This is a genomic window from Streptomyces griseochromogenes (assembly GCF_001542625.1).
GTDB lineage: Bacteria > Actinomycetota > Actinomycetes > Streptomycetales > Streptomycetaceae > Streptomyces > Streptomyces griseochromogenes.
On the sequence record NZ_CP016279.1, the window covers coordinates 10,436,477 to 10,764,674 of the forward strand.

General features: G+C 70.3%; 297 protein-coding genes, 17 tRNA genes, 3 rRNA genes, 1 other RNA gene and 1 riboswitch. Of the genes, 144 read left to right on the forward strand and 174 right to left on the reverse strand.

Annotation, left to right across the window (positions count from 1 at the left end; translation table 11 throughout):
* Positions 1–101 precede the first annotated feature (101 nt).
* On the reverse strand, positions 102–869 hold the full coding sequence (locus AVL59_RS45680) for an SDR family oxidoreductase (protein ID WP_067316226.1): 768 nt from the start codon (positions 867–869) through the stop codon (positions 102–104).
* Positions 870–1,139: 270 nt separating this feature from the next.
* Positions 1,140–2,066, reverse strand: a complete 927-nt coding sequence (locus AVL59_RS45685) for an oxidoreductase (protein ID WP_067316227.1) — start codon at positions 2,064–2,066, stop codon at positions 1,140–1,142.
* 89 nt (positions 2,067–2,155) lie between these two features.
* Here AVL59_RS45685 and AVL59_RS45690 point away from each other — a divergent pair, with 89 nt between their 5' ends.
* The 8 genes from AVL59_RS45690 (at position 2,156) to AVL59_RS45725 (ending at position 12,099) form a co-directional block, all read left to right on the forward strand.
* A complete protein-coding gene (locus AVL59_RS45690; protein ID WP_067316229.1) occupies positions 2,156–2,761 on the forward strand; it encodes a TetR/AcrR family transcriptional regulator in 606 nt (201 codons plus the stop codon).
* Between the two features lie 252 nt (positions 2,762–3,013).
* Positions 3,014–4,375, forward strand: a complete 1,362-nt coding sequence (locus AVL59_RS45695) for a S53 family peptidase (RefSeq protein ID WP_067316231.1) — start codon at positions 3,014–3,016, stop codon at positions 4,373–4,375.
* A gap of 523 nt (positions 4,376–4,898) precedes the next feature.
* Positions 4,899–5,207 carry a hypothetical protein gene (locus AVL59_RS45700; protein WP_014673544.1) on the forward strand — a complete coding sequence of 103 codons (309 nt, stop codon included), beginning with the start codon at positions 4,899–4,901 and terminating at the stop codon, positions 5,205–5,207.
* Between the two features lie 178 nt (positions 5,208–5,385).
* Positions 5,386–6,204: a DUF8175 domain-containg protein gene (locus AVL59_RS45705; RefSeq protein ID WP_067316233.1), complete on the forward strand. Its 819-nt coding sequence runs from the start codon at positions 5,386–5,388 to the stop codon at positions 6,202–6,204.
* Positions 6,194–7,534: a hypothetical protein gene (locus AVL59_RS45710; protein ID WP_067316235.1), complete on the forward strand. Its 1,341-nt coding sequence runs from the start codon at positions 6,194–6,196 to the stop codon at positions 7,532–7,534. Before AVL59_RS45705 ends, AVL59_RS45710 begins: the two co-directional genes overlap by 11 nt.
* A 14-nt stretch (positions 7,535–7,548) precedes the next feature.
* Positions 7,549–9,090: an SCO6880 family protein gene (locus AVL59_RS45715; RefSeq protein ID WP_099053239.1), complete on the forward strand. Its 1,542-nt coding sequence runs from the start codon at positions 7,549–7,551 to the stop codon at positions 9,088–9,090.
* A gap of 9 nt (positions 9,091–9,099) precedes the next feature.
* Positions 9,100–10,512, forward strand: coding sequence for an ATP-binding protein (locus tag AVL59_RS45720; RefSeq protein WP_067316239.1), 1,413 nt, complete (start codon positions 9,100–9,102; stop codon positions 10,510–10,512).
* A 12-nt stretch (positions 10,513–10,524) separates the two neighbouring features.
* Positions 10,525–12,099 (forward strand): type IV secretory system conjugative DNA transfer family protein, encoded by a 1,575-nt coding sequence (locus AVL59_RS45725; RefSeq protein ID WP_067316241.1) that lies wholly within the window; start codon positions 10,525–10,527, stop codon positions 12,097–12,099.
* A 6-nt stretch (positions 12,100–12,105) separates the two neighbouring features.
* On the opposite strand, the gene AVL59_RS45730 is transcribed toward AVL59_RS45725, so the two are convergent.
* Positions 12,106–12,669: a GNAT family N-acetyltransferase gene (locus tag AVL59_RS45730; RefSeq protein ID WP_079147307.1), complete on the reverse strand. Its 564-nt coding sequence runs from the start codon at positions 12,667–12,669 to the stop codon at positions 12,106–12,108.
* Between the two features lie 77 nt (positions 12,670–12,746).
* On the opposite strand from AVL59_RS45730, the gene AVL59_RS45735 reads away from it, so the two are divergent.
* Positions 12,747–13,295: a cysteine hydrolase family protein gene (locus AVL59_RS45735; RefSeq protein ID WP_067316242.1), complete on the forward strand. Its 549-nt coding sequence runs from the start codon at positions 12,747–12,749 to the stop codon at positions 13,293–13,295.
* A 56-nt stretch (positions 13,296–13,351) separates the two neighbouring features.
* On the opposite strand, the gene rrf is transcribed toward AVL59_RS45735, so the two are convergent.
* From rrf to AVL59_RS45755, 4 genes are all read right to left on the reverse strand, one after another.
* Positions 13,352–13,468 (reverse strand): 5S ribosomal RNA (gene rrf, locus AVL59_RS45740).
* A gap of 86 nt (positions 13,469–13,554) precedes the next feature.
* Positions 13,555–16,674: ribosomal RNA gene (locus AVL59_RS45745) — 23S ribosomal RNA — on the reverse strand.
* 300 nt (positions 16,675–16,974) lie between these two features.
* Positions 16,975–18,500: ribosomal RNA gene (locus AVL59_RS45750) — 16S ribosomal RNA — on the reverse strand.
* Together the 16S, 23S and 5S rRNA genes form the textbook arrangement of a ribosomal RNA operon.
* A 634-nt stretch (positions 18,501–19,134) precedes the next feature.
* Complete coding sequence (locus AVL59_RS45755; RefSeq protein WP_067316244.1) at positions 19,135–19,683, reverse strand: MarR family winged helix-turn-helix transcriptional regulator; 549 nt, start codon at positions 19,681–19,683, stop codon at positions 19,135–19,137.
* A gap of 110 nt (positions 19,684–19,793) precedes the next feature.
* Here AVL59_RS45755 and AVL59_RS45760 point away from each other — a divergent pair, with 110 nt between their 5' ends.
* Positions 19,794–21,080: an MFS transporter gene (locus AVL59_RS45760; RefSeq protein ID WP_237281826.1), complete on the forward strand. Its 1,287-nt coding sequence runs from the start codon at positions 19,794–19,796 to the stop codon at positions 21,078–21,080.
* Between the two features lie 115 nt (positions 21,081–21,195).
* On the opposite strand, the gene AVL59_RS45765 is transcribed toward AVL59_RS45760, so the two are convergent.
* Together AVL59_RS45765 and AVL59_RS45770 are read right to left on the reverse strand one after the other, a co-directional pair.
* Complete coding sequence (locus AVL59_RS45765; RefSeq protein WP_067316247.1) at positions 21,196–22,854, reverse strand: ATP-binding SpoIIE family protein phosphatase; 1,659 nt, start codon at positions 22,852–22,854, stop codon at positions 21,196–21,198.
* Positions 22,855–22,984: 130 nt separating this feature from the next.
* Positions 22,985–24,364, reverse strand: a complete 1,380-nt coding sequence (locus AVL59_RS45770) for an NAD(P)/FAD-dependent oxidoreductase (RefSeq protein WP_067316249.1) — start codon at positions 24,362–24,364, stop codon at positions 22,985–22,987.
* A 375-nt stretch (positions 24,365–24,739) separates the two neighbouring features.
* Between AVL59_RS45770 and AVL59_RS45775 the strand changes: the two genes are divergently transcribed.
* Positions 24,740–25,579 carry a TetR/AcrR family transcriptional regulator gene (locus tag AVL59_RS45775; RefSeq protein ID WP_067316251.1) on the forward strand — a complete coding sequence of 280 codons (840 nt, stop codon included), beginning with the start codon at positions 24,740–24,742 and terminating at the stop codon, positions 25,577–25,579.
* Positions 25,580–25,979: 400 nt separating this feature from the next.
* The gene (locus AVL59_RS45780) at positions 25,980–27,905 is read left to right on the forward strand and encodes a sigma-70 family RNA polymerase sigma factor (RefSeq protein WP_079147308.1); all 1,926 of its coding nucleotides are present in this window, start codon (positions 25,980–25,982) and stop codon (positions 27,903–27,905) included.
* Positions 27,906–27,945: 40 nt separating this feature from the next.
* Here the strand turns inward: AVL59_RS45780 and AVL59_RS45785 are convergent, their stop codons facing one another.
* Positions 27,946–30,021: an asparagine synthase-related protein gene (locus AVL59_RS45785; protein ID WP_067316254.1), complete on the reverse strand. Its 2,076-nt coding sequence runs from the start codon at positions 30,019–30,021 to the stop codon at positions 27,946–27,948.
* Between the two features lie 747 nt (positions 30,022–30,768).
* Here AVL59_RS45785 and AVL59_RS45790 point away from each other — a divergent pair.
* The 4 genes from AVL59_RS45790 (at position 30,769) to AVL59_RS45805 (ending at position 35,902) form a co-directional block, all read left to right on the forward strand.
* The gene (locus tag AVL59_RS45790) at positions 30,769–32,196 is read left to right on the forward strand and encodes an MFS transporter (protein ID WP_067316256.1); all 1,428 of its coding nucleotides are present in this window, start codon (positions 30,769–30,771) and stop codon (positions 32,194–32,196) included.
* 195 nt (positions 32,197–32,391) lie between these two features.
* Positions 32,392–33,609, forward strand: coding sequence for an L-2-hydroxyglutarate oxidase (lhgO, locus tag AVL59_RS45795; protein WP_067316257.1), 1,218 nt, complete (start codon positions 32,392–32,394; stop codon positions 33,607–33,609).
* 145 nt (positions 33,610–33,754) lie between these two features.
* Complete coding sequence (gene trmB / locus AVL59_RS45800) at positions 33,755–34,597, forward strand: tRNA (guanosine(46)-N7)-methyltransferase TrmB (protein WP_208870560.1); 843 nt, start codon at positions 33,755–33,757, stop codon at positions 34,595–34,597.
* 18 nt (positions 34,598–34,615) lie between these two features.
* The gene (locus tag AVL59_RS45805; protein ID WP_067316260.1) at positions 34,616–35,902 is read left to right on the forward strand and encodes a PrsW family intramembrane metalloprotease; all 1,287 of its coding nucleotides are present in this window, start codon (positions 34,616–34,618) and stop codon (positions 35,900–35,902) included.
* Positions 35,903–36,025: 123 nt separating this feature from the next.
* Here AVL59_RS45805 and AVL59_RS45810 read toward each other — a convergent pair whose 3' ends face one another.
* The 4 genes from AVL59_RS45810 to AVL59_RS45825 form a co-directional block, all read right to left on the reverse strand.
* Positions 36,026–36,970 (reverse strand): aldo/keto reductase, encoded by a 945-nt coding sequence (locus AVL59_RS45810; RefSeq protein WP_067316262.1) that lies wholly within the window; start codon positions 36,968–36,970, stop codon positions 36,026–36,028.
* Between the two features lie 72 nt (positions 36,971–37,042).
* On the reverse strand, positions 37,043–38,071 hold the full coding sequence (locus AVL59_RS45815; protein ID WP_067316264.1) for a M23 family metallopeptidase: 1,029 nt from the start codon (positions 38,069–38,071) through the stop codon (positions 37,043–37,045).
* Between the two features lie 9 nt (positions 38,072–38,080).
* Positions 38,081–38,247: riboswitch (cyclic di-AMP (ydaO/yuaA leader) on the reverse strand.
* Between the two features lie 290 nt (positions 38,248–38,537).
* A tRNA-Met gene (locus tag AVL59_RS45820) sits at positions 38,538–38,611 on the reverse strand.
* 65 nt (positions 38,612–38,676) lie between these two features.
* Positions 38,677–39,807 (reverse strand): dihydrofolate reductase family protein, encoded by a 1,131-nt coding sequence (locus tag AVL59_RS45825; protein WP_067316266.1) that lies wholly within the window; start codon positions 39,805–39,807, stop codon positions 38,677–38,679.
* 67 nt (positions 39,808–39,874) lie between these two features.
* Here AVL59_RS45825 and AVL59_RS45830 point away from each other — a divergent pair, with 67 nt between their 5' ends.
* From AVL59_RS45830 to AVL59_RS45840, 3 genes are all read left to right on the forward strand, one after another.
* On the forward strand, positions 39,875–40,405 hold the full coding sequence (locus tag AVL59_RS45830; protein ID WP_067316268.1) for a MarR family winged helix-turn-helix transcriptional regulator: 531 nt from the start codon (positions 39,875–39,877) through the stop codon (positions 40,403–40,405).
* Between the two features lie 131 nt (positions 40,406–40,536).
* Positions 40,537–41,172 (forward strand): GTP cyclohydrolase II, encoded by a 636-nt coding sequence (locus AVL59_RS45835; RefSeq protein ID WP_067316270.1) that lies wholly within the window; start codon positions 40,537–40,539, stop codon positions 41,170–41,172.
* A 213-nt stretch (positions 41,173–41,385) separates the two neighbouring features.
* Positions 41,386–42,429 (forward strand): GAF domain-containing protein, encoded by a 1,044-nt coding sequence (locus AVL59_RS45840; RefSeq protein ID WP_067316272.1) that lies wholly within the window; start codon positions 41,386–41,388, stop codon positions 42,427–42,429.
* Between the two features lie 249 nt (positions 42,430–42,678).
* On the opposite strand, the gene AVL59_RS45845 is transcribed toward AVL59_RS45840, so the two are convergent.
* From AVL59_RS45845 to AVL59_RS45870, 6 genes are all read right to left on the reverse strand, one after another.
* On the reverse strand, positions 42,679–43,881 hold the full coding sequence (locus tag AVL59_RS45845) for an alpha/beta hydrolase family protein (RefSeq protein ID WP_067316273.1): 1,203 nt from the start codon (positions 43,879–43,881) through the stop codon (positions 42,679–42,681).
* A gap of 69 nt (positions 43,882–43,950) precedes the next feature.
* Positions 43,951–44,634: a LuxR C-terminal-related transcriptional regulator gene (locus AVL59_RS45850; protein ID WP_067316275.1), complete on the reverse strand. Its 684-nt coding sequence runs from the start codon at positions 44,632–44,634 to the stop codon at positions 43,951–43,953.
* Positions 44,625–46,124 carry a sensor histidine kinase gene (locus tag AVL59_RS50185; protein ID WP_237281827.1) on the reverse strand — a complete coding sequence of 500 codons (1,500 nt, stop codon included), beginning with the start codon at positions 46,122–46,124 and terminating at the stop codon, positions 44,625–44,627. The genes AVL59_RS45850 and AVL59_RS50185 overlap by 10 nt, the downstream gene beginning before the upstream one ends.
* 359 nt (positions 46,125–46,483) lie before the next feature.
* Positions 46,484–47,149, reverse strand: a complete 666-nt coding sequence (locus AVL59_RS45860; protein WP_067318553.1) for a nitroreductase — start codon at positions 47,147–47,149, stop codon at positions 46,484–46,486.
* Positions 47,150–47,319: 170 nt separating this feature from the next.
* Positions 47,320–48,048, reverse strand: a complete 729-nt coding sequence (locus tag AVL59_RS45865; RefSeq protein ID WP_067316279.1) for an SDR family oxidoreductase — start codon at positions 48,046–48,048, stop codon at positions 47,320–47,322.
* Between the two features lie 99 nt (positions 48,049–48,147).
* Complete coding sequence (locus tag AVL59_RS45870) at positions 48,148–48,816, reverse strand: nitroreductase (protein WP_067316280.1); 669 nt, start codon at positions 48,814–48,816, stop codon at positions 48,148–48,150.
* Positions 48,817–48,955: 139 nt separating this feature from the next.
* Here AVL59_RS45870 and AVL59_RS45875 point away from each other — a divergent pair, with 139 nt between their 5' ends.
* Entirely contained in the window at positions 48,956–49,606 is a 651-nt protein-coding gene (locus tag AVL59_RS45875) for an FMN-dependent NADH-azoreductase (protein ID WP_067316282.1), read from the forward strand.
* Positions 49,607–49,844: 238 nt separating this feature from the next.
* Here the strand turns inward: AVL59_RS45875 and AVL59_RS45880 are convergent, their stop codons facing one another.
* From AVL59_RS45880 to AVL59_RS45895, 4 genes are all read right to left on the reverse strand, one after another.
* Entirely contained in the window at positions 49,845–50,330 is a 486-nt protein-coding gene (locus AVL59_RS45880; RefSeq protein ID WP_067316284.1) for a MarR family winged helix-turn-helix transcriptional regulator, read from the reverse strand.
* Positions 50,331–50,443: 113 nt separating this feature from the next.
* Entirely contained in the window at positions 50,444–50,869 is a 426-nt protein-coding gene (locus AVL59_RS45885; protein ID WP_067316286.1) for an arsenate reductase ArsC, read from the reverse strand.
* A gap of 28 nt (positions 50,870–50,897) precedes the next feature.
* Complete coding sequence (locus AVL59_RS45890) at positions 50,898–51,632, reverse strand: aquaporin (protein ID WP_067316288.1); 735 nt, start codon at positions 51,630–51,632, stop codon at positions 50,898–50,900.
* Entirely contained in the window at positions 51,629–52,000 is a 372-nt protein-coding gene (locus AVL59_RS45895; protein ID WP_067316289.1) for an ArsR/SmtB family transcription factor, read from the reverse strand. Before AVL59_RS45895 ends, AVL59_RS45890 begins: the two co-directional genes overlap by 4 nt.
* Before the next feature lie 106 nt (positions 52,001–52,106).
* Here AVL59_RS45895 and arsM point away from each other — a divergent pair, with 106 nt between their 5' ends.
* Positions 52,107–52,982, forward strand: a complete 876-nt coding sequence (gene arsM / locus AVL59_RS45900; RefSeq protein WP_067316291.1) for an arsenite methyltransferase — start codon at positions 52,107–52,109, stop codon at positions 52,980–52,982.
* Positions 52,983–53,091: 109 nt separating this feature from the next.
* On the opposite strand, the gene AVL59_RS45905 is transcribed toward arsM, so the two are convergent.
* The 6 genes from AVL59_RS45905 to AVL59_RS45930 form a co-directional block, all read right to left on the reverse strand.
* Positions 53,092–53,164, reverse strand: a tRNA-Lys gene (locus AVL59_RS45905).
* 99 nt (positions 53,165–53,263) lie between these two features.
* The gene (locus AVL59_RS45910) at positions 53,264–54,769 is read right to left on the reverse strand and encodes an amino acid permease (RefSeq protein WP_067316293.1); all 1,506 of its coding nucleotides are present in this window, start codon (positions 54,767–54,769) and stop codon (positions 53,264–53,266) included.
* Between the two features lie 48 nt (positions 54,770–54,817).
* Positions 54,818–56,914, reverse strand: coding sequence for an FG-GAP repeat domain-containing protein (locus AVL59_RS45915; protein WP_237281828.1), 2,097 nt, complete (start codon positions 56,912–56,914; stop codon positions 54,818–54,820).
* Between the two features lie 279 nt (positions 56,915–57,193).
* Positions 57,194–59,320, reverse strand: a complete 2,127-nt coding sequence (locus tag AVL59_RS45920; RefSeq protein ID WP_418361213.1) for a DEAD/DEAH box helicase — start codon at positions 59,318–59,320, stop codon at positions 57,194–57,196.
* Between the two features lie 281 nt (positions 59,321–59,601).
* On the reverse strand, positions 59,602–60,129 hold the full coding sequence (locus tag AVL59_RS45925; protein WP_067316298.1) for a hypothetical protein: 528 nt from the start codon (positions 60,127–60,129) through the stop codon (positions 59,602–59,604).
* A 133-nt stretch (positions 60,130–60,262) separates the two neighbouring features.
* Entirely contained in the window at positions 60,263–60,613 is a 351-nt protein-coding gene (locus AVL59_RS45930; RefSeq protein WP_208870666.1) for a metallopeptidase family protein, read from the reverse strand.
* A gap of 83 nt (positions 60,614–60,696) precedes the next feature.
* On the opposite strand from AVL59_RS45930, the gene AVL59_RS45935 reads away from it, so the two are divergent.
* The 9 genes from AVL59_RS45935 to AVL59_RS55430 all read left to right on the forward strand — a co-directional run bounded on the left by AVL59_RS45935 (position 60,697) and on the right by AVL59_RS55430 (position 65,626).
* Complete coding sequence (locus tag AVL59_RS45935; protein WP_099053241.1) at positions 60,697–62,259, forward strand: metallophosphoesterase family protein; 1,563 nt, start codon at positions 60,697–60,699, stop codon at positions 62,257–62,259.
* A gap of 80 nt (positions 62,260–62,339) precedes the next feature.
* Positions 62,340–62,412, forward strand: a tRNA-Glu gene (locus tag AVL59_RS45940).
* Between the two features lie 39 nt (positions 62,413–62,451).
* Positions 62,452–62,526: transfer RNA gene (locus tag AVL59_RS45945), tRNA-Asp, on the forward strand.
* Between the two features lie 23 nt (positions 62,527–62,549).
* Positions 62,550–62,626, forward strand: a tRNA-Phe gene (locus tag AVL59_RS45950).
* Between the two features lie 87 nt (positions 62,627–62,713).
* Positions 62,714–62,929, forward strand: a complete 216-nt coding sequence (locus AVL59_RS45955; protein WP_067316300.1) for a hypothetical protein — start codon at positions 62,714–62,716, stop codon at positions 62,927–62,929.
* 140 nt (positions 62,930–63,069) lie between these two features.
* Positions 63,070–64,503, forward strand: coding sequence for an ATP-binding protein (locus AVL59_RS45960; RefSeq protein WP_067316302.1), 1,434 nt, complete (start codon positions 63,070–63,072; stop codon positions 64,501–64,503).
* A gap of 106 nt (positions 64,504–64,609) precedes the next feature.
* A complete protein-coding gene (locus AVL59_RS45965) occupies positions 64,610–64,948 on the forward strand; it encodes a hypothetical protein (RefSeq protein WP_067316304.1) in 339 nt (112 codons plus the stop codon).
* Between the two features lie 128 nt (positions 64,949–65,076).
* A complete protein-coding gene (locus tag AVL59_RS45970) occupies positions 65,077–65,358 on the forward strand; it encodes a hypothetical protein (protein WP_067316306.1) in 282 nt (93 codons plus the stop codon).
* A gap of 124 nt (positions 65,359–65,482) precedes the next feature.
* Positions 65,483–65,626 carry a hypothetical protein gene (locus AVL59_RS55430; RefSeq protein ID WP_159400228.1) on the forward strand — a complete coding sequence of 48 codons (144 nt, stop codon included), beginning with the start codon at positions 65,483–65,485 and terminating at the stop codon, positions 65,624–65,626.
* On the opposite strand, the gene AVL59_RS55890 is transcribed toward AVL59_RS55430, so the two are convergent.
* The 6 genes from AVL59_RS55890 to AVL59_RS46000 all read right to left on the reverse strand — a co-directional run bounded on the left by AVL59_RS55890 (position 65,590) and on the right by AVL59_RS46000 (position 70,578).
* A complete protein-coding gene (locus AVL59_RS55890; protein ID WP_159400229.1) occupies positions 65,590–66,117 on the reverse strand; it encodes a hypothetical protein in 528 nt (175 codons plus the stop codon). The genes AVL59_RS55430 and AVL59_RS55890 overlap by 37 nt on opposite strands.
* Positions 66,118–66,368: 251 nt before the next feature.
* A complete protein-coding gene (locus tag AVL59_RS45980) occupies positions 66,369–67,532 on the reverse strand; it encodes a nucleotide disphospho-sugar-binding domain-containing protein (RefSeq protein WP_067316310.1) in 1,164 nt (387 codons plus the stop codon).
* Positions 67,533–67,592: 60 nt separating this feature from the next.
* Positions 67,593–67,904: a hypothetical protein gene (locus tag AVL59_RS45985; protein WP_067316311.1), complete on the reverse strand. Its 312-nt coding sequence runs from the start codon at positions 67,902–67,904 to the stop codon at positions 67,593–67,595.
* A gap of 90 nt (positions 67,905–67,994) precedes the next feature.
* Complete coding sequence (locus AVL59_RS45990; RefSeq protein ID WP_067316313.1) at positions 67,995–69,173, reverse strand: nucleotide disphospho-sugar-binding domain-containing protein; 1,179 nt, start codon at positions 69,171–69,173, stop codon at positions 67,995–67,997.
* The gene (locus tag AVL59_RS45995) at positions 69,173–70,327 is read right to left on the reverse strand and encodes a nucleotide disphospho-sugar-binding domain-containing protein (protein WP_067316314.1); all 1,155 of its coding nucleotides are present in this window, start codon (positions 70,325–70,327) and stop codon (positions 69,173–69,175) included. The genes AVL59_RS45990 and AVL59_RS45995 overlap by 1 nt, the downstream gene beginning before the upstream one ends.
* The gene (locus AVL59_RS46000) at positions 70,315–70,578 is read right to left on the reverse strand and encodes a hypothetical protein (protein WP_067316316.1); all 264 of its coding nucleotides are present in this window, start codon (positions 70,576–70,578) and stop codon (positions 70,315–70,317) included. Before AVL59_RS46000 ends, AVL59_RS45995 begins: the two co-directional genes overlap by 13 nt.
* Before the next feature lie 774 nt (positions 70,579–71,352).
* On the opposite strand from AVL59_RS46000, the gene AVL59_RS46005 reads away from it, so the two are divergent.
* Positions 71,353–72,417, forward strand: coding sequence for a ketoacyl-ACP synthase III family protein (locus AVL59_RS46005; protein WP_067316318.1), 1,065 nt, complete (start codon positions 71,353–71,355; stop codon positions 72,415–72,417).
* Positions 72,418–72,827: 410 nt separating this feature from the next.
* Here the strand turns inward: AVL59_RS46005 and AVL59_RS46010 are convergent, their stop codons facing one another.
* From AVL59_RS46010 to AVL59_RS46055, 10 genes are all read right to left on the reverse strand, one after another.
* On the reverse strand, positions 72,828–73,505 hold the full coding sequence (locus tag AVL59_RS46010) for a response regulator (RefSeq protein WP_067316320.1): 678 nt from the start codon (positions 73,503–73,505) through the stop codon (positions 72,828–72,830).
* A gap of 238 nt (positions 73,506–73,743) precedes the next feature.
* Positions 73,744–74,349 (reverse strand): response regulator transcription factor, encoded by a 606-nt coding sequence (locus AVL59_RS46015; RefSeq protein ID WP_067316322.1) that lies wholly within the window; start codon positions 74,347–74,349, stop codon positions 73,744–73,746.
* Entirely contained in the window at positions 74,346–75,476 is a 1,131-nt protein-coding gene (locus AVL59_RS46020) for a sensor histidine kinase (RefSeq protein ID WP_067316324.1), read from the reverse strand. The genes AVL59_RS46015 and AVL59_RS46020 overlap by 4 nt, the downstream gene beginning before the upstream one ends.
* A 112-nt stretch (positions 75,477–75,588) precedes the next feature.
* A complete protein-coding gene (locus tag AVL59_RS46025) occupies positions 75,589–76,311 on the reverse strand; it encodes an ABC transporter permease (RefSeq protein WP_067316326.1) in 723 nt (240 codons plus the stop codon).
* Positions 76,311–77,258, reverse strand: a complete 948-nt coding sequence (locus AVL59_RS46030) for an ABC transporter ATP-binding protein (protein WP_067316328.1) — start codon at positions 77,256–77,258, stop codon at positions 76,311–76,313. The genes AVL59_RS46025 and AVL59_RS46030 overlap by 1 nt, the downstream gene beginning before the upstream one ends.
* Positions 77,259–77,418: 160 nt before the next feature.
* On the reverse strand, positions 77,419–77,676 hold the full coding sequence (locus AVL59_RS46035; protein WP_067316329.1) for an acyl carrier protein: 258 nt from the start codon (positions 77,674–77,676) through the stop codon (positions 77,419–77,421).
* Between the two features lie 31 nt (positions 77,677–77,707).
* Entirely contained in the window at positions 77,708–78,925 is a 1,218-nt protein-coding gene (locus AVL59_RS46040; RefSeq protein ID WP_067316331.1) for a ketosynthase chain-length factor, read from the reverse strand.
* The gene (locus AVL59_RS46045) at positions 78,922–80,190 is read right to left on the reverse strand and encodes a beta-ketoacyl-[acyl-carrier-protein] synthase family protein (RefSeq protein ID WP_067316333.1); all 1,269 of its coding nucleotides are present in this window, start codon (positions 80,188–80,190) and stop codon (positions 78,922–78,924) included. Before AVL59_RS46045 ends, AVL59_RS46040 begins: the two co-directional genes overlap by 4 nt.
* 2 nt (positions 80,191–80,192) lie before the next feature.
* Positions 80,193–81,137 carry an SRPBCC family protein gene (locus AVL59_RS46050; protein WP_067316335.1) on the reverse strand — a complete coding sequence of 315 codons (945 nt, stop codon included), beginning with the start codon at positions 81,135–81,137 and terminating at the stop codon, positions 80,193–80,195.
* Positions 81,134–82,153, reverse strand: coding sequence for a class I SAM-dependent methyltransferase (locus tag AVL59_RS46055; protein WP_067316337.1), 1,020 nt, complete (start codon positions 82,151–82,153; stop codon positions 81,134–81,136). The genes AVL59_RS46050 and AVL59_RS46055 overlap by 4 nt, the downstream gene beginning before the upstream one ends.
* A 220-nt stretch (positions 82,154–82,373) precedes the next feature.
* Between AVL59_RS46055 and rfbH the strand changes: the two genes are divergently transcribed.
* Genes rfbH through rfbB form a run of 3 tightly spaced genes read left to right on the forward strand, consistent with a single transcriptional unit; the run spans position 82,374 to position 85,743 of the window.
* The gene (gene rfbH / locus AVL59_RS46060; RefSeq protein ID WP_067316339.1) at positions 82,374–83,678 is read left to right on the forward strand and encodes a lipopolysaccharide biosynthesis protein RfbH; all 1,305 of its coding nucleotides are present in this window, start codon (positions 82,374–82,376) and stop codon (positions 83,676–83,678) included.
* A gap of 17 nt (positions 83,679–83,695) precedes the next feature.
* Positions 83,696–84,760 carry a glucose-1-phosphate thymidylyltransferase gene (locus tag AVL59_RS46065; RefSeq protein ID WP_067316341.1) on the forward strand — a complete coding sequence of 355 codons (1,065 nt, stop codon included), beginning with the start codon at positions 83,696–83,698 and terminating at the stop codon, positions 84,758–84,760.
* On the forward strand, positions 84,760–85,743 hold the full coding sequence (gene rfbB / locus AVL59_RS46070) for a dTDP-glucose 4,6-dehydratase (RefSeq protein ID WP_067316342.1): 984 nt from the start codon (positions 84,760–84,762) through the stop codon (positions 85,741–85,743). The genes AVL59_RS46065 and rfbB overlap by 1 nt, the downstream gene beginning before the upstream one ends.
* Positions 85,744–85,825: 82 nt before the next feature.
* On the opposite strand, the gene AVL59_RS46075 is transcribed toward rfbB, so the two are convergent.
* The 13 genes from AVL59_RS46075 to AVL59_RS46135 form a co-directional block, all read right to left on the reverse strand.
* Positions 85,826–86,752 (reverse strand): NAD-dependent epimerase/dehydratase family protein, encoded by a 927-nt coding sequence (locus tag AVL59_RS46075; protein ID WP_067316344.1) that lies wholly within the window; start codon positions 86,750–86,752, stop codon positions 85,826–85,828.
* A 60-nt stretch (positions 86,753–86,812) separates the two neighbouring features.
* Complete coding sequence (locus AVL59_RS46080; protein WP_159400230.1) at positions 86,813–87,925, reverse strand: nucleotide disphospho-sugar-binding domain-containing protein; 1,113 nt, start codon at positions 87,923–87,925, stop codon at positions 86,813–86,815.
* A complete protein-coding gene (locus AVL59_RS46085) occupies positions 87,879–89,096 on the reverse strand; it encodes a nucleotide disphospho-sugar-binding domain-containing protein (protein ID WP_067316347.1) in 1,218 nt (405 codons plus the stop codon). Before AVL59_RS46085 ends, AVL59_RS46080 begins: the two co-directional genes overlap by 47 nt.
* Before the next feature lie 24 nt (positions 89,097–89,120).
* Entirely contained in the window at positions 89,121–89,873 is a 753-nt protein-coding gene (locus AVL59_RS46090; protein ID WP_067316349.1) for an SDR family NAD(P)-dependent oxidoreductase, read from the reverse strand.
* Positions 89,873–93,577 (reverse strand): non-ribosomal peptide synthetase, encoded by a 3,705-nt coding sequence (locus AVL59_RS46095; protein WP_067316351.1) that lies wholly within the window; start codon positions 93,575–93,577, stop codon positions 89,873–89,875. The genes AVL59_RS46090 and AVL59_RS46095 overlap by 1 nt, the downstream gene beginning before the upstream one ends.
* A 14-nt stretch (positions 93,578–93,591) precedes the next feature.
* Complete coding sequence (locus tag AVL59_RS46100) at positions 93,592–94,422, reverse strand: ABC transporter permease (protein WP_067316353.1); 831 nt, start codon at positions 94,420–94,422, stop codon at positions 93,592–93,594.
* A complete protein-coding gene (locus AVL59_RS46105) occupies positions 94,419–95,372 on the reverse strand; it encodes an ABC transporter ATP-binding protein (protein WP_237281830.1) in 954 nt (317 codons plus the stop codon). Before AVL59_RS46105 ends, AVL59_RS46100 begins: the two co-directional genes overlap by 4 nt.
* A 163-nt stretch (positions 95,373–95,535) precedes the next feature.
* A complete protein-coding gene (locus tag AVL59_RS46110; RefSeq protein WP_067316357.1) occupies positions 95,536–96,039 on the reverse strand; it encodes a flavin reductase family protein in 504 nt (167 codons plus the stop codon).
* 3 nt (positions 96,040–96,042) lie between these two features.
* Entirely contained in the window at positions 96,043–96,288 is a 246-nt protein-coding gene (locus AVL59_RS46115; protein WP_067316358.1) for a phosphopantetheine-binding protein, read from the reverse strand.
* Positions 96,288–97,850 carry a class I adenylate-forming enzyme family protein gene (locus tag AVL59_RS46120; RefSeq protein WP_067316360.1) on the reverse strand — a complete coding sequence of 521 codons (1,563 nt, stop codon included), beginning with the start codon at positions 97,848–97,850 and terminating at the stop codon, positions 96,288–96,290. The genes AVL59_RS46115 and AVL59_RS46120 overlap by 1 nt, the downstream gene beginning before the upstream one ends.
* Entirely contained in the window at positions 97,843–98,082 is a 240-nt protein-coding gene (locus AVL59_RS52930) for a hypothetical protein (protein ID WP_067316362.1), read from the reverse strand. The genes AVL59_RS46120 and AVL59_RS52930 overlap by 8 nt, the downstream gene beginning before the upstream one ends.
* A 656-nt stretch (positions 98,083–98,738) precedes the next feature.
* Complete coding sequence (locus AVL59_RS46130; protein WP_067316363.1) at positions 98,739–99,533, reverse strand: AfsR/SARP family transcriptional regulator; 795 nt, start codon at positions 99,531–99,533, stop codon at positions 98,739–98,741.
* A 367-nt stretch (positions 99,534–99,900) separates the two neighbouring features.
* On the reverse strand, positions 99,901–100,986 hold the full coding sequence (locus tag AVL59_RS46135) for a MupA/Atu3671 family FMN-dependent luciferase-like monooxygenase (protein ID WP_067316365.1): 1,086 nt from the start codon (positions 100,984–100,986) through the stop codon (positions 99,901–99,903).
* A gap of 460 nt (positions 100,987–101,446) precedes the next feature.
* On the opposite strand from AVL59_RS46135, the gene AVL59_RS46140 reads away from it, so the two are divergent.
* The 5 genes from AVL59_RS46140 to AVL59_RS46160 all read left to right on the forward strand — a co-directional run bounded on the left by AVL59_RS46140 (position 101,447) and on the right by AVL59_RS46160 (position 106,249).
* The gene (locus tag AVL59_RS46140) at positions 101,447–102,475 is read left to right on the forward strand and encodes a methyltransferase (RefSeq protein WP_159400231.1); all 1,029 of its coding nucleotides are present in this window, start codon (positions 101,447–101,449) and stop codon (positions 102,473–102,475) included.
* An 87-nt stretch (positions 102,476–102,562) separates the two neighbouring features.
* Complete coding sequence (locus AVL59_RS46145) at positions 102,563–103,705, forward strand: nucleotide disphospho-sugar-binding domain-containing protein (protein WP_237281831.1); 1,143 nt, start codon at positions 102,563–102,565, stop codon at positions 103,703–103,705.
* 12 nt (positions 103,706–103,717) lie between these two features.
* A complete protein-coding gene (locus tag AVL59_RS46150; RefSeq protein WP_079147310.1) occupies positions 103,718–104,872 on the forward strand; it encodes a nucleotide disphospho-sugar-binding domain-containing protein in 1,155 nt (384 codons plus the stop codon).
* 28 nt (positions 104,873–104,900) lie between these two features.
* On the forward strand, positions 104,901–105,677 hold the full coding sequence (locus AVL59_RS46155; protein ID WP_067316369.1) for an NAD-dependent epimerase/dehydratase family protein: 777 nt from the start codon (positions 104,901–104,903) through the stop codon (positions 105,675–105,677).
* Positions 105,678–105,679: 2 nt separating this feature from the next.
* Positions 105,680–106,249, forward strand: coding sequence for an antibiotic biosynthesis monooxygenase (locus AVL59_RS46160; protein WP_067316371.1), 570 nt, complete (start codon positions 105,680–105,682; stop codon positions 106,247–106,249).
* 78 nt (positions 106,250–106,327) lie between these two features.
* On the opposite strand, the gene AVL59_RS46165 is transcribed toward AVL59_RS46160, so the two are convergent.
* The 3 genes from AVL59_RS46165 to fabG all read right to left on the reverse strand — a co-directional run bounded on the left by AVL59_RS46165 (position 106,328) and on the right by fabG (position 108,820).
* The gene (locus AVL59_RS46165; RefSeq protein WP_067316373.1) at positions 106,328–106,963 is read right to left on the reverse strand and encodes an antibiotic biosynthesis monooxygenase family protein; all 636 of its coding nucleotides are present in this window, start codon (positions 106,961–106,963) and stop codon (positions 106,328–106,330) included.
* Between the two features lie 111 nt (positions 106,964–107,074).
* Entirely contained in the window at positions 107,075–108,013 is a 939-nt protein-coding gene (locus AVL59_RS46170; protein WP_067316375.1) for an aromatase/cyclase, read from the reverse strand.
* Between the two features lie 21 nt (positions 108,014–108,034).
* Positions 108,035–108,820, reverse strand: a complete 786-nt coding sequence (gene fabG / locus AVL59_RS46175; protein WP_067316377.1) for a 3-oxoacyl-ACP reductase FabG — start codon at positions 108,818–108,820, stop codon at positions 108,035–108,037.
* 172 nt (positions 108,821–108,992) lie between these two features.
* Between fabG and AVL59_RS46180 the strand changes: the two genes are divergently transcribed.
* Positions 108,993–109,436 (forward strand): nuclear transport factor 2 family protein, encoded by a 444-nt coding sequence (locus tag AVL59_RS46180; protein WP_067316378.1) that lies wholly within the window; start codon positions 108,993–108,995, stop codon positions 109,434–109,436.
* Positions 109,437–109,554: 118 nt separating this feature from the next.
* Here AVL59_RS46180 and AVL59_RS46185 read toward each other — a convergent pair whose 3' ends face one another.
* Positions 109,555–111,180, reverse strand: a complete 1,626-nt coding sequence (locus AVL59_RS46185) for an FAD-dependent oxidoreductase (protein WP_067316381.1) — start codon at positions 111,178–111,180, stop codon at positions 109,555–109,557.
* Positions 111,181–111,366: 186 nt separating this feature from the next.
* On the opposite strand from AVL59_RS46185, the gene AVL59_RS46190 reads away from it, so the two are divergent.
* On the forward strand, positions 111,367–112,872 hold the full coding sequence (locus AVL59_RS46190; RefSeq protein WP_067316383.1) for a class I adenylate-forming enzyme family protein: 1,506 nt from the start codon (positions 111,367–111,369) through the stop codon (positions 112,870–112,872).
* Positions 112,873–112,937: 65 nt separating this feature from the next.
* Here AVL59_RS46190 and AVL59_RS46195 read toward each other — a convergent pair whose 3' ends face one another.
* The 5 genes from AVL59_RS46195 to AVL59_RS46215 form a co-directional block, all read right to left on the reverse strand.
* Positions 112,938–113,708, reverse strand: a complete 771-nt coding sequence (locus AVL59_RS46195) for a cyclase family protein (protein ID WP_067316385.1) — start codon at positions 113,706–113,708, stop codon at positions 112,938–112,940.
* A gap of 35 nt (positions 113,709–113,743) precedes the next feature.
* The gene (locus AVL59_RS46200) at positions 113,744–114,976 is read right to left on the reverse strand and encodes an FAD-dependent monooxygenase (protein WP_067316387.1); all 1,233 of its coding nucleotides are present in this window, start codon (positions 114,974–114,976) and stop codon (positions 113,744–113,746) included.
* 21 nt (positions 114,977–114,997) lie between these two features.
* Positions 114,998–115,750 carry an SDR family oxidoreductase gene (locus tag AVL59_RS46205; protein ID WP_067316389.1) on the reverse strand — a complete coding sequence of 251 codons (753 nt, stop codon included), beginning with the start codon at positions 115,748–115,750 and terminating at the stop codon, positions 114,998–115,000.
* 94 nt (positions 115,751–115,844) lie between these two features.
* Complete coding sequence (locus AVL59_RS46210; RefSeq protein ID WP_067316391.1) at positions 115,845–117,230, reverse strand: NDP-hexose 2,3-dehydratase family protein; 1,386 nt, start codon at positions 117,228–117,230, stop codon at positions 115,845–115,847.
* Between the two features lie 53 nt (positions 117,231–117,283).
* Positions 117,284–117,952 carry a dTDP-4-dehydrorhamnose 3,5-epimerase family protein gene (locus tag AVL59_RS46215; RefSeq protein ID WP_067316393.1) on the reverse strand — a complete coding sequence of 223 codons (669 nt, stop codon included), beginning with the start codon at positions 117,950–117,952 and terminating at the stop codon, positions 117,284–117,286.
* A gap of 132 nt (positions 117,953–118,084) precedes the next feature.
* Here AVL59_RS46215 and AVL59_RS46220 point away from each other — a divergent pair, with 132 nt between their 5' ends.
* Positions 118,085–119,113 (forward strand): Gfo/Idh/MocA family protein, encoded by a 1,029-nt coding sequence (locus AVL59_RS46220; RefSeq protein ID WP_067316394.1) that lies wholly within the window; start codon positions 118,085–118,087, stop codon positions 119,111–119,113.
* Here the strand turns inward: AVL59_RS46220 and AVL59_RS56810 are convergent.
* Positions 118,999–119,349, reverse strand: a complete 351-nt coding sequence (locus tag AVL59_RS56810; RefSeq protein ID WP_079147311.1) for an AMP-binding protein — start codon at positions 119,347–119,349, stop codon at positions 118,999–119,001. The genes AVL59_RS46220 and AVL59_RS56810 overlap by 115 nt on opposite strands.
* A 393-nt stretch (positions 119,350–119,742) precedes the next feature.
* On the opposite strand from AVL59_RS56810, the gene AVL59_RS46225 reads away from it, so the two are divergent.
* From AVL59_RS46225 to AVL59_RS46255, 7 genes are all read left to right on the forward strand, one after another.
* Positions 119,743–119,817, forward strand: a tRNA-Asp gene (locus tag AVL59_RS46225).
* 24 nt (positions 119,818–119,841) lie between these two features.
* Positions 119,842–119,915, forward strand: a tRNA-Phe gene (locus tag AVL59_RS46230).
* A 68-nt stretch (positions 119,916–119,983) separates the two neighbouring features.
* Entirely contained in the window at positions 119,984–120,175 is a 192-nt protein-coding gene (locus AVL59_RS46235; protein WP_067316396.1) for a DivIVA domain-containing protein, read from the forward strand.
* Between the two features lie 2 nt (positions 120,176–120,177).
* A complete protein-coding gene (locus AVL59_RS46240; protein ID WP_067316398.1) occupies positions 120,178–120,489 on the forward strand; it encodes a hypothetical protein in 312 nt (103 codons plus the stop codon).
* 58 nt (positions 120,490–120,547) lie between these two features.
* Positions 120,548–124,504 (forward strand): ATP-dependent RNA helicase HrpA, encoded by a 3,957-nt coding sequence (hrpA, locus tag AVL59_RS46245; protein ID WP_067316400.1) that lies wholly within the window; start codon positions 120,548–120,550, stop codon positions 124,502–124,504.
* A gap of 94 nt (positions 124,505–124,598) precedes the next feature.
* Positions 124,599–124,673: transfer RNA gene (locus AVL59_RS46250), tRNA-Asp, on the forward strand.
* A gap of 231 nt (positions 124,674–124,904) precedes the next feature.
* Positions 124,905–125,159: a DUF6274 family protein gene (locus tag AVL59_RS46255; RefSeq protein ID WP_067316402.1), complete on the forward strand. Its 255-nt coding sequence runs from the start codon at positions 124,905–124,907 to the stop codon at positions 125,157–125,159.
* A gap of 460 nt (positions 125,160–125,619) precedes the next feature.
* Here the strand turns inward: AVL59_RS46255 and bldC are convergent, their stop codons facing one another.
* Positions 125,620–125,826: a developmental transcriptional regulator BldC gene (bldC, locus tag AVL59_RS46260; protein WP_003949541.1), complete on the reverse strand. Its 207-nt coding sequence runs from the start codon at positions 125,824–125,826 to the stop codon at positions 125,620–125,622.
* Positions 125,827–126,345: 519 nt separating this feature from the next.
* Positions 126,346–127,188: a DUF8083 family protein gene (locus AVL59_RS46265; RefSeq protein WP_067316404.1), complete on the reverse strand. Its 843-nt coding sequence runs from the start codon at positions 127,186–127,188 to the stop codon at positions 126,346–126,348.
* 200 nt (positions 127,189–127,388) lie between these two features.
* On the opposite strand from AVL59_RS46265, the gene AVL59_RS46270 reads away from it, so the two are divergent.
* Together AVL59_RS46270 and AVL59_RS46275 are read left to right on the forward strand one after the other, a co-directional pair.
* Positions 127,389–128,486 (forward strand): Leu/Phe/Val dehydrogenase, encoded by a 1,098-nt coding sequence (locus AVL59_RS46270; protein ID WP_067316406.1) that lies wholly within the window; start codon positions 127,389–127,391, stop codon positions 128,484–128,486.
* A gap of 319 nt (positions 128,487–128,805) precedes the next feature.
* The gene (locus AVL59_RS46275) at positions 128,806–129,057 is read left to right on the forward strand and encodes a DUF3073 domain-containing protein (RefSeq protein ID WP_067316408.1); all 252 of its coding nucleotides are present in this window, start codon (positions 128,806–128,808) and stop codon (positions 129,055–129,057) included.
* 66 nt (positions 129,058–129,123) lie between these two features.
* On the opposite strand, the gene purM is transcribed toward AVL59_RS46275, so the two are convergent.
* The 5 genes from purM to AVL59_RS46300 form a co-directional block, all read right to left on the reverse strand.
* Positions 129,124–130,191 (reverse strand): phosphoribosylformylglycinamidine cyclo-ligase, encoded by a 1,068-nt coding sequence (purM, locus tag AVL59_RS46280; RefSeq protein ID WP_067316410.1) that lies wholly within the window; start codon positions 130,189–130,191, stop codon positions 129,124–129,126.
* Between the two features lie 34 nt (positions 130,192–130,225).
* Positions 130,226–131,755: an amidophosphoribosyltransferase gene (gene purF, locus AVL59_RS46285; protein ID WP_067316412.1), complete on the reverse strand. Its 1,530-nt coding sequence runs from the start codon at positions 131,753–131,755 to the stop codon at positions 130,226–130,228.
* A 201-nt stretch (positions 131,756–131,956) separates the two neighbouring features.
* Positions 131,957–132,403: an META domain-containing protein gene (locus AVL59_RS46290; protein ID WP_067316413.1), complete on the reverse strand. Its 447-nt coding sequence runs from the start codon at positions 132,401–132,403 to the stop codon at positions 131,957–131,959.
* A 35-nt stretch (positions 132,404–132,438) separates the two neighbouring features.
* A complete protein-coding gene (locus tag AVL59_RS46295) occupies positions 132,439–133,236 on the reverse strand; it encodes a maleylpyruvate isomerase family mycothiol-dependent enzyme (RefSeq protein ID WP_067316415.1) in 798 nt (265 codons plus the stop codon).
* A 10-nt stretch (positions 133,237–133,246) separates the two neighbouring features.
* Entirely contained in the window at positions 133,247–133,885 is a 639-nt protein-coding gene (locus AVL59_RS46300) for a TetR/AcrR family transcriptional regulator (protein ID WP_067316417.1), read from the reverse strand.
* Positions 133,886–133,981: 96 nt separating this feature from the next.
* Here AVL59_RS46300 and AVL59_RS46305 point away from each other — a divergent pair, with 96 nt between their 5' ends.
* The gene (locus AVL59_RS46305) at positions 133,982–135,448 is read left to right on the forward strand and encodes an MFS transporter (protein ID WP_067316418.1); all 1,467 of its coding nucleotides are present in this window, start codon (positions 133,982–133,984) and stop codon (positions 135,446–135,448) included.
* 54 nt (positions 135,449–135,502) lie between these two features.
* Here the strand turns inward: AVL59_RS46305 and purL are convergent, their stop codons facing one another.
* From purL to purS, 3 genes are read right to left on the reverse strand one after another with little or no spacing between them, the layout of a single operon-like run.
* The gene (purL, locus tag AVL59_RS46310; RefSeq protein ID WP_067316420.1) at positions 135,503–137,779 is read right to left on the reverse strand and encodes a phosphoribosylformylglycinamidine synthase subunit PurL; all 2,277 of its coding nucleotides are present in this window, start codon (positions 137,777–137,779) and stop codon (positions 135,503–135,505) included.
* A complete protein-coding gene (gene purQ, locus AVL59_RS46315) occupies positions 137,776–138,456 on the reverse strand; it encodes a phosphoribosylformylglycinamidine synthase subunit PurQ (RefSeq protein WP_067316422.1) in 681 nt (226 codons plus the stop codon). The genes purL and purQ overlap by 4 nt, the downstream gene beginning before the upstream one ends.
* Entirely contained in the window at positions 138,453–138,716 is a 264-nt protein-coding gene (gene purS / locus AVL59_RS46320) for a phosphoribosylformylglycinamidine synthase subunit PurS (RefSeq protein WP_019982969.1), read from the reverse strand. The genes purQ and purS overlap by 4 nt, the downstream gene beginning before the upstream one ends.
* A gap of 311 nt (positions 138,717–139,027) precedes the next feature.
* On the opposite strand from purS, the gene AVL59_RS46325 reads away from it, so the two are divergent.
* From AVL59_RS46325 to AVL59_RS46360, 8 genes are all read left to right on the forward strand, one after another.
* On the forward strand, positions 139,028–139,345 hold the full coding sequence (locus AVL59_RS46325; RefSeq protein ID WP_031164632.1) for a histone-like nucleoid-structuring protein Lsr2: 318 nt from the start codon (positions 139,028–139,030) through the stop codon (positions 139,343–139,345).
* Between the two features lie 157 nt (positions 139,346–139,502).
* Positions 139,503–139,574, forward strand: a tRNA-Gly gene (locus AVL59_RS46330).
* A gap of 79 nt (positions 139,575–139,653) precedes the next feature.
* Positions 139,654–139,726: transfer RNA gene (locus AVL59_RS46335), tRNA-Gly, on the forward strand.
* 127 nt (positions 139,727–139,853) lie between these two features.
* The gene (locus AVL59_RS46340; protein ID WP_067316423.1) at positions 139,854–140,792 is read left to right on the forward strand and encodes an ABC transporter ATP-binding protein; all 939 of its coding nucleotides are present in this window, start codon (positions 139,854–139,856) and stop codon (positions 140,790–140,792) included.
* Entirely contained in the window at positions 140,789–141,568 is a 780-nt protein-coding gene (locus AVL59_RS46345) for an ABC transporter permease (protein WP_067316425.1), read from the forward strand. The genes AVL59_RS46340 and AVL59_RS46345 overlap by 4 nt, the downstream gene beginning before the upstream one ends.
* Before the next feature lie 18 nt (positions 141,569–141,586).
* Positions 141,587–142,831 (forward strand): sensor histidine kinase, encoded by a 1,245-nt coding sequence (locus AVL59_RS46350; RefSeq protein WP_067316427.1) that lies wholly within the window; start codon positions 141,587–141,589, stop codon positions 142,829–142,831.
* Entirely contained in the window at positions 142,828–143,442 is a 615-nt protein-coding gene (locus AVL59_RS46355) for a response regulator transcription factor (RefSeq protein ID WP_067316430.1), read from the forward strand. Before AVL59_RS46350 ends, AVL59_RS46355 begins: the two co-directional genes overlap by 4 nt.
* 23 nt (positions 143,443–143,465) lie before the next feature.
* A tRNA-Gly gene (locus AVL59_RS46360) sits at positions 143,466–143,541 on the forward strand.
* A 40-nt stretch (positions 143,542–143,581) separates the two neighbouring features.
* Here AVL59_RS46360 and AVL59_RS46365 read toward each other — a convergent pair.
* The 6 genes from AVL59_RS46365 to ffs all read right to left on the reverse strand — a co-directional run bounded on the left by AVL59_RS46365 (position 143,582) and on the right by ffs (position 152,338).
* Complete coding sequence (locus tag AVL59_RS46365; RefSeq protein ID WP_067316432.1) at positions 143,582–144,481, reverse strand: phosphoribosylaminoimidazolesuccinocarboxamide synthase; 900 nt, start codon at positions 144,479–144,481, stop codon at positions 143,582–143,584.
* A gap of 72 nt (positions 144,482–144,553) precedes the next feature.
* Positions 144,554–146,050, reverse strand: a complete 1,497-nt coding sequence (locus AVL59_RS46370; RefSeq protein ID WP_067316433.1) for a N,N-dimethylformamidase beta subunit family domain-containing protein — start codon at positions 146,048–146,050, stop codon at positions 144,554–144,556.
* A 212-nt stretch (positions 146,051–146,262) separates the two neighbouring features.
* Positions 146,263–148,059: a M48 family metalloprotease gene (locus AVL59_RS46375; protein WP_067316435.1), complete on the reverse strand. Its 1,797-nt coding sequence runs from the start codon at positions 148,057–148,059 to the stop codon at positions 146,263–146,265.
* A 300-nt stretch (positions 148,060–148,359) separates the two neighbouring features.
* The gene (gene purD, locus AVL59_RS46380) at positions 148,360–149,622 is read right to left on the reverse strand and encodes a phosphoribosylamine--glycine ligase (RefSeq protein ID WP_067316437.1); all 1,263 of its coding nucleotides are present in this window, start codon (positions 149,620–149,622) and stop codon (positions 148,360–148,362) included.
* A 245-nt stretch (positions 149,623–149,867) separates the two neighbouring features.
* Entirely contained in the window at positions 149,868–152,162 is a 2,295-nt protein-coding gene (locus AVL59_RS46385; protein WP_067316439.1) for a DNA polymerase III subunit gamma and tau, read from the reverse strand.
* 77 nt (positions 152,163–152,239) lie between these two features.
* Positions 152,240–152,338, reverse strand: an RNA gene (ffs, locus tag AVL59_RS46390) — signal recognition particle sRNA small type.
* Between the two features lie 97 nt (positions 152,339–152,435).
* Here ffs and AVL59_RS46395 point away from each other — a divergent pair.
* Positions 152,436–152,523, forward strand: a tRNA-Ser gene (locus tag AVL59_RS46395).
* Positions 152,524–152,741: 218 nt separating this feature from the next.
* Here AVL59_RS46395 and AVL59_RS46400 read toward each other — a convergent pair.
* The 5 genes from AVL59_RS46400 to AVL59_RS46420 all read right to left on the reverse strand — a co-directional run bounded on the left by AVL59_RS46400 (position 152,742) and on the right by AVL59_RS46420 (position 158,504).
* Positions 152,742–153,212, reverse strand: a complete 471-nt coding sequence (locus AVL59_RS46400; protein ID WP_067316441.1) for a hypothetical protein — start codon at positions 153,210–153,212, stop codon at positions 152,742–152,744.
* 107 nt (positions 153,213–153,319) lie between these two features.
* Complete coding sequence (locus tag AVL59_RS46405; RefSeq protein WP_067316443.1) at positions 153,320–154,015, reverse strand: hypothetical protein; 696 nt, start codon at positions 154,013–154,015, stop codon at positions 153,320–153,322.
* Positions 154,012–155,664, reverse strand: coding sequence for a polyprenyl synthetase family protein (locus tag AVL59_RS46410; RefSeq protein WP_237281832.1), 1,653 nt, complete (start codon positions 155,662–155,664; stop codon positions 154,012–154,014). The genes AVL59_RS46405 and AVL59_RS46410 overlap by 4 nt, the downstream gene beginning before the upstream one ends.
* Positions 155,657–156,736 carry a hypothetical protein gene (locus AVL59_RS46415; protein WP_237281833.1) on the reverse strand — a complete coding sequence of 360 codons (1,080 nt, stop codon included), beginning with the start codon at positions 156,734–156,736 and terminating at the stop codon, positions 155,657–155,659. The genes AVL59_RS46410 and AVL59_RS46415 overlap by 8 nt, the downstream gene beginning before the upstream one ends.
* Before the next feature lie 163 nt (positions 156,737–156,899).
* On the reverse strand, positions 156,900–158,504 hold the full coding sequence (locus AVL59_RS46420) for an NHL repeat-containing protein (RefSeq protein WP_237281834.1): 1,605 nt from the start codon (positions 158,502–158,504) through the stop codon (positions 156,900–156,902).
* A 631-nt stretch (positions 158,505–159,135) separates the two neighbouring features.
* On the opposite strand from AVL59_RS46420, the gene AVL59_RS46425 reads away from it, so the two are divergent.
* The gene (locus AVL59_RS46425; protein ID WP_067316447.1) at positions 159,136–159,750 is read left to right on the forward strand and encodes a hypothetical protein; all 615 of its coding nucleotides are present in this window, start codon (positions 159,136–159,138) and stop codon (positions 159,748–159,750) included.
* 20 nt (positions 159,751–159,770) lie between these two features.
* Positions 159,771–160,634 (forward strand): lamin tail domain-containing protein, encoded by an 864-nt coding sequence (locus AVL59_RS46430; protein WP_067316449.1) that lies wholly within the window; start codon positions 159,771–159,773, stop codon positions 160,632–160,634.
* A gap of 56 nt (positions 160,635–160,690) precedes the next feature.
* Here the strand turns inward: AVL59_RS46430 and AVL59_RS46435 are convergent, their stop codons facing one another.
* The 9 genes from AVL59_RS46435 to AVL59_RS46475 form a co-directional block, all read right to left on the reverse strand.
* Positions 160,691–161,557, reverse strand: coding sequence for an SgcJ/EcaC family oxidoreductase (locus AVL59_RS46435; protein WP_067316451.1), 867 nt, complete (start codon positions 161,555–161,557; stop codon positions 160,691–160,693).
* Positions 161,558–161,559: 2 nt separating this feature from the next.
* A complete protein-coding gene (locus AVL59_RS46440; RefSeq protein ID WP_067316453.1) occupies positions 161,560–162,141 on the reverse strand; it encodes a hypothetical protein in 582 nt (193 codons plus the stop codon).
* A 346-nt stretch (positions 162,142–162,487) separates the two neighbouring features.
* Positions 162,488–163,162: an HNH endonuclease family protein gene (locus AVL59_RS46445; RefSeq protein ID WP_079147313.1), complete on the reverse strand. Its 675-nt coding sequence runs from the start codon at positions 163,160–163,162 to the stop codon at positions 162,488–162,490.
* Positions 163,163–163,332: 170 nt separating this feature from the next.
* Positions 163,333–163,941, reverse strand: coding sequence for a poly-gamma-glutamate hydrolase family protein (locus tag AVL59_RS46450; protein ID WP_067316455.1), 609 nt, complete (start codon positions 163,939–163,941; stop codon positions 163,333–163,335).
* The gene (locus AVL59_RS46455) at positions 163,938–165,725 is read right to left on the reverse strand and encodes a copper resistance CopC/CopD family protein (protein WP_237281835.1); all 1,788 of its coding nucleotides are present in this window, start codon (positions 165,723–165,725) and stop codon (positions 163,938–163,940) included. Before AVL59_RS46455 ends, AVL59_RS46450 begins: the two co-directional genes overlap by 4 nt.
* Before the next feature lie 55 nt (positions 165,726–165,780).
* Positions 165,781–166,542, reverse strand: coding sequence for an SDR family NAD(P)-dependent oxidoreductase (locus tag AVL59_RS46460; RefSeq protein WP_067316457.1), 762 nt, complete (start codon positions 166,540–166,542; stop codon positions 165,781–165,783).
* The gene (locus AVL59_RS46465; RefSeq protein WP_067316459.1) at positions 166,539–167,015 is read right to left on the reverse strand and encodes a cupin domain-containing protein; all 477 of its coding nucleotides are present in this window, start codon (positions 167,013–167,015) and stop codon (positions 166,539–166,541) included. The genes AVL59_RS46460 and AVL59_RS46465 overlap by 4 nt, the downstream gene beginning before the upstream one ends.
* Entirely contained in the window at positions 167,002–167,610 is a 609-nt protein-coding gene (locus tag AVL59_RS46470; RefSeq protein ID WP_067316461.1) for a GNAT family N-acetyltransferase, read from the reverse strand. The genes AVL59_RS46465 and AVL59_RS46470 overlap by 14 nt, the downstream gene beginning before the upstream one ends.
* A complete protein-coding gene (locus AVL59_RS46475) occupies positions 167,603–170,140 on the reverse strand; it encodes a penicillin acylase family protein (RefSeq protein WP_237281836.1) in 2,538 nt (845 codons plus the stop codon). The genes AVL59_RS46470 and AVL59_RS46475 overlap by 8 nt, the downstream gene beginning before the upstream one ends.
* A 78-nt stretch (positions 170,141–170,218) precedes the next feature.
* On the opposite strand from AVL59_RS46475, the gene AVL59_RS46485 reads away from it, so the two are divergent.
* The 5 genes from AVL59_RS46485 (at position 170,219) to AVL59_RS55810 (ending at position 172,908) form a co-directional block, all read left to right on the forward strand.
* Positions 170,219–170,941, forward strand: a complete 723-nt coding sequence (locus tag AVL59_RS46485) for a siderophore-interacting protein (protein WP_067316463.1) — start codon at positions 170,219–170,221, stop codon at positions 170,939–170,941.
* 24 nt (positions 170,942–170,965) lie between these two features.
* Entirely contained in the window at positions 170,966–171,559 is a 594-nt protein-coding gene (locus AVL59_RS46490) for an HhH-GPD-type base excision DNA repair protein (RefSeq protein WP_067316465.1), read from the forward strand.
* 75 nt (positions 171,560–171,634) lie between these two features.
* Positions 171,635–172,303, forward strand: coding sequence for an HdeD family acid-resistance protein (locus AVL59_RS46495; RefSeq protein ID WP_067316467.1), 669 nt, complete (start codon positions 171,635–171,637; stop codon positions 172,301–172,303).
* 97 nt (positions 172,304–172,400) lie between these two features.
* Entirely contained in the window at positions 172,401–172,733 is a 333-nt protein-coding gene (locus AVL59_RS46500) for a hypothetical protein (RefSeq protein WP_067318567.1), read from the forward strand.
* Between the two features lie 49 nt (positions 172,734–172,782).
* Entirely contained in the window at positions 172,783–172,908 is a 126-nt protein-coding gene (locus tag AVL59_RS55810) for a hypothetical protein (protein ID WP_257785117.1), read from the forward strand.
* Positions 172,909–172,926: 18 nt separating this feature from the next.
* Here the strand turns inward: AVL59_RS55810 and AVL59_RS46505 are convergent, their stop codons facing one another.
* The gene (locus tag AVL59_RS46505; RefSeq protein WP_067316469.1) at positions 172,927–174,480 is read right to left on the reverse strand and encodes a helicase HerA-like domain-containing protein; all 1,554 of its coding nucleotides are present in this window, start codon (positions 174,478–174,480) and stop codon (positions 172,927–172,929) included.
* 114 nt (positions 174,481–174,594) lie between these two features.
* Here AVL59_RS46505 and AVL59_RS46510 point away from each other — a divergent pair, with 114 nt between their 5' ends.
* Together AVL59_RS46510 and AVL59_RS46515 are read left to right on the forward strand one after the other, a co-directional pair.
* Complete coding sequence (locus AVL59_RS46510; protein WP_003999914.1) at positions 174,595–174,891, forward strand: type II toxin-antitoxin system VapB family antitoxin; 297 nt, start codon at positions 174,595–174,597, stop codon at positions 174,889–174,891.
* A 101-nt stretch (positions 174,892–174,992) separates the two neighbouring features.
* Positions 174,993–175,628: a LytR C-terminal domain-containing protein gene (locus AVL59_RS46515; RefSeq protein WP_237281837.1), complete on the forward strand. Its 636-nt coding sequence runs from the start codon at positions 174,993–174,995 to the stop codon at positions 175,626–175,628.
* 99 nt (positions 175,629–175,727) lie between these two features.
* Here the strand turns inward: AVL59_RS46515 and upp are convergent, their stop codons facing one another.
* The gene (gene upp / locus AVL59_RS46520; protein WP_067318569.1) at positions 175,728–176,363 is read right to left on the reverse strand and encodes a uracil phosphoribosyltransferase; all 636 of its coding nucleotides are present in this window, start codon (positions 176,361–176,363) and stop codon (positions 175,728–175,730) included.
* Positions 176,364–176,459: 96 nt separating this feature from the next.
* Here upp and AVL59_RS46525 point away from each other — a divergent pair, with 96 nt between their 5' ends.
* From AVL59_RS46525 to AVL59_RS46565, 9 genes are all read left to right on the forward strand, one after another.
* Complete coding sequence (locus AVL59_RS46525; RefSeq protein ID WP_372450375.1) at positions 176,460–176,672, forward strand: hypothetical protein; 213 nt, start codon at positions 176,460–176,462, stop codon at positions 176,670–176,672.
* A gap of 343 nt (positions 176,673–177,015) precedes the next feature.
* A complete protein-coding gene (locus tag AVL59_RS46530; protein ID WP_067316473.1) occupies positions 177,016–177,549 on the forward strand; it encodes a tRNA adenosine deaminase-associated protein in 534 nt (177 codons plus the stop codon).
* 83 nt (positions 177,550–177,632) lie between these two features.
* Positions 177,633–178,064, forward strand: coding sequence for a tRNA adenosine(34) deaminase TadA (gene tadA / locus AVL59_RS46535; RefSeq protein ID WP_067318573.1), 432 nt, complete (start codon positions 177,633–177,635; stop codon positions 178,062–178,064).
* 106 nt (positions 178,065–178,170) lie between these two features.
* A tRNA-Ser gene (locus tag AVL59_RS46540) sits at positions 178,171–178,255 on the forward strand.
* Positions 178,256–178,428: 173 nt separating this feature from the next.
* The gene (locus AVL59_RS46545) at positions 178,429–178,608 is read left to right on the forward strand and encodes a hypothetical protein (protein ID WP_067316475.1); all 180 of its coding nucleotides are present in this window, start codon (positions 178,429–178,431) and stop codon (positions 178,606–178,608) included.
* A gap of 10 nt (positions 178,609–178,618) precedes the next feature.
* Complete coding sequence (locus AVL59_RS46550; RefSeq protein WP_067316477.1) at positions 178,619–178,912, forward strand: Dabb family protein; 294 nt, start codon at positions 178,619–178,621, stop codon at positions 178,910–178,912.
* 130 nt (positions 178,913–179,042) lie between these two features.
* Positions 179,043–179,942 (forward strand): RNA polymerase sigma factor SigF, encoded by a 900-nt coding sequence (locus AVL59_RS46555; RefSeq protein WP_079147314.1) that lies wholly within the window; start codon positions 179,043–179,045, stop codon positions 179,940–179,942.
* Positions 179,943–180,252: 310 nt separating this feature from the next.
* Positions 180,253–181,179, forward strand: a complete 927-nt coding sequence (locus tag AVL59_RS46560) for an RNA polymerase sigma factor SigF (protein ID WP_067316482.1) — start codon at positions 180,253–180,255, stop codon at positions 181,177–181,179.
* A gap of 268 nt (positions 181,180–181,447) precedes the next feature.
* Positions 181,448–181,984 carry a hypothetical protein gene (locus tag AVL59_RS46565; protein WP_308281832.1) on the forward strand — a complete coding sequence of 179 codons (537 nt, stop codon included), beginning with the start codon at positions 181,448–181,450 and terminating at the stop codon, positions 181,982–181,984.
* Between the two features lie 18 nt (positions 181,985–182,002).
* On the opposite strand, the gene AVL59_RS46570 is transcribed toward AVL59_RS46565, so the two are convergent.
* The gene (locus AVL59_RS46570; RefSeq protein ID WP_067316487.1) at positions 182,003–182,200 is read right to left on the reverse strand and encodes a hypothetical protein; all 198 of its coding nucleotides are present in this window, start codon (positions 182,198–182,200) and stop codon (positions 182,003–182,005) included.
* 205 nt (positions 182,201–182,405) lie between these two features.
* Between AVL59_RS46570 and AVL59_RS46575 the strand changes: the two genes are divergently transcribed.
* The 4 genes from AVL59_RS46575 (at position 182,406) to AVL59_RS46590 (ending at position 187,002) form a co-directional block, all read left to right on the forward strand.
* On the forward strand, positions 182,406–182,909 hold the full coding sequence (locus tag AVL59_RS46575) for a MarR family winged helix-turn-helix transcriptional regulator (RefSeq protein ID WP_067316489.1): 504 nt from the start codon (positions 182,406–182,408) through the stop codon (positions 182,907–182,909).
* Between the two features lie 88 nt (positions 182,910–182,997).
* Entirely contained in the window at positions 182,998–185,526 is a 2,529-nt protein-coding gene (locus AVL59_RS46580) for an MFS transporter (RefSeq protein WP_067318575.1), read from the forward strand.
* A 97-nt stretch (positions 185,527–185,623) separates the two neighbouring features.
* The gene (locus tag AVL59_RS46585; RefSeq protein WP_067316492.1) at positions 185,624–186,445 is read left to right on the forward strand and encodes a YceI family protein; all 822 of its coding nucleotides are present in this window, start codon (positions 185,624–185,626) and stop codon (positions 186,443–186,445) included.
* Between the two features lie 86 nt (positions 186,446–186,531).
* The gene (locus AVL59_RS46590) at positions 186,532–187,002 is read left to right on the forward strand and encodes a PPOX class F420-dependent oxidoreductase (RefSeq protein ID WP_067316494.1); all 471 of its coding nucleotides are present in this window, start codon (positions 186,532–186,534) and stop codon (positions 187,000–187,002) included.
* Between the two features lie 13 nt (positions 187,003–187,015).
* Here the strand turns inward: AVL59_RS46590 and AVL59_RS46595 are convergent, their stop codons facing one another.
* The 9 genes from AVL59_RS46595 to AVL59_RS46635 all read right to left on the reverse strand — a co-directional run bounded on the left by AVL59_RS46595 (position 187,016) and on the right by AVL59_RS46635 (position 197,209).
* The gene (locus AVL59_RS46595; RefSeq protein ID WP_067316497.1) at positions 187,016–187,774 is read right to left on the reverse strand and encodes a TetR/AcrR family transcriptional regulator; all 759 of its coding nucleotides are present in this window, start codon (positions 187,772–187,774) and stop codon (positions 187,016–187,018) included.
* A 155-nt stretch (positions 187,775–187,929) separates the two neighbouring features.
* Positions 187,930–189,315 (reverse strand): MFS transporter, encoded by a 1,386-nt coding sequence (locus AVL59_RS46600; protein ID WP_208870562.1) that lies wholly within the window; start codon positions 189,313–189,315, stop codon positions 187,930–187,932.
* Positions 189,316–189,375: 60 nt separating this feature from the next.
* Positions 189,376–191,556 (reverse strand): ArnT family glycosyltransferase, encoded by a 2,181-nt coding sequence (locus tag AVL59_RS46605; RefSeq protein ID WP_067316502.1) that lies wholly within the window; start codon positions 191,554–191,556, stop codon positions 189,376–189,378.
* The gene (locus tag AVL59_RS46610; RefSeq protein ID WP_067316504.1) at positions 191,553–193,031 is read right to left on the reverse strand and encodes a bifunctional glycosyltransferase family 2/GtrA family protein; all 1,479 of its coding nucleotides are present in this window, start codon (positions 193,029–193,031) and stop codon (positions 191,553–191,555) included. Before AVL59_RS46610 ends, AVL59_RS46605 begins: the two co-directional genes overlap by 4 nt.
* Positions 193,032–193,045: 14 nt before the next feature.
* Complete coding sequence (locus AVL59_RS46615) at positions 193,046–194,650, reverse strand: sensor histidine kinase (protein ID WP_079147316.1); 1,605 nt, start codon at positions 194,648–194,650, stop codon at positions 193,046–193,048.
* Entirely contained in the window at positions 194,647–195,387 is a 741-nt protein-coding gene (locus AVL59_RS46620; protein ID WP_067316508.1) for a response regulator transcription factor, read from the reverse strand. Before AVL59_RS46620 ends, AVL59_RS46615 begins: the two co-directional genes overlap by 4 nt.
* A gap of 100 nt (positions 195,388–195,487) precedes the next feature.
* A complete protein-coding gene (locus AVL59_RS46625; RefSeq protein ID WP_067318576.1) occupies positions 195,488–195,844 on the reverse strand; it encodes an antibiotic biosynthesis monooxygenase family protein in 357 nt (118 codons plus the stop codon).
* A gap of 87 nt (positions 195,845–195,931) precedes the next feature.
* Entirely contained in the window at positions 195,932–196,804 is an 873-nt protein-coding gene (locus AVL59_RS46630) for a DUF2797 domain-containing protein (protein WP_079147317.1), read from the reverse strand.
* Positions 196,805–196,849: 45 nt separating this feature from the next.
* Entirely contained in the window at positions 196,850–197,209 is a 360-nt protein-coding gene (locus AVL59_RS46635) for an HGxxPAAW family protein (RefSeq protein ID WP_067316510.1), read from the reverse strand.
* Between the two features lie 83 nt (positions 197,210–197,292).
* Here AVL59_RS46635 and AVL59_RS46640 point away from each other — a divergent pair, with 83 nt between their 5' ends.
* Positions 197,293–197,784, forward strand: coding sequence for a MarR family transcriptional regulator (locus AVL59_RS46640; protein WP_067316512.1), 492 nt, complete (start codon positions 197,293–197,295; stop codon positions 197,782–197,784).
* Between the two features lie 7 nt (positions 197,785–197,791).
* Here AVL59_RS46640 and AVL59_RS46645 read toward each other — a convergent pair whose 3' ends face one another.
* The gene (locus AVL59_RS46645; RefSeq protein ID WP_067316513.1) at positions 197,792–198,214 is read right to left on the reverse strand and encodes a hypothetical protein; all 423 of its coding nucleotides are present in this window, start codon (positions 198,212–198,214) and stop codon (positions 197,792–197,794) included.
* Between the two features lie 120 nt (positions 198,215–198,334).
* On the opposite strand from AVL59_RS46645, the gene AVL59_RS46650 reads away from it, so the two are divergent.
* Both AVL59_RS46650 and AVL59_RS46655 read left to right on the forward strand, forming a co-directional pair.
* Positions 198,335–198,778 carry a VOC family protein gene (locus tag AVL59_RS46650; RefSeq protein WP_067316515.1) on the forward strand — a complete coding sequence of 148 codons (444 nt, stop codon included), beginning with the start codon at positions 198,335–198,337 and terminating at the stop codon, positions 198,776–198,778.
* Between the two features lie 11 nt (positions 198,779–198,789).
* Positions 198,790–199,509, forward strand: a complete 720-nt coding sequence (locus AVL59_RS46655; protein WP_067316517.1) for a hypothetical protein — start codon at positions 198,790–198,792, stop codon at positions 199,507–199,509.
* A 24-nt stretch (positions 199,510–199,533) separates the two neighbouring features.
* Here AVL59_RS46655 and AVL59_RS46660 read toward each other — a convergent pair whose 3' ends face one another.
* Complete coding sequence (locus tag AVL59_RS46660; protein ID WP_067316519.1) at positions 199,534–200,463, reverse strand: NmrA family NAD(P)-binding protein; 930 nt, start codon at positions 200,461–200,463, stop codon at positions 199,534–199,536.
* A gap of 305 nt (positions 200,464–200,768) precedes the next feature.
* Between AVL59_RS46660 and AVL59_RS46665 the strand changes: the two genes are divergently transcribed.
* Both AVL59_RS46665 and AVL59_RS46670 read left to right on the forward strand, forming a co-directional pair.
* Complete coding sequence (locus AVL59_RS46665; protein WP_067316521.1) at positions 200,769–201,137, forward strand: hypothetical protein; 369 nt, start codon at positions 200,769–200,771, stop codon at positions 201,135–201,137.
* A 301-nt stretch (positions 201,138–201,438) separates the two neighbouring features.
* On the forward strand, positions 201,439–201,825 hold the full coding sequence (locus tag AVL59_RS46670; protein ID WP_067316523.1) for a VOC family protein: 387 nt from the start codon (positions 201,439–201,441) through the stop codon (positions 201,823–201,825).
* 90 nt (positions 201,826–201,915) lie between these two features.
* Here the strand turns inward: AVL59_RS46670 and AVL59_RS46675 are convergent, their stop codons facing one another.
* From AVL59_RS46675 to AVL59_RS46685, 3 genes are all read right to left on the reverse strand, one after another.
* Positions 201,916–202,932, reverse strand: a complete 1,017-nt coding sequence (locus tag AVL59_RS46675) for a DNA-directed RNA polymerase subunit alpha (RefSeq protein ID WP_067316525.1) — start codon at positions 202,930–202,932, stop codon at positions 201,916–201,918.
* Between the two features lie 406 nt (positions 202,933–203,338).
* Positions 203,339–203,411, reverse strand: a tRNA-Arg gene (locus AVL59_RS46680).
* A 218-nt stretch (positions 203,412–203,629) separates the two neighbouring features.
* Positions 203,630–203,720: transfer RNA gene (locus tag AVL59_RS46685), tRNA-Ser, on the reverse strand.
* 183 nt (positions 203,721–203,903) lie between these two features.
* Here AVL59_RS46685 and AVL59_RS46690 point away from each other — a divergent pair.
* Positions 203,904–204,455, forward strand: coding sequence for an SSI family serine proteinase inhibitor (locus AVL59_RS46690; RefSeq protein WP_079147318.1), 552 nt, complete (start codon positions 203,904–203,906; stop codon positions 204,453–204,455).
* A gap of 295 nt (positions 204,456–204,750) precedes the next feature.
* On the forward strand, positions 204,751–209,229 hold the full coding sequence (locus AVL59_RS46695) for a response regulator (RefSeq protein ID WP_079147319.1): 4,479 nt from the start codon (positions 204,751–204,753) through the stop codon (positions 209,227–209,229).
* A gap of 21 nt (positions 209,230–209,250) precedes the next feature.
* On the opposite strand, the gene AVL59_RS46700 is transcribed toward AVL59_RS46695, so the two are convergent.
* Positions 209,251–209,835 (reverse strand): TetR/AcrR family transcriptional regulator, encoded by a 585-nt coding sequence (locus tag AVL59_RS46700; RefSeq protein WP_067316529.1) that lies wholly within the window; start codon positions 209,833–209,835, stop codon positions 209,251–209,253.
* Between the two features lie 126 nt (positions 209,836–209,961).
* Between AVL59_RS46700 and AVL59_RS46705 the strand changes: the two genes are divergently transcribed.
* Entirely contained in the window at positions 209,962–211,170 is a 1,209-nt protein-coding gene (locus AVL59_RS46705) for an MFS transporter (protein WP_067316531.1), read from the forward strand.
* Between the two features lie 28 nt (positions 211,171–211,198).
* Here the strand turns inward: AVL59_RS46705 and AVL59_RS46710 are convergent, their stop codons facing one another.
* From AVL59_RS46710 to AVL59_RS46745, 8 genes are all read right to left on the reverse strand, one after another.
* Positions 211,199–212,854, reverse strand: a complete 1,656-nt coding sequence (locus AVL59_RS46710; RefSeq protein WP_067316533.1) for a long-chain fatty acid--CoA ligase — start codon at positions 212,852–212,854, stop codon at positions 211,199–211,201.
* Between the two features lie 102 nt (positions 212,855–212,956).
* Positions 212,957–213,550: a SigE family RNA polymerase sigma factor gene (locus AVL59_RS46715; RefSeq protein ID WP_067316535.1), complete on the reverse strand. Its 594-nt coding sequence runs from the start codon at positions 213,548–213,550 to the stop codon at positions 212,957–212,959.
* Positions 213,551–213,697: 147 nt separating this feature from the next.
* On the reverse strand, positions 213,698–214,864 hold the full coding sequence (locus AVL59_RS46720; protein WP_067316537.1) for a lipid-transfer protein: 1,167 nt from the start codon (positions 214,862–214,864) through the stop codon (positions 213,698–213,700).
* On the reverse strand, positions 214,861–215,292 hold the full coding sequence (locus AVL59_RS46725) for a MaoC family dehydratase (RefSeq protein WP_067316539.1): 432 nt from the start codon (positions 215,290–215,292) through the stop codon (positions 214,861–214,863). The genes AVL59_RS46720 and AVL59_RS46725 overlap by 4 nt, the downstream gene beginning before the upstream one ends.
* Positions 215,282–216,307, reverse strand: coding sequence for an acyl-CoA dehydrogenase family protein (locus tag AVL59_RS46730; protein WP_067316541.1), 1,026 nt, complete (start codon positions 216,305–216,307; stop codon positions 215,282–215,284). The genes AVL59_RS46725 and AVL59_RS46730 overlap by 11 nt, the downstream gene beginning before the upstream one ends.
* 1 nt (position 216,308) lies before the next feature.
* Positions 216,309–217,298 carry a bifunctional MaoC family dehydratase N-terminal/OB-fold nucleic acid binding domain-containing protein gene (locus AVL59_RS46735; RefSeq protein WP_067316543.1) on the reverse strand — a complete coding sequence of 330 codons (990 nt, stop codon included), beginning with the start codon at positions 217,296–217,298 and terminating at the stop codon, positions 216,309–216,311.
* Positions 217,295–218,446, reverse strand: a complete 1,152-nt coding sequence (locus AVL59_RS46740; RefSeq protein ID WP_067316545.1) for an acyl-CoA dehydrogenase family protein — start codon at positions 218,444–218,446, stop codon at positions 217,295–217,297. The genes AVL59_RS46735 and AVL59_RS46740 overlap by 4 nt, the downstream gene beginning before the upstream one ends.
* 202 nt (positions 218,447–218,648) lie before the next feature.
* A complete protein-coding gene (locus AVL59_RS46745; RefSeq protein WP_067316547.1) occupies positions 218,649–218,969 on the reverse strand; it encodes a hypothetical protein in 321 nt (106 codons plus the stop codon).
* A gap of 367 nt (positions 218,970–219,336) precedes the next feature.
* On the opposite strand from AVL59_RS46745, the gene AVL59_RS46750 reads away from it, so the two are divergent.
* A complete protein-coding gene (locus tag AVL59_RS46750; RefSeq protein ID WP_067316549.1) occupies positions 219,337–220,203 on the forward strand; it encodes a bifunctional DNA primase/polymerase in 867 nt (288 codons plus the stop codon).
* A 34-nt stretch (positions 220,204–220,237) separates the two neighbouring features.
* Here the strand turns inward: AVL59_RS46750 and AVL59_RS46755 are convergent, their stop codons facing one another.
* On the reverse strand, positions 220,238–221,269 hold the full coding sequence (locus AVL59_RS46755) for an esterase/lipase family protein (protein ID WP_079147320.1): 1,032 nt from the start codon (positions 221,267–221,269) through the stop codon (positions 220,238–220,240).
* Between the two features lie 361 nt (positions 221,270–221,630).
* Here AVL59_RS46755 and AVL59_RS46760 point away from each other — a divergent pair, with 361 nt between their 5' ends.
* Positions 221,631–222,437, forward strand: a complete 807-nt coding sequence (locus AVL59_RS46760) for a DUF4097 family beta strand repeat-containing protein (RefSeq protein ID WP_237281838.1) — start codon at positions 221,631–221,633, stop codon at positions 222,435–222,437.
* Positions 222,438–222,449: 12 nt separating this feature from the next.
* Here AVL59_RS46760 and AVL59_RS46765 read toward each other — a convergent pair whose 3' ends face one another.
* The 3 genes from AVL59_RS46765 to AVL59_RS46775 all read right to left on the reverse strand — a co-directional run bounded on the left by AVL59_RS46765 (position 222,450) and on the right by AVL59_RS46775 (position 225,442).
* The gene (locus AVL59_RS46765) at positions 222,450–223,688 is read right to left on the reverse strand and encodes an MFS transporter (protein WP_237281839.1); all 1,239 of its coding nucleotides are present in this window, start codon (positions 223,686–223,688) and stop codon (positions 222,450–222,452) included.
* An 81-nt stretch (positions 223,689–223,769) separates the two neighbouring features.
* Positions 223,770–224,525 (reverse strand): GntR family transcriptional regulator, encoded by a 756-nt coding sequence (locus AVL59_RS46770; protein WP_067316555.1) that lies wholly within the window; start codon positions 224,523–224,525, stop codon positions 223,770–223,772.
* 149 nt (positions 224,526–224,674) lie between these two features.
* Positions 224,675–225,442, reverse strand: a complete 768-nt coding sequence (locus AVL59_RS46775) for a MerR family transcriptional regulator (protein WP_067316557.1) — start codon at positions 225,440–225,442, stop codon at positions 224,675–224,677.
* Between the two features lie 158 nt (positions 225,443–225,600).
* On the opposite strand from AVL59_RS46775, the gene AVL59_RS46780 reads away from it, so the two are divergent.
* Entirely contained in the window at positions 225,601–225,879 is a 279-nt protein-coding gene (locus tag AVL59_RS46780) for a hypothetical protein (protein ID WP_067316558.1), read from the forward strand.
* A 99-nt stretch (positions 225,880–225,978) separates the two neighbouring features.
* Here AVL59_RS46780 and AVL59_RS46785 read toward each other — a convergent pair.
* Positions 225,979–226,065: transfer RNA gene (locus tag AVL59_RS46785), tRNA-Ser, on the reverse strand.
* Positions 226,066–226,404: 339 nt separating this feature from the next.
* The gene (locus AVL59_RS46790) at positions 226,405–227,904 is read right to left on the reverse strand and encodes a S1C family serine protease (RefSeq protein ID WP_067316560.1); all 1,500 of its coding nucleotides are present in this window, start codon (positions 227,902–227,904) and stop codon (positions 226,405–226,407) included.
* Positions 227,905–228,199: 295 nt separating this feature from the next.
* Between AVL59_RS46790 and AVL59_RS46795 the strand changes: the two genes are divergently transcribed.
* The 3 genes from AVL59_RS46795 (at position 228,200) to AVL59_RS46805 (ending at position 231,148) form a co-directional block, all read left to right on the forward strand.
* A complete protein-coding gene (locus AVL59_RS46795; RefSeq protein WP_067316562.1) occupies positions 228,200–229,027 on the forward strand; it encodes a glycerophosphodiester phosphodiesterase in 828 nt (275 codons plus the stop codon).
* 248 nt (positions 229,028–229,275) lie between these two features.
* The gene (locus tag AVL59_RS46800; protein ID WP_067316564.1) at positions 229,276–229,914 is read left to right on the forward strand and encodes an ATP-binding protein; all 639 of its coding nucleotides are present in this window, start codon (positions 229,276–229,278) and stop codon (positions 229,912–229,914) included.
* Positions 229,915–230,182: 268 nt separating this feature from the next.
* Positions 230,183–231,148 (forward strand): DUF5926 family protein, encoded by a 966-nt coding sequence (locus tag AVL59_RS46805; protein ID WP_067316566.1) that lies wholly within the window; start codon positions 230,183–230,185, stop codon positions 231,146–231,148.
* A 253-nt stretch (positions 231,149–231,401) separates the two neighbouring features.
* Here the strand turns inward: AVL59_RS46805 and AVL59_RS46810 are convergent, their stop codons facing one another.
* Positions 231,402–231,920 (reverse strand): hypothetical protein, encoded by a 519-nt coding sequence (locus AVL59_RS46810; protein WP_067318584.1) that lies wholly within the window; start codon positions 231,918–231,920, stop codon positions 231,402–231,404.
* A gap of 148 nt (positions 231,921–232,068) precedes the next feature.
* Positions 232,069–232,734: a bifunctional DNA primase/polymerase gene (locus tag AVL59_RS46815; protein ID WP_067316568.1), complete on the reverse strand. Its 666-nt coding sequence runs from the start codon at positions 232,732–232,734 to the stop codon at positions 232,069–232,071.
* A gap of 610 nt (positions 232,735–233,344) precedes the next feature.
* Between AVL59_RS46815 and AVL59_RS46820 the strand changes: the two genes are divergently transcribed.
* The 3 genes from AVL59_RS46820 (at position 233,345) to pdxR (ending at position 237,890) form a co-directional block, all read left to right on the forward strand.
* Positions 233,345–234,760, forward strand: coding sequence for a PP2C family protein-serine/threonine phosphatase (locus tag AVL59_RS46820; protein WP_067316570.1), 1,416 nt, complete (start codon positions 233,345–233,347; stop codon positions 234,758–234,760).
* A gap of 159 nt (positions 234,761–234,919) precedes the next feature.
* Entirely contained in the window at positions 234,920–236,380 is a 1,461-nt protein-coding gene (locus tag AVL59_RS46825) for an aminopeptidase P family protein (protein ID WP_067318586.1), read from the forward strand.
* Positions 236,381–236,525: 145 nt separating this feature from the next.
* A complete protein-coding gene (pdxR, locus tag AVL59_RS46830) occupies positions 236,526–237,890 on the forward strand; it encodes a MocR-like pyridoxine biosynthesis transcription factor PdxR (protein WP_067316572.1) in 1,365 nt (454 codons plus the stop codon).
* A 156-nt stretch (positions 237,891–238,046) separates the two neighbouring features.
* On the opposite strand, the gene AVL59_RS46835 is transcribed toward pdxR, so the two are convergent.
* A complete protein-coding gene (locus AVL59_RS46835) occupies positions 238,047–238,625 on the reverse strand; it encodes a GNAT family N-acetyltransferase (RefSeq protein WP_372450374.1) in 579 nt (192 codons plus the stop codon).
* A gap of 38 nt (positions 238,626–238,663) precedes the next feature.
* A complete protein-coding gene (locus tag AVL59_RS46840; protein WP_067316573.1) occupies positions 238,664–239,110 on the reverse strand; it encodes an ATP-binding protein in 447 nt (148 codons plus the stop codon).
* Positions 239,111–239,352: 242 nt separating this feature from the next.
* Here AVL59_RS46840 and AVL59_RS46845 point away from each other — a divergent pair, with 242 nt between their 5' ends.
* From AVL59_RS46845 to AVL59_RS46885, 9 genes are all read left to right on the forward strand, one after another.
* Positions 239,353–240,180 (forward strand): hypothetical protein, encoded by an 828-nt coding sequence (locus tag AVL59_RS46845; RefSeq protein WP_067316575.1) that lies wholly within the window; start codon positions 239,353–239,355, stop codon positions 240,178–240,180.
* A gap of 176 nt (positions 240,181–240,356) precedes the next feature.
* Entirely contained in the window at positions 240,357–241,088 is a 732-nt protein-coding gene (locus tag AVL59_RS46850; protein WP_067316577.1) for a YcnI family copper-binding membrane protein, read from the forward strand.
* Between the two features lie 91 nt (positions 241,089–241,179).
* A complete protein-coding gene (locus tag AVL59_RS46855; RefSeq protein ID WP_067316579.1) occupies positions 241,180–241,833 on the forward strand; it encodes an SCO family protein in 654 nt (217 codons plus the stop codon).
* Positions 241,830–242,327 (forward strand): copper chaperone PCu(A)C, encoded by a 498-nt coding sequence (locus AVL59_RS46860; protein WP_067316581.1) that lies wholly within the window; start codon positions 241,830–241,832, stop codon positions 242,325–242,327. The genes AVL59_RS46855 and AVL59_RS46860 overlap by 4 nt, the downstream gene beginning before the upstream one ends.
* Before the next feature lie 13 nt (positions 242,328–242,340).
* A complete protein-coding gene (locus AVL59_RS46865) occupies positions 242,341–244,326 on the forward strand; it encodes a copper resistance CopC/CopD family protein (protein ID WP_067316583.1) in 1,986 nt (661 codons plus the stop codon).
* Positions 244,327–244,334: 8 nt separating this feature from the next.
* Entirely contained in the window at positions 244,335–245,639 is a 1,305-nt protein-coding gene (gene efeB, locus AVL59_RS46870) for an iron uptake transporter deferrochelatase/peroxidase subunit (protein WP_067316585.1), read from the forward strand.
* An 81-nt stretch (positions 245,640–245,720) separates the two neighbouring features.
* The gene (pheA, locus tag AVL59_RS46875; RefSeq protein ID WP_067316586.1) at positions 245,721–246,653 is read left to right on the forward strand and encodes a prephenate dehydratase; all 933 of its coding nucleotides are present in this window, start codon (positions 245,721–245,723) and stop codon (positions 246,651–246,653) included.
* Between the two features lie 552 nt (positions 246,654–247,205).
* Entirely contained in the window at positions 247,206–248,483 is a 1,278-nt protein-coding gene (serS, locus tag AVL59_RS46880; RefSeq protein ID WP_067316588.1) for a serine--tRNA ligase, read from the forward strand.
* Complete coding sequence (locus AVL59_RS46885; RefSeq protein ID WP_067316590.1) at positions 248,480–249,283, forward strand: HAD family hydrolase; 804 nt, start codon at positions 248,480–248,482, stop codon at positions 249,281–249,283. The genes serS and AVL59_RS46885 overlap by 4 nt, the downstream gene beginning before the upstream one ends.
* Positions 249,284–249,366: 83 nt before the next feature.
* Here AVL59_RS46885 and AVL59_RS46890 read toward each other — a convergent pair.
* The 6 genes from AVL59_RS46890 to AVL59_RS46915 all read right to left on the reverse strand — a co-directional run bounded on the left by AVL59_RS46890 (position 249,367) and on the right by AVL59_RS46915 (position 253,589).
* A tRNA-Ser gene (locus tag AVL59_RS46890) sits at positions 249,367–249,451 on the reverse strand.
* A 239-nt stretch (positions 249,452–249,690) separates the two neighbouring features.
* On the reverse strand, positions 249,691–249,933 hold the full coding sequence (locus AVL59_RS46895; protein ID WP_067316592.1) for an SGM_3592 family protein: 243 nt from the start codon (positions 249,931–249,933) through the stop codon (positions 249,691–249,693).
* Positions 249,934–250,022: 89 nt separating this feature from the next.
* A complete protein-coding gene (locus tag AVL59_RS46900; protein ID WP_067316594.1) occupies positions 250,023–250,742 on the reverse strand; it encodes an ABC transporter permease in 720 nt (239 codons plus the stop codon).
* Between the two features lie 10 nt (positions 250,743–250,752).
* Positions 250,753–251,664, reverse strand: a complete 912-nt coding sequence (locus tag AVL59_RS46905; protein WP_067316597.1) for an ABC transporter ATP-binding protein — start codon at positions 251,662–251,664, stop codon at positions 250,753–250,755.
* A gap of 52 nt (positions 251,665–251,716) precedes the next feature.
* Positions 251,717–252,634, reverse strand: coding sequence for a hypothetical protein (locus AVL59_RS46910; RefSeq protein ID WP_067316598.1), 918 nt, complete (start codon positions 252,632–252,634; stop codon positions 251,717–251,719).
* A complete protein-coding gene (locus tag AVL59_RS46915; protein WP_067318590.1) occupies positions 252,624–253,589 on the reverse strand; it encodes an ABC transporter ATP-binding protein in 966 nt (321 codons plus the stop codon). Before AVL59_RS46915 ends, AVL59_RS46910 begins: the two co-directional genes overlap by 11 nt.
* Positions 253,590–253,829: 240 nt before the next feature.
* On the opposite strand from AVL59_RS46915, the gene AVL59_RS46920 reads away from it, so the two are divergent.
* The 7 genes from AVL59_RS46920 (at position 253,830) to AVL59_RS46950 (ending at position 260,734) form a co-directional block, all read left to right on the forward strand.
* Entirely contained in the window at positions 253,830–254,672 is an 843-nt protein-coding gene (locus AVL59_RS46920; protein WP_067316600.1) for a M24 family metallopeptidase, read from the forward strand.
* On the forward strand, positions 254,669–256,429 hold the full coding sequence (locus tag AVL59_RS46925) for an SDR family oxidoreductase (protein WP_208870563.1): 1,761 nt from the start codon (positions 254,669–254,671) through the stop codon (positions 256,427–256,429). The genes AVL59_RS46920 and AVL59_RS46925 overlap by 4 nt, the downstream gene beginning before the upstream one ends.
* Before the next feature lie 204 nt (positions 256,430–256,633).
* Positions 256,634–257,572 (forward strand): MerR family transcriptional regulator, encoded by a 939-nt coding sequence (locus AVL59_RS46930; protein ID WP_067316602.1) that lies wholly within the window; start codon positions 256,634–256,636, stop codon positions 257,570–257,572.
* 127 nt (positions 257,573–257,699) lie between these two features.
* Positions 257,700–258,248, forward strand: a complete 549-nt coding sequence (locus tag AVL59_RS46935; RefSeq protein WP_079147321.1) for an RNA 2'-phosphotransferase — start codon at positions 257,700–257,702, stop codon at positions 258,246–258,248.
* Between the two features lie 21 nt (positions 258,249–258,269).
* A complete protein-coding gene (locus tag AVL59_RS46940) occupies positions 258,270–258,740 on the forward strand; it encodes a hypothetical protein (RefSeq protein WP_067316606.1) in 471 nt (156 codons plus the stop codon).
* A 43-nt stretch (positions 258,741–258,783) separates the two neighbouring features.
* Positions 258,784–259,686, forward strand: a complete 903-nt coding sequence (locus AVL59_RS46945) for an LLM class flavin-dependent oxidoreductase (RefSeq protein WP_067316608.1) — start codon at positions 258,784–258,786, stop codon at positions 259,684–259,686.
* 160 nt (positions 259,687–259,846) lie between these two features.
* Positions 259,847–260,734, forward strand: a complete 888-nt coding sequence (locus tag AVL59_RS46950; protein WP_208870564.1) for an HAD hydrolase family protein — start codon at positions 259,847–259,849, stop codon at positions 260,732–260,734.
* A gap of 13 nt (positions 260,735–260,747) precedes the next feature.
* Here the strand turns inward: AVL59_RS46950 and cydD are convergent, their stop codons facing one another.
* From cydD to AVL59_RS46965, 3 genes are read right to left on the reverse strand one after another with little or no spacing between them, the layout of a single operon-like run.
* Positions 260,748–264,251, reverse strand: a complete 3,504-nt coding sequence (cydD, locus tag AVL59_RS46955; RefSeq protein ID WP_067316611.1) for a thiol reductant ABC exporter subunit CydD — start codon at positions 264,249–264,251, stop codon at positions 260,748–260,750.
* A 59-nt stretch (positions 264,252–264,310) separates the two neighbouring features.
* The gene (cydB, locus tag AVL59_RS46960) at positions 264,311–265,330 is read right to left on the reverse strand and encodes a cytochrome d ubiquinol oxidase subunit II (protein ID WP_067316613.1); all 1,020 of its coding nucleotides are present in this window, start codon (positions 265,328–265,330) and stop codon (positions 264,311–264,313) included.
* Positions 265,331–265,345: 15 nt separating this feature from the next.
* A complete protein-coding gene (locus AVL59_RS46965; RefSeq protein ID WP_067316615.1) occupies positions 265,346–266,854 on the reverse strand; it encodes a cytochrome ubiquinol oxidase subunit I in 1,509 nt (502 codons plus the stop codon).
* Positions 266,855–267,060: 206 nt separating this feature from the next.
* On the opposite strand from AVL59_RS46965, the gene AVL59_RS46970 reads away from it, so the two are divergent.
* Positions 267,061–267,435 (forward strand): cyclophilin-like fold protein, encoded by a 375-nt coding sequence (locus AVL59_RS46970; protein WP_067316617.1) that lies wholly within the window; start codon positions 267,061–267,063, stop codon positions 267,433–267,435.
* Between the two features lie 23 nt (positions 267,436–267,458).
* On the opposite strand, the gene hisC is transcribed toward AVL59_RS46970, so the two are convergent.
* A complete protein-coding gene (gene hisC, locus AVL59_RS46975; protein ID WP_067316619.1) occupies positions 267,459–268,538 on the reverse strand; it encodes a histidinol-phosphate transaminase in 1,080 nt (359 codons plus the stop codon).
* 429 nt (positions 268,539–268,967) lie between these two features.
* On the opposite strand from hisC, the gene AVL59_RS46980 reads away from it, so the two are divergent.
* The 3 genes from AVL59_RS46980 (at position 268,968) to AVL59_RS46990 (ending at position 272,630) form a co-directional block, all read left to right on the forward strand.
* Positions 268,968–270,080: a LacI family DNA-binding transcriptional regulator gene (locus AVL59_RS46980; protein ID WP_079057660.1), complete on the forward strand. Its 1,113-nt coding sequence runs from the start codon at positions 268,968–268,970 to the stop codon at positions 270,078–270,080.
* A 409-nt stretch (positions 270,081–270,489) separates the two neighbouring features.
* Positions 270,490–271,566 (forward strand): metallophosphoesterase, encoded by a 1,077-nt coding sequence (locus AVL59_RS46985; RefSeq protein ID WP_067316621.1) that lies wholly within the window; start codon positions 270,490–270,492, stop codon positions 271,564–271,566.
* 194 nt (positions 271,567–271,760) lie between these two features.
* Entirely contained in the window at positions 271,761–272,630 is an 870-nt protein-coding gene (locus tag AVL59_RS46990) for a hypothetical protein (protein ID WP_067316623.1), read from the forward strand.
* A gap of 119 nt (positions 272,631–272,749) precedes the next feature.
* Here the strand turns inward: AVL59_RS46990 and thiC are convergent, their stop codons facing one another.
* Complete coding sequence (thiC, locus tag AVL59_RS46995) at positions 272,750–274,534, reverse strand: phosphomethylpyrimidine synthase ThiC (RefSeq protein ID WP_067316625.1); 1,785 nt, start codon at positions 274,532–274,534, stop codon at positions 272,750–272,752.
* 246 nt (positions 274,535–274,780) lie between these two features.
* Between thiC and AVL59_RS47000 the strand changes: the two genes are divergently transcribed.
* The gene (locus tag AVL59_RS47000; RefSeq protein ID WP_067318595.1) at positions 274,781–276,250 is read left to right on the forward strand and encodes a YibE/F family protein; all 1,470 of its coding nucleotides are present in this window, start codon (positions 274,781–274,783) and stop codon (positions 276,248–276,250) included.
* Between the two features lie 97 nt (positions 276,251–276,347).
* On the opposite strand, the gene AVL59_RS47005 is transcribed toward AVL59_RS47000, so the two are convergent.
* From AVL59_RS47005 to AVL59_RS47020, 4 genes are all read right to left on the reverse strand, one after another.
* Positions 276,348–276,785 (reverse strand): SsgA family sporulation/cell division regulator, encoded by a 438-nt coding sequence (locus AVL59_RS47005; protein ID WP_067000511.1) that lies wholly within the window; start codon positions 276,783–276,785, stop codon positions 276,348–276,350.
* A 100-nt stretch (positions 276,786–276,885) separates the two neighbouring features.
* Positions 276,886–277,773 (reverse strand): IclR family transcriptional regulator, encoded by an 888-nt coding sequence (locus AVL59_RS47010; protein ID WP_237281840.1) that lies wholly within the window; start codon positions 277,771–277,773, stop codon positions 276,886–276,888.
* 201 nt (positions 277,774–277,974) lie between these two features.
* Positions 277,975–278,187, reverse strand: a complete 213-nt coding sequence (locus AVL59_RS47015) for a DUF5326 family protein (protein ID WP_067316629.1) — start codon at positions 278,185–278,187, stop codon at positions 277,975–277,977.
* Between the two features lie 165 nt (positions 278,188–278,352).
* Positions 278,353–278,670 carry a cupin domain-containing protein gene (locus tag AVL59_RS47020; protein ID WP_067316631.1) on the reverse strand — a complete coding sequence of 106 codons (318 nt, stop codon included), beginning with the start codon at positions 278,668–278,670 and terminating at the stop codon, positions 278,353–278,355.
* Positions 278,671–278,729: 59 nt separating this feature from the next.
* On the opposite strand from AVL59_RS47020, the gene AVL59_RS47025 reads away from it, so the two are divergent.
* From AVL59_RS47025 to AVL59_RS47045, 5 genes are all read left to right on the forward strand, one after another.
* On the forward strand, positions 278,730–279,107 hold the full coding sequence (locus tag AVL59_RS47025; protein WP_067316633.1) for a phage holin family protein: 378 nt from the start codon (positions 278,730–278,732) through the stop codon (positions 279,105–279,107).
* Between the two features lie 7 nt (positions 279,108–279,114).
* Entirely contained in the window at positions 279,115–279,657 is a 543-nt protein-coding gene (locus AVL59_RS47030) for a low molecular weight protein-tyrosine-phosphatase (protein ID WP_067316635.1), read from the forward strand.
* Positions 279,654–280,802 carry a cystathionine gamma-lyase gene (locus AVL59_RS47035; RefSeq protein WP_067316637.1) on the forward strand — a complete coding sequence of 383 codons (1,149 nt, stop codon included), beginning with the start codon at positions 279,654–279,656 and terminating at the stop codon, positions 280,800–280,802. The genes AVL59_RS47030 and AVL59_RS47035 overlap by 4 nt, the downstream gene beginning before the upstream one ends.
* A gap of 216 nt (positions 280,803–281,018) precedes the next feature.
* On the forward strand, positions 281,019–281,924 hold the full coding sequence (locus AVL59_RS47040; RefSeq protein ID WP_067316639.1) for a LysR family transcriptional regulator: 906 nt from the start codon (positions 281,019–281,021) through the stop codon (positions 281,922–281,924).
* Between the two features lie 88 nt (positions 281,925–282,012).
* Positions 282,013–282,495: an NUDIX domain-containing protein gene (locus AVL59_RS47045; RefSeq protein WP_067316641.1), complete on the forward strand. Its 483-nt coding sequence runs from the start codon at positions 282,013–282,015 to the stop codon at positions 282,493–282,495.
* A gap of 4 nt (positions 282,496–282,499) precedes the next feature.
* On the opposite strand, the gene AVL59_RS47050 is transcribed toward AVL59_RS47045, so the two are convergent.
* Positions 282,500–284,017, reverse strand: a complete 1,518-nt coding sequence (locus AVL59_RS47050) for a globin domain-containing protein (RefSeq protein ID WP_208870566.1) — start codon at positions 284,015–284,017, stop codon at positions 282,500–282,502.
* Positions 284,018–284,342: 325 nt separating this feature from the next.
* Positions 284,343–284,975 (reverse strand): HAD family hydrolase, encoded by a 633-nt coding sequence (locus AVL59_RS47055; protein ID WP_067316643.1) that lies wholly within the window; start codon positions 284,973–284,975, stop codon positions 284,343–284,345.
* Positions 284,976–285,127: 152 nt separating this feature from the next.
* On the opposite strand from AVL59_RS47055, the gene AVL59_RS47060 reads away from it, so the two are divergent.
* On the forward strand, positions 285,128–285,994 hold the full coding sequence (locus tag AVL59_RS47060; RefSeq protein WP_067316645.1) for a GNAT family N-acetyltransferase: 867 nt from the start codon (positions 285,128–285,130) through the stop codon (positions 285,992–285,994).
* A gap of 71 nt (positions 285,995–286,065) precedes the next feature.
* Here AVL59_RS47060 and AVL59_RS47065 read toward each other — a convergent pair whose 3' ends face one another.
* Positions 286,066–286,485, reverse strand: a complete 420-nt coding sequence (locus AVL59_RS47065) for a GlcG/HbpS family heme-binding protein (RefSeq protein ID WP_067316647.1) — start codon at positions 286,483–286,485, stop codon at positions 286,066–286,068.
* A gap of 120 nt (positions 286,486–286,605) precedes the next feature.
* On the reverse strand, positions 286,606–287,814 hold the full coding sequence (locus AVL59_RS47070) for an MFS transporter (RefSeq protein WP_067316648.1): 1,209 nt from the start codon (positions 287,812–287,814) through the stop codon (positions 286,606–286,608).
* 143 nt (positions 287,815–287,957) lie between these two features.
* Between AVL59_RS47070 and AVL59_RS47075 the strand changes: the two genes are divergently transcribed.
* Entirely contained in the window at positions 287,958–288,416 is a 459-nt protein-coding gene (locus AVL59_RS47075) for a MarR family winged helix-turn-helix transcriptional regulator (protein WP_067316650.1), read from the forward strand.
* Between the two features lie 9 nt (positions 288,417–288,425).
* Positions 288,426–288,878, forward strand: coding sequence for a GNAT family N-acetyltransferase (locus AVL59_RS47080; protein WP_067316652.1), 453 nt, complete (start codon positions 288,426–288,428; stop codon positions 288,876–288,878).
* A gap of 52 nt (positions 288,879–288,930) precedes the next feature.
* Here AVL59_RS47080 and AVL59_RS47085 read toward each other — a convergent pair whose 3' ends face one another.
* Positions 288,931–290,319 (reverse strand): serine hydrolase domain-containing protein, encoded by a 1,389-nt coding sequence (locus tag AVL59_RS47085; protein WP_067316654.1) that lies wholly within the window; start codon positions 290,317–290,319, stop codon positions 288,931–288,933.
* A gap of 191 nt (positions 290,320–290,510) precedes the next feature.
* Here AVL59_RS47085 and AVL59_RS47090 point away from each other — a divergent pair, with 191 nt between their 5' ends.
* Positions 290,511–291,236: a dienelactone hydrolase family protein gene (locus tag AVL59_RS47090; protein ID WP_067316656.1), complete on the forward strand. Its 726-nt coding sequence runs from the start codon at positions 290,511–290,513 to the stop codon at positions 291,234–291,236.
* An 87-nt stretch (positions 291,237–291,323) separates the two neighbouring features.
* Here the strand turns inward: AVL59_RS47090 and dnaB are convergent, their stop codons facing one another.
* The gene (dnaB, locus tag AVL59_RS47095; protein ID WP_067316658.1) at positions 291,324–292,802 is read right to left on the reverse strand and encodes a replicative DNA helicase; all 1,479 of its coding nucleotides are present in this window, start codon (positions 292,800–292,802) and stop codon (positions 291,324–291,326) included.
* A 459-nt stretch (positions 292,803–293,261) separates the two neighbouring features.
* Between dnaB and AVL59_RS47100 the strand changes: the two genes are divergently transcribed.
* Entirely contained in the window at positions 293,262–294,599 is a 1,338-nt protein-coding gene (locus AVL59_RS47100) for an MATE family efflux transporter (protein ID WP_067316659.1), read from the forward strand.
* Positions 294,600–294,716: 117 nt separating this feature from the next.
* Here the strand turns inward: AVL59_RS47100 and rplI are convergent, their stop codons facing one another.
* From rplI to rpsF, 4 genes are all read right to left on the reverse strand, one after another.
* Positions 294,717–295,163, reverse strand: coding sequence for a 50S ribosomal protein L9 (gene rplI, locus AVL59_RS47105; protein ID WP_067316662.1), 447 nt, complete (start codon positions 295,161–295,163; stop codon positions 294,717–294,719).
* 18 nt (positions 295,164–295,181) lie between these two features.
* Complete coding sequence (gene rpsR, locus AVL59_RS47110; RefSeq protein WP_003949403.1) at positions 295,182–295,418, reverse strand: 30S ribosomal protein S18; 237 nt, start codon at positions 295,416–295,418, stop codon at positions 295,182–295,184.
* Between the two features lie 57 nt (positions 295,419–295,475).
* Positions 295,476–296,066 (reverse strand): single-stranded DNA-binding protein, encoded by a 591-nt coding sequence (locus AVL59_RS47115; RefSeq protein WP_067316663.1) that lies wholly within the window; start codon positions 296,064–296,066, stop codon positions 295,476–295,478.
* A 74-nt stretch (positions 296,067–296,140) separates the two neighbouring features.
* Positions 296,141–296,431 carry a 30S ribosomal protein S6 gene (rpsF, locus tag AVL59_RS47120; protein WP_003956532.1) on the reverse strand — a complete coding sequence of 97 codons (291 nt, stop codon included), beginning with the start codon at positions 296,429–296,431 and terminating at the stop codon, positions 296,141–296,143.
* A 264-nt stretch (positions 296,432–296,695) separates the two neighbouring features.
* Between rpsF and AVL59_RS47125 the strand changes: the two genes are divergently transcribed.
* From AVL59_RS47125 to AVL59_RS47135, 3 genes are all read left to right on the forward strand, one after another.
* Entirely contained in the window at positions 296,696–297,013 is a 318-nt protein-coding gene (locus tag AVL59_RS47125; protein ID WP_067316665.1) for a hypothetical protein, read from the forward strand.
* A gap of 183 nt (positions 297,014–297,196) precedes the next feature.
* Entirely contained in the window at positions 297,197–298,318 is a 1,122-nt protein-coding gene (gene femX, locus AVL59_RS47130) for a peptidoglycan bridge formation glycyltransferase FemX (RefSeq protein WP_067316668.1), read from the forward strand.
* 84 nt (positions 298,319–298,402) lie between these two features.
* On the forward strand, positions 298,403–299,434 hold the full coding sequence (locus AVL59_RS47135) for an alanine racemase (protein ID WP_067316669.1): 1,032 nt from the start codon (positions 298,403–298,405) through the stop codon (positions 299,432–299,434).
* Between the two features lie 91 nt (positions 299,435–299,525).
* On the opposite strand, the gene AVL59_RS47140 is transcribed toward AVL59_RS47135, so the two are convergent.
* Positions 299,526–301,058: a glycosyltransferase family 87 protein gene (locus tag AVL59_RS47140; protein ID WP_067316671.1), complete on the reverse strand. Its 1,533-nt coding sequence runs from the start codon at positions 301,056–301,058 to the stop codon at positions 299,526–299,528.
* Positions 301,059–301,187: 129 nt separating this feature from the next.
* On the reverse strand, positions 301,188–303,449 hold the full coding sequence (locus tag AVL59_RS47145) for a transglycosylase domain-containing protein (protein ID WP_067316672.1): 2,262 nt from the start codon (positions 303,447–303,449) through the stop codon (positions 301,188–301,190).
* A 759-nt stretch (positions 303,450–304,208) separates the two neighbouring features.
* Between AVL59_RS47145 and AVL59_RS47150 the strand changes: the two genes are divergently transcribed.
* The 3 genes from AVL59_RS47150 (at position 304,209) to AVL59_RS47160 (ending at position 307,441) form a co-directional block, all read left to right on the forward strand.
* The gene (locus AVL59_RS47150; RefSeq protein ID WP_067316674.1) at positions 304,209–304,892 is read left to right on the forward strand and encodes a PadR family transcriptional regulator; all 684 of its coding nucleotides are present in this window, start codon (positions 304,209–304,211) and stop codon (positions 304,890–304,892) included.
* Between the two features lie 43 nt (positions 304,893–304,935).
* Positions 304,936–306,018, forward strand: coding sequence for an inositol-3-phosphate synthase (locus AVL59_RS47155; RefSeq protein ID WP_067316676.1), 1,083 nt, complete (start codon positions 304,936–304,938; stop codon positions 306,016–306,018).
* 130 nt (positions 306,019–306,148) lie between these two features.
* Entirely contained in the window at positions 306,149–307,441 is a 1,293-nt protein-coding gene (locus tag AVL59_RS47160) for an MFS transporter (protein WP_067316678.1), read from the forward strand.
* Positions 307,442–307,507: 66 nt separating this feature from the next.
* Here AVL59_RS47160 and AVL59_RS47165 read toward each other — a convergent pair whose 3' ends face one another.
* Complete coding sequence (locus tag AVL59_RS47165) at positions 307,508–308,950, reverse strand: CCA tRNA nucleotidyltransferase (protein ID WP_067316680.1); 1,443 nt, start codon at positions 308,948–308,950, stop codon at positions 307,508–307,510.
* Positions 308,951–309,207: 257 nt separating this feature from the next.
* On the opposite strand from AVL59_RS47165, the gene AVL59_RS47170 reads away from it, so the two are divergent.
* From AVL59_RS47170 to AVL59_RS47180, 3 genes are all read left to right on the forward strand, one after another.
* Positions 309,208–311,574 carry a DUF6049 family protein gene (locus AVL59_RS47170; RefSeq protein ID WP_067316682.1) on the forward strand — a complete coding sequence of 789 codons (2,367 nt, stop codon included), beginning with the start codon at positions 309,208–309,210 and terminating at the stop codon, positions 311,572–311,574.
* A 46-nt stretch (positions 311,575–311,620) separates the two neighbouring features.
* Complete coding sequence (gene murJ, locus AVL59_RS47175) at positions 311,621–313,972, forward strand: murein biosynthesis integral membrane protein MurJ (protein ID WP_067316684.1); 2,352 nt, start codon at positions 311,621–311,623, stop codon at positions 313,970–313,972.
* A gap of 118 nt (positions 313,973–314,090) precedes the next feature.
* Positions 314,091–315,806, forward strand: a complete 1,716-nt coding sequence (locus tag AVL59_RS47180; RefSeq protein WP_067316685.1) for a protein kinase family protein — start codon at positions 314,091–314,093, stop codon at positions 315,804–315,806.
* A gap of 192 nt (positions 315,807–315,998) precedes the next feature.
* Here AVL59_RS47180 and AVL59_RS52935 read toward each other — a convergent pair whose 3' ends face one another.
* Positions 315,999–316,748, reverse strand: a complete 750-nt coding sequence (locus AVL59_RS52935) for a hypothetical protein (RefSeq protein ID WP_159400232.1) — start codon at positions 316,746–316,748, stop codon at positions 315,999–316,001.
* Between the two features lie 236 nt (positions 316,749–316,984).
* Positions 316,985–317,524 carry a hypothetical protein gene (locus tag AVL59_RS52940; RefSeq protein WP_159400233.1) on the reverse strand — a complete coding sequence of 180 codons (540 nt, stop codon included), beginning with the start codon at positions 317,522–317,524 and terminating at the stop codon, positions 316,985–316,987.
* 117 nt (positions 317,525–317,641) lie between these two features.
* On the opposite strand from AVL59_RS52940, the gene sigM reads away from it, so the two are divergent.
* The 4 genes from sigM (at position 317,642) to trxA (ending at position 320,795) form a co-directional block, all read left to right on the forward strand.
* Complete coding sequence (gene sigM / locus AVL59_RS50215; RefSeq protein ID WP_079147525.1) at positions 317,642–318,358, forward strand: RNA polymerase sigma factor SigM; 717 nt, start codon at positions 317,642–317,644, stop codon at positions 318,356–318,358.
* Positions 318,355–319,296 carry an anti-sigma factor family protein gene (locus AVL59_RS47190; RefSeq protein ID WP_067316689.1) on the forward strand — a complete coding sequence of 314 codons (942 nt, stop codon included), beginning with the start codon at positions 318,355–318,357 and terminating at the stop codon, positions 319,294–319,296. The genes sigM and AVL59_RS47190 overlap by 4 nt, the downstream gene beginning before the upstream one ends.
* Before the next feature lie 162 nt (positions 319,297–319,458).
* Positions 319,459–320,415, forward strand: coding sequence for a thioredoxin-disulfide reductase (trxB, locus tag AVL59_RS47195; RefSeq protein ID WP_067316692.1), 957 nt, complete (start codon positions 319,459–319,461; stop codon positions 320,413–320,415).
* A gap of 50 nt (positions 320,416–320,465) precedes the next feature.
* On the forward strand, positions 320,466–320,795 hold the full coding sequence (gene trxA / locus AVL59_RS47200; protein ID WP_067316694.1) for a thioredoxin: 330 nt from the start codon (positions 320,466–320,468) through the stop codon (positions 320,793–320,795).
* Positions 320,796–320,872: 77 nt separating this feature from the next.
* On the opposite strand, the gene AVL59_RS47205 is transcribed toward trxA, so the two are convergent.
* The 9 genes from AVL59_RS47205 to rpmH all read right to left on the reverse strand — a co-directional run bounded on the left by AVL59_RS47205 (position 320,873) and on the right by rpmH (position 327,824).
* Entirely contained in the window at positions 320,873–321,490 is a 618-nt protein-coding gene (locus AVL59_RS47205) for a GNAT family N-acetyltransferase (RefSeq protein WP_067316696.1), read from the reverse strand.
* 318 nt (positions 321,491–321,808) lie between these two features.
* Complete coding sequence (locus AVL59_RS47210) at positions 321,809–322,909, reverse strand: ParB/RepB/Spo0J family partition protein (RefSeq protein ID WP_067316698.1); 1,101 nt, start codon at positions 322,907–322,909, stop codon at positions 321,809–321,811.
* On the reverse strand, positions 322,906–323,979 hold the full coding sequence (locus AVL59_RS47215) for a ParA family protein (protein ID WP_079147526.1): 1,074 nt from the start codon (positions 323,977–323,979) through the stop codon (positions 322,906–322,908). Before AVL59_RS47215 ends, AVL59_RS47210 begins: the two co-directional genes overlap by 4 nt.
* 304 nt (positions 323,980–324,283) lie before the next feature.
* Positions 324,284–325,000 carry a 16S rRNA (guanine(527)-N(7))-methyltransferase RsmG gene (gene rsmG / locus AVL59_RS47220; RefSeq protein ID WP_067316703.1) on the reverse strand — a complete coding sequence of 239 codons (717 nt, stop codon included), beginning with the start codon at positions 324,998–325,000 and terminating at the stop codon, positions 324,284–324,286.
* 116 nt (positions 325,001–325,116) lie between these two features.
* A complete protein-coding gene (locus AVL59_RS47225) occupies positions 325,117–325,629 on the reverse strand; it encodes a Jag family protein (RefSeq protein ID WP_067316705.1) in 513 nt (170 codons plus the stop codon).
* A 15-nt stretch (positions 325,630–325,644) separates the two neighbouring features.
* Entirely contained in the window at positions 325,645–326,928 is a 1,284-nt protein-coding gene (gene yidC / locus AVL59_RS47230) for a membrane protein insertase YidC (RefSeq protein ID WP_067316707.1), read from the reverse strand.
* Positions 326,929–326,931: 3 nt separating this feature from the next.
* Complete coding sequence (gene yidD, locus AVL59_RS47235; RefSeq protein WP_067316709.1) at positions 326,932–327,297, reverse strand: membrane protein insertion efficiency factor YidD; 366 nt, start codon at positions 327,295–327,297, stop codon at positions 326,932–326,934.
* Entirely contained in the window at positions 327,294–327,665 is a 372-nt protein-coding gene (rnpA, locus tag AVL59_RS50220; protein ID WP_079147323.1) for a ribonuclease P protein component, read from the reverse strand. Before rnpA ends, yidD begins: the two co-directional genes overlap by 4 nt.
* 21 nt (positions 327,666–327,686) lie before the next feature.
* Positions 327,687–327,824 (reverse strand): 50S ribosomal protein L34, encoded by a 138-nt coding sequence (gene rpmH, locus AVL59_RS47245; RefSeq protein ID WP_015659252.1) that lies wholly within the window; start codon positions 327,822–327,824, stop codon positions 327,687–327,689.
* Between the last annotated feature and the right edge of the window lie 374 nt (positions 327,825–328,198).

Consider the following 328,198-nt stretch of genomic DNA (forward strand, 5'->3'; position numbering starts at 1 on the left):
GGGTTATGCACAGGCTGTGTACGACACTCTGGACCTGCCCGGCGCCGAACCGGACGACGACTGGCCGGGTGGCTCGGAAGCCGACGGCTCCGACCCCCGTGTCAGAACGTCGTCGTCATCCCGCCGTCCACCGCGATCGTCTGCCCGGTGATGAAGGACGCCGCATCGCTCGCCAGGAAGACCACGATCCCCGCGATCTCGCCCGGCCGGCCCCAGCGGCCCAGCGCGGTACGCGTCCGCAGCCACCGCGCCCACTCGGGGTCGTCGGCCGACTCCGCGTTGACGTCGGTCGCGAACGTGCCCGGTGCCACCGAGTTGACCGTCGTACCGCTCGGGCCCAGGTCGGCGGCGAGGGCCCGGGTCAGGCCGTCCAGGCCCGCCTTCGCGGTGGCGTAGGCGACGTCCCCGGTGCGGCCCAGCCGGCCGACGACCGAGGAGACGTTGATGATGCGGCCCGAGGCGCCGCGCGCGGCCAGGCCCCGGGCGACGGTCTGGCTCAGCGCGTACGCCGAGGTCAGGTGGTCGTCGAGCATCGCGGAGAGTTCGTCCGGGGTCATCTCCCGCAGGCCCCGCCGGTCACGGTGGCCCACGTTGTTGACGAGGACATCGATGTCGCCGAGCCCCCGCAGCGCTTCCTCGGCGGCCTCCCGGTCGGTGACGTCGAACGCGGCGGCGAGGACGTCGTAGCCCTCGTTCCGCAGCCCCGCGACGACCGCGGCCAGCGTGACGGCGTCCCGGCCGTTCAGGACCACCCGTGCCCCGGCCGCGGCCAGGCCCTGCGCCATCTCCAGTCCGAGTCCGCGCACGGAGCCGGTCACCAGGGCCGTACGGCCGTTGAGCCGGAAGTTCACCGGGCCGGTGCCGCCCATCCCTGCCGCCGTCCGTCAGTCCTGGAGGAGTCCGTCCAAGTCACCGTATCCGGTCACGTCACGGCCCATCGAACCTTCGGGCGCTTACCTCCGTATCACACATATAAGTACGGAAATGCCTGGAAGGGCATGAGCCGCGTGATCGTCTCGGCACATTTGGCGCGGTCCGCTCAGCGGCCCCCGGACCCCCGTCGCTCTCCCGCTCCACCGTTCTCCCCCGAGTCACCGCCGGACCTGTGGTCACAGGATTGGCGAGCGCAACACCGGGTGTTACGACACCTGCGTCGCCGGAAGCCTCCACTCCACCCCCGTCAGCTCCTCCGACAGCGTCCACAGCCTGCGCGCCGCCTCCGGATCGCTCGCCGCCCTGCTGCGGCCGACCAGCGTCGGGGCGCCGCGCATCTCCCCCAGGCCGTCGGGGCCGACGTAGGACGCCCCGGGCAGGTCCCGGGTGGCCGCGTAGAGCGTCGGGAGGGCGCCGGCCTTGTCGCTCTGGGCGAGGAACTTGTTGCCGAGCACCATGCCCGCCCGTGCGAAGGGGCTCGCGGCATGGCTCTGCAGATTGGTGGCCGCATAGCCGGGGTGGGCCGCCAGGGCGCGCACGGACGAGCCGGCCTCGGCCAGGCGGCGCTGCAGTTCCAGGGTGAAGAGCAGGTTGGCCAGCTTGGACTGGGCGTAGGCACGGTTCGGGGAGTAGCGGCCCCGCAGGTTCACGTCCTCGAAGTGGATCACTCCGTCGCCTGAGCGGTGGAGGCCGGAGGACACCGTCACCACCCGGTCCGTGACGTACGGCAGCAGCAGGTTCGTCAGCGCGAAGTGCCCGAGATGGTTCGTGCCGAACTGCATCTCGAAGCCCTGCTTCGTCTGCTGTTCGGGCAGCATCATCACGCCCGCGTTGTTGATCAGCAGATCCAGCGGGCGGTCCCACGAGGCGGCGAACTCCCGCACCGAGTCCAGGTCCGCCAGGTCCAGGCGGCGCACCTCGGTACTGCCGCTCACCCTCGCCGCCGCGGCGCCGCCGCGCGTGAGGTCCCGTACGGCGAACACCACATGCGCCCCGGCCCGGGCCAGCGCCTCGGCGGCCGCGAAGCCGAGGCCGCTGTTGGCGCCGGTGATCACGGCCGTACGGCCGGTCAGGTCGGGGAGGTGGGTCGCGTTCCATGTGCGCGCGGTGCGCGCTTCGGTCGTATCAGCCATGGCCACAATGTAGGCATCGACAACAATGCTGTCAATGACAACAATGATGGCATTGACAACTATATTGACGATGACAACATCGGGATACGATGGCGCACATGTCCGCGACGCGCCCCTATCACCACGGAGACCTGCGCTCAGCCCTGCTCAGGAGCGCCGAGCGCACCCTGCGCGAAAAGGGGGCCGGCGCACTCTCGCTGCGCGAGCTGGCCCGTGACATCGGCGTGAGCCACGCCGCTCCCGGCCGCCACTTCAAGGACAAGCAGGCCCTGCTCGACGCCCTCGCGCTGGACGGGTACGAGCGCCTGAACCAGGCCCTCCACACCGCCGCCGAGCACCCCGGGCTCACCCTGGAGGAGCGGATGACGGCGCTCGCGCGGGCCTACCTCGGCTTCGCCGTCGGGAATCCGGAGCTCCTGGAGCTGATGTTCGCGCGCAAGCACCACCCCGACAGCTCCGCGCAGCTCGCGTCGGCCGTCGACCACTCCCTGGCCTCCTTCACCGGGCTGATCACGGACGCCCAGGAGCGCGGCGAGATCGTCCCGGGCGACCCCGAGCGCATCACGATGGTCGCCGCCGCGAGCCTGCACGGCCTCGCCGCCCTCATCGCCGGCTGCGCCCTGGAGGCGGAGGAGGCCCTGGCCGGCCTGGACGCCCATGTCCATCTGCTGCTGCACGGACTGCGCCCGCGCTGACGCGCGTAGAAGCGAGCTGTGCGCGGCCTGTGCCACGGGTCAAGCACAGCCCAGCGCAGTTCCATCCCACCGCCATTGATCAGTAAGCCCCCAACCTCCTTGGGTATGGCGGAAGTCAGGATTTCAACGGCTCACTTGTTTGTCGCGTACTCAACAAGCGATCGTCGTCGCGGGCCGCCGCCCCCACCGGCAACCACGCCGGTGGCCCCCACCCGCAGGCCTCTGTCAACCCCATTCACAGGAGGCTGTACGTTGCGTACGCCCACCCCCACCAAGCCCCACATACGCGGCAGATGGCGCCGCATCGGCTCCGCCGCCGCGGCCACCGCGGGCCTCGTCCTCGCCGGGCTCGGCACCGCCGCCCACGCCGACGCCGCCACCCCCACGGCCCACAAGGCGAGCGCCCAGGCCATCGCCGCACAGGTCGCCAAGGCCCATGTGCAGTACACCAACGCGTGCTCCACCACCCCGAAGAAGGGCTACGCGTCCTGCCACGCCCTGCGCGTCACCGGCGGCACCACCGCCTTCCAGGAGGAGCAGGCCGCCAAGAAGGGCATCGCGCCCAAGACCGTCTCCCCGAAGGCGGCCTCCGACTCGCCGACCGGGTACGGCCCGAGCGACCTCCAGTCCGCCTACGGCCTGACCGACGCCGCCTCCGCGAACGGCTCCGGCGAGACCATCGCGATCGTCGACGCCTACGACGACCCGAACGCCGAGGCGGACCTGGCCACTTACCGCGACTACTACGGCCTGTCCGCGTGCACCACGGACAACGGCTGCTTCGAGAAGGTCGGCCAGACCGGCTCCACGACCTCCCTCCCCTCGGCCGACAGCGGCTGGGCCGGCGAGATCTCGCTCGACCTCGACATGGCCTCCGCCGTCTGCCCGAACTGCAACATCCTGCTCGTCGAGGCGAAGTCCGCGAGCGACGCCAACCTGGGCACGGCGGTGAACGAGGCCGTCAAGCTGGGTGCGAAGTTCGTCTCCAACAGCTACGGCGGCTCCGAGTCGTCCTCCGACACCTCCTACGACTCCAAGTACTACAACCACCCGGGTGTCGCCATCACCGCCAGCGCCGGTGACGAGGGCTACGGCGCCGAGTACCCGGCCGCCTCCAAGTACGTCACCGCCGTCGGCGGCACCGCCCTGAAGACCTCCTCCACCAGCCGCGGCTGGACCGAGAGCGTCTGGAAGACGTCCAGCACCGAGGGCACCGGCTCCGGCTGCTCCGCCTACGACGCCAAGCCCGCCTGGCAGACCGACACCGGCTGCGCCAAGCGCATGATCGCCGACGTCTCGGCGGTCGCCGACCCGGCCACCGGCGTCTCCGTGTACGACACCTACGGCTCCGACGGCACCGGCTGGAACACCTACGGCGGCACCAGCGCCTCGGCCCCGATCATCGCCGGCGTCTACGCCCTGGCCGGCACCCCGGGCTCCGGCGACTACCCCTCCGCCTACCCGTACGCCGCGGCCGGCACCTCCGCTCTCAACGACGTCACCAGCGGCACCAACGGCACTTGCTCCACCAGCTACTTCTGCACCGCGAAGTCCGGCTACGACGGCCCGACCGGCTGGGGCACCCCCGAGGGCACGTCCGCCTTCACGGGCTGAGCAGCCCACCCGGCACTGACCGGGCAGCGCTTGAACCACCCCGTCGGGTCACGGGGAGCCGCCATCTGAGGGGGACGTGGGGTCCCTTCGGCGGCACGGAGAGGAAGACGGGCCACGGCAGCCGGCCGTGGCCCGTTTTCCCTGCCCGCCCGGCGGCTCGGCCGCCACCGGCCGGGCGCGGCGAGAACCACCCGCCTCAGGGCCTCGGCAACCGACGCCGGGGCCCTTCCCCGTTCCGTCCGTGAGAACATCGAATCGACGACTCACCCGACCAGCCGTCAGAAACCGTGTCAGGCCGTAACGGAGTACAACGACGGAACCACACGACAGGTTCCGCACCCACCTCGTTGCCCGGCGTGACCTGCCGTGATACACAGAGTGACCGAACGGGCCATTCGTACGAAACCCGCCAGCCAATGACGTCAAGTCGACATACGACGGCGACGTTGTCGGCGAGAATGAGGCTTGACCTCTGCGCATGGCAGAGGCGATGCGGAACTACCCACCAGGGGCGGTGACTTACATGCTCTTTGCGGCCGACAAGGGAGACATCAACACCATCATCGGCGGGATCGCTCCGGACTGGGGCCCCTTCGGCAGCCTGGGCAACGAGGCCAAGGTGATGATCGAGGTGGTGATGGCCGTGGCCATCCTGCTCTGCCTCGGCATCGCGGTCTGGGGTGCCGCCAAACAGCGGATCGGCGCGACCGCCCTGCGCGACACCTTCAGCGCGGAACAGGGCAAAGGCCTGATCATCGCCGGTCTCACCGGAGTCTTCATCATCGGCTCCCTGGGCACGCTGTTCACGATCGTGTACGGCATGGCGGTCTGACGGCCCGTTCCCTCCGTACCCTCCCGGGCACGCCCGGTCGTCCCCTCCACCCCCACCCACCCGTCGTGCCCACCGGCAGAGGTTGCGTTTCCCTGATGTCGAGTCACCACACCGCGCCCGCGCGGGAACCAGCACGGCTACCGTCGTATGTCTACGAGGTGGAGGGGGCGCACGCAGCATGAGTCCCACAGACGAGCAGGGCTACACCGAATCGGGCCAGACCCGGACCCGGCTGCCCGGGGGCGACCCCTACGGCGGCGCGCCCCGCAGAGGCGGCCGTTCCTCCTCCCGGAGCCTGGTCACGGTCGTCGGCGTGGTCGTCATCCTCGTCGCCGCGATCGCCTTCGCGAACCGAGGAGACGATTCGTCTGCCAAGGACTCGACGGCCAAGGGCGACCGCCCGCACACCTCGTCGACGGCGGCCAGCGGATCGAAGCCGGTGGAGACGAAGATCGGCAACACCCCCTCCGGGTTCGCCCATACGGCGCAAGGGGCGCAGAGCGCCGCGGCCAACTATGCGGTGGCGTTGGGGTCGGCCGAGATGTTCAACAAGGCCCAACGCGAGTTCATCCTCCAGTCGATCGTGACGCCCTCCAAGGTGACCAGCTCCGAGGCGGCGATGGACAGGGCCTACACCCCGGCCTTCAACCAGAGCCTCGGCCTGAGCACTGACGGAGCGGCTCCGAAGGGCTACGCATTCGTTTCGCGCACGAGCCCGATCGGGACCAAGGTCACGGAGTCCACCAGCGACACCGCCACGGTCGCGGTCTGGTGCAGCGGGCTCCTCGGTCTCGCGGGCGACAAGTCCACCAACCCGGTCACCAACAGCTGGTTCACCATCACGATGAAACTCGAGTGGACCGGCGGCGACTGGAAGATCATCACGCACTCCCAGCAGGAAGGCCCGGCACCCGTCCCCGGCGACGACAAGGCCTCCGGCTCGGACGAGATCTCGAAGGCCGTCGACGAGTACGGAGGGTTCACCTATGCCCGCTAACCGCCGCGTACTCACCCTGGCCGGCGCCGTCACGGCCGTGCAGACGGCAGCGGTCCTCACGGCCACGCGTGTCTTCGCCGCGCCCACACCCACACCCACGCCCTCGGCGACGAAGAGCAACGACCCGTGCGGCCTGATCCACGGTGCCGCCAAACAGTTCTGCGAGAAGGACAACGGCTCCAAGGGCTCCACCGGCACCACCCCCGACAACCCCTCCCTCGACACCCTCGACCCCCTCACCTCCCTCGCCAAGGGCTGCGCCAACGCCGCCTCCTGGACCATCCAGAAGCTCAGCCACGCCGTGAAGGAGACCGCGAACGTCGACTTCACGAACACCAAGTTCCTGCAGCAGTACGCCGTCGTCTTCGCCGCGTCCACGATCCTGACACTCCTGCTGTGGCTGCTGGCCGTCGCCAAGAGGGCCGTACGAGGGGTGCCGCTCTCCACCGCCATCTCCGAAGCCGTCGGCTTCCTCTGGCTGACCGTCCTCGCCTCCGCCTTCACCCCGCTGATCCTGTACACCGTCGTCTCGGCGGCCGACGGCGTCACCGACGTCCTCGCGAAGGCCACCGGCGACCAGGCCGACACGTTCTTCGGCACCTTCTCCGGCGCCCTCGACAAGGGCACGAACATCGGCGGCGGCCCCATCATGCTGATCGTCGTGTCCCTGGTCAGCATCCTCGCCGCCGGCATCCTCTGGCTGGAGCTGGTCATCCGCGCCGCCCTGCTCTACGTCGGCGCCCTCCTCGGCACCGTCGTCTACGCGGGCCTGGTGGACAAGAACCTGTGGGGCCACGTGCGCCGCTGGGCCGGGATCATGATCGCCGTGATCCTCGTCAAACCGGTGGTCGTCATCGTGCTCGGCCTGGCCGGTGCCCTGTCCGGAGACAACGGCCCGGACTCCTTCTCCGCCGTCGTCTCCGGCCTCGCCATCATCCTGCTCGCCATCTTCGCCAGCGCGATGATCTACCGCTTCGTCCCCGGCTTCGGCGACGAGATCGCCAACGGCCGCAACAACCGCATCATGCAGGGCGCCGAGGCCAAGGCCGCCGCCATAGTCACCTCCCCGGCCACCTTCGTCGCCCAGGGAATCAAGACCCACAGCTCCCGCGCCGACAACAACGGCGGAGGCACGGGCGGCTCCGGCGCGCCCCGCCCCGCCAACCCCGTCTCCGGCGGCGTCGCCGCCCACAGCAGCCGTTCCGGCCAGGGCGGCGGCGGAGCGGTCCCCTCCGCCACACCCGCGCCGCGCTCACCGAGCCCGGCCAACACCCCGCACGCCAGCAATACCCGCAACAGCAGCAACCGCTCGGGAGGTGAAGGGCGTTGACGACCGAGTCCCATATGTCCCATCCGGTCACGCCCCGCCGTACGTATCTGATCGGCCGCGCCCGGCCGAACGCGATCGTCGGCCGGAACCGTGAGTCCGGCGAGATCGCGTTGATCATCGCCGGCGCGTTCCTCGGCATGATGTGCGGCCTTCTCGTCCCGGTCCTGTCCCTGCGGATCGTGCTGCTCACGGGCTTCCCGCTGCTCGCGCTCGCCGCGGTCTACGTGCCCTACAAGCGCCGCACGTTCTACAAGTGGTTCGAGATCAACCGCTCGTACAAACGGACGATCAAGCAGGGCACCGCCTACCGCTCCGGCGCCATGGAGGCCGGCACCCGGATGGACGGCCGCGAGGTCGAGATCGGCCCGCCGCCGGGCATCGGACGGATCACCTGGCTCGCCGCGCCCTTCGGTCCCGACGAGATCGCCGTACTCCTGCACGCCGACCGCAAGACGGTCACGGCCTGCATCGAGATCGAGGGCCCCGGCGTCGGCCTGCGCGACTCCGAGGACCAGGAGGCCCTCGTCGACCGCTTCGGCACCCTGCTCAAGCACGTGGCCAACGGCGACGGCTTCGTCACCCGGCTGCAGATGCTCGCCCGCACCCTGCCCGCCGACCCGGACGCACACGCCAAGGACGTGGCCGTACGCGGCGACGAACGCTCCCTCGAGTGGCTGCAGCAGTCCTACGACCAGTTGCAGTCCATGGTGTCCACCAGCAGCGAGCAGCACCGCGCGTACCTCGTCGCCTGTATGCACTACACCCGCGAACTGGCCGCCGAGGCCCACGCCATGGCCCGCGCCGCGCGGCCGCAGGCCGGCCGCAAGCTGGACCGCGACGCCGGCCTCGCCGTCGTCATGGCCCGCGAGCTGACCGACATCTGCTCGCGCCTTCAGGAAGCCGACATCCGCGTCCGCCAGCCCCTCGGCCAGGGCAGGCTCGCCTCCCTCATCCACTCCATGTACGACGCGGACCACCCCATCGACCACATCCAGGCGATGACCAAGCGCAACGCCTGGCCGGCCGAACTGGACGCCATGGAGCCCACCTACCTCCAGGCCAAGACCCGCGAGTCCGCCACCCGCGCTCCCTGGTGCCATGCCACGGCCTGGGTGAAGGAATGGCCGATGACCCCCGTCGGCGTCAACTTCCTCGCGCCCCTGCTCGTCCACACCCCGGACGTCATCCGAACGGTCGCCGTGACGATGGATCTCGAACCCACCGAGGTAGCCATCGAACGCATGCTGACCGAGAAGACCAACGACGAGGCCGATGCCTCCCGCGCCGCCAAGATGAACCGGACGGTGGACCCGCGGGACGTCGCCGCGCACAACCGCCTCGACCAGCGCGGCGAAGACCTCGCCAGCGGCGCCGCCGGCGTCAACCTGGTCGGCTTCATCACCGTCTCCGCCCGCTCCCCGGAAGCCCTGAGCCGCGACAAGCGGACCATAAGGGCATCCGCCGGAAAGTCGTACCTGAAACTGGAATGGTGCGACCGCGAGCACCACCGCGCCTTCGTGAACACCCTCCCGTTCGCCACCGGCATCCGAAGGTAGGGGCATCACATGCGGGATCCGCTGTCCGTCCTCACCGAAGCCTTCACGTCCTTCCTGTTCGGAAAGGTCGAGACGACCCGGCTGCCGGTGCGCACCTCCACGGGCCAGGCCCAGGCGGTCTACCTCCCGACCGCCGCCCCCGGCCTCGGCGACTCCGGCGTCATCATCGGCCGCGAGGTGTACTCCGGGAAGGGCTACATCTACGACCCCTTCCAGCTCTACGGCCAGCAGCTCCCGGCCCCGCACTGGCTGGTCCTCGGCGAGTCCGGCAACGGCAAGTCGGCCCTGGAGAAGACGTACGTCCTGCGGCAGCTGCGCTTCAAGGACCGCCAGGTCGTCGTCCTGGACGCACAGGGCGAGGACGGCGTGGGCGAATGGAACCTCATCGCCCAGGAGCTGGGGATAACACCCATCCGCCTGGACCCGACGGCAGCCCTGAACCACGGCATCCGCCTCAATCCCCTCGACCCCGCGATCACCACCACGGGCCAGCTCGCGCTGCTGCGCACCATCATCGAGGTCGCGATGGGCCACGGCCTGGACGAACGCTCCGGCTTCGCCCTCAAGGTCGCCCACTCCTACGTCAACGAGTCGATCGTCAACCGCCAGCCGGTCCTGACCGACATCGTGGAGCAGCTACGGCACCCCGAGCCGGAGTCCGCGGAGGTGATGAACGTCGCCATAGACGACGTACGGGCCTGGGGCCTGGACGTCGCCCTCGTGCTCGACCGGCTGGTCGACGGTGACCTGCGCGGCATGTTCGACGGCCCGACCACGGTCGGCATCGACCTCGACGCGCCCCTCATCGTCTTCGACCTGTCCCACATCGACCGCAACTCCATCGCCATGCCCATCCTCATGGCGATCGTCGGCGTGTGGCTGGAGCACACCTGGATCCGCCCCGACCGCAAGAAGCGCATCTTCCTGGTCGAAGAGGCCTGGCACATCATCAACAGCCCGTTCGTGGCCCAGCTGTTCCAGCGGCTGCTGAAGTTCGGCCGACGCCTCGGTCTGTCCTTCGTCGCCGTAGTCCACCACCTGTCCGACGTCGTCGACGGCGCGGCGGCCAAGGAGGCGGCCGCGATCCTGAAGATGGCCTCGACCAGGACGATCTACGCCCAGAAGGCGGACGAGGCAAGGGCGACGGGCCGGGTACTGGGCCTGCCGCGCTGGGCGGTGGAGATCATCCCCACCCTCACCCCCGGCATCGCGGTCTGGGACGTCAACGGCAACGTCCAGGTGGTCAAGCACCTGGTCACCGAGACGGAACGGCCGCTGGTCTTCACCGACCGCGCGATGACCGAGTCCTCCAGCGACCTGACGGCGGACGAGGCGCTGCGCGCCGCCGAGCTGGAGGCCGAACAGCGGGCGGCGGCCTTCGTGGAGCAGCACCTGGGCGACTCCGAATCGACGGTGGCGTAAGGGGGAGAGAGCGTGAGACCGGACAACCGCGGTCACCACCGCAGTGACGGCCGTGACAACCGTGACGGCCGTCGGGACGGCCAGGGCGGCATCCCCGACGGCCTCCTGGTCGGCTTCATCGCCTTCATCCTCGGCATGACCCTGCTGGTGTGGACGTCCACGGGCCTGGCGGCCCTCTTCTCCACGGGCGCCTGGCCCGAGGGCGTCACCTTCACCCGCACCCCCCTGGCCATGCGCCATCTCATCGGCCGGGCCCACGACCTCACCGGCGCCTGGCCGGACACCCCACCGTCCCAGCTCTCCGGCTGGGGCCTGTTCTGGGGCCTGTTCATCGGCCAGCTGATGGCCGTGCTCGTCCTCGCCATATTCGTCATGGGCACGATGGCGAGATGGCGGGCGGGGAGAGTACGGCGGGCCTTCGAGAAGGGCGCGGCGAAGGGCCGAGCCCAGTCGGCCACACCGGCACCGGCTACGGCACCGGCCCCGGTCGCGCCGGCAGCGGTCCCGGCTCCCGCTCCAGCACCCGAACAGCGCTATGAGGTCCCTGCACCGCGTACGGAGCCGGAGCCGACGAAGGCATCGCAGGAGACGGCACCGACGGAGCCGTTGGAGCACCTTTCGGCCGACGGCAGACGGACCGGTGGCTGGGATACGGACCGCCCCGAAGGCGCGGTGCTGTACGGACCCCCCACGAGCCGCCAGGCAACCGCGACCCAGGCCATCCAGGACGCCCCCGGCCCCACCGTCGTCGTCACCTCGAACCCGGCTCTGTGGGCCGACACCAAGGACGCCCGAGCCAAACTGGGCCCCACCCTCCTCTACGACCCCGCCCACCTCTGCGACACCCCGGCACGCCTCCACTGGTCCCCGACAACCGGCTGCGAAGACAGACAGACCGCACTGCAGCGAGCCACCGCCCTCCTCAGCCCCGTCCGACCCACCGCCAAGATCGACCAGGCGGTGGCCGACACGGCGACCACCCTCCTGCGCAGCTATCTGCACGCCGCCGCCCTGGAGAACCGCACCATCCGCCACGTCCACCGCTGGTCCCAGGGCACCCAGGTCCAGGACGCCGTGCGCACCCTCCGTACCCACCCGAGCGCCGCCCCCGGCGCCGCAGGCGAACTCGAGGCAGCCCTCACCGCACACCCCGAACGCCGCGACGTAGCCCAGGAGTTGACCAGCCGGGCGCTGTCCTCCCTCTTCACGGTCAACATCCGCGAGGCATGCACCCCAAACCGAAGTGATGCGCTCGCCTTGGATTCCTTTGTCCACGAAGGGGGCACGCTTTATGTGGTCGGTGAATCCATCGAGGACCCCAGGACCAACCCGGGCGCGATGCCCCTCCTGACGGCCCTCGTCTCAGGCGTGGTCGAGCGCGGCCGGCGCATGGCCGAACGGTCATCCTCCGGTCGGCTCGACCCACCACTCACCCTGGTCCTGGACGACATCGCGGCCGTGGCCCCGCTCCCCCAACTGCCCGACCTGCTCGCCACCGGAAGCGACCAGGGCCTGCCGACCCTCGCCCTGCTCCGCTCCCGCGAACAGGCCAGAGCACGCTGGCCGCACCAGGAACTACCGGTCTGACCTTCCCTACGACGGCTCCAGGACGAACTCCAGCTCTTTCTCCGCCTCGTCCTTCGAGAACGACACGACCACCCCGCTCGGCGCGAACCCCGCCTTGCGGTACGCACCCTGCGCCCGGGCGTTGTCCTCGTGGACGAGCAGCCGTACCCGCTCGGCACTGTGCTGCCACGCCCATGCCGCACCGGCGTCGAACAGGGCCTTGATCAGCCCGTTCCCCCGGTGCTCGGGCCGTACGAACACCCCGACCACATGTCCCTGACGCCGCTCGACCGGGTACCCCGCCCAGTCCTGCGTCCCTGACTCCTCGATGAGCACGGTGACCGTGCCCACCCAGGTCCCGTCCGGCGCCTGGGCGATGAACTGCTGTGCTCCGGTGGCCCCTTCGCCCGAACCCTTGGCCCGCTCCTGATAGAAGGAATCCGGCCTTCCCAGGGCGTCCTCGTAGGTCTCCAGGAAGGCGATGTGCGCGGCCGGGTCCTGCAGCGCGGACAAGCGCAGCTGCTTCACGGCGGCCCACTCGTCAGGTCGTATGGCACGGATGACGTAGTCATCGCTGGTCAGGTTGGTCATGGCGCCACGGTAACGCGCGCCCGCAGCACCACTCATCCCATTAACGGGCCCGATTGCCGGTGTCCTACTGTGACCCTATGACCACGCTTCCCGACAGACCCAACAGCGCACTGCTGATCATCGACGTCCAGAACGCCGTGGTGGCCGGCTCCCACAAGCGGGACGACGTCATCGCCAACATCAACACCCTGGTGGCCAAGGCCCGCACGGCCGAGGTACCGGTGATCTGGGTACAGCACTCCGACGACGAGCTCAAGGCGGGCAGCGAGGGCTGGAAGTACGTTCCGGAGCTGGTCCGCCAGGACACCGAGCCTCTCGTCCACAAGAACTACCCGGACTCCTTCGAGGACACCGAGCTGGAATCCGTGCTGGCCGAGCACAAGGTGGGCCGGCTCGTCGTCACGGGCGCGCAGACGGACATGTGCATCCGCTCGACCCTGCACGGCGCTATCGTCCGGGGCTACGACGCGACGCTGGTCGCCGACGCCCACACCACGGAGGACCTGTCCAAGTACGGCGCTCCCACTCCGGATCAGGTGATCGCCCACACCAACCTCTACTGGAAAGAGCACTGCGCACCCGGCCGCCAGGGCGGTATCACCGAGACAGCAGAAGTGACCTTCTAACCCCTTGAACGCAGAAAACCCCCGCATCTTTCGATGCGGGGGTTTTCCCAAAATTTGTTCGGCGGCGTCCTACTCTCCCACAGGGTCCCCCCTGCAGTACCATCGGCGCTGTGAGGCTTAGCTTCCGGGTTCGGAATGTAACCGGGCGTTTCCCTCACGCTATGACCACCGAAACACTATGAAACTGTGAACGCCGCACCGCCTATTTAAGGCGGGGCTGTTCGTGGTTTCAGAACCAACACAGTGAACGCGAGCATCAATGGACAAGCCCTCGGCCTATTAGTACCAGTCAACTCCACCCGTTACCGGGCTTCCATATCTGGCCTATCAACCCAGTCGTCTACTGGGAGCCTTACCCTCTCAAGGAGGTGGGAATACTCATCTCGAAGCAGGCTTCCCGCTTAGATGCTTTCAGCGGTTATCCCTCCCGAACGTAGCCAACCAGCCATGCCCTTGGCAGAACAACTGGCACACCAGAGGTTCGTCCGTCCCGGTCCTCTCGTACTAGGGACAGCCCTTCTCAATATTCCTACGCGCACAGCGGATAGGGACCGAACTGTCTCACGACGTTCTAAACCCAGCTCGCGTACCGCTTTAATGGGCGAACAGCCCAACCCTTGGGACCGACTCCAGCCCCAGGATGCGACGAGCCGACATCGAGGTGCCAAACCATCCCGTCGATATGGACTCTTGGGGAAGATCAGCCTGTTATCCCCGGGGTACCTTTTATCCGTTGAGCGACGGCGCTTCCACAAGCCACCGCCGGATCACTAGTCCCGACTTTCGTCCCTGCTCGACCCGTCGGTCTCACAGTCAAGCTCCCTTGTGCACTTACACTCAACACCTGATTGCCAACCAGGCTGAGGGAACCTTTGGGCGCCTCCGTTACCCTTTAGGAGGCAACCGCCCCAGTTAAACTACCCATCAGACACTGTCCCTGATCCGGATCACGGACCCAGGTTAGACATCCAGCACGACCAGACTGGTATTTCAACGACGACTCCACAAACACTGGCGTGCCTGCTTCAAAGTCTCCCAGCTATCCTACACAAGCCGAACCGAACACCAATATCAAACTGTAGTAAAGGTCCCGGGGTCTTTCCGTCCTGCTGCGCGAAACGAGCATCTTTACTCGTAGTGCAATTTCACCGGGCCTATGGTTGAGACAGTCGAGAAGTCGTTACGCCATTCGTGCAGGTCGGAACTTACCCGACAAGGAATTTCGCTACCTTAGGATGGTTATAGTTACCACCGCCGTTTACTGGCGCTTAAGTTCTCAGCTTCGCCCCACCGAAATGGAGCTAACCGGTCCCCTTAACGTTCCAGCACCGGGCAGGCGTCAGTCCGTATACATCGCCTTACGGCTTCGCACGGACCTGTGTTTTTAGTAAACAGTCGCTTCTCGCTGGTCTCTGCGGCCACCCCCAGCTCGAGGAGCAAGTCCCCTCACCAGGAATGGCCCCCCTTCTCCCGAAGTTACGGGGGCATTTTGCCGAGTTCCTTAACCATAGTTCACCCGAACGCCTCGGTATTCTCTACCTGACCACCTGAGTCGGTTTAGGGTACGGGCCGCCATGAAACTCGCTAGAGGCTTTTCTCGACAGCATAGGATCATCCACTTCACCACAATCGGCTCGGCATCAGGTCTCACCCTGCATGAGTGGCGGATTTGCCTACCACTCGGGCTACACCCTTACCCCGGGACAACCACCGCCCGGGCTGGACTACCTTCCTGCGTCACCCCATCACTCACCTACTACAAGTCTGGTTCGTCGGCTCCACCACTTTCCTTTCCCCGAAGGGTCCGGAACGGCTTCACGGACTTAGCATCGCCTGATTCAATGTTTGACGCTTCACAGCGGGTACCGGAATATCAACCGGTTATCCATCGACTACGCCTGTCGGCCTCGCCTTAGGTCCCGACTTACCCTGGGCAGATCAGCTTGACCCAGGAACCCTTAGTCAATCGGCGCAAACGTTTCTCACGTTTGTATCGCTACTCATGCCTGCATTCTCACTCGTCAACCGTCCACGACTACCTTCCAGTGCCGCTTCACCCGGCAGACGACGCTCCCCTACCCATCACAGCACCCGTTGGGGCTATACGCTGCAATGACACGACTTCGGCGGTACGCTTGAGCCCCGCTACATTGTCGGCGCGGAATCACTAGACCAGTGAGCTATTACGCACTCTTTCAAGGGTGGCTGCTTCTAAGCCAACCTCCTGGTTGTCTGTGCGACTCCACATCCTTTCCCACTTAGCGTACGCTTAGGGGCCTTAGTCGATGCTCTGGGCTGTTTCCCTCTCGACCATGGAGCTTATCCCCCACAGTCTCACTGCCGCGCTCTCACTTACCGGCATTCGGAGTTTGGCTAAGGTCAGTAACCCGGTAGGGCCCATCGCCTATCCAGTGCTCTACCTCCGGCAAGAAACACACGACGCTGCACCTAAATGCATTTCGGGGAGAACCAGCTATCACGGAGTTTGATTGGCCTTTCACCCCTAACCACAGGTCATCCCCCAGGTTTTCAACCCTGGTGGGTTCGGTCCTCCACGAAGTCTTACCTCCGCTTCAACCTGCCCATGGCTAGATCACTCCGCTTCGGGTCTTGAGCGTGCTACTAAAACGCCCTATTCGGACTCGCTTTCGCTACGGCTTCCCCACCCGGGTTAACCTCGCAACACACCGCAAACTCGCAGGCTCATTCTTCAAAAGGCACGCAGTCACGAGATGCAGCAAGCTGCATCCGACGCTCCCACGGCTTGTAGGCACACGGTTTCAGGTACTATTTCACTCCCCTCCCGGGGTACTTTTCACCATTCCCTCACGGTACTATCCGCTATCGGTCACCAGGGAATATTTAGGCTTAGCGGGTGGTCCCGCCAGATTCACACGGGATTTCTCGGGCCCCGTGCTACTTGGGTGTCTCTCAAACGAGCCGCTGACGTTTCGACTACGGGGGTCTTACCCTCTACGCCGGACCTTTCGCATGTCCTTCGCCTACATCAACGGTTTCTGACTCGTCCTGTCGCCGGCAGACAACAGAAGAGAGATCCCACAACCCCGCATGCGCAACCCCTGCCGGGTCTCACACGCATACGGTTTGGCCTCATCCAGTTTCGCTCGCCACTACTCCCGGAATCACGGTTGTTTTCTCTTCCTGAGGGTACTGAGATGTTTCACTTCCCCTCGTTCCCTCCACACTGCCTATGTGTTCAGCAGCGGGTGACAGCCCATGACGACTGCCGGGTTTCCCCATTCGGAAACCCCCGGATCAAAGCCTGGTTGACGACTCCCCGGGGACTATCGTGGCCTCCCACGTCCTTCATCGGTTCCTGGTGCCAAGGCATCCACCGTGCGCCCTTAAAAACTTGGCCACAGATGCTCGCGTTCACTGTGCAGTTCTCAAACAACGACCAGCCACCCGTCACACACCAACATCGTCAGTGCTTCACCGGGGCCGGCATCTCAGAGGGGGTTCATTCCCTCAGACACCCAACAGCGTGCCCGACACCCTCGCCTCTTCCCTCATCCGTTCCACGCCGAAGCAGTACTAGGAGGAGAAGCAATCCGAGAAGCGCCGAATAATCAACGTTCCACCCATGAGCAACCAGCACCGGACATTCGCCGATGTACTGGCCTCTGACCGAGCGAACCCGGTAAGAAGTGCTCCTTAGAAAGGAGGTGATCCAGCCGCACCTTCCGGTACGGCTACCTTGTTACGACTTCGTCCCAATCGCTAGTCCCACCTTCGACAGCTCCCTCCCACAAGGGGTTGGGCCACCGGCTTCGGGTGTTACCAACTTTCGTGACGTGACGGGCGGTGTGTACAAGGCCCGGGAACGTATTCACCGCAGCAATGCTGATCTGCGATTACTAGCAACTCCGACTTCATGGGGTCGAGTTGCAGACCCCAATCCGAACTGAGACCGGCTTTTTGAGATTCGCTCCACCTCACGGTATCGCAGCTCATTGTACCGGCCATTGTAGCACGTGTGCAGCCCAAGACATAAGGGGCATGATGACTTGACGTCGTCCCCACCTTCCTCCGAGTTGACCCCGGCGGTCTCCTGTGAGTCCCCATCACCCCGAAGGGCATGCTGGCAACACAGAACAAGGGTTGCGCTCGTTGCGGGACTTAACCCAACATCTCACGACACGAGCTGACGACAGCCATGCACCACCTGTACACCGACCACAAGGGGGGCACTATCTCTAATGCTTTCCGGTGTATGTCAAGCCTTGGTAAGGTTCTTCGCGTTGCGTCGAATTAAGCCACATGCTCCGCTGCTTGTGCGGGCCCCCGTCAATTCCTTTGAGTTTTAGCCTTGCGGCCGTACTCCCCAGGCGGGGAACTTAATGCGTTAGCTGCGGCACCGACGACGTGGAATGTCGCCAACACCTAGTTCCCACCGTTTACGGCGTGGACTACCAGGGTATCTAATCCTGTTCGCTCCCCACGCTTTCGCTCCTCAGCGTCAGTAATGGCCCAGAGATCCGCCTTCGCCACCGGTGTTCCTCCTGATATCTGCGCATTTCACCGCTACACCAGGAATTCCGATCTCCCCTACCACACTCTAGCTAGCCCGTATCGAATGCAGACCCGGGGTTAAGCCCCGGGCTTTCACACCCGACGTGACAAGCCGCCTACGAGCTCTTTACGCCCAATAATTCCGGACAACGCTTGCGCCCTACGTATTACCGCGGCTGCTGGCACGTAGTTAGCCGGCGCTTCTTCTGCAGGTACCGTCACTTTCGCTTCTTCCCTGCTGAAAGAGGTTTACAACCCGAAGGCCGTCATCCCTCACGCGGCGTCGCTGCATCAGGCTTTCGCCCATTGTGCAATATTCCCCACTGCTGCCTCCCGTAGGAGTCTGGGCCGTGTCTCAGTCCCAGTGTGGCCGGTCGCCCTCTCAGGCCGGCTACCCGTCGTCGCCTTGGTGAGCCATTACCTCACCAACAAGCTGATAGGCCGCGGGCTCATCCTTCACCGCCGGAGCTTTCAACTCTCACAGATGCCTGCGAAAGTGATATCCGGTATTAGACCCCGTTTCCAGGGCTTGTCCCAGAGTGAAGGGCAGATTGCCCACGTGTTACTCACCCGTTCGCCACTAATCCACCCCGAAGGGCTTCATCGTTCGACTTGCATGTGTTAAGCACGCCGCCAGCGTTCGTCCTGAGCCAGGATCAAACTCTCCGTGAATGTTTTCCCGTAATCGGGATGAACACCACGAGAGCGGTGCGAGAGGAGGAATGATCCCCTCGCACACAGCGTCCTCGCTGTGTTATTTCAAAGGAACCTCGTCCCAGCAGATGCTGGAGACGGGGTATCAACTAATCTGGCGTTGATTTTTGGCACGCTGTTGAGTTCTCAAGGAACGGTCGCTTCCTTTGTACTCACCCTCTCGGGCTTTCCTCCGGGCTTCCCTTCGGTGTTTCCGACTCTATCAGATCTTTTCTCGATCCGATTTCCTCGGTGCTTTCCAGGTTCCCGCTCTCGCGTTTCCCTTTCCGGCGGTTCCGACTCTATCAGATCCTTTCGGCGTCTGACTCCCAGTCAGGGGGGTTTGTCTTCCCGGCCGCTGGGCCGTTCCGACGTCTCAAACCTTAGCGGATCCTTCCGGCGATTCCCAATCGGGCCGCCGAGTCCCTATTCGAATTGAATTCGGGCATGCCGAAAACAATCCCATCGGGAGATCGTGCTGGTGGTGTGAGGTGCCGCGCGTGGCGGCGGAGGTGTTGTCGAAGAACCGTTACAGCTCGGCGGCAACCCGGAGAACTTTACGGATCGGGCAGGGGCGTGTCAACCACCCTCTGTCAAGATCTTTTCCTGGGTCTCAGTCCAGGTCGCTGAGGCGGCCGCCGGCGTCCGGCTGGGCGTGTTCCACCCGGCGCAGGAGCCTGGTCAGGACCTCGCCGAGGACCGCGCGCTCCGCGGGAGTGAGGTCCTGGAGCAGATCCTCCTCGAAGACGGTGGCGAGGCGCATCGCCTCCAGCCACTTCTCGCGGCCCTCGGGAGTCAGCTCGACGATCACCCGGACGCGGTTGGACTCGTCGCGCTCCCGGGTGACGAGCCCCTCGGCGACCATGCGGTCGATCCTGTGGGTCATGGCGGCGGGGGTGAGACCGAGCTTCTTGGCGAGGTCGCTGGGGCCCAGGCGATAGGGGGCGCCGGCGAGGACCAGCGCCTTGAGGACCTCCCACTCGGCGTTGCTGATCCCGAGGCCTGAGGTCTGGCGGCCGTAGGCGACGTTCATACGGCGGTTCAGCCGCGACAGCGCCGAGACGATCTTCTCGACCTGGGGGTCGAGGTCCTGGAACTCGCGCTGGTAGGCGGCGATCTGTTCTTCGAGCGTCGGCTCCGTGACGCCGGGAGTGTCGGCCATGGCCGCAGTATCGCACGCATCGACTTTGCCTTGAAGTCCTTCGGTGTGTAGTCTTTAGCTTCGAACTTTAGCTTTGAAGTCTTCACTCCTAACTAGTGAGAGAGGTGAACGTGACCAGGGCGATGGGCGCAGCGATGCGCCGGATCCACGTGGGTAACGCACTCAGCGCTTTCGGGCTCGGCTTCACGGTCCCCTACCTGTACGTCTATGTGGCGCAGGTGCGGGGTCTGGGGGCCATGACGGCGGGGCTCGTGCTCGCCGTCTTCGCCGTGGCCGCGCTGATCGTGCTGCCGTTCGCCGGCCGGGCGATCGTGCGGCGCGGCCCCCTGCCGGTCCTGCTCGCCGCCCTGGTCACCGCCGCGCTCGGCGCGCTGAGCCTCGGACTCGCGGGCAATGCCACCGCCGTACTGCTGTCGGCCGCGGCGCTCGGGGCGGGGCAGGCCGTGATGCAGCCGGCACTGGCGACGATGATCGTGGACTGCTCGACGTCGGAGACGCGGTCGCGGGCGTTCGCGATGCAGTTCTTCCTGCAGAACCTGGGGCTCGGTGTCGGTGGCCTCATCGGCGGTCACCTCGTCGACACGACCCGGGTCTCCTCCTTCACTCTGCTGTTCGCGATCGAGGCGGCGATGTTCCTGCTGCTGGTCGTGGTGATGGCGACGGTGCGGATACCGCACGCGCCGCGGATCACGGACGCGCCGGCCGCTTCGGCGAAGGGCGGCTGGAAGCAGCTGCTCGGGAACCGGGCGATGGTGCAGCTGTGTGTGCTGGGCTTCGTGCTGTTCTTCGCCTGCTACGGGCAGTTCGAGTCGGGGCTGAGCGCCTACGGCGTGGAGGCGGCGGGGATATCCACCTCCGCGCTGGGCACGGCGCTGGCCGCGAACACCATGATGATCGTCGTCGCGCAGTTCGCCGTGCTGAAGTTCGTGGAGCGGCGTCGGCGGTCCCGGGTGATCGCCGGGGTCGGGCTGATCTGGGCTGTCGCGTGGCTCGCGGCGGGGTACGCGGGGCTGGGGCACGGTAGCCAGGAGATGGCGACGGCGGCGTTCGTGTCGACGTATGCGCTGTTCGGACTGGGTGAGGCGATGCTGTCGCCGACGGTTGCTCCGCTGGTGGCCGATCTGGCTCCCGAGGGGATGGCCGGGCAGTACAACTCTGCGTTTGCGCTGGTCAAGCAGTTGGCGTTGGCCGTCGGGCCGGCGGTGGGCGGGCCGCTCGGGGCTTCGCTGCACGCGCCGTACATCGTGACCTTCCTGCTGTTCTCGCTCGGGATCACTGTGCTGGCGTTGCGGCTGGGGCGCCGTCTCACCGCTGCGCAGGATCAGCCGTGGGCTGCCGCGAAGACCAGCCGTGTGGTGGCCCGGAGCGGGGCACCTGCGGAGCCCGTGAGCGCGTAGCCGTAGGGCACCCGGTGCTGTCGGGCGGGGGTGGGGCGCCCCTGAGGGGCGCCGGGAACCGTGCGCTCGGCCACGGCGCAGCCGCAGCCGGGGACGGCCCGCACACCCACGGCGCCTAGCCCTTCGGCAGCAGGAACTCGCACCACACCGCCTTCCCTCCGCCCGGTGTTCTCCGCGAGCCCCAGTTCGACGCGATGGTCGCCACGATGGCGATGCCCCTTCCCGACTCGTCGCCCGGTTCTGCGCGGCGGCGACGGGGAAGGTGGTCGTCGCCGTCGGTGACCTCGATGATCAGGCGGCGGTCGGTGCGGCGGAGTCGGAGCCGCATGGGTGGGGTGCCGTGCTGGAGGCTGTTGGCGACGAGTTCGCTGGTGGCCAGGACGCCCAGGTCGTGCAGGTCCGCCGGGAAGCGCCAGCTGGTCAGGACGCCGGAGGCGAACGCGCGGGCGCGGGGTGCCGCCTCCACGCCGCCGAGGAGTTCCAGGGCCGCGTTGCGGAAGAGGTCGCCCTCGGGGCCCGTACGGGCGGGGTGCTGGAGGACGAGGACGGCCACGTCGTCGTCGTGGTCGGCGGTGACGCCGGCCGAGCGGACCAGGCGGTCGCAGACGACCTGGGGGGTGCCGGTCGCGCCGGCCAGGGCGCGCTCCAAGGAGGCGATGCCCTCGTCCAGGTCCTCGTCGCGACGCTCGACCAGGCCGTCCGTGTACAGGACCGCCGTGGAGCCGGGGCCCAGCGGGATGGAGCCCGACGCGTGCATCCAGCCGCCGGTGCCCAGCGGCGGGCCGGTGGGCTCGTCGGCGCGCAGGACCGTGCCGTTCTCGTCGCGGACCAGGATCGGGAGATGGCCGGCGGAGGCGTACACCAGACGGCCCTCGTTCGGGTCGTGGACGGCGTACGCGCAGGTGGCGATCTGGTTGGCGTCGATCTCGGTGGCGAGGCCGTCGAGGAGTTGCAGGACCTCGTGCGGGGGCAGGTCGAGGCGGGCGTAGGCGCGGACGGCGGTGCGGAGCTGGCCCATGACGGCTGCCGCGCGGACGCCTCGGCCCATGACGTCACCGATGACCAGGGCCGTGCGGCCGCCGCCCAGGGTGATCACGTCGTACCAGTCACCGCCGACCGCGGCCTCCGTGCCGCCGGGCTGGTAGGTGGCGGCGATCCGCAGATCGTCCGGCTGTTCGAGCTCCTGGGGGAGCAGGGAGCGCTGGAGGGTGACGGCGGTCTCGCGCTGGCGGCGCTCGCTGGCCCGCAGGCGTTCGGCTGCCTCGGCGTGGTCGGTGACGTCGGTGGCGAAGACGAGGACCGCGCCGTCGCCGCCCGCGCGGTCGCCGTCCTCGGCGACCGGGGTGCAGGTGAAGGTGTAGGAGCGGCCGTCGACGGCCTTGCGGGACTTCAGCGTGCGGGGCTTGCCGCTGCGCAGCACCTGGTCGAGGAGGGGGAGGAGACCCAGTTCGGCGAGTTCCGGGAGGGCCTCGCGGGCCGGTGCGCCCGGGGTGCGGGTGCCGAAGGCCGCGGCGTAGGCGTCGTTGACGTAGGCGATGCGGTGGTCGGGGCCGTGGACGAGGGCGACGAGGGCCGGGACGCGGTCGAGGACGTCGCGCACGGGCAGTTCGTCGACGGCGGGCACGGGCGGCGGTGCCCCGTCGGCCGACTGTTCGGCGCGGGCCGCGGGTACGGAGCCTTCCCCCTTCCGGTCCGGGGAGACCGCGGTCTCGGTCCGCGCTGCGGCGCGGCGCTGCGTTCCGGGGAGCCGGGCGCTCCAGCGCGTGAAGTTCACAGTGGGGAAAGCCTCGTGGGTGCTGAGGGCGGGCGGGTGCCCGTCCGAGGACGTGGGGCAGTCTGGCAGGTGGCCGTCCGCGGCGATATCCGTCAGACGCCGGGGCGGGCCGTGGAGTTCCTGGGTCCGGTCAGGACGACCCCTTCGGGTCGTCCGAGGGGCTGTGAGGAGGCTTTCCACCGGCCGCGAGTTCGAACTCCGCACGAGGGTGTTCCAGCGAACCGAGCGAGACGATCTCCCGTTTGAAGAGACCGGCGAGGGTCCATTCCGCCAGCACGCGGGCCTTTCGGTTGAAGGTGGGCACCCTGCTGAGGTGGTACACGCGGTGCATGAACCAGGCAGGGTAGCCCTTCAGCTTGCGGCCGTAGACCTGGGCGACACCCTTGTGCAGGCCGAGAGAGGCGACCGAGCCGAGGTATTCGTGCGCGTACGTCTCCAAGGGCTCGTCCCGTAGCGCGTGGACGATGTTGTCGCCGAGGACCCTGGCCTGGCGGACCGCGTGCTGGGCGTTGGGGGCGGTCTCGGCGCCGGGGTCGGCGGCGGTGACGTCGGGGACGGCCGCGGCGTCGCCCGCGGCCCACGCGTGCGGGGCGCCGTCGACGGTCAGTTCGGCGGTGCACTTGAGGCGGCCGCGCGCCGTGAGGGGCAGGTCGGTGGCGGCGAGCAGGGGGTGGGGCTTGACGCCGGCCGTCCACACGAGCGTGCGGGTCGGGAAGCGCTGGCCGTCGCTGAGGACGGCGACCCGGTCCAGGCAGGAGTCCAGGCGGGTGTCCAGCAGGACCTGGATGTTGCGGCGGCGCAGCTGGGTGACGGTGTAGCGGCCCATCTCCTCGCCCACCTCGGGGAGGATGCGGTCGGAGGCCTCCACGAGGATCCACTTCATGTCCTCGGGAAGGACGTTGTGGTAGTAGCGCGCGGTGTACCGGGCCATGTCCTCCAGTTCGCCGAGCGCCTCGACTCCGGCGTAGCCGCCGCCGACGAAGACGAAGGTGAGGGCGGCGTCGCGGATCGCGGGGTCACGGGTGGAGGAGGCGATGTCCATCTGCTCGATGACGTGGTTGCGCAGGCCGATGGCCTCTTCGACGGTCTTGAAGCCGATGCCGTACTCGGCGAGGCCGGGGATGGGCAGTGTGCGGGAGATCGAGCCGGGGGCGAGGACGAGTTCGTCGTAGCCGAGGAGTTCGGCGGCCCTGCCCTCCTCCTCGGTGGCGAGGGTGGTGACGGCGGCGGTGCGCACCCCGTGGTCGATGGAGGTCACCTCGCCGACGACGACGTGGCACCGGTCCAGGACGCGGCGCAGCGGTACGACGACATGACGAGGGGAGATCGAACCGGCTGCCGCTTCGGGAAGGAACGGCTGGTAGGTCATGTACGGGTCGGGGGTGACGACGGTGATCTCGACCTCCCCCTGCCTGAGCTCCCGCTTCAGCCTCCGCTGAAGGCGCAGGGCCGTGTACATCCCGACGTAGCCACCACCGACAACGAGAATGCGCGCACGTTCCTTCACCATCCCATGACGCACCCGGCGCAGTTGTTTGTCCACAGCCCCGGCAATTTGTGTGACCGGCGAGCGGGTGTGCGCCGAGCCGGGCACGCCGCCTGACGGGACGAAAGCGGGCAGGTCAGCAGGGGCGGACGGGAGGGTGCGAAGGTATGGAATCCGGACATAAATGATCCGTACTCCGATCGAGGGGCGCTCTGTACGGAACCTGCCCCTTCTGAATTGACCCCCTCTCAACTATGTTCGTGTGTCGACGGGGTGTAGGGAATGTGGCCGATCGGGTCCGCGACGGGCGGTACCGATCGAGGACCGATGCCAGTTCCGAGCACTCCGGAATCAGTGGCGGGGAGTCTCCGGGGGGAGACGTCATTACCGGGGGAAAGCATGCATGTTCAGGACACGCATTGGTCATCGACAGCCGCTATCGCATCCGGTGGCGGGGCGGTGAGCGCGGCGGTGGACAACGGACGCGCGGACGTGGCGCGTACGACGCCGTTGCGCGTGGACGCACAGCGCAATCTGGAGCACGTGCTGCGTGCGGCGCGTGAGGTGTTCGGCGAGCTGGGGTACGGCGCGCCGATGGAGGATGTGGCGCGACGGGCGCGGGTCGGCGTCGGCACGGTGTACCGGCGCTTTCCGAGCAAGGATGTGCTGGTCCGGCGGATAGCCGAGGAGGAGACCGCGCGGCTGACCGAGCAGGCGCGGACCGCGCTCGGGCAGGAGGACGAGCCGTGGTCGGCGCTGTCGCGCTTCCTGCGGACGTCCGTGGCGTCGGGGGCGGGGCGGTTGCTGCCGCCGCAGGTGCTGCGGGTCGGGGTCACCGAGGAGGGTTCCTCGGAAGAGGGCTCCGCCGGGTCGGGTGAGGGGGCTCGGGTGCCGCAGCAGAGGGCTCAGCCGGCGGCTGGGGCCGGGGAGCTGCGGTTGGTGCCGGAGTCGTCCGCGGGTGTTTCCTCGGCCGCCGCTGTGTCTTCGGCTTCGGTTGCGGCTTCGGCCGTGGTCGGGGGCGGGGAGGACCCTGGGGTCGCCGCGCTGCTCGACGTGGTGGGGCAGTTGGTGGAGCGGGCGCGGGCGGCGGGGGAGCTGCGGGCGGATGTGTCCGTGGCGGATGTGCTGCTCGTGATCGCTACGGCGGCGCCGTCTCTGCCGGATGCGGTGCAGCAGGCCGCGGCTTCTGCTCGGCTGCTGGACATTCTGCTGGACGGGCTTCGCTCCCGGCCGGCGTGAGCCGGTCGCCCGCCGCCTCGGCCACGCCTTCGGCAGCGGTGTGTTTCCCACCCGCACCACCCGTGCAGCGTTCACGGTCGGGTGCGGGTGGCCCCCCGCGGGGGTATCGGGATGTGCCGACCGGCTTGCGGGGCCCGGAAGGCGTCCACCGGCTTGCAGGGGCGAGAGGTGTCGGGCGGCTGGGAGAGCCGGGGGCAGTCGTCTCGTGCGGGTGTGTGTCATCCGGTGGCTGGGGTTCCGGCGGGCGAGGCGGGGCTTGTTCGGGTGATGTTCGGTTTCGGCCGGTGACGAGAGCGCTCGGATGAGTGGATGGGTGCGAGGACCGTCGTTGAACGAAAGACGATGTGGCACCCTGAGCCGGTGACGGGTTGGGCTGGGCCGGCGTCGGGGGCTTCGCGCGATGGGCGTTGACGGATGGGACGAGTCGCGCGATGACGGTGGCGCGGAGCCCGGCGAGCTGACCTCGCCGCAGGTGCCGAGTCAGGGCGGACGGGCCGCGGTGCCCCCGGCGAGCGGGCCGGTCGACGCGAGTGTCCCTGCCCAGCGTGGTGGCGGGTCGGTGCCGCCGCCCAAGAAGGTGCCTCCCGCCGACGGTGAGTTGATCGAGCGGATGCGGACGGGAGACGACTCCGCCTACGAGGAGCTGTACCGGCGCCACGCGGATTCCGTGCGGCGGTACGCGCGCACCTGCTGCCGTGACGGATACACCGCGGACGACCTCACCGCCGAGGTCTTCGCCCGCATGCTGCAGGCGGTGCGCGGCGGGTCGGGTCCCGAGTACGCCGTACGCGCCTATCTGCTCACCTCGGTGCGGCGCGTCGCCGCGCACTGGACCAGGTCCGCCCGGCGCGAGCAGCTCGTGGACGACTTCGCGGTCTTCGCCCAGCAGGCCTCGCGCGGGTCCGGGGTGTCCGACGACGACACGCTGGACCAGGGCGCCGATGTCCGTGCCCTGCACGAGGCCGAGCAGTCCATGGCCATGCGGGCCTTCCGCTCGCTGCCCGAGCGCTGGCAGGCCGTGCTGTGGCACACCGAGGTGGAGGACGAGTCGCCGAGCGAGGTGGCCGTCCTGTTCGGGCTGGACGCCAACGGCACCCGGGTGCTGGCGAGCCGCGCCCGTGAAGGCTTGAAGCAGGCCTATCTGCAGGCTCACGTCAGCGCCTCCCTCTCCGGCGACGAGGAGTGCGCCCGTTACGCCGACCAGCTCGGCACCTACGCCCGCCGCAAGCTGCGCATCCGCGCCGAACGAGGGCTGCGCAAGCACCTGGACGAGTGCGCCAGGTGCCGGCTGGCGGCCGCGCAGATCGAGGAGGTCGCGAGCGGCATCCCCGCGGTCGTGCCGGTCGCGGTCCTCGGCTGGTTCGGGGCGGCCGGGTACGCGAAGGCGCTCGGCATCGTCGCGGGCGGTGCCGGGGCGGGCGCCGCCGGAGCCGCCGCCGCGGCCGGTGGCTCCTCCTCCGGTTCGGGTGCCGGAGCCGGCGCGGCGGCCTCGGAGGGGTTCGGGGCTCCGGTGAAGGCCGGTATCGCCGCCGGTGTGGTCGCGGTGGCCGCCACCACGGTGGCCCTGGCGCTGATGAACCACAGCCACCCGGCCAAGGAGGTGGCCGAGCCGGCGCCGTCCGTTCCGGCCGTCCAGCCGCCCCGGACGCCCTCGCCCGCCCCCAAGCCCCCGAAGAAGAAACCTTCGCCGGTGCCGGCGGTGCCGGCTCCCGGACCGAACCCGACGCCGACGCCGACGCCGACGCCGACGCCCACCTCCGCGCCCGTGCCCGCCCCCAAGCACGCTCCGGGCCAGACCCCGACCCCGACACCCACTCCGAAGCCGACGCCGACGCCTACGCCCACTCCGGCCCCGACGCCCACACCCACCCCGACTCCGCCGCCGGCTCCCGTCGTCTACGAGTGGAGCGACCTGCGCTACGACATCGGCGGCGACGGCACACGGCCCGAGATGCGGCTGAGCGAGAGCAGTTGGGTGTGGCGGCGCTACGGCATGTCGATCGGCGGCAAGTGGTACACGCCCGGTGTCACCGTCCACGGCGATTCCTCCGTCACCATCGACCTCAACCGCCGGTGCACCGCCTACGACGCCCTGGCCGGCGTGGACGACCTGACCCTCGGGCTCGGCAAGGTCTCCTTCTCCGTCTACGCCGACGGGGCCCGGCTGTGGCGGTCCGGAACCGTCGCGGGCGGGGGCCCGGCCGTGCCCGTCCATGTGGACCTGACCGGACGCAAGACCGTACGGCTCGTCGTGGAACCGCGCAGCAAGGTCTTCGACCAGGTGGCGCTGGCGGACTGGGCCGAGTCCAGGTTCACCTGCCGTTAGATGGATGGACCGGGCGCCGCGCGTCAGGGCCCCGCGGCCGTCAGGCTCCGGAGGCCAGGGCGTCCCTTCGCGGCTGGATTCCGGAGGGGACCGCGCGGGCGCGGGCCGGGGTTCCGGTCCAGCAGGTGCCCCGGCGGGACAGGAGGCGGCGGAGCCAGACCTCGAGGGAGATCAGGTCGGCGAGACCGTCGAGGGGAAGAGGTTCGCCGGCCGCCGCGGCACGGATCGCCTTGCGGATCACCCGGGCCTCCACCAGGCCCGCCTCCGCCAGCAGGGGCGTGGCGAAGAGGTCCATCAGATCGGCGGCCGCCACACGCAGCCCCGCGCGCGTGGCCGCCGCCGAGGACGCGTGGGAGGGTGCGCCCCAGCCGGGCGGGAGGTCGGTGACGCCGGCGCCCTCCAGGACCGTACGCAGGACGGCGGAGCGGGCGCCCGGCTGGACCCGCAGGGCCTCGGGGAGGGCGCGGCAGGCGCGGACGACCTGGTTGTCGAGGAAGGGTGCGTGCAGGCGCTGGGAGCGGATCTCGGCGGCCTGCTCCAGAACGCGCAGATCGGCGGCGGAGCGGGCGAGGACGGCACGCGCGCGGTATTCACCGGGTCGCTGGCCGGAGCCTCCCGCCGAGCGGTCCGCCTCACTCTGCAGCAGAACCGATACTTCAGCCAGTGCCTCCCCGGTCAGCCAACGCGCCGCCGGCCCGGGTCTCGCCCAGGTCAGCGCGGCGAGCGAGGCGCCGACCGCCCCCTTGGGATCGTCGAAGCGGCGCCGCATCAGGCGCTCGGCGAGCAGCTCCAGGCCCGCCCGGTACGGTGTGCGCGCCAGCCGCCGCGCCGCGCTGTACACGCGCGCGGGGACCATCACCGAGCCGTCGGCCCGTGCGAGGGCCGCGACCGGCCGGACCAGGTGGCGCCGCTTGCGGTCCATCAGGAGGTCCGCGAGGCGGGCGGGATGGGCGTCCAGGACCTGTCGGGCGCCATGGCCGGTGAAGTGGTCGGCGCTGCCGCCGGCGAGCCGGGCACGGTGGCGGGCCGCCGTGACGAGCGAGGGGCCCGGCTCGTCGGTGAGGGGCCCGTCGAGGTCGGCGAACGGCAGGGTCTCCTCGCCCCCGGTCACCACCACGTGGTGCAGGCGCGGGTTGGCCGCGAGCGTTCCGGCACGCTCCACCTCGGCCTCGCGGCCGCTGACGGCCAGGTCGTTGAAGGTGACGGCCAGCAGCCGCTCCCCCGCGCCGGTGCCGTGGCCGAGCAGCGTTCCGGGTCTGCCCGGCAGCCCGGCGGCCAGCAGCGCCAGCGTGCCGGAGGCGGGTCCGCCGGACAGGTCGGCGCCGATCCCCGGCACCGGCATCCCGCGCGCGGCCCGCCGCTCGGCGGGGCCCATGCCGGGCACAGGGCCGGGGTCGAGGTCGGGCACGTGCCGGGGCGCCGACAGACGCGCGCGTACGGCCTCCACGAGGGCGTCCCGTACGGCGTCCACCGCGCGGTCGGGATCGGCCGGTGCCGCTGCCACGGCGAGGGAGGCGACGGGCTCGTAACCGGCGATCTCGCGCACTCCGGCGCGCAGCACGAGCGCGTGTCCCGGCGGAATGCGCCGCACACCGTCGTACGGGGTGGTGTCGCGCAGCGCGGCCGGCACCTCGGGGGCGGCGAGCAGGGCCGCGAGATGCGCAAAGTCGAGGTTGGCCTCGACGAGGTCCGCGAGCGGCAGCGCGGCCGTGGCGTAGGCCGTGCCGCCGGCCCAGGGGGTGTGGAACACGGGGCGGGCGCCCGCCAGATCGCCGCAGACGGTGACGCGGCGGCCCACCTGGACGACGGCCGTGTAACTGCCGGGCCAGGTCGTCAGATGGCGCAGTGCGCCCCCGCGCGCGGTGAACAGACCGCGCCGCAGCTCCTCGTCGGAGGCGCCGCAGGTGCCGAGGACGGCGATCCGGTTCTGCGCGTCGGCCTTCACCACGCGCACCTCGTCCGGGCGCCAGTCGCCGACCGCCCACAGGGGATCGGGATCGCCCCACAGGAGCTGCGAGCCGACCGGGTGCAGGGTCTCGCCGTCGTATCCGGTGGCACCCGCGGAGCCGATCGCGGCGCCCGCGGCGGTGCTGCTCCAACCCACCAACCACCGCATCGACGCCTCCACAGGCTGTGGACAACCAGAGCACCGCACGAACCGGCTCCCCATGCTGCCATGAAGAACGCGCCGTGGAGGGGCGGTGACGCGGCCTTCGATCGGAGGAAGGCCGCGGGAACCGTGCGGGAGGCCGACGCGAGAAGGCCCGGTGAACCCCCGTACGGCTCAAGGCGGGTGCGGGACGGGCGGGCGCGGGCCCGGTGAGCGGTTCGACTCGAATGCGCCCCCGATGCGCTCCCCCAAGACGCCCTTCGCGCCCTCAACTTCCGTGGTGGGAGCGGAAATCACCCGTAGAAGACGGGGTCGGTTTTCGGCCAATTCGAAGACGGCCGCCTGAAAATGAGCACGCTCCGTACAGGCCTGCGAAGCTCCGGAAGGCTCCGGCACGCGCACAGTCCGGGAGGCGGGCATCGCCTCCCGGACCGGTCCGCCACCCGCGGGGATGAAGGTGGCGGTGTCCCCCAGCCCACTGGATCCAGTACAGCGGGCCGACCCACGCAGGAGCCATGGAACCGCTCCCCCGGTGGCCGGAGAAGAGCGCACGGACGGGCGCACGGCCACACGGCCAGGGGCACGCCGCGACAGCGTGTGCACGGTGCGTACAGGGCCGTACTCCCGTACGGACCACAATCCCGCCATCCGGAACAATGCCCCTTAACGCTTGGGATGCGGCGAACTACGCTGGGTTTACGAATGCCGCACGGTTATGCCAGCGCGGCAGCCGTCTGTGTCGAGGGGTGACGCATGTCCAGGGAGCAACGCGGGCCGAACGAAAAGCTCGGCGCCGTTCTCGCCCTCGCGGGAATCAGCAACGCGGGACTCGCGCGACGCGTCAACGACCTTGGCGCGCAACGCGGGTTGACACTTCGCTACGACAAGACCTCGGTGGCGCGCTGGGTGTCGAAGGGGATGGTGCCGCAGGGAGCGGCGCCGCACCTCATCGCGGCCGCCATCGGCCAGAAGCTCGGCCGCCCGGTGCCGCTCCACGAGATCGGCCTGGCGGACGCGGATCCCGCCCCCGAAGTGGGCCTCGCCTTCCCCAGAGACGTGGGCCAGGCGGTGAAATCGGCCACCGAGCTGTACCGGCTCGACCTCGCGGGGCGCCGGGCCGGCTCCGGCGGCATCTGGCAGTCGCTCGCCGGGTCGTTCGCAGTGAGCGCATACGCAACGCCCGCCTCGCGATGGCTGATAACCCCCGCCGACAGCTCGGTCGCGCGGGAGGCGAACTCTGCCGAGGGCTCCGGCGCACCGATCAAAGTCGGCCACAGCGATGTACAGAAGCTGCGGGAAGCCGCCGAGGACGCCAGGCGCTGGGACTCCAAATACGGAGGCGGCGACTGGCGTTCGTCCATGGTGCCGGAGTGCCTGCGGGTGGAGGCGGCGCCGCTGCTGCTCGGCTCGTACTCCGACGAGGTCGGCCGCGCCCTGTTCGGGGCCTCCGCGGAACTCACCCGGCTGGCCGGCTGGATGGCCTTCGACACCGGCCAGCAGGAGGCGGCGCAGCGGTACTACATCCAGGCGCTGCGGCTCGCGCGCGCGGCCGCCGACGTCCCTCTCGGGGGGTACGTACTGGCCTCCATGTCGCTGCAGGCGACGTACCGGGGCTTCGGCGACGAGGGTGTGGATCTCGCTCAGGCCGCACTGGAGCGCAACCGGGGACTGGCGACCGCGCGCACCATGAGTTTCTTCCGTCTGATCGAGGCGCGAGCGCACGCGCGCGCGGGTGACGCGCAGGCCGCCGGCACGGCGCTGAAGGCGGCCGAGGGCTGGCTCGAACGGTCCAGGGAAGGTGACAACGACCCCTCTTGGCTTGGTTTTTATGGATACGACCGGTTTGCCGCCGATGCGGCGGAGTGCTACCGCGATCTGAAGGCGCCGCGGCAGGTGCGGCGGTTCACCGAGCAGGCGTTGTCGCAGCCGACGGAGGAGTTTGTGCGCTCGCACGGGCTGCGGCTGGTGGTTTCGGCCGTCGCCGAGCTGGAGTCGGGGAATCTTGACGCGGCCTGTGAGCAGGGAGTGCGGGCCGTGGAGGTGGCCGGTCGGATCTCCTCCGCTCGGACCACGGAGTATGTGAAGGATCTACTGCATCGGTTGGAGCCGTATGGGGATGAGCCGAGGGTGGTCGAGTTGCGGGAGCGGGCCCGGCCTCTTTTGATGATGACTCCGGCGTAGGCGCTCCGCCGCGGGCCGGGTGCCGATGCGTCTGCCCGGCTGATGCGGGTTCGGGGCTGGGGAGGGCGTCTGTGGTTGATCGCGCCCACGCGGCGGAGCCGCACATCGGCACAGTCCCGCGTCCCTTCGGGCCGCGCTTCGCCCTCCCGAGTTTGAAGGCGTTGTCAGTGGCGCAGTGCACTATCGAGGTGGGAGGTGGTGCAGGTGCGGGCGGGTGCGTACGACTGTGACGTGCTGGTGGTCGGGGGCGGGATCGTCGGGCTGTCCACGGCGTATGCGATCACGCGGGGCGCGCCGGGTACGCGGGTGACCGTGCTGGAGAAGGAGCCGGGCCCGGCCCGGCACCAGACGGGGCGCAACAGCGGGGTCATCCACAGCGGGATCTACTACCGGCCGGGCTCGCTCAAGGCGCGGTACGCGGTGCGGGGCGCGGCCGAGATGGTGAAGTTCTGCGCCGAGTACGGCATCGCGCACGCCGTCACCGGGAAGCTGATCGTGGCCACCGAGCGGGAGGAGCTGCCGCGGCTGCACGCGCTCGTGCAGCGGGGCCGGGAGAACGGGATTCCCGTGCGGGAGCTGCGCGCCGCGCAGATCGGCGAGTACGAGCCCGAGGTGCGGGGCCTGGCGGCCATACACGTCGGTACGACCGGTGTGTGCGACTTCGTCGGCGTCGCCCGGCAGCTGGCGCGGGCCTCGGGGGCGGAGATCCGCTACGGCGCGCGGGTCGTGCGGGTGGACCGGCGCCCGGAGCGGGGCGTGGCCGTGCTGACCGCGGCCGGGGACGTCGTGCGCGGGCGGGTGCTGGTGAACTGTGCCGGGCTGTACTGCGACGAAGTGGCGCGGCTCACCGGGGACGAGCCCGGGGTGCGGATCGTGCCGTTCCGGGGGGAGTACTACGAACTGGCGCGGCCCGAGCTGGTGCGGGGGCTGGTGTATCCGGTGCCGGATCCGGCGTTCCCGTTCCTCGGGGTGCATCTGACCAGGGGGATCGACGGGGGTGTGCACATCGGGCCCAACGCGGTGCCGGCACTGGCCCGTGAGGGGTACGGGTGGGGGGTCGTACGGCCTCGGGAGCTGGCCGGGACGGTGGCGTGGCCGGGGTCCTGGGTGATCGCCCGGCGGCACTGGCGGTACGGGGCGGGGGAGCTGCGGCGGTCGGTGTCCAAGGGGGCGTTTCTGGGAGCCGTGCGCAGACTGCTGCCCGCGGTGGAGGTGGAGGATCTGGTGCGGGCCCCTGCCGGAGTGCGGGCGCAGGCGGTGTTGCGGGACGGGACGCTGGTGGACGATTTCCTGATTCGCGAGGGGGCACGGGCTGTGCATGTGCTGAACGCGCCGTCTCCCGCGGCCACCGCTTCACTGCCGATCGGCCGGGAGGTCGGGCGGCGGGCACTGGAGATGCTCGGCTCGCTGTAGTGCCGTCCCAGGGGCTCCCGGCCTCCCTGGCCCCCGGCCGATGGCCGCCCTCCCCCGGCCGATGCCCACCCGGCACCCGGCCGATGGCCGCCCTCCCCCATCCCGACTCGGTGGCCCGAGAAGGCGCCGTAAAATCGGTCTCACTGTGTCTGACTCCCTGAATGCCCCCGAAGCCCCGCGGCCCGCTGCCGGCGAGTCGTCGTCCGTGCACATCCCCGGCGTGTCCGTCCGGCACACCCGGGCCAAGGGGGAGCCACGGTTTCCGGACGGGCCCAAGGCCGACCCGGCCGGGTCGCACTTCGAGCGGCGGATCCGGAGTTTTCAGCCGCGCCGTAGCCGGGTGACGGCCGGACAGGCCGATGCGCTGCAGCGGCTGTGGCCCAAGTGGGGGCTGGACATCGACGGGCAGCGGGTCATTGATCTCGGCGAGCTGTTCGGCAACGACAAGCCCGTCGTGCTGGAGATCGGGTTCGGGATGGGCGAGGCCACCGCGCAGATGGCCGCCGGGGACCCGGACACCAATGTCCTCGCCGTCGACGTGCACACGCCGGGGCAGGGCAATCTGCTCAATCTCGCCGACCAGAACGGCCTGTCCAACGTCCGGGTGGGCAACGGGGACGCGATCATCCTGCTCAGGGAGATGCTCCGGCCCGACTCGCTGGACGGCCTGCGCGTGTACTTCCCGGACCCCTGGCCCAAGAAGCGGCACCACAAGCGGCGGCTGATCCAGCCCGAGTTCCTGTCGCTGGCCGCGACCCGGATGAAGCCGGGGGCGCTCGTGCACTGCGCGACGGACTGGGAGCCGTATGCCGAGCAGATGCTGGAGGTGCTCACCGCGCACCCGGACTTCGAGAACACGCAGGACGACGGCGGTTTCGCGGCGCGTCCCGAGTTCCGGCCGCTGACCCGTTTCGAGGGGCAGGGACTGGACAAGGGACATGTGGTGAACGATCTGCTCTTCCGTCGCGTACCGCATCAGGACCAGTAGCGAGCAGAGGTCGATGCCTTGGCCACCAGCCCTCCGTACCCGACCTACTCCCCCGGCCCCGGACGCGGAGCGCATCCGCACTGGTGGCAGCGCCGATGGGTGCGCTACGGAGCGCTGATGACACTGCTGGCGCTGTCCGGCCTGGTCATCCTCGCGCTGGTGCGCCGGCAGACCGGCACGGAAGGCTTTCTGGTCGGGCTGGGGCTCGCCGTCCTTCCCGTGCCCTGGCTCATAGCCGCCTTCCGCTGGCTGGACCGGGTCGAGCCGGGGCCCTGGCGCAACCTGGTCTTCGCCTTCGCCTGGGGCGCCTGCGCGGCCGCGCTGATCGCCATCGTCGCCAACAGCTTCGCGACGAAGTGGATCGCCACGGCGACCGCCGACCCCGCCGGGGCCGACACCCTCGGCGCGACCGTGATAGCGCCCGTCGTGGAGGAATCGGCCAAGGCCACGGCCGTGCTGCTGGTCTTCCTCTTCCGCCGCCGGGACTTCACCGGGATCGTCGACGGTGTCGTGATAGCCGGGGTCACCGCCACCGGGTTCGCGTTCACCGAGAACATCCTCTACCTGGGCACGGCCTTCGGCGCCGACCAGCTCACCGGCGACCGCGGCATCGCCTCCGTCACCGCCGCCACCTTCTTCGTGCGCATCGTGATGTCGCCGTTCGCGCACCCCCTGTTCACCGTGCTCACCGGCATCGGCTTCGGCATCGCCGCGCTCGGTGCCGAACGGCAGCACGTCCGGCGTGTCCTGGTCCCGCTCGGCGGGCTGCTGCTCGCGATGAGCATGCATGCCTTCTGGAACGGCTCCTCGTCCTTCGGCGAGTACGGCTTCTTCGCCGTCTACGGCGTCTTCATGGTGCCCTCGTTCGGGCTGCTGACCTGGCTGGCGGTCTGGACGCGGCAACGGGAGCTGCGGACCGTACGGGAGGAGCTGCCCGCGTATGTGTACGCCGGGTGGCTGGGGCCCGCCGAGCCGTTCGTGCTCGGGTCGATGCGGGCGCGGCGGATGGCCAGGGACCACGCCCGGCAGCACTTCGGGGGGCGGCCCGCGGCCCGGGCCGTCGCGCAGTACGAGGCCTACGCCACCTCGCTGGCGTTCCTGCGGCAGCGGGGCCGGCGCGGGCGGGCCGGGGCCGACTTCGCCGTACGGGAGCGGGAGTTGCTCGCCGAGCTGTGGAGGCGGAAGGAGGTGGCCCGGCCGGCGTTGGAGTACGCGGCACGGGCATCCGCTCCGGCGCCGGTGTTCTGGGCGCCGTACGGGTATCCGGCGATGCCGCATCCCGCGTACAACCCGTATCGGTCGTAGCCGTCCGGGCTGCGGAGAGTTCGGCACCTCCCCCACTGCCTCAAGGGCGTGGGGGACCCCCCCCCGGCGCACGCCGTCGTGTCTGTCCGTCGTGTCTGTGCGCCGTCGCGACGGACAGCAGGTTCAGGCGGAAGCCTGGGTCAAGCGGTCCAGTTCCTCCTGGGTCAGCCGCAGCTCCGCCACCCCCAGCAGCGCCGGCAGCTGCTCCACCGTCCGGGCCGAGGCGATCGGGGCCGCCACCGTCGGCCGGGCGGCCAGCCAGGCGAGGGCGACCGTGGCCACGGAGGCCTCGTGGGCGGTGGCGATCTCGTCGAGGGCCGCGAGCACCTTCTGGCCGCGCTCGGACTCCAGGTGCCTGGCGGCCGAGCCGGCGCGGGCGCTGTCGACCCTCGTGCCGGGGCGGTACTTGCCGGTGAGGAACCCGGAGGCCAGGGCGTAGTACGGGACCGCCGCGACGCCCGCACGGGCGGCGAGGTCCTGCAGCGGGCCCTCGTAGGTGTCACGGGAGACGAGGTTGTAGTGGGGCTGGAGGGCCACATAGCGGGCCAGGCCCTCGCGCTCGGAGAAGTCGAGGGAGGCCGCGAGCCGCTCCGCGCCGATGTTGGAGGCGGCGATGTGCCGTACCTTGCCCGCCCTCACCAGTTCGTCGAGGGCGCCGATGATCTCCTCGACGGGCACGTCGGGCTTGTCGTAGTGGGTGTAGTAGAGGTCGATGTAGTCGGTGCCCAGACGACGCAGGGACGCGTCGGCGGCCGCCTTGATGTTGGCCGCGGACAGGCCCTGGTAATCCGGGTGCTGGCTGACCTTGGTCGCGATGACGACGTCCGAACGGTTGCCGCGGGACGCGAGCCACTTACCGATGATCGTCTCGGACTCTCCGCCCTTGTTGCCCTCGATCCACGCCGAGTAGGAGTCGGCGGTGTCGATGAAGTTGCCGCCGGCGGCCGTGTAGGCGTCGAGGACGGCGAAGGAGGTCTCGTCGTCCGCGGTCCAGCCGAAGACGTTGCCGCCGAGAGCGAGCGGGAAGACCTCGAGGTCGGAGGAACCGAGTTTGCGCAGAGAAGTCATGCTTCATGCCAACACCGGCGGTGGGTGATCACATTCCGCCGCCGGTGCCGCATTCCCGTGCCGAGAGACCCGTCAGGGGGTGAGGCCCTTGCCCCGCAGCCACGCCATCGGGTCGATGCCGGTGGACTGGCCGTTCGGGTGGACCTCCAGGTGGAGGTGCGGGCCGGTGACGTTGCCGGTGGCGCCGATGCGGCCGATGACGTCACCGGTGCTGACCTTCTGGCCGACGGAGACGCCGATCGAGGACTGGTGGCAGAACCACAGCTCGGTGCCGTCGTCCAGGGTGAGGACGGTGCGGTAACCGTAGGCGCCGGCCCAGCCCGCCTCGGTGATGGTGCCGCTGTGGATGGCCTTGATGAGGGTGCCCGTGGGGGCGGCGAAGTCGAGGCCGGTGTGGTAGCCGGAGGACCACATCGAGCCGGGCTGGCCGAAGGTGCCGGTGATCGTGTACGAGACGACCGGCAGCTTGTACTGCTTGGCCAGCTCGGCCAGGCGCTCTTCCTCGGCCTTCTTCTTCGCGGCGGCCTCGGCCTTCTCCTTGGCGTCGGCGGCCTTGGCGGCGGCCGCCTTCTGCGCCTTGGCGGCCGCGTCGGCGGCCTGCTTCTCGGCGGTGGCCAGGGCGGCCGCGGTGGCCTTGCTGTCGGCCTTGCTCTGCTGCTGCTCGGCCTGCGCCATGATCCGGTTGCGCAGGGCCTCGCCGGCGTTGCCGTCCTGGTCGCTGTCGGCGGAGGTCACACCGACGTTGCTGAGCGCGGCCTTGGGAGCGTCGGAGGCGGAGGAGCCGTCGTCGAACAGGGAGCCGACGGAGCCCAGGTCCGGCATCGAGAGGGACACCGGCGGCTTGCCGGTGTGGGCGCTGGCCATGCCGCCCGCGCCGACGGCGGCTATGACACCGACGCCGAGGACGGTGGAGCTGCGGGCGAGTCCGCCGCGCTGCTTGGCGACGCGGTGCCGGCCGCGTACCGGGCGGATGGACTCCTCGGTGGGGTTCCACTCCTCCCAGGGGCCCTCGTCGGTGCGGTAGTCGCCGTAGCCGAAGGTCTCGGACTCACGCTGAGCCGGCATGAACGGGGCTTCTGGGGCAGGCCGGTTGGACGCCACGCGGGCGTACTCCTTTCCTTCCTCCGCCTACCGGGTTAGCTGACGGGTTCGGAGCAGGAAGGTCTCCTACGCGCGTATACCGGTCGTGGATTCAAGCGGTTCACGACGGCATCCGCGCGATTCACCCCAAGGTGGTGGTTCCCCGGTTCCCTCACGGGATTCGGCGCGTGCGCACGGAGCCGCCTCGGGTGACGGCTGGGACGACCGCGCTGCGTTATCGAACGTTAATAGACCCCGAGGCCAGATTCCAAGCCGTTCGGCTTGATCATTAACGGAATTCAGGGCGGACGTACACGTCACGACCGGCGGAAATCGGGCGAGTTGGCCGACGTTCAGGAGTCACAGCGGTTTTGATGGTGACTCAGATGTTATGCGGAGGGCTTCCGTCCGGTCACCGTGGGTGAGGATGGCCGGGCAAACACTCAGGGCCGGAATCCATTGCTGGATTCCGGCCCTGAGCCTTCAGTAGCGGGGACAGGATTTGAACCTGCGACCTCTGGGTTATGAGCCCAGCGAGCTACCGAGCTGCTCCACCCCGCGTCGTTGTGTCTCAAGCATACGTCATCCGCAGGACACGATGCACACGGGTTTCCGTGAGGCTCCGTTCAGGGCAGCAGGTGCGCGTTCGGCGCCTTCGCCCGGCCCTCGTGTTCCGGCAGCAGTACGACGTCCACGCCCGCGGTCAGCAGCACCCCGCTCCCGTCGGCCGCCGCGACGAACGTGTCCGGCTCCCGCCAGGCCGTGACCACCCGGCCGACCCCCGCCCGCAGGATCAGCTCGGCACACGGCGCGGGGCGGGAGGCGCGGCGGGAGCAGGGCTCCAGGCTGCTGTAGACGGTCGCGCCGGGCAGGCGCGGGTCGGCGGGGTCGATCTTCGCGAGGGCCGCCTCCTCCGCGTGCACCACGGGATCACCCCCTTCGCGCGAGTGGCCGCGCGCCAGCTCCGTGCCGTCGGCGGCGACCACCACCGCGCCGACGCTGAACGCCGTCCCGGAGGGAGGGCACAGGGCGGCCAGGTCGCAGGCGGTGCGCAGCCAGTGGTGGTCGGCGGCGGCCACCGGGCCGGCGCCCGGCGCGGTGGGCTCGTAGCGCATCAGCACGACGTCCTCGATCCGGCGGGTCTCGATGAGCCGGAGCCGGCCGCCCTGGTACGCCCCCGGGCCGAACAGACGCGGTGCCGCCGGGTCGCCGACGAACAGGGGGGCGAGGACGAGCTGGAGCTCGTCGGCGAGCCCCTGCTGGAGGAGCTGGGTGTGGACGGTTCCGCCGCCCTCGACCATCAGGCGCCGTACGCCGCGCACGTCGTGCAGGTGTGCCAGCAGGGCGCGCCAGTCGAGGCCGGGGCCGAGGGAGACCACGTCGGCGGTCCGGCCGAGGACGCGGGACGCCCGCTCGGCGCCCTCGCCCGTCGTGTACACGAGCTTCTCGCCGCCCGTGTGCCAGAAGTTCGCGGCCGGGTCCAGGTCGCCGGTGGCGGTGACGGTGACCTTCAGCGGGTACGCGGGCCTGCCCTCGGCCGTGCGGGCCGCGCGGCGCTCGGGGGAGTTCACCAGCAGGCGCGGGTTGTCGGCGCGGATGGTGCCGGCGCCGATCAGGATGGCGTCGACCGAGGCCCGTACCTCGTCGACCCGGTCGAAGTCGGCCGGGCTGGAGAGCAGGAGTCGTTCGGGACCGGTGTCGTCCAGGCAGCCGTCGAGGGAGACGGCGGCGGAGAGCAGGACGTACGGGTACGGCATCGGCGCGGTCTCCCTGGCGAGCGGTCGCGGTCTTGGTTCAAGTTTGAAACAAACTTACACTGGCGGCATGACGACCCGCTGGCTCACCCCCGAGGAGCAGCGCGCCTGGCGCGCCTACATCGCCGCCTCCCAGCTACTGGAGGACGCGATCGACCGACAGCTCCAGCAGGAAGCCGGCATGCCCCACCTGTTCTACTCCGTCCTGGCCAACCTCTCCGAGGCACCCGACCGGCGTCTGCGCATGACCGACCTCGCCGAGAAGCTGAAGATCACCCGCAGCCGGCTGACGTACGCGGTGACCCGGCTCGAGCGGGACGGCCTGGTGCGCCGCGAGGACAGCTGCCAGGACAAGCGCAGCTCGCTCGCGGTGCTGACCGACGCGGGGACGGCCGTGCTGGAGCGCACGGCACCCGGGCATGTCGAGACGGTCCGCGCGACCCTCTTCGACCGGCTCACGCCGGAGCAGGTGCGGCAGCTGGAGGAGATCTGCACGGGGATCACGCGCGGGCTGCAGGGCGACGAGGCCGAGGCCGGGGCGGGCGACGTCCCGTGGCGCCGCCGGTCGTCGTGCCCCTCCTCCCGGCCCGAGGGCTCCTGAGCCACACCCGCCACACGCGAGGCAAGCCACACCGGCCGCACACGAGGCAATTGCTTTAACTTTGAAGCATAGGGTAGGGTCTCCACGACCGACTGCTTCAAAACTGAAGCAACTGCCTCGGAGGGACCCGCATGCCCGACACCCCCGCCGCCACACAGCGCGCCCGCGTCCGGGTACCGCTGCGCTTCCACGACGGTTACCGCGTCGACGCCGAACTCGTCACCTTCCACGGTCTCGCCGACGGACAGGAGCACGTCGCCGTCGTCCTCGGCGATCCCGGCCCCGTTCCGCTGGTCCGCCTGCACTCCGAGTGCCTGACCGGCGACGTCTTCGGCTCGGCCCGCTGCGACTGCGGCCCCCAGCTGCGCGAGGCGGTCGAGCGCATCGCCGACCGCGGGGGCGTCCTGCTCTACCTCCGCCAGGAGGGGCGCGGCATCGGTCTCTACAACAAGCTCGACGCCTACGCCCTCCAGGACCAGGGCCTCGACACCTACGAGGCGAACGCCGCGCTCGGCCTGCCCGAGGACGCCCGCGACTACACGGCCGCCGCGCAGATGCTGCGGGCCCTCGGCATCGGGGAGCTGGATCTGCTCTCCAACAACCCCGACAAGGCGGAGCAGTTGCGCTCGCTGGGGGTCGTCGTCCGCGACCGGGTGCCGACCGGCGTCTTCACCACGGCGCACAACGTGCGTTACCTCCGCGCGAAGGTCCTGCAGACGCAGCACACTCTGCCGCTCGCGGAGCTGAGCGAGCTGAGCGCGGGCTGACGCCTCGGTCTCCACGGCCGCCGGCGACCGTGGAGGCCGAGATCGAGGCCGGGGGGGCCGAGGCCGGGCGGTCGACCGGCTTCGGCGACCCGGCGAGCCGCTGGAGAGGGCAGAAGGCGGTGTCCGGCTCGAAGGACGGGGCCGGACGACTGTCCAGGGCGGCGACGGAGACGTAAACTCATCGCAAAGCCACCCGATGAGGGTGTGGTGCACATGAGTCCTTCCCACAACCTCGTGAGGCCGCTCGAGCAGGTGACGGCCTCCTACCGCTCCGCGCGGCCACGTCCGCCGCGCGAGGTGACCGACGCACGGAGAGCCGACCAGCTCGCCGCGTGGGTGGCTCTCAGCCTGGACGAGCCGTCGGCCCTCAAGAACCTGCAGGACGCGGCGGCGGAGCTGCGTGACGTCCCTCAGCTGACCGTTGTGCTTCCGCGGGTCACCGGAGCGGCGATGGCGCTGATGGGTGCCGAGTTCGGGAACATCCAGTTCATGGACCCGCGCGACGGCTCGCTGATCCTGGTCACCCAGTCCGGCTTCAGACGCGAGTTCCTCGATCACTTCGCGGTGGTCCGTGACAGCCTCTCCGTCTGCGGACGGGCCGCCCGGCAAGGCGCCCAGTCCGTCTCGGAAGACGTCCGCGACGACCCGGCCTTCGCACCCCACCAGAAGATCTTCCGTGCCGCGGGGGTCCGCTCGGTCCAGTCCACACCGCTGGTCGATCACACCGGGCGGCTGATGGGGATGATCTCGACGCACATGTCACAGCCCGGCCGGCCGTCCGATCAGGACCTGCGGATCATGGATCTGTACGGGCAGCTCGCTGGCGAGGTCATCGCACGGCACCTGGCCGATGGCGGTGCCGACGGCCATCCGGCCGGCCTTCCGTACGGCGCCTCCGCTCGCGATGAGCGCATGGCGCTCCTCGCGAGGGCCGGGACCACGAGTGGGACGACACAGTGGGTGTACCGGGTGGACGAGCCGTACGGTTCCGGCGGGTGCCGCACCTACGGCATCCATCCCAACCAGTGGCGCGGAAGGATCACCGCCGACGGCCCGGACCAGGACGCCGAGTACACCGCGGCACTTGTCGCCCGCGAACTGAGAGCCGAATGGAACATCCACGGCCCCGGATCCGCGAGGCCCGTCCATGTGCACGTCTGGCGCGGCTGGGAGGGCACCCACCGGGACGCCGACTTCACCTTGGAGATCCAGCCCGACCTCGACGGGAGGCACCGCCCGGCGACCGACTCGGCGTAGGGGCGGCTGCGTCGTCCACGTGGCGTGCGCGCGGCCTCGGCCACGACGGGTGGCCGAGCTACGACGGGTTTGCCGAGCGCCAGTCCCACCGCCGTGCCGGTGGTGAACGACGCGAGCGCCGGCACACGTCGCCGCTCCTCGCGGATCACTCCCTTGTCGAGCAGCGCCTGACGGGCGGCGGCGAAGGCCTCCCGACGCAGTGCAATTCCGTAGGCCCTGTGGCGACCGGAAGCGACGCGGGCCGGCGCTTCATGGGATGAACTTCACCTCCGGGAAGGCCGGGCACGGGCCGTCGAGCAGGTGCCCCTGCCCCCGGTGCCGCAGGTGCAGGTCGAAGAAGGCGAGCGGGTACGCCTGCTGGATCCGGACCGCCCGGGTCGGATCGAGGGTGCCGATCCAGCCCCGAAGGTCCGCGTCACTCATCCCGAGGGCCTGTGCCAGCTGTGGGATCAGGAACTGGACGTCGCAGTACGACGAGTGAACCGCGCCCTCCGCGTGGACGTTGAGCCGCCATCCCCGCAGGCGGTCCCAGAACTCGGCGACGCTCGGCTGTGCGGCCCGGGAGTTCTCGGCGGTCATCAGCATGAACGGCCGGTCCAGATCGGTGGTGATCATCGGCTGCATCGGCCCGTCGAAGCTCAGCCCGGCCCGGACGCGCCGGTCCTCGCTCATCACGAAGGCCGTCGCCGTCGCGCCTTTCGACCAGCCGAACATGCCGATGCGCCGCGGATCGAGGGCGCCGAGCAGCCCGGTCGGCGGCGGGCGGTGTCCGGCGTCGGGGTTGCGACCGGCCGCGAGGTCCTCGACGCGGTCGAGGACGAACCGGATGTCGGTGGCGAAGTCACGTGGGGTCAGGGCAGGTTGGTCGAGCGGGACCGTGAGCCGGCCATCGGGGAACACGCTGAACGCGTCGTACGTGTGGTCCACCGTGACCACCGCATACCCGTGGCTGGCGAGCTCCTGCACCACGATGGTGGTGTCCGCCCGGTGATCGTGCGCGCCGTGCGAGAAGACGACGACGGGCAGTCGTCGGCCCGTTCGCAGCACCGGGGCGCCCTCGTGGGCGGCCGTGAGCGGCGCCACCGTGACATCGGCCGGAAAGTCCGCCGCCGTGAGGAGGGCCCGCGCCACGGCGGGGGACGCCCAGGGGGCCAGCGGATACCGTTCGACGGCCCGGGCGGGGTACCAGACGGCGGCCATCAGCTCGCGGTGATGCCCGGGGCCGGCCACGGGATCGGGACGTGAAGTGTCGACGAGGTGCAGGGGTACCGTGCCCACCGGGTACGGCCCGGTGGGCGCAGGCAGGGTGAGCCGCACCGGGCCCGGGGCGGTCGAAGCCGCCCGCGCCGGGCGTGCGACGCCCATCGGCACGGCGGCCCCAACCGCCAGCGCGGCCGCGAGCGTACGACGGCGCGTCATTCCTTCTCGGTTCATGAACGGTGTGGTGGTCACGGACCCTCCCTGGGTTTCTGGACAGCACTGGGCCGCCGCCCGGCGCGGCGGGGTTCGGTCTTGATCAGCTCAATGGCTCGGTGGGACGCGGCCGTCACGCGGCACGGACATGAGGTGGGCGAGCACGGCCAGCACGCGGCGGTTGTCGTCGTCCGAGGGGGCGAGATCCAGCTTGGTGAAGATGCTGGTGCTGTGCTTGGACACGGCCTTCTCGCTGACGAAGAGCCGGTTCGCGATGGCGCTGTTGGAGCGTCCCTCGGCCATGAGTTCGAGCACCTGGCGTTCCCGCTCGGTCAGCCTGGAGAGGTGTTCGCGTTCGCCATGGCGGTGACGGCCGAGCAGTTTGGTGACCACTTCGGGGTCCATGACCGTGCCACCCGCGGCGACCGTACGGATCACGTCTACGAACTGGTCGTCGCTGAACACCCGGTCCTTGAGCAGGTAGCCGACCCCTCCGGCCTGATCGGCCAGCAACTCCTGGGCGTAGATCTGCTCGACGTACTGCGAGAGGAGCAGGATCGGCAGCCCGGGTATCCGTTCCCGGGCGGACAGCGCCGCACGGAGTCCGTCGTCGGTGTGGGTGGGCGGCAGTCTGATGTCCACGATCGCGAGGTCCGGCCGGAACTCCAGCAGCGCGTCGAGCAGGCCGGGCGCGCTGTCGGTGGCCGCCACGATCTCGAACCCACGTGCCTTGAGGAGTCTGACCAGCCCTTCCCGGAGCAGAAAGAGATCTTCCGCGACGACTACGCGCACGGCACCTCCATGGCCACGATCGTCGGCCCCCCGGGTGGGCTGCTGACCGCCAGGATGCCGTCGAAGGCCGCCAGCCGTCGCTCCACCCCGGCCAGCCCGGTGCCCCGGGCGGGATCCGCGCCACCCACCCCGTCGTCGACCACCTCGATGCGCAGCAGCCCGTCCGTCCGGGCCATCCGGATCTGGAGGCGGTGCGCCGAGGCGTGCCGGACGGCGTTGGTGACCACTTCGGCGACGGCGAAGTAACAGGCCGACTCCAGGGGGGCGGCGAGCCGCTCGGGCAGATCGATCTCGGTCTCACAGGGCAGGGGCAGGTCCAGTGCGAGCGCCCGGACCGCCTCCCCCAGACCCCGGTCGGCCAGCATCGGCGGGTGCATCCCTCTGATCAGGCCGCGCAGTTCCGCCAGTGCCGCCGCCGAGGCGGCGCGGGCCTCCACTACGAGCACGGCGGCCTCGTGCGGATCGCTGTGGATCATCTCCTCGGCGACCCGGAGGTTCATCCCGATGGTGACCAGCCGCCCCTGCGCGCCGTCGTGCAGATCCCGCTCGATCCTGCGCAGCTCCGCGGCCGCGGAGCTGACCGCGTCGGCCCGCGTCACCGTCAGCTCCCGCACCCGCCGGGCCAGCGCCGGGTCGGGCCCCCGCCCGAGCAGCCGTCCGGCATCCGCCAGCACGGTCCTCGGCAGCAGCCAGAGCCCGAGGGCCAGCAGCACCGCCCCCTGGATGCCGCCGAGGACCGATGCGTGGTGAGCCACCATCTCAAAGGGGCCGGACGGTGCCGGCATGCGTGGGGAGCCGAACTTCCGCACCTCCAACAGGTGTTGCCCGAACCCGCTCTGGGCGACGTCGTACGCCCCGATCCCCACCAGCCCCAGGGCCGCCAGGTCCGCCGCCGCCCTCGGCCACCGCACCAGCCCGGCCACGACGGCCGCCAGCAGCGCCAGCCCGACCAGGTAACTCATCACGGCCGGCCCGATCCCGGTGCCCGGCGACGCGGGCTGCCACAGATCGAGGCCGAGCAGGTCACCGGTCATCACCACGACGGCGGGCAGCAGCAGGGCCCAGCGCGCGGACCTGAGCGCATCGGCTCCGGCCAGGCGCTCGGGCCTGCCGTCCGCCGGCCGGCGCAGAGCCGCACCGGCGAAGGCGGCAAGCACCGGGATGCTCACACAGCCCACCAGGACATTCAGGGGTGTCAGGCCGTAGGAGACAGGGGAACGCGTGAGCGCATGAGTGGCCCAGTACGTCCATTCCAGCAGTTCACCGGTCACCGCTGCGACCACGGGCAGTACCCACCCCCTGGGCACGCGCGCCGAGGGGAGCAGCGTGGTGGCCAGCAGACCGGCCATCAGCAGCCCTCCCGCGAGCAGCCCGTCGGGTTGGAGATCCGGCGCGATCACGACGTAGCCACCCGTTCCGGCGGTGTTGTGCAGGGCGAGCAGCAGAGCCGGCACACTGCCGTACGCGGCCGTACCCAGCAGTCCCGCCACCACCGGCCAGCCGATCCGCCCAACTGGCCGCGCAGGACGCCCCGTTCGATCCCGCGCCTGCTCCGCCCTGAAGGCCAGCACAGCGCAGACCGCGGTCAACGCCACGAGCACGCCCTCCGGCCAGGGTGCCCCACCCACCGGAAACGGCCACATATCCGACCCTCTTCTCGTCTCCAGACCACACGCTGTGGTCTGGAGATCATGCTGCTGCGAAGGGTCCAGCAGGTGCCATGGGCCGAAACCTACTTCCGGGGTAGGCAAACACCTACCCGTGCCGGGCGCTCAGCGGGCCTGGGCGTACTGACCGGTTGGACGTTCAGGGGCAGGGGACGGCGTCCATCCGTCCCGCGGTCGCGCATCTACCCCTCGACGAACGTGACCGTCTCGTCGAGCGGCGCCCGGCCCGTACGGGCGTAATCCACCGTGACGTCCTCGAACCCGATCGACATGCCGCAGAAGAGGATGAGCTCGTCCGGTGGTGACAGGATCTCCGCGACGGTCCTGCGATACACCGACCACGCCATCTGCGGGCAGCTGTGCAGCCCTTCGGCGCGCAGCAGCAGCATGACGGTCTGCAGATACATGCCGACGTCGGACCATTGAGGCCGGCCCATGTCGCGGTCGATGTAGCAGAACAGGGCGGCGGGCGCACCGAAACAGTCCCAGTTCGCGGCAGCGGCCCTCTGACGCGCCTCCCAGTCCTCGCGCTCAATACCAAGTGCGCTGTAGCGCTCATGGCCGAAGGCGGATCGCCGCTCGTGGTACGGAGATTTCAGTGCGGGCGGGTACATCTCGTACTCCCGCTCGTCCCAAGGGTCCCCTGAGGCCACGCGCTCTCCGGCGCGCTTCTTGAGCTCGGTCAGCGGTCCACCGGTCACCACGTAGGCGCGCCACGGCTGGAGGTTCGATCCGGACGGTGCCCAGGCCGCGGCGGACAGCACCCGCTCCAGTACCTGCCTCGGGACGGGCCGGTCGGTGAACCCGCGCACCGCCCGCCGGCTCGTGACCGCCTCATAGACATCCAAGATCATCCACCTCCCTCATCGGCGCTCCCCGTGTCCGCTCATCGACGATCCGGGACCACACGATGCGACGAGGCCCGCGGCCGGATCCCCGTCCGGCTCAGGCCGCCGCACCCGGCGGGCGCAGCGAAAAGACCGCCGGGCCGGGACAGGACACGCAGGAGGCGGTGAGGTCAGGAGAGCCAGTCGGCGTAGTGGGTGGGGGCGAGGTGGGCGTCCTTGTCGGTGAGGACGTCGCCCTTGACGGCGGCGAACATACCGGCGGTGGGGTCGGTGACGACGGTGCGGCTGTCGCCCTTGTGGGACAGGGTGATCCGGCCCAGCTCGTCCAGGGTGAAGATGTCGGGGCCGGCGATGCTGCGGATGCCGTTCAGCGGGGCACCCGCGGCGACCTCCGCCACCGCGGCGGCCACGTCCTTGGCGGCGATCGGCTGGATCGGCGTGGCGGGCAGCCGGACGGTGTCGGCGTCGGCGGTCCAGGACAGGACGGCGTCCATGAACTCCATGAACTGCGTCGCGCGGACGATCGAGTAGGGGATCGTCCCGGCGGCGAGGAGGTGCTCCTGGAGCGTCTTGGCACGGTAGTAGTCCAGCTCCGGCACCTGGTCCGTGCCGATGATCGAGAGGATGACGACGTGGCCGACGCCGCCCTTGCGGGCCGCGGCCAGAAGGTTGTCCATCGAGGTCTGGAAGAAGGCCGGGGAGGCTTCGTCGAAGGTCGGGGAGTTCGTCAGGTTGACGACGACGTCGGCTCCCGCCACCGCCTCGTCCAGTCCCTGGCCACTGATGACGTCGACACCGGTGGACTTCGAGTGGGGTACCGCCTCGTGCCCGGCGGCGGACAGGTTCTTGACGACCTGCGACCCGATCAGTCCGGTGCCGCCGATGACTGCGATCTTCATGGCATGCCTTTCATGGGGGTTATGTGCGGAATATGGCATATAAACGGTTACATGGGCGGGGCAAGGAACGGCACCTCGGCCGACCGGGGAAGGGCGCCGTCACAGGCCGTCGACGAACGTGACCGTCTCGTCGAGCGGCGCCCGGCCCGTGCGGGCGTCGCCCACGGTGGCGTCCTCGAACCCGATCGACATCCCGCAGAAGAGGACGAGCCCGTCCGGGGGTGACAGGACCTCCGCGACGGTCCTGTGAAACTTCGCCCAGGCCATCTGCGGACAGCTGTGCAGCCCCTCGGCACGCAGCAGCAACATGACGTTCTGCAGATACATGCCGACGTCACCCCATTGGGCCGGGCCCATGTCGCGGTCGATGTAGCAGAACAGGGCGGCGGGCGCGCCGAAACAGTCCCAGTTCGCGGCAGAGGCCCTCTGACGCGCCTCCAGGTCCTCGCGCGGGATACCGAGCGCGCCGTAGCGCTGCTCGCCGAAGGCGGACCGCCGCTCGCGGTAGGGGGACTTCAGCGCGGGTGGGTACATCTCGTACTCCGGCTCGTCCCAGGAGTCGCCCGCGGCCAGGCGCTCTCCGGCGCGCTTCTTGATCTCGGCCAGCGGCGCACCGGTCACCACGTAGGCGTGCCACGGCTGGAGGTTCGATCCGGACGGCGCCCAGGCCGCGGCGGACAGAACGCGCTGCAGCGTCTCCCTCGGGACAGGGCGGTCGGTGAACCCGCGCACCGCCCGCCGGCTCGTGACCGCCTCGTAGACGTCCATGATCGCCCGCCTCCATCCGCTCAACGGGTACCTTCGCTACACTCACGACGGTAGCACTCAATACCGTATCGAGTGAAACTAACTTCGAATCCCCGGCCCCTGGTTCCCCGCCTCGGGCACCACACCTTGGAGAAAGCCCATGGCCACGCTGCTGCACATCGACTCGTCCGTGTTCCCCGGCGAGGCGTCCTCGTCCCGTTCGGTCACGGCCGCCTTCCGCAAGACCTGGCAGGAGCAGCACCCGCAGGGCACGGTGATCTACCGCGACCTCGCCGCCGACCCCGTCCCGCACATCACCGCCGACGCCTGGTCCGCCGGATACGCCGCACCCACCGACCGCACACCGGAGCAGTCCGCCGCGTTCGCCGCCCGCGTGAAGCTCATCGAGGAGCTGGAGCGGGCGGACGCCGTCCTGATCGGCGCCCCCATGTACAACTTCTCGATCCCGTCGACCCTCAAGGCGTGGCTGGACAGCGTGCTCCTGCTCGGCCGCACCGCCGGCGAGACCCCCTCCGCCCAGGGCACCCCGGTCATCGTCGTCGCCAGCCGCGGCGGCTCCTACGCGCCGGGCACCCCGCGCGAGGGCCACGAGTTCGTACAGAACTACCTGGAGGCCGTCCTCAAGGGCGCCCTCGGCCTGGACCTCGACTTCATCGTCCCGGAACTCACCATGGCTCCCCGCAACCCGGCCATGTCCGCACTGGTCCCCCTCTACGAGGCGTCCCGCAGGCGCGCCTTCGAGGAGGCGGCCACCAAGGCCAGGGAACTCGCGGAGCGTCTCGCCGCCTGACCCACCGTGCCGCAGACGCCGCGTGACACCTCACCCCGGGACGTCGCACGGCGTTCTCGGCGCCGACACCCTCTCCGACGCTGCTCGTGGCGCCCGCATCCGAGCGAAGCCCTGACCAGCCACCAGTCGCGGGCCGGCGCGCGGCGACGACGGCCGCGGCTCTCAAGGCCCGGTTCGCCGCGGAAGCCGCATGCGGCCAAGAGCGCCGACGCGGCCCGCGAGGGGTGCGCGGGGGCGGCTACGCCTCGTCGTCCGCGGGATGGGCAAGCCGGGTCAGGAGATCCGTCAGCCGCTCGGGCCCGCCGTGCCCCAGTTCGGCAACCAGACGCTCGGCCAGCGGCTCCGCCGCCACATGGGCGGCATCGAAGAGCTCCAGTCCCTGAGGTGTGATCTCCACCGCCCGCACCCGCCGGTCCCCCGGAACGGCCTTGCGCACCGCAAGACCCTTGCGCTCCAGGTCGTCCACGATGCGCATGATCCCGGCCTTGTCCGACCCCGTCGCCGCCGCCAGATCCCGCTGCACGGTGGGCCCGTGATTGACCAGCTCGATCAGCACCGCGAAATGCCGCAACTCGATGCCGAGCGGCCGAAGCGCCTCCCCCATCACCGCGGCCGCACGCCAGTGCGCCCGGCGCAGCAGCAGGCCGAGAGCGAAGGGCGAGGGATCCCCGGGACGGTCGGTCGCACGCGAGGCGGTGGTGTGGTGAGGAACATCGGCGGCCATGAGGCCAGACTACTTCATTCGATACGGTATCGTTTAAAACTAAATGCGCCGAAGCCGGTCCTCCGGTCTCGCTCGACAGCCGAGCAGCCGGTCGAACCGGCCCGGGTGCCGGCTCAGGCCGATGCCGCCGGAATCCCGAACTCGGCCAGCAGAGCGCGCACTCGCCGCTCGATCTCGTCCCGGATCGGCCGGACGGCGTCCACACCCTGGCCCGCCGGGTCGTCGAGCTGCCAGTCCAGGTATCGCTTGCCGGGGAAGACGGGGCAGGTGTCCCCGCAGCCCATCGTGATCACCACGTCGGAGGACTGTACGGCCTCGGTGGTGAGGATCTTCGGCGTCTCGGCGGAGATGTCGACGCCGACCTCCTTCATCGCCTCTGCCACCGCCGGGTTGACGGCGTCGGCGGGCGCGGAGCCGGCCGAGCGCACCTCGACGGCGTCCCCGGCGAGGTGGGCGAGGAAAGCGGCGCCCATCTGGGAGCGGCCGGCGTTGTGGACGCAGACGAACAGCACGGAGGGGCGCGGGGCGGCAGTGCTCATGGCGGGTGTCCTTGCGAGCGGAGGGAGGTCAGGAGGAGGCGGGTTCGGGCTCGCCGTGCGGGACGACGACGTCCGCCGTACGAGGAGGACGACGTCCGTACACCATTGCCACGGCGCCCAGCCCGAGCGCGGCGCCGACCGACTGGGCCGCGATGAACGGGACGAGAGAGGCGGGGGCGATCCCGGCGAAGGTGTCGGTGAAGGCGCGGCCGACGGTCACCGCCGGGTTCGCGAACGACGTGGAGGAGGTGAACCAGTAGGCGGCCCCGATGTAGGAGGCCACCGCCGCCGGGGCGAGCGAGGCGCGGCCGATCCGGTCGAGGCCGAAGATCAACAGGATCAGCCCAGCCGTGGCGACGACCTCGCCGAGCCACAGGTGGCCGGCGGAGCGGTCGTGGGTGGAGAACTCGACCAGGGGTCTTGCGAACATGGCGTCGGCCAGGATCGCGCCGCCGATCGCCCCGGCGACCTGCGCGGGAACGTAAGCGGCCACCTCCCGCAGGGCCGGGCCGGTGCCGGTGCGGCGGCCCGTGAGCCAGGCGGCCAGGGTGACGGCGGGGTTGAAGTGCGCTCCCGAGACCGGCCCGAGCAGCGTGATCAGCACGCCCAGGCCGAAGACGGTGGCCAGTGAATTGGCCAGCAACCGCACGCCGACGTCGTGCGACAGCTCGGTCGCCTGGATGCCGGAACCCACGACCACGGCCACCAGCAACCCGGTCCCCACCGCCTCGGCGGCAGCGCGGCGGCCGAGGGGCGCCGTCACGCCGTCACTCCCGTGCTCTGCCGGGTCGTCAGGAAGGCGGCGAGCCGGTCCAGGGCGCCGGGCAGCACCCAGTAGTACACCCAGGTGCCGCGGCGCTCGCAGTCGATCAGGTCGGCCTGCCTCAGCAGCTTGAGGTGGTGGGAGATCGTCGGCTGGGAGAGGTCGAAGGCCGGCGTCATCTCGCACACGCAGACCTCGCCGCCCTCCCGCGAGGCGATCATCGACAGCAACCGCAGCCGGACCGGATCACCCAGCGCCTTGAAAACCTTCGCCAGTTCCGAGGCACGTTCCTCGTCCAGCGGCGCGCCGGCCAGGCCCTGGCAGCAGTTGGCGTCCTGGCCGACCACCTCAAGCTCTTGCTTCGACATACCTCTATGTTGACGTTTTTCGATCCAGCGCGCAAGGTTGCATCAACGAACGTCAATACAAGCCGTTCCAGCGCACCGCCATGCCCCACCACCCAGGAGTGAAGCCATGAGCGAGCAGTCCACCGACCTGCGCGAAACCGTCCGTGAGCGGTATGCCGCCGCAGCCGTCAAGGTCACCGAAGTCGGCACCGCCTGTTGCGGGCCGCAGCCCGTCGAGGTGGACGAGAACTTCGGCTCCGCCCGCTACGCCACCGACGAACGCGACGCCCTGCCCGCCGAGGCGGTCGCCGCCTCCCTCGGCTGCGGCAACCCGACCGCCGTCGCCGAACTCCGCGAAGGCGAGCGCGTCCTCGACCTCGGCTCCGGCGGCGGCATCGACGTCCTGCTCTCCGCCCGCCGCGTCGGCCCGACGGGGAGGGCGTACGGGCTGGACATGACGGAGGAGATGCTCGCCCTGGCCCTGGCCAACGCCGAGAAGGCAGGCGCCAGGAATGTCGAGTTCCTGAAGGGCACCATCGAGGCCATCCCCCTCCCGGCGAACACCATCGACGTCGTCATCTCCAACTGCGTGATCAACCTGTCCGTCGACAAGCCCGCCGTGTTCGCGGAGACTTTCCGGGTCCTCCGGCCCGACGGCCGTATCGGCGTCTCGGACGTCGTCGCCGACGACGCACTCACCCCCGAACAGCGTGCCGAGCGCGGTGACTACGTCGGCTGCATCGCCGGCGCGCTGTCCTTCTCCGAGTACCGGGCGGGCCTGGAAGCCGCCGGGTTCACGGACGTCGAGATCACCCCGACGCACTCCGTCGCGGACGGCATGCACTCCGCCGTCGTCCGCGCCACCAAGCCCGCCACTTCGAACGCGGCCTCCGTGGCGAGGAACTCGGACGACGCCTGCTGCACTCCGTCCGGAACCTCAGCCGACCCCACCCTGACCGTCACGCAAGCCAAGAGCGCGTCGGGCTGCGGCTGCCAGAACTGAGCGCATCCGCTCACGCACGGCCCCGAAAACGCCGCAGCGCCCGAGTCGACCGAAGCCGACCCGAGCGCTGCGTAGCAGGTCAGAGGGGCTACCCCCCGCCTACAACCCGTAGGCCCTGTGGGACTCGAACCCACAACCAATGGATTAAAAGTCCACTGCTCTGCCAATTGAGCTAAGGGCCCAGGCGATGTTGCCTGTCTGAGCATAGCCGGACGAGGCCGTGTCTCCGATCGGGTATCGGGGTCACGGCCACGTCGGGTGGGCGGAGCGGGTGGATGTGCTTACTTTTCGACCGGCTCGGGAGCCGGGGCTTCGATCCGGTCGAGGAACCAGTGGCGGGCCGAGGCCAGCCACCAGGTGGCCGCGAAGCCGAGGACGACCAGGACGGCGACCGGGGCGTAGTTGAAGGTCTTCCAGGTGACCGGGGAGACCTGGGGCAGCATGAAGAGGATCGTGATCACGGCCACCCAGGTCACGGAGACGACGCCGATCGTTCCCGACCAGCGGCCCAGATGCCAGGGGCCGCGTTCGAAGGCGGCGCCCTTGCGGATCCGCAGGAAGGTCGGGACGACGTAGGCGATGTAGAGGCCGATCACCGCGATCGACGTCACCGCCGCGTAGGCGGTCGAGTTGATCAGGTAGGGCAGGCCGAGGGCCAGGGCCGCGAGTACGGCCAGCCAGACCGCCGCCACGGGGGTGCGGGTGCGCGGGCTGACCGTGTGCCAGACGCGGGAGAAGGGCAGCGCGCCGTCGCGGGAAAAGGCGTAGATCATGCGGCTGTTGGCGGTCACCGAGGCCATCCCGCAGAAGAGCTGGGCGCCGATCACCACGAGCAGCAACAGCTTGCCCGTCGTCGCTCCCAGCGCGTCCAGGAGGATCTGGGCAGGGGGCGCGCCGGTCGGCGAGGCCAGTTCCTTGTCGTACGACTGGATCGCGTACGTGAAGCCCAGCAGCAGGACGAAGCCCGCTATCCAGGAGGTCCAGATCGAGCGGACGATGCCCTTGGGGCCCGCGGTCGACGCGTCGTGGGTCTCCTCCGTCATATGGGCCGAGGCGTCGTAACCGGTGAAGGTGTACTGCGCCATCAGCAGGCCCAGGAGGACCACGTACGGCCCGCTGCCCCAGCCCGTCTCGTTGACGAAGTGGGTGAACACGAAGGACGTCGACTGATGGCGGTCGGGGACGAAGGCCAGCGCGCCGACGATCACGGCGACGCCGAGCACGTGCCACCACACGCTCACGCCGTTCAGGAACGCGACGATGCGGACGCCGAAGGTGTTCAGGAGGCCGTGGAGCAGCAGGATGGCGGCGAAGAGGAGGACCGTGCGGCCCGGGGTCACCTCGAAGCCGGACTGGAGGTTCAGGTAGGCGCCCAGGAAGGACGCCGCGCCGAAGTCGATGCCCGCCGTCACGGCCACCTGGCCCAGCACGTTGAACCAGCCCGTGAACCACGCCCAGGCCGCCGCCGAACGCGGGGGCGCCAGCCGGTGGGCCCAGAAGTACAGACCGGCCGACGTCGGGTAGGCGGAGCAGATTTCGGCCATCGACAGGCCCACGAACAGGGTCATCAGGCCCACCGCCACCCAGCCCCAGGTGATCGCCGCGGGGCCGCCGGTGGTCATACCGAAGAGGTAGAGGGTCAGGCAGCCGGAGAGGACCGAGATGATCGTGAAGGAGACGGCGTAGTTCGAGAACGCCGACATACGGCGGGCGAGGACCTGGGTGTAACCGAGCTGGGCCAGCCGTTCCTCGTCCGACAGCCCACTCACTCTCGCGTCATCTGTCATGCCCCCAGCAATTCCCCCGCCGGGGGCGTGACATGCGTCACAGGATGGCTAAAACAGGCCCTTGTACGCGCCCCAGCCGCTCCCGATCTTCACGCGCCCCGAGAACGACCCCGTGCCCGTGCCCGCGTTGCGGTAGAGGTTGCCCGCGGTGTCCCGGGACACCAGGTCGTTCCTGCCGTCGCCGGTGATGTCGCCGACGCCCACGATCGCGTTGTACGAACGGCCCCAGTCGGCGAAGACCTTGACCCGGTCCTTCAGAGCGCCCGTCCCGGTGCCGTCGTAGCGCCACAGCGTGCCGGACCGGTCCAGCGCCAGCACGTCACCGATGCCGTCGCCGGTGATGTCGCCGGCGCCCACGATCTTCGCGTAGCCGTTCAGGGTGCGGATCTTCACGCCCGCCTTGAGCTTGCCGGAGCCGTCGCCCGCGAACAGGTACACGTCCCCGGTCGACGCCTTGCGGCCCAGCAGGTCGGTACGGCCGTCCCCGGTGAGGTCGCCGGGCGCGGTGAGGACGTCGTACGCCTTCCAGCCCGTGCCGAGCGAGGTGTGGCCACTGGACGGGGTGTACGAGCCGTCGCACTTGCCGTTGTAGCGGCGCAGTTCGCCGTTCGGCATCCGGATCAGCATCTCGGCGCAGCGGTCACTGCCCATGTCGCCGAACGGCACGGCCGCGGTGCCCGCCGGCCAGCCCGAGCCGGTGCGCTTGAAGTCGAAGGTGCCCTTGCCCTCGGTGTGGTGGAGCGTCAGCGCGCCCGAGGAGTCGAGGGTGGCCAACTCGCCGTAGGTGTAGCCGTCCTGGTCGTGGAAGCCCTGCCGGCCGCCGGTCAGCGCCAGCGTGCCGCTGGTGGTGTAGCTGCCGGTGCCTTCGACGGCCTTCGCGGTCAGGGTCCAGGACTTGCGTCCGTTGAAGGCGTACGCCCCCGCGTCCGTCTTCCCGTCCCAGGACACCTCGACGGCCGTGCCGCTGCCCCTGACGGTGCGTTCGGTGCGGCCCTGCTCGTCCTTCACGGTGAAGGTCCAGTCGGCCGGCTTGTTCAGCTGCCAGGTGCTGTCCCAGGTGGTGGAGGCGCCGTTGCGGCCCTTCGCGTCCAGGTACGTGAGATCCAGGTCCGACTCGATCTTCGCGAGCGGCTGGGTCGGTACACCACTCGGGACGATCCGGATCGCCTCGTCGGCACCGATGTAGGCGATGTCGCCGCCGAACTTGTCCACGCTCCAGGTCAGCCGCCGCTGGTCCGCGGTGTGGCCCGCCGGGAGGTCGGCCACCGTGCGGGCGGCGGCCGCCGTGCCGGTGTGGAAGTCCGTCAGCATCAGCTTGCCCGCGCCGCGGTCGTGCCGCACGAGGTAGCCGTCGCCGACCAGGGCAGGTCCGGAGGGGACCTTGACGGCCTTCTTCGCCGTACGGTCGTAGACGCCCGCGGCGCCGGCCGGACCGCAGTTCCAGTAGATCCAGCGGCCGACGACCTGGAGTTCCCTGACCGTGCAGGGCGCGCCGGTGGAGAGCGTCTGGACCGTCTTCTTCGTCTCCAGGTCGTACCCGGTGACGGTCCCGTTGCCCGAACCCGGCGTCCACAGCACCGAACCCCACACGGAGGCGGCGGTGATGGAGCGGATCTTGCGCACGGGCTCGTACCGGAAGGGGTTCACCGCGTCGACGTACTGCCTGCCGGTGGAGGCCGCGTCGTAGACGAAGTAGCGGCCGGTCGCGTCGACGAAGCGGCCGCCGGTCACCGCCGGCTCGTCGGCCGAGTGGTAGCTGTCCTTGGACAGCCAGATCTGGGCCTTCTCCTTGCCCGCCGTGTCGACCTTGAAGTAGCCCACGTGCTGGTCGCCGGTGGACCGCAGCGGCACGCAGGCCCCGGCGTCGCACTGCACCTGCTGCAGATGCGTGCCGTCCCCGAAGGGGGCGGCGAAGCCGCGGTAGGTCTTCTCCAGCACCGTGGAGCCGTCGGGCGATATCCGCCGCCCGATCACCCACTGGTCTCCGCTGGCCGTGCGCTCCACGGTGGTCAGGAAGCCACCGGAGTAGTCGAGGCCCCGCACATCGTCCACCTGGACGGGCGTGGGCGTGGTGTCCGCGGCCGCCGGGCCCGCGGTGGTCAGCGAGCCGGCGCCCAGGGCGGCCAGGCTCGCGAGGGCGGTCACGATCCGGCCGTGCCGGACCGTGGAAAAGCGTGCGCGTACACGCCGAGACAAGGGTCCCTCCCCAGGGAAGCGAGAACGGCATGACGGCGGCGATTCCCCCTCGGCCACCCTGTCCATGCCAAGTGAGCGGATGGTAGCAACCGGCTCGGCGTCATCGGTGGGCAAAAACATGGCCCGTCAGGACACCGTGGGCCCCGGGAACAACACAAGGGCCCGTACGAACGAAGTCGTACGGGCCCTTGTCGGGTCACTCGGTGCCAGCCGGTGGCTCAGGCCGCGTCAGCCGTTGCGCTTCCAGCGCGGCTTGTCCTCGCGGCGGCCGAAGGAGCCGGTGCCGCGGTGGTCGTCACGACGGCCGTAGGGGCGGTCGTGACCGGCGGAGCGGAAGCCCGGGCGGTCGTCGCGGCGCTCGCGGTTGAACGGACGGTCGCTGCCCCGGTGCCCACCGCGCTCGTCACGGCGGAAGCCGCCACGGTCGTCACGGCGCTCGAAGGAGCGGCCACCACGGTCGCGGTCGAAGGGACGGCGCTCGTCGCGGCGCTCGAAACCACGGCCGCCACGGTCGCCCCGGTCGCCCCGGTCGTCGCGGCGCTCGAAGGTACGGCCACCGCGGTCACCGCGGTCGTCACGACGCTCGAAACCACGGTCACGGTCACGGTCCCGGTCGAACGGGCGACGGTCGTCACGGCGCTCGAAGGAACGGCCACCGCGGTCACCGCGGTCGTCACGACGCTCGAAACCACGGTCACGGTCACGGTCCCGGTCGAACGGGCGACGGTCGTCACGGCGCTCGAAGGAACGCCCGCCGCGGTCACCGCGGTCGCCACGCTCCTCACGGCGCTCGAAGCCCCGCTCGCCACGGTCCCGGTCGAAGCCGCGCCGCTCCCGGCGGTCGTACGACGCCGAAGCCGCCGGACGCTCCTCGCGCTCGGTCTCACGCTCGGCCGGAGCCTCGGTCTCACGCTCGGCCACGGCCTCGGCCGCGGCCGCCTGGGCCTCGGCCACCGCCGTCTCCGGGTCCTCGCCGCGCTCGCGGGCGACCCGGACGACCAGCCGGTCGGCCTCCTCGCGCAGCTCGGTCGCGCGGCGCTGGGCGCGCTCCAGCTGCTTGGTGAGCTGGGCGACCTCGCGCTCGGCCTGCTGCGCGGCGTTGTTCGCGGACTCGGCCTGGACCTCGGTCATGGAGCGGGCGCCGGTGATCTCGGCGACCTCCGGGTCGAAGGCGCCGGCGCCCTGGATGATGTGGCGCGCGGCGTCGACGCCGGCGTCCTCCATCAGGCGGAAGATCTGGCGGCGCTGGTGCGGCAGGGACAGCGAGACGACGGTGCCGGTGCGGCCCGCGCGGGCGGTGCGGCCGGCGCGGTGCAGGTAGTCCTTGTGGTCGCCGGCCGGGTCCACGTTCAGGACCAGGTCGATGCCGTCGACGTGGATGCCGCGCGCCGCCACGTCCGTGGCGACCAGGACGTTGACGTAGCCGTCCTTGAAGTCGGCCAGCGTACGGGTGCGGGCGCCCTGGGTCATGCCGCCGTGCAGCGCGTCGGCCTTCGCACCGGCCTCGCGCAGCTGCTCGGCGACGCGGTCGGCGCCCAGCTGGGTGCGGACGAAGATGATCGTGCGGCCCTTGCGGGAGGCGATCGCGGCGGTGACCGGCGCCTTGTCCTTGGGCTTCACGATGAGGATGTGGTGCGACATGGTCGTCACCGCGCCCTGGGCCGCGTCCACCTCGTGGGAGACGGGGTGGTTCAGGTAGCGGTCGACGAGGGTCTGGATCTCGTTCTCCATCGTGGCGGAGAAGAGCATGCGCTGGCCGCCGGCCGGGACCTGGTCGAGCAGCTCGGTGACCTCGGGCAGGAAGCCCAGGTCGGACATCTGGTCGGCCTCGTCGAGGACGGCGATCTGGGTGTCCTCGAGGGAGCAGGCGCCGCGGTTGATGATGTCGCGCAGACGGCCGGGCGTGGCGACGAGGATGTCGACGCCGCGCTCCAGGGCGTAGATCTGGTTGCCCATGGAGGTGCCGCCGCAGACGACCTTCATCTTCAGGCCGAGGACGTCGCCGTACGGCTGGAGGGCGTCGGCGACCTGCATGGCCAGCTCACGGGTCGGGGTGAGGATGACGGCGCGGGGCTTGTGCTTCTGGGTGCGGCCGCCGGCCAGGGTGGCCAGGGTCGGCAGACCGAAGGAGAGGGTCTTGCCCGAGCCGGTGCGGCCACGGCCGAGGATGTCCTTGCCGGCCAGGGCGTCCGGGATGGTCGCGGCCTGGATCGGGAAGGGGGTGGTGACGCCGTTCTGTGCGAGCTTGCGCACGATGCCCTCGGGGAGACCGAGGTCGGCAAAGGTGGTCTGGGGGGTGTCAGTGGTCTCGGTGACCTCGGTCACCAGATCGTCGTCCTGGGTGTTCTCGGACATGACGATGTGATCAGTACTGGACACGGACATGCGAATGCGAAACCTTCCGGAGTCTCTTCGGCACGCGCCCGTCAACTCCGTGATTCGCTCACGACCGCCTCAATGCGGTCCGCCACGGCAAGGGAGAGTACGCGCCACACGGCGCGCTCTGCAGTGGCGCCGGGCAAATGGGATCAAACGATCTACCACCATACGCACCCACCACCCCTGAAGGCAAACCGAGCTCATCGCCACAGGTCAGCGGCGCGACAGCGCGGTCCCTCCGGTCGCTCCCCGGGCCCTCATGCCGGTGTACCCGCGGCGGGCGCCGGTTCGCGTGCGGTCAGCTGCGTTCCCGTCTCCTCGTGGGCCGAGGACGACGGCTCGGCCGACGGCGGTTCCGAGGTCGGCGCCGGCGGGGTGGACGCCGGGGGCTCGGGCGGGGCGGTGGTCTCCGGGGGCGTCGGCGGGGCCTTGGTCGGCGCCGGATCCCCGGGACCCGCGCTCTTCCCCGGCTTCGGCGGCGACGCCGACACACTGTCCGCCCCGGACGGCGTGGGCGTGGCCGAGCCCGGCTTCCCCTTCTCCGGCTTCGCCTTGCCACCGTGCCCGTGCTTGCCGTCCTCGTCACGGCCGCCCGCCGAGCCGCCGAAGCCGAGGCCGCCCTTACCGTTCACCGGGCCGCCGTCGGGTGCCGCGCCGCCGCGCTGGTCCGCCGAGTGCGAGGGCCTGGCCCGGCCGGCGTCGTCACCCACGCTCACACAGCCGGCGGCGGCTGTGACGGCCAGCACCGCGGCGGCCAGACGGACGGGTACGTACAAGGGGCGCACTGCGGCCACCTCCGGAGGCAAGAAAGGGAGTCAACCTCCCCAACTCCCGCCGCCCACAAGAGGACACGCGCCGCGCCCGAGTCGGCCCGGCCCGCCGGCCCTCCGTCGACCCGCGTCCGCGTCCCCGCGCCGGTCACCCGTAGCCGAGCGCGTGCAGCCGGGCGTCGTCGATGCCGAAGTGGTGGGCGATCTCGTGCACCACGGTGACCTCGGTCTCGGCGACGACATCCTCGCGGGTCTCGCACATCCTGAGCGTCGGCCCCCGGTAGACCGTGATCCGGTCCGGCAGCACACCGGCGTACCACTCGCCCCGGTCGGTCAGCGGAGTCCCCTCGTACAGCCCGAGCAGCTCGGGATCGTCGGCGGACGGTTCGTCCTCGACGAACACCGCGACGTTGTCCATCAGCCGCGTCAGCTCCGGGGGGATCCGGTCGAGCGCCTCGGACACCAGTTCCTCGAACTCCTCGCGCGTCATCTCCAGCACACGGTCATTGTCGGGCACGAAGCACCCGTACGAGAGTGGCGAACCGTCGCATATCCGCCCCCGGGCGTGGGCATACGGGCCCAATGGCCCGCGTCTTCGCCGCAGCCCTCCGCACCCTGCCGCACCGGACCCCGAACCGCACCCGCAGGCCCGCCCTCCCGCGCCTCGAACCGGCGACCCGTCCCCGCCCCTGGTTCAGCGCCCTCGGCCTCGCCGCGGTGGTCCTCGTCGGCGCCTGGCTGGGCCTGCTGATCGTCGGAAACGTACGGGCGCCGATCGGCCCGATGAACACGACCATGGCACTGCGCCCGTCCCTCACCGGCGGCACGAAGATCAACGTCTCCCCGCTGGGCGCGCTGACCCTGGACAGCCATGTCGCGCCCGTCCGCCTGGACGTGAACGTCGACCAGCTCGACCAGGTCCGCTCCCAGGCCCTCGTCAACCACCCCGAGCGGCTCTCCGGGCTCCAGGACGAGGTCGCCCGGGACGTCGAGCACGGCACGCTCGACCTGGCCGTACGCTCCTCGGTCGCCGTGGTCTCCGGCGCGACGGCACTCGGCCTCGCCGTCTACCGCCGCCCGCGCCGGGCCCTCGCGGCCGGCTCCCTGGCCCTCGCCCTGCTCGTCGCCTCGGGCGCGACGGCGTACGCCACCTGGAACCCGAAGTCGGTCCTGGAGCCGAAGTTCTCCGGCCTGCTGTCCTCGGCACCGTCCCTGGTCGGCAACGCGCGCAGCATCGTCACCGAGTTCGACGTCTACCAGAAGGAGTTGGCGCGCCTGGTCACGAACGTGACGAAGCTGTACGAGGTCACGTCCACGCTCCCGGCCTACCAGCCGGACCCCTCCACCCTGCGGGTCCTGCACGTCTCGGACATCCACCTCAACCCGGCGAGCTGGAAGATCATCGCCTCGCTGGTGGAGCAGTACAAGGTGAACGTGATCGTCGACTCCGGCGACACGATGGATCACGGTACGGCGGCGGAGAACGGCTTCCTGGACCCGGTCAGGGACCTGGGCGTGCCCTACGTCTGGGTCCGCGGCAACCACGACTCGCGCGTCACCCAGCGCTACCTGGAGCGCATGAGGAACGTGCACGTCCTGGACGACGGCCGGGCGGTGACGATCGCGGGCCTGCGCTTCGCGGGCATCGGCGACCCCCAGTTCACCCCCGACCGCTCGGCGCAGCCCGGCGGGGACGCGGCCGAGCAGCTGGCGGGCGACCGTCTGGCCACGGCCCTGCGCGACCAGCGGGCGACCGGCACCCCGGTGGACGTGGCGATCGCGCACGAGCCGTCCGCCGCCCGGGAGACGGACGGCGAGGTGCCGCTGGTGCTCTGCGGCCATCTGCACCACGAGGGGACGGAGATGCTGAAGTACGGCACCCGGCTGCGCATGGAGGGCTCGACCGGCGGCAGCGGCCTGCGCGCGGTGGAACGCCAGTACCCGGCCCCCATCGAGGCGTCGATCCTGTACTTCGACCGCGGCAGCCACCGCCTGCAGGCCTGGGACGCGATCAAACTGGGCGGCCTGGGCCTGACGACGGCGGAGGTCAGCCGCCATCTGCCGGAGGAGAACCTGCCGGGCGCCACACCGTCCCCGCGCTCCCCCTCGCCCTCTTCCCCCACCCCTTCGCCCTCGTCGCCGTAAACCGTTTTGGCGATACTCCCCGCCATCCCATATGCTTCTCACGTCCCCGACGCGCTGAGAAGCGCCCAGGCGGGCCGATAGCCCTCATCGTCTAGCGGCCTAGGACGCCGCCCTTTCAAGGCGGTAGCACGGGTTCGAATCCCGTTGGGGGCACGTAAGACCTTTCAGCGTCATATCATGATGTTGAATCTTGGTCCTGTGGAGCAGTTTGGAGTGCTCGCCACCCTGTCAAGGTGGAGGCCGCGGGTTCAAATCCCGTCAGGACCGCTGGAGTTCCTCACGAACTCCGTGGCTGGGTAGCTCAGTTGGTACGAGCGATCGCCTGAAAAGCGATAGGTCGCCGGTTCGATCCCGGCCCCAGCCACCACTGCGAGAACGCCCCGGATGGCATGCCATCCGGGGCGTTCTGCGACTGGGCCGGGAGCCTGGGCTCACCCCGGTCGCCGAGCGGTTCGTGCGCACCGTCCGCGCCGAGTGCACCGACCGGATGCTCACCACCGGCGAACGCCACCTGCGTACGACCCTGTCGAAGTACGTCGAGCACTGCGACGCCGGTTGCAGCCACCCAGGCGACGGACTGAGCCTGCGCGCCCCCGACGACGACCCGCACGTGATCCCATTCCCAGCCCCCCAGAGCGGATCCGCCGGGAGACCGTTCTCGGCGCACTGATCGACGAGCACCAAGCCGCAGCGTGAATCACCAGATCAGACCCGATGACTGGGTTTCGGACGTACTACAGGCATTCACGCCGCATCCACTAATGCTAGTTTCAATCTACGTAAGATGATATCTAGCATTAGTGGGCGGTTATGGAGTTCCAAGGCCGCGTCGCCGACCTCAAGATCCTGGAGCAGCAGCTTCGCACCGTCACCGAGGGCCGCGGAGGCACCCGCGGGAGAGCGGTCACCGTGACCGGGCGGCGCCGAGTCGGCAAGTCTCGGCTGGTCCAGGAGTTCTGCGACCGATCCGACGCCCCGTACCTGGTCTTCCAGGCCACCCGCGGACGGAACCCGGCCGCCGAGCGTACCGACTTCACCGCCGCCGTCTCCCACGCCGATCTGCCCGGCGCCGAACTCGTCAGCGGCCTCACGTCCGGCGACTGGAGCCAGGCCCTGCGCACCCTGGCCCTCGCACTGCCCGACGACAGCCCCAGCATCGCCGTCCTCGACGAGGTCCCCTGGCTGATCGAGCAGGACACCGAGTTCGAGGGCGCCCTGCAGACCGTCTGGGACCGGCACCTGTCCCACAAACCCGTGATGCTGATCCTCGTCGGCAGTGACCTGTCCGTCATGCAGGCCATGCAGACCTACGGCCGCCCGTTCTTCGGACGCGCCGCCACCATGACCGTCAACCCCCTCCACCTGGCCGACGTTCAGACCATGACCGGTCTGGACGCCGCCGAGGCCGTAGACGCCCTTCTGATCACCGGCGGCTTCCCCGAGGTGCTCGCCTCCTGGCCCTACGGCATGCCGCGCGCGGAGTTTCTCGCCCACGCACTCACCGACCCGCTCTCCCCCCTGCTGGTCTCCGGCGAGCTGTCGCTCCTCGGCGAGTTCCCCCAAGCCTCCCGCTCCCGCGCCGTGCTGGAGGCCGTCGGCAGCGGAGAGCGCACCTTCTCCACCATCGCCACCCAGGCCGGCGGCACCTCCGCCCTGCCATCCGGCACCCTCTCCCCCATCCTCAGCACCCTGCTCGACAAACACGTCCTGGCTGCCGACGACCCCCTGTCCACCAAACCCGAAACCAAGAACCGCCGCTACCGCATCGCTGACCCCTACCTCCGCTTCTGGCTCGCCTTCCTCGACCGCGGCATCCCGCTAGTCGAACGCGGCCGCGGCGACCTGCTGATCAAGCGCATCGAACGTTCCTGGACCTCCTGGCGGGGACGCGCTGTCGAACCCGTCGTCCGCGACAGCCTGATGCGACTGCTGCCCGACGACGCCTGGCCCGACACCGAGGCCGTCGGAGGCTGGTGGAACCGGCAGAACAACCCCGAGATCGACCTCATCGGCGCCGACCGCACGCCCGTCGCCAGGAATCTCCACTTCGCCGGCTCCATCAAGTGGCTCGACGACCGCCCCTTCGACCACCACGACTACGACACCCTCACCCGCGACGCCGCAGCCATTCCCGGCGCCTCGCCCGACACCCCGCTCGTGGCCGTCTCCCGCAGCGGCACCCACGGCCACCTCCCCCTGACCCAGGTGTGGGGCCCCCAAGACCTTGTCGACGCATGGAAATAGACATCCGGGCCCCGTGCAGACGTGTCAGCGCGGGGCCCGGATCAAGGAGGATCGAGCAAGACGACTCGGGCTCCATACCTCCGAAGCTGCAGGCTTCAACGACGCCTTGGCCGGCACCGAGCGGGCTGGCACGGCGATGCGCCGGCTCTCCGGTGGCATCGTCTCCACCGTCCTGTCCGATCTCGGCTCCGGCCGTCGTCCCCTGACGGACGAGGCCCTCGACCAACTCCCGGCGGGCAAGGTCGTCGAGCACATCCGCGGTGTGCTCGTGGCCACCGGGACTCTGCCGCAGCGCTTCGAGCAGATGGTCCGCCCGGAACGGCACCTGAACGATCTCGTCACCTCCCACGCCACCGCCGAGGGACGGAAAATCCTGCACCGGTACGCGACCTGGCACCTCCTGCGACGGCTCCGCCGATGCAGCCGCGGCAACGACATCACTTGAACGCTGGATGACCAGCGACGACGTCCGTCACCGCCGGGAGGCGGGCCACTTCGTTCGTTGGGCTCTCGCCCAGAAGATCGCCCGAGATCTCAGCTTCCCGGCCGTCAGATGGAACAGCCCCCCAGGCGATGGACGACGAGGCCCGCTGGGCCACCGCCCGCCGTCTGCTGCACGACGACACCCTCAAGTCCGAAGACCGCCTCGCCGGCCTGCTGTTGCTCCTCTATGCCCAATGGCCCGCGGCGATCTCCCGGCTCACCGTCGACCACATCGAAGAGACTGACGGAGCAGTCCGCCTCCGACTCGGCGACGTCCCCGTCGACTTGCCCGGACCCGTCGCCGAGCCGGCCCTTCAACAAGTCGCGGTTCGCCGCAGCCATGCCGCTCTCGCCCGGACGGATTCACCCTGACTCTTCCCCGGCGGACAGCCCGGCCGCCCGATCAGTGTCTGGGCCATGGGCGGACGGCTCCGCAAACTCGGGCATCCGGCTCGCAGAGACCCGCTCAACTGCCCTGTTTCAACTTGCCACCGAGTTGCCCGCCGCGGTCCTCGCCCGCACCCTCGGCATCGACATCACCGTCGCCGTCGCCGTCGCCGTCGCCGTCAAAAGGCAACGGGCCGCCGCCGGAGACTGGGGCGCCTACGCGGCCGAGGCCAGCCACCGGAACGGCTCCTGACAGCGGGGGTATTCCGAGAGTTCCAATACCCGAGCACACCATGACGGGTCGGCGAGAGCCGCCGCCGCACCGCCGTCGACAAGGTCGCCACCCTCCAGTTCGACCGCCACGGCAACCGCATCTGGCGCCAGGCCGCCGAGCTGATGGACTCCGAACACGCCCGCCGGGCCGTCGGATCCGTCGCCGTCCCCTTCGGAACCTGCGCCGAGCCCAGCAACGTCAAGGCCGGCGGACAGTCCTGTCCCTTCCGGTTCCGCTGCACCGGCTGCGGCCACTTCCGCACCGACGTTTCCTACCTCCCCGGCCTGACCGCCTACCTCGACGATCTCCTGCGCAACCGTGAACGCGTCCTGGCCGCTGCCGAACTCGACGACTGGGCCCGCGCCGAGGCCCTGCCCTCCCAAGAAGAGATCTCCCGCGTCCGCCACCTCATCAACCGGATCCGCAGCGGCATGGACGACCTCGACGCCGGCGAACGCGAACAGATCCACGACGCCGTCACCACCGTCCGCCGCCACCGCACCGTCATGCTCGACATGCCCCGCATGCGCGTCACCCCGATCAACCCCCGCCAGAACAGCAGGTCATCGAACTCCGGGGGACGCCTCATCGACACCTGTACCCGCCCCAAACGACAACGTCGGCCTCCAAGGCCACAACCAGGTCTTGAAGGCCGACGTCACGCGAGCCCCGGATTGACCGACAGCATCCGAAATCCGTTCGGGGCCCCTCACTCGGTGCCTCAGGCGGCGAGCAGCTCCAGGTCCGCCACCACCCGGGCCGGACTCGGCATCACCGCCATGTCGTCGTACAGCTTCCGCGCGCCCTTCAGATACCGGTCGTCCCCGAGGACGTCGGCGATCGCCGCACGGACCTGCGCCGGGTCGTTCTGCGGGGCCGCCTCCGGGAGCACCCGGGCCGCCCCGGCCGCGGCAAGGAGCTCGGCCGACGCAAACTGGTCCACCAGCTGCGGCAGGACGACCTGCGGAAGCCCGAACGCGCAGGCCGTCATCGTGGTGTTGGCGCCGCCGTGGTGCACCACCGCGTCACAGTCGCGCAGGAACAGGTTGAGCGGCACCGGCTCCACCACCCGTACGTTGTCGGGCAGTTCGCCGAAGCCCTCGTGGAACTCCGGGTCCGCGGTCACCACGGCCTCGACGCCCTCAAGTCCCGCGAAGGACTCGATGATCGCCTGGAACAGGCCGGTGCCGTTGAGCACCAGCGTCTGGTGGCCCAGGCAGACCGCCACCCGGCGCAGCCCCTCCGGAGCCGGTACCCGCAGCCACTCGGGCACGGTGCCGACGCCGTTGAAGGGCACGTAGCCGATCGGCGCGCCCGGCGCGGCGCTCGGGTGGCGCAGCGCCGGTGGGCACGGGTCGAGCAGCAGATCGGGGTCGGGCAGCCCGTCGAGGCCGAGCCGGTGTGCCGCTGAGTACAGGAAGTTGCGGGCCGAGACGCGGGACGGGCCGCTGAGCGGGTCGACGCCCCAGCGGTGCTGCACCGACGGCACTCCGAGCACTTTGCCGATGACCGAGCCGGTGAGCTCCATCTGCTCGGACACGATCAGGTCGGGGCGCCAGTCGCGGGCGAACTCCAGGTAGGCGTCGAGCAGATAGCGGGCGTGGATCTCCCACAGCTTGGTGGTGCCCGCCATCTTCTCCGGCGGGGTCGGCCCCATCAGCTCCAATGGCCGTACCCCGGGCGGGAGGTGGCGCTGCAGCAGGTCCAGGCCGTGGAAGCGGTCTCCGATGTCGACGGCGGATATCCCCGCCGCGCGGGCCGCGTCCGTGACGTCAGGCTGCGCGGCGACCGTCACCTCGTGTCCGGCCCCCTTCAACGCCCAGGCCAGCGGCACCATGGGGGTGAAGTGGGTGGGGAACGGGGTGCTCAGCATCAGTACGCGCATGGTCCTCTGTCTCCTCGGGGGGTGTCTGGGGCTGGGTCTCGTCGACGTTCACGTCGTTCATCAGGAGGGCGAACCGGGAGGTTGTGGTGACCACGCCCAACTGGTCCGGGGAGGCGGCCGACTGGGGCATGTACAGGGCGATCCGAGTGACCCGCCGAGGCCCGCGCCGAGCGGCAGGAGCAGGGCGTCGAGCTGCCGGAGGGAGGCGTCGGCGACGGTCAGGCCGAGCCCGGCGACGGCGGCGAACAGGTAGGCGGTGATCAGCCGGGTGAAGCGTTCGACGCCGTGGGCCGGGTCGAGGTCGCGGACGATCGTCAGGATCGCCGAGGAGACGACCGGCCCGTCGAGCAGGGCGACGGACATGATCGCCATCGCGCACCATGAAGACCAGGACCTGGATGTCGCTCATGCCATGCGGATTCGGCTGCTTCTCTTTCGCCTTCTCTGTCATCTCCGTCGTACTCACGCCCGCACCGTCTGATGGGAGACCAGGTCCTCCAGGACGCCGACCGCTTCGGCCGCCCCGGGCATCTCCCCGATCTGCTGCCGCAGCCGTGCCGCGTCCTGCCGGTAACCCGGGTCGGTGAGCAACGCGCGGACGGCGTCGGTGAGATTGGTGTCGTTGTTCTGGAGCCCGGCCGAGTCGAGGCTGATCCCGGCACCCGCGTCGGCGACCTTGTCGCCCGCGATGAACTGGTCGCCCACCTGCGGAAGGACCAGCTGCGGTACGCCGAGCGCGGCCGCGCCGAGCGTGCTGCCCGCGCCGCCGTGGTGGACTACCAGGTCGGCGCCGGGGAACAGGACGCCGGGTGCCGTCTCGTCGGTGTACGACATCGTCTTCGGCAGTGCCCCGATCGCCTCGCGGAACCGGGGCGGGGCCGACACGACCGCCTCGACGCCGCCGGTGCGCTCCAGTACGTCGACGACGCGGCGCAGCAGCGGGGCGCCGCCCAGTTCGAGGGCGTGCCCGCCGAGCGCCACCGCGACCCGGCGGCCCGGGGCCCCCGGGGATGCGGCGTAGGCCCAGGGGGCGCGGCCGTCCGTGTGCGGGAGGGGGCGGATCGGGCGGCCCTCCGGGGCGTCGGTGCTGCGCAGCGCGGGCGGTGCCGGGTCGAGGATCAGACTGGGCCCCGGCACCGAGTCCAGGCCGAGGCGCCCGCAGAGGGGGCCGAGCCACATCAGGGTCATCTTGAGCATGGACGTGCTGGTCGGGTTCACGCCCCAGCGGTGCTCGACGCTCGGGATGCCGAGTACCTCGCCGACGATCGGCGCCGCGAAGTCCATGTGGTCGGAGACCACCAGGTCGGCCTTCCAGTCACGGGCGAGCTCCAGGTAGTCGGGCAGGTGGTACGGGGTGTGGTTGCGCCACATCTGGGCGGCGCCGTCGATCTGCTGCGCGGGCGGGCGGCCCACCGCCTCGATGGGGCGCGGGCCCCGCGGCCCCTTGCCACCGCACAGATCCTCGTAGTGGAAGGCGTCCCCGTAGGTCACGGTCGCCAGGCCCGCGGCCTCGGCGGGCCCCGTCACATCGGGCTGGCCGGTGACGAGGACCTCGTGGCCGGCCGCCTGAAGCGCCCTGACGAGCGGCAGCATGGGCAGGAAGTGGGTGGCGGCGGGGGAGCTGATGAACAGGACGCGCATCACAGGTTCTCCAGGTCACGGACGACGGCGGCGGGGCTCGGCATGGCGGCCATGGTGTCGGCGAGCTCCCCTGCGCCCTTGGCGAAGCGCTCCTCGGTGAGCAGGGTGCGCACGGCCGCCGCGACGGCCGCCGGGTCGTTCTGCTCGTCGGCGGTGGCGAGGCTGAGCCCGGCGTCTGCGGCGGCGAGCAGCTCACCGCCCTGGAACTGGTCCGCCAGCTGCGGCAGGATCAGCTGCGGCACTCCGCGACCGGCCACGGTGAGCAGGGTGTTGGCGCCGCCGTGCGTGACGACCGCGTCCATCCGGTCGACGAAGCCGTTGAGGGGCGTCGGCGGGACAAGGCGCACGTTGGACGGGACGGTGCCGAGCCGGTCGAGGAACTCCTCCTGCACCGTCATCACCGCCTCGGCCTCCGGGATGTCCCCGAAGGCCTGGATGATGCCGCGGAACATCGGGATGCCGCCGAGCGCGATGGTCTGCCGCCCCATCGACACGCACACCCGGGGCCGCTCGCCGCGCTGCCGCAGCCAGCCGGGCACCTCGCCGGTCCCGTTGAACGGGATGTGCCGGATCGGGGTGGCCGCCGGGGTTCCGGGACACAGCAGCTGGGGCGGCGCAGGGTCGAGCACCACGTCCGGCCGCGGCAGTCCGCCCTCGATGCCGAGCCTTTCGCAGGCGCCCGCGAGCAGGTCCTCGGCGGTGCCGCGCATCAGAGGGCTCATCGGGTCGACGCCCCAGCGGTGCGACACCACCGGGATCTTCAGGGCGCCGCCGACGAGCAGCGCCGCCCAGTCGAGGATCTCCGAGATGACCAGGTCGGGCCGGTACTGGCGGGCCACCTCCAGGTAGCGCGGGGCCTGGTAGCGGGAGTGCAGTACCCAGATCCGGGAGCCGATGAGGGTCATCTTCGGAGTGTGCGGGCCCACCACTTCGATGGGCCGCTTGTCCGGTGGCAGCGCCGGGGACAGCAGGTCCTTCCCGAAGAACTGTCGGCCCACGGTGACCGTGGACAGGCCCGTGGCGCGGGCCGTCGCAACGATGTCGGGCTGCCCGGCGACCAGCACCTCGTGCCCGGCGCCGCGCAGTGCCCAGGCCAGCGGCGCCATGCAGGAGAAGTGGGTGGACTCGGGGCTGCTCAGGATCAGTACGCGCATGAAGGGTCCTCGTCGGGCTCGTCGGAAGGGGAGTCGGCGGTCTCCGGCCCGTGCTCCGGGCCGCGGCGCACGGCCTCGGCGAACGCGGTCACGACGGTGTCGGCGAACGCGGCGGGCAGCCGGTCGGTGCGCACGGTCGCGGTGGCCAGGGCCCCGTCCGGGGTGATCCGGACGTCGAACTCCGGCTCGGTGAACATGGCGAGCTCCCCGATCCGTCCCAACTCGACCGTGCGGCCTTCGAGTTCGAACACGGGGGTCGGGGTCGTCCTGCATCAGGAAGCTGGGCATGGGCCCCAGTGCGCCGCCGGTCAGCACGACGGTGCGTGCGAGCTGCGCACCGCCCGGCTCCTGGGCGCCGAGCGCTTCGTCCACGTTCGCGACCGCCTGCCGTGGCGGGTCGCCGCCGGCCGCCTGGTGGGGTGGCCAGAGCCGCGGGTACAGCAGGTCGACGCGGCAGCTCCCGTACGTGCCGCTCCCCCCCGGCGAGGTCGGCCCGGCTCAGGGGGCGCGAACTGGAGTGCCCGGGAGCGGCGGTGGCGGACCCGTCGGTACGGCCGGGGAGGCGCAGCTCTGACAGCTCTTCCAGATGCCCCTCCCAGTAGTCCTGCTGTGCGTCCAGGACGACCGGGCCTTCGATCCACCAGGCCAGCCGGCACAGGCCGCCCATGCTGTCCTTGTCGTGGGCGCCCGCGAACAGGAAGCCGGACTGCAGCGGCGGGATCTCGCCGGGGCCGAACCAGGGGGATGAGGAGCCGCAGATGCGACGTGCCCGCTCGGCGGCGAACAGGATGCGCACGGCGGACCTCCGGGGGATCAGTGGGGGGGCAGGGGGGCAGGGGGCCGCCAGCCGGCCGGGACCACAGCGTGGCCACCGGCCTTCGGACCTCGCTCGCGCCGCACTTGAGCCGCGCTCGACCGCGTGCGGTCCGCCCGTTCCCCTCTCGGACTCCAACGCGGTTCGAAGGCCGGCAGCGATCTTGGGCGTATGCCGAAACCCATGCGAGCCGAGCCGGAGGAGTAACTGGATGCGCTGGAACGAGATCTATGTCGCGGGCCTGGGCAGCTGGCTGCCCGAGCCGGTGCCGGTGAGCGAGTGCGTCGCGGCCGGGGAGTGCGGCCAGGAGTGGATCGACGACTTCGGGTACGAGTCCGTCCGCATCGCCCGCGAGGGTGAGGGAGAGCCCTGGACCGCGCCGCCGGACATGGCGGTCGCCGCGGCCCGCACCGCCCACGAGCGCTCCGGTCTCGCGAAGCGGGAGTACTCGCTGCTGCTGCACGGCAGCACCTGGTACCAGGGCCTGGACATCTGGCCCGCCGCGTCCTACATCGCAGGGCACACGGTCGGCACGACGGTGCCCGCGCTCGATGTGCAGCAGCGCTGCAACGTCGGCATCAGCGCCCTCGACCTGGCCGCGGCCCACCTCACCACCGGCTACGACAACGGCAGCGCCGTCATGGTCACCACCGCCGACCGCTTCGGCGGGCCCGGCGCCGACCGCTGGCGGCTGCGCCACGGCAACGCTTACGCCGACGGCGGCACGGCGACCGTGCTCTCCACCCGGGGCGGCTTCGCCCGCCTTGTCGCCACCGCTACCGTCGCGGACAACGGCCTGGAGCCGATGGCGCGCGGCGACGAGCCGTTCGGTCCGGTCTCGCGGGCCGCCGAGCGGCAGGTCGACCTGACCGCGCGCGGCGACGCCCATAAGGCAGTCAGCGACGAGACCCTCACCAACATCCGCTTCGGCAAGGTGATGACCGAGGCCAAGCAGGCCGTCCTCGACGACGCGGGCCTGGGGACCGACGACATCGCGTACGTCGTGATCCCCGCCACCGGACGAATCCCGGGCCCCTTCCAGATCCACCACCTGCTCGGCGTCGACGAGTCCGAGACCACCTGGGAGTTCGCCCGCACCAGCGGCCACATCGGCGCCGGCGACTGGGCCGCGGGCCTTGAGCACCTGCTGCTCACCGGTGCCCTGAACCCCAGGGACCACGTGCTGCTCTACGGCGGCGGCGCCGGCTACACGATCACAACAGCCGTCCTGGAGATCCTCTGCATCCCCGACTGGGCGGCCCGCCCGAGCGTATGAACCACCCTTCCACCACTGAGTAGGGCTTGGTCAGGTTGGTGCGGGGCCGGGGATGTTGCGGTGACAGGTGGGGCAGGCGACGGTCCAGAGTGCGAGGAGTAACTGCAGCTCGCGGGCGACTCGGTAGAGGCTCAGTTGCCAGCCTGGCCAGGTGCGGCCCTCGAAATGGGCCAGGCCCAGGGTCTGTTTCATCTCGCGGTGGTGTTTTCGACGCGCCGGCGCAGTTTCGCGGTGCGGACCAGGGCGGCCAGGACAACGGCAGCCCGTCGGCCACCGTGCCGGCCAGCATGGCGATGCCCAGCTGCGGCTTGGTGGCGAAGACGATCTCGTCGGGGACCCCGGCCGCCTGGTGGGCTGAGGCAACGGGCGTGAGGGAGGGTCCGGGCCTGTCGCGGGCCCGCCCGGGGGCGTCACATCTGGCCGGCCGGGCAGCGGAAGGGTCTGTCGATGCCCCGGCTGAGCAGGGACGCCTCGGTCGCCTTGTTCACGGCATCCGTCCTGGAAGTCGCGCCGAGTTTGTCGAAGATATTGCGCAGATGGCGCTTTACCGTTCCCTCGGCGATGAAGAGCCGGGCTGCGATCTGTGCATTGCTGAGGCCCTTGGCGACGTGACCGAGAACGTCGATCTCGCGTTCTGTCAGGCCCTCCGCCGACCGGTTGTTGAAATTGAGACTTCCTTGTGAAACCGACAGCACCCTGCGCTCCGGGTGGCGGTTGACGCCTCGTATGGCGGCGATGAGTTCCATACGGGATATGGTCTTCAGCAGATAGCCGTGGACTCCGTGATTCAGCAGTGATTGAACGAGCCGCGGATCATCGTGCATCGTGAGGATGATCACGCGGGATTCGGGTGAGGCTCTCTTGATCCCGAGCAGCCTCTCGCTGATGATTCCCCCCGGCATTTCGACGTCCATGAGGATGACGTCGGGACTCAGGTCCCGGGCGAGCTGGACGACGCTCTCGCCGTTGTCCGCCTCACCGACCACGTCCAGGTCGTCCTCAGCGCCGAGGCTCTCGTGGAGCGCCTCCCGCAGGAGCGTGTGGTCCTCTGCGATGAGAATGGTTATGCACTGAGCTTCGTGGTTCATGTATCCCAGGCCCCCGCCTGCTGGGTGGTCTCCGGCTGCGAGACGCTGTCAGTGTGTTGCGCCTGCTGCCTGTTCCCCTCATTGAGGTGTGGGCGACTACGTGGTCGATAATCTGTTCGCTTGTCACCCTAATCCGGAATCTATCATGAACAGGTCTCGAGAACTAAGGGGATAACGGCTATAGGGGGAGCTGAGCGAGCGGGCCGGGAGGTGCCGGCCCGCTCGCTTATCAGAGCCGTTACAGCCAACCGTTTTGCTTGGCTTTGTTCACGGCCTCCATACGGTTGCGCACACCGATCTTCTGAGTGGCCGACGAGAGGTGATTACGGATCGTGCTCTCCGAGAGGTGCAAGCGCTTCGCGAGGGCCATGACGGGAGCGCCGTCCGCCGCGGCCGCGAGTACTTCCCGCTCCCGGGTGGTCAGGGGGCTCGACCCCGCGCTGAGCGCGGCCGCCGCGAGGAGCGGATCGACGACCTGCTCCCCCGCGTGTACGCGCCGGATCGCGTGGGCGAGCTCCGCCACGGGCCCGTCCTTGGCCAGGAATCCTCGGGCGCCCGCGTCCAGGGCTCGCCGGCAGTAGCCCGGCCCGGCGAAGGTGGTGACGATCAGCACCCGGCATCCCGGCACCAGGCGCCGCAGGTCTTCGGCGGCTTCCAGGCCGGTCCGCACAGGCATCTCGATGTCGAGGACCGCGATGTGCGGGTCGGACGCGCGGGCCGCGTCAACGACCTCGGCACCGGTGCCCACCTGGGCCACGACCTCGATGTCCGTTTCAAGGTCGAGCAGTTGCGCGATCGCGCCCAGCATCATCCCTTGGTCCTCGGCCAGCAGAACCCGGATCACTGGGTACCCACCCTCACTTCACTCCTCCGGGCAACGGACAGCGTGGCCGTCAGGCGGAATCCCCCGTCCACCCCCGGTGCCGTGGCCAGCGCGCCGCCCGCCGCCGACAACCGCTCCGCGAGCCCCAGTAGACCATGGCCGGGTGCTCCGCCGTCGTTCTCAGCGGCGGGCGGTTTCGTACGGGGGCCGTCGTTACGTATCTCCAGCTCGACGCCCTCGGGGCGGTGCCGCACGGAGATCTCGCAGTGCCGGGCTTCACTGTGCCGGATGACGTTGGTGACACCTTCTCTCACCACCCACCCGAGCAACGCGTCGGCCTGGACCGGCAGCGGCGGACCGTCGTGGACGATCTCCGTCTCTATCCCCGCGTCGGTCAGCGCCAACTTGGCGCCTTTCAGCTCGGAGTTGAGGTCCCGTTCCCGGTAGCCGGATATCGCCTCGCGGATCTCCTCCAGCGAGGTGCGGCCCACGGCCTCGATATCCTGGGCGTGACGCTTGACGGTGGATGGGTCGCACTCGGCGAACCTGCGCACCGCCTCGGCCTTGACGACGATGAGAGAGATCGAGTGTCCGAGTAGATCATGCAGGTCGCGGGCGAACCGCAGCCTCTCCTCCGCGACCGCCGAGTGGGCCAGCTCCTCCTGGGCCTGGCGCAGCTCCATCACCGTGGAGAAGAGGCGCACGATGATGGTCACGATCACGCCGGAGAGCAGGGTGCTGTAGCTGATGACGATCGCGTCACCCACCTCGCCGTCGGCATAGACGGCGGTCACGCCGGCCACGAAGGAGACCAAGCCGATCACAAGTGGTGGGTGCAGCAGATGCCGCCAGCTCGCCACAGCGCTCCACACCACCGCCAACAGGGAGAACAGCCAGACCATTCCCGCGCCGAAGCGGAGGGCCAGCGTCAGGGTGAGGGCGGTGAGGACCACTGCCGGGGTGATCACCAGCAGGCGCCCGCACCGGTCGCTGAACGCCGTCCAGAGGGAGAAGAGATAGAGGGCGCAGAACGACAGGAGTCCGGCAGCGGCCTCCCAGGTCGGTGTGTCACGTCCCCCGACGATGTCGGAGAGGGCGCCGGCGGCGATGACGAGCACGGGGTAGAAGATGGTCGGCGCCTTGTGCATGCCGAACCTCTCATGGGTTAAGGCTTTCCCCTTGACCCGCACGGTCCCATCCTCCTCTAACTATGTATGGCCATCACTGGACTTACTGATCAAAATACGCCAGTCCTCCCGGTCAGGCGGTGGTGCCCCGTCGGTAGCCGAAGGCGGCGAAGACGGCCAGGGCCACGCTCCAGACGAGCAGGATCGCCAGGGCGGTGGTGCTCAGCGCGTGGCCGAGGGCCAGGTCCGACACCAACTGCTTGTAGCGGTTGATCGGTGTCCACCCCGAAACCTGTCCCAGCCAGTGCGGGAAGTTCTTGACGTCGATGAGCAAGCCGCCGACCACCGACAGGAGCAGGTAGGAGACGAGGCCCATGGACTGTGCCTTGGCGCCGTCCAGCAGATAGCCACAGCCGATCGCCAGCATCGAGATGGGGGCGATGCCCACCCACAGGACACCGACGGTCCCCGCCCATTCGGCGGCGCTGAGATGCACGCCGTTGACCAGTCCGCCGAGCAGGGTGACGGCGAGGACGGGCGGCAGGGCCAGGGTCATCGAGGTGATCGCGCGGCCGAGCACCACCGTCACCGGGGGGAGGGGGGTGAGCCGGAGCTGGCGCAGCCAGCCGGCCCGTTTGTCCTCCGAGACGCCGCCGAGGCTGTTCATCACCGCGCCCAGGGCGCCGAAGCCGGCCATACCGGCCATGTTCCGGACCTGCTCGTCGTGGCTGGAAGGACCGCCGCCCAGGTGGCTGAAGAGCAGATAGAGCGCCACGGGGGCGATCAGGGACATGATGAGGAAGCCGCTGTCGCGGACGGTGCGGCGCAGCTCAAGGCGCAGGTAGCCGAGCAACATCAGGAACCGCTCCTCTGGTGATCCGCGTTCAGTCCACTGGTCAGGGCAAGGAATGCCTCTTCAAGGCCCCCGCCGGACACTTCTACGTTGCGCAGGTGGCCTGTTCGCGCAAGGGTCGTCACGGTGAGGTCCGCGTCGGACGTGGTCAGATGGATCCGCGCGCCGCGGACCTCCACCTCGGTGACACCCGGCAGCGTCGCGAAGCCGTCGGCGCTGGTGTCGCCGAGGTCGATACTCACGATCTTGCCGCCCATGCTCCGCTTGAGCTCCGCTCCGGTGCCGTCGGCCAGTACCTTGCCCTGGGCGATGACGACGATGCGCTTGGCGTATTCGTCGGCCTCCTCCATGTAATGGGTGGAGAAGAGCAGGGTGTTGCCGCGTGCGGCGTAGGCCGCCATCGTCGTCCAGAGGTCCCGGCGCGACTGGATGTCGAGCGCGGCCGTGGGCTCGTCGAGCACGATCAGGTCGGGGTTGCCGGCCAGAGCGAGGGCGAAGCGGACGCGCTGGGCCTGGCCGCCCGAGAGCTTGTCGACACGCCGGGTGGCGAGCTTGGTGAGCTGGGCGGTCTCCAGGATCTCACCCAGGGGCAGCGGAGCCTCGTAGGTGCCGCGCACGAAGTTGATGAGCTCCTGGATGGTGACCCGGGGGATCAGCCCGCCCTCCTGGAGCATCGCGCCGATCTTCCCCTCCCGGACGGCGCGTCCGGGCTCGTTGCCGAAGAGCCGGATCTCGCCGCCGTCGTGCGGAAGCAGGCCGAGCATCATGTTGATGGTGGTGGACTTGCCGGCTCCGTTCGGGCCGAGGAGTGCCACCGTCTCCCCGCGTCCGATCTCCAGGTCGAGCCCGTTGACGGCGTGGACGTTCCCATAGGTCTTCGTCACGCTCGCGAAGCTCACCGCAGAGCCCGTCCTCTGTGGCGCTCTGGAATACGTACTTGTTTGCGTCATGGGGACAACGTTATGGTTCCGGCTTCGACCACCAATAGAGACAAAGATGCTCTCCTGAGCAGGAGATATGTCCTGCCTACGCCGGCGGAGCACAAAGCATGAGCCCCCGTACGGAACCTTACGGTCCGGACGGGGGCTCATGCCCGCTTCTGCGATCGGGTCAAGCGGCGGCGGAGATCCTGCCGTTTACAAAGGCCATGAACTCGCCGGGGGTGGTGATCGCGTCCATCTCCTCCTCGGACAGGGAGATGCCGTATTCACGCTCGGTGAGGCTGACCGCCTCCATCCGGGCCAGGGAGTCATAGCCGAGGTCCTGGAAAGACAGGTCGAGGATGTCCCCGTCAAGGCTGGTCGTCTCGTCCTCACCCGCGGCCTTGCGCAGTATCCGCTTCAGGTCGTCGATGCTGAACTCACTCATGATTTTCTCCTCAATGTGGGGGACTTGGCGCCTACGCCACCGAGCGGACGACCAGCGCGGCGTTGAACCCGCCGTAGCCGCGTGCGACGATCAAGGCGGTGGACACTGCGCCCTGCCGGGGCTCCCGGACCAGATCGAGCTCGTGGCGGAAGGCTTCGCGCGTCACGTTGACGGTCGGCGGGATGATTCCGTCGCGGATCGACAGCAGCGCAGCGGCTACATCGAGCGGCGCACCACCGGAACTCAGCCGTCCGGTCATGGTCTTGGGCGCGGTGACCGGAACCCCGCGCGGCCCGAAGACGGCGGCCAGTGCTGTGGCCTCGGCCCGGTCGAGGTCCGGGACCCCGGCCGCGTCGGCGAAGACGACGTCGACCTCGTCGGCGCGGATCCCCGCGTCAGCCAGCGCGCCCGACACGGCCGCCTCCAGACGCGGCCCACGACCGGTGGCCTGCGGGGGATCGAAGGTGGCGCAGTAGCCGGCGATCTCTCCGTAAACCTGAGCGGCGCCCCGCTCCCTGGCCTTGTCCGCGTCCTCGACGATCAGGATCGCGCCGCCCTCGCCGATCACATGGCCGCTCGCCCGCTCGTCGAAGGGCTGGTACGCCCGGTCCGGGTCGGTCCGCCGGCTGAGCCTGCCGCTCGGGATCTGTGCCGCCACCGCCCAGGGCGACAGCGGTGACTCCATCCCGCCCGACACCACCATGCCCGTACCCCGGCGCACATGCCTGCGGGCCTGGCCGAGTACGTCGAGCCCGCCGGCCTGCTCGGTGACGATGACACCCGTCGGGCCGCGCATGTTCCGGCGAATGGAGATCTGGCCGGTGTTCACCGCGTAGAACCAGGCGAACGACTGGTAGACGCTGACATGCTCGGGGCCGCGCGACCAGAGCGCCTCCAGCTCGCGCTGGCCGAATTCGAAGCCGCCCGCGGAGCTGGCCGTGACCACGCCGCGGTCGAATGGGTCGAATCCCTCGGTACCGGCGCCGGCGCCGGCGTCCTCCATCGCCCAGTCCGTGGCCGTGAGCGCGAACTGAGTCATCCTGTCGGTCTGCGGAAGCAGTCGCCCGGGAAGGTGCGCGGCAGGGTCGAACCCGCTTATCTCACCGGCGAGTCGGACGGGGTAGGAGGACGCATCGAACCGTGCGATCGGTCCGATCGCGTTCGTCCCGTCGAGCGTTCTCTTCCAGAATTCCTCGGTGCCTAGCCCATTGGGCGCGCACACACCGATTCCGGTGATGACCGCGGTCATTTCGCCGCCTTTCCCGGCCGGGTGAGCAGCATGGCGCTCTGGAAGCCGCCGAAGCCGCTGCCGACCGTCAAAACCGTGTCGAGCTTCTTCTCGCGCGCCACGAGGGGGACGTAATCGAGATCGAGTTCCGGATCCGGGTCGTCGAGGTTGGCCGTCGGCGGGATGACGCCGTGCTCGATCGCCAGGGCGCAGGCCGCGACCTCTATGGAACCGACGGCACCCAGCGAGTGCCCGATGACCGCCTTGATCGAGCTCACCGGGGTCGTGAGCGCGTGTGCCCCGAGGCTGCGTTTGAAGGCCGCGGACTCGTGCCGGTCGTTCTGCCGGGTCCCGGTGCCGTGCGCGTTGATGTAGTCGACCGCCTCGGCCGGTAGCTTGGCCTGGCCGAGCGCGGCGTCGATGGCCTCGGCCATCTCCCGGCCGTCCGGCCGCAGGCCCGTCATGTGATGGGCGTTGCTGCGGGCGGCGAAGCCCGAGATCTCGGCATAGATGCGCGCGCCCCGCCGTACCGCCCGGTCGTACTCCTCCAGCACCAGTACCGCGGCGCCCTCGGCGAGGACGAAGCCGTTGCGGGTGCGGTTGAAGGGCCGCAGCGCGTGTTCCGGGTCGTCGTTGCGGTTCGAGGTGGCCCGGATGGCGTCGAAGCAGGCGAACGTGATGGGTGACAGGGGAGCGTCGGCGGCTCCGGCGATCATCACGTCCGCCGAGCCCTCGCGGATCAGCTCGGTGGCGTGCCCGACCGAGTCCAGGCCGGAGGTGCAGCCGGCGGAGATCAGGGCTGCGGGGCCCTCCGCGCCGGCCTTCCAGGCGACCTCGGCGGCGAGCGAGCTGGGGACGAAGTAGTCGTAGAGGTGCGGGACGGCGTAGGCCGGGTCGACGACCCAGTCACGGCCGCCGTTGCTCAGGACGTTGTACTCCTCGTCGAGCTTCGTGGTGCAGCCAACGGCGTTGCCGATACTCACGCCCATCCGGCCCGGCGCGACGTCCTCGGCCTCCAGGCCGCTGTCCGCGAGCGCGTCGCGGGTGCAGACGACGGCGAACTGCGCGACCCGGTCCATGCGCCGGATCTCCTGCGGCGACAGTCCTTCCGTGGCGGGGTCGAAGTCGCACTCCGCCGCGATGCGGGACCGGAATGGCGACGGGTCGAAGAAAGTGACAGCCCTTGTGGCCGTTCGGCCCTGGACGATCCGATCCCAGAAGGCCTTCTTCCCGGGATCTCCAGGTGCCACCACACCGATACCGGTGATCGCGACACGCCGGTCCATAGTTACGCTCCCTCCGAGCGGGGCGAAGCGGATGGGGCACCTTGGGCCGGGCCGAAGGCTCGCGCCAGGCCGTCGAGGAGCGCCGGATCCGCTTCGTCACGCGCCTTGTTCACATGTCTCGTCAGCTCTTCGCGGCCCCGCCCCGTCCCGGACGCCGCGACGGGGCCGAGGACGGCGGTCCGTACCGCCGTGACCCGGGTGCCGGTTCCATCCGTTTCCAGGGCGAAGGTGCCGCGCAATGAGGTGTGCAGTGGGGGCAGCTCGCCGAGCTGCTTCCAGGCCGTACGGTCCGGCAGGTGGACGAAGGCGCGCCGGGCCGCCGGTGCCGCTCCCGTCTCGTACAGCACGATCTGGTGTTCCGGCCCGGTGTGAACGCTCTCGGCGGTGCGGCAGCCGGGCACCCGCCGAGGCCAGGCGCCCGCGTCGCGGAGGAACGCCCGTACTTCGGTGACCGGGGCGTCGAGGAACAGGGCGTCCTCCTGCCGTACGGTGCGGGCGGCCGCCTCGGCGCCCTGCTCGGCCGTCCGCTTGAGGGCGGCGAGCTGCATCGGAATTCCCCGTTCCATCCGGGCGGCGAACGCTCCGTCGTCGTCGTCGGCCGCCTCCCAGGAGTGCCACAGTTCGACGAGGCACTCCTCCGGGCCCACGGTTCGGACGCGCCATTCGCCGCGCAGGGAGGTGACCGGCGGCGGAGGCCCCAGGTGTTCGAAGGCGACCGTTCCGGCCGCGGGGTCGAGCTCCCGCCGGGCCGTCCAGGTGCGTACGGCGTCGCCGTCGGCCACCCAGCGCTGGACCAGGTCACCGGTCGCCGTCCGCTCCAGGCAGGCGATGTGCACGACCGTGGGCGAGGACCGGACCGGCTCGGTGGGGTCGGCCAACAGAGCGTAGACGGACGCCGCCGTCCTGCCGACGGTCAGGCTGTGGGAAGTCGATCCGTGGGTGGTCACTGTTCCTCCTCGTCGGCGTCGGCGGGCTTCTCGGCCACGACGACCCGTAGCGGCAGGCCGTCGCGCCGGTGGACGCGGGCGCCGACGAGGCCGCACGCGTCCAGCATCCGCACGTAGTCGTCCGGGGAATGGACTTCGCCACCCGCCGTCCAGGCCAGCATGAGCAGTTCGAGCATGTGGGCGTGGTGGGCCTGGGCCGGGGGCACATCGCCCGTGGTGAAGCCGGCGATCACCAGCCGGCCGCCCGGCCGCAGCACACCCGAGAGCCTGTGCAGGAGCGCGCTCGAGCGCTCCTTGGAGAACTGACAGAGCAGATTCGATACGACGACGACGTCGTAGGAGCCGCCGAGCGGCACGGAGAAGGCGTCACCCGCGATGAATCCGGTGCGGTCGGCAAGCCCGAGCCGCTCGGCGTGCTTACGGGCCACATCGAGCACGTTCGGCCAGTCCAGGCACCAGACCCGCGACAGCGGATCTCCGCCTGCCACGGCGTAGCCGAACAGTCCCGCGCCACTGCCGACGTCCAGGATGTCCGCCCGACCGGTGCCGAGCGTCTCGGCCACGAAAGCCGCACCCGCCTTGGTGACGAACGTCAGGTTCTCCGCGAAGTCCACCCAGTAGCCACAGCCGGGTGAGTCGGCCGTCTCCTCGGTGAGCGGGGCACCGGTCCGTACGATGTCGCCGAGCCGCTTCATGGTGTCCCACTCCCAGTCGCTGGAGGCGACGTTCACATTCGCACCCGCATAGCCGGGACTTGAGGTGACGAGCAGGTCGGCACCGCCGTCGGGAAGCCGGAAGCGCTCGCCGTCGGCGTCAAGGAGCCCGGCGGCGACGAGGCTCCGCAGCAGGATCCGGGTCCCGCGCGGTGAGGTCTTGAGCGTGGCCGCCACTTCACCGGCGTCGGCCGGCCCGTTCGCGAGGGCGTCGAACAGCCGCAGCTCCACGGCGGTGCGGAGCAGATAGGTGGACCGATAGGCCGTCATCATCTCCAGCAGCCGCTGACGAGTGATCGTCATGGGCACTCCTTTCGCCGTGAGATCAGGGGCCGGGGACCGGGGCGACTCGCCTTCAAGGGTCGTTCCAGATACCAGCGTGCGGGAGCCTGTTCGAGCGAGCCTCAATGCCGGGCCGAGGCCGATTTCAGAGCTTCCATCGACGCTCCATAACGGCTCGAACCGATCACGCCACCTTGACAGTGGGAGTGGTCCAACGACGCCTTGCCTGGAGGCAGTGACAATGAACGAGGGAAAAGCACTGCTGTTGAAGCAGGTTCGCCAATACCATCAGGATGCCTCGCCCCCAACGGAGTTCATTCCGGGGGTCACGCCCATTCTGCCGTCCGGTGCCGTCCTTGACGAGGAGGACAGGGCGGCGCTCGTCGGGGCCGCACTCGACATGCGGATAGCGTCGGGGGTCCATTCCCTGAAGTTCGAGCGGACCTTCGCCAGGACACTGGGCCGCAGGAAGGCACACCTCACGAACTCCGGGTCCTCCGCGAATCTGCTCGCCCTGTCGGCTCTGATGGCACCCGAGCTCGAAGACCGCCGGCTCGTACCCGGTGATGAGGTGATCACCGTCGCGGCAGGTTTTCCGACCACGGTGAATCCCATCATTCAGAACGGGCTGATACCCGTCTTCGTGGACGTCGAACTCGGCACTTACAACACGACATACGAGCGGGTCGAGGCCGCGATCGGTCCCCGGACCCGGGCCATCATGATCGCGCACGCGCTCGGCAATCCCTTTCCGGTGGCGGAAATCGCCCAGCTCGCCGAGGATCGCGACCTGTTCCTCATCGAGGACAACTGCGACGCCCTGGGATCCCTGTACCAGGGACGACAGACCGGCACGTTCGGCGATTTCGCCACCCTCAGTTTCTACCCGGCGCACCACATCACGATGGGTGAGGGCGGCTGTGTGCTCAGCGACAACCTCGTGCTGGCGAGGGTCGTCGAGTCACTGCGCGACTGGGGGCGGGACTGCTGGTGCGAGCCCGGCGAGAACAACAAGTGCCGTAAGCGCTTCGAATACCAGATGGGGTCGCTGCCCTACGGCTACGACCACAAGTACATGTTCTCGCACGTCGGTTACAACCTGAAGTCGACCGATCTCCAGGCCGCACTCGGACTCACCCAGCTGAGCAAGCTCTCCGAATTCGGTGTCGCCCGGCGGCGCAATTGGCTCCGACTGCGCGACGGGCTCGCGGGGATCCCCGGACTTCTGCTGCCCGAGGCGGCCCCTGACAGTGATCCGTCCTGGTTCGGATTCGCGATCACCGTGCTGCCGGAAGCGCCCTTCGGCCGTCGCGAACTCATCGACTTCCTTGAATCACGGCAAATCGGCACGCGACTGCTCTTCGCCGGCAACCTCACCCGGCACCCGGCCTATCAGGACCGGAAGTTCCGGGTCGTGGGGGACCTCGGCAACAGCGACATCGTCACCGAGCGGACGTTCTGGGTCGGAGTCTATCCAGGGCTGACCGAAGAGATGATCGACTATGTGGTCGCTTCCATCCGGCAATTCACCCTGAGCCACCGCTGAGCAGAAAGAGAACGGACATGAAGGCTTTGGTTCTCTCGGGCGGAAAGGGCACGAGGCTTCGCCCCTTCACTCACTCCATGCCGAAACAGCTGGTCCCGGTCGCCAACAAGCCCGTACTGGTGCACTGTCTGGAGAACATACGGGACATCGGGGTGACCGAGGTCGGCCTGATCGTGGGCGACCGGCGGGACCAGATCGAGGCCGCGGTCGGCGACGGCTCGGGGCTCGGGCTGCGGATCACCTACATCGAGCAGGACGCGCCGCGCGGACTCGCGCACACCGTCGCCATCGCACGGGACTTCCTCGGTGACGACGACTTCGTGATGTACCTCGGCGACAACGTGGTGGTCGGCGGCGTCGCCGAGGCCGCGGCGGACTTCCGCGCCCACCGGCCGGCCGCGAGCGGAATGGTGGTCAAGGTGGCCGACCCCAGCGCGTTCGGTGTCGCCGAGGTCGGCCCGGACGGAAGGGTGGAGCGGCTCGTCGAGAAGCCGAAGGAGCCGCGCAGCGATCTCATTCTGATCGGCGTGTACTTCTTCACCCCGGCCATCCACCAGGCGGTCGCCGCCATCGAGCCCAGCACGCGCGGCGAGTTGGAGATCACCGATGCCATCCAGTGGCTGGTCGACTCCGGCGCAGACGTAAGGGCCCGCGACTACGGCTGCTACTGGAAGGACACCGGTCGTGTCGAGGACATCCTGGAGTGCAACCGTGAGCTCCTGGACGGGCTGACCCACGAGATCGCCGGAGAGGTCGATGCGGCCAGCGTGATCAGCGGGCCGGTCGTCGTCGAGGCGGGGGCTCGTGTCGTGGATTCCCGCGTCACCGGCCCCGCCGTCATCGGCGCCGGTACCGTGCTGCGGGGCTGTGCCGTGCGGCCGTACACGGCGATCGGCCGTGACTGCGTCCTGACCGGGACGGACATCGGCGATTCCATCGTGCTTGAGGGCGCCTCGATCGACCAGGTGGCCGGAATCCAGGGCTCCTTGGTGGGGCGGCAGGCTCGGATCCGTTCCCTGGAGGACCAGGAGCGGCACCGGCTCATCGTGGGGGACGACACTCTGGTGGAGGTGGCCGCCTGATGAGGTTCCTCGTTACGGGTGGAGCCGGTTTCATCGGTTCCCACTACGTCCGGACCCTGCTCGCCGGCGGCTACCCCGGCTATGAGGACGCCCACGTCACGGTCGTGGACAAGCTGACCTACGCCGGGAACACCGCCAACCTGCCGATGGACCATCCACGGCTCACGTTTGTGCGCGACGACATCTGCGATCTGCCGGCGCTGCTCGACGTGTTCCCCGGACACGATGCGGTGATCCACTTCGCCGCCGAATCGCATGTGGACCGTTCCATCGAGGCGGCTCACGAATTCGTCCGCACCAACGTCAGCGGCACCCAGAACGTCCTTGAGGCGGCGCTGCGCAGTGGTGTGGAGCGCGTCGTGCACGTCTCCACGGACGAGGTCTACGGGTCGATCGCCGAGGGGTCGTGGACGGAGAAGTGGCCGCTGGAGCCCAATACGCCGTACGCGGCGTCGAAGGCGGGCTCGGACCTGGTGGCGCGCTCGTACTGGAAGACGCACGGCCTGGATCTGTCGATCACCCGGTGCTCGAACAACTACGGGCCCCACCAGCACCCCGAGAAGCTGATCCCGCTGTTCATCACCAATCTGCTCGAGGGCAAGCGGGTGCCGCTGTACGGCGACGGCCTCAACATCCGCGAGTGGCTGCACGTCGACGACCACTGCCGGGGCATCCAGCTCGTCCTGACCAAGGGCCAGGCCGGCGAGGTCTACAACATCGGCGGCGGCAACGAGCGCACCAACGTACAGATCACGCACGCGCTCCTGGAGCTCCTGGGCGCCGACGAGTCGATGATCCGCAGGGTCCCCGACCGCAAGGGCCACGATCTGCGCTACTCCATCGAGGAAACGAAGATCCGCGAGGAGCTGGGCTACGCCCCGCTCACGTCCTTCGAGCAGGGCCTGGCTGACACCGTCGCCTGGTACCGCGACAATCCCGGCTGGTGGAAGGCCGCCAAGTACGGCGAGGCGTCCGCCGGCTGACAGCGGGGCGCACGACGGACAGACGGACAACAGCGGCCGGGCTCCCAGGGAGCCCGGCCGCTGTCCGTCGTACCGCGGTGATTCAGTGGGCGGTGAGCGCCGCCTCCCACAGCGACCGGAGCATCTCCTCCAGGTTCCGGCGGGGTGTCCAGCCGAGCAGTGTCCGGGCGGCGGTGACGTCGTACCGCTGGCGGCCGTCCGACCCGCGTACGGGCCAGGCGGGTTCGCCATCCGTCACGATCTCGGTCGGCACCCCGCTGATGGCGACGAGGGCGTCGACCATGGTCCGTATGTCCACCGATTCACCCCGGGCGATGTTGACGACGCCCTCGACGGCCGATTCGCCGGCCGCCAGGACCGCGGCCACCAGATCGCGCACATCGAGGAAGTCACGGTGCTCGGGCCTGCTGACCAGAGTGAGGACCGCGGGCTCCCCCGTGCCGAGCGCCGCGCGCAGCCGGGCGGTCGTCGCGCCGGGGAGGCTCACCGGGGACAGGCCCGGCCCGATCACGTTCGACACGCGCAGGACCATCCCCGACACCCGTCCGCCGCGCGTCGCGTCGAGGACGGCGTTCGTGGCCTGAAGCTTCGTCCGCCCGTAGGCGGAGGCCGGCACGGTTTCGGTGCGCTCGTCGATCCGGGTGCCCTGGGCGATCGCCCCGTACTCGTGCACCGAGCCCAGATGGACCAGGCGGATCCGTCCGCCGACGGCGGCGAGGGCGGCGAGCAGATGCTCGACCAGCGTGACATTGGAACGCACCATGCGCTCCTCGTCACCGCCCCACACCTCTCCCGCCGCGTTGACGACGACCCGGGGGGATTCCGCGCGCAGCAGTTCCGCTATCGATTCCGGACCGCTCCTCGCGACGTCCATGGCGACGAACTTGGCGCCCATGGGAAGGTCGTGGGGCCTGGAGCGCCCCACGACCGTGACATCATCGTTCAGGGCCGCGCAGATGTGCCGGCCCACGAACCCCGTTCCACCAAAAATCACCATGTTCTGTGACATGTTCAGGATCGTGGCAGAGGATCTTAGAGCTGCCCTCGAAGCCACGGGAGCGGACGCGGGCTAGCGCGCCAGCGCCTCCAGGGCCCCGACCAGCTCGGACGGTGCGGGCTGAGCCGCCATCTCGTCCCGGAGCCGCTCCGCGCCCTCCCGGTGCCGTGGATCGTCCAGGACGTCAAGGAGCGCCGCCCGGATCCGCTCCGGATCACCCTGCTCCGCCTCGGGCACCAGCCGGCCCGCCTCGCACGCCTCCAGCCGCTCGCCCAGCACCTGCAGCACCGGATGTCCGGGAGCGAGTACGACCTGGGGCACCCCGAAGTGAAGCGCCGTGTGGGTGGTTCCCGCCCCGCCGTAGACGACGGCGCAGTCGAAGCCGTCCATGACCAGGTTGAGGGGCACCGGGTCGACGATCGTCACCGACTCCGGCGCCCGCGCCCGCAGCTCCTCCTGGTGCTCCGGGACACAGGTGACGACGGCCTCAAGCCCGGCGCACGCCTCCAGAGCCGCGATGGTCAGCTCCCGGCGGCCGTCAAGGGCCAGGGAGCGGGTGCCCAGGCAGACCAGGACGCGACGCCCGCTCCGCGCGGGCACCTCGGCGGGCAGCCTGCCCGGCCCGTTGTACGGCAGGTAGCGCACCGTCCGTGCGGCGGCCGCCTCGGGGTGCTGCAGGCTGGGCGGGCAGGGGTCGACGATGAGCGACGGCGCCGGAAGGCCGCTGTCGCATCCGGCCTCCACCGCGGCGGTGTGCAGGATTTCCCGGGCCGGTCCCCAGGCCTGGGTGGTGAGGACATCGGGTCCCCACCGGTGCTGCACCACCGGCACATCGTGGACGCCGCCCACGATCAGCCCGCTGAACTCGAGCGGCTCACAGAGCACGAGATCCGGCCGCCACCGGGCGGCCAGGGCGAGATAGTCGTCGAGCACGGTGTCGATCCTGCCGAGCCACCGCCGCGCGAGCCGGTCCCACCCGGCTTCCCATACCCCGCCATGCTCCCCCGCCCGGTCCACGCCCAGGTGTCCCGGCACGCTCCGCTTCCGCGGCACGCCGTCGCCTGCGCCGAGCGAGGCGGCGGGCAGTCCGGCGGTCTCGGCCGCGCGGACCACGTCTTCCGTGCCCGCCACCAGGACGTCATGCCCTGCCGAGCGCAGCGCCCAGATCAGCGGAACCATCGGCATCAGGTGAGTGGGCCAGGTGGCCCCGACGAGTATGCGCACCAGCGTCCTCCGTGCAGAGCTGTTCAAGAGCGCCGACCAGGTCGGCGGGCGTGGGAAGTGCGTCGATCCCGGTACGCAGCCGGTTCGCCCGGTCGCGGTATGCCGGTTCGTCCAGTGCCTCGGCCAGGGCGGCGGCGATGCCGTCCGGGGTGGCGAGGGTCTGGGGGTCGTCGAGCCATCGGCCCGCCCCGAACGCCCGGACGCGCTCGGCGCAGTCGACGAGCAGGGAATGCCTCGGGCCTTCGGGAAGCGGGGGCACGACGACGGCCTGCGGCACGCCGTACGCGGCGGCCGTGCCCGCCGTGCCGTGCCCGCCGTGGTGCACCACGAGGTCACAGTCGTACAGGAGCGACTGGATCGGTACCGGGTCTATGACCCGTACGGAGCCGTACGACTCGCTCTCGCGCAGGCTCTCACGGAGCCACGACGAAGCCGCCACCAGCGTCTCGGTGCCCGGCAGCCGGTCGCAGCCGCGCAGCAGGTTCTTCATCAGCGCAAGGACGGGTTCCTTTTCCAGTCCGTCAACGCTGAAGAGGACGAGCACCCGCCGGCGGGCGGCGGAGGTGAGCAGCTCCGGGTGGAACGAGCCCGGCCCGTTGTAGGGCACGTACCGGACTTGGCGCGCGGGGCGCAGGCCGGGTGTCTGCAGGCCGGGAGGGCAGGGGTCGACAATGAGGTCGGGTTCCGGCAGCCCGTCGGCAAGGCCCAGCGCCACGCAGCTGTCCCTCAGGGCCTCGGCCGCCGCGCGGAACGCCGTGTCGGGCAGGTCTCCCGGGCCGAACCGCACATGGACGACGGGAATGTCAAGGAGCCCGCCGAGAATCAGCGCGTTCCACTCCAGCGGATCGGTGACGATCAGGTCGGGCCGCCAGGTGTCGGCCGTCTCGCGGTAGCCGGCCAGATAGGTGTCCACCCGGCGGCGCGTCCGGTCGGCGACCGACGGGGCCGCCGCGGTTCCTCCGGGCGGGACGCCGACGATCTCCGCCGCCGACAGGCCCGCCCTCGTGCCCGCCAGTGCCACGTCGGCGTCGCCCGCCACCAGGACCTCGTGGCCGGCCGCCCGCAGGGCCCAGGCCAGCGGAACCATGGGCATGAGATGAGTCGGCCAGATGGCTGTGAACAGTACGCGCAAGGCTTCTCCTCGGTGACGTACGCGTCAGCGCCCGCCGGCGACGGTGACCGACTCGCCGGTGATGTTGCCGTTGGCCGCCGATGCCAGGAAGACGATCAGGTTGGCCACGTCCTCGGGCCGGGTGAGCGTGCGGCTGGGCGTCGCGGCCCGCTCCGCCTCGCGCGCCTGCTCGGGCATCCTGGCCCGGACCCGCTCGGTGAGAGTCACCCCGGGGCAGACGACGTTGACCAGCACACCGGAGGCTCCCGCGTCCCACATCAGGCTGCGGGTGAAGCCATGCAGCGCCGCCTTGGCGGCACCGTAGAACTCCATGCCCGCACGGCCGTTCCGGGCGAGGTGTGAGGAGACCAGGACGATCCGGCCCCAGCCGCGTTCCCGCATGGCGGGCAGCACGAGCTGCACGGTGCGCAGCGTCCGCAGGAGGTTGTCCTCGACGAACGGCACCCACTCCTCGGGCGGGGCGGTCGCGAAGGAGTCCGCGTCGGGACGGCGGCCCGAGAGCCGCGCGGCCAGCGGGACCAGCACGTCGAGGCCGCCGTGGGAGCGCTCGATCTCCGTCACCGCAGCGGCGACGGAATCGGGGTCGTCGAGGCTGTAGCGGATGGCGAAGGAGCCGTTGCCGAGCTCTTCGGCGAGCCGCTCGGCGGCTTCCCGGTTGGTGTTGTATCCGGTCACGACCCGTGCGCCGACCGCGGCGAATGCCCTGGCCACCACGGTTCCCAGGTCGCCGGTCGCACCTGTGACGAGCACGGTGCGGCCCGAGAGTCCCAGATCCATCAGTGCGTCACCTCCTGAATTTCCTGATCGGTCGCGGTGGCGGAGGTCCGCGGCGCGGCCCCCGGTGCCGCGCGGAGCATGCGGACGATCTCGTCGAGGACACGTCGGCCGAACCCGGCGGGCAGCCGGTCGGCCCGGGTACTGACCGTCAGTTCCAGGCCATCGTCGGCACCGGGTTTGACGGCCAGTTCGATCTCGGTGGCCGTGGCAGGTGAGTCAAGGCGCAGCACCTGGGACCGGCAGCCGGGCAGCGTCAGCACGGGGAGCCCCTCGTCGTGCAGGAGCAGCATCGGCAGGTTCAGCAGGGAGAGTCCGCTGCCCGCCATGAACGCCATCCGCGCGACATCGCCGAAGGTGACGTCCTGCGCCGCCAGCGCACCGGCGACCGCGTCCTGGGCCGCGTCGAACCAGTCCGCGCCCGAGGCGGACCGCAGCCGTACGCACACGGAGTCGATTCGGCAGGTGATACCGCCCAGCACCGTCCGTTTGGCGACCGGCACCATGATCCCGAAGTCGCTCTGGCCGGTGAGGCCGGCGAGCGCCGCACCGTACACGCCCACGAGGGCCCCGGTCCTGCTGCTGCCGCGCCGACGGCAGTGGTCGTCCCAGGGCGCGAGCTCGGCGGCGGTGACGTGGGCCTGGGCCTTGGCAATGGGGCCGGACGCCGCCATGGACGGCAGGTGCTGGGGGAGTTCGAGCTCCGGGAGCCCGTCCATCTCGTGCTTCCAGAAGCGTCGTTGAGACGTCAGGTCGGCGAGCGCCAGTCCCTGCTGGTAGGCGGTGGCGAGCTCGGTGAGTGTGGGGGCCGGTGCCGGGAAGACGGGTGCCGCTCCGGCCAGGCGAGCCCGGTAGGCCACACTGAGATCGGCGGCGAACGGCTCCTCGGAGAGCCCGTCGAAGGCGGCATGATGAGCCGTCAGCCCGAACAGGGTGCGGCCGGTGTCCCCGGACCGCAGGACGGCGGTGCGCCACACCCGGCCGTTCGCGATGTCCAGGGGCCGGAAGAGCGTCGCCCGCAGCGTCGCCACCGCCTCGTCCTCGGTTCCGGCGTCGGGCAGGTCGTGGAATTCCGGCTCACGGTCCTCCACGGCCGGCACGGCCAGGCCCTCGTCCACGAGGTAGCGGGCGCCCAGCGCCTCGTGCCGCCGTTGCACGTCGGCCAGGGCCGCGGCGAGGGCGCCGCGGTCGACCTCGCCCTCGATCCACCAGGCGAGCTGGCACACGTACCGGGTGCTGGGTGTCTCCTCCCCCGAGAGGTAGCTGGCGGGCTGCGGAGGCAGCCGTACCGCTCCGGACGCGTCGGTGACGCCGAGCGGATCGATCTCCGCCTTGGTGCCCGCTTCCACGGCCTCGGCAAGGCGGGCAAGGGTGGGGTGGGTGAAGACGGTGCTCAGGGGGACCGTGAGCCCGAAGTGTTCGCGGATTCCGGCCGTGAGGCGGGCCGCGAGCAAGGATGTGCCGCCGAGCTCGAAGAAGTGGTGCCCGGCGTGGTGGATCGGCAGTCCGTCGAACAGCTCGCTCCACAGGGCCGCCAGGCGTTCCGCGACCGGCCCCGCCAGCGGGGGCGCTCCGGCATCATCGGCGGCGGGCTCCATGAGGTCCGGCGCGGGCAGCGCCTTGCGGTCCACCTTTCCGCTGAGGTTGAGCGGGAAGGCGTCCAGGGCGAGGAAGCGGATCGGAATCATGTAGGCGGGCAGCCGCAGGCGGCAGTACCCGACGAGTTCGGTGTCGGTCGCCCGCCGGTCCGGATCCGCCGGGATCCAGTACGCCACCAGGTGCTGCTCGGACCCGATCGCGGCGGCAACGACCAGGGCGTCGGCGACCCCGTCGTGGGTGCGCAGTACGGCGGCGATCTCGTCCGGCTCGATGCGATGTCCGCGGATCTTCACCTGGTTGTCGGCCCGGTCGAGGTATTCGAGGGTGCCGTCGGGGCGGGTCCTGACGATGTCGCCGGTGCGGTAGAGCCGGGACCCCGGCGGCCCGAACGGGTTGCGGACGAAGCGGGCGGCGGTCTCGTCGGGCCGGTTCCGGTAACCCCGGGCGAGCCCGGTGCCGCCGATGCAGAGCTCGCCGGGCACCCCGACCGGCAGGAGCGCCTGGCGCTCGTCGAGTACGTATACGGTGGTGTTCTGCAGAGGCCGTCCGATGGCGACCCGGTCGGGGTCACGCGGCACCTCCCACAGCGTGGACCAGATGGTGGTCTCGGTTGGCCCGTACACGTTGACGAGCCGCCGCACCCGGGGCCGGAGCCGCCGGGCGAGATCGAGGGAGAGCGCTTCGCCGCCAGCCAGGGCAACGACCGAAGGGAAGTCGAACCCCGCCTGGAGCAACAGCTTCCAGCTGGACGGGGTGGCCTGGACGTGGCTCACCTCGTGGGCCTCGATCGCCTTCACCAGGGTCTGGCCGTCGCGGGCCTGCTCGGTGCCCGCCAGCACGATCCGGCCGCCGGAGACGAGCGGGAGGTACAGCTCCAGGCCCGAGATGTCGAAGGACGTCGAGGTGACGGCCAGCCAGGTGCCGCCGGCGCCGACCTCGTCGCGCATGGCGAGGAGCAGGTTGACCAGAGACCGGTGTTCGATCTTCACGCCCTTGGGGCGTCCGGTGGACCCCGAGGTGTACATCAGATAGGCGAGCCGGCCGGCCGTGGAGGGCCGCGGCGGTGCCGCGACCGCCGGGGCCGGGCCGGTGCCGAGCTCCAGGACCGCACCGGGAAACCCCTCCGGCAGCAGCCTCCGGTGTCCGGCCTCCGCGATCACGACGGAGGCCCCGGAATCCTCGAGCATGTAGTGGATCCGGTCGGCGGGCAGCTCCGGGTTGAGCGGCAGGTAGGCCGCACCCGCCTTCCACACGCCGAGCAGAGCGGCCACGAGCTCGGGGTTCCGGTCGGCCAGCACGCCGACCACGGATTCGGGCTGCACGCCAGCGACGAGCAGCCGCCTGGCGTACCACTCGGCCCGTTCGTCGAGTTCCCGGTACGTCACGTGGGTGCCGTCCGGCGATCCGGCATCGACCAGGGCGACCGCGTCCGGGGCGGACCCCACGTGGTCGGCGAAGAGTTCATGCACCGGGCGCCACGAGCGCGGCACGGCAGTGTCGTTCCAGCGACGTACCAGCAGGTCGCGTTCGGCCGGGGGGAGCAGCTCCAGGGCGGACAAGGGTGTCTCCGGCCGCTGTGCCGCGGCCGTCAGCAGGGCCAGGAACCGTTCGGCCATTCGCTCGACGGTGTCTTGGTCGAACAGGGCGGTGGTGTACTCCAGCACCCCGGCGATCGACCCGTCCGGCTCCGTGCGGAGCCGCATGGCCAGCTCGGTGTCTGCGCCGGTCGCCGTGGCGGGTGCGGTGGCCTCTTCCTCGTACAGGTCGAAGAGCACCCGGCAGGGGAGGTCACCCGACGGCGTGGTCGTGGAGTCCGCCAGCGTGCGGCCGACCCGCTCGACGGCCTCGTCGAAGGCCGGGTCGCCGGTCAGCTCGCACAGCAGCGCCGGTGTGCCGAGGCCCGGGGTGCCGACCGGCACGCTCCACTGCCCGCTGTGGCGAGCCAGCAGAGTGGCGAAGGCGGTGAGCAGCGTCGCGTACCGGGCGGTGGCAGCGAACGAGGCGGGCACCGTGAAGGCGACCCGGTCCCTGCCGGGGTCCGGCGGAGCCGGCCGGGGCCGGTCGGTGGGGAGTTCCAACGGCGTGACGCCGTTCAGCTCAAGTCGCATGGGCGAGCGGCCTCTCAACTCTGGATGCGGCGGACGAAGCGGTGGCAGGCGAAGGTCCCGACGGCGGCGACCGCGAGGGTCAGCACGCCCAGCACCGCCCAGATGGGCATGTGGCCGAGCTGGGGAGTGAGGGCGGCCCGCATCCCCTCGCTCATGTAGACGACGGGGTTGATCAGCACCGCGTACTGAAGCCATTCGATGGAGCGGAGCGCCGACCACGAGTAGTACACGCAGCCGAACATCGTCATCGGCAGCACGATCAGGACGATCATGGTGCTGGCCTTCTGGATCTCAAGGAGCGTTCCGCAGACCAGCCCGCAGCTCGCCGCGAGCATCGAGGACAGAATCAGCACGGCGAGGAACAGCGGCCAGTTGTGCACATGGACGTCCGGGGCCTGGCCCTTGGCGTGCACCACCATGACCACGGGGAAGACCACGACCCCGGAGAGCAGGCCCTGGAAGCCGGCCGAGATGATCTTCTGGACAGCCACCGACCAGAGAGGGATCGGGGCGAGAGCCCGGTCCTCGATGTCCTTGTAGGTCAGCTCCATCAGGAGCGGCATCATCACGCTCGTGAGGCCCTGGTTCGCGATGGCGACGGCGACGAGCCCGGGCACCAGGGTGGTCGCATACGCCGACGAGCCGCCCACGCCGTTGCCGACCTTGGGCAGCACGAACGCGAAGGTGAAGGTGAGCAGCACCGGCTGCGAAAGCACCTTGATCAGGAACATGATCGCGTCCTGCCGCCACACCAGCAGATCGCGCCAGAACAGCGCGCGGAACGCCTTGGCGTAGGTGGCGTGCGGCCGGGGCCGGCCGGCGTCGAGTGCCGCATAGGCGTTCATGCCTGGAAGTCCCTTCCGGTCAGGGCGAGAAAGGCCGTCTCGAGGCTGGGCGGTGTGGAGAAGGCGTTGCCGACCGAAAGGCCGTGGTCGGCGCCCGCGTCCGCGAGCTTGCCGAACAGGCCCTCGGGCTCCGTGGAGTAGACCCGCAGCCGGTTGCCGTCGGTCTCGGTCCTGCGTACGCCGGGCAGCTTGCCCGCCGTCTCCGCGACCGGCTCGGCGGGGCCGTCGAAGTCCATGGTGAAGACGGTGTCCGCGCCCGCCGTCCGCTTCAGTCCTGCCACGGTGTCGCAGGCGAGCAGAGAACCGTCGTCGATCACTGCCACCCGCTGGCAGAGCGACTCGACTTCCTCCAGATAGTGGCTCGTGAGCACGATCGTCTGCCCGGAGGCGTGGAGCTCCCGCAGCGCCTCCCAGAGGTTGAGGCGGGCCTGGGTGTCGATGCCCGTGGTGGGTTCGTCGAGGAAGAGCACGTCGGGCCGGTGCATCAGGGACCGGGCGATCTTCAGGCGCTGCGCCTGGCCGCCGGAGACCCATCCCACCTTCGCCTTCGCCCGCTCCGCCAGGCCGAAGACCTCCAACAGCTCCAGGGCGCGCCGGCGGGATTCCCTGCCGCTCATGCCGAAGAGCCGCCCGCGCATTTCGAGGTTCTGGCTGAGGGTCAGGCCACGGTCGAGCCCGGTGTCCTGGGTGACGACCGAGATCCTGCGCTTGACGTCGACGGGACGCTTGATCACGTCCGCGCCCGCGACGGTCGCCCGTCCCCCGGTCGGGGTGACCAGAGTCGTGAGCATGCCGATCGTCGTGGACTTTCCCGCACCGTTGGGGCCGAGCAGCCCGAACAGCTCGCCGGTCCGGATCTCCAGGTCCAGGCCCGTCACCGCTGGGACGGACTGACTGCCCCCGACGTAGACCTTGGAGAGCCCGGCCGTTTCTATCGCTAGGTCGACCATGGCAGTGACACCTCTAGTAGACATCGAGAAACAAGGAAGGGCAGGGCGGTGGATCTGGGAACGGGTGCCACCGCTCCCGAGTACGCCGCCGATCCTCCGGCCCTCCCTTGGAGGCCCGTTCAAGGCTGCTCCTAGGGAGGGCCGTCGGCGGTCGGCTGTGCTGTCAGGACCGGACGTCCACCGGCGCGCGGGCCGGCCACGCGTGGAAGGTCCCGCGCTGGTGGAGTAGCGGCGGGCGGGACGAGACCTCGCAGTGGTCCACCGTGGCGATGAAGATCCAGTGGTCACCCGCCTCCACGGTCCGCACCACCGAGCACTCGGCGTGGGCATACGCGCCGTCCAGCAGCACCGGCGCGCCGGCCGCAACGTGCGCAGGACGCCAGCGGACGTGGGTGAACTTCCGGTCGGAGCGCCCCGCGAAGACGCGTACGGCCTCCTGGCCGTCTGCCGCCAGCATGTTGACCACGAAGGCGCCCGAGGAGCGCAGGGCGCGCAGGGTCTGCGAGCGCTTGTCCACGCAGACCAGCAGCATGGGTGGTTCGGCGGACACGGCGGTGATGGCGCTGCAGGTGAAGCCGCGGGGTTCGCCGTCGGCGTCGAGGGCCGTGACAACCGACACCATTGTCGGGAAGGAGCTGAAGAAGTCCCGGAAGAGCTGGGCGTCCACCGGCTATGCCTTGGCGCGATACGTTTCGAGCACGTCCCACAGGGCGCGTGGGGTGGCGAACGTGCGCCCGTTCAACGCGCTGTCCGGAAACTTGACGCCGTACCGCTCCTCCAGGCGCATCAGCAGATCGATCGTGCCGATAGAGCTGAGCCCGGCCGCTCTGAGGTCGCTGTCAGGCCCCAGCGGGGTCTCCGATGCGGAGGTCCGCAACACCGTGAGCAGGATCTTCTCGAATTCCGTGTCCAGCATCAGGGGGTCCTCTCTTCGCGTGTGTCGCCGCCCGGTTCCGTTCCGGCGGCCTGTAGTTCCTCACGGAGCCGTTTGCGGTCCGTCTTGCCGTTGGGGGTGAGCGGGAGCCCGTCCCGGATGTGGCAGACGGCCGGGACCTTGACCTGCTCAAGGCGGCGGCCCAGCTCCCCGAGGACCTGTTCCGGGGTGAGCGTCGTGACGGCGAGGAGGGTGAGGTCGCGGGTGCCCTCGGGGGGCAGTACGGCGACCTCGGAGACGCCCTCGATGTCCAGCGCCGCCGCCTCGATCTCCGACACGCTGGTGCGTACGCCGTGCCGCTTGAACAGGTCGTCCCTGCGGCCCTCGAAGTAGAGATGGCCTTCGGCGTCCAGCCGACCGTAGTCGCCGGTGAGCAGGGTCACGTCACCAGTGACGGGCGAACGGTGGTAGCGCGCGGCCGTCAGCTCCGGCGCCCGCCAGTAACCCGCCATCAGGTGAGGGCCGCGGACGGCGATCTGTCCGGTGTCACCCGGTGGCAGTGGCGCTCCGTCCTCGCCCAGTACGAGCACCTCGGTGCCCGTCAGCGCTCTGCCCACCGAACCGGGATGGTCCAGGTCGCCGTCCGGTTCGAGGACGGTGACACGCTTGCACTCGGTGATGCCGTACATCGGAGCGACCCGGGCCTTGGGGAAGGCGGCGCGCAACCGCTCGATGAGCGGTCCCGCCAGTGCGGCGCCCGTGTTGGTGAAGAGCCGGACCGGTGGGGCCTCCCCGTGCCGTCCCCGGTCGGCCAGGCGCAGCAGCATCTCCGCGAGCGAGGGCACGACCGGCACCACGGTGACCCGGTGCCCGGACAGCAGACCCATCAGCCGGGTGTGTGCCTCCGGCTGGGACAGGACCACTTCGGCGCCGGCGAGGGCGGCGAGGAAGACCTGGTACAGCCCGTAGTCGAAGGAGAGAGGGATCGCGGTGAGCACGACGTCAGTGGGCTGGTACGCCAGCCGTTCGGCGATCGCCCGTACCGCGAACACCACCGACCGGTGGGGGCACATGACGCCCTTGGGGGCGGCCGTGCTGCCGGAGGTGTACATGAGTAGTGCGAGGTCGTCGCCGGTGCCCTCGTCTCGCACGGTCCATGACGCGGCCGGCTGCCCGGACGCGTCGAGGGCGGACCGGACGTCAGTCAGGTCGAACACCCGGTCCGTGAGCGCGGAGAGCAGTGGTACGTCGTCCCCGGCGGCCACGGTGAGAGCGGGCTCGCAGTCGGCGAGGACGGCGGTGAGGTGGAAGGGCATGAGCGCCGGACCCAGGGGTACGAACACGGAGCCGTTCCGGAGCGTGCCGAAGAGCATGGCCACCACCTCGCGGACGTTGCCCAGCCGCACGCACACCCGGTCCCCCGGCCCGACCCCGCGCTCTTGCAGCCAGCCGGTGAACGCCCGGGCGTGCTCGGCCAGTTCCGAGTAGGTCCACGAACCGGTGGAGTCGGTGACGGCGGTCGCGTCGGGGTGCTCGGCGACGGCCTTCTCAAGCAGGTCCTGCACGAGGACCGGCTCGCGCGGGGTGGTCGGGGCGTCAGTCATCTGGCGGCCTTTCCTGTCGGCTTGTTACGGGATGCTGGTGATCTCCAGGACGGCGGCGGTCGTCGTGAACCCGGCGCGCGTAGTCCCACGTCGTGCGCTCCACGGCCACGCCCATCAGCCCGAGCAGGTAAGAGCCGTTCTCGCCCCGGCCGACCGCCGGCACCACCACGCGGGCGACATCGCAGATGTCGGCATCGATGTCGTCGAGGGCGCCGGTCATGACGTCCTGCATGACACGGAAGGTGCGGGTGCCGAGTTCCTGGGCGTCGGACCGGGCGTGGTGCGCCGCGGCACGGGCGGCCAGGTCGATGGTCCCGGCCCCGGCCCCGGACCTGGGGGCCGCGGCAAAGGGCTCATCGCCCCTGGCCGCGGCCCCAGCGAGTTGTCGGCGACCGTGACGGTGGAGAGCAGCCGCGCGAACCCGCCCCGGCGGGACAGCACCATGGCCGTCCCGCCGTCGGCGTACGCGGTCCCCCGGCGCAGGTCCAGCGGTCGGCCCTCGGCGGGGCGAAACGATCCGCCTGTCGTGATCACGACGGCGTCCCCCTGCCCGGCCCGCAGGTGCGCGGCGGCGAGTTCCGGTGAACTGACGCCGATGTTGCACCGCTGCTGGACATCGAGAGCGGGCACGTAGGAGCCGAGGGTCCGCTCGGAGATGCAGGACGCGGCCGGCCAGATGTCCAGCCCCTGGAACCAGGCTGCCGTGCAACAGCAGCGAGAAGTCCGAGGGAGCCAAGCCCGAGCGGATCGGGGTGGGCTCGGCCGGACAGGTCCCCGATCCTGCGACAAAGACGCTTTCCCAGCGCAACGACGTCTCCTCACGAATCGGTATGCCGATGATTCGCGACGCCGTTCGAACGCTATTCGAGGCTTGTCATAGCGGCCGGGTCACGCGTGACTGCCGACCCCCACGGCCCGGGAGGACATCTCGACGCTGCCGGAGAGCACCTCGTGGTGGATCCGCTGGAGGTCGGGGGACGGGTCCAGGCCCAGTTCCTCGCTCAGCAGCAGCCGGATCGTCTGGTACGCCTGCAGGGCCTCGACCCGCCGACCGGCCATGTTGAGGGCGGCGATCAGCTGGGAGTGGAACCACTCGTTGTACGGGTGCGCCGCCACCAGCTTCCGGAGATCGGCGATGACGCCCCGGTGATTGCCGCGTTCCATCTCGGCGGACACCCGGAGCTCCAGGGCGGCGATGCGCCGCTCCTCCAGGTGGGCGACGTACGCCCCCAGGAGAGGTCCCTTGTCCACGTTGGACAGAGCGGGCCCCCTCCACAGGGCGAGGGCGCGGTTCAGCGCCTCGACGCTCTGCGTGGCCTGGCCCAGTGACAGCAGCGTCTGGCCCTCAGCGACCAGCCGCTCGAATTCCCGGACGTCGATGCGGGACCCCTCGGTCCGCAGGACGTACCCAGGCGACACGGTGCTGATCACCTGGCTGTCGGAATCGCCCCAGGACTGCCCGGCGAAGGCCTTGCGCAGCTGGTAGATGTAGGTCTGTGACGTGGTGACGGCACTGCGTGGCGGGTTTTCGCCCCAGAGCTCTTCGACGATCGAGTCAAGACTCAGGGTCTGCCCCGAACGCAGCAGCAGAAGAGCCAGAACCTGTCGGGTCTTGGCCGCGCTGGGTGTGTAGTCACGCTGGTCGGTCGTGACCTTGAGCGGGCCGAGAATGTCGAAATGCACCGTGTATTCCCCCTGTTGAATCGGTGTGTCTCGATCTCTCGACGCTAGGTCCGGACCTCACTCGGCCTCAAGGGGCGGCGGCGAAGATGCGGCGATGGAAGCATGCGGCCGACGCACCGTCTGTCACTCCTGCCACTCTCGATCTACTCGAATGTCTCTTTCGGCTACTCTCCTCCTTTATGACTCTCTGATCGCTCCCCTATCATGCCCCGCTGAGCCACCCCCATGCGACCGACCGGGCGGCAACCGCACGACGACTCGGGCGACTTCGCTCCGAACGGCAAAAACCGCAGGTCACCATGAGGTTTCCTGCGGTTGTCGATGAGCTGGCGCCGGGCCGGCCGACGAAGGTCGGGGGGCGGCGGCGTCAGCCGCCGACGGCGGCTGACGGTTCACGCACCTCGGCGAGCGAGGCGAGGCTGTCGAGAACCCGCCACGGTTCTCCGATGAAGTCGATCAGGCAGGCGATCTCGTCCACTCCCATGCTCTTCACCTGCCGTACGACCTCGCGGCAGTGCTCCACGGAGCCGATGAGGGACCGCCCGTCGAGGTAGCGATTGACGCCGAGTTCGGCCAGCCTGCCGCGGGCGTGGCCCACCGACATGAACTCGCTGCCCTCTTTGCCCCCGCTCATCAGTCCACCGGAGTCGACGGCCTTCGCCTCCAGGTCGATCGCGGAGAGCAGGTAACGCTTGAGCCAGGGGGCGGCGTAGTCGCGGGCTTCCTCGTCGGTCGGTGCAACAAAGGTGTGCATCATGAGCGTCACCTTGCCCCCGTCCGGCCAGCCGGCCAGCTTGCGGGCCTCGCGGTAGGCAGTGATCTTGGCGCCCAGGGCCTCGACGTCCTGGTTCTCCAGGTGGGTGAGGAGGTTGGTGCCCAGTTCGCCGGCGTGCCGGAAGGTCTCCTCACTGCGGGATGCGGTGATCCACAGATCCAGGTCGGGCTGGACCGGGCGGGGGTAGACGTCCAACTCGACCGTGACGCCGAGGGAGTTCTCGGCACGCCACTTGCCGGTGGACCACACCTCGCGGATCCGGTGGATGTCGTCGAGCATCCGGGCCCTGCGGGTCTCGTACGCGTCCTTGGCCAGTACGAAGTCGTTGACGTTCCACCCGGAGCCGACCGAGATCCCGACCCGGCCCCCGGAGATACCGTCGACCATCGCGAAGTCCTCGATCAGCCGGGCGGTCGGGTGCAGTGGCGTGACCACGCTGCCCGCCCGGACCTGGACCCGCTCGGTCACCGCGGCGATCGCGGCACAGGTCACGGCCGGGTTGGGGAACGCGCCGCCGAACCTGTGGAAATGCCGCTCCGGTGTCGAGACGAAGGAGAAACCCAGCCGGTCCGCTTCCCGCGCGGCGTCCAGCATGAGCCGATACGTATCGGCCGATTCATCACCGACCGCGGCGAAGAAGAAGAGCCCGAAATCGATGTCGTCGCGATTATCCCACATGGGCCGATCGCCTCTCGCGATAAGAAACAACTCCCGAACAGCAACCGCGTTATCGTCCCGTCGGGAATTGGAGGGAACTTCGAGGCGCGATGGACCGCCGTCGACCGGACCTCTCTTCCGTGCAGTTGCCCTTACCTCGCCCGGTCAGCCAGACATTTGTACCGTCCAGCTCCGCATATATGTCCCTTGTCGGCGTGCGGGCGCCTCGGACAGCATGGTTACCCAGACAACGGCATCAACGATTGGAGCCCCGTGGTGATCTACACCCTCATCATTGCTATCGGCGTCATCTGCTTCCTTATCGGCTTCTATCGGAACGTCATCCGGAAGAAGAAGTGACGGGCCGACCCGCGGCGGGCGTAATGCCGCGCCAGCGGACCGATATCCGGCCTTGAAGGATCCTCTAACCATTGTGGTGACGATGGGTGGACGAGGATCCATCGACCGGAAGGCACCCCAAGTGACAGCGGATCTGGAAGCAATCGCGGAAGCGGTGGCGATCGGCCGACTCAGCAACGCCTATGCCCAGTCCAAACTTCTGCACAGCGCTGTGGAGCTGGGTGTCTTCGAGGTTCTCGCGGCGGGCCCGGCCGACGAGCGGCTGCTCCGGAGCGAGATCGGACTGCACCCCCGTCTGTCCGGCCAGTTCCTGGACGCGCTCGTGGCGCTCGGACTCCTGGTGAAGTCGGACGGCTCCTACACCAACAGCACCGCTGCCCAGCGGCTGTTGGTGTCGGGTGGGCCGGACTTCATGGGAGACCTGTGCCGGGTCGCCGCGATGCGGCACTACCCCATGTGGGGCCGGCTCACGGAGGCGCTGCGCGACGGCGAGCCCAAGTCGGATCGTGCGGTCGGGCCCGATCCGTTCAAGAAGCTGTACGAAAACCCAGAGCTGGCCCGCAAGTTCCTGGCCCACATGGACTCGGCGCACGCCATGGTGGGACCCCAGCTCGCCGACCTGCTCGACTGGAAGCGCTACGAGTCCTTCGTGGACGTGGGCGGCGCGCGGGGCAATCTGGCCGCGCAGATCGTCCGGGCCCACCCGCATCTGCGGGGCGGCGTCTTCGAACTGCCGGCCGTGGAGACGGTCTTCGACGAGCACATGAAGCACCTGGGCACCGACGCCTCGGTCCGCTTCCACGGCGGGGACTTCTTCGTCGACCCGCTGCCCGAAGCGGACGTCGTGATCTTCGGGCACGTCCTGCACGACTGGTCGGCGGACCGAGCCCAGACCCTGATCGAGCGGGCCTACCCGGCCGTACGGCCCGGCGGTGCGCTGGTGATCTACGACCAGATGCTCGACGTCGACCACCCCGACCTGCACAGCCTGCTGGGCAGCTTCACGGTGGCCCTGACGACGGGCGGTACCGAATACAGCACCGACGAATACCGGAGCTGGGTCGAGAAGGCCGGCTTCCGGGTCACCGGGCTCCACAACATCGTCACGATCGGCAACGACGTCGTCCTGATCGCGGTCAAGGACCGCTGAGCGGCAGGGACACCCGTAGCACCTGATCGGTCGTCTGCCCTCCAGCCCCTCCGCCTCCGAGATTGCGAGACGTCAATGCGCGTTCTCATGACATCTTTTCCCAACCCTTCGCATTTCACCCACATGGTCCCGCTCGCCTGGGCCCTGCGCGCCTCAGGCCACGAGGTCATCGCCGCCGCCCAGCCGGACCTCGCCCCGATGGTGGCATCGGCCGGGCTGAGCATGGCGCAGGTCGGCGGGCACTACTACCCCGACGACCTGATGCTGCGCCACCTGCACGACGGCCGACGGCGCCTGGAGCTGACCGATCCCACCACGCCCCAGTCGCTCCAGGACTCGGCGAGGACCTGGCAGATGCACGCCCGGTATGTGCTGCCCCGCTACCTGGAGTTCGCGCGGCAGTGGAAGCCGGACCTCATCCTGTCCGAGAAGCTGGAGTTCGCCGGCCCGATCGTGGCGAAGGCGCTCGGCATCCCCTCCGTCCACCACCGGTTCGGCGTCGATGCCTACACCGATCCGGGGCTCGCGTCGGCGTCCGATTTCCTCCATATGTCCTGTGAGCGGCTGGGCCTCAACGGCTACCCGGAGGCGTCGCTGATCCTCGATCCGTGTCCGCCGGAGCTGCAGATGCCGGGGCTCAAGCCGGGCCGCTCCGTCCGCCATGTGCCGTTCAACGGCGCCGGTCTGATGCCGTCATGGGCCCGGCGGGGCGAGCGGCGGCGGGTGTGCGTGAGCCTGGGCAACCAGACCCTGCTCCTCAACGGCGTTCCGCTGCTGAGGCACGTGATCGAGGCGTTCGAGGGTCTCGACCACCTGGAGGTCCTGGTCACGGCCGAGTCGCGGTACCTGGAGGCCATCGGCGAGGTGCCGCACCACGTGCGCATCGTCGAGCCCACACCGCTCAACCTGTTCCTCGACAGCTGCGACCTGCTGATCAGCCACGGCGGTCCGGGCACCATGCTCACCGCCTTGGGTATGGGGATCCCCCAGCTCATCCTGCCGCAGTGGATCGGCCACTTCGAGACGGGCAGCCGACTGGCCGAACTCGGCGCGGGGCGCACCCTGGAGAACGCGGCGGACCAGGACAATCCGCTGCTCGTACGGGAAGCGGTGCTCGCCCTGCTCGAGGAGGACGGCTACCGCAAGGCGGCGATGGGGCTTGCCGATTCGATGAAGTCCCTGCCCACCCCCGCCGAGCTCGTGCCCGACCTCGAGGCCCTGGCCGGATAGACGGAGCCCTCTGTGCGTGTACTGATGATGAGTTCCCCGCTGGCCTCGCACTTCGCCGCCATGGTGCCGCTCGCCTGGGCGCTGCGTGCGGCGGGGCACGAGGTGCTGGGTGCGGGGCGTCCCGACATGGCGGCCGCGCCCCTCTCCGCGGGGCTGTCCGCCGTCACCAGGGGCGAGCCGGTCGGCTTCAACGAACAGCTCGCCCGCTATCTGCCAGAGGGCATGCGCCCCGCCCAGGCCTTCGGGCGCGGCCTTTTCGACCGCATCGAGCAGGGATGCGAGCAGTGGTTCCTCGACGACCTCGTGGTGCTGCCCGAGTACCTGGACTTCGCCCGGCGCTGGCGTCCGGACCTCGTCGTCTCCGAACAGATCGACTTCGCCGGTACGGTCGTCGCCGGGGCGCTGGGTGTCCCGCACGTCCGGCACCGCTGGGGTGTGGACCCGCTGAGCGGACCGCTGGGCGGGATGGCCGCGGAGATGTTCGGCCCCCTGTGCGAGAAGCTCGGTCTGGGCGGGCTGCCCGAGTCGGCGCTGGTCCTCGACCCCTGCCCACCCGAGCTCCAGCTTCCGGAGGCCGCGGCCGGTGTGCCGATCCGCCCGGTTCCCTTCAACGGCAACGGGCGGCTGCCGTCTTGGGCCCGGCGGGGTGAGCGGCGGCGGGTGTGCGTGAGCCTGGGCAACCAGACCCTGCTCCTCAACGGCGTGCCCTTGTTCCGGCACGTGATCGATGCCTTCGACGGCCTCGACGACCTGGAGGTCCTGGTCACCGTCGCCCCCGAGTACCGGGAGGCGCTCGGCGAACTGCCGGCGAGCGTACGCCTGGTGGATCCCGCCCCGCTGTCCCTCTTCCTCGCCGGCTGCGATCTGCTCGTCCACCACGGCGGTGCCGGGACGGCCATGACCGCCACGGCGGTGGGGGTACCGCAGCTGATACTCCCCCAGATCGCCGACCAGTTCTTCCACGCGGACCGCATCGTGGCGGCCGGGGCGGCGATCGCGCTGGAGGACGCGGCGGATCAGGACAATCCGCGCCTGGTGCGGCAGGCGGCGCTCGATCTGCTGGGCGACGACCGCCACCGCAAGGCCGCGGGGGTGCTGCGGGACGCGGTGGAGGCCATGCCCGCGCCCGCGGACCTCGTTCCCGACCTCGAAGCGCTCGCCGCGTGACGAGCGCCCAGTACGAAGGTGAAACGACATGGAGATCATCGGACGTGGCTTCCTCGCCAGGCATCTGCGGCCGATAGCCGACGCCCACCCCGGGGTTGTTCTGCTGGCGGCCGGGGTGTCGGCGGCAGGGGACAGCCCGCAGGCCGAGTTCGGCCGGGAGGCCGATCTCCTCTACGAGACCATCGGCCACTGCGAGGAGCGCGGCAAGCGACTGGTGCTGTTCTCCACCGCTGCCACCGGCATGTATTCGCTGCGGGGCGAGGCGGGACGGGAATCCGGACCGGTCCGGCCGGCGACGGCGTACGGCCGGCACAAGCTCGCCCTGGAAGCGGTCCTCGCCTCCTCACGCCTCGACTATCTGATCCTGCGCCTCGCCCACGTGGTCGGTCCGCACCAGCCGGCTCACCAGCTCCTGCCGTCGCTCACCCGGCAGGTCGCCTCGGGCGCGGTCAGGATCTACCGCGGCGCGCGACGGGATCTGATCGACGTCAGCGACGTGGTGCACATCGTCGACGGGCTGCTGAGCACGGGCGTCGCCCGTGAGGTGGTGAACGTCGCCTCCGGCCGCGCGGCGCCGGTCGAGGAGATCGTCGGCCACATCGAGACCTGCCTCGGCGTCCGTGCCGAGCGCGAGTTCCTGGACGCCGCCGGCGCCGCCCAGCCGGTCTCGATCGGCAAACTCCGCCGGCTCCTGCCGTCCGTCCAGGACATCGGCTTCGGCCCCGACTATCACCGCGCTGTGCTCGACAAGTACGTACGGAATTACACGGAGCAAACCGCCCCGTCCTACGAAAGGTCCCACTGATCATGTCCCACCCCACCGGCGGCCAGGCCGTCTCGATCGCCCGCTTCACGCTCAAGACCGAGTTCGCAGCCAAGGGCGCCGAGTTCGAAGCGCTCTTCCCCGCGTACGTTGCCGCCGCCAAGGCGGCGGAGGGCACGCTCCGCGCCGGCCTCGCCTCGTCCACCGCCTCGTCCGGGCGGTACCTCCAGCTGACCTGGTGGCGGGACTCCGAGGCCCGGCAGGCCATGATGAGCGACCCCGCCTTCTTCCGGAACGTGGGCATCAAGTACTTCACCCTGGCCCGGCACGACAAGGTCAATGGCGACTCGATCGCGGGCGGCCTCCCCGACGTGCCGTACGCGGTCGTGGCGCTGACCGAGCTGCCCGCCACCGAGGAGAACCCCGTCCAGGCCCTGCACGGCCTGGACGGCTTCCTGGCGGACCAGCTCGTACAGCCTGACGAGGAGGACGTCCGCTACCTGCTGACCTGGTGGCGGGACGAGGACGCCTTCCGCGCGGCGCTCGCCACGGCGCCGGCCGCCCTCGACGGCGCCGAGTCGTTCGCCTTCCTTGCGGACGAGGTCAGCGGCTGACGGCCCGCACCCGGCGCGCACATGGAAGAGGGCCAGGCGGTGCGCCTGGCCCTCTTCCATGGACACCGTGAGTGGCGGTTACTTCCCCGCGGCGCCGTTCCGTGCCACGTGCGCGGTGCGCTCGGAGCGCACCTCCGCGACCTTGCCGACGGCGGCGAACTCCGCACTCTCCCGGGCCTTGAGGCGGTCCTCCTCCGACCGCCACCAGGTGATGGCCGTGTACGCGCCCGTCCGGGTCAGGGCACGGGCCAGGTCGAGGCGGGCGAGGCCGGTCGCGGCGTGCGCGGCCTCGGCGTACTCCTTGTACGTACGCTCGAACTCCTCCGCGCCCGCCTCGGTGGTCAGGTGCTCGATGACGATCACCGCGTCGGTGAGGTCTCCCGCCTCGATCCGGAGCACGTTCATGGACGGGTCGGCGGCGACGTCGACGAGCTGGTGGAACTCCTTGGCGTGCGACTGGAACACCTCGCTGCGCAGCACCTGCTGGAACGCCTCGGGCTCCAGCCACCAGCCGAGGTTGACATAGACGTCGGGGCGCTCGGTGACGCGTACGGCCTGGTGCGCGTGGAAGCCCTCCTGCGCGCGCATCCACTCCACGTGCTCCAGGAACCGGCGCTCGAACTCCTGTGCGCCTGCGGGGTCCTTGAGGGTGAAGGTGTTGATCACGGTGAAGAGCTTGCTGGGAGTCTGCTCCTCAGCGGGCTTGTCGGCCATGGCTGTCGCCTTTCGCGGACTGAAGGGTGTGATGGGCGAGCATCGCCCGTGAGGTTCAAAGCGTGTTGGAGGGCCGTTGGACGGAGAGCGCTCCGCCGGCACCCGTCGGGTTCAGCCGCGGCGCTCCTCCGCGTATGCCTTGGCGTGGCCCAGAGTGGCACGGGAGTTGGCGCTCAGCGCTCCGCGCACGAACTCCCGCGCCTCGGCGACACCGGCCGCCTCACCGAGGATCTTCGTGATGTTCGCCGTGTTGAGGGTGACGGTGTGCTGGGACGTGGCCAGGACGCCGTCGCCGTCCTCGGCCAGCTCCCAGTAGCCGGTGTGGAGGATCATCAGGGCGGGCAGGGTGATCTGTTTGTAGGCGATGCGGCGGTGGGGGAAGCAGACCCGGACCGACTTCGTGGTGTGCTGCGAGCCGTCCTTGGCGACGGTGTCCATCTCCAGGGTCTGCAGGCCCGGCGTGTCCTCGGTGAGGACGACACGGCCGACGTGCGGCAGGCGGTCGGTCCACAGCTGCGCCTCGTTGAGGAAGTCGTAGACGTCCTTCGCCGAGCCGCCGATGCGCACGGTGTCCTCGAAGGAGAACGTGAGCTCGGCCGATTCCGTGACGCGCTCGATGTTCTCCTTCAGGGAAGCGAGCTCGGAACGGCTGTTGCGGTCCACGGCCTCGTCGATCCAGCGCAGGTTCTCCGGGTCGTCGCCGACGGCCCGGTAGTCGTGCAGCAGCCGGACCCTGGACTCCTCCCCGGACAGCGGCTCGATGATCCAGGTCCCGCCCATCGCGGCGACCGGCGGGGCCGGGACCTCCTGCCGGAAGGCGATCCGCAGCGCCGCGGGGTCCAGTGTGCGGCGGGAGGTCCAGTTCTTGGCCGTGCCGTTGGCGGTGGCCCAGATCCGGATGCGCTCCTCGGTCTCGCCGCGCTCGACGTGGTCGACGTACACGCTCGGCGGGAAGATCCGGGGCCAGTTCTCCACCTCGGCTATCAGGCGGTAGACCTCGGCGGCGGCTGCGCGCACGGTGATCTCGTGCTCGACCTCACGAACGGTCATGATGAAGTGATTCCCTTCGGCTCAGAAGTTGCCAAGTCCGCCGCAGACGTTCAGCGCCTGGGAGGTGATGGAGGCGGCGGTGTCGGAGGCGAGGTAGCCGACCAGGCCGGCGACCTCCTCGGGGGTGGAGTAGCGGCCGAGCGGGATCTTCGCCTGGAACTTCTCGAGGATCGCCGCCTCGTCCGTGTCGTACGCGGCCGCGTACCCGGCGCGCACCCGCTGGGCCATGGGTGTCTCGACATAGCCGGGGCAGACGGCGTTGACGGTGATCCCGGTGGGGGCCAGCTCATTGCCGAGCGCCTTGGTGAAGCCCACGACGCCGTGCTTCGACGCGGAGTACGGGGCCCCAAGGACCACGCCCTGCTTGCCCGCCGTGGACGCGATGTTGATGATCCGGCCCCAGCCGCGCTCCCGTATCCCGCCCTGCTTCAGCACGGCGCGGGTGACCTGGAAGACGCTGGTGAGGTTGGTGGCGATGACGTCGTCCCACAGCTCGTCCTCGATGTCGGCCGTGACGCCGCCGCCGCTGCGGCCGGCGTTGTTGACCAGCACATCGACGCGGCCGTGGCGCTCGACGACCGTGCCCACCAAGGCCCGCACACTCTCCGGATCGCGCACGTCCGCGGTGCGGCCGTCGGCGTCGAAGCCCTCCGCCCGCAGCTCCTTCACCGTGAGCTCCACGGCCTCGGCGCCACGTGCGCAGATGAAGACCTTCAGACCGGCCCGGCCCAGCTCACGCGCCGCCGCAAGGCCGATGCCGCTGGTCGCCCCGGTGATCAGGGCGACCCTCTGCTCAGTGCCTGTCATGCTCGTACTCCTCTCGAAGAAATGATCGAGACCGAGCATGTCGCGACGCCTTTGAAACGGGTTCGAGGAGCGATGGACGCCCGCCGGTCGACCGGTTCTCGAAAGCGCTACGAAGCCGAGCGCCCATCATCGGTACAGGACAAGCGAGTTCACCGTGTGCAGAGAGGACCCCATGACCGCGACGGACGAGGCGACCCCAGTCAGCGCCGCCACGCTCTACCACCAAGTCCAGCAGTTCTACGCGCAGCAGATGCAGCTCCTGGACGACGGCCGGGTCGAGGAGTGGGCCGGGACCTTCACCGAGGACGGCGTGTTCGCCGCCAACGCCCACCCCGAACCGGTCGTGGGCCGCGCCGCCATCACCGCGGCGGCGGCACGGGCCACCGAGGAGTACGCCGCCAAGGGGGTACAGCGCAGGCACTGGCTCGGCATGGTCTCCGTCGAGCCGGTCGACGAGCGGTCGGCCAACGCCCGCTGCTACGCCCTGGTGATCGAGACTCCGCGTGGCGGTCAGGCCGCGATCCGGGTCAGCACGCTGTGCGTGGACCGGCTGGTCCGCGACGGCGACGGCTGGCTCGTACAGGACCGCCGGGTCTCCCGGGACGACCTGGCCTGAGCCACCCCGAGCCGGCTGCCCCCGTCCAGGTCCCCCGCCGGACGGGGGCAGCCATACGTCCGCCCGCAGCGCCCTGCCCGGCACGGGGCGCTGCGGCAGCAGCACCCCGTGCCGGGGGTCAGGCGGGCCCGTGTCCCTCCGGCCGGGGCGTCGTCACCCGCCAGCCGAAGGACGTCGCCGCGCGGAGGGCGTCCGGCGTGACACGATCACCGCGCGCGGCCACATAGCCGTCGGGCCGGACCAGGAGCCACCCCTCGCGCCCCACCCCCAGCGCGTTGCGCAGGCCACCGTCCGGGTCGGGCAGGTCGGCCGTGGCGACGCGCACCGAGAGCCAGTCTGCCCCGCGTACGGTCTCGGCGGCGTCGGGGGCACCGGCCGCACCGGACGGGGAGGGGAAGACCAGCAGGGTCCAGCGGGGATCGCGGAGCGCCTCGACGAGGGCGGCGCAGCCGGGGGAGCGTCGCGCGTCCTCCTCGGTCATGCGGGTGACCCGCTCACCCGGCCGCGGCAGGTGACCGCCCGGATCTGTCGTGGTGAGCGGGCTCTGCGGATAGGACAGCTTCAGCCCCGACATCGCGGCCATGATCTTCCGCTCGATGCGGCCCTTGAGGGGCGGGGCGTTCCTGACGACCGCGAAGGCGACCGGCAGCATCACCTCCTGGAGGGCTCCCTTGAGGGCGACAAGGGCGGTGGCCTTCTTGGTGGCGCCGAGCAGGGTCCGGCCGACGGGAACGCGTTCCACGGCGTAGCTGTCGAGCAGTTCCTGGTCCGCCTGGCCCCGCACTACCATCGCGAGCTTCCACGCGAGGTTGAAGGCGTCCTGGACGCCGGTGTTCATGCCCTGGCCCGAAGCGGGACTGTGTACGTGGGCGGCGTCGCCTGCGACGAAGCACCGGCCCACCCGCATCCTCTCGATCATCCGCTGCTGGATCGTGAACACCGAGACCCAGCTCGGCTCGTGCACCACCGCCCGGACGCCGAAGCCCTTGGCGAGCTTGCGCGAGAACCGCGCGGCGACCTCGGCGGGGTCACCGTCGTAGTCCACGTCCACTGTGTCGAGCAGCCGCCACTTGCCGGTCTCCGGGAAGGGAACCGCCATGATCGTGCCGCCTTCGACGTGCAGCCAGTGGATGCTGTCGTCGGGGACGTCCATGTCGATGACGGCGTCGGCGATCAGCCAGGTCTCGGTGGAGTCCCCGACCAGGCGCAGCCCCAGGCTTTTGCGGACGTGGCTGCGGCCACCGTCGCAGCCCACCAGCCAGGGGACCTCGACGGTCTCCTCGTCGCCCCCGGCGTGGTGCAGGGTCGCGGTGACACTTCGGTCGTCCTGGGTGAACGTCCCGAGGCGCACGCCCCATTCGACCTTCACACCGCGTGCGGCCAGGGCGTCGCGGAGGACCTCCTCCGTGCCCGCCTGCTCCAGCAGCGTCGTCTGCGGATAACGCGTGGGCAGCGCGCTGTAGTCGGCGCCCATCCGGGCCAGCCGGGTGCCGCCCTTGTGCATGCTGAACGCCTGCATGCGCCGGCCACGGGCCAGCAGCGCGGGGGCCAGGCCCATCTGGTCGTAGACCTCCATCGAGCGGGCGTGTGTGGCGACGGCGCGGCTGGTCGTGGCCGGCCCGTCGGCGGCGTCGACAAGGCGCACCCGGACGCCCCGGCGGTGGAGCTCGTACGCCGTCGTCAGCCCGACCGGTCCGGCGCCCGCGATCAGTACCTGCGTCGGGCCGTCCGCTTCGTCACTCATGCGTTCCCCAGGTCTCTCGCCCTTGTTCCAGTTGCCCCCCTCAGGATTCGCAGGGTGATTGGAGGGTGGATCCAGGGGAGGTCGACGCGACGGCCCGCCGCTCAAACGGCCTTCGAACGGCGCTCGCCGCCCGGCGGTTAAGAAGGGTCGGCCAACCGTTCGCTTCTGTGAGAAGGAGTCCGATTCATGGTGTCCGCCAGATCAGACCGATCGCTGGACGCGCTACTGCTCGACGCCGCCGAGGAAGCGCCGGACCGGGCCGCAATCGTCACCGCGGACCGCACCGTCACCTTTCGTGAGCTGGACGCGGCCGCGAGCTCGTGTGCGGCGGGGCTGTCACGGTTCACCGAGCCCGGTGACGTGGTCGCCCTTGTCTCCACGCTCGACCCGGCGTTCGCGGCCGCGTACTACGGCATCGCGCGCGCCCGGTGCGTCGTCGCGATCGTGAACCCACTGCTGCGCGGTGCCGCCCTGCGGCACGTGCTCACCCTGTCCGCGGCCAGGGTGCTGATCTCCACCCCCGAGGTCGCCCAGCGGCTCGGCGAGGACGCCGAGGGCCTGCCCCCGGCCGTGGAGCGGCTGATCGAGTTCGGCAGCCCCGCCTTCGACGAACTGCTGCGCGCCGACGCCGACGGCCCCGCCGCCGGAGCCCGCAAGGACCACGATCCGGACGACGTGGTGTGCGTCCAGTTCACCAGCGGGACCACCGGCCCGTCGAAGGGCGTGCAGCTCACGCACCGCAACCTGGTGGTCAACGCCGCCCAGATCGCCGACGCACACGGCCTGGACGCCGACTCGAAGATGCTCAACCACCTGCCGAACTTCCACCCGATGCATCTCAACGCGGGCGTCCACGCGGTCGCGGAGCAGATCCTGTGCGCCGCGCCCGACTCGGCGGTGGCGGTCGAGACGGCCAACCGGCACGGCGCGACCCATTACTACAGCCTGCCCGTGCGACTGATCAGACTGGCCGAGGACCCCCGGCTGCCCGGTCTGGCGCTGACGACCGTCCGGGGCATCCAGTCCGGCGGCGCGGCCCTGCCGGTGGCCGCCGCGAGTACGCTCTCCGCCCACTTCGGCGTTCCGGTGGCCCAGGGGTACGGGCTGGCCGAGACGTCTCCGCTGACACACTCCGACCGCCTTGACGCTCCGGTGCCGGGTTCCGTCGGGCACGTCGTCGGCGACACCGAATGCCGGATCGTCGACGTCGACCTCCGGACGACACTGGGGGCGGGCAGGAAGGGCGAAGTTCAGGTCCGGGGCCCGCAGCTGATGAAGGGATACCTCGGTCTGTCGTCGCCGCTGGACGCCGACGGCTGGTTCTCCACCGGCGACCTCGGCTACCAGGACGAGGAGGGCCGGCTCTTCCTCGTGGATCGGCTCAAGGACGTGTTCAAGCACGACAACTGGCTGGTGTCGCCCACGGAGATCGAGCGCGTGCTGGCCCGCCATCCCGCCGTGCGCGAGTGCGTGGTCTTCGACTACCCGCACGAGCAGAGCGGCGCCGTCGCCCGTGCGCTCGTCGTCCTGTCGGACCCTGCCACGCCGGTCGAGGAGGTCGCGGCCTTCGTCAACGGCCAGGTGCCGTACTACGAGCGGATCGAGCGCGTCACGGCCGTGGAGGCCATCCCGCGTTCGCACAACGGGAAGATCGTACGGCGCGACCTCCGCGAGGCCGCGCTACGCGCCTGAGGCACGCGGCGGCGGCCCGCCCCCGGATCTCTCCGTCCAGGGGCGGGCCGCCGCCGCGGTCGGCCTCAGTCCTCGATCATCGCGACGGCACGGGTCCAGCCCGCCCCCGCACCGACGATCTTGATGGGGAAGCAGGACACGGTGAAACCGAAACGCGGCAGCGCGTCGAGATTCGCCAGCCGTTCGATCTGGCAGTACTCGCGCTCCCGGCCCGCGAAGTGGGCGGGCCACAGAACCCCGCGGTCCCCGCCGGCCTGATAGCGCCCGATCATGTCGGTGAACGGCGCGTCCAGGCTGAAGGCGTCGGTGCCGATGACCCGCACGCCCATGTCGAGGAGAAGGTGCACGGCCGAGCGGTCGAGCCCGACGAAGTCGGTGAAGTACTTCGGGGTACCCACAAGCTCCGAGGCGCCCGTCTTCAGCAGCACGATGTCGAGTGCGCTGGGGGTGTAGCCGATGGAGGCCAGCTCCTTCTCCACGTACGAGGCGTCCACCGCACCCGGCTCCAGGCCGGTCAGGTCCAGGACGACGCCCGGGTTGTGGAACCACTCCAGCGGCATCTCGTCGATGTGGCGCGGCGCCCCGTCGGGCCCCTTCGACCCGTAGTGGGACGGCGCGTCGATGTGCGTCCCGGTGTGCGTGGTCAGGCTCAGGGTGTCGATGGAGAGCAGCTCGCCGTCGGGCAGCACCGACGGGTCGAAGTCGATGCCGAAGTGCTCGCGCATCTCCTCGCTCATGTGCACGGCGCCCTCGGCCGGGGTCATGACCGTGTGGGAGATCGGCTCGGGCTCCCAGCCGACCGCGTCGATCGGTGAGGAAAGATCGATCAAGCGCATTCTGACTCCTTCGGTCAGTCGGATCGGGGGATTGGTCAGTCGGTCGTGAAGAGGTCGGTCCGCACCCGTACCGGCGTGGGGCCGTAGGCGATCCGGCGGGTGATCTTCATGCCGATGGGGGTCTTGGTGATGAGCTTGCCGATCAGCGGCCGCAGCACGGCGGCGGGACCGCTGCCTCGCGCGAACATCCCCTTGGCCTGCATCACCTGCATCCGCATCACCGTGTCGATGTCGCCACGGCGAGCGTCCTCGTAGCGCCGGAGGAAGCCTGCATCGGCGGTGTTCTCGCGCAGCGACTCCATGAGGACGGGGTGCAGGAGCGCCGCGTCCTGGAGGGCGAGGTTGATGCCCTGGGCGCCGAGCGGGCTGTGGGTGTGGGCGCTGTCACCGGCGAGGACAAGCCCGTCGCGCACCCAGCTCTTCGCCGCACCCGCGAAAACGTCCAGGAGCGTGAGGTCGTGCAGGCTGGTGAGCCCGGAGCGGATCAGGCCGGCGTAGGGCGGGACCGCTCTGGCGATCTCCTCCCGCACGTGCTCGATGCCGTGCTTCGCGACCTCCCGGTAGCCCTTGTGGGGAAGGGTCCAGCCGATCTGCACACTGCCGGGCCAGGAGTGGTAGACGATGACCGGGCTGCCTTCGTAGCGGAAGATCTGCACATCCGGATCGCGGTCCGTGGGCGGCGGAGCGGGGAGTTTGAACCACAGGACATCGAAGTCGAAGACGTCGTTCCGCTCGTGTTCGATGTCGGCCAGCCGCCGGATCTTGGAGTAGCGGCCGTCCGCGCCGATCACACAGTGGGAGTGGACGGTGAACTCGCCCTCGGGGCCCTTGGCCAGGATCCCCCTGACCGCTCCGCCCTCCTCCCGCAGCGCGCTGGCCTTGCCCCCGGCGAGCAGGGTGAAGCCCTCGTATGCACGGCACCGGTCAAGGAGCTCGCTGAGCAGGTGCCGCTGGGGAATGCTCAGGAGGTAGTTGTACGGCTCCGGGAGCTTGCGGTAGTCGATGTCGAGCTGGGTACGGTCGCCCTCGACCAACCGGAACTTGGAGTGCCGGAAACACCCCCGGTTCTGGGCGCCTTCCAGAACCCCGAGCTGGTCGAGCAGCAGCAGCCCACCGGGCTGGAGTATCTCGCCGCGGTACTCGCGTTCGAGGGAAAGGGACCGCTCGGCGACCAGCACGCGGGCGCCCGAGCGCAGCAGCATGAGCGCCAGGGCGAGACCGGCGGGGCCGCCTCCCACGATGCAGAAGTCCGTCTTGATCTCGTTCAACTCAGTCTCCCCCACCGCGCCTCAGGCACGGAGCCCCAGGCCACCGTCCACGGTGACGGTCTGGCCCTGAATCCAGGCGGCCTCGTCGGTGCACAGGAGGGCGATGGCGTCGGCCACATCGCTGGGTGTGGTCAGTCGTCCGGCAGGTGTACGGGTGGCCAGCACGCGCGCCGCCTCCGGTGCCGTCGTCGCCTCGCCCTTGTCCAGCTTGGCTGTGGACACCGCGTTGACCGCGATGCCATGGGGCGCGAGCTCGACGGCGAGGTAGCGTACGAAGCTTTCCAGGCCCGCCTTCGCGACCCCCAGACCGACGTAGCCCGGCACGACCCGTCCGGCGCCGGAGCTGGAGACCGCCACGATCCTGCCGGAGCCCTTGGTCATCGCCTCGGCGAGTGCGGGCGCCGCGCTCAGCAGAGGGACGAGCGACACCTCCAGGGTGTCCCGGAAACCGTCGAGATCCGGCTCGGCCGCCCGCATGGGCCGCAGGGACGAGGTGTTGTGCACGAAGACGTCCAGGGAACCGTGGGCCTTGGCCACCTGCTCGATCGCGGTCCGCATCCCCTCAGGCCGCGAGACGTCGGCCTTGAGCGCGGTGGCGGTACCGCCGAGCTGCCCGAGTGAGGCAACAGCGGCGTCCGCATCGGCGCAGGAGTGCGCGTAGTTGAGGTACACGTGGCATCCGGCGGCGCACAGCTTCCGCGCAGTCGCCAGGCCCAGTCCCCGTGTCGCCCCGGTCACCAGGGCGACACGCCCTTCGAGTCCCAGCCTCGTCATGCCTGGCCTTTCCATGAAGTTCATCGGTGCGATGACGATGGTGTGGCCGGGCGTTGGAGGGCGATTGGAGCAGCGATCGCGCGGGCGCCGCCCGCTACCAGGTGGTGTGCAGGGCAGCGATGAGACTGCGCGCCTGCACGTTCAGGTAATTGCCGTGCTTCAGCAGGTCCATGGCCTGCCCGACGGTGATCCAGAGGAAGCCGTCGGGGGCGTCGGCAGGGGTGTCCTCGCCCGCCTCGACGATGAGATAGCGGTTCTGCGCGTGATAGAAACGGCCGCCTTCCTCCGACTGCGTGGAGTCGTAGCGCACGCGGTCGCCGGTCGCGGCGAGCACCTCCTCCAGATAGGGAGGCGAGGGCAGACCCCGGCGATCACCGGGGCTGCACTGAACGGTCGGGGCCAGCTCCGCCCCGGCAAGCGAACCGGCCTCGGTCCGCGCCCGGGCGAGAAGGTGCAGCACCCCGTCGAACTCCTTCGTCAGAAAGGCCGACACCTCCGGCCCGCGCGGTTCGAGCAGCGGCTGCGACCAGCGCCCGACCTCCCGGTTGGCCGCCTTCACATGGGCGCCGACGATCCGGAAATACCGGCCGTCCTCATGAGTGATCTCCATGTCGGAGCAGTCCCAGCCCGCGACCTGGCCGAGCGGTATGCGGCGCTGCACATGGCGCTGCAGGACGCGCTGCTCGGTCAGCAAGCCGAGAACCTCCTGGGTGCTGTGGCGGCCGGGGGAGTGGTCGATCGAGCGGCGCAGCGCCGCCCGGTAACCGTCCTCGGCCTCGGACTCCGGCGGCGCGGCGAACGGCATGCACGACAGGACCGTGCGCGCGTCCATGTTGACGGCGTTGTCCACGGTCAGCAGCCGCAGAACCTGGCCGAGCGTGAGCCAGCGGTAGTCCTCGTGCTCCGGTACGTCCTCAGTGGTCTCCACGACGATGTTGCGGTTGCGTTTGCGTAGGAACCAGGAGCCCTGTTCGGACTGGAGCGTGTCGACCAGCACGCGCCCGGGGCGCGGGGCGCGGAAGTACTCGACGTACGGCGTCGGCTGACCGCCGTGGACCCCGGTGTAGTTGCTGTGGGTGGCCTGCACCGTGGGCGACAGCTGGATCACATTGACGTTCCCGGGCTCCATCTTCGCCTGCATGAGACAGTGCAGGACCCCGTCGAACTCCTTGACCAGGATGCCCAGGATCCCGGTCTCGGGCTGGTTGATGATGGGCTGGTCCCACCCGCTCTCCCCGACGTTCACCCGCAGGCCCTCGATGGAGAAGAACCGGCCGCTCCGGTGGACCAGGTCGCCGTACTCGGGCTCGAAGAACCAGCCGTCCAGTTCGCTCAGCGCACTGAGGGTCACGTCGAAGTCATGCGCCACCGCCCGCTCGCGGAGCCAGGACTCCAGCGCGTCGTCGGAGGTCAGCGGGGATTCGGCGGCGAGGGCCGAGCGGGTAAGGCGGAGGCCGTCATCGGCCGCGTCATCGGTCATGAGTATCTCCCTGTCGTGCCTGCTCAAGGCACCTGCTTGAAGCCACCCCGTCCTCAAGGCGCCGCGGCGGCCGACGGACCGATGGTCGGGGGTGCGGTTGGAGAACCGTTCGAAGCGGACCGGTCCTCACGAGCGAACTGCTCGTAGAGCTCCTGGCACTCCTCGTACGTGGCCAGAAGCCCGGCCCGGGTGGCTTCCTCGACCGTGGGCGCGGCGGCGTCCTTGGCCGAGACGATCGGCTCGCCCGCCACGTCCCAGGGCAGGGCGAGGGAGGAGTCGAAGGGGTTAATGTCGAGCTGGGTGCCAGGCACATAGCCGGACGAACAGAGGTAGCTCACCAGGGTGTCGTCCGTGAGGGCCACGAAACCGTGGCCGAGACCTTCCGCGATGTACACCGACCGGCCCGATTCGGCGTCCAGACAGGTCGTGTCGTACCGGCCGAACGTAGGTGAGCCCAGCCGCAGATCGACGACGAAGTCGCGGACCGCGCCGCGTGGACAGCTGACGACCTTCGCCTGGCCGGGCGGCAGCAGCACGCCATGGATCCCCCGGACCACACCGCGCCGGGAGACCGAGTAGTTGACCTGTGCCAGCGGTCGGGGATGGCCGACGGCGGCGAGCGCCTCGTACGAGAAGGACTCGTAGAAGCAGCCCCGCTCGTCCCGCAGTTGACGTGGCACGATGAGGAAGCTGTCGGGCACGCGAAGAGGTGTGATCTCCATGACGGGGAGCGTAGGCAGCCGTCTTTGAGCGGGCCCCTACGCGGGCTCGAATCCTCCGGCCGAGGATCGGCGTACCCCTGGCGGCCCGGGTGGCACGGGAACCAGGACGGCGGAAGCGACCGAGGTGGCGGCATGACAGAGGAGAGCGCGGTGCTCGGGGTAGGTGTGCTCGGGTGCGCCGACATCGCCCTGCGAAGGGGCATTCCGGCGTTGCTCACGACCCCAGGGGTTCGCCTGGCGGCTGTGGCCTCCCGAGACGGGGCAAAAGCGCGGACCTTCGCCGAGCGGTTCCACTGCGACGCGGTCGAAGGCTACGACGCGCTGCTCGCCCGTACGGACATCGACGCGGTGTACATCCCGCTGCCCTCCGGACTGCACGCCGAATGGGCGGACAAGGCACTGCGGGCCGGCAAGCACGTACTGGCGGAGAAGCCCCTGACCACCAGCGCGGAGGCGACTGCCGCGCTGGTGACGACAGCTCGCGAACGCGGTCTGCTGCTCATGGAGAACTTCATGTTCGTCCGGCACCCGCTCCACGGTGAGGTGCGGAGACTGGTGGCCGAGGGCGCGATCGGCGCACCCCGGGCGTTTCACGCCGCCTTCACCATCCCGCGACGGCCCGACGACGACATCCGCTACCAGGCGGCGCTGGGCGGCGGTGCCCTGCTCGACGTCGCGGGATATCCGCTGCGCGCGGCCCGGCTCCTGCTGGACGGGCCGCCGGCCGTGATGGGCGCGGTGCTCGCCCACGACCCGGCCCGGGGTGTGGATGTCGGCGGCGCCGCTCTCCTGCGCACCCCGGGCGGGACCGTGGCGCAGCTGACGTTCGGCCTGGACAACGCCTACCAGTGCGCCTACGAGGTGTGGGGCAGCGAAGGGGTGATCCGGGTGGACCGGGCCTTCACTCCTCCGCCCGGGCACACGCCGGTGATCAGGATCGAGCGCGGGGGCGAGGCCGAGGAGCTGCGGTTGCCCGCCGCCGACCAGTTCGCTCTCGCCATGCGCTGCTTCGCCGCGACGGCGCTGTCCGGGGACGGGTTCGAGGATCACGCCCAGGACGCGCTGCGCCAAGCGGAACTCGTGGACGAGATCCGGCGGATGGCATCGGCCGGAAGGAGCACGGCGGGCAGTCCGGGCGTGGCCGGCCTGTCGGCCAACTGAGTGCGGGTCACGAGGAGTTTGGGCGCCGCGTCACCGAAGATGTAGGAGATACGCTGGGCCGGGCAGTCGGGGTCGATCGGGACGTAGGCCGCGCCCGGCTTGACCACCGCGAGCAGGGACACACCCGGTTCGGCCGAGCGTGGCAGCGCCACCGCGACGAACCGCCCGGGTCCCGCACCGTTCTCCACCAGGTGCCGCGCCGGCCGGTTTGTTCGAAGAGCGGGCGCGACGTTCACCGCAGTCCGTCGCGGTCACCTCCGGCGGCACTTTGCTGACGTACGGAGAGGTGCTCGGCGAGGGTACGGCCCGGTACCGCCTCCGGGGTGTGCCCGCCACGGCTCCACTCCTCAAGGAGTCACCATGGAATCGGCACAGGATTCCTGGAGTCAGGACGTTCTCTCGCGCCCCCGACAAGCCTGAATTTGCGATCACAGTGACTGACCACCCCGTGCTGACGTGTCAGCACGGGGCCCGGATCGAGGAAGATCGAGCAGGAGCCAGAAGCACGCAAACAGGCGCTTTTGCCTGATCCTTTCGCGTTCCCCCAGGTCAGCAAGGTAACGATGTCGGGTTCGAATCCCGTTGGGGGCACGCAACACCGTGTGCGACACTGTTGCACGCACGAGCTTGGTCCTGTGGAGCAGTTTGGAGTGCTCGCCACCCTGTCAAGGTGGAGGCCGCGGGTTCAAATCCCGTCAGGACCGCTGAGGTTTCACGTGAAACCTCGTGGCTGGGTAGCTCAGTTGGTACGAGCGATCGCCTGAAAAGCGATAGGTCGCCGGTTCGACCCCGGCCCCAGCCACAGTCAGAAGGCCCCGTTCGAAAGAGCGGGGCCTTCGTAGTACCGGCCTGACATCGGGGGAGGCGGCCATGGAAGACGACTTCCGGGGTTTCGACATCGCACGACGCGGCTACGACCGCGCCCAGGTGGACACCTATCTGGCCCGCCTGACCACGGACCCGGCATCCGGAGCACCGCCCGTTTTCGACATCGTCCGGCGCGGGTACGACCGAGCGCAGGTGGACGCACGGGTGGAGCAGCTGCGGAACAGGGGACGATGACGATGAGCGGGAACGAGACCGGAGCGAACCCCGAGGCGGAGCTGGAGAAGGTCCGGGCGCGGTACGGACTGCTCGCGGTCGTGATCAGCAATCTCGCCATCGCCACGGTCGCGATCATCGGGGTGTGGCGGCTCCACGGCGACAAGTCCGTGATCGTCGGGGTGCTGACCGCCGCCTTCACCGCGGTGAGCAGCATGACCACCGCCTACCTGGGCATCAAGGCGGTGTCCAACACCGCGAAGTCGCTCGCCCTCGGGGACGGGCTCGGCCGGCGGCGCACGGAGGCCGCCCCGCCCGATCAGCACACGCCCTGAGCGCCCCGAAGCAAATCGTTCGCCAGTGATTTCCCCGAGGTGAGATCCTGGACCGCGTATGTCTACGCATCCAGCCCCCGCCCTCGGCACCCTCGCCACCCGTCTGACCGAACTGTCGCTGCGCGACGCGCACCGGCTCGGCAGGCGGCTCGAGGGCGCGCGCAAGATCCGTAAGCCGGAGGCCCAGGCCGCCGTCCTCGCCGAGATCGAGGCCGAGATCGGCAAGGCCTCGGCACGTATGGACGAGCGGCGCTCCCGTGTGCCCGCCGTCATCTACCCGGAGCAGCTCCCGGTCAGCCAGAAGAAGGACCGGATCGCCGAGGCCATCCGCGATCACCAGGTCGTCATCGTGGCCGGTGAGACCGGCTCCGGCAAGACCACGCAGATCCCCAAGATCTGTATGGAGCTGGGGCGCGGCGTCCGCGGCATGATCGGGCACACCCAGCCCCGCCGTATCGCCGCCCGGACCGTCGCCGAGCGCGTCGCCGACGAGCTGAAGACGCCCCTCGGCGAGGCCGTCGGCTGGAAGGTCCGCTTCACCGACCAGGTGAACCCGGACGCCACCTTCGTCAAGCTGATGACGGACGGCATCCTGCTCGCCGAGATCCAGACCGACCGCGAGCTGCGCGCCTACGACACGATCATCATCGATGAGGCCCACGAGCGGTCCCTCAACATCGACTTCCTGCTCGGGTACCTGGCCCAGCTGCTGCCGAAGCGGCCGGATCTGAAGGTCGTGATCACTTCCGCGACCATCGACCCCGAGCGCTTCTCCCGGCACTTCGGCGACGCCCCGATCATCGAGGTCAGCGGCCGCACCTATCCCGTCGAGGTCCGCTACCGGCCGCTCCTCGAAGAGGACTCCGAGGACGCCGACCGGGACCAGATCACCGCGATCACCGACGCCGTCGAGGAGCTGATGGCGGAGGGGAAGGGCGACATCCTCGTCTTCCTCTCCGGCGAGCGGGAGATCCGGGACACCGCGGACGCGCTCACGAAGAAGCAGTACCGGTTCACCGAGGTGCTGCCGCTGTACGCCCGGCTCTCGCACGCCGAGCAGCACCGGGTCTTCCAGCCGCACACCGGACGCAGGATCGTTCTGGCGACCAACGTCGCCGAGACCTCCCTGACCGTCCCCGGCATCAAGTACGTCATCGACCCCGGCTTCGCCCGGATCAGCCGCTACAGCCACCGCACCAAGGTCCAGCGGCTGCCCATCGAGCCGGTCTCCCAGGCCAGCGCCAACCAGCGCAAGGGCCGCTGCGGCCGTACGTCCGACGGCATCTGCATCCGGCTGTACAGCGAGGACGACTTCCTCGCCCGGCCGGAGTTCACCGACGCCGAGATCCTGCGCACGAACCTCGCCTCCGTCATCCTCCAGATGACCGCGGCCGGCCTCGGCGACATCGAGAAGTTCCCCTTCATCGACCCGCCGGACCACCGCAACATCCGCGACGGCGTGCAGTTGCTGCAGGAGCTGCACGCGCTGGACCCGGCCCAGAAGGACCCGCGCAAGCGCCTCACCGACACCGGCCGCAAGCTGGCCCAGCTGCCCGTCGACCCCCGGCTGGCCCGCATGGTCCTGGAGGCAGACAAGAACGGCTGCGTGCGCGAGGTCATGGTGATCGCGGCCGCGCTGTCCATCCAGGACCCGCGCGAGCGCCCGGCGGACAAGCAGGCCCAGGCCGATCAGCAGCACGCCCGCTTCAAGGACGAGACGAGCGACTTCCTCGCCTACCTGAACCTGTGGCGGTACGTCCGCGAGCAGCAGAAGGAGCGCGGATCGTCGTCCTTCCGCCGGATGTGCAAGCAGGAGTACCTGAACTTCCTGCGCATTCGCGAATGGCAGGACATCTACACCCAGCTGCGCACGGTCGCGAAGCAGATGGGAATGCACCTGGAGGAGCCTTCGGCGGGTACCGACGCCCCCTCCGACCGCGTCCACATCTCGCTCCTGGCCGGCCTCCTCTCCCACGTCGGGATGAAGGACGTGAAGGACGGCAACAAGAACGAGTACCTCGGCGCCCGCAGCGCCAAGTTCGCGGTCTTCCCGGGCTCGGCGCTGTTCCGTAAACAGCCCCGGTTCCTGATGTCCGCCGAACTCGTGGAGACCTCCCGCCTCTGGGCCCGGGTCAACGCGAAGATCGAGCCGGAGTGGGTCGAACCGCTGGCCGGACACCTCCTGAAGCGGACGTACAGCGAACCGCACTGGGAGAAGGACCAGGCCGCCGTGATGGCGTACGAGAAGGTGACGCTGTACGGCGTCCCGATCGTCGCCCAGCGGAAGGTGAACTACGGCCGGATCGACCCGGAGGTCTCCAGGGAGCTGTTCATCCGCAACGCCCTGGTCGAGGGCGACTGGCGCACGCACCACAAGTTCTACGCGGACAACCGCAAGCTGCTCAGCGAGGTCGAGGAGCTGGAGCACCGCGCCCGGCGCCGGGACATCGTCGTCGACGACGACACGCTCTTCGACTTCTACGACCAGCGGGTGCCCGGACACGTGGTCTCCGGTGCCCATTTCGACTCCTGGTGGAAGCACAGGCGGCACGAGCAGCCCGACTTCCTGGACTTCGAGCGGGAGATGCTCATCCGCGAGTCGGCGGAGGCGGTCACCAAGGCCGACTACCCGGACTCGTGGCGGCAGGGTCCGCTCAAGTTCCGGGTGACGTACCAGTTCGAGCCGGGCGCGGACGCCGACGGCGTGACCGTCCACATCCCGCTCCAGGTGCTCAACCAGGTCACGGACGAGGGCTTCGACTGGCAGATCCCGGGCCTGCGCGAGGAGGTGGTGACGGAGCTGATCCGTTCCCTCCCGAAGCCGATCCGCCGTCACTACGTGCCCGCGCCGAACTACGCGAAGGCGTTCCTGGAGCGCGCCGTGCCGCTGCAGGAGCCGCTGACGGTGACGATGACGCGCGAGCTGAAGCGCACGGTCGGCGTCCCCTTCGAGGCGGACGACTTCGACTGGGCGAAGGTCCCCGACCATCTGAAGATCACCTTCCGTATCGTCGACGAGCGGCGCCGGAAGCTGGCCGAGGACAAGGACCTGGAGGCGCTGAAGCTGCGGCTGAAGCCCAAGGCGCGCAAGGCCCTGTCCCAGGCCGCGGCCGCGACCGCATCCCGCGAGGGCGGCGAGTCCCTGGAGCGCAAGGGCCTCACCGACTGGACGATCGGCACGCTCACCCGGGTCTTCGAGACGCGCCGGGCCGGGCAGCCGGTGAAGGCGTACCCGGCGCTGGTGGACGACGGCGACACGGTCTCGGTCCGCCTCTTCGACACGGAGGCCGAGCAGGCGGAAGCCATGTGGAAGGGCACCCGGCGCCTCATCCTGCGCAACATCCCGGTGAACCCGGCGAAGTTCGCATCCGAGAAGCTGACCAACGCCCAGAAGCTGGCGCTCTCCGCCAACCCGCACGGCTCCGTCCAGGCCCTCGTCGACGACTGCGCGATGGCCGCGGCCGACAAGCTGATCGGGGACTTCGGCGGGCCGGTGTGGGACGAGGAGTCGTTCCGGAAGCTGTACGACAAGGTGCGCGCGGAGATCGTCGACACGACGGTCCGTACGGTCGGGCAGGTGCAGCAGGTCCTGGCGGCCTGGCAGGCCTGTGAGCGCCGTCTGAAGGCCACGAAGAGCCCCGCCCTCCTGGCGAACCTGACGGACGTCCGGGGGCAGCTGGACGCCCTGGTGAAGCCCGGATTCGTGACGTGGGCGGGCATACGACGCCTGCCCGACCTGATGCGCTACCTGGTGGCCGCCGACCGGCGCCTGCAGCAGATGCCGACCGGCGTCCAGCGGGACACCACGCGCATGGAGAAGGTCCACGAGATGCAGGACGAGTACGCCTGGCTCCTGGAACAGCTGCCGCAGGGCCGGCCGGTGCCGTCCTCGGTCCTGGACATCCGCTGGATGATCGAGGAGCTCCGGGTCAGCTATTTCGCGCACGCGCTCGGCACGGCGTACCCGGTCTCCGACAAGCGGATCGTGAAGGCGATCGACGCCGCCGTACCGTAATCACTCACACACGGAGGGTGAGTTCGACCAGGGGGCTCACCCTCCTGTACAGTCTCTTCTCGCAGCGCAATGCAGCAAAAGCGCGGCGAAACATGGTCCTGTGGAGCAGTTTGGAGTGCTCGCCACCCTGTCAAGGTGGAGGCCGCGGGTTCAAATCCCGTCAGGACCGCAGCAGAGGAGGCCCTCATCCGATGTGGATGAGGGCCTCCTCTTTCACATCCCGTCAGGACCGCGATCGAAGGGCCCCAGGGGGTCCTTCCGCTGTTCACCTGAGGCCCCGCCCCGCGCCCGCTGCCCCGACGAAGCCCGGCGCGGCCGCTCGCGCCCTTGACGACGTCACATTCCACCGGTACCCAGAAACCAAGGGCCCGTCTCCCCGTACGGCCCCTGGAGGTGGCGTATGACGGCATCGGCCAGGCACGAGACGCGGGCGCTGCTGAGGGCGCATCTGGCGGCCGCCTCGTCCTACCGGCACCTCACCCGCCACTGCCCGATATGTCATCACCTGCTGCGACTGGCGATGGCCACCGGCCCTCGCCCCCCGGAGCCGGGCGGCGAGGTCGTCGAGGTCATCGACGTCGTGGAGGTCATGGACGTCGTGCAGAGCGCAGAGGTCGTCGAGGTCATCGAGAGCGAAGCCTCCCGAAGCGCGTGATCCACGCCGGGCCCAACTCCCGCTCGGGCGTGGCACGCTGGAACGCGTGGTTCCATTAGCGCACACATGCCGATGTCAACAAGCATCGCGGCGTGTGACGGGAGTCACCGCATGAGTTTTCAAAACCGCGGAACTTACCCCCGTCCTACAACTGGTCAATTTAATATGTGCAATTGCACTCCCCCCGGAGGCCACGCACAGCCGTTCCGACAACCCTCCCCAGACTCCGACAAGGCAGCTCACAGAGGTGCCGCGCCGCCGTCCGCAGCGCACAAAAAAGATCGCGCTGGACCCGGCGGAGTCCAGCGCGATCTACGACGCACCCTGTGTCGCTGCCTACAACGTTCTCTTCGGCTTGGGCGTGGGCCCTGTTGGGGCAGGTCCCGCGTCGCTTGGAGCTAGGGTTTCGGGCGCCTCGGCCGGTTGGGGGACCGACCGTTCTGCCCGGTTATTCGGTTGTTCAGGCCTCGCTGCGCTGCTGCGGGATGCCCGCGAGCAGAGCGCGGACCTCGGCCTCGCGGTAGCGGCGGTGCCCGCCGAGCGTGCGGATCGAAGTGAGCTTGCCGGCCTTCGCCCACCGCGTGACCGTCTTCGGGTCCACGCGGAACATCGTGGCGACCTCAGCCGGGGTCAGCAGCGGCTCGGCATCAGGGGTGCGAGCGGTCATGAGCGGCCTCCTCGGGAGAACCGAACCTTCTCGGTTCTTTCCTCTAAATTCTGCACCTTGACCCACGTTGCCCGAAATGGCGGACGCGGGCCGAGTCGGTTATAGGACGAACGGCTTGTCCTCGGCACTACAACTACACCATCTGTCCAGCCACGTCGGCCAAACCGATGGAATTGCCCTCCCAGGTGTTCATCAGCGACGGAAGCCGATGGACCATGCCATAGCGGACAGTCACGCCACTGTGACGATCAGTCACAGGACGATCAGGAGTCACCAGACCCCCCATAGCGTGCAATGCAGAGAATCCGCCCACATTGGAGCATAGCGGGACGGACGGAGCCCTCCCCGGACTCCTTGTCCTATTTTGGCACGAGGGGCGGCAAGAGGCGCAAGGGCCGTGTAAGTGCCGTCCGTCACCCTTAGGGACAAAAGCCCGGATCGAGACCAACGTCCCGTCAGGTGGTCAAGTGCCGTAGACCGTACGTCCTTCGGTGGCTTTTTGACCGTGATCCACGTCACTCAGTTCGCGGAACGCCGGTCACGTACCGCCCGCCACCGCTCCACCAGCCGCCCGTACGCCTCCCCGGCGGCCATCCCGTCGCCCCGGTGCAGCGCCTCGATGCCGTCGGCCACGTCCGCCGCCGAGTGGTCGTCCGCCAGTTGACCGGCCGGCACCGCGTGCACCAGGCCGCCGTAGTCCAGCTCCACCAGCGAGCGCGGGTGGAACTCCTCCAGCCAGCGGCCGACGTCCACCAGGCCGTCGATCAGCGGCCCTTCCTCGATGGTGTCCTTCAGCGTGCGCAGCGCCCGCGCCACCCGGCGCCGGGCCTGCACCATCGGGGTGCGGTAGCGCAGCATCGGCGGCACCTCGCCGGCCCCCTTGTCGTACCGGCGCTCCTCGTCGGAGACCAGCACGAACCAGTTCAGCGGGATCTGCCAGGTCGCGGTGCGGATCCAGGGCCGGGCGTCCGGGTTGCGGGCGAGCCAGCGCTCGTAGTCCTGGGCGGCCTGGCGGCGCACCACCGGCGGCAGCACCGCGTCCAGCACCGGCGCGGGCAGCTCCTCGGCGAGATCGCCCAGGGCCTGCCAGCCGCGCAGCCGGGTCCGCCAGGGACAGACGCAGACGACCCCGTCGACGTCCACCACGAAGGCGTCGCTGCTCTCGTGTACCGGCACCGGGACAGGCGGCGTGGGCAGCAAGTCGGCGAGCGAGCGGCGCAGTTCGTCCTGGTAGGTGGGGCGGTCGGGGCGCCGGGCGTAGCGCGCCCAGTGGGTGCGCTCCGGCTCCGGGAAGGCGGCCAACGGCTCGTAGACACGCAGGTACGCGGCATAGGGGACGACCACGGAGGACACCTTGGGCACGCCTGCTCCCTCCCCATCGGACCCGGCTCGAAACCCTTGCAAATCGTCCCACGGCGATGCGTGCGTGAGCGGCGCGGGAGAGTGATCCTGAACACTGCGCGGATGGCTGGTGGGCGCAGGGCCTACGCTCATGCCACAGCCCCCGCCACCCGCACGGGGGCTACGCCCCACCCGCCGCTACTTACACAGGAGTCACCACAGTGACCGACGTAACCGGCGCACCTGCTGATGTCCTGCACACCCTGTTCCAGTCGGACCAGGGCGGCCACGAGCAGGTCGTGCTCTGCCAGGATCGCGCCAGCGGTCTCAAGGCCGTCATCGCCATCCACTCCACCGCCCTGGGCCCGGCCCTCGGCGGAACGCGCTTCTACCCGTACGCGACCGAGGCCGAGGCCGTCGCCGACGCCCTCAACCTCGCGCGCGGGATGTCGTACAAGAACGCCATGGCCGGTCTAGGCCACGGCGGCGGCAAGGCCGTGATCATCGGCGACCCGGAGCGCGACAAGACCGAGGAGCTGCTGCTCGCCTACGGGCGCATGGTGGCCTCGCTCGGCGGGCGCTACGTCACCGCGTGCGACGTCGGCACGTACGTCGCCGACATGGACGTCGTGGCCCGCGAGTGCCGCTGGACCACCGGCCGCTCCCCCGAGAACGGCGGGGCCGGCGACTCCTCCGTGCTCACCGCCTTCGGCGTCTACCAGGGCATGCGCGCCTCCGCCCAGCATCTGTGGGGCGACCCCTCGCTGCGCGGCCGCAAGGTCGGCATCGCCGGCGTCGGCAAGGTCGGCCACCACCTGGTGCGCCACCTGCGCGACGAGGGCGCCGAGGTCGTCATCACGGACGTGCGCGCGGACGCCGTGCAGCGGATCCTCGGGCAGTACCCCGAGGGCGTGTCGGCCGTCGCCGACACCGACGCGCTGATCCGGGTGGAGGGGCTGGACATCTACGCCCCCTGCGCCCTCGGCGGCGCGCTGAACGACGACACCGTGCAGGTGCTCACCGCCCAGGTGGTGTGCGGCGCCGCCAACAACCAGCTCGCCCACCCGGGTGTGGAGAAGGACCTCGCGGACCGCGGGATCCTCTACGCGCCGGACTACGTGGTGAACGCCGGCGGGGTCATCCAGGTGGCCGACGAGCTGCACGGGTTCGACTTCGACCGGTGCAAGGCGAAGGCGGCGAAGATCTTCGACACCACGTTGGCCATATTCGCACGTGCGAAGGAAGACGGCATTCCGCCGGCCGCCGCGGCCGACCGGATCGCCGAGCAGCGCATGGCCGAGGCCCGCGCGGCGCGCTGATCCGGGTGCGATCGGACCCCGATCGGGTGTCCGATCGCACACATGCGCGGTACCCGTCGGCGGGAACTTAGAGAGAACTCTCACTTCCACCGGCGGGTCGCACCCCGATAAGTGGTTAAAATCGCCACTGACCAGCGAGGACAGGGCGCCTCGAGGGTCCTGTGCACACGCGCGTGCTGCGGGCGACGTACCGTATGGGCGCGGGCTCAGGTACCGTGGAAGCCCTACGGACCGGCCTCTCTGCGGAGGGTCCGTTCCGGATCATGAACGCGTGTCAGACTCTGGGGTTGTCAAGCCCCGTCACCGAGGGGGTCGAGCCATGGGGCGCGGCCGGGCCAAGGCCAAGCAGACAAAGGTCGCCCGCCAGCTGAAGTACAACAGCGGTGGGACTGACCTGTCACGTCTGGCCAATGAACTGGGCGCATCGACTTCGAGCCAGCCGCCGAACGGCGAGCCGTTCGAGGATGATGAGCAGGACGAGGACGATCTTTACTCTCGGTACGCCGACCTCTATGAGGACGACGACGAGGACGAGGACGAAGGTCCCTCACAACACCGTCGCGGCGCTTGACCTTGCACTGAGCACTCACCCGGTCGGTGGCACAGCCACCGACCGGCTTCTGTGCTACCCGCCGGATCAGACCGCGTAGTCCCCGACCAGCTCCGCGCCGGTCTCCTTGTCTCCGCGCTCGCTGATCTCGCCCGCGACCCACGCGTCGACCCCGCGGTCGGCCAGGGTGGCGAGGGCGACGTCGGTGGACTCCTCCGGCACGATCGCGATCATGCCGACGCCCATGTTCAGGGTCTTCTCCAGCTCCAGGCGCTCGACGTCGCCGGTCCTGCCGACCAGGTCGAAGATCGCGCCCGGGGTCCAGGTGGCCCGGTCGACGGTGGCGTGCAGCTCGTCGGGGATGACCCGGGCCAGGTTGGCCGCGAGTCCGCCGCCGGTGATGTGGCTGAACGCGTGCACGTCGGTGGTGCGGGTCAGCGCCAGGCAGTCCAGCGAGTAGATCTTCGTGGGCTCCAGCAGCTCCTCGCCGAGGCTGCGGCCGAGGTCCGCGACCTCCGCGTCCAGGGCCAGGCCGGCCCGGTCCAGCAGCACGTGGCGGACCAGGGAGTACCCGTTCGAGTGAAGCCCGGAGGCCGCCATGGCGATCACCGCGTCACCCTTACGGATACGATCCGCGCCCAGCAGCCGGTGAGCCTCCACGACGCCCGTACCGGCGCCGGCGACGTCGAAGTCGTCCTCGCCGAGCAGACCCGGGTGCTCGGCCGTCTCGCCGCCCACCAGGGCGCAGCCGGCCAGCACGCAGCCCTCCGCGATGCCCTTGACGATCGCGGCGACCCGCTCGGGGTGGACCTTGCCGACGCAGATGTAGTCGGTCATGAACAGCGGCTCGGCACCGCACACGACGATGTCGTCCATGACCATGGCGACCAGGTCGTGGCCGATGGTGTCGTAGACGCCCATGCGGCGCGCGATGTCGACCTTCGTGCCGACGCCGTCCGTGGCGGAGGCGAGCAGCGGGCGCTCGTAGCGCTTGAGGGCGGAGGCGTCGAAGAGGCCGGCGAAGCCGCCGAGGCCGCCGAGGACCTCGGGGCGCTGGGTCTTCTTCACCCACTCCTTCATCAGCTCGACGGCGCGGTCGCCCGCCTCGATGTCGACGCCCGCCGCTGCGTAGCTGGCACCAGTTGTCTCAGACATGACTGTGAGAGCTTTCGTGTCGTACTGCGGGGTGTTACGGGCGACGGATCGCGTCGGCCGCGGCCGTGGCTGCCGGACCGGCGGCGAGCTCGGTCTCCAGGAGCTGCTTGCCGAGCAGCTCGGGGTCCGGCAGCTCCATCGGGTACTCGCCGTCGAAGCAGGCGCGGCACAGGTTCGGCTTGGCGATCGTGGTCGCCTCGATCATGCCGTCGATGGAGATGTAGGCCAGGGAGTCGGCGCCGAGCGAGGTGCCGATCTCGTCGATGCTCATGCCGTTGGCGATGAGCTCGGCACGGGTGGCGAAGTCGATGCCGAAGAAGCAGGGCCACTTCACGGGCGGCGAGGAGATCCGGATGTGGACCTCGGCCGCGCCGGCTTCGCGCAGCATCCGCACGAGCGCCCGCTGGGTGTTGCCGCGCACGATCGAGTCGTCCACGACGACCAGGCGCTTGCCCTTGATGACTTCCTTCAGCGGGTTCAGCTTCAGGCGGATGCCGATCTGGCGGATGGTCTGCGAGGGCTGGATGAAGGTGCGCCCGACATAGGCGTTCTTCACCAGGCCGGCGCCGAAGGGGATGCCGGACGCCTCCGCGTAGCCGATGGCCGCCGGAGTGCCGGACTCCGGGGTCGCTATGACCAGGTCGGCCTCGGCAGGGGCCTCCTTGGCCAGGCGGCGGCCCATCTCGACCCGGGAGAGGTACACGTTCCGGCCGGCGATGTCGGTGTCCGGACGGGCCAGATACACGTACTCGAAGACACAGCCCTTGGGCTTCGCGTCCGCGAATCGGGACGTTCGCAGGCCGTTCTCGTCGATGGCGACGAACTCGCCCGGCTCGATCTCCCGCACGAAGCTGGCGCCGGTGATGTCCAGGGCGGCGGTCTCGGAGGCGACCACCCAGCCGCGCTCCAGGCGGCCGAGGACCAGCGGGCGGATGCCCTGCGGGTCACGGGCGGCGTAGAGGGTGTGCTCGTCCATGAAGACGAGCGAGAAGGCGCCCCGCACCTTCGGGAGCACCGCGTGCGCGGCCTCCTCGATGGTCAGCGGCTTGCCGTCCTCGTCGACCTGGGCGGCCAGCAGGGCCGTCAGCAGGTCGGTGTCGTTGGTGGCCGCGACCCGGGCGGACCGGCCGTTGGTGTCCTTCGGCAGTTCGGCGACCATCTCGGCGAGCTGCGCCGTGTTCACCAGGTTGCCGTTGTGGCCGAGCGCGATGGAACCGTGCGCGGTGGCGCGGAACGTCGGCTGGGCGTTCTCCCACACGGAGGCACCGGTGGTCGAGTAGCGGGCGTGTCCGACCGCGATATGACCCTGGAGCGAACCGAGAGAGGTCTCGTCGAAGACCTGGGAGACCAGTCCCATGTCCTTGAAGACGAGGATCTGGGAGCCGTTGCTGACCGCGATTCCCGCGGATTCCTGACCCCGGTGCTGGAGGGCGTAGAGCCCGAAGTACGTGAGCTTTGCGACCTCTTCGCCCGGAGCCCAGACACCGAAGACGCCACACGCGTCCTGGGGGCCTTTCTCGCCGGGGAGCAGATCGTGATTGAGTCGACCGTCACCACGTGGCACGCCACCGAGTGTAGGCGAGACCGACCACTGGTCCGAATTGGGGATACGCGCTCGTAACGGATCAGGGCTTGTCGATCACCTTGGTGGTTTCTTCGTTTTCCCTGGTCAGCGAGTTTCTGGGGCGATCGGACGCATCGTCGGAGGGTCGACGGGCGCTGGCCTTGGGTCCACTCGCCGTATGCGCGAGTGAGGTGTCGCACATCATTCGGGTGCGTGTCGGCTGAGATCGACCCGGTCGCCGTCGCCGTCGGTCAGCGTCAGTTTCCCGTCATCGGACCTTGCGGTGAGCGTGCCGGTGGTCAGGGTGCGGGCCAGGGCCCGCTCGAAGTCCATCCGGTCCTGGTCGCAGGCCATCCTGGTGGTGCGCAGGTCGCCGAAGGTGATCCGGTCGCCGTGCACGGTGGCCCGGGCGCCGAACTGGTTGCAGCCGAGGTTGCCGGCCGCCTTCCCGTCCGTGTCGATCCGCAGGTGTGCGGCGGCGGGCGCGTCCCGGGTGGTGCCGTCGGCGGCGGTGAGGCCGTCCACCCGCCAGTCGACACCGGTCACCGGCCGCGCGGTCTCCCCGCTCCGGGCACTGCCACAGGCCAGTGTGAGCGGGACGAGCACCGCGACCGCCGTCAGGATCATGTGCTGCTTGTGCCGGTTCATGGGGGTTCGACGGCCTGCCGGGGCCGCCGGTTCCGTCATGCCATGACCGGCAGCAGGCCCCCGATGTCCGCGCGCTCCCCGCTCGCGCTGACCTTGGCCTGCTTGACGGCGTCCGCCCAGGCCACCCGCCCGGTGGCGAGCCGGATCCAGGTCAGCGGGTCGGTCTCGACCACGTTGGGCGGGGTGCCCCGGGTGTGTCGGGGTCCCTCGACGCACTGCACCACGGCGTACGGCGGCACCCGCACCTCGGTGGAGCCGCCGGGCGCCTTCACGGCGAGCGCGTCGGCGAGCAGCCGGGTGGCGGCGGCGAGGGCCTGGCGGTCGTACGGCACGTCCAGGCCGGGGACCGCGGCGTTGAGGTCGTCGGTGTGGACGACGAGTTCGACGGCGCGGGTGACGAGGTAGTCGTCCAGGGGCAGCGCGCCCGCGTTGGTCTCCAGGAGCCGGGTGCCGGGGTGCTCGGCGAGGAGGGTGCGCAGGGACGCCTCGACGTCCGCGAGGTAGGAGTCGAGATCGGGGTGGTCCGAGGCGAGGCCGCGGGTGAACTCGTCTATGGCCGGGGCGCTCCCGGCCGTGGCGAAGGGCCAGTGCACGACCGTCACGTTCTGCTTCGGCGGGGCCGGCTTCTCCAGGGCGCGGTGGACGGCGGTGACCGCCATGCCGATGTGCGCGATCAGTTCGCGTACGGTCCACTCGCCGAGCCGCGTGGGCAGGGCGAGTTGCTCGGGGGTGAGGCCTCGCACGGCCTCCCGTACGTCGCCGAGCTGGCCGAGGACGGCGGCGCGGGTCCTGGCGGGGTCGTAGCTGCGGGCGCGCTTCTTGGCCGGGGGCATGGCGGTGAGCCTATGCCTTCACGGCGTAGCCCTTCAGGCCGTTTTCCACCAGGTCGAAGGCGCGGTGGGCGCGTTCGACGGCCCCGGCCGCGATGGCCTCCGGGCTCTCGCCGGCGGCGAGGCGGCGGTGGTGGTCCTCGATCAGGGCGTTGCGGGCGGCGCTGAGGGTGGTGGCGGCGACCGTGGCGAGCACCGGGTCTCCGCTCTCCTCCGCCAGGAGGTCGGTCATCGCCCGGATGCCCCGCTGAGCGGCGACGACGACCCGTTCCCGCAGCACGGGCGTCTCCTCGACGACCCGGCGCACCAGGAGGACGAACGGCTCGCTGTGCAGGCCGACGGAGGGGTCCCGGACCTCGATCATCTCCAGGAACTGCCGGCGTACGGCGTCCACGGCGGACTCACCCGGGCCCCGGTCGCGCACCGCGCGGGCCGCGTCGCCGAAATGCTCCTCCATGGGGTGGAAGACCAAGTCCTCCTTGGAACCGAAGTAGTTGAAGACGGTCATCTTCGACACGTCGGAGGCATCGGCGATCTCCTGCACCGACACCTTGTCGAAGCCGCTTTCCACGAAGAGGTCGAGCGCGGTCCGGTAGATCCGCCACTTGGTGTCGCGCTTCTTGCGCTCCCGCAGTCCCAGCTCTTCGGCCATGCGGTCACCTTACCAAGATGAATTTTATGCTCGGCTCAAATCTAAGCCCGGATAAAATATTGACTCGGTACATGAACGCCGGGCAGGGTGGTGCCCATGACCGAAACCCAGCGCAAGATCGGCTTGCTCGCCTGCCTGGTCACGATCGTCCTGGCCGTCCTGGACACGCAGATCGTGTCCGCCGCGAGCTTCCCGATCGTCCACGACCTCGATCCCGACCACGGCGTCGTCGACATCTCCTGGCTGGCCAGCGCCTTCTCGCTGGCCTCGGCCGCGATGCTGCCGCTCTACGGCAGGCTCTGCGACGCCCTCGGCGCCAAGCGGGTCTTCCTCGGTGCCCTCGCCACCTTCCTGACCGGTTCGGCGCTGTGCGGCGCGGCCCGATCGATCGACTGGCTGATCGCTTCGCGGGCCCTGCAGGGCGTCGGCGGGGGCGGGCTGATGAGCGTGACGATGGTGGTGATCGCCCAGCTCAAGGACCCCGGCGAGAAGAAGAACAAGGGCGCGGGCATCGGCGGGATCATCGGGGGCGGCGGCATGGCCGTGGGCCCCTGGCTCGGCGGCTTCCTCGCCGACCATGCGAGCTGGCGCTGGGCCTTCTACATCAACCTGCCGCTCGGCATCGCCGCCCTGGCCGCCGGCGTGGTCGTACTGAAACTCCCCCGGCACACCACCAGCCGCGCGATCGACTTCACCGGTGCCGCGCTCGCCGCCGCGTTCTCCACCGCGCTGCTGCTGATCACACAGTGGGGCGGCAAGCAGTACGCCTGGACGTCCCCGCAGATCCTCGGCCTGGCCCTCGCCTTCCTCGGCGCCCTCACCCTGTTCCTGCGCCGCCAGTTCACCGCCGCCGAGCCGATCCTGCCGCCCTCGCTGTTCCGCGTACCCGAACTGCGGCTCGGCTTCGCGATCCAGGGGCTGATGGGCGCGGCGATGGTCGGCGCGATGTACTACGTCCTCGTCTATCTCCAGCTCGCCCGGCACGTCAACAGCTCCGCCGCCGGCCTGTACCTGATCCCGATGGCGGCGGGCATCATGGCGGTCGGCGTCGCGACGGGCCGGCTCGGCGAACGCGGCTGGTCCGAGCGGACGTTCGTGCTCAGCGGCTCCGCCGTCACCACCGCCGCCTTCCTGCTGCTGGCCACCACCGGCACCCACACCTCGCTGTGGCAGCTGCGCGGCGCCCTGCTCCTCGTCGGTCTCGGCTTCGGCCAGCTCCTCGGCCAGCTGATCCAGCTCGTGCAGCAGGCGGCCCCGGGCCATCAGCTCGGCGTCGCCACCACCGCCATCCGCTTCTTCCAGACCCTCGGCATGGCCCTGGGCGTCGCCCTCTTCGGCAGCCTCATCGACCGCCTGTACGACGGCCCGGGCGATGTCGGCTCCCTCGCCGCCCTGCGCGGCGCGGCCCGTACGGCGGGCGTGACGGCGTACGTCTCCGCGATGGACACGGTGTTCCTGTGCGGGGCCGGGGTGATGACGCTGTGCCTTCTCCTCGCCCTGCGGCTGCCGAAGGCCCGTCCCGTCGCGGCCGAGCGGCAGCCGGAGAAGACCCTGGCCGCATGAGGAAGGCCCCGCCCGGACGTCCGGGCGGGGCCTTCGCCGGAGGCGAGCGCGGGCTTACGCGAGCAGCGCCTCGATGGTGCCCTCGTGTGCCTCGCGCAGCTCGGCCAGGGAGAGGGTGAACTCGCCCTGGACCTCCACTGCCGCATGCGCATCGGACGCGGCGCCCTCCACGACACCGATCCGCGTGACCGGCAGGCCGCGCGCACCGCACATGTCGTTGAAGCGGACCTCCTCGGAGCGCGGCACCGCGACGATCGCACGGCCGGCCGACTCGGAGAACAGGAACGTGAAGGCGTCGAGCCCGTCCGGTACGACCAGACGCGCGCCCTTGCCGCCGAGCAGCGCCGACTCCACGACCGCCTGGACCAGACCGCCGTCGGACAGGTCGTGCGCGGAGTCGATCATGCCGTCGCGGGAGGCCGAGATCAGGATCTCGCCCAGCAGCCGTTCACGCTCCAGGTCGACCTTCGGGGGCAGACCGCCGAGGTGGTCGTGGACCACCTGCGACCAGGCCGAGCCGCCGAACTCCTCGCGCGTGTCGCCGAGGAGGTAGATCAGCTGGCCCTCCTCCTGGAAGGCGACCGGGGTGCGGCGCGCGACGTCGTCGATGACACCGAGGACGGCGACCACCGGGGTCGGGTGGATGGCCGCCTCGCCCGTCTGGTTGTACAGCGACACGTTGCCGCCGGTCACGGGCGTGCCCAGCTGCCGGCAGCCGTCGGCAAGGCCGCGCACCGCCTCGGCGAACTGCCACATCACCGCCGGGTCCTCGGGCGAACCGAAGTTCAGGCAGTCCGAGACCGCGAGCGGCTTGGCGCCCGTGGTCGCCACGTTCCGGTAGGCCTCCGCCAGCGCCAGCTGGGCGCCCGTGTACGGGTCCAGCTTGGCGTACCGGCCGTTGCCGTCGGTCGCGATCGCCACGCCGAGGCCGGTCTCCTCGTCCACCCGGATCATGCCGGAGTCCTCGGGCTGGGCGAGGACGGTGTTGCCCTGGACGAAGTGGTCGTACTGCGAGGTGATCCACTTCTTGGAGGCCTGGTTGGGCGAGCCGACCAGCTTCAGGACCTGGTCCTTCAGCTCCTCGGAGGTCACCGGACGCGGAAGCTTGTTCGCGTCGTCGGCCTGGAGCTCGTCCTGCCAGGACGGGCGGGCGTACGGACGCTCGTAGACCGGGCCCTCGTGGGCCACGGTGCGCGGGTCGACGTCGACGATCTTGCCGCCGTGCCAGTAGATCTCAAGACGGTCGCCGTCGGTGACTTCCCCGATGACCGTGGCGATGACGTCCCACTTGGCGCAGATCTCCAGGAAGCGGTCGACCTTCGCCGGCTCGACCACCGCGCACATGCGTTCCTGCGACTCGCTCATGAGGATCTCCTCCGGCGAGAGCGTGGAGTCGCGCAGCGGTACGTCGTCCAGGGTCACGCGCATACCGCCGGAACCGTTGGAGGCGAGCTCACTCGTCGCACACGACAGACCGGCCGCACCCAGGTCCTGGATGCCGACGACCAGCTTCTCCTTGAAGGCCTCCAGGGTGCACTCGATGAGGAGCTTCTCCTGGAAGGGGTCGCCGACCTGGACGGCCGGACGCTTCGAGGGCTTCGCGTCGTCGAAGGTCTCGGAGGCGAGGATCGAGGCGCCGCCGATGCCGTCGCCGCCGGTCCGGGCGCCGTAGAGGATGACCTTGTTGCCCGTGCCGGAGGCCTTGGCGAGGTGGATGTCCTCGTGCCGCATCACACCGATGGCACCGGCGTTGACCAGCGGGTTGCCCTGGTAGCAGGAGTCGAAGACGACCTCGCCGCCGATGTTGGGCAGGCCCAGGCAGTTGCCGTAGCCGCCGATGCCCGCGACGACGCCCGGCAGGACGCGCTTGGTGTCGGGGTGGTCGGCCGCGCCGAAGCGCAGCGGGTCCACGACCGCGACCGGGCGCGCGCCCATCGCGATGATGTCGCGGACGATGCCGCCGACACCCGTGGCCGCGCCCTGGTAGGGCTCCACGTAGGAGGGGTGGTTGTGCGACTCGACCTTGAAGGTGACCGCGTACCCCTGGCCTACGTCCACCACACCGGCATTCTCGCCGATGCCGACGAGCAGGGCGTCGCTCTGCGGGGCCTTCTCGCCGAACTGGCGCAGATGGACCTTGGAGGACTTGTACGAGCAGTGCTCGGACCACATGACCGAGTACATGGCGAGCTCGGCGCCGGTCGGGCGGCGGCCCAGGATCTCCACGATCCTCTCGTACTCGTCCTTCTTCAGACCGAGTTCGGCCCAGGGCAGCTCGACGTCGGGGGTCGCGGTCGCGTGCTCGACCGTGTCCAGAGGCGTCCGGCTCATGCGCCCACCAGCTTCTTGAGGATCGAGGTGAAGAACGGGAGACCGTCGGTACGGCCCGTACCGATCAGCGGCTCCACGGCGTGCTCGGGGTGCGGCATCAGGCCCACGACGTTGCCGGCCTCGTTGGTGATGCCGGCGATGTCGCGGAGCGAGCCGTTGGGATTGAAGTCGACGTACCGGAAGACCACCCGGCCCTCGGCCTCCAGCTTGTCGAGCGTGTACTCGTCGGCGACGTACCGGCCGTCCATGTTCTTCAGCGGGATGTGGATCTCCTGGCCCTGGCGGTAGTCGCCGGTCCAGGCCGTCTCCGCGTTCTCCACCCGCAGCTTCTGGTCGCGGCAGATGAAGTGGAGGTGGTCGTTGCCGAGCATCGCGCCCGGGAGGAGGTGCGCCTCGGTGAGGACCTGGAAGCCGTTGCAGATACCGAGCACCGGCAGACCGGCCTTCGCCTGCTCGATCACGGACTCCATCACCGGCGAGAACCGGGAGATGGCACCGGCGCGCAGATAGTCGCCGTAGGAGAAACCGCCGGGCAGCACCACGGCATCGACCTGATGCAGGTCCTTGTCCTTGTGCCAGAGGGCGACCGGCTCGGCACCCGCGAGGCGGATCGCCCGCTGTGTGTCCCGGTCGTCGAGGCTTCCCGGGAAAGTGACGACGCCAATACGAGCGGTCACTTGGCCGCCTCCGCCACTTCTTCCACCTTGACGGTGAAGTCCTCGATCACGGTGTTGGCGAGGAAGGATTCCGCCAGATCGTGGATGCGGGCGAGTGCGGCGTCGTCGACCGGCCCGTCAACTTCCAGTTCGAATCGCTTTCCCTGACGTACGTCGGAGATGCCTTCGAAACCCAGGCGCGGCAGCGCACGCTGGACCGCCTGGCCCTGGGGGTCGAGGATCTCCGGCTTGAGCATGACGTCGACTACGACGCGTGCCACTGGCACTCCCGGTGTGTGGTGCTGAGCAGGTTCCTTCAGACTACCCGTACAAAATTTCTACGCGGGTAGAGTTGTAGGAAACTACGTGAGTCGCATCACGATCGGGTGACAGGAGGGCGCCCTCACCAAAAGTTCTGGGAAAGTTCCACAGGTCCGACCACGACACCTATTGCGCGAGGACACGCGGACGGATTTAGTCGGGCTTCACTTTGCATTGCCGGGCACTGTACAAATGAATTGGCAATAGCCGATACTCGGCACGTCATCGCCGATGAGCTGTATCGACGTGCCGCACGAAGGGACCGATATTCGTGGCGCAAAAGGTCGTGGTCACTCTCTTTGACGACATCGACGGCTCGGAAGCGGCGGAAACGATCGCCTTCGGACTCGACGGCAAGTCGTACGAGATCGACCTGAACGAAACCAACGCCAAAAAACTGCGCAAGGCGCTCGCGCCCTACGTGGAGGCCGGCCGCAAGCGGTCGCGGTCCGGCAAGGCGTACAAGCAGACGGAGGTCGCTCCCGACCCGGCCGCCGTGCGCGCCTGGGCCCAGGCGAACAAGATGGACGTACCCGCGCGCGGACGCATCCCCAAGAAGGTCTACGAAGCGTTCAGCGCCGCGCAGTGAAGCCCGCGAAGGGGCAGCTCCCAGGGTCCGTCAGCGGGCCCTGGGAGCCGTTCACTTGGCTCCGAGGGGGAGCCGACTTGCGCAACCCCCCTGCTGATCAGCTAATGTCTGGGACACGCCGAGGGGCGAGGCCGAAAGGCCGGATCCCACGGACCGTGCGGGTGTAGTTCAGTAGTAGAACATCCCCCTTCCAGGGGGAAGGCGCAGTGTGCAATTCCTGTCACCCGCTCTGGCATCGGTCACGACCACTCTTGTGGATCAGGTAGGCTGGTGCTCGCACCGATCGGTGGGAGCCGATCGGGAGCAGTGCGGACGTAGCTCAGTTGGTAGAGCGCAACCTTGCCAAGGTTGAGGTCGCGAGTTCGAGCCTCGTCGTCCGCTCGGGAATGAGACCCCGGTCCACTGGACCGGGGTCTTTTCGTGCGCCCTCCGCCTCGCTGACATTTGTCATGCCCCGTGATGACACCGCGCACTGCCGCTCCGCCCGGCCCACCGGGACGCTGAAGTCATGAACAACCACGGACACGAGCGCGTGATCGAGGTCACCGACCTCAGGCGTGTCTACGGGGGCGGGTTCGAGGCCGTACGCGGAATCACCTTCTCCGTGGCGCGCGGCGAGATCTTCGCCCTGCTGGGCACCAACGGCGCGGGAAAGACATCGACGGTCGAGCTGCTGGAGGGGCTCGCGGCACCGGCCGGGGGCCGGGTACGCGTCCTCGGCCACGATCCCTTCCGGGAGCGGGCCGCCGTCCGCCCCCGCACCGGAGTGATGCTCCAGGAGGGCGGATTCCCGTCCGACCTGACCGTCGCCGAGACCGCCCGGCTGTGGGCGGGCTGCACCAGCGGGGCACGGCCCGAGGCGGAGGTGCTGGAACTGGTCGGACTCGCCGGGAAGACCGGCGTACGGGTCAAGCAGCTGTCCGGCGGTGAGCGGCGGCGCCTGGACCTGGCACTCGCGCTGCTCGGCGATCCCGAGGTGCTCTTCCTCGACGAGCCGACCACCGGGCTCGACGCCGAAGGCCGCCGGGACACCTGGGAGTTGGTACGCGGCCTGCGCGACGCGGGCACGACCGTGCTGCTCACCACGCACTACCTGGAGGAGGCGGAAGGCCTCGCCGACCGGCTCGCCATCCTGCACCAGGGACGCATCGCCGTCTCCGGGACCCCCGCCGAGGTCACCGCGGGGCGGCCCTCCCGGATGTCCTTCGAACTGCCCGACGGCTACTTCCTCGGCGACCTGCCGCCGCTGGCCGACCTCGGGGTCTGCGGGCACGAGAGCGACGGCAGGCTCGTCCGGCTGCGCACCCGCGAGCTCCAGCGGACCGCCGCCGGGGTACTGGCCTGGGCCGAGCGGGCCGGGGTCGAGCTGCGCCGCCTCGATGTGCGCTCGGCCTCACTGGAAGAGGCGTTCCTCGGGATCGCACAGGAGCAGGAGGTCATGGCATGAGCAGCATCACCTGGGCACCGGCGGTCCGCCGTCTGCGGGCGCTGGCCGGGGCGGAACTCGCCCTCCTCGGCCGCAACCGCAGCGTCGTGTTCACCGCGCTGGTCATGCCGCTCGTGCTGCCGTTCAGCATGCGGCCGGCCCTGGACCAGATCGACCTGAAGAAGGAGGGGCTGAGCATCGGCCCGGTGATGATGACGGCCGCGGTCGGCTTCTCCTTCCTCTTCGCCGTCTACACCTCCCTGGTCAACGCCTACACCGCCCGCCGCGAGGAACTCGTCCTCAAACGGCTGCGCACCGGCGAACTCTCCGACACCGAGATCCTCGCCGGCACGGCCCTGCCCGCGGTCGCTCTCGGCCTCGCCCAGGCGCTGCTGCTGTGCACGGGCTGCGCGGCCCTGCTGCACTCCGGAGCGCCCAAGGCGCCGTATCTGACCCTGCTGGGTCTGGCGGCCGGGCTGGTCCTGGGCGCCGCGCTGGCCGCGCTCACCGCGTCCTTCACCCGGACCACCGAGAGCGGACAGGTCACCGCGCTGCCGCTGGTGTTCGTCTCGACGATCGGCTCCGGCATCGCCGTCCCGGCCGACGTCCTGCCCGACCGGCTCGCCTCCGTCTGCGACTTCCTCCCGTTCTCCCCCGCGCTCCGGCTGGTCCGCGCGGGCTGGACCGGGGAGCTGAGCGCCGCCCAGGCCCTCGGCGCGACGGCGACCGCGTTGGCCTGGATCGTCGTGGCGGTGTTTGCTGTACGACGGTGGTTCCGGTGGGAACCGCGGCGCTGAGGAACGGGGGAGGCGCGGATGCTGGGGCGGATACGGCGGCTGCAGCAGCGGCACTGGCGGGAGCGCAGCAAGGCCGAGCGGGTCGAGCTGCAGAGCATGGTCACCTGGCACAGCAGCATCTGGGTACTCCCGCTCGGCTGGCTGCTGCTGCCGATGATCGGCGGGCTCGCCCACCGGCTCGCGCCGGTGGCGATCGGCGGGCTGCTGCTCGCCGTGACCCTCCTGCAGTGCGCGGCGGCGAGCCGGGTTCTCGGGCCCGCGCTCGACCACTACCTCGCCCGTGCCGAACTGCCCGCACGCGCCATGCGCGGTCCGGCCGTCCTGCTCGGCGTGGCGCTCGCGGCGATCGTGGCGCTCGCCACGGTCGACGGGATCGACGCGGTCACCCTCCGGCTCGCGATCGGCGCGGTGCTCATGCCCTTCGGGCTGCCGTACGCGCTCACCGTGCCCGTCCGCACGTTCCTGCGCCGGGCCGCGGTCCTCGCCGCGCTGATCGTGGCCGCCTTCGCGGCCGTGCGCGCGAGCGGCCTCGGCAGCTTCGCCACGCTGATCGTGACGGCCTTCGCCACCGGCTTCTCCCTGGCGGCCGCCCGCTGCGGCGCCTGGACCCTGTCCGTGCTCTGGGAGGCGGAACGCGCCCGGGAGATCGAGGCCCGGCTCGCCGTCGCCGAGGAGCGGCTGCGGTTCGGCCGGGATCTGCACGACGTGCTGGGGCGGAACCTGTCGGTGATCTCCCTCAAGAGCGAGCTGGCCGTGCAACTGGCCCGGCGGGGGCGGCCGGAGGCCGTGGAACAGATGATCGAGGTGCAGCGCATCGCGCAGGAGTCGCAGCGCGAGGTGCGGGACGTCATACGCGGCTACCGGGAGGCCGACCTCGTGGTCGAACTCGCCGGAGCGCAGGGCGTGCTCATGGCCGCCGGGATCGACTGCGAGGTCCGTGCCGAGGCCGCGCGGCTGCCCGCAGAGGTGCAGTCCGCGCTCGGCTGGGTGGTGCGCGAGGCGGCCACCAACGTGCTGCGGCACGGGGACGCGGGACGGTGCGCCGTGGGGCTGCGGATGCGGGAGGAACGTGTGGTGCTGACGGTGGAGAACGACGGGGTGGCCGGAACCCCCCACGGGGGTGGGGGTTCCGGGCTCCCCGGGCTGCGCGAGCGGCTGGCCGCCGTGGACGGGACGCTGGAGGCCGGGCTCGTCGGCAAGGACCGGTTCCGGCTGGTGGCCGAGGTGCCCCTGAAGCAGGAAGCGAGCGAAGTCACCTCATGAGCAACCCGGTACGGCTGTTGCTCGCCGACGACGAGCATCTGATCCGGGGCGCGCTGGCCGCCCTGCTCTCCCTGGAGGACGATCTGCTGGTCGTCGCGGAGGCCGCGAGCGGTCCCGAGGCGCTGGCGATGGCACGGGCGCACCAGCCCGATGTGGCCGTGCTCGATCTCCAGATGCCGGGCGCCGACGGTGTGAAGGTCGCCACATCCCTGCGCACCGAACTGCCCGCCTGCCAGGTGCTGATCGTCACCGGTCACGGACGGCCCGGGCATCTGAAGCGGGCGCTCGCGGCCGGTGTGCGCGGGTTCGTCCCGAAGACGGTCAGCGCGCAGCGGCTCGCCGAGATCATCCGCACCGTGCACGCGGGAAACCGCTACGTCGACCCGGAGTTGGCCGCCGACGCGATCTCCGCCGGGGACTCCCCGCTGACCGCGCGGGAGGCCGAGGTACTGGAGCTGGCCGCCGACGGGGCGCCGGTCGCGGAGATCGCCGAGCGGGCCGCGCTGTCCCCGGGAACCGTGCGGAACTACCTCTCCTCGGCCGTCACGAAGCTCGGCGCGGAGAACCGTCATACGGCAGTGCGTCTCGCACGGGAGCGAGGTTGGGTATAGTTGCTCTCGCGCCACGGCGCAACGCGGACGTAGCTCAGTTGGTAGAGCGCAACCTTGCCAAGGTTGAGGTCGCGAGTTCGAGCCTCGTCGTCCGCTCCACAGCGAAGGCCCCCGGTTTCCCGGGGGCCTTTTCTCGTGCCTACGACCAGCTGCTGCCCGTCAGCCGCTCGTACGCCTCGACGTACTTCTGCCGGGTCGCCTCGACGACCTGCCGCGGCAGCGGCGGCGGGGGCTGCTCGCTCTTACGGTCCCAGCCGGAGGCGGCGGAGGTCAGCCAGTCGCGGACGAACTGCTTGTCGTACGACGGCTGCGCCCGGCCCGGCTGCCACTGGTCGGCCGGCCAGAAGCGGGAGGAGTCCGGGGTGAGGACCTCGTCGGCGAGGACGAGCGTGTCCCCGTCGAAGCCGAACTCGAACTTGGTGTCGGCCAGGATGATCCCCCGGTCGCGGGCGATGTTCCGGGCCCGGGAGTACACGGCGAGCGTGGCCTGGCGCAGCTGGGCCGCGGTCTCCGCGCCGACCTGGCGGACGACCTCCTCGTAGGAGACGTTCTCGTCGTGCTCGCCGACCTCGGCCTTGGTCGCCGGGGTGAAGATCGGGGCGGGCAGCTCCGAGCCGTCGACGAGACCTTCGGGGAGGGCGAGACCGCAGACGGTGCGGGACTCGGCATACTCCACGAGGCCCGAGCCGGTGAGATAGCCGCGGGCCACGCACTCCACCGGGATCATCTTCAGCGACTTGCAGACCAGCGTGCGACCGGCCCAGTCGGCCGGGGCGCCCTCGGGGAGTTCGGTGCTGATCACATGGTTGGGGGCCAGGTCCCGCAGCTGGTCGAACCACCACAGGGAGAGCTGGGTGAGGACGCGGCCCTTGTCGGGGATCTCGGTGGGCAGCACCCAGTCGAACGCGGAAATGCGGTCGCTGGCGACCATCACGAGGTCGCCCGCCTCGTTCTGGTACAGCTCGCGCACCTTTCCGGTGTGCAGGTGCACCAGGCCCGGAACCTGGATCGGCTCGGGCTTTTCTACGAATCCGGACACGGTTCCTCCCCGTGGTTCTGTCCAAGTGCCTCGATTCTCCCTTATCGGGGCGATCGGTTTCGGTCAGGGGTGTCAGTCGCGTTTGCAGATGCGGTCCAGCAGGTTCGCCGTGGCCCGCTGGATCCGGGGGTCCACATGGCCGGGGCGGTCCAGGGACGGGGACCAGGCGAAGGTGCCGGCGGCGAACACCCAGGCGCCGGAGGGCGCGCGGTACAGCGACGTCTCCTGGTGGCGCAGAACGCCGTCGTTGTCGGTGTAGGGGGAATGCGCGAGGAGGATGCGCTCCTCGTGCTCGGGCAGCGGGGTGCGCGGGAAGTACCGGTCGGCCTCGCCGGCGACCAGGCCGTCGATCGCGTCCCCCTCGTGCGCGCCGGTCGCCTCCCACAGCCAGTGGCCCGCGTTGCGGACGATCAGCGGATGCGGCTCGGGCACCCGGCCCGCGTACTGGATGCCGACCAGTTGCTGCTCGGGCCGGTCGATCTCGCGCCACAGCACCGGTTTTCCGGGGCCCTTGCGCTTGCGGCAGGTCAGCAGCCGGTCGGGGACACCGGACGGTGAGGGCCCCAACTCCACCTGCCAGTACATGGTGTTGGCGGAGAGGAAGACCAGCGAGGTGCCCCGGTCGCGGGCCTCCTCCACAGCGCGGCGCATCGGCACGGACCAGTACTCGTCGTGGCCCGGGAAGACCAGGCCCCGGTAGCGGGTCGGGTCGATGCGGCCGGCGTGCAGATCGCGGGCGTCGGCGTAGGCGAGGTCGTAGCCGTAGCGCTCGGCCCAGCGGATGAAGTCGTAGGCGTGGCCGACGTGCAGCGGCAGGCCGGCGCCCGCGTACGGACGGTCGAAGGAGACGGTCGTGGCCGCGTCGGCCTCGCCGAGCAGCCGGCCCCCCTCGTCCCAGGCGTGGTAGAGGCTGGCGCCGGTGCGGCCGTCCTCCGGGTAGAGGTTGTACGCCTGCCAGGTGATGTCGGGCAGCAGCAGGAGCAGGTCGGCGGGCTGGTCGTCGCGGACCGTGAAGGGCACGTGGGAGCGGTAGCCGTCGGCGGTGGTGAGGACGGCCACATAGGCGCCGATGCTCCAGTGGGAGGGCACCTGGAGGCGCCAGGAGAGCCACCAGTGGTGGCAGGAGACCGTGCGGTCGGCGGCCAGCGGCTGGGGCTGGACGATGCCGGAGAGCCGGGGACTGGTGGTGATCTTGGCGGCGCCGTCGCCGCCGTAGTGGCCGATCCGGTAGATGTCCACGCTGAACTGCTGCGGCGGGTCGACCGTGATGTGGAAGTCGATGGCCTCCCCGGGCGTGACCGCACCGGTGGAGGTGAAGCCCTTGATCTGGCGGTGCACATCGTCGGCCGCGCGGGGGCCGGCACCCGCCGGGCGTGGCGCCGGGACGCGCGGCCGCTCGCCGGCCGGCTGTTGCGGACTCGGGTCGACGTACCAGGGCACGACGTGGCCCGTGTCGTCGAAGTAGGTCTCACTGCCACGCAGCCAGGGAACCGGGCCCTGGCCGAAGGGATCCGTGACGGCGTGCGCGAGTGCTCCGGACTCCCAGCGGCGGATGCGATCCGAGGCCATGGTCGCTCCCCTCCCTCATGCCCCCGTGCCCTGTGTCGGTCGTGCTCGGTCGCGCTGTCGTATGTCGCATGCCTTTGCCATGTGCGCGGTCGATCCCAGCACATCACATAACGCACGGGCTCGGTCACTATTCGTTGCGAATTGACCTGAAGTGGAAGACGGTGCTCCGCTACGTCGCCGGGTCGGTCACCACACCGGGTGGGCCGGCCGGGTCAGACGAGCCGCACCGGCTTCTCCGGACGTATGCCGGTCTCGGCCAGCCAGGCGCGCAGCGGGCCCGAGTCTCCCTCCTCGATCAGGCTGAGCACCTTGGGTGCGAGATCGGGGGCTCTCTCCCCGCCGAGCAGCAGGGAGGGGCCGTCCAGCCAGTCCAGGGCGGGGGCCGCACCGGCCGTGTCCACGGCGGCGCAGCACACCATCGCCGTGACGTGGTCGGCGAGCAGTTCCCGGGCCGTGCGCGGGGGCTGGAGCGGGAACAGCGGCAGGGCTCCCTCGTCCCACAGGGCGCTTTCGCTTCCCAGGGCCTGTCCGGCGGCGGTCGCGCCCCGCGGTGCGCAAGCCTCCTCGCGGGCCAGCGCCGCGCTCAGGCCCGCGGCGAGGACGGAGCCGCGCTCGGTGCCGGAGCCGGTGTCCTCGTCCCCGTACTCCGCGGCGCCGGCGCTCTCCTCGTCCGGGGCGGCCGGCTGGGGGACTCCGGGACGGACGCACGCCGGGTGGGCCGGCTCGGTCAGGTGGTCCAGGACGCGGGCCAGCGTGGGGCCGCCGGGGCCGGAAGCGGCCGGGGCGAACGTGGGGCGGACACCGAGGGAGTCCAGGACGCGGTGCAGCCGGGCCGCGTCCGCGCGCCAGGTCCGGTCGACGACCTCCTCCGGATACGCCTGCCAGTCCACCGGGGCCCAGTCCGGTCCGGACTCGGCCGGGACGCCGTGGAAGAGACGGGCGGCGAGCAGCGAGGCGGCCTCGTCCACCGTGCCGGGCTCCTCCAGGAGGTCGCAGGCGGGGCGCTCGCCGAGGCGGGAGGCGAAGCCCTCGGCCAGCCGGTCGCGCCGGGACAGCTCGGTGAGCGCGGCCACGACGCCCGCGTCCAGCCGGGAGGGCCAGCGGCCCATGCGCCAGGCGGGCAGCGCCACCTTGGTCAGCAGACGGTCCCAGCCCGCGTAGGCGAGCCCGACCTGCTCCTGGGCGACGATCCGCAGTCCGTAGTCCACGGCCTGCGCGCGCTCGGCCGCCGCCGCCGCGACCCCGCGCTCCATCAAGGTCGCGTGCTCACGGCAGGCGCGCAGCAGCAGCCGCGCGACCCAGCCGAGGGCGGCGCACACCCCGCGGGTCACGGCACAGCGGCCGGAGGTCATGGCGACGGCCACCGCCGCGTCCAGACCGCGCACATAGCGGCGGGCGGCCGCTATGTCCGGGTGCGCCGAGGGGCCCGTACCGGCGACGACCGGGGCGAGGACCGCGCGCAGCTCGCCGACGCGCATCCACCACAGGAACGGGGAGCCGATGACGAGGACAGGGGCGGTGGCGGCACGGCGCTGTGCCCGGAAGCCCGGTCCGGGGCCCGCTATCTCGTCGTGCGCCGGACGCGGGGGCGGGCCGTGGGCCGGATGGGTCCGGTCCTCCAGCCAGCTGTCGCAGTCCGGGGTGAGCGCTATGGCCGAGGGCGCCGGGACGTCGAGGCGGTCGGCGAGGTCGCGCACCAGCCGGTACAGATCCGGGGCGGAGGCCTCCGGGATCGGGATCGTCGGGCTCACGGCCGGGCGGGCGCGGGCCACGACCAGGGCGATGCCCGCGGCGGCCAGCAGCACGAGCACGGCGGGCACGCCCACGACCCAGCGGGCCGCGTCCCAGCCCGGACCGACGAGATGGCCGGTGGAACCGCCGGCCAGCAGGATCACCTCGGCGGCCGCCGGCAGCACGGCCACCGCCAGCGCCCGGCTCCGAAGGCGCAGCACGGCCAGGGCCCGGGAGCGCGCCGCCTGCGCGCCCGCCTCCACACCGATTCCGCTCACGAGCCGACCTCACCCCCTCCCTGCCGTGTCCCGCGCTGTCCTGGCGTTGCTCACTCCCCCACTGTGGCACCCGCCACTGACATCGCAATGCCGGTGGGCCAAGTGCCGGAACGCTTGCGCCGCACCCTAGTTGGGGCCTCGGTCCCCGTCAGCCGGATGGGCGATTGCTCACTCGATGGAATGGCTTTGGTCAGAGGTGGGTGACAGAAAGCAAAGATCAGGCCCCGGATTCTCATCCGGGGCCCGGGTGGCTTCGAGGTGCACGCGGCCGACCGCTTCACCGGCCGCGTGTCTCGGCCCTCACGCCTCGGCCGTCGCCTCGGCCGCCTTCGCCGCGATGTCCGTGCGGTGCTGCGAGCCGTCGAGACGGATACGGGCCACCGCCCGGTACGCCCGCTCACGGGCCTCGACCAGGTCCTGGCCGGTCGCCGTGACGGACAGCACACGTCCGCCCGCGCTGACGATCGCGCCACCGTCCCGCTTCGTCCCGGCGTGCAGGACGTAGGCGTGCGGGGTGTCCTCGGCGGTCACCTCGTCCAGGCCGCCGATCGGGTCGCCGGTGCGCGGGGTGCCGGGGTAGTTGTGGGAGGCGACGACCACGGTGACGGCCGCGTCCTCGCTCCAGCGCAGGGGCTCCAGGACGTCGAGGGTGCCCTTCGCCGCGGCCAGCAGCACCCCGGCCAGCGGGGTCTTCAGGCGGGCCAGCACGACCTGGGTCTCGGGGTCGCCGAAGCGGGCGTTGAACTCGATGACACGGACGCCGCGCGAGGTGATCGCGAGCCCCGCGTAGAGCAGACCGGAGAACGGCGTGCCACGGCGGCGCATCTCGTCCACCGTCGGCTGCAGCACCGTCTGCAGCACCTCTTCGACCAGCTGCGGATCGGCCCAGGGCAGGGGCGAGTACGCGCCCATGCCGCCCGTGTTCGGGCCCTCGTCGCCGTCCAGGGCGCGCTTGAAGTCCTGGGCGGGCTGCAGCGGCACGACGCTCTGCCCGTCGGTGATGGCGAACAGGGACACCTCGGGGCCGTCGAGGAACTCCTCGATGACGACGCGCTCGCACCCGGCCGCGTGCGCCTTGGCCGCCTCGATGTCGTCGGTGACCACGACACCCTTGCCGGCGGCCAGCCCGTCGTCCTTGACCACGTAGGGCGCGCCGAACGCGTCGAGGGCCTCGGCGACCTCCTCCTGAGTCGTGCAGACGTACGACCGCGCGGTCGGTACCCCGGCCTCCGCCATGACGTCCTTGGCGAAGGCCTTGGACCCCTCGAGCTGAGCGGCCTTCCCGGAGGGGCCGAAGACGGGGATGCCCGCCTCGCGCACGGCGTCGGCCACACCGGCGACCAGCGGGGCCTCCGGGCCGACGACGACGAGGCCGGCACCGAGGTCGCCGGCCAGCGCGGCCACGGCCTTGCCGTCGAGCGCGTCGACCTGGCGCAGCTCGGCCACCTCGGCGATGCCTGCGTTGCCGGGGGCGCAGTACAGCGCGGTGACGTCGGGGTCGAGGGACAGGGAGCGGCACAGGGCGTGTTCGCGGGCGCCGCTGCCGATGACGAGGACCTTCACGGGGGTCAGCCTAATGGCAAGGTTGCCGAAGCTCGGGGGGCGGGGAAGTTGTGCGTTCCTCCTAAGGGCGCCCGGCGCAGGTGCGGGGCGACAGCGTGGCGGCGCCCGGGCCGGCACAGGATGCCGGCGCCGTCGGCCCCCGCCCTTCGGCGCATCGGCATGAACGGCCTCGACCCCGAACGCCGGACGAGCGGTGCTCACCCACCGGCGTCGAAGAGGACCAGTCGAAGAGGATCAGAGCAGGATCACTCGTTGGAGAACTCCTCCACCACCGTCGCCCCCAGCTCCCGGACGATCAGGTCGTGCCCGGACAGGGCCGACTCGTCGAGGTCGGGGTCGTCGTCCTCGGGGATGTCGTCCTCCGGGGCGACCGGGGGCGGCTCGGGCGCGGCGGCGGGCCGCGGGGCAGGGCCGGCCGGCGCCGGGGTGGCCTGGGCGCCGCCCTGAGGTGCGGCGGGCGCGGGGGAGGCGGGCTGGGAGGCCGCCGGGCGAGGGGCCGCGGGAGCGCCGTAGCCACCGCCGGCGGGCGTGCCGCCGTAGCCCGCGCCTCCGCCGAAGCCCGGTGAGCCGCCGGACGGCGGGGGCACGGAGCCGCCCGAGGGGTCGACGACCGCCTCGATCTTCCACTGCACGTTGAACTGCTCGGACAGCGCCTGGCGCAGCACGTCCTCGCTGCCGCTGCTCGCGAAGTTGTCACGGGCACCGGCGTTGACGAAGCCGAGCTGGAGGGTGGTGCCGTCGAAGCCGGCCACCTGGGCGTTCTGGCTGAGCAGGATCCAGGTGAAGCGGCGGCGGTTCTTCACCGCCTCCAGGATGTTCGGCCAGAGCATGCGGGGGTCGAGGCCGCCGGCGGGGGCGGCCGGAGCCGGGGCCGAGGGAGCGGCCGGAGCCGCGGGCGCCTGGCGCTGGGGCTGTGCCGGAGCGGGGCTCTGCTGGGCTCCGGCCGGAGCGGCAGTGGGCCAGCCACCGGGCCGCCGGCCGCCGCCGGCGGGGGCGGCGGTGGGCCAGGCACCCGGGGCCGGGGCCGCAGGGGCGGGTGCCGCAGGGGCGGGTGCCGCGGGGGTGGCCGAGGGGGCCGGAGCGGGAGCGGGCGCCTGGGGCGCGGGCTCGGGAGCCGCCGGAGCCGGTGCGGGTGTGGGTGCGGGGGCTGCCGGTGCGGGAGCTGCCGGTGCGGGTGCGGGAGTCATGGGCGCCGCGGCGGCCGGAGCACCCTGACCGCCGGAACCACCCCCCGCCCGTACGGCCGCGCGGGCGGCGGCGGGCCCACCACCGGGCGGCACCGGCGCGCCGCCCTGGGCCATGCCCCCCTGGGCCATACCGGCGTGGGCCTCGGGTCCGGGGACGTACCCCATGGCGGGCGCACTGCCCCCGCCAGCGAAGCCGACGCCGCGCTCGAGGCGGTCGAGGCGGGCCATCACGGAACGCTCGTCCCCGTAGGCGGCCGGGAGCAGCACGCGTGCGCAGATGAGTTCGAGCTGGAGGCGGGGCGAGGTGGCTCCGCGCATCTCGGTGAGGCCCTCGTTGACGAGGTCGGCGGCACGGCTCAGCTCAGCGGCGCCGAACGTCCCGGCCTGGGCCTGCATACGCTCCAGCACGTCGGCCGGGGCGTCGATGAGCCCCTTCTCCACCGCGTCCGGCACGGCGGCGAGGATGACCAGGTCCCGCAGCCGCTCCAGCAGGTCGGTGACGAAGCGCCGCGGATCGTTGCCGCCCTCGATGATCCGGTCCACGACCTCGAAGGCCGCCGCCCCGTCACCGGTGGCGAAGGCCTCGACGACGGAGTCGAGCAGGGACCCGTCGGTGTACCCGAGCAGCGAGGTGGCCATGGCATAGGTCACACCCTCCTCGCGCGCGCCGGCGAGGAGCTGGTCCATGACGGACATGGAGTCACGCACGGAACCGGCGCCGGCCCGCACGACGAGCGGGAGCACACCCTCCTCGACGGGGATGTTCTCCCGTCCGCACACCTCGGCCAGGTAGTCCCGCAGCGTCCCCGGCGGCACGAGCCGGAACGGATAGTGATGGGTCCGCGACCGGATCGTCCCGATGACCTTCTCGGGCTCGGTGGTGGCGAAGATGAACTTGAGATGCTCCGGGGGCTCCTCGACCACCTTCAGCAGAGCGTTGAAGCCGGCCGACGTGACCATGTGGGCCTCGTCGATGATGTAGATCTTGTACCTGCTGCCGGCAGGGCCGAAGAAGGCCTTCTCGCGCAGCTCACGGGCGTCGTCCACGCCACCGTGGGAGGCGGCGTCGATCTCGATGACGTCGATGGACCCCGGGCCGTTCCTGGCCAGGTCCTGGCAGGACTGGCACTCCCCGCAGGGCGTCGGGGTGGGACCTTGCTCACAGTTCAGACAGCGCGCCAGGATGCGCGCGCTGGTCGTCTTCCCGCACCCGCGCGGCCCGCTGAACAGGTACGCGTGATTGACCCGGTTGTTCCGCAGCGCCTGCTGCAGCGGGTCGGTGACATGCTCCTGCCCGATGACCTCGGCAAAGGTCTCCGGGCGATAGCGGCGGTACAGCGCGAGAGACGACACGCATACGAGGTTATAGGCGCCCACCGACAACCAGCCCCGCCCAAGGCGCCGCCCCGGCGGCCGGACCCCGTCCCGCGAACGCAAGCGCCCCCCACGCACCCGCCAGAGCCGACCTACCCTTGCTGCCTTCCGGCCCTGGGGGAGTTCAGTCAGATAGCGCCACGTGAGGGGCTGCGCCCAACAGTACCCGATCGCGGCCCACGGGCTGTACCCGATGCGGGCCTGCGGGAACGAGTTCGCGAGCACTCCCCTCGGTCATGTAATGTTTCCGGCGGAGGATTCGCCTAGAGGCCTAGGGCGCACGCTTGGAAAGCGTGTTGGGGGCAACCCCTCACGAGTTCGAATCTCGTATCCTCCGCCAGTGCCTCACCGGGCACGATGTCGAAGGGCCCCACTGTTCGCAGTGGGGCCCTTCGACGTTGTCCGTCCCAGTTTCCGTTTCGGCTCAGAGGGCCGGACCACATCCGTGGTCCGGCCCTCTGGCGTATGTCCGTCTCGGTCGGTCTTCCGGCCCGTCCCCCGGCAGTGGCTCCGGGCTGGGTGCCGGAGTCGCCGAGGGGCCGGTTCGTCAGGGGAGGATCAGTCCTCGTCGGGGTCGAGGACGCGGCCCTTGAGCCTGATGGGATTGGCGGCGCCCACCCGGAGCTCGCCGTCGGTGTAGCGGCCCGGCGTCGCGCCGTCGACGGCGGTGACCTGGGCCGCGTAGCCGAGAGCCTCCTGGTTGGTGGACAGGTACGGGTTGTGGGTGAAGGTCAGCTTGCGGCCCGAGTCGGCCAGCTTGCCCTGGGTGGTCTTCAGGTTGCCCTTGGCCTGGAGCGTGTTGACGTCGTGGTAGGCCCAGGAGAGCCAGCCGGTGAACGCGAAGCCCGTGGGTGCCTTGAGGGTGAAGGTGACGTCGCCGGGGTTCACCGGGTCCGGGACGGTGCTGAGGATGCCGAAGCTGAGGTGGGCCGGGACTCCGCCCGGCGCGTCCTCCACGATGCCCTGCTGGAGGATGTACAGCTTGTTCTCGGCTCCCGGCTGAACGGGGGCCTCGGTCTGCGTGGCCATGGTTTCCCTTCTGTGGGTGGGGGTGTCCGCGTGCGCGGATCCGCTGGTCGCGGGCTTGGGGGTGGGCTCGCTCACGGGCCGTCGGGGCCGGAGCCGGACGCCTCGGGTCAGGCGGGGTGCGCGGGGTCGGTGGGCGCGTGGTCGGCCAGCAGCGGGCCGAGGACGACGAGGGCGCCGAGGGTGACGTCCTCGTAGAGGTAGAAACCCGCTTCCAGAGGCGGCGGCTCGTCGTCGGTGCGCTCGTCGTCGTCGGCGTCGTCGGCGGCGGCGTCCGGGGTGGTCCCGTGTCCGGTGTCGTCCGGTCCGACGTGGGGGGCGGGCGTGGAGAGCAGGTCCGTGAGGTCCTGTGCGGCGCCCTGGAGGGCGGTGCGGGCGGTGCTGACCAGCAGGCGCAGGGGGAGGTCGAGGGCGTTGGCGGTGCGCTGGCCGGGGATCAGCTTCGCCGCGGTGGGGGCCTGTGCGGTGGCGGCGGCGAGCCACTGCACGGGCAGGACGCAGGCGGAGACGATCCGCTCGCGGGACATGAGGGGCGGGGGCTCGCCGTCGATCATGAGGTCCTCCCACTCCATGAGGTCGAAGAGGAACTGGCCGCCCTTGTAGAGGGGCCAGGGGCGGACCGTGTCGAGCAGGACGCGGGCGCGTTCGGGTTCGCGTCGGCGCAGAGCCACGCCGTGCCTGGCCAGGGTGCACAGGCACTGGCGCAGACAGCTGTTGGTGCCGCCGAGGAACGCGAAGGCCCGGTGGTCGGTCGAGGTCAGCGGGCCGGGGACGGTGGCGTCGGCCGGCGGGGGTGTGGTGGTCACAGTGGCCTTGAGGTGACGTAGTGGGCGATCTGCCGCAGGACGGCTTTGCCTTCGTTTTCGGGGATGATCCGCAGGTCTTCTTCGAAGCGGGCGATGCCTTCGGCGGCGAGCCGGTCGGCGAGGTCGGTGGCGTACTCGATGGAGCCGTGCCGGCGCATGGCGGCGAGCAGCTCCTCGGCGTGCTGCTGGGTCTTGTCGCTCCGGCGCTGCCGCAGGACGTCGAAGAGGCGCGGCCGCTCGTAGGTGCGGGCGGTGCGGAAGAGGTGGATCAGCATCACCGTGCGCTTGCCTTCGAGCAGGTCCCCCAGGGGCTCCTTGCCGTAGAGGGCCTCCTCGCCGACCAGGTTCAGGATGTCGTCCTGGATCTGGAAGGCGATGCCGATCAACCGGAACGCCTCGTCGAACCGGCGCAGTACGGCGGGGTCGGTGACGCCGGCGCAGACCGCGCCGATGCGACACGGGCTCATGCACGTGTACCAGCCGGTCTTCTTGGTGCTCATCGTGAAGTAGGCCTCGTCGGCCTCGGGGACGACCTCGTGGCGGATCCAGCCCAGTTCCATGGCCTGGCCCTCGATCGATTCCCGGCACATGTGCACGGCCTCGTGGATGAGACCGAGGGTGCGGACCAGGCCGAGTGTTTCGAGGTTGGACAGGACGGCGTCGACGGCGAGCAGGTTCAGCCCGTCACCGACGTTGACGGCCAGGCCCAGCCCGTGTTCCTCGTGCATGGTGGGCAGGCCGCGCCGATGGGTGGACTCGTCGGCGATGTCGTCGTGGACGAGGAAGCCGTTGTGGAACAGCTCCAGGGCGGCGGCGGCGCGTACGGCGTCGTCGGGGCGTCCGCCGAAGGCCGCGCAGGCCGCGATGGTCAGCGTGGGCCGCAGGCCCTTGCCCTGCCGGGCGGGATAGGAGCGCATGAGGTCGTACAGCTCGGCGCGCGGCTCGCGGTCCGGCAGCAGCCGTTCGATCTCCTCGTTGGTGCGGGCCCGGCACCGGCGCATGGTCTCCATCAGGTCCGCGTCACGGACGGAGTCCTCCAGCGACCAGCTGGTGCTGACGCGGCCGTCCCACAGCAGGCGCGCGGGCCTGACGGTGGTGTCGCCGATCAGCGCGGGTGGCGCGGGCGCGTCCTCGGGGGAGCGCCGGGCGAGGAAGTCCAGCGCCGTCCAGTCGACCGGCTCGGCCGCCGGATCCGGGGCGGCGGGCGCCGCACTTCCCCACAGCTGGGGCGCCTGTTCGCGGTAGACGCCCCAGAGTTCCTGCATGCTGCGCAGACCGGCCGCGCGCTGGGAAAGCAGCGCGAAGGCGCGCCACACGGCGAGGGCCTCGTCCCGGGAGCCGCGGACGTCGAGGCTGTCGGGCAGGACCTGGTCGACGGGCGGGCGCTGGAGGTCGAACAGCAGGTTCATGGCCCGGTTGTCGAAGACGACCTCGACGTCCGGGTCCGGGCAGCGGTCCTGGCGTACGACGATGCGGCTGTGCCGTGCGACGAGCGTGGCGTGGCTGCCGTCGTTGAAGTGCAGGCCGAGCCGGATGCCGCGCAGCTGGTCGGCGGCGGCGGCGAGGATGGCCGGCGCCCGGTCGGACAGGGCGGCCACGGTCTCGTCCAGCAGCCGGGCACCCGTGAACGCGGGCAGGGTCTCAGTCATGGGCACCACCGGCGAACTCCACGATGCCCCCGGTGCGAAAGCCGATACGGCGCCCGCCGATACGGCCCTCCACGGTGCACGGGCCGAGGGTCTCGTGCACGCTGAACGGGTGCAGGCTCGTCTCGGACGGGTTGGCGATCCGGCCCGCCGTGTGCGAGCGGAAGTCGAGGACGAGACGGTCGTCGCCGAGCCGGGCCGTGATCAGCAGCCGGCCGGGCACCTCGGCCGTCGACGGTGTGCCCAGCACGTCCGCCAGCGGCGGCACGATCACCACCCGGTCGCGGTCCAGGCCGCCGCTGACCGCGACCCGCAGGTTGCGGCGCGGAAAGTGCCGCACCATGCGCCCCTCGTGCCACAGCATCACCGACCCGTTGGCCGCGTCCGGCGCACCTGCGGGCTGGATCAGGGTGAAGACCACCGCCGAGGGCGGAGCGGCATCGGCCGGGCCCGAAGGGTCGTTGACGAACCCGAACACCCAGCCCCCGAGCGCGGGCCAGGACCACCGGCCGCGCACCCGCTCGTGATACCCCAGCAGGTCCGTCGCCGTGACCGTGCCGTCGCCGTGCCGCAGGGTGCCGGTGCCGAGGACGCCGGGCTCCGACTGCCACCGCAGGTGCTCGTCCTCGCCGAAGGGCGCGCACTGCGAGGTGCACGGCCTGCTGGTACGGGTCAACCGCACGTCGACCGCCGGTACCGCCGACCGGCCCGCCACCCGGAACGCGCCGGACTCGCCGTGCCGGTGCGGCAGCCGGAAGGCCGACCAGGGCAGTTCGGGCTGATCGGCGTTGAACTGCGTCGAACTCCAGCCGTGCCCCTCCTCGTGGACGAGGAGGATCGCCATGTGCTGGCCCTCGGCCGCCGTGCCGGTACCGCTGCGCCGCCCGTCGGCCGGGGCGCCCGGATCCGCGAGGACGGCGCCGGTGGAGGACCCCAGCACGGACAGGTTGGCGATCAGGGCTTGCCGGCCGCAGCGTGACAGGAACGCGTAGTGCAGCCACTTGCGGTCGAGTGGATGAGTGAGCGGGGCGTGCGGAAAGGGGCCCGGGGGCCCGAACCTCGGAAGGGTCGGCATGGACACATTTCGAAAGCTAACCCACAGTTGCCAATCTGTCACTTGAAGTAACGATCGGGCAGATGACCTGGTATTACAGAAACGTTCACTTCCGTATTCCGGGTTCTGTATCGCAAAGAGCCGTCCGTGGCGGACACTCCGCCACGGACGGCTCCGGCCCGCGTCAGTCCTCGTCGTCCCCGAGAACGGTTGCTCTCAGGCGTACCTCCGGCCGGCCCGCGATCACCGCTCGTCCGTCGGCGTACCGGCCCGGCTCGGCGTCCGCCCGGGCCCGGATGCCGAGGGTGTAGACCAGGGCCGCCGCCGGATTGCCGGGGGTGTTCAACCGGGGTTCGTCCGTCACCGACAGCGACGTGCCGCCCTCGCACACCGCTGCCGTCGGCTCCGGAGCCGCGACCACGGAACCGTCGACGCGGTAGTACGCGCATGTCGCCCGGCCCTCGAAGAGGAACCCCGTCGGAGCGGTGAAGCGGTGCTCCACGCGTCCGGGGGCCCAGGTGTCCGTGGACGAGACCCGAACGTGGATCAACTCACTGCCGCCGCGCGGGATTTCCAGCCCGACCTCCTGACGTACCAGCAGCCGCGCGGCCGTCGACGGCGTGGCGGCCCGGTCCGCGTCCTCGGCGCGCTCGCCCTCGGCGCGCTCGCCCTCGCCGTGCGGCTGCGGACTCTTGTCCCGTTCCCGCTCGCTCCCGTCCGGTTCCGGCTCGGCGGCCCGGGAGGCTCCGGTGGTGAGGGGCAGGGCCGCGATCCGGTGGTGGAAGTTGTCCGCCACGAGCAGCCGCCCGGTCGGGTCCACGGCCAGACCGCACGGATAGGCCAGCGAACCGCCGACGGTGTTCTCCGCCGCCTCGTCCGTCGCGGCCGCCGGGTCCTGCCCCGCGACGACGCGCGCCACTCCGTCGGCCAACCGCCATACGCGGTGTCCGTTCATGTCGGCGACGTAGACGGCCCCCTGGACGTCGACCGCCACGGCGCACGGGGCGCTCCAGTCGGCTGCCGTGGCGTCGGCGTTCCCGCCCGGCGGCCCCGCCAGCACCCGAAGCGTGCCGTCCGTGCCCAGCAGCAGCACCCGACGGCCCACCGGGTCGGCGATGTACAGCCGGCCCGACGCGTCCGTCGCCAGACCTGCCGGCAGGAACGCCTCCCCGGCGTCGGCCGCCCCTGGATGTCCGGACCGTCCGGATGCCGCGACGACCGTGCTGATGACACCGTCCCCGCCGACCCTGCGCACTCGGGGAGTGCCCGCCTCGCCGACGTACAGCGATCCGGAGCCGTCCACGGCCAGGGCGCAGGGGGCGTCCAGCCGGGCGCGGCCGGCGGGGCCGCCGTCACCGTCGCCGCCGCGGGAGCCGTCTCCCACGACGGTGCCGATGACGCCCGAGGGGTCCAGCCGGCGGACCCGGTGGTTCATCTCATCGGCGATGAACACGGCCCCGTCCGCGCCGACCGCGAGGGCGGCGGGGAAGCCGAGGCGGGCTCGCACCGCGTCGGCGCCGTCCCCGGCGAAGCCCCGCAGTCCGTCCCCGGCGACCGTGGTCAGCACGCCGGAGCCGTCGATCCGGCGGACCCGGTGGTTGGCGTGATCGGCGATGAAGACGGCGCCCTGTCCCACGGCCACGTCCGCGGGGAAGGCCAGCCGCGCCTCCGGCGCCGGCCGCCCGTCCCCGGAGAATCCGGCGGTGCCGTTTCCCGCCACGGTGACCGGCGGGTCGTTCCGGTCCGGGGAGACCGGCTCCCGCGTCCGGGCCGCCGCCTTCGCCGTCACGCTGTCACCGTCCGGCGCCGCCGCAGGGGCGCCCGGGCGGCGTCTCCCACCCTCCACGGCCTCGTCATCCGCATGTCCGTCTCCTTTCCGAGCCGTCGCTGACACCCCCTGCATACCGGCCGGGCCGACGCCCGCGGGAGCAGCGCACCGAGCGCTCCACCCGCACGAGGGAGGAGCCGCCGGGGACGGACGGAGAGGACGGACGGAGAGGACGGACGGCGGGGGCCGGGACGGACCAGACGGCCACGGGCGCCACCGGCTTCAGCGGGCGCTGGGCCGGCGCGCTCCGCATCCGTGCGCCCCCGCATGCCCCCGCTCCACTCGAACAAGTGACGCAGAATCGATCCCGCATTTCAAATGGGGGAACGGCTGCATATCGCCCGCGGGGCCCGGCTACCCATGGGCCTGGACGACGGCCCGGCGCATGCCGTTCGACTGCGTGACGACCCGACCGAAGCCTCCGGTGGCGTCCTGCGCTCCGTCCGCGGACACCGCTCTCATGGCGTCCCGTGCTCCGCGCACCGCGCGGAATCGGCGCCAGGCCCTGGCCGTCCCGGCGGTCCGGGGTGATCCGCGCCAGGACGTCCTTTTCACCGCACGCTTCGATCACAGCCCCAGGAGGGACTCGGAGATGGCCACTGAAGTGCAGTCCGCGAAGAAGGAAGCCTACAAACGGGGCGAGGATCAGGGGCGGGCCGACGCGCTGGCCGGACGCCCGTACGCCGACCCGCCACGCGACGGCACACGCGGGGAGAAGGACCACTACGCGAACGGCTACGACTGGGGTTACGAACAGGGCCGTGCGCAGAAGCTGGACCTGGTGGTCTGGCAGGAAGGAGGGGTCGAGGACGCCCCCGGTGGCCTGGGCACCACCATCAACATCTGCGTCCGTACGCCGAACTGGAGCGAGACCGTCGACGCCGGTGAACGGGAGCACGTCTTCACCGCCCCCACCGGATTCCGCTGGAACGGCATGGTGGGCGCCCAGTACAAGCGCATGGACCAGACGACGGGCGGCAGCCTGCCGCCCGTCCAGGCCAAGGTCGACGCCGACGGGCGCACGCTGACCTTCACCTACCACGTGCACCTGAACACGACCGACCAGGACAAGGACTGCATCGTCTACACCTGCGGTCTCGAAGCCGTCGACGGCGCCAAGCTCGGTCGCTACACCGACGGCGTCGCCCAGCTCGGCACCGCGCCCCCGGCCAAGCTCAAGGCCGAGGTCATCGAGGACGAGGACTGAGAGAGCAGGAGCAGGACACCATGACCACCGTCGTCACTTCCGGCGTCTTCCCGTCCACCACCCCGGCCATCTCCCCGGTCAACGGGCTGGGCACCGCAGACGTCAGATGGGGCAGCAGCGGCTCCCAGAGCGGGTACCAGTTCCGCGGCGCGGCCGCGGACGTCGAGCTCGACGGCACCGAGTTCGTCGTCGGTACCTTCGTGCACCGCAACCTCCCCACCACCGTCAGCCCGAGCAAGTTCAACGTCCTGCTCGCCGTCAACGTCATGTTCGAGGACGGCAGCACGACCGATCTGAACTTCGCCTTCCATCACTACGAGACACCCAACAGCACCGGCAGCAGTCCCGTGGACGACGATCTGGTCGATCTCCAGGAGTTCATCCACCCTCAGCCGGTCACGATCGGCGGGAAGCAGTACAGGGCGGTGCTGAGCGGGTTCAAGCGGGGCGGCCGGATCGTCCGGCAGTTCCGCAGCCCCGAGGGCGGAGTCAACTTCGCCGAGGTCGTCTGCATGTTCGCCTTCGACGAGCCGGACGTGATCATCTCCGACCTGCGCTACCTGGGCAGCGGCACGGGCCAGCCCGACGAGTACATCGAGATCTTCAACAAGGGCGGCGCGCCCCAGGATCTGACCGGCTGGATGGTGGAGTGCAAGCCCACCGGGCACGCCTACACCTTCCCGCCGGGGACGGTCATCCAGCCCGGCCAGCGCTACCGGGTCTACACCGACGAGGTCCGCCAGGAGTTCGGCGGCTTCTCCTTCGGCTCCTCCGAGCAGGTGTGGCGTGACGAGGGCGGCATCGGCCGCCTGGTCCACGACGGCTTCGTCGTGGACCAGTACCCCTACCTCGACAAGGGCTTCAACAAGACCGCCGCGCCGTAGCGGGTCCGAACGCGGGGCCCCGGCCGTCCGGGCCGGGGCCTTCGTCGTCGTCCGGTTCAGCGTCGGCGGGGGCCGCCGAAGCCGTGTTCCGAGAGGTCGAACCAGTTTCCTTCGGGGTCCATGGCCCGGTACTCGGCGAAGGGGCGGTCGGTGAAGCGTTCGGCCGGCTCCGGGGTGCCGGCCGCCACCAGGGCCTCGGAGGCGGCGGCCGTGTCCCCGATGTGGAAGCCGAAGTGGTTCATGCCCACCGGAGTCTCGCCGTCGAGCCGGTGCTTGATCAGGGCGAGGGTCAGATGGCCGTCGGAGAGGAAGCGGCTGCCGTCCGGATCACGGTGGAAGAGCTCCATCTCGAAGACCGAGGAGTAGAAACCGGCCAGCTTCTCCGGGTCACGGGCCACGATGGCCAGATGCCGGAGTCTGGGCCGAGTGGCGGGTTCGTCCACGGTGGAATCCCCCGCGTCGGGGGCCTGCCGCGCCTGGGGCGCCGCGGGGACCATGTTGTGGAACGCGCTGATCGACCAGTGGCGCTGCGCCGTCCGTTCCACGACGGCCAGCGCGTGCGTGGCGGTCAGCGGCTCGCCGTCCGGGGCGACGACGGTGGACTCCGCCTCGACCGTGGCCAGGTCGGGGCGGAGGAACCGGACGGCCACGACGCGTGCGTCGAGGGTGGTTCCGGCGTACGGCCCGTGGAAGAGGGCGTCGTGGCCGGCCTCGATGCCGGTCCGGCCGCGCGGCTTGTCTCCTCGTACGGTCGTGAAGTCGCAGTCCTCGGCGAAGCTCGCGGCGAAGAGCGCGGCGTCACCCGCCGCCCAGCCACGGGCCATCTCGGCCCACAGGGCCCGGATCGCCCGGGCGTCGTCCTGGGTGACGTCCCCGGCGCCGTCCTGGGCGGGGGTCTTCGTTCCTTCGGGCTGATGCGTCACTCTTAAGCCTCCACCAGTGAACGCGTACGGATACGCAGGGCGAACTCGGGGCACTCGGCGCCCTCGGCGGCATGCCGGGGAGGCGGGGCCCAGGCCGCCAGGGCGTGGTAGAACGCGCTGCCGCGTCGCTCCAGGTAGCAGATGATGTTGAGGGGCCACCGGGTCCGGCCGAAGAGATGACGGTCCATCGGAGTCGGGCGCTCGCTGAGCGTGTGGCCCCGTTCCGACGGCGGGCCCAGGCGGTGCCAGTCCGGGTGCATGTGGATGGAGCCGAGCAGGTCCATCCCCAGGGCATCGGCCTCGCGGGAGGCCCGGAGCAGGTCGTGGGAGTCCATCCACCAGCCACGGTGCTCGTTCTCGTACGCCGGGCCGAACTTCGGCACGATCGTCTCGCGGAACTCCTGTCGAGCCGCCGGATCACTGGTACGTGCGTTATGGCCGAAGGCGATGCGCCGTACCTGGTAGGTCGTCGCCTCCGCGCTGCCCATCAGGAGCGCGAAGCAGGGCAACGGGGCCTCGGGGGTGATGAGTCGGTACTCGCTCATGGCCGTACCGAGAAAGTCCGCGAGTGCCTCGTCGTCCATCAGGACGGTGGGAGGAGCACAGGCGGTGCGCAGAGGTGCGGAACCGTCGGGGGTATTACATCGGGCGTCCGGTAAGGCGGACTCGGATGTGTTCGTCACAGCGGACATGGGGGTGTGGTCTCCGTTGGGGTGGGGGTGGGGAGGCCCGTGGAGCGGATGCCCGGAGACGCTACTTGAGAGTTCACCATCTTTGCCCGGCCGCCGTGAATCGTGGGGTTTTCCCTACGGCTCGTTAGGGACTTGCGCCGGGCGGTGTGCCTGGCCCTCACGGAGTGCCCGCCGACCGTCCGGGCCACCGGGTGCGGTGGCCCGGACGGGCCGGAGGTTCAGGGTCGCCCGGCACCGCCTACGGAGCGGGCTGGTAGGTCACGTTCGTGCCGGGGCACGACTGTGCGAGCTGTTTGAGCGCGTCGACTTCCTCCGCGTCGGCGGTGAGTCCCCAGCGGAGTTTGGTCGCGACCCACTCCGAGAGGTACCGGCAGGTGACTTCGACGGTCGGCGGCAGCCACTGGGCCGGGTCCTGGTCGGCCTTGCTGCGGTTCGAGGCCGCCGACACGGCGACGAGGGAGGTCGGGACGTCGAGGTCGTTGGCGTAGGCCTCGCGCCGCCCGGCCGTCCACTGCGACGCCCCGGAGTCCCAGGCCTCGGCCAGCGGCACCATGTGGTCGACGTCCAGGGCGGCGGCCGAGGAGATCCACTTGGAGTCGTAGTACGACCACCAGCGCCCTCCGGACAGCTTGCAGCCCGGGAGGATCAGGGGAGGGTCGATCGCCTCGGAGATGAGCACCTCCGCCCGGGTGTTGCAGCCGTCGTTCGGGTTGTTGCCCGCGTTCCAGTGTTTGAAGCTCGTTCGCTGATAGCCGGTGCGCACCTCCGCCGCGACCGGGAGTGCGTGCACCGCCGTCGCGAGGGGCACGGTGTACGCCGGGGCGGAGCGGTCCCGCGCCTGGGCAGGCGTGGGGGCGGCGAGGGGCATGACGAGTACGGCCGCGAGGGCGGCCCACCTGAGGCTTTTGATCACGTCAAGCAGAGTTGACGTTGGATACCTCGTTCGAGGGGTTTGACTCGAATGAATGAGCCATATGGGCGCGCCAGTTCACCCGGGCACCGGGGGCGGCGACGACTGGATCGGCGGCCTCGCCCACGTCGTCTTCCAGGACCCCGAGGGCGCCGTTCCGGGTCGTTGCGCGGTCACCCCCGGGGTCGCGCGCCCAGGTGTCCGACCCCGGCGGCCAGTGCCGCCGTCACCGGCCGCGGGGGGACGTCCGGGGCGCCCTGGGGCTTTGCGGGAAGCCGGGTCCGGGCGCTCAGGGGGAGTTCGATCTGGACTCCCCCCGACCGGGTCAGGTTCACCGGGTTGCCGGGGTGGAGGCCGCGCAGGCCGCCCGGGATCCGGGCCATGTCCGTCACGGTGTCGAAGGCCGGGGCGAGGGCGACGAGGCTGTGGGCCAGGGTGGCTGCCGCGGCGCGGTTGCCACCGCCGAGGAAGATCGAGCGGGGGGCCTCGGGTCGCCGATGGCCGTGCAGGGAGATCACCAGCGTCACGGAGGCGAGGAACTCCTGGAGGGTCTCGCAGTGGGGTGCGGCCATCCGATGCGACGGGATGTGCACCAGGTCGCCCGCCGGCTGGGTGAAGACCAGGCAGCTGGCGCCCGTACGGGCCGCCACCTCGTGGGCCAGTTCCGCCGTGCCGCCCTCCTTGGTGCCGTGCAGGGCGATCAGCCCGATGTCCGAGCGGAGCGTCAGCGCGGCGGCGAACTCCACGCCCTCGATCACCACGCTCTCGGTCTCCACCGTCATCGCACCACCCGCACGGACTTCGCCACCGTCACCTGGTCCACCTCCGACACCCGTACCGTCACCTTCATCGTCCACGTCCCCGGGATCGGCAGGTCGAAGGAGTCGGCGGCCCAGTAGCCGCCCCGGTCGGTGACCCGGGTGTCCAGGGGGCCGACCTGCTGGGCGGGGAGGGTGAGGGCGATGCGCAGTTCGGGGACCGAGGACAGGCCGCCGTCGGGGCCGTAGACCACCGCCTGGACGGAGTTCGTGCCGACCCGGCCGGGATCGAGGGTGATCTGGACCTTGCCGTGGCCGCCGGGGGTGCCGACGTCGAAGGGGATCGTGGTGACCGAGGCCGTCGGGATACCGGTCGCCGGCGTGGTGGAGTCCGCCGCCTCGGCCGCAGCCCGGCCCGGCAGCGTGCTCGTCAGGAAGGTCGTCAGGACGAGAACCAGGACGCCCACCGCCACCTCGGCCAGCACCGAGCGGCGCAGGCGCTCCGGCAGCGGGTGGGGCGAGGCGGGGGGTTCGGGGGCCGGGGGGAGCGGTGGGCCGCCGGCCGGCTCCGGGACGCGGTCCCGCCGCGGTGCCTGGGGCAGGCTCGCCAGACGGGCCGTCCAGCGGCGGGAGCGGGACGCGGCCGCGAGCAGGACGGCGACCGCCACCAGCTTGGCCAGCAGGAGGCGGCCGTAGACGGTGTCGGTCAGCGCCTGCCAGGAGCCCAGGCCCCGCCAGGACTGGTAGACGCCGGTCACCACCAGGACCGTGACGGAGACGAAGGCCAGGCGGGAGAAGCGGCTGACGGTCCGGGCCGGCAGGGCGGCCGGGTCCGCGGAGGTCCGGCGCAGCGTCAGGAGCAGGGCCGTCAGGCCGCCCAGCCAGGCCGCCATGGCCAGCAGGTGGAGCGTGGCGGAGGTGATCGCCAAGGGGACCTGGAGGCCCGCCGAGGCGTGCTCCGAGGCCGCCCAGGTCAGGGAGAGGGCGACGGAGAGGATCGCGGCGGCCGCGAGGGCGGCCCGGCGGGGGATCCGTCGGCGCCGTCCGCGCGGGAACAGCGCGCAGGCGGCCGCCAGGAGGAGCAGGGCCAGACGGGCGAGCAGGAGTTCACCGGGGCGGGTCGTGGCCGTGCGGGTGAGCGCGGAGAGGGTGAACGCCCGTGCCGGGGAGGTGCCCTCCTCGTAGGGGGCTCGCAGGAGGAAGAGGGCGATCGTCGAGGCGGACAGGGTCCCCCAGGCGGCCAGCACCGGTGTGCGCAGGTGGGACCGCCCCGCAGGGCGGCAGTACGCCACGAACGCCGCCGTGCCGAGGAGCAGCGCCACCGCCAGGTAGGCGAGGTAGCGCGCGATGTTGTACAGGCTCGTCGTCGCCGGGTTCTCCGTGCGGTCCGGGAGCACGCTCGTGGTCGTGGCCGTCCGTTTGCCCACCGAGAACGTCAGCGCGCCGGACACCGGGTGGCTGTCCGCGGACACCACCCGCCAGGCCACCGTGTAGGTGCCGGTGCCCAGCCGGGAGGGCAGCGGGACGCGGGCCGTGTCGGAGCGGCCGGGGGCGTGGCCGGCCTCGCCGGTGCGCACCCGGTGGTTCCGGGGGTCGTAGACGCGCAGCGAGTCGGTCAGCAGGCCCACCGACTCCGTGAAGGTCAGCGTGACGTACCGGGGGGCCGCCCTGAGGACGGCTGCGTCGGCGGGGTCGCTCTCGCGCAGGGCCGCGTGCGCCGAGGCGGGCGCGACCGCGCCGAGGAGGAGCAGGAGCAGGCCCGCGCACAGCACGGTCAGCCGTCGCAGCCACCGGTGGTCGTCGCGCACCTCACCCCTCCCGTCCCTGCCGTCTGTATAGGTACGCGGGAACCGGCCGCCGTGCTCACCACGTCGGCCGTGCCGACACCCCGCCGTCCACCACCAGGTCGTGGCCCGTGATCCAGGAGGCGAGGGGCGAGGCGAGGAACACGCAGGCGTCGGCCACGTCCCGCGCGTGGCCCAGGCGGCCGGCGGGGACGGCGTCGAGCCAGCGGCGCACGCCGTCCGGCCAGACCTCGGCGAGGCCGTCGCGGTCGATGAGGCCGGGCGAGACCGTGTTGACGCGGATGCCTCGCGGGCCGTACTCCAGGGCGGCCGCGCGCGCGTGCATGACGACGGCGGCCTTGGCGGCGCTGTAGTGGGCGTGGCCGGGCGCGGGGTGGCCGGCCTCGATGGAGGCGATGTGGGTGATGGTGCCGCCGCCGTGCTCGCCCAGGTGCCCGGCGGCGGCCTGGGTGCAGGCGAAGACGCTGGTGAGGTCGGTGTCGACGACCGTGCGCCACTCGGCCGCCGTCATACCGGGCAGGGGCTGGACCGGCTGGACGGCCGCGTTGTTGACGACGGCGGTGAGACGGCCGCCGGACCAGTCGGTCGTCTCGCGGACCAGCCGGTGGCACGCCTCCTCGTCCGTCAGGTCCGCCCGCAGTACGACCGCCTCGCCGCCCAGGGCGCGGATGCGCTCGGCGACGTCGCCGGCCGCCCGCACGGCCGTACGGCAGTGGAGGGCCACCGCGGCGCCCTCCTCGGCGAAGCGCAGGGCGATGGCGCGGCCGATGCCGCCGCCCGCGCCGGTCACGAGGGCGGTCTGTCCGTCGAGCAGGGTCATGGGCGGCACAGTTCCGCGATCCGGGCGGCCTCGGCCGGATAACGCGCCGCGAGCTCCCCCGCGTCGCCGTGCTCGTAGCCCTCGTAGGTGAATCCGGGGGCCATGGTGCAGCCGAAGAAGGTCCACGCGCCGCCGGGTGTCACCCGGGCACCCATCCAGGTGCCGGCGGGCACGGTGAGCTGGACGTGCTGTCCGGCGCCGAGCGCGGGCCCCAGGACGGCGGTGCGGGTGGTGCCGTCGGGGGCGAGGAGCAGGAGGTCGAGCGGGTCGCCCAGGTAGAAGTGCCAGATCTCGTCGCTGGGCAGGCGGTGCAGGGCGCAGAAGTCGTCCGCGGTCAGCAGGGCCACTATGGCGGAACCCTCGGGGCGGCCGTCCGGGCGCCCGGGTCCTGCCCAGGTCTGCCGGAAGAGGCCGCCCTCGCGGGGGATCGGCTGCAGGCCGTAGTGGGCGATCAGCTCGTCAGGCGTGGTCACCCGGGAAGGCTACCTCCCGTTCCAGAAAGGCCAGTTGGGCGCGCTTCTCGGGCAGGTACACGTCGGGGAGGTCGACCTCGGGGAGCACCACCTGGCGGCCTTGCCCGAATCCGTGGCGCTCGAAGCGGGCGATCGCCTTGGTGTTGCGTACGTCCGGGTCCACCACGACCCGGCGGCGGTCCAGGCCCAGCAGGACGTACGAGGCCATCGCGGTCAGCAGGGCCGAGGTCCAGCCGGGGCGCGGGCCGGACGCGGGGGCGGGGGCGAGCAGGAGGTGGACGCCGATGTCGCCGGGGCGGACCTCGTAGCACGCGCCGACCCGGTCGGCCTCGGGCTCGTAGGTCTGGAGCAGGGCGGCCGGTTCGCCGTCCTTGGTGACGAGGTGGGCGTGGTGGGTGTCGAGGGTGGCCATGTGGGCGTAGGTCTCGGCCACTTGGGCCCGGGTGAGACCGGTCATGCCCCAGAACGCGGCGCGCTCCTCGCTCACCCAGGCGTGGACCGTCTCCGCGTCGCCCGCCGGGTCGAGGGGGCGGATGCGGACGGTGCCGAAGCCGGCGATGTGCTCCTCGTGGACGCGGGTGTACGGGTCAGTCATCGGTCTCCTCGGTGTGTTCGAGCGTGAGCAGGGTCCAGTCGGTGACGACCGGGGCCAGTTCTCCCTTGAGCCACAAGGGGAGTTGGTCGCGGTGGTGCGGGGTCCCGGAGACACCGTCGGCACCGAAGGGGACCACCCAGCGGCTGTTCTCGCGGCGGGCCAGGTCCCAGACGTAGCGGGCGGCCGGGCCGCGGGCCGCGAGGTCGGTGAGGCCGGGGACGGCCGAGGTGCACAGCACGCAGTCGTGATCGCCGGCCAGGCCCGGTTCGTCGTACGGCTCCCCCGGCAGCGCCTTCCAGGGGGCGAGGCGGTGGGTGTCGGCCCAGGTGCCGGACGGCGGTGCGGCGGCGGTCTCTTCCACGGCGGCGCGGACGGCGGCGGCGCGGTCGATGCCGTACAGCTCCGGTGCGCGCAGGAGGTGTTCGAGGGCGTGGCCGACACGGGGCGCGAGGGCCAGCCAGGGGAGCAGGACCTCGGGGTAGGCGGGGGGTTCGGTGAGGGCGGCGAACGCCGGGTGCGCGGCGAGGCGGCGTACGACCGCCGTGCGTACCGCCGCGAAGGCGGCGGCCTCGGTGCTGTCGGCGTCCATGTGGCGGTTCCAGGACAGCAGGCGGTCGCGGAGGCGGGCCGCCTCGGGGGTGAGGTCGTCGAGGGCGGCGAGGTGGTCGAGGAGGGGGGCGGCGGAGGCGAGGAAGGTGTCGGTGTGGATCGAGGGGAGGTCGGCGGCGGACCAGGTGCGGCGTTCCTGGAGGAGGGTGCGGATGCGCTCGGCGCGGTGGGGCGGGGCGAATTCCACGCCGAGAGGGGTTGCCGGGCCGCGCTGGTTGGCCATGACGGCGATGCCGTCGGACAGGCCGGCGTACGGGGTGTCGTGCCAGCCGTCCCATGCGTGGCCGGGGCGCCAGGCGGGCACGAGACGGAGGCGGTTGGGCTCCGCCCGCCGGGGCACCTTGCCCGCGACACGGTGCAGGAGGCCGCCCTCGGTGTCGGCGGCCTGTACGACGTTCACCGGCTCGGCCCAGGAGTCGAAGGCGGCGTCGACGTCCTCGACCCGGCGGGCCCGCAGGAGGGGGAGGAGGGCGCTGAAGCCGAGGTCTTCCGTGACGCGGGGTGGGTAGCGGAGGGCCAGGGCGACCGCCTCGGCTTCGCCTTCGGCGCATCCGTTCCCATCCGCACCACCCGAGCGGCTTTCGTCGTCGCGTGCGGGCGGCCCCTGTGGGGCGTCCTCATCGTCGGCGGCTCGCGGATCACGAGCAGACCCGGCCGCTGCGAGAACCCCAGCCTCCGCACTCACACCGGCGACCCCCGCCTCCGGGCCCTCCGACCGCCGCCTGTCGGCAATCCCCGCTTCCAGCCCGTCGAACGCGCGCTCGCCGGCCCTCGCCCCCACCCCTTCGGGCCCACCGCCGTCACCCCCCGCCCAAGGCCCCTCGAACCCGGGCTCGGCAACCCCCGGCCGCGACCCCTCGGACCCACCACCGGCAACCCCCGCTCCGAACCCCTCGGACCGGCCATCGGCACCCCCCGCCCCGAACCACTCGGGCTGCCTGTCGGTGGCTGTCGCCGCGGGCCTCTCCGGCTCGCCTCGGACGACTCCCCTCTCCAGTCCTTCCGGCCCCCCGGCGATCACCGGGCCCCGCTCCGTCTCGATCAGTTCGATCTCGGTCGGGGGCTCACCCGCCACCTCCACCGTCTCCGTGTGGCGCAGTGCCCGGTGCCAGAGGCCGTCCGGGCCCAGGGCCTCCACGCCGGCCCCTGTGCGCCGCAGGCGCTCCCGGTAGAGGTCCTGGTAGTCGGCCATCGCGTTGGTGATGGACCAGGCGACCGTGCCGGTGTGACCGAAGTGGGCGATGCCGGGGACGCCGGGGACGGCCAGGCCGATGACGTCGAACTCGGGGCAGGCGAGGTGGATCTGCTGGTAGACGCCCGGGTCCTCGATGAAGCGGTGCGGGTCGCCTGCGATCAGGGCGTGGCCGGTGTCGGTGCGCGCACCGGAGAGCAGCCAGCCGTTGCTGCCCGCGGTGCCGGGACCGTCCGTGGCGAACAGGGCGACCGCCTCGGGGCCCAGGTGCCGTATCGCCTCCTCGCGCCAGAGCTTGGCGGGGAAACCGGCGAACAGGATGTGCGTGCCGAGCCAGATGCCCAGGGGGGTCCAGGGCTGCCAGGAGGTGTGCACCAGGCCGGTCCGGGTGAACTCGGGGGCGCGGGCGGCGCCCTGGGGCAGGCCCTCGTTGACGCCGTCCACGTACGACCGGACCCAGTCCGCGGTCTCCGGGTCCCGTCCTTCCAACGCGGCGAAGCAGCGCCTCGCGGTGTCCTCGAGCCGGGCCCGGCGGGCGAACACGTCCCAGGGGAGGGCGGCCGCGCCGAGGAAGGAGGCGGAGGTGCCCTGGAAGCGGTGCCGTTCGACCTCCAGTTGCCAGGCGCGGTCCAGCGCGGTGACGCGGCCCTGGGCGCGGGCGAGTTCGCGGGCGCTGGAGGCGCGCAGATGGGGGATGCCCCAGGCGTCGCGGTAGGTCTCGGTGGTCACCCTGGGGCACCCCTTCGCTTTAGGTTAGCCTTACCTAAGATATCGGTGGAGGAATCGTACGCGAGGGGCGGAGGGGCCATGGGGCAGGGGCGGGGCTGGGAGGGAGCGGTCCTACGGCTGCTGCGCGCGAAGGACTTCGTGTGCACGGTCACCGGGGCGGAGGACGTCACCCCGCACTACCGGCGACTCCGGCTGAGCGACGGCGGGCTGCTCGCCGCGACCGGTGTGCACCCGACGATGTGGGTACGGCTGTGGTTCTCCGACGCCGGCCGCCCGCACCAGCGGGCCTACACGCTGGTCGACCCGGACCCGGAGACCGGCACCTTCGGCCTGGAGTTCGCGCTTCACGAAGGGTGCGCCTCCGACTGGGCGCGGTCCGCGCGGCCCGGCGACACCATCGAGGCGACCGTCCAGGGCACCGGGTTCCAGGATCCCGATCCCGCCCCCTCGCATCTCGTCGCCGTCGGCGACCCGGCCTCGCTGCCCGCGATCAACTCCCTCCTCGGCGCCCTGGGTTCCGTCCCGGCGACGATCTGGTTCGAGGGCACCCTGGACGGCCTCCCCCGCCGGGCCGATCCGTCCCGCCACGAGATCCGCGAGGTGCCCCGCCGCGACGCGGGCGCCCCTCTCGCCGAGCGCGTCCGCGCCGAGCTGCCCGTCGTGCTCGACGGCACCCCCGACCCGTACGTCTGGATCGCCTGCGACACGGCCACGACCCGCGCACTCGCCTCGTACGTGCGCAGGGACCTGGGTGTGCCGAAGAACCGGGTGCACGCCCTGGGGTACTGGCGGGCGTCCTGACGGCGCAGGCGGGATCATCGACCCATGGACGTCACCCTGCATCTCGCCCAGGACCCCGAGGCCGACGCGCTGCTCGGGCGCAGTCCGCTCGCCGCGCTCACCGGAATGCTGCTGGACCAGCAGATCCCCATGGAGTGGGCCTTCAAGGGGCCCGCGACCATCGTCGGGCGGATGGGCGCCGAGGACCTGGACGCGCACGAGATCGCGGTCATGGACCCCGAGGCCTTCGCCGCGCTGCTCTCCGAGAAGCCCGCCGTGCACCGCTATCCGGGCTCGATGGCCAAGCGGATCCAGCAGCTGTGCCAGTACCTCGTCGAACACTACGACGGGGACGCGGAGGCGGTGTGGCGGGGCGTCGGCAGCGGGGCCGAACTGCTGAGGCGCCTTCAGGACCTGCCGGGGTTCGGCAAGCAGAAGGCACAGATCTTCCTCGCCCTGCTCGGCAAGCAGCTGGGCGTGCGGCCCGAGGGCTGGCGGGAGGCCGCCGGGGCCTACGGCGAGGAGCGGTCCTACCGGTCCGTCGCCGACATCACCGGGCCCGAGTCGCTGGCCAAGGTGCGCGCCCACAAGCAGGAGATGAAGGCGGCCGCCAAGGCCGCCAAGGCCGCGGGGAAGTAGGGCCCGGCCGAGGTCTGTTCAGCCGGTTGGCCCATCCCGGTGGCGGGGTCCGCGCGGGCGCGCCAAGCATGGAGCATGAGCGAGGCACCCAGCGGTGGCCCCACCGGGGGCCGGGAGTACGACGACCGGAACGTCCACGCGGCCCAGGGGCAGCACGGACACCATGAGCCCGAGCCGCCGTTCGAAGGCCCCCTGCACGCCCTGTCCCGGGCCGCCTGGCAGGTCGTCCTGGGCACCGGCGTCGCCTCACTGATCCTCGGTGTCCTGGTGCTGGTCTGGCCGGGACCCTCCCTGGCCGTCGCAGGTGTCCTGTTCGGCGTGTACCTCGTCGTCAGCGGCGTCTTCCAGCTGATCGCCGCCTTCGGCACCCACAAGACGACCTCGCTGCGCGTGCTCGCCTTCATCAGCGGTGCCCTGTCGATCCTGCTGGGCCTGTTCTGCTTCCGCGGGCCCATGCAGTCGATCCTGCTGCTCGCCCTGTGGATCGGCATCGGCTGGCTGATCCGCGGGATCACCCAGACCCTGGCCGCCGCCTCCGACGGCCGTATGCCCGCCCGCGGCTGGCAGATCTTCCTCGGGATCGTCACCTTCATCGCCGGGATCGTGCTCATCGACTCGCCGTTCAGGTCGGTCGCCGTGCTGACCGTCGTCGGCGGCTGCTGGCTGGTGGTCGTCGGCATCGTCGAGATCGTCACCGCGATCCGCATCCGCGGCCGCGCCCACCGGATTCCTCGTACGTTGTGACCGCCGCCGTCAACGTGACGCCCCGCGGATACGCCGAGCGGGCGTATCTCGGCGTCCGGGTGATGCGCGCCGCGCCTCCCGTGGGCAAGTGACCGGCGTGAGCACCGCACGCCGCCGCCCGCCGCGCCCGCACGCCTGGCTGCGGCTGCTCGTGCTGCTGCTCGCCCTGCTGGTGCCCGGCACCCACGCCCAGGCCCAGGCGGAGCCCACGCCGACCGCGCTCGCCGAGACCGTCGAGTCCGTCGAGCACGACGCCCTCGACACGCTCGTACGGCCGCCCGCCGGTGCCGTGCACCGGGCCGACGCGCCCGAGCGCCCCGCGCCCCTGTCCGATCCGGCGCCCGCACGCCCGGCGGCGCGCTCGTGCCCGGCCGTGCCGCGGCCGCCGTACACCCTGCCCCTGCTGCGCACCGTGGTCCTGCGCTGCTGACGAACGCCCGCTTCCGCAGGCCTGTCAGCTCGACGCAAGGAACACAGCCATGCCCATCGACCCGTACGCGGTCCTGCGCGCCCTGGTGCGCGCGGAGGCCCGGCGCAGCGCACTGCCCCCGTCGGAATCGAGGAAGACACAACCGCAGCAGCCGGCGAAGAAGGACGCCGGCTGACGCGCCGGCGGAGGCGGGCTACCGTCTCCGCCGGGCCGTGCCGAAGAGCGAACGGGTGATCTCACGGCCGATCTGCGTGCCGACCGAGCGGGCCAGGGACTTGAACATCCCGCTGCCGACCACCTGTTCCACCAGCGACGGCTCCTCCTCGGGCGCCTTCGCCCCCGGGCCCCGGGGAGCCGCCGTGGTCCGGGGTGTCTCCCGGGTGGCCCCCGCCCGCTCGGCGCTCAGCCTCTCGTACGCCGACTCGCGATCCACAGCCTGTGCATAACGCCCGTGGAGCGAGGACTCCCGCACCGCCCGGTCCAGCTCGGCCCCGTCCACCGGGCCCATGAGGGACCGCGGGGCGCGCAGCCGGGTGGCGGCGACCGGGGTCGGGGCGCCGTTCTCGCCGAGCACGGTCACCACCGCCTCGCCGGTGCCGAGGCCGGTGAGAAGTTCCTCCAGGTCGTAGGCGGAGTCCGGGAAGCACCTCACCGTCGCCTTCAGGGCCTTCCGGTCGTCCGGTGTGAAGGCCCTGAGCGCGTGCTGGACCCAGTTGCCGAGCTGGCCGAGGACGTCGGACGGAACGTCCTCGGGGGTCTGCGTGACGAAGAAGACGCCGACTCCTTTCGAGCGAATCAGGCGCACCGTCCGGGTGATCGAGTCCAGGAACGCCCTGGACGCGTCACCGAACAACAGGTGGGCCTCGTCAAAGAAGAACACCAGCTTCGGCCGGTCGGCGTCGCCGATCTCGGGCAGGTCGTGGAAGAGGTCGGCCAGCAGCCACATCAGGAACGTCGAGAAGAGCAGCGGCCTGTCCTGGACGGCGGGGAGTTCCAGGACCGTCACGAGGCCCCGGCCGTCCGGCGCCGTCCGCAGCAGATCGGCCGTGCCGAACTCCGGCTCGCCGAAGAAGTCCGCCATGCCCTGTGCCTCGAACGCGGTCAGGGAACGCAGGATCACCCCTGCCGTGGCGGTCGACAGGCCACCGATGTCCCTCAGCTCGGCCCTGCCCTCGTCGGAGGTCAGGAAGGCGACGACCGCCCTGAGGTCCTTGAGGTCGATCAGCTCCAGGCCCTTGGTGTCGGCGTAGTGGAAGATCAGGCCGAGGGACTGCTCCTGGGTCTGGTTGAGCCGGAGCACCTTCGACAGCAGGACCGGGCCGAAGCCGGTGATCGTGGCCCGCACCGGGATGCCGTGGCCGAGCCCGCCGAGCGAGAGGAACTCGGCCGGGAAGCCGGCCGGCGTCCACGGTTGACCCACCTCGGCGGCGCGCCCGTGGACCCGGTCGTCCGCCTGGCCGGGCCGCGAGATGCCGGACAGGTCGCCCTTCATGTCCGCGAGGAACACCGGCACGCCCTGTGCGCAGAGCTGCTCGGCGATCAGCTGCAGGGTCTTGGTCTTGCCGGTTCCGGTGGCACCCGCGACCAGTCCGTGCCGGTTGAGCACGGAGAGGGGGACGCGCACCGGTGCCTCCGGGTGGCACCGCCCGTCCCAGAGGAGGGCGCCCAGGTCGAGGGCGGGGCCGGTGAAGGCGTACCCGGCGGCGATCTGCCGAGCCCCGGCGGGGAGCGTGTCTGCGTCACTCATCTCCGGCCCCTGTTCCCGATAATCCCCGGTATGCCCGTTTGGCTACGGCTTTTCCAGCGTCGCACTGCGTCGCCATGGCTGCGCCCGGAACGTCTTGACCGGTAGGCTTTCCGTGTGATCTTCAAGCGCATCGGAAACGGCCGGCCGTACCCCGACCACGGCCGGGAAAGCACCCGGCAGTGGGCGGACGTCGCACCGCGCCCGGTCCGCCTCGATCAGCTCGTGACGACCAAGGGGCAGCTCGACCTGGAGACCCTGCTGGCCGAGGACTCGACGTTCTACGGCGACCTCTTCGCGCACGTCGTGAAGTGGCAGGGCGACCTGTATCTGGAGGACGGCCTCCACCGTGCGGTCCGTGCCGCCCTCCAGCAGCGCCAGGTGCTGCACGCGCGCGTGCTCGAACTCGACTGACCCGGGTGCGGCACGGGGTGGTTGACCCTTTCGGGTTCCGCTGAGCGGCCTCGACTGATCATCTAATAGGCATCACCGCCCAGGCGCACTACGCTGCGCCCATGAGCATGCTGACTCCCCCCGGCATGGGCGGCCAGTACCGGATCACGGGGGGCAAATACCCTCGGATGCGCCCTCGTCGGCGGCGCGGCAGGCTTGCGTTCGCCGCGGTGGCGTCCGTCACCGCGCTCGGTCTGACGGGCTGGGGCACTCTGCAGCTCATCGACATCTTCACGGGCGGCACCGAGAAGTCCTCGGCGGCCGGCTCCAAGAAGGACTGCCGCCCGAAGACGGATCCCGCCGCACAGGTCAGGGCGCTGCCCAAGCCCGGCGAGATCACGGTGAACGTCTACAACGCCACCCCGCGCACCGGGCTCGCCAAGGCCACCGCGGACGAGCTGAAGAAACGCGGCTTCAAGATCGGTGACGTGGGCAACGCCGGCAAGGACTTCGACAAGAAGATCAAGGGCACCGGAATGCTCCTCGGCCCCGACTCCGCGCTGAACACCTCGCTGCCGGTGCTCGCCACCCAACTGGCCGACGCCCAGCGCCGCACCGATGCCGGGCGCAAGGGCCCCGCCCTCGACCTGATCCTCGGCGACAGCTTCAAGTCCCTGACGAGCCGCCCGGACGCGACCAGAGCCATGACGGCCCTGGCGGCCCCTCAGCCGACGGCGACAACGGAAAAGAGCTGCTGAACAAGCGTCCCATCAGGGGCGCGGGGCTGTGTCGGTATGCGGCTCCGCCGCGTGGGCGCGACCAGCCACGACAAACCCGCACCCCTGCGGCGCTAAGGCCTATTCAGCGGCCCCATACAGCCGATCGCCCGCATCCCCGAGCCCGGGCACGATGTACCCGTGCTCGTTGAGGCGCTCGTCGACCGCCGCGGTGACGACCGTCACCGGCGTCCCCGCCAGTTCCCGCTCCATCACCGCGACGCCCTCGGGCGCGGCGAGCAGAACGACCGCGGTCACATCGTCGGCGCCCCGCTTGATCAGCTCCTGGATGGCCGCCACCAGCGTGCCGCCCGTGGCCAGCATCGGGTCCAGGACGTACACCTGGCGCCCCGACAGGTCCTCCGGCATGCGCGAGGCATAGGTGGAAGCCTGGAGCGTCTCCTCGTTGCGGATCATGCCGAGGAAACCCACCTCGGCGGTCGGCAGCAGGCGGACCATGCCGTCCAGCATGCCGAGACCGGCCCGAAGGATCGGGACGACCAGCGGGCGGGGGCGGGCCAGCTTCACGCCGGTGGTCCGCTCGACCGGGGTCTGGATGTCGACGGCCTCGGTGCGTACGTCCCGCGTGGCCTCGTAGGCGAGCAGGGTGACCAGTTCGTCGGCGAGCCGCCGGAAGGTCGCGGAGTCGGTGCGCTGGTCGCGCAGCGTGGTGAGCTTGTGGGCGACCAGGGGGTGGTCGACGACGTGGAGACGCATGCCCATAACAGTAACGGTGCTGGACGGCCCCTCGCTCTGGCATCAAACCGCCCATCCGAGGGAAAGTGGGAGGGACGGACCGGGGGTGGTGTGACTGTGTCTGACCTGCCTGACCACGAGACCGACGCCGTCGAACCCGGGCGGCCCCGAACGGAGCAGCCCGAGACGGACGCCGAGCGCCGGCGCCGCCGCGCCCAGTTCCTGCGTGACCTCGCCGAAGCCCGCGAACTGCGCGCCCGTGTCCAGCCCCGGCGCGCCAAGGCGGCCCGGCTGCGCCACGCCATGCGGATGCGAACGTTCCGCTGGTAGGCGGGACCGGCGTACGGTCGGGGATGACGAGCCCGCCGGAAAGAACCCGGTAAGGAAGATCGACGCCCGCGCCGGTGCTTTGGCGGTGGGGGTGCGTGTCCGCCTGGAAAAGCCGCGTACGATCCGCAAGTGGCGGCAACAAGCGCGCTGGTGGATCGTGTGCCCTCCAGTTCGGACGCACGATCAAAACAGCCAGACACAGGGAGCCGAAGACGTCCCCTGAGCGCCTTGTTTCTGCCACGATTCCGAGTGGGTGGGGCTCGGAGCACACGCTCTCCCCGCCCAAGAACCTCCGCCGGGGGGACCCCCAACCGGCACGCCTATGACCAGTGGGAGAGTCACGGTGTACTTCGCCGCACTGCTCGCGCGCACCGAAGACGGGTGGGAAGCGAGCGACACAGAGCTCGACGATGTGGAGACCCTGTCGGATCTGGCCGACCTGGCCCGGGAATCCTCTCCCGAAGAGGACACGGTGCTCGTCCTGATCGAGCAGGAGGACGCCTGGTTCGGCGTCGTCCGCGTGGACGGCGAGGACGACCCTCGCATCTACGTCTCGGACGCGGCCGCCGCCGCCCGCAGCGCGTACGGCGAGCTTCTGCTCACCGACGAACTGCTGGGCCGGGAGCCCGGCGCCGACGACGGCCCCGACCTGGACTCCTTGGACCTCGACGGCACCGAGGACGGTGAGTCCGAGGACGCGGACGACGAGGACGGCCCGGCCTCCGACGCGGTGCCGCACAGCCCAGTGGGCGACAGCGAGATCCTCGACGACCTGGGCGTCAGCGAGAAGGAGCTGCGCGCGCTGGACGCCGAGGACGCGCTGGGCGCCATCGCCGAGGCCCTGGGCGCCTCGGAGGTGCTGGAGACCGTCCGCTGACCGCGCCACACGACCGTTCCCCGGCCGTGCCCGGGGACACGCGGTGGATCCCTGACCCGGTGCGCGACCGCTGGCGGCCCGCGATGCGGCTCGCCCTCGACGAGGCCTCGCTGGCCGTCGGGGGCGGGGACGTCCCCGTCGGCGCCGTCCTGCTGTCCCCGGACGGTACGACGGTGCTGGCGGCCGGGCACAACGAGCGCGAGGCCACCGGCGACCCCACGGCCCACGCGGAAGTGCTGGCGATCCGGCGGGCCGCCGCGCTGCTCGGGCAGTGGCGGCTGACCGGCTGCACGCTGGTCGTCACGCTCGAACCCTGCACGATGTGCGCGGGCGCGCTGGTCCAGTCCCGGGTGGACCGGGTGGTCTACGGCGCCCGGGACGAGAAGGCGGGCGCGGCCGGCTCCCTGTGGGACGTCGTACGCGACCGCCGGCTCAACCACCGGCCCGAGGTCGTCGAGGGCGTCCTGGCCGAGGACTGCGCACGGCTCCTCACGGAGTTTTTCCGGGATCGCTGACAGGATCGCTGACGGGATCCCCGTCGGTGATCCCCGCGGGGATCGCTGACGGGATCACCGAATACCGATTTCAGACCATGCCCCACCTTGCTGTAGGGTCTCCCTCGGTAGCGTGTCCGAGCGGCCGAAGGAGCTCGCCTCGAAAGCGAGTGTGGCGCAAGTCACCGAGGGTTCAAATCCCTCCGCTACCGCTTGAGAAGGGCCCCGTCGCAAGACGGGGCCCTTCGTGCGTCCGCTCCGCTTCCCGTGCGGCCGGACGGCAAGAGACCTCGGCGGGCGGGCCGTTGGCCCCGGCACAGGGCGTGAAGGTTACACTCGCCGCCGGCAACAGGGGCCCACGGGGCACAGGCACAGGGAGGCCGCGGTGGCGGTGAACGCCAAGAAGATCGCCGTGTACGTGCTCGTGGTCTTCGCGCTGTACGTGATCATCACGGACCCGGCCAAGGCCGCCGACTATGTCCAGATAGGCTTCGAGGGCATATCGGACGCGGCCAAGGCCATAGGCGACTTCATGACCTGGATCGCCAACGGAGGAAAGAGCTGAGGTACATCCCATGATCCGCCACCTGGTCCTCTTCAAGCTCAACGAGGGCGTCGAGCGCGACGATCCGCGGGTCGTGGCGGGTGTCGAGGCCTTCGAGGCGCTCGGCGGCCAGATCGAGGAGCTGCGCGTCTGGGAGTGCGCCTGGAACATCAGCGACCGGCCGATCGCCTACGACTTCGCGATCAACTCGGCGGTCGAGGACAAGGACGCCCTGAGGCGTTACCTGGAGCACCCGGCCCACCAGGCGGGCGTCGCGCTGTGGCGCGAGCTCGCCACGTGGGTGATCGCCGACTACGAATTCTGAGCCCTCGCGGCACAAGCCCCCCGCCGGAACGGCGGGGGGCTTTCTTGCATTTATGACCCAACTTGCCGCCGTTTAACCGCAACACGGCGTTATCGGGTGCTTGCACACAGTGCACATGTCTTGTGATGCTATGACCGCTTTTGACGGATGGTTGATCGATGAAGAGGTGGCGTTGACCGTGTCGGCCAGTACTGCGCCACCCCAGGAGGAGGCGACCACCCCCGCGCCCACGTCCCCGGCCGCCGCCCCTCCGGCCCCCGAGAAGCGCCGCGGCGCCGACACCCGCGCCCTCACCCAGGTCCTCTTCGCCGAGCTCAAGGAGCTCAAGCCGGGCACGCCGGAGCACCACCGCGTGCGCGGGGCGCTCATCGAGGCCAATCTCCCGCTCGTGCGCTACGCGGCAGCCCGCTTCCGCTCCCGCAACGAACCGATGGAGGACGTCGTCCAGGTCGGCACCATCGGCCTGATCAACGCCATCGACCGCTTCGACCCGGACCGGGGCGTGCAGTTCCCCACCTTCGCCATGCCGACCGTGGTCGGCGAGATCAAACGGTACTTCAGGGACAACGTCCGCACGGTCCACGTACCGCGCCGGCTGCACGAGCTGTGGGTCCAGGTGAACAGCGCGACCGAGGACCTCACCACGGCCTTCGGGCGCTCGCCGTCCACCGCCGAGATCGCCGACCGGCTGCGGATCAGCGAGGAGGAGGTGCTCTCCTGCATCGAGGCGGGGCGCTCGTACCACGCCACCTCGCTGGAGGCCGCACAGGAGGGCGACGGGCTGCCCGGACTGCTGGACCGGATCGGTTACGAGGACCCGGCGCTGGACGGCGTGGAGCACCGGGATCTGGTCCGCCATCTCCTCGTCCAACTCCCCGAGCGAGAACAGAGAATCCTTCTTCTGCGCTACTACAGCAATCTCACCCAGTCACAGATCAGCGCGGAACTCGGTGTGTCGCAGATGCACGTATCGCGGCTACTCGCGCGTAGCTTCCAACGGCTGCGGTCCGCGAATCGGATCGAGGCATAACCGGCGCACAGAAGCACGGTCCGGAACACACCAGATCGCACCGGATCGCAAGCAGGATCGATTCGTAACCGGCGAGAGCGAATCGCTCACCAGCGCTCTTCCCGACAGTTGTGCGCCGAAAAACCGTCAGACCCCTTCTTTCCAGGGCCGATTCGCATCCGGTGTGTCGACATGTCACTACAGCGTGTTGCCGACATGTGACATTCTGCGGGAAGCGCGTTTGCCGGGGCCCCGGCTCCGGTATTCAGGTGAAGGCTGCGTTGCCCGAAGCAGCGCCGCCGCGACCGTCCCGCGACCCAAAGGGGGTGGCATGTCCGCAGAACAGGGCAGCTCGAAGGTGCTCACGCCCACGAGCGAGACAGCGCCCAAGGAGCTCGACGCTCTCGACGTGCTCGATGACGTCACGGCGCTCGAAGCCGTGCCGACCCCGGCCGTCGAGGCCGCCGCCCCTCTCCCGGCGCCGCCGGCCGTGGCGGACATCGACACCCGCACCCTGTCCCGCTCCCTGTTCCTGCGGCTCGCCGCACTCGACGAGGACAGCCCCGAGCGCGCCTACGTCCGGGACACCCTGATCGAGCTGAACCTCCCCCTCGTGCGCTACGCGGCAGCCCGCTTCCGCTCGCGCAACGAGCCGATGGAGGACATCGTCCAGGTCGGCACGATCGGCCTGATCAAGGCGATCGACCGCTTCGACTGCGAACGGGGCGTGGAGTTCCCGACGTTCGCGATGCCGACGGTCGTGGGCGAGATCAAGCGCTTCTTCCGCGACACCTCGTGGTCGGTCCGCGTCCCGCGCCGGCTCCAGGAGCTGCGCCTGGCCCTCACCAAGGCCAGCGACGAGCTGTCCCAGAAGCTGGACCGCTCCCCGACGGTGACGGAGCTGGCCACGGTCCTCGGCGTCTCCGAGGAGGACGTGGTCGACGGCCTCGCGGTCGGCAACGCCTACACCGCCTCCTCCCTCGACTCCCCGGCCCCCGAGGACGACGGCGGCGAGGGCTCGCTCGCCGACCGCCTCGGCTACGAGGACAGCGCGCTGGAGGGCGTGGAGTACCGCGAGTCCCTCAAGCCGCTGCTGGCCAAACTCCCGCCGCGCGAGCGCCGGATCATCATGCTGCGCTTCTTCGCCAACATGACCCAGTCGCAGATCGGCGAGGAGGTCGGCATCTCCCAGATGCATGTCTCCCGGCTGCTGACCAGGACTCTGGCGCAGCTGCGCGAGGGGCTCATCTCCGACTGAGCGCTCCGCCGGGAGTGACGCGTCCCCGAGGGTTCCTATCTGACGGGACGTCAGCCACCATGGCGGGATGCTTCGTTCCCGGACCCCTCGCACGACGACATGGACACAGGGCCGCCGAGGCGCCGTTGCGGCAGCGTCGGCGGCCGTCGTGTGCCTGGGGGCGACCCTGGCCGCGTGCGGAGGCGGGAGCAGGGACGGGTATGTGGCGGTGGGCGGTGTGCCAGGGCCCGGAAGTGCGACGGCGGCCGGTCCGACGGGTGCGGTGCGGATGGTTCCGCTGGACGGACCGGGCGAGAACACCAAGTCACCGTCCGCACATGCTTCTTCGGGCCCCACCTCGGCGCGGACCCCGGCGCCCGACACCAACACCGCCCCGACCCCGACCCCGGCCCCGGCGGCCGGGACCGCCGGCCCCGCCCCGAGCCCCACGGGCGAGGGCACGACCGCCCCGCGGCCCTCCTCGCCCCCGCCAACTCCCCCGCACACGACGCCCGTCACGCCCGCCGACCTCGGCTGGGGCGACCCCAAGCGCCAGGACACGGATCGGCGCTGGTGCGAGAAGGTGACCGTCGCCTTTCACAACTCCGGCGGGACGGCCGTGCGTTCGGGCACGGTGACATTCGGTACGCACATCATCGGCGCGCTCGGCATCGACTGGGGGACGGTCGAGTCGACCGTGGACCTTCCGGTGCCGATCGCCGCGGGCGCGCGAAAGAGCCCCACCTGGACGGTGTGCGTCGACGCCTGGCGCGTACCGCTCGGCATGCACATCGAGACGCGGGACGTCTCCGTCCGGTGGAGCTAGTACCCCAGGGGGTACGTTCTACATGAAGGCCAGTGCGGCCACCGCGGCGACGACGACCACGGCGACGACGATGCCGACGATCAGGCCGATGCGCGGACCGGAGGAGGCGGCCGCCTGCTGACGGCCTCCCTGGGGAGCCTCGTCGACGAACGCGCGGAACATCTGGGTGCTGCCGGCGGGGTCGTAATTGCCCTGGGGGCCCTGGGTGTTAGCCATGGCCCGAGACATTAGCGAATCCAGGTGAGCGACCCAAGGGCGGGGCCACCGGGACAGACGGGGGCACCTCACCCGCACCCACCTGGGAATTTACATTCGCAATACTTGCCTTTGCCAAGTTTTTGCGCCGCCTGGCCCGGATTTGTTTGCCTGTAGCAACCAACCTCCCCTATGGTTGCTTCAAGCAACGATTCCGGGAGGTGTGATGGCCGAGCAGGCGCAATTCGAAGAGCTGGCGCGCCAGCTCAGTGCCGTCGGAGCCGTGAAGCGGGACCTCGGGCGCATCCTGCCGCCCGACTGCCCGGCCGGCTCGGCCGCCGTGCTGACGCTGCTCGGCCGCCACGGCGACATGCGCATGAGCAAGCTCGCCGAGCTGCTCGCCGTGGACATGTCGGTCACCAGCCGGCATGTCGCGCACGTCGCCGCACGCGGCTGGATCGAGCGGTCACCGGACCCCGCCGACAAGCGCTCGCGCATCCTGCGCCTGACGCCCGCGGGGCTGGCGCAGCTCGACGAGCTGTCCCAGCGGACCACCCATCTGCTCGCCGAGCGGCTGGCCGACTGGACCGACGACGAGGTCGGCCAGCTCATCCGGCTGATGACGCGCCTGCGTGCGTCCTTCGGCGACTGCCGGTCCGCCCCGCTCCGGCACGCCTCCGCAGTCGCCCCCGTAATCGCAGAGACCACCCGTACACCCGCAAGCACGTAAGAGAAGGAAGCCCATGGCAACGACCACACCAGCCGGTGTGCGGGCTCACGCCAAGCACGGGGGAGGTTCCCCGGCGGACCACGCCCCGATGTCGCACCGGCAGATCATGGAGGCCCTGTCCGGGCTGCTGCTCGGCATGTTCGCCGCCATCCTGTCCTCCACCATCGTCTCCAACGCCCTGCCCAAGATCATCAAGGACCTCGGCGGCGGTCAGAGCGCCTACACGTGGGTCGTCACGGCCGCGCTGCTGGCGATGACCGCCTCCACCCCGATCTGGGGCAAGCTCGCCGACCTGGTCAGCAAGAAGGCGCTCGTCCAGATAGCCCTGGTCATCTACATAGCGGGCTCGATCGTCGCCGGTCTCGCGCAGAACCCGGCCATGCTGATCGGCGCCCGGGTCATCCAGGGCCTCGGTGCCGGCGGTCTGACCGCGCTGGCCCAGATCATCATGGCCGCGATGATCTCCCCGCGTGAGCGGGGCCGGTACTCCGGCTACCTCGGCGCGACCTTCGCCGTCGCCACCGTCGGCGGCCCGCTCGTCGGCGGCGTCATCACCGACACCGACTGGCTCGGCTGGCGCTACTGCCTGTTCGTCGGTATCCCCTTCGCGCTGATCGCGCTGCTCGTGCTGCAGAAGACGCTGCACCTGCCGGTCGCCAAGCGCGAGGTCAAGGTCGACTGGGCCGGTGCCTTCTTCATCACCGCGGCCGTCAGCCTGCTGCTGATCTGGGTCACCTTCGCCGACGACAAGTACGACTGGCTGTCCTGGCAGACCTACACGATGGTCGGCGGCGCGCTCGCCCTCGCCCTGATCTTCCTCTTCGTCGAGACGAAGGCCAGCGAGCCGATCATCCCGCTGTACCTCTTCAAGAACCGCACGATCGCGCTGGCCTCGGTCGCCTCGCTCTTCGTCGGCATCGCGATGTTCGCCGGCACGGTCTTCTTCAGCCAGTACTTCCAGCTGGCGCGGGACAAGTCCCCGACCATGTCGGGTGTCATGACGATCCCGATGATCGCGGGCCTGTTCGTGTCCTCCACGGTCTCCGGCCAGGTCATCACCAAGACCGGCAAGTGGAAGGCCTGGCTGGTCACCGGCGGTGTGCTGCTGACGGCCGGTCTGGGTCTGCTCGGCACCATGCGGTACGACACCGACTACTGGAAGATCGCGATCTTCATGGCGGTCATGGGCCTCGGCATCGGCATGATGATGCAGAACCTGGTCCTGTCCACCCAGAACCAGGTCGCCCCGCACGAGCTCGGCGCCGCCAGCTCGGTCGTCACCTTCTTCCGGTCCCTCGGCGGCGCGGTGGGCGTCTCGGCGCTCGGCTCCGTGATGACGACCCGGATCACCCACTACGCCAAGGACACGATCGGCCAGCTGAAGCCCAAGGAGCAGCTGGCGGCCGCCAAGGCCAGCGGCTCCGGTCAGCTGCCCGACATGGACCGGCTGCCCGCGCACATCCGCAGCTGGCTGGAGGGCGCGTACGGGCACGGCATCGCCGACATCTTCCTGTACATCACGCCCGTCGCCTTCCTGGCCTTCCTGGTCACCCTGTTCATCAAGGAGGTCCCGCTGCGGACGTCCGGCGCGCTGGCCCAGGCCGCGCAGGAGAAGGCGGGGCAGCTCGCGGAAGCCGCCGCCCCGGCGGCGACGCTTGTCGAGAACGCCGAGCACGCCGAGAACGCGGCGGCCGTGGAGAACGTGGAGAACACCGTGCAGGAGCCCGCACAGGAGAAGGTGCCCAGCTGGGCCCAGCCCGTCGTCCCGGCGGACCGTTTCCAGGAGGTGCCGGCCACCGCCACCGCCGCCCGGTCGACGACCGCCGTCGCCACGCTCGCCGAGCCCGGTGCCTTGGGCGGCACCCCGGTGCACGGCTTCGTCCGCGGCGCCGAGAGCGCCCCGGTCCCGCAGGCCGCGGTCACCCTGATCTCCCTGGGCGGCCGCCAGCTGGGCCGCTCGGTCGCGCAGGCCGACGGTTCCTACGGGCTGGACGCCCCGGGCACGGGTTCGTACGTGCTGATCGCCTCCGCCGACGGCTACCAGCCGCAGGCCTCCACGATCGTGGTCGGCGAGGAGCCGCTGGCGTACGACATCCTGCTCAGCGGCACCAGCGGGCTGACCGGTGTGGTCCGGGCGATCGGGAGCGCGCTGCCGGTCAAGGACGCGATGGTGATCGTCACCGATGTGCGCGGGGACCTGCTGGCCACCGCCGCCACCGGTGAGCAGGGCGAGTTCGCCTTCACCGACCTGGTGCCGGGCGCGGTGACCGTCGCGGTCAACGCGAACGGGTTCCGCCCACGCGCCCTGCCCGTCGAGGTCGCGACGACCGGGATCACCCGGATCGAGGTCGACCTGGACGCCGGCGCCCGGCTGCAGGGTGTCGTCAAGGCCCCGCACGGTCCGCTGGCCGACGCCCGCGTGACGCTGGTGGACCAGGCGGGCAACGTGGTCGGCACCGCCACCACCGGTTCGGACGGGGCGTACGCCTTCACCGACCTGAGCGGCGGCGAGTACACCGTCATCGCGACGGGCTACCCGCCGGTGGCCACCGCGCTGACCGTCTCCGGCGCCGGAGCGGACGGCCACGACATCGAACTCGCCCACCCCGGCGAGTAGTCCGACCTCCGGCCCGTGGTGCGCGCACCGCCATGCGCGCACCACGGGCCGGATTCTTTTACGACCAGTTTTTAAGCCTTTGCAGGGAGAAAACGGGATGGGCCTGAACGCGAAGATCCGTACCCGGGACGGGTGGGCCGTCTCGCACGCGGTCGTCACGGTGACCGACATGACCGGAACGCAGGTGCTGCGGGCCGAGGCGGACGCCGAGGGTGCCGTACGGGACGCCACCGAGCTGGCGCCGGGGGCGTACACGGTGATCGTGACGGCCGTCGGGTACGCGCCCGCCGCCTCCAGCGCGATCGTCACCGCGAGCGGACGGGCCGAGGTCGGCACGGTGACCCTGGCCCGGCGGGGCGGCGCCGAACTGCCGCCGCCCGGTCCCTGGACCATCGACCCGGCGCACTCCTCCGTCGCCGCCGTCGCCCAGCACCTGGGGATCTCCAGCGTGCACGGCCGGTTCGCGGAGTTCGGCGGGAGCATCGAGATCGCCCCGGACGATGTCACCAAGTCCCGTGTGGAGGCGGTGATCCGCGCCGCCTCGGTGGACACCGGCAACGGGATGCGCGACACCCACCTGCGGTCCGCGGACTTCCTCGACGTCGAACGGCACCCGGAGATCACCTTCCGCTCGGCCGGCCTGACCCAGGCGGGCCCGGACCGCTGGACGGTCCACGGCGAACTGGCGATGCACGGGATCCTCAGGCCGGTCGATCTGGACCTGGCCTACCTCGGCACCGGCGCCGATCCGTGGGGCGGTACCCGCGCCGCGTTCCGCGCGACCGCCGAACTGCACCGCGAGGACTTCGCGATGAACTACAACCAGGTGCTGCAGGCGGGGATCGCCGCGATCGGCACGACGCTGAAGGTCGAGCTGGACATCCAGGCGGTTCAGGGGGACTCGTTGCCGATGGCCTGAGCGCCCGAGAGCTCGGGGGCGGCCCTGTGCCCGGCTGTCCCCAGCAGGGTCAGGACGGGGCGGCCCGTTCCCTCTAGGCTGCCGGTATGGCTCCGAACATCGCGACGAACACCCGTGTCTCGCTCGACGACCTGCTGGGCTTCGTACGGCCCCGCCATCGCGCCATCCTGCTGACCCGGCGGGCCGACGGCAGCCCCCAGGGCTCCCCGCTGACCTGCGGGGTCGACGACTCGGGCCGGATCGTGGTCTCCACCTACCCCGAGCGCGCCAAGACCCGCAACGCCGAGCGGGATCCGCGGGTGAGCCTGATCGTCCTGAGCGACGAGTGGAACGGCCCCTGGGTGCAGATCGACGGGACCGCCGAGGTCATCGACAGCCCGGACTCCGTCGAACCCCTGGTGGAGTACTACCGCAACATCGCCGGCGAGCACCCCGACTGGGACGAGTACCGGGCGGCGATGGTCAAGCAGGGGAAGTCCATCATCCGGGTGACACCCGAGCGGTGGGGGCCTGTGGCGACCGGTGGTTTCCCGGCCCGGCTCGCCCCCGAGGAGTAGGCCGCCCGGGCCGTCAGCCGCGGGCGACCATCGCCTCGATCCCGGCCACCAGCAGGTCCAGGGCGAAGGCGAAGTCCCGGTCGAGCATCTCCTCGACCGTGTCACCGCCGCGGGCCGCCATGATGTCCTTGGCCTCCTCGACGACGTCGGCGGTCTGCGGGGCTTCGGACACGGCGCTCATGACGGTGCGGAAGTAGTCGTCCGCGCTCATCCCGGCGTCCGCGACCCGGTCGGCGAAATGGCCCTGGATCGTGCCGTAGCCGTAGACGAACTGGAAGACGGCGGAAATGGCGCCCGTGACACCGCGTGCGGGCAGCCCCGAGCGGCGGATGACCTGCTGCACTCGCCGTGAGAAGGCGCGCGAGTTGGGTCCGATGTTGAGGTACCGCCCGGCGAGCGGCGACAGCCAGGGGTGGCGGACGAGGAGCACCCGGTATTCGGTGGCCAGGCTGCGCAGCTCGTCGCGCCAGTCCTCGCCGTCGGCCTCCGGGTCGGGCAGCCGCAGCTCGCCGTAGACCGCGTCCAGGGCGAGTTCGAGCAGGTCGTCCTTGGTGTCGACGTACCAGTACAGGGACATCGCGGTGACGTTCAGCTCGCCGGCCAGCCGCCGCATGGAGAACTTCGCCAGCCCCTCGGCGTCCAGCAGCCGCACGCTCACCGAGGTGATCCGCTCCCGGTCCAGCCCCGAGGGCTGCCCGCTGCGCCCACCCCGCCGTGCCTTCCCGTCGAGCCACACACTGGCCCTCGCCGACCGCGCGGCTTCCCTCACCATCGGCGCACCCTTCCGGAGTTTCGACCACTTCTCAAGATGCTAGGCGGCAGCCGACCCGAAGGGGCGCGGGGCTGTGCCGATGTGCGGCTCCGCCGCGTGGGCACCACAAGCCGCAACGGCCCCGCAGCCGCACGCATACCCATCCCTCCGAGCTCTCAGGCGACCATCCGCTCCGCCCGCCGCAACAGCCCGGCTGCCAGCAGACCCCCCATCAGCACAGCAGCCGCCCCCACCAACTGCCCAGCCCCCAATCCGGCCGACAAAGACTCCCCCGAGGCGACCGAAGAGCTCAGCACAGCCCCCAGAACGGCGACTCCGAGCCCGTTGCCGAACTCGGCGAGGGTGCCGTTGATCCCGGCCCCCACTCCCGCCTTCTCCGGAGGAATCGCGCTCATGATGGCGGTCGCCATGGCCGGGTTGGCGACAGCGCACCCCGCCCCGATCAGCAGCAGTCCGACCAGAGTCCCGGCGTAACCGCCGGAGGCGAGCTCGGCGATGGACACCAGCCCCGCCGCCATCAGCATCATCCCGAGCGCGATCGACACCGGCGTCCCCAGCCGCTTGAACCACTTCGCCGACAGCCCGGTGAAGTTGAGCAGCACGACCGACAACGCCAGCGGAGCGGTCCGCAGCCCGGCCTCCAGCGGCCCGTACCCGAGCACGAACTGCAGGTGCTGGGTGAGCAGGAACAGCGCCCCGCCCATGCCGAAGGTGATGAGAACGGCCCCGGCGACCGCCCCGGTGAACCTGCGGTCCCGGAAGAAGTGGAGATCGAGCATCGGCTCCTCGACCCGGCTCTCCCAGTACGCGAACGCCGTCAGTGCCACGACCGCCACGCCCGCCGCGGCGAGCACCCGCGGCGAGGTCCAGCCATGGCCGGGGCCGGAGATGATCGCGAAGACGAGCGTGGCCATGCCGATGGTCGACAGCAGCGCGCCGAGCAGGTCCGGGCGGTCACCGCGAGGGCTCTTGGACTCGGGTACGAGAGCCACCACCGCGACGAGGCCCAGCGCCGCGACCGGGATGTTGATCAGGAAGATCGCGCCCCACCAGAAGTGGTTCAGCAGAAAGCCGCCGATGAGCGGGCCGGCCGCGAAGCCGAGCGCGTTGACCGCGCTCCAGATGCCGATCGCCTTCGGCTGCTCGTCGGGCGCGAAGATCTGCATCGCCACGGCGAGCGTGGTGGTCATCAGCAGGGCGCCGCCTATGCCCATGCCGGCCCGGGCGGCGATCAGCTGGCCGGTGGAGTGGGCGAACCCCGCCACCAGGGAGCCGGTGCCGAACAGGGCGAGCCCCGTGATCAGCATCTTCTTGCGGCCGTAGCGGTCGGCGGCGCTGCCCGCGGTGAGCAGCAGGCCGGACTGCACCAGGGAATAGGCGTTGATCATCCACTGGATGTCGGAGGTGGCCGCGTGCAGTTCGCGGGTGAGCGAGGGGATGGCCACGTTCAGGACGGTGTTGTCGAGCAGCACGGTGAGCTGGGCGAGACAGATGACGCCGAGGATCACCCAGCGCTGGGGATGGCCTTGGGATGCAGACATGCTGTACACCGTATAGCCCTAGCTATACGGTGTACAGCGAGTTTCGGCCGACCGCTTTCGTCAGCTGCTCGTCTTCTGGGTGAGGTCGTAGAAGGTGGCCGAACCGACGGTCACCTTCTTGAAGTTGCTCTCGACCCACAAGGTGATCCGGGACGACGTACCGCTGTTGCCGCCTCCCGCGCCACCGCCCATGCCGCCGCCGGCGATGAAGTAGTGGATCTTCCCGTCCGCCACGTACTTCTCGAACTGGGCCGGCGTCGGGGACGGGTCGGTGCCGTTGAAGCCGCCGATCGCCATCACCGGGTCGCCGGTGGCCAGCTGGTAGCTCGCGGCGTTCTGGGAGCCGATGGAGGCGGCGACCCAGGTGTATGTCCCCGCGTCCTTCTCCAGCAGCTTCTTGGCCGCGGAGCTGACGTTGGCGCCGTTCAGCAGGCCGCCCGCGCCGCCGCCCATACGGCCGCCTTCGCCCATGCCGCCGCCGGGGAAGCCATTGCCGTTCTGCTGGTTCCGGCCCTGGCCGTTGCCGTTCTGGCCTGGCATGCCGCCACCGGGGAAGCCCTGGCCGCCCGGCATGTTCCCAGTGCCGTTCTGCTGGCCCTGCCGGCCCTGCTGGCCGGGCATTCCGCCGCCGAAGCCGCCGCGCATCGCGCCGCCCTTGCCACCGCCCGGACGGCCGCCGCCGAAGCCCATCATGCTCGCGCCCGCCGGGCCTGCCGTCGGGATGGAGCCGGTGTGCGCGGAGTTCACCGTGCTGAGGGTGTACGCCGTCGGGCCGGCCAGCGCGGCCAGCAGGCCCACCGCGGCCGCGCCGAGCGCGAGCTGCCGCGAGATGCGGCCCGCGAAGACCAGGCCGAACGCGGCCGCGAGCCCGCCGACCAGAACCAGCCACTTCAGCCAGGGCAGATAGGTGGAAGTGCGGTTGAGCAGCACATAGCCCCAGGCGGCAGCGGCGACCACGGACGCGGCGAGCGTGAGGGACGCCCAGGTCTCCTTCCGCTTCTCCCACAGCAGCCCGGCGCCCATGCCGGTCACGGCCGCGATGTAGGGGGCGAGGGCCACCGTGTAGTACTGGTGGAAGATGCCCGCCATATAGCTGAAGACCACCATGGTGATCAGCAGCGAGCCGCCCCACACCAGGAACGAGGCGCGCGTGACCGACGTACGCCGGGCCTTCCTGGTCGCCCACAGGCCCGCGACCAGCAGGATCAGCGCGGCCGGGAGCAGCCAGGAGATCTGGCTGCCGATCTCGTCGCCGAACATCCGGTCCCAGCCGGTGGCGCCCCAGCGGCCGGTGCCGCCCGCCCCGCCACCGCCGCCGACGCTGCCGGTCTCGTCGCCGTTGATCCGGCCGAGGCCGTTGTAGCCGAAGGTCAGCTCGAGGAAGCTGTTGTTCTGCGAACCGCCGATGTAGGGGCGGGAGGAGGCCGGCCACAGCTCGACGATCGCGACCCACCAGCCGCCCGCGACGACCAGCGCGAGGGTCGCGAGGCCCAGCTGTGCCAGCCGCTTGCTCAGCTTCACCGGACCGCAGACGGCGTAGACGATCGCGAGCGGCGGCAGGATCAGGAACGCCTGCAGTGTCTTGGCGAGGAACGCGAAGCCGATCGCGGCACCGGCCCACACCAGCCACCTCGTCCGCCCGTCCTCGACGGCACGTACGACGAAATAGCAGGCCAGCGTCATCAGCAGGGCCAGCAGCGCGTCCGGGTTGTTGAACCGGAACATCAGTGCGGCGACGGGGGTGAGCGCGAGCACCGCACCCGCGATCAGACCGGCCGCGGGACTGAACCGGCGTCGTACCGCCGCGTACACGACCGCCACCGCGCCGACGCCCATCAGGACCTCGGGGGTGAGGATCGCCCACGCGTTCGGACCGAAGATCCTGACCGACAGCTCCATCGGCCACATGAAGGCCGAGGGCTTGTCGACGGTGATGGCGTTGCCGCCGTCCAGCGAACCGAAGAAGAACGCCTTCCAGGATGTGCTGCCCGCCTGGACGGCCGCCGAGTAGAAGGAGTTGGCGTAGCCGGAGGCGCTCAGGTTGTACAGGTAGGTGACGAGGGTGGCGGCCAGCAGGCCGAGGAAGGCCGGGCGCGCCCAGCGCGGGTCCTCGGGGCGGCCGCGCCACAGTCTCCGTACGAACGGCTGCCGGGGCTCACCGTCCCGCGGCCGGCCGGTCGGCGGCGGGCCCCAGGCGGCGGGGCTGTCGGGCTGGGTCGGCTGGTCGTAACGGGTGGTCATCGGGGGTCCCCCGGGTCGGTGTCATGAGGGCGCACCGGCTGCAGGCGCATGGTGGCGTCCCTCCAGTTGCCGTCCGCCGCTTCACCGGCGCGGACCTGGGTGGTCTGGTACGGCTGCCGGTACTCCGGCTGGTACGGCATCGGGCGCTGCGGGAGCGGCGCGTACTCGGGTGTGGTGCGGCAGGTGGGCGAGGACGGTTGGTCCGCCGCGACCACGGTCGTTTCCGGGCCGGGATCCCGCCGGTCGGGGAACACCCAGGCACGGAAGAGCAGGAAGCGCAGGACGGTCGCCGCGAGATTGGCGGCGATGAGCACCGCCAGTTCGGTGGAGTGCGCCGGGTTTCCGGTGGCCGCGTTCAGGGCGGCCAGGGAACCGCTGGTCAGGACGAGTCCGATGCCGAAGACGACCAGGCCCTGTGCCTGGTGCCGTACGGCTCCGCCCCGGCCGCGCACCCCGAAGGTGAGCCGGCGGTTGGCGGCCGTGTTGGCGACGGCCGAGACGAGCAGCGCGAGCGCGTTGGCGATCTGCGAGCCGGAGAACTGCCGGAAGACGCTGTAGAGGAGGAGGTAGAAGAGGGTGGACAGGCCGCCGACCACGCAGAATCCGACGAGCTGGCGGGCCAGCCCCCTCGGTACGTCCTGGATCTCGCGGTCGCGCGGGTCGTCGCCGAAGGGCCGGGTGAGCCGGTCCAGCGGCAGCGAACCGGTGGTCAGGGCCTTGCCGATGCGCCACACGCCCAAGAGGTCGTCGGTGGCCGTCCTGACGATGTGCACGGTGGAGTCCGGGTCGTCGACCCAGTCGACCGGCACCTCGTGGATCCTGAGCCCCGCCCGCTCGGCGAGCACCAGCATCTCGGTGTCGAAGAACCAGCCGGTGTCCTCCACCAGGGGCAGCAGCACCTGGGCGACATCACGTCGTATGGCCTTGAAGCCGCACTGCGCGTCCGAGAAGCGGGCCTGCAGCGAGCCGCGCAGGATCATGTTGTAGGCGCGGCTGATGAACTCCCGCTTGGGGCCGCGCACGACCCGGGAGGTGCGGGCGAGCCGGGAGCCGATCGCCAGGTCCGAGTGGCCCGAGATCAGGGGCGCCACCAGCGGCAGCAGGGCGTTGAGGTCGGTGGACAGGTCGACGTCCATGTAGGCGAGGATCGGCGCGCCGGACGCGGACCACACGGTCCTGAGGGCCCGGCCGCGGCCCTTCTGCTCCAGGCGGAAGTTGGCGACCTCGGGGATCTCCGCCTCGAGCCGCGCCGCCACCAGCGGGGTGCTGTCCGTGGACGCGTTGTCCGCGATCGTGATGCGGAAGGCGTACGGGAAGGTGCGGGCGAGGTGGTCATGCAGTCTGAGCACACACGGCTGGAGGTCCTTCTCCTCGTTGTAGACGGGGATCACTACGTCCAGGACAGGCGTACCGGCGTTTCCGGCCGGGAGGTGCTCCCGCGCCGGCAGGGTGCCGGGAGAAGAGTCGGTTCGCATGGAACCGACTCTCGTCAGACGCCCTGTCGCACCGATGTGGTGGCACTGTGCTGTGCCTGTGAGTGCTGCTGCCAGTTCATTTCCGACTGCGGCTGCGGGGCGAGCGCCGGCAGACGCACCGTGAAGACGGTCCGTCCGGGCACGCTGTCCACGGTCACGGCACCGCCGTGCGCGGCCGCGACGGCCTGCACGATGGCGAGGCCGAGCCCGGTGGATCCGGTGGCGCGGGAGCGCGCGGAGTCGCCGCGCGCGAACCGCTCGAAGACATGCGGCAGCAGGTCCGGCGGGATCCCCTGCCCGTTGTCCTCGACCTCGACGCACGTCCAGGGCCCGCGCCGCTGCACGCGCGCGGTGACGGTCGTACCCGGCGGGGTGTGGTTGCGGGCGTTGCCCAGCAGGTTGACGAGGACCTGCTGCAGGCGTGCCGCGTCCGCGGACACCAGGGCGGGCTCGTCGGGCAGGTCGAGCCGCCAGTTGTGGTCCATGCCGGCCGCGCGGGCGTCGCTGATGGTGTCCACGACCAGCGGGACGAGGTCGGTCCGCTCGAACTGCAGGGGCCGCCCGGCGTCGAGCCGGGCGAGGAGCAGCAGATCCTCCACGAGGAGGGTCATCCGGCCGGCCTCGGACTCGATCCGCCCGAGGGCGTGCCGGGTGTCCGGCCCGACCTGCTCGCGCCCGCGCCGGGTCAGTTCGGCGTACCCGCGGATGGAGGCGAGCGGAGTCCGCAGCTCATGACTGGCGTCGGCGACGAACTGCCGTACCCGCGTCTCGCTCTGCTGGCGGGCGTGCAGGGCGCCGTGGACATGGTCGAGCATGCGGTTGAGGGCGGCGCCCACCTGGCCGACCTCGGTGTGCGGGTCGGTCTCGGACTCCGGTACGCGCTCGCTGAGGTTCACCTCGCCGGTGTGCAGCGGGAGTTCGGAGACCCGGGTGGCGGTGGCGGCGACCTTGCGCAGGGGGCGGGTGGCGACGCCGACGAGCACGGACCCGGCGATACCGGCGGCGACCAGTCCGGCGGCGGTGACGCTCACCTCGACGAGGATGAGGGTGTTGACGGTGCTGTCGGTCTCCTTGGTGGGGATGCCGACGTAGTAGCCGCTCCGGTACTGGACGCGGTACGTGCCGAGCCCCGGGAGCTCCACGGTGTGCGCGTCGTCGTCCCGGGCGACCTCGCCGAGGGCGGTCTTCTGGGCGTCGGTGAGGTTCTCGGGGCTCATGTCGAACGTGGACAGCGACTTCTTGCCGACCTTGCCGTCGGTGACGGAGCCGCCCACGACGACGGCCGCGACCGTGCCGCTGGGCTGGGGGCCGTGCTTGACGAAGTCACCGAGATCGGTCGCCTTGTGGCGTGGGACCCGCTGGAGGTCCTGGCCGGGCGCGCCGACGTTCTTGTCCGGGCCGGGCGGCGCGAAGTCGCCCGACGCACGCGCCGCGGCCTCACGCAGCTGCCGGTCCAGCTGGTCGTACAGATGAGACCGCAGCGCCAGCGTCGTCACCGTCCCGATCACCGCGCACACGACGGCGATCAGCACCACGGAAGCGACGACGAGCCGCGCCCGCAGGGTGCGCGGCTGTCCCCCTCGTCGCTTCCGCGGACGCGGCCGTCGTCGCCCGCTCATGACGCGGCGGGCTTGATCAGATAACCGGCTCCACGCCGGGTGTGGATCATCGGTTCCCGGCCGGCGTCTATCTTCCTGCGCAGGTACGAGATGTAGAGCTCGACCACATTGGCCTGCCCGCCGAAGTCGTAGGACCACACGCGGTCCAGGATCTGTGCCTTGCTGAGCACGCGCCGCGGATTGCGCATGAGGAAGCGCAGCAGCTCGAACTCGGTGGCGGTGAGGTGGATGGACTCCCCGGCCCGCGAGACCTCGTGGCTGTCCTCGTCCAGGGTCAGGTCCCCCACGACGAGCACGGAGTCGGAGCGCCGGTCGGCGGCCCCGGAGCGCCGGATCAGCCCGCGCAGCCGGGCGACGACCTCCTCCAGGCTGAACGGCTTGGTGACGTAGTCGTCGCCGCCGGCGGTGAGCCCGGCGATACGGTCCTCGACGGCGTCCTTGGCGGTGAGGAAGAGGACGGGCACGTCGGGCAGTTCGCGGCGCAGCCGGCCGAGGACGGCCAGCCCGTCCATGTCGGGCAGCATCATGTCCAGGACCACGGCGTCGGGCCGGAACTCGCGGGCCGTCTGCATGGCGCCCTGTCCGTCCCCCGCGCTTCTGATCTGCCAGCCCTCGTAACGAAGAGCCATGCTCAGCAGTTCGGTGATCGACAGCTCGTCGTCCACCACAAGCACTCGGACGGGGCTCCCGTCCGGCCTCAGCAGTTCGGTGCGCCCCTGGGGCGAGGTCGTGGTCATGGCGGACACCTTGTCGGGGTCCTCTGAGAACCTGCTTTCACGTCTCTGTGATTTTCCTGAGAAACGCACAGGCGCTTCTCAGGGAACACCTGGGAGGCGCTCACGTACGCGTGAACCCGTGGCTGTGCTCGACCCGGGCGATGTGGATCACGTACCGCTCGTACCACCGCTCCCGCCCGCGTTCCTTGGCGGCGAGATGCTCGGGATCCCGGCGCCACTCCTCGATCCCGGCCAGATCCCCGAAGTAGGCGACGGAGATGGCGAGTCCGCCGGGGGTGTGGGCGAAGTCCTCGCCGAGGAAGCCGGGGATCCGCCGCACGAGGCCGGAGAGGCGGCGGGCGGATCCGGTGTATCCGTCGGGGTCGCGGTCGGTGCGGACGGAGGCGAACACGACGGCGTAGTAAGGAGGTTCGAGAGCCGGAGTGGGGACGACAGGTGCAACGGTGTGATCGCTCATGTCAGCCACGATGGACCGCACGACACCTCCGGTCCATGGACCTTGCCCAACGGGATCCGTACGGGATCCGACTCTTTGCCTTCGCCGTCAGAACAGCGCGTCCTGCTCCCTCGTGAACTCCCGCACCGGGACGGTGAACGCGCCGGCCGCCTCGGGCAGCGGCGCCAGCTCCCACCCGGCCATCAGCCGGGTGTCGAGGACGACGACCCCGCGCCCGGCGACGGCCAGATGCAGATCGGGGCCGGCGGCCGCGACCAGCTCACCGCTGACGATCCCGCCCGGGACCAGCTCGACGACGTCACCGACGGCTGCCGGTACGTCCGAGAGCCCGAACACGCCCAGGTGATCCACCGGTCGGCACGGCTCGCGCCCCAACGACTCCGGCCACCCGTCGAGCACGACGGCCCGGGCGTGCAACTCCCGCACCTCGACGGCCCGCTCGGCCTCCGCCCCGGGCAGCGCCGACCGCACGGCCCTCTTCTCGGCGTACGCGATCCGGTCCGGGACCCGCAGGGCGGCCCGCAGCAGCTCCTCGGTGCGGCGGGCCGCCATCAGCGGGCCGGTGCCCAGCCAGCTGAAACAGACGGCGCCCTGCTCCAGCAGCCGTGCCGGGCCCCGCTCGACGGCGGTGATGCCGACCTTGACCATGCCGGGTCCGAACCAGGCCAGATAGACGCGGTACGGCCGCGGATCATCGGCGATGGTGTCGGCGGCCACGGAGTGCGCCCGGTCCAGCCGGGCGCACTCCTCGCACCGGGCCCCCGTGCCGCGCCCCGGCACGACGGCCCGCAGCGGACAGGCATGCCCCCGCGCGCCCACGCACCGCCGCGCCGCGTCCCCGGCGACGGCGAACGCGACCCGCTTCCCCCACGGCAGCGGGCTGCGCCGCCCGCCGTCCCACATCAGCGCGGGACCTTCCGGCGTCCAGCGCAGTCCCGAGCATGTCCACCTGTGTGCCATCACTCGTCAGAGTAGAAGGCGGCACCGACAACGCCCCGCGGGCCGCTATTCGACGGCGGACAGACTGACCGACTCGGCGCGGGGCTCGCCCGGCGCCACGATCTCCGTACGCCGTCCCCGTCCCGCCAGCCGGCAGCCGACGCACCCCGGATGCCCCTGCCGGGCCTCGGTGTCCCGCACGCGCATCCCCCACCGCTCCCGCGGCCGCACACCCGGCGGCTTGCCCCAGCCGGACAGATGCAGGGCCCAGGTGACCAGAACACTCACGCCCACGATCACCAGCCCGCCCACGAGGGCCGGAACGGAGACCGTGCACACCCCGAGCCCCACCACACCGCTGCCGACGGCCGCGATACCGGTGCCGGTCCAGCCGGCGATCGTGTGACCCTCGTCGTACAGACTCATACAGCCGCCTCCAGGGACGAGACTCCCTCACGGACTAAGAAATTCATCACTCGAATATCTCACGAGCTAAGGGATTCAGGAAGATGGACGGCACGACCCGACCGCCCGCCACCCCGGCACAAGCGCTGTCGGCCATGGACCACCTCATCGCCGCCCATGTGATCGGGCAGCAGGAGCTGGCCCGGCGGCTGGGGGTGAACGTCACCGATCTCACCTGTTTCGCCTTCGTCCTGGAGGCGGGCGAGAACCTGCTCACGGCCGGCGACCTCGCGGCCCGCGCGCATGTCACCACGGGCGCGGTCACCGGCATCCTCAACCGCCTCGAACGCGCCGGCTACGTCATCCGCCGCCCCGACCCCTCCGACCGCCGCAGGGTCCGGGTGGCCGCCGTACCGGCCGCCGTGACCCGGGTCGAGGCGGTGTACGCGGGCCACTACAAACGCCTGACGGACCTGTTCGCCGACTACGACCCCGCGGAACTGGCGGTCATCACCGACTGGTTCACCCGGGCCACGTCCCTCGCCCACGAGTACCTGGAGAAGCTGAACAGGAACGACCCGGAGGAGGAGTGCTGAGCCGGCCCTAGAGCATGTCTCGCCACCACGGAGCGTCCGGGCCGGCGGCCGGGATGACCTCGGCTCTCGTCAGAATCCTCTCGTCGAGGGCGCGCACGCGTGCGCGCAGCTCGCGGGCGCTCTTCCTGGGCAGCGCGTGCAGCACGGCCTCCAGGTGATCGCGGAAGCCGGCGCCGTTGCACCCGCACTCGGAGATGCCGCAATCAGGGCCCGCGAACGGGTCCGCGAGGTACCTGAGCGGGCCGTGGGCGAGTGCCTTCCAGTGCCAGAACGCCTCTTCCGTGGCTTCGGGCCCGAAACGGGTCCGTGCCAGCCGGCGGAGGTCGGCCGTGCAGGATCCGGAGAGGCGGTCGATGAGCGGATAGCGCCGCCGCCTCGGGAGACGGACGGGAAGCTCGCTCCGCAGAGCTGACGGGCGCCTACGCGGCATCGCCCCTTCGACTGTCGGTCATGACGGCAGGCTAGGCACCCGCGTCTCGGGTGGCCACCGCTTATCGCGCCCCGCACGATGGGCAGGGGCGTCCGACAGCGAGGAAACGGAACAGCGACCATGGACATGAGACTCGAGGTCGTGGTGATCCCGGTCGCCGACGTCGACCGGGCCAAGGCCTTCTACGAGGGACTGGGATGGCGGCTGGACGCCGACGTCGCCAAGGGTGACGACTTCCGCGTCGTACAGGTGACCCCGCCCGGCTCGCCCGGCGCCGTCATCTTCGGCACCGGGCTCACCTCGGCGGCCCCGGGTTCCGCGGAGGGGCTGCACCTCGTCGTCTCCGACATCGAGGCGGCCCGGTCCGAGCTGGCCGGCCGCGGTGTGCGGGTGAGCGAGGCCTTCCACGACGCGGGCGGGGTCTTCCACCGAGCCGGGACCGAGGGGCGGGTGTCCGGCCCGGACCCGGAACGCCGCAGCTACGCCTCGTTCGCCTCCTTCAGCGACCCGGACGGCAACGGCTGGGTACTGCAGGAGATCACGGCGCGGCTGCCGGGCCGCTGAAGAGGGCCGGCATGGAGGAACTGCTCGCCGAGGCCCTCGAAGCCCATGGCGGCATCGGGCGCTGGCAGGAACTGACCCGGGTACAGGCCACCATCGTCAGCGGTGGTGATCTGTTCGTCATCAAGGGGCTGCCCGAGGACCCCGCCCCCCGTCGGATGACCGCCCGGCTGCACGAGGAGCACGCCTCGGTACAGCCCTTCGGCGCTCCCGACCAGAAGACCGACTTCACGCCCGGACGAGTGAGTGTCGAAAAGCTCGACGGGCGCGTGGTCGCCGAACGCCGGGACCCGCGGGCCTCGTTCTCCGGGCACACCCTGGAGACGCCCTGGGACCCGCTGGACCGCGCCTACTTCAACGGCTACGCGCTGTGGACCTACCTCACCACACCCTTCCTGCTGGCCATGCCCGGCTTCACGGTCACCGGCATCGAGCCGTGGCGGGAAGGAGACGAGGTCTGGCCGGGACTGCGTGCCGCCTTCCCGGCCGGGATCGCCGGCCACAGCACCCACCAGGACTTCTACTTCGGCCCCGACCGGCTCCTGCGGCGCCACGACTACCACGTCGACGTGGCGGGCGGATTCGCCGCCGCGCAGTACGTCCACGACCCTGTGGAAGCGGACGGCATCGTGCTGCCCACCAGACGCCGGGCCTACCGCCGCGACACCGACGGTCGCCCTCTCCTGGGCCAGGTCATGGTCTCGATCGACCTCAGCGACATCCGCTTCGACTGAGAGCCTTCGGGCGCGAGAGCCGGTTCAGCGGGTGAACAGCTCGGGCTTCGCCCGGACGAAATCGGCGACTCCGACGGGGGGCCGCCCGATGACCTGCGCCACGCCGTCCGACTCGCGGTCGTACCGGTTCTGCGCGTGGAGGCGAGCCATGGTCGAGATGTGCTGGAACACATGGTCCGGCAGGCCGAGCAGGCCGAGATCGTCGTCGAGCCACTCCTGAAGCGGGACATCGGTGTAGCTGACCGGCCGGCCCAGAGCCCCGGACACCTCCGCGGCCATGGCGGCGACGCCCTGCGACCGGGGCCCGGTCAGCTCGTAGACACGGCCGATGTGCGGCGTGGGGTCGGCCAGGATCTCCTCCACGACCGCGGCGACGTCATGCGCCGCCACCGGGGAGGTTCTCGCCTCGCCGAAGGGCAGCCTGATGGTGCTGTCGGTGGCGATGGAGGAGAAGCCGGCCTGGAAGAGCGGGTTCTCCATGAACACGGTGGGTCTGACCTGGACCACGGGCAGCCCCGACCAGTCGAGGACCTGCTCGGCCAGCCACTGCTGGCGCTGCTGGTCCGACTCCGAGGTGCTGGTCACGTCCATCTCGGAGACCGTCAGCTGCGACATGTTCACGACCACGTCGAGACGGCCGTACGCGCGGGCGACCACCGCTGTCGTCACGGCGGCCTCCAGATACTGCGCCGACACGGCCATGCCGAAATACATGCGTCCGCAGCCGGCCAGGGCGTCGGCGACCTCGCTCGCGCGCGTGAGGTCGCCGACGACCACCTCGGCACCCGTCGCCCGCAGCGCCCGGGCGCGCTCGTCGTCCCGCCGCACCATGGCCCGCACGGGCAGGCCCCGTCTGCTCAGGCCCTCCACGACCGATCGCCCGACGGCGCCGATCCTGCCCGCGGCACCGGTCACCAGGATGGGCCGCACGCCGGCATCCGGGGTGGTGTCCATAGCGGAAGCCTGCGGCCCCGGCGGCAGGGGTGCAACCGGAGTGACCTGATCGCACCGTCATGGCGAACAGCCGGCGGCCGGACGGTCCCCGGGACGTCGCCCGGAAGCGAGCGACAACCCCTCGGGTGTGGCCGACAGTTCGGGCCGTGCCCGCGCGGCCTGCTGCATTGGCATCACCGTCGTCACCGGGTCGGGGGACTACCCCGTCGCCCGGCGAGCAGAACATCTCGGACAAATGTGACTATCACCCCAAGGTGACATGGCGGCTCCCGGCCGTCACCACAGCTGGCAGGAGAACCACATCGATGAACCTCACCCTGGGGCGCCTGCTCGGCGCCACCGCGGCGGTGGCCATGGGGGCCACGGCCCTGCTCGGCACGGGCGCCGGCACAGCCGACGCCCGTGGCGAGCGCGCACACTGCGACCGTGCCGAACAGCCCATATGGATCGACGACCCCAGCCGCAACGTGACCGCCCACGGCTGCAGCGTGCCGGACAGCGACCACCGCTGGTACATCGTCGAGGTCGACACCCTCGTACAGCCCCACCACAAGACGGAGTATCTGAACGGAGCGGTCGACCGGACCAAGACCCTGCACAACCGAACCATCAGATGCCTGGGCTACACCTCCGACAAGGACACGGTGAACTGGTTCGGCTGCGTACCCAACTGACACATCCGCCTGACGGCTCCGTTGCCGTACAGCCCTGAAGGTCCAGGGGCCCCGGATTCCTCCGGGGCCCCTGTTCCGTGCGCACCGGGCAGGACCGAGCCGCACCAACAGCGCGGGGAGTACCGGGCGTTGGACCCACAGGACTCCTCGAAGGGCCCTCGTCCCCTCGGCCCCTCGCCCCCCTGGTCCTCGGTCTAGGTCGCGGGTCGGAGCAGGACGGGACCATGGACGGATGGCGCCGGGCCGGGCGGTCGCTAGCGTGGAGAGCGGTTCCGGCACCCAAGGGGAAGGAGGCCGACCGATGGCAGTCGAACTCAACCACACCATCGTCGCCGCGCACGACAAGACGGCGTCCGCACGGTTTCTCGCGGATCTGCTGGGTCTGGAGGTGGCACCGGAGTACGGTCCGTTCGTCCCGGTGCAGATACCGAACGGCGTGACACTGGACTACATGGACACGGCCGATTCGATCGCCCCGCAGCACTATGCGTTCCTCGTCTCCGAGGACGACTTCGACGCGATCTTCGCCCGGGTCCGCGAGGCGGGCCTGACCTACTGGGCGGACCCGTATCACCACCACCCCGGCGAGATCAACCACAACGACGGCGGCCGCGGGACGTACTTCGAGGACCCGAACGGACACAACCTGGAGATCCTGACCAGGCCGTACGGAAGCGGAGAGGACTGAAAAGCCGGAGGCCCCGGATTTCTCCGGGGCCTGCGGTCACGCGCGGGGGACGTGATCGGCACAAGGTCCGCCGACCACCTTGCGCAGTGTTCAGTACTGCTCGGTCTCCATGAAACCCGTGTTCCCGTTGTCGTCCGCGTCGAAGGCGGCGGCGGTCGGGTCGAATCCGGGCGGGCTGTCCTTGAGGGCCAGGCCCATGCCGGCCAGCTTCGCCTTGACCTCGTCGATCGACTTCGCACCGAAGTTGCGGATGTCCAGGAGGTCGGCCTCGGAGCGCGCGACCAGCTCACCCACGGAGTGGACGCCCTCACGCTTGAGACAGTTGTAGGAACGGACCGTGAGCTCCAGCTCCTCGATCGGCAGCACGAGGTCGGCGGCCAGGGCGGCGTCCGTGGGGGACGGGCCCATGTCGATGCCCTCGGCGTCGATGTTCAGCTCGCGGGCGAGACCGAACAGCTCGACCAGGGTCTTACCGGCCGACGCCATGACATCGCGCGGACGCATCGCCTGCTTGGTCTCGACGTCGACGATCAGCTTGTCGAAGTCGGTGCGCTGCTCGACACGGGTGGCCTCGACCTTGTACGTGACCTTGAGAACCGGCGAGTAGATGGAGTCGACCGGGATACGGCCGATCTCCTGGCCCACCTGCTTGTTCTGCACGGCGGAGACGTAACCGCGACCGCGCTCGACGGTCAGCTCCATCTCCAGCTTGCCCTTGCCGTTCAGCGTGGCCAGGACCAGGTCGGGGTTGTGCACCTCGACACCGGCCGGGGGCGCGATGTCGGCGGCGGTGACCAGACCCGGACCCTGCTTGCGCAGGTACATCACGACCGGCTCGTCGTGCTCCGAGGAGACGACCAGCTGCTTGATGTTGAGGATCAGGTCGGTGACGTCCTCCTTGACGCCCGGCACGGTGGTGAACTCGTGCAGCACGCCGTCGATGCGGATGCCGGTGACGGCGGCACCCGGGATCGAGGACAGGAGGGTACGACGCAGGGAGTTGCCGAGGGTGTAGCCGAAGCCCGGCTCCAGCGGCTCGATCACGAACCGGGAGCGGAACTCGTCGACGACCTCTTCGGTCAACGAGGGACGCTGAGCGATCAGCATGTGTGGATCAGATCCTTCATTCGTGGACGCCCGCCATTTGACGCCCGACGGAATCCGCAGCCGTGAAAAGTGCGGGTACTGCAAGAGTACGTGTGTCTGCCGGCAGGTCGGCGAGCCCAGCCCCTTCCAAGCCCCGGTCGTGTCGGCTCCCCGGCACTTCGCCGTGGGACTTTGCCGGGCTCCCACGCGTGCGGTGGTTCGGCCCCCTGGCCGCGGGCTCCTGGGATCGGGCAGCGTGTCGTGCGGGCACTCGGCCCTTCTCCGGACTGATGGCGGTGTTTGTGATGCACCGGCAGTTGGCCGATCTCCCTTCGGTTGAACCGGCCACAGCTCCGTGGACTCGTCCGAGATCGCCCGGCAAGGAAACGCAAGAGGCCCCGGATTTCTCCGGGGCCTCTTGCCTGTGTGCACTCGGCAGGATTCGAACCTGCAACCTTCTGATCCGTAGTCAGATGCTCTATCCGTTAAGCTACGAGTGCTTGTTATTTTGTTTTGTGTCCTCCGCTCCCGGCCCTTCCGGCCCGCTCGCGGCGACAGGAAGAACATTACATGACTGCCGCCGTCATGTGAAATCCGATTCGCATACCCCTTGTGACCTGCGGAAACGTCCATGGAGTGGCGGATGGCGCGGGCGGGGCGCGAGGCCGGGACAACGCCGAAGCCCCGGTCCTGGGGACCGGGGCTTCGGGATCGAGTGCGGAGGCGGAGGGATTTGAACCCTCGATGGGCTTTAAGGCCCAAACCGCATTAGCAGTGCGGCGCCATAGACCGGACTAGGCGACGCCTCCAGCACAACCACTCACGCGAGCGCGCGAACGGTGCGTGCAGATGATGACACAGTCGAGCGTGCTGTCACCAATCGGCTCCCACGGTACTAGGCACGAGGGCCGCAGGGCAAAGGGCTTCGCCCGGCGAGGCGGCGGACGGCGGGTCCGGCGCAACGTCCGGGGGCCGTGGGCGTTGGGCAGGCCATGGTCTCTTTCACGCCGGCCGTCCCGCGCCGCGCCCTGGTGCCGTCCCCCGCCTCCGTCCCGCGCCGCATCCTCGCGTCGTCCCTCGCCGCCGTCTCGGTCTCGGCCCTGGTCACCCTGGCCGCCGTGTCCGCAGCGGCCGTGCCCGCCACTTCCGCCGCGGCCGCTACGCCCGCCACGGCGGCCGTACCCCCACCCGTACAGCCCGAGGACCGCGCAGGTGATCGCCTCACCGTCGTCGTGCGGCACGCCGGCTCCGGGCTGGACGGGACGTACGAGCTCTCCTGTCACCCCGAGGCCGGGCGCCACCCGGATGCGGCGGGTGCCTGCCGTGCGCTCGACGCGAACACACGGTGGGGGCGGGACACCTTCGCCCCGGTGGCCCCGGGCAGCACCTGCACCATGCTCTACGGCGGTCCGGCCACCGCCCATGTCACCGGCACCTGGGCCGGGCGGCCGGTCGACGCCTCGTACGACCGCAGCAACGGATGCGAGATCGGACGGTGGGACCGGCTGGTGCCCGCCCTGCCGAGGGTCGGTTCGCCCGTGTAGGCGTCACGGATGCCGCGGGTGCCGCGGGTGCCGTAGACGTCTCCGGCTCGGTCAGCGGCCTCGTACAGGTCCCGCGAAGGTCCGGCGAAGGTCTCGCGGAGCCGGAACGGCGCCGACGGCGGCGTGGACGTATGCGGTCACATGTTCACCGTCACTTCCTCGTGCGACGTCCCTCTCATCCGGCGTCGCGAGCGCAACCCGAGCCCTTAGACTCCCTCGCGTGACACGTCGCGGGCCGGTTGGCAGGATGGCCCGAGCGGTCGGCAAGGTGCGGTAACAGGGAGGAAGGCGTCTCGTGAGCAGCAGGCCATCCCGAGGCGCTGCTCGCCTCGCAGCCATACTCGACGCGCTGCCGGACGCGTTGGTCCTGGTCAACGCCAACGGAACCGTCGTCAACGCCAACACCATCGCCCTGGAGGCCTTCGAAGCGCCGGGGACGGCTCTCGTGGGGCGCGGGCTGCTCGATCTGCTGCCGCAGTTCGACTCCAAGCTCATCCCCGGGTCCATGCGGCGCCCCGATCACATGGATCCGCAGAGCAGGACCAAGCCGACGCGCATGATCGCGCGGCGGACGGACGGGACCGAGTTCCCGGTCGAGGTCACGAGCGCGAACCTGGAGAACGGGCAGCAGGCGTACGACGGTTACGGATACACCGGTGACGAGCTGCTGATGCTCGTCGTCCGGGATCTGTCCGGGACCGTCGACACCGAGGCGGAGCTGGCACGCTCGCAGCGGCAGACCGAGATGATCCTGCGGGCGGCCTCGGAAGGTGTCGTAGGCACCGACACCGACGGGCACATCGTGCTCGTCAACCCGGCCGCCGCCCAGATACTGGGATACCGGGCCGGTGAGCTGGGCGGCAAGGAGCTGCACGCCCTCGTGCTGCACTCCCGCCCCGACGGTTCCCCCTTCCCGTACGAGGAGTCGCCGCTCGCCGACACCCTGCGCTCCGGGCGCAAGCACCGGGTGCGCGGGCAGGTGCTGTGGTCCAAGGGCAAGGACAAGGTGGCGGTCGATCTGACCACCGCGCCCGTGCGCGACGGTGATCAGCTCGTCGGCGCCGTCATGACCTTCACCGACCGGCGGCCCTACGACGCCCTCGCCGAGGAGAAGGCCGCGCTGGAGAAAGCGCACGCCGAGGAACAGGAACGGCTCTCCGAGGAGCATGCCTCCGACCTCACCGCGCTGCGTCAGCGGCATGTGACCGAACTCGAGGAGCTGCGCGAGCAGCAGCAGGAGGAGGTGGCGGCCGGCGAGGAGCGGTACGCCGCGCTCGCCGAGCGGGAGAAGGACCGGTACGAGGCCCTCGCCGGGCGGCACGAGCAGCTGCTCACGCTGCTCGGGCGGTCGCTGCGCGGTCCGCTGGACGAGCTGCGGCGCGAGCTGGCCGCCCTGGCCGCGGACGACGCCGGTCAGCTGTGGCCCGAGGCCAACCAGGTCCTGCACCATCTGTCGGCCGGCTATGCCCGGATCACGACGCTCATCGACAACGTCCTCGGCTATCAGAGCCTCGACGCCGGCGGCGAGGACATCACCCGGACGAAGGTGATGCTCGACGCCGTCGTCGCCGCCGGTGTGGACGGGGCCGTCGAGCTGATCGGCCCCGGCCGCGTGCAGTTCGCCGTGCACGCGCCGCCCATCGAGGCCGAGGTCGACCCGCAGCGGCTCGCCACCGCGCTCGCGCATCTCGTGGCGGACGTGGCGGGCGTGGACGCCACCGGCAACGCGCCCGTCTCCGCGGGCGGTTACCTGGACAACACCGTCGTGGTCGCGGCCGCGCAGCGCGGCGAGGTCGCACGGATCGAGGTGCGCGGGCCCTACGCCGGGGGAGACCCGGTCCACGAGCCGATCGTGCGCGGGATCGTGCGGGCGCACGGCGGTGTGCTGCAGACGCACGAGGTGCCGGGCATGAGCGGCAGCGCGTATGTGCTCGAAGTGCCGCTCGGCGGCGGCGCCGGAGCGGTCGCCGACCGGGTGCCGGAGGCCGGGGACGCCTCCGCCGAGGGCACCGGATCCGCCGAGCTGACCTCCGGCGGCGGGCGGCGGCGGGCCAGGCGGGCCTCCACGGACGCCTTCCTGGAGAGCGACGTTCCCGGGGAGAGCGGTGAGTCCGGTGACGGCGGTGCGGAGGCGCCCGCGCCGACGGGCCGGCGCCGCAGGCGTGCGGCCGACATCGAGGCGGCCACGCCCACGCCGGTGGCGGGCGAGAGCGCGGAGGGCACGTCCGGCGCGTCCAGCGGGACCGGGCGGCGCCGCGGACGGCCCGCCGAGAGCGACGCCGGTGACGATGCGGGCGTGGCCGAGGGTGCCGTGGTGACCGCGGCCGAGCATGCCGCGGGAACCGCCGCCGCGGGCAGCGGACTCGGCGGCACCGTGCCGCCGCAGGGCGTCCCCGTGCCCGCGGGACGCCGCGCCCGGCACGGCTCCGGCGAGCCGCAGGCCGCCCTGCCGCCCGCGCTGCCCCCTGCCGGTACCGAGTCGGCGCAGCCCGCCGTGGCGGAGGGCGCGCAGCCGACCGGACGCCGCCGGCGCGCGCTGGCCGCCGCGGCGGAGCGTGCCGCCCAGCAGGAGGCGGGGGCCCGCACGGTCTTCGCCCTGCCCCCGGCCGAGGCCGACCGCTCACCCGACTCCGCGGACGCGGCGACGGGCACGGGCACGGGTCCCGCTGCCGGTACGGCTCCGGGTGACACTCCTGCGAAGGCCACGGCTCCGGGTGCGCAGGTCCCCGGTCAGGCGCAGGCGCCCGTCGCGGGGGTTCCCGGCGACGACGGCCGGCATGACGCCGCACCGCTGGACCAGGCCGAGGACCACACCCCGCCCCAGCCGCACCCCACGAGCGCACCGACCGGTCGCCGTCGACGGGCCGTGGCCCAGCCGGCGGAGACGGCACACGGCACGGAGGGCGCGGGAGTGCAGGCCGTCGCGGCGCAGGCGACCGCGGTACCGGCCGTTCCCGGACACCCCGGTCAGCCCGGGCAGGTTCCGCAGGCCGCCGCGGGTCAGCCGGCCCCGGGTTCCGGCGTTCCGGCGCAGGGGACGGCCGGACAGGGCGTCCCGACCGCTCCGGCACCGGTGGCCGCGCAGGCTCAGGGGCCGGGTCAGGTGGCCCTGCCGGCGGGTCCGGCAGGCCAGTCCGGCATCGCCCCCGCGGCAGGCGTCGTCGCCCAGCCCGATGTCCCGGTTCAGCCCGGCGTCGCGGCTCCGGCCGACGCCGCCGTGCCCGCGCAGGGCACGGACGGCCGGGGCACGGCGGTGCCGCCCGGCCGGCAGGTTCCGGCACAGGCGGCTCCCGGTCAGCCGGTGCCCGGCGCGGTGGCGCAGGCCACGCCCGCGACCGGTAGCCCGGCGGTGGCCCAGCCCGCCCAGCCGCTTCCGGTCGAGTCGGCGACCGGCCAGGTACCGGCGGCGCAGGCCGTCCCGGTCCCGGCGGCCGGGGCTCCCGTGACCACGGTCCCGCAGCAGTGGCCCGGCGTCGACGACACCTCCGGTGCCGGCGTCGGTGCGCCGCAGACAGCCCCGGCGCCGCAGACACCGCAGCCCGCCCCCGCTGCCCCGCTCCCCGCGGAGCACCCCGGTGCCCGGCCGTCGCGGGCGGCCCAGCCCCTGCCCGCCGAGGCCGCGGGGACCGCGGCCGACCCGAACTCCACCCAGGGGCGGGCCATAAGCGTGCGGACGCTCGGGCAGGGCGTGCCGTTCGCGCGGCAGGCCGCGCAGGTGCAGCAGCCGACGGCGACCCCGCCCCCGCACGCGCCGGGCGGTTCCGGCCGCCGGCGCAAGCTGGGCACGCCGCCCGACCCGGCCACCCGCCCGGAGCCGCAGCAGGAGCAGGCGGCCCGAACGCATCCGCCGGCCGAACAGCCGCCCGCACAGCCCTCCCTGGCGGGGCAGTCCCGGCTCGCCCCGGCCACCGAGGGTGCCGGACGGTCGTACGCCATAGGCGCCCCGGACGCGAACGCGGCCGAGGGACCCGAACCGCTGGACGGTCCCGGCGGGGCCGTCGAGGTCGCGGACACCCCGCGCCCGCAGCCGCTGGACGACGAGCTGCCCCCGGAGCCGCTGGACAATCCGCGCCGGCTGCTGGTGTGGCCCGCGCCGGACGTGACGACCCAGCAGGCGCTGAGCGACCGTGGCTACCGGCCCGTGATCGTGCACTCCCGCGAAGAGGTCGACGCGCAGATCGCGGCCTTCCCCGCCGCGCTGTTCGTGGACCCGCTGACCGGGCCGATCACCCGTACCGCGCTGCAGTCGCTGCGTCAGGCCGCCGTGGCCGCGGAGGTGCCGGTCCTTGTCACGGCGGGGCTCGGGCAGGCGACGCGGGAGGCGGCGTACGGCGCCGACCCCGCCGTGCTCCTGAAGGCGCTGGCGCCCCGCGACAGCGAGCAGCATCCGCCGCGGGTGCTGCTGATCGAGGAGCACGCGGAGATCGCGCTGGCGCTGACCGCGACGCTGGAGCGGCGCGGGATGCAGGTGGCGCGGGCCGCGAGCGACGACGACGCGGTGACGCTGGCGGGGCAGCTCAGGCCGAACCTCGTGGTGATGGACCTGATGCAGATGCACCGGCGGCAGAACGGGTCCACCGGGATCATCGACTGGCTGCGCGCGAACGGTCAGCTCAACCGCACCCCGCTCGTCGTCTACACCGCCGCCGTCGACCAGGCCGATCTGCCGCGCCTGGCCTCGGGCGAGACGGTGCTGTTCCTCGCGGAGCGGTCCACCAGCAACGAGGTGCAGAGCAGGATCGTGGACCTGCTCGCGCGGATCGGGACCAACTAGCCCGCCCCTTCGGGCGAGGGGTCAGCGTGCGACCAGCCGCCGGACCGCCTCCCTGATCGAGGCGCGCAGGCGGTCCCGGTCGGCGTCCTCGGTGCCCACCACGATGCGGCGCATCTGGGGGACGACGGCGGCCCAGTTGGCCAGGGCGACGAGGAGGAAGAACAGATCGCGGGCCGGGATCGCGTCGGTGATCACGCCCCGTTCCTGGCCCTCCCGCAGCGCGTCGATCTTCCTGCGGTAGTGCTCCCGGCGCTCACGCTCGTCGGGCAGTTCGGCGCTCGGGCCGTACTCCAGACCCTCCCAGAAGAGCAGGCGGAGGACCTCGGGATGACTGGTGTGGTAGTCGATCACGCGGTCCACCCAGCCCTCGATGTCATCGGGGTCGACGGGGACGGCGACGGCGATGTCGAGCATCGACTTCTCCAGGACCCGTGCGAACAACTCCGCCTTGTTGCCGTAGTAGGCGTAGATCAGCTGCTTGTTGGCCTTGGCCTCGCTCGCGATGCGGTCGATGCGGGCGCCCGCGATGCCGTGCCGGGCGAACTCGGCGAGCGCCGCCTCGAAGATACGGGCCTTGGTGGCCTCGGGGTCCCTGACTGCTGCCATGCGGTCAGGGTACCGCGCAAGTAACCAACTATTTGGTTGACAGGGAATTCGACGGAGATGCAGTCTGTTCTCGCATCCAACCAACCAGTTAGTTGTGAGAGTCGGCCCCAAGGAGTGCTCCCGCTCATGCCGTCAGCGACCACCACCCGCCAGACACCGGACGTCCGGGTCGCCACCCGGGAACGGGCCGCCGCCTCCGGGTGGCCCTTCCTCCTGCTCATAGCCGTCTGCAGCGCCGTCACGGCCGCCAACATCTACCTCGCGGCCCCGCTGCTCCCCCTGATCGCCCACGACTTCGGCACCACGCCCTCGGCCGTGACCTGGATCGCCTCGGTCGCCCAGTTCGGCTACGCGGCCGGTCTGCTCTTCTTCGCCCCGCTCGGCGACCGCGTCGACCGGCGCCCGCTGGTCGCCCTGCTCTCCCTGGCCACGGCGGCCGCCCTGGCGCTCGGCGCGGCCGCGCCCGGCACCGCCGCCCTCGCGGCCGCCGTGTTCGTGGCCGCCGCGGCGACCGTGATCCCGCAGCTGCTCGTCCCGCTGGTGGCCGAGCGGGCCCCCGCCCACCATCGCGCCCGCCATGTGGCGACCGTCATCGCCGGACTGTTCATGGGCATCGTCGCGGCCCGGGTCGTCGGCTCCCTCGCGGGCCAGGCCTTCGGCTGGCGGTGGGTGTTCGCCGGATCCGGACTGCTGACCCTCGTCCTCGGCCTGGCCACCGCCCGTGCCCTGCCCAAGGAGCACCGGCGCCGTACCGGCCCGCTGTTCGCGGGCCTTGCCGAGCTGCCCGGACTCGTCCGCCGTTCACCGGACCTGTGGCGCGCGTGCGTCAGGCAGGCCGGGCTGTTCGGCGCCTGGAGCGCCCTGTGGACCTCGCTGGCCCTGCTGCTGACCGGCCCGGCGTACGGTCTGTCCACCGCGACCGCCGGTCTGTTCGGGCTCTTCGGCCTCACGGCCAGCGCGGTGGCCCCGCTCGCGGGCGGCCTGGTGGACCGCTTCGGCGCGACGAAGGTCGTACGGTCCGCGTATCTGCTCGCCGCCGTTTCCGTGCTGCTGTTCTGGCTCGGCGGGCAGGTGCTGGCCGCGCTGTTCGCGGCAGCCATCGCCCTCCACGCCGCCCTGGTCGCCGCCCACGTCGCCAACCAGACGCTGGCCCTGACCACCACCTCGGCCCCGGCCACCGCCAACACCGCCTATGTCGTGGCCGGCTTCACCGGCGGCGCCCTCGCCTCGACCCTGGCGGGCCTGGCCTTCGGCCACTGGGGCTGGAGCGGGGTCACCGCGGTGGCGGGAGTGTGGCTGGCGCTGGGGTGGGTGACCACGGCGGCACGGCGCTAGACCGCCGTGGTCACCCGCCGCTCGGCGGTCAGATGCTGGTGACGTCCAGCTCGCCCTCCGCGTACCGCCTGCGCAGCACCTTCTTGTCGAACTTGCCCACGCTGGTCTTCGGGACCGCCTCGACGACCGTCCACCGCTCGGGCAGCTGCCACCTGGCGATCTTGCCCTCCTCCGCGAGGAAGGCGCGCAGGGTCTCGAAGTCGATGCTCGCGCCGGTCTTGAGGACGACCGTGGCCAGCGGACGCTCGCCCCACTTCTCGTCGGGTACGGCGACCACGGCGGCCTCGGCGACATCCGGGTGGGACATCAGCGCGTTCTCCAGCTCGACCGAGGAGATCCACTCGCCGCCGGACTTGATCACGTCCTTGGCGCGGTCGGTGAGGGTGAGGAAGCCGTCGGGGGAGATGATGCCGACGTCGCCGGTCTTCAGCCAGCCGTCCTGGCTGAACTTGTCGGCGGGGCGCAGCGGTTCGGCGTCGGGGCCGTTGTAGTAGGCGCCGGCGATCCACGGGCCGCGCACCTCCAGCTCGCCCGCCGACTCGCCGTCCCAGGGCAGGCGCTCGCCGCCGGGACCGGTGAGGCGGGCCTCGACGCCGGCCGGGAAGCGGCCCTGGGTGAGGCGGTAGGCCAACTCCTCCTCGGTGCCGACCGCGTGGGCCGGCGGGCGGGCCACCGTGCCGAGCGGGGAGGTCTCCGTCATGCCCCAGGCGTGGCAGACCCGCATGCCGAGCTTGTCGAAGGCCGCCATGAGGGAGGGCGGACAGGCCGAGCCGCCGATGGTGACCTGGCTCAGGGAGGAGACGTCCCGGGGACGGGCGGTGAGCTCGGCGAGCAGGCCCTGCCAGATGGTGGGGACGGCGGCCGCGTGCGTCGGCTTCTCCCGCTCGATCATCTCGGCGAGCGGGGCGGGCTGCAGAAAGCGGTCGGGCATCAGCATGTTGACGCCGGTCATGAAGGTGGCGTGCGGCAGGCCCCAGGCGTTGACGTGGAACTGGGGGACCACGACCAGCGAGGTGTCCTGGTCCGTCAGGCCCATCGACTGGGTCATGTTCACCTGCATGGAGTGCAGGTAGATCGAACGGTGGCTGTACACCACGCCCTTGGGCTCGCCGGTCGTGCCGGAGGTGTAGCACATCGCGGCGGCCTGGCGTTCGTCCAGCTCGGGCCAGTCGAAGCGCTGCGGACGGCCCGCGATCAGCTCCTCGTACTCGTGCACCCGCGCGGTGGCGCCCGCGAGCGGGGACCGGTCACCGGGGCCGGAGACGACGATGTGCTCGACCGTCGGCAGCTTGGGCAGCAGCGGGGCGAGCATCGGGATCAGGGAGCCGTTGACGATGATCACGCGGTCGGCGGCGTGGTTGACGATCCACGCCAACTGCTCGGCCGGCAGGCGCAGGTTGAGCGTGTGCAGCACCGCGCCCATGGACGGGACCGCGAAGTAGGCCTCGACGTGTTCGGCGTTGTTCCACATCAGCGTGGCGACCCGGTCGTCGCCCCGGATGCCGAGTTCGTCCTTGAGGGCGTTCGCCAGCTGTACCGCGCGCACTCCGGCCTCGGCGAAGCTGCGCCGCTGCGGCTCGCCCTCACCGGTCCAGGTGGTGATCTGGGACCGGCCGTGTACCAGCACCCCGTGCACGAGGATTCGAGTGACGGTCAGCGGTACGTCCTGCATGGTGCTCAGCACGGCGGTCCTCCCGGGCGAGATTGCCTACGCGGTGGTAGAGGTTGCCGCCGATTCTGCTCACATACCGAGCGGTATGTCACTAGGGAGGGGAAAAACCAGGCCCTAACGCACGAGTCCAAGCTCGGGGTCCTCGCGCAGCTTCCCCAGGGCCCGTGAGACCGCCGACTTCACCGTGCCCACCGAGACGCCGAGCACCTCGGCCGTCTGGGCCTCGCTGAGGTCCTCGTAATACCTGAGGACGACCATCGCGCGCTGCCGCGCGGGGAGCCTGGCGATCGCCCGCCACATGGCGTCGTGCAGTGCCTGCCGCTCGGCCGTGTCGTCGCCGCCCCGTACGGGCTCCGGCTCGGGCAGCTCGTCGCAGACGAACTCGTCCACCCGGCGCTTGCGCCACTGCGAGGTCCGGGTGTTCAGCAGCGCCCGGCGCACATAGCCGTCCAGCGCCCGGTGGTCCTCGATCCGCTCCCAGGCCACATAGGTCTTGGTGAGGGCGGTCTGCAGCAGGTCCTCGGCATCGCTCGGGTTCGCGGTCAGCGAGCGCGCGGTGCGCAGCAGGACCGGCTGGCGGGCCCGCACGTACGACGCGAACGACGGGTACGTGGCGTTCCCCCCGTTCGCGCGGATCCGGGAGTGGGGGTGGGCCTGCCGCCCTGGTGCGGCGGCCGCCGAGGCGCTGGTGCAGACGGGTGTGGTCATGGCTCCACGCTAGGAGCGGACAGCCCCGCGGCGGATCGGTCCCAGGTCCCGAAGCAGGGTCCCCCTCAGGTTGTAGGGGAGGGGTCCTCTACACCTCCTGAAGGTGGACCAGGAGGTCACCGCTTCTGCGGGTTCCCCCCTGAGGGCTCATCCGTCCACGGTCAGGACCAGCCCCGACGTCGGCACTCCGGTGCCGGCCGTCACCAGGGTCCGGGCCGCGCCCGGTATCTGGTTCACCGCCGTGCCCCGCAGCTGGCGCACCGCTTCCGCCACCCCGTTCATCCCGTGCAGATACGCCTCCCCGAGCTGGCCCCCGTGGGTGTTCAGGGGCAGCCGCTCCGCGGCCACGAAGTCCGCCGCCTCCCCCTCGGCGCAGAACCCGAACTCCTCCAGCTGCATCAGCACGAACGGGGTGAAGTGGTCGTACAGGATCCCCACGTCGATGTCGGACGGGCCCAGTCCCGACGTCCGCCACAGCTGACGGGCCACCACGCCCATCTCCGGCAGGCCGGTCAGGTCGTCCCGGTAGAAGCTGGTCATCTGCTCCTGCGCCCGGCCGGAGCCCTGGGCGGCAGCCGCGATCACAGCCGGCGGCCGCGGCAGGTCCCGGGCCCGCTCCAGGGACGTCACCACCAGGGCCTGCCCGCCGTCGGTCTCCTGGCAGCAGTCGAGGAGGCGGAGCGGCTCCACGATCCAGCGGGAGGCGGCGTGCTCGGCGAGGGTGATGGGGCGGCCGTGGAAGTAGGCCGCCGGGTTCGTCGCCGCGTGTCTGCGGTCCACCACGGCCACGTGCCCGAACACCTCGGGGGTCAGCCCATGGGCGTGCAGATACCGCTGGGCCGCCATCGCCACCCAGGAGGCGGGGGTGAGCAGCCCGAACGGCAGCGCCCAGCCCAGCGCGACGCCCTCCGCCGAGGGCTCGCGGTGCCGCACGCCCGCGCCGAATCTGCGGCCCGAGCGCTCGTTGAAGGCCCGGTAGCAGACCACCACCTCCGCCAGGCCCGTCGCCACCGCGAGCGCCGCCTGCTGCACGGTCGCGCAGGCCGCCCCGCCGCCGTAGTGGACGCGGGAGAAGAAGGACAGCTCGCCCATCCCGCAGGCCTGCGCCACGGTGATCTCCGGGCTGGTGTCCATCGTGAACGTGACCAGCCCGTCCACGTCCGCCGGTGTGAGCCCCGCGTCCGCCAGCGCGGCCCCCACCGCCTCCACCGCCAGCCGCAGTTCGCTGCGCCCGGAGTCCTTGGAGAACTCGGTGGCTCCGATGCCGACGACCGCCGCCCGGCCGCCCAGGGTGTCGCGGGTGCGCACGCTCATGACGCGGCCTCGCCGTCCGGGGCCGGGACGGTGACCGTCACCGTGCCGGTCACATGCCTGCCTATCGCGTTGGCCCCGACCACGCGCACCGTCGCCGTGTCGCCGTCGACCTCCTCGATCCGGCCCGACAGCACCATCGTGTCCCCCGGATAGTTGGGCGCCCCCAGCCGGATGGCGACCTTGCGCAGGACCGCCGTCGGGCCGAAGTGGTCCGTGATGTACCTGCCGACCAGCCCGTTGGTCGTCAGGATGTTCATGAAGACATCGGGGGAGCCCTTCTGCCGGGCCAGCTCCGCGTCGTGGTGCACGTCCTGGTAGTCCCGGGAGGCGATCGCCCCGGCCACGATCAGCGTGCGGGTGACCGGGATCTCCAGCGGCGGCAGCTCGGTGCCCGCCACCGGCCTCCCGGCCCGCTTCTCACTCCCCATGCGCGATCAACTCCCCCAGTTCCTGGAGCACTTCGGCCCCGCAGCCCAGATGGGCGTCCAACTGCCGCCCCCACAGGAAGTGCCGGTGCACCGGATGGTCGACGTCGGCCCCCGCCCCGCCGTGCAGATGCTGGCCGCTGTGCACGACCCGCTGCCCCGCCTCGGAGGCCCACCAGGCGGCGGTCAGCGCATGCGTGGCGTACGGCAGCCCCGCGTCCCGGCGCCAGGCGGCCTCGTAGGCCGTCACCCGTATCGCCTCGGTGTCCATGTGGGCGTCGGCGGCCCGGAGCTGGACGGCCTGCCGGGTGGCGAGCGGCCGCCCGAACTGCTCCCTGGTGTTCGTGTGCGCCACCGCCCGTGCCAGCGACCCGGCGCACACCCCGGCCTGGAGCCCGGCGAAGGCGGTGCGGGCGGTGGCGAGGAGGTCGGCGTAGGCGCCCGGGGCGCCGAGGGGCTGCGCCGGTGCCCGCTCCAGGGTGAGGCGGGCCGCCGACCAGGGAGCCGTCAGCTCCACCGGGGTGATCGCGGTGCCCTCGCCGAGCGGGGCGAGCCACAGGCGGCGGGCGGCGTCGGCGACCAGGACGTGGGTGGCGTCCCGGAGCCAGGGGACGAAGGGAACGGAGCCGGTCAGCTCACCGCGCGCGACGGCCCGTACTCCCGGCTGCGCCGGGAGCGCCCCGGCGACCACCACCGAGCCGTCCTCGATGCCGGGCAGCAGCCGCTCCCGCTGTTCGGGTGTGCCGTGGGCGGTGATCGCCAGCGAGCCGTACACACAGGTCGCCGCGTAGGGCACCTGGGCCGTCGTACGTCCCTGTTCCTCCAGGAGCAGGACGAGGCCGAGCAGGCCCAGCTCCGCCACGGCGCCGACCAGGCCGGCCGTGCACAGGGCCTTGAACAGCTCGGGGTCGCTGCCGGTGCCGGCAGCCCTCAGCCGCTCGTGGGTGGAGAGGTCGCCGAAGATCCGCGCGGCCAGGTCGCGGGCCCCGGCCTGGGCCTCGGTGGGCGTGAAGTCCATGTCAGCCCTCGCCTTCGACGACCCGGAAGACCGGCAGGACCAGTGCGCCCTCCTCGGCACCTTCGTCCTCGTAGGTCCGGAACTCCGCCCGGACCGGCAGGCCGATGCGCACCTTGTCGTACGGCACCCCGACCACATTGCTCACCATGCGCACGCCCTCGGCGAGTTCGATCAGGCCGACCGCATAGGGACCCGCCGCGACGGCGGCGTGACCGGATTCCGCGAAGGCCGGGAAGGGCGGGTGGTGCATCACCACGTACGAATAGACCGTGCCGGCGCCGCTCGCCTCGACCGTGTCCCAGTCCAGGCAGCCGCAGGAGTTGCAGCCCGGCAGCCAGGGGTGGCGCAGGGTGCCGCAGCCCGTGCAGCGCTGGATCAGGAGCCGGTGACCGGCCACGCCCTCCCAGAAGCCGGCGTTGTCCCGGTTGACCACCGGGCGGGGGCGCCGAGGACGCCGGTCCGGGGGTTTGCGGCGTGCCGGGGCGTACTTGAGGATGCGGAAGCGGTGGGTGCCCGCCAGCGCGCCGTCCACCCGTACGTCCATGCGGGTCGTGACGAAGTACCCCGTGCCCAGCCTGGTCGTCTTGCGGTCGGAGACCGACTCGATCACCGCCTCGAAGGTGACCTCGTCGCCGGGGCGCAGGGGCCGCAGATACTCCTGCTCGCAGTCGGTGGCCACCACCGACGTACAGCCCGACTCGTCGAGCAGGCCGAGGAGTTCGTCGTAGGCACCGGTGCGGCCCTCGTGGCCCGTCAGGCCGCCCATCGTCCACGCCTGGAGCATGGTGGGCGGGGCGATCGCACCGGGTCCGCGGTAGGCCTCACTGGTGTCGCCCATCGCCTCGCACCAGTGCCGGATCATCGGCGCGTTCACCGGGTCCTTGCCCACCGCGGCGACGGCGGCGGGCCGCCCCTCGAACTCCTTGAGCCGCGTCCCCACCTCGTCCGTCTCCTTGAGCCGCGTCCCCGCCTCGTCCCTCTCCTCGCTCACCTGCGCCCCCTGCTCATCCCGAGCCGCATCGTCGCGACGATCTCCCGCTGCACCTCGCTCACCCCGCCCCCGAACGTGTTGATCTGCGCCGCCCGGTTCAGCCGCTCCAGCTCGCCGTCCCCGAGAGCCCCCGGGGAACCGGAGCGGACCAGTCCCGCCTCTCCGGCGATCTCCTGACACATGCGATACGTCGCGACAGCCGCTTCCGTTCCCGCGAACTTCACCCCGCTCGCCTCGCCGGGGGTCAGCCGGCCCGCCCCCACGTCCGCCACCAAACGCCAGCTGAGCAGGCGATTCGCCGCCAGCCGGGCATGCGCCTCGGCCGCCCGGAAACGCACCCACGACTCGTCAATGCGGCGCCTTCCATTCACCGGATCGGGGGTGCGGGCGGCGGTGAGCGCCGCGGCCAGGAAGTCCTCGGCCTGCATCCCGATGGCGGCGAGGGCGACCCGTTCGTGGTTGAGCTGGCTGGTGATCAGCGACCAGCCGTCGTTCTCGGCGCCGACCAGGTTCCGCGCGGGGACGCGGACGCCGTCGTAATACGTGGCGGTGGTCGTCTGCCCGCCCACGGTCTCGATCGGCGTCCAGGAGAACCCGGGGGCGTCGGTGGGCACGAGGAGGAGGGAGATGCCCCGGTGCCTGGGCGCCCGCGGGTCGGTGCGGCAGGCGAGCCAGATCCAGTCGGCGTGCTGGGCACCCGAGGTGAAGATCTTCTGCCCGTCGACCCGCCAGTCCTCGCCCTCCCGTACGGCCCGCGTCCGCAGCGAGGCGAGGTCGGTACCGGCCGAGGGCTCGGTGTAGCCGATCGCGAAGACCAGGTCGCCGCTCAGGATCCGGGGCAGGAAGTAGGCCTTCTGGCGCTCGCTGCCGTACCTCATCAGTGTGGGGCCGACCGTGTTGAGCGTGACCATGGAGACGGGGGCGCCGGCCCGCTGCGCCTCGTCGAAGAAGACGAACTGCTCGTCCGGGCCCCGCCCCTGGCCGCCGTACTCGACCGGCCAGCCGAGGCCCAGCCAGCCGTCCGCGCCGATGCGGCGCAACAGGGCGCGGGCGTCGGCCGGTTCACCGCCGCCCGGCATCACGGTCCGGAAGTAGGCACGGAGTTCGGCGCGCAGACGCTGCTGCCGCTCGGTGGGGGCGAGGTGCACGGCGGGCCCTCCCGGCCTTGCGTACCCTACAGAGACGATTTCTGACTGTCCGTCAGATCGTCATCTCTGTCAAGGTCACGGACCCATGACCGCGCACGGCGAAGCGTCTGCGCGACGACACCGAAGCACCGCCGCGCAGACGCCTCATGACCCCGAAGCACACCCCCCGAGGACCCTCACCACAAGGGGCCTCGGCCCCTGCTCACCCCCACAGGGGGGTGAAGTGGACGGCGAGGTTTCCGTTGCCCTGCTGGATGCCCGTGAACGCGGATCCGTTGACCTGTGCGGTGTTGCTCTGGTTCGTGGCACCGGAGCCGACCGCGTTCTGCTGGGTGGTGGACGAGTTTCCGTGGTTGTCGTGGCCGACACCGCTGCCAATGACGCTCGCCACACCGGCGTTGGCGCTCGATCCGTTGTCCGCGATGGCGCCGTTGTCCGCGGCAGCGACACCGGCGAAGAGGGCGGCTGCGAGAGGGAGAGCGGAGACGGCGGCGAGAACGCGGGCGGTACGGATGCTTGCCATGTGTTCCTCCAGAACCGAGCACTGTGCGGCCCTAGGGCCGGGAATACGGTGAAGTACGGCTGGCACCAAGGCAGTTGGCCGACCACCCCGGCGTTGTGAACGACGTCGCGCATCCAGAGTTGCCCACCGAATCCCCGGCGAACCACCCCGGAAGCCGCGATTCGCACGCAAGCGTGATGACAAGTCGATAAACCCCTATCGCCATCTTTGGTCAACTCATGTCACACCTCATGCCAGAACAGACCTTTACCCCCCAAGCGCCACAAGAGCTGAATCGTTCCGGCGCCTTTCCGGCCAACCTTCCCGCCCCGGCGCGTCACCACCGGCTCCCCTTCCCTTTTTCGAACGCACGTACGAACATGGAGGTATGGCCACCACCGACCGGCAGGCCACGACGCTGGCCCTCGCACACGCCCTGTCAGCCGCCGAACGCGGACTGGCCGTCATCCCCCTGTCCCGGACGAAACTCCCGGCCCTGCGTTCCCCGCACCGCGACGACCCCGCCCCCGGGCCGTGCCACGGCGAGTGCGGCCGCTTCGGCCACGGCGTGTACGACGCCTCCACCGACCCGGCCCGCATCCGGGAGCTGTTCGCCGCCGCGCCCTGGGCCACCGGCTACGGCATCGCCTGCGGGCTGCCCCCGCACCACCTCATCGGCGTCGACCTGGACACCAAGTCCGGCACCGACTCCTCGGCCGCCCTCGGCGAACTGGCCCTGCGGCATCTGTTCACGATCCCCGAGACGGTGGTCGTCCTCACCCCGAGCGGCGGCCGCCACCTGTGGCTGACCGGCCCGCCCGACGTCGTCGTCCCCAACTCGGCCGGCCGGCTCGCCCCCGGCATCGACATCCGGGGCGCCGGCGGCTATCTCGTGGGCCCCGGCTCCCGCACCGGACACGGCGCGTACGCCACCGCCCCCGGCACCGCGCACCTGGCACCCGCCGCCTGCCCACCCGCCCTGCTCCGGCTGCTGCTGCCCCCGCCGCGCGCCACGCACCGGGCGCCGTCGCCCACCGGCGACCACGGCCGCGGCCTGGTCCAGTTCGTCCTGACCGCCCACGAGGGCCAGCGCAACACCCGCCTGTTCTGGGCGGCCTGCCGCGCCTACGAGAACGGCCTCGGACCGGCCCTGCTCACCCCGCTGATCGAGGCGGCCCTCCACACCGGCCTGACCGAACACGAGGCCCGGGCGACGATCGCGTCGGCGGCGCGGATGACGGGACACCGGCCGTGACGGAGGTCTCCAGGGCCTCGCGGTGCGACACGGGCTATACCGGAACGGGCATGAGGGCGCAGCGCACCGGTTCGGCGTGGGCGGGATCGAGGGCGTTCAGCACCAGCCGGTACACGTTCGGGTCGTAGGTGACGCCGATGTGACCGGTGAGGTCCAGCGGGCACACGCGCTGCAGCAGGATGTTGTCCACGCTCGCGCCGGGACCGGCGGTGAGGAACTGGTTGGTGTACGGGGTGACGATCAGGTCGGTCCTGGTGACGATGTTGGTGTAGTCGACTCCGGGCTCGGTGTCACCCTTGGCGTACAGCTGCTGCACCACCGGGGAGCCGATCGTCTGGTCCTTGAACGCGGGGCTGTCCAGGCCGAGGGGCTTGCCGGCATGCCCCGCCACGTCGGTCACCGCGTCGATCACGTGGACCAGTCCGGTTCCGGTGGTGCCGTGGCTGCTGGGGCTGATGCCCACCAGCTGGTGCACCTTCGCGGCGCCGCCGTCGAAGCGCAGGTACCACTGGGGCATCAGCCCGCCGCCCTGGGAGTGGCCCACCAGGTCGACCTTCTTCGCTCCGGTCGCGGCGCGCACCCGGTCGACGTAGGCGGCCAGTTCCCTGGCCGAGTCCGGGATGTGCGCGGTCGCCTTCAGCAGGGCGTGGGGCTTGCTCTCGCCGTAGTTGAGGGCGAAGACGCAGTAGCCGGCGCTCTTCAGCACCGGGGCGAGCCCGCTCCAGCCGCCGTAGGCGTTGTCGGCGGTGCCGTGGACCAGCACCACCGGGTAGGGGTGGGCCGCCGTCGGCTTGCAGCCGAAGTCGTTGGCCCCTTCGGGAGAGCGATCGGGGTCCGGCACCGAGGCGAGCAGGGCCGCGCTCGCGCTGACCGCCCCCAGGCTGCCGATCGGGTCGGCGGACGGCGCGGACGCGGGATCGGCGACGCCCTGCCGCGGGGCCGGGGGCGGGGATTCGGCAACGGCATGCCGCGGGGCCGGGGGCGCCGCGGACGCGGAAGGGCCGGCGGTGATCAGGCAGGCCGCGGTGATCAGTGCGGCGACTGCGGCCTTGAGGACTCGGCGCATCGGGGTGCGCACCTCCTGGTGACGGGCCGTCGGTGGGCTCGGACGGGCCCAAGCTTCGGCAGCCGCCACACGGCGTTCACGCACGGCGCGCCACGTGCGGCCGTTCGGCGCACGCGCGGTCAGCCGGGTGGGCGGATCACCCCGCCGCGGGTCCGGCACGGCAGTGCTCCGGCGGCGGACGCGACCACGGAACAGAGGCCGCCGCCCGCCGCCGTCACCGCACGGCCGCCTGACGCGGGCGGCCTCCTCGTCGGCCGACGGCTTCTCGACCGGGGGATCCGCGATCCGAACGTGGGGTTGTCCCCCGTGTGCTCGGACCGGTCAGCCGGATACCGTGCCACGGCCGTGGCCGGGATCATGGATGGCCAGAGCCGACGAGAAGACAGGGGAGCGAGCCATGTGGAGCAGGCGGTTACGAGGTACGAACACCGGGGCCGTCGCCGGCCGATACGCCCTGCTGCCCGCCGCCCTCACCGTCGGCCTCCTGCTGACGGCCTGTTCCGGCACGGACGGCGACATGAAGAGCACCACCGCGGACGCCACGGTCAGGACGGCCGTCACCTCGGTCGAGGTCGGCGACGCCCGCCGCGGCTCCATCGACGTCAAGACCGGTGAAGGACCGGGCGTCACCATCCACCGCACGGTCCACTACCGCGACGACAGCACGCCGAAGCCCACCCAGCGGGTCGACGGCGGGGTGCTCACCTTCACCAACGGCTGCGACAACTGCTACATCGACTACGAGCTGACGGTCCCCGCCTCCGCCAAGGTCAAACTGAGCAACAGCAGCGGCCGGATCACCGTGGCCGGGGTCGCGGCCGCCGACGTGCACACCAGCTCCGGTGACGTGGTCGCCGCGCGCGTCACCGGCCCGCTCACGGTCGAGACGTCCTCGGGCAGCATCACCGGTTCCGGCCTCAGCGGCCCGGACGCCGACGTCCGCTCCTACTCCGGCACCACCCGCCTCGGCTTCACGAAAGCGCCCGTGTCGGTCACGACGGACACCGGATCCGGCAGCACGACGCTGAAGGTTCCCGGCGGCCCGTACAAGGTCGACGTGACCACCACCTCGGGCAAGCGCGAGGTGAAGGTCCCGAGCCTCCCCTCCGCCAAAGCCACCTTGACCGCGAAGACGTCCTCCGGTGACGTGGAGATCACCGCCGCCTAGGCGCACCTCCTCTCAGCGGACCGGCTCGGCGTCCTTGCCCTCGGGCAACTCGCGCATGGTCCGAAGCGGTGACAGGAAGGCCGGGAGGGCGCTCACCGTCATGCCCGCCGCGCCGATCCACAAGGTGGCCGCCGAGCCGAACACGGAACCCGAGGCTCCGCCCAGGACCCCGCCGAGGGGAATGCCGCCCCAGGACACGAACCGGGCCGTCGCGCTCATCCGGCCCAGGAGCCGATCGGGCGTGAGGGCCTGTTGGAGACTTGCCTGAGCCACGAAGCGGACGACTCCGCCCAGCGAGAGAGCCGCGAGCCCGATCGCAGCCACGTACAGGCTCCAACCCGGTCGCGCCAACGGCATCAGAACCGTCAGCGGACAAGTGACCAGCGACGCGAGCCAGATGACCCGGCCTTGTCCGATCCGCCGCGAGACCCCGGCCGCCACCAGCGCACCCAGCAGGGCCCCGCACCCCATGCCGGACAGAATGAGGCCGATGCCGAAGGACTCGAGTCCGATGCGCCTCTCCAAGAAGACCAGCAGCATGGTCTGATACATGATCAGGAAGAGGTTGAATATCGCGTCCCCCAGCATGACCGCGCGCAGGACGGGACGCTTGAGAACGAACTTCAGCCCCTCCTTGATGTCCCGCCCCAACCGAGGGCGCTCGCTCGCGCTCGGCTCCGGCTTCCGCTCCCGCTTGCGGATACCGATGGCGATCAGGCCCGACATGGCCATCCCCGCCGAACTCGCCACCAGCGTGACGGGGGCGCCGACCCAGCCGATCAGCGGCCCCGCCACCGCCGGCCCGCTGATGCTCGTCACCGAACGTATCGCCGAGAGCTTCGAGTTGCCTTCGACAAGATTGCCGCGCCCCACCAGGTGCGGCAGATAACTGACGTACGCGACATCGAAGAAGACCGTCAGCACTCCATGGACCAGGGCGGCCGCACAGAGCCACCAGATCGTCAGGAGGTCCAGCCACCAGGCCACCGGAATCGTCAAAAGGACCAGCGCCCTCACGAAATCGGCGCCGACCATCACCGATCGCTTCCGCATACGGTCCACCCAGGCGCCCGCCGGCAACCCGACCAGGAGCGATCCCGCCGTGGTCATCGCGGTCAGCAGTCCGACCTGGAACTCGCCGGCGTCCAATGCCGCGATGGCGACCAGCGGCAGCGCGAGGAAAATGACGCGGTCGCCCAGCTGACCGAGCGCGGTAGCGGCGAACAGCCGCCGGAAATCCGGGTCCCGCAAGAGCCCGAGCCGAAAAGAGCGCACTGCCATTCGAATCACCTACTGTCGGCTTGGGAATCGCTGCTCTTCCGAAGGGAGCGGCTACGGACGCTCGACCGCGAACTCGTACACCACTTCCCGGCACACATCCGGAATGACCATGTCGGCGGTTTCCACCGGGCGCCCGCCGGTGTCGTAGATGGTCCGCTCGATCTGGAGCACCAGATCCCCGACGCCGATCCCCAGCAGGTTCGCCTGCGCCTGGGTGGCACGAGCCGGGCGCGGCACCTCGACCACCGTCTCGACGACCACGCCGATCGAGCCCATGCGCTCGACCACCCCCTTTCCCGCGAGGGGACCCGTCTCGGGCAGGACGATCGGCGTTCCGTCCGTGACGGCCATCGGCTCCCAGGATTCGGAGAGCTGGACGGGCCGCCCGTCGGCGAGGAATTCGTAGTGCGTGTTGACGCAGAGATCCCCGGGGTCGATGGCGAGCCGCTCGGCGATCGCCTCGGGGGCGGGAACACGCACCTGGCTGTGCGCATCCCAGGCAGTGGCCCTTCCCCGCTCCTTCGTACCGGCACGGGAGGCAGAGCCGAGGCGCGCACGGTGCCGCGAGCGCACCATCCGCAGGCGCTCGCGCGGCCTACGGAGGTAGGTGCCCGAGCCCGCGCGTCCTTCGAGGAGGCCCTCGGCGATCAAACGGTCCATGGCCCGCTGCAGGACGTTGCGACCGACCCCGTACTCCTCGGCGAACCGCACCCGGGACGGAAGGCGCTCCCCGATCTCCCACTCTCCCGAGAGAATCCGTGCGCGCAGCGCGTCGGCCACGGCGAGGTACGGCGCCTTTCGGGACATGGGTGACTCTCCGGTTGCTGTTCTGGTGCGGCTGCCGGCGATTCCAGGCGGCATCGGCAAGCTACTGCACCCGGCGAAAGCTACTGGAGTAGAAATACGTTCGGTGCTTTTGCACCTGAGGACGACCGTGTGGCCACTGCGCCCGGCGGTCAGGCGCGGCTGTCGCGAGCGCGGTCCAGATAGTCGGCCAGCTCTCGCCATTCGCCGGCCGGAGCACCGGGTTCTCCCGACATGGCGGCCGGATCGTCACGCCAGGCAGCCCTCACCCCGGCGGAAATACCGGCATCGCCACCGCTGAACAACGCGCTCAGCTCGTCCATACGGTCCACCAGCCGGCGCACCTTCCGGTCGGCGGGCGCAATTCCGGCCGCACGAAGCCGCTCGGCCCTGCGGTACAGCTCGGGCCATTCGACCTCGAGCAGATAGTGCGTCGCGGGCCCCAGAGCGGCGGCACGGGTCCGCAGCATGTGGATCTGGCCGGCATCCAGGTGGCGGCTCAGCGTGTGCTCGCCCTCGGGGCCGGGGCCGCCGATCGCCCGCAGCGCATCGAGCAGAGCCGTGGCCGTCGGGGCCCGGTCGGCCGACAGCTCGTCCTGGAGTCGCGCGAGCCGCTCCCGCAGGACACCGAGCGCGGCGATGGATTCCTCCACACCGGCCAAGTGGTCCCGAACCAGCCGCACCGGGTCGACGCCGGCATCGAGGCACACGCCGATGGTGTCCAGGGGCAGTCCCAGGCTACGGAGCGCCAGCACCTGATAGAGCCGGACGAGGTCGTCCTCGGTGTATTCCCTGTGTCCCCCCGCGGTGCGCCGCGAGGGGCTGAGCAGCCCGATGGTGTCCCAGTGGTGCAGCGTGCGCACGGTCAGCCCGCCGGCCTCGGCGAGTCGGCCGACCTTCCAGGTCTCGGAGGTGGTCATGGAACAACGATGCGTCCTGACACCGCGTGAGGTTCAAGCCGTGGAACGACACGACACCGGGAGGGTGCGAATCATCCCAAATTGATACAAGCCATACGTTTATTCTCACGCTGAGCAGTCAACGCAGGCCTACACGCTCAGCAAGGAAGGTTCGAACCATGCGCAGGTTTCAGCGCGCCGCCGTCGTAGCCGCAGCGGTCGCCGGGCTGTCCGCCCTCGGTGTCTGCGTCAGCTTCGCCGACGACTACTGCCCCCCTCCGCGGATCACCGCCGTGGCCAACTCGCAGGCCAACGCCGTGGCCATCGGAGGCGGCACCGCGGTGGCCAACTCTGAGGCCAATGCCGTGGCCACGTACGGCGGCGGCTACCAGTACGCCCAACCGCACTACGCCCCCCAGGAGGCTCCCTACTCCGCGCCGGAGTACGGCGGCAACTGAAACCCACGCGCCACAGCGCCCGACTTCCCGCTCCCCCACGCAGAAGGGGTGCCTCTCGTGAGAGGCACCCCTTCTGACCTGCAAGCCTTATGACCTGTGCGGAGGCGGTGGGATTTGAACCCACGGTGACATCGCTGCCACGACGGTTTTCAAGACCGTTCCCTTCGGCCGCTCGGGCACGCCTCCCCGCTTCCGCCGGAGACCGGCGGCGCGGGTACAGATTACCGGCCCGCCGCGGGATCGTGGGGCGCGGCCGTCACGGGCCTCGCCGACGAGAGCCGCCCCGGCCGGCGCGCGGACGACGCGACAGCCCAACTCCCGGGACCGCCAGGGCTGGTGAGCGGCGCGAGAGCGCACTGCCGTACGGCTCATGCGGCATCAAGGACCCGGAGAGCGGCGTCACTCCCCTTCCCGTCGCCGAGGTCCGCGCCGTTCCCGTGTGCCGTGCCGCTGGACCCGGCCCGGTGAGGTCACAGGCAAAGGGCGCCCCTCCCCGAGAGGCGCCCTTCCCTTGTCCCAGGCGGGTCAGTTGTCGCCCGACCGCGCTCCCAGCGTGAGGTCGACCGTGTGGTCCTGGCCGCCCCGCTGGTAGGTGATCGTGACCTTGTCGCCGGGCTTGTGGGTCCAGATCTCGCCGATCAGGGTCGGCCCGCTGTCGATCACGTTGTCGTCGAGCTTGGTGATGACGTCGCCGGGCTTGAGGCCGGCCTTGTCGGCCGGGCCGCCCGACTCGATCGCGGAGGCGCCGCCCACGCCCTGGTCGGTGATCTTCGCGCCGCCGGTGGAGGCCCCGGGGGAGCCGGTGGAGTCCGCGAGGGAGACGGACGCGCCGATCTTGGCGTACACCGGCTTGCCGGTCTTGATCAGCTGCTGGGCGACGTACTTGGCCTGGTTGATCGGGATCGCGAAGCCGAGGCCGATCGAACCGGACTGGCCCGAGCCGAACCCGCCGCTGCTGGAGGACTGGATCGCCGAGTTGATGCCGATGACCGCGCCCGCGGCGTCCAGCAGCGGGCCGCCCGAGTTGCCGGGGTTGATCGACGCGTCGGTCTGCAGGGCGCTCATGTAGGACGCCTTGCTGCCGGAGCTGCCGTCGCTGGAGGCCACCGGGCGGTTCTTGGCGCTGATGATGCCCGTGGTGACCGTGTTGGACAGGCCGAAGGGGGCGCCGATGGCGATCGTCTCGTCGCCGACGGCCACCTTGTCGGAGTCGCCGAGGGCGAGCGGCTTGAGGTCGGAGGGCGCGTTCTTCAGCTTGATGACGGCGACGTCGTAGCCCTGGGCGTGGCCGACGACCTCGGCGTTGTACTTCCTCCCGTTCGGGAAGGTGGCCGTGAGCTTGCCGCCGTCCACCGCCTCCGCAACCACGTGGTTGTTGGTGACGATGTGTCCCTGGGTGTCGAAGACGAAGCCGGTGCCCGTGCCGCCCTCGCCGCTGGTGCTCTCCGCCTCGATGGTGACCGTGCTCGGCAGCGCCTTGCCGGCCACGTTGGCGATCGTGCCGGGAGCGCGCTTGACCTGCGCGGCGTTGCCGTCGGAGGCGGAGACGGTGGTGGAGCCGCTGTCGTCGTTGTCCTTGGCCAGGGTGTAGCCGAGGCCGCCGCCCAGGCCGCCCGCGACCAGCGCGGCCACCAGGACCGCCGCGACCAGCCCGCCGCGCCCGCTGCGGGGCTTGGGGGCGGGCTGCTGGTACGACGCACCCCAGACGGCGCCCGCGGCACCGGCGCCGCCGTCGCCGTAGGAGGGCGTGGCCGGGGCCGGCGGCGGCCAGGAGCCGTCCGGGGCGGGGCCCGGGTGGCCGGCGGGCGGCTGGTACCCGTCGGACGGGCCCTGCTGGGCGTGCGCGGCCGGCGCGGGGCCCTGCTCGGGCGCGTCCGGGGTGCCGGGCGGCACGGGCGGGAGCGGAGCCGTCGGTGCGTTCCCCTCGGGCGCGGGGCCCTGCGGGGAAGCAGCGGGAGATGCCACCGGCACGGGAGGTGCGGACGGCGCCGGGGGTACCGCGTTGCCCTCGTTCTCGGTGCTCACAGCTCTTCTCCTCGATCCACGGCTGGTGTCCTGGGTCGCACTCGGTCACGCTCGTTCACGCTGTCGTCGGGTCCGGCGTGAAGCAACTGTGCGTGGTCCAGTGTCGCGCTTGTATGCAGTCAGCTTTTCCCACGGGCCGTCAGAGCACCATAAGCGGTGGCTGTGGGTCCGGGACCATTCTTTATATAGTATTTTTCGGACAAAGGTCATATAAGCGACAGGTGTACGCCCGCGTTCGTCGCACGGACGCACCTGCGCCGCCCCGCGTACCCCGCGTCGGTGGCACCATGACGCGGTGACCCACGCACCACACCACCCCATCCAGGTCGTCGCCCACCGGGGGGCCTCCGAGGACGCCCCCGAGCACACACTGGCCGCCTACAAGAAGGCCATCGAGGACGGAGCGGACGCCCTGGAGTGCGACGTACGGCTGACCGCCGACGGCCACCTGGTCTGCGTCCACGACCGGCGGGTGAACCGTACCTCCAACGGCCGCGGCGCCGTCTCCGCCCTGGAACTGGCCGAGCTGGCCGCACTGGACTTCGGCTCCTGGAAGACCCGCGAGGCCTGGCGCGGACGCGACGAGGAGCCCGACTGGGAGCACCGTCCCGAGGACCGCGAGGAGACCTCCGTCCTCACCCTGGAGCGGCTGCTGGAGCTGGTCGCGGACGCCGGACGGCGGGTGGAGCTGGCCATCGAGACCAAGCACCCCACCCGCTGGGCGGGCCAGGTCGAGGAGCGGCTGCTGCACCTGCTGAAGCGGTTCGGACTGGACGCGCCGGCCTCCGCCGCCACATCGCCGGTGCGGATCATGAGCTTCTCGGCGCGCTCGCTGCACCGCGTGCGTGCCGCCTCGCCGACGATGCCGACGGTCTACCTGATGCAGTTCGTCTCGCCCCGGCTGCGCGACGGACGGCTGCCCGCGGGGGTGCGGATCGCGGGCCCCTCGATCCGCATCGTGCGCAACCACCCGGCGTATGTGGAGCGGCTGAAACGCGCCGGTCACCAGGTCCACGTCTGGACCGTGAACGAGCCCGAGGACGTGGACCTCTGCGTCGAGCTGGGCGTCGACGCCCTCATCACCAACCGCCCGCGCGCGGTGCTGCGACAGCTGGGCCGCTGATCGCGGAGAAAGATCCGGAGAGAGAGCACGGAGAAAGAGCACGGAGATAGAGCGCGGAGCAGACGACGGAGAAGACGACGGAGAGGCGGAGGCCAAGAGCCGGGTAAGGACCGGTCCGCACCCCTTGACCCGGCCGCCGGGCTCCAGCATCCTCCACTCTCGGCCACACCATTGAAATCAAGCCACACGACGACAGACCCGTCACAGGGAGTGCTCCGGCGCGTTCGATCCGTGTTCGTTCCTTACGAGTGCGTCACCGGAAGGGGACTGGCCGGTTTCCGGTACAGGCCAATGGGGCATCCACACCGTGGCGTGGGGCAAAGGAGGTCTCGGGGGTGGCGTTGGTGGTGGCACAGGAGGTGCCCACGTCGTCGAGCATGGCCGTACCCCATGGCCCTGCGGGCGTGGGAAAGGCCAGGCACCGGATGCGGTCGCAACTACGCAGCGGTGGTGTATCGGAACCGGTCATCGACGATGCCGTACTGATCCTTTCCGAACTATTGAGCAATGCCTGCAAACACGGGCGTCCCCTGGGCGACGCTCCGGCCGGGGACGGCGATGTGCGGGCCGCCTGGCGGGTGGACGCGCGCGGGCGGCTCATCGTGGAGGTCACGGACGGCGGCGGCCCGACCCGCCCGGCTCCGGCGACCCCGTCGGTCACCGCGCACGGCGGCCGCGGGCTGAACATCATCACCGCCCTCGCCGACGACTGGGGGGTCCGGGACGACACCCGTGGCGAGGTCACGGTCTGGGTGGTGGTCCACGTGGACGTGCACGATCCGGATGCCGGGGGCCGCCGCGCCGATTTCGCTACGCGCGTCATCTCCCCCGCTCTCCCGGCCATGGCCGAACTGGACTTCGCGGACGCGTTCGAGGACCTGGACTGAGGCAGGCGGACGCGCCCGAGGATCTGAACCGAGCCTCGTGGGCGTCCGAGGACCCGCACTTCCCGGACGTCCGAGGACCCGCACTTCGCGGGCGGACGAGGGCCCCCGCCGGTCTCCGCCGAGCCCACGCGAAGACGCGGAAATCGTCCACAGGTTCACACCGTCGGCCTCGGCCACGGGCCCGTTGTCCACAGGTTCCCGTCGGTGGTGGCGCGAACGACTAGGCTCCCGCCCGTACGAGACGAGCCGCAACCGGGAGACACCCACGATGGCCAAGAAGCGACCTCAGACGACGACCAAGCGGCCTCAGCTCAGCGATGCAGAGGTCCCGGTTGTCGGCGCCCGCGAACCCTGCCCCTGCGGCAGCGGCCGGCGCTACAAGGCGTGCCACGGCCGGGCCGCCGCACATGCCGCGACCGAGCTGGTGCACCGGCCGTTCGAGGGGCTGCCGGGCGAGGGCGACTGGGTGGCGCTGCGCGAACTGGTGCCGGCCGCGACGGTCGAACTGCCCCTCAGGGAAGGCCTGCCCGAGGGCGTCCCGTCGGTCACGCTCGCCACGGTGCTGCCGATGGCCTGGCCCGCGCTGCGCCGCGACGACGGCTCGGTGCTGCTCGGCCTGCAGAACGACACGGCCTCCGGCGACATCAGCCGCGACCTCGCCGACACCCTCCAGCGCGCGCTGTCGGCCGCCCCGGGCACTCCGGTGGAGGGCCGCCGCGCCCCCGCCGAGGGTCCGCGGCTGCAGGACCTGCTCGACCCCGAAGGCACGTTCGAGCCAGTTGTGCACAGCGGCTTCGAGTTCTGGGTGCCGGACGCGGAGAACGCCACCCCGGAGGTGGCCGCGTCCCTGGAGCGGGCCAACGCCGCCGCCATCCCCACCGTGAAGCTGTCCGGTGTGGACTGCGCGTACTGGTGCGAGACCCCGGAGAAGAACCACCTGCGCTGGGTCATGCCGCACCCGGAGGAGCGGCTTCTGGACGCTCTCGCCCGGCTGCACGCCGCGGGCCGCTCCAGCCTCGGCGAGGGCACCCGGCTGGTGGGTTCCTTCCGTGCTCACGGCCTCGTGGTGCCGGTCTGGGACCTGCCGAAGGGCTTCACGGCCGAGGACACGGAGAAGCCGGCCGCCGAGTTCGCCGAGCGGCTCGCCGCCGCCCTCGCCGTCGAGGAGCCGCTCACGGCCGAGGAGCGCCGGGCGCGCGGGGGACTGACCAACCGGCAGGTCACGCTCAACTGAGTCGCTCTCGCACACATGTCACGGCTGACCGACCGGTCAGCCGTGACGAGGGCACCGGAACGGGTGACTCCTGTCACAACTCCCCGTCTCCGCAGGGAAATCGGTGTCCGAATAGCCGAGATCGAATTTGCGAACCGCCGATCTCTTGTTACCGTTCCAGTAGCCCGGTTGCTGGTGCATCCCCCGTCGCCAGCAACCGGGTCTTTCCATGTCCGCATGCGGTGTACACCACCCTGCGGAGCGCCAGGGAGCGTCAACTCCCGTTCTGCTTGTCGGAGTTGCTCGCCGAGCGCAGCAGCAGCGGCCCGTCGGCGCCGCGCGCGGAGAACTCGGCGACGGCCGTGTAGTCGTCCAACGAGCCCCGGGTGTGCTGGCGCGGCGTCTCACAGGTGGCGGGCTCGTCGTCGGCGCCCACGGCGCAACTCGTCTCCACGGTGCGGCCGCCCGGCCCCATCAGGCTCAGCACGGAGTCCACGGCCTTGCCGGTGGCGTTGCGGTAGTAGACGCGCGCCCAGGTGTCCTCGCCCTGGGTCAGCACACAGGTCTGCGCCTCGATGCCCTCGGGGGAGGAGAGATCAGGGCCGCAGCGGGCGGCGGTGGCCAGGCCCAGCCCGAGCAGCAGGGGGGAGCGGGAAGGGTCGACGGAGGGCAGTTTCGCGTCGTCGGATGACGCTTTCGCACCGGTCCGGCCACCGTGTCCTCGTGGCCCCGGCACATCGCTCACCTGCCCCGCGGACGCCACCGCCAGCGGCAGCGCTACCGCCGCCGCCATGACGCCCACGAGGGCGAGGAGACGAAGCCTGCGGGGGTCCGGCCCACCGCGATGCGGCGACCTAGCGCCGTGACCCCCAGAAATGCGCAGCATGTAGCGGAAGATAACGACCGCGGACAGGCAAAACGCCCGGCCGCGCCCGAAAGCCCTACAACTCGGGCGCGCTCACACCCGTACGAGTGAGGGCGTCCACCACGGCGTCCACGACCGCCTCCACGTCGGGCACCCAGGGGGTGGCCGAGCCGGGCAGCGGCGCGCGCTCCCAGCGGACGGCACCGTGGCCGGTCTCGGACGGGGGCAGGGCGAGGTAGCCGCCCTCGCCGTGGAAGCGCAGCGACCCGGGCACGAAGTCCTTGGCGTACAGCAGTTCACCCAGTTGCTGCATGGAGTACGGCCTGACGAGCACCGCCCAGCGGGTCGGCGAGGCGACCACCGGGCCGAGGCGCATGCCCCGCCGGTCGAGCAGGTCGAGGGCGTGGGCCGCAGCGGCGGCCGGCAGGCTGACCGCGCAGGGCGCCTGGCCTCCGGTGGCGAGGACGATCGGCGCGTCCGGCCGGTTGGTCCACCACCAGCGCACCATGCGGGCGTCGGTGGTGGCCGCGAGCAGACCGGGGTCGAATGGGTGTGCGCCTGGCACCGTGCACTCCGGGTCGGGGCAGCCGCAGCGGGCCCGGCCCTGCGGGTCCGGGGCCACACCCGGGAGTACGGGCCACTGCCATTGGGTCGCGAAGGTCAGGGCCTCGCTGATCAGCTCAGGCCTCTTGTCGTTCCGCCTGGACAGGAGCCTGCGTCGCCTTTTGAGGATCTCGCGCATGAGCGCTCGTTCCTTTCCGTTGCACCGCTGGCAACACCGTGGACCACATCACACCATGTGTCGATCACTTCACTGTGCGTACCTATTGGCGCATCACACCCCTGTGCAGACAGGGGGAACCCCAAGGGGTCGAGCGTTGGCCGCGTCCGCGTCCGTAGTGCGTCCGTCAAAAGCACGGTTGCGGCGTGAGGGTGGCGAAGCATGGCGTTTGCCGTCGCGCGTATTTCTCTCCGCCTCCGCCACGGGAGGATGGGGCTCGGCCGTCGGTGGCTATGACGCCCGGGTCCGTCGCCAGGTTCCGGGTGGCCCCCAACCACCCCTGGCCTTCTCCGAGTACGTACCCATCACGACCGCTGTGACGCTCTGTGGAGCAAGGCCAGTCGACCGCAATGAACCGTTACCCGAGGCAGTTTTAAGCCAACTTGGCAGTAAGGCAAGGGTTTCGAAAGAAACCCACATCACGCCCATGGACACCAGGAATCCCCGCAGGACAATGCTGGACATCCCCTCACGAGTGCGTGTACATGTGGAGACACTGCTAGCGGCGCAGAATGACATGGGGGTTTGCGATGCTTTTGAGCAATACGCACCGGTCTGAAGGCCGGACGCCATGAACGCCCCGCACCCTCCGAAAGTGGCTGGAATCGATCCAACGGTTCCCACGCCCGCACACACTGTCGCGCCCGCACCCCCCACCCCGGACGCCGGTCCCTCCCCGGACGCCGCTCGCGCCCTCCCCACCCCCACCGGCCCCGCGCCCGGGACCCTGCTCCAGGACCGGCTGGCCGGCTGGGTCTCGGACCTCACGACCCTCCACGAACTCACCGAACGCCTGTCCCGCACGGACGCCCTGGAACCCGCCCTCCAGGAACTGCTGCGCGCCGGATCCGCCCTGGTCGGCGCCCGCCGCGGCCTAGTCGTCCTGGAACCCGCGGACGGACTCGGCCCCAGCGCCACCATCGGCCTCGGCCTCGGCCGGGCCGACCTCGGCCACATCGAGACCGTGCCGCGCGGCGCCCTCCCCCACGGCGCCCTCCTCGACGCCGGCGCGGGCACCGAGATCGTGCACGCCGACCTGCTCGCCGAGGACGGCCTCGACCCCCGCCACCGCGAGGTGGCCGCCCGCCTCGGCTACGCCGCCAGCTACGCCCTGCCCCTGTCCGCCGAGGCCGCCGGCCGCCTCGGCGCCGCCGTGTGGCTGTACGACGAGCCCGCCGAACCGGACGAGCGCCGCCGCCACCTCGTCGGCCTGTACGTCCGCCACGCCGCCGAGCACCTCGCACGGCTGCTGGAGGTCGAGCGCACGCGCGCGTGCCTGACGACCATCGCCGAGGAACTGCTCCCGTCCCGGCTGCCGCGGGTGGCCGGCGTCCAGCTCGCCGCCCGGCACCGCACCGGCCCGCGCGGCGGCGGCGACTGGTACGACGCGCTGCCGCTGCCCGACGCCGCCCTCGGGCTCTCGGTCGGCTCGGTCACCGGCTCCGGCCCCAGCGCGGTGGCCGCCATGGGCCGGCTGCGCGCCTCCCTGCGGGCCTACGCCGTGATGGAGGGCGAGGACCCGGTCGCCGTCCTGTCCGACCTGGAGCTGCTGCTGCGGCTGACCGAGCCCGCCCGCTCGGCCACCGCCCTGTTCGCCTACTGCGAGCCCGCCCTGCGCAAGGTCACCCTGGCCGGCGCCGGGCACAGCCCGCCGCTGCTGATCGGCGAGCGGCGCACCGAGTTCGCCGAGACCTCCGTCTCCGCGCCGCTCGGCATGCTCGCCTGCTGGGAGGCGCCCAGCGTGGAGATCCAGGCGGAGGCCGGAGAGACGGTCCTGCTCTATACCGACGGGCTGCTGCACCGTACCGGCGACCCGATGGACCGGGCCTTCGCCCGGCTGCACGCGGCCGCCGCGAGCATCCCGCGCACGCTGCGCCGCGACCCCGGGGCCATCGCCGACCACGTGCTGCGCACCGTACTGCCGGACGGCATGGACACGGCAGACAGCGAGGAGGACGTGGTGCTGCTGGCGGCCCGCTTCGACTGAGAGCCCGCCCGCGGCCGTCTGGCATGAGCGGGCATAACAGGTCATCCGGCCCGGGGCTCACCCTGGTACGACCGTACGATGATGGAGGTCCCCCGCTCGGTCACAGTCGCGAGCGCCGGACCGCCGGGGGAGATCACACGCCGTACCGAGGAGGATCACGTGGCCGACGAACTCAACCCGGAGACCCCGGTGGAAGAGTCCGAGGAGCCCATCAAGCAGCGGAAGAACGGCCTGTACCCGGGTGTCTCCGACGAGCTTGCCGAGAACATGAAGTCCGGCTGGGCCGACACGGAGCTGCGTGACCTGGAGCCGATCCCGCAGGCCGCCGAGACCGCCCGCCGCCGCGCCGCGCTCTCCGCGCGCTTTCCCGGCGAGCGTCTCGTCATCCCCGCGGGCAACCTGAGGACCCGCTCGAACGACACCGAGTACCCCTTCCGCGCCTCGGTCGAGTACGCCTACCTGACCGGCAACCAGACGGAGGACGGCGTCCTCGTCCTGGAGCCGTCGGCCGAGGGCCACAAGGAGACGATCTACCTTCTGCCCCGCTCCGACCGCGAGAACGGCGAGTTCTGGCTCTCCGGCCAGGGCGAGCTGTGGGTCGGCCGCCGCCACTCCCTGACCGAGTCCGAGGCGCTGTACGGCATCCCGGCCGCCGACGTGCGCGAGCTGGCCGACACGCTGCGCGAGGCCACCGGACCGGTCCGCGTGGTGCGCGGCCACGACGCCGGCATCGAGGCCGCCCTGACCGACAAGGTCACCGGCGAGCGCGACGAGGAGCTGCGCGTCTTCCTCTCCGAGATGCGACTGGTCAAGGACGAGTTCGAGATCGGCGAGCTGCAGAAGGCCTGCGACTCGACCGCGCGCGGCTTCGAGGACGTCGTCAAGGTCCTCGACAAGGCCGAGGCGACGAGCGAGCGCTACATCGAGGGCACGTTCTTCCTCCGCGCGCGCGTGGAGGGCAACGACGTCGGCTACGGCTCCATCTGCGCGTCCGGCCCGCACGCCTGCACGCTGCACTGGGTGCGCAACGACGGCCCGGTCCGCTCCGGCGACCTGCTCCTGCTCGACGCGGGCGTGGAGACGCACACCCTGTACACCGCGGACGTCACGCGCACGCTGCCGGTCAACGGCACGTACAGCGAGATCCAGAAGAAGATCTACGACGCCGTGTACGAGGCCCAGGAGGCCGGTATCGCGGCCGTCAGGCCGGGCGCCAAGTACCGCGACTTCCATGACGCCGCCCAGCGCGTCCTCACCGAGAGGCTCGTCGAGTGGGGCCTGGTCGAGGGCCCGGTCGAGCGCGTCCTGGAGCTGGGCCTGCAGCGCCGCTGGACCCTGCACGGCACCGGCCACATGCTCGGCATGGACGTCCACGACTGCGCGGCCGCGCGGACCGAGACGTACGTGGACGGCACGCTGGAGCCGGGCATGGTGCTCACCGTCGAGCCGGGCCTGTACTTCCAGGCCGACGACCTGACGGTCCCCGCGGAGTACCGGGGCATCGGCGTCCGCATCGAGGACGACATCCTCGTCACCGAGGACGGCAACCGAAACCTTTCCGCCGCGCTGCCCCGACGCTCGGACGAGGTCGAGGAATGGATGGCGTCGCTGAAGGGCTGACGTCAGACTGAATGGCCGGGTACCGGTGGGTGCCCGGCCATTTCGTGTGCGCGGACGTCGTGACCGGCCGCGCCCACGCGGCAGAGCCGCATATCGGCACAGTCCCGCGCCCCTTTCGGGGCGCGGGTCTCACGTTGGGGGGATCGTGAACGACTTCTGGTCCGGAATCGGTGTCGACCTGCACCTGGAACCCGAAGCGGCGGCGGGGCGAAGAGCGGGGCTGGAGATGGCGCTGCGAGACGCCGTACGGGACGGACGGCTGACGCCCGGGACCCAGCTCCCGGCCACCCGGCGGCTCGCCGCCGAACTCGGCATCTCGCGGGGAACGGCCAAGGCCGCCTACGACCAGCTGGTCGCCGAGGGATACCTGATGGCACGGCAGGGCTCGGGCACCCGGGTCGCCTCGCTGCCCGCCGTGGACTCCGAGGCGCCACAGGCCCACGCACGCGCGCGTGCGCCGCGCTTCGACCTGCGGCCCGGCAGCCCCGACGTGGGCGCGTTCCCCGCGGCGGCCTGGCTGCGCGCGCTGCGCCGCGCCATCGCGACGGCGCCCTCCCTGGCGTACGACTACGGCGACCCACGCGGCCGGATCGAACTGCGCACCGCGCTCTCGGGCTATCTGGGGCGGGCGCGTGGCGTGCTCGCGCCACCCGAGCGGATCGTGATCACCTCCGGCTACGTCCAGGGACTCGCGCTCCTCACACGCGTGCTGGACGGCGCCTGTCTCGCCATGGAGGACCCCGGGCTGGCCTTCCACCGGGAGGTGGTGCGGCACAACGGCGGGACCGTGCTGCCGGTCGGGGTGGACGAGCGCGGGGTCCGGGCCGGCGAGCTGGGCGAGGCGGCCGCCGTGGTGGTCACCCCGGCCCACCAGTACCCGACCGGTGTGACCCTGCACCCCGAGCGGCGGCGCGCGCTCACCGACTGGGCACGCGCGCGTGGCGGGCTCATCGTCGAGGACGACTACGACGGCGAGTTCCGCTACGACCGCCAGCCGGTCGGCGCGCTGCAGGGGATGGCACCGGGCCAGGTGGTGTACCTGGGCACCGCCTCCAAGACCCTCGGCCCCGCGCTGCGCCTCGGCTGGATGGTGCTGCCGCCGCAGCTGGTCGACGCGGTCGCCGACGCCAAGCTGCACAGCGACCACCACACCGAGACCATCGGCCAGCTGGCGCTCGCCGAGCTGATCGACAGCCACGCCTACGACCGGCACGTACGCGCGTGCCGGCTGCGTTACCGGCGCCGCCGGGACCAGTTGCTGGACCGGCTCGGGACGCGGCGCGGCGTGCGCGGCATCGCGGCCGGGCTGCACGCGCTGATCGACGTGCCCGACGAGGCCGAGGCCCTGGCCCGCGCCGAGGCGGAGGGACTCGCGCTCGGCGCCCTCGGCGACCACTGGCACACACCGGCCGAGGCCCGCCCACAGGGCCTGGTCGTCGGCTACGGCACCCCCCGGGAACGGCTGTACCCGGAGGCGCTGGAGGTACTGGCGAAGGTGCTGGACGCCTGAGTCGGGCGGCGCGGGCACGACGGCGGCCCGCGCCGCGGGACCGCCGGTGCCGGTGGCTCCAGCCTGCGCACCGGGCCCGGCGCCGTCGAGTCCGGTGGCCGGCGACCACGAGGCTGTGAAGACCGAGGAACAGGGAAGCAGGCCGAAAAGCCACCTTTACGGCACCGGGGCGTGGTCGTGCAGCACCCGCTGGAAGATCCGGCAGTCCCGCCACGCCCCGTTGATATGAAGGTAATTCGGGGCGAGCCCGATCGGTTCGAAACCGCATTTCTGAAGCACCCGCTGCGAACCGGTGTTCTCGGTCAGCGTCGACGCCTCGATCCGGTGCAGCCCCTCCCGGTCCCGGGCGATACGGCAGACCTGCCGCACCGCCGCGCTGGCCAGCCCCCTGTTCTGCTGGTCGGCGGCGACCCAGTACCCGATATACGAACTGCAGAAAGGACCGCGCGAAATACCGGACAAGGTGACCGCGCCCACGATCCGCCCGTCCGAAGTCTCGAACACCCAGGGCAGCACGGCACCCTCGGCGGCCTGCCCCAACAGCGAGTCGATGCGCTCGGCCTGGCCCTCGACGGTGAAGAAGGAGTCCGGTCTGACCGGCTCCCACGGTTCGAGGTGTTTCCGGTTCCGTGTATATGCGGAGGCGAGCGCGAAAGCGTCGTCCGGTGCGAGGGCGCGCAGGAACACACCGCCCGCTATTTCCTCGTCTTCCATTTCCAGGCGATTGATCAGCATGCGCGCACTTTAGCCCCGTAGGCCCATTAAGGGTGCCGTCATGCCGTAAGCAGGGAAGGATCTTTCTTCCACTTGAGCATCTTGTCGAAGCTCACCACCGTCCCGCCCCGGCCCGGTTTGGCGCCGATGTGGACGTGATCGGCGAGTTCTCTGATCAGACACAGCCCGCGGCCGTGTTCGGCGTCCGCGCGGGCGGGCCGGATCTCCTGGGCGCGGGTGAACCCGGGGCCCGCGTCGGCCACCTCGATCCGGCACTTCTCGCCGTCGAGATACGCCGTCACCCGGTAGGCCTCCGAACGGTCTCCGAACGCGGCGCCCCCGCCGTGCTCGACGGCGTTCGCGCAGGCCTCGCTGAGCGCGACGGACAAGTCGTAGGAGACGTCCGGGTCGACACCCGCCGTCTCCATGGTGCCGATCAGCAGCCGACGGGCGAGCGGGACGGACGCGGCCTCGCGACGCAGATGGAGTGACCACCAGATGCTCATGCTCCAGCCTCCTGGCCGCGGCTCGACATACCGATACGTATTGCCGCCCGCACGCGGCCGTAAGCACTCCATTGACGTGACTCCGCCCATTCAGGCGATGCGCCCCGGGAGGAATCGGTGTATGAGGGCATGGATTTCGACGGAAGACGATCTTCCAGCCGTCACGGCGGCCTTCCCGCCGTGACGAAATCCCGCGACCTGCCGTAGGACTCGGGTAAGGCCAGTGCGATGATGAGGCCGCCATGACTGCCCCCCACCCGCGCACGGCGCGCCCCGGAGCCGGACTCCGGATCCTGCGGGCCGCGGTGTTCGCCGCGGTCTGTGTCGTGCTGGCCGCGGCCGGGCACACACTGGCCTCCTGCGCGCGCGTGCCCCTGTGGACGCTCGGCGCGGGATTCCTGGGCTCCCTGCTGCTCGTGGCACCGCTCGCCGGGCGGGCACGCTCGCTGCCGGGTATCGCCGCCCTCCTCGCGCTCGGCCAGACCGTGCTGCACACGCTGTTCGGGCTGGGTCAGCACGGGGCCGCGAGCGCGATGCCGATGAGCCAGACGGACGGAACGCTGAGCCGGCCCGCGCTCGTCGAGCGGGCCGCCCGGTTCGTGTGCGGGTCCTCACCGGCGGCGCTCACCCCCGGACACGCCTACCGGCTCCTGCTCGACGCGCACCTCATCGACCCCTCGGGCCGGGCCGTGGGCGCCGTGCCGGTCATGCACCACATGCAGGACGCCACCGGCCCCTCGGCGCCGCTGCTGCCCTCCCTGCCGATGCTGCTCGCCCATGTCCTCGCGGCCGTCGCCGCCGGCTGGCTGCTGCGCCGAGGTGACCTCGCCGTGCTGCGGCTGATCGAGCTATCGGCGCATGGAGTCACCGAGGGGGCGCTCGTACGATCCCTGCGCGCGGCGCTCGCGCTGACGCACGCCCTGTGCGCCGGGCTGCTCCCCACGGCCGAGCCCCGTCCGCGCGGCCGCCGCACCACCCGGGACGAGACGCCCGCCCCGCACACCACCGCGCTCCAGCACACGGTGATCCGGCGCGGCCCGCCCGCCGCCGCGTTCCTCCTCGCCGCCTGACGCGACGCGACCACACCCCACCGCAGCCGGAAACGGAAGAGCCGGACGGGAGGGGCCGCCGTCGCGCGGCACGCGCGCGTGCGCACATCGACCGGTGATGCCTCGAACGGCACCGCCACGCGCACGCGTACTCCCGATCACCACCGGAACTCACTCACAGTGGAGTGCTCCCAGCCATGAAGGCTTCTCGCATCGCCGCCGCCGCAGCCGCCGCGGGCACCACCGTCCTCGCCCTGTCCGCCCCCGCCTTCGCGCACGTCAGCGTGCAGCCCGAGGGCGCCGCGGCCAAGGGCGGCTACGCGGTCGTCGACTTCAAGGTCCCCAACGAACGCGACGACGCCTCGACCACCAAGCTCGAGGTGAACTTCCCGGCCGACCACCCGCTGGCCTCCGTCATGCCCGAGCCCCTCCCCGGCTGGACCGTGAAGGTCACCAAGTCCAAGCTGGACAAGCCGCTGACGATGCACGGCGAGAAGATCGACGAGGCCGTCACCAAGGTCACCTGGACCGCCGACGGCAAGGGCATCGAGCCCGGCTACTTCCAGAAGTTCCCGCTCTCCGTCGGCGCCCTGCCCGAGAACACCGACCAGCTCGTCTTCAAGGCGATCCAGACGTACTCCAACAAGGAGGTCGTGCGCTGGATCGAGGTGCCGCAGGACGGCCAGGCCGAGCCCGAGAACCCGGCTCCGGTGCTGGAGCTGTCCGCCGCCGCCACCGGCGACCACCACGGCGGCTCCACGGCCGAGGACGCCTCCGACAAGAGCGACGGCAAGACCGAGAAGACGGCCGCCGCGGGCTCGGACGGCGGCAGTGACACCACCGCGCGCGTGCTCGGCGTGGTCGGCATCGTCGTCGGCGCCGCGGGTGTGGCCTACGGCGTCCTCGCCGGCCGCCGCCGTACCGCCTGACCCACCGTTCCGCACGCGCACCAGAGGTCGTGCGAGGCTGTCGTACGACCCCCGGTGCGCGCCGGAGTTCTCACATCTGGGACATTTCTCTATGCGCAAGAAGACGTTCGCCGCGGCCGCGCTGCTCGCCGCCGCCACCCTGACCCTCTCCGCCTGCGGCAGCGGCAACGACGGCAAGTCGCCCGTCGCCGTGGTCTCCGAGGAGACCGACTCGGGCAAGGCCGCGACCATCCTCGACCAGCCGTTCGCGAAGCCGGACCTGGTGCTCACCGACACGCACGGCAAGAAGTACGACCTGCGCGCCGAGACCAAGGGCCACCCCACCCTGGTCTACTTCGGCTACACGCACTGCCCCGACATCTGCCCGACGACGATGAGCAACATCGCCGTCGCGAAGAAGGCGCTGCCCAAGGCCGAGCAGAACAACCTCAGGGTCGTGTTCGTCACCACCGACCCGGGCCGCGACACCCCGGCCGAACTCGGCAAGTGGCTCAAGGGCATCGACCCCCAGTTCATCGGCCTGACCGGCGACTTCCCCACCATCCAGGCGGGTGCCCGCTCCCTCGGCATCTCCGTCGAGCCGACGAAGAAGGACAAGAACGGCAAGCTCGTCTCGGTCCACGGCACCCAGGTCATCGCCTTCTCGCCGAAGACCGACGGGGGTTACGTCCTCTACGGCGAGGACGCCACGGTCGACGACTACACCAAGGACCTGCCGAAGCTCGTCGAGGGAGCGAAGCCGTGAGGCGTGCACTTCTGCCCGCGGCCGCGCTCGCGGGCGCCCTGGCCCTCACGGGCTGCGGCTCCGGCTCGGACTCCGGCTCGGACTCCGGCTCCGCGAAAGACTCCGCGAAGGACTCCGCGAAGGCCGAGCTGTCCGTCAGCGCGTCCTACATGCCCCAGCCGGTCTCCGCCGACATGGCCGCCGGGTTCCTCACGATAGCCAACCGGGGCGGCACGAAGGACGAGCTGACCTCGGTCACCAGCGACGTCGCCGGCCAGGTCACCATGCACAGCACCGTCGGCGGGGCCATGGAGGAGAAGACCTCCTTCGCCGTCCCGGCCCATGGCCGGCTCGTGTTCAAAAGTGGTGGCAACCATCTGATGTTCGAGAAGCTGAAGCGCAAGCCACAGCAGGGCCAGAAGATCGCCCTGAAGCTCACCTTCGCCGAATCCGGGCCCCTCACCGTCGAGATGCCGGTGGAGTCCGCCACGTACAACCCGTCGACCGGACACTGAGGGAGGGACCACCGTGACCCGGACCATCACCCCCCGCCTGCGGACCCTGGTGCTGCTGCTCCTCGCCGTCACCGGCGCGCTGCTCGCGGGCGCCGGACCGGCCTCCGCGCACGCCGCGCTCACCGGCAGCGACCCCGCACAGGGGGTGGTGGTCGACAAGGCGCCCACCCAGGTGTCGCTCACCTTCTCCGAGAAGGTGGCGATGAACGACGACTCACTGCAGGTCCTCGACCCCAAGGGCAAGAAGGTCGAGGTCGGCTCGCCCGCCAACGTGAGCGGGACGACGTACGCCGTGCGGCTCAAGAGCGGCCTCGCCAAGGGCACCTACACGGTCGCCTACCAGGTCGTCTCGGCGGACAGCCACCCCGTCTCCGGCGCCTACACCTTCTCGATCGGCGCGCCCTCGCAGACCGTCGTCTCCGGCGTCGGGACCGCGGCGGGCGGCGGGGTCGTCGGCTGGCTCTACGGGTTCGGACGGTACGTCTCGTACGCCGGGTTCATCGTGCTGGCGGGCGGAGCCGCCTTCGTGCTGGCCTGCTGGCGGCGCGGCTCGGGCGTACGGGCCGTGCAGCGGCTCGTGGTCGGCGGCTGGCTCGCGCTCACCACGGCCACTCTGTGGCTGCTGCTCCTGCGCGGCTCCTACACCACCTCGGGCGCGTTCGGCGACATCTTCGACCTGGACCTGCTCGGCCAGGTGCTGCGGACCAAGACCGGCGCGGCGCTGGTCTCCCGGCTGCTGCTGCTCGCCGCCGCCGCGCTGTTCATCGCCGTCCTCTTCGGCGCCTACGCCCGCCCGGAACCCACCACCCTGAACGACGGCGCCACGCGCCGGCTGCCTGATTCCAGCGAGGAGGGCGAGGAGAAGCGCGACCTGACCTTCGGGCTCGCGATCGGCGGGGCGGTCGTGGCCGCCGGCCTCGCGGCGAGCTGGGCCATGGCCGAGCACGCCTCCACCGGGCTCCAGCCGGGCATCGCCATGCCCGTCGACGTCCTCCATCTGCTGGCCGTCGCCACCTGGCTGGGCGGCCTCACCGCCCTGCTCGTCGCCCTGTACCGGGCGCCCGCGGACACCCCGATCGAGGCCGCCGCCGTCCGCCGGTTCTCCCGCCTCGCGTTCTGCTCCGTCCTCACCCTGGTCGCCACCGGCACCTACCAGGCCTGGCGCCAACTGGGCTCCTGGTCGGCGTTCACCGAGACCCGGTACGGCCAGTTGCTGCTGGTCAAGATCGGTCTCGTGGCGCTGCTCGTGGGCATCGCGTGGATCTCGCGGCGCTGGACGGGACGACTCCCGGAGATCACAGACAGCGCGGACACGACCGTCACCAAGAAGGCGAAGCAGCGCGAGAAGGAGCACGTCTCCGCGGCCAAGACCGCGTCCGGCGACACGAAGGGGACCGGCGGGGGCAAGCGGGCCGCCCAGCTCGCCCGGCAGCGAGCCGCGGTGGACGCCGCCCGGCTGAAGCGGCTGCGGGACGCCGACCCGAACCGCTTCGGCCTGCGCCGCTCGGTGCTCGCCGAGGCGGGCGTCGCGGTGGTGCTGCTCGCCGTGGCTACCTGGCTGACCCAGACCGAGCCGGGCCGCACCGAGCAGGAGGCCAAGGCCGCCGCCTCGTCCTCCGCCAGCTCTTCTTCCTCCTCGTCGTCGTCCTCGTCGTCCGGCGCACTGACCCTGGACATGCCCTTCGACACCGGCGGCACCGACGGCAAGGGCCTCGTCCGGATCGATCTCGACCCCGCGCGCGTGGGCGGCAACGAGATGCACGTCTATGTCCAGCGGCCCAACGGACGCGCCTTCGACATCCCCGAGGTGAAGGTCGCCTTCACCCTCACGGAGAAGAAGATCGGGCCGCTTCCCGTGAATCCCGACCACATCACCACCGGCCACTGGTCGGCGAGCGGCGTGCAGATCCCCATGGCCGGCGACTGGAAGATCGCCGTGACCGTGCGGACCTCCGACATCGACCAGGTGACCGTCTCCAAGAACGCGCAGATCGGCTGAACCCCACCATGCCCGACCAGTCCATCCCCCAGGCCCGTACGTCCGACTCCGCGGCGCGGGAGCCGGGTTCCACGGCGCAAGAGCCCGCTTCCGGCAGCGGCCGGGGCGTCTCCCGGCGCGCGCTGCTCGGCAGCGCCGGCGCCACCGGGCTCGTGCTCGGCGCGGCCGGCGGGGCCGTGGGCTACGCGTCCGCGCCCGCCCAGGCCACTCCGCTGACCTCGGTGGGCTCGGGCCGGGCGATGTTTCACGGGAAACATCAGCCCGGCATCACCGAGGGCTTGCAGGCCCGCGGCCACCTCGTCGCCTTCGACCTGGCGGCGGGCGCGGGCCGCAAGGAGGCGGCGGCCCTGCTGCGCCGCTGGTCGGCGACGGCCGAGCGGCTGATGGCGGGCGAGGCCGCCCCGCACGAGGACACCGACGTGGCCCGGGACGCGGGCCCGTCGTCGCTGACGATCACCTTCGGCTTCGGCCACGGCTTCTTCGCCAGGACCGGTCTGGAGAAGCAGCGGCCGGGCGCCCTCGACCCCCTGCCCGACTTCTCCTCCGACCACCTCGACAAGGCGCGCAGCGACGGCGATCTGTGGGTGCAGATCGGCGCGGACGACGCCCTGGTCGCCTTCCACGCGCTGCGCGCCGTCCAGAAGGACGCGGGCGGCGCGGCCCGCGTCCGCTGGCAGATGAACGGCTTCAACCGCACCCCGGGCACCACCGCCCACCCGATGACGGCCCGCAACCTCATGGGCCAGCTCGACGGCACCCGCAATCCGAAGCCGGCCGACGCCGACTTCGACAAGCGGATCTTCGTGCCCGCCTCCGGAGAGCCCGCGTGGATGGCGAACGGCTCCTACGCCGTCGTACGCCGTATCCGCATGCTGCTGGACGACTGGGAGAAGCTGTCGCTCACGGCCCAGGAGGCGGTCATCGGACGCCGCAAGACCGATGGGGCGCCGCTGTCCGGAGGCACCGAGACGACCCCGATGGACCTGGAGAAGGCCGACGCCAAGGGCGAGTACGTCGTCCCTGTCAACGCGCACGCCCGGATCACCCGGCCCGACCGGAACGGCGGCGCCGCCATGCTCCGGCGCCCGTTCTCCTACCACGACGGCATCGACGCGGACGGGACGCCGGACGCCGGTCTGCTGTTCGTCTGCTGGCAGGCGGACCCGCTGCGCGGCTTCGTACCGGTGCAGCGCAAGCTCGACCGCGGGGACGCGCTGTCGAGGTTCATCCGGCACGAGTCGAGCGGCCTGTTCGCGGTGCCCGGCGGTGCGGCCGACGGAGAGTACGTGGGCCAGCGGCTGCTGGAAGGGTGATTCCGGGTTTGAAACCACCCGGTCGGGTGGCGCGCGTGCGATACAGGCGACGCGTGTCACGGCGGCCATTAGGGTGAGGACATGCCAGCGAGCTATGCGTATCTCGGTCCCGAAGGCACCTTCACCGAAGTCGCCCTGCGCACACTTCCGGAGGCGGCCACCCGGGAGCTGATCCCCTATGTCTCGGTGCAGTCCGCGCTGGACGCGGTGCGGACCGGCGAGGCCGAGGCCGCGTTCGTGCCGATCGAGAACTCCGTAGAGGGCGGCATCACCACCACCTTGGACGAGCTGGTCGCGGGCGAGCCGCTGATGATCTACCGCGAGGTGCTGCTGTCGATCACCTTCGCACTGCTGGTCCGGCCGGGCACCACGCTGTCCGACATCAAGACGGTCTCCGCGCATCCGGCCGCCCAGCCGCAGGTCCGCAACTGGCTCAAGAAGAACCTCCCCGACGCCCACTGGGAGTCGGCCGCCTCCAACGCGGACGCCGCGCGCCTGGTCCAGGAGGGCCAGTACGACGCCGCCTTCGCGGGCGAGTTCGCCGCCGCCCGGTACGGCCTCGAGGCCCTGGAGACCGGGATCCACGACGCGGAGAACGCGCAGACCCGGTTCGTGCTGGTCGGCCGCCCGGCCCGGCCCGCCGCACCGACCGGCGCCGACAAGACCTCGGTGGTGCTGTGGCAGCGGGACGACCACCCCGGCGCCCTGCGTGACCTGCTCGGCGAGTTCGCCACCCGGGGCATCAACCTGATGCTGCTGCAGTCCCGGCCGACCGGCGCGGGCATCGGCAACTACTGCTTCTGCATCGACGCCGAAGGCCATATCTCCGACCGGCGGGTCGCCGAGGCGCTGATGGGGCTGAAGCGGATCTGTCTCCAGGTGCGCTTCCTGGGCTCCTATCCACGCGCCGACATCAAGCCGGGCGAGGCCCGGCCCACCCTGACGGGGACCTCGGACGAGGAGTTCGTGGCGGCGGCCGACTGGGTGGCGCGCTGCCAGGACGGCCGCTTCTAACGCGGTCGTGGACCGCTTCAGGCTGGTCCTACCTGCATATCTTCGTTATCCACAGAAGTTATCCACAGGTCCGCTTCTCGACCTGGGGACAAGTCGACAGGGGCGGGCGACCCAGTCGACAAATCGCCCTGGAAGTCCCTCTTGGGGCCGCCGCCCCGCAAGTCACCCTTCGTCCACTCGTTTCCTTTGATTCATCTTTTGGAGCGACCCCTTTCCACCCGAAGGTGGGTGTCACCCCTGTTTAAGCAGGGAATTCTTCAGTCCGGCGGCCAGTACCGGAGTGATCAATTCCGAAGTCCACAGACTTTCCGCACAGCCTGTGGATAACTCTCCCGAGGGCGTGGATTCCTGTGGACAACCGCGTCCCCAAGTGCCGCTCCGCGCAAGGGAATCCGGTCAACCAGGCGTTCATCAGCTGCTACGTTCCAGGTAATGAGACGGCTTTTATTGACCGACTCAGACACTCTGCGCAATTACCCCATAACGGCACGTAAGCCATGAGTCGCCATAGTGAGTCGTGGCGCGTGAGCCGACACCGGTAGCCTTGGCCACGTGATTGACCTTCGCCTGCTCCGTGAGGACCCCGACCGTGTGCGCGCGTCCCAGCGCGCCCGTGGAGAGGACGTCGCGCTCGTCGACGCTCTCCTGTCTGCCGACGAGCGGCGCAGGTCCTCCGGCGTCCGCTTCGACGAGCTGCGTGCCGAGCAGAAGCAGCTCGGCAAGCTGATCCCCAAGGCCACCGCCGACGAGAAGGCCGAGCTGCTCAAGCGCGCGGAGCAGCTGAAGGCCGACGTCAAGGCCGCCGACGCCGAGCGTGACGCCGCCGACACCGAGACCCAGGAGCTGCTCCAGCGGCTCGGCAACCTCGTCCACCCCGACGTGCCCGTCGGCGGCGAGGAGGACTTCGTCACGCTGGAGACGCACGGCACCATCCGTGACTTCGGTGCCGAGGGCTTCGAGCCCAAGGACCACCTGGAGCTGGGCCAGCGCCTCGGCGCGATCGACGTCGAGCGCGGCGCCAAGGTGTCCGGCTCCCGTTTCTACTTCCTCACCGGTGTCGGCGCCCTGCTGGAGCTGGCCCTGGTGAACGCGGCGATCTCGCAGGCCACCGCGGCCGGCTTCACGCCGATGCTCACCCCGGCGCTGGTCCGCCCGCAGTCCATGGCCGGCACCGGCTTCCTCGGCCAGGCGGCCCAGGACGTCTACCACCTCGACAAGGACGACCTGTACCTGGTCGGCACCTCCGAGGTCCCGCTGGCGGCCTATCACATGGACGAGATCCTCGACGCCGACCAGCTGCCGCTGCGCTACGCGGGCTTCTCCCCGTGCTTCCGCCGCGAGGCCGGCTCGCACGGCAAGGACACCCGGGGCATCTTCCGTGTGCACCAGTTCGACAAGGTCGAGATGTTCTCGTACGTCACTCCCGAGGACTCGCAGGAGGAGCACAAGCGCCTGCTGGAGTGGGAGAAGCAGTGGCTGACCTCGCTGGAGCTGCCGTTCCGCGTGATCGACGTCGCCTCCGCCGACCTCGGCGCCTCGGCCTCGCGCAAGTACGACTGTGAGGCGTGGATCCCGACCCAGGGCAAGTACCGCGAGCTGACCTCGACCTCGGACTGCACCGAGTTCCAGTCCCGCCGTCTGTCCATCCGTGTCCGCGAGGGCAAGCAGGTCCGCCCGCTGGCCACGCTCAACGGCACCCTGTGCGCCGTACCGCGCACGATCGTGGCGATCCTGGAGAACCACCAGCAGGCCGACGGCTCGGTGTACGTGCCCAAGGTGCTGCGCCCGTACCTGGGCGGCCGGGAGGTCCTGGAGCCCGTCGCCAAGTGAGCTCCGGATTCCCCTTCCGTCTCATCGCCACCGACCTCGACGGAACGCTCCTGCGCTCCGACGAGTCGATCTCGCGGCGCACCCGTGAGGCGCTCGCCGCGGCCACCGCGACGGGCGCGGCGCACATCGTCGTCACCGGACGCGCGGTCCCCTGGACCCGGCACATCCTCGACGACCTCGGCTACGACGGCCTCGCCGTCTGCGGCCAGGGCGCGCAGGTGTACGACGCCGGGGAGCACCGCCTGCTGACGTCCGTGACCCTGGACCGGCAGCTGGCGGGCGTGGCCCTGGCGAAGATCGAGGCCGAGGTGGGCCCGCTGTACCTGGCGGCGAGCCGGGACGGCCTGGACGGCGAGGTGCTGGTGGGGCCCGGCTACGCGACCAAGGGCGCGCTCCCCGCGACCCCGTTCACCGACGCGTCCGACCTGTGGACCGCCCCGCTGAACAAGATCTACATACAGCACCCGACGCTGAGCGACGACGATCTGGCGGAGGTGGCCCGCCGGGCGGCCGGTGGTTTCGTCACGGTCGCCATGGCGGGCGAGGGGCTCGTCGAACTCCTGCCGCTCGGCCTGTCCAAGGCCACGGGCCTGTCCCTCGCGGCTCGCCGCCTGGGCCTGAAGGCGGCCGACACGATCGCCTTCGGCGACATGCCCAACGACATCCCGATGTTCGCCTGGGCAGCCCGCGGGGTGGCCATGGCCAACGCCCACGAGGACCTGAGGGCGATAGCGGACGAGGTGACGGCCTCGAACGAGGAGGACGGCATCGCGGTCGTGCTGGAGCGGTTGCTGGGTTAGCCGCGAGTCCCGTCGTGGGACTTGCGGACCGTCGCCGGCCCCGAGCCCTGAAATGCCGGCCAAGCCCCAGGGGCAACGTCTCGCGGAGGATGCACGGATCGAACGTGCGCGGGGAAGTCCCCGACCATGGCTTAGCAAGCCAGTGCCTTACCACTCGGCCAATCCTCCGGGTGGGCGGCCCACGCGAGAGCGTCATCGCGTGCTCGAAGCGGCCGCCCCGGGCAGTCGGCGGCTCCACGGAGAGGTAATGGCTACTCCGGAGACCGCCGCGAACTGCCCTGTCGGGAGCTGGGCGTACTGCCGTGCATGGACATCGCCCGACTCCTCTCCCAGCTCGTGACGCCGGGACGTTCCCGGCGGAAGGGGCACAACCACTGTGCCCCCTCGCGGAGTCGAACGCCATCGAATTACCGGCGGCGCCACCTGCGTCGGCGCGCCTTGCTGAAGAACCAGCCCGCCGGGGGCTCGTCGGACCGCCAGGGCTGCGGCTCCGGCTCCTCGGCACGCCAGCGGGCGGCGAGCATCCGGGCCCGCGCGGAGGGCTCGGAGGTCTCGGCGGACCGTACGAAGCTCTCGTCCAGGACCAGTTCGTCCCAGACGTCACCGTCGGCCCGCCCACGGGCGTCGTACTGCGGCGTCTCCTCCGCCATCTGCGGCCTCCTAGCCGTACATCCGCTCCGCCCAGTGTTCCCGGACCGAGGTGAAGTCCCCGTCAAGGCCGCCGGCGCCCGGTCGAGGCCTACTCCTCGCCCGCCAGCGTCAGCGCGCGCAGCTTCTGGCCGGCGTACCAGGTGGCCAGGACGGTGACCGCGATCAGCAGCACCGTGGCGGTCGTCAGCCCGACGTCGGAGGTCACCAGGTCCCCGCCGGCGACCTTGTGGGCGACGGCGAGCGACCACTGCTGGACACTCAGGGTGCGCGCGCCGGGCACCAGGGAGCCGAACAGGGCCTCCCAGACGAGGGCGTAGACCAGTCCGAAGACCACGGCGTGCCGGGAGACCGTGCCGAGCAGCAGGAACAGCGCGGAGTAGGCGATGGAGGACACCAGCGCGGCCACCGTGTAGGCGACGGCGACCTGCTGTCCGTTGCCGTTCAGGATCAGGCCCGCGATCAGCGTCGGCACCGCGGAGAACACCATGGTGACGGCGATCGCGACGATCAGCTTGGTGAAGATGATCGTCGGCCGCTTCAGCGGCTTGGACAGCAGGTAGACGACGGAGCCGTCGTCGATCTCCGGCCCGATCGCTCCGGTGCCCGCGATGACGCCGATGATCGGCACCATGGTGGCGAGCGCGAACCCGCCGAGGACGTCGGCGGCCGTCTGGTCGTCCGCCCCGGTCAGGCCGCGCACGGCCACGGAGATCACGATGAGCAGCAGGGGCAGCGCGCCGAGGATGAGGGCCCGGCGGCGGCCGAGCAGGGCCCGGTAGGTGAGCCGGGCGACAGTGGGGTCGTACATCTTCGGCCTCCTACGCCGCGACCAGGTACGAGAAGACGGACTCGAGGGACTCGTCGGACGGCGAGACCGTGAGCAGCCGGATGCCGTGGTCGCGGGCGACCTTGGGCAGCAGGGCGGTGAAGCGGCCGAAGTCGACGGCCTGGATGCGCAGCGCGCCCTCGGTCACGTCCACCTCGATGCCGGACGTCGACGGGTCGGCGATCAGCGCGGCCGCGAGGGCGCGGTCGTCGCTGGAGCGCACCAGGTAGCGATGCGGGCGGTCGGTCATCAGGCGGCGGATCTTGCGGAAGTCGCCGCTGGCCGCGTGCCTTCCCGCGACGACGACCTCGATGTGCCAGGCGAGCTGCTCGACCTCCTCCAGGATGTGCGAGGAGAACAGCACCGTGCGGCCCTCGTCGCCCATGCGCCTGAGGAGGTCCATCAGCTGCATCCGCTGGCGCGGGTCCATGCCGTTGAACGGCTCGTCCAGCAGCAGGAGAGAGGGGTCGTGGACCAGGGCGCTGGCCATCTTCACGCGCTGCCGCATGCCCTTGGAGTACGTGGCGATCTTCCGGTCCTGCGCGTACTCCATCTCGACCGTGGCGAGGGCCCGCGCGGCCGCCTTGGCGCCCAGTCCGTGCAGCTCGGCGTTGGCGACGACGAACTCGCGTCCGGTGAGGAAGTCGTACATCGCCTCCCGCTCGGGGACGATGCCGATGTGCTTGTAGATGGTCTCGTTGCGCCACACCGGCTGCCCGTCCAGGGTGACCGAGCCGGTGGAGGGGGCGAGGAAGCCGCCCATCATGTTGATGAGGGTGGACTTTCCGGCGCCGTTGGGGCCGAGCAGGCCCGTGACGCCCGGGCCGATGGTCATCGTGATGTCGTTGACGGCGACCACGTTGCCGAACCAGCGGGAGACGTGGTCGATGCTGAGAGTGCTCATGGGCGCAGCCCATTCCTTGGAAGGGTGGTGGTGGGAGACGGGCTGGGCATGGTCACAGGCCCACCTTCTTGTAGCGCCGCGTCAGAAGGCCGTAGCAGGCCGCGATGAGTCCGAGGACGACGAGGACGTAGACCAGGCCCTGCGCGGTGCTCGGGCCGACTCCTCCGGGCGCGCGCGTGGTCGCACCGAGGAACGCGGACTGGACCCCGTCGATGAGCGTGACCGGTGAGAACAGGCCGATCCAGGGGATGACGCCGGTGTTGTTCTGCACATTGGCGATGGCCTGGAGCGTGGTGACGGCACCGGAGGAGATGGTCATCACGGCGATCACGGCGGCGATGCCGAAGCCCCGGCGCGGGGTGACGGCGGCGATGACCAGGCCGATGCCGGCGAACAGCAGCGAGAGCAGGGCCACGGAGACCAGTCCCTGAGCGAATTCCTTGGTCTGATGGGCGAAGCCCATCTTGGACAGCAGCGCGCCCGCGTACATCACCAGCAGCGGAGCGCCGGTGAGGATGAACAGGGCCGAGGCCAGCGCGGCGAACTTCGCCTGCACGTAGTCGGCGGTCTCGATGGGCCGCGAGAAGTACAGCGGCACCGTCTTGAAACGCAGGTCGCGGGAGACGGACTGGGGTGCCTGCGAGGCCACGTACAGGCTGATCACGGCCTGCATCACGATCGCGTAGCGGGTGTAGGACACCGGCAGTTCGTGTGCCTTGGTGGCGACCGCGACGGCCACCATGATGGCCGCGGGCACGCACATCACCGCGAACAGCAGCATCGGCAGCACCTTGGACTTCGCCGAGCGGCCGAGGCCGTAGGCGCCGCGCAGGGACTGCGAGTACAGCGAGCGGCGGGCGTAGGCGCGGCCGAGGCGCGGGCCGTCGTAGCCGCGGTAGCCGATGTCGTGGATGCGGGTCTGGTCGACGGCGGGCATGCCCGCCGTGTGCGTGGGCTGGTCAACCGCCATGGCCGACGGCCTCCTTCCGCTGCTCGTCGCTCTGGGTGAACACCTCGGAGATGTGGTGCCGGCGCTGCTCCATCCGCACCAGGCCGAGGCCCAGGTCGGCGACCACGTCGCGCACGAGGTCGTACGTCTCCTCGCCCGGGGCGCTCAGCAGCAGGATGCGCCCCGCGCCGGGCAGGCCGCCGCCCTCGTCGTGGGTGTCCACGCCGCGCGCGTGGAGCGCGTCACGGACCGCGCGGGTGCCGTCGGGGTGTTCGTCGCTGTCGGTGACCTCGATCGCGAGGGTGGTCGTGGTCTGCGTGAAGTCGGTGGTGGAGCTGGAGCGCAGCAGCTTGCCGCCGTCGACGACGACGACGTGGTCGCAGGTGCGCTCCAGCTCGCCCAGGAGGTGCGAGGTGACCAGGACCGAGATGCCGAAGTCGGTGTGGATGCGGCGGATCAGGCCGAGCATCTCGTCGCGGCCGACCGGGTCGAGGCCGTTGGTCGGCTCGTCCAGGAAGACCAGCTGCGGGTCGTGCACCAGGGCCTGGGCGAGCTTCACCCGCTGCTTCATGCCGGTCGAGTAGCCGCCGATGGGGCGGTAGCGCTCCTCGTACAGGCCGACATGGCGCAGGGTGTCCGCGGTGCGCTCGCGCGCGGCGGTGGGCGGCAGGCCGGACATACGCGCCATGTGGACGACGAACTCGGTGGCCGAGACGTCGGGTGGCAGGCAGTCGTGCTCCGGCATGTAGCCCACGCGCTCGCGGATGGCGGCGCCCTTGGTGGCGACGTCGAGGCCGAGCACTTCGGCGCGGCCCTCCGTGGCGGGGGACAGACCCAGCAGGATCTTGATGAGCGTGGACTTGCCGGCGCCGTTGGCTCCGACGAGTCCGGTCACACCGGGTCCGATGTCCACGGACAGCCGGTCGAGCGCGGTCACCCGGGGGAACCGCTTGCTCAGGCTTTCGGTCGCGATCACAGTCACGTCTTCGACCGTAGTGATGCGGGCCACGCCGGTCGTCAGACCACAGAGCCGTCTTGGCGTCAGCCTCGAGTATTACGGGGCCTTAAGGGATCCCCTGCCTGAGAGTTATCCACAGTCGCTCACGGAGCGTTGTCCACAGGCCTTGATCCCGCCTATTGACGCCACCTCTAACAACTGTCACATTCACCAGTGTCAAGTTACGGACGCGTACCGCAGTCGACGGGACGGGGCGGCATGACGACGGAAGTGAGCGGCGAACTCTCCGTGGAACTGCGGGGGTTCAGGCGGGTGCAGCGCCTCGCGTACGAGTGCGCGGAGGCGGTCGCGGCACGCCTCGGGCCGGGTGTGACCGAGCGCGAGGCGGCGCGGATGCAGCGGGAGTGGCTGCGCGAGCGAGGGGTGCGGGACTGGTTCCACCTGCCCTTCGCCTGGTTCGGCGACCGCACGGCGTTCGTGAACTTCCGCATCCCCTTGCAGTTCTTCCCGACCGACCGCGCCCTGGAGCCCGGGATGCCGTTCATCCTGGACATGGCCCCGGTCTACGAGGGACACACGGCCGACATCGGCTATTCGGGCTCGCTCGGCGTCAACCCGGTGCAGGACCGGCTGATGGCCGACCTGGAGGCGCACCGCGAGCTGATCCTGCGCGAGGTGCGCGAGCGGCGGCCGCTGCGCGAGATCTACGAGGACGTGGACCGGCTCATGGTCCGCCAGGGCTACGCCAACCGGCACCGGGCGTATCCCTTCGGCGTGATCGCTCACAAGGTGGACCGGGTGAAGCAGCGCCGCTGGTCCCCGCACCTGTTCGGGTTCGGCACGCAGTCCCTGAAGGGCCTGGCCGCCGACGCTCTGCACGGCCACCGCGAGGGCTGGTCGCCCCTGTGGTCGCCGTACCGCTTCTCCGACCACCCCCCGCGACCGGGCCTGTGGGCGGTCGAACCGCACCTCGGCTTCCGGGGCACGGGCGCGAAGTTCGAGGAGATCCTGGTGGTCACCGACTCCCGGGACCCCGAGCAGAGCGCGTTCTGGCTGGACGACGATCTGCCGCACGTGCGGCGCTGGGCGGAGGAGAAGTGACGCTGAAGGGTGCGCGTGAGCGCCGGGTGCACACCGGCGGGGTCGAGCTGTGCGTGGCCGAGCTGGGCGATCCGGAGCAGCCGACGGTGGTGCTGGTGCACGGCTACCCGGACAGCAAGGAGGTCTGGTCCGAGGTCGCCGCACGCCTCGCGGACCGCTGCGGATTTCATGTCGTCCTGTACGACGTCCGCGGCCACGGCCGCTCCACGGCACCGCGGCCGCTGCGCGGCGGCTTCACCCTGGCGAAGCTCACGGACGACTTCCTGGCGGTCGTGGACGCGGTGAGCCCGGACCGGCCCGTGCACGTGGTCGGTCACGACTGGGGCTCGGTGCAGTCCTGGGAGTTCGTCACGGTGGGCCGCACGGAGGGCCGTATCGCCTCCTTCACATCGATGTCCGGACCGTCCCTGGACCACTTCGGGCACTGGATCAACGCCCGCGTGAAACGCCCCACGCCCCGCCGGGTGGGCCAGCTCCTCGGCCAGGGCGCCAAGTCCTGGTACGTCTATCTGCTGCACACGCCCGCCCTGCCGGAGCTGGCCTGGCGCGGCCCGCTCGGCAAGCGCTGGCCGAAGATCCTCCAGCGGGTCGAGAAGGTCCCCGCCGACGACTACCCGACCCCCTCCCTGCCCTCCGACGCGGCGCACGGCGCCTGGCTGTACCGGGACAACGTCCGCGCCCGGCTGCGCAGGCCGCGCCCCGACGCGTACGCGCACGCGCCCGTGCAGCTCATCACGCCCCAGGGCGACGCGTTCCTGTCCGAGCGGCTCTACGACGACCTCGACCAGTGGGTGCCGCGGCTGACCCGGCGCACGCTCCCGGCCAAGCACTGGATCCCGCGCACACGCCCCGATCAACTGGCCGCGTGGATCGAGGAGTTCGTGACATCCGTGGAGGGCGGCCGCACCGAGCCGGCCGCCACCGGCCGCCATGGCGACCGGTTCGGCGGGCAGTTGGTGCTGGTCACCGGCGCGGGCAGCGGCATCGGCCGAGCAACGGCGTTCGCGTTCGCGGAGGCCGGAGCGCGCGTGGTGGCCGTCGACCGCGACGCCGAGGCCGCGGCCCGCACCGCCGAGCTGTCCCGGCTGATCGGCGCGCCCGAGGCCTGGGCGGAGACGGCGGACGTCTCCGACGAGCAGGCCATGGAGAAGCTCGCCGAGAAGGTGCACCGTGCGTACGGCGTGCTGGACGTACTCGTCAACAACGCGGGGATCGGTCTGTCGGGATCGTTCTTCACCACGACCACCGACGACTGGCGCAAGGTCCTCGACGTCAACCTGTGGGGCGTGATCCACGGCTGCCGTCTCTTCGGGGCGCGGATGGCCGAGCGCGGCCAGGGCGGCCACATCGTCAACATCGCCTCGGCGGCCGCGTACCAGCCGTCCCGGGCACTGCCCGCCTACAGCACCTCCAAGGCGGCGGTCCTCATGCTCTCCGAGTGCCTGCGCGCCGAACTGGCCGCGCGGGACATCGGGGTCACGGCGATCTGCCCCGGCATCGTGAACACCAACATCACCTCCACGGCCCGCTTCACCGGTGTCGACGAGGCGGAGGAACGCCGCCGCCAGAAGCACTCGGCACGCCTCTACGGCCTGCGCAACTACCCTCCGGAGAAGGTCGCCGAGGCGGTCCTGGACGCGGTGACCCACAACAGAGCGGTGGTACCGGTGACACCGGAGGCCCGGGGCGCGCACCTGCTGTCCCGTTTCACGCCGGCGGTGTTGCGGCGGCTCGCACGGGTGGAGCCGAAATGGTGAGCAGAACACCGGGGTAGCCGCGGATTGCCGTAGCTGCGGGCAGTCGTGCCTCCCCCGGTGCCTTGAGGGCCTGGGGACCCCCAGAGCGGCGCGGGTGGGCGACGGGGCCCCGCTCGAGCGAAGTCGAGAGTGGGGGAGGCACCCCGTCGGCGCGGGCGAGCGCCCCCCGCCCGCCCCAACTCCGGTCACCGCAAAGGACCCCGCATGACCGACCCCCCGAGCCTGACGACCTACCGCATCGAAGACCTGGCCCACCGCACCCACACCACCGTGAGAACCATCCGCGCCTACCAGGACAAAGGCCTCCTGCCCCGCCCCGAACGGCAGGGCCGGGCCAATCTCTACTCCGACATCCACCTCACCCGCCTCCGCCAGATCACCCACCTCCTCGACCGCGGCTACACCCTGGCCTCCATCAAGGATCTCCTGGACGCCTGGGACACCGGCCGCGGCCTGGGCGGCGTCCTCGGCCTGGTGACCGAGGTGGAGGGCCCATGGACCGACGAGGAACCGTGCCGCATCACCCGCGCCGAACTGAACGCCCGCTTCGGCGGCGCGGACGACGACGCCGTGGCCGAGGCCGTCGAACTCGGCGTGCTGGAACCGGTCGACGGCGACCAGGACACCTTCCTCGTACCGAGCCCCCAAGAGCTGTACGTGGCAGCGGAGTTGCACGCGGCCGGGGTACCGCTGTCCGCGATATCGGATCACCTGAGGGAGTTGAGGGTCCAGGTCGAGCACATAGCCGCCCGTTTCCTGGAGTTCACCACCGAGTATGTCTTCGCCCGCTATCTCGACGACCCCGGCCACCGCACGGACGCACACGCGGCGGAAGCGGCCTCGCTGGTTCGCCGACTGCGCCCCCTGGCCCAGCAGACCGTGGACGCCGAACTCGCCCGCGCCATGCGCGTGTTCGCCGTCCAGCACCTGCGAACCCGGCTGGGCACGGGGAGACCGCCACAGCCGCGCACGGAGACGCGTTCCATCGACCTCCCCGCGGAGACGATCGGCGCCGTGGAGCGCCTCGTTGGTCGCGCGCACACGTCCGCCTTCATCACGCTGGCAGCCGAACGGGAGGTCGCAGCAAGGGCCTTGGACGAGTTCGCCTCATCACATCGTCCGCACATCGAACTTGGCGAATGACCCTGAACTGACAACCAGTTGTCCACAAGTTCCTCAATTCCCCTGTGGATAACTCCACTTGGTTGTGGATCAAACCTCCAGGCGAAAATAACCTGCGTGATCCGTGTCTCTCCCGCACCCTGGAGAGATGGATGAAAGACGCACCGTGAAGGTGTCCAAATACCTCTCGAAGCACCTGCGCCATCAGCCCGAACGCATCGGCCTCACCCTCGACGACGGCGGCTGGGTGGAGATCGACAGGCTGATCGCCGCGGCCGCCGCACACGGCTTCCGCTTCTCGCGCGAGGAACTCGACCACGTCGTGGCCACCAACGACAAGCGGCGCTTCGCGATCGAGGGCACAAGGATCCGCGCCAGTCAGGGCCACAGCATCGACATCGACCTGGGCCTGCCCCCGGCGACCCCGCCGCCGTACCTCTACCACGGGACCGTCGCCCGCAGCCTGGACGCGATCCGCGCCGAGGGCCTCAGGCCCATGAACCGGCACGACGTCCACCTCTCGGCGGACCGCGAAACCGCGACCCGGGTCGGCGCCCGCCGCGGCAGTCCCGTCGTCCTCGCCGTGGACTCCGGCGCCATGCACCGCGACGGCCACATCTTCCACCGCAGCGCGAACGGCGTGTGGCTCACCCAGGCCGTACCGCCCCGCTACCTGCGCTTTCCCGAGGGCCACTGACGTGCGGCGGGCCGTCCGGGCATGATCAGTGGTATGGACCACTCGCCCGACCGTCTGCCCACCACCGAAGCCGCCGTCACCGCCCTGCGCGCCCTCGCCGCCGAGTACGCACGCGAGATCGAGGTGACCCACGACATCGGCGCCGACCGGACCACCCGCCGCAGCGCCGCGGGCATCGGCGTCACCACCGACCCCGACGGCTCCCTGCCCCACGAGGCGTACATCGAGTTCGGCGGACTCCCCCGGGTGAGCGTGCGGCTCTATCCGGAGGACGACGCGCTGATCACCGTCGAGGACATCGAGTGCCCCGACATCCCGCGCGACGACGTCCCCGCCTTCCTCCGCTCCGTCTTCGCCGGTCTCGCCCACGTCAGAGCGCGCCGCTTCCCGCCCGGCTACCGCCTCGTCGTCCCGCTGCCCGGCGACCGCGCGCATGTGGAGTACATCCCGGGGGTCCTGCTCACCCCGTGGCTCAGCGGGCACGTACGGTGACCGTTTTCGGTCATTGTCGGTCGGTCCCCTTACTCTCGGACGCATGAGTCTGCGACTGAGCACCGTGATCCTGCCGTACCGTCGCTGGAGCGAGGGCGGCCGTTCGGCCTGGATGCGCGCCGAGCAGCTCGGTTTCCACACCGCGTACACCTATGACCACCTGTCCTGGCGCAGCTTCCGCGACGGCCCGTGGTTCGGTGCCGTACCAACGCTGACCGCCGCCGCGGCCGTCACCGACCGGCTCCGCCTGGGCACGCTGGTCACCTCGCCGAACTTCCGGCACCCGGTGACCCTCGCCAAGGAACTGATCTCCCTGGACGACATCTCCGGCGGCCGCGTCACCCTGGGCATCGGCGCGGGCGGCACGGGTTTCGACGCCACCGCTCTCGGCCAGGAGCCGTGGACGCCGCGCGAGCGCGCCGACCGCCTCGCCGAGTTCGTGCCGCTGCTCGACCGGCTCCTCACCGAGGACGCCGTCTCCTTCGAGGGCCGCTTCTACTCGGCGCACGAGGCGCGCAACATCCCCGGCTGCGTCCAGCGGCCCCGGCTGCCCTTCGCGGTGGCGGCCACCGGCCCGCGCGGACTGAAGCTCGCCGCGCGCCACGGACAGGCGTGGGTGACCACCGGCGACCCGAAGCTGTACGAGAACGGCACCCCGGAGCAGTCCCTCGAGGCGCTGCGCGGCCAGACGGAGAAGCTGTCCGAGGCATGCGCGGCAATCGGCCGGGACACGGCCGGGCTGGACAAGATCCTGCTCACCGGTTTCACCCCGGACCGCGGCCGGCCGCTGCAGTCCCTGGACGCCTTCGTGGACTTCGCCGGCCGCCACCGGGAGCTGGGATTCACCGAGATCGTGATCCACTGGCCCATCCCTGACTCCGACTTCGCCGCGGACGAGAAGGTCTTCGAGCGGATCGCCATGGAGGCACTCGCCCAGCTGCCGTGACACAGGCGACTCATCCGGCCGCCATGGCACTGGGGGGCGCCCGGCCGCCATGACAGCGCGTGGGCGCCGCTGTGACCCCGGGGGCGGACGGCGCCCTTCGGCCATCGGTGATGTGTCCGTGGACTCATCTGTGCGGACTTCCGCACGGCCGTGCTGGCATATGCGCGAGAATGGCCGGGTGACCTCAGCGACCAGACAGCCCGGGACCCCGGCCGCCGCCCTACGGCCGCGGCTGATCGCCACCGACCTCGACGGCACTCTGCTGCGCGACGACAAGTCGGTCTCCCCGAGGACGGTCGCCGCACTGGCCGCCGCCGAAGACGCGGGCATCGAGGTCTTCTTCGTCACCGGCCGCCCGGCCCGCTGGATGGACGTCGTCAGCGAGCACGTCCACGGCCACGGCCTGGCGATCTGCGGCAACGGCGCCGCCGTCGTCGACCTGCACGGCGGCCCCGGCACCCACCGGTTCGTGAAGGTCCGCGAGTTGGCCCGGCAGAACGCCCTGGACGCCGTACGGCTGTTGCGCGACGCGGCACCCGGCACGGTCTTCGCCGTCGAGCAGACGTACGGCTTCCACCAGGAACCGGCCTATCCCAAGCTGCACATGGAGATACCGGACAACCTGCTGCCCGCCGAGGCCCTCCTCGCCGCCGACGGCCCGGACGCCGACCAGCCCGTGCTCAAGATCCTCGCCTACCACCCCGACCTCGACCCGGACGCCTTCCTCACCCTCGCCCGCCTCGCGATCGGCGACCGCGCCAACGTCACCCGTTCCAGCCCCAGCGCTCTGCTGGAGCTCAGCGGCCCGGGTGTCTCCAAGGCCAGCACGCTCGCCCTGTGCTGCGCCGAGCGCGGCATCTCGCACGAGGAGGTCGTCGCCTTCGGTGACATGCCCAACGACGTCGAGATGCTGACCTGGGCCGGACGGTCGTACGCGATGGGCAACGCCCACCCCGCGGTCGTCGCCGCAGCCTCGGGCCGAACCGTCGCCAACAACGAGGACGGCGTGGCGGTCGTGATCGAACGGCTCCTCGCCGAACACATCTGACCACGCGTCACCGTCACCGCGACCCCACGAGCGACTCCGCCGCCTCCTCCCGGAGCGCCATCGTGCGCAGCGGCCCGTCCACGGCCGCCAGCTCCGCGTACGGTCCCCGTTGCACCACCCGGCCCGCATCGAGCACGACCACCTCGTCCACCGCGTCGAGCCCCGCCAGCCGATGGGTGATCAGCAGCGTCGTACGGCCCTGGGTGGCGACCAGCAGATCCGCTGTGAGCGCGTCCGCCGTCGGCAGGTCCAGGTGCTCGGCGGGCTCGTCCAGGACGAGCACGGGGAAGTCGGCGAGCAGCGCGCGAGCGAGCGCGAGACGTTGGCGCTGCCCGCCGGACAGCCGCGCCCCGTGCTCGCCGACGAGCGTGTCCAGGCCGTCGGGCAGCCCGTCCACCCAGTCCAGCAGCCGGGCCCGGGCCAGCGCGTCGCGCAGGTCGGCCTCGGTGGCGTCCTTCCGGGCGAGCAACAGGTTCTCGCGCACGGTGCTGTCGAAGAGGTGCGCGTCCTGGGCGCACAGTCCGACGAGGCGGCGTACGTCGTCGCCGGCCAGCGCGCAGGCGTCCACACCGGCGAGCGTGTACGAACCGGCCTGTGGGCCGAGGAACCGCAGCAGTACCTGGGCGAGCGTCGTCTTGCCGGAGCCGGACGGCCCGACCACGGCGATCCGGCGCCCCTGTTCCAGGGTGAGATCGAGCCCGGCGAGCGCGTCCCGGTGCTGCCCCGCGTGCCGTGCGGCCAGGCCCTTGACCACGACCGGGAAGGGCGCCGCGGGCGCCTGCCGGGGCCGCTCCGGCTCCCGCACGGGCTCCGGAGCGTCCAGCACCTCGTACACGCGCTCCGCGCTGCGCCGCGCCCGCTGCCGGAGGCGCACGGCGAGCGGCAGTCCCAGCACGGCCTCGAAGGCGGCCAGCGGGGTGAGGACCACCACAGCCATCGCCACACCGCCGAGCCTGCCCGCGGCCACCGCCTGGGCGCCCAGCAGCGCGGTGGCGGTGACGGTCAGGCCGGAGATCAGCGTGGTGAGGCCGTCGCCGAGCGCGGTGACGGTGGCGGCGCGCGAGGCGATCCCGGTGAGCGTGCCGTCGGCCTGCCGGGCAGCGGCCGTACGGGCCGGCAGCGCCCCGGCGACGGTCAGCTCGGCGGTCCCGGTGAGCAGGTCGCTCACGCGGGTCGCGAGCACGCCCCGGGCGGGCGCCAGCCGCCGCTCGGTGCGCCGGGCCGCGGCCGCGGTGATCACGGGGACACCGGCGCCGGCCACGACGAGGCCCACCGCGAGCGCGGCCCCGGCCTCGGGCAGCAGCCAGGCCGTGAAGGCGACCGAGGCGGTCGAGACGGCCACCGCGACCCCGGCGGGCAGCAGCCAGCGCAGCCAGTAGTCCTGGAGTGCGTCCACATCGGCGACCAGCCGGGCGAGCAGATCGCCTCGGCGAGCCGTGCGCAGCCCTGCGGGCGCCAGCCGCTCCAGGCGCCGGTAGACGGCGACCCGGGTGTCGGCCAGCATCCGCAGCACGGCGTCGTGCGACACCAGCCGTTCGGCGTACCGGAAGACGGCCCGCCCGATGCCGAAGGCCCGTGTCGCCGTCACGGCCACCATCAGATAGAGCACCGGCGGCTGTTGCGAGGCCCGCGAGATGAGCCAGCCGGAGGTGGCCATCAGCCCGACGGCGCTGCCGAGCGCGAGGGCCCCGAGCAGCAGCGCGAGAAGCAGCCGGCCGCGTCGGGGACCGGCGAGACTCCAGACCCGGGCAAGCGCACCCCGAGGGCGCGTCGGGGGCTGTTCTGTCGCGCCGCTTGCCAAGTGGCCGAGCCGCGTGGCGGACGGTCGGGGGTCCAGCGGGCGGAGCCCCCTGGGAAGATCGGCGTCCGCCGGGTACGCCAACGGTTCCGTGCCCTCCAGCCGCACCACCCGATCGGCGACCTCCAGCAGCGCCGGCCGATGCACGACAAGCATCACCGTGCGGCCCACCGCAAGCCGCCGCACCGCCGCCACGACCTCGGCCTCCGTCGCCCCGTCCAGCGCGGCCGTCGGCTCGTCCAGCAGCAGTACGGGCCGGTCGGCGAGGAAGGCCCGGGCCAGCGCGAGCCGTTGCCGCTGGCCGGCGGACAGCCCGGCTCCGTCCTCCCCGAGCACCGTGTCGATTCCCTCGGGCAGCGCGTCCACGAACTCCAGCGCGCCGGCCTCCGCGAGGGCCCCGCGTACGGCGGTGTCGTCCGCGTCGGGCCGGGCCAGCCGTACATTCTCCGCGATGGTCCCGGCATACAGGTGCGGCAGTTGCGGCACCCAGGCGATCCGCGACCGCCACCGCTCCAGGTCGACATCCGCGAGATCGACTCCCCCGATCCGCACCCGGCCCTCGGTGGGCCGTACGAACCCCAGCAGCACGTTCAGCAGCGTCGACTTGCCCGCGCCGCTCGGTCCCACGAGCGCCACCGTCTCGCCGGGCTCCACGGTGAAGCGGACGTCGGTCACGGCATCCACAGACCGCCCCGGGTAGCGGACTGTCACCCCGTCGAAGACCACCGCGCCCGCGGGCACCGCCGCGGTCCCCGACGCCGGGACGGGCGTCTCCAGCACGGCGAAGATCTCCTCGGCCGCGGCGAGCCCCTCCGCCGCCGCGTGGTACTGCGCGCCCACCTGGCGCAGCGGCAAATACGCCTCGGGCGCCAGCATCAGGATGACCAGGCCGATGTACAGGTCCATGTCGCCGTGCACGAGGCGCATGCCGATCGTCACCGCGACCAGCGCCACCGACAGCGTGGCCAGCAACTCCAGGGCGAAGGAGGAGAGGAAGGCGATCCGCAGAGTGCGCATCGTGGCCTGGCGGTACTCGCCGGTGATCCGGCGAATGGAGTCGGCCTGGGCCTTGGCCCGGCCGAACACCTTCAGCGTGGGCAGCCCGGCGACGACGTCCAGGAAGTGGCCGGAGAGCCGGGACAGCAACCGCCACTGCCGGTCCATCCGGGACTGTGTGGCCCAGCCGATCAGCATCATGAAGAGGGGAATCAGCGGCAGAGTGCCGACGATGATCGCCGCCGACACCCAGTCCTCGGTGACGATCCGCGCCAGCACGGCGACCGGGACGACCACCGCGAGCCCCAACTGGGGGAGATAGCGCGAGAAGTAGTCGTCCAGGGCGTCCACCCCGCGGGTGGCGAGGGTGACCAGCGAGCCGGTCCGCTGACCGCTCAGCCACCCCGGGCCCAGTTGGGCAGCGCGCTCCAGCAGCCGCCCGCGCAGCTCCGATTTCACGGCCGCGCTCGCGCGGTGCGCCGCGAGTTCGGTCAGCCACGCGACAACCGATCGGCCGATGGCCACAGCCGCCAACAGCAGCAGGGGAGTGCGCAGTTCAGCGATGGACTGTCCGTGCTGGAACGCTCCGACCACCACGTCGGCGATGAGCATGGCCTGGGCGATGACCAGCCCGGCGCCGACGGCGCCCAGACCGACGACCCCCACAAGGAAGAAGCGGGTGGCACGGGCGTAGCGCAGAAGACGCGGATCGATCGGTTTCACGTGAAACAAGCCCTTCGTTCCAGAGGGTGTGTTTCACGTGAAACACACCCTCGGCGAACTCAGTGCGCGGAGCCCGCGGCAGCGTCAGGAGCGATGTGCTGCGTGCCGATCCGCTTACGGAACACCCAGTAGGTCCAGCTCTGGTACAGCAGGACGAGCGGCGTGGCGATGGCCGCGCACCACGTCATGATCTTCAGGGTGTACGGGCTCGACGAGGCGTTGGTGACGGTGAGGCTCCAGTCCCCGTTGAGCGTGGACGGCATGACGTTCGGGAAGAGCGACAGGAACAGCATCGCCACGGACGCCGCGATGGTCAGACCGGACAGGGCGAACGACCATCCCTCACGCCCCGCCTGATTGGCCACCAGAGCCGCCACCAGGGCTACGACCGCCACGATCAGGGCCACCAGGCTCTTGCCGTCCCCACTGTCGGCCTGCGTCCACACCAGGAAGCCGACGGCCAGTACGGAGGTGACGAGACCGACCCACAGCGCCAGCTTGCGCGCCCGCAGCCGGATCTCACCGACCGTCTTGAGAGCGGTGAACACCGTTCCGTGGAAGGTGAACAGGGTCAGCGTCACCAGGCCACCGAGCAGAGCGTAGGGGTTGAACAGGTCCGCGAGGGTGCCGACGTACTCGAAGTGCTGGTCGATCTTCACGCCCCGCACGATGTTCCCGAAGGCCACGCCCCACAGGAACGCCGGGATGAGCGAGGTCCAGAAGATGGCCGTCTCCCAGTTGCGCTGCCAGTTCTCCTCGGGCCGCTTCGCCCGGTACTCGAAGGCGACACCCCGGACGATCAGACAGACCAGGATGACCAGCAGGGGCAGGTAGAAGCCGGAGAAGAGGGTGGCGTACCACTCGGGGAAGGCGGCGAAGGTGGCACCGCCCGCCGTGAGCAGCCACACCTCGTTGCCGTCCCAGACGGGCCCGATGGTGTTGATCAGCACCCGGCGCTCGGGCCGGTTCCGGGCCAGCAGCTTGGTGAGGATGCCGACCCCGAAGTCGAATCCCTCCAGGAAGAAGTAGCCGGTCCACAGGACGGCGATCAGGACGAACCAGACGTCGTGAAGTTCCATGACTGTCCCCTCGGCCTAGTACGAGAAGGCCATCGGCTTGTCGGCGTCACGGGTGTCGCCGCCGATCTTCGTGGGCGGGTTGAGGTCGGCCTCCGTCAGCTCGGGCGGGCCGGCCTTGACGTACTTCGCGAGCAGCTTGACCTCGACCACGGCGAGGATCGCGTACAGCGTGGTGAAGACGATCATCGAGGTGAGGATCTCGCCCTGGGAGACGCCGGGGGAGACCGCGTCCCGGGTCTGCAGGACGCCGTAGACGGCCCACGGCTGACGGCCCATCTCGGTGAAGATCCAGCCCCAGGAGTTGGCGATCAGCGGGAACGCCAGGGTCCAGATCGCGATGCGCCAGTACCAGGTGGTCAGCTTCGGGCCGAGCGCCTTGTTCTTGAAGAGGACCAGATGCGGCACCTCGTCGTCACCGACCCGCAGGTGCTCGGGCAGCATGAACTTCTTGCGGGTCAGCCAGAGCCCGGCGAGACCGAGGGCGAAGGAGGCCATGCCGAAGCCGATCATCCAGCGGAAGCCCCAGAAGGCCACCGGAATGTTGGGCCGGTAGTCGCCGGGTCCGAACTTCTGCTTTTCGGACTTGTTGACGTCGTTGATGCCGGGGACGGACGAGGTGAAGTCGTCGTTGGCGAGGAAGGACAGCAGGCCCGGTATCTCGATCGCGACGGTGTTGTGGCCCTTCTCCACGTCGCCGTAGGCGAAGATCGAGAACGGCGCCGGCTTCTGACCGTCCCACAGCGCCTCGGCGGCCGCCATCTTCATCGGCTGCTGCTTGAACATGACCTTGCCGAGCGTGTCACCGCTGATCGCGGTGAGCAGACCGGCGATGACCACGGTGATCAGGCCCAGCCGCAGCGAGGTCTTCATCTCGCGGATGTGCTTCTTGCGGGACAGGTGGTAGGCCGAGATGCCCACCATGAAGGCGCCGCCGGTCAGGAAAGCCGCGGACAGGGTGTGGAAAGCCTGGCTGAGCGCGGTGTTCTGGGTCAGCACGGCCCAGAAGTCGGTCAGCTCGGCACGCCCCCTCGCCTTGTCGATCTTGTAGCCGACGGGGTGCTGCATCCAGGAGTTGGCCGCGAGGATGAAGTAGGCCGACAGGATCGTGCCGATCGAGACCATCCATATGCAGGCCAGATGGATCTTCTTGGGCAGCTTGTCCCAGCCGAAGATCCACAGGCCGATGAAGGTGGACTCGAAGAAGAACGCGATCAGGGCCTCGAAGGCGAGCGGGGCGCCGAAGATGTCACCGACGAAGCGCGAGTAGTCCGACCAGTTCATGCCGAACTGGAACTCCTGCACGATGCCGGTGACCACACCCATCGCGATGTTGATGAGGAAGAGCTTGCCCCAGAACTTCGTCGCCCTGAGGTACTTCTCGTTCTCCGTGCGCACCCAGGCCGTCTGCAGCCCGGCCGTGAGCGCGGCCAGGGAGATCGTCAGCGGAACGAACAGGAAGTGGTAGACGGTGGTGATGCCGAACTGCCATCGCGCCAGTGTCTCCGGCGCCAAAGCCATTTCCACGTCGTCAGCTCCTTACTTCGCCGTGGTCGCGGCAGCTTGCCCCTTTTGTCATGCACATCACGGGAGCAAACGGGCGAGCTTGTGAACGCGTTCACATTCACAAGCCATTATGACGCACTGATTTTCGGCAACAGAAGGGGGGTCCCTCCTTTGCCTTCGAGTCAAGACCTTGGCAGCGACTTCAACATATTGTTGAATTGCGGTCCATGCAGATACGGATCTCGTGGCCTGCGGGCCACCTCATCGCGAGCCTTGAGAACACACCGACCGCGCAGGCCCTCGGCAAGGCTCTGCCGCTCGTCTCCACCGCCCACACGTGGGGCGAGGAGGTCTATTTCGACACGGGTGTGTCCGTTTCGCGTGAAACGGATGCCCGGCAGGTCGTCGAGCCGGGCACGGTGGCCTTCTGGACGGACGGCGACGCCCTCGCCCTCCCCTACGGCCCCACGCCGATCTCGCGAGGCGACGAGTGCCGCCTCGCGAGCCCGTGCAACGTCCTCGGAAGCGTGGACGGGGACGCCGCCGTCCTGGCGACCGTGCGGGACGGCGACCCCATACGCGTGGAACTGATCGACGCATAGGGCTGCTTGCCCGCCGATCGGAGCTACAGCTCCTTGCGGAACGCTTCCGCCACCTTCAGGAAGATGTCGTTCGCCTCGATCTCTCCGACCGTCACCCGCACACCCTCGCCCGGGAACGGCCGGACCACCACGCCGTGCTCCTCGCACGCCGCCGCGAACGCGACGGCGCGCTCCCCCAGCCGCAGCCACACGAAGTTGGCCTGGGTCTCCGGCACCGTCCACCCCTGGGCCCGCAGCCCGTCGACCACGCGCGTGCGCTCGCACACCAGTGAGCCGACCCGGCCCAGCAACTCGTCCTCGGCCCGCAGCGAGGCGATCGCCGCTTCCTGCGCGAGCTGGCTGACACCGAAGGGCACCGCCGTCTTGCGCAGCGCCGCCGCCACCGGCTCATGGCCGATCGCGAAACCGACGCGCAGCCCGGCCAGGCCGTAGGCCTTGGAGAACGTGCGCAGGACGCAGACGTTGGCCCGCTTCCGGTACAGCTCGACACCGTCGGGCACCTCGGGGTCACGGATGAACTCCCGGTAGGCCTCGTCCAGCACCACCAGCACATCACCGGGCACCCGGTCGAGGAACCGTTCCAGCTCGGCCCGCCGCACCACCGTGCCGGTCGGGTTGTTGGGGTTGCAGACGAAGATCAGGCGCGTCCGGTCGGTGATCGCGTCCGCCATCGCGTCCAGGTCGTGCACATCGCCCGGCGTGAGCGGCACCTGCACCGACCGGGCGCCGCTGATCTGCGTGATGATCGGGTAGGCCTCGAAAGAGCGCCAGGCGTAGATCACCTCGTCGCCGGGGCCGCTGGTGGCCTGGATCAGCTGCTGGGCGACGCCCACGGAGCCGGTACCGGTGGCCAGGTGGGAGAGCGGGACGCCGAAGCGCTCCGAGAGCTCGTTCATCAGCCCGGTGCAGGCCATGTCCGGGTAGCGGTTGAAGTTGGCGGCCGCCGCGGTCACGCTCTCCATCACGCCGGGCAACGGCGGATACGGGTTCTCGTTGGAAGACAGCTTGTAGGCGACCGGCCCGCCGGCCGCGGCGGGCCTGCCCGGCTTGTAGGTGGGGACACCCTCCAGCTCAGCGCGCAGCTTGGGGCTCATCTCGCTCACCGCAGTCCTCCTCGCGACCACCGGCGGACCGTCGACGCCGCCGGCTTCCAATACTCCTCACCATATGAGGATTCGGCGCCCGTGCGTACAGGTGCGCGTCAGCAAGAGGCGAACCTCATCACTCCCCGCGGCATCCCGGGCATCGTCACACGAAGGCGTACGTATCGGGGGGCGCGCCGTACATATATCTACGCGCCGGTGGCTCACGCCGTGGCGCGCATCACCCGTGAAGGTGAGTTGAGACCTCTTCGAGACATCGGACACTTGGCAGGCCCATGCGCGTCGACAAGACACGTCTCGGCATGAGATCGGTCAACTGACTTACTTTCTAAGGCAGTTGACCCCTAATGACCTTGCAGAAACGTACCTGTCAACGCGTGCATATGCGTCCGCACTACCCCACCGCATGAGCCCTACTATCGGCTCGCCATGACAGCAGCAGGGAAGCACCAGGTGAGCCGCGCGGAAACCTCACGTCGAGGCAGTCGGCCGGGCCGGGCGGGCATCAGAGACGTGGCCGCCGCCGCCGGAGTCTCCATCACGACCGTGTCCGACGCCCTCAACGGCAAGGGCCGGCTCCCAGATGCCACCCGGCGCCATGTCCGCGAGGTCGCCGACCGGCTGGGATACCGCCCCTCGGCCGCCGCCCGCACCCTCCGTACCGGCAAGTCCGGCCTGATCGGCCTGACCGTGACGACGTACGGGGATGAACCTTTCACCTTCACGGAGTTCGCGTACTTCGCCGAGATGGCCCGGGCCGCCACCTCCGCCGCGCTCGCCCGCGGCTACGCCCTCGTCATCCTGCCCGCGACCTCCCGCCACGACGTGTGGTCCAACGTGGCCCTGGACGGCACGGTCGTCATCGACCCCTCCGACCAGGACCCGGTGGTCAGCGAACTGGTCCGCCAGGGTTTACCGGTCGTCTCCGACGGCCGCCCGGCCGGCTCGCTCCCGGTCACCGCGTGGGTCGACAACGACCACGAGGCCGCCGTCCTCGGGATCCTCGACCACCTCGCCGACGCCGGCGCCCGCCGGATCGGCCTGCTCACGGGCACGACGACGGACACCTACACCCACCTGTCGACCACCGCCTACCTGCGCTGGTGCGAGCGGGTGGGCCAGGATCCGGTCTACGAGGCCTACCCGGCGCACGACCCGTGCGCCGGCGCCGTCGCCGCCGACCGGCTGCTCGCCCGGCCCGACCGGCCGGACGCGGTCTACGGCCTCTTCGACCCCAACGGCACCGATCTGCTCGCCGCCGCCCGCCGCTACGGTCTGCGCGTCCCGGACGACCTGCTGCTCGTGTGCTGCAGCGAGTCCACGGTGTACGCCAACACCGAGCCGCCCATCACCACGCTCTCCCTGAAACCGCGCCGGATCGGCACGGCCGTGGTCCAGCTCCTCATCGATGCCATCGAAGGCGTGGAGTCGGACCAGCCCGTCGAACAGGTGATACCGACCGAACTGATCGTGCGTACCTCCTCCCAGCGGCGTCCCCCACGCACGACCGTCAGCCCGCCACGGGCTCCGGAGGAGGGGTAGGGGCGCCGTGCCGGCACGGTGGGGCCGGCACGGTCGGGTCGGCCACCCTCCGCCCTCGGCCGCCCGGCGCCCACGGGTGCGGCCACCCGGTTCGCCCGAGTTGTCGCCCCCGTCACACGGGTCGTCGCCCGCCTCACACGGGTCGGCCGCCCCGGTTCGCCCGGCGCGGTGCGAGCCGCGGTGGCCGGCCGACCGCCTCGCCGGGCGGCCTACGGATGGCCGGCAGCCGGTCGAAGCCCTGCCCAAACGGGGCGAAAGCCGCGGTGAACTGGAGTCTTGTTCCGATTCACCACCCCTGGGTCATCACACGGCGCGACGCGCATTCCTATGATGGGCCCACGACACCGCTGGCCGCTGCGACCAGGCAGTCCGAAGCGGTGCAGCTGCGGCGCGATGGTGGAGGGGTCTGATGACTCAGGGGGCCGGTCAGGGACCGGAAGTGGAGCGGACGGCGACGTTGCGCGACTTCCGGGTACCCGCATACGTCCACGAGACCGGTCCGTACGCCCACACCCACCCCGCCGAGACCGCCCCGCCCGTGGCCGAGGCCTACCCCGACGGCTACACGCCCACCGAGCGCGACCTCCCCGTCATCAACCGCGGCGACACCGTCCAGGTCTCGGTCGACCCGGCCCCCGCCGCCCCGGCACCGCAGCCCGCGACGGGCCCCGGCCCGCTGTACGTCGTCGGCGACGTCCACGGCTACCTCGACGAACTGGTGACCGCCCTGCAGGAGAAGGAGCTGATCGACGCCTCGGGCCAGTGGTGCGCGGGCACCACCCGGCTGTGGTTCCTCGGCGACTTCACCGACCGCGGCCCGGACGGCATCGGCGTCATCGACCTGGTGATGCGGCTCTCCGCCGAAGCCGCCGCGGCCGGCGGGTACTGCAAGGCCCTCATGGGCAACCACGAGCTGCTGCTGCTCGGCGCCAAGCGCTTCGGCGACACCCCCGTCAACTCCGGTGCGGGGACCGCCACCTTCCAGGCGGCCTGGCTGCTCAACGGCGGCCAGAAGACCGACATGGACCGTCTCCAGGACCACCACCTGCAGTGGATGGCCCGTCTCGACGCCGTCGAGGCGGTCGACGGATACCTGCTCATCCACTCCGACACCACCGCCTACCTCGACTACGGCGACTCCATCGAGGCGGTCAACGACACCGTCCGCGAGACACTGACCCGCAACGACGCGGACGAGGTCTGGGACCTGTTCCGCAAGTTCACCAAGCGCTTCTCCTTCCGGGACGAGGGCGGCGCGGACGCCGTGCGCTCCCTCCTCGATACGTACGGCGGCACCCGCGTCGTTCACGGCCACAGCCCCATCCCCTATCTGCTCGGCGACGTCGGATCCGAGGACGACGACGAGAACAGCGGCCCCGTGGTCGAGGGGCCTCATGTCTACGCCGACGGGCTCGCCATCGCCATGGACGGCGGCGTGACCATGGCCGGAAAACTGCTGGTCCAGCAACTACCTCTGGATATCTGAGCATTCATGGGGCAGGCGCCGGTCCAGACGCGTGCTGGACGGTATGCGCGCAGGTCGGCAGGCAATTTCCGGCAACCCCCTGTCACCGCGTGCCGTCGCGGCTCTACCATCGGCTTATCCGTAGCAGGCTCCCCTCCGTTTCTGCCCGACGGCTCGCCGGTGTGCGAGCCCCAAGCCCTACGGAGCATCGGGGGATGCACATGAACAGCGTTCCGCAGCACCTGCTGAGCGAGGACCGCCAGGAATTCGAGCGGATCCTCGATGAGGCGCTGCGCTCCGCACCACACCGACCGGAACTGGCCGCTGTCGGACAACGACTCAACCCCGAACAGCTGCGCACCATGGCGCTCGACGCCACCGCACTGATCACGGCGGCCGCGGCGACCGAGTACCAGCACTACGTGAAGGTCCGCGAGCAACTGCGCCACCCGGCGCCGTCCGCCCCCTCGACCGCCCACGACTCCGGTTCCCCGGAACCGGCTTCGGACACGACGGGGCTCGCCACCACCCTCGCGGAGGACGCCGAGACGGCCGAGACCGGAGCGGGCGCCGTCGCCGTGATCGCGGTGCTGGCCCCCGTCCTGGCCGGAACCGCCGCCGCGATCTTCCTGCTCGTCGGTTACATCCTGAAAATGCTGGACCCCAACCAGGGTTTCGCCCAGACCATGCTCACCGCGGGCTGGGTCTTCAGCGCCGTGGCCGCGGCCGCGATCCTCGTCGCGGCGATCGCGCTGCTGCTCACCGCGCTGCGCAACAGCGCCTCGGCGGACGCCGAAGCCCATGACGCGGCAAGCAGGCAGGTGGCCAGGGCCAGAGAGGCCTGGCGGGACGCCCTGCTGGAGTACGGCATCCTGCCGTTCCTGCGGGACGCGCTCGCCCAGCCCGACACGGCTGCCCTGCACCCCACGACCCCGTCGGCCCCGACCAGCCGCATGCCGCGCCTCGGCTACGGCCGGCCCGGCTTCAGCAGCCCCGACGACGGCTCGGCCTCCGGCCGCCCCAGCTTCACCAGCCCGGACTACACCAGCCCCGAATTCGGCGGCCCTGAGCACCAGCCGGACTAGCCCGCGAAGCCGGTACCTGTTCAAGGCAGCCCGCGCGCCCGAAGCGTGCCCGAGGCCGCTGACCAGGGGGCGGTACTCCCGGGTGCCACCCAGCGGAGCACCGCCCTGCCCTTTCACGGTCAGTCGGCGATGGGCAGGTACACCCTGTTCCCGCTCGCCGCGAACTCCTTCGACTTCTGCGCCATGCCCTGCTCGATCTCGGTCCGGCTGCCGCCGTGTTCGCGGCGGATGTCCTGCGAGATCTTCATGCTGCAGAACTTCGGCCCGCACATGGAGCAGAAGTGGGCCGTCTTGGCGGGCTCGGCCGGCAGGGTCTCGTCGTGGAACTCCCGTGCCGTGTCGGGGTCCAGGGCGAGGTTGAACTGGTCCTCCCACCGGAACTCGAAGCGGGCGTCGGACAGCGCGTCGTCCCACTCCTGCGCACCCGGGTGGCCCTTGGCGAGGTCGGCCGCGTGGGCGGCGATCTTGTAGGTGATGACGCCGGTCTTGACGTCGTCGCGGTTGGGCAGGCCCAAGTGCTCCTTGGGTGTGACGTAGCACAGCATCGCCGTGCCCCACCAGGCGATCATCGCGGCACCGATGCCGGAGGTGATGTGGTCGTACGCCGGCGCGACGTCCGTGGTCAGCGGGCCGAGCGTATAGAACGGAGCTTCATCGCAGATCTCCTGCTGAAGGTCGATGTTCTCCTTGATCTTGTGCATCGGGACGTGGCCCGGGCCCTCGATCATGGTCTGAACATGGAAACGCTTGGCGATCCGGTTGAGTTCCCCGAGCGTGCGCAACTCCGCGAATTGCGCCTCGTCGTTGGCGTCCGCGATCGAACCCGGCCGCAGGCCGTCGCCCAGCGAGTACGTGACGTCGTAGGCGGCGAGGATCTCGCAGAGTTCCTCGAAGTTCTCGTACAGGAACGACTCCTTGTGGTGCGCCAGGCACCACGCCGCCATGATCGAGCCGCCACGCGAGACGATGCCGGTCTTGCGGTTGGCCGTGAGCGGGACATACGGCAGGCGCACGCCCGCGTGGACGGTCATGTAGTCCACGCCCTGCTCGGCCTGCTCGATGACGGTGTCCTTGTAGATCTCCCAGGTCAGTTCCTCGGCCTTGCCGTCGACCTTCTCCAGCGCCTGGTAGAGCGGCACGGTGCCGATGGGGACGGGGGAATTGCGCAGCACCCACTCGCGGGTGGTGTGGATGTTGCGGCCGGTGGAGAGGTCCATGACCGTGTCGGCGCCCCAGCGGGTCGCCCAGGTCATCTTCTCCACCTCCTCCTCGATGGAGGACGTCACCGCGGAGTTGCCGATGTTGGCGTTGACCTTCACCAGGAATCGCTTACCGATGATCATCGGTTCGATCTCCGGGTGGTTGACGTTGGCCGGGAGGACCGCGCGGCCCGCCGCGATCTCCTCGCGGACCACCTCGGGCGAAACGTTCTCCCGGAGGGCCACGAACTCCATCTCCGGCGTGATCTCCCCCCGGCGTGCGTACGCGAGCTGTGTGACGGCCTTGCCGTCGCGGCCGCGGCGCGGCTGGCGCGGGCGTCCGGGGAAGACCGCGTCCAGGTTGCGCAGCCCGCCGCGCGGCGAGGTGTGCTTGATGCCGTCGTCCTCGGGACGGACGGGACGGCCCGCGTACTCCTCGGTGTCGCCGCGGGCGATGATCCAGTTCTCCCGCAGAGGCGGCAGGCCCCTGCGGACGTCGGTGTCGACGAGTGGATCGGTGTACGGGCCCGATGTGTCGTACAGCGTGACCGACTGCCCGTTGGTGAGGTGCACCTGACGGACCGGCACGCGCAGGTCGGGGCGGGTGCCCTCGACATACGCCTTGTGCCAGCCGATGGACTTCCCGGCCTCCTGGGACTTCTCGTCCTGGACGGAGGCAGGCGTGCGTGCGTCCTTGTTGGTCATGAGACCTACTCCCTACGCCGGCATTACCCGGTAACAGGTTCGGCGGTCGACGCAGCGGTTTCCGTCTGCCGATGTTTCCCGTGAAACGTCGTTCCACGTGAAACATCGCGAATACGGAGGTCAGCGCCCTCTCAGCCCGGTGCTCCGAGCTCCCGCGTGTGCAAAGGTGCCTCCACGCTAGCGTCAATTCGGGCGCGGTGAACAGAGGGCCCCTGTCGTTCTTGCGATGATCGGGCGGTGACCACGATGGACGAGTACCCCTACCCGCCTCCCGAGCCGCCACGCCACGGCGGCTCCGGACAGGGGGGCGGACACGGCGATGACGGCCATGCGACCGGTGACGGACGCGGCCAGGGTGCCGGGGCCGGAGGCGGTCATGCCCCGGGTTCGGGCGGCAGCCATGGCCACGGCCACTCGCATGGTCACAGCCACAGCCACGGCCCGGCCGCGCCCGTTTCGAAGCATCTGCGCAAGGTCATCGCGGCGATTCTGATCCCGTTCGCCGCGGCGGTCGTGATCGGCCTGGTGGTGCTCTGGCCCGGGGGAGCCCCGCCGCACGAGCGCACCGGCGTCGGCTTCGACCGCCAGACGCAGCAGGCCACGGTCACCAAGGTGGTCGAGGTGAGCTGCAAGTCGGTGAACGCGTCGGGGGACACCCCGACCGGCGACACCTCCACCGCCGAGGGCAATTCGGCGCAGCAGGAGGCGAAGGGCACCTGCAAGAAGGCGACGGTCCGGGTCGACACCGGCAAGGACAAGGGCCGTACCTTCACCGAGATCGTGCAGCCGGACCAGTCGCGGCAGTTGCGCCAGGACGAAAAGGTCGTGGTCGCCTACGAGCCCTCGGCACCGAGGGATCTGCAGTACTCCGTCACGGATGTGGACCGGAAGTTCCCGACGGCGCTGCTGGCGGGGATCTTCGCGCTCGCCGTCGTGGTGGTGGGCCGGATGCGCGGTGTCATGGCGCTGGTCGCGCTGGCCGTGAGCTTTCTGGTGCTCACGCTCTTCATCCTGCCCGCGATCCTGCAGGGTTCGAATCCGCTGATGGTGGCCGTTGTCGGGGCGAGCGCGATCATGCTCATCGCGCTCTACATGTGCCATGGGCTGTCGGCCCGTACCTCGGTCGCGGTGCTCGGCACCTTGGTGTCCCTCCTGCTGATCGGCGTCCTCGGCTCGGAGTTCATCGACTGGGCCGCGCTCACCGGCAACACGGATGACAACACCGGTCTGATCCATGGCCTGTATCCGTCGATCGACATGAGCGGTCTGCTGCTGGCCGGCGTCATCATCGGTTCGCTGGGTGTCCTGGACGATGTGACGGTGACCCAGACGTCGGCGGTCTGGGAGCTGCACGAGGCCAATCCGTCGATGGGCTGGCGCGGGCTGTACCGGGCGGGCATCCGCATCGGCCGTGACCACATCGCGTCGGTGGTCAACACCCTGGTCCTCGCCTACGCCGGTGCCGCGCTGCCGCTGCTGCTGCTGTTCTCGATCGCACAGAGCAGCGTGGGCACGGTGGCCAACAGCGAACTGGTGGCCGAGGAGATCGTGCGCACGCTGGTGGGGTCGATCGGCCTGGTGGCCTCGGTCCCGGTCACGACCGCCCTCGCGGCCCTGGTGGTCTCGGCCGACCGGCCCGGACCGGCCCCGGCGGCCCCCGCAGGGGCCCAGTCCGCCCCGGCGCGCGGCGGCCGGGGCCGGCGCCGGAAGCGGTGAGCGAGGCCGGGCAGGTCCGGGTACCCATCGAAGAAGCGTTCCTGCGCACGCTCAGACTGCACGGCGGAGCGCCTGGCGCCCCGTTGCCGGGGGCACGTCAGCCGGCGCTCTGTTCCTCGGCCAGGATGCGGTCCAGGGCCTCGTCGAGATGAGCGTCGAAGTCGGCCAGGGCACCCTCCTGGCCGAGCGGCACGAGCTTGTCCGTACGGTCCAGGAAGGCCACCAGCGGTGGCGCCGAGGAGCGGAACAGCGCCTGGTCGCCACCGACCTGAAGCCGGATCAGCACCTCGCCGAGCAGCTCGGAGTCGGCGGGCGCGATGTGCACGTCCCCCTCCCCGCACGGCCGCCCGACCCCGTCGATCAGCAGCTCACGACCGAAGGCCCAGGTCACCGGAGCATCGCCGGGAAGATGGAAAGTCAGCCGCACGGCATAGGGATCACAGGTCTCGTAGCGCAACTCCACCGGGATGCGGAAGGAGAGCTCCTCCGACACGAGAAAACTCATCATGACCTCTGCCTGTACGGATTCGCGCATTGCCTACCCCGTCGTATGACATCGATTGGCCGGGATTAATCCCCTTCGACCGTGGTGAAATCTTGCTCAACGTACACGAGAGATCACAAGGAGTGATTTTTCAGATACTGATAGAGCGCGCCAGCGAACCCAGATGGCGCCCGATTTCGGCCTGCAACCGCTGGGCGGCGGGCAACAGCCGGTCGCTCTGGTGGGCGGGGAGCGAAAGGGCCACCGAGGCCGCCGTGGTGCCGATGGTGATCGGAATCGCCGCGCAGACCGTCCCGAGCGCGTACTCCTGACGCTCGACCACCGGCTCCATTCGCGGCATCCTTGCCAGGCGGCGCAGCAGGGCGTGATTGTCACGCACGGTGTACGGCGTGAGGGACGTCACGGGATAGCGGGCCAGATGGTCACGGCGGGCGTCCTCGTCCAGCTGGGAGAGCAGGCACTGCCCGATCGCGTGCGCGTGCCCGGTCTCACGGAAGTCGGCCCACTCCTCGACCGCCGGGGTCTCACGCGACTCGGAGACGCAGACGACCTCGATCTCGCCGTCCCGGTACATCGCGTAGTACACCGGCGCCCCGATGGATTCGCGCCAGTGCGCAAGGGTGTCGGCCACCGCGCCGCGACGTTTCTGCTGCGCTCCGCTGCTACTCAGCCGCTCGGCGGCGTCGCCGAGGAAGAACAGCCCTTTCTCACGGCGCAGATAGCCCTCATGTACGAGGGTGCGCAGCAGGTGATAGGTCGTGGGCAGGGCGAGACCGGTCTCGCGGGCGAGCTGTTTGGCGGGAGCGCCGTGCTCGTGAGCCGCGACGGTCTCGAGCAGGCGCATCGCGCGCTGGACGGATCCGATGAGCGTGGCGGAGGGCGCTTGCCCCGTAGCGTCCGCGGAGCCCGGTTGTCCGGGGACGGCCGCGGTGGGTGGTCGCTGCACAGGGGGTGTGCAGGAGCGCGGCGGGGTGAGGGGTGCGTGTGGATCTGCCGGTGCGGTGTCAACCGTGGCCAAGGGTCGCTCCCGAAGCGCGAGGGTGGGGCAGCCCGTGCGGAGAAACACGGGTGGGGATGTACGACGCCCGCGGGGCCCGGACCCCGCGTGGGGTTCCGGACTCTAATCGTCCGCCACCGCACGCAGACGACCTGCCGGACAAACTTCCCTCCCCCGAGGGAACCGGTGAGTCCCGTTACCGCTCACCGGCTCCCCTGGGCCTCACCAGTCACTACGCGACGAGGAGCTCGACATGAACTTCCGCACGATGTAGATCAGTCCGCCGATCAGAGCGACGAAGATCAGCGCCTTGAAGAGCAGGCCGATCACGAAGCCCACCACGGTCGCTATCAGGCTCCCGAACACGACCAGGGCGATGACCGGCACCGCGACCCACTTCACCCACCACGGCAGCCCCGCGAAGATCTCTCGCATTGCCCTCGTCCTTTGCGTTCCGTTGCGTCCCGGCGTACTTCACGCTCTCGTGGACGCAGTCCTCGATGTCTGCACTCGATGCTAGGGCCGCCAGGGGGTCCCGTGGGGGCTTCGTATCCCTTGTCCTCCCCTGACGCACCCCCTAGGGAATCCCGGGGTCATGGATCAGGCCTCAGGCGGAGAGAAGACGACCAGCACCCTCAGGTCCTCGCTGATGTGGTGGAACTTGTGGGCGACGCCGGCCGGCACGTACACCACGCTGCCCCGCGCCACCTGGGTCGTCTCCAGCCCCACCGTGATCGACGCCCGGCCGCTGACGACGAAGTACACCTCGTCCTGGCTGTGCGGCTGCTGCGGGTCGTGCTCGCCCGCGTTCAGGGCGTACAGGCCCACCGACATGTTCCGCTCCCGCAGGAACTGCAGGTAGGCCCCCTCGTTGGCGGCGCGCTCCGCCTCCAGTTCGTCCAGCCGGAATGCCCTCATGCCGTTGTCCGTCCTCGCCCCACTGCTCACCGTAGATCTGGTCTGCCACGATCAGACACATGAAGAATTTCGTAGTCAAGACGATCGCCAACGCGGGCGCCCTGGCCGTCGCCGTGTGGCTCCTCGACAAGATCACCCTGACCGGTGACAGCACGGGCAAGAAGGTCGGCACGCTGCTCCTCGTCGCGCTGGTCTTCGGCCTGGTGAACTTCCTGGTCAAGCCGATAGTGAAGGTGCTCACCTTTCCGCTGTTCCTTCTGACCCTCGGGCTGATCACCCTGGTCGTCAACGCGCTGATGCTGCTGCTGACGTCGTGGGTGTGCGGCAAGCTCGACCTGAGCTTCCACGTGGAGGGCTTCTGGACGGCCGTGGTCGGCGGCCTGATCATCTCCGTCGTCTCCTGGGCGCTGCACATCGTCCTGCCCGACGAGGACTGAGCACGCCATGACCTACCGCGTCTGTTTCGTGTGCACGGGGAACATCTGCCGCTCTCCGATGGCCGAATCCGTCTTCCGCGCGCGCGTGGAGGAAGCCGGTCTGCACGGCCTGGTGGAGATCGACAGCGCCGGCACCGGCGGCTGGCACGAGGGGGAGCCCGCCGACCCGCGCGCCGCCTCGGTGCTCGAGGAACACGGTTACCGCAGCGAGCACGCCGCTCGGCAGTTCCAGCCCTCCTGGTTCGCCCGTCTCGACCTGGTGATCGCCCTCGACAGCGGGCATCTCAAGGCCCTGCGCCGCCTCGCACCCACCGAGGAGGACGCGCGCAAGATCCGTCTGCTGCGCACGTACACGCGCCCGTCGTCCGACCTCCACCCCTCGTCGAGTGCTTCGCACGCACCTTCTGAATCGGCCGGCGACGACCTCGATGTACCGGACCCGTACTACGGCGGCCGGGACGGCTTCGAGGAGTGCCTTGAGATGGTGGAGGCGGCGAGCAACGGCCTGCTCGCCGCGGTACGGGAACATCTGGAGGGAAGAGCCGCATGAGCGATGCCGCCAAGGACGCGCACCGCACGGGCGACGGCACGCGCGCGGTACGGGCGGGCCTGCCCGAGGCGGTGAAGCACGAGCCGGCCCTGCCCGGGCCGGTGTTCGCCGCGCACTTCCATCTGCCGGGCGAGGTGACGGGACCGTACTCCTACGGCCGTGACGACAACCCCACCTGGACGCTGCTGGAGCGTGCCGTCGGCGAGCTGGAGGCACCCGGGCGCGATGACGTCGAGACGCTGGTGTTCGCCTCCGGCATGGCGGCGATCTCCTCGGTGCTCTTCTCCCAGCTGCGCGCCCAGGACGCCGTCGTGCTGCCCTCCGACGGCTATCAGGTACTGCCGATGGTCCGCACCCAGCTGGAGGCGTACGGCGTCGAGGTGCGCACGGCGCCCACCGGCGGTGACGCCCAGCTGGAGGTCCTCGACGGCGCTCGGCTGCTGTGGATCGAGTCGCCGTCGAACCCGGGGCTCGACGTGTGCGACATCCGGCGCCTGGTGGAGGCGGCACATGCGCGAGGCGCCCTGGTGGCCGTCGACAACACCCTGGCCACGCCGCTCGGTCAGCGCCCGCTGGAGCTGGGCGCCGACTTCTCGGTGGCCAGCGGCACCAAGCAGCTGACCGGACACGGCGATCTGCTGCTGGGCTACGTCACCGGGCGCGACACCGACGCGATGGCCGCCGTACGGCGCTGGCGCAAGATCGTCGGCGCGATCTGCGGGCCGATGGAGGCCTGGCTGGCGCACCGGTCCATCGCCACGCTCCAGCTGCGGGTCGACCGGCAGGACACCACCGCACTTGCGGTCGCCGAGGCCCTGCGGCAGCGGCCCGAGGTCTCGGGGCTGCGCTATCCGGGACTGCCCGACGATTCCTCGCACAAGGTCGCCTCGCGGCAGATGCGCCGCTACGGCTGTGTGGTCTCCTTCACGCTGCCCTCACGCGCGCGTGCCGAGCGTTTCCTGGCCGCGCTGCGTCTGGTCGAGGAGGCGACGAGCTTCGGCGGCGTCCGCTCCACGGCCGAACGCCGTGGCCGCTGGGGCGGGGACGCGGTCCCGGAAGGATTCATCCGCATGTCCGTCGGCGCCGAGGACCCCGAGGACCTCGTGGCGGACATCCTGCGTGCCCTGGACGCGTCCGCCGAGTGACCGGGCACGGGCCTGTCCGTGGGCCCTGTGGGCGGTCCGAGCCTCCCCCCTCGTGGCTCGGACCGCCTTCGGTTCCGCGCGCGAAGAACCGCGCGAACAAGGCTAGTTGACTCTCTGTCAGTGTCCAATCACAGTAGCGACAGAGACCTATCGACTTATTTATAGTTGGTGTCTGCCCGGGGGCCGGAGGAAGGCAGGGACAAGGGGAGAGCTGCCATGGATCTGGCCTTGCTGCGCACCTTCGTCACCGTGCACCGGGCCGGTTCCTTCACCCGCGCCGCCGCCCTGCTGGGCCTCTCCCAGCCGGCCGTCACCTCACAGATCCGCACCCTCGAGCGTCAGCTGGGCCGCCCCCTGTTCCTGCGGCAGGCCCGCGGGGTGACCCCCACGACCATCGGCGACGAACTCGCCCACAAGGCGGCTCCCCATCTCGACGCCTTGGTGGAGATAGCCGAGAGCGGCCTGGACGACGAGTCCTCGCTACGGACGCTGCACCTGGCCGGCCCCCCGGAGTTCACCGCCGAACGCGCACTTCCCGCCCTGACGGAACTGACCGGCGACGACGGCCAGGGCTTCGCGCTGCGCGCCTCCTTCGGCACAGCCGAGGAGACGCTGGAAGGGCTGGCCGCCGGCCATCATGACCTGGCCATCAGCACGGCCAGGCCCCGCGGCGCCCTGCTGACCGCCACCCCGCTGTGCGACGAGGAACATGTGCTGGTCGCCGCCCCGCGCTGGGCCGAGCGGATCGGACCGGGAGCCCTGCGCCTCAAGGGGGCACCCGCCCTGGAGAACCTGCCCGTCGTCGAGGTCCACGAGTCGCTGCCCTTCGTCTCGCGCTACTGGGCCTCCGTCTTCGATTCGCGCCCGGCCGCCTCGGGCACGGTCATCGTTCCTGATCTGCGCGCGGTGCTCGCCTGCGCGACCGCGGGTGCCGGCCTTGCAGTGCTGCCCCGCTATCTGTGCGCGTCGGGCCTCGACCGCGGCGAGGTGGTCACGCTGCACGACCCGGCGGTGCCCCCGCTGCGTACGTATTTCCTGGTCGTGCGGACCGGAACGCTCGCCATGCCCCATATCGCGCGAGCGCACGAGTGGCTCCAGCGGGCGTCCGCGACCTGGTGCTGAGCCCCCTTCTCGCGGCGTTCACGCGATGCGCTCGGCCGGTGGCGACCCGCGATGTTTCACGTGGAACCAGCCGGGCCACATTTCTCCCATGACCGTCCGACCCGTGGTCAAGCGCACCGCCCGTGCCGTTCTTCTCGACGGTGACGACCTGATCCTGATCAAGCGCACCAAGCCCGGTGTCGATCCCTACTGGGTCACTCCCGGTGGCGGGGTCGAACCCGAGGACTCGACTGTCGTCGACGCCCTGCACCGCGAGGTGTACGAGGAGCTCGGCGCCAAGATCACCGACGTGGTGCCCTGCTTCGTGGACACCGTGGAGCACATCGGGGAGGACGGCGGTGCGACCGGCGTGAAGGTGCAGCACTTCTTCGTCTGCCGGCTGGAGTCCATGGACCCCTCGCTGCGCCACGGCCCCGAAGTGGAGGAGCCGACGGGCGAGTACGAGATCGTCCGCGTCCCGTTCACCCGGGTCGGCATCGCCTCCGTCCACCTCGTCCCGTTGTCGCTGCGGCACTATCTGGACGGCAACATCGAGGGCGTCCGTGCCATGCACGCCCCCGACCTCGGATAGCCGGTCAGTAGCCGACGACGACCAGTTCCTCGACGGAGTCGTGCCATATACGGTCCGACGGGATCCCGCTGTCGCGCAGCACGTCGACCCCGCTGCGGATCATTCCGGGCGGGCCGGAGAGATAGGCGTCGTACTCGTTCCAGGGGCCGTACTCCCGTATGGCGTCGGGAAGCTGGAGATGGGCCTGCTGGTCGATGATCGCCCGGACGGAGAGCCACGGGTGGCTCTGCTGGAGCCTGAGCATGGTCTCGATGTCGTACAGATCGTGGTCGGTGCGGGCGCCGTAGAAGACCTCGACCGGCCGTCGTTCGCCGTGCTCGGCGACATCCTCGACCAGGGCCTTGATGGGCGCTATGCCGGTGCCGCCGCCCAGACACAGCAGCCCGCTGACGGTGGTGTGGTCGACGGTCATCGAACCGGTCGGCGGACCGAGGCGTATGACGTCTCCGGGCCGGGACCGGTGCACCAGCGCGTTGGAGACCCAGCCGGCCGGGACCGCCTTCACATGGAACGTCAGCAGTCCGTCCGAGCGGGGCGCCGAGGCAAAGGAGTAGTGCCGCCAGACCCGGGGCCACCAGGGCGTCTCCACGCTGGCGTACTGCCCGGCGAGGAACGGATAGGGCTGGTCGGGGCGGACGGTGAGGACCGCGACATCGGAGGTCCTGAGGTCGTGCGTGACGATCTCGGCGTGCCACCAGGCCGGGGCACGCAGTTCATCCACCGCCGCGGCGTCGATCATCACCTGCGAGATCGTCGTGTAGGCCCGCACCCAGGCCTCCTCGGTCTCCGGGTCCCAGACGGCGGCGGCGTACTTGCTCAGCGCGCCGATCAGGCATTCGCCCACCGCCGGGTAGTGCTCGGGGCGTGTGCCGTACTTGCGATGTCCGCGGCCCAGGTTCTGCAGGTAGTCGACGAGCACGGGCGTGTTGTCGATGTGCTCGGCCGCGGTGAGCAGCGCCTTCAGCAGCCGGTCCCGCTGGGTGTCCATCGCGGCCGGGAACATCGGCCGTACCTCGGGGTGGCGGACGAAGAGCAACGCGTAGAAGTAGGAGGTGACCTTGTCGGCGATGGGAGCGATCTCGGCCATCGTGCGGCGGATGACCAGGGCGTCCGGGGAGGCTTCCTCGGCGGGCGGAGCGGGGCGCTGGACGGGCACGCGCTCGGGGACGGTCGCCGCGACGCCCGGGAGCGAAGGCTCGGGAGCCGGAGGGCGCTGAGGGCTCCAAGGGGCTGACGGGCCCGGCGGGACGGGCCAGGCGGCCTGAGGGGCCGGAGGCGCGGACGCGCCTGGCTCCAGGGTCCCGGCGGGCTGTGCGGCGGGCGCCTCGGGGGCGTCGGTCCTGGGGCGAGCCGCGTCCACCCCGGTCGGCAGGCCCATGGGCCGTACCACCGTGGGCTCGCGGCCCTCGGCCGTCTCCGGATCACCGTCCGGCGACGGGGCCGGTGGCACCTTGCGCGGCGTGAACCAGCCGCCACCGTCCGCTATGCCGTTCTCCCCCGACGTGGTGGCCGGAGCGTCCATGGTGTGCCCTCGCCTCGAACATCTTTCGGTCGGTCTGCGTACCTTCTTCTGGGAAGGTGCATGCTTTCCCCCGGCGGACGGCCAGCCGTAGCACTCTCCGCAGCATCCCATCCTGAGCGGATCCCGCGGCGGTGTACCCGGAAACGAGGGTGTTCGATCTCTTCGTCCCGTGAGGCTGCCTGCCCTGCTCTCGGCCCGCACGGGATGTGTGCACTCCATCCCGGACGTGAACCGGAGTCGACCCTACCGGCCGTGGCCACGCGCACAAGTCCCGCCTTCCTTCGCCACGAATCTCACATGGGGCGAACCATGCACTCCCCTTCAACTATGGGACGGCCCTCACCAATTCATAGGCATCCCATAGATCCCGCCCCTTGTAGGAGTACGTGGCGATCCCGGCCAGGTGGCCATCCGCATTGACCGCCACGGAAACCGGTACAGCAGCAAACAGATCCTTGTCCGACAGCGAATCGCCGTATGCGACGCAGTCCGCACGCGACACCCCGAACTCCTGGCAGAGCCGGTCAGCGACGGTCACCTTGGCCGCGGAGCTGAGCACTCCGGCCGGGTCGACGCGCTCGGTGAACGGTACGGAGGGAAAACGCGATCCATGGGCCGCGTGCGCGCCCCAGCCCAGGAGACGTTCCACGAAGAAGGACGGCGAGAGGGACACGACCGCGCAGAAGTCGCCCGCGCGACGGATCTCCGCCCAGACCTCGCGGATCCGGGCCAGCCAAGGAGCCCCCTCGAAGGCCGCGCTCACATGCGCCTCGGTGAGGTCTGCCCACAGGCCGTAGACCTCGGTCGCATACTCCGGCGGACCGATCCTTCCTTCGGCGATCGCCCGGTCGAGCGCCACCGTCTCCGCCTCTCTGCCCAGTTGGCGTGAAATCTCCACCGGCGCGGTGGTGCCGTGCAGCAAAGTGCCGTCAAGGTCGAAGAGATGAAGTCTCGCCATGGGGTACGAGGCTAAGGGGCCACCGCTGTTTCACGTGAAACACCCGCGCCCCGTCCACGACCTGTGGGATTGGCCACGACATGGCCAAAAGCACTTGCGTCCCTATCGAAACAGGTGGACGTCAGGGGTACCGGTCGGACAGCCTGACCTGCGTGCCGACTCCTTCCCTCGCTGCTCTGCCCATTCGACGTCTGACGCTCCGGGATCTCACCGCCTGCGCCGACTTGTCCGAAGACCGGGGGTGGCCCCGCGAGGAACACAAATGGGGCTTTCTCCTCACGGCCGGCAAGGGCTACGGCATCGACGACCCCGACGGCGGGCTCGTCGCCGCATGCGTCGTCACGGAGTACGGCTCCTGGGAGCGGTCGGATCTGGGCGCCATCGGCATGGTCCTGGTGGCCGAGCGCCACGCCCGCCAGGGCGTCGGTCGTCGCCTGATGCGGCATGTCGTATCGGCCATGGCCACCACACCGCTGACCCTGCACGCCACCCCCAACGGGCGCCCGCTCTACGAAGAACTGGGCTTCAAGGTCACCGGCCGGGCCGAGATGCTCACGGGACACTTCACGCCCGGCGGGCCGGAATCCGGGGTGTCGACGCGTGCCGCCACCGCGGAGGACCTGCCCGAGATTCTCCGGCTCGACGAGGAGGTGTTCGGCGCCGACCGCACTCCCCTCATCACACGCCTGCCCGCCTTCGCCGACCTGTTGTGCGTGGCCGAGGAGGGCGGCCGGATCATCGGTTACACGGCCGCCTGGCCCAATATGGACACCCATGTCGTCGGCCCGCTGATCGCCCGGGACACACAGACGGCCCAGGCCCTCATCACCTCGCTCGCCGCTCACACCGACCGGCCGCTGCGCACCGACATCGACGTACGCCACGAGGAGCTGCTGGCCTGGGCGAAGGCGCGGGGACTCGTCTCCGTGGCCTTCAACGCCGTCATGACCTACGGCATCACGGACCTGCCGGGGGACTGGACGCGCCGGTTCGCGCCCCTGACGGTGGCCGCCGGCTGAGTGGTCGCACGGCAAACACCGGCCCACCGCCGGGGGCGGGGGCCGGTGTTGTCACGGCGCGGGGAGCCTGGTCAGGCGAGTGCCCGGACAGCTGCTGCGGCGAAGCCGTGGTCCTGGTCCGGCGCACCGCCACCGACGCCGATCGCGCCGATCAGACGGCCGTCCCGGTGGACGGGGACACCGCCCGCGATGAACAGCAGGGGCCGGTCGAGGGCCGTGGGCAGCGTGTGGAAGAGGCCTCCGGGCTGTACGGCGTCGACCAGGTCGGCGGTGGCCGCGTTCAGCTGGAGCGCCGTGTAGGCCTTACGGGTGCTGGTCTCGCCGGAGATCAGCACAGCCCGGTCGTCGCGGCGGAACGCGAGCAGGTGGCCGCCGGCGTCCAGCACGGTGACGCTGACGGTGACTCCGGCCTGCTCGGCTGCGCGCCGGGCGGTGGCGACGAGCAGCTCGGCGTCCTCGGTGGTGAGCGGGGCGACGGTGGTGGTGCTCATGGAGCGTTCTCCTTGGTGCGGTGGTACGTGCGGTGAGGTGGAGCCATGCGGACCGGGGCTGTGCGCGCCCCGGTGGTCCGGGCGTTGGCCGGATGGTGACGTTCTGCGGTCCCGGCGGGCTCAGTGGTGGACGGGGGTCCGCTGCCCGGCGGGCGTTCCGGAGACCACCACCGCGCTGCGGGCGTCGGAGCGGCGCTCCAGGGTGGCCGAGAGGACGGCGAGGACCAGGGCGGCCGCGGCAAGTGCGGCGCCGACCCAGTTGGGGGCGGTGTAGCCGAAGCCGGCCGCGATCACGATGCCGCCGAGCCAGGCGGAGAGGGCGTTGCCCAGGTTGAAGGCGCCGATGTTCACGGCCGACGCCAGCGTCGGGGCACCGTGCGCCTGATCGAGGACGCGCTTCTGCAGGGGCGGGACGGTCGCGAAGCCGAGGGCGCCGATCAGGGCGATGGTCACGGCGGCCGCGATCTTGTTGTGTGCGGTGAGCGTGAAGAGCGCGAGGACGACGGCCAGGGCGCCCAGTGAGACGTACAGCATCGGCATCAGCGCGCGGTCGGCGAACTTGCCGCCGATGAGGTTGCCGCCGACCATGCCGAGGCCGAAGAGGACCAGCAGCCAGGTGACCGAGCCGTCGGCGAAGCCGGCGATGTGGGTCATCATCGGGGCGATGTAGGTGATGGCCGCGAAGACACCACCGAAGCCGAGAACAGTCATCGCCATGGCGAGCAGGACCTGGGCGTTCTTGAAGGCGGCCAGTTCATGACGGAGATGCACGCCTTCGGGCCTGGGCATCTCGGGCACCAGCTTGGCGATGCCGACCAGCCCCACGACACCGAGCGCGGCGACGATGCCGAAGGTGACACGCCAGCCGACGTTCTGCCCGATGAGCGTGCCCAGCGGGACGCCGATCACGTTGGCGACGGTCAGGCCGGTGAACATCATGGCGATGGCTCCGGCCTTCTTGTCGGGGGCCACCAGCTCGGCCGCGGCGACCGAGCCGATGCCGAAGAAGGCGCCGTGGGCAAGAGAGGCGACCACCCGTCCGATCAGCATGATCGCGAAGGCGGGGGCCACGGCGGAGAGCAGGTTCCCGGCGATGAACAGGCCCATCAGCAGCATCAGCATGCGCTTGCGCGGGAGCTTGGTGCCGAGCACCGTCATCAACGGGGCGCCGATCACCACCCCCAGGGCGTACCCGGTCACGAGCAGGCCCGCCGTGGGGATGGAGACCCCGAAGTCTTCTGCCACCTCGGGCAGCAAACCCATGATCACGAACTCTGTCGTGCCGATTCCGAAGGCCCCGATCGCGAGGGCCAGAAGCGCGAGAGGCATGGGGGGATACACCTTCCCAAAGGATTGCAGGAGCGCTTTACGTGCGTTCACAATAGTTGCAGACGCGGGCTACATGCAACCGAAGACTATTGCGAAGGTGCTCTACCCTGGATTCAGCCGCTCCGGGACAGAGGAAAACGCCAATGACAGCGACGGACCCCGCGCTCACCGCCCTCGCCCAGGGCTGGTCCGCCCTCGCTCTCCTGCACGGGAGGATCGAGGCGCACATCGAGCGCGCCCTGCAGGCCGGGCACGACCTGAGCGTGCGCGAGTACTCCCTGCTCGACGTGCTGAGCCGGCAGCACGACGGCGAAGGCGGCCATCTGCAGATGAAGCAGGTCGCCGACGCGGTCGTGCTCAGCCAGAGCGCCACCACGCGGCTGGTGACCCGCCTGGAGGACCGCGGCCTGCTGGAGCGCTACCTGTGCCCCACCGACCGCCGCGGCATCTACACCAACGTCACCGAGGCGGGTCTGAGGCTGCTCGAGGAAGCGCGGCCCACCAATGACGGCGCCCTGCGCGAGGCTCTCGACGGGGCGGCCAGGAATCCCGAGCTGGCCCCCCTGGTGCGGGTCGTCGAGTCCCTGAACGTGCCCGCATAGGGTGCCGGCATGGGAGATCTCGAAATGCGCCGTGCGACCGCGCAGGACCTGCCGACGATCGTCGCCATGCTTGCCGACGATCCACTGGGCGCCCAACGCGAGTCACCTGATGACCTGACGCCGTACCTGGCAGCGCTGGAACGGCTGAGCGCGGACCCGAACCAGCATCTGATGGTCGCCGTCCGCGACGGCCGGGTGATCGGAACCCTCCAGCTCACGATCATCCCTGGGCTCTCCCGCAAGGGAGCCACCCGCTCGATCATCGAAGGCGTCCGTATCCACGCCGACGAGCGCGGCAGCGGCCTGGGCACACAGCTCATCGAGTGGGCGATCGAGGAATCCCGGCGCCTGGACTGCCAGTTGGTGCAGCTGACCTCCGACAGCAGCCGCACGGACGCCCGCCGTTTCTACGAGCGGCTCGGCTTCACCGCCTCGCACGTGGGTTTCAAGCTTCAGTTCTGACGCAAGTCGGGGCGGGTGTTTCACGTGAAACACCCGCCCCGGGGCGGGCCGGCTAGTCTGCGATCCCGCGCCACCCCTCCGGGTCCACGCCGCCGGGCACCCCGGCGCCCTCCTCGTACGGCTGCCGCGTGAACACGAACGAGCCGAGGTCGAGATGGCTCACGCACCCGTTCGGGCGGCGTACGGGGCGGAGCAGTTCGCCGGCGTAGTAGCCCTCCAGGCCCGTCCACGTTCCGTCTCCGTTCGAGCGGAAGCGGGCCCGGCGTCCGCCACCGGTCAACGGCCCCAGGGCGAGGAGCCCGTCGGCCCTCACCCGCAAGGCAAAGGCATGCGTCCCCCAGTACCACTGCCCCGCCAACTCCAGTACCGCTGGATCCACTTCACGCAGCGGCCGCCACGGCTCGGGAATGCGCGGTTCCGCCTCGGCGACGATACGGACCAGGTCGGCACCCACCGCTCCCAGGAGCGGTCCGCTGGTGCAGTTGGCCAACACCACCGCCGCCACATCGTCCTCCACACTGATGGTGAGGTTCGCGAGGAAACCCGGCAGCGAGCCGGAGTGCCCGACGAGGAGTCGGCCGCCACGGTGCTGAATCTGCATACCGAGCCCATAGGTGGCACCGTCCGCCACGTCCGCGCTCTCGGCGGGCGCTGCCGGTGTCCGCATCTCACGCACCGATTCAGCGCTGAGCACCCGGTCGTCTCCCCCGGCCAGGAAGGCGGCGAACCGCGCGAGGTCCCCGGTGGTGGACCACAGTTGGCCGGCCGGCGCCATCCGGCCGAGGTCCTCCAGCGGCTCCGGCAGCAGCGCGTCGGCCCAAGGGTGCACCGCCCAGCCACCCGCATGCGGCGCCTGCGGCTGGGGGCTGGTGCGGTGCAGGCCGAGCGGTTCGAGTACCTCGCGGCGCAGCACCTCTTCCCAAGGAGCGCCCCGAAGCTCCTCCACCAGCGCGCCGAGCAGCGTGTAGCCCGGATTGGAGTAGTGGTGGCACCGGCCGACGGGGTGCAGCTGGGGCTGCTCGCCGAGGACATCGCTCAGCTCGGGCCGCAGCGAGCCCGGGGTCCGCTCCCACCAGGGCCCGGGTGACTCCGCGGCCAGACCCGCGGTGTGCGCGAGCAGGTCGGCGATCGATGCCTCGCCGGCCCCGGTACCCGGCAGATGTTTCTCCAGGGGATCTCCGAGATCGAGCAGACCCTCGTCACGCAGCCGAAGCACCAGCACGGCGGTGAACGTCTTGGTGATCGACCCGATCCGGTACTGCACATGGTCGTCGGGAGCATGCCCGTCGACCGAAGTCCGGGCGCCGTGCCAGACCGTCCGCCCTCCCCGCACGACCGCGGCGACCAGCGACGGAGCCCGCCCCTCGGCCTGCGCGACAGCGATCCGATGCAACAAGGCCCGCCGGGTCCCCGGGAGCAGCTCTTCCAGCGATGTCGTCATGGGTCCAGTCCATCCGGTGGAACGCCCGGCGTCGAATTCGTTTTCCCCGGCGACGCGGTGCGCGCGGAGAGAGTGTGCTCCGCCAGAACCGGCGCCTTCCCCCGTGCCCACCCACGGGCCCGTACCCGCGCCGTTCTGCCGACGGTGAAGACCAGCCCGACCAGGCTCGACGATCACTACGGTCGAGTCTCATGACGACGATCACCACGCGCACGGTCGAATACCCGGCCGACGGCTTGACAATGATCGGGCACCTGGCGCTCCCCGCCGGTGCCGACCGCCGGCCCGCGGTACTGCTCGGACCAGAGGGCCTGGGGCTCAGCGACGTCGAGCGCCGCCGGGCCGATGCCCTGGCTGAGCTGGGATACGTGGCGCTGGCCTTCGACCTCCACGGCGGGCGCTATTTGGGCGACCCCGAGGAGATGCTGGCCCGTTGCATGCCGCTGCTCGCCGACCCCGACCGGATGCGGGGCATCGGCCACGCGGCGCTCGACGTGTTGCGTGCCGAACCGCGGGCCGACCCCGACCGGATCGCCGCCGTCGGCTACGGCACGGGGGGCGCCATCGGGCTGGAACTCGGGCGCGACGGCGTCAACCTGCGCGTGATCGGGACAGTCAACGCACTGACCACGGGCCGACCGGGCGAGGCGGCACGCATTCGGTGCCCGGTGTGGGCCGGGGTCGGGTCGGAAGACCCGATCATGCCGCCCGCACAACGGGACGCGTTCACCGCCGAGATGCAGGCCGCGGGCGTCGACTGGCGCCTCGTGGTCTACGGCGGAGCCCTGCACGCCTTCCACCACCCACCGGTCGACCACACCGTGCGCCCCGGCGTCGGCTACCACCCGCAGCACGCACAGCGGGCCTGGTGCGACATCGTCGACCTGCTCGCCGAGTGCCTGCCCCTAACGGAGTGAGCCAGGGCGTCAGGGCTGCCATCGTCATGACACGACAGCGGTGAAAACGACACGGAGCCCGAGAACCTGCGTCTGCGTCCTGCCGGGTCAGGTCTGCGCCATGTCCACGAAGCGGGAGTAGTGGCCCTGGAAGGCGACCGTGATCGTCGCCGTCGGGCCATTACGGTGCTTGCCCACGATGATGTCCGCCTCGCCCGCCCGCGGGGACTCCTTCTCGTAAGCGTCCTCGCGGTGCAGCAGGATGACCATGTCGGCGTCCTGCTCGATGGAGCCGGACTCACGCAGGTCGGAGACCATCGGCTTCTTGTCGGTGCGCTGCTCGGGACCACGGTTGAGCTGCGAGAGCGCGATCACCGGTACCTCCAGCTCCTTGGCCAGAAGCTTCAGGTTCCGGGACATGTCCGAGACCTCCTGCTGACGGCTCTCGGAACGCTTGGAGCCACCGGACTGCATCAGCTGCAGATAGTCGATGATCACCAGCTTGATGTCGTTGCGCTGCTTCAGCCGACGGCACTTCGCCCGGATCTCCATCATCGACAGGTTCGGGGAGTCGTCGATGTAGAGCGGAGCGGACGAGACCTCAGGCATCCGGCGCGCCAGGCGGGTCCAGTCGTCGTCCGTCATGGTGCCCGAGCGCATGTGGTGCAGGGCCACGCGCGCCTCGGCCGACAGCAGACGCATCGCGATCTCGTTGCGCCCCATTTCGAGGGAGAAAATGACGCTGGCCAGGTTGTGCTTGATCGATGCCGCACGTGCGAAGTCAAGCGCGAGCGTCGACTTACCCATGGCGGGACGGGCCGCGATGACGATCATCTGCCCCGGGTGGAGACCGTTGGTCAACGAGTCGAGGTCCGTGAATCCGGTGGGCACACCGGTCATCTCGCCGCTGCGCGAACCGATCGCCTCGATCTCGTCGAGGGCGCCCTCCATGATGTCGCCGAGCGGCAGATAGTCCTCGCTGGTGCGCTGCTCGGTGACCGCGTAGATCTCGGCCTGGGCGCGGTTGACGATCTCGTCGACGTCGTCGTCGGCCGCGTATCCCATCTGCGTGATGCGGGTGCCGGCCTCGACCAGGCGGCGCAGCACCGCTCGCTCGTGGACGATCTCCGCGTAGTACTCGGCGTTCGCCGCCGTCGGCACCGTCTGGACGAGGGTGTGGAGGTACGACGCGCCGCCGACCTTGTTGATCTCGCCGCGCTTGGTCAGTTCGGCGGCGATGGTGATGGGGTCGGCAGGCTCGCCCTTCGCGTAGACGTCCAGGATCGCCTGGTAGATCGTCTCGTGCGCGGGCTTGTAGAAGTCGTGGCCCTTGAGGATCTCGACCACGTCGGCGATGGCGTCCTTGGACAGCAGCATGCCGCCGAGGACGGACTGCTCGGCGTCCAGGTCCTGCGGCGGCACCCGCTCGAAGGAGGAGCCGCCGCCGTCCCAGCCGCCGCCTTCGCGGCCCCGGTCGTGCTGTTCGTCACGGCCCCGGCCGCCATCGCTGCGCCGACGGGAGGCCGGCAGACGATCGCTGGGCCCGCTGTCCGCCCACGGATCGTCCAAGGGCTCGGAAATGCTCACCGAGCCACCTCCTCCCGTCCGCACGGCGGACCTCGCCGTGCCCTCTTTTGTACGGCACGACACTGACAAATCGAGAAGCCCAACTCCGGTTCTGACGCGTCGGTTTTGTGACGTTTCCGGGGCCAAGGGAAGGAGCGGGCGCCGGACAACGGTAGGCCCCTCGGCACCGTCAGCCAATCTGGTTATCCACAGGCCATGTGGACGACGGCCCCTATGCTGTGGAGAACTCACCGAAACCTGTGCACGATGCGGTGGACAGCACTGTGAACAAGCCCTCGATCTTATTCAAGGAAGCGCCCTGACCTGCATCTTTGCCGTCCACCGGCTGTGCAGAAGAAAAACTTCCCCAGTCGGACCAAGATCGCTTCGAACGGTGCGCGAAAGTACACGGGCCGAGAGTGGAAGTAAGGGTCACTAGCCAATTGCGTCTCTTACCTGTGGACGATTAGATTGGTGCTCATGACACAGGCTCCCGCGATACCCCAGGCCACCCGACGGCGGCACGACCGAGAGATCGTCGCGCTGGCCGTCCCGGCCTTCGGCGCACTCGTCGCCGAGCCTCTCTTCGTCATGGCGGACAGCGCGATCGTGGGGCACCTCGGGACCGCCCAGCTCGCCGGTCTGGGTGTGGCCTCTGTCCTTCTCACCACCGCGGTGAGCGTCTTCGTCTTCCTCGCCTACGCCACCACGGCCGCCGTGGCCCGGCGAGTCGGCGCCGGCGATCTCCAGGCGGCCATCCGCCAGGGCATGGACGGCATCTGGCTGGCGCTCCTCCTCGGTGGAGCGGTCATCGCACTCGTCCTCCCTCTGGCCCCGGGCATCGTGGACCTCTTCGGCGCATCCGCCACCGCGGCCTCCTACGCCACGACATATCTGCGCATCTCCGCGCTCGGCATCCCGGCCATGCTGGTCGTCCTCGCCGCCACCGGTGTGCTGCGCGGCCTGCAGAACACCAAGACCCCGCTCTACGTCGCCGTCGGAGGCTTCGTCGCCAACGCCGGACTCAACGCGGGACTCGTCTACGGCGCCGGGCTCGGCATCGCCGGCTCCGCCTGGGGCACCGTCATCGCCCAGTGCGCCATGGCGACCGTCTATCTGCTCGTGGTCATCCGCGGCGCCCGTCGGCACGGAGCCTCCCTGCGCCCAGACGTCGCCGGCATCCGAGCCTCGGCACAGGCCGGAGTCCCTCTGCTCATCCGCACGCTGTCCCTGCGGGCGGTCCTGATGATCGCCACAGCCGTCGCGGCACGTCTGGGTGACGCCGACATCGCCGCCCACCAGATCATCCTGTCCCTGTGGAGCTTGCTGGCCTTCGCTCTCGACGCGATCGCCATCGCCGGGCAGGCCATCATCGGCCGCTCTCTCGGCGCCAACGACGCCCAGGGCGCCCGCGACGGCTGCCGCCGCATGGTCCAGTGGGGCATCGCCACCGGTGTCGTACTCGGCCTGCTCGTGGTGGCCGCCCGGCCACTGTTCCTTCCGCTGTTCACCAGTGACTCCGTGGTCAAGGACACCGCGCTGCCCGCACTGCTGATGGTGGCCCTCTCCCAGCCCGTCTGCGGGATCGTGTTCGTCCTGGACGGTGTGCTGATGGGTGCCGGCGACGGACCGTACCTGGCCTGGGCCATGGTGATCACCCTGGCGGTGTTCGCCCCTGTGGCACTGCTCGTCCCCACGCTCGGCGGCGGCCTCACCACGCTCTGGGCAGCCATGACGCTCATGATGACGGTCCGGATGGCGACCCTTTGGCTGCGCGCCCGATCGGGCCGCTGGATCGTGACGGGTGCGACGCGCTGACCGTTTCACGTGAAACACGAGCGGGCCATGACCGGCGCCGGCATGGGAAAGGGGCCGCACCCTTGAAGGGTGCGGCCCCTTTCACTGGCTCAAGCGAGCACAGCGATCACGCGGCGGTCAGGCCGAGATGACCTCGATGTTGACCTTGGCGGCAACCTCGGGGTGCAGACGCACGGACGTCTCATGGGCGCCCAGGGTCTTGATCGGAGCGGACAGCTCGATGCGGCGCTTGTCGACCTCGGGGCCACCGGAAGCCTTGATCGCGGAAGCGATGTCGGCCGGGGTGACGGAACCGAAGAGACGACCGGCGTCGCCGGAGCGGACGGCCAGGCGGACCTTCACGCCCTCGAGCTGGGCCTTCACAGCGTTGGCCTGCTCGATGGTCTGGATCTCGTGGATCTTACGGGCGCGGCGGATCTGCTCGACGTCCTTCTCGCCACCCTTGGTCCAGCGGATCGCGAACTTCCGCGGGATGAGGTAGTTGCGAGCGTAACCGTCCTTGACGTCGACGACGTCGCCCGCGGCACCGAGGCCGGAGACCTCGTGGGTGAGGATGATCTTCATGTGTCGGTCACCCTTCCCTTATCGCGCGGTGGAGGTGTAGGGCAGCAGCGCCATCTCACGGCTGTTCTTGACGGCCGTGGCGACGTCACGCTGGTGCTGCGTGCAGTTGCCGGTCACGCGGCGGGCACGGATCTTGCCGCGGTCGGAAATGAACTTCCGCAGCATGTTCGTGTCCTTGTAGTCCACGTACGTGACCTTGTCCTTGCAGAAAGCGCAGACCTTCTTCTTAGGCTTGCGCACAGGCGGCTTCGCCATGGTGTTTCTCCTGTGTGATCAAGAAGTTTGGGTACGACCCGCCCTCGACCGTGAGGTCTAGAAGGGGGGCTCGTCCGAGTAGCCGCCACCGCCGCCGGAGCTTCCGCCCCAGCCGCCGCCACCCTGGTTGCCACCGGCGGGAGCGCCGGAGGCCCACGGGTCGTCGGCCGGAGCGCCGCCGCCCTGCTGGCCGCCCTGCTGGCCGCCACCGGGGCCGCCGCCCCAGCCGCCGCCACCCTGGCCGCCACCGCCGCCGTAACCACCCTGGCCACCGCGGGCGCCACCGGCGGTCTTGGTGACCTTGGCCGTGGCGTTGCGGAGGCTGGCGCCGACTTCCTCGACGTCCAGCTCGTAGACCGTGCGCTTGACGCCCTCACGGTCCTCGTAGGACCGCTGCTTCAGCCGGCCCTGCACGATGACGCGCATGCCTCGCTGGAGCGACTCGGCGACGTTCTCCGCCGCCTGACGCCAGACCGAGCAGGTCAGGAAGAGGCTCTCGCCGTCCTTCCACTCGTTGGTCTGGCGGTCGAAGGTGCGGGGAGTGGACGCGACGCGGAACTTCGCGACCGCCGCACCGGACGGGGTGAAGCGCAGCTCGGGGTCATCGACAAGATTGCCGACGACCGTGATGACGGTCTCGCCTGCCATGGGGAACCTCTCGGCGGGTTTGCTGCTGGCTGCTTGCTGCTACTCGAATCCCGAGATCAGCTGAGCGGGAGAGCTCAGTGGGTCTCGGGGCGGAGGACCTTGGTCCGAAGGACCGACTCGTTCAGGTTCATCTGGCGGTCGAGCTCCTTCACGACCGCAGGCTCGGCCTGCAGGTCGATGACCGAGTAGATGCCCTCAGGCTTCTTCTTGATCTCGTACGCGAGACGACGACGGCCCCAGGTGTCGACCTTCTCCACCTTGCCGTTGCCCTCACGGACGACGGAGAGGAAGTTCTCGATCAGGGGGGCGACAGCGCGCTCCTCCAGATCGGGGTCGAGGATGACCATCACCTCGTAGTGACGCATGTGGAACCCACCTCCTTTGGACTCAGCGGCCACGGTCGTTCCGTGGCAGGAGGGTTGTGATGCGTACGCAACGGTATCGGCCGCCACTGACAATCGGGGGTCCCATGGGGATCCCGGGCAGCGGACTGGGTAGACACCGGTGCAGACGTTACAGAGTACCCGCACCCCTGCTTCCGGTTGAAATCCGGCGGTGGGGGCCCTTCAATCTGTACACATCGGGTGTGTATGGCGCTACAGTGCGCCGCGATCCGCAGGAGGTGCCTCATGGCACAGGCATTGCGACCCAACACCGCCGGATCCCTGTTCGCCACCGACGGAAAGATCCGTCCACTCCAGGACAGCCTGATGGCGGTGACGCTGGTCCTGGGCCTGGTCTCCTTCATCACGTCCTTCTTCCACGGCCTGCACCTGCTCACGTCCTGGGCCGGTCTGGTCGGCATCGTCGTCGGCGCGTACGGGCAGTGGATCTCGGAGACCACGCGTGAGCGGACCGGTCTGATCCTGGGTCTCGGTGCCTCCGGAGTCGGCTTCCTGATCGGTATGGCAAACGGTGGGCTGTTCGGCGGGCTCGTCGGCGGCTGACCGATCCTCCCGGCCGTCGCTCCGGCGCCCTCCCCGACTCCGTAAGAACGCCTCGGCGGCTCGTAGCCGGGGCGAAGGTGCCGTACGCCCCAGTCGGGGCGCTCGCAAGGCGCAGTAGGCTTCGGCGCGAGAGCCGGAGCCCCTGTACCCATGGGGACACACCAGCCCGAGGAGCGCCCCGACATGAGCCTGACCCTGAGGACCATCAGCCGCGAGCAGCATCTGGCCTACATCCAGAGCCTGCCGGCGGCTAGCCACATGCAGGTCCCGGCCTGGGCCGATGTGAAGGCGGAGTGGCGCTCGGAGAGCCTCGGCTGGTTCGACGAGCGCACCGGCGAGATGGTCGGTGCGGGCCTGGTCCTCTACCGTCAGCTGCCCAAGATCAAGCGCTACCTCGCCTACCTCCCCGAGGGCCCGGTCATCAACTGGTTCGCGCCGAACCTGGACGACTGGATCCAGCCGATGCTGGCGCATCTCAAGCAGCAGGGTGCCTTCTCCGTGAAGATGGGCCCGCCGGTGATCATCCGCCGCTGGAGCGCGGAGACCATCAAGAAGGGCATCCAGAGCCCGGACGTGAAGCGCCTGCGCGACATGGAGGCCGACTTCATCGAGCCGCGTGCCTTCGAGGTCGCCGACAAGCTGCGCCGCATGGGCTGGCAGCAGGGCGAGGACGGCGGCGCCGGCTTCGGCGACGTGCAGCCCCGCTACGTCTTCCAGGTGCCGCTGGCCAACCGCTCCCTGGAAGAGGTCCACAAGAACTTCAACCAGCTGTGGCGCCGCAACATCAAGAAGGCCGAGAAGGCCGGTGTCGAGGTCGTCCAGGGCGGCTACCAGGACCTGGCCGAGTGGCAGCGGCTGTACGAAATCACGGCCGTGCGCGATCACTTCAGGCCCCGCCCGCTGTCGTACTTCCAGCGCATGTGGACGGCCCTCAACACCGAGGACCCCAACCGCATGCGGCTCTACTTCGCCCGCCACAACGGCGTGAACCTGTCCGCCGCGACCATGCTGATCGTCGGTGGCCATGTCTGGTACTCCTACGGCGCCTCCGACAACATCGGCCGTGAGGTCCGGCCCTCGAACGCGATGCAGTGGCGGATGCTGCGCGACGCCTACGCGCTCGGCGGCACGGTCTACGACCTGCGCGGCATCTCCGACTCGCTCGACGAAACGGATCACCTCTTCGGCCTGATCCAGTTCAAGGTCGGCACGGGCGGGCAGGCCGCCGAGTACCTGGGCGAGTGGGACTTCCCGCTGAACAAGCTGCTCCACAAGGCGCTCGACATCTACATGTCGCGCCGCTGAGCCGCGGGCATTTGATTCCATAGCCTTCGCAGCTCTCACACTTCTGACACACCGCAGCCCACGAGAAAGGTTCCGGGTCCGGCCATGGCGCTCACGCTCTACGTCGACACCGCGCGCTGGCGGGCGCACCACAAGCACGTGCACGAGCAGTTCCCGGGTCTCGTCCCGGTCTGCAAGGGCAACGGGTACGGCTTCGGGCACGAACGGCTGGCGGAGGAGGCCACCCGCCTGGGCGCGGACGTCCTCGCCGTCGGCACCACGTACGAGGCCGCGCGCATCAAGGACTTCTTCAGCGGTGACCTGCTGGTGCTGACGCCGTACCGGCGCGGTGAGGAACCCGTCCCGCTGCCGGACCGCGTGATCCGCTCCGTGTCGTCCATCGACGGTGTGTACGGCCTCGTGGGCGCCCGTGTCGTCATCGAGGTGATGTCCTCGATGAAGCGGCACGGCATCAGCGAGCAGGACCTGCCGCAGTTGCACGCCGCCACAGAGAACGTCCGGCTGGAGGGCTTCGCCATCCACCTGCCGCTGGACCGCACCGACGGCTCGGACGCCGTCGAGGAGGTCATCGGCTGGATGGACCGGCTGCGCGCGGCCCGGCTGCCGCTGCACACCATGTTCGTCAGCCATCTCAAGGCCGAGGAACTCGTCCGGCTCCAGCAGCAGTTCCCGCAGACCCGGTTCCGCGCCCGCATCGGCACGCGGCTGTGGCTGGGGGACCACGAGGCCACCGAGTACCGCGGCGCCGTCCTGGACGTCACGCGTGTGGCCAAGGGCGACCGCTTCGGCTACCGGCAGCAGAAGGCGGCCTCGGACGGCTTCCTGGTGGTCGTGGCGGGCGGTACGTCGCACGGGGTGGGCCTGGAGGCCCCGAAGGCCCTGCACGGCGTCATGCCGCGCGCCAAGGGCGTCGCACGGGCCGGCCTCGCCACGGTCAACCGGAACCTTTCTCCGTTCGTCTGGGGCGGCAAGCAGCGGTGGTTCGCCGAGCCGCCGCACATGCAGGTGTCGATCCTGTTCGTCCCGTCGGACGCCCCGGAGCCCCAGGTCGGCGACGAGCTGGTGGCCCACCTGCGCCACACCACCACCCAGTTCGACCGGATCGTGGACCGCTAGTCCGGGCCGCCGAAGCGCGAAGGCCGTACACGAATGGCTCGTGTACGGCCTTCTTGCTGCCCCTCCGAACAGCCACCGAAGGGGTGTTCGCTCAGAGCGAACGCTTCTCGTCCGGCGGCAGTTCCGGCCTGCCCCAGTCCACTTGAGGTGCGTCGAAGTGGGCGGCGTGCCGCGGGGGATGGGATGCCGCACCGACCACGAAGACGTCCTCCGCGCCGTCGAGCACCCCGCCCGAGGGGTCGTCGTCCCCGGACCGGCGCACCACGTCCCGCTCGGGCATGAGGATGTCCCGCACGACCACGGCGCACAGGTACAGCGTGCCCAGCAGATGCACCGCGATCGTCCAGTGATAGCCCTGTGTCGGCAGGCCCTTGTGCGCGTCTCCGCTGGTCGTGTACGCGAGGTACATCCAGATCCCCAGGAAGTACGCCACCTCGCACGCCTGCCAGATCAGGAAGTCCCGCCACTTGGGCCGGGCGAGGACCGCGAGCGGCACCAGCCACAGGACGTACTGCGGAGAGTAGACCTTGTTGGTGAGGATGAAGGCCGCCACCATCAGGAAGGCGAGCTGGGCGAAGCGCGGCCGGCGCGGGGCGGTGAGCGTGAGTGCCGCGATACCGAGGAAGCACAGGACCACCAGCACGGTGGCAGCGGTGTTCACGAAGTCGGTGGTGGGAGGGTTGCTGGAGTTCTGCGCCCAGATCAGCCAGAAGGAGCCGAAGTCGACGCCCCGGTCGTGGCTGAACGTGTAGAACTTCGACCAGCCCCGGAAGGCGAAGACCATCACCGGCAGGTTCACGACCAGCCACGCGACCACCGTGGCGCCGGCGGCCTGGAAGAACTCCCGCCATTTGCCGGCGCGCCAGCACAGCAGGAGCAGCGGGCCGAGCAGGAAGACCGGATACAGCTTGGCGGCCGTGGCGAGCCCCAGCAGGACCCCGAAGGCGATGACCCGGCCCCGCGACCACATCAGCATCGCCGCGGCCGTCAGAGCCACCGCGAGCAGATCCCAGTTGATGGTCGCGGTGAGCGCGAAGGCGGGCGCCAGAGCGACGAGCAGCCCGTCCCAGGGGCGGCGGCCGTGAGTGCGGGTCACGCAGACGGCGATGACGGCCGCGCACACCATCAGCATTCCGGCGTTGACGAACCAGTACCACTGCTCCTGGTGCTGGATGCCGCCGCTTCCTGGCGTGAACCAGGCGGCCACCTCCATGAACACACCGGTCAGCACCGGGTACTCGAGATAGTCCATGTCACCAGGGAGCTTGTCGAAGTACGGCACCAGCCCGTCGGCGAAGCCGCGCCCCTGGTACAGGTGCGGGATGTCCGAGTAGCAGGCGTGCGTGTACTGCGAGCTCGCGCCGAAGAACCAGGCGCTGTGGTAGCAGGGCGCCTTCTGGATGAGGCCGAGGGCGAACATGCCGATCGCGACGAGCGCGATCACCCGGACGGGAGTCCACCAGGACGTCCCGAGCAGGGCGCGGCGCCCGATGGGACCACCGATCAGCTCACTCCCGGCCGCGGCGATCTCGTCCTCCCGGGTGGGCCGCACCGGTTCCGCCGGGGCAGACCGCACGGGCTCGGGCTCGTGCTTGCTCGCGGGCGTCATCTCTGCACTGGGCATGGGCAACATCCTGCCGTACCTGTCTAGGAATACGCCGAGGGCCGCCGCACCTCGCGGGTGCGACGGCCCATGTTTCACGTGAAACAGCCTTGGCGGGCGATATGACCACCAACCGGTCAGGTCGCTTTGCTAGCCGTTCTGACCTGCGAAGATGCCTCCATTGCCATTGCCTCTGGTATTACCGGTGCCGGTGGTATCGGTGACTGACGGCGTGGGTGTCGTTCCTCCGTCCGTGCCGCCGTTCCCTGTGCCTCCGTTGTTGCCGCAGTTGTTGCCCCAGCCGAACTGGCAGGAATCACTCGGCGACGGGGACGGAGACGGGGACGTGGCGCTGGGCGTCGGGCTCGGCGAGTTGCTCGGCGTCTGGCTCGGCGTGATGGTGACCGACGGGGTCGGAGAAGGCGCACCCGCCTCGTCCTGGATCTCGCCGAGCTTGGGGGCGTCCGGGAAGCCGGTGTCGTTCGCGTTCTTCAGTGCGGCCTTCATGTACTCGGTCCACACGAGCGTCGGGATGTCACCACCGTGGATGGAGTCCACGCCCGCGGTGCCGTTCATGGAGAGCAGCTCGTGGTCCTTGGGGTTCTCACGGAACATCGTCACCGAGGTCGACAGCTGCTGGGTGTAGCCCACGAACCAGGCCGACTTGTTCTTGTCGGTGGTACCGGTCTTGCCCGCCGCCGTACGGCCCAGGGCCTTGGCGTTCGTACCCGTACCGTTCTGGATGACGTTCTCCAGGACGTTCGTCACGTTGTTGGCGATGTCCGCATCCATGGCCTGCTTGACCTTTGGCTTCTCGAAGCCCGGCTGGTCCTCGCCGCTCTTCTTGACCTCGGTCACCGAGTACGGGTCCGCCTGCTTGCCGGACGCCGCGAAGGTCGCGTAGGCGTCCGCCATGCGGATCGCGCTGGGAGTGGACGTACCGATGGCGAACGACGGGTTGAGGTCCACCGACATGCTCTGGGGAAGGATGCCGGCCGACTTGGCGACGTCCCGCACATGCGTCATCCCGACGTCCATACCAAGCTGAACGAACGGAGTGTTGATGGACTGTTCCATCGCCTTGCGCAGAGTGATGTAGCCCCATTTGCGGGGACCCTCGTTGTTCTGGAAGAAGAACGAGTTGTCCTTGTTGAGATAGGGCGTCCCGTCCGAGTTCAGAACCTTGAGATGGTCGTTGCCGTTGTACTTGCTCAGCGGCGAGACCGGCGTGCCGGGATGCTTGTACGTGCCGTACTCCATGGCCGCCGCCAGCACGAACGGCTTCCACGTCGAACCGACGGGGACACCGGAGGTGTCGGCGTTGTTGGTGAAGTGACCGTTCTCGTAGCCGTCACCGCCGTAGAGGGCTTCGATCCGGCCGTTCTCCGGCTTCACCGACGCCGCACCGAACTGGACGTACTTGTCCAGTTCCCGCTTCGGGTTGAGGCGCTGCTTCTGGATCTTCTTCACGGCCGCGCTCAGAGCGTTGACCTTCTTCTTGTCGAAGGTCGTGTAGATCTGGTAGCCGCCCCTGTCGAAATCCGCCTCCGAGATGTCGGAATGGTTCAGGACGTACTTCTTCGCCGTGTCGACCAGGTAGCTGATCTGGCCGGTCATGCCCTTGGTCGCCTTGCGGCCCTCGACGGTGGGGTACTTCTTGCCGGCTTCCTGGTACTCGGTGTCCGTGAGGTGCTTGTCCTTGTGCATCTCGCTGAGGATCCAGGACCAGCGCTCCTCCGAGCGCTTGCGGTTGGCCTCAGGAGTCGCCGCCTTGTCGAGGTCCGCGTTACCGGCCGGGTCGTAGTACGTCGGACCCTTCAGCAGCGCCGCGAGGAACGCGCACTGGCTCGGCTTGAGGTCGACCGCGTCGACGCCGAAGTAGGTCTGCGCGGCGGCCTGGATGCCGTAGGCGCCACGGCCGAAGTACGAGGTGTTGAGGTAGCCCTGCAGGATCTGCGGCTTCTTGAGCTTCGTCCCCACCTTGATGGAGATGAACATCTCCTTGAACTTCCGGGTGACGGTCTGATCCTGGCTGAGATACGTGTTCTTGACGAACTGCTGGGTGATGGTCGAACCACCCTGCGTCTGGCCGCCTCGCGCCATGTTGGCCAGGGCTCGTGCGATACCCATGGGGTCGACGCCCGAGTCCTTGTAGAAGCTCTTGTTCTCGGCCGAGATCACGGCCCACTGCATGGCCTCGGGGATCTTGTCGATGGTGACGTTCTGACGGTTCACGCCCGTGCCCGTGGCCACCATCTGGCTCTTGTCGGCCCAGTAGTAGACGTTGTTCTGCGACTTGGCGGCGATGTTCTCACTAGGGATCTGAACCATCGCGAAGCCGATGCCGACCGCGGCGACCAGACAGCCGACGAAGCCGATGAACAGGCCCGAGACGAGCTTCCAGGAAGGCACCCAGCGGTGCCACCCGTACTTGCCCGACCGGGGATAGTCGATGAACCGCTTCTTGCCGGGGTCGACCGTCGCGCGGCCTCTGCCGCGCCCGGGCCCGGTCGGTCCGCCCGGGCCGCCCCGCCGGCCGCCCGGACCTGCGTTGTCGGGGGCCCGGCGTCGGCCGCTAGCTCTCTGTGCGGCCCGGCGGGCCTCGGCACGGCTGCCGTAGGGACGCTCATCGCCTCCCGAGCCGTACGAGTCCGATCCCTGGGAACTGGAACCATAGGAGTCGGCAGAAGACCCGGTGGCGCCTCGCGGTGCCGCACGGCGGCCGGGGGACGAACCGGACTGGCCGCGTCGGGCCGCGGCACGTCCGCCTCCCTGCGGCTGCGGCGGTTTGCGACGGTGCTCGCTCATCGAACGATTACTCCTCGGGCAGGCGCACCCGTGCGCGCCTGGAACGGCGGCTGGTTTCCGGTCCCCCCGAAGTACGGATGTGGTCGGTTCCGCATTCACCCGTACTGCACCGGGGACGAGGACGCCCCCCAGGCGTCCCGTGGTTCCCGGTGGTGTGCATGCCGCACAGACTACGCACCACCAAAACCAGCCGAGGTTCGAAGTTCACCCCAAAACCGGCAACTTGCCTCCCACGAATCGGTGATGTGATCCCGTTCACCATCTCCCCTCTTGTCGCGTACGGAAGGCCGTTCTATCGTCGAGATGTATCGAGTCGATACATCAGCGCGAGATAAAGGCGCTGCGGACCGAGAGGAGGCGAGCATGAGCCGGCGTTCCGGCATCCTTGAGTTCGCCGTACTCGGGCTGCTGCGCGAGTCCCCGATGCACGGCTATGAGCTGCGCAAACGACTCAATACGTCACTGGGTGTGTTCCGGGCGTTCAGCTACGGGACCCTGTACCCCTGCCTCAAGACGCTGGTCACCAACGGCTGGTTGATCGAGGAACCGGGCAGCACCCATGAGGACGCCCTCGCCGCTCCCCTCGCCGGACGCCGCGCGAAGATCGTCTACCGGTTGACGGCGGAAGGTAAGGAGCACTTCGAGGAGCTTCTTTCGCAGACCGGTCCCGACGCGTACGAGGACGAGCACTTCGCCGCACGGTTCGCCTTCTTCGGGCAGACCTCGCGGGATGTGCGCATGCGCGTGCTGGAAGGCCGACGCAGCCGCCTGGAGGAGCGCCTGGAGAAGATGCGCGCCTCCCTGGCGCGCACCCGGGAGCGCCTCGACGACTACACGCTTGAGCTCCAGCGCCACGGGATGGAGTCCGTGGAGCGCGAAGTGCGCTGGCTGAACGAGCTCATCGAGAGCGAGCGGGCCGGTCGGGACCTGAGGGGTTCCGCATCCGGGGGGTCCGCTCAGCAGGACACCACATCTGGAGCGACGGGCGGCCTGCCCCGTCCCGGGGACACCCCCCGGACGGATACGCCCGGCGACACCGCCACGTGAGACCCACTCAGGGCCTCACTCGTACACACAGGGAGCAACCGGAATGGGTTCGGTTCGCGTAGCCATCGTCGGCGTGGGCAACTGCGCCGCGTCGCTGGTGCAGGGAGTCGAGTACTACAAGGACGCCGACCCGGCGTCGAAGGTCCCCGGCCTGATGCACGTGCAGTTCGGTGACTACCACGTCGGTGACGTGGAATTCGTCGCCGCCTTCGACGTGGACGCCAAGAAGGTCGGCCTCGACCTCGCGGACGCGATCGGCGCCTCCGAGAACAACACCATCAAGATCGCCGACGTTCCGAACACCGGCGTCACGGTCCAGCGCGGCCACACCCACGACGGCCTCGGCAAGTACTACCGCCTCACCATCGAGGAGTCCGCCGAGGAGCCGGTCGACGTCGTCCAGGTCCTCAAGGACAAGCAGGTCGACGTGCTCGTCTGCTACCTGCCCGTCGGTTCCGAGGACGCGGCGAAGTTCTACGCCCAGTGCGCCATCGACGCCAAGGTCGCCTTCGTCAACGCCCTCCCGGTCTTCATCGCCGGCACCAAGGAGTGGGCGGACAAGTTCACCGAGGCGGGCGTCCCGATCGTCGGTGACGACATCAAGTCCCAGGTCGGCGCCACCATCACGCACCGCGTCATGGCGAAGCTGTTCGAGGACCGTGGCGTGCGCCTGGAGCGCACGATGCAGCTGAACGTCGGCGGCAACATGGACTTCAAGAACATGCTCGAGCGTGACCGCCTGGAGTCCAAGAAGATCTCCAAGACGCAGGCCGTCACCTCCCAGATCCCCGACCGGGACCTCGGCGAGAAGAACGTCCACATCGGCCCGTCCGACTACGTGGCCTGGCTGGACGACCGCAAGTGGGCGTACGTCCGCCTCGAGGGCCGCGCCTTCGGTGACGTCCCGCTGAACCTGGAGTACAAGCTCGAGGTCTGGGACTCCCCGAACTCCGCCGGCATCATCATCGACGCCCTGCGCGCCGCGAAGATCGCCAAGGACCGCGGCATCGGCGGCCCGATCCTGTCCGCGTCCTCGTACTTCATGAAGTCCCCGCCGGTCCAGTACTTCGACGACGAGGCCCGCGAGAACGTCGAGAAGTTCATCCGCGGTGAGGTCGAGCGCTAGCTCGACCCAGAGGGTGCGCTAGCTCGACACAAGCGGTGCGGCGACACGCCGCAGAGAACGCTCCTGCCAGGGCTGTGAGGGTCCCCGGGTTACGGCCCGGGGACCCTCCGCATATGTGAGGCTGTGCCCCATGCCCGTCGTCCGTGACCTGCGCGTCCTGCTGCGCCTGCGGGACTTCCGACGTCTGCTGTCCGTCCGTCTCCTCTCCCAGGGCGCCGACGGCGTCTACCAGGTCGCGCTCGCCGCGTACGTCGTCTTCTCCCCGGAGAAACAGACCTCGGCCACGGCGATCGCCTCGGCCATGGCGGTCCTGCTGCTCCCGTACTCACTGGTCGGCCCCTTCGCGGGCGTCCTGCTGGACCGCTGGCGGCGCCGTCAGGTCTTCGTGTACGGCAATCTGCTGCGTGCGCTGCTGGCGGCGGGCACGGCCGCACTGATGGTCAGCCATGTGCCGGACTGGCTGTTCTACGTCTCCGCGCTGTGCGTCACGGCCGTCAACCGGTTCGTCCTCGCGGGGCTGTCCGCCGCCCTGCCACGCGTGGTCGACGCGGAGCGTCTGGTGCTGGCCAATTCTCTGTCCCCCACGGCGGGCACGCTCGCCGCGACCGCCGGCGGCGGCCTCGCCTTCGTCGTGCGGCTCGTGGCGTCGGGCTCCGACGCCGCGGTGGTACTTCTCGGCTCTCTCCTCTATCTGTGCGCAGCGCTCGTCTCGCTCAGCATCGCCCCCGCTCTGCTCGGCCCCGACCGCGAGCCGGAGCGGCCCCACCTGCGCACCGCACTCACCGACACGGCACGCGACCTGCTCGCGGCCGTCCGGCATCTGGCCGCACCCCGACGCCGGGAAGCCGCCTGGGCGCTGGCCGCGATGACCCTGATGCGCTTCTGCTACGGCGCGCTCCTCGTCCTGCTGCTCATGCTGTGCCGGTACGCCCTCTCCACGAGCCCCGACGAGGGGCTCCGGCTGCTGGGGCTGGCGCTGGCGGTGTCAGGCCTGGGCTTCTTCGCGGCGGCCGTGGTGACCCCATGGGCGGCGGGCCGGCTCGGCCCCGGCTACTGGATCGTGGTGTGCTCCGGTTCGGCCGCCGTTCTGGAACCGGCGCTCGGCCTCCCCTTCGTCACCGGCCCACTGCTGGTGGCGGCTTTCGTCCTGGGGCTGACCACCCAGGGAGCCAAGATCTCCACGGACACGATCGTCCAGGCGTCCGTCGAGGACGGATTCCGCGGCCGGATCTTCTCCGTGTACGACGTGCTCTTCAACGTCGCCTTCGTCGGCGCCGCCGGTGTGGCCGCCCTGATACTGCCGCCGGACGGCCGCTCAACGGTGCTGGTGATCCTTGTCGCTCTGATCTACGCGACGGTCACCGTGGCTCTGGCGCGCTTCCTGCAGAGGCAGAGACGAGAAGAGGGGCGATGTTTCACGTGAAACATCGCCCCTCGGTACCGCCGGACCGGGTCATGTTTCACGTGAAACATGACCCGGTCCACGGTCTCAGCTCTGTTCGCCCCACCACTCCTTGAGAGCCGTCACCGCCGCGTCGTACTCCATCGGGCCGTTCTCCAGGCGCAGCTCCAGCATGTGCTTGTACGCCTTGCCGATGACGGGGCCGGGCCCGACGCCCAGGATCTCCATGATCTGGTTGCCGTCGAGATCGGGGCGGATCGCGTCCAGTTCCTCTTGCTCCTGGAGCTGGGCGATGCGGTCCTCCAGGCCGTCGTAGGCCCGTGCCAGCGCGGCCGCCCTGCGCTTGTTCCGCGTGGTGCAGTCGGAACGCGTCAGCTTGTGCAGGCGATCCAGCAGCGGGCCGGCGTCACGGACGTAGCGGCGTACGGCCGAGTCCGTCCACTCCCCGGTGCCGTAGCCGTGGAAGCGCAGGTGGAGTTCGACCAGCCGTGAGACGTCCTTCACCAGTTCGTTGGAGTACTTCAAGGCGGTCATGCGCTTCTTGGTCATCTTCGCGCCGACCACCTCGTGGTGGTGGAACGAGACGCGGCCGTCCTTCTCGAAACGGCGCGTACGCGGCTTGCCGATGTCGTGCAGCAACGCTGCCAGACGCAGCGTGAGGTCGGGGCCGTCCTGTTCCAGGGCGATCGCCTGCTCCAGCACGATCAGCGTGTGCTCGTAGACGTCCTTGTGCCGGTGGTGCTCGTCACGCTCCAGACGCAGGGCCGGCAGCTCGGGCAGGACGTGGTCGGCGAGGCCACTGTCCACCAGCAGGGTCAGGCCCTTGCGCGGGTACGCGGAGAGGATCAGCTTGTTCAGCTCGTCCCGGACCCGCTCGGCCGAGACGATCTCGATCCGGTCGGCCATCTCCGACATCGCGGTGACCACCTCGGGGGCGACCGTGAAGTCGAGCTGGGCGGCGAACCGGGCGGCCCGCATCATTCGCAGCGGATCGTCCGAGAACGACTCCTCAGGAGTCCCGGGAGTACGCAGCACCCGGGCCGCGAGGTCCTCGAGGCCGCCGTGCGGGTCGATGAACTCCTTCTCCGGCAGCGCCACGGCCATCGCGTTGACCGTGAAGTCACGCCGGACCAGATCCTCCTCGATGGAGTCGCCGTAGGACACCTCGGGCTTGCGCGAGGTGCGGTCGTACGCCTCCGACCGGTAGGTGGTGACCTCGATCTGGTAGCCGCCCTTGTGCGCGCCGACGGTGCCGAAGGCGATCCCGACCTCCCAGACGGCGTCCGCCCATGGCCGCACGATCTTCAGTACGTCCTCGGGGCGCGCGTCGGTGGTGAAGTCCAGGTCGTTGCCGAGCCGGCCGAGCAGCGCGTCCCGCACCGAGCCACCGACCAGGGCGAGCGAGAACCCGGCCTCCTGGAATCGACGGGCGAGGTCGTCGGCGACGGGCGCCACCCGCAGCAGCTCGCTCACCGCGAGCTGCTGCGCCTGGTTCAGGGCAGAGGGAGTGTCTTCGTTGGGGTTCGGCACAACAGAAGAGGGTACGTGGCCGTGGCCGCCGCGAGCGCCTCGATTAAGCGGGCGCAGACGCCTCCCGCCATACCGGCACAAGCACTGCCCTTGTGACGTACATCCGCTCTCCCCTCGATACTGGATATAGGGGACGTGCCGCCGCCTGCTTCCGATCTTGTGAGGCAGACCGCGGCACTTCCCCTCGGCGCGCCTCGTTACCATGCGTGGACGCACATTCCGACGACCACTGACGACGACGAGGGACGGACGAGCGCGTGGCCGAGGCGGCAGACTTCCAGGGGGCCAGTGCCTCACCTGCCCGCCGGTGGATCCGGCGTACCGGAGCAGTGCTCGCCGGGGCGCCCCTGCTGGCCGGGCTGCTCCAGCTGCCCGCCGCGGGGCCCGCACAGGCCGCTCCCTCGGACCCTGTGTCCGTCTCCCTGGACTCGCTCACTCCCAACGCCCCCACGGACGGGGACACGCTGACGGTGTCCGGGACTGTGACGAACAACGGCAAGCAGCCCGTCACCGGCGCTCACGTGGATCTGCGCACGGGCCCCATGCTGAACACCCGCTCGGCGATCGACACCGTCGCCCGGCACTCCGACGATCTCCAGGCCGGCACCGGTGCCGAGGTCGGCGGCAAGTACGTGGAGAAGTTCTCCAAGCTGGCTCCCGGCGTCGCCGAGCACTTCAGCATCTCCGTGCCGGTGGACAAGCTCGACCTCGGCGAGGACGGTGTCTACGAGTTCGGTGTCTCCCTGTCCGGTCAGACCTCCGCGCAGCCCTGGGACCAGGTCCTCGGCATCCAGCGGACCTTCCTGCCGTGGCAGCCGTCCGAGGCCGACACCAAGACGAAGACGACGTTCCTGTGGCCGCTGGTCTCCACGGCCCACATGACGGCCAGGACGGGCGCCGGAGAGCTGCAGACGCCGGTCTTCCTCAACGACGACCTGGCCAAGGAGATCGCGCCGGGCGGCCGGCTGGCGCAGATGCTGGAGCTGGGCAAGGACCTGGATGTCGCCTGGGTGATCGACCCGGACCTGCTGGCCTCGGTGGACGCGATGGCGGGCAACTACCGGGTTCAGGGCGCTGACAACACCACCACGGCCGGTACCCACCAGGCGGTGGCCAAACAGTGGCTGGCGGGCCTGCAGCAGGCCGTGGCGGGCAAGGAGGTCGTCGCGCTGCCCTACGCCGATCCGGACCTGGCCTCCCTCGCGCACAACGGCACCCGCGTCACCGGCTCGCTCAGCCACCTCAAGGACGCCACCGACGTCGCCGCCATCACCGTGAAGACTGTGCTCCATGTCACACCGAGCACCGATTTCGCCTGGCCTGTGGAAGGCGCCGTCGATCCGTCGATCATCAAGGTCGCCACCTCCGCGGGTGCCGACCGCGTGATCGCCCGCAGCGACAGCCTCCAGGAGACCGCCGGGCTGTCCTACACGCCCTCCGCCGCCCGGCCCATCGGTGGCGGTACGACCGCGGTGGTCGCCGATACCCGGCTGTCCACGTCCTTCGAGGGGGATCTGACCAAGGCGGACTCGGCCACGCTCGCCGTGCAGCAGTTCCTGGCCCAGAGCCTTGAGGTGACCGCGCAGACGGACCAGCAGCGCAGCATCGTCGTCGCGCCGCAGCGCATGCCGTCGGCGAGCCAGGCCCAGGCGATGGCGGCGGCGCTGAAGGCGCTCCAGGACGGCACCTGGTCCCAGCCGCAGGACCTGACGGCGGCCGCCAAGGCCAAGCCCGACCCGAACGCCACCACGCGCATCCCGTCGACCTCCGCCTACCCCTCCTCCCTGCGCAGGCAGGAACTGCCCGGGGCGGCCTTCGAGCAGATCGCGCGCACCCAGGACAAGCTCGACAACTTCAAGGTGATCCTCAGCGATCAGTCCCGCGTGGTCACCCCGTTCGGACGGGCCATAAACCGTGAGATGTCCACGTCGTGGCAGGGACGCAGCGCGCAGGCGGACCACTTCCGGGGCGATGTGGAGGACTGGCTGGACGAGCTCGCCGACCAGGTCAAGCTGATCGACAAGTCCGAGACCAAGCTCTCCGGGCGCAGCGCCACCATCCCGGTGACCGTCCAGAACAACCTCGTCCAGCCGGTGAACCACCTGGTCCTGCGGCTCACCTCGACGCAGCCGACCCGCCTGAAGATCGGCGGCAAGGCGTACTACGAACAGCCCGTCGAGGTCTCCGGCGGACACAGCCAGTCCGTGAAGTTCACCACCTCCGCCAACGCCAACGGCCGGGTCACGGTCATCGCCCAGCTGTACACCGAGGACGGCCAGGAGTACGGCGACGCGGTCAGCTTCGACGTGAAGGTCACCGAGGTCACACCCACGGTCATGCTCGTCATCGGCGGCGGCGTGCTCCTCCTGGTCCTCGCCGGGTTCCGGATGTACACCCAGCGCAAGCGGGCGGCCGCCCGCCAGGCCGAGGACGACGGCCCCGACCCGGCGGGTGAGGACACCGACGACGAGCCAGGGAACCCCGGAAGCCCCGGGGATCGTCTCCCGGAGGAGTCCGATGCCTCCTCCGGGGCAGACGCCCCGGAGCAGCCGAGTGACCCTGCACCGGACACCGCACCGGAAAACACCGACCCGTCCGGGACGGGTGAGAGAGTGGACCGTTGAGCGATGTCGTGGCCGGTGTGGCCCGGGACGATGAGGTGGGGTAACGATGAACGCGCCGTACGACGGTGAACGCGGCCAGGGCGCGGCCGACTCGGGCTACCCCGAGCCGCCGCCCGGGCCCGGGCAGGTACCGCCCCAGCACCCGGCGGACACGTACCTCCAGGACGCCTACGACCAGGACCCCTACCGGGCGCACGATCTGACCGCCCAGGACCCCGTGGCCGAGGCGCTCTACGACCGTGCCGCGCACCCGCCGCCGCCCCCGGGCGCCTACGAGCAGCAGCAGCCGCTGTACGCCCCGCCGACCCAGTCGCCGTACGCGCCCGATCCGCACGTGTGGGCGCAGACCCCGGCACCCGAGCCGGACGGCGCGAACCAGTACCTGCCGTACGGCGACGACCCGCGTACGACCCAGTTCGTGGGCGTGGACGACCTGGTCACGCACTCTGGTGAGGAATACCACAAACCGGACGCCTTCGCCCATCTCTTCCGGGACCAGCAGCAGAGCGGCGGACCCGGGCCCATGGACCGGACCGTCCCGGGCCCGGCGACTGCCCCGGATCCCGCCGGTGCGTACCCGGCGCCGCCGCACGCCCAGAGCCCGCAGCACACGAACCAGTACGCCGGGACGCCGTACCAGGCCGGTCCCCCTGCCGCCGCGCACCCGGCGCAGTCACCCGTACCCGCCCCGGCCGCGGCCGGTGAACCCGCCCATCCCGCGGCTGCCGCCGAGTCCGCCGAGCCCGCGGCTCCCGCCGCGAAGAAGGGCGGGCGTGCCTCCGGGCTGCTGAAGTCGAGCGCCGTCATGGCGGCGGGCACGATGGTCTCCCGCCTCACGGGCTTCATCCGCTCGGCGATGATCGTCTCGGCGCTGGGCGTCGGCCTGCTCGGCGACACCTTCCAGGTCACCTACCAGCTGCCGACGATGATCTACATCCTGACGGTCGGCGGCGGCCTCAACTCCGTCTTCGTGCCGCAGCTCGTCCGGGCCATGAAGGAGGACGAGGACGGCGGCGAGGCCTACGCCAATCGGTTGCTGACCCTTGTCATGGTGGCGCTGGGTCTGCTCACCGCACTGGCGATCGTCGGCGCGCCGTACCTGGTCCGGCTGCTCTCCCCGTCAGTGGCGAGCGATCCGGCCGCCAACCACGTCGGCATCACCTTCGTGCACTATTTCGTCCCCTCGATCTTCTTCATGGGCATCCACGTGGTGATGGGACAGGTCCTCAACGCGCGCGGCAAGTTCGGCGCGATGATGTGGACCCCCGTCCTGAACAACATCGTCATCATCGTGACGCTCGGCACGTTCATCTGGGTGTACGGCACCGCGGCCCACTCCGGGATGACCGTGACGACCATCCCGCCCGAGGGCCAGCGCCTCCTCGGCATCGGCATCCTGCTCGGTCTCGTCGTCCAGGCGCTCGCGATGATCCCGTACCTGCGCGAGACCGGATTCCGTCTGCGGCTGCGCTTCGACTGGCGCGGACACGGCCTGGGCAAGGCCGTGACCCTCGCCAAGTGGACGATCCTCTTCGTACTCGCCAACCAGGCCGGCGCGATCGTCGTCACGCAGTTGTCCACCGCGGCGGGCAAGCACTCGCCGGTCGACGGCACCGGCTTCGCCGCCTACGCCAATGCCCAGCTGATCTGGGGTCTGCCGCAGGCGATCATCACCGTCTCCCTGATGGCCGCACTGCTGCCGCGGATCTCCCGCTCGGCCGCCGAGGGCGACGGCGGCGCCGTACGCGACGACATCTCCCAGGGCCTGAGGACGACCGCCGTGGCCATCGTCCCCGTCGCCTTCGGCTTCCTCTCGCTCGGCATCCCGATGTGCACGCTGATGTTCGGCTCCTCCGGCACCAGCGAGGCCACCAACATGGGCTACATGCTGATGGCCTTCGGCCTCGGCCTGATCCCGTACTCCGTGCAGTACGTCGTTCTGCGCGCCTTCTACGCCTACGAAGACACCCGCACCCCCTTCTACAACACGGTCATCGTGGCCGCGGTCAACGCGAGCGCCTCGGCGGCCTGTTACTTCCTGCTCCCGGCGCGCTGGGCGGTGGTCGGCATGGCCGCCGCCTACGGCCTCGCGTACGCGATCGGTGTGGGCGTCGCCTGGAACCGGCTGCGCAAGCGGCTCGGCGGCGATCTGGATGGCACACGAGTGCTGCGGACCTACGCCCGGCTCGGCATCGCCTCGGTGCCGGCGGCCCTGCTCAGCGGCGCGGCCTGCTACGGCATCGGCCACACGCTCGGCCAGGGCGTCATCGGCTCCTTCGCCGCGCTGATCGCGGGCACCGCGGTCCTGCTCGGCATCTTCTTCGTCGCCGCTCGCCGGATGCGGATCGAGGAGCTCAACTCGCTCGTGGGAATGGTCCGCGGGCGTCTGGGGCGCTGAGGTGGGGGTAGGCGCACAACCATCGTCCGCCGCCGTGTGTCGTGCATAGCGGCGGACTGTGGGCACAATTGGTTTCGGCGTCGGACAGCGTGCAACGGATGGGGAGGCAGGGACGACGGTGGCGGAACGGAGCACGGCTGCCGTCGACGTGGCAGACAACAACGGCGAGCAGCCGTTGACCGCCAAGGCGGACCAGTCCACGGCCGACGGGGTGGCCCAGAACCCGGAGCGGGACACGGACAGCGAAGAGGCCCAGGGGAGTAGCGCGACGGAGGGTCCCGGAAAGAAGGCATCGCCTCCCGAACTGCACAGCGGGCACAAACTCGCCAGACGCTACCGCCTCGAGGAGTGCGTCACCCGTCTGGACGGATTCAGCAGCTGGCGTGCGGTCGACGAGAAACTCCGTCGTGCCGTCGGCGTCCACACGCTGCCCGCGGACCATGCCCGGGCGCGTTCCGTACTGGCGGCCGCCCGTTCCTCCGCTCTGCTGGGCGATCCGCGCTTCGTCCAGGTCCTCGACGCCGTCGAGGAGAACGACCTCGTCTACGTCGTCCACGAGTGGCTGCCCGACGCCACCGAGCTGACCGCGCTGCTCGCGTCCGGCCCCCTGGAGCCGCACGACGCCTACCAGATGGTCAGTCAGGTCGCCTCCGCCATGGCCGCCGCACACCGCGAGGGCCTCGCCCATCTGCGGCTGAATCCGAACGCCGTACTGCGCGCCTCCACCGGTCAATGGCGCATCCGCGGCCTCGCCGTGAACGCGGCGCTGCGCGGCATCAACTCCGACACCCCGCAGCGCACCGACACCGAGTCGATCGGTGCACTGCTGTACGCGGCGCTGACCCAGCGCTGGCCGTACGAGAACGACGCCTACGGTCTGTCCGGGCTGCCCAAGACCATCGGCCTGATCGCGCCGGACCAGGTGCGCGCCGGTGTCCACCGTGGCCTGTCCGAGCTCGCCATGCGGGCTCTCGTCAACGACGGGGCCACCGCCTCCCGTCACGAGGCTCCGTGCACCACGCCCGAGGAGCTGGTGAAGGCGATCGGCGAGATGCCCCGCATCCGCCCGCCAGAGCCTTCGTTCACGGCTCCGGCGGAATACCAGCGCACGACGTACCAGCAAGGCACGTACGGCCGCCCCGCGCCCCGTCCCGGCGCCGCACAGCCGATGCCCACCCCACCCCCTCCGCTCCAGAGCCGCACCGGCAAGGTCCTGAAGTGGACGGTGTCGGCCCTGCTCATCGCCGCCCTCGGCCTGGGCAGCTGGCAGCTGGCGGACGCGCTGATGGACCAGAGCGGCAAGTCGAACGACACCAACAACACACAGACGCAGGACGGCGGCGGCAAGAACGCTCCGAAGCAGGCTCCGATAAAGATCCAGCATGCCCAGGAGTTCATCGCCGAGGGCGACTCCCAGCACCCCACCGACGTCGACAACACATACGACGGCAATGCATCCACGTTCTGGCGGACCAGGTCCTTCGACGCGGGCCCCACGATCGCACCGCTCAAGCCCGGTGTCGGCATCGTCTATGACCTTGGCTCGGTGAAGGATCTCGGCAGCGCCACCGTCGGGCTCCGCTACGCCGGTGATCACACGACGCTCGATCTGTACTCGGCCGACTCGCTGACGCCTCCGTCGCTCGGCTCGATGACAAAGATCGGCTCTGTCACGACCACCGGCACCTCCGCTACGGTGAAGCTCAAGAAGTCCGTGAAGACACAGTATGTCCTCGTATGGCTGACGGCCGTACCGAAGTCAGGTTACGACTCCACCTTGTACACACGCGCCGGCTACAAGCAGGCCATTAGTGAAGTGAACTTCATGGGCTGAGGAGCGGCAGCGAGGAAGTGGTCATCGCGCATAGATTTCGCTGGCTTATGCCCTTAGTCCGCCCACATGCAGCCATTACGACTACTACACATATGAGCCATGAGCTGCTTGAACGATATGCCTTAGCCGGGCGGATACACCTGCCGCTCGACTCGCCTGCACAACAAAGCCGTTTTACCTGACACTTGCCGTTCAAGGCGAGTCGGACAAAACCCGGCGAGCCCGCCCTACCTCCGCTTTCTGGAAAGACCGGAGCCTCTGCAGTTCCTTTGAGTGTTTGCGGATCATCTTTTCTTGGTCCGCACTCTCTATTTCCCGCCAGATCTCAGTTAGGCTCGATTCGCGCTTACACTGAACATCCCTCACGGCCACACGCCTCTCTTGCTCCGTCGGCCTGCCCACTTCTTGAAATTTCGGATCGGAAATCGCCTCCAACGGCGATGCATATCTATAACCCCTTTGCATCATGCAAGCGGACCACTGCTTGTTAGCTTTTACCCAACGTGGATCCTTCATTGAATTTTCGAAGCTTCCCCCATCGATACCTCGCGCTAGGGCTATAATGGCATCTGGTGTGTCATCACCAGAGATTTTGGCATCAGCCTCGCCACTGCAACCCCCTGGCGGCAACTTGTCAGCCTTCCCTGATCCTCCAGACCGACCATTACTTTCCCCGAAGAGAAAAATCCTGTCCTCCTTCGTGAGGTTGCGTGGATCTCTATTCGCGCGGTCTGCCACCTTCGGCATGTGGTATCCGTAAGCAGCGGCAGTTTCAGTCTCTGTCACTCCATACCTCCTGGAAGCCTGAACTACCGGCTTACCAGGAGAAGGGGCAATAAATCGACTGCCGAAAGCCTTCATGCAGCGATCAATCAGTACTGTCTTTGCCTTATCGATGAGATAGTAGTCATATGGGTTAATCCCATATACATCGATGGGCAAGTCGAGGAGCTGAGGCGATGCGTGAACCCCACCCACCCCTTCGATCGATCCATTTCGCCTCTGGTCTTCTTTTCTTTGTTCTGCAGTAGACCCTCCGACGCAGCCAGTCAGCAGTACTGAGGAGATAATGATGAGAGCACTAGCATTTCCCAATTGACGAGACAGCCACATGGCCGCACCCCCAAAAGCAGAGGCGGGCGCCAACAGGCGCCCGCCGAGAGTCCATTTCACATTTGTCACGACCAGTACTTACAACCCTGACTTTGCACACGATCACGCCAATAGAGGGACGCATCATCGTTGTACGTGTTAGCCAGCTTCGAAGCGTAGGTGTATTCATGGCCGGCCTGGAGCCTGTCACAGGGTCCTGCGTAGCCACTGTTGCGGTAGATCGTTACGTTATAGCCCAGTCCGTAATTTCTCGCTTGCGCCGAAGCGGCATGGTTCTTCACCGAAAGCCCCTGTCCGGCGCCCACCGTCTTAAACGTGTATGGACCCAGGTTAGGAATTCCTTCCTCCGCCTTGTTGTTCTCAAAAGTCGTTCGCGAACCACCGTACTGGGAGTTGTAAAATATCACCACGCACGCGTAATCGCAGTTATTTACCGTGTGGGTGCTCGTCCAGGTAGCAGCGCCAGCATCTGAAGCAGCCCCACCAACGCCGAGAACGGCAGCTGATATAACTGAGGTTGCGGCAGCGAGATAACGCCCCTTAGGCATTAAAGATTCCCCCTCATGCAGTAACGAGACAGGAATATCAAGATTCCAGCTCTTCACATCTTGACACCGCTGGTGCTCATACTATTGTTGTGAGATTGTGTCTATGGCGCATACGCGGCTAACCTACATGCTTGTCCCGCAGCGAGTCGGGGGATATGGGTGAAAGACGAGCCAATTGGTACCCAGGCCTCACCTTCAGACCAGGCTCTCCTGGCCAGTCACGTCGCAGGCGACTCGGACGCCTTTGGTGAACTGGTACGGCGGCATCGGGATCGGCTCTGGGCGGTCGCGCTGCGGACGCTGGGGGATCGCGAGGAGGCCGCTGATGCGGTCCAGGACGCCCTGGTCTCTGCCTATCGAGCTGCTCGAACCTTCCGGGGGCAGTCCGCCGTCACGACATGGCTGCACCGGATCACGGTGAATGCCTGCATCGACCGGGCTCGCAAGGCGGACTCCCGGAAGACCTCTCCCGTCGACGACACCGAACGGCTGGAGCAACTGCTGGAGCCGCATGAGTCGGCCTCGGCTCCGGCCGAGCGCAACGATCTGCACCGGCAGCTCCTCGAAGCACTCGGCACCCTTCCGTATGAGCAGCGTGCGGCTCTGGTCCTCGTGGACATGCAGGGGTACCCCGTGGCCGAGGCCGCTCGAATCCTCGACGTGCCCACGGGGACGGTGAAGAGCCGGTGCGCCCGAGGCAGAGCCAGGCTGCTGCCGCTGCTCACCCATCTACGCCCCGGAAGCACAGGGGACGAAAAAGAACCCGGCCCGGAACGGAACCGGATGGCCGAGCCACCCGTCCCACCGGCAACGGGACCACGGGACGGAGGCTCCCGCGTCGCGGGTCCGAGTGATTCAACCGTAGTGAAGGGCGGAGGTGGGCGAGCGTGACTTCCACGGCAGACACGGCCGGGCACCCGGACGTCGCGGAGATCTCCGACCTCACCGAAGGACTCCTTCCATCGAGCCGGACCGCGGAGCTGCAGCGTCACCTGGAAGAGTGCGAGCTGTGCGCGGACGTCCGTGCCTCGCTGGAGGAGATCCAGGGGCTGCTGGGCACCGTGCCGGGTCCGTCGCGCATGCCGGCGGACGTCGCGGACCGCATTGACGCCGCCCTCGCGGCCGAAGCCCGACGGAGCGCCACCGAACCCGGAGCTCTGGACACGTCGGTGCTGATTTCCGGGCCCGCAGAGCCAGACAGCCAGATCACCGGCGGTGGTGTTTCACGTGAAACATCGCCTTCGGCGGACCGGCCCGTCGGGCGCCCCCACGGGGCGACAGGGCCGGGGCGGAAGGGACGCGAGCGCGGGCGGCGCCGCAGGACCGTCGTCCTCGGTGCCGTTCTCACCGCCGCCGTCCTGGGGGCCGGGTCCCTGGTCCTGCAGTCACTCGGCAGCGGGGGCTCCGATACGACGGCTCATGGCAAGCCGACACAGTCCGTCACCACCTTCTCCGGGGACAGTGTCCAGAACCAGGTGAAGGATCTGCTCTCCGTCAAAAGGGAAACGGAGGGGGGCTCCGAGAGCAAGCGGCCACGGTCAGGGGCCGACTCGGAGCAGAACACCCCAGGGTCGACCCAGGGCGCACACACACTGCTGCAGCCCCAGACCTCGGTTCCCGACTGCGTCCGGAAGGCGATCAGCCGCAGCGGTGATGTTCTCGGCGCCAAGACAGGCATGTACGCCGGCAAGAGTGCCTATCTCGTCGTACTGCCCGACACCGTCGACAGCACACGGGTCACGGTCTATGTCGTCGACGCGTCGTGCGTCGGTCAGCAGCCCGTCTCCCCGGGCAAGGTGCTGCTGAAGCAGTCCCTCGCTCGTCCCTGAGACACTAGAGGCGTCCTCTCCGGTCATCAGTACCGTCAGCGATCCCCGTGTGCCCGGACACACCGGGAATGCTCGCCCCTTAGGATCCGTTGGGTGGGGTGAGAGTCCTGAAAGGGGCTCCCACCGGTCGACTGACACAGACCAGAGACGAGGAATCAAGCCGTGAGCGACGTCCGTAACGTGATCATCATCGGCTCCGGGCCCGCGGGCTACACGGCCGCGCTCTACACCGCCCGCGCATCGCTGAAGCCCCTGGTGTTCGAGGGTGCGGTCACCGCCGGTGGTGCGCTGATGAACACCACCGAGGTGGAGAACTTCCCGGGCTTCCGCGACGGCATCATGGGCCCCGACCTGATGGACAACATGCGGGCGCAGGCCGAGCGCTTCGGCGCCGAGCTGATCCCGGACGACATCGTCTCCGTCGATCTGACCGGTGAGATCAAGACCGTCACCGACTCCGAGGGCACGGTCCACCAGGCGAAGGCCGTCATCGTGACGACCGGCTCGCAGCACCGCAAGCTCGGCCTGCCGAACGAGGACGCCCTCTCCGGCCGCGGCGTCTCCTGGTGCGCCACCTGTGACGGCTTCTTCTTCAAGGAGCAGGACATCGCCGTGATCGGCGGTGGCGACACCGCGATGGAGGAGGCCACCTTCCTCTCCCGGTTCGCCAAGTCCGTCACGATCGTCCACCGCCGTGACAGCCTGCGTGCCTCCAAGGCGATGCAGGAGCGCGCCTTCGGCGACCCGAAGATCAAGTTCATCTGGGACAGCGAGGTCGCCGACATCCAGGGCGACCAGAAGCTCTCCGGACTGAAGCTGCGCAACGTCAAGACCGGCGAGCTGTCGGAGCTGCCGGTGACGGGTCTGTTCATCGCGATCGGCCACGACCCGCGCACCGAGCTGTTCAAGGGCCATCTGGACCTGGACGAGGAGGGCTACCTGAAGGTCGACGCCCCGTCCACCCGCACCAACCTGGCCGGTGTCTTCGCCGCCGGTGACGTGGTCGACCACACCTACCGACAGGCGATCACCGCGGCCGGCACCGGCTGCTCCGCCGCCCTCGACGCCGAGCGCTTCCTCGCCGCCCTCGCGGACGAGGGCAAGGCCGAGACCGCCTGACCCTTTCCCTTCTCCCCCGCCCCACCGCACACCCAGTTAGGAGCCCCGCCGTGGCCGACCTGAAGACCGTGACCGACGCTACCTTCGAGGAAGCTGTCCTCAAGAGCGACAAGCCCGTCCTGGTGGACTTCTGGGCCGCCTGGTGCGGCCCGTGCCGCCAGATCGCTCCGTCGCTCGAGGCCATCGCCAAGGAGCACGGTGACAAGATCGAGGTCGTCAAGCTCAACATCGACGAGAACCCGGATACGGCCGCCAGGTACGGCGTCATGTCCATCCCGACGCTGAACGTGTACCAGAACGGCGAGGTGGCCAAGACCATCGTCGGTGCCAAGCCGAAGGCGGCGATCGAGCGCGACCTCGCGGACTTCATCGCTGAGTGACGTTTCACGTGAAACACGAATGGGCCAGCCCCTCCGGGTTGGCCCATTCGTATGCGGTCCTCAGCTGACGCCGACGCCTAGAGCGGCCTCAGAGCCGGCTCCTTCTGCACGGCCCCCAGGAGCCGGTCGAGGGCGAGCTCCACATCTTCCTTCCACGACAGCGTGGAGCGCAGTTCCAGCCGCAGCCGAGGATGCGTGGGGTGCTGCCGGACCGTCTTGAAGCCCACGGCCAGGAGATGGTCGGCCGGCAGCAGACAGGCGGGCTCCTTCCAGCGGGCATCACCGAATGCCTCGATCGCCTTGAAGCCCCGGCGCAGCAGATCCTTGGCGACCGTCTGCACCATCACCCGGCCCAGCCCCTGCCCCTGATAGCCGGGCATGATGAACGACGTCATGAGCTGGACAGCGTCCGGCGAGATCGGACTCGTGGGAAACGCCGTCGAGCGAGGGACATAGGCCGGCGGTGCGTAGAGCACAAAACCCACCGGCGCATCATCGACGTAGACAACCCGTCCGCATGATCCCCAGTCCAGCAGGACGGCGGAGATCCACGACTCCTTCTCCAGCGCGGAGGTACCCGCCCTTACCGCGGCTTCGCCGCTGACGGGGTCCAGCTCCCAAAAGACACACGACCGACAGCGCTGGGGAAGGTCCTGAAGGTTGTCCAGCGTGAGCGGTACGAGCCGACGCCCCATGAAGGCTGTTCCTCGCTTCCTACGCCCGCGGCGTCGCGAGCGGCTGCCAGAGCGCTCCGTTCCCTGAGGAGGCTGCCGACGAATCCGCCGACCGCTCCGAGGCCCAGGCCCGCGCTCACCAGTCCGGTGCGGCTCATCGATCGCATGGCCCTGTCTCCCCACTCAGAGATCTGCCAGGTGGATGCGCCATACCCCTTTGGCATCGTATCCACGATGCGATTGCCTCGATACCGCCTCAAAGCAAAGAGCGGACCGCGATCCGGCACACACCGGACACGATCCGCTCCCTGGCTCCCTCGGGTCGAGATCGCCCGAGGATCAGTCGTCGTGCTCCTCGGACTGGTCCTCCTGAAGAACCTTCTGCAGGAGCGGCCCCTCGCCCGGAGCGAGCGTGCCAAGGATCCGCTCAAGGTCCTCCACGGAGGCGAACTCGACGGTGATCTTGCCCTTCTTCTGGCCCAGGTCGACCTTCACCCGGGTCTCGAAGCGATCCGACAGACGGGTCGCCAGATCGGTCAGAGCCGGAGAGACCAGGGCTCCGGCCCGCGGACCCTTGGAACGCTGAGGCGTCTGGGGACGCGAACCCATCAGGGTCACGATCTCCTCGACGGCCCGCACCGACAGGCCCTCGGCCACGATGCGGTGAGCCAGCCGGTCCTGCTCCTCCGAGTCGTCGATGGACAGCAGAGCCCGGGCGTGACCGGCAGACAGGACACCGGCGGCCACCCGCTTCTGGACAGCCGGTGAGAGCTTCAGCAGCCGCAGCGTGTTGGAGACCTGCGGGCGAGAGCGCCCGATCCGGTCGGCCAGCTGGTCATGCGTGCAGTTGAAGTCCTTGAGCAGCTGGTCGTAGGCGGCGGCCTCTTCCAGCGGGTTCAGCTGCGCACGGTGCAAGTTCTCCAGCAGGGCGTCCAGGAGGAGTTTCTCGTCGTCCGTGGCCCGGACGATCGCCGGGATGGCCTCGAGGCCGGCCTCACGGCAGGCGCGCCAACGACGCTCGCCCATGATCAGCTCGTACCGGGCGGGACCCAGCTGTCGGACGACGACGGGCTGGAGCAGACCGACCTCCTTGATGGAGGTGATCAGTTCCTGGAGGGCGTCCTCGTCGAAGACCTCACGCGGCTGGCGCGGGTTCGGCGTGATGGCGTCGAGGGGCAGCTCGGCGAAGTGTGCACCCACCGGAGGCGCGGGCACCTCTGCGACAGGCGCTGCCGGAGGCTCCTCGGTTTCATGTGAAACAGGCGGCAGCGTGGCCACCTTCGCCGCGGCCACCCCGCGGTCGGTCGTCAGTACCGGGACCGCTGCCGGGGACGCGGACGCGCCACCGCCCATTGCGGCCGGAGCCGGGGTCTTCTCGGTCGGGGCTGCAGGGATCAGTGCGCCGAGACCACGGCCCAGCCCCCTCCGTCGCTCACTCACTGAATGCCCTCCACCATGCTCGGGTCGTTCTGGGCGCCGATGTGGGCCTGGCTCCCGTCATAGCTGATGCCGATGCCCTTCAGCGCGATTTCTCGGGCCGCCTCAAGATAGGAGAGGGCGCCGCTCGAACCAGGATCGTAAGTCAGCACCGTCTGCCCATAGCTCGGCGCCTCCGAGATACGGACCGAGCGGGGAATGCTCGTCCGCAGCACCTCGTCGCCGAAGTGGGTGCGCACCTCTTCCGCAACCTGCGAGGCGAGACGCGTCCTGCCGTCGTACATGGTGAGCAGGATGGTCGACACGTGCAGGGCGGGGTTGAGGTGGCCCCGGACCAGGTCGACGTTGCGCAGCAGCTGGCCCAGCCCCTCCAGCGCGTAGTACTCGCACTGGATCGGGATGAGGACCTCCTGGCCCGCGACGAGCGCGTTGACCGTCAGAAGGCCCAGAGACGGCGGGCAGTCGATCAGGACGTAGTCCAGCGGCTGCTCGTACGCCTGGATCGCCCGCTGCAGCCGGCTCTCCCGGGCCACGAGAGACACCAACTCGATCTCCGCACCGGCCAGATCGATGGTGGCAGGGGCGCAGAAGAGGCCCTCGACATCCGGGACGGGCTGGACGACCTCGGCGAGAGGCTTGCTCTCCACCAAGACGTCGTAGATGGAGGGAACTTCGGCGTGATGGTCGATCCCCAGTGCCGTGGAGGCATTGCCCTGGGGGTCCAGGTCGATCACCAGGACACGGCCACCATGCAGAGCCAGCGAAGCGGCAAGGTTGACGGTCGTGGTCGTCTTGCCCACGCCGCCCTTCTGGTTGGCGACCACGATGACTCGGGTCCGCTCCGGGCGCGGCAGGCCTTCGCCGGCACGGCCCAGAGCCTCCACCGCCAGTTGGGCAGCACGACCGATGGGAGTGTCGTCCATCGGGGGCGGTGTTTCACGTGAAACATCCGCCCCCATCGACTCGGTACGGGGACCAGGGACCGGATCGGTCATCGGTCCCGCGATGTTGGCGTCGGACCGCACGGATTCACTCTCCTCGACTTCAGGCTCGCAATGAACAGAGCCTCCCATGTCTTCGGGGTCGTGAACCAGTGAGGCCTGGTGTTCTGTGGAGAAATCCACCTCTGTGGACAACTCCCGTACCTCTCCGAGTGAACCGAGAGGCTTCCGGTCCCGCGGTTCGGCCGCAGCGCGGCCACGACTGATGATGCCGTGCAGCAGTGAGCGACGTTTCACGTGAAACACGATGCACAGTGACGGCGACCGGATCTTCGCGACACTCCGACTCGCGTAGGTTTGGCAGCTTGTGTGGAGTACGTCTCTTCGTCAGGACGGATCAGGGCGCCGGATCCCGTGTCGGCGCCCGCATGCCGAGTCAGCGACGACGGCGAGCCCTGCCCACACGGGCCGCCTTGGCCCGCTTGGCCGCGAACCGCACACCGCCCGGACTCTCTCCCACCTCGACACGTACGACCGTGGACAGAGGATCCACCACACCCTCACCCACATGCAGGATGGACGTCGACACCGCTCCGAGCTTGCTGAGCGCGGTGGCCGCCATCTTCAGCTCCTCCTCGGCGGTGTCGCCCTTCAGAGCGAGCATCTCGCCGTACGGACGCAGCAGGGGAATGCCCCACGCGGCCAGGCGGTCCAGCGGGGCCACAGCACGGGCGGTCACCACATGGACCGGCGGCAACTGCCCCATGACCTCCTCGGCCCGGCCCCGCACCACGGTGACGTGATCCAGGCCCAGCAGCTCGACGACCTCCGTCAAGAAGGTGGTGCGCCGCAGCAGCGGCTCCAGCAACGTGATGTTCAGGTCCTCCCGGACCAGCGCGAGCGGAATGCCCGGCAGGCCGGCGCCCGAGCCCACGTCGCACACCGTCACCCCCTCGGGGACCGCCTCGGAGAGCACCGCGCAGTTCAGCAGGTGCCGCTCCCACAGACGGGGCACTTCACGCGGCCCGATCAAGCCACGCTGCACGCCCGCCTCGGCGAGCAGTTCCGCATAGCGGACCGCATCGGCGAAGCGGTCACCAAACACTTCCCGCGCCTGCTCGGGCGCGGGGGGAAGCTCCGCTGCCTCCGTCACGGGGACCGTCCTTCCGTACAGCGCCGGCGCTTCGCGCACCGGCCACCAGAACTACCAGGCTGACAAAGGTCGGCCCCGTCTGCAGGCAGACGGGGCCGGTGAAACGTAGGGGCCGATCAGGCAGGAAGTACGACGACGAACCGCTGCGGCTCCTCGCCCTCGGACTCGCTGCGCAGTCCGGCGGCCTTGACCGCGTCGTGCACGACCTTGCGCTCGAAGGGGGTCATCGGGTTGAGCTTCACGGCCTCGCCGGTGTTCTTGACCTCGGCGGCGGCCTTGGCACCCAGCTCGGACAGCTCGGCGCGCTTCTTGGCCCGGTAACCCGCGACGTCCAGCATCAGCCGACTGCGATCGCCGGTCTCCCGGTGCACGGCCAGGCGCGTCAGCTCCTGAAGCGCCTCCAGCACCTCGCCGTCCCGGCCGACCAGCTTCTGCAGGTCCCGGCCGCCGGTGTCGCTGATGATCGACACGGAGGCCCGGTCGGCCTCGACGTCCATGTCGATGTCGCCGTCGAGGTCGGCGATGTCGAGCAGACCCTCCAGGTAGTCCGCCGCGATCTCACCCTCCTGCTCCAGGCGGGTGAGGGTGTCTGCACCCTCGGCAGCAGCGGAGGTGGTGCCTTCCGTCACGGGATGGGCTCCTTCTTACTTCTTGGACGGGGACTTGGGCCGCTGCGGGCCACCCTTGCGCTGGCCGGACTGGGCCTTGCTACGGGTGCCGGAGCCGGGCTTCTGGGGCTGCTCGGCAGCGGCGGGCTTGGCGTCCTGCGGCGGGTCGGACTTCTCCAGCGAGGTGGTCGGCGTGTCGTCGCCCGCCTGCTTGGTCCCGCCGGACTGGCGCTGGGCCTTGGTCTGGCGCTTGGGCTGCTGGCGCCGCGCGGCGCTGGCGGTGGCGGTGGCGGTGGTCGTACCGTCCTCGGTCTGCGCCACGGCCTGGGTCTCGCTCGTCACCACGGTGCCGTCGGCCTGGGCCGCGAGGCCCGCCTTGTTCAGTCCGTTGATGAACTTGCGCTCGAACTCGTTGCGGTCACGGCCCTTGGCGACGATCGCCTTGACGATGGTCTTCTCGCTCCGGCGACGGACCTTGCCGTGGTGCGTGACGTGCTTGGTGAGGCGCTCCAGGTAGGCGGCCTGAGCCTTGGAACCCGGGGTCGGGTTGTTGTGGATGACGTACATCTGCTGGCCCATGGTCCACACGTTGGTGGTCAGCCAGTAGACGAGAACACCGACCGGGAAGTTGATACCGAAGACGGCGAACATCACCGGGAAGACGTACATCAGCATCTTCTGCTGCTGCATGAACGGCGTCTTCACCGTGGTGTCGACGTTCTTCGTCATCAGCTGGCGCTGCGTGTAGAACTGCGACGCCGACATCAGGACGATCATGACCGCGGTGACGACCCGCACATCGGTGACCGTCGCACCCAGCGCCTGGACGGTGGCGGAGCCGTCCTTGAACTTCGCGGCGAGCGGAGCCCCGAAGATGTGGGCCTTACGGGCGCTCTCCAGCAGCGACGCGTTGATGACGCCGATGGTCTGGCCCGACGCGATGCCGTTGAGCACGTGGTACAGGGCGAAGAAGAACGGGGACTGCGCCAGGATGGGAAGGCACGAGGAGAGCGGGTTGGTGCCCGACTCCTTGTACAGCTTCATCATCTCTTCGGACTGGCGCTGCTTGTCGTTCTTGTAGCGCTCCTGGATCTTCTTCATCTCGGGCTGCAGCGTCTGCATCGCCCGGGTCGCCTTGATCTGCTTCACGAAGAGCGGGATCAGGCAGATACGGATCAGGATCACGAGGGACACGATCGACAGGCCCCAGGCCCACCCTGTGTCGGGGCCGAAGATGGCGCCGTACACCGTGTGGAACTGGACGATGACCCAGGAGACAGGTGTCGTGATGAAGCTGAAGAGGCTGGCAATCGTGTCCACTAATCATGCTCCTTGGGCATGGGACGAGGTCTCTGCGGCCGGGCTCGAGGGAAGCTCGGAACGCGGCTTCTCCTCGGTGGCCGGTTCGGCGGCGGAGGTCCCGCCCTTGCGTGCGCGCCAAGCGTTGCGCAGCAGTTCGTGCCACCGCGGGCGCTTGCGCGGCGGAACATGGTCCACACCGCCCAGCGACCACGGATTGCACCGGAGGATGCGCCAGGCGGTGAGTGCCGTGCCCTTGATCGCACCGTGCCGGTCGATGGCCGTGTAGCCGTAGTGGGAGCACGACGGGTAGTACTTGCACACCGGCCCGAGCAATGGACTGATCGTCCACTGGTACAGCTTGATCAGAGCCAGCAGCGGGTACTTCATCGCGCGCCCCCTCCCAGCAGCCGCTCAAGAGCGGCATCCAGGTCTCGGGCCAGCTGTGCGTGGTCTGCGTCGCCCGATCCGGGCAACGCCCGTACGACTACCAGGCTACCGGGGGGAAACAGGACGACTCGGTCACGCATCAGATGGCGCAGTCTGCGCTTCACTTTGTTGCGCACAACCGCTCCACCCACGGCCTTGCTCACGACGAAACCCGCACGCGTCGGGGGAGCGCTCTCCCCAGGCGCGTGCGGGTCCGTGGCACCGCTACGAAGGTGGACGACGAGGGTTGGGCGGCCTGCCCGGCGCCCCCGTCGTACCGCGGTCGCGAAATCCTCGCGCCGCCTCAGCCGATGCTCGGAAGGCAGCACGACGTCATGACCTGATCAGGATCAGGCGGACAGGCTGGCGCGACCCTTGGCGCGACGGTTCGCGAGAATCGCGCGGCCGGCACGGGTGCGCATCCGCAGGCGGAAGCCGTGGGTCTTCGCGCGACGACGGTTGTTCGGCTGGAAGGTGCGCTTGCTCACTCGGGGGCTCCAGAAATCAAATCGGTGGTGGCGGGTGCCGTCCTGGCTGTCACCGTGCGCCCACGAGTAGCTCGCGTCACGCCCGAGTGCACCGCTTCCCGATCACCTGAAGTGACCTGTGCCCTTCGGAGGCAGGCGGCAGCAGCCATCGACAACTCGACCTGGTTACGGTACGCGGGGCTACGCCATCCGGTCAAACCGAGGGTCACGGAGAGACACTATCCACAGGCTGGGGACAACAACTTGAACCGTACCGGCCGCGCTGACTACCGTGGCTGAACTCCGATTCGTTCCCTTATCCCCGCCCGACCCGATTTTCATCCCGACCCGTCCCACAACCACACGTTCGTGGGACCTGTGAGAGAGCGTGCCCT

What these genes read in the sequence shown, in the direction of transcription:
- AVL59_RS46495 (WP_067316467.1), top strand. Translation starts at nt 171,635, where the DNA reads ATGAGCGAGGCACCCAGCGGTGGCCCCACCGGGGGCCGGGAGTACGAC.
- AVL59_RS45825 (WP_067316266.1), bottom strand. Translation starts at nt 39,807, where the DNA reads ATGCCGTACCCGTACGTCCTGCTCTCCGCCGCCGTCTCCCTCGACGGC.
- AVL59_RS47015 (WP_067316629.1), bottom strand. Translation starts at nt 278,187, where the DNA reads ATGCGAGAGATCTTCGCGGGGCTGCCGTGGTGGGTGAAGTGGGTCGCG.
- AVL59_RS45995 (WP_067316314.1), bottom strand. Translation starts at nt 70,327, where the DNA reads ATGCGCGTACTGATCCTGAGCAGCCCCGAGTCCACCCACTTCTCCTGC.
- AVL59_RS46640 (WP_067316512.1), top strand. Translation starts at nt 197,293, where the DNA reads ATGGACGGCACGACCCGACCGCCCGCCACCCCGGCACAAGCGCTGTCG.
- AVL59_RS47005 (WP_067000511.1), bottom strand. Translation starts at nt 276,785, where the DNA reads ATGCGCGAATCCGTACAGGCAGAGGTCATGATGAGTTTTCTCGTGTCG.
- AVL59_RS46235 (WP_067316396.1), top strand. Translation starts at nt 119,984, where the DNA reads ATGGAAGACGACTTCCGGGGTTTCGACATCGCACGACGCGGCTACGAC.
- AVL59_RS46370 (WP_067316433.1), bottom strand. Translation starts at nt 146,050, where the DNA reads ATGGCCTCGGATCGCATCCGCCGCTGGGAGTCCGGAGCACTCGCGCAC.
- AVL59_RS46840 (WP_067316573.1), bottom strand. Translation starts at nt 239,110, where the DNA reads ATGAGCATCTGGTGGTCACTCCATCTGCGTCGCGAGGCCGCGTCCGTC.
- AVL59_RS46595 (WP_067316497.1), bottom strand. Translation starts at nt 187,774, where the DNA reads ATGGTGAGGGAAGCCGCGCGGTCGGCGAGGGCCAGTGTGTGGCTCGAC.
- AVL59_RS46295 (WP_067316415.1), bottom strand. Translation starts at nt 133,236, where the DNA reads ATGCCCCCGGCCAAGAAGCGCGCCCGCAGCTACGACCCCGCCAGGACC.
- AVL59_RS45840 (WP_067316272.1), top strand. Translation starts at nt 41,386, where the DNA reads ATGAGTCCTTCCCACAACCTCGTGAGGCCGCTCGAGCAGGTGACGGCC.
- AVL59_RS45785 (WP_067316254.1), bottom strand. Translation starts at nt 30,021, where the DNA reads ATGCGGTGGTTGGTGGGTTGGAGCAGCACCGCCGCGGGCGCCGCGATC.
- AVL59_RS46290 (WP_067316413.1), bottom strand. Translation starts at nt 132,403, where the DNA reads ATGAACCGGCACAAGCAGCACATGATCCTGACGGCGGTCGCGGTGCTC.
- bldC (WP_003949541.1), bottom strand. Translation starts at nt 125,826, where the DNA reads ATGACCGCTCGCACCCCTGATGCCGAGCCGCTGCTGACCCCGGCTGAG.
- AVL59_RS46075 (WP_067316344.1), bottom strand. Translation starts at nt 86,752, where the DNA reads ATGTCACAGAACATGGTGATTTTTGGTGGAACGGGGTTCGTGGGCCGG.
- AVL59_RS46705 (WP_067316531.1), top strand. Translation starts at nt 209,962, where the DNA reads ATGCCGTCAGCGACCACCACCCGCCAGACACCGGACGTCCGGGTCGCC.
- AVL59_RS46610 (WP_067316504.1), bottom strand. Translation starts at nt 193,031, where the DNA reads ATGCGAACCGACTCTTCTCCCGGCACCCTGCCGGCGCGGGAGCACCTC.
- AVL59_RS47160 (WP_067316678.1), top strand. Translation starts at nt 306,149, where the DNA reads ATGCCCGTCGTCCGTGACCTGCGCGTCCTGCTGCGCCTGCGGGACTTC.
- AVL59_RS46670 (WP_067316523.1), top strand. Translation starts at nt 201,439, where the DNA reads ATGGCAGTCGAACTCAACCACACCATCGTCGCCGCGCACGACAAGACG.
- AVL59_RS46490 (WP_067316465.1), top strand. Translation starts at nt 170,966, where the DNA reads ATGGACGTCACCCTGCATCTCGCCCAGGACCCCGAGGCCGACGCGCTG.
- AVL59_RS46620 (WP_067316508.1), bottom strand. Translation starts at nt 195,387, where the DNA reads ATGACCACGACCTCGCCCCAGGGGCGCACCGAACTGCTGAGGCCGGAC.
- AVL59_RS46990 (WP_067316623.1), top strand. Translation starts at nt 271,761, where the DNA reads ATGCACATGAACAGCGTTCCGCAGCACCTGCTGAGCGAGGACCGCCAG.
- AVL59_RS47155 (WP_067316676.1), top strand. Translation starts at nt 304,936, where the DNA reads ATGGGTTCGGTTCGCGTAGCCATCGTCGGCGTGGGCAACTGCGCCGCG.
- AVL59_RS45685 (WP_067316227.1), bottom strand. Translation starts at nt 2,066, where the DNA reads ATGGCTGATACGACCGAAGCGCGCACCGCGCGCACATGGAACGCGACC.
- yidD (WP_067316709.1), bottom strand. Translation starts at nt 327,297, where the DNA reads ATGAAGTACCCGCTGCTGGCTCTGATCAAGCTGTACCAGTGGACGATC.
- arsM (WP_067316291.1), top strand. Translation starts at nt 52,107, where the DNA reads ATGAGCGAGCAGTCCACCGACCTGCGCGAAACCGTCCGTGAGCGGTAT.
- AVL59_RS46410 (WP_237281832.1), bottom strand. Translation starts at nt 155,664, where the DNA reads ATGACTGAGACCCTGCCCGCGTTCACGGGTGCCCGGCTGCTGGACGAG.
- fabG (WP_067316377.1), bottom strand. Translation starts at nt 108,820, where the DNA reads ATGACAGGCACTGAGCAGAGGGTCGCCCTGATCACCGGGGCGACCAGC.
- AVL59_RS46040 (WP_067316331.1), bottom strand. Translation starts at nt 78,925, where the DNA reads ATGACCGCGGTCATCACCGGAATCGGTGTGTGCGCGCCCAATGGGCTA.
- AVL59_RS46715 (WP_067316535.1), bottom strand. Translation starts at nt 213,550, where the DNA reads ATGACCACACCCGTCTGCACCAGCGCCTCGGCGGCCGCCGCACCAGGG.
- AVL59_RS46430 (WP_067316449.1), top strand. Translation starts at nt 159,771, where the DNA reads ATGACCACCGTCGTCACTTCCGGCGTCTTCCCGTCCACCACCCCGGCC.
- AVL59_RS47020 (WP_067316631.1), bottom strand. Translation starts at nt 278,670, where the DNA reads ATGAGGGCATTCCGGCTGGACGAACTGGAGGCGGAGCGCGCCGCCAAC.
- AVL59_RS46095 (WP_067316351.1), bottom strand. Translation starts at nt 93,577, where the DNA reads ATGCGACTTGAGCTGAACGGCGTCACGCCGTTGGAACTCCCCACCGAC.
- AVL59_RS46170 (WP_067316375.1), bottom strand. Translation starts at nt 108,013, where the DNA reads ATGACCGTTCGTGAGGTCGAGCACGAGATCACCGTGCGCGCAGCCGCC.
- AVL59_RS46055 (WP_067316337.1), bottom strand. Translation starts at nt 82,153, where the DNA reads ATGACGATCACTCGTCAGCGGCTGCTGGAGATGATGACGGCCTATCGG.
- AVL59_RS46100 (WP_067316353.1), bottom strand. Translation starts at nt 94,422, where the DNA reads ATGAACGCCTATGCGGCACTCGACGCCGGCCGGCCCCGGCCGCACGCC.
- hrpA (WP_067316400.1), top strand. Translation starts at nt 120,548, where the DNA reads ATGTCTACGCATCCAGCCCCCGCCCTCGGCACCCTCGCCACCCGTCTG.
- AVL59_RS45705 (WP_067316233.1), top strand. Translation starts at nt 5,386, where the DNA reads ATGAGTCCCACAGACGAGCAGGGCTACACCGAATCGGGCCAGACCCGG.
- AVL59_RS46855 (WP_067316579.1), top strand. Translation starts at nt 241,180, where the DNA reads ATGCGCAAGAAGACGTTCGCCGCGGCCGCGCTGCTCGCCGCCGCCACC.
- AVL59_RS47050 (WP_208870566.1), bottom strand. Translation starts at nt 284,017, where the DNA reads ATGGACGCTCCGGCCACCACGTCGGGGGAGAACGGCATAGCGGACGGT.
- AVL59_RS46305 (WP_067316418.1), top strand. Translation starts at nt 133,982, where the DNA reads ATGACCGAAACCCAGCGCAAGATCGGCTTGCTCGCCTGCCTGGTCACG.
- AVL59_RS46845 (WP_067316575.1), top strand. Translation starts at nt 239,353, where the DNA reads ATGACTGCCCCCCACCCGCGCACGGCGCGCCCCGGAGCCGGACTCCGG.
- AVL59_RS46815 (WP_067316568.1), bottom strand. Translation starts at nt 232,734, where the DNA reads ATGCGCGAGATCCTCAAAAGGCGACGCAGGCTCCTGTCCAGGCGGAAC.
- AVL59_RS46425 (WP_067316447.1), top strand. Translation starts at nt 159,136, where the DNA reads ATGGCCACTGAAGTGCAGTCCGCGAAGAAGGAAGCCTACAAACGGGGC.
- AVL59_RS46835 (WP_372450374.1), bottom strand. Translation starts at nt 238,625, where the DNA reads ATGCTGATCAATCGCCTGGAAATGGAAGACGAGGAAATAGCGGGCGGT.
- AVL59_RS46560 (WP_067316482.1), top strand. Translation starts at nt 180,253, where the DNA reads ATGTCCGCAGAACAGGGCAGCTCGAAGGTGCTCACGCCCACGAGCGAG.
- AVL59_RS46240 (WP_067316398.1), top strand. Translation starts at nt 120,178, where the DNA reads ATGAGCGGGAACGAGACCGGAGCGAACCCCGAGGCGGAGCTGGAGAAG.
- AVL59_RS46005 (WP_067316318.1), top strand. Translation starts at nt 71,353, where the DNA reads ATGCGCTGGAACGAGATCTATGTCGCGGGCCTGGGCAGCTGGCTGCCC.
- AVL59_RS46585 (WP_067316492.1), top strand. Translation starts at nt 185,624, where the DNA reads ATGGGCCTGAACGCGAAGATCCGTACCCGGGACGGGTGGGCCGTCTCG.
- AVL59_RS46255 (WP_067316402.1), top strand. Translation starts at nt 124,905, where the DNA reads ATGACGGCATCGGCCAGGCACGAGACGCGGGCGCTGCTGAGGGCGCAT.
- AVL59_RS46115 (WP_067316358.1), bottom strand. Translation starts at nt 96,288, where the DNA reads ATGCTGGACACGGAATTCGAGAAGATCCTGCTCACGGTGTTGCGGACC.
- AVL59_RS45870 (WP_067316280.1), bottom strand. Translation starts at nt 48,816, where the DNA reads ATGGACGTCTACGAGGCGGTCACGAGCCGGCGGGCGGTGCGCGGGTTC.
- AVL59_RS46505 (WP_067316469.1), bottom strand. Translation starts at nt 174,480, where the DNA reads ATGAGTGACGCAGACACGCTCCCCGCCGGGGCTCGGCAGATCGCCGCC.
- AVL59_RS45920 (WP_418361213.1), bottom strand. Translation starts at nt 59,320, where the DNA reads ATGTCCGAGAACACCCAGGACGACGATCTGGTGACCGAGGTCACCGAG.
- AVL59_RS46755 (WP_079147320.1), bottom strand. Translation starts at nt 221,269, where the DNA reads ATGCGCCGAGTCCTCAAGGCCGCAGTCGCCGCACTGATCACCGCGGCC.
- AVL59_RS47090 (WP_067316656.1), top strand. Translation starts at nt 290,511, where the DNA reads ATGACGACGATCACCACGCGCACGGTCGAATACCCGGCCGACGGCTTG.
- AVL59_RS46600 (WP_208870562.1), bottom strand. Translation starts at nt 189,315, where the DNA reads ATGTCTGCATCCCAAGGCCATCCCCAGCGCTGGGTGATCCTCGGCGTC.
- AVL59_RS45875 (WP_067316282.1), top strand. Translation starts at nt 48,956, where the DNA reads ATGGCCACGCTGCTGCACATCGACTCGTCCGTGTTCCCCGGCGAGGCG.
- AVL59_RS47125 (WP_067316665.1), top strand. Translation starts at nt 296,696, where the DNA reads ATGGCACAGGCATTGCGACCCAACACCGCCGGATCCCTGTTCGCCACC.
- AVL59_RS46775 (WP_067316557.1), bottom strand. Translation starts at nt 225,442, where the DNA reads ATGACCACCTCCGAGACCTGGAAGGTCGGCCGACTCGCCGAGGCCGGC.
- murJ (WP_067316684.1), top strand. Translation starts at nt 311,621, where the DNA reads ATGAACGCGCCGTACGACGGTGAACGCGGCCAGGGCGCGGCCGACTCG.
- AVL59_RS47135 (WP_067316669.1), top strand. Translation starts at nt 298,403, where the DNA reads ATGGCGCTCACGCTCTACGTCGACACCGCGCGCTGGCGGGCGCACCAC.
- AVL59_RS45990 (WP_067316313.1), bottom strand. Translation starts at nt 69,173, where the DNA reads ATGCGCGTCCTGTTCATCAGCTCCCCCGCCGCCACCCACTTCCTGCCC.
- AVL59_RS46625 (WP_067318576.1), bottom strand. Translation starts at nt 195,844, where the DNA reads ATGAGCGATCACACCGTTGCACCTGTCGTCCCCACTCCGGCTCTCGAA.
- AVL59_RS45735 (WP_067316242.1), top strand. Translation starts at nt 12,747, where the DNA reads ATGACCACGCTTCCCGACAGACCCAACAGCGCACTGCTGATCATCGAC.
- AVL59_RS46745 (WP_067316547.1), bottom strand. Translation starts at nt 218,969, where the DNA reads ATGGCAAGCATCCGTACCGCCCGCGTTCTCGCCGCCGTCTCCGCTCTC.
- AVL59_RS46555 (WP_079147314.1), top strand. Translation starts at nt 179,043, where the DNA reads ATGACCGCTTTTGACGGATGGTTGATCGATGAAGAGGTGGCGTTGACC.
- AVL59_RS46570 (WP_067316487.1), bottom strand. Translation starts at nt 182,200, where the DNA reads ATGGCTAACACCCAGGGCCCCCAGGGCAATTACGACCCCGCCGGCAGC.
- AVL59_RS46355 (WP_067316430.1), top strand. Translation starts at nt 142,828, where the DNA reads ATGAGCAACCCGGTACGGCTGTTGCTCGCCGACGACGAGCATCTGATC.
- AVL59_RS46700 (WP_067316529.1), bottom strand. Translation starts at nt 209,835, where the DNA reads ATGGCAGCAGTCAGGGACCCCGAGGCCACCAAGGCCCGTATCTTCGAG.
- AVL59_RS46780 (WP_067316558.1), top strand. Translation starts at nt 225,601, where the DNA reads ATGCGCAGGTTTCAGCGCGCCGCCGTCGTAGCCGCAGCGGTCGCCGGG.
- AVL59_RS47055 (WP_067316643.1), bottom strand. Translation starts at nt 284,975, where the DNA reads ATGGCGAGACTTCATCTCTTCGACCTTGACGGCACTTTGCTGCACGGC.
- AVL59_RS45880 (WP_067316284.1), bottom strand. Translation starts at nt 50,330, where the DNA reads ATGGCCGCCGATGTTCCTCACCACACCACCGCCTCGCGTGCGACCGAC.
- rplI (WP_067316662.1), bottom strand. Translation starts at nt 295,163, where the DNA reads ATGAAGATCATCCTCACCCACGAGGTCTCCGGCCTCGGTGCCGCGGGC.
- AVL59_RS46935 (WP_079147321.1), top strand. Translation starts at nt 257,700, where the DNA reads ATGGATGAAAGACGCACCGTGAAGGTGTCCAAATACCTCTCGAAGCAC.
- AVL59_RS45780 (WP_079147308.1), top strand. Translation starts at nt 25,980, where the DNA reads ATGGGCGTTGACGGATGGGACGAGTCGCGCGATGACGGTGGCGCGGAG.
- AVL59_RS46590 (WP_067316494.1), top strand. Translation starts at nt 186,532, where the DNA reads ATGGCTCCGAACATCGCGACGAACACCCGTGTCTCGCTCGACGACCTG.
- AVL59_RS46190 (WP_067316383.1), top strand. Translation starts at nt 111,367, where the DNA reads ATGGTGTCCGCCAGATCAGACCGATCGCTGGACGCGCTACTGCTCGAC.
- AVL59_RS46010 (WP_067316320.1), bottom strand. Translation starts at nt 73,505, where the DNA reads ATGAACCACGAAGCTCAGTGCATAACCATTCTCATCGCAGAGGACCAC.
- AVL59_RS45720 (WP_067316239.1), top strand. Translation starts at nt 9,100, where the DNA reads ATGCGGGATCCGCTGTCCGTCCTCACCGAAGCCTTCACGTCCTTCCTG.
- AVL59_RS47140 (WP_067316671.1), bottom strand. Translation starts at nt 301,058, where the DNA reads ATGCCCAGTGCAGAGATGACGCCCGCGAGCAAGCACGAGCCCGAGCCC.
- AVL59_RS46470 (WP_067316461.1), bottom strand. Translation starts at nt 167,610, where the DNA reads ATGACTGACCCGTACACCCGCGTCCACGAGGAGCACATCGCCGGCTTC.
- AVL59_RS46580 (WP_067318575.1), top strand. Translation starts at nt 182,998, where the DNA reads ATGTCGCACCGGCAGATCATGGAGGCCCTGTCCGGGCTGCTGCTCGGC.
- AVL59_RS46120 (WP_067316360.1), bottom strand. Translation starts at nt 97,850, where the DNA reads ATGACTGACGCCCCGACCACCCCGCGCGAGCCGGTCCTCGTGCAGGAC.
- purL (WP_067316420.1), bottom strand. Translation starts at nt 137,779, where the DNA reads ATGAGCCGGACGCCTCTGGACACGGTCGAGCACGCGACCGCGACCCCC.
- AVL59_RS46195 (WP_067316385.1), bottom strand. Translation starts at nt 113,708, where the DNA reads ATGCGCTTGATCGATCTTTCCTCACCGATCGACGCGGTCGGCTGGGAG.
- AVL59_RS46485 (WP_067316463.1), top strand. Translation starts at nt 170,219, where the DNA reads ATGGGGCAGGGGCGGGGCTGGGAGGGAGCGGTCCTACGGCTGCTGCGC.
- femX (WP_067316668.1), top strand. Translation starts at nt 297,197, where the DNA reads ATGAGCCTGACCCTGAGGACCATCAGCCGCGAGCAGCATCTGGCCTAC.
- AVL59_RS46460 (WP_067316457.1), bottom strand. Translation starts at nt 166,542, where the DNA reads ATGACCCTGCTCGACGGACAGACCGCCCTCGTGACCGGCGCGGGCGGC.
- AVL59_RS45730 (WP_079147307.1), bottom strand. Translation starts at nt 12,669, where the DNA reads ATGACCAACCTGACCAGCGATGACTACGTCATCCGTGCCATACGACCT.
- AVL59_RS46650 (WP_067316515.1), top strand. Translation starts at nt 198,335, where the DNA reads ATGGACATGAGACTCGAGGTCGTGGTGATCCCGGTCGCCGACGTCGAC.
- AVL59_RS46895 (WP_067316592.1), bottom strand. Translation starts at nt 249,933, where the DNA reads ATGGCGGAGGAGACGCCGCAGTACGACGCCCGTGGGCGGGCCGACGGT.
- AVL59_RS47115 (WP_067316663.1), bottom strand. Translation starts at nt 296,066, where the DNA reads ATGGCAGGCGAGACCGTCATCACGGTCGTCGGCAATCTTGTCGATGAC.
- AVL59_RS46980 (WP_079057660.1), top strand. Translation starts at nt 268,968, where the DNA reads ATGACAGCAGCAGGGAAGCACCAGGTGAGCCGCGCGGAAACCTCACGT.
- AVL59_RS45775 (WP_067316251.1), top strand. Translation starts at nt 24,740, where the DNA reads ATGCATGTTCAGGACACGCATTGGTCATCGACAGCCGCTATCGCATCC.
- AVL59_RS45690 (WP_067316229.1), top strand. Translation starts at nt 2,156, where the DNA reads ATGGCGCACATGTCCGCGACGCGCCCCTATCACCACGGAGACCTGCGC.
- rfbH (WP_067316339.1), top strand. Translation starts at nt 82,374, where the DNA reads ATGAACGAGGGAAAAGCACTGCTGTTGAAGCAGGTTCGCCAATACCAT.
- AVL59_RS47070 (WP_067316648.1), bottom strand. Translation starts at nt 287,814, where the DNA reads ATGCCTCTCGCGCTTCTGGCCCTCGCGATCGGGGCCTTCGGAATCGGC.
- AVL59_RS46615 (WP_079147316.1), bottom strand. Translation starts at nt 194,650, where the DNA reads ATGAGCGGGCGACGACGGCCGCGTCCGCGGAAGCGACGAGGGGGACAG.
- AVL59_RS46950 (WP_208870564.1), top strand. Translation starts at nt 259,847, where the DNA reads ATGCGCGAGAATGGCCGGGTGACCTCAGCGACCAGACAGCCCGGGACC.
- AVL59_RS46920 (WP_067316600.1), top strand. Translation starts at nt 253,830, where the DNA reads ATGACGACGGAAGTGAGCGGCGAACTCTCCGTGGAACTGCGGGGGTTC.
- AVL59_RS46155 (WP_067316369.1), top strand. Translation starts at nt 104,901, where the DNA reads ATGGAGATCATCGGACGTGGCTTCCTCGCCAGGCATCTGCGGCCGATA.
- AVL59_RS46550 (WP_067316477.1), top strand. Translation starts at nt 178,619, where the DNA reads ATGATCCGCCACCTGGTCCTCTTCAAGCTCAACGAGGGCGTCGAGCGC.
- AVL59_RS45910 (WP_067316293.1), bottom strand. Translation starts at nt 54,769, where the DNA reads ATGACAGATGACGCGAGAGTGAGTGGGCTGTCGGACGAGGAACGGCTG.
- AVL59_RS46565 (WP_308281832.1), top strand. Translation starts at nt 181,448, where the DNA reads ATGGTTCCGCTGGACGGACCGGGCGAGAACACCAAGTCACCGTCCGCA.
- AVL59_RS46660 (WP_067316519.1), bottom strand. Translation starts at nt 200,463, where the DNA reads ATGGACACCACCCCGGATGCCGGCGTGCGGCCCATCCTGGTGACCGGT.
- AVL59_RS45895 (WP_067316289.1), bottom strand. Translation starts at nt 52,000, where the DNA reads ATGTCGAAGCAAGAGCTTGAGGTGGTCGGCCAGGACGCCAACTGCTGC.
- AVL59_RS46690 (WP_079147318.1), top strand. Translation starts at nt 203,904, where the DNA reads ATGGTCTCTTTCACGCCGGCCGTCCCGCGCCGCGCCCTGGTGCCGTCC.
- AVL59_RS46450 (WP_067316455.1), bottom strand. Translation starts at nt 163,941, where the DNA reads ATGACGGTGGAGACCGAGAGCGTGGTGATCGAGGGCGTGGAGTTCGCC.
- AVL59_RS45985 (WP_067316311.1), bottom strand. Translation starts at nt 67,904, where the DNA reads ATGGCGATCATGTCCGTCGCCCTGCTCGACGGGCCGGTCGTCTCCTCG.
- AVL59_RS46145 (WP_237281831.1), top strand. Translation starts at nt 102,563, where the DNA reads ATGACATCTTTTCCCAACCCTTCGCATTTCACCCACATGGTCCCGCTC.
- pheA (WP_067316586.1), top strand. Translation starts at nt 245,721, where the DNA reads ATGCCAGCGAGCTATGCGTATCTCGGTCCCGAAGGCACCTTCACCGAA.
- AVL59_RS46720 (WP_067316537.1), bottom strand. Translation starts at nt 214,864, where the DNA reads ATGAGCGTGCGCACCCGCGACACCCTGGGCGGCCGGGCGGCGGTCGTC.
- AVL59_RS45810 (WP_067316262.1), bottom strand. Translation starts at nt 36,970, where the DNA reads ATGACTTCTCTGCGCAAACTCGGTTCCTCCGACCTCGAGGTCTTCCCG.
- AVL59_RS52930 (WP_067316362.1), bottom strand. Translation starts at nt 98,082, where the DNA reads ATGCAGGACGTCATGACCGGCGCCCTCGACGACATCGATGCCGACATC.
- AVL59_RS46165 (WP_067316373.1), bottom strand. Translation starts at nt 106,963, where the DNA reads ATGGCCGACAAGCCCGCTGAGGAGCAGACTCCCAGCAAGCTCTTCACC.
- AVL59_RS45830 (WP_067316268.1), top strand. Translation starts at nt 39,875, where the DNA reads ATGACGACCCGCTGGCTCACCCCCGAGGAGCAGCGCGCCTGGCGCGCC.
- AVL59_RS46730 (WP_067316541.1), bottom strand. Translation starts at nt 216,307, where the DNA reads ATGGACTTCACGCCCACCGAGGCCCAGGCCGGGGCCCGCGACCTGGCC.
- AVL59_RS45680 (WP_067316226.1), bottom strand. Translation starts at nt 869, where the DNA reads ATGGGCGGCACCGGCCCGGTGAACTTCCGGCTCAACGGCCGTACGGCC.
- AVL59_RS46045 (WP_067316333.1), bottom strand. Translation starts at nt 80,190, where the DNA reads ATGGACCGGCGTGTCGCGATCACCGGTATCGGTGTGGTGGCACCTGGA.
- AVL59_RS46065 (WP_067316341.1), top strand. Translation starts at nt 83,696, where the DNA reads ATGAAGGCTTTGGTTCTCTCGGGCGGAAAGGGCACGAGGCTTCGCCCC.
- AVL59_RS46105 (WP_237281830.1), bottom strand. Translation starts at nt 95,372, where the DNA reads ATGGTCGACCTAGCGATAGAAACGGCCGGGCTCTCCAAGGTCTACGTC.
- AVL59_RS46160 (WP_067316371.1), top strand. Translation starts at nt 105,680, where the DNA reads ATGTCCCACCCCACCGGCGGCCAGGCCGTCTCGATCGCCCGCTTCACG.
- AVL59_RS46940 (WP_067316606.1), top strand. Translation starts at nt 258,270, where the DNA reads ATGATCAGTGGTATGGACCACTCGCCCGACCGTCTGCCCACCACCGAA.
- AVL59_RS45700 (WP_014673544.1), top strand. Translation starts at nt 4,899, where the DNA reads ATGCTCTTTGCGGCCGACAAGGGAGACATCAACACCATCATCGGCGGG.
- AVL59_RS47045 (WP_067316641.1), top strand. Translation starts at nt 282,013, where the DNA reads ATGACCGTCCGACCCGTGGTCAAGCGCACCGCCCGTGCCGTTCTTCTC.
- AVL59_RS46750 (WP_067316549.1), top strand. Translation starts at nt 219,337, where the DNA reads ATGGCCACCACCGACCGGCAGGCCACGACGCTGGCCCTCGCACACGCC.
- AVL59_RS46030 (WP_067316328.1), bottom strand. Translation starts at nt 77,258, where the DNA reads ATGACGCAAACAAGTACGTATTCCAGAGCGCCACAGAGGACGGGCTCT.
- AVL59_RS47205 (WP_067316696.1), bottom strand. Translation starts at nt 321,490, where the DNA reads ATGGGGCGTCGGCTCGTACCGCTCACGCTGGACAACCTTCAGGACCTT.
- AVL59_RS45835 (WP_067316270.1), top strand. Translation starts at nt 40,537, where the DNA reads ATGCCCGACACCCCCGCCGCCACACAGCGCGCCCGCGTCCGGGTACCG.
- AVL59_RS47035 (WP_067316637.1), top strand. Translation starts at nt 279,654, where the DNA reads ATGAGCGATGCCGCCAAGGACGCGCACCGCACGGGCGACGGCACGCGC.
- AVL59_RS46575 (WP_067316489.1), top strand. Translation starts at nt 182,406, where the DNA reads ATGGCCGAGCAGGCGCAATTCGAAGAGCTGGCGCGCCAGCTCAGTGCC.
- AVL59_RS45970 (WP_067316306.1), top strand. Translation starts at nt 65,077, where the DNA reads ATGGACGACGAGGCCCGCTGGGCCACCGCCCGCCGTCTGCTGCACGAC.
- AVL59_RS45865 (WP_067316279.1), bottom strand. Translation starts at nt 48,048, where the DNA reads ATGAAGATCGCAGTCATCGGCGGCACCGGACTGATCGGGTCGCAGGTC.
- AVL59_RS46415 (WP_237281833.1), bottom strand. Translation starts at nt 156,736, where the DNA reads ATGCCGACCCTTCCGAGGTTCGGGCCCCCGGGCCCCTTTCCGCACGCC.
- AVL59_RS45935 (WP_099053241.1), top strand. Translation starts at nt 60,697, where the DNA reads ATGGCCCGCGTCTTCGCCGCAGCCCTCCGCACCCTGCCGCACCGGACC.
- AVL59_RS47100 (WP_067316659.1), top strand. Translation starts at nt 293,262, where the DNA reads ATGACACAGGCTCCCGCGATACCCCAGGCCACCCGACGGCGGCACGAC.
- efeB (WP_067316585.1), top strand. Translation starts at nt 244,335, where the DNA reads ATGCCCGACCAGTCCATCCCCCAGGCCCGTACGTCCGACTCCGCGGCG.
- AVL59_RS45755 (WP_067316244.1), bottom strand. Translation starts at nt 19,683, where the DNA reads ATGGCCGACACTCCCGGCGTCACGGAGCCGACGCTCGAAGAACAGATC.
- AVL59_RS46080 (WP_159400230.1), bottom strand. Translation starts at nt 87,925, where the DNA reads ATGCCGATGGTTCCGCTGATCTGGGCGCTGCGCTCGGCAGGGCATGAC.
- AVL59_RS47025 (WP_067316633.1), top strand. Translation starts at nt 278,730, where the DNA reads ATGAAGAATTTCGTAGTCAAGACGATCGCCAACGCGGGCGCCCTGGCC.
- AVL59_RS47040 (WP_067316639.1), top strand. Translation starts at nt 281,019, where the DNA reads ATGGATCTGGCCTTGCTGCGCACCTTCGTCACCGTGCACCGGGCCGGT.
- AVL59_RS47030 (WP_067316635.1), top strand. Translation starts at nt 279,115, where the DNA reads ATGACCTACCGCGTCTGTTTCGTGTGCACGGGGAACATCTGCCGCTCT.
- AVL59_RS46645 (WP_067316513.1), bottom strand. Translation starts at nt 198,214, where the DNA reads ATGCCGCGTAGGCGCCCGTCAGCTCTGCGGAGCGAGCTTCCCGTCCGT.
- purM (WP_067316410.1), bottom strand. Translation starts at nt 130,191, where the DNA reads ATGTCTGAGACAACTGGTGCCAGCTACGCAGCGGCGGGCGTCGACATC.
- AVL59_RS46185 (WP_067316381.1), bottom strand. Translation starts at nt 111,180, where the DNA reads ATGAGTGACGAAGCGGACGGCCCGACGCAGGTACTGATCGCGGGCGCC.
- AVL59_RS46970 (WP_067316617.1), top strand. Translation starts at nt 267,061, where the DNA reads ATGCAGATACGGATCTCGTGGCCTGCGGGCCACCTCATCGCGAGCCTT.
- AVL59_RS46655 (WP_067316517.1), top strand. Translation starts at nt 198,790, where the DNA reads ATGGAGGAACTGCTCGCCGAGGCCCTCGAAGCCCATGGCGGCATCGGG.
- AVL59_RS46440 (WP_067316453.1), bottom strand. Translation starts at nt 162,141, where the DNA reads ATGGACGACGAGGCACTCGCGGACTTTCTCGGTACGGCCATGAGCGAG.
- AVL59_RS46035 (WP_067316329.1), bottom strand. Translation starts at nt 77,676, where the DNA reads ATGAGTGAGTTCAGCATCGACGACCTGAAGCGGATACTGCGCAAGGCC.
- AVL59_RS46090 (WP_067316349.1), bottom strand. Translation starts at nt 89,873, where the DNA reads ATGGATCTGGGACTCTCGGGCCGCACCGTGCTCGTCACAGGTGCGACC.
- AVL59_RS45770 (WP_067316249.1), bottom strand. Translation starts at nt 24,364, where the DNA reads ATGGTGAAGGAACGTGCGCGCATTCTCGTTGTCGGTGGTGGCTACGTC.
- AVL59_RS47065 (WP_067316647.1), bottom strand. Translation starts at nt 286,485, where the DNA reads ATGAGCACCACCACCGTCGCCCCGCTCACCACCGAGGACGCCGAGCTG.
- AVL59_RS45715 (WP_099053239.1), top strand. Translation starts at nt 7,549, where the DNA reads ATGTCCCATCCGGTCACGCCCCGCCGTACGTATCTGATCGGCCGCGCC.
- AVL59_RS46665 (WP_067316521.1), top strand. Translation starts at nt 200,769, where the DNA reads ATGAACCTCACCCTGGGGCGCCTGCTCGGCGCCACCGCGGCGGTGGCC.
- AVL59_RS46725 (WP_067316539.1), bottom strand. Translation starts at nt 215,292, where the DNA reads ATGGGGAGTGAGAAGCGGGCCGGGAGGCCGGTGGCGGGCACCGAGCTG.
- AVL59_RS46760 (WP_237281838.1), top strand. Translation starts at nt 221,631, where the DNA reads ATGGCCAGAGCCGACGAGAAGACAGGGGAGCGAGCCATGTGGAGCAGG.
- AVL59_RS46635 (WP_067316510.1), bottom strand. Translation starts at nt 197,209, where the DNA reads ATGAGTCTGTACGACGAGGGTCACACGATCGCCGGCTGGACCGGCACC.
- AVL59_RS47075 (WP_067316650.1), top strand. Translation starts at nt 287,958, where the DNA reads ATGACAGCGACGGACCCCGCGCTCACCGCCCTCGCCCAGGGCTGGTCC.
- AVL59_RS46025 (WP_067316326.1), bottom strand. Translation starts at nt 76,311, where the DNA reads ATGTTGCTCGGCTACCTGCGCCTTGAGCTGCGCCGCACCGTCCGCGAC.
- AVL59_RS47150 (WP_067316674.1), top strand. Translation starts at nt 304,209, where the DNA reads ATGAGCCGGCGTTCCGGCATCCTTGAGTTCGCCGTACTCGGGCTGCTG.
- AVL59_RS46135 (WP_067316365.1), bottom strand. Translation starts at nt 100,986, where the DNA reads ATGTGGGATAATCGCGACGACATCGATTTCGGGCTCTTCTTCTTCGCC.
- AVL59_RS46910 (WP_067316598.1), bottom strand. Translation starts at nt 252,634, where the DNA reads ATGGCGGTTGACCAGCCCACGCACACGGCGGGCATGCCCGCCGTCGAC.
- AVL59_RS46205 (WP_067316389.1), bottom strand. Translation starts at nt 115,750, where the DNA reads ATGACGAGGCTGGGACTCGAAGGGCGTGTCGCCCTGGTGACCGGGGCG.
- AVL59_RS46400 (WP_067316441.1), bottom strand. Translation starts at nt 153,212, where the DNA reads ATGGCCACGCAGACCGAGGCCCCCGTTCAGCCGGGAGCCGAGAACAAG.
- AVL59_RS46180 (WP_067316378.1), top strand. Translation starts at nt 108,993, where the DNA reads ATGACCGCGACGGACGAGGCGACCCCAGTCAGCGCCGCCACGCTCTAC.
- AVL59_RS46215 (WP_067316393.1), bottom strand. Translation starts at nt 117,952, where the DNA reads ATGGAGATCACACCTCTTCGCGTGCCCGACAGCTTCCTCATCGTGCCA.
- AVL59_RS47000 (WP_067318595.1), top strand. Translation starts at nt 274,781, where the DNA reads ATGGACGAGTACCCCTACCCGCCTCCCGAGCCGCCACGCCACGGCGGC.
- rpsF (WP_003956532.1), bottom strand. Translation starts at nt 296,431, where the DNA reads ATGCGTCACTACGAGGTGATGGTCATCCTCGACCCCGATCTGGAGGAG.
- AVL59_RS46770 (WP_067316555.1), bottom strand. Translation starts at nt 224,525, where the DNA reads ATGTCCCGAAAGGCGCCGTACCTCGCCGTGGCCGACGCGCTGCGCGCA.
- rpsR (WP_003949403.1), bottom strand. Translation starts at nt 295,418, where the DNA reads ATGGCGAAGCCGCCTGTGCGCAAGCCTAAGAAGAAGGTCTGCGCTTTC.
- rfbB (WP_067316342.1), top strand. Translation starts at nt 84,760, where the DNA reads ATGAGGTTCCTCGTTACGGGTGGAGCCGGTTTCATCGGTTCCCACTAC.
- AVL59_RS46820 (WP_067316570.1), top strand. Translation starts at nt 233,345, where the DNA reads ATGAACGCCCCGCACCCTCCGAAAGTGGCTGGAATCGATCCAACGGTT.
- cydB (WP_067316613.1), bottom strand. Translation starts at nt 265,330, where the DNA reads ATGGAACTTCACGACGTCTGGTTCGTCCTGATCGCCGTCCTGTGGACC.
- AVL59_RS46930 (WP_067316602.1), top strand. Translation starts at nt 256,634, where the DNA reads ATGACCGACCCCCCGAGCCTGACGACCTACCGCATCGAAGACCTGGCC.
- AVL59_RS46220 (WP_067316394.1), top strand. Translation starts at nt 118,085, where the DNA reads ATGACAGAGGAGAGCGCGGTGCTCGGGGTAGGTGTGCTCGGGTGCGCC.
- AVL59_RS46900 (WP_067316594.1), bottom strand. Translation starts at nt 250,742, where the DNA reads ATGTACGACCCCACTGTCGCCCGGCTCACCTACCGGGCCCTGCTCGGC.
- AVL59_RS46605 (WP_067316502.1), bottom strand. Translation starts at nt 191,556, where the DNA reads ATGACCACCCGTTACGACCAGCCGACCCAGCCCGACAGCCCCGCCGCC.
- AVL59_RS46985 (WP_067316621.1), top strand. Translation starts at nt 270,490, where the DNA reads ATGACTCAGGGGGCCGGTCAGGGACCGGAAGTGGAGCGGACGGCGACG.
- AVL59_RS46350 (WP_067316427.1), top strand. Translation starts at nt 141,587, where the DNA reads ATGCTGGGGCGGATACGGCGGCTGCAGCAGCGGCACTGGCGGGAGCGC.
- upp (WP_067318569.1), bottom strand. Translation starts at nt 176,363, where the DNA reads ATGCGTCTCCACGTCGTCGACCACCCCCTGGTCGCCCACAAGCTCACC.
- AVL59_RS47085 (WP_067316654.1), bottom strand. Translation starts at nt 290,319, where the DNA reads ATGACGACATCGCTGGAAGAGCTGCTCCCGGGGACCCGGCGGGCCTTG.
- AVL59_RS46850 (WP_067316577.1), top strand. Translation starts at nt 240,357, where the DNA reads ATGAAGGCTTCTCGCATCGCCGCCGCCGCAGCCGCCGCGGGCACCACC.
- AVL59_RS46340 (WP_067316423.1), top strand. Translation starts at nt 139,854, where the DNA reads ATGAACAACCACGGACACGAGCGCGTGATCGAGGTCACCGACCTCAGG.
- AVL59_RS46515 (WP_237281837.1), top strand. Translation starts at nt 174,993, where the DNA reads ATGAGCATGCTGACTCCCCCCGGCATGGGCGGCCAGTACCGGATCACG.
- AVL59_RS46210 (WP_067316391.1), bottom strand. Translation starts at nt 117,230, where the DNA reads ATGACCGATGACGCGGCCGATGACGGCCTCCGCCTTACCCGCTCGGCC.
- AVL59_RS55810 (WP_257785117.1), top strand. Translation starts at nt 172,783, where the DNA reads ATGCCCATCGACCCGTACGCGGTCCTGCGCGCCCTGGTGCGCGCGGAG.
- thiC (WP_067316625.1), bottom strand. Translation starts at nt 274,534, where the DNA reads ATGACCAACAAGGACGCACGCACGCCTGCCTCCGTCCAGGACGAGAAG.
- AVL59_RS46630 (WP_079147317.1), bottom strand. Translation starts at nt 196,804, where the DNA reads ATGGCACACAGGTGGACATGCTCGGGACTGCGCTGGACGCCGGAAGGT.
- AVL59_RS45885 (WP_067316286.1), bottom strand. Translation starts at nt 50,869, where the DNA reads ATGAGCACTGCCGCCCCGCGCCCCTCCGTGCTGTTCGTCTGCGTCCAC.
- AVL59_RS46905 (WP_067316597.1), bottom strand. Translation starts at nt 251,664, where the DNA reads ATGAGCACTCTCAGCATCGACCACGTCTCCCGCTGGTTCGGCAACGTG.
- AVL59_RS45980 (WP_067316310.1), bottom strand. Translation starts at nt 67,532, where the DNA reads ATGCGCGTACTGATGCTGAGCACCCCGTTCCCCACCCACTTCACCCCC.
- tadA (WP_067318573.1), top strand. Translation starts at nt 177,633, where the DNA reads ATGCGGCTCGCCCTCGACGAGGCCTCGCTGGCCGTCGGGGGCGGGGAC.
- AVL59_RS47080 (WP_067316652.1), top strand. Translation starts at nt 288,426, where the DNA reads ATGGGAGATCTCGAAATGCGCCGTGCGACCGCGCAGGACCTGCCGACG.
- AVL59_RS45960 (WP_067316302.1), top strand. Translation starts at nt 63,070, where the DNA reads ATGGAGTTCCAAGGCCGCGTCGCCGACCTCAAGATCCTGGAGCAGCAG.
- AVL59_RS46805 (WP_067316566.1), top strand. Translation starts at nt 230,183, where the DNA reads ATGGCCAAGAAGCGACCTCAGACGACGACCAAGCGGCCTCAGCTCAGC.
- AVL59_RS46345 (WP_067316425.1), top strand. Translation starts at nt 140,789, where the DNA reads ATGAGCAGCATCACCTGGGCACCGGCGGTCCGCCGTCTGCGGGCGCTG.
- AVL59_RS46020 (WP_067316324.1), bottom strand. Translation starts at nt 75,476, where the DNA reads ATGCACAAGGCGCCGACCATCTTCTACCCCGTGCTCGTCATCGCCGCC.
- AVL59_RS46945 (WP_067316608.1), top strand. Translation starts at nt 258,784, where the DNA reads ATGAGTCTGCGACTGAGCACCGTGATCCTGCCGTACCGTCGCTGGAGC.
- AVL59_RS46275 (WP_067316408.1), top strand. Translation starts at nt 128,806, where the DNA reads ATGGGGCGCGGCCGGGCCAAGGCCAAGCAGACAAAGGTCGCCCGCCAG.
- AVL59_RS46810 (WP_067318584.1), bottom strand. Translation starts at nt 231,920, where the DNA reads ATGGCGGCGGCGGTAGCGCTGCCGCTGGCGGTGGCGTCCGCGGGGCAG.
- AVL59_RS45790 (WP_067316256.1), top strand. Translation starts at nt 30,769, where the DNA reads ATGTCCAGGGAGCAACGCGGGCCGAACGAAAAGCTCGGCGCCGTTCTC.
- AVL59_RS45710 (WP_067316235.1), top strand. Translation starts at nt 6,194, where the DNA reads ATGCCCGCTAACCGCCGCGTACTCACCCTGGCCGGCGCCGTCACGGCC.
- AVL59_RS46300 (WP_067316417.1), bottom strand. Translation starts at nt 133,885, where the DNA reads ATGGCCGAAGAGCTGGGACTGCGGGAGCGCAAGAAGCGCGACACCAAG.
- AVL59_RS47215 (WP_079147526.1), bottom strand. Translation starts at nt 323,979, where the DNA reads ATGGGAGGCTCTGTTCATTGCGAGCCTGAAGTCGAGGAGAGTGAATCC.
- AVL59_RS46675 (WP_067316525.1), bottom strand. Translation starts at nt 202,932, where the DNA reads ATGCTGATCGCTCAGCGTCCCTCGTTGACCGAAGAGGTCGTCGACGAG.